General features: G+C 71.1%; 325 protein-coding genes, 13 tRNA genes and 5 pseudogenes (2 of these 343 cut by a window edge). 171 read left to right on the top strand and 172 right to left on the bottom strand.

What is annotated here, in order from left to right:
- The 11 genes from WME75_RS29595 to WME75_RS29545 form a co-directional block, all read left to right on the top strand.
- A protein-coding gene (locus WME75_RS29595; protein ID WP_437478021.1) for an RHS repeat-associated core domain-containing protein crosses the window boundary here: on the top strand, positions 1 to 3,240 show its 3' portion. It extends 561 nt beyond the left edge of the window; the window shows 3,240 of its 3,801 coding nt (coding positions 562-3,801); its start codon lies beyond the left edge, outside the window; its stop codon occupies positions 3,238 to 3,240.
- Between the two features lie 53 nt (positions 3,241 to 3,293).
- On the top strand, positions 3,294 to 3,860 hold the full coding sequence (locus WME75_RS29590) for a hypothetical protein (RefSeq protein WP_437478018.1): 567 nt from the start codon (positions 3,294 to 3,296) through the stop codon (positions 3,858 to 3,860).
- 240 nt (positions 3,861 to 4,100) lie between these two features.
- Positions 4,101 to 4,565, top strand: a complete 465-nt coding sequence (locus WME75_RS29585; protein WP_437478015.1) for a hypothetical protein — start codon at positions 4,101 to 4,103, stop codon at positions 4,563 to 4,565.
- Positions 4,566 to 4,741: 176 nt separating this feature from the next.
- Positions 4,742 to 5,311: a hypothetical protein gene (locus WME75_RS29580; protein WP_437478012.1), complete on the top strand. Its 570-nt coding sequence runs from the start codon at positions 4,742 to 4,744 to the stop codon at positions 5,309 to 5,311.
- Between the two features lie 124 nt (positions 5,312 to 5,435).
- Positions 5,436 to 7,640 carry a type VI secretion system Vgr family protein gene (locus WME75_RS29575; RefSeq protein ID WP_437478010.1) on the top strand — a complete coding sequence of 735 codons (2,205 nt, stop codon included), beginning with the start codon at positions 5,436 to 5,438 and terminating at the stop codon, positions 7,638 to 7,640.
- 12 nt (positions 7,641 to 7,652) lie between these two features.
- Entirely contained in the window at positions 7,653 to 9,893 is a 2,241-nt protein-coding gene (locus WME75_RS29570; protein WP_437478007.1) for a type VI secretion system Vgr family protein, read from the top strand.
- A gap of 3 nt (positions 9,894 to 9,896) precedes the next feature.
- Positions 9,897 to 12,584, top strand: coding sequence for a type VI secretion system Vgr family protein (locus WME75_RS29565; RefSeq protein WP_437478005.1), 2,688 nt, complete (start codon positions 9,897 to 9,899; stop codon positions 12,582 to 12,584).
- Positions 12,585 to 12,606: 22 nt separating this feature from the next.
- Positions 12,607 to 13,620, top strand: a complete 1,014-nt coding sequence (locus WME75_RS29560) for a DUF2169 family type VI secretion system accessory protein (protein WP_437478002.1) — start codon at positions 12,607 to 12,609, stop codon at positions 13,618 to 13,620.
- The gene (locus tag WME75_RS29555; protein WP_437477999.1) at positions 13,617 to 14,660 is read left to right on the top strand and encodes a beta-ketoacyl synthase N-terminal-like domain-containing protein; all 1,044 of its coding nucleotides are present in this window, start codon (positions 13,617 to 13,619) and stop codon (positions 14,658 to 14,660) included. Before WME75_RS29560 ends, WME75_RS29555 begins: the two co-directional genes overlap by 4 nt.
- A complete protein-coding gene (locus WME75_RS29550; RefSeq protein WP_437477996.1) occupies positions 14,657 to 15,031 on the top strand; it encodes a PAAR-like domain-containing protein in 375 nt (124 codons plus the stop codon). Before WME75_RS29555 ends, WME75_RS29550 begins: the two co-directional genes overlap by 4 nt.
- A gap of 77 nt (positions 15,032 to 15,108) precedes the next feature.
- On the top strand, positions 15,109 to 17,142 hold the full coding sequence (locus WME75_RS29545; RefSeq protein WP_437477993.1) for a hypothetical protein: 2,034 nt from the start codon (positions 15,109 to 15,111) through the stop codon (positions 17,140 to 17,142).
- A 116-nt stretch (positions 17,143 to 17,258) separates the two neighbouring features.
- Here the strand turns inward: WME75_RS29545 and WME75_RS29540 are convergent, their stop codons facing one another.
- From WME75_RS29540 to WME75_RS29525, 4 genes are all read right to left on the bottom strand, one after another.
- Positions 17,259 to 19,550 (bottom strand): hypothetical protein, encoded by a 2,292-nt coding sequence (locus tag WME75_RS29540; RefSeq protein ID WP_437477990.1) that lies wholly within the window; start codon positions 19,548 to 19,550, stop codon positions 17,259 to 17,261.
- Between the two features lie 407 nt (positions 19,551 to 19,957).
- The gene (locus tag WME75_RS29535) at positions 19,958 to 20,134 is read right to left on the bottom strand and encodes a hypothetical protein (RefSeq protein ID WP_437477988.1); all 177 of its coding nucleotides are present in this window, start codon (positions 20,132 to 20,134) and stop codon (positions 19,958 to 19,960) included.
- A 39-nt stretch (positions 20,135 to 20,173) separates the two neighbouring features.
- Positions 20,174 to 20,440, bottom strand: a complete 267-nt coding sequence (locus WME75_RS29530) for a hypothetical protein (protein ID WP_437477985.1) — start codon at positions 20,438 to 20,440, stop codon at positions 20,174 to 20,176.
- Positions 20,437 to 21,057, bottom strand: a complete 621-nt coding sequence (locus WME75_RS29525; protein WP_437477982.1) for a hypothetical protein — start codon at positions 21,055 to 21,057, stop codon at positions 20,437 to 20,439. Before WME75_RS29525 ends, WME75_RS29530 begins: the two co-directional genes overlap by 4 nt.
- 50 nt (positions 21,058 to 21,107) lie before the next feature.
- On the opposite strand from WME75_RS29525, the gene WME75_RS29520 reads away from it, so the two are divergent.
- The 20 genes from WME75_RS29520 to WME75_RS29425 all read left to right on the top strand — a co-directional run bounded on the left by WME75_RS29520 (position 21,108) and on the right by WME75_RS29425 (position 33,796).
- The gene (locus tag WME75_RS29520; RefSeq protein ID WP_437477979.1) at positions 21,108 to 22,772 is read left to right on the top strand and encodes a Ppx/GppA phosphatase family protein; all 1,665 of its coding nucleotides are present in this window, start codon (positions 21,108 to 21,110) and stop codon (positions 22,770 to 22,772) included.
- Between the two features lie 206 nt (positions 22,773 to 22,978).
- The gene (locus WME75_RS29515) at positions 22,979 to 24,457 is read left to right on the top strand and encodes a hypothetical protein (RefSeq protein WP_437477977.1); all 1,479 of its coding nucleotides are present in this window, start codon (positions 22,979 to 22,981) and stop codon (positions 24,455 to 24,457) included.
- A 161-nt stretch (positions 24,458 to 24,618) separates the two neighbouring features.
- Entirely contained in the window at positions 24,619 to 25,032 is a 414-nt protein-coding gene (locus WME75_RS29510) for a hypothetical protein (RefSeq protein ID WP_437477975.1), read from the top strand.
- Between the two features lie 141 nt (positions 25,033 to 25,173).
- Positions 25,174 to 26,247, top strand: a complete 1,074-nt coding sequence (locus WME75_RS29505) for a protoporphyrinogen/coproporphyrinogen oxidase (RefSeq protein ID WP_437477972.1) — start codon at positions 25,174 to 25,176, stop codon at positions 26,245 to 26,247.
- Between the two features lie 1,052 nt (positions 26,248 to 27,299).
- Positions 27,300 to 27,373, top strand: a tRNA-Lys gene (locus WME75_RS29500).
- Between the two features lie 153 nt (positions 27,374 to 27,526).
- Positions 27,527 to 27,598, top strand: a tRNA-Asn gene (locus WME75_RS29495).
- 103 nt (positions 27,599 to 27,701) lie between these two features.
- Positions 27,702 to 27,774, top strand: a tRNA-Pro gene (locus WME75_RS29490).
- 12 nt (positions 27,775 to 27,786) lie between these two features.
- Positions 27,787 to 27,861: transfer RNA gene (locus WME75_RS29485), tRNA-His, on the top strand.
- A gap of 97 nt (positions 27,862 to 27,958) precedes the next feature.
- Entirely contained in the window at positions 27,959 to 29,638 is a 1,680-nt protein-coding gene (locus tag WME75_RS29480) for a TROVE domain-containing protein (protein WP_437477969.1), read from the top strand.
- Between the two features lie 84 nt (positions 29,639 to 29,722).
- A tRNA-Arg gene (locus tag WME75_RS29475) sits at positions 29,723 to 29,794 on the top strand.
- Positions 29,795 to 29,869: 75 nt separating this feature from the next.
- Positions 29,870 to 29,990: transfer RNA gene (locus WME75_RS29470), tRNA-OTHER, on the top strand.
- Between the two features lie 7 nt (positions 29,991 to 29,997).
- A tRNA-Asp gene (locus WME75_RS29465) sits at positions 29,998 to 30,069 on the top strand.
- Positions 30,070 to 30,242: 173 nt separating this feature from the next.
- Positions 30,243 to 30,316: transfer RNA gene (locus WME75_RS29460), tRNA-Gly, on the top strand.
- A gap of 96 nt (positions 30,317 to 30,412) precedes the next feature.
- Positions 30,413 to 30,486 (top strand) — tRNA-Glu (locus WME75_RS29455).
- Positions 30,487 to 30,572: 86 nt separating this feature from the next.
- Positions 30,573 to 30,646 (top strand) — tRNA-Pro (locus tag WME75_RS29450).
- A 44-nt stretch (positions 30,647 to 30,690) separates the two neighbouring features.
- Positions 30,691 to 30,764 (top strand) — tRNA-Pro (locus WME75_RS29445).
- A gap of 15 nt (positions 30,765 to 30,779) precedes the next feature.
- Positions 30,780 to 30,861 (top strand) — tRNA-Leu (locus WME75_RS29440).
- Positions 30,862 to 30,865: 4 nt separating this feature from the next.
- Positions 30,866 to 30,938 (top strand) — tRNA-Leu (locus WME75_RS29435).
- 60 nt (positions 30,939 to 30,998) lie between these two features.
- Positions 30,999 to 31,517, top strand: a complete 519-nt coding sequence (locus WME75_RS29430) for an HNH endonuclease (protein ID WP_437477967.1) — start codon at positions 30,999 to 31,001, stop codon at positions 31,515 to 31,517.
- A gap of 116 nt (positions 31,518 to 31,633) precedes the next feature.
- Positions 31,634 to 33,796, top strand: a complete 2,163-nt coding sequence (locus WME75_RS29425) for a protein kinase domain-containing protein (protein ID WP_437477964.1) — start codon at positions 31,634 to 31,636, stop codon at positions 33,794 to 33,796.
- 75 nt (positions 33,797 to 33,871) lie between these two features.
- On the opposite strand, the gene WME75_RS29420 is transcribed toward WME75_RS29425, so the two are convergent.
- The 3 genes from WME75_RS29420 to WME75_RS29410 form a co-directional block, all read right to left on the bottom strand.
- Positions 33,872 to 34,447, bottom strand: coding sequence for an HPF/RaiA family ribosome-associated protein (locus WME75_RS29420; RefSeq protein ID WP_437477961.1), 576 nt, complete (start codon positions 34,445 to 34,447; stop codon positions 33,872 to 33,874).
- An 892-nt stretch (positions 34,448 to 35,339) separates the two neighbouring features.
- Complete coding sequence (locus WME75_RS29415) at positions 35,340 to 36,377, bottom strand: hypothetical protein (protein ID WP_437477958.1); 1,038 nt, start codon at positions 36,375 to 36,377, stop codon at positions 35,340 to 35,342.
- Between the two features lie 67 nt (positions 36,378 to 36,444).
- Complete coding sequence (locus WME75_RS29410; protein WP_437477955.1) at positions 36,445 to 38,028, bottom strand: DUF4215 domain-containing protein; 1,584 nt, start codon at positions 38,026 to 38,028, stop codon at positions 36,445 to 36,447.
- 279 nt (positions 38,029 to 38,307) lie between these two features.
- Between WME75_RS29410 and WME75_RS29405 the strand changes: the two genes are divergently transcribed.
- A complete protein-coding gene (locus tag WME75_RS29405) occupies positions 38,308 to 39,276 on the top strand; it encodes an ornithine cyclodeaminase family protein (protein ID WP_437477952.1) in 969 nt (322 codons plus the stop codon).
- Between the two features lie 10 nt (positions 39,277 to 39,286).
- Here the strand turns inward: WME75_RS29405 and WME75_RS29400 are convergent, their stop codons facing one another.
- Positions 39,287 to 40,501, bottom strand: coding sequence for a formylglycine-generating enzyme family protein (locus tag WME75_RS29400; protein ID WP_437477950.1), 1,215 nt, complete (start codon positions 40,499 to 40,501; stop codon positions 39,287 to 39,289).
- Between the two features lie 515 nt (positions 40,502 to 41,016).
- Here WME75_RS29400 and WME75_RS29395 point away from each other — a divergent pair.
- Together WME75_RS29395 and WME75_RS29390 are read left to right on the top strand one after the other, a co-directional pair.
- Complete coding sequence (locus tag WME75_RS29395; protein ID WP_437477947.1) at positions 41,017 to 41,865, top strand: DUF4351 domain-containing protein; 849 nt, start codon at positions 41,017 to 41,019, stop codon at positions 41,863 to 41,865.
- 77 nt (positions 41,866 to 41,942) lie between these two features.
- Positions 41,943 to 42,287: a hypothetical protein gene (locus tag WME75_RS29390; RefSeq protein ID WP_437477944.1), complete on the top strand. Its 345-nt coding sequence runs from the start codon at positions 41,943 to 41,945 to the stop codon at positions 42,285 to 42,287.
- A gap of 16 nt (positions 42,288 to 42,303) precedes the next feature.
- Here the strand turns inward: WME75_RS29390 and urtE are convergent, their stop codons facing one another.
- The 5 genes from urtE to urtA all read right to left on the bottom strand — a co-directional run bounded on the left by urtE (position 42,304) and on the right by urtA (position 47,488).
- Positions 42,304 to 43,005 carry an urea ABC transporter ATP-binding subunit UrtE gene (gene urtE, locus WME75_RS29385; protein ID WP_437477941.1) on the bottom strand — a complete coding sequence of 234 codons (702 nt, stop codon included), beginning with the start codon at positions 43,003 to 43,005 and terminating at the stop codon, positions 42,304 to 42,306.
- A 5-nt stretch (positions 43,006 to 43,010) separates the two neighbouring features.
- On the bottom strand, positions 43,011 to 43,838 hold the full coding sequence (gene urtD, locus WME75_RS29380; protein WP_437477938.1) for an urea ABC transporter ATP-binding protein UrtD: 828 nt from the start codon (positions 43,836 to 43,838) through the stop codon (positions 43,011 to 43,013).
- A 116-nt stretch (positions 43,839 to 43,954) separates the two neighbouring features.
- Positions 43,955 to 45,127: an urea ABC transporter permease subunit UrtC gene (gene urtC, locus WME75_RS29375; RefSeq protein WP_437477935.1), complete on the bottom strand. Its 1,173-nt coding sequence runs from the start codon at positions 45,125 to 45,127 to the stop codon at positions 43,955 to 43,957.
- A gap of 14 nt (positions 45,128 to 45,141) precedes the next feature.
- A complete protein-coding gene (gene urtB, locus WME75_RS29370; RefSeq protein WP_437477933.1) occupies positions 45,142 to 46,038 on the bottom strand; it encodes an urea ABC transporter permease subunit UrtB in 897 nt (298 codons plus the stop codon).
- 148 nt (positions 46,039 to 46,186) lie between these two features.
- Positions 46,187 to 47,488, bottom strand: coding sequence for an urea ABC transporter substrate-binding protein (gene urtA / locus WME75_RS29365; protein ID WP_437477930.1), 1,302 nt, complete (start codon positions 47,486 to 47,488; stop codon positions 46,187 to 46,189).
- Between the two features lie 682 nt (positions 47,489 to 48,170).
- Between urtA and WME75_RS29360 the strand changes: the two genes are divergently transcribed.
- Positions 48,171 to 48,956 (top strand): hypothetical protein, encoded by a 786-nt coding sequence (locus WME75_RS29360; protein ID WP_437477927.1) that lies wholly within the window; start codon positions 48,171 to 48,173, stop codon positions 48,954 to 48,956.
- 625 nt (positions 48,957 to 49,581) lie between these two features.
- The gene (locus WME75_RS29355; RefSeq protein WP_437477924.1) at positions 49,582 to 50,103 is read left to right on the top strand and encodes a hypothetical protein; all 522 of its coding nucleotides are present in this window, start codon (positions 49,582 to 49,584) and stop codon (positions 50,101 to 50,103) included.
- A gap of 144 nt (positions 50,104 to 50,247) precedes the next feature.
- Here WME75_RS29355 and WME75_RS29350 read toward each other — a convergent pair whose 3' ends face one another.
- From WME75_RS29350 to WME75_RS29340, 3 genes are read right to left on the bottom strand one after another with little or no spacing between them, the layout of a single operon-like run.
- Positions 50,248 to 52,047, bottom strand: coding sequence for a hypothetical protein (locus WME75_RS29350; RefSeq protein ID WP_437477921.1), 1,800 nt, complete (start codon positions 52,045 to 52,047; stop codon positions 50,248 to 50,250).
- A gap of 1 nt (position 52,048) precedes the next feature.
- Positions 52,049 to 53,197, bottom strand: a complete 1,149-nt coding sequence (locus tag WME75_RS29345; RefSeq protein ID WP_437477918.1) for a tetratricopeptide repeat protein — start codon at positions 53,195 to 53,197, stop codon at positions 52,049 to 52,051.
- 5 nt (positions 53,198 to 53,202) lie between these two features.
- Positions 53,203 to 54,957, bottom strand: a complete 1,755-nt coding sequence (locus WME75_RS29340) for a protein kinase domain-containing protein (RefSeq protein ID WP_437477915.1) — start codon at positions 54,955 to 54,957, stop codon at positions 53,203 to 53,205.
- Positions 54,958 to 55,271: 314 nt separating this feature from the next.
- Here WME75_RS29340 and WME75_RS29335 point away from each other — a divergent pair, with 314 nt between their 5' ends.
- From WME75_RS29335 to WME75_RS29320, 4 genes are all read left to right on the top strand, one after another.
- Positions 55,272 to 56,216 carry an ATP-binding cassette domain-containing protein gene (locus WME75_RS29335; RefSeq protein WP_437477912.1) on the top strand — a complete coding sequence of 315 codons (945 nt, stop codon included), beginning with the start codon at positions 55,272 to 55,274 and terminating at the stop codon, positions 56,214 to 56,216.
- Positions 56,216 to 57,268 carry an ABC transporter permease gene (locus tag WME75_RS29330; protein WP_437477910.1) on the top strand — a complete coding sequence of 351 codons (1,053 nt, stop codon included), beginning with the start codon at positions 56,216 to 56,218 and terminating at the stop codon, positions 57,266 to 57,268. The genes WME75_RS29335 and WME75_RS29330 overlap by 1 nt, the downstream gene beginning before the upstream one ends.
- A gap of 266 nt (positions 57,269 to 57,534) precedes the next feature.
- A complete protein-coding gene (locus tag WME75_RS29325; RefSeq protein ID WP_437477908.1) occupies positions 57,535 to 58,893 on the top strand; it encodes an LLM class flavin-dependent oxidoreductase in 1,359 nt (452 codons plus the stop codon).
- Between the two features lie 367 nt (positions 58,894 to 59,260).
- A complete protein-coding gene (locus WME75_RS29320) occupies positions 59,261 to 63,073 on the top strand; it encodes a TIR domain-containing protein (protein ID WP_437477905.1) in 3,813 nt (1,270 codons plus the stop codon).
- Positions 63,074 to 63,124: 51 nt separating this feature from the next.
- Here the strand turns inward: WME75_RS29320 and WME75_RS29315 are convergent, their stop codons facing one another.
- Positions 63,125 to 63,493 (bottom strand): VOC family protein, encoded by a 369-nt coding sequence (locus WME75_RS29315; protein ID WP_437477903.1) that lies wholly within the window; start codon positions 63,491 to 63,493, stop codon positions 63,125 to 63,127.
- 269 nt (positions 63,494 to 63,762) lie between these two features.
- On the opposite strand from WME75_RS29315, the gene WME75_RS29310 reads away from it, so the two are divergent.
- Positions 63,763 to 64,263 carry a hypothetical protein gene (locus WME75_RS29310; RefSeq protein ID WP_437477900.1) on the top strand — a complete coding sequence of 167 codons (501 nt, stop codon included), beginning with the start codon at positions 63,763 to 63,765 and terminating at the stop codon, positions 64,261 to 64,263.
- A gap of 133 nt (positions 64,264 to 64,396) precedes the next feature.
- On the opposite strand, the gene lysA is transcribed toward WME75_RS29310, so the two are convergent.
- The 3 genes from lysA to WME75_RS29295 all read right to left on the bottom strand — a co-directional run bounded on the left by lysA (position 64,397) and on the right by WME75_RS29295 (position 67,966).
- Complete coding sequence (gene lysA / locus WME75_RS29305; protein ID WP_437477897.1) at positions 64,397 to 65,695, bottom strand: diaminopimelate decarboxylase; 1,299 nt, start codon at positions 65,693 to 65,695, stop codon at positions 64,397 to 64,399.
- Between the two features lie 169 nt (positions 65,696 to 65,864).
- Positions 65,865 to 67,502: a phospholipase D-like domain-containing protein gene (locus WME75_RS29300; protein ID WP_437477895.1), complete on the bottom strand. Its 1,638-nt coding sequence runs from the start codon at positions 67,500 to 67,502 to the stop codon at positions 65,865 to 65,867.
- Between the two features lie 206 nt (positions 67,503 to 67,708).
- Entirely contained in the window at positions 67,709 to 67,966 is a 258-nt protein-coding gene (locus tag WME75_RS29295; RefSeq protein WP_437477892.1) for a hypothetical protein, read from the bottom strand.
- A 335-nt stretch (positions 67,967 to 68,301) separates the two neighbouring features.
- Between WME75_RS29295 and WME75_RS29290 the strand changes: the two genes are divergently transcribed.
- From WME75_RS29290 to WME75_RS29280, 3 genes are all read left to right on the top strand, one after another.
- On the top strand, positions 68,302 to 69,075 hold the full coding sequence (locus WME75_RS29290) for a hypothetical protein (protein WP_437477889.1): 774 nt from the start codon (positions 68,302 to 68,304) through the stop codon (positions 69,073 to 69,075).
- A 280-nt stretch (positions 69,076 to 69,355) separates the two neighbouring features.
- Entirely contained in the window at positions 69,356 to 71,383 is a 2,028-nt protein-coding gene (locus WME75_RS29285; protein ID WP_437477886.1) for a protein kinase domain-containing protein, read from the top strand.
- A 9-nt stretch (positions 71,384 to 71,392) separates the two neighbouring features.
- The gene (locus WME75_RS29280) at positions 71,393 to 72,400 is read left to right on the top strand and encodes a tetratricopeptide repeat protein (protein ID WP_437477883.1); all 1,008 of its coding nucleotides are present in this window, start codon (positions 71,393 to 71,395) and stop codon (positions 72,398 to 72,400) included.
- A gap of 352 nt (positions 72,401 to 72,752) precedes the next feature.
- Here the strand turns inward: WME75_RS29280 and WME75_RS29275 are convergent, their stop codons facing one another.
- Both WME75_RS29275 and WME75_RS29270 read right to left on the bottom strand, forming a co-directional pair.
- Positions 72,753 to 73,169 carry a hypothetical protein gene (locus tag WME75_RS29275; RefSeq protein ID WP_437477880.1) on the bottom strand — a complete coding sequence of 139 codons (417 nt, stop codon included), beginning with the start codon at positions 73,167 to 73,169 and terminating at the stop codon, positions 72,753 to 72,755.
- A 57-nt stretch (positions 73,170 to 73,226) separates the two neighbouring features.
- Positions 73,227 to 74,975 (bottom strand): alpha/beta hydrolase, encoded by a 1,749-nt coding sequence (locus WME75_RS29270; protein ID WP_437477877.1) that lies wholly within the window; start codon positions 74,973 to 74,975, stop codon positions 73,227 to 73,229.
- A 363-nt stretch (positions 74,976 to 75,338) separates the two neighbouring features.
- Here WME75_RS29270 and WME75_RS29265 point away from each other — a divergent pair, with 363 nt between their 5' ends.
- Both WME75_RS29265 and WME75_RS29260 read left to right on the top strand, forming a co-directional pair.
- Positions 75,339 to 75,497, top strand: coding sequence for a hypothetical protein (locus WME75_RS29265; protein WP_437477874.1), 159 nt, complete (start codon positions 75,339 to 75,341; stop codon positions 75,495 to 75,497).
- Complete coding sequence (locus WME75_RS29260; protein ID WP_437477871.1) at positions 75,458 to 75,823, top strand: class I SAM-dependent methyltransferase; 366 nt, start codon at positions 75,458 to 75,460, stop codon at positions 75,821 to 75,823. Before WME75_RS29265 ends, WME75_RS29260 begins: the two co-directional genes overlap by 40 nt.
- A 63-nt stretch (positions 75,824 to 75,886) precedes the next feature.
- Here the strand turns inward: WME75_RS29260 and WME75_RS29255 are convergent, their stop codons facing one another.
- Positions 75,887 to 77,257 (bottom strand): sigma-54 interaction domain-containing protein, encoded by a 1,371-nt coding sequence (locus tag WME75_RS29255; protein WP_437477868.1) that lies wholly within the window; start codon positions 77,255 to 77,257, stop codon positions 75,887 to 75,889.
- 171 nt (positions 77,258 to 77,428) lie between these two features.
- On the opposite strand from WME75_RS29255, the gene WME75_RS29250 reads away from it, so the two are divergent.
- A complete protein-coding gene (locus WME75_RS29250) occupies positions 77,429 to 77,734 on the top strand; it encodes a 4Fe-4S dicluster domain-containing protein (RefSeq protein WP_437477865.1) in 306 nt (101 codons plus the stop codon).
- Positions 77,735 to 77,804: 70 nt separating this feature from the next.
- On the top strand, positions 77,805 to 78,482 hold the full coding sequence (locus WME75_RS29245) for a hypothetical protein (protein WP_437477863.1): 678 nt from the start codon (positions 77,805 to 77,807) through the stop codon (positions 78,480 to 78,482).
- 90 nt (positions 78,483 to 78,572) lie between these two features.
- Here WME75_RS29245 and WME75_RS29240 read toward each other — a convergent pair whose 3' ends face one another.
- Together WME75_RS29240 and WME75_RS29235 are read right to left on the bottom strand one after the other, a co-directional pair.
- Entirely contained in the window at positions 78,573 to 79,928 is a 1,356-nt protein-coding gene (locus WME75_RS29240; protein ID WP_437477860.1) for a restriction endonuclease subunit S, read from the bottom strand.
- Positions 79,925 to 81,391, bottom strand: a complete 1,467-nt coding sequence (locus tag WME75_RS29235; protein WP_437477856.1) for an N-6 DNA methylase — start codon at positions 81,389 to 81,391, stop codon at positions 79,925 to 79,927. The genes WME75_RS29240 and WME75_RS29235 overlap by 4 nt, the downstream gene beginning before the upstream one ends.
- Before the next feature lie 139 nt (positions 81,392 to 81,530).
- On the opposite strand from WME75_RS29235, the gene WME75_RS29230 reads away from it, so the two are divergent.
- Genes WME75_RS29230 through WME75_RS29220 form a run of 3 tightly spaced genes read left to right on the top strand, consistent with a single transcriptional unit; the run spans position 81,531 to position 83,428 of the window.
- Positions 81,531 to 82,166 carry a hypothetical protein gene (locus WME75_RS29230; RefSeq protein WP_437477853.1) on the top strand — a complete coding sequence of 212 codons (636 nt, stop codon included), beginning with the start codon at positions 81,531 to 81,533 and terminating at the stop codon, positions 82,164 to 82,166.
- The gene (locus WME75_RS29225) at positions 82,163 to 83,002 is read left to right on the top strand and encodes a DUF4159 domain-containing protein (protein ID WP_437477852.1); all 840 of its coding nucleotides are present in this window, start codon (positions 82,163 to 82,165) and stop codon (positions 83,000 to 83,002) included. Before WME75_RS29230 ends, WME75_RS29225 begins: the two co-directional genes overlap by 4 nt.
- A 6-nt stretch (positions 83,003 to 83,008) precedes the next feature.
- Positions 83,009 to 83,428 (top strand): hypothetical protein, encoded by a 420-nt coding sequence (locus tag WME75_RS29220; protein WP_437477849.1) that lies wholly within the window; start codon positions 83,009 to 83,011, stop codon positions 83,426 to 83,428.
- Between the two features lie 1,166 nt (positions 83,429 to 84,594).
- On the opposite strand, the gene WME75_RS29215 is transcribed toward WME75_RS29220, so the two are convergent.
- Positions 84,595 to 84,924 (bottom strand): hypothetical protein, encoded by a 330-nt coding sequence (locus tag WME75_RS29215; RefSeq protein WP_437477846.1) that lies wholly within the window; start codon positions 84,922 to 84,924, stop codon positions 84,595 to 84,597.
- Positions 84,925 to 85,218: 294 nt separating this feature from the next.
- On the opposite strand from WME75_RS29215, the gene WME75_RS29210 reads away from it, so the two are divergent.
- Entirely contained in the window at positions 85,219 to 86,280 is a 1,062-nt protein-coding gene (locus WME75_RS29210) for an IS1 family transposase (protein ID WP_437477843.1), read from the top strand.
- Between the two features lie 308 nt (positions 86,281 to 86,588).
- Entirely contained in the window at positions 86,589 to 86,987 is a 399-nt protein-coding gene (locus WME75_RS29205) for a hypothetical protein (RefSeq protein WP_437477840.1), read from the top strand.
- Between the two features lie 143 nt (positions 86,988 to 87,130).
- Here the strand turns inward: WME75_RS29205 and WME75_RS29200 are convergent, their stop codons facing one another.
- From WME75_RS29200 to WME75_RS29190, 3 genes are all read right to left on the bottom strand, one after another.
- The gene (locus WME75_RS29200; protein ID WP_437477838.1) at positions 87,131 to 87,379 is read right to left on the bottom strand and encodes a hypothetical protein; all 249 of its coding nucleotides are present in this window, start codon (positions 87,377 to 87,379) and stop codon (positions 87,131 to 87,133) included.
- Positions 87,376 to 87,942, bottom strand: coding sequence for an RNA polymerase sigma factor (locus WME75_RS29195; RefSeq protein WP_437477835.1), 567 nt, complete (start codon positions 87,940 to 87,942; stop codon positions 87,376 to 87,378). Before WME75_RS29195 ends, WME75_RS29200 begins: the two co-directional genes overlap by 4 nt.
- Positions 87,943 to 88,659: 717 nt before the next feature.
- Positions 88,660 to 90,003 (bottom strand): PAS domain-containing protein, encoded by a 1,344-nt coding sequence (locus tag WME75_RS29190; RefSeq protein ID WP_437494949.1) that lies wholly within the window; start codon positions 90,001 to 90,003, stop codon positions 88,660 to 88,662.
- A gap of 289 nt (positions 90,004 to 90,292) precedes the next feature.
- Between WME75_RS29190 and WME75_RS29185 the strand changes: the two genes are divergently transcribed.
- Complete coding sequence (locus tag WME75_RS29185) at positions 90,293 to 92,677, top strand: glutamine amidotransferase (RefSeq protein WP_437477832.1); 2,385 nt, start codon at positions 90,293 to 90,295, stop codon at positions 92,675 to 92,677.
- Positions 92,678 to 92,689: 12 nt separating this feature from the next.
- Here the strand turns inward: WME75_RS29185 and WME75_RS29180 are convergent, their stop codons facing one another.
- From WME75_RS29180 to WME75_RS29160, 5 genes are all read right to left on the bottom strand, one after another.
- Positions 92,690 to 93,823 (bottom strand): SMP-30/gluconolactonase/LRE family protein, encoded by a 1,134-nt coding sequence (locus WME75_RS29180; RefSeq protein ID WP_437477830.1) that lies wholly within the window; start codon positions 93,821 to 93,823, stop codon positions 92,690 to 92,692.
- 561 nt (positions 93,824 to 94,384) lie between these two features.
- Complete coding sequence (locus tag WME75_RS29175) at positions 94,385 to 95,953, bottom strand: hypothetical protein (protein WP_437477827.1); 1,569 nt, start codon at positions 95,951 to 95,953, stop codon at positions 94,385 to 94,387.
- A gap of 130 nt (positions 95,954 to 96,083) precedes the next feature.
- On the bottom strand, positions 96,084 to 97,169 hold the full coding sequence (locus WME75_RS29170) for an ABC transporter substrate-binding protein (RefSeq protein ID WP_437477824.1): 1,086 nt from the start codon (positions 97,167 to 97,169) through the stop codon (positions 96,084 to 96,086).
- Positions 97,169 to 97,951: an ABC transporter permease gene (locus tag WME75_RS29165; protein ID WP_437477821.1), complete on the bottom strand. Its 783-nt coding sequence runs from the start codon at positions 97,949 to 97,951 to the stop codon at positions 97,169 to 97,171. The genes WME75_RS29170 and WME75_RS29165 overlap by 1 nt, the downstream gene beginning before the upstream one ends.
- 390 nt (positions 97,952 to 98,341) lie before the next feature.
- Positions 98,342 to 98,473, bottom strand: coding sequence for a hypothetical protein (locus WME75_RS29160; RefSeq protein ID WP_437477818.1), 132 nt, complete (start codon positions 98,471 to 98,473; stop codon positions 98,342 to 98,344).
- Between the two features lie 396 nt (positions 98,474 to 98,869).
- Between WME75_RS29160 and WME75_RS29155 the strand changes: the two genes are divergently transcribed.
- The 6 genes from WME75_RS29155 (at position 98,870) to WME75_RS29130 (ending at position 104,390) form a co-directional block, all read left to right on the top strand.
- Positions 98,870 to 99,706, top strand: coding sequence for a hypothetical protein (locus tag WME75_RS29155; protein WP_437477816.1), 837 nt, complete (start codon positions 98,870 to 98,872; stop codon positions 99,704 to 99,706).
- Between the two features lie 58 nt (positions 99,707 to 99,764).
- Entirely contained in the window at positions 99,765 to 100,412 is a 648-nt protein-coding gene (locus WME75_RS29150) for an HAD family hydrolase (RefSeq protein WP_437477813.1), read from the top strand.
- A 146-nt stretch (positions 100,413 to 100,558) separates the two neighbouring features.
- Positions 100,559 to 101,539 carry a hypothetical protein gene (locus tag WME75_RS29145; RefSeq protein WP_437477810.1) on the top strand — a complete coding sequence of 327 codons (981 nt, stop codon included), beginning with the start codon at positions 100,559 to 100,561 and terminating at the stop codon, positions 101,537 to 101,539.
- Positions 101,540 to 101,702: 163 nt separating this feature from the next.
- The gene (locus tag WME75_RS29140; protein WP_437477808.1) at positions 101,703 to 102,332 is read left to right on the top strand and encodes an RNA polymerase sigma factor; all 630 of its coding nucleotides are present in this window, start codon (positions 101,703 to 101,705) and stop codon (positions 102,330 to 102,332) included.
- Positions 102,329 to 103,108: a hypothetical protein gene (locus WME75_RS29135; protein ID WP_437477806.1), complete on the top strand. Its 780-nt coding sequence runs from the start codon at positions 102,329 to 102,331 to the stop codon at positions 103,106 to 103,108. The genes WME75_RS29140 and WME75_RS29135 overlap by 4 nt, the downstream gene beginning before the upstream one ends.
- Positions 103,109 to 103,238: 130 nt before the next feature.
- The gene (locus WME75_RS29130; RefSeq protein ID WP_437477803.1) at positions 103,239 to 104,390 is read left to right on the top strand and encodes a glycosyl hydrolase family 8; all 1,152 of its coding nucleotides are present in this window, start codon (positions 103,239 to 103,241) and stop codon (positions 104,388 to 104,390) included.
- Positions 104,391 to 104,498: 108 nt separating this feature from the next.
- Here the strand turns inward: WME75_RS29130 and WME75_RS29125 are convergent, their stop codons facing one another.
- The gene (locus WME75_RS29125) at positions 104,499 to 105,278 is read right to left on the bottom strand and encodes a class I SAM-dependent methyltransferase (RefSeq protein ID WP_437477800.1); all 780 of its coding nucleotides are present in this window, start codon (positions 105,276 to 105,278) and stop codon (positions 104,499 to 104,501) included.
- A gap of 432 nt (positions 105,279 to 105,710) precedes the next feature.
- Between WME75_RS29125 and WME75_RS29120 the strand changes: the two genes are divergently transcribed.
- On the top strand, positions 105,711 to 106,775 hold the full coding sequence (locus WME75_RS29120) for a metallophosphoesterase (protein ID WP_437477797.1): 1,065 nt from the start codon (positions 105,711 to 105,713) through the stop codon (positions 106,773 to 106,775).
- 36 nt (positions 106,776 to 106,811) lie between these two features.
- On the opposite strand, the gene plsY is transcribed toward WME75_RS29120, so the two are convergent.
- Positions 106,812 to 107,483 carry a glycerol-3-phosphate 1-O-acyltransferase PlsY gene (plsY, locus tag WME75_RS29115; protein ID WP_437477794.1) on the bottom strand — a complete coding sequence of 224 codons (672 nt, stop codon included), beginning with the start codon at positions 107,481 to 107,483 and terminating at the stop codon, positions 106,812 to 106,814.
- A 103-nt stretch (positions 107,484 to 107,586) separates the two neighbouring features.
- Between plsY and WME75_RS29110 the strand changes: the two genes are divergently transcribed.
- The 5 genes from WME75_RS29110 (at position 107,587) to WME75_RS29090 (ending at position 114,568) form a co-directional block, all read left to right on the top strand.
- Positions 107,587 to 108,864 carry a patatin-like phospholipase family protein gene (locus WME75_RS29110; protein ID WP_437477791.1) on the top strand — a complete coding sequence of 426 codons (1,278 nt, stop codon included), beginning with the start codon at positions 107,587 to 107,589 and terminating at the stop codon, positions 108,862 to 108,864.
- Positions 108,865 to 109,011: 147 nt separating this feature from the next.
- Positions 109,012 to 110,991, top strand: a complete 1,980-nt coding sequence (locus WME75_RS29105; RefSeq protein ID WP_437477788.1) for an SUMF1/EgtB/PvdO family nonheme iron enzyme — start codon at positions 109,012 to 109,014, stop codon at positions 110,989 to 110,991.
- Positions 110,992 to 111,389: 398 nt separating this feature from the next.
- Positions 111,390 to 112,064, top strand: coding sequence for an STAS domain-containing protein (locus WME75_RS29100; protein ID WP_437477785.1), 675 nt, complete (start codon positions 111,390 to 111,392; stop codon positions 112,062 to 112,064).
- 286 nt (positions 112,065 to 112,350) lie between these two features.
- On the top strand, positions 112,351 to 113,532 hold the full coding sequence (locus tag WME75_RS29095; RefSeq protein WP_437477782.1) for an oxygenase MpaB family protein: 1,182 nt from the start codon (positions 112,351 to 112,353) through the stop codon (positions 113,530 to 113,532).
- 133 nt (positions 113,533 to 113,665) lie between these two features.
- On the top strand, positions 113,666 to 114,568 hold the full coding sequence (locus tag WME75_RS29090; RefSeq protein WP_437477779.1) for a hypothetical protein: 903 nt from the start codon (positions 113,666 to 113,668) through the stop codon (positions 114,566 to 114,568).
- A 70-nt stretch (positions 114,569 to 114,638) separates the two neighbouring features.
- On the opposite strand, the gene WME75_RS29085 is transcribed toward WME75_RS29090, so the two are convergent.
- The gene (locus WME75_RS29085) at positions 114,639 to 115,679 is read right to left on the bottom strand and encodes an alpha/beta hydrolase fold domain-containing protein (protein ID WP_437477777.1); all 1,041 of its coding nucleotides are present in this window, start codon (positions 115,677 to 115,679) and stop codon (positions 114,639 to 114,641) included.
- A 197-nt stretch (positions 115,680 to 115,876) separates the two neighbouring features.
- On the opposite strand from WME75_RS29085, the gene pgm reads away from it, so the two are divergent.
- Positions 115,877 to 117,523 carry a phosphoglucomutase (alpha-D-glucose-1,6-bisphosphate-dependent) gene (gene pgm / locus WME75_RS29080; RefSeq protein WP_437477774.1) on the top strand — a complete coding sequence of 549 codons (1,647 nt, stop codon included), beginning with the start codon at positions 115,877 to 115,879 and terminating at the stop codon, positions 117,521 to 117,523.
- A gap of 46 nt (positions 117,524 to 117,569) precedes the next feature.
- Here the strand turns inward: pgm and WME75_RS29075 are convergent, their stop codons facing one another.
- Positions 117,570 to 119,906 (bottom strand): DNA polymerase II, encoded by a 2,337-nt coding sequence (locus WME75_RS29075; RefSeq protein ID WP_437477771.1) that lies wholly within the window; start codon positions 119,904 to 119,906, stop codon positions 117,570 to 117,572.
- Between the two features lie 444 nt (positions 119,907 to 120,350).
- Here WME75_RS29075 and WME75_RS29070 point away from each other — a divergent pair, with 444 nt between their 5' ends.
- On the top strand, positions 120,351 to 121,004 hold the full coding sequence (locus WME75_RS29070; protein WP_437477768.1) for a DUF4142 domain-containing protein: 654 nt from the start codon (positions 120,351 to 120,353) through the stop codon (positions 121,002 to 121,004).
- Between the two features lie 172 nt (positions 121,005 to 121,176).
- On the opposite strand, the gene WME75_RS29065 is transcribed toward WME75_RS29070, so the two are convergent.
- Positions 121,177 to 122,346 carry a zinc-dependent alcohol dehydrogenase gene (locus WME75_RS29065; protein WP_437477766.1) on the bottom strand — a complete coding sequence of 390 codons (1,170 nt, stop codon included), beginning with the start codon at positions 122,344 to 122,346 and terminating at the stop codon, positions 121,177 to 121,179.
- A 2-nt stretch (positions 122,347 to 122,348) separates the two neighbouring features.
- Positions 122,349 to 123,086 (bottom strand): hypothetical protein, encoded by a 738-nt coding sequence (locus tag WME75_RS29060; RefSeq protein WP_437477763.1) that lies wholly within the window; start codon positions 123,084 to 123,086, stop codon positions 122,349 to 122,351.
- 356 nt (positions 123,087 to 123,442) lie between these two features.
- On the opposite strand from WME75_RS29060, the gene WME75_RS29055 reads away from it, so the two are divergent.
- The 4 genes from WME75_RS29055 to WME75_RS29040 all read left to right on the top strand — a co-directional run bounded on the left by WME75_RS29055 (position 123,443) and on the right by WME75_RS29040 (position 129,679).
- Positions 123,443 to 124,276 carry a hypothetical protein gene (locus tag WME75_RS29055; RefSeq protein ID WP_437477760.1) on the top strand — a complete coding sequence of 278 codons (834 nt, stop codon included), beginning with the start codon at positions 123,443 to 123,445 and terminating at the stop codon, positions 124,274 to 124,276.
- A gap of 217 nt (positions 124,277 to 124,493) precedes the next feature.
- Positions 124,494 to 126,017: a sugar ABC transporter ATP-binding protein gene (locus tag WME75_RS29050; protein WP_437477757.1), complete on the top strand. Its 1,524-nt coding sequence runs from the start codon at positions 124,494 to 124,496 to the stop codon at positions 126,015 to 126,017.
- Positions 126,014 to 127,114, top strand: a complete 1,101-nt coding sequence (locus tag WME75_RS29045; RefSeq protein ID WP_437477755.1) for a sugar ABC transporter permease — start codon at positions 126,014 to 126,016, stop codon at positions 127,112 to 127,114. The genes WME75_RS29050 and WME75_RS29045 overlap by 4 nt, the downstream gene beginning before the upstream one ends.
- 393 nt (positions 127,115 to 127,507) lie before the next feature.
- The gene (locus WME75_RS29040) at positions 127,508 to 129,679 is read left to right on the top strand and encodes a catalase (RefSeq protein WP_437477752.1); all 2,172 of its coding nucleotides are present in this window, start codon (positions 127,508 to 127,510) and stop codon (positions 129,677 to 129,679) included.
- 48 nt (positions 129,680 to 129,727) lie between these two features.
- Here the strand turns inward: WME75_RS29040 and WME75_RS29035 are convergent, their stop codons facing one another.
- The 4 genes from WME75_RS29035 to WME75_RS29020 form a co-directional block, all read right to left on the bottom strand.
- The gene (locus WME75_RS29035; protein ID WP_437477749.1) at positions 129,728 to 131,650 is read right to left on the bottom strand and encodes an ABC-F family ATP-binding cassette domain-containing protein; all 1,923 of its coding nucleotides are present in this window, start codon (positions 131,648 to 131,650) and stop codon (positions 129,728 to 129,730) included.
- A gap of 214 nt (positions 131,651 to 131,864) precedes the next feature.
- Entirely contained in the window at positions 131,865 to 135,041 is a 3,177-nt protein-coding gene (locus WME75_RS29030) for a CARDB domain-containing protein (protein WP_437477746.1), read from the bottom strand.
- 333 nt (positions 135,042 to 135,374) lie between these two features.
- Positions 135,375 to 136,202 (bottom strand): ABC transporter ATP-binding protein, encoded by an 828-nt coding sequence (locus WME75_RS29025; RefSeq protein WP_437477744.1) that lies wholly within the window; start codon positions 136,200 to 136,202, stop codon positions 135,375 to 135,377.
- 92 nt (positions 136,203 to 136,294) lie between these two features.
- Positions 136,295 to 138,067, bottom strand: a complete 1,773-nt coding sequence (locus WME75_RS29020; RefSeq protein WP_437477741.1) for an SUMF1/EgtB/PvdO family nonheme iron enzyme — start codon at positions 138,065 to 138,067, stop codon at positions 136,295 to 136,297.
- Positions 138,068 to 138,249: 182 nt separating this feature from the next.
- Here WME75_RS29020 and WME75_RS29015 point away from each other — a divergent pair, with 182 nt between their 5' ends.
- From WME75_RS29015 to WME75_RS29000, 4 genes are all read left to right on the top strand, one after another.
- On the top strand, positions 138,250 to 139,209 hold the full coding sequence (locus WME75_RS29015; protein WP_437477738.1) for a GNAT family N-acetyltransferase: 960 nt from the start codon (positions 138,250 to 138,252) through the stop codon (positions 139,207 to 139,209).
- A 188-nt stretch (positions 139,210 to 139,397) separates the two neighbouring features.
- A complete protein-coding gene (locus WME75_RS29010) occupies positions 139,398 to 140,372 on the top strand; it encodes an NAD(P)-dependent oxidoreductase (RefSeq protein WP_437477735.1) in 975 nt (324 codons plus the stop codon).
- An 83-nt stretch (positions 140,373 to 140,455) separates the two neighbouring features.
- Positions 140,456 to 141,730, top strand: coding sequence for an ATP-binding protein (locus tag WME75_RS29005; RefSeq protein WP_437477732.1), 1,275 nt, complete (start codon positions 140,456 to 140,458; stop codon positions 141,728 to 141,730).
- Positions 141,727 to 144,105: an ATP-binding protein gene (locus WME75_RS29000; RefSeq protein WP_437477729.1), complete on the top strand. Its 2,379-nt coding sequence runs from the start codon at positions 141,727 to 141,729 to the stop codon at positions 144,103 to 144,105. The genes WME75_RS29005 and WME75_RS29000 overlap by 4 nt, the downstream gene beginning before the upstream one ends.
- Before the next feature lie 395 nt (positions 144,106 to 144,500).
- Here WME75_RS29000 and WME75_RS28995 read toward each other — a convergent pair whose 3' ends face one another.
- On the bottom strand, positions 144,501 to 145,244 hold the full coding sequence (locus WME75_RS28995) for a hypothetical protein (RefSeq protein ID WP_437477726.1): 744 nt from the start codon (positions 145,242 to 145,244) through the stop codon (positions 144,501 to 144,503).
- Between the two features lie 295 nt (positions 145,245 to 145,539).
- Positions 145,540 to 146,757 carry an RNA polymerase sigma factor gene (locus tag WME75_RS28990; RefSeq protein ID WP_437477723.1) on the bottom strand — a complete coding sequence of 406 codons (1,218 nt, stop codon included), beginning with the start codon at positions 146,755 to 146,757 and terminating at the stop codon, positions 145,540 to 145,542.
- Positions 146,758 to 147,056: 299 nt separating this feature from the next.
- On the opposite strand from WME75_RS28990, the gene WME75_RS28985 reads away from it, so the two are divergent.
- The 4 genes from WME75_RS28985 to WME75_RS28970 all read left to right on the top strand — a co-directional run bounded on the left by WME75_RS28985 (position 147,057) and on the right by WME75_RS28970 (position 151,047).
- Positions 147,057 to 148,031, top strand: a complete 975-nt coding sequence (locus WME75_RS28985; protein ID WP_437477721.1) for a hypothetical protein — start codon at positions 147,057 to 147,059, stop codon at positions 148,029 to 148,031.
- A gap of 31 nt (positions 148,032 to 148,062) precedes the next feature.
- Positions 148,063 to 149,175: a hypothetical protein gene (locus WME75_RS28980; RefSeq protein ID WP_437477718.1), complete on the top strand. Its 1,113-nt coding sequence runs from the start codon at positions 148,063 to 148,065 to the stop codon at positions 149,173 to 149,175.
- A 115-nt stretch (positions 149,176 to 149,290) separates the two neighbouring features.
- Complete coding sequence (locus WME75_RS28975) at positions 149,291 to 150,403, top strand: hypothetical protein (RefSeq protein WP_437477715.1); 1,113 nt, start codon at positions 149,291 to 149,293, stop codon at positions 150,401 to 150,403.
- 209 nt (positions 150,404 to 150,612) lie between these two features.
- On the top strand, positions 150,613 to 151,047 hold the full coding sequence (locus WME75_RS28970) for a hypothetical protein (RefSeq protein WP_437477712.1): 435 nt from the start codon (positions 150,613 to 150,615) through the stop codon (positions 151,045 to 151,047).
- A 21-nt stretch (positions 151,048 to 151,068) separates the two neighbouring features.
- Here the strand turns inward: WME75_RS28970 and WME75_RS28965 are convergent, their stop codons facing one another.
- The 5 genes from WME75_RS28965 to WME75_RS28945 form a co-directional block, all read right to left on the bottom strand.
- Positions 151,069 to 151,920, bottom strand: coding sequence for a hypothetical protein (locus WME75_RS28965; protein ID WP_437477710.1), 852 nt, complete (start codon positions 151,918 to 151,920; stop codon positions 151,069 to 151,071).
- A 190-nt stretch (positions 151,921 to 152,110) separates the two neighbouring features.
- On the bottom strand, positions 152,111 to 154,069 hold the full coding sequence (locus tag WME75_RS28960; protein WP_437477707.1) for a hypothetical protein: 1,959 nt from the start codon (positions 154,067 to 154,069) through the stop codon (positions 152,111 to 152,113).
- Positions 154,070 to 154,292: 223 nt separating this feature from the next.
- Entirely contained in the window at positions 154,293 to 157,112 is a 2,820-nt protein-coding gene (locus WME75_RS28955; protein ID WP_437477705.1) for a cation-translocating P-type ATPase, read from the bottom strand.
- Positions 157,113 to 157,125: 13 nt separating this feature from the next.
- Entirely contained in the window at positions 157,126 to 157,959 is an 834-nt protein-coding gene (locus tag WME75_RS28950) for a PspA/IM30 family protein (protein ID WP_437477702.1), read from the bottom strand.
- A gap of 48 nt (positions 157,960 to 158,007) precedes the next feature.
- Complete coding sequence (locus WME75_RS28945) at positions 158,008 to 158,397, bottom strand: CesT family type III secretion system chaperone (protein WP_437477700.1); 390 nt, start codon at positions 158,395 to 158,397, stop codon at positions 158,008 to 158,010.
- Between the two features lie 305 nt (positions 158,398 to 158,702).
- Here WME75_RS28945 and WME75_RS28940 point away from each other — a divergent pair, with 305 nt between their 5' ends.
- A complete protein-coding gene (locus WME75_RS28940; protein WP_437477698.1) occupies positions 158,703 to 160,292 on the top strand; it encodes a protein kinase domain-containing protein in 1,590 nt (529 codons plus the stop codon).
- A gap of 1 nt (position 160,293) precedes the next feature.
- Positions 160,294 to 161,679: a sigma 54-interacting transcriptional regulator gene (locus WME75_RS28935; RefSeq protein WP_437477695.1), complete on the top strand. Its 1,386-nt coding sequence runs from the start codon at positions 160,294 to 160,296 to the stop codon at positions 161,677 to 161,679.
- A 28-nt stretch (positions 161,680 to 161,707) separates the two neighbouring features.
- On the opposite strand, the gene WME75_RS28930 is transcribed toward WME75_RS28935, so the two are convergent.
- On the bottom strand, positions 161,708 to 163,519 hold the full coding sequence (locus WME75_RS28930) for a monovalent cation:proton antiporter-2 (CPA2) family protein (protein ID WP_437477692.1): 1,812 nt from the start codon (positions 163,517 to 163,519) through the stop codon (positions 161,708 to 161,710).
- A gap of 153 nt (positions 163,520 to 163,672) precedes the next feature.
- Between WME75_RS28930 and WME75_RS28925 the strand changes: the two genes are divergently transcribed.
- The 3 genes from WME75_RS28925 to WME75_RS28915 all read left to right on the top strand — a co-directional run bounded on the left by WME75_RS28925 (position 163,673) and on the right by WME75_RS28915 (position 169,108).
- Positions 163,673 to 165,085, top strand: a complete 1,413-nt coding sequence (locus WME75_RS28925) for a B12-binding domain-containing radical SAM protein (protein ID WP_437477690.1) — start codon at positions 163,673 to 163,675, stop codon at positions 165,083 to 165,085.
- A 372-nt stretch (positions 165,086 to 165,457) separates the two neighbouring features.
- Entirely contained in the window at positions 165,458 to 166,948 is a 1,491-nt protein-coding gene (locus WME75_RS28920; protein ID WP_437477688.1) for a hypothetical protein, read from the top strand.
- Between the two features lie 585 nt (positions 166,949 to 167,533).
- Entirely contained in the window at positions 167,534 to 169,108 is a 1,575-nt protein-coding gene (locus tag WME75_RS28915) for a hypothetical protein (protein WP_437477685.1), read from the top strand.
- A gap of 21 nt (positions 169,109 to 169,129) precedes the next feature.
- Here the strand turns inward: WME75_RS28915 and WME75_RS28910 are convergent, their stop codons facing one another.
- Positions 169,130 to 169,651, bottom strand: coding sequence for a hypothetical protein (locus tag WME75_RS28910; protein ID WP_437477683.1), 522 nt, complete (start codon positions 169,649 to 169,651; stop codon positions 169,130 to 169,132).
- 440 nt (positions 169,652 to 170,091) lie between these two features.
- Between WME75_RS28910 and WME75_RS28905 the strand changes: the two genes are divergently transcribed.
- Positions 170,092 to 174,945, top strand: coding sequence for a hypothetical protein (locus WME75_RS28905; protein WP_437477680.1), 4,854 nt, complete (start codon positions 170,092 to 170,094; stop codon positions 174,943 to 174,945).
- Between the two features lie 245 nt (positions 174,946 to 175,190).
- Positions 175,191 to 176,327 (top strand): serine/threonine-protein kinase, encoded by a 1,137-nt coding sequence (locus WME75_RS28900; protein ID WP_437477678.1) that lies wholly within the window; start codon positions 175,191 to 175,193, stop codon positions 176,325 to 176,327.
- Between the two features lie 70 nt (positions 176,328 to 176,397).
- On the opposite strand, the gene WME75_RS28895 is transcribed toward WME75_RS28900, so the two are convergent.
- From WME75_RS28895 to WME75_RS28885, 3 genes are all read right to left on the bottom strand, one after another.
- On the bottom strand, positions 176,398 to 177,582 hold the full coding sequence (locus WME75_RS28895) for a glycosyltransferase (protein ID WP_437477675.1): 1,185 nt from the start codon (positions 177,580 to 177,582) through the stop codon (positions 176,398 to 176,400).
- Between the two features lie 768 nt (positions 177,583 to 178,350).
- A complete protein-coding gene (locus WME75_RS28890) occupies positions 178,351 to 180,426 on the bottom strand; it encodes a collagen-like protein (protein ID WP_437477672.1) in 2,076 nt (691 codons plus the stop codon).
- Between the two features lie 624 nt (positions 180,427 to 181,050).
- Positions 181,051 to 182,361 (bottom strand): ferritin-like domain-containing protein, encoded by a 1,311-nt coding sequence (locus tag WME75_RS28885; RefSeq protein ID WP_437477669.1) that lies wholly within the window; start codon positions 182,359 to 182,361, stop codon positions 181,051 to 181,053.
- A gap of 280 nt (positions 182,362 to 182,641) precedes the next feature.
- Between WME75_RS28885 and WME75_RS28880 the strand changes: the two genes are divergently transcribed.
- The gene (locus WME75_RS28880; protein WP_437477666.1) at positions 182,642 to 183,226 is read left to right on the top strand and encodes a GNAT family N-acetyltransferase; all 585 of its coding nucleotides are present in this window, start codon (positions 182,642 to 182,644) and stop codon (positions 183,224 to 183,226) included.
- Here WME75_RS28880 and WME75_RS28875 read toward each other — a convergent pair.
- Positions 183,208 to 184,908 (bottom strand): trypsin-like serine peptidase, encoded by a 1,701-nt coding sequence (locus tag WME75_RS28875; protein ID WP_437477663.1) that lies wholly within the window; start codon positions 184,906 to 184,908, stop codon positions 183,208 to 183,210. The genes WME75_RS28880 and WME75_RS28875 overlap by 19 nt on opposite strands.
- A 177-nt stretch (positions 184,909 to 185,085) precedes the next feature.
- On the opposite strand from WME75_RS28875, the gene WME75_RS28870 reads away from it, so the two are divergent.
- Positions 185,086 to 185,718 (top strand): TetR/AcrR family transcriptional regulator, encoded by a 633-nt coding sequence (locus WME75_RS28870; protein ID WP_437477660.1) that lies wholly within the window; start codon positions 185,086 to 185,088, stop codon positions 185,716 to 185,718.
- On the top strand, positions 185,718 to 187,007 hold the full coding sequence (locus WME75_RS28865; protein WP_437477658.1) for an MFS transporter: 1,290 nt from the start codon (positions 185,718 to 185,720) through the stop codon (positions 187,005 to 187,007). Before WME75_RS28870 ends, WME75_RS28865 begins: the two co-directional genes overlap by 1 nt.
- A 546-nt stretch (positions 187,008 to 187,553) precedes the next feature.
- Here the strand turns inward: WME75_RS28865 and WME75_RS28860 are convergent.
- The gene (locus WME75_RS28860) at positions 187,554 to 188,288 is read right to left on the bottom strand and encodes a DUF7873 family protein (RefSeq protein ID WP_437477656.1); all 735 of its coding nucleotides are present in this window, start codon (positions 188,286 to 188,288) and stop codon (positions 187,554 to 187,556) included.
- 91 nt (positions 188,289 to 188,379) lie between these two features.
- On the opposite strand from WME75_RS28860, the gene WME75_RS28855 reads away from it, so the two are divergent.
- On the top strand, positions 188,380 to 189,039 hold the full coding sequence (locus WME75_RS28855; RefSeq protein WP_437477653.1) for a histidine phosphatase family protein: 660 nt from the start codon (positions 188,380 to 188,382) through the stop codon (positions 189,037 to 189,039).
- A gap of 88 nt (positions 189,040 to 189,127) precedes the next feature.
- Here WME75_RS28855 and WME75_RS28850 read toward each other — a convergent pair whose 3' ends face one another.
- The 6 genes from WME75_RS28850 to WME75_RS28825 all read right to left on the bottom strand — a co-directional run bounded on the left by WME75_RS28850 (position 189,128) and on the right by WME75_RS28825 (position 205,371).
- Positions 189,128 to 195,106 (bottom strand): AAA family ATPase, encoded by a 5,979-nt coding sequence (locus WME75_RS28850; RefSeq protein WP_437477650.1) that lies wholly within the window; start codon positions 195,104 to 195,106, stop codon positions 189,128 to 189,130.
- Positions 195,107 to 195,459: 353 nt separating this feature from the next.
- Positions 195,460 to 201,453 carry an AAA family ATPase gene (locus tag WME75_RS28845; protein ID WP_437477648.1) on the bottom strand — a complete coding sequence of 1,998 codons (5,994 nt, stop codon included), beginning with the start codon at positions 201,451 to 201,453 and terminating at the stop codon, positions 195,460 to 195,462.
- Positions 201,454 to 201,584: 131 nt separating this feature from the next.
- The gene (locus tag WME75_RS28840) at positions 201,585 to 202,724 is read right to left on the bottom strand and encodes a P1 family peptidase (protein WP_437477645.1); all 1,140 of its coding nucleotides are present in this window, start codon (positions 202,722 to 202,724) and stop codon (positions 201,585 to 201,587) included.
- A gap of 209 nt (positions 202,725 to 202,933) precedes the next feature.
- A complete protein-coding gene (locus tag WME75_RS28835; protein WP_437477642.1) occupies positions 202,934 to 203,653 on the bottom strand; it encodes an acetolactate decarboxylase in 720 nt (239 codons plus the stop codon).
- A 22-nt stretch (positions 203,654 to 203,675) separates the two neighbouring features.
- Positions 203,676 to 204,164, bottom strand: coding sequence for a MarR family winged helix-turn-helix transcriptional regulator (locus WME75_RS28830; protein WP_437477639.1), 489 nt, complete (start codon positions 204,162 to 204,164; stop codon positions 203,676 to 203,678).
- 91 nt (positions 204,165 to 204,255) lie between these two features.
- Complete coding sequence (locus WME75_RS28825; RefSeq protein WP_437477636.1) at positions 204,256 to 205,371, bottom strand: GIY-YIG nuclease family protein; 1,116 nt, start codon at positions 205,369 to 205,371, stop codon at positions 204,256 to 204,258.
- Positions 205,372 to 205,458: 87 nt separating this feature from the next.
- Between WME75_RS28825 and WME75_RS28820 the strand changes: the two genes are divergently transcribed.
- Positions 205,459 to 205,614 carry a hypothetical protein gene (locus tag WME75_RS28820; RefSeq protein ID WP_437477635.1) on the top strand — a complete coding sequence of 52 codons (156 nt, stop codon included), beginning with the start codon at positions 205,459 to 205,461 and terminating at the stop codon, positions 205,612 to 205,614.
- Between the two features lie 161 nt (positions 205,615 to 205,775).
- Positions 205,776 to 206,924, top strand: coding sequence for a glycoside hydrolase family 16 protein (locus WME75_RS28815; RefSeq protein ID WP_437477632.1), 1,149 nt, complete (start codon positions 205,776 to 205,778; stop codon positions 206,922 to 206,924).
- A 21-nt stretch (positions 206,925 to 206,945) separates the two neighbouring features.
- Here the strand turns inward: WME75_RS28815 and WME75_RS28810 are convergent, their stop codons facing one another.
- On the bottom strand, positions 206,946 to 207,443 hold the full coding sequence (locus WME75_RS28810; RefSeq protein WP_437477629.1) for a response regulator: 498 nt from the start codon (positions 207,441 to 207,443) through the stop codon (positions 206,946 to 206,948).
- 15 nt (positions 207,444 to 207,458) lie between these two features.
- Positions 207,459 to 212,867: a trifunctional serine/threonine-protein kinase/ATP-binding protein/sensor histidine kinase gene (locus WME75_RS28805; protein ID WP_437477628.1), complete on the bottom strand. Its 5,409-nt coding sequence runs from the start codon at positions 212,865 to 212,867 to the stop codon at positions 207,459 to 207,461.
- 506 nt (positions 212,868 to 213,373) lie between these two features.
- On the opposite strand from WME75_RS28805, the gene WME75_RS28800 reads away from it, so the two are divergent.
- Entirely contained in the window at positions 213,374 to 214,894 is a 1,521-nt protein-coding gene (locus WME75_RS28800) for a hypothetical protein (protein WP_437477625.1), read from the top strand.
- Between the two features lie 53 nt (positions 214,895 to 214,947).
- Here WME75_RS28800 and WME75_RS28795 read toward each other — a convergent pair whose 3' ends face one another.
- Positions 214,948 to 215,403, bottom strand: coding sequence for a DoxX family protein (locus WME75_RS28795; protein WP_437477622.1), 456 nt, complete (start codon positions 215,401 to 215,403; stop codon positions 214,948 to 214,950).
- Between the two features lie 199 nt (positions 215,404 to 215,602).
- Here WME75_RS28795 and WME75_RS28790 point away from each other — a divergent pair, with 199 nt between their 5' ends.
- Together WME75_RS28790 and WME75_RS28785 are read left to right on the top strand one after the other, a co-directional pair.
- Complete coding sequence (locus WME75_RS28790; protein ID WP_437477619.1) at positions 215,603 to 216,538, top strand: LysR family transcriptional regulator; 936 nt, start codon at positions 215,603 to 215,605, stop codon at positions 216,536 to 216,538.
- 269 nt (positions 216,539 to 216,807) lie between these two features.
- Positions 216,808 to 217,815 carry a hypothetical protein gene (locus WME75_RS28785; RefSeq protein WP_437477617.1) on the top strand — a complete coding sequence of 336 codons (1,008 nt, stop codon included), beginning with the start codon at positions 216,808 to 216,810 and terminating at the stop codon, positions 217,813 to 217,815.
- Between the two features lie 31 nt (positions 217,816 to 217,846).
- On the opposite strand, the gene WME75_RS28780 is transcribed toward WME75_RS28785, so the two are convergent.
- The 6 genes from WME75_RS28780 to WME75_RS28755 form a co-directional block, all read right to left on the bottom strand.
- Entirely contained in the window at positions 217,847 to 218,221 is a 375-nt protein-coding gene (locus WME75_RS28780; RefSeq protein ID WP_437477614.1) for a DUF4406 domain-containing protein, read from the bottom strand.
- Positions 218,222 to 218,255: 34 nt separating this feature from the next.
- Positions 218,256 to 219,290: an aspartate-semialdehyde dehydrogenase gene (locus WME75_RS28775; protein ID WP_437477611.1), complete on the bottom strand. Its 1,035-nt coding sequence runs from the start codon at positions 219,288 to 219,290 to the stop codon at positions 218,256 to 218,258.
- Positions 219,291 to 219,591: 301 nt separating this feature from the next.
- Positions 219,592 to 220,854: a glucose-1-phosphate adenylyltransferase gene (glgC, locus tag WME75_RS28770; protein WP_437477608.1), complete on the bottom strand. Its 1,263-nt coding sequence runs from the start codon at positions 220,852 to 220,854 to the stop codon at positions 219,592 to 219,594.
- Positions 220,855 to 221,253: 399 nt separating this feature from the next.
- A complete protein-coding gene (locus WME75_RS28765) occupies positions 221,254 to 221,832 on the bottom strand; it encodes a hypothetical protein (RefSeq protein ID WP_437477605.1) in 579 nt (192 codons plus the stop codon).
- 253 nt (positions 221,833 to 222,085) lie between these two features.
- Positions 222,086 to 223,750, bottom strand: coding sequence for a serine hydrolase domain-containing protein (locus WME75_RS28760; protein WP_437477602.1), 1,665 nt, complete (start codon positions 223,748 to 223,750; stop codon positions 222,086 to 222,088).
- A gap of 244 nt (positions 223,751 to 223,994) precedes the next feature.
- The gene (locus WME75_RS28755) at positions 223,995 to 224,822 is read right to left on the bottom strand and encodes a TIGR02452 family protein (RefSeq protein ID WP_437477599.1); all 828 of its coding nucleotides are present in this window, start codon (positions 224,820 to 224,822) and stop codon (positions 223,995 to 223,997) included.
- A 288-nt stretch (positions 224,823 to 225,110) separates the two neighbouring features.
- On the opposite strand from WME75_RS28755, the gene yddG reads away from it, so the two are divergent.
- The gene (yddG, locus tag WME75_RS28750) at positions 225,111 to 226,034 is read left to right on the top strand and encodes an aromatic amino acid exporter YddG (protein WP_437477596.1); all 924 of its coding nucleotides are present in this window, start codon (positions 225,111 to 225,113) and stop codon (positions 226,032 to 226,034) included.
- A 137-nt stretch (positions 226,035 to 226,171) separates the two neighbouring features.
- Here the strand turns inward: yddG and WME75_RS28745 are convergent, their stop codons facing one another.
- Positions 226,172 to 227,560 (bottom strand): serine/threonine-protein kinase, encoded by a 1,389-nt coding sequence (locus WME75_RS28745; protein WP_437477593.1) that lies wholly within the window; start codon positions 227,558 to 227,560, stop codon positions 226,172 to 226,174.
- Between the two features lie 220 nt (positions 227,561 to 227,780).
- On the opposite strand from WME75_RS28745, the gene WME75_RS28740 reads away from it, so the two are divergent.
- From WME75_RS28740 to WME75_RS28730, 3 genes are all read left to right on the top strand, one after another.
- Complete coding sequence (locus WME75_RS28740; RefSeq protein WP_437477591.1) at positions 227,781 to 228,671, top strand: hypothetical protein; 891 nt, start codon at positions 227,781 to 227,783, stop codon at positions 228,669 to 228,671.
- Between the two features lie 8 nt (positions 228,672 to 228,679).
- On the top strand, positions 228,680 to 232,699 hold the full coding sequence (locus WME75_RS28735) for a protein kinase domain-containing protein (RefSeq protein ID WP_437477589.1): 4,020 nt from the start codon (positions 228,680 to 228,682) through the stop codon (positions 232,697 to 232,699).
- Between the two features lie 112 nt (positions 232,700 to 232,811).
- Positions 232,812 to 236,684: a protein kinase domain-containing protein gene (locus WME75_RS28730; protein WP_437477586.1), complete on the top strand. Its 3,873-nt coding sequence runs from the start codon at positions 232,812 to 232,814 to the stop codon at positions 236,682 to 236,684.
- Between the two features lie 13 nt (positions 236,685 to 236,697).
- Here WME75_RS28730 and WME75_RS28725 read toward each other — a convergent pair whose 3' ends face one another.
- Together WME75_RS28725 and WME75_RS28720 are read right to left on the bottom strand one after the other, a co-directional pair.
- Entirely contained in the window at positions 236,698 to 238,935 is a 2,238-nt protein-coding gene (locus tag WME75_RS28725; RefSeq protein WP_437477583.1) for a thrombospondin type 3 repeat-containing protein, read from the bottom strand.
- Positions 238,936 to 239,168: 233 nt separating this feature from the next.
- Entirely contained in the window at positions 239,169 to 241,178 is a 2,010-nt protein-coding gene (locus WME75_RS28720) for a hypothetical protein (protein WP_437477581.1), read from the bottom strand.
- 464 nt (positions 241,179 to 241,642) lie between these two features.
- On the opposite strand from WME75_RS28720, the gene WME75_RS28715 reads away from it, so the two are divergent.
- The 5 genes from WME75_RS28715 to WME75_RS28695 all read left to right on the top strand — a co-directional run bounded on the left by WME75_RS28715 (position 241,643) and on the right by WME75_RS28695 (position 247,382).
- On the top strand, positions 241,643 to 242,407 hold the full coding sequence (locus WME75_RS28715; protein WP_437477578.1) for an alpha/beta fold hydrolase: 765 nt from the start codon (positions 241,643 to 241,645) through the stop codon (positions 242,405 to 242,407).
- A 57-nt stretch (positions 242,408 to 242,464) separates the two neighbouring features.
- A complete protein-coding gene (locus tag WME75_RS28710) occupies positions 242,465 to 244,033 on the top strand; it encodes an NfeD family protein (protein ID WP_437477575.1) in 1,569 nt (522 codons plus the stop codon).
- Entirely contained in the window at positions 244,030 to 244,503 is a 474-nt protein-coding gene (locus WME75_RS28705; RefSeq protein WP_437477572.1) for an NfeD family protein, read from the top strand. The genes WME75_RS28710 and WME75_RS28705 overlap by 4 nt, the downstream gene beginning before the upstream one ends.
- A 50-nt stretch (positions 244,504 to 244,553) precedes the next feature.
- A complete protein-coding gene (floA, locus tag WME75_RS28700; protein WP_437494947.1) occupies positions 244,554 to 245,546 on the top strand; it encodes a flotillin-like protein FloA in 993 nt (330 codons plus the stop codon).
- A 177-nt stretch (positions 245,547 to 245,723) separates the two neighbouring features.
- On the top strand, positions 245,724 to 247,382 hold the full coding sequence (locus WME75_RS28695) for a hypothetical protein (protein ID WP_437477569.1): 1,659 nt from the start codon (positions 245,724 to 245,726) through the stop codon (positions 247,380 to 247,382).
- Positions 247,383 to 247,557: 175 nt separating this feature from the next.
- Here WME75_RS28695 and WME75_RS28690 read toward each other — a convergent pair whose 3' ends face one another.
- Positions 247,558 to 248,475, bottom strand: a complete 918-nt coding sequence (locus tag WME75_RS28690) for a fatty acid desaturase (RefSeq protein WP_437477566.1) — start codon at positions 248,473 to 248,475, stop codon at positions 247,558 to 247,560.
- Positions 248,476 to 249,179: 704 nt separating this feature from the next.
- The gene (locus WME75_RS28685) at positions 249,180 to 250,127 is read right to left on the bottom strand and encodes an FAD-dependent oxidoreductase (protein ID WP_437477564.1); all 948 of its coding nucleotides are present in this window, start codon (positions 250,125 to 250,127) and stop codon (positions 249,180 to 249,182) included.
- Between the two features lie 361 nt (positions 250,128 to 250,488).
- On the opposite strand from WME75_RS28685, the gene bluB reads away from it, so the two are divergent.
- Positions 250,489 to 251,163 carry a 5,6-dimethylbenzimidazole synthase gene (gene bluB, locus WME75_RS28680; protein WP_437477561.1) on the top strand — a complete coding sequence of 225 codons (675 nt, stop codon included), beginning with the start codon at positions 250,489 to 250,491 and terminating at the stop codon, positions 251,161 to 251,163.
- Between the two features lie 70 nt (positions 251,164 to 251,233).
- Here bluB and WME75_RS28675 read toward each other — a convergent pair whose 3' ends face one another.
- The 8 genes from WME75_RS28675 to WME75_RS28640 all read right to left on the bottom strand — a co-directional run bounded on the left by WME75_RS28675 (position 251,234) and on the right by WME75_RS28640 (position 270,018).
- Positions 251,234 to 252,571: a formylglycine-generating enzyme family protein gene (locus WME75_RS28675; RefSeq protein WP_437477558.1), complete on the bottom strand. Its 1,338-nt coding sequence runs from the start codon at positions 252,569 to 252,571 to the stop codon at positions 251,234 to 251,236.
- Positions 252,572 to 252,660: 89 nt separating this feature from the next.
- A complete protein-coding gene (gene ilvD / locus WME75_RS28670; protein WP_437477555.1) occupies positions 252,661 to 254,562 on the bottom strand; it encodes a dihydroxy-acid dehydratase in 1,902 nt (633 codons plus the stop codon).
- Positions 254,563 to 254,617: 55 nt separating this feature from the next.
- A complete protein-coding gene (locus WME75_RS28665) occupies positions 254,618 to 256,240 on the bottom strand; it encodes a cytochrome c/ABC transporter substrate-binding protein (protein ID WP_437477552.1) in 1,623 nt (540 codons plus the stop codon).
- A 19-nt stretch (positions 256,241 to 256,259) separates the two neighbouring features.
- The gene (locus WME75_RS28660; RefSeq protein WP_437477549.1) at positions 256,260 to 256,871 is read right to left on the bottom strand and encodes an SCO family protein; all 612 of its coding nucleotides are present in this window, start codon (positions 256,869 to 256,871) and stop codon (positions 256,260 to 256,262) included.
- Complete coding sequence (locus tag WME75_RS28655) at positions 256,868 to 258,853, bottom strand: YncE family protein (RefSeq protein WP_437477546.1); 1,986 nt, start codon at positions 258,851 to 258,853, stop codon at positions 256,868 to 256,870. Before WME75_RS28655 ends, WME75_RS28660 begins: the two co-directional genes overlap by 4 nt.
- On the bottom strand, positions 258,850 to 263,586 hold the full coding sequence (locus tag WME75_RS28650; RefSeq protein ID WP_437477544.1) for a copper oxidase: 4,737 nt from the start codon (positions 263,584 to 263,586) through the stop codon (positions 258,850 to 258,852). The genes WME75_RS28655 and WME75_RS28650 overlap by 4 nt, the downstream gene beginning before the upstream one ends.
- Before the next feature lie 432 nt (positions 263,587 to 264,018).
- Positions 264,019 to 268,710, bottom strand: coding sequence for a multicopper oxidase domain-containing protein (locus WME75_RS28645; RefSeq protein WP_437477541.1), 4,692 nt, complete (start codon positions 268,708 to 268,710; stop codon positions 264,019 to 264,021).
- Positions 268,711 to 269,244: 534 nt separating this feature from the next.
- Positions 269,245 to 270,018 (bottom strand): class I SAM-dependent methyltransferase, encoded by a 774-nt coding sequence (locus WME75_RS28640; protein ID WP_437477539.1) that lies wholly within the window; start codon positions 270,016 to 270,018, stop codon positions 269,245 to 269,247.
- A 795-nt stretch (positions 270,019 to 270,813) separates the two neighbouring features.
- Between WME75_RS28640 and WME75_RS28635 the strand changes: the two genes are divergently transcribed.
- The 4 genes from WME75_RS28635 (at position 270,814) to WME75_RS28620 (ending at position 275,463) form a co-directional block, all read left to right on the top strand.
- Complete coding sequence (locus WME75_RS28635; protein ID WP_437477536.1) at positions 270,814 to 271,344, top strand: hypothetical protein; 531 nt, start codon at positions 270,814 to 270,816, stop codon at positions 271,342 to 271,344.
- Positions 271,345 to 271,584: 240 nt separating this feature from the next.
- Positions 271,585 to 273,507, top strand: coding sequence for a PilT/PilU family type 4a pilus ATPase (locus tag WME75_RS28630; RefSeq protein WP_437477533.1), 1,923 nt, complete (start codon positions 271,585 to 271,587; stop codon positions 273,505 to 273,507).
- A 1-nt stretch (position 273,508) separates the two neighbouring features.
- Positions 273,509 to 274,579: a type IV pilus twitching motility protein PilT gene (locus tag WME75_RS28625; protein ID WP_437477530.1), complete on the top strand. Its 1,071-nt coding sequence runs from the start codon at positions 273,509 to 273,511 to the stop codon at positions 274,577 to 274,579.
- A gap of 35 nt (positions 274,580 to 274,614) precedes the next feature.
- Positions 274,615 to 275,463, top strand: a complete 849-nt coding sequence (locus tag WME75_RS28620) for an arylamine N-acetyltransferase family protein (RefSeq protein WP_437477528.1) — start codon at positions 274,615 to 274,617, stop codon at positions 275,461 to 275,463.
- A gap of 129 nt (positions 275,464 to 275,592) precedes the next feature.
- Here the strand turns inward: WME75_RS28620 and WME75_RS28615 are convergent, their stop codons facing one another.
- Together WME75_RS28615 and cysS are read right to left on the bottom strand one after the other, a co-directional pair.
- Positions 275,593 to 278,211, bottom strand: a complete 2,619-nt coding sequence (locus WME75_RS28615) for a LamG-like jellyroll fold domain-containing protein (RefSeq protein WP_437477527.1) — start codon at positions 278,209 to 278,211, stop codon at positions 275,593 to 275,595.
- Between the two features lie 885 nt (positions 278,212 to 279,096).
- A complete protein-coding gene (gene cysS, locus WME75_RS28610; RefSeq protein WP_437477524.1) occupies positions 279,097 to 280,635 on the bottom strand; it encodes a cysteine--tRNA ligase in 1,539 nt (512 codons plus the stop codon).
- A gap of 308 nt (positions 280,636 to 280,943) precedes the next feature.
- Here cysS and WME75_RS28605 point away from each other — a divergent pair, with 308 nt between their 5' ends.
- Positions 280,944 to 282,011 carry a class I SAM-dependent methyltransferase gene (locus WME75_RS28605; protein ID WP_437477521.1) on the top strand — a complete coding sequence of 356 codons (1,068 nt, stop codon included), beginning with the start codon at positions 280,944 to 280,946 and terminating at the stop codon, positions 282,009 to 282,011.
- 85 nt (positions 282,012 to 282,096) lie between these two features.
- On the opposite strand, the gene WME75_RS28600 is transcribed toward WME75_RS28605, so the two are convergent.
- Positions 282,097 to 283,644, bottom strand: coding sequence for a serine/threonine-protein kinase (locus WME75_RS28600; RefSeq protein WP_437477518.1), 1,548 nt, complete (start codon positions 283,642 to 283,644; stop codon positions 282,097 to 282,099).
- Positions 283,645 to 283,731: 87 nt separating this feature from the next.
- Between WME75_RS28600 and WME75_RS28595 the strand changes: the two genes are divergently transcribed.
- Together WME75_RS28595 and WME75_RS28590 are read left to right on the top strand one after the other, a co-directional pair.
- On the top strand, positions 283,732 to 287,721 hold the full coding sequence (locus tag WME75_RS28595) for a protein kinase domain-containing protein (protein ID WP_437477515.1): 3,990 nt from the start codon (positions 283,732 to 283,734) through the stop codon (positions 287,719 to 287,721).
- Between the two features lie 223 nt (positions 287,722 to 287,944).
- The gene (locus WME75_RS28590; protein ID WP_437477512.1) at positions 287,945 to 288,859 is read left to right on the top strand and encodes a hypothetical protein; all 915 of its coding nucleotides are present in this window, start codon (positions 287,945 to 287,947) and stop codon (positions 288,857 to 288,859) included.
- Positions 288,860 to 288,943: 84 nt separating this feature from the next.
- On the opposite strand, the gene WME75_RS28585 is transcribed toward WME75_RS28590, so the two are convergent.
- From WME75_RS28585 to WME75_RS28565, 5 genes are all read right to left on the bottom strand, one after another.
- Positions 288,944 to 291,079, bottom strand: a complete 2,136-nt coding sequence (locus WME75_RS28585) for a protein kinase domain-containing protein (RefSeq protein ID WP_437477510.1) — start codon at positions 291,077 to 291,079, stop codon at positions 288,944 to 288,946.
- Between the two features lie 96 nt (positions 291,080 to 291,175).
- The gene (locus tag WME75_RS28580) at positions 291,176 to 291,823 is read right to left on the bottom strand and encodes a hypothetical protein (RefSeq protein ID WP_437477507.1); all 648 of its coding nucleotides are present in this window, start codon (positions 291,821 to 291,823) and stop codon (positions 291,176 to 291,178) included.
- A 13-nt stretch (positions 291,824 to 291,836) separates the two neighbouring features.
- Positions 291,837 to 292,358 (bottom strand): hypothetical protein, encoded by a 522-nt coding sequence (locus WME75_RS28575; RefSeq protein WP_437477504.1) that lies wholly within the window; start codon positions 292,356 to 292,358, stop codon positions 291,837 to 291,839.
- 69 nt (positions 292,359 to 292,427) lie between these two features.
- A complete protein-coding gene (locus WME75_RS28570; protein WP_437477501.1) occupies positions 292,428 to 293,510 on the bottom strand; it encodes a fibrinogen-like YCDxxxxGGGW domain-containing protein in 1,083 nt (360 codons plus the stop codon).
- Between the two features lie 101 nt (positions 293,511 to 293,611).
- The gene (locus WME75_RS28565) at positions 293,612 to 294,790 is read right to left on the bottom strand and encodes a PAS domain S-box protein (RefSeq protein WP_437477498.1); all 1,179 of its coding nucleotides are present in this window, start codon (positions 294,788 to 294,790) and stop codon (positions 293,612 to 293,614) included.
- A gap of 338 nt (positions 294,791 to 295,128) precedes the next feature.
- On the opposite strand from WME75_RS28565, the gene WME75_RS28560 reads away from it, so the two are divergent.
- From WME75_RS28560 to WME75_RS28530, 7 genes are all read left to right on the top strand, one after another.
- Complete coding sequence (locus WME75_RS28560) at positions 295,129 to 296,028, top strand: 1,4-dihydroxy-2-naphthoyl-CoA synthase (protein WP_437477495.1); 900 nt, start codon at positions 295,129 to 295,131, stop codon at positions 296,026 to 296,028.
- 470 nt (positions 296,029 to 296,498) lie between these two features.
- Positions 296,499 to 298,418, top strand: a complete 1,920-nt coding sequence (locus WME75_RS28555) for a glycoside hydrolase family 9 protein (RefSeq protein WP_437477492.1) — start codon at positions 296,499 to 296,501, stop codon at positions 298,416 to 298,418.
- A gap of 258 nt (positions 298,419 to 298,676) precedes the next feature.
- Positions 298,677 to 300,680, top strand: coding sequence for a DEAD/DEAH box helicase (locus WME75_RS28550; RefSeq protein ID WP_437477489.1), 2,004 nt, complete (start codon positions 298,677 to 298,679; stop codon positions 300,678 to 300,680).
- Between the two features lie 212 nt (positions 300,681 to 300,892).
- Positions 300,893 to 301,294, top strand: coding sequence for a DUF4398 domain-containing protein (locus WME75_RS28545; protein WP_437477486.1), 402 nt, complete (start codon positions 300,893 to 300,895; stop codon positions 301,292 to 301,294).
- 17 nt (positions 301,295 to 301,311) lie between these two features.
- Complete coding sequence (locus WME75_RS28540) at positions 301,312 to 302,283, top strand: OmpA family protein (RefSeq protein ID WP_437477484.1); 972 nt, start codon at positions 301,312 to 301,314, stop codon at positions 302,281 to 302,283.
- 230 nt (positions 302,284 to 302,513) lie between these two features.
- The gene (locus WME75_RS28535) at positions 302,514 to 303,356 is read left to right on the top strand and encodes a CPBP family glutamic-type intramembrane protease (protein ID WP_437477481.1); all 843 of its coding nucleotides are present in this window, start codon (positions 302,514 to 302,516) and stop codon (positions 303,354 to 303,356) included.
- A 348-nt stretch (positions 303,357 to 303,704) separates the two neighbouring features.
- The gene (locus tag WME75_RS28530) at positions 303,705 to 304,487 is read left to right on the top strand and encodes a hypothetical protein (protein ID WP_437477478.1); all 783 of its coding nucleotides are present in this window, start codon (positions 303,705 to 303,707) and stop codon (positions 304,485 to 304,487) included.
- Positions 304,488 to 304,536: 49 nt separating this feature from the next.
- On the opposite strand, the gene WME75_RS28525 is transcribed toward WME75_RS28530, so the two are convergent.
- On the bottom strand, positions 304,537 to 306,318 hold the full coding sequence (locus tag WME75_RS28525) for an adenylate/guanylate cyclase domain-containing protein (RefSeq protein WP_437477475.1): 1,782 nt from the start codon (positions 306,316 to 306,318) through the stop codon (positions 304,537 to 304,539).
- A gap of 48 nt (positions 306,319 to 306,366) precedes the next feature.
- On the opposite strand from WME75_RS28525, the gene WME75_RS28520 reads away from it, so the two are divergent.
- The 3 genes from WME75_RS28520 (at position 306,367) to WME75_RS28510 (ending at position 309,661) form a co-directional block, all read left to right on the top strand.
- Positions 306,367 to 307,386: a radical SAM protein gene (locus WME75_RS28520; protein WP_437477473.1), complete on the top strand. Its 1,020-nt coding sequence runs from the start codon at positions 306,367 to 306,369 to the stop codon at positions 307,384 to 307,386.
- Positions 307,387 to 307,389: 3 nt separating this feature from the next.
- The gene (locus tag WME75_RS28515; protein WP_437477470.1) at positions 307,390 to 308,364 is read left to right on the top strand and encodes a ribosomal protein L7/L12; all 975 of its coding nucleotides are present in this window, start codon (positions 307,390 to 307,392) and stop codon (positions 308,362 to 308,364) included.
- A gap of 154 nt (positions 308,365 to 308,518) precedes the next feature.
- Complete coding sequence (locus WME75_RS28510) at positions 308,519 to 309,661, top strand: hypothetical protein (RefSeq protein ID WP_437477467.1); 1,143 nt, start codon at positions 308,519 to 308,521, stop codon at positions 309,659 to 309,661.
- 106 nt (positions 309,662 to 309,767) lie between these two features.
- Here WME75_RS28510 and WME75_RS28505 read toward each other — a convergent pair whose 3' ends face one another.
- Together WME75_RS28505 and WME75_RS28500 are read right to left on the bottom strand one after the other, a co-directional pair.
- Positions 309,768 to 310,325, bottom strand: coding sequence for a hypothetical protein (locus WME75_RS28505; RefSeq protein ID WP_437477465.1), 558 nt, complete (start codon positions 310,323 to 310,325; stop codon positions 309,768 to 309,770).
- Positions 310,326 to 310,346: 21 nt separating this feature from the next.
- Complete coding sequence (locus WME75_RS28500; RefSeq protein ID WP_437477462.1) at positions 310,347 to 311,108, bottom strand: SDR family oxidoreductase; 762 nt, start codon at positions 311,106 to 311,108, stop codon at positions 310,347 to 310,349.
- A 290-nt stretch (positions 311,109 to 311,398) separates the two neighbouring features.
- Between WME75_RS28500 and WME75_RS28495 the strand changes: the two genes are divergently transcribed.
- Entirely contained in the window at positions 311,399 to 311,596 is a 198-nt protein-coding gene (locus WME75_RS28495) for a hypothetical protein (RefSeq protein WP_437477460.1), read from the top strand.
- 37 nt (positions 311,597 to 311,633) lie between these two features.
- Here the strand turns inward: WME75_RS28495 and WME75_RS28490 are convergent, their stop codons facing one another.
- A complete protein-coding gene (locus WME75_RS28490; RefSeq protein WP_437477457.1) occupies positions 311,634 to 312,902 on the bottom strand; it encodes an SLC13 family permease in 1,269 nt (422 codons plus the stop codon).
- Positions 312,903 to 313,093: 191 nt separating this feature from the next.
- Between WME75_RS28490 and WME75_RS28485 the strand changes: the two genes are divergently transcribed.
- Positions 313,094 to 313,615: a hypothetical protein gene (locus WME75_RS28485; protein WP_437477454.1), complete on the top strand. Its 522-nt coding sequence runs from the start codon at positions 313,094 to 313,096 to the stop codon at positions 313,613 to 313,615.
- A 95-nt stretch (positions 313,616 to 313,710) separates the two neighbouring features.
- The gene (gene holA / locus WME75_RS28480) at positions 313,711 to 314,763 is read left to right on the top strand and encodes a DNA polymerase III subunit delta (protein ID WP_437477451.1); all 1,053 of its coding nucleotides are present in this window, start codon (positions 313,711 to 313,713) and stop codon (positions 314,761 to 314,763) included.
- 18 nt (positions 314,764 to 314,781) lie between these two features.
- On the opposite strand, the gene WME75_RS28475 is transcribed toward holA, so the two are convergent.
- The 4 genes from WME75_RS28475 to WME75_RS28460 form a co-directional block, all read right to left on the bottom strand.
- Positions 314,782 to 315,537, bottom strand: coding sequence for a class I SAM-dependent methyltransferase (locus WME75_RS28475; protein ID WP_437477450.1), 756 nt, complete (start codon positions 315,535 to 315,537; stop codon positions 314,782 to 314,784).
- Positions 315,538 to 315,719: 182 nt separating this feature from the next.
- Positions 315,720 to 316,112: a nuclear transport factor 2 family protein gene (locus WME75_RS28470; RefSeq protein WP_437477447.1), complete on the bottom strand. Its 393-nt coding sequence runs from the start codon at positions 316,110 to 316,112 to the stop codon at positions 315,720 to 315,722.
- A gap of 152 nt (positions 316,113 to 316,264) precedes the next feature.
- Positions 316,265 to 317,614, bottom strand: coding sequence for a cytochrome P450 (locus WME75_RS28465; protein ID WP_437477444.1), 1,350 nt, complete (start codon positions 317,612 to 317,614; stop codon positions 316,265 to 316,267).
- 27 nt (positions 317,615 to 317,641) lie between these two features.
- Positions 317,642 to 319,390, bottom strand: coding sequence for a lipoxygenase family protein (locus tag WME75_RS28460; protein ID WP_437477441.1), 1,749 nt, complete (start codon positions 319,388 to 319,390; stop codon positions 317,642 to 317,644).
- Between the two features lie 597 nt (positions 319,391 to 319,987).
- Here WME75_RS28460 and WME75_RS28455 point away from each other — a divergent pair.
- Positions 319,988 to 320,173 (top strand): annotated as a pseudogene (locus WME75_RS28455) (IS91 family transposase); the annotation flags it as partial.
- Between the two features lie 112 nt (positions 320,174 to 320,285).
- On the opposite strand, the gene WME75_RS28450 reads toward WME75_RS28455, so the two are convergent.
- Together WME75_RS28450 and WME75_RS28445 are read right to left on the bottom strand one after the other, a co-directional pair.
- Positions 320,286 to 323,267 carry a penicillin acylase family protein gene (locus WME75_RS28450; protein WP_437477438.1) on the bottom strand — a complete coding sequence of 994 codons (2,982 nt, stop codon included), beginning with the start codon at positions 323,265 to 323,267 and terminating at the stop codon, positions 320,286 to 320,288.
- A 253-nt stretch (positions 323,268 to 323,520) separates the two neighbouring features.
- Positions 323,521 to 324,216, bottom strand: coding sequence for an HAD family hydrolase (locus tag WME75_RS28445; RefSeq protein WP_437477436.1), 696 nt, complete (start codon positions 324,214 to 324,216; stop codon positions 323,521 to 323,523).
- Between the two features lie 545 nt (positions 324,217 to 324,761).
- Between WME75_RS28445 and WME75_RS28440 the strand changes: the two genes are divergently transcribed.
- The 6 genes from WME75_RS28440 to WME75_RS28415 all read left to right on the top strand — a co-directional run bounded on the left by WME75_RS28440 (position 324,762) and on the right by WME75_RS28415 (position 336,749).
- Positions 324,762 to 325,802 carry a hypothetical protein gene (locus WME75_RS28440; protein WP_437477433.1) on the top strand — a complete coding sequence of 347 codons (1,041 nt, stop codon included), beginning with the start codon at positions 324,762 to 324,764 and terminating at the stop codon, positions 325,800 to 325,802.
- Positions 325,803 to 328,167: 2,365 nt separating this feature from the next.
- Entirely contained in the window at positions 328,168 to 329,481 is a 1,314-nt protein-coding gene (locus WME75_RS28435; RefSeq protein ID WP_437477431.1) for an efflux RND transporter periplasmic adaptor subunit, read from the top strand.
- Entirely contained in the window at positions 329,478 to 332,702 is a 3,225-nt protein-coding gene (locus WME75_RS28430) for an efflux RND transporter permease subunit (RefSeq protein WP_437477429.1), read from the top strand. Before WME75_RS28435 ends, WME75_RS28430 begins: the two co-directional genes overlap by 4 nt.
- Positions 332,703 to 333,028: 326 nt before the next feature.
- Positions 333,029 to 334,678: a trypsin-like peptidase domain-containing protein gene (locus tag WME75_RS28425; protein WP_437477427.1), complete on the top strand. Its 1,650-nt coding sequence runs from the start codon at positions 333,029 to 333,031 to the stop codon at positions 334,676 to 334,678.
- A 94-nt stretch (positions 334,679 to 334,772) separates the two neighbouring features.
- Positions 334,773 to 335,642: a DMT family transporter gene (locus WME75_RS28420; protein ID WP_437477425.1), complete on the top strand. Its 870-nt coding sequence runs from the start codon at positions 334,773 to 334,775 to the stop codon at positions 335,640 to 335,642.
- A 408-nt stretch (positions 335,643 to 336,050) separates the two neighbouring features.
- Positions 336,051 to 336,749: a hypothetical protein gene (locus tag WME75_RS28415; protein WP_437477423.1), complete on the top strand. Its 699-nt coding sequence runs from the start codon at positions 336,051 to 336,053 to the stop codon at positions 336,747 to 336,749.
- Between the two features lie 57 nt (positions 336,750 to 336,806).
- Here WME75_RS28415 and WME75_RS28410 read toward each other — a convergent pair whose 3' ends face one another.
- The 6 genes from WME75_RS28410 to WME75_RS28385 all read right to left on the bottom strand — a co-directional run bounded on the left by WME75_RS28410 (position 336,807) and on the right by WME75_RS28385 (position 339,413).
- The gene (locus tag WME75_RS28410) at positions 336,807 to 337,082 is read right to left on the bottom strand and encodes a hypothetical protein (RefSeq protein WP_437477421.1); all 276 of its coding nucleotides are present in this window, start codon (positions 337,080 to 337,082) and stop codon (positions 336,807 to 336,809) included.
- 57 nt (positions 337,083 to 337,139) lie between these two features.
- Positions 337,140 to 337,316 (bottom strand): DUF3606 domain-containing protein, encoded by a 177-nt coding sequence (locus WME75_RS28405; RefSeq protein WP_437494945.1) that lies wholly within the window; start codon positions 337,314 to 337,316, stop codon positions 337,140 to 337,142.
- Positions 337,317 to 337,454: 138 nt separating this feature from the next.
- On the bottom strand, positions 337,455 to 337,760 hold the full coding sequence (locus WME75_RS28400) for a hypothetical protein (RefSeq protein WP_437477418.1): 306 nt from the start codon (positions 337,758 to 337,760) through the stop codon (positions 337,455 to 337,457).
- A 38-nt stretch (positions 337,761 to 337,798) separates the two neighbouring features.
- A complete protein-coding gene (locus tag WME75_RS28395; RefSeq protein ID WP_437477416.1) occupies positions 337,799 to 338,131 on the bottom strand; it encodes a hypothetical protein in 333 nt (110 codons plus the stop codon).
- Positions 338,132 to 338,204: 73 nt separating this feature from the next.
- A complete protein-coding gene (locus WME75_RS28390) occupies positions 338,205 to 338,498 on the bottom strand; it encodes a hypothetical protein (protein WP_437477414.1) in 294 nt (97 codons plus the stop codon).
- Positions 338,499 to 339,245: 747 nt separating this feature from the next.
- The gene (locus WME75_RS28385; RefSeq protein ID WP_437477412.1) at positions 339,246 to 339,413 is read right to left on the bottom strand and encodes a hypothetical protein; all 168 of its coding nucleotides are present in this window, start codon (positions 339,411 to 339,413) and stop codon (positions 339,246 to 339,248) included.
- Between the two features lie 317 nt (positions 339,414 to 339,730).
- Here WME75_RS28385 and WME75_RS28380 point away from each other — a divergent pair, with 317 nt between their 5' ends.
- A complete protein-coding gene (locus tag WME75_RS28380) occupies positions 339,731 to 339,922 on the top strand; it encodes a hypothetical protein (RefSeq protein ID WP_437477409.1) in 192 nt (63 codons plus the stop codon).
- Between the two features lie 13 nt (positions 339,923 to 339,935).
- Here the strand turns inward: WME75_RS28380 and WME75_RS28375 are convergent, their stop codons facing one another.
- The 6 genes from WME75_RS28375 to WME75_RS28350 all read right to left on the bottom strand — a co-directional run bounded on the left by WME75_RS28375 (position 339,936) and on the right by WME75_RS28350 (position 344,766).
- The gene (locus WME75_RS28375; RefSeq protein ID WP_437477407.1) at positions 339,936 to 340,310 is read right to left on the bottom strand and encodes a hypothetical protein; all 375 of its coding nucleotides are present in this window, start codon (positions 340,308 to 340,310) and stop codon (positions 339,936 to 339,938) included.
- 24 nt (positions 340,311 to 340,334) lie between these two features.
- The gene (locus tag WME75_RS28370; protein WP_437477404.1) at positions 340,335 to 340,502 is read right to left on the bottom strand and encodes a hypothetical protein; all 168 of its coding nucleotides are present in this window, start codon (positions 340,500 to 340,502) and stop codon (positions 340,335 to 340,337) included.
- 34 nt (positions 340,503 to 340,536) lie between these two features.
- On the bottom strand, positions 340,537 to 340,845 hold the full coding sequence (locus tag WME75_RS28365) for a hypothetical protein (RefSeq protein WP_437477401.1): 309 nt from the start codon (positions 340,843 to 340,845) through the stop codon (positions 340,537 to 340,539).
- Positions 340,842 to 341,621, bottom strand: a complete 780-nt coding sequence (locus WME75_RS28360) for an RNA ligase family protein (protein WP_437477398.1) — start codon at positions 341,619 to 341,621, stop codon at positions 340,842 to 340,844. The genes WME75_RS28365 and WME75_RS28360 overlap by 4 nt, the downstream gene beginning before the upstream one ends.
- Positions 341,622 to 341,892: 271 nt before the next feature.
- Positions 341,893 to 343,011 (bottom strand): Vgb family protein, encoded by a 1,119-nt coding sequence (locus tag WME75_RS28355; protein ID WP_437477395.1) that lies wholly within the window; start codon positions 343,009 to 343,011, stop codon positions 341,893 to 341,895.
- Positions 343,012 to 343,992: 981 nt separating this feature from the next.
- Positions 343,993 to 344,766, bottom strand: coding sequence for a hypothetical protein (locus tag WME75_RS28350; protein ID WP_437477392.1), 774 nt, complete (start codon positions 344,764 to 344,766; stop codon positions 343,993 to 343,995).
- A gap of 468 nt (positions 344,767 to 345,234) precedes the next feature.
- Here WME75_RS28350 and WME75_RS28345 point away from each other — a divergent pair, with 468 nt between their 5' ends.
- On the top strand, positions 345,235 to 347,037 hold the full coding sequence (locus WME75_RS28345; RefSeq protein ID WP_437477389.1) for an acyl-CoA dehydrogenase: 1,803 nt from the start codon (positions 345,235 to 345,237) through the stop codon (positions 347,035 to 347,037).
- A 389-nt stretch (positions 347,038 to 347,426) separates the two neighbouring features.
- Positions 347,427 to 348,113 carry a GTP cyclohydrolase II gene (ribA, locus tag WME75_RS28340; RefSeq protein ID WP_437477387.1) on the top strand — a complete coding sequence of 229 codons (687 nt, stop codon included), beginning with the start codon at positions 347,427 to 347,429 and terminating at the stop codon, positions 348,111 to 348,113.
- 21 nt (positions 348,114 to 348,134) lie between these two features.
- Here ribA and WME75_RS28335 read toward each other — a convergent pair whose 3' ends face one another.
- The 7 genes from WME75_RS28335 to glmU form a co-directional block, all read right to left on the bottom strand.
- A complete protein-coding gene (locus WME75_RS28335) occupies positions 348,135 to 348,488 on the bottom strand; it encodes a Na+/H+ antiporter subunit G (RefSeq protein WP_437477384.1) in 354 nt (117 codons plus the stop codon).
- Positions 348,485 to 348,763, bottom strand: coding sequence for a K+/H+ antiporter subunit F (locus WME75_RS28330; protein ID WP_433927343.1), 279 nt, complete (start codon positions 348,761 to 348,763; stop codon positions 348,485 to 348,487). The genes WME75_RS28335 and WME75_RS28330 overlap by 4 nt, the downstream gene beginning before the upstream one ends.
- A complete protein-coding gene (locus tag WME75_RS28325) occupies positions 348,760 to 349,257 on the bottom strand; it encodes a Na+/H+ antiporter subunit E (protein WP_437477382.1) in 498 nt (165 codons plus the stop codon). The genes WME75_RS28330 and WME75_RS28325 overlap by 4 nt, the downstream gene beginning before the upstream one ends.
- A complete protein-coding gene (locus WME75_RS28320) occupies positions 349,254 to 350,909 on the bottom strand; it encodes a monovalent cation/H+ antiporter subunit D (protein WP_437477379.1) in 1,656 nt (551 codons plus the stop codon). The genes WME75_RS28325 and WME75_RS28320 overlap by 4 nt, the downstream gene beginning before the upstream one ends.
- Positions 350,906 to 351,250 carry a Na+/H+ antiporter subunit C gene (locus WME75_RS28315; RefSeq protein ID WP_433927340.1) on the bottom strand — a complete coding sequence of 115 codons (345 nt, stop codon included), beginning with the start codon at positions 351,248 to 351,250 and terminating at the stop codon, positions 350,906 to 350,908. The genes WME75_RS28320 and WME75_RS28315 overlap by 4 nt, the downstream gene beginning before the upstream one ends.
- A complete protein-coding gene (locus WME75_RS28310; protein WP_437477376.1) occupies positions 351,251 to 354,166 on the bottom strand; it encodes a monovalent cation/H+ antiporter subunit A in 2,916 nt (971 codons plus the stop codon).
- Positions 354,167 to 354,354: 188 nt separating this feature from the next.
- Positions 354,355 to 355,779, bottom strand: a complete 1,425-nt coding sequence (gene glmU / locus WME75_RS28305) for a bifunctional UDP-N-acetylglucosamine diphosphorylase/glucosamine-1-phosphate N-acetyltransferase GlmU (protein ID WP_437477373.1) — start codon at positions 355,777 to 355,779, stop codon at positions 354,355 to 354,357.
- 165 nt (positions 355,780 to 355,944) lie between these two features.
- On the opposite strand from glmU, the gene WME75_RS28300 reads away from it, so the two are divergent.
- Positions 355,945 to 359,811, top strand: coding sequence for a hypothetical protein (locus WME75_RS28300; RefSeq protein ID WP_437477370.1), 3,867 nt, complete (start codon positions 355,945 to 355,947; stop codon positions 359,809 to 359,811).
- Positions 359,808 to 361,295 carry an OmpP1/FadL family transporter gene (locus WME75_RS28295; RefSeq protein ID WP_437477367.1) on the top strand — a complete coding sequence of 496 codons (1,488 nt, stop codon included), beginning with the start codon at positions 359,808 to 359,810 and terminating at the stop codon, positions 361,293 to 361,295. Before WME75_RS28300 ends, WME75_RS28295 begins: the two co-directional genes overlap by 4 nt.
- A 30-nt stretch (positions 361,296 to 361,325) precedes the next feature.
- Here WME75_RS28295 and WME75_RS28290 read toward each other — a convergent pair whose 3' ends face one another.
- From WME75_RS28290 to WME75_RS28280, 3 genes are all read right to left on the bottom strand, one after another.
- Entirely contained in the window at positions 361,326 to 361,826 is a 501-nt protein-coding gene (locus WME75_RS28290) for a host attachment protein (protein ID WP_437477364.1), read from the bottom strand.
- A 259-nt stretch (positions 361,827 to 362,085) separates the two neighbouring features.
- Positions 362,086 to 363,048, bottom strand: a complete 963-nt coding sequence (pip, locus tag WME75_RS28285) for a prolyl aminopeptidase (protein ID WP_437477362.1) — start codon at positions 363,046 to 363,048, stop codon at positions 362,086 to 362,088.
- Between the two features lie 148 nt (positions 363,049 to 363,196).
- On the bottom strand, positions 363,197 to 365,032 hold the full coding sequence (locus WME75_RS28280; protein ID WP_437477359.1) for an AMP-dependent synthetase/ligase: 1,836 nt from the start codon (positions 365,030 to 365,032) through the stop codon (positions 363,197 to 363,199).
- Between the two features lie 275 nt (positions 365,033 to 365,307).
- Here WME75_RS28280 and miaB point away from each other — a divergent pair, with 275 nt between their 5' ends.
- From miaB to WME75_RS28230, 10 genes are all read left to right on the top strand, one after another.
- Positions 365,308 to 366,798: a tRNA (N6-isopentenyl adenosine(37)-C2)-methylthiotransferase MiaB gene (gene miaB, locus WME75_RS28275; protein WP_437477357.1), complete on the top strand. Its 1,491-nt coding sequence runs from the start codon at positions 365,308 to 365,310 to the stop codon at positions 366,796 to 366,798.
- Position 366,799: 1 nt separating this feature from the next.
- Positions 366,800 to 367,396 (top strand): gamma carbonic anhydrase family protein, encoded by a 597-nt coding sequence (locus WME75_RS28270; RefSeq protein ID WP_437477354.1) that lies wholly within the window; start codon positions 366,800 to 366,802, stop codon positions 367,394 to 367,396.
- Positions 367,393 to 367,593 (top strand): sulfur carrier protein ThiS, encoded by a 201-nt coding sequence (thiS, locus tag WME75_RS28265; RefSeq protein WP_437477351.1) that lies wholly within the window; start codon positions 367,393 to 367,395, stop codon positions 367,591 to 367,593. Before WME75_RS28270 ends, thiS begins: the two co-directional genes overlap by 4 nt.
- A 231-nt stretch (positions 367,594 to 367,824) precedes the next feature.
- The gene (locus tag WME75_RS28260) at positions 367,825 to 369,297 is read left to right on the top strand and encodes a VanW family protein (RefSeq protein WP_437477349.1); all 1,473 of its coding nucleotides are present in this window, start codon (positions 367,825 to 367,827) and stop codon (positions 369,295 to 369,297) included.
- Between the two features lie 440 nt (positions 369,298 to 369,737).
- Complete coding sequence (locus WME75_RS28255) at positions 369,738 to 371,039, top strand: ABC transporter substrate-binding protein (RefSeq protein ID WP_437477346.1); 1,302 nt, start codon at positions 369,738 to 369,740, stop codon at positions 371,037 to 371,039.
- Positions 371,036 to 372,034, top strand: a complete 999-nt coding sequence (locus tag WME75_RS28250; RefSeq protein WP_437477343.1) for a carbohydrate ABC transporter permease — start codon at positions 371,036 to 371,038, stop codon at positions 372,032 to 372,034. The genes WME75_RS28255 and WME75_RS28250 overlap by 4 nt, the downstream gene beginning before the upstream one ends.
- Positions 372,031 to 372,897 carry a carbohydrate ABC transporter permease gene (locus WME75_RS28245; protein WP_437477340.1) on the top strand — a complete coding sequence of 289 codons (867 nt, stop codon included), beginning with the start codon at positions 372,031 to 372,033 and terminating at the stop codon, positions 372,895 to 372,897. The genes WME75_RS28250 and WME75_RS28245 overlap by 4 nt, the downstream gene beginning before the upstream one ends.
- A 932-nt stretch (positions 372,898 to 373,829) precedes the next feature.
- Positions 373,830 to 374,657, top strand: coding sequence for a reverse transcriptase domain-containing protein (locus WME75_RS28240; protein WP_437475749.1), 828 nt, complete (start codon positions 373,830 to 373,832; stop codon positions 374,655 to 374,657).
- Positions 374,658 to 375,163: 506 nt separating this feature from the next.
- Complete coding sequence (gene ltrA / locus WME75_RS28235; protein ID WP_437475748.1) at positions 375,164 to 376,417, top strand: group II intron reverse transcriptase/maturase; 1,254 nt, start codon at positions 375,164 to 375,166, stop codon at positions 376,415 to 376,417.
- Between the two features lie 7 nt (positions 376,418 to 376,424).
- Positions 376,425 to 377,042 (top strand): group II intron maturase-specific domain-containing protein, encoded by a 618-nt coding sequence (locus WME75_RS28230; RefSeq protein WP_437475747.1) that lies wholly within the window; start codon positions 376,425 to 376,427, stop codon positions 377,040 to 377,042.
- A 196-nt stretch (positions 377,043 to 377,238) separates the two neighbouring features.
- On the opposite strand, the gene WME75_RS28225 is transcribed toward WME75_RS28230, so the two are convergent.
- Both WME75_RS28225 and WME75_RS28220 read right to left on the bottom strand, forming a co-directional pair.
- Positions 377,239 to 378,201: an MBL fold metallo-hydrolase gene (locus WME75_RS28225; RefSeq protein WP_437477337.1), complete on the bottom strand. Its 963-nt coding sequence runs from the start codon at positions 378,199 to 378,201 to the stop codon at positions 377,239 to 377,241.
- Between the two features lie 38 nt (positions 378,202 to 378,239).
- The gene (locus WME75_RS28220; protein WP_437477334.1) at positions 378,240 to 379,211 is read right to left on the bottom strand and encodes an aldo/keto reductase; all 972 of its coding nucleotides are present in this window, start codon (positions 379,209 to 379,211) and stop codon (positions 378,240 to 378,242) included.
- 338 nt (positions 379,212 to 379,549) lie between these two features.
- Here WME75_RS28220 and WME75_RS28215 point away from each other — a divergent pair, with 338 nt between their 5' ends.
- A complete protein-coding gene (locus WME75_RS28215) occupies positions 379,550 to 380,326 on the top strand; it encodes a peptidylprolyl isomerase (protein ID WP_437477332.1) in 777 nt (258 codons plus the stop codon).
- A 33-nt stretch (positions 380,327 to 380,359) separates the two neighbouring features.
- Here the strand turns inward: WME75_RS28215 and WME75_RS28210 are convergent, their stop codons facing one another.
- From WME75_RS28210 to WME75_RS28200, 3 genes are all read right to left on the bottom strand, one after another.
- Complete coding sequence (locus WME75_RS28210) at positions 380,360 to 381,400, bottom strand: methyltransferase (protein WP_437477329.1); 1,041 nt, start codon at positions 381,398 to 381,400, stop codon at positions 380,360 to 380,362.
- A 254-nt stretch (positions 381,401 to 381,654) separates the two neighbouring features.
- Positions 381,655 to 382,914: a hypothetical protein gene (locus WME75_RS28205; protein WP_437477326.1), complete on the bottom strand. Its 1,260-nt coding sequence runs from the start codon at positions 382,912 to 382,914 to the stop codon at positions 381,655 to 381,657.
- Between the two features lie 211 nt (positions 382,915 to 383,125).
- Positions 383,126 to 383,869, bottom strand: a complete 744-nt coding sequence (locus WME75_RS28200; protein ID WP_437477323.1) for a formylglycine-generating enzyme family protein — start codon at positions 383,867 to 383,869, stop codon at positions 383,126 to 383,128.
- Positions 383,870 to 383,983: 114 nt separating this feature from the next.
- On the opposite strand from WME75_RS28200, the gene WME75_RS28195 reads away from it, so the two are divergent.
- Complete coding sequence (locus WME75_RS28195; RefSeq protein WP_437477320.1) at positions 383,984 to 384,661, top strand: hypothetical protein; 678 nt, start codon at positions 383,984 to 383,986, stop codon at positions 384,659 to 384,661.
- 21 nt (positions 384,662 to 384,682) lie between these two features.
- Positions 384,683 to 386,512, top strand: coding sequence for an NFACT RNA binding domain-containing protein (locus WME75_RS28190; RefSeq protein WP_437477317.1), 1,830 nt, complete (start codon positions 384,683 to 384,685; stop codon positions 386,510 to 386,512).
- Positions 386,513 to 386,540: 28 nt separating this feature from the next.
- Here WME75_RS28190 and WME75_RS28185 read toward each other — a convergent pair whose 3' ends face one another.
- The 3 genes from WME75_RS28185 to WME75_RS28175 form a co-directional block, all read right to left on the bottom strand.
- Positions 386,541 to 386,999, bottom strand: coding sequence for a tellurite resistance TerB family protein (locus WME75_RS28185; protein ID WP_437477314.1), 459 nt, complete (start codon positions 386,997 to 386,999; stop codon positions 386,541 to 386,543).
- 25 nt (positions 387,000 to 387,024) lie between these two features.
- A complete protein-coding gene (locus tag WME75_RS28180; RefSeq protein WP_437477311.1) occupies positions 387,025 to 387,804 on the bottom strand; it encodes a HAMP domain-containing protein in 780 nt (259 codons plus the stop codon).
- Positions 387,805 to 387,940: 136 nt separating this feature from the next.
- Entirely contained in the window at positions 387,941 to 388,996 is a 1,056-nt protein-coding gene (locus WME75_RS28175; protein WP_437477308.1) for a PA0069 family radical SAM protein, read from the bottom strand.
- Positions 388,997 to 389,224: 228 nt separating this feature from the next.
- Between WME75_RS28175 and WME75_RS28170 the strand changes: the two genes are divergently transcribed.
- Complete coding sequence (locus tag WME75_RS28170; protein ID WP_437477306.1) at positions 389,225 to 389,647, top strand: cupin domain-containing protein; 423 nt, start codon at positions 389,225 to 389,227, stop codon at positions 389,645 to 389,647.
- A gap of 71 nt (positions 389,648 to 389,718) precedes the next feature.
- On the opposite strand, the gene WME75_RS28165 is transcribed toward WME75_RS28170, so the two are convergent.
- A complete protein-coding gene (locus WME75_RS28165; RefSeq protein ID WP_437477303.1) occupies positions 389,719 to 390,165 on the bottom strand; it encodes a CoA-binding protein in 447 nt (148 codons plus the stop codon).
- Positions 390,166 to 390,479: 314 nt separating this feature from the next.
- A complete protein-coding gene (locus WME75_RS28160; RefSeq protein ID WP_437477300.1) occupies positions 390,480 to 391,811 on the bottom strand; it encodes a hypothetical protein in 1,332 nt (443 codons plus the stop codon).
- Positions 391,812 to 392,084: 273 nt separating this feature from the next.
- Between WME75_RS28160 and WME75_RS28155 the strand changes: the two genes are divergently transcribed.
- The gene (locus WME75_RS28155) at positions 392,085 to 393,311 is read left to right on the top strand and encodes an FG-GAP repeat domain-containing protein (RefSeq protein ID WP_437477298.1); all 1,227 of its coding nucleotides are present in this window, start codon (positions 392,085 to 392,087) and stop codon (positions 393,309 to 393,311) included.
- A gap of 605 nt (positions 393,312 to 393,916) precedes the next feature.
- Here WME75_RS28155 and WME75_RS28150 read toward each other — a convergent pair.
- A complete protein-coding gene (locus WME75_RS28150) occupies positions 393,917 to 394,960 on the bottom strand; it encodes a sialate O-acetylesterase (RefSeq protein ID WP_437477295.1) in 1,044 nt (347 codons plus the stop codon).
- A 461-nt stretch (positions 394,961 to 395,421) separates the two neighbouring features.
- On the opposite strand from WME75_RS28150, the gene WME75_RS28145 reads away from it, so the two are divergent.
- Complete coding sequence (locus tag WME75_RS28145) at positions 395,422 to 396,627, top strand: mechanosensitive ion channel family protein (protein ID WP_437477292.1); 1,206 nt, start codon at positions 395,422 to 395,424, stop codon at positions 396,625 to 396,627.
- A gap of 130 nt (positions 396,628 to 396,757) precedes the next feature.
- Positions 396,758 to 397,720 carry an L-lactate dehydrogenase gene (locus WME75_RS28140; RefSeq protein ID WP_437477289.1) on the top strand — a complete coding sequence of 321 codons (963 nt, stop codon included), beginning with the start codon at positions 396,758 to 396,760 and terminating at the stop codon, positions 397,718 to 397,720.
- Between the two features lie 105 nt (positions 397,721 to 397,825).
- On the opposite strand, the gene WME75_RS28135 is transcribed toward WME75_RS28140, so the two are convergent.
- From WME75_RS28135 to WME75_RS28115, 5 genes and pseudogenes are all read right to left on the bottom strand, one after another.
- On the bottom strand, positions 397,826 to 398,203 hold the full coding sequence (locus tag WME75_RS28135) for a hypothetical protein (protein ID WP_437477286.1): 378 nt from the start codon (positions 398,201 to 398,203) through the stop codon (positions 397,826 to 397,828).
- A gap of 156 nt (positions 398,204 to 398,359) precedes the next feature.
- Positions 398,360 to 399,289: a hypothetical protein gene (locus tag WME75_RS28130; protein WP_437477283.1), complete on the bottom strand. Its 930-nt coding sequence runs from the start codon at positions 399,287 to 399,289 to the stop codon at positions 398,360 to 398,362.
- Positions 399,290 to 399,516: 227 nt separating this feature from the next.
- A pseudogene (locus WME75_RS28125) lies at positions 399,517 to 399,702 on the bottom strand (DUF3500 domain-containing protein); the annotation flags it as partial.
- 87 nt (positions 399,703 to 399,789) lie between these two features.
- A complete protein-coding gene (locus tag WME75_RS28120) occupies positions 399,790 to 400,998 on the bottom strand; it encodes an FIST signal transduction protein (RefSeq protein ID WP_437477280.1) in 1,209 nt (402 codons plus the stop codon).
- 202 nt (positions 400,999 to 401,200) lie between these two features.
- The gene (locus WME75_RS28115) at positions 401,201 to 406,555 is read right to left on the bottom strand and encodes a DNA repair ATPase (protein ID WP_437477278.1); all 5,355 of its coding nucleotides are present in this window, start codon (positions 406,553 to 406,555) and stop codon (positions 401,201 to 401,203) included.
- A gap of 489 nt (positions 406,556 to 407,044) precedes the next feature.
- Between WME75_RS28115 and WME75_RS28110 the strand changes: the two genes are divergently transcribed.
- Both WME75_RS28110 and WME75_RS28105 read left to right on the top strand, forming a co-directional pair.
- On the top strand, positions 407,045 to 409,981 hold the full coding sequence (locus WME75_RS28110; protein WP_437477276.1) for a DUF4215 domain-containing protein: 2,937 nt from the start codon (positions 407,045 to 407,047) through the stop codon (positions 409,979 to 409,981).
- A gap of 338 nt (positions 409,982 to 410,319) precedes the next feature.
- Positions 410,320 to 411,057, top strand: a complete 738-nt coding sequence (locus tag WME75_RS28105) for a DJ-1/PfpI family protein (protein ID WP_437477273.1) — start codon at positions 410,320 to 410,322, stop codon at positions 411,055 to 411,057.
- A gap of 57 nt (positions 411,058 to 411,114) precedes the next feature.
- Here the strand turns inward: WME75_RS28105 and WME75_RS28100 are convergent, their stop codons facing one another.
- The 5 genes from WME75_RS28100 to WME75_RS28080 all read right to left on the bottom strand — a co-directional run bounded on the left by WME75_RS28100 (position 411,115) and on the right by WME75_RS28080 (position 421,972).
- A complete protein-coding gene (locus WME75_RS28100) occupies positions 411,115 to 412,884 on the bottom strand; it encodes an amidohydrolase (RefSeq protein WP_437477271.1) in 1,770 nt (589 codons plus the stop codon).
- A 651-nt stretch (positions 412,885 to 413,535) separates the two neighbouring features.
- Positions 413,536 to 415,758 (bottom strand): hypothetical protein, encoded by a 2,223-nt coding sequence (locus tag WME75_RS28095; RefSeq protein WP_437477268.1) that lies wholly within the window; start codon positions 415,756 to 415,758, stop codon positions 413,536 to 413,538.
- 157 nt (positions 415,759 to 415,915) lie between these two features.
- The gene (locus WME75_RS28090; protein WP_437477267.1) at positions 415,916 to 416,821 is read right to left on the bottom strand and encodes a glycine zipper family protein; all 906 of its coding nucleotides are present in this window, start codon (positions 416,819 to 416,821) and stop codon (positions 415,916 to 415,918) included.
- 245 nt (positions 416,822 to 417,066) lie between these two features.
- Entirely contained in the window at positions 417,067 to 418,044 is a 978-nt protein-coding gene (locus tag WME75_RS28085) for an ATPase (RefSeq protein WP_437477264.1), read from the bottom strand.
- Positions 418,045 to 419,098: 1,054 nt separating this feature from the next.
- Positions 419,099 to 421,972, bottom strand: coding sequence for an N-acetylmuramoyl-L-alanine amidase (locus WME75_RS28080; protein ID WP_437494943.1), 2,874 nt, complete (start codon positions 421,970 to 421,972; stop codon positions 419,099 to 419,101).
- A gap of 1,737 nt (positions 421,973 to 423,709) precedes the next feature.
- On the opposite strand from WME75_RS28080, the gene WME75_RS28075 reads away from it, so the two are divergent.
- Complete coding sequence (locus WME75_RS28075) at positions 423,710 to 424,243, top strand: nuclear transport factor 2 family protein (protein ID WP_437477263.1); 534 nt, start codon at positions 423,710 to 423,712, stop codon at positions 424,241 to 424,243.
- An 85-nt stretch (positions 424,244 to 424,328) separates the two neighbouring features.
- On the opposite strand, the gene WME75_RS28070 is transcribed toward WME75_RS28075, so the two are convergent.
- Positions 424,329 to 424,547: a hypothetical protein gene (locus WME75_RS28070; RefSeq protein ID WP_437477260.1), complete on the bottom strand. Its 219-nt coding sequence runs from the start codon at positions 424,545 to 424,547 to the stop codon at positions 424,329 to 424,331.
- 170 nt (positions 424,548 to 424,717) lie between these two features.
- On the opposite strand from WME75_RS28070, the gene WME75_RS28065 reads away from it, so the two are divergent.
- Complete coding sequence (locus tag WME75_RS28065; protein ID WP_437477258.1) at positions 424,718 to 425,152, top strand: hypothetical protein; 435 nt, start codon at positions 424,718 to 424,720, stop codon at positions 425,150 to 425,152.
- Positions 425,153 to 425,391: 239 nt separating this feature from the next.
- Here the strand turns inward: WME75_RS28065 and WME75_RS28060 are convergent, their stop codons facing one another.
- The 6 genes and pseudogenes from WME75_RS28060 to WME75_RS28035 form a co-directional block, all read right to left on the bottom strand.
- Positions 425,392 to 425,823, bottom strand: coding sequence for a DUF1801 domain-containing protein (locus WME75_RS28060; RefSeq protein WP_437477256.1), 432 nt, complete (start codon positions 425,821 to 425,823; stop codon positions 425,392 to 425,394).
- 15 nt (positions 425,824 to 425,838) lie between these two features.
- Positions 425,839 to 426,054 carry a hypothetical protein gene (locus WME75_RS28055; protein WP_437477253.1) on the bottom strand — a complete coding sequence of 72 codons (216 nt, stop codon included), beginning with the start codon at positions 426,052 to 426,054 and terminating at the stop codon, positions 425,839 to 425,841.
- Entirely contained in the window at positions 426,051 to 426,491 is a 441-nt protein-coding gene (locus WME75_RS28050; RefSeq protein WP_437477250.1) for an SRPBCC family protein, read from the bottom strand. The genes WME75_RS28055 and WME75_RS28050 overlap by 4 nt, the downstream gene beginning before the upstream one ends.
- Complete coding sequence (locus tag WME75_RS28045; protein WP_437477247.1) at positions 426,488 to 426,817, bottom strand: ArsR/SmtB family transcription factor; 330 nt, start codon at positions 426,815 to 426,817, stop codon at positions 426,488 to 426,490. Before WME75_RS28045 ends, WME75_RS28050 begins: the two co-directional genes overlap by 4 nt.
- A 226-nt stretch (positions 426,818 to 427,043) precedes the next feature.
- Positions 427,044 to 427,541: a pectinesterase family protein gene (locus tag WME75_RS28040; protein ID WP_437477245.1), complete on the bottom strand. Its 498-nt coding sequence runs from the start codon at positions 427,539 to 427,541 to the stop codon at positions 427,044 to 427,046.
- 193 nt (positions 427,542 to 427,734) lie between these two features.
- Positions 427,735 to 428,448 (bottom strand): annotated as a pseudogene (locus tag WME75_RS28035) (NAD(P)/FAD-dependent oxidoreductase); the annotation flags it as partial.
- A 74-nt stretch (positions 428,449 to 428,522) separates the two neighbouring features.
- Between WME75_RS28035 and WME75_RS28030 the strand changes: the two are divergent.
- The 3 genes and pseudogenes from WME75_RS28030 to WME75_RS28020 form a co-directional block, all read left to right on the top strand.
- Positions 428,523 to 429,311 (top strand): annotated as a pseudogene (locus tag WME75_RS28030) (GlxA family transcriptional regulator); the annotation flags it as partial.
- Positions 429,312 to 429,343: 32 nt separating this feature from the next.
- On the top strand, positions 429,344 to 429,541 hold the full coding sequence (locus WME75_RS28025; protein ID WP_437477242.1) for a hypothetical protein: 198 nt from the start codon (positions 429,344 to 429,346) through the stop codon (positions 429,539 to 429,541).
- 206 nt (positions 429,542 to 429,747) lie between these two features.
- Positions 429,748 to 429,930, top strand: a pseudogene (locus tag WME75_RS28020) (ATP-binding protein); the annotation flags it as partial.
- A gap of 54 nt (positions 429,931 to 429,984) precedes the next feature.
- Here the strand turns inward: WME75_RS28020 and WME75_RS28015 are convergent.
- From WME75_RS28015 to WME75_RS27995, 5 genes are all read right to left on the bottom strand, one after another.
- On the bottom strand, positions 429,985 to 430,812 hold the full coding sequence (locus WME75_RS28015) for an alpha/beta fold hydrolase (protein ID WP_437477239.1): 828 nt from the start codon (positions 430,810 to 430,812) through the stop codon (positions 429,985 to 429,987).
- A 16-nt stretch (positions 430,813 to 430,828) separates the two neighbouring features.
- Positions 430,829 to 431,587, bottom strand: coding sequence for an alpha/beta fold hydrolase (locus WME75_RS28010; protein WP_437477236.1), 759 nt, complete (start codon positions 431,585 to 431,587; stop codon positions 430,829 to 430,831).
- Positions 431,588 to 432,420: 833 nt separating this feature from the next.
- On the bottom strand, positions 432,421 to 432,621 hold the full coding sequence (locus WME75_RS28005; RefSeq protein WP_437477233.1) for a hypothetical protein: 201 nt from the start codon (positions 432,619 to 432,621) through the stop codon (positions 432,421 to 432,423).
- Positions 432,618 to 433,184: a sigma-70 family RNA polymerase sigma factor gene (locus tag WME75_RS28000; protein WP_437477231.1), complete on the bottom strand. Its 567-nt coding sequence runs from the start codon at positions 433,182 to 433,184 to the stop codon at positions 432,618 to 432,620. The genes WME75_RS28005 and WME75_RS28000 overlap by 4 nt, the downstream gene beginning before the upstream one ends.
- 249 nt (positions 433,185 to 433,433) lie before the next feature.
- Positions 433,434 to 434,492: an RNA polymerase sigma factor gene (locus WME75_RS27995; RefSeq protein ID WP_437477228.1), complete on the bottom strand. Its 1,059-nt coding sequence runs from the start codon at positions 434,490 to 434,492 to the stop codon at positions 433,434 to 433,436.
- Between the two features lie 229 nt (positions 434,493 to 434,721).
- Here WME75_RS27995 and WME75_RS27990 point away from each other — a divergent pair, with 229 nt between their 5' ends.
- From WME75_RS27990 to WME75_RS27980, 3 genes are read left to right on the top strand one after another with little or no spacing between them, the layout of a single operon-like run.
- Positions 434,722 to 435,834, top strand: a complete 1,113-nt coding sequence (locus tag WME75_RS27990) for a hypothetical protein (RefSeq protein WP_437477225.1) — start codon at positions 434,722 to 434,724, stop codon at positions 435,832 to 435,834.
- A gap of 23 nt (positions 435,835 to 435,857) precedes the next feature.
- Positions 435,858 to 437,495 carry a hypothetical protein gene (locus tag WME75_RS27985; RefSeq protein ID WP_437477222.1) on the top strand — a complete coding sequence of 546 codons (1,638 nt, stop codon included), beginning with the start codon at positions 435,858 to 435,860 and terminating at the stop codon, positions 437,493 to 437,495.
- Positions 437,496 to 437,532: 37 nt separating this feature from the next.
- A complete protein-coding gene (locus WME75_RS27980) occupies positions 437,533 to 439,089 on the top strand; it encodes a hypothetical protein (RefSeq protein ID WP_437477219.1) in 1,557 nt (518 codons plus the stop codon).
- 198 nt (positions 439,090 to 439,287) lie between these two features.
- On the opposite strand, the gene WME75_RS27975 is transcribed toward WME75_RS27980, so the two are convergent.
- From WME75_RS27975 to WME75_RS27955, 5 genes are all read right to left on the bottom strand, one after another.
- Positions 439,288 to 440,388 (bottom strand): hypothetical protein, encoded by a 1,101-nt coding sequence (locus tag WME75_RS27975; RefSeq protein WP_437477217.1) that lies wholly within the window; start codon positions 440,386 to 440,388, stop codon positions 439,288 to 439,290.
- Between the two features lie 87 nt (positions 440,389 to 440,475).
- Positions 440,476 to 441,039 carry a hypothetical protein gene (locus WME75_RS27970; protein WP_437477214.1) on the bottom strand — a complete coding sequence of 188 codons (564 nt, stop codon included), beginning with the start codon at positions 441,037 to 441,039 and terminating at the stop codon, positions 440,476 to 440,478.
- Positions 441,036 to 441,803 (bottom strand): hypothetical protein, encoded by a 768-nt coding sequence (locus WME75_RS27965; protein ID WP_437477211.1) that lies wholly within the window; start codon positions 441,801 to 441,803, stop codon positions 441,036 to 441,038. Before WME75_RS27965 ends, WME75_RS27970 begins: the two co-directional genes overlap by 4 nt.
- Positions 441,800 to 442,309 carry a hypothetical protein gene (locus tag WME75_RS27960; RefSeq protein WP_437477209.1) on the bottom strand — a complete coding sequence of 170 codons (510 nt, stop codon included), beginning with the start codon at positions 442,307 to 442,309 and terminating at the stop codon, positions 441,800 to 441,802. The genes WME75_RS27965 and WME75_RS27960 overlap by 4 nt, the downstream gene beginning before the upstream one ends.
- A gap of 642 nt (positions 442,310 to 442,951) precedes the next feature.
- Positions 442,952 to 443,335 (bottom strand): BON domain-containing protein, encoded by a 384-nt coding sequence (locus WME75_RS27955; RefSeq protein WP_437494941.1) that lies wholly within the window; start codon positions 443,333 to 443,335, stop codon positions 442,952 to 442,954.
- Positions 443,336 to 443,608: 273 nt separating this feature from the next.
- Here WME75_RS27955 and WME75_RS27950 point away from each other — a divergent pair, with 273 nt between their 5' ends.
- On the top strand, positions 443,609 to 444,673 hold the full coding sequence (locus WME75_RS27950; RefSeq protein ID WP_437495090.1) for a hypothetical protein: 1,065 nt from the start codon (positions 443,609 to 443,611) through the stop codon (positions 444,671 to 444,673).
- A 374-nt stretch (positions 444,674 to 445,047) separates the two neighbouring features.
- Here WME75_RS27950 and WME75_RS27945 read toward each other — a convergent pair whose 3' ends face one another.
- Entirely contained in the window at positions 445,048 to 445,548 is a 501-nt protein-coding gene (locus WME75_RS27945) for a hypothetical protein (protein ID WP_437477206.1), read from the bottom strand.
- Between the two features lie 149 nt (positions 445,549 to 445,697).
- Here WME75_RS27945 and WME75_RS27940 point away from each other — a divergent pair, with 149 nt between their 5' ends.
- Positions 445,698 to 447,014 (top strand): DUF5690 family protein, encoded by a 1,317-nt coding sequence (locus tag WME75_RS27940; RefSeq protein ID WP_437477204.1) that lies wholly within the window; start codon positions 445,698 to 445,700, stop codon positions 447,012 to 447,014.
- Positions 447,015 to 447,189: 175 nt separating this feature from the next.
- Here WME75_RS27940 and WME75_RS27935 read toward each other — a convergent pair whose 3' ends face one another.
- Positions 447,190 to 448,662 (bottom strand): VWA domain-containing protein, encoded by a 1,473-nt coding sequence (locus WME75_RS27935; protein ID WP_437477201.1) that lies wholly within the window; start codon positions 448,660 to 448,662, stop codon positions 447,190 to 447,192.
- A gap of 311 nt (positions 448,663 to 448,973) precedes the next feature.
- The gene (locus tag WME75_RS27930; protein ID WP_437477198.1) at positions 448,974 to 449,486 is read right to left on the bottom strand and encodes a hotdog fold domain-containing protein; all 513 of its coding nucleotides are present in this window, start codon (positions 449,484 to 449,486) and stop codon (positions 448,974 to 448,976) included.
- A 515-nt stretch (positions 449,487 to 450,001) separates the two neighbouring features.
- On the opposite strand from WME75_RS27930, the gene WME75_RS27925 reads away from it, so the two are divergent.
- Positions 450,002 to 451,423 carry an RNA polymerase sigma factor gene (locus WME75_RS27925; RefSeq protein ID WP_437477196.1) on the top strand — a complete coding sequence of 474 codons (1,422 nt, stop codon included), beginning with the start codon at positions 450,002 to 450,004 and terminating at the stop codon, positions 451,421 to 451,423.
- Between the two features lie 42 nt (positions 451,424 to 451,465).
- Here the strand turns inward: WME75_RS27925 and WME75_RS27920 are convergent, their stop codons facing one another.
- The 3 genes from WME75_RS27920 to WME75_RS27910 all read right to left on the bottom strand — a co-directional run bounded on the left by WME75_RS27920 (position 451,466) and on the right by WME75_RS27910 (position 455,354).
- Positions 451,466 to 453,634, bottom strand: coding sequence for a hypothetical protein (locus tag WME75_RS27920; RefSeq protein ID WP_437477193.1), 2,169 nt, complete (start codon positions 453,632 to 453,634; stop codon positions 451,466 to 451,468).
- The gene (locus WME75_RS27915) at positions 453,631 to 454,944 is read right to left on the bottom strand and encodes a hypothetical protein (RefSeq protein ID WP_437477190.1); all 1,314 of its coding nucleotides are present in this window, start codon (positions 454,942 to 454,944) and stop codon (positions 453,631 to 453,633) included. The genes WME75_RS27920 and WME75_RS27915 overlap by 4 nt, the downstream gene beginning before the upstream one ends.
- 95 nt (positions 454,945 to 455,039) lie before the next feature.
- On the bottom strand, positions 455,040 to 455,354 hold the full coding sequence (locus tag WME75_RS27910; protein WP_437477188.1) for a hypothetical protein: 315 nt from the start codon (positions 455,352 to 455,354) through the stop codon (positions 455,040 to 455,042).
- 732 nt (positions 455,355 to 456,086) lie between these two features.
- Here WME75_RS27910 and WME75_RS27905 point away from each other — a divergent pair.
- Entirely contained in the window at positions 456,087 to 456,917 is an 831-nt protein-coding gene (locus tag WME75_RS27905) for a hypothetical protein (protein WP_437477185.1), read from the top strand.
- A gap of 620 nt (positions 456,918 to 457,537) precedes the next feature.
- Here WME75_RS27905 and WME75_RS27900 read toward each other — a convergent pair.
- Both WME75_RS27900 and WME75_RS27895 read right to left on the bottom strand, forming a co-directional pair.
- On the bottom strand, positions 457,538 to 457,789 hold the full coding sequence (locus WME75_RS27900; RefSeq protein WP_437477182.1) for a DUF433 domain-containing protein: 252 nt from the start codon (positions 457,787 to 457,789) through the stop codon (positions 457,538 to 457,540).
- A 628-nt stretch (positions 457,790 to 458,417) separates the two neighbouring features.
- Positions 458,418 to 460,271: a DUF4209 domain-containing protein gene (locus WME75_RS27895; protein WP_437477179.1), complete on the bottom strand. Its 1,854-nt coding sequence runs from the start codon at positions 460,269 to 460,271 to the stop codon at positions 458,418 to 458,420.
- Positions 460,272 to 460,707: 436 nt separating this feature from the next.
- Here WME75_RS27895 and WME75_RS27890 point away from each other — a divergent pair, with 436 nt between their 5' ends.
- Both WME75_RS27890 and WME75_RS27885 read left to right on the top strand, forming a co-directional pair.
- The gene (locus tag WME75_RS27890) at positions 460,708 to 461,010 is read left to right on the top strand and encodes a hypothetical protein (protein WP_437477177.1); all 303 of its coding nucleotides are present in this window, start codon (positions 460,708 to 460,710) and stop codon (positions 461,008 to 461,010) included.
- Positions 461,011 to 461,060: 50 nt separating this feature from the next.
- Positions 461,061 to 461,373: the beginning of a protein kinase domain-containing protein gene (locus WME75_RS27885; protein WP_437477174.1), read on the top strand. The gene runs 3,110 nt beyond the window's last position; 313 of the gene's 3,423 nt are visible here — the first part of the coding sequence; the start codon lies at positions 461,061 to 461,063; the stop codon falls past the right edge of the window.

Below are 461,373 nucleotides of genomic sequence, written 5' to 3'. Positions count from 1 at the left end.
GAGCGGGAGTGGCTGCTCACCGAGATCGGGGACCGCTTCGGGAACCGGATCTCGATCTCTTACGAGGGATCGAGGATCGCGGAGGTGCTGGACAGCGCCGGCCGGCGCGCCCGCTTCGCGTCGAGCCCCGAGGGGCGGATCGTCGCCATCAGCGTCTATAATGCGACCTCCCAGGGGCGCTGGGTCTCCTTCGCGCGCTACGAGCACGACGACCTCGGCCGCCTGATCGCCGCGGTCGACGCCGAGGGCCTCCCCTCGCGTTACTCGTACGATGAGCGCAACCTGCTCACCGAGCACGTCGATCGTGCCGGGCTCACGTTTCATTATCGCTACGACGGCGAGCGGCGCTGCGTCGAGACGTGGGGCGACCACGACGGGCGGCCGGATCCCGGCCTCGCCGACGGGCTGTCTCCGCTGCTCGCCGACGGCACGACGCGCGCCAGAGGCATCTATCACTGCCGCTTCGCCTACCTGCCGGACGGCTACCGCGAGGTCGCCAACTCCCGGCAGGTGAAGCGCTTCTTCGGCAATCGCCACGGCCTGCTCGATCTCGAGGTGGACGGCGGGCACGCGGTGTCGGCGACCTACGATGACGCCGGGCACCTGCTCTCGGAGACGGATCAGCTCCAGGCCGTCACACGCTATGACCGTGACGCGCGCGGCCGGCTGCTGGCCCGGACCGATCCCCTCGGCCGCGTCGTGCGCTACGAGCGCGACGCGCGGGGCGACGTCGTGCGCGTGATCGATCCCGCGGGGCTCGCGACGACGATCGAGCGCGACGCCGCCGGACTGCCGGTGCGGACGACGGATCCGGCCGGCGCGGTGCGGCGCTTCGCGTACGATCCGCGGGGCCAGATGATCGAGGCCGAGGACGCGACGGGCGGCGTCGTCCGTGTCGGCCACGACGCGCACGGCAACGTGGTCTCCCTCCTCGATCGGCGCGGCGGAAGGTGGCAGTGGACCTACGATTTCTTCGGCCGGACGCTGTCGATGACGGATCCGACGGGCGCGGTGAGCCGCTTCCACTACTCGCCGCGCGGGGATCTCGTGGCGACCACGGATCCGGCGGGCGCCACGGCGCGCTACACCTACGACGGCGAGGGCCGGCTCGTCTCCGTCGCGGACCGCGCGGGGCGCACGTCGCGCATCGCCTGGTGCGGCTATCACTGGCTTCACGAGGTCACCGACGCGACCGGCCGATCTGCGCGGATGCGCTACGGGCGCGAGGGGGAGGTGCTGGAGGTCGAGAACGCGCGCGGCGAGAAGCACGTGTTCGAGTACGACGCCGCCCTGCGCCGGGTGAAGGAGCGCACCTTCGACGGGCGCGTGCTGCGCTACCGCTACGATCCGGCCGGACAGCAGACGCGGGTCGAGCCGGGGATCGGCGAGCCGGTCGAGCTCGTCTACGATCTCGCCGGGCAGCTCGTGGCCCGCGAGGTCGAGGGCAAGCGCGAGGCGTATGCGTATGACGTGCGCGGCTTCCTCGCGTCGGTGTCGGGTCCGGACGGGACGGTCGCGTTCGAGCGCGACGCGATGGGGCGGATCGTGCGCGAGGCGCAGCAGGCCGCGGGCGGTCCTGCGTTCACCGTCGAGGTGGGCCGCGACGCCGAGGGGCGAGCGATCGGGCGAAGGACGTCGCTCGGTCACGCGCTGTCGTGGGAGCCCGCGCCGGACGGCCGCGCGGCCCAGGTGACGCTCGACGGCCGGCAGGTGGTGCGCCGGCACTTCGATCCGCTCGGCCGGGAGATCGCGCGCGTGCTGCCTGGCGGCGGGGAGGTGCACAGCGCCTTCGACGTCGTCGGGCGCCTCTCGCGCCGCCTGGTGCGCCGCGCCGCGAGCGGTCCAGCGGTCCGCGCTGGCGGGCCCGACGGGGCGGGCCCGCGGCCGGCGGGAACGGTCGTGGACGCGCGTTACAGCTACGATCCCACGGGGCGCCTCGAGGGGGTCGAGGATCTCACCCGCGGCCGCACGGCCTACCATCGTGATCCGGCTGGGCGGCTGCTCGAGGTCCTCGCGGAGGCGGGGCTGTCCGAGATCTTCGCCTTCGACGCGACGGGGAACCTGGTCGATGCGGCCCCCGGAGCGCCGGCGCGCGAGCACGGGCCCGGCGACCGGCTGATCCGGCGCGGCGACGTGGCGTACCGCTACGACGGGCTGGGCCGGCTCGTGGAGAGGCACGAGGGGGGTGCGCGGGTCACGCGCTACGCGTGGGACGGGCGCGGCCTCCTGCGCCGTGTGGAGACGCCGGACGGGCGCCGGGTGGAGTTCTCGTACGACGCCTTCGCGCGGCGGACCGAGAAGCGCGTGTCGACGCTGGGCGGTGCGGGCGCGCGGCTGGTCTCGCGCACGCGCTTCTACTGGGATCGGCATGTGCCGGTGCACGAGGTGCGCACGCGCGAGGGCGATGCGGTCGTCGAGGAGCGGACCTACGTCTTCGACGGCGGGAGCGCCGTCCCGCTCGCTCATTGCGAGACGCGCCGGGTGGATGGCGACGTGGCGTCGCGCTGGTACCACTATGTGAACGACCCCCTGGGGACGCCGGAGCGGCTGCTGGACGAGCGCGGCGACGTCGCCGGGGAGCTGCGGCTGTCGGCCTGGGGTAAGCGGATCGAGGAGGGCGGGGAGGGGGGCGTGACGACGCCGATCCGCTTCCTCGGGCAGTACGCGGACGAGGAGACGGGGCTCGTCTACAACCGGCACCGGTACTACGACCCGGAGGTGGGGAGGTTCATCAGCCCGGATCCGATCGGGCTGGAAGGGGGGGTGAACCTCTATGCGAGAGGGGTGGATCCGACAGCGGAGGCCGATGTTTACGGTAAACGCATCGTCCAGCCCGAGCCGATCAGCGATGCCGAGAGGAAGGCACTGCGCGACGCGGCCCGGGCGAGTTTCGAGGCGGATCCAGTGCTCAAGGCGCGTCAGGCCGCCATCAAGCAGCCGAAGAACGCGATGCAATGCGCGAACGTTGCCACAGACGCAACTCGCATCGGCGGAGGTTTTCCTGTGAATATCCTAGGACCGGACCGGGACGACGGAAGCAACGAGCATCTCGCGTCATGGGACGACAGCACGGGTAAGCCCAAGAAGTGGACCGATCACTGGGTGAACAAGGATCCTGACGGGAGAATAGTCGACTACGATCAAGGGATGGTATTCGATAGCTACGAGCAGCACGCGACGGCGATGTTTGAGAATCAACGGGTTGGCTATTTCATCGAAATCGATCCTAGGATGGGCTAGTGATTCCCTGTCTGCCGCTCCCGCACTTGGATGTGCTCTACTACAAGGCCACGATGAGCGCCCCCGACGCGCATCTCCGGCTCCTCTGCTCACTAGGTCGTGATGGTGTAGTGGCCGACGGCTCAGTGCCGTACGAGGGCCGGGTGCTCTGGCCGCGCGGCGACGTCGTGTACTCCCTCCACCTGTTCTTCGTCTGGATGCGCGGTACATGGCCGGTCCCAACCATGGCGGAATGGGCGGCTCAGGAGGCCGTCGAGGGGCACGGCAGCACCTACTTCGCCCAGCAGCTCGCTGCGCTAAAACGTGCGAATGTCATCGTTTTTGTGACTGACAATCAGACGTATCGCTTCAAACGGAATCGACTTTTTCTCCTGAGACTTCGCGCCGATCTGATCTCGGCAGGGCGGGACCCCGATGCCGTCCCGGTGTTGTTCCTGATCGACTGTTATCTTCGAGAAGACATCGACAAGACGCCAACGTCTGATATTATTCAGGTGCTCACCTGGCCTCGATGCGATCACGTGCAGGTCTTCCCCGAGGAGAAACGCGGTGACAAGGAGGCGCTGGATCGCGCCATCGCGCTTTACGAAGAGATGAGGGCCGAACATGAAGCCAAGTAACCTCTTCTGCCGGCTCCGGACATCGCACGAGCGCTGGAGTGGCCTCGGTGCGATCATGTGGAGGCGTTCCCCCGGGAGAAGCGAGGGGCCAGGGAGGCGCTCGAGCGCGCCATCGCGCTCCACGAGGAGCACAAGGGCGCCCCCGGCGGTGCTGCCGCTCCCTGAGCGCTCCTTCGCCCGACTCCATCGCTTCACCCTGGATCGGCCCCTCGGCATCGCATACGTTCCGCGAACCCGGTCATGATGCTCGATCTGGAAGCGTACGCGACGGTGATGGCTCAGCTCGCCGCATCCGGCGGAGCGCAGGAGGACGTGCTCCCGCGACACGGGCTCGACGAGGCGCGATGGGACGCCGCCGACACGTACTGGCAGGCGCGGCTCTCCGCGGCCGTCGCGGACGAGTCCGATGGGGTACCGGCGCTGCTCGCCACCTACGCTGCCGCCTACCAGGCGGAGCAGCGCGCAGCGGCGCCGCCGATCTCGCTGGAGCAGTTTGCCGGTGTGACCCGCCTGCTGCAATCCACGGGCGACGTGCACGCGGCGCTCGCGAAGGTCGGGGTGACCCTGGCCGACTACGTGCGCGCCAGCGAGCACTGGAGCCGCCGGATGGCGCAGGATCCCGAGTCGGAGCGGCGGTTCCAGGAGGCGCTCCGCTGCGAGGCCGAGGAGAGCCCGAGCTCGTCCTTCCATGGCGGCCGTCGCTAGCATGCGCCCGATGAGCAGCTCCCGTCACCGTCGAACGCCGCGTGGGAGCACGGCCCAGAGGACATCCGGCGAGCTTCGCGATCGGGTGCGTGCACAGGTCCGCGTCACGGTGGACATGGGGACTGCGATACAGCCCACGCGGCGAAGACGGGGTCGGTGGCATGAGGAGGGCTCACATGAAGAGCGCTGAGGCTCCGGACGGCGCGATCGTCGCGCTGGAGGAGGCGGACGCCGCTCCGGAGGCGGAGGCGGCGTCGCGCATCTCGATTGAGGATCTGCTGCCGGGGTCGGTCTCGCCGCAGCAGTCGCTTCGCGCGGAGGCGGCCGGCGCGACCGCCCGCGCGCCGGCGGCCGGCACGCGCACCGCGCGCGTGCTCGGCGTGGTGGGCCGCAGCGCCACGATCGTGCTCCGCGGCGCGACCGCGCCGGTCGAGGCGGAGCTCGCAGAAGAGGTGGATCCCGAGGTGATCGCGGACGCTCAGGCCAACGGCGATTCGGTGCTTGTCGAGTGCTGCGAGGGCGAACCGCCGCTCGTCGTCGCGGCGCTCGCGACGCGCAAACCTCGCGAGCTCCGGCTGCGGGCGGCCACGATCCACATCGAGGGAGATGAGGAAGTGCTCCTGCGCTCGGGGCACGGCGCCATCCGTATCCGTCAGGATGGCGAGGTCGAGGTGATCGGCAGCCGTATCAGCGCCGCCTCCCGTGGGCTGTTCCGCCTCGTCGGGCGGGTCTTGAGGTTGAATTGAGCCCGCGCCCGCGCGGTTGCGCGCTTCGCTTCAAGGCGACCCGGCCGGCGGCGCATGAGGCTTGTTGCCAGCGACGGCGAGCACGGAGCTCCCCGAGTGGCCTGCGACGTGGGGGAGGCGCTTGATGGAGGGCACGCTCGGCCACCTCGTTCTTGCGGGCGGCGGTCTGCCCCGCGACGTCCGGGTTCAATCGTACGAAGCGCACGAGGCGATCTCGCTGCCGTACACCGTCCACGTTGAGTTCTCGACAAGCGACCCGTCTTTTTGCGTCGATGCGTGCCTTCAGCGCCGGATGCTGCTCGAGGTCGATGATGGTCACGGAGGCATCCGGCATTACGACGGCCTGCCAGATCGCGTCGGCTTCCTCGCGTACCGGGGTGGCGAGTACCTCTTCCACGTGCGGCTCCGGCCCGCCCTCGCGGCGCTCGATCACCGCGAGGGCTCGCGCATCTTCCAGGACAAGAGCCCGGTGGAGGTCATCAAGACGATCCTGGCCGACGCCGGCGTCGACCGCGGCGTGGAGTGGCGGCTCCGGCAGCGCTATGCACCTCGCGAGTTCCTGTGCCAGTACCGCGAGACAGAGCTCGACTTCGTCCACCGGCTTTTCGAAGACGAGGGGATATTCTACTTCTTCCTCCACGGCCCAGACGGACACACCCTCGTCCTCGCCGATGATCCCGCGGCCTTCGCGCCGCAGGACGGGACACCCGAGGTGCTGCTCTCCGTCCGGCAGGGCGCGCGCTCGCACGCTCGGCCAGTGCTCGATCTGCGGCGAAGAAAGAGCCTGAGGCCCACGGAGCTCGCGCTGCGCGACCACGATTTTGAGAAGCCTGATGTCTTTCCCACGGCCTCGGCCGCGGCGCCCGGCAACCGGGCAATTCGCCACTTCGAGTACCCCGGTGGGTTCACCACGGGAGCCGAAGGCGCACGGAAGGCGACGCGGAGGCTGGGCTCTCTCCGCCATGACGTGGACGTCTGCCGCGGCAAGACCCGTGCGGCGGGGCTCCTCTGCGGTACGCCGATGACGATCGAGGGGGCGATCGAGCCGTTCCTCGGGGGCGAGCTTGTGGTCATCGAGCTCCGATCGCGAGGCCGGTCGGGCGCGGAAGCGTGCGAGAACGAGTTCTCCGCCATCCCGAAGGGCGCGCCGTTCGCCACGCCTCGTCGCACGAAGAAGCCGAGAGCTCGCGGTCTCCAGACGGCGATCGTCACCGGACCGTCGAGCGAGCCTCAGGCCGTCCACGTCGACCGGTACGGCCGTATCAAGGTGCGCTTCCTGTGGGATCGCTCGGGCAAGCAGGACGACACGTCGAGCGCCTGGCTGCGCGTATCGCAGCTCGGCCTCGGCGGCTCGATGCTCCTGCCCCGCGTCGGCTGGGAGGTCTCCGTCGGCTTTCTCGACGGTGACCCGGATCGCCCCCTCGTGCTCGGTCGCGTCTTCAACGCGGAAGACACGCCGCCCTACGCCCTGCCCGGCGCGGCGGCCAGGAGCGCGCTGAAGAGCATGTCCACGCCGGGCGGCGCCGGGCACAACGAGATCACCATGAGCGATACGCCTGGCAGCCAGGAGCTATCCATCTCGGCCAAGAAGGACCTCGACATCACCACCGGCAACGACAAGGACGAGACCGTGGGGGTCGACGAGGAGCAGAGCATCGGGCGCAACTACGCCGTCTGGGTCGGCGCGAACGAGTCGGTCGCCGTGGGCGCGAATCAATCGGTCGAGGTCGGCAACGCGCTTCAGATCAAGGTGGCCGGCGCGCAGACGATCTCGGTGGGCGGCGGCGACCAGGTCCACGCGAAGGCCGATCTCGTCGAGAAGGTCGGCGGAGCTCGCGACTACGCCGTGGGCGGGGACCAGATCACCATCTCGTGCGGCGTCCGCCAGCAGATCTCCGGCGCCTTCACGCGCGATGTCGGCTCGGTCCAGGCCAGCGTCTCGCTTGCCTCGATCGATGACAACATGCTCTCCACCTACGACGAGACGGCGGGCGCCCTCATCGCGCAGCTCGTAGCCGGCACGAGCGTCGAGAGCGTGGCGACGAGCAAGGAGCAGACGTCGTCCGCGGGAGAGATCCACAGCGTGGGCGCGCTCTCCACGCAGGCGGGCGAGGTGAAGCAGCTCATCGGCGGGCTGCACCTGCGCAATGTCGGCGGCGACTATATCGTCGAGGCCCCGCAGATCGTCATCGCGGGCGGCGTGGGGAAGTTCAACGGCGGCGGGAGCGCGATCAAGCTCAACGGAGGACCGATGGAGATCCAGGGCTCGAAGATCTCAATCAACGCGGCGCTCATCGTCCGCCAGGCAGCGAGCCTCAAGATCGGGTGAGCGAGGGACGGCGTGGCAGACCTCATCGAGATCGGGCACGAGCTCACGATAGGCGGCGTTCCGTTCCCCCTCCGCTGGCTCGAAGCGCACGAGGCGCTCGACGACATCGGCTGGCTTCGGTGCGAGATCACCGAGCACGCGGGCGGGCCGAACCCGGCCACCCTCATCGGGAGGCCGCTCCTCCTCACGCTGTCGCGCCGCGAGGGCCTGGAGGAGCGAAAGCTGGCCGGCTACATCGTCGAGGCCGAGCGCAGGACCGCGCGGGGCGCGGAGGAGCCGGGGACGCGGCTCGTCGCGCGCCCCCGGCTCTTCCGTCTCACCCAGCGCGCCGACTGCCGCATCTTCCAGCACATGTCGACGCCCGACATCGTGAAGGAGGTCCTCGCGGGCGCCGGTATCCCCGCCTCGGCGCAGCGCTGGCAGCTCGTGGACAGCTACCCGAAGCGGCAGACCGCGGCGCAGTACCGCGAGACGGATCACGATTTCGTCCGGCGACTCCTCGCGGAAGAGGGGATCACCTTCTTCATCGATTCGAGCACGGGGACCGATACGGTCGTCTTTTTTGACATCGAACCCGAGGAGCTGGAGGGTGGAAAAGAGCTGGTGTTCCGTCCGTCGGATGGGCTCGATACGACGTGGGATGCCATCACGACCCTCTCCTACGAGAGAACGACCGCTCCGGGACGCGTGCACCTGCGCGATCGCGATTTCGAGCGACCCAGGGTCGAGCTCGACGCCAGGGCCGAAGGGGACGACGACCCGGAGAGAGCGCTGGAAGTCTATCTGCACCCCGGCCGGTTCACCGAACCGGCGGTGGGCGACCGTCGTGCGAAGGTGCTCCTGGAGTCGCTCCGCGCCCGGCGCGCGCTCGCGAGCGGCACGACGAACACCCTCCGGGCGCGTCCCGGGCGCAGGTTTGCGCTGACGGACCATCCGCACGAGCCGCTCAATCAGGAGTACCTCCTCGTGGAGGTCGACACTGCGCTGGAGGCGCGCGCGGCGGCTCATCCGCGCGGAGAGGCGAAGGGCCGCGGGGCGCGCGTCGCCTTCCGCGCAATCCCGACGTCAAAGACCACCTATCGACCCCCGCGAGCTCCACGCGCGGCGAGGGTGGTGGGCGCGCAGTCGGCCGTCACGACCGGGCCGCCGGGCAGGGAGATCCACCCCGATCAGCAGGGTCGCGTGAAGGTCCTATTCCCCTGGGACCGGCGGGACAAGGCGGATGATTCCTCGAGCCCGTGGGTCCGGACGAGCCAGCTCCCGCTCGGCGGCGGCATGTTGACGCCGCGCGTGGGCTGGGAGGTGTGCCTCGCTTTCATCGACGGCGACCCTGAGAAGCCGCTCGTGGGAGGACGGCTGTACAACGCGGCTTGTCCGCCCCCGTACCCGCTGCCGGCTCACAAGACCCGGACGGCCCTGCAGACCGCCACGAGCCCAGGCGGCGGGTCCGTCAACGAGATCCGCATGGACGACCGGGCGGGCGCCGAGGAGGTGTTCATGAACGCGTCCCGGGACGGCTCGGTCCGCGCGGGAAATAACGCGACCGAGACCATCGGGAACAGCGAGTCGCGATCCATCGGGGCCCATCATTCGCTGGCGGTGGAGGGCAGCATGTCCGCCACCGTCGGCGCGAACCAGGATCTTGCGATCGGCGGCGACCAGGAGGTGCGCGTCTCGACGTTCATGGTCGATGACGTCGGCAGCCATTCGCTCACCGTGGGCGGCGACCGCGATCTCAAGGCGGGCGGGGATCACAAGCGCACCGTCACCGGAAGCTCGACGCTGACCCTCGGTGGGATGCAGGTCGATCTCGCCGCAGGCTCGGTCGACGAGGCGACGATGGCCACGATGGAGGACACGGTCGGCGCGGCGCTGATCGAGGTGACCGCCTCGGACCGGACCGTGACGGTGAAGGGGAGCCGGAGCGAGACCGCGGGTGCGGCCAAGGTGATCCTCGCCGGCGGCGGCCGCTGGGTCGAGGTCGGGACGAGCTTGAGCCAGAAGGCCGCAGGCGCGATCCTGAGCCACGTCGCCGGGGATCGCCACGACGTGAGCGAGACCGATTTCCTCGAGATCGCGGGGGGCGCGCAGATCGTCAAGGCGACGAACGTCGTGTTCGAGGCCAAGACCCTGCTCAGCGTCGTCATGGGGGCGTCGACCATCACCATGACCCCGGCGTCGGTGTCGATCGCGGGCGTCACGATCACGTTCGACGGCGACTGCCACGAGCTGGGCATCATCAAGGAGAACTGAGCCATGGCACCGCGGACGCTGAGCACGTTCTTCCGAGCCCAGGCCATCGCGTCGCGGGACGTCATCGGGTTCCGGGTCGAGCGCCGGCTGGGGCACGTCACCAGGGCCGAGATCGAGCTGCGCTCCGGGACCTACGTCGATCCGGACGAGCTTCTCGGCAGCCCTGCCTACCTCGCCTTCGGCCGAGAAGGTCCGGATCACGAGGTCCACGGTGTGGTGATGGACGTCGAGATCGCCGCCACGCCCGCGGACGACGACCTTCAGGGCGCCTTCTACCGCATCCACGTCGCCTCGTGGATGGGGCTGCTCGAGCGCGAGGTCGACTGCCGCATCTTCCAGGATCAGGACGTCAAGGAGATCGTCTCAGGGGTGTTGCGGAGCGCCGGTATTGACGAGCGACGCCAGTCCTGGCGCCTCGCGAGCAGCTATCCGAAGCGCGTTCATTGCGTGCAGTACGACGAGAGCTCGCTGGCGTTCATCTCTCGGCTCCTCGAGGAGGAGGGCATTTACTTCCACGCCGAGGCCGGTGACGCTGGCGAGACCGTCGTCTTCCGCGACGACAGCACCACCAGCGATCCGATCGACGGAGACAAGGAGGTGCCCTATCGCGCTGGTGCCGGGCTCGCGGCCGTCGAGGACGCGATCGGCGTCATCACGCAGCGGTGCCGCACGACGACGGGCAAGGTGGTCCTGCGTGATGTCGACTTCGAGGCGCCGAAGCTGGACCAGACGGTGACCGCGGCGGCGGAGACGGACGCGGACCTCGAGGTGTACGACTATCCTGGGCTGTACAAGGACCGGCGCGAGGGGGAGCGGCTCGCCCGGGTCCGACTCGAAGCCCTGCTGGCCGAGCGCGCGCTCCTCGAGCTCGACTCGATCTGCGCGCGGCTCACGGCCGGTCGGTGGCTGACGCTCGTCGACGCCCCGGAACCTCTCGACGGCGACTATTTCATCACAGCTGCGGTGCACGAGCTGCGCGACGGGATCTATGTCGTCCGCGCCACGACCGTTCCGCGGAGCGTCCGCTACCGTAGCCCGCAGCGGACGCCGGCGCCGGTCATCGAGGGCCTGCAGACGGCCGTGGTCGTCGCGCCGCCTTCCGCGCCTGCCGAGGAGCTCCACACGGATGCGCACGGCCGGTGCAAGGTCAAGTTCCACTGGGATCGCCACGGCGAGAGCGATGACACGGCTTCGTGCTGGATCCGTGTCGCGCAGCCGCAGGCGAGCGGGGCGATCCTCCTGCCGCGGGTGGGATGGGAGGTGATCGTCGAGTTCTTGGAGGGAAATCCCGACAGACCCCTCGTGACCGGGCGCGTCTTCAATGGGCGATTCATGCCACCCTACGCGCTGCCCGAGGGCAAGTCGCGCAGCGCGCTGCGGACGAGCTCGTCGCCGGGCGGTTCGGGCGCGAACGAGATCTGTCTGGAGGACAGCGCCGGGAGCGAGGAGCTCGTCCTCCGGTCTCAGAGGAACACGACGTTTGCGACCGAGAACAACAAGACTCGCTTCACGGGCGTCGATGAATCGAAGAGCGTCAAGGTCGACGCGCGACTCACGGTGGGCGCGGACCAGGAGATCCAGGTGACGAACGGCTACCTGAGCGCGGTCGCCGGCGCGCAGACCGCGAGCGTGGGCGGCAGCCGAACGGTGCAGGTCAACGCCGTCTGTGGGCTCACCGCCAAAGGTGCGAGCGTGACGACGGTGGGCGGCACTCAGAAGGAGATGGACGGTAGTCCGACCACCGCCCTCCTGTCCCTCGCCGGCAGCGCGCCGACAGAGGCGGCGAAGGCGGAGGCGAGCCGCGCGCTCGGGGCGCTCGACCGGGCCGTCGCGGCGAAGGTCAACCAGGTGATGGCGCCGATCCACGCGCTGGAGAGCCAGCTCGGGGACGTGGGAGCTGCCATGGCTTCCCTGAGCGTCGGGGACCTCGGCGCCGCGGCGAAGGCGCTCGACGCGGTGGCGAGCCTGCCTTCACCGGCTGCGTTCGGCGCGTCTCTCGGGGCGGCCGCCGGCGGGTCTGTGGCTCCGGGCGGCGGCGCTCACTGGCTCGATGCGCTGCTCGGGGGGGCGATGAACGGCGGCGGGGCTCGTCCCGGCGACGCGTCGGGCCATGGCGGGGGCGGCGGCGACGGCTCCTCGGGCGAGAGCGCGGCGGGACCGGATGGCGCGGTGGCGAGCAACTCGGCATCGGACAGCGCCACCGGGCCGGGGCACTCCGTCAACGTGTGTGCCTCGACGCACGACGAGAAGGTCGGGGGCATGAAGGCGACGATCGCTGCGGCGGGTATTCACACCACGGTCGGGGGCGCGCGGACGCAGGATGTCGGGGCTGCCAGGATCGAGCTCGTGGCCGGTACGCGGGCCGAGACGTGCCTCGCCGACAAGACCGAGAAGGCGGCTGGCCTGGTCATCGTGAGCGGCGCGCCCGAGACCGAGGTGGTCGGCGGAAGCCGGACGACGATGGTGGGCGGCGCAGTGGTCGACAAGATCGGCGGCTCGCACACCGTCCTGGCGGGTAACAAGGGCATGTTCATCGGTGCTTTTCACAAGGTGGACGCCTCGAGCGCCATCGTGTTCAGGTGCGGCCCGAGCGAGGTGGTCATCGACGGCGGAGGGGTGACCATCAAGGCTGGGCTCGTCACGATCGCCGCGCCGAACGTCCGGGTGAAGCGCAACGTATCCTTGATGTGAGGCAGCCATGGATGCGCCGCGTGTGGACAACAGAACCGACTTCGTCGCTGCGCCGTTCCTGCTCGTCGGCAAGGACGGGGAGCGCCTCGTCGTCGTGGTGAAAGCGACGTTCGTGCGGGTCGTGGGGCAGACCGAGCTCGAGCTCTCGGACAGGGCGCAGCGGCGCCGGATCCGCAGCGCCGACGTGCCCTGGGGTGATCCGGAGAAGAGCAGCATCAAATATCCAGCGGACCTGTGCATCGCGAAGCCAGGCACGGACGTCATCGTGGTGGCGGCGGCGCATGCGCCCGGCGGAAGACCCGCTCCCTTTTTCGATGCCGGCGTGCGGCTCGGGCATCTGGAGAAGGTCGTCCGTATCTTCGGGCTGCGTGTCTGGGAGGCGAAGGGCGCCGGGCTGACGGAGCCGCACCCCACGACCGGGATCGAGGTGCGGTACGACTACGCATGGGGCGGGCTCGATCCGAGCGATCCGTCGCGTCCTGTCGAGGAGCCGCGGAATCCGGTGGGGATGGGGATCGCGCGCGATCCTGTAGCGCTGACGCACAAGCCTGCTCCGTTCATCGAGGATCCGGCGGATCTCATCGGCTCGGTGAGCACGCGCCCGGCCCCTGCGGGGCTCGGCGCGACCGGCCGGCACTGGGAGCCGCGGCGGCGTTATCTGGGGACCTATGACGCTGCCTGGCGCACGGAGCGCGCGCCGCTCTTGCCCCTGGATCACGACGACCGCGCCAATCTGTGCGCCTCACCAGGGCTCATCGCGACCCCGTCGCTGCGCGGGGGAGAGGACGTGGCCTTGCTCAACCTCACGCCGGGAGGGGGAACGACGGTCTTCCGGCTCCCCAGGATCGTCATCGAGATCGCGATGAGGGCGAGGGGGCGTGCGCCTGAGGTCCTCTTGCCCGATGTCGATACGGTCCTGGTCGACGCGCTCGCGCCGTCGGGCGTGGTCGTCGAGCTCGTGTGGCGGGCGGCGTTCCGGCCGCCGCGGCGCATGAAGGATGTCGACGTCGTCGTGACCGAGACGGAGGCCGCGTGAGCAGGGTGGGGATCGTCAAGGTGGGGGCACGGACGCCGATCGGCCTGAACGCCCGGCAGACGGGCTTCCTGCTGCGCGCGGGCTTCCCGGCGATCGCCGAGGCGCCGCTCGCGAGCTCGGCGGGCGAGGCGATCACGATGGGGTTCGTACCGACGATCGATCCGCGCATCGTGGGGCCGGAGCGGCTCGTCCTGCTCGCGGCGCCCGCGCTCGAGGAGGCGGCCTCGTTGATCCGCGACGAGAGGACCCTCGTGCAGCTCGCGGTGGATGAGGCAGTCGCGGACGCGCCGGCGGCGACGCAGCTCCTCGCGGCCGTCGTGGAGCGCTCGATGCCGGCAGCGACCGTGGACATCGTCGCCGGAGGGGAGGCAGCCTTGGGACGGCTCTTGACCGACGCGCTGGATGCGCTCGCGTCGGGGCGGGTCGACGCGGTGATCCTGGGCGGCGTCCACAGCGATTACGACCCGCTCACGATCGCGGCGCTCGAGGAGAGCGGGCGGCTCTTTTCTCCGGATAACCTCGACGCGCGTATCCCGGGGGAAGCTGCGGCGTTCTTCGTGCTGATGCGCGACGCGGACACGGACCGAAAGGGGCTCCGGGCGCTGGCGCGCGTGCTGGGTGTGGGGACCGGGAGGGAGCGCGCAGGGCCGCACGACGACGCGCCGGCCTACGAGGCGTTTGGACTGACCAGCGCGACGCAGCAGGCGGCCGCGCAGCTCTCGCGGGCAGGGGAGACGGCGGGGTGGATGTTGACCGATCTCACGGGCGAGATGCGGCGGCTCCGCGAGTGGCAGGCCGCGTTCGTCAGGGTGCAGGATGTGCTCGGTCGCCCCTATGTTATCGAGTCTCCAGCGCAGCGCATCGGCTACCTCGGAGCCGCGGCGATACCGCTATTTGTCGCGATCGCGGCGACAGCGTGGGAGCACGGGTATGCGCCGTCGCGCGTGGCGCTCGCGACGGCGGGGAACGACGGTGGGGAGCGGGCCGCGGTGGTGCTCGCGAGCGCATCACGAAGGTCGGAGCGGGAGGAGTGGGCATGAGCATCACAGCTTGCATGATGGATTGCATCACGGCGGAGTCTGGGCACCAGATGGTCCCGCTGGCGGTCAGCGTGTGTACGACGCCGGCCGCGCCGAGCCCGGTTCCGGTGCCGTATCCGGTGTTCGCGAGCTCGGCCGAGGGGATCAAGAACGCTCCGGTACGAACGAAGATGGGCGGTGCAAAGATCCTGACGGTGGGGGCGAGCTTCAAGGCGTGCCACGGCAATGAGCCAGGGACATTGAAGGAGGTGATCAGCCTGAACACCGGCGGGCCGTCGTTCATCGTGATGGGAGCGCCGATCGTGTTCGTGGAGCTGGGCATGGTGGGGATCACGGGCAGCCCAGGGTTCTTGAACAAGGGAGGGCTCTGATTCATGTCGAGCGGCGCCGGACGCGGCGATCACGCATGGGACGTACGCATGGCAGGCGTCGGGTAAGGCGGCCGGACATGTCCGACGATCTCCCCGCCTTCGACGCTGGCGCGCCCTGGGTTCAGCACCTGGAGCGCGCGCACACGCTCATTCACGCGGTCGCGCGCTTCATCGAAGGACAGCGTGAGCCGAGCGCCTATCTCGCGCCCGCGGCGCGCAAGATCGAGATAGGCCTCGGCGCGCTGTACGATGCGTTTGATGGCCGCGCCGACCGCGTGACGGCCGTAAGTCGTGCGCACGGGCATGTCTGGGCGGCCGCCGTTCTCTTGGCCCGCGCGGGTCTGCCTCCTGTGCTCGCTTCGCTCCGGGACGCGTGCGCAGAGCTCGTCGCCGCCGAGGAGCGGTTCTCCCGTGTGCCGCACGCCAGAGCGGGCGCTGCCCGGCTTCGGGCGGGCGTCGATCGTCCGCCGTTGCACCTCGTCGAGCGGCCTTCACTCGTGCCATCGTTGCGTGCGCCGAAGGTGCCTGAGCCTGAGCCTGAAGCACGAGAGCCGGCGCTGATGGAGCCGAGGACGTTCGATGACCTCACCGCCGTGGCGGAGGCGATGCGCCGCCTGGCACGAGAGCGGACGAAGGCACTTCTTCGTCCGGCGAGCCCAGCGCCGGCGCGGGCGAAGCTGGGCCCGGCGGGGGAAGCGGCACCTCCCGGGTTTGCATTCGCGCCGCCGGCCGTGATCTCGGAAGGTGACTTCGTTCGTCGCTGGTCGCGCGCGTGCTTCGAGGAGATTGGGATGCTCGGAGTCCAGCGGGCGCCGCTCCCGGGGGACGACTGGCGGTCGTGTCAAACGCTGGAGCTGCGCTTGGTTGCTGCCATCGACGCTCTTGCCGCGCTCGGTTCGATGGCGATCGCGCAGATCGAGCCGTTGGCCATGGATGCGCCGACGGTCGACCCCATGCGCGTCTTTGCCGCTGCGATGATCGGCGGGTGCCTGGAGGGGCGCGATTCGCTCGCCTGTGCCGAACGGGTGCTGTTCCGGTTCGGCCCAGGCGAGCGGGTCGTCGCCGAGGCGTTTGTATCGGCCATGAAGCTCGCGCAGAACCCGTTCTTGCCGAATTGCCTGCGGGCCTTGTCGACATCCGCCGAGCGCGGATGCCGGGCGATCGGAGTGGAGGTGCTGGCGTACCGCGGCTGGCTCACCCCCGCGGAGCTCGAGGAGCTGAGCGAGGAGGAGGATCCGCGCGTCTTCGCGCTCGGGCTGTCTGCGCTCGCTGCGGCGAGACATCCTCGCTGCGAACAGGCGCTCGAGCGGGCGCTCGCGCACGAGCTCCTCGACGTCCAGGCGGCGGCGCTCGATGCCATGATGATCGCGGCGCACCGGCGCACGGTCGAGGCTGCGCGCAGGGCGGCGCAAGCGGCGCTCGGCGATCGGGCGCTGGTGCGGCTGGCGCTGGTCGCCGGCGAGGAGGACGCGTGGTGGTTGCTCGAGCGCATGCAGCGCTGTCCAACGCCTGCCGCTGTCGAGGCCGTGGGGTGGGCCGGGCTCGTGGAGGCGATCCCGAGCTTGCTGGACCTGCTCGAGTCGGAGGCGGAAGCGGTGACGCTCGCCGCCGGCTCCGCGCTCGAGCGGCTGCTCGGCGCCAACCTCGTGAAGGAGGTGGAGGTCGACCCGGAGGCGTTCCAGGATGTCGTGGTGATCGATCCGAACCCAGAGCCGTTCCGCGGGCGTCGTCCGCTTGGAGAGCTGGTGAGTGATCCGCGCGACCGCCCGCCGGTCGGGTCGAGAGAGACGCTGGATGTGCCGTCGACAGATCCTGCGCACTGGCGGACGTACTGGTCGGAGCACAAGGGGCGCTTTGGCCCGAGACAGCGGCTGCGGCGAGGGAAGAGGTACTCGCCCTCGGTGTCGGTGGTTGAGCTGTCGAGGCTCTCGCTCCCGGTCGAGGATCGGAGGCGGTTGTGCAGGGAGCTCGCGGCACAGACAGGGAAATGGACGCATTTCGATCCGCACGACTTCGTGGCGGACCAGGAGCGGTGCTTGGGGGTATGGCGCGCGATCGTCCAGGCGACGAGGGAAGCGCCGGGGACCTGGGGACAGCAGCATAGAGTCTAGGGGAGCGCTCGGCCCGCCGCTCGCGGAGTCTGCGTGTCAGCGCGGCTCGCCGGCGCTCGCGTTCGCCCGGCATGGCTGCCGGAGTGAACGCCGCCGCCGTGCGTTTCCACGCCGCGCTACTGGTCGGCGGTGTCGCCGGAGCAGATGACGAACTGCGTCGCGCCGTCGCGGGCTTCACCGTCGCCGGTGAACCGGACCTGCCGGCGCTCGGTGGACGGGCACCTGGCGACGACCTCGTCCTTGCCGAGGCCGAGCCGCGGGTCGACATAGCACCACCCGTGCACCTTCTCGCCTCCGACCTCGACCGGCGCCGGCGGAATCGTCTCCTGGCAGGCCTTGAGCTCGGCCGGGTCGCCGAGCTGCTCGACCTCGCAGACGCAGTTCCAGCCGTTCGCCGCCGCGACCGGATCGTCGAGCACCATCCGCTCGGCGGCGAGGTTCTCCGTGGGCACCTTCCGCCGCGCCGCGAGCCCGTCGCAGCTGCACTGCCCGTCGGCCACGCTTCGCGCCTCGAGGACCAGGCAGCTGACCTGTCCGGCCTCGTTCGGCTGGAGGGCGCGGGGCAGGCACTGCCCGCCGAGCCTCGTCTTCAGGCGATCGACGATCGCGCCGATCGCCGGCCGATAGCCGAAGTCGGAGTCACCCGGCGCCGAGTCCTTGAGCTGCGCCGGGCACACCGAGCCGACGATGCCCTGTTCCCCGAGGTCCCGGATGAGCTCGAGCTGCCGCAGGCCCGGATAGGCCTTCGCATGGACCTGGAGCTCGCTGTCGGTGCCGTCCGGGTTGTCCTCGCACAGAGGGCTATTCCGGTCTGCCCCGTCGTTCGCGCAGTCTCCGCCTCGCGTGGGCGCGAGCAGCGGGAAGGTGCAGGCGAACTGGAGGTCGCCGAAATCCGTCCTGGGATTCCACTCATGGCCGTTGATCTCGTTTGCGTTGTCCGGCGAGTCCGGGCCAGCGATGCGCGTCCCGGTGATCGGGTTTTCGCCCTGGCGGGGGGCCGGCGACTCGATCATGTGGGGGTCCGCGGGAGGGCGGCGCGCCTTGGGATCGCCGAGGATGATGTCCCAGGTGCTCGAGAAGCCGGCGTTCGGGGCGCTCAGCTCCTCGGCGCTCTGGAAGCCGCCGATCGGATTGCCTTCCCCGTCCTTGCCTCTCCGGAGGTCGGGCTGGCCCGCGTCGTTCCGGCGCGCGATGTCCTGCCAGGGGACGCCCACGAGGCCCGCGAAGAAGACGAGCTCCGGCGGCCGAACCGTGCTGTTCTCGTCGGTCGGATCGAGATCCGAGAAGATCGGGTTATCGACGAGATCGCCCTCGTGATCCTCGATCCGCGCCTCCGTGAGCGCCTTCGTGTAGCGGTCGATCGGGTAGAGCAGGTTGGCCCCGAACCGCCGCTTCTGGTCGAAGCAGCGCAGGTTGTTCGCGTCCTCTTTCACGTCGAGCGGCGCGATCCTGCCCCCTTCGGTGCAGGTCTCATCGACCGGGCACTCGCCCCTCTCCGACGCGCACGACCGGCAGCACGGGTCATCTGGGCCTTTCGTCTCGCACTCCCTGCGCGGCCGGGGCATCCGGCTCGACCTCGCTACCCAGAAGGCCGTCCCGCCCTCGCGGATGGAACAGTCGTTCTCGTCCGACAGCATGATGATCGCGAGGAGCGAGTCCGGCCGGAGGAACGCCTTGCGCTGCTCCAGCAACGTCGTGTCCAGCCCTTCCCGCACCGCGTTGTCGTTCACCTCCACGATCTTGTCGTGGGGCGCAGGATCCGCGAGGAACCGGTACCAGCTCTCCAGCTGCGACTCGTAGCCGCACCCGACGTCGCCCACGCCTCTGACCATGTTCGTCAGCGTCGGCACGAGGCCGCCACCCTGGCCGTCGTCGAGGATGGACTCGCCCGCTGGGGTCAGCTTCTGCTCCGGGTCCCAGGCGAGGAAACCCTTGTCTCGATAGGTCGGCAGCTCGTTGTCGTCGTCCGTGTCGCTCCTGGCGATGAGGTGCCCCTTGTCGTTGTTGGAGGGGTGCTTCTCCGCCCCCTCGCACGGGCCCGCCGCGCCGTGGTCGCCGAGGCTCGTGCTGATGATCCCGATGTGGATGTCGAGGACGGGCTCGAACTCGCGCTCCGTGCCGCTCGGGCAGCTGCCGTTCATCGGCGGGGACGATTCCGTGGGCACCAGCGGATTGATGCACCGGGGGTCGACCAGGCGCCTCACGAGGTCGGGTACGGCCAGCGCGAGGATGTCCTGCTTGTCCTTCATCGACGCCGAGTTGTCGATGGTCAGGAGGAGATCGATCTTGTCGACGCGCTGCGGGAGCCGCTCGACGACGGTGCCAGTCGTGCGCGTATCTTGATGGGCGATGGGGCGGCTCAGGCACCCCGAGATGAGCGATGTCCCGCCCACGACGAGAGAGCTCATGAGCAACGCCGCTGCGCGGGCAGCGGGGGACGGAGGGCGAACGGCCATGGATCCTTCCTTGCGCGAGAGATGGAGTGGGCCCTTCGCGCGTCGCACACGGCGCGCGCGCGCTGCGCCGGCGCGCCTGTCTCGCGCGGAGTGGATGACAGGCCGCCAGGCGATCGCGAGTCAGACGCGGAGAGGGGGTGTTCTCTTGGCTGTGTGGCGAGAGGAGCGCGACGCCATCACGAAAAATGCAGGAAGCGCAGGGAGGGCGGCGCGGCCGCCGCCTCGCGCAGGGGCGGCGCGGCCGTCGCCCGGAGCGGACGCGGCTCGCGCCTGTCGGTCATGGCGCTGTAAAATTGTAACAAAGAACGGAAATCAAGGAGGCCGGGCGCCGAGGGGGCGCCGTCGGCCAGCGTCGGAGCTCAGCTCTCGGCGGGGGCGGCCGTCTCGGCGCCAGCGACGGGCGGCGCGTACTGCGCGAGGAATTTGCTCCAGCGCTTGGTCTTGCGGCCGGGCTTGCGGGAGCTCTGGGCGCTCCTCTCCTGCTTCTGGGCGACTTTGAGGGTGAGGTGCTGGTGCTGGCGCGTAGGGCGATACATGGCGGCGGATATGCTCGAAGGCGCAGCGCGCCGCAAGCCTCAACGCGACGGAAGCCGCGCCCGCTCGTCACGCTCCGGCCCCAGCCGGCCGAAGCTGTGGATGCCGTAGACGAGCACGATGAGCGCGAGCACCGTGAGCCCCATGCCGGCGTCGGACGGCCCGACGCCGACCAGCGCGAGCCCGGCCACGAGGAGCAACCCCCCGCCGCCGAGCGCGCGGCGCGCGCGGCCCTCGGTCGCTGTCGGCTGTCCCCCCCGGCGGCGCGCGGGTCGGCGCGCGCCCTCGTCCTGCTCGCGCGCGCTCACTGGAACTTCTGCGTCCGCGCGTAGGTGATGAAGTCCTGCACGTCGCGCGTCAGCTCGCGCTCGGCCGTGATCGTCGTGCGCTCGTGCGACTCGCCGACGAGATCGTCGTAGAGGTAGTTCTGCTGGTAGAGGAGGACGATGCGGATGGCCCCGTCCGGCCCGCCGCGGACGATGCGCAGCTTCTCGTCCCGGCCGTTCGGCGGCGGGATCGCGGCGCCGAGCGTCTGGGCGTCCTCCTCGGTCACGTAGACGACGCCGTACGAGCGGCTCTGCACGCCGACGTCGATGCGGACCTTGGCCCCGCTCACGAGATCGATCTGGCGCCCGAGCACCGGCTTCGCGCCCTCGTGCGCCATCGCCCGGCGGATCACCTCGATCGCCCGGCGCTCGTCGAGGGAGCGCAGCGGGTTCGGCGCGCGCGCCTCACCGCCGCCGCAGCCGGCGAGCGCGAGCGCCGCGGCCGCGATCCCGAGCGCGGCGCGCGCCGCCTCGCGCGCCCGGCCGAGGAGACGGGGCGCGCCCCGGGCAGACCCGGGCGCGAGCGCGCGCTCTGAAGACCGATGCTGAAGGGGACCGAGATGGTGGGCCCCCGACCCGCGTTGAAGCTTCCTCCACATGAGCGGCATGAGAGTAGCCAACAGCCCGGAGCTTCGCTACTTCTCCCGACATGGCGCGGCTCGCTGCGATCGATATTGGATCCAACGCCATCCGGCTGCGCATCGTCGACGTCGATCCTCCAGCGCTCGGGGCGTTCGGCGCCGGCCGGGAGCCGGCGCTCGCCGGGGGCCCGGCCGGGGCGCATGACGCGCCGCGCTTCCACCCGTTCCGCGACGTCCACGCGGATCGCGCGCCCGTGCGCCTCGGGCACGACGTGTTCACGAAGGGGCGGCTCGAGTCGGGGGTGATCGGCGCCGCCTGCGAGGCGCTCCGGCGCTTCCGTACGGCGATGGAGGCCGCCAAGGTCGACCGCTACCGCGCCGTGGCGACGAGCGCCGCGCGCGAGGCCCAGAACGGCGACCTCTTCGTCGAGCGCGCCGCGCGTGAGGCCGGCGTCCACGTCGAGGTCATCGAGGGCGTCGAGGAGGCGCGCCTCGTCCAGCTCGCCGTCTGCGAGCGCGTCCCGCTCGGCGAGCGGACCGCGCTGCTGATCGACATCGGCGGCGGCTCCACCGAGCTCACGCTGCTGCGCGGCCGCGGGGCGGTCTTCTCGCGCTCGCTCCCCGTGGGGACGGTGCGGATGGTCGAGGCCTTCCTCGAGGATCGCCGCCCGGTCGACGCGGGGCACCGGCGGCTCGTCGAGGAGTACGTCGACCGCGTCATGGCCGACGCCACGCGCGAGATCGTGGAGCTGCTCGGCGAGGGCTCGGGCTCGGGGGTCGATCTGCTCGTCGGTACGGGCGGCAACATCGAGACGCTCGCGGACCTCTGCCCCATGCCGGGCGCGCCCGTGGAGGGGCGGGCGATCGACGTGGCCGCGATGTCGCGCCTGCTCGACGACCTGGCGTCGAAGACGCCCGAGGAGCGCGCGCAGGTCTACGGCCTGCGTCCGGACCGCGCCGACACCATCGTCCCCGCCGCGACGATCCTGACCCGCATCGTCCGGACGTTCGCGCAGCCGCTCATCGTCGCGCCCGGCGTCGGGCTGAAGGAGGGCGTGCTCGTCGACCTCGCCCACGCGCACTTCCTCGGGCCCGACTTCCGCGGCGAGGCCGCCGCCGTCAGCGACGCCTGCACCCGGCTCGGCCGCCGCTACCACTTCGACGAGCAGCACGGCGCGCTCGTGGCCCGCTTCGCCGAGCGGCTCTTCGACGACCTCGCGCCGCGCCACCGCCTCGGCCAGCGCGACCGGATCCTCCTGCGCGCGGCGGCCCTGCTCCACGACATCGGCGACTTCGTCCGCTACGAGGGGCACCACAAGCACAGCTATTACATCATCGCCCACAGCGACCTCATGGGCCTGACCCCGGAGGAGCGCGCGATCGTCGCGAACATCGCGCGCTACCACAGGAAGTCGCCGCCCAGCATGGACCACGACAACTTCCGCGCGCTCTCGCGCGACGCGCGCGCCAAGGTCAAGACGATGGCGTCGATCCTCCGCATCGCCGACGCGCTCGATCGCGAGCATCGGGCCAAGGTCGTGGACGTGAGCGGCCGCATCGAAGACGACACGCTGGTGCTCGAGGTGCAGGGCGCGGAGGACCGAGCGCTCGAGGAGTGGACGGTCGTCGCGAAGGCGGGGATGCTGCGCGACGCGCTCGGCCTCGATGTGCGGATGGTCGACGCCACGCCGAGATCGCTCCCGCCCCCGGCCGCCGCGACCGCGGGCGGCTGACGCGACGGGGGCCGCCGCGAACGCGCGCGGATGGCGCGCGAAAAAAATCGTCGCGACCTTTGCGCGGAACCCTGCGCGTCACCATGTAGGTCAGCACGGGGGAAGTTGTGCCTCCGAAAACGAGCGCGGCGACGCCGTGCCAGCGGTCGCGGCGGTGCCGCGAGCGAGGGCGGCTGCGCCGCCGCGGAACGAGGGGCGAGCGACCGTTGACGCTGAAATCTCCAAAGCTGATGGAGGCCCGCCGCGCCGCCGGCATCCTGGAGTCCGCCCTGCGCGGGCACACCGGCGATCTGACGCTCGCCGACGCCTCGGCCAGGAGCGGCCTGCCGCTGCGCGACGCCGAGAGCGGCCTGCACCTGCTCGTCAGCGAGTACCGCGGGCACCTCAAGGCGACGTCCGAAGGCGAGCTGCTCTTCCGCTTCCCGCACGGCTTCACCAAGCCGTGGGTGACCCGCACGCGGATCGAGCGCGCGCTCGGGGCCGTCCTCCGCGGCGCCGCCGGCGTGGCCCGCTTCGTCGTGCGCGCGTGGATCGCGATCGTCCTGATCGCGTACGTCGTGATCTTCGTCGGGATCCTGCTCGCCCAGCTGTTCGCCCGATCGAGCAGCGACTCGCGCGATCACGGCAGCTTCTCCGGATCGTTCGCGGGCTACTTCCTCTTCCGGATGATCTTCGACGCGATCTTCTGGACGTTCCACCCGTTCTCGCCGTTCGTGTGGACGGCCGATCCGCCGTGGTCCTCGTCGCACGGCCGCCGCGGGGCGTTCGGGCAGCGCCGGGACGAGACGCCGTTCTACGAGAAGGTGAACCGGTTCTTCTTCGGACCGACGCCGGCGCCGCCCGATCCGCTGGAGAACGAGAAGCTCATCCTGGCCGAGATCCGCGCGCAGCGGGGCCGGATCGGGCTCGCCGACGTGATGCGCGTGACGGGGCTGTCGCGCGACGAGGCGGACCCGCTGATGGCGCGGCTGATGCTCGACTACGACGGCACGGTCGACGTGTCGGAGGAGGGGGGCATCGTCTACCGGTTCGAGGCGATCCGGCGGACGGCGGCCGGGGCGCCGTCGCGGGCGCCGGCGCCCGTCTGGGCGAAGCGTGAGGAGCTGCCGCCGCTCACCGGGAACGGCCCGGGGGCGAACGCGCTCATCGTGGCGCTCAACGGGTTCAACCTGCTGATGAGCCTCTACGCCCTCGGGGCGAACCTCACGCTGGACAACCTCGGGCTCCTGGCCCGCGGGGTGCCGATGGCGGAGTTGCCCCCCACGGGGACGGCGGTGGCCCTCGGGGTGGTGCCGCTCGTCTTCTCGCTCGCGCTCTTCGCGCTGCCGCTCGGCCGCGCGCTCCTGCGCCCGCTGAAGCGGCGGCGGCTCGCCCGGCGGAACGCCCGGCGGGCGGTGCTGCAGGCGATCCTCACCCGCATCGGCGCCAGGCAGGGCCGGGAGCCGATCACGGAGGCCGTGCTCCAGCGGGCCTGGCAGGACGCGGCGGGAGAGGCGCCGCGCTCGGAGGAGATCACCCGCGAGGTGGTCGCGCTCGGGGGCGACGTGGATCTCGAGGCGGGCGAGGGGATCCGGTACCGGTTCCCCGATCTGGAGACCGAGGCGAAGGCCATCGAGGCCGAGCGGGAGGCGGCCTCCGAGGAAGAGGCGCGCCCCGGGAAGGTGATCTTCTCGTCCGACGCGTGAGCGCCCGACGCGTGAGCGCCGCCTCGGGCGGTTTTGTCCTCTGGAGGCGGCCGCAGACAAAGCGCCATTGGCGTGGGCGCGCGTACGGGGCCGCACCGCACGAATTCGCCGTTCATTGACGCGCTCTGGCTCGGACGTCTACGGTACGATTAATTTCGCTCATGTACTCCGTTGACAACAGAGCCGGTCGTCTCATCGAGGTGAGGCTCGCCTCACCGCTCCCGGCTGGTGAGGTCGACGCGTGCATCGCCAGGATCCAGGGCATCGTGACCCAGAACCGGCACGGGGCTGTGGTGTGCATCGAGCTGCTCCAGGTCGACGTGCTCGCGCCCGAGAGCGCCGAGAAGTTCCTGGAGATGATGCGCGTCCAGAACGCGACGGTGCATCGGACGGTCTACCTGCTGCCGGTGGCGAACGCGATCCTGGGTCTCCAGGTCGAGCGGCTCATCCGGGACGCGCACAACTCGAGCCGAAAGGCGTTTCGTGACACCACCTCGCTCGAGGCCTGGCTCGTCCCGGTGATGACGATGGTGGAAGCGCAGCAGCTCAGGAAGTTCCTGTCGCAGCTCGGCTGAGGCTGACGCCGCGCCGGGCACGCCGGGCACTACAGCCACCTTGTGGAGCGGCCCTGAAGAGCGCGATCGGGGCCAATCGACCTCCATGGGGTCGCGGCCGAGCGTGCCTCTCGTGGCGCCGCGTCGTGGTATAGGGGTGCGATGCGACGCATCGCCATCGTCGGAGGCGGTCTGGCCGGGTGCATCGTCGCGTTCAGGCGAGCGGCGGCGGGCGACCGGGTGACGCTCGTCGAGGCGGCGCCGCGGATCGGCGGGCAGCTCTGGACCGAGCGGACGTCTGGCTTCGTGGTGGAGCACGGCGCCGAGGGGTTCATCGCGCGGAGCGAGGCCGTCCCCGCGCTGGCGGACGCGCTCGGCATCGCCGGCGATCTCGTCGGTCAGGAGACGCACAGGTCGTTCGGCTTCGACGGCGCCGCGCTGCGGGAGCTCGCGCCGGGCGAGGCGGCGGCGTTCCTCGGCTTCCAGGTGCCGCGAGACGAGCTCGGCAAGGGGATCCGGACCTTTCGCCTCGGGATGGCGCAGCTGACCGAGACGCTCGCGCGCGCGCTCGCGAGCGACGAGCGCGTCGACGTGCGCACCTCCGCCGCGGCCGTCTCGCTCGAGCGGGCGGCCGGCGGCTTGCGGCTCGCGCTCGCCGGCGGGGCCGAGATCGACGCCGACGTCGTGGTGATCGCGACCCACGCCGCCGGCGCGGCCGCGCTGCTCGGCGAGCCGGCGCGGGCGCTCCGCGACGCCGAGACGCTCTCCAGCGTGACCGTGTCGCTGGCCTACCCGCGCGCCGCGATCGAGCACCCGCTCGACGGCACCGGCTTCGTCGTCGCCGCGGGGCACCAGGCGCACGGCTTTCGCGCGTGCACGTTCACGACCTCGAAGTTTGCCGAGCGCGCCCCCGCCGGCCATGTCGCGCTTCGCCTCTTCTTCCGCCCCGAGCCGGCGGATCTCGAGCAGATGAACGACGACGCATGGGCGGCCCGCGCCGAGGCCTCGCTCGCGCGCGTGCTGCCCGTGCGCGGGCCCTCCGAGCGCGCGTGGGTCTCGCGCTGGTCGAGCGCGCTCCCGGTCTCCACGCCCGCCCACGCGGCGCGGGTCCGGGAGACCGAGCAGGCGCTCGCCGGCAGCGGCGTGCTCCTCGCCGGCTCGGCGTTCCACGGCTCCGGGATCGACGCGGCCGTGCGCTCCGCCGAGGCGGCCGCGGGGCGCGCCGGCGCCCTGTAGTACCCTGTCGCGCGCTGTAGCGACGTGACGGGGCGCGTGCGAGGCGCCGAGTCGGAGAGGGCTCATGACCTCGAGCGCGCTCCGGTCTTCCGGACGCTTCGTCCGGATCGAGGCCGGCGCCCGATAAGGCACGAGGCGTTCTCCGCGCAGCCACGTTCCGCCGCCTCCGTCCCATGATGCCTGGTGATCGGGCCCGCCGCCGCCCTCGGCATATGCCGGCAAACCTCCGGAAAACCGCGGGATTCCCCGATTGCGCTGACCCGCGCGCTGACCCGCGTCGGAGCCCGGAGAGCCCAGGTATCGACGGCGGCGAAAAAAATGAATCGACTCGAGGAACTTTTCGGTTGCACAGCCCGTCCGAGGGGAGTACTCATTCGGCACAAGAAGGATTCGTTATGTTCAGCCGCCGCGACAACATGCAGAGCATCGCCAGCCAGCCGAAGGTGGGAACGCCTGAAGCGATCGTGGCATGGGAGCATCTGCTGGGTGGCGATTCCTTGGCGCACGACCCCGGACACTCCTGCGGCCTCCGCCCGTCGCGGAAGCTCGGTAACCCGGAGAATAGCGCCTAGAGGCAGCTAAGCACGCGTCGATCCACGACGTTCGCGAAGGCCGCCTCGGGAAACCCAGGCGGCCTTCGGCGTTTTGGGGCTCGTGAGCTGGATGCCCGTTGTGGGCTGCAGGCCCGTTGTGGGCCGTGGCTCCCTTGTGGGCTTCGGGTCCGCTGTGGGGTGCGGGCTGTCGGCTCATGAGGAGAGGGATTGTCTTGCTTGCAAGGCGCGCGAGGTCGTCGCGCGCCGTGGGGGGAATTGCGCCCATGGAAAGGAGGCGCGGTAGAGAATGCGCTGGAGGCATTCGAATCGATAACGAATGACGTTCGGGGGACATGGCGCGCTCGCGGGGGCGCGATCGGGATTCGTGTACGCCCGCTCCGGGCGAGGGATGGCCAGAGCGGCTGTAGATCATCCGCTCTTTCGACGTGGAGGTTCGAGCTCTTCAGAGGAGGATGGCCTGTCGGCGTGGCAGGCGATGCGGAGGTGCGCCCTCCGTGCGGACCCGTAGCTCAAATGGATAGAGCAGCCGCTTCTTAAGCGGACGGCTGGAGGTTCGATTCCTCTCGGGTCCACCCGGCGCACCGCTCGGCGTGAAATGCCGGCGAGCGCGGCGTGAGAGCGCAGAGATCGTCGATGCGCGCTCGTGGATCCCTCTGCGGAGGGGTCGCTCGTTCTGTGACAACCAGGATGTACAATGTAGATGGAGGCGCGCTGCGCCTCCATGTTCCGGTGTAGCTCAATGGTAGAGCGTCCGCCTGTTAAGCGGAGGGTTGGAGGTTCGATCCCTCCCGCCGGAGCCGCGCCCCCGGCGCTCGGAGGGCAGAGCCCGCCTCGCTCACGCGAGGCTCGGGCTCGCCTCCGGGCCCGGGGGCCGTGGGCGCCTGCCGTGGGCAGACGCTCCGGGATGTAGCCCAGTGGAAAGGCGCCTCATCTGGGGTGAGGAGATCCGCCGGTTCGAATCCGGCCATCCCGACGATAGTTTGCGTGGGTGTTACTCTTCTGGTGAAGAGGGCAGGTTGTGACCCTGCGAAGGCGGGTTCGATCCCCGTACGCCCACCCAGGACGGGTCGATTGCGCTCGGTTATCTTTGGTAGATCCTCCGAGCGCGCCGCTTATCCGTCCTCTTTTGCCCGGGCTCTCGGGCCGGAGGTGATGTCATGGCCAATTATCTGAAGCATTTTGCCGCGCTGGTCACCCCGCAGCGGCACAAGGCCCGCGCCGATCAGGCGAAGAACAGCGCCGGTGGCTTCGCCTTCGCCCTCGACGAGTGGGCGAGGCTCGACCGCTGGCTCATCCTCGGCGCGGAGGGGGGGACCTACTACGCGACCGAGCGGAAGCTCACCGTGGAGAACGCCCGCGCCGTCGAGGCCTGCCTCGCCGCGGACGGGCCCCGCGCCGTGCAGCGCCTCGTCGACATCAGCGGCTCGGGGCGAGCGCCGAAGAACGCGCCTGCGATCTTCGCGCTCGCGATGGCCTCGGCCGACCCGAAGATCGAGACCCGGAAGGCTGCCCTCGCGGCCTTGCCCGAGGTATGCCGCACGGGGACGGATCTCTTCCACTTCGCCCGCGACGTGCAGGGGTTCCGCAAGTGGGGGCGCGGGCTCCGGTCCGCCGTCGCTGCCTGGTACAACGGCAAGCCGGTCGACAGGGTCGCGTATCAGGCGATCAAGTACCCGCAGCGCGACGGGTTCAGCCACCGCGATCTCCTGCGGCTCGCGCATCCGGTCGCGCCGACCCCGCAGCACGACGCCCTGTACCGCTGGATCGTCGGCGGCATCGAGGCGCTCGGCAAGGAGTCGGCGCGTGGCAAGGCGCTGCCCCCGGGGGAGCTGCCGGACGCGGTGCGCGCGTTCGAGTCGCTCCGCGCGGCGACGAACCGGAAGCAGGTCACCGCGCTGATCAGGCAGCATCGCTTCACGCACGAGATGCTCCAGACCGAGTGGAAGAACGACCCCGCGGTCTGGGAGGCGCTGCTCGAGCACATGCCGCAGACCGCGCTCCTCCGGAACCTGGGGAAGATGACCGCGATCGGCGTGCTCTCGCCGATGAGCGACGCGTCCCGCAGGGTGGCGCAGCAGCTCACCGACGCCGGCCGCCTGGCCGCGGCGCGGGTCCACCCCGTCGCCGTGCTCTCGGCCCTCAAGGTCTATGAGCAGGGCCACGGCGAGCGCGCTCGCCGGCGCGCCAACGCGCTCTCGTGGACCCCGGTCCGCGAGATCGTCGACGCGCTGAACGAGGCGTTCTACCTCGCGTTCCGGGCGGTCGAGCCGACCAGGAAGAAGCACCTCCTGGCGCTCGACATCTCCGGATCCATGACCAGCGGTAACATCGCTGGTGTCTCCGGCCTGACGCCGCGCGTGGCGAGCGCGGCCATGGCCATGGCGACGGCGAGGATCGAGCGCGAGTACAGCGTGGTCGGCTTCTCGGCGGCGTCGGGCGGGTACGGCGGCAAGTGGGGCGGGGGAGTCTCCGGCCTCTTGCCGCTGTCGATCTCGCCGGAGCAGCGGCTCGATGACGTGCTGCGCGCGGTGGAGGGCCTCCCCTTCGGCGGCACCGACTGCGCTCTGCCGATGATCTGGGCGAAGCGGAACCGGGTGGAGGTCGACTCGTTCGTCATCTACACGGACAACGAGACCTGGGCGGGCGGCGTTCACCCGTTTCAGGCGCTCAGGGACTACCGGCAGGCGATGGGCCGACCGGCGAAGCTTGTCGTCGTCGGCATGACGTCGACCGGCTTCTCGATCGCCGACCCGACGGACCCCGGCATGCTCGATATCGTGGGGTTCGACGGGGCGGCCCCCCAGGTGATGGCGGATTTCACCCGGGGTGCCTCGTGACAGAGAGCGTGACGGACGGGCTCCGCCGGCCCGTCCGTCCGACGCCGGGTGCGGTTCGACTCCAGCGTTCCGCTCCCAGGAGCTGCCCCCGAGCCCGAATGGATAGGGGCCGGCCTACGAAGCCGGTCGATGCGGGTTCGAATCCCGCCGGGGGCGCCGGGATCCCGCCCTCCGTTGTCCGCCCATTGCCCGATACGGGCCGAGGGACGACGGTCCTCGGATCCCGACCTTGCCGCTGTAGCTCAGCCTGGTAGAGCACCTATACCGTTCTCCGCCCGCTTGCCCGACCCGGGCCGAAGGAGGACGGTTATCATTACCTAGGGTGTCGCGGGTTCGAGTCCCGCCGGCGGCGCCGTGTTGCCCTCGTATGCATCTGGTGAGGCAGCCTGATTGTCGATCAGGTGAGGGGAGTTCGATCCTCCTCGGGGGCGCCTCGAGAGCTCTACAGAGCTCCTGCGAGACACTTCTATTCCTGTACGCCCGGCTCCCTCCAAAAAAGAGCGAGCCTGACCCAACGAAACCGACGGACGGCCGTCCAATGGAGCCCATGGAGAAGGAGATGACGATGAAGATCTGACGCGAGAGTCGAGTCGCTGGAGAACCTGCGGTGGTAGCTCAATGGTAGAGTGCGAGCGTGCCAAGCTCGCGACGGGAGTTCGATTCTCCTCCACCGCTCCAGCCACGAGCCGCGCCTCGGGAGAGGACCGCGCCCGCGACGTCGCGGAGCGGGAGCTCCCGCGGCCGGCGGCCGCTATTGCAGGGCTACGTGACCACGTCCCCATCTTGCTAGAGGCTCAGGCGGCCGGATTTTCGCTCCGGAGACGCGGGTTCGAATCCCGCTGGGGACGCCGGGCCGCTCCGCTCGCCTGCGTGCTACTTCGGGAGCCCGCGCCCGAGCGAGCGAGCCTGCCAATTCTATCTCAGCGACACATTTCTGGGTGTGGCTCAACCTGGTAGAGCACCGGCTTCGGGAGCCGGGGACTGGGGGTTCGAATCCCCCCACCCAGACCGCGGAGAGGCGACGCCTCGCCGCGACGCGCGACGAAGACCCTCTGGGTGTGGCTCAACCTGGTAGAGCACCGGCTCGGGGAGCCGGGGGCTGGAGGTTCGAATCCTCCCACCCAGACCGCGGCGCGCGGACGTCACCGTGACGGAACGGCATACGTAGCAGGCTGAGATCCTGCGCCCTTCGGGGTATGTGGGTTCGAGTCCCACCGGTGACACCCTGCCCGGGTGGCGAAACGGCAAACGCTGCTGGCTTAGACCCAGCCTACTGGGGGTTCGACTCCCTCCCCGGGCACCGATCGCACGTGACGTGGAGTGACATCATGAAGAGAAAGAGACGCTAGAGAGGTGGGCCATGACCGCGCAGACGCTGCTTTTGACGCCATGGATGGTGCCCCATAAGGTCATCTCGTGGCAGACCGCTGTCACGATGAGCTTTCTGGGCAAGGTGGAGGTCATCGAGGAATACGACGACGACATCCGGTCGCCGTCGCTCTCGATCAAGGCGCCCGCGGTGGTGCGGCTGAAGCGGCCGACGCTGACCATGAAGCGCGGCGTGAGGTTCTCGAGGGTCAACGTCCTCCTGCGCGACGGCTTCCGCTGCCAGTACTGCGGCGTGAAGAAGGAGGCCCGCGAGCTCAACTACGACCACGTCGTCCCGCGCGTGCAGGGCGGCAGGACCGTCTGGGACAACATCGTCGCGTCCTGCTACGCGTGCAACACGACGAAGCGGGGCCGGACGCCGGAGCAGGCCGGCATGAAGCTGCTCCGCGCCCCGGTGAAGCCGAAGTGGCTGCCGCCGGCGCCCGTCATGGGCCTGAGCGAGCGGCGTATCCCGGAGGTGTGGGCAGGCTACTGCGCGAGCGCGGGATGACCTGAGCCCCTCGCGCCGGCGCGTCCATGCCCCCCGTCCCATCGGTCGAGGGGTCAGGCGCGCCGGCGCGCGTCGGGGCTTCCGCCGCAGGGCGGGCAGGTGCAGGATGGTCGGGCATGGAGATGCGTCCGGCCTCCGACCGCATCGAGGACGACCTCGCGCCGTTCCCCGCGGTCCTGCGCGGCTGGCTCATCGAAGGCGAGCTCGGCCGCGGCGGGATGGGGCGGGTGTTCCGGGCGCGGCACCCGAAGACGCGGGCGCGGGCGGCGATCAAGGTGCTGCTCGGCGACTACGCCCGCCGGCCGGACGTCGTGGCCCGCTTCCGGCAGGAGGCGATCGCCGTCAACATCATCAACCACCCGGGCATCGTCCGTGTCTTCGACTCCGGCGAGCTCGAGGACGGCTCGCCCTACATCGTGATGGAGCACCTCGACGGGCAGGGGCTGCGCGACTGGGTGCAGGCGGCGCCGCCCGCGGATCGGCCGCGGCAGGTCGTGCGCCTCGGCTACCAGATCGCCTCGGCCATGGCCGCGGCCCACGCGTCGAAGGTCGTCCACCGCGATCTGAAGCCGGAGAACATCATGGTGGTCGACGACGAGCTCGCGCCCGGGGGCAGCCGCGTCAAGATCCTCGATTTCGGCATCGCGAAGGTGCTCTGGGGCGGTCTCCCCGAGGTGCTGGAGCTGGAGGGGAGAGGCTCCATCGCGCCCGCGTCCGTGCCCACGATCCGCACCGAGCTCTCGACGCGGCCGGCGCCGACGGTGGCCACCACGAACGGCCCCGCGCTCGCGGCGGGCACCGCGCGCGCCACGTCAGAGAGCGACGCGCGCGAGGACGAGGACGACGCGCTCAGGAGCCTCCCCGTCGTGAGCGTCAGCAGGCCCGCGATTCACCCCGCGTCGGTCGAGATCCCGCCCGAGGCGGCCTCCTCCGCGGTGGCGCGGGGGTCGCGCGCGTCGATCGAGCCCGCGCCGCACAGCGACGGAGCGGGACAGCCCACGATGCCGTTCACGCAAGAGGGCGTGTGGGGCCTCGGGACGAGGAGCTACATGGCGCCGGAGCAGGAGCGCCACTCCGGGAGCGTCGACGTCAAGGCGGATGTCTACTCCCTCGGCGTCATCCTCTATGAGCTGCTCGAGGGGCGGACGCCCGACGCGCCGAGCGGGGCATGGCCGCCCCCGATGAGCGCTTCCACGCCGCCCGATCTCGTCGCCCTCGTCCACCGGGTGCTGTCGTTCGAGCCCGAGGCGCGGCCGCGCATGACGGAGGTCGCGAGCGCGCTCCACCGGCTCGGTCGGGCGAAGAAGGAGCTCGACGAGGCGCTCACGAGGTGGGTCCTCGGCGGCAAGGCGCCGAGGCTCTTGCCCCGCGGCAAAGCGCTGCACGAGCTGTCCGCCTGGGCGCGGGACATCGACGATCTCACCGTTCTGGAGCGCGCCTTCCTCGACGCCGCCGTCGCGGCGGAGGCGCGCCGCGAGCGCCTCACGCGGGGGCTCCTCGCCCTCGGCGTGGTCGTGCTGATGGGCATGGTCGCGACGACCACCGTGTTCTGGGTGCACGCGGCGCGAGCGCGGAAGACGGCCGAGGCCGCCGAGCGCGCCGCGCGGGAGCACAGCCGCCTCGAGGCGGCCGCGAACGCTTCGGCGCAGGAGGCGCTCGCGAAGATGAGCGAGGCGCAGCGCGCGACCGAGGAGGCGCTCGCCCTGGCGATGCGGGCGAGCGACGACGCGAAGAGCGCCAACTCCGCCAAGGAGTCGATGAACGAGGCGAAGCGCCTGGCCGAGCACGCCGAGCTCCGGGCGAGGCGCGCGGCCCAGGCCGCGTCGGCCGCGAAGGCCGAGGCCGACGTGCGCTACGAGCAGTCGAAGAGCGCCATGGAGCACGAGATCGCCGGGCTCGAGATCGACCGCGAGCGCCTGTCGGCGCGGATCGAGCAAGCCGAGAGCGAGCGCGAGCGGGTGAGGGCCGCCCTCCGCTCGAGAGATCACGAGCTCAGGGCGGCGCTCTCGGAGCTGAGGCGTGAATCCGCGCGCGTGGGCTGGCTGGAGCGCAAGCTCGACGAGGCCTCCGACCGGATCGACGATCTGGAGCGGCAGCGCGAGGAGTGGGAGGCGAGGCGGCAGAGGGCGCAGTCGCAGCCAGATCCTCCTCGGGACGGGGACGCGGTGCCTGCACAGGAAGAGAAGGAGGAGATCGCGACGCCGCCGGCCGAGCCCCCGATGGACACGACGCCGCCGCGGGCGCCTCTCCCGCGGTTGCCGCGCGATACGAGGATATAGCCGCTCGCAGGGCGGACGAGGGAGAGGCGGGGTCCGCGCGCCGCGCGCACGAGCCCCGCGCTCTCTTCGCTCGGCCTAGCTGAGCGTAGGTATCTCCTCGCGGCCGCGGTTGCCGCCGCGCGCGTCCACGACGCGCACCGTGCTCGCCTGCGGCCCCTCGTCGCCGTCCTCTTCCGTGTAGGCGACGCCCATGCCGATCTTCAGCTCGGCGAACGGCGCCGATACGATGCTTCGCTCGTGGAAATAGATCTCCCGACCCTCGATCGTCCTGATGAACCCGTAGTCGTTGAACAGCTTCGTGATGACGCCGGCGGTGTCCTGCGCCGGGTGGGCCTTCACCTCGCTCCGCTGCTCGCTCGCGAGCTTCTTCAGCTGGCGACCGGCGCGGTGGAACACGTCGCGCACCGCCGTGGGCAGCAGGTTCCTGGCGGCCCGCTCCTCGCTCACGATCTCGTGCTTGCCGGCCACGTGGAGGTCGACGCGCACGCGGTACTCGCCGCCCGTGCCCTGGCTCGCGTGTTCGCGCTCGACGACCACGGCGCAGCTGTTGATGTGGTCGTTGAAGCGCTGGATCTTGTCCGCTTGCTCCCGGATCAGCTCCTCGAGCGAGGGGCTTTTATCGATGTGCCGGAAGGTGAGCTCCACTTGCATGCTCGCTCCTTTTCATCCTGCGTCGCTTGGACGCGTCACTGCAGTCGATGTGCACGCTGATTCTTACCAGCCGATTCCAGTGCATGTGCGAGGGCATCCGATGGGGGCACCGGGTACTGTCCCGGCCTCGCGAGCATCTGCGCGGTCTCCCGGAACGCGCGTCGCTCCGGATCTGTGAGGTAACTCCTCGTGTGTGCTTGAAGGGAGCAAGTAGCAAGTTCGCTGCCAGGGGTTGCTCAGCCGTGCGGCAGCCCGATGGCGGCGAGATCCGCGGTCGAGCGACGCCGGGCGCGGTCCGGGCGGCGCAAGCGCTGCGCGACAGGAGCAGCTTCTTGCGTCCCTCGTGGATCTCCAGGCTGGCGCGGGCAGCGTGGGCGAGGAGCGACGGAGCGTGCTCTCCTGGGGCAATCTGCGACACCCGGGGCGTCTCGCGTCATTCCGTTGCATTTCATGGCGTTCTACGCGCCTGTCGGATCCAGGAAAGCGTGTCAGTGCTCGGCGGGCGAGCTCTGCCATGTAGGGCAGCGAGGGGCGGCCACTGCGGCGGGCGGACCCTCGCGCCGAACGATGCGAGGGGCCGCCCGCCGTGCCGAAATGCCGTGCCGATCGGGAGCAGGTGCGCACGGCGCGTCGTCGCGCCGGCGCCGAGGAACGGCAGAGGAGCGAGCACGAGGGCGAGATCTCGCGGCGTCACCTTCGTCTCGCCCTCGGAGGAGCAGCCGGTGCCCTGGGGCATAGCGCCCCTCTCCCGGGCCGTTCCGGGGCGCTGGACACCCTCGGCGCGAAGCGCCGGGGGGGCCTGGCCGCAGCTGCAGGTCCCGCGGGGCCCTCGGATCGCGGCGTGCCGGCCCCCGCCGTCAGCGGGCGCGCCGGCCGCACCCCGAGCGCCGCTTCAGCGGATCTCGAAGACGTAATCCGTGTCGTAGGTGCGGACGAAGAGCTTGCCGTCCTTCTCGACAAGGAACTCAGGTCCGCTCTTCAGCGGGAGCTTCGAGACCACCTTGCCGGTGGCGCGCTCGAGGACATAGAGGAAATCCGGCTCGGCCGTGAAGCCGTATCCGCAGAGGAGATGATCTCCGCGCAGGACGAAGTTCTCGGCGTTGCAGACGAGCGGCGCGCTCTGCCAGAGGAGCTGCCCAGAGGCGAGATCGATGGCCGAGAGGTAGGCGTTCTTGCCCTTCGACGAGGCCGCATACGTCCTGTGTCCCGACGAGACGTAGAGCACGCCGTCCTTGACCACGGCCCAGCCGACGTGGCCCCGCACGAACGCGGCTTCCTTGGGCGCGAACTCGGGCGGCGTGAGGAAGCTCTCGAAGTCGAAGAAGGCGACGACCTTGTGCGCCGCGTCGAGGATCGCGACGAAGCGCGTTTCGGCGAAGTCCGGGCCGTAGAACAGCGCGATGTGGTCGCCGTGATCGATGGCCTTGACGAGCGCTTGATCGCGGTAGCCCTCGGGAACGAAGGAAGGGAGGGGACGGGCGCCGCCCGCGCCGCCCGCGGCCGCGCTCGGCACCTGCAGCGTCGGCAGGGAGAGGCCGTTCGTGGTGAACCACGCTGCCCCGTCCGTGATTTCGTTCTTCCGCTCGGCGATCTTCACGAGGCGCGGCGCGGCGGAGCCTCCGGCCGGCGCGGGCCGGACGAGCGCCTGGCCGAACGGCGGCGGCGCGAGCTTCACGGGGGACCTGCTGTCGAGCGTTGCGCGCGTCGCGCCGGCGCCCGCGCCCGACGTGCCATCGCCCGCGATCGACGGCGCGGGCTGCGGGGCCGGGGCGGCGTCGTGAGGCGACGGCGTTGCGACGCCGGGCGGGGCGTCCTGGGAGGCGCGGGCCGGCGGCGTGGAGGCCGGCTGGCAGCCGTACGCGGCCAGCAACACGGCGGCGAGCAGGCGCGTGCGGTGAGGCGGTGGAGCGGAAGGCGGGGCGGCAAGCACGCGCGCAGCGTACCTCATCCGCCCCGTCCGGAGGGCGCTCGGTCGCGCCGCGCGGCGGCGCCGGAGCTCAGGGAGAGGGGGTGAAGGAGAGGTTGAGCGTGTAAGGCCCAGCGCTCCTCACGCTGTCCGTGTCGACGAAGATGAGCAGGGGCACGCCGCCCTGGACGCTGACCGAGAGCGTCTCATCGCGGCCTCCGAGCTCGGCGTCGACGCACGCGAGCTCTGGGCCCGTGCAGCGCGTCCGCACGTACATGCCCTGATCGGTCTCGGAGGACAGCACCAGCCTGAGCCTGCCGGCGCTCGGCGGCGTGAACGAGTGGATCCTCTCCGGCGTGTTCGGGCGGGTGCAGCTGCCCGCGAACAGCGCCGTGCCGCCCGTCGTGTTGCCCCGGTTGTCGCCCACCACGGCCACGGGCGCGTCCTCGCAGACGTCGTCGACCTCGACGGTGCACGCGGCGGAGCAGCCGTCGCCGCTGACCGTGTTGCCGTCGTCGCACTGCTCGGGCGCGCTGATGGTCCGATCGCCGCAGGTGGCCGGAGAGAAATCGAGCTCCAGCGTGTACGGCCCTGCGTCGGCGCGCGTGCGGGCGTCGACGACGATCGGCACCGCCTGGCCCTCGTGCACGACGATCGCGAGCGACTCCTCCTCGGGCGCGGCGTCCGAGGCGGCGTGCTCATCCGCGCACGCGAGCTCGGTGCGAGCATCCGCGCACGCCGTGCGGGTATAGAGGCCGTGGTTGGTCTCCGACTGGAGCACGACGAGGAGCGTGCCGGACTGGCCCGCGGGCGGCGTGAACAGGTGGAGCTCCTCCGGCCCGTCGCCGGTGCAGCTGCCTTGGAGCGCGCGCGTGCCGCTCGACGTGTCGCCCTCGATCGTCGTCGTCACCGGCGTCGCGCCCGCGCAGGCTGCGTCGACGAGCGGGCCGCAGGTCGCGGCGCAGTCGCTGTCCGCGCAATCGATCTGGTCGTCGCCCTCGTCGTCCTCGCCGTCGGAGCAGTCGGTCTCACCCAGCTTGCAGACACCGTCGAGCCTGTCGCACACGCCGAGATCCGCGCACTGCGAGTTCACGGTGCACCCCGGGATGCACGCCGTGATCTCGCCGCCGATGTCGCTGCACCTGTAGCCATCGCGGCACTCGTCGGTCGTGCTGCAACGAAGGATGCACAGGCCGAGCGCCTCGCCGAAATCGACGCAGACGGCGCCGTCGGAACATGCGCCCACGGCGGGATCGCAGAGGCTCGCACAGGCCCCGGCCGGCCAGCCCCAGTCGGTCTCCGTGATGCAGTACTCACCGGCGCACGCCGCATCGTAGGTGCACGCCGCGCCATGGCCGGCGGACGTCCCTCCACCGGAGCCGCCGGTGCCGGTGGGCTCGGCGCCGCCGGCGCCGCCGGTGCCGGTGGGCTCAGCGCCGCCGGAGCCGCCGGTGCCGGTAGGCTCGGCGCCGCCGGAGCCGCCGGAGCCGGTGGGCTCAGCGCCGCCGCTGCTGCCCGTGCTTGTCGCGTCCGACGCGCCGGCGCCGCTGCCCGTGACGCCGCTCCCGCCGGCGCCGCCGGCGCCGCCCTTGCCACCTTCGCCTTCATCATCGCCGCATCCGGCGGTCGCCGACAACGCGAGCACAAAGAGACCTGCAACGAGTCGTACGTTCATCCACTCGCTCCACCAGAAGAGAGATCGTCAAGACGCGAGGTGCACCCCACCCCACGGCGCAGCGACGCCATCTTCAGCGCAATGGCTTCGCCTGCCAACCCCCCGGTTCATGTCGCCGGCGTTCCGTGACCGGCCGCCCTCGGCCGGGAGATCCGAGCAGGCCAGGCGTCCCTTTCGTGGAAAGAGGGCGCACGAAGGCGGCGCGCGGACCCTGCGAGCACACCTGCCCGCCGCTGGAAGGCGTGCGTTCGCTTTCGGCCTCGCGTACGGTCGCGGCCGATGAAGTCCGAGAAAACATTGCTCCTGTCCCAGTCCGATGTGGTCTCCCTTCTCGCCATGGACGCGGCCATCGCCGCCGTGGAGGCGGCGTTCGCGGCGCACGGCCGCGGCGAGGCCGCGATGCCGCCGAAGGTGTACCTGGGGCTGCCGGCTCACGACGGCGATCTCCGTGCGATGCCGGCCTACGCCGACGGCGCGGCTGGGGTGAAGTGGGTCAATTCTCACCCGAAGAACCCGGCGCGCTTCGGCCTGCCGTCCGTCATGGGGCTCTACATCCTCAGCGATCCGGCCACGGCGTCGCCCCTCGCCGTGATGGACGCGACGCGCCTCACGGCGGTGCGGACCGGCGCGGCGGCGGCGATCGCGTCGAGGCTCCTCGCGCGGCCGAACCCGAGGACGCTCGGCTTCATCGGCTGCGGCGTGCAGGCGCGCTTCCTGCTCGACGCCCACCGCGCCGTCTACGGCGCTCAGCTGGAGGTGCTCACCGCGGACGTGTCGCCCGAGGCGAGCGAGCGGTTCGCGGCCGAGGCGGGCGGGCGCGCCGTCTCGGTGGAAGAGGCCTCCGGCTGCGACATCCTCTGCACCTCCACGCCCGCGCGCGCGCCGGTCGTGCAGCGCGCGTGGGTCCGCCCTGGGGCGCACATCAACGCGATGGGCGCCGACGCGCCCGGCAAGCAGGAGCTCGATCCGGAGATCCTCCGGGACGCGCGCGTGATCATCGACGACTGGGCGCAGGCGACCGAGAGCGGCGAGGTCAACGTGCCGCTGCACGCGGGCGCGCTGCACCGCGAGCACATCCAGGGGACGATCGGCGAGCTCGTCGCGGGCAAGCTCGCGGGGCGCGGAGACGCGGCCATCACGGTGTTCGACTCGACCGGCCTCGCGATCCAGGACGTGGCGCTCGCGCGCGTCGTCTACGCCGCCGCGCGCGAGCGGGGCGCCGGGACGGCGTTCGATTTCTTCGGCTGAGCGCGGCCTCCTACGGCGTCCTCGCGCACCGCATGCCGAGGCTGTAGTAGGGGGCCGTCGGCGCCACGCTGACCCGCGCGGACGTCAACAGATAGCTTGGCGCGCCGAAGGTGCTCCCGCCGCGGACCACCCGGTTCGAGGTGTCCGTCAGGTTGGCGCAATCGACGCATTCCGCCGGGTAGGTCCCGTATCCATCCAGCATCCACTCCCGCATGCTCCCGCCGAGATCCGCCTGCGCCCACCGCCCGTCGCCCCTCGGCGAGCGGGAGCCGGAGGGCGCGATGTCGCCAAAGTCGCTCTGGAACGTGCAGCCGGGCGCTGCGCTCTCCCTGCAATCATAGGAGGCATAGCTCGCGTCGATGGTCGTCGACTCCGGCGGATTCGACCATGGGTATTGCCGTTGCTCGTCCCCTCCGGCCGCCGCGTAGTTCCACTCGGCTTCGGTCGGGAACCGGCCCCCGTCCCACGCGCAGAACGCGAAGGCGACGTACCAGCTCACGCAGTTCATCGGCAGGTGCTCCTGGGCGCCGGGCTCCTCCGTCCACGTGCGCATGTCCGGGTTGTCTGGAGTGCACGTCACCGCGGCTCGCAGCGCCGCCGCATCCGGGGGCAGCTCGCCGTTCCAGGCCGGCTTCCACCCGCTCGCCTGGATGCCCGGGTGCGCTCCCGCATCGGCCGCGGGCCGGCTCCCGGGGTACGCCTCCACGAACTTCCGGAACCTCCCCACCGTCACCTCGAAGCGATCCAGCCGGAAGTCGCTGACTGTCGCTGGATACGCAGGATCGTTGCCGCGGTTGAACATCCCCCCTGGCACCAGCGCGCTCGCGCAGCAGCCCTCGTCGGCGCCCGACCCGCACGTCGCTGGCAGCCCTTCGCAGCTCGGCGGTGTCGTGCACGCCCCTCCGCTGCACACGGGCGCCTCCGCAGGGCACGGCTCCGGGGCGTCCCACTGACCGAGGTCGTTGCATTGCTCTGGTCGGTTGTCCGAGCACCGCGCATCGCCGGGCGTGCACGCTCCGGTGCCGGCGCCGCTGCCATGGTCGGCGCCGCCGCGGCCTGAGCTTGCGTCGCCGCCGCCCGAGCTTGCGTCGCCGCCGCCTGAGCCGGCGTCGCCGCCCGCGCCATCCAGCGGGTGATAGTCCTTGTCCAGCCCCAGGAGCGCAGTACAACCGCTGGCCAGGAAGGCCGATGCCGCCCACCACCACCCGGCGCGTCTGCTGAGCATGTTTACTCCTACAGCCGCCGCACGGGCGCTGTCCACCGCCGCACGTGATCCGCCTCATGCCCTGCTCCGCGAGCCGCCTGCGCGCCCTCCCGCGGCGCGGCTTCCAGGGGCCCGCGGCATTGCGGGCTCTCCGGCGCCCAGCAGGTCGGCCGGCCCGACGGCGCCGGCTCCGCCGTGGCCGTCCGTCGCACGGCTCCGGGGCGCTCCGCGGCCGCTCCCTCGTGTTGAGCGAACCGAGCGCCGAGAGGATACCCGCCAAGCAACTCCGGAAGCACCGCAGGCCGGGCGAGCCGCCTGGCAGCAGGACGCGCAGACTCACGCCATTACGCGCGAGCTGCCACAATGGTGTCTCCATTTCTGCTGCGCAACATCGAACTTTCGAATGCCCTCCTCCCGGAGCGCTGATATCACCCCGCCGTGGGCCACCTCGATGGGGGCGCGAAGCAGACCTTCGCCGCGGAGACCCCGCGCAGTCCTGAACTCGACCGCCGGCGAGCCACGTCGCGATGCCCTCCATGGCCCACGAGATCCTCGTGGATCTCTTCAAGAACCGCCCCTCGCTCGCCGCCGAGCTCCTCGTCGAGGTGCTCGGCGTCCCGCTCCCGCCCTACTCGGGAGCGCGCCTCACCTCGATCGACCTGACCGAGATCCAGCCTGCCGAGTACCGCGCCGACCTCGTCGTCGTCCTGCTCGACGGCGACGCGCCGATCTGGGTGCTCATCGTCGAGGTCCAGCTCGGCATCGATCCACGAAAGCGCTTCAGCTGGCCCGACTACACCATGGGCGCGCGCGCCGCGCACCGCTGCCAGGTGGGCCTGCTCGTCGTCGCCCCCGACCCCCACGTCGCCGCCTGGTGCGCAGCGCCGATCGAGACCGGCATCCCCGGCTTCGTGTTGCGCCCGCCCGTGCTGGGGCGTGAGGCGGTTTCGGTCGTGACGGACCTCGCGGAGGCGGTCCGCCGGCCCGAGCTGGCCGTGCTCTCCGCCCTGGCGCACGGCAGCAGCGAGCAGGGAGCGAGGATCGCCGCCGCCGCGCTGCCCGCGATCCGGGGGATCGAGGAGGACAGGGCCAGGTTCTACGGCGATGTCGTGCTAAATTCCCTGAACGCGGCGGCCCGCCGGGCGCTGGAGGTGATGATGAAGGGCTACGAGTACCAGAGCGATTTCGCGAAGAAGTACGTCGCGCAGGGACGCCAGGAAGGAGAGCGTGCCATGTTGCTGCGGCTCTTGCGCGCTCGCTTCGGTGAGCTGCCGGACGCCGCTGTGGCCCGCGTCGAGGGGGCCGCGACCACCGCCCTCGAGCGGTGGGCCGAGCGGGTGCTCAGCGCGAAGACCCTCGCCGAAGTGCTGGACGAACCGAGCTGAGGAAACCGCCGGGCTGGCCGGCACGCCGGCTGCGGCTCTTGCGCGCACGTTTCGGCGAGCTGCCAGAATACCTGCCGATGTCACCGAAGACCCGTGAGGACTTGCTGCGACGGTTCGCCCGCGTCGACGACCCGGAGATCGAGGCGCGCAGTCAGTGGATCCTCCAGGCCCTGCTCGCCCACAGCCCGGAGGTCAAGGAGCAGCTCATCGAGCAGGGGGTCGAGAAGGGGATCGAGAGGGGGATCGAGACGGGCCAGCTCACCGAGGCACGAGCGCTGCTGCACAGGGTGCTGGCTCGCCGCGGCTTCACGCCGACCGCGGCGATGGAGACCCGGATCGACGCCTGCTCCGAGCTGGACACCCTGCACCGATGGCTGGACCAGGCCATGACCTCGGCCAGCGCAGAGGAAGCGCTGGCGTAGGTCGTCGCGCGGCCGCTCACACCGCCAGGAACTCCCTCGCGATCTCGTCGTTGAACTCCGCCACGCTCCCCCGCCGCACGATCCCCCCGTTATCCATGATGGAGTACTCGCTCGCCGTCGAGAGCGCGAAATCCAGGAACTGCTCCACGAGCAGGATCGCCATGTCCCCCTGCTTCCCGAGCCCTTTGATCACCTCCCCGATCTCCTGCATGATCGACGGCTGGATCCCCTCCGTCGGCTCGTCCAGCAAGAGGAGCTTCGGCTTCCTCAGCAGCACGCGCGCGAGCGAGAGCTGCTGCTGCTGCCCGCCGCTCAGCGTCCCTGCCGCCCGCGCCTCGAACTTCTTGAGGATGGGGAACATGGCCATCATCTCCTCCAGCGCCGCCGGGCTCGGCGTGGGGTCGCTCTTCGCCTCGAAGCCCATGAGCAGGTTCTCCCGCACCGTCAGATAGGGGAAGATCCCTCGCCCCTGCGGCACATAGCCGATGCCCGCGCGCGCCCTGTCGCTCGGCGACCTCGAGGTGAGGTCCGCCCCGTCGAGCGCCACCTTTCCGCGCCGCGGCTTCAGCACGCCCATGATCGCCTTGAGCAGCGTCGTCTTGCCGACCCCGTTGCGCCCAAGGAGGCACGATACCCGGCCGGGCGCGACCTCCAGGCTGACCTGCGACAGGATGCAGCTCTCTTCGTAGTAGACCGCGAGATCCTCGATCACCAGCATGTTCTCTACCGCTCCTCCGCCGCAGCCGCAGCCGCGGCCGCCGCGCCGCCGCGCGCGCGCCCTGCGTCGTGCGCCCGCCCGAGGTAGACCTCGATCACCTGCGCGTTGCCCTGGACCTCCTCGACCGGCCCCTCGCACAGCCTCCTGCCGGCGTGCAGCACCGTCACCGTGCTCGCGTAGCGCCGCACGAACTCCATGTCATGCTCCACCACCAGCACCGACCGCTGCTTCGCGATCTCCTGGACGAGCTCCCCCGTGCGGTCGCGCTCGCGCCGGGTCATCCCCGCCACCGGCTCGTCGAGCAGGAGCAGCTTCGGCTGCTGCACGAGCAGCATGCCGATCTCCAGCCACTGCCGCTCCCCGTGCGCGAGCACCGCGGCCCGGACGTCCGCGCGCCGCCGGAGCCCGATCCGGTCGAGCGTCTCGGCGATCTCCTTCTCCTGCGCCGCGGACAGCCCGCGGAGCAGCCCCGGCGCGCTCTCCCGGAAGCCCATCGCCGCCTCCAGGTTCTCGAGCACCGTGAGGCTGCCGAACACCGCGGGCGTCTGGAACTTCCGCCCGATCCCCTGCCGGACCAGGGCGTGCTCCGGCAACCGGTGCACCTCGACGGCCTCTCGCCCCGACTCCCCACCTCCGTGGAACACCACACGTCCGCTCGACGGCCGCGTCTTGCCCGTGAGGATGTCGAGAAGCGTCGTCTTGCCCGCGCCGTTCGGCCCGATCAGGAACCTGAGCTCGCCGCGCTCGATGGAGAAATCGAGCCCGTCCAGCACCTTGAAGCCGTCGAAGCTCACCGTCACCTGCTGGATCTCGACGATGTTGCCGCGGCTCATCCCCTCGCTCCTCTGTTCGTTGTCGCGCTCATTCCTGCGTCCCTCCCCGTGTCCATTCCCGCGTCCCTCCCCGTGTCCATTCCCGCGCTCGTCCCTGCTCATCTCCGCTCCTCCCCTCAGCGCCCGGACGTCGCCGGCGCCTCGGTGCGCGCCGCCGATGGCTCGACCTCGTCCGCGCTCGCCGGCCCGGCCACGGCGGCCTCGCCGAGCGCGCCCGCCGGATCCGCCGCGCCGGCCGCGTGGCGGCGCACGAGCCTCGACCCGTGGCGCCGCAGGAAGCCGGCGACGCCGGTCGGGAGCAGCATGACCGACGCCGCGAAGAGCGCGCCGAAGGCGAGCTGCCACACCTCGGGGTACGACTCGCTCAGCGCGCTCTTCCCCAGGCTCACAAGGATCGCCCCGACGACCGCGCCGATCAGCGTGCCGCGCCCGCCGACCGCCACCCAGGTCACCATCTCGATCGACGGCATCACGCCCATCGAGGACGGCGAGATGAGGCCGACCTGACAGACGAACAGCGCGCCGGCGATGCCGGCCATGCCCGCCGACAGCGCGAACACAAGCGTCTTCAGGGTGACCGGGTTGTAGCCGAGGAAGCGCACCCGGTTCTCGTCGTCGCGCATCGCCACGAGCAGGCGCCCGAAGCGCGACTGGGTGAGCCTCCGGCAAAAAAGATAGAGCGCCCCCAGGCAGAAGAGCGTCACGAAATAGAGCACCGTCTGCGTCGAGGCCGCCCCGCGCGCGAAGCCGAAGATCGTCTTCAGGTTCGTGATCCCGTTCGTGCCGCCCGTGAGCGCCTGCTGGCCGATGAAGAGGATCGACGCGATCAGCGTGAGCCCCTGGGTGATCAGCGAGAAATACACCCCCTGGACGCGGCTGCGGAAGACGAGGTAGCCCACCGCGGACGCGATCGCCATCGGCAGCAGCACCACGGCGCAGAGGGCCACGACCGGCGAGCGGAACGCCTCCCAGAAGAGGGGCAGCGCCTCGAGGCCGCTCCAGCTCATGAAATCGGGCAGGCGCGAGCCGGACGTCTCCAGCTTCAGGTACATCGCCATCGCGTAGCCGCCGAGGCCGAAGAAGAGCCCCTGTCCGAGGCTCAGCATCCCGCCGTAGCCCCAGATGAGGTCGAGCCCGAGCGCGACGATGGCGTAGGTGAGGAACTTGCCGAGCAGGTTCAGCCGGAAGTCGGAGAGCACGAGCGGCGCGACGAGGAGCGGCAACGCCACCGCGAGCGGCGCGCCCCAGGTCCAGAGGAAGCTGCGAAGGGTGGAGTCTCGAAGGGCCATGTCCGTGTCCTCTTCTATCGGGTGCGCAGGGCGAGCAGGCCTGTCGGCCGCCACTGCAAAAAGGCGATCACCAGCGCGAACACGAGCGCCTTGCCGAGCGACGCCGTCGTCGAGAGCTCGAGCAGCGTGTTCGCGACGCCGATCACGAGCGCCGCCACCACCGTGCCGGGCAGACGCCCGAGCCCTCCGAGGATGACCACCATGAAGGCGTCGACGATGTAGTTCGTCCCGAGCGACGGCCCGATCGAGCCGAGCTGCGTCAGCGCGCACCCCGCGACCCCGGCGAGCCCCGCGCCGAGCGCGAACGTCGCGGCGTCGACCCGGCGCGTGCGGACGCCGAGGCACGAGGCCATCTGCCGGTTCTGCATCACCGCCCGCAGCCGCCTGCCGCCCGCGGAGCGGTGCAGGTACGTGTAGACGGCGACGATGCACGCGATCACGAGGGCGATCAGGAAGACGCGCTTGTAGGGCAGCTGCACCCCGCCCGAGAGCACGACGCCGCCGCTCAGCCACGACGGGCTCGAGACCTGCACGTTGGACGCGCCGAACAGGCTGCGCGCGGCCTGCTGCAGCACGAGGCCGACCCCCCACGTGGCGAGCAGCGTGTCGAGCGGCCTGCCATAGAGAAAGCGCACGATCGTGAGCTCGAGCAGGAGCCCGAGCACGCCGGCCACGAGGAACGAGGCCGGCAGCGCGAGCAGGAACCAGAGCCCGGCGTCCGTCCCCCCGACGAGCGGCGCAAGGTGCTGCCCGACGACGTACGTCGTGTAGGCCCCCGCCATGATGAACTCGCCGTGGGCCATGTTGATCACGTTCATCAGCCCGAACGAGAACGCGAGGCCCATCGAGATGAGCAGGAGGATCGAGCCCAGGCTCAGGCCGTTGAAGGCGTGGAGGAGAACTTCGTTCATGCTAGAGCACCGAACAGGTTGAGACGCCGCGCAAGAGAGGTTCGAGCCGCAGAGGCACAGCGGGCATCACGACGAGCCCCCTGTGCGCTCTGCGCCTCCGTGGTCGGGCCCTCGGGCTTCGAGGGCGGGACTGCCGCCTCCGGCCGCGCTACTTCGCGACCAGCTCCTTCGCCCAGGGGTAGGCGGTGAGGTACGGGTCCGGCTGGACCGGCTTGCCCGAGCTCCAGACCTCCTGGATGAGGCCGTCCTTGCGGACCTGGCCGATGCGCACCGTCTTCCAGGTGTGCTGGTTCTTCCCGTCGAGCCGGACGAGCCCACCGGGCGCGGCGTACTCGATGTCTCCGGCGCTCGCGGCCTGCTTCACCTTGGCCACCTCCGTGGACTTCGCCTTCTCGACGGCCAGCTTCCAGAGGTAGACCCCGAAATAGCCCGCCTCGATGGGGTCGTCCGTGACGCGCGCGGCGCCGTACTTGGCCTTGTACGCGTCGACGAACCTCTTGTTCTCGGGGGTCTCCGTGGTCTGGTAATAGTTCCACGAGACGAGGTGTCCGGCGATGTTCTCGGCGCCGATGCCGCGCACCTCCTCCTCGGCGACGCTCACCGAGAGGACCGTCATCTTGTCGACCGTGTAGCCGGCGTCCTTGAACTGCTTGAAGAACGCCACGTTGCTGTCGCCGTTCAGCGTGTTGAAGACGGCGTCCGGCTTGGCCGCGCCGATCTTGCTGATGATCGTGCTGACCTCGGTCCCGCCGAGCGGCAGGTACTCCTCGCCGGCGAGCTCGCCGCCCTTCGCCGCGAGCTGGGCCTTGATGATCTTGTTGGCCGTGCGCGGAAAGACGTAGTCCGAGCCGAGCAGGTAGATGCGCTTCTTGCCCTGCTCGAGCAGGTAGTCGATCGCGGGGACGATCTGCTGGCTCGGCTCGGCGCCGGTGTAGAAGATGTTGGGCGACTGCTCGAGGCCCTCGTACTGGACCGGGTAGAAGAGGAGGCCGTTCAGCTCCTCGAACGAGGGCAGCATCGCCTTGCGGCTGGCGCTGGTCCACCCGCCGAACACGACGGCCACCCCGTCCTGCTGGATGAGCTTTCTGGCCTTCTCGTTGAACGTGGGCCAGTCGCTGGCGCCGTCCTCGATCACGGGCGTGATCTGCTTGCCGAGCACGCCGCCCGCCTTGTTGATCTCCTCGATGGCGAGGATCGTCGCGTCCTTCACGGCCACCTCGCTGATCGACATCGTGCCGCTCAGCGAGTGGAGCACGCCGACCTTGATGGTGGCGCTGTCCGAGGCGGGCGCCGCGGGCGCCGTCCCGGGCGCCGGCGCCTCCTCGCCCTCCTTGCTACAGGCGGAGAGCAGGGCCGCCCCGGCGAGGGCCGCCGCCGCGAAGCAGACCGCCCGCCGCCGAAAGGAGCCCGCCGCCGACCGCTCCTCGACGTCCAACCCAGACGTGAACATATTCAACGCATCCTCCTTGGGTGCCGGGTGCGCGTTCAATGCCCTGCATCGACGCGGCGCGGCGATCCGACTGCACAAGAGCCGTGGGAAAGCTCGGGAGTCGGCAACTGGAGACTCCCGGCTGGACACCGAAGGACCGCCCTGCGCAGCAGGGCTCGGCCCTCGGACAGGGGCCAGCGACACGACGTCGTGGTGAAATGTCTAATGCCGAGCGCGGTGTTTCCTCGAGGTTTCGTCGAGATGAAATGTCGACCGGCCGGGCGACGAGGCGCGCTTTCCGCCGGCCATTGGGGTCCCCGATCACAAAGCGAGTCCCGCGCGCGCCTCGACTGCGGCGACTGCGGGCACGGACACGGGCCGCGCGCGGGCGGCAGGGCCGCGCGCGGAAGGCGAAGGGCAGGGCCGTCCGAGGCGCCCGCGCGGCCGGGCAGGCGGTGGCTCCGGAGCGCCGGCCCCGGCAGCGAGGCGCGCGCGCCACGCCTGGTGTCGCCGGCGCCGAGACGGTGTGGGGAGCTCTGGCCTCCGCGCGCACGAGCGCTGAGCGCTCCGGCGCTGTTGCGATGAGGTGCGCTCTCCAGCGCAGTAAAAAATTTGTATCAAGAGCGGTGGAGTCCAGGTACATTGATGGATGCTGTCTACGCCCTGTGCTCGAGCGACACGGACGGCAGACGGGGTGGAGCGTATGGGAAGCACGAATCACAGGCCCGGTGAGACGGATGGGCGATCCTCGAGCGGTGGGGCGACGCCGAACAGCGTCGTGGCCGGGCCGCGGGACGAGAACTCGGTGGTGATCTCCCTGAGCGCGCTGCTCGCGGTGGAGCAGGCAGCGACAACGAAGGTGGCCGGCGCGCGGGTCGATCAGGGCCCGAAGGGCTCCGGGATGGTGGATATCCACGGACCGGCCGCCGGCGATGAACAGGAGCGCAGCAGCTACCTGGATCTCTTTCCGTTCGGCGCGCCCGAGCTGCCGGCGTTCAGGTCGCCTGATCTCACGCCGGTGCCGTCCGAGGTCCCGATCGACCTGCGCCCGCCGCGCGCGCGGCGGGCGGCGGGTGTGCGTTATGGCGTCATGGGCCTCGTCGGCGCCGCGGTCGTCGCCAGCGCGGTGTGGCTCGGCGCCCCGCGCGAGACGCTCCACGCGGCCGCGCAGCCCGGGGTGCGCTCCGCGGCGAGCGCGGCGCTCTCGCACCTGCCAAAGGTGGAGGCGAAGGCCCCGGCCGAGATCGCGGCGGCGCCTCCGGCAAAGCCGGGCGACAAGGCGAAGGAGCGCGCCGGCCGCGGGACGAAGGCCCGGCCCGCCGCCCCGGCAGGCGCGGGCAAGGCGGCGGCGAAGCGCACCGCCGGGAGCAGCGGACCGGCCGCCGGCGCCGCCGCTCCGCCGCCGAGCCAGGGCGGCGCGCGCGCGGCGAGCGACCCCTGCAAAGGCGACCTCGACTGCGCCATGCGGCGCGCCGCGGGCGGCTTGTAGCGCAGCCCGTCTCGCGGCGATCCAGCGCTCTCCCTCCTTCACGTGAGCTCAGCGCACTTCGCGTGAGCTCAAAGCAGCTTGCCCGGGCGCCGCGCCGGCGCTCTGGCCTCGGCGGGACAGCCCGGACGAGCCGTGGGATCGCCGGAATGACGCGCCGCTGCAAACCGGCCTGACTGGGCCGTTCGCCCGCCTGGATACTGCTTCCCTGTACGAGGATGTCGCACGAGCGAGCTCGTCCGATCCCGGTGTCGCGCATGAGCCGCTGAGGACGCCTGCGCTCGTCGTGGTTCCCGGAGAGCAGGTTATCTACGCGACACACTTGATCCCCCACGTCGCCTCCGTGCTAGGTTCTGCTCTTGCTTCACAAATTCGCTGATGGTGGATCGCTCACACGCGCCTGGCGGGCGCATCTCGCGGAAGCGCGCGCTCTTCGAACGCCTCCGGGGGGCACCCGCAAGGCGCAGCTGTGAGCACGCAGCGGATACCATCGCGTAAATTTCTGGTGTAGGAACAGAACCCGGCGCCAACGGCGGCGCTGAAGTGCACAGGAAGGGCTGCCGGGCGGCGTCGCTCGGCGTGTCCTTCCACATGAGCAGCGCAACTCTTCTTGTCGGAGGATTCATTCATGAAAGCTCTTGGTTTTGCGGCGATCCTGGTCAGTGTGTGTGCGTTGGCGGCCTGTACGGTCACAAGCGGCGAGGGCGGCACGGGCGGTGAGGGCGGTGAGGGCGGCTCGACGAGCAGCTCCTCGAGCACCACGTCGGGGACCGGCGGCGAGGGCGGTGAGGATAGCGGCACGGGCGGCGAGGGCGGGGGCAATGAGTGCACCGGCCTGGAGACCACGGCGTGCATGACCTGCTGTTCTGAAGCACATCCCAGCGAGACGGAGGCGTTCAATGCGCTGAACTTCTTGCATTGCGGTTGCGCGGCAGAAATTCGGTGCGCCGCGCTCTGCGACACCACGGATCCCACGACCGACGTCTGCGGGGACGACGGGGAGGTGAACCTGGAAGTGAACAACACCGATTGTGAGTTGTGCGTCATCGAGGAGTCGGAGACGGGCCCGTGCTACGACGACGCCTACACGGCCTGCGAGGCGGCCGAGGGCTGCCAGGCGCTCACCGCGTGCTTCAACTCCTGCGAGTGATCTACCGCTCTCCGGCCTGACCGGGCACGACAGGCGGCCTCTCGCAGGTCGCCTGTCGTGTTTTGTGGGCCCGACGCGAAGGTGGCTCGGGGCTCGGCCGCTCTCCTGCGCGACGTGTCCGCCTTGCTCCGCGCTCCGGGGGCCTCACGGCGCGAGCCGCACCACCAGGAGGTCGGCCGCGGTCGACTGCGCCGCGGCGCCGTCGAGGTCCACGCTCCCCTCGACCGTCCCCGCGAGCAGGACGTGGCCGCGGTCCACGGAGGCCGCGACGCCCGCGGCGGCCCTGTGCCCGCCGCTGCGCCCGGCGCCCGGACCGAGCCGCTTGCTCCACACGTGGCGCCCCTCGGCGTCGAGCCGCGCCGCCACGATGTCGCTGCCGCGGCCGGCGCCGTCGAGGGGCCCGCCGCCGAGATCGGTCGGCCCCTCGACGCTGCCAGCGAGGACGAGCCCGCCGTCCGCCTCGAGCGCGAGGCGCGGCGGCTGCTCCGCCGGGTAGGCCCGGCTGAAGCGGTGCTCCCGCGCGGCCCCGAGCTCGACAACGAACGCCGAGACCCCCTCCGAGAACAGCGTGCCGCTGCCCAGGTCGAGGAGCCCCTCGAACGTCCCGCTCAGCGCGATCTCGCCGCCCGGCCCGATCTCGATGTCGCCCCCGTGCTGGCGGCGGCCGTCGCCGAAGGCCAGCGACGCGACGTGCTCGCCGCGCTCGTCGAGCTTGGCCAGGAACACGTCGCTCATCCCCGCGGACGACAGCCGGGGCGCCCCCTCGCCGAGGTCGAGGTCGCCCTCGAAGGTCCCCGTCACGACCACATCCCCGCGCGCGTCCACGGCCACGCCCGTCGGCTCCTGCGTCCCCGCGCCGGCGAACACCCGCGTCCAGAGCGGCACGCCCGCCGCGCTGAGCCTGGCCACCGCCACGTCGCTGCCGCCGTGCCCGAGGAGCGCCGACGCGACCACGACGTCGCCCGCCGCCGAGACCGCGACGTCCTGCGGTCTGCCGGGGAGCAACGTCCCCCAGCGCAGCCCGCCTGCCGCGTCGAGCTTGACCACGAACCCTTGCTGCGCGGGCGCGGTCAGCCCGGCGGCGCCCATCACCCCCTCGAGGTCGCCCGCGATCGCGATCTCGCCCCCGGCGTCCACCGCGAGCGCCTGCAGCGCGCCTTGCCCCTCGTCGACGAGCCGCCGCACCCACGCGACCGCGCCGTCCGCCTCGATCCGCGCCACGAAGACGTCCCGCTCGGCGCCGGTCGCGATCGGCCCGGCGCCGAGGTCGAGGGAGCCCTCGAACTCGCCGCCCAGGATCGCGAAGCCCCCGCGGCCCGCCGCGAGCGCCCGCGCCCGCTCCTGGCCGGAGCCGCCGAGGAGCGCGCCGAGGAGCCCGCCGGGGAGCACCGCGCCGCAGTCGCCGCCGCCGCCGCAGTCGTCGTCGGCGGGCGTCGTGCAGTCCTCGGCCCGCGGCGTGACCTCGCCGGCGCAGGCGCCCCACCGGCCGTCGCCGCCGCACGTCCGCCGGCCGGCGCTGCACGCGCCGACGCCCACGGTCCCCGGCGGCCCGCCGTAGGGGCACACCTCGACCGTCCCCGGGTCGCAGGCGCAGGCCTCGCCGCCGCCGGCCGCGGGGTCGCCGGCGTCGCCGTCCGGCTCGTCGACCGCGCCGTCGCAGTCGTCGTCGGCGGCGTTGCCGCAGCGCTCGGGCGCGGGCGTCACCTCGCCCTCGCAGGGGCCGTAGCCGTCGCCGGCGGCATTGCACCGCCGGAGGCCCGTCTGGCAGGCGCCGATCCCCTCGGTCGTCGGCGAGCCGGTGTAGCAGGCGACGGCCGAGAGCGGCTCGCAGCGCTCGTCGACGAGGAGGCCGTCCTCGAGGCCGAGCAGCGTGTTGCACCCGGCGCAGCCGAGCGCCACGAGCGAGAGGCGCCCGCCGATCCCGATCGCGCCGCGCGCGCCCACGTCAGTAGCTCCCGCCCACGACGAGCGAGAACGCCCCGGGGCCGGCGGCGGCCGCCGCCGTGGCGCGGCGCGCGGGCGAGGCGGCGGCGCGGGGCGGCGCGGTCCAGAGGAGCAGGCCGGCCGCGAGCAGCGCGGCGGAGCCGGCCGAGAAGGCGATCGTCGAGGCGGTGCCGGCGGACTGGGCGTCCTCGCGCAGCGCGACGCCGGCGGCATCGCAGCGGCTGCGCGCGTCGCAGTGGCCCCGGTTCGAGGCGTCCCGGCGGGCGATCGCCTCCGCGCCGAACAAGGCGCCGAGGCCGAGCCCCACGAGGCCGGCGCCGCCGGTCGCGAGCGCGATCATCCGCTGCGCGCGGGCGCCGGTGTCGCCGCCGTCGCCGCGGCCGGCGCTCGCCAGGACGGGAGGCGCCTGCCGGCGGGGGCCAGGCGGCGCCGCGGAGAACGCGCGCGGGGGCGGCTCCTGCTCCAGGGGGGGCACGTCGATGACCACGCGCGCGCCGTCCGGCGGGACGGCGCGCGCGGTGGACCAGCGCCTCCTGCCGGGCGCGCGCGCCTCGACCGTGTGGGTCCCGGGATCGACCGGGAGCGCCTGCCCCCACTGGGCGGGCAGGATCAGCACGCCGTCGCGCCGGATCTCCAGCCCCGGCGCGGCGCCGGCCGCGGGCGGCTCGATCGCCATGCGCGAGAGCCGCGGCTCGAGCGCCGCCGCGAGCGCGGCCGCGCGCGCCGCGCGGGGGTCGCCCGCGCTCTTCGCGATGGCCGCGGCCTCGCTGAAGACGTTCCAGGCGCCCGCGGTCCTGCCCGCGCGCGCGAGGCACTCGCCGAGCCGCAGAAGCAGGTTGATCGCCGTCGGATCGAGGGTTCTGCCCTGCTCGAGCACGGCGCATGCCTCGGCGACGCGCCCCGCGTCGAGCAGCTGTCTGGCGACCTGATACAGCGCGAGCACCTGCTCCTTGTGTCCCCCGGGCTGACCCGGGTTGGGCTGACCCGGGTTGGGCTGTCCCGGGTTGGGCTGTCCCGGGTTGGGGTGCCTCAAGCCCGGCTCGGAAGCCGCCCCGCTCGCCGGCGAGAGCGACAGCGACAGCGCCGCGAGGACGCAGGCGAGCCCGCGCGGGCGCGAGCTGCAGACCTTCGGGAGATCTCCTCGACGCATGGCGATCACCAGGGGCTGTCCGGCGCCCCCACCGTCGGAGCGTTCGCGCCGCGGCTGGGCCCTGCCACGTGGACCGGAGCGCCGGCCGCGGAGTCCCGACCGGGCGGCGGCGCCGGAGCAGACGACGTCGTGGGCGCGGGTCCCGGAGCGGCCTGCACCGTGGCCGCCTGCGGCGCACCCGCCTGCCCCGCCCCCTCCCCGGCGGGGAGGACAGCCGAGGCCGCCGAGGGCACATCGGGCGGCGCAGGGGGCTGTGGAGGCGCATCGCGCCCGGGCGAGGCCGCCGAGGGCGCACCGCCGCCGGCAGGCGCCGCCGGCCCCTGTCGCCCCTGCGGCGCCGGGCCCGCCCGCGTCCCGGCCGCGAGCGCCGCGCGCACGGGCGCGCGCGAAGGCCTCCCTGCGTTCGCCCGCGCGGGCGGCGCCCCCCTCGCGGGCGCGACGGGGCCGGCGCCGTCGAATGCGGCCGGCGGCGCATCTCTCGCGTCGGCTTCGGGCGCGCCGTCAGCCGCGGCGCGGGGCGCGTGGAGCGGCCTGCCTGCCCCGGCGGTCCCCTGCGGCTCCGCGGCGAGCCCCTGCGGCACCCCCGCGAGGTGCTGCGCGCCGGCGCGGCCGGTCCAGGTGGCCTCCCCCGTGCGCGGCCCCCCGGGCGGAAGGACGGTCATGGCCAGCGCGGCGCTCGCGGAGAAGGCGCCCGCCGCCAGCCATGCCCGCCTGGGGCGGCGGACGACCCCGGACCCCCGCGCCTCGGACGGCCGAACGGCGGTCGTCGGCGGCCGGAAGGCGGTCGTCGGCGGCCGGAAGGCGGTCGTGGGCGGTCCCTCGTCCAGCCATGTGAACGTCGGCTGGCTCCGCTGGACCGCCGTGGGCAGCGTCGCGTCGGGCGGCCCGCGCAGCGCGAACGGCGCGAGCGCGGCGGCGAGCTCGCGGGCCGAGGCCGGACGGCGGGCCCGGTTCTTCTCGAGGCAGCCCATCACGATCTCCTCGAACCCCTCGGGCAGATCGGCGCACACGTTCCGGAGCGGCCGGGGCGCCTGCTCCGACACCACGAGCACGAGCTGCTCCAGCGTCTCCGCGCCGAACGGCAGCGCGCCGCTCACGAGCTGGTAGAGCACGACCCCGAGCGCCCACAGGTCCGCGCGCAGGTCCACGTCCTTGGGCGTGAGCATCTGCTCGGGCGCCATGTAGCGGCGCGAGCCCATGACCGACCGCGCCGTCGTCATCTCGAGCCCGTCCTCCTCGGGCCTCGCGCACGTGAACTTCGCGACGCCGAAGTCGAGCACCTTGATGAGCGGCGTGCCGTCGGTCCGGTACGTCAGGAACAGGTTCGCGGGCTTCAGATCCCGGTGCACCATCCCGAGCGCGTGCGCCTCGATGAGCGCGACGCAGGCCTGACGGACGTACTCGGCCGCCTCGTCGACCGGCAGCCGCCCGCGGCGCTCCACGATCGAGCGGAGATCGTTGCCCGAGAGGTGCTCCATCACGATGTACGGTACGGGCAGCGCGATCCCCGGCCTCGGCGCGAGCGCGCCCAGGTCGTGGACCCGCGGCACGTGCTCGGTCTTCAGCCGGAACATCCCGCGCGCCTCGCGCTGGAACCGCCTCAGCAGCGCCGCGTTGCCGCAGTGCTCCGCCCGCATGAATTTGATCGCCACGAGCTCGCCCAAGGACAGGTGCCGCGCCGCGACGACGGCCCCCATCCCGCCGATCCCGAGCAGCCGCTCGACCCGATAGCGGTCCGCGATGACCTCGCCGCAGTGCACGGGCACCACTCCCTCTTCATCGCTCACTACGCGCCCCCCCACTCAGTCACTCTGAGATTGCAGATCGGCCAGCCACGATCTCGGACCGGATGGTTCCTTGCAGGGCCACGCTCGTCGCGCTTACCGCAGGCTCTGTTGAGATTCGATTCTCCGGACAGGCAATGCGTCGCGTCGCCTGTCGAATTTTCCGGCGCTCCTGTGGGCGCTTGCAGGCACGCTCCGTGTGCCGCGGGCGATCCGGAGCGCGTCTCCGCCCCGCACGCGCCGCCCGGCCGTTTCGCGCGGCGGTTCCTTTTCGGCGTTCCTTGCGATACATGCGCCCCGTGTCTGCCTCTCCCGCCCTGGTCTGCCGCGGCCTGGTCAAGCGTTACGGCGATGTCGTGGCCGTGAACGGGCTCGACCTCGAGGTGCGGCGCGGCGAGTGCTTCGGCCTGCTCGGCCCGAACGGCGCGGGCAAGACGACCACGGTGGAGATCCTCGAGGGGCTGACCCGCCCCGACGCCGGGGACGTCGAGGTGCTGGGCGAGCGCTGGGCGGGGGACGGCATCGCGCTGCGCCAGCGCCTCGGCATCCAGCTCCAGGAGACGCGCTTCCCGGACAAGCTCCGGGTCCGCGAGGTGATCGCGCTGTTCCGCAGCTTCTACCCGCGCGGGCTCGAGCCGGAGGAGGCGCTGCGCTGCGTGTCCTTGCAGGAGAAGGCGGGCGCGTTCGTGCGCGGGCTCTCGGGCGGGCAGAAGCAGCGGCTGTCGCTCGCCTGCGCGCTCGCCGGCGACCCGGAGGTGCTCTTCCTCGACGAGCCGAGCACCGGCCTCGACCCGGCGTCGCGCCGCGAGATCTGGGACGTCGTCGAGGACCTGAAGGCGCGCGGCCGCACGATCCTCCTGACCACGCACTACATGGAGGAGGCCGCGCGGCTCTGCGACCGCGTCGCGATCGTCGATCGCGGGCGGCTGCTCTCGCTCGGCACGCCGGCGGCGCTCGTCGCGTCGCTGGGCGCCGAGCACGTCGTGGAGGTCGAGGTGGACGGCGAGATCGCCGAGGAGGAGCTCAGGGCGCTGCCCGGGGTGGAGGCGGTGCGCTTCGCGCACGGGGCGCTCCGGCTGACGGTGCGCGACGTGGCGCGCGTGCTCCCGCCGCTGCTCGCGCTCTGCGCCGCGCGCGACGCCGCGCCGCGGCGGCTCGCGACGCACCACGCGAGCCTGGAGGACGTGTTCATGGCGCTCGCCGGGCGGAAGCTCGCGGGCGAGGAGGCGGCGTGATGGCGCGGTGGCTCCGCTCGCTGCGCGGCGCGCCGCTCGTGCTCCTCATCCGGGCGCGGGTGGCGGAGTTCCTGCGCGAGCCCGAGGCGATCTTCTGGATGCTCGTGTTCCCCATCCTGCTCTCGTCGGCGCTGGCCGTCGCGTTCCGGGACCAGGCCGCGGCGCCGCTGCCGGTGAGCGTCGAGGTGGGCGCCGGGGCCGACGCGCGGCGCGCCGCGCTCGAGGCCTCCGGGCAGGTCGTCGCCCGGGTGGTCCCGCGGGAGCAGGCGCAGCAGGAGCTCCGGGCCGGCAAGGTCGCGCTTGTCGTGCTGGCCACCGATCCGCCCACGTACTGGTTCGATCCGACGCGGCCGGAGAGCCGCATCGCCCGGCTCGAGGTCGACGAGGCGCTCCAGCGCGCGGCGGGGCGCGCGGACGCGTTCCGCCCGGCCGCGCTCGAGATGACCGAGAAGGGCTCGCGCTACATCGATTTCCTCGTGCCCGGGCTGCTCGGCATGAACGTGATGTCGACCGGGATCTGGGCGATCGGCTTCTCGATCGTGCAGCAGCGCATCGGCAAGCTCCTGAAGCTGTTCGTGGCGGCGCCGATGAAGCGCTGGCAGCTCCTTGTCGCGCACCTCGGGGCGCGGCTCGTGTTCCTGGCGATCGAGGTCATCGCCTTGCTGCTGTTCGCGGTCCTCGTCCTCGGCGTGCCGATCGCCGGCTCGCTCGCCGCGCTCGCCCTGGTCATCGTGGTCGGCGCGCTGTCGTTCGTCGGGCTCGGCCTGCTCATCGCGGCGCGGCCGCGGACGCTCGAGGGCGTCTCGGGCCTGACCAACCTGGCGATGTTTCCGATGTGGATCTTCTCCGGCGTCTTCTTCTCGACCGAGCGCTTCCCGGACGCGGTCCAGCCCTTCATCCAGGCGCTGCCCCTCACGGCGCTGAACGACGCGCTCCGCGGCGTGATGCTCGAGGCCACGCCCCTCGCCGCCCTCGCGCCCGAGCTCGCGGTGCTGGCGGGCTGGGGCGCCGTCTGCTTCGCGCTCGCCCTCAAGTTCTTCCGCTGGCAGTAGCCCGCGCTGCCGCCGCGCTCGGGCCTTCCGGCCGGGCCGGTGCTTCCCTGCCAGCAGCGCTTCCGCAGCGCTGGTGGTCCGGTGCTGCTCCCGCAGCACGCCGTCGTTGTGCCGGGGGAGGCGGTGCCTCGCTCTCCGCGGGCGCGCCCGTGGTCCCGCTCCCGGGCACGCCGCTTGCGCTCAGGACGTGGCACGCATGGCACGCAGGGCGCTCGCGCGGCGGCATGTCCGCGCGCGGGCGCCAGCACCGAGACCGAGGACAACCCATGAGCGACAATCCGCGGCAGATCCGTTTGGGCGCCTTCTTACCTGGCGCAGGACACCACGTGGCCGCCTGGCGGCACCCGCACGCGCAGGCCGATGGAGGCATTCACTTCGGTCATTACAAGTGGATCACGCAGACGGCGGAGCGGGCCAGGTTCGACGCCGTGTTCCTCGCGGACGGGCTCGCGCTGCAGAACCGGCCGGGGGCGCAGGGCCGCACCGCCTACGGGGCCAGCTTCGAGCCGGTCACGCTGTTCTCCGCGCTCGCGGCCGTCACCGAGCGCATCGGCTTCATCGCCACGGCGTCGACCACGTACGAGGAGCCTTACCTGCTGGCCCGCAAGTTCGCCTCGCTGGACCACCTCAGCCAGGGGCGGGCAGGGTGGAACGTGGTCACCACCGGTGGGGGCGAGGCGGCGGGGAACTTCGGGCTCGACGCCCACCCCGACCATGCGCAGCGATACGCCCGGGCGCGCGAGTTCGTCGACGTGGTCACCGGCCTCTGGGACAGCTGGGAGGACGACGCCTTCCTTCGCGACAAGGTGTCGGGGGCCTACTACGACCCGGACAAGCTGCACAGGCTCGATCACAAGGGGAAGTTCTTCTCCGTTCGAGGGCCGCTCAACATCCCGCGTCCGCCCCAGGGGCACCCGGTGATCGTGCAGGCGGGATCGTCGGAGGCGGGCAGGGAGCTCGCGGCGGAGACGGCCGAGGTGATCTTCACCGCGCAGCAAACGCTGGAGGACGCGCAGGCCTTCTACGCCGACGTCAAGGGTCGGATGGCCAGGTACGGTCGCCACCCCGACCAGCTGAAGATCATGCCGGGGGTGTTCCCCGTGGTCGCCCGGACGGAGTCGGAGGCCAGGGCGAAGTACCAGGAGCTGCAGGACCTCATCTTGCCGGAGGTCGGCCTGTCGCTGCTCTCGGGCCTTTCGGGCGGGATCGATCTGTCGGGGTACCCGGTGGACGGTCCGCTGCCCGATCTGCCGGAGACCACCAACAACAAGAGCCGGCAAGCGCTGATGTTCGACATCGCCCGCAAGCGCAACTTCACCATCCGCGAGCTTTATCTCTGGGTGGCGGGAGCGCGCGGGCACTGGACGCTCGTCGGCTCGGTGGAGCAGATCGCGGACCAGCTGGAGGCGTGGTTCACGCAGGGCGGGGCTGACGGGTTCAACGTCATGCCGCCGTGGCTCCCAGGCGGGCTGGACGATTTCGTCGAGCTGGTGATCCCGGAGCTGCGGCGACGGGGGCTGTTCCGAACGGAGTACGAGGGCCGCACGCTGCGGGAGAACCTCGGGCTATCCCGGCCGGCGAACCGTCACGCGAGCAAGGCCAGCCCGCGGGCGTCGGCGGCCTGAGGATCCTGAGTACGACGCCCCTCCACGCCGGGTACCTCCACGGATACGCCGCGCAGGTCTGGAGCAGGCGCTCGACGAGGGGATCGAACAGAGCCAGCGGAACGACTACACGGCCGAGCTGAGAGCGGCGGGGGCGGCGCCGATTCACGCGCTGGCGGTTGCGTTCGATGGGAAGGTGGTGCGGGCGGCGCGCGTCCCCAGGGTGGGCGCGCCGTGAAGCTCGCGCCGCGCGCCGTCCCCCGGCGGCGCGCGTCATCCCGTGCCTCGCCGAGGCATCACGCCGCGTGAGATCGTCGCAGATCCACGGTGCCACCCGCACATCAGAGTTCGCTCTCACCTCGCGCGAGCCCCTTGCTAGACTGGTCGCGTGGCGCGCGAGGTCATCGATTTCAGCATCGAACGGAGCCGCCACGCGCACTTCTTCGGAAGGCAGGATGTGCTCGCTGCGATCGATCGGCTCCTTGCCGAAGAGGCGGGATCGAGCAGCTGGGTGCTCCTCCTCGGCGGTCCTGGGATGGGCAAGAGCGCGATCCTTTCGCGATGGCTCGATCTCGAGGAACAGCGCGGACGTCGCATACCACATCATTTTCTGCGTCGCGATGTGATGGACTGGGACCGACCCGACGCGATCTCGCGCTCGCTCGCGGCACAGATCGAGGCGCTCTACCCGAGCCAGAAGGACGCTGAGGCGACGCCGGAGAGCCGACTCGTCGAGCTCCTCGCGAGGGTATCGCAGCGGGAGCTCGTCCCTCGCCGCGAGCAGCTCGTCATCCTCGTGGATGGCCTCGACGAGGCGCGGAGCGAGGGTGCCGGGCAGAACCCGCTGCTGAGCTTCTTGCCGTATGCGGTGCCGCCGCGGGTGCACATGCTCTGTGCGTCGCGGCCGCAGTACCCGCACCTTGCCGCGCTGGAGAGCCGTGGGAGCGTGCGGTGCATCGATCTCGACGCACCCGCATGGGCGACCTCGAACGAGGCGGCATGCCGCGCGTTCTGGGACTATCACGGCCCGCGCTTCGCGCCGGCGCTCCCGGCAAGGCTCATCGAGGAGGCTGTGGGGAGGGGGCAGGGGAACCTGCTTTATGCATCGAAGCTCCGGGAGTGGCTGCAGGAGCAGCCACCCGACCAGCGGAGAGCGGAGCGCTTGCCACGCGGGCTCAGCGGCTTCCTCGAGCAGGTCTGGCGGCAGCTCCGCGGCCTGACACGCGAGCGCTTCGGGATCGTCTGCGATGGTCTGGGGCTGCTCTGCGCAGCGCGCGAGGCGCTGCCGCTTCATGAGATCGAGGTGGCGCTCGGGTGGGACGACCTGCAGATCTGCGAGGATTTCCTTGAGGCCACGCGGGCGCTGCTCCTGGAGGAGCCGGAGCACTGGCGCGGGGCGCGGGCGTACCGACCCTACCACGAGGCGTTCCGCGACTTCGTCGTGGAAAGGCTCGGGCCGACGCGGATGGGCGAGCTGCACCGGCAGCTCTTGCGGACGACGGCCAGGTGGTCGGTCGGGGAGGGGAGCGCGTTCCGAAGGCAGTATGCGCCGCGCCACGCGATCGGGCACGCGCTCTTGGCGGGCGAACGCGAGGCGGCTCGCGCGCTATGCAAGGACGTCGAGCTGCTCGCGGCGCTCTGCAGAGAGAGCGGGCCCTCTGCGCTCGAGGAGGCGCTGCGCCGGGCCGCGAAGGAGCTCGGCGATGACGAGATTGACTTGATCCATCGCGCGATCAGGGCGGAGTCGCACTGGCTTCGTGATGCGAACGAGGCGCTCGGGGCGCTCGTTTACAACCGGCTGCGATCCGCTGGCTGGGACTCCGCGCGGATCGCGCCGATGTTCCGGTCCTCGGACGGGCTGCCGGCGCTGCGATTGCGGCATCCAGTTCGGTTGTGGACGGGGGTGGAGCGCACCCTCTCTGGTCATCTCGCCTCGGTCACGGCTTGCGCGATCAGCCCCGATGGTGAGCGAGTCGTCTCCGCGTCCGGCGACAGGACGCTCAAGGTGTGGGCTCTCGCGAGCGGTCGGCTGCTCTCCACCCTCGAAGGACATACCGCGAGGATCAATGCTTGCGCGATCAGCCCCGATGGTGAGCGAGTCGTCTCCGCGTCCGGCGACAGGACGCTCAAGGTGTGGGCTCTCGCGAGCGGTCGGCTGCTCTCCACCCTCGAGGGACACAACGACAGCGTCAATGCCTGCGCGATCAGCCCTGACGGCGAGCGTATCGTCTCCGGGAGCAGCGACAAGACGCTCGTTGTGTGGGACGCCACGAGCAGTAGACCTCTTTATACCCTCGGTGATCAGCGCTCTCTCGGCGGCATCGTGCGAGGTCACGATGCCCCGGTCAGCGCTTGCGCGATCAGCTGTGACGGGGCGCGAGTCGTATCGACATCGTACGACAAGACGCTCAGGGTGTGGTGCCTCGCCAGCGGTGCGCCGCTCGCCGTATTCGCGGCTCACCGCGACTGGGGAAGCGCCTGCGCGATCAGCCCTGACGGCGAGCGAGCTGTCTCGGCATCGTACGACAAGACGCTCAAGGTCTGGGACGTCGTGAACAGCCGGCTTCTGGCCGTCATCGCAGGGCATGGCGACTGGGTCGTCGCATGTGCGATCAGCCCTGATGGCGAGCGGATCGTCTCGGCATCGCACGACAAGACGCTCAAGGTCTGGGACGTCGTCAGTGGCCGGGTGCTGTCCACGCTCGAAGGTCATTCGGCTGGCGTGTATGCATGTACTATCAGCCCCGATGGCCAGCGCGTCGTCTCCGGCTCCGGCGACGGAACGCTCAAGGTGTGGGACGTCGCCAGCGGTCACCTGCCCTCCTCGTTCGAAGGCCACAGCGCGGAGGTAACGAGCTGCGCGATCAGCTCGGATAGCGAGCGGATCGTCTCGGCCTCGTCGGACGCGACGCTCAAGGTGTGGGACGTCGCGAGCGGTCGCTTACTCTCGGCCCTCGGCGACTCTCCGCGAGCAGGGACGCCGCAGCGCCACCGCGACAAGGTCACTGGATGCGCGATCAGCCCCGATGGCAAGCGGATCGTGTCGAGCTCGTACGACAAGACGCTCAGGGTGTGGGATATCGCGAGCGGCCAGCTGCTCTCCATCATCGAGGGGCACGGCGACTGGGTCATGGCATGCGCGATCAGCCCTGATGGCCAGCGCGTCGTGTCCGCATCGAGCGACACGACGCTGAAGCTATGGGACCTCGCGAGCGGCAAGCTGCTGTCTACCCTGATGGGCCACGGGGACTGGGTCAACTCGTGCGCGATCAGCCCAGACGGAGAGCGAATCGTCTCAGCCTCCGAGGACCAGACGCTCAAGGTCTGGGATCTCTCGACAGCGCGGTTGCTCTTCACCCTTCGTGGTCATTTCGGCTCCGTCACCGGGTGCGCGATCAGCCCTGACGGAGCGCGAATTGTCTCGGCGTCCAGCGACTGCACGCTCAAGGTCTGGGACCTCGCCAGCGGAAAACTGCTCTCGACCTGCGCGGGTCACCCTTCCCCGGTAAGAGGCTGTGCGTTCACCACCGACGGCCGGCGGATCGCCTCCGCCGCGGATGACAAGACGCTCAAGCTATGGGACGCATCCACGGCACGATGCCTGGCCACCATCCCTGGAGTTGGCCCATTCGTCTGTGTGACCACGTCGCCGGGGCTCCTGTGCGCTGGTGACAGGAATGGAAACCTCTGGCTGTTCGACTGCGCCTCCTCGTCCCCTCAGCCAGGATCCGCTGCGGCGCGCCGGCCTGCCCGCCTCTTCTTCAGCTATTCTCACAGGGACGAGGTGCTCCGCGACGAGCTGGAAACCCACCTCGCCCTCCTGAAGCGGGAAGGTCTCCTCGAGGGCTGGCACGACCGCCGGATCCTCGCGGGAGAAGCGCGGCAGGGCGAGGTCGACAAGCGCCTCGAAGCGGCCGATTTGATCCTCCTGCTCGTCAGCGCCGATTTCGTGGCTTCGGACTACTGCTATGACACGGAGATGAGGCGCGCCCTCGAGCGCCATGACGCCGGCGACGCCAAGGTCATTCCCATTGTCCTCAGGCCATCGGACTGGTCGAGCGGCCCCTTCGCCAGGCTCCAGGCGCTCCCGTCGGACGGGAAGGCGGTCACGCTCTGGAAAGATCGCGACGAGGCGTGGACCGACGTGGTGGAGGGGATCCGGGGAGCGATCGCCTGCCTCCTGCGGCGAGCCTGGCCGTAGGCACGTCGCGGCCCAACGAAGAGGAGCTCCGTCAAGGATGCCGGCGGCGCCTCAGCCGCCGTCGATGATCTCGATGCGGTTCCCGAACGGATCGTCCGTGTGAAACCGCCGCACCTCGGGCAGCTCGTCGCTCCAGCGCACGGCGTGGCCTGCGGCCTCGAGCGCTGCCGCGACGTCCTCGATGCCCTTCACCAGGAGTCCGGGGTGGGCCCTGCGTGCCGGCCTAAAATCGTGCTCCACGCCGAGGTGGACCGCCACGGGGCCTGCGCGGAACCAGGCGCCGCCGCGCGACGCGAGCGGCTCGGGCTTGGGGACGTGCTCCATCCCGAGCACGTCCCGGTAGAACGCCACGGCGCGCGGTTCCTGCCCGGGCGGCATCGCGCGCTGCACGTGATCGATGCAGACGAACGTGAACGGCATGAGCCACGTCTACAAGAAAGCAGGGCAGATCACGCGCGGCGCCGGTCGCCATGCGCGCTGATCGAACCGCCGGTGGGCGGATTGTTCATCGCTGGATTCACGCAAATCCAGGCGTGAGTCGCCGTCTCCTGGCGCTCCGCCAGCGCGCTTGACGAGCCGCCGATGTCATCCAAAGTAGTTGGGGCGGGTCAGCTCCGTCGTGACGACTCTGTCGGTTTCAGGGCAGCAGTCGAGCGATCTTGTCTCCCCCCTCAATCAGGAGATTCCACATGGCTGAATCGACGAAGATCGTCGTGCTGCTCGCTGCCTCGTTGTCGACGGCGATCGCCGGCTGTATGGCGGCGACGGACGAGGTGGACGGGGAGGAGCGGGGGGACCTGTCCGCGGTCGCGGCGCCTGCGGACGCCGAGGAGAGCGTGGGTGAGGCGTCCGCCGCTCATCACTGCGACCACTGTCCGCCGGGGACCACGTATGTCTCCGTGGTGAACACCTGTGTCACCGAGCCTGCCAGGTTCGATTATACACCCTGGGCCCACGGGTGCCCTCACGGCGCCATCCTGACTGGCCGCGGCAACGTCATCTGTTTCCCGTGCGAGAGCGCTGGCCCTCCGAGCGCCCCCATCGCCGTCGGTCTCCCGGGCTCGCAGCCCGGCGTCTTTCCCCCTCCGGTCGAGGGCGGTGGTTTTCCGGGCCCGCCGCTCGTCGCCTTTCCCCCTCCGGCCGGCATCGGCGCGCCTGGCTCCCCGGCTCCGCTCGGCCCGTTCCCGTGACGCGCGGATCCAGCCCTCGCTCTCGCGAACGCAATAGGCCCCCCTGCGGGGGCCCGGGCAGCCCGGTAAAGCCTCCAGGCGTGCGCCGCTCGCCCCGGTCCTCAGTCGCTCAGCCGCTCAGCCGCTCAGTCGCTCAGCCGCTCGCCGGATCCCCCGCGGCCGTCGTGCGCAGCCGCTCCTGGATGTCGTCCGACAGGCACATCCGCGAGACCATGTCCTCGAACGTGTCGCGCCGCCGGATGAGCCGGCTCCGCCCGCCGTCGATGAGCACCTCGGCCGGTCGCAGCCGGCCGTTGTAGTCGTAGCTCATCACGTGGCCGTACGCGCCGGCGTCCATCAGGGCGACAACGTCCCCCTCGGCGACGTCCGCGGGGAACTCGCGCTCGCTGATCCACATATCGGTGTTCTCGCAGACCTGGCCCGTCATCGCCATCGGGGCGGTCTGGCCGCGGCGGCCGTTGATCCGCACCTCGTGGTAAGCGCCGTACATCACCGGCCGCGCCATCGTGTTCATCGAGATGTCCGTGCCGATGATCGTCCGGTATCCCTGCTTGATCGAGATCACCCGCCCGAGCACGTAGCCCGCGTCCCCGACGAAGTAGCGCCCCGGCTCCATGACGAGGCGGGGCGCCTTCAGGCCGTGTTCGGCGCACTTCTTCTGCACCATCGCGGCGATCTCGCGGGCGACCGCGTCCACGTCGAGCGTCGGCTGCTCCCTGCGGTAGGGGATGCCGAGCCCGCCGCCGATGTCCAGGAACGCGAGGTCGAAGCCGAGCTTCCGGGCGACCGGACCGATCAGGTCGAGCAGCTTGCCGGTGACGTGCGCGAAGCTCTCCGGCTTGTTCGCCTGCGAGTGAGGCATCATGTGCACCCCGAGCCGCTCGACCCCGTTCTCCAGCGCGGTGCGGTAGGCCTCCTCCACGTAGCGCGGGTGGATCCCGAACTTCGCGGACGGGCCCGCGAACGGCTTCAGATCGGGCGTCGCGATGTCCTCGCCGCTCGGGTTGATCCTGAAGGACATGCAGCGCGGCCGCCCGAGCGAGAACAGGCGCCGCAGGATGCCGTGGTCATCCACGTTGAAGATCACCCCGGCGCGCAGCCCCGCGGTCAGGTCGTCGTCCGAGAGGCTGTTGCCCGTGTAGATGATCTGCTCGCCCGAGAGCCCGAGCGCCTGCGCCAGGCGGATCTCGTTCGGGCTCGCGGCGTCCACGCCGGAGCCCTGCTCGACCAGGAGCTTCGCTATCTCCAGGTTGTTGCACGCCTTGATGGCGTAGAAGACGGACACCTCCGGGTAGCAGCTGCTCAGCGCGCGCGTGAGTCGACGGAAGTTCTCCCGGATGCGCTCGGCGTCGTAGGCATAGAGCGGCGTGCCGTACTGCTCCGCGAGGTCGCGCACCGAAATGCCCCCGATCTTGATCTCTGCCTCTTGCATACTCCTCGTCGCGTCAACGCTTCCACTTCGAGAGACAACCCGAAGGAACTGGCTGCAGGTTTGCAGTCCACAAGCATACCCTAGGTCACCGGCGGCCGGCAACGGTGCGGGCGGCGCGGCCCAGCAGCGCGCTCCGCCCCTCCGCGGGCGCGGAGCGCCGCCTGCGCGGCTACGTGGCGTCGCTGTGGCTCGCGTCGCTGCGGCCTGCGTCGCTGCTGCCGGCGTCGCTGCGGCTCGCGTCGCTGCGGCCTGTGCCGCTGCTGCCTGAGTCGCTGCGGCTGCTGAAGAAGTGGCGCCAGAGCGTGCCGAGCCCGCCCACGAAGAGCGAGCCGTTGCGCCTGTCGATGTCCTCGACCGCGGCGGGGTCGAACGGCAGCTGATGCGGGTCGATCACCTCGAGCAGGGCGCGCTCGTCCGCCGTCGGCGACGGGTGGAGCCTCAGCCGGCACGAGCTCCCCGGCGCGCGCGGCCCGATCGCGGGGCTCGCCAGCCCGTCGAGGTACGCGACGAGGTCGTCCACCCGGTCGAACGCGGTGTCGCCGAGGTGCTCGCCGATGAGCGACGCGCGCGCCCTGCGGATCGAGCGGCCCAGCGCGTCGTCGGGATCGTCGGTCTCGGCCGAGGCGTTGATCTCCGTGTCGATCGAGAGGCTGCGGTTCGTCAGGTTGGCGGAGCCCACCGTGAGGAAGCGGTCGTCGACGATCATCACCTTGGAATGGATGTACGTGGCGCGCTCGGCCGTCTCGTCCTCGCCGCACGCCGGCAGGGTGTAGTAGACGCCGAGGCGGTGGCCGGTCTCGGCCGCCGCCTCGCGCAGCGCGCCGAGCACCTTGGCCTGGGAGAGCCCGACGGCGATCTGCTCCTTCATCGTCTCGGCCTCCATGTTCAGCACGAGCACCACATCGAGGAGCGGCCGGCCCTCGGCGCGCATCCGCCGCACGATCCCCTCGGCGATCACGTGAGAGCTGAAGTACTGCGTCTCGATGTAGATGAAGCGCTCGGCGGCGTCGATGGCGTCGAGGTAGAGGTCGCGTATCTCGGTGCAGTGCGGAGCGCCGGTGGGCGCGCCGTGCGGATCGGTGCGGCTCAGCGTCACGTGCCGCGCCGCGAGGGGGATGCCGCCCTCGGGCCGGTAGTCGGGGAACGTCGGCTCGGCCGCCTCGAGGTCCGGCAGCGTCATGGCCACGCCGCCGGCGCGCCGCCAGCGATCCGTGAAGATCTCGGTCAGCGCCCGGGCGACCTCGCGGCTGCGCACGTAGGCCTGGACGTCGTGAAACGGCTTGTGCGGCTCTCCGCGGCTGACGCGGAGCGGGTTCTTGTTCGTGTGGCTGCGGTCGTCCCAGCGGTGGTCGCAGAGGTCGAGGCCGCCGAGAAAGGAGAGCTCGCCGTCGACGACCACGAACTTCTGGTGGTGCGAGGCGCGCTCGACGTGGGTGGAGTCGAAGAGGAAGTGCAGGCGATGGTTCGTCCACTCGAAGACGAGCTGCTGGAGCCACTCGCGCTCGAGCGCGAACACGAGGTGGAAGTCCCAGGCCAGGATGAAGATCTGGAGATCCGGGGTGATCTCGCAGAGGTGGTCCAGGAACTTGAGCAGCGTGATCGGGCCTGACACCCCCGCCTCCCGCCCGCCGCGGAGCAGGGCGACGTCGCTGTCGAACTGCCAGCCGGCGAGGAGCACGTAGCGCCGCGCCCCGGACGCGACCCGGTAGAACTCGGGGTAATACTCGTCGGCATCGACCAGCAGGCCGAAGCTGTCCGCCGGGGTGCTACACCACGTGTGACGCTGAGGATCGATGATCTTCGCCATCGCCCCCTCCTTAGCGACGCGCGAGGCGCCCTGCCAGGGCATCGCAGCGGCCGAGGGTCGGAGTATCGGGCCCCACGCGCAGGAAACGGCGCGGCCTCGCTGCCGAGATGAGCACGTCAGACGCTTGACACCAAGTCATCACATTCGCTCCGCGGCATGCCTCTCGGGTCCTTGCCTTGGCATCGGTTCTTCACGTCTTCACGTCTTCACGCCGTCGCGTCCGGGCGCTCCTCACCACGCGCCTGCGGTGTCGCGTGCTCCTCGATGAGCCGCTTCAGGCTCGCGATGTCCGGCCGGTCTCCGCTCGCCTCGCCGACGGCGGCGAGCCGCTCCGCCTCATCGGGCGAGAGGTCGGGGCATATCCACTCCAGCAACGCCGCCCAGTCCGGTGCACCGTCGCAGCTGTAGCAGTCATCGGGGATCGGCGTATTGTCGGGGAAATTCCGGAAAACAAAGTACGGCATCGCATCTACCTTCATGCCGAGATCGCGGGCACGTCCTCATTGCGGCTCGGATCTCGCGCTGTCGCGGCGGCGCGCGGTCGGCCGCGCGCCAGCGCGCCAGCGCGCGGCCCGTCGGCTATGGTGCCGGCCGCCCGGGGGGGCAAGCGCGTCCACGCTCGCCTCGGCCGGCTCGCCGGCGATCGGGCCCGGAAGAGGGCGGCGCAGCGGGTCCGTCGCGCCGCGGCGTGAACCCAGGGAAGAAAAATCCGCTACGCCAGAGCTCGGCGGCCTGGATGCTCGGGCGCTGAAGGTCGAGCTTGTCCGGGGCGCTCCTCTGGGCTGAACTCTACGCCGGGATGAACGACCTTGACTTGAGAGCGCTGGCTGCCCGCGGCGCGCTGGCGCTGATCGTGAGCCTCACGGCGGCGGGCTGCCAGCTCGTCTCGGGTATCGACGGGATGAGCGTCGATCCGTCGCCGGGCGCCGTTATCGGCGACTGTGGGCCGGTGGGTACCCGGTGCGGCGGGACGTGCGAGGACGGCACGGTCACGCCTCCGGGCACCTGCAGGGGCGACGGGACGTGCTCCGCCGAGCCGAGGAGCTGCGGGTCCTACGCCTGCGACCTGAGCGGGACGGCGTGCGCCACGAGCTGCTCGATCTTCGACGGCTGCGTCGACGCCGCGGTCTGCGACACGATGACCGCGACGTGCATGGCGTGCGGGGCGAGCCCTCCCGATCCGGCCCCGTGCGACGGCTGCGAGCACTGCGAAGGGGGCAAGTGCGTCACCCGGTGCGACACCGAAGGCGAGTGCGTCGGGGACCGGATGCTCGACGCGAAGGCGCGCCCGGCGAGGCTCGAGTGCAACGGCCAGTGCAACAACATCGACGTGGTCTGCATAGGGCCGCACCCGTGCGAGATCGTCTGCGGCGACGGCGGGTGTCAAGGCCTGCTCATGCGATGCAGCCATGACGGCCCGTGTTATCTCGAGTGCGGCCGGTCAGGGTGCGCAAGCAACGTGAAATTTGAATGTGGGACGAATATTTGCATCACTGCTTGCCTCCTCGAGACCACCATCATCGATCAGGAGTGCGGGAGCTCGTGCTCGTGCATGTCGCAGGTATGCCAGTGATCCACACGGGCGCCGCGCCGCGCCGCGCTGCGGCGTGACGCGACCCGGCGCCCGCGCTACATGCGGGACGCGCAGGGCAAGCCAGCGCGATGAGCGCGACGAGCACGATGAGCGCGATGAGAACAGCGCCCGGCGGCGCCCGGGATAGGGGTAGCCAAGACCGCGCGACCTCGATATTCTAGGGCTTTGCATGACGACTTGCCCCGCGTGGGGGCAGCCGGGACCACGCGACCCCTAGCTTCCATGGCTCAGTATGGCGAGGTGCCCCAAGTGCGGTGCGGTGTACGATGAGGATGTGACGGCGTGTCCGGCAGACGGCAATCCGCTGCTGCCCACGCGTCTGAGCCTCCCCGCCGAGCCGCTCCTCGCGGCGCACACCATGGTCGGCGAGTACCGCATCGAGCGGAAGCTCGGCGCAGGCACGTTTGGAGAGGTCTACGCCGGCGAGCACCCGATCATCGGCAAGCAGGTCGCCATCAAGGTCCTGAACGGGCATTTTGCCGCGCAGCCTCGGGCCGTCGCCAGGTTCGTCGCCGAGGCGCGCGCGGTGAACCGGATCCGCCAGCGCAACATCATCGATATCTTCTCCTTCGGCGTGCTCCAGGAGCTGCAGCGGCACTACTTCGTCATGGAGCTGCTCGACGGCCTCACGCTGGGCGAGCTGTGCCGGCGCAGGAGGCGGCTGCCGTTCCCGACGATCGTCCCCATCCTGCGGGGCATCGCCGACGCGCTCGACGCCGTGCACGAGGCGGGGATCACGCACCGGGATCTGAAGCCCGACAACGTCTTCCTCGCGGCGGAGCGCGACGGGACCTGGTTCCCGAAGCTGCTCGACTTCGGGATCGCGAAGCTCGCGGACGGCTCGGAGGAGACGAGCACCGGGGTCGTGCTGGGCACGCCGCAGTACATGGCGCCCGAGCAAGCGCGCGGGCAGCGGATCGGGCCGCCCGCGGACATCTATGCGCTCGGCGTGATGATTCACAAGATGCTGACGGGAAAGCATCTGTTCACCGGCGAGTCCGCCGTGGAGATGATGTACAAGCACGTATCGGATCCTCCGCCGCGGATGTCGAGCGTCTGCGCCGATCTGCCGCGCGAGCTCGACCTGCCGGTGCTCGCGATGCTCGAGAAGCGCGCGGGCGACAGGCCTCCGAGCGCGAGCAGGGCAGTCGCCGCGCTGCTGGACGCCGCGCGCGGGATCGGGCTCACGCGGGGCCGCGCGCCGGAGGAGCCCGTCTCGGCGCCTCCGGTCGCGACGTGGGCTCCGGGAGAGACGCGCTCGACCACCGAGGTTGTGGCGCCGGCGAGCGCGACGTGGACGTCGGGGCTGGCGTCATCGGCCCTGGAGCCTGCGGCCACCGAGGAGGTGGGGCCGGCGAGCGGGACGTGGACGCCGGGAGGGGTGTCTCCGGCCACCGAGGATGTGGCGCCTGTGAGCGCGACGTGGAGCCCGGGGCTCGCGCCCGCGGCGCGGGAGGACGCGGCCACCCTGGAGACGGGCGCTCCCTTCGAGACGGGGCCCTCGGCGACCGCCGGGAGCTGGGCGCCGGACCGCTGCTCGGACGCCGGTACCGTCCCGACGCCGGAGCCCTCGACTGCGCCCGGGGGATCGGCCATCGCGGTCACCGAGAGCACGGCCGGGCCGATGGCGAGCCCTGGAGGCGCGACCCTCCCCAAGGTGGGGCCGCCCGCCGGGGGGGTGGACCCGGTGCGTGGAGCGGACGCGGGGGATCGTTCGTCGCTGCGCGAGCTGGCCGCCGTCGAGGCGCCGTCGATCGCTCCGGCCGCACGGGCGACGGCGGCGAGGCGCTGGAAGCTCCTTGTCGCGACGGCCGCGGGGCTCCTCGCCGCGACGTGGATGTGGGCGGCCGGGCGTCCCGCCGGGCTCCCCCCGCTGGACGGCTCGAGCGCTGTGGCGCTCGCCTCGGCCGCCGTCGTGCCGCCGCCGCCGCTCGACTCTGCGGCCGCCGCGCCGGCGCCGCTCGCTTCTGCGGCCGCCGCGCCGGCGCCGCTCGCCTCTGCGGCCGCCGCGGTCCCGGGCGCCGCGCCAGCGCCGCGGCCGCTCGCCTCTGCGGCCGCCGCACCGGCTCCGCTCGCCTCGGCGGCCGCCGCGCCGACGCCGCTCGCCTCGGCGGCCGCAGGGGCCTCGGGCGCCGCGCCGCCGCTCGCCTCGGCGGCCGCAGGGGCCTCGGGCGCCGCGCCGCCGCGCACCGCGACCCCGCGCGCCGCGACCCCGCGCGCCGCGACCCCGCGCGCCGGGGGGTTGAGCCAGGGTCACGTGGAGAGGCTCCTCGACCAGCGTGAGTGAATCGGGAACATGAAGCGAGGGCTCTCGTTCCTCGGCCCCGGCGTGCTGCTCGGGGCCGTCGCGCTGTCGAGCGCGGCGTCGGCGCAACGCGCGGTCAAGCCCGTGGCCGAGGTGCTCTTTCGACAGGGGCGCGACCTCTTCAAGGAAGGGAAGTACCCCGAGGCCTGCGACAAGTTCGAGGAGAGCCAGCGCATCGAGCCGAAGCCCGGGACGCTCCTCAACCTCGCCGTCTGTCACGAGAAGGTGGGGAAGCTCGCGACCGCCTGGGCCGAGCTGAGCTCGGTGGAGGAGGTCGCGCGGCGCGAAGGCCGGAAGGACCGCGAGGGCTTCGCGCGCGCGCAGCGCGAGGCGCTGGAGAAGCGGCTCGCGCGGCTCGAGGTCAGGATGGCTGCGCCGCCCGCGAGCCTGCGCCTCACCCTCGACGGCGAGCCGCTGCACAGCGCCGCCCTGAACGCGCCGTTCCCCATCGATCCAGGCCAGCACCGCGTCGCCGCCGCGGCGCCGGGGAAGAGGGCGTGGTCGACCGACGTCGAGGTGCCGCCCGAGCGCGCCACGATCGTCGTCACCGTCCCGGCGCTGGAGGACGCGCCCCCCGCTGCGCTGGGTCCCGCTGGCGCGCCGCCGGGCGCGCTGGCGCCGCGCGCGGCGGGGCCGGCGCCCGCGCCGAAGCCGCCGGCGGGGAGCGCCGGGACGGTGCTGATGGCCACGGGGTTCAGCGTCGGCGCGGTCGGCCTGGTGGTCGGGGCCGTCGCGGGCGCGCTCACGCTCTCGAAGTCCGGGGCGCTCGCCGAGGCGTGTCCGGACGACCGCTGCCCTCCGAGCCGGCGCGGCGAGCTCAGCACGGCCAACACGCTGGCCAACGTCTCCAACGCCGGCTTCGCGGTCCTCGCCGTCGGCGCTGGCGTCGGCGTCGCCGGCCTGCTGCTGCTGCCCTCACGGGACGCGAAGGCGAGCCCGCGCGCGGCGCTGACCCCCGTGATCAGCGCGGGGGCCATCGGCCTGCACGTCGGCTTCTGATGCGGTGATCAGGCGAGGAGGGTTGAACCGCCGGGACCCGAGGCGCTGTCGGGCGCGGCGCCCGGGCGCGTCAGGGGGCGCAGCCGATCCGCTCCGGCGCGACCGCCACGTCGTCGTACCACATCGACCGCGCGGGGCCGTGGAAGCCGAGGTAGCTCCGGAGTGGAAGGTCGACGAGTCGATCTCCATGTTCTTCGACGCATCCGCCGCCTGGTACGTTCTGCTTTTTTTCGGGGTTTCAACCCGTTTGTCGCTCTAGCAGAACGCGCCGCGTCCCGGGAGCGGTTCTTCTGGGGCCAGAGTCCCTACAGGCTGGCCGGCTGTCAGCGCGGCGGGACCTCGTGTCGGCCGCTCACGCGAACGCGGCGGCGTGGCCTGCGTGTGTCTTGATGATGGCGTCGATCCAGCGGAGCAGCGCCGCGACGGGCGGCAGGGTCTGCGCCTCGCGCTGCCAGAGATGGAGCGTCGTCGGGCCTGCAGGTGTGGCCGCGGTGATGTCGAGCATGCTCTCGTCGGGGACGCCCATGCGGGTCGAGCGCCGGGAAGGCACCGAGGAGAGGCCATCGAGGACGCTCGCGAGCGCCTGCCGCTCCCCGGGCGAGAGCGCCGCGGAGCGAGGCGCCACGTCGCGCCCGAGCACCTGACCGCGTATCGACAGCGCCCCCGCCGTGTCGACCGTGACGGTCCATGCGCCGAATACCCCGTTGGGGCCGTGGGCAGAGCCTCCTTCGAACCGGAGGACGCACGCTTCCGGAGGTGTCTCGTTCACGCCGGCGAGCCTAGCAGACCCGAGCGGTCTCCTGCTGATCGGCGCGCGGTGAGCCGGTCAGGGGAGCAGCGGCCGGAGCAGCGCGCGGCGGCGCGCGTCGCGCAGGGCCTCGCGGACGCGCGCGATCGTGCGCTCCTGCTCGGGCGAGGGCGCGCGCGACGCGCGCCGCTCCGCGCCCGGATCGCCCTCCCAGGCGTCCTCGGTGCCGAGGTAAGCGGCGCTCACCCCCGGAGCGACGCTGAAATCCAGGGGCAGGACCTCTTCCGTGCACGATGTGTCCAGGGGCGCCTCGGGATCCGCGAGGAACTGGAGCAGGAGATCCAGGTCGCATGAGCCGCCCATGACATCGGTCGGGCTCTCCAGGCCGTGGGGGGCCCGCGGCAGCATCACGAAGGTCTGGTTCGGGCCCTGCAGGTGGCTCGCGACCGCTTCCGGTATCGCGCTCGGGATGAAGTCGAGCTCCCCGTGGAGGAGCAGCAGGGGGACGCTCGTCGTGGCCCACTGCCCTGCGTGGGCGTCGGGGGTGTAGCGCGGCCAGCTCTCGTGGAGCGCGGCGAGGTGGTCCGTCAGCCCGAGGGCCACGTTGGCCCGGCCGAGGAAGGCCTCGACGTCGGACACGGGCGGCGGCGGGTCGGCCGAGAGCTCGGACAGGATGATGTTGTTGCGGAGCACCGGGGAGTAGAACCGCAGGGTGGGCGAGAGCGGCTCGGGGAGGGGCGCGAACAGGAGCCCCGCGAGGTGGGTGAACGCGCCGACGTCGGCGGGAGAGCACCGGCTCAGCCGGTAGATCAGCGTCGGGATCAGCGGCCTCGGCGCCCACTGATACAGGAATTGCGCGAACAGCGTCTGGAAGAGCTGCCGGTCGTAGCCGAGCGCGGCCACCTCCGGACAGGCCCCTTCCTCGAACGCGTCCAGGGTCTCCGTCATCGTCGCCCACGGGTCGGCGCCGAGCTTGTCCGAGCAGGACGGGTCGGCGCCGCAGAGGCCCATGAACCGCTGGCCGAGGTCGTTGAGCCATCTATCGATGTCCGAGAGGTGCGAGTTGACGGCCAGCGCGGTGAGCGAGACCGCCGACGGCTGGTCGGGGTAGAGCTGGAGGTAACGGTGGCCCCAGATCGTCCCGTAGGAGCCGCCGAGGACGAGGACGTCGCTGCCCGGGACCCGCGTCCGCTCGATGATCTCGCCGACGTCGCGCGCGGCGTTCGTGACGGTGTAGCCCTTGATGTCGTCGCCCAGCTCGGCCTTGAGCTCCGGCAGACAGGCGGCCACCTCGGCGTCGGTGAGATAGCTGCCGGACTCGCTCTCCGGCGTCTCCCCGTCCGGGCAGCCGAGGCGGCTCGAGCGACCCGTGCCGCGGTGGTCCGGCATGTACATGTCGAGCGTCGGGTCGATGGCGCCGAGGAGCTCCACGAGCGGCTCGAAATCGGCGCCGGAATACCCCGGCCCGCCGTTCAGGAGCCAGAGCTGAGCGCGGCTCGGCTGCGTCGCGGAGAGCTTCCGCTTGACGAAGAACGTGATGGTCTTGCCGTCCGGCTGGTCCCAGTGGAGCGGGACCGGGATCTCCGCGCACTCGGCGTCCTCGCCGGTGCCGTCGGTGAGGAGCGGGCAAGGGGTCCACGCGATGGCGTCGCCGCTGCCGCCATTGCCGCCGTCACCGCCATTGCCGCCATTGCCGCCGTCACCGCCCTGGCCGCCCTCCCCGCCGCTGCCACCGCTACTGCCCGTCGAGGAGCTCGACGACGCCGTTCCACCGGGATCCGGTTCATCACCGCATCCCAGCATGCCCTGGGCAAGCAAGATGACCATCGCTCCGCAAGCCAGACTCGCTCTCATGCTCAACACTCCTGAAGGATGAACGCAGCCCCGCACTTTACATGAAGGGCGATCGTTAACTTCTCGACGCGCCATGGCGGCTCTACCGCCCGGCGGCCACGCGGTAAGCAAGAACCGGTGCATCTGACGCGGCGCCGCGCTCGCGCCCCTGCGGCCTGGATCTCCGCAGCGACAGCGCGCTGACGCATGGAGTGTGAACAATCGTCGACTGCGCCCTGTAACGACGACTGGACCACGACGGAACGACGACATGACGGCGCGCCGGCGACGTGGCATGTACGCTGCGTCCCCGCCGCGGGCGATCCCGGGCGGCACACCGCGAACCAAGGCACCCCCGTGCGAGCCCAACGCCCGAGCCTCACCGCCTACCTCGTCGCTGCCCTGCGGGCGCTCTACACCGAGATGCCCGAGCCCTACCGCGTGGCGCCGGACCCGCTCGCGGCCCGCCTCGTCCCGTGGCCGCTCGCCCCGCGTTCTGGATCTGGGAGGGCGTGATCCCGTACCTCACGCGCGAGGCCGTCGAGGGCACCTTGCGCCTCGTGGCGGCGCTCTCGGCCCTCGGCAGCCGCATCGCGCTCACCTACGGGATGTTCCCCGACGACCCTGTGCCCGCCTGGAAACAGCGCCTGATGAGGCGCGCGTTTCGCTCGCTGCGCGAGCCCATCCGCGCGCCGCTCACCCGGGACGCCATGCATGAGCTCCTCGCGCGCGCCGGCTTCCGCGTGCTCTCCGACGAGTCGGCGGTGGACTGGGCCGCGCGCTACTGGCCCCCGCAGCGCGGCGTCCGCGCCGTCGAGCGGCTCGCCGTCGCGGAGCGCTGACGCGGGCGTATCGACGGCGCCGGATCGCGCGGTGCCCGGAAGCCCGGGCGCGCCGGCCTCGAGTCAGCCCTTCTCGCTGCCCTCCCGCCGGATCCCGAGCTTCCGCATCTTGCTTTGCAGCGTCGTCGGCTTCAGCCCGAGCGTCGCGGCCGCCCCGTCCTCCCCGTAGATCTTCCCGCCCGAGGCCCGCAGCGCCTCCTCGATGCAGCGCTGCGCCGCCTCCCTGTACGTCATCGCGCGCCCCGCCGCGCGGGGCGCCGCGGCGAGCGGCGCTGACAGGATGAGCTCGTCCCCGGTCGACATCACCATCGACCGCTCGATCACGTTCTCCAGCTCCCGCACGTTGCCCGGCCAATCGTGCGCCCGCAGCCGCGCCATCGCCTCCGCGCTCACCCGCGGCGGCGGCCGGCCGAAGCTCGCCGCGACCTTCTCCACGATGACCCGCGTGAGGGGCTCCAGGTCCTCGGGCCGCTCCCGCAGCGGCGGGACGACGATGGGAAACACCTGCAGCCGGTAATAGAGGTCCTCACGGAACGCCCCGCTCGCGACCATGGCCTCGAGCGGCCGGTGCGTCGCGGCGATCACCCGCACCGAGACGCGCACCGCGCCCTCGCCGCCGACGCGCTCGATCTCGCCCTCCTGGAGCACGCGCAGGAGCTTCGCCTGCGCCGCCTTGGGCAGCTCGCCGACCTCGTCGAGCAGCAGCGTCCCGCCGTTTGCGCGCTCGAACATCCCGTGGTGCCGCGCCGCGGCGCCGGTGAACGCGCCGCGCTCGTGGCCGAAGAGCGCGCTCTCGACGAGCCCCTCGGGCAGCGCCCCGCAGTTCACCGCGAGGAACGCCCGCTCCGCGCGGCGCGAGAGCGCGTGGACGCGGCGCGCGATCACCTCCTTGCCGGTGCCCGTCTCGCCGCGCACAAGCACGGTCGTGTCCTGCCGCGCGACGAGCGGCACCATCTCCTGGAAGATCGCCCGCATCGCCGGGCCCGCCGCGACCACCTCGCGGGGCAGGGCGACGCGGTCGAGCTCCTCCTGGAGCGCCCGCTTCTCGCCCTGCGCGCGGCGCGCGATCGCCGCGACGCGCCCGAGGACCTGCACCTGCCGGAGCGCCACGGCGAGCAGGCGGCCCAGCGCCTCGAGCAGGGCGGGCGAGAGCTCGAGCGTCGCGCCCTCGCCGAGCGCCATCGTGGCGCAGCCGACGGCGCCCTCCGCGTCGCGGAGCGCGAAGACGGCGAGCGTCTCGCCGCCCGCCTCGCGCCGGATCTCCGGCGCGCCCGGCGCGGCCGCGCCGCGGCGGAGATCGAGCCGCCGGAGCGGCAGATGGCGCGCGAGCACGGCGCTCACCGCGGGGACGAGCGTCGCCTCCGTGTGCGCGCGCGCCGAGGCCTCGCCGAGGTCGGCGAGCAGGAGAACGGCGCGATCGGCGGGGGCGGTCATCGTGCGCGGAGCGAGGCCACCGAAATGGCGTTGCGCGGCACCGTAGGGGCGTTGCCGGGGCAGCACAAGGCCAGCGCGGGCCCGGGAAAGGGCCGCTCGGGCCGCGGGTACGCGCCGTGCACCAGGCAAGGAGAGAGAGCGCGGACGACCGTGCCGCGGAAAGGACCCTTCATGGCCTATGTCATCGCCGAGCCCTGCATCGCCACCTGCGACACCGCGTGCGTCTCCGTCTGCCCCGTCGAGTGCATCCACGGCCCGCTCCCGATCGACGAGATCGCGCGCATCCCCGAAGAAGAGCGGACGACGCGCCTTGCGCGCCTCCAGCTCTACATCGATCCCGAGTCGTGCATCTCCTGCGGCGCCTGCGAGGGCGAGTGCCCGGTGAACGCCATCTTCGATGAGGACGAGCTGCCGGCCGAGTGGGGACATTACCGGGAGATCAACGCCCGCTTCTTCGCGGAGCGCGCCCGCGGGTAGCGCCCCTGCAGGTTGTGGGATCCTGGCGGCAACGCGGTAGTAGGATGGGGCCCGATCGAAGGAGGCATCCATGAAGGCCGCGACAGCGCTGGTGAACGAGATCCGCGAAGAGCTCCGCAACATCGACGATCAGCTGAGGGCCCACCCCTATCCGGGCGCCATCGAGCGGGGCGAGGTCACGCTCGAGGGGCTGAAGGCGTTTCCGGGCCATCAGCACCACGTGGCGCTCAGCGATCTGCGCTCGATGGCGATGATGCTCCAGCGCTTCGCGGACACGCCCTTTCGCGACTTCTGGAGCGGCGTCCTCCAGGGCGAGCTCGCGGCGCCCGGCGGGATCGCCGCCATGGGCCAGAAGCTCGGCATGACCGGGGACGACCTGGATCGCTACGAGGTCACCGCGGAGGGGTTCGCCTACGCCACCCAGATGGCCTGGGCAGCGGCCAACGCCTCGGCGGCCGAGATCGCGTGCGCCCTGCTCATCAACTTTCCTGCCTGGGGGTTCAACTGCGGCAGGATGGCCCGGGCGCTCCGCGACCGGTACGGCTTCGGCCCGGAGCCCACGGCGTTCCTCGACGCGTTCGCGGCGCTGCCGTCGTTCGAGGACACCGCGGTCGCGATCGTGCAGGACGGGCTCGATCGCGGCGTGGCGCCCCGGGCGATTCATCGCACGACCCGGCTCTTTCAGGCGTATGAGAAGATGTTCTGGGACACGATGCTGGCGCTGGGAGCGCAGAAGGCGGGTAGATAGCTCCGAGCGTCAGAGCTCCCGCCAGGAGCTCTCCGGGCTGCGGTGGCTTGCGACCCGTGGTTCATTCTCGGTCTTCGAGCGATCGGTGTTCTACCGCCGGCCGGCGCTCTTCCTTGCCACGACGCCCGCGCGCTCGCCCTGAACCCGGCCGAGGAGCGCCGCCGCCGGCTCGTAGTCCCGGCCCGCTGCGCGCGAGAGCTCCGCCTCGGTGGGGACGAGCTCGCCCGAGAACGCCCGGGCGAGGATCGTCTGCGCGAGCCTGTCGGCCCGGGCCGCGGCGGCGGCCACGCGCTCCTCGACCGCGCCGGCCAGCGCGAAGAGCGCCTGCGCGCGGCGCACGATCTCCGCCTGCTCCTCGCTCGGCGGCAGCGGGGCAGGGATGCCGTTCAGCGCCGCCTGCGTGAGCTTCGGCTGCGCCGAGCCGGTCACGTGGTGCTGGAGATCGAGCGAGTTCAGGAGCAGCTCGAGGTACCCGAGGACCACGCCGGCCTTCGGCTGGACGACGTGAGCGTGGTTGTTCACCCAGAACCGCCCGCTCGCGGCGAAGGCCACCGCGGTGGTCCTGGACAGGAGGTTCGCGCCGTCCTCGGCGACGAGCAGGTAGTCGCCGTCGAACAGATAGCCATCGATCGAATCGATGACGCCCGACGCGCCGTAATAGGGATACGGTCCCCGGCGCCCCCCTCGAACCGTGGAGTTCACCGGGACGCGCCGCCCGTCGTGGTTGTCGACGAGGGCGCCGAGCGGGCAGAGGCCCCACGACGCCGGCAGGCGCCGCGTCGAGCCGCCGTCGCGCCCCGCGCCCGGCGCCGCCGGCCAGGAGCGCCGCAGGGCCTCCGGGAGCTCGGCGGAAGGCGGCGCGGCGGCGTCCGGCGCGCGGAGGTCCTCGGTGAGCCTGCCCGAGCACGCCGCCGCCAGCACGGCCTGCCGGAGCCGCCTGAGGACGAGCGACGCCCTGGCCAGCCGGGCCCTCGCCGCGTCCACCTCGCCGAGCAGGGCCTCGACCTTCGCGACGATGCGGCGCTGCTCGGGGAGGGGAGGCAGCGCGAAGGGGCGCTCGAAGGTCTCGCGCACCTTCACGAACGGCTGCGCGGAGCCGCCCTTCGCCCAGAAGCCCTCGTCGTTGAGGTGGAGGAACAGGTAGTCGACGTCGATGGCCCGCGGGTCCGGCCAGACCACGTGGGTGTTCGCGGTCGCCGACCACCGCCCGCGCGCCTTGAACGCCTTCCCGCACCGCGTCCCCACGGCGGAGACGACGATCGCCTCGCCCTCGTGCTCCCAGCGGTCGGACCACACGTCGGGGCCGGACGCGCTGAACGCCTGGAAGCGCCCGGGCCGCTGCTCGGCGTGGAGCCTCCCCTTGATGAGCTTCGAGCTCCCGCTCCTGTGCGAGCAGAGCGACGCGAGCGTCGTCTCGGCCCACCCCTCGGGCAGGCGCCCGCTCACGCCTCCGCCGCCTTCGCCCCGCCCTCGAGCAGCGCGAGCACGCGGTTCAGCGCGGCGACCGCCTCTTCCAGCTCCTGGATCGCGTCGGTCGCCAGCTCCTCCGGCTCCGGCGGCTCGCCGGCGTCGTCGGCCGACTCCTCCCGGAGCCATTTGAACCCGTCGAGCTTGAACTCGCGCTCCTCGACCTCGCGGAGCTCGAAGCTCCGGAAGCGACCCTCGCGGGAGCTCGCCGCCTCGCGCCGCGCCCGCCCCTCCGGGTCGTCGCCGTAGCACCGCTCGAACTCGGCGAAGTGCGCCGGCGAGAGCGGCCGATCCTTCTTGGTGATCGACGGCACGCCCGTCCGCGCGTCGTAGATCCAGACCTTCTCCGTCGCGCGACCCTTCGTGAAGAAGACGACGTTGGCCTTCACGCCGGGGCTGTACGGGGTGAACGTCCCGCGCGGCAGGCGGAGCACCGTGTGCAGATCGCAGCCCTCGGCGAGGATCTCGAGCACGGCGCCTGCCTGGTCCGCGAACAGGCAGCTGTCCGGCAGGACCATCGCCGCCCGGCCGCCGGGCTTCAGGATCGTCAGCACGTGCTGGATGAAGTTGAGCTGCTTGTTCGCCGTCGCGATCGCGAAGTCCTCGCGGGCCGGCGCCTGGTGCGCCCCCTTCGTGCCGAACGGCGGGTTCGTCAGGATCACGTCGAACTGCTCTTCGGGCGGCGGCGGGGCGTCGATCGAGTCGCCGAGGGCGATCCTCGGCTCGATCCCGTGGAGGTACAGGTTCATGAGGGCGAGCCGGCGGGGGCGCGCGACGAGCTCGTGGCCGAAGAACACCGTGGACTTGACCTGGCCCGCCGCCTCCCGATCGAGCGTTCCCCGCGCCTCGGCCTCGAGCCATTCCCAGGCGGCGACAAGGAACCCTCCGGTGCCGCACGCCGGGTCGCAGAGGGCGAAGCCCGGCTTTCCCCGCGGGTCGGGCCGCATGCACCGCACGATCGACTGGATCAGGACGCGGGGCGTGAAGTACTGCCCCGCGCCCTTCTTCCCCTCGGCGGCGGCCTTCTCGAGGAGCCCCTCGTACGCCGCGGCCTGGATGTCCACGCCGAGGCGCGTCCACGCGACGTCGTCGATGAGGTCGACGAGCCGCTGGAGGTTCGCCGGGCTCTTGAAGCGCGCCTGCGAGCCCGCGTAGATCTCCCCCAGGACGCCGGGGGCCTTGTCGAGGCGCCGGAGGACCTCGGCGTAGCGGTCGAGCAGCGCCTGCCCGCTCGTCGCGCGCAGGGCCGGCCAGGAGCAATCCATCGGCTCGACCTCGCCGCGGGGCGCCCCTGCCTCGACGCGCGAGAGATCGAGGCCCCGCTCGGCGGCCATCTTCAGGAAGAGCAGGTACGTGATCTGCTCGATGTAGTCTCCATGATCGATGCCGTCGTGGCGGAGCGTGTGGCAGAACCCCCAGAGCTTTCCAACAACGTCGGTCATGCGGCGATGGCTTCGTTCAGGTCGTGCAGGTCGTGGAGGAGATCGTCGAGGCGCGGAGGGCGCCGCCTTACCACGGCCGGGTCTCCACGTGTCTCGACGGCGCCGGGACGCGCCGCCGCCGATGTACTAGGCTCGGCCTGTGCCGCGCGCCCTCACCTCGCTGCTCGCGCTCCTCGCGCCGCTCACCGGCCTCGCGTGCGCGTCGTCCTCGCTGCCCGACCCGAAGGAGGCGGTGCGGACCTACGCCGACGCGGCGGCGCGCGGCGACGCCGACGCCATCTACGGCATGCTGAGCGAGCGGAGCCGCACCGCGACGTCGCGCGAGGAGGTGCGGCGGCGGGTGGCCGAGGCGCGCGCCGAGCTCGCCGAGCAGGCCAGGAGCGTCACGGCGCCCGGGGTGGTGGTCAAGACCCGCGCCCGGGTCCGCTACCCGGACGGCGAGATCGCGACGCTCGAGCTCGATGACCGCGAGCGCGCCTTCCGGATCTCGGCCGCCGACGCGCTGCCCGCGGGCGGCCGCACCCCCGAGCAGGCGCTGGAGCAGCTCCGCCGCGTCCTCGCGCGCCGCAGCTACGCCGGCCTGCTGCGGGTCCTCACGCCGGCCACGCGCAGCGCCATCGAGAGCGACCTCCGCTCGCTTGTCGAGGGGCTCGCCCAGCCCGAGGGCCTCGAGGTCCGGATTGCGGGCGACTCCGCGACGGTTCAGATCCCGGGTGGGCACGAGGTGAAGCTCCGGCGCGAGGCGGGTGTATGGCGGGTCGAGGACTTCGATTGAAACGGTGGCTCGCCAGGGCCGGCTCCTCCGGGCTCCGCCGCCTCGTCGCGGCGGCGCTCGTGCTTGTCTCGGCGCTGCTCCTCTCGGCCGTGCCGCGTCCGGCGCGCGCCTTCGGCGAGGAGGGGGCGTGGAACCCGCGGCCGCTGCTCACGGGCAACGCGCGGTGGGAGGGCGTGCGCGCCACCGCGCCGGCGCGCTGGTCGTTCGAGCTGGAGCGCCGGACGAGCGCGCCCGCGCGTCGCAACCCGACCACGGTCCGCGCCGACGACCCGGCGCTGCTGGCCGAGCCGTTCGCGCTCTGGGGCGGCGAGGGCGATCTCCCGCCGCTCACCGAGCGTGAGGTCTTCGGCCTGCGGCGCTTCCTCGCGCTGGGCGGCGTGCTCTTCGTCGACGACTTCGCCCCGGGGAGCGGCGCGTTCGGCCGCGCCGCGCGTCGCGAGCTCGCCCGTGTCCTTCCGGAGGGCTCGCCCATCCCGATCGGCACCGAGAACGTCGTCTTCCGCTCCTTCTATCTCCTCCCGCGCGCCGTCGGCCGCGTCGAGGGCCCGCAGAAGCTCTCGGCGATCGTGCGCGGCGGCATGCCGCAGGTGATCTTCTCCGACCACGACCTCGCCGGCGCGCTGGCGCGCTCCGACGGCGGCGGTTCGAGCGTCGATGTCACGCCCGGGGGCGAGGCGCAGCGCGAGCGCGCGTTCCGGCTCGCCGTGAACATCGCGATGTACGTGCTCTGCTCGAACTACAAGGACGATCAGGTGCACGCGCCGTTCCTGATGCGCCGCCGCGCCATCGACGACGCGCGACCCCGCTCCGTGCCCGCGCTCCCCGGGGCGCCCTGAGCTGACATGCCGGGCCGTCTCGCCCCCGCGCCGAAGCCGGTCTGGCAGAACGACTACTACGCGGTCCTTGTCGACGCGCCGATGGCCATCGTCTGGAATGTGCGCAGCAGCAAGCCGTTCGCCTCGCTCGAGGAGCTCGAGGCCTCGGTGGCGTCGGTCTGCGTTTCCTTGGATGGGCTGGGCCGCTCGCGGTATGCCCTCCTCCTCGACGTCCGCGCCGCTCCCGGCCGGAACGATCCCGCGTTCGAGGCCGCCCTCGACCGCCTCCGGCCGCTCTGGTTCCGGGGCTTCCGCAGGGTCGGCGTGCTCGTGCAGAGCGTCGTCGGCGAGCTGCAGGCCCAGCGCTATGCGAGGAGGGACAGCATCAAGCGGCTGATCACGAGCGACGAGGCCGCGCTCCTGCGGTACCTCACGCAGGGCGGCTGAGCGGCGGATCCTGTCGCGCCCCCGCGCCGCCGCGGCCGATCCGGCGTGCACGAGCCGTTGTTTGTGAGATGGCTCACGTCGCCTGAAAAAGGCGTGTTCATTCCATGAGATGCATCGAGGCGGACCAGGACGCGTTGGGGTCGCGGGCGAGCGCGCTCGCGAAGGACCACAACGCGTTGTGGTCGCGGGCGAGCGCGCTCGCGAAGGACCAGGATGCATTGTGGTCGCGGGCGAGCGCGCTGGTACTGGTCAATTTTGACCAACCGACCAGCCGCAGCCTTGACGACTGGACTGGGCGCCGACGGGATGGTCAGGCGCTGATCCATGGCAGGTATGTCATACCTGGTGCCGCGTGGCGTCGTCCGACCGGCGCGGTCCGCCCGACTGCCTTACGACAAACCGTACAGTAGTAGTGTACGCGAGCGCGTAGATTGAGCACGACCCGTGCCAAGAGGCCCACCTGCTTGGGTTCGCCCGATGGCACTAGCGCAAGTGGAAGTGGAATTTTGATACGCCATGGCGTATATGCATCTGTAGACACTAGGCAAGAGGTAGATCATGGACGGAAACACAGGATCGGCAGCTCGCGCGGCAGAGGCGCCCGATAGGTCGTCCTCTATCCCGCAGGCGGCTCACAATGGGGATGGGGTAGCCAGGATGACGGCTTGGTTGAATAGTCTCCCCCCGCCGCTGGCTAAGTTTTACGCTGACCTGAAGCTCATGGATCCGAAGGGGCAGCCTCGACGGTAATGCTCATCGGGTGCCGCGAGCTCATAGATTTATGCACCAGCCTGGGACTCTCATCTAGCTGGGATGAGAGTCCTAGCGAACACGCGCTATTTCTCTGCTGGCGAGAGGCCAAGGACCTTGCAGGACCTTACCCAAGCGCCATATCCGGGGCTGCGGCCATCTTCTACTCGCTCAGCAAGAACGTGGTCAGTCTCGGAGACGCGTGCGTGCAATTTCCTAGCATGGCTCTGGTTTACCAGCTTTCCATCGATGGCTTGAGGTTCGCAAGCCCGGACCACGAAGAAGTGCGACGCATGCAAAACGACATCGATGATGCTGCATCATTCGATGATGTAGTGTCGTGGCTCCGAGCGCAGCCGATGGTGCCTTTCGAGCAGGCTTAAACCGAGAACATCTGACGCAGCGGTGGCATAGGCTCAATTTTGACCAACCGGCTCGTCGTCGTGACGCTCGATCCGATGTCGAAGCCACGTCATCAGCGCGACCTCCTCCTCCACGTCCCACCCGTACCGCTTCATGAGCTCGATGTGGGCTAGGTGCGCCTCCGGGATCACCTGCATCATGAGGTCGTCGGCGTCCTCGCGCAGGTAGACGTCCGCCTCTCCGCGCTCCGCACGGAGCTCCACGCTCACCACCATCCGCGCGCGCTCCGCAAGGACGAAAGAGCCCACGGCGGGCACCTCCGAGAGGTGCGGCCGCTTGGTGATGGCGTGGCCGCCGTTCTCCAGCATGAGCCGCACGCGCATGCTGCGACCCTACCACGAGCCCATCGAGGCCCGCGTGCGCCAGCAACCGACAGCGCGAAAGAGCCGTCAAACAGGCTGTAATCGCGCACGCGGGCTAGGACATCGCGCGTCCGAGCCACACGGAAACGCCGAGAAACATAGGCGCTCGGTGCTATCTTTCCAGGGTACTTAGCAAAGCGCCCTGTCCCCGGCTGGTCCCCGGAGACAGGGCTGCAACACACCCTGTGGTGGCCCACAGAGCGCTCGTCGCAAGGCGCAGCATGGGCCGGCCAATGGAGAGAGGCAAGCCCCTGCATGGCACACGTGCTGCCCATGGCGAAGCGCGTCGAGGTCGTCGCGCATCTTGTCGAGGGAGCCGGCATCCGGCCCACGACGCGGCTCACCGATGTGAGCAAGCCTGCGATCCTGGCGCTGCTGCTGCGCGTCGGCGAAGGCTGCGAGCAGCTGCACAACCGGCTCGTGCGCGACGTCGACTGCCTGACGGTCCAGGTGGACGAGATCTGGAGCTACGTGCAGAAGAAGCAGGCGCGCGTCCTGCCGGGCGACTCGCCCGAGGTCGGCGAGGCATACACCTTCGTCGGCATGGCGAGCGCGTCGAAGCTGGTCATCAGCTTCCGCGTCGGGAAGCGGGACGAGGAGAACACCGCTGCGTTCATCAAGGATCTGCGCGCCCGTCTGGTGACCATCCCGCAGCTCTACAGCGACGGCTGGGCGCCCTACGTCGCTGCCGTCGGCGGTGCGTTCGCGCTCGCGGGCTCGGTCGACTACGCGCAAGTGGTGAAGCGCTACAACCGGAAGGCTCGCAAGGACGACGATCACCGCTACGAGCCGCCCCGCGAGCCGTTCATCACGAAGACGCCCGTGTTCGGTGTGCCCGACATGAAGCGCGCCAGCACGAGCCACGTGGAGCGCCAGAATCTCACGATCCGGATGCACATCCGGCGGTTCACCCGGCTCTGTAACGGGTTCAGCAAGCGCCTCCCGCACCACAAGGCGGCCGTTGCGCTGCACATGGCGTTCTACAACTTCTGCCGCCCGCACGAGGCGCACCGCGTGACGCCCGCCATGGAGGCCGGGCTAACCGACCACGTGTGGAGCATCGAGGAGCTCGTCACGGCGGCGCTCGCCGAGACGCCCACGGAGCCGCCGAAGCCGAGGGCGCTGAAGCTGCCGGAGCCGCCCGCGGGAGCGCCTACAGCGCCAGCGCGAGCCCTGCCGAACGGGCGCGGGTTCCTCCGGCTGGTAGGCGCCGCGCCGGCTGCGCCTGTGGCACCTACGCCCGCTCCGGAGCCTCCGCCGTCAGAGCCACCACCCGCGCCGCGCAGGATGGCGCAGTTGAGCCTGTTCGACGAGTGACGGCGCAATTTTTGCCACATCGAAGCGATCCGCGTAGCCTGCCGCTGTGGCAGGCAGCGACCAGATAAGCGACGTAGAACTTCAGATAGTGGCCGAGCACCTATGGCGCGCATGGGGCAAGCGCGGCTGTCCGATGTGCGGCGCCACCAAGTGGTCGCTTAGTGGGTACATCACGCTCATGCTTAGCTCAGAGCCGTTGCCTGCGAGCCATGGAACTCGTGGACTCCCCTGCGTGTCGGCGAGTTGCGCTAACTGCGGCAATTGTGTGCTGGTCGATCTGATGGCGTCTGGGCTCTGGGAGAAGCTGAATGCCAAGCGAGGATAGGCCGATCTTCACACTGAATCGGAATGCGCCCCATATCGACTTGCGCCGAATCGGCAAGATTGTTACATATGAGGTAATGGAGACAGACCTCAGAGCATTAGAAGACGCTGCCGGCCAGGAAAAGGACGCGCTCGCGTTCTTCACGCTGTGCCTGGGAATCGCAGTCCCGTCGGGTGTCGGGTTGGGCACAACAGACCCGAAGAGTACCGTTGGGTTTCTGCTGTACGCGGTAACTACCGGCATCTTTACGGTCGCGACAATTTGGTTTTTTGTGCTCTGGCGCCGCAGACAAGGCGCAGCGCGCCGCGTCCTGGATGACATCCGTGTGCGCGCAAGGCTGGAGGCAATTGGTGGCCGCGAACAGGCGGCAACTGGGACGTGAGGCTGCTGCCGGGCGCGCAGGCTGTCCGTCGCCAGGCATATTCGGCCTGACCTTGGCGTTCGCCTTCGCGAACTCCGGACAACGAGCCGCCTACCGCCTTCTCAGCCTGCGAGCGAGACGTGCCCGCGTGAGCCGCAGGCAGGCTACCAGTCGTGCCGCACGAAGAGTCGGTCGATCGCGTCAAGCGCCTGGATGGCGCCGAGTGCCTGCTGGGCCGCTGCGCGCTCGGACTTGGTTCTGGCCTCGATGAGGGCGTCGAGCACCGCGGCCCAGAGCTTGTCGCGGTTCCAGGGGCGCACACCGCGAAGGTCGGCCAGCGCGGGGATCTCGCTGGCGATGAGGGAGAGGTCCTCATCGGTCAGGACGCGCTTCTTGAAGTCGGGGCTGCTCATCGGCGCCACCTCTTCAGCCGCAGGGCGAGCGCTTCCCGGGCGATGCGGAGGCGCGACGCCGCGCTCGATGGGTTCATCCCGCGCCGCTTGGCGTACGCGACGAGCGACTCCGGGTCGTCCACGGACAGGAGCGCCTCTACCTGCCAGGGCGGCAGGCTGACGAGCGCCTCTAGCACCTCGCGCGCCTGTAGCTGCGCTTCCAGGCTCGGCCCGACGGGCTCGTGAAGCCTGCCGAGCGGCTGCGCGGTGAGAACGGCGCGGCGCACCCACGCGCTGTTCACGTAGTGGCCGGCCTTGCGCCAGCTGATGCCGTACAGCCACTTCCGGAGCGCCCTGCGGGCGTCCTCTGCGGGGTCTGGCCGGTACATGCCGCCCTTCACGGAGCGCCATGCGCCCATGAGCACCTGCTGCTCCACGTCGGCACGGTCGCGCGACGGCACGCCGCTGGCGATTAGCACGGCGAGGATGACCGAGCGCTCCGCAAGGATCGCCTGCATCGTCGGCCGCTTCCTGGGATGTCGCGCGGCAGGCGGGCGGCGAGCCCCCTTCCGCGGGCGCATCATCCAGACCTCCCGCAGACGCTGCACCTATCAGCGGCGACGAGCCCGCCGAGGAGCTGCTCAACGGTGACGCCGGCCGCCTTCGCGGCGCGCTGGGCCGCTGACGGCGAGCCGTTGAAGCGCCCGTTGGCGATGCCCTCGACACTCGTGACGGACATGCCCATGACCTCGGCGAGGCATGACCACGAGCCGTACGCGGCGCGAAGGTTGCGCAACGCGGCACGGAGGCGCTTGCGCTGCGTTGGGGTGAGGGAGAGGCAGGGGATGGAACGGCGGCGCCGTGTAGGTACACGTCCGCCTTGCCCACCGTCGGGTGGGATCAGGTATAGCTGCACTGTCGGACCTCGTTAGCGCGGGGTTCGGCCACGCAGCCCGGGGTGGTGAGACACCCGCGGGCTGCACTTGCTTACGGCCGAACCTACGCGGCGAGATCCGCAGTCGCCACGCGAATCAGGCTATTTTGACCACTTCGGGTCAAAACTGACCATTACCAGCGCGCTCGCGAAGGACCAGGATGCGTTGTGGTCGCGGGCGAGCCGGGTCGCGAGGGGACCAGGACGCGTTGTGGTCGCGGGCGAGCCGGGTCGCGAGGGGACCAGGACGCGTTGTGGTCGCGGGCGAGCCGGGTCGTGATGGGACCAGGACGCGTTGTGGTCGCGGGCGAGCCGGGTCGTGATGGGACCAGGACGCGTTGTCCGGTGTCGGTCGAGGAGCTCGCCGTCACCGCCGGGCGTGGCGCAGGGCGTGCGCGATGCCGCTCTGCAAGGTGCTCAGCGTCGTGATCCCGGAGAGGTCCACGCCGAGCGTGACAAGCGTCTGGGCCACCTCCGGGCGGACGCCCGTGAGCACCACGCGGGTGCCGAGCAGCTGGGCGGCGCGCGCGGTCCGCGTCAGCGCGTTCGCGACGTGGGTGTCGACGGCGCGCACGCCGGTGATGTCCAGGATCGCGGTGTGGGCGCCCTGTCTTGTGATGCCGGAGAGCAACGTCTCCATGATCTGCTCCGCGCGCCCGCTGTCGATCGTCCCCACCAGCGGCATCGCCACCACCCCGTCGGCGAGCGGGATGAGCGGCGTGGACAGCTCCCGCAGGGCGGCCTGCTGCCCGGCGATGATCTCCTCCTGAAGCGCGGCCCGCTCGGCCTCCGCGCGCTTCAGGGTGGTGATCTCGGTCACGATGCCGCCGAGGCCGATCGGCTCGCCGTGCTCGTCGTGGATCGGGAATTTGACCGTGAAATAATGGAGTCGATCGTCCCCGATCGGCAGCACCTCTTCGAACTGCATGAGCTGACCGCCGGCGATCACCTCTCGCTCCTTCTCCGCGAGCAGCTCGGCGACCTCGGTGGGCATGGGGCCCTCCCTGTCATCGCTTCCGATGAGCTCGACGACGTGCTTCTGCAAGGACTGCGCATACGCGCGGTTGACGAAGACGTAGCGCCCCGCGATGTCCTTGACGAAGATGGAGCTGCGCGCGTTGTCCACGAGCTGCAGGAGCATCTGGTAGCGCCCGTGCACCGTTCGCTCCCTCCGTCGCTGGTCGCCGGTGTCGTCGACGATCGCCGCGATCTCGCGCGCCTCGCTCCGGTCGTCGCGCAGCACGGCGTAGGTCCACCGGCAGACGAGCGCGTTTCCCTCTTTCGTCCTGGCCTCGCTCGCGGTCGCGGCGAACCGGCTCTCCTCCCGCGTGAACTCGAACGCCCGCGCCGCGGCAGGGGACACGGGATCCGCGGCCACGAGGTCGGCCAGCCTGCGGCCGACGGCCTCGCCCGCGCTCCAGCCGAACATGCGCTCGGCCGCGTCGTTCCAGCGGGTCACCGTGCCGTCCAGGCGCCAGTAGACAACCGCCGGCACCGCCGTGGGCAGGCCGTCGAGCGGGGTGTGAGCGCCCGCGCTCCCCGCGCCGTTCAGCGCCGCGTCGTCTGGCGCCGCTCTGTCCAGCGCCGCGCCGTCCGGCGCGCGACCGTCGGACCGCTCCGCCAGCGCCTTCTCCAGCGCCGCCACGCGCGCGCGCAGCTCCGCGTTTTCTTCTCTAATCCGCCCGGCTTCGCCCAGATCTTCGCGCAGCATCGGCAAGACTGCGAGCCTACGCGGGGCGTCGCCGGCGTTTCAAGGTCGCTGGCAGGGCGGTTCGATGTTGCCTGGCAGGTCGCCGCAGAGGCGGTGCCGGGCTGGGACACGCGGCGTCGATGTGAGCGCCGGGCTGGGACACCCTCGGCCCGATGTACTAGGCTCCGCCCGTGTCGCGCGCCCTCGACTCGCTGCTCGCGCTGTCGCGTTCCCACGCAGCCGGCGCATCCAGCGGGCCTCCCTCTTCGCCCTCTCCTGCTCGCTCTGCTCGCTCGCTCCCGGAGCGGCCGTGACGCGGAGCTTCGCGCCCTCGGGGGATCTCTCCTCGCCGGTCGTCGCCATCGCCTGCGTCGTCGCCGCGCTGAGCTTCGGGCTGCTCGTGCTGGAGCTCGTCCGCTCGCGCGGCCGGGCCATCACGGGGGCGGGCGGCGGCCGCGGCGCGGCGCTCGGCACGGCGCTCACGGGCGCGCTCGCCGTGCTCTGCCTGCTCGCCGCCATCCTCCGCCCGGTCGCGGTCGCGTCGCGCGGGAGCCTCGTCGGCCCGAAGGTCGTGGTGCTCGTCGACGGCTCCCGGTCCATGGACCTGCCCGGCCTCGCGGGGACCCGCCGCGACAGCGCCCAGCTGGCGCTCGCCGAGCTCGGGAAGCGCGCCGACGTCCGGCTCTCCCGCTACCTGTTCGGCGAGGGACCGCCGCTGCCGGCCGACGGGCAGGCAGGCGATCCAGGCGGCCTCGCGCCGGCGCCGGGCGGGAGCGCCGGCGCCGCGCCGGGCGGGAGCGCAGGCGCCGCGCCCGCGCCCGGCGGGAGCGCCGGCGCCCCTGCGCCCGCCGCCCTTGTCGCGGCGCCGGCGCGAGGCCGGGCGCAGCGCCGCTCGGACCTCAGCGCCGCCCTCGAGGCGCTCGCCCGCGCCGCGGACGAGCGGCCGTCGGCGTTCGTCGTCATCTCCGATGGCCGCCTCGACCGCCCGGGCCCGGAGGGCACCGCCGCGGCGACGCGGGCCGCGCTGGAGGGGCTCGACGTCCCGGTGCACACGGTCGCGGTGGCGACCGAGTCCGTGCGCGACGCCAGCGTCCGCGCGGTCCGGACCGCCGGCGCCGCCGTCGCCCACCAGCCGCTCTCGCTCCGGATCGAGATCGGCTGCAGCGGCGGCCTCGCGTGCGACGCGGTCCCCGTCGTCGCCCGCGAGCTGCGCGAGCAGGGCGCGCCCACGACGCTCGCGACGGGCACGGCGCACGTCGAGGGAGGCGTCGGCATGGTCGAGCTCGGCGTGACGCTCGACCGCGCCGGCAGGCGCATCCTGGAGGTGGCGATCGACGCGCCGGACGGCGACGAGCTCCCCGAGAACGACGTCCGCTACGTCACGCTCGACGTCGCGCGCGATCGCATCCGGGTGCTCCACGTGGCGGGCCGGCCGACGTACGACGTGCGCGCGCTCCGGATGTGGCTCAAGGCCGACGCCTCGGTCGACGTCGTGGCGTTCTTCATCCTGCGCACCCCGGGCGATGAGGTGAACGCGTCGTCCGACGAGCTCGCGCTGATCCCCTTCCCGGTGGACGAGCTGTTCAGCGTGCACCTGTCCAGCTTCGACGCGGTCGTCCTGCAGGACTTCGACGCCGCGCCGTACGGCCTGACCAAGCACCTGCCGGCGCTGGCCCAGTATGTCGACAAGGGCGGGGGCCTCATCATGGTGGGCGGCCCGAACGCCTTCGTGCAGGGCAACTACGCGCGCACGCGGCTCGCCCGCGTGCTGCCGGTGGATCTCGACGTCGGCCGCGCGCCCCCGGATCTCGGCGCCTTCGTGCCGCGCATCACCGCCGCGGGCCGCGCGGCGCCGGTGCTCGCGCCGCTGCTCGCGCTGATCGGCGACGAGATGCCGGAGATGCCGGGGACCAACGTGGTCGGCGATCCGCTCCCCGGGGCGACGGTGCTGATGACGCACCCGACGCGCACGACGGCCTCGGGCGCGCCGATGCCGGTGCTCTCGCTGGGCGAGCACGAGAGCGGCCGGACGATCGCGCTGACGCTCGACGGCAGCCACCGCCTGCTCTTCAGCGCGTTCGCCTCGAGCTCGGCGGGCCGCGCGCACGGCGCGTTCTGGGACGCCCTGCTCGGCTGGCTCATGCGCGATCCGCGCTTCGAGCCCGCCGCGATCGAGCCGCGCGGCGGCTGCCTCGCGGGCGAGGAGACGGCGCTCGTGCTGCGCCCGCTCGCCGGTCAGCGGGGCGAGGCCAGGGTGACGATCGCGCGCCTCGGCAGCGGCACGGTCGTGCGGACGCTGAGCGCGCCGATCGGCGAGGGCGGCGAGCCGATCGAGCTCGCGGCCGGCCGCCTCGAGCCTGGCGGCTACGCGGCCACGGTGGAGATCGTCCCGGCGGAGGGCGCCGCCGGCGACGCGAAGGGCGCCACGACGAGGCGCGACTTCGCGTGCGAGCGCGGCGGCGACGAGTGGGCGGATCCGCGCCCGGACGTCGCGCGCCTGGAGGAGATCGCCAGGGCGACGGGCGGGGCGTCGGTGCTGCCGGCGGCCGCCGGCTCGCTGCCGCTGCCGGCTGCCACGCAGGTGGCGGCCGAGCGCCACGTCGCGCCGCTCCTGCCCCCCTGGGCCTGGACGGCCGCGGCGGCCGCGGCCCTCGGCGCGCACTGGGTCGTGCGGAGGCGCGGGGGCCTCGCCTGAGGGGACCTCACCTCAAGGAAGCCACGGCTTCTCCAGCGGATCGGCCTTGTCGCCGACCCACACCCTCAGCACCCCGAAGTGGTCCGGATCCCCGCTGAGGAGCGCGTGGTTCACGATGAGCAGCATCTTCGCCGAGTCGTTGAAGGCGACGTTGGCGGGCGCGTCGAGGGGCATCTCGTCTCCGGGCGAGCTCTCGATGCGCGTCTCCTCGACCCCGTGCTCGTCGAGCACCGAGATGGCGTTGGCCGCGGCGAGCGTGACATAGAGCTTCCCCGATTTGCCGAACGCGAACCCGTCGGGCGCCTCGCCGGCGGTGTAGTCGTGGACCCGCTCCAGATCGGCCTCCTCGGGGGCGTCGACAAGGGGGAGCCGGTAGATGGACCCGAGGCTCGGATCCGACAGGGAGAAGGTCACCGAGACATAGACGTGCTCCCGCAGCGGATCGAGCCTGATCCCGTTCGCGCCGAACGGCAGGGGACCCCCTCCGGAGAGCGCCTGGCTCTGGAACCAGATCTGCGGCGCGCCGCCCCCGGGCGCATAGCGGAAGATCGTCGCCTGGAACGAGTCGGTCACATAGGCATAGCCCTCCTCGTCGAAGACGATGTCGTTCGGGAGCGGCGGCACCTCGAAGGGCGTCGGCGAGCACGCCTCTCCCGGCGCGGCCGCCACGCACGCCGGCAGATCCGGCAGCGGAGCGCCGTAGGTCTCCTGGACGTATCCGTGTCCAGTCTTGGTGAAGCGCAGCAGTCCTAGCTGCGTGCTGAGCGCATAGACGCGGCCCTGGCCGTCGACCGCGATGCAGCTCAGCGCATGCTCCGCGCCGAGCGCCTCGCCCGCCACCGTGATCGTGCCCTTCAGGACCTTGCTGTCCCTGTCGTGAACGAAGATCTTCGACGGCCCCCGACCCGCGGTGCCGAACGTCGCCGGGCCAGACACGAAGACCCGATTGCCATCGACCGCGATCCCCTCAGGGAACCCGGGAGACGCCGGGAACGTCGCGAACGTCTTGATCTGGCCGTGCCATTCCCCGTGCGCCCGGGCCGAATCTGCGACCAGCGCCGACGCGATGGAAAGCAGCGTCAGCGCGCCGCAAACAAGCCCCGTTCTGCTCGAGCGCGATAGTTCTGGCTGCATGAAATGCGACATGCTCCCTCCTGGGTCCGTGATCCACGGACCGAGGTTGTCGAAATGAACGCCATCAAGAAGCGAAGGTGCGATCGGCCCGGCTTCGTCAAGCCGAAGACGCGTCCATGATGGCTGGAGTATATGCCGATGGGCCAATCGGCTGTCGAGGTAAATTTCCTTCGATCGTGAAGTCACGGCGAGGCGCCTGCGCGACGCGGACAGGCTCCTGTCTTTACTATGATTGAATCTGCGTACTTGCGTATTTGCGCGTGTGCGCCCCCGCTGAACCACGTGTTACCACGTGTTGACATGAGTGGCTAACAGGCGCGTGTCGTCCTGTGATCGAATGTGATTGATTCGCGCACCAAGCAATGACTTGTCGGCGCGGGCTCGACGCGACGCGACGCGCCGGCGTCGATCACGCAGCTGCGTCGGGCAGGCCGTGTGGCGGGAGCAGCGGGAGCGCCGCCCCGAGCGTGGCCAGCTTGTCGGGATTGCGCAGGAGCCAGAGCGCGTCGATGCCGGCGGGCGACACCCAGCGCGCCGCGCTGGCCTCGACGTGTCGCCCGCCGGACCCCGCGTCTACGGCCGCGCCGGCCAGGCGACGGGCGTCGGCGCGAGCCGCGGCTCGACGGTCCCGTCGCCCAGCTCGCCGTTCCTGTTGTCTCCCCAGCAGAGCATCTCGCCCGTGCGCCTGAGCGCGCAGCTGTGGTCCGAGCCGAGGGCCAGCTCGACAACGTCGGTCAGCTCGAGCGGCTGCGGGAGCAACAATGGATCCTGCGTCCCGTTGCCGAGCTGACCCTTCGTGTTGTCGCCCCACAGGAGCACGTCGCCGCTGGCCAGCACCGCGCCGGAGTGCCTCGCGCCGAGCGCGAGCCGGCTCACGTCCACGAGATCCGGGATCTCGCGCGGCGCCGCCTCGACGTTCTCGGTGCCTGTCCCGAGGCGGTACTGCGCTCCCTCACCCCAGCAGGAGGCCACGCCGGTCGCCGGCGCGGCGCACGTGTGCAAGGCGCCCGCGGCCGTGAGCGCGACGCTGGTGAGGCCCGGGAGGGTCAGCGGGACGCTCGACGGCTGGAAGCTGCCGGCGCCGAGCTGGCCGCTCAGGTTGTGGCCCCAGCAGCTCATCAGCCGCTCACCCATCCGCTCGATCATGCCCGCGCAGGTGTGCGAGAGGCCGGCGCTCACCGAATCCACGCCGTCCAGGACCACGGTGGGCACGTACTGATCGGCCTCGTCGCCGTAACCGAGCTGGCCGGAGCTGCCTTCGCCCCAGCAAAAGAGACCGTGCGACGCCGTCACCGCGCAGGTGTGGCTCCCGCCGGCGGCGACCTGGGTCGCGCCCGCGAGGTCCCTGGCGCGCACGGGAGAGAGGGCGTTCGTCGCCTGGCCGTCGCCGAGCTGCCCGCTGTTGCCTGCGCCCCAGCACGCCACGGCGCCGTCGGTCAGCACCGCGCAGGTGTGCGACCGCGCCGACGAGATGCTCGTCGCGACCTTGACGGCGCCGCCGCCGAGGCCGATGACCTGCCTCGGGATCGGCCGATCCTGCTGCAGCGTGCCGTCGCCGATGTTGCCCCAGGTGTTCCGGCCCCAGCACCAGACCGTGCTGTCGCTGAGCACCGCGCAGGTGTAATCGGTGCCGGCCGAGATGTGCCGGGGCACGACGCAGGCACCCTGCACGCACTGGCCGCTGCAGGGGTTGTCGCAGCTGCCGCAGTGCGAGAGGCTCGTGAGGAGATCCACCTCGCAGCCGTTCTCGGGGTCCTTGTCGCAGCTGCCGCGGTTCTCCTCGCATGCCGGCGACTGGCAGACGCCGTCGAGGCAGCTCGGCCGGCCGCCGAAGGCCGAGCAGACGACGTCGCACGCGCCGCAGTGCTCCGCGTCGGTCGTCGTATCGACGCACGTGTCGCCGCACACCTCGCCGCCGCCCGGGCACGCGCCGCCGCTGCCGCCGCTGCCGCCGCTGCCGCCGCCGCCGCTTCCGCCGCCGGTGCTGGAGCTCGTCGACAGGTCGGGCGGGCGCGCCGTGAACTCCTTGCCGCACGCCCCGCAGGCGACGGCGACGGCGACGGCGGCAGGCACGTACGCCGCCGCGAGGAGCAGCGAGGCGGACGGGATCCGGCTGGCCCGAGGTCGATGCGTGGAAGCCATGGAGGGCGCTTTCCCTTGCGTTGTGGCGCGGCAGCGCCGTGGGGGCGCGACGCGCGCTTGCAGCATTCTAGACGAAGTCGAGGGCCGAGATCTCGCCTCGCGCTGCGCGCCGGCTGGCCTGCCGCTCCGATCAGCGCGCGGCGACGAGCAGATCGTCGATCGGCGGCACCTTCTCGAGCACGCCGAGGTCGACGAGCTGCTTCGCGAGCGTCTCCCAGCGTTCGCGGGTCATCACGCCGAGGCCCTTCTCCTGGGTCTCGGGGGTCTCGATGAGCGGCCGCTGCGCCTCCGCCGCGGCGACGAAGGTCTCCGCGTCCATCGCGGTGTTGAGCGGGGCCATGACCTCGTTGGCGCGCTTCGGATCGTGCAGGTAGGTGCGCCAGCCCTCCCGCGTGGCGCGGATGAACGCGCGGACGCGCTCCGGGTTCTCCTTCCAGAGCGCCGCGCGCGTGATCACGACCACCACGTACGGGTTGAACCCCTCGCTGGCCACGAGGAACGCGGCGGGATCGCTCCCCTTGCGCTTGGCCGCGATCGGCTCGGCGGTGATGAAGCACTGCTGCGAGAAGTTCTTGTCGGCGACGAAGCGGGCGACGCCGCCGTCGTACGGGACGACCTTCACCTTGCTGAACCCGTACTTCTTCTTGAGGTACGCCGCGTAAGGCAGCCCCGGCTCGATCGCGAGCGTGCCGCCCGACGCGAGGATGTCGGCGATGCCCTTCGCGCCGCGGCTCTCGTGGGTCATGATGGCCTGCGGCGAGGTCTGGAACACGGCGAAGAGGGGGAGCACGTCCGCCCCGCGGGCGCGGGCGGTGAGCACCTCGTCGGCGCCGGAGAGGCCGAAATCGACCTGCCCGCCGGCCACCATCTGGACGACCGGCACGCCGGCGCCGCCGCCGAGGATCTCGACCTCGAGCCCCTCCTTCGCGAACGCGCCGGCCTCGCGCGCCGCGTAGAACCCGCCGAACTCGGGCTCCGGGACCCAGTTGAGCGCGAGCTTCACCTTCGCGGCCGGCGCGCCCTGGGCCGCGGCCGGCGCGCCCTGGGCCGCGGCCGGCGCGCCCTGGGCCGCGGCCGGCGCGCTTCCCTGAGAGGAGGGGGCCGATGAGCGCCCATCGCCTTCCGGCGACCGCGAGCACGCGGGGGCGAAGAGGGGGACGGCGATGAGGGAGGCGAGGCGCTGGAGGACCAGCCGGCGACTGTCACGGGAGTGCATCAGCGATTGATCTCCGAAGGATGCCAGCGCCGCAAGAGCCGCTTGCCGGCGAGGTCGACGGCGCCGAACAGGGCGAGGCCGAGCGCGGAGGCGAGCAGCACGGCGGCGAAGAGCAGATCCGTGCGCAGCTGGCGGTAGGCGGACAGGACCAGGATGCCGAGGCCGGCGGCGTCCTCCGAGAAGCCGGCGACGAACTCCCCGACGATGGCGCCGATGACGGCGAGGCCCGCCGCGATCCGGAGCCCGGTCACGATGTGGGGGAGCGCCGAGGGCAGCTCGAGCTTGCGGAGCGTGGCGAAGCGGCGGGCACCGTAGAGCCGGAAGAGATCGCGCAGCGCGGGCTCGACGGAGCGCAGGCCGGTGAGCGTGTTCGCGATGACCGGGAACACGGAGACGATGAACGCCGAGACCGTGACCGCGCGCAGGCCGGGGCCGCACCAGAGCACGAGCAGCGGGGCAATGGCGACGATCGGGACGGTCTGCAGGAAGACGGTATAGGGATAGAGCGCCCTCTCGAGCGGACGCGACGAGGCGAGCGCGATGGCGGCGAGCACGCCGACCGCGGCGCTGAGGCAGAAGCCGGCGAGCGCCGCCTTCGCGGTGGTGAGGGCGCCGGCGAGCAGGGTGGCGGCGTCCTTCGCGCCCGCCCGCGCCACGTCCGAGGGGGGCGGCAGGAGATAGGCGGGGATGTCGAGCGCGCGGGCGAGCACCTCCCAGAGCGCGAGCAAGAGCACGAGCGCGACGAGCGGCGGCGCCACGGCCTGGAGCAGAGTCGGTCGCACGGACCGAGCCTCATAGCGCGACGTCGCCGCGCCAGGAAGAGGGCGCGGCGGAAGAAGCCAGGCCGGCGCGCGGGCGCGGCGCGCGAGGCCATGCGCAAGGACGGCGGCTCGAGCGCGCCGCGAGCAGAGCGATTCGGCGCATCGCGACGCAGAAGGCGGAGAGGCCGAGAGCACAGGGGGTTGCGAGCACGGAGGGTCCGCGTCGAGAGCCCTGCGCGCTCGATGAGAGATGGGGTGGAGAGCGACGCATCGCGCGGCCGGTGCCTGACCGCGGTGGATCTCTATGCGTCCGGAACACCCGCGACGGCGGGCGGAGGGTGGGCTTGGGCGAGAGGGGGGCTTGTCGAGGCGGGGCGTGAACCGCGCCGAGCGCGGCGCCTCTCGGCCCGACTACTTGCCCTTCTTGGCGGGCGCGGCCGGAGCCGGCGACGCCTTGGCTACCGCGGCTGCTTTCTTCTGGTTCTTGTCCGCCGTGTCCTGCTTCTTCTGTCGATCTTTGGCCTTCGGAGATTTGTCACCCATGAGAGCACCGCCTCGGTGGACGCGTTGGTAAAAAATCCACCTCGATCGAGGGTAGCACCAACTCCGGTGGCGTAGTCACGAACTTTGTACTTCGCGAGCGCGCGCGCCTTGCCGTCTCGCTGCCTTCGCTTGCCCACGGATAAGCAGGACGGCCAGGAGACGGTGGGACCTTCAGCATGGTCGCCTGCTTCCTCCGGGCGATGCGCGGCTGGCGGAGGTGTCCACGGCGTGGACGCCGGCCGCCCACCGGCTGGGCGCCGGTCTCCGGAATGTGCCTGAAAACAAGGGTCTTTGACCCGGCACCGGGCTTGCTGAACAGTCTGAGCGAAGGGCACCGGGAGACCGCCGTGGTCTGGCGGCGTTCACCGGGTTCACCGGGCCCGAGGGGAACCTGTCATGAGAGCCACGTACCGAGACGATGAGGACGTTGCCCGTCTACATATCGAGTCGCTCCTCGCGCGCCACCGCGAGCAGGTCGACGCCATCCCGGAGTCCCTCCGTCGCCTGTACGGTCGCCGCGTCGCCCGGACGCTGGCCGGCCAGGTCGCCCTCTGCGGCGCGGTCCTCGTGATCCTGACCGCCGCCGCGCCCCCCCTGCTCGGCGTCCTCGACGACGGCGCCGCCACGACCGCGCTCCTCGCCGCGTGGGCGACGTCCGCGCTCGCCGGCGTCGCGGGCCGGGTGCTCGCCGACGGGAGGCTCCGGCGCGCGCTCTCCCGCGAGATCCAGCGGAGCGGCGACGTGCACGCGGACCGCGCGCGGATCGAGGCCGCGGCGCCCGAGGCGCGCGTGCGCTGCATGATCGACGCCGAGGAGCGCCGCAGCGTCGCGCTCCCGCTCGCCGGCTTCGTGGCGCTCGCGCCGCTCACGCTGCACTTCGTGATCTACTGCTGCTTCGGGGGCTGGTACGCCACGTGGAGCGGCCTGACCGAGGACTTCGACAGCTGGGTGCGCGCCTCCCTGGTCCTCGTGGGCCACGTGCACGTCCTCACGGCGTACCTCGCCTTCCGCCACGCGCGAGCGATCCACGAGGCGTCGACGCGCGATCTCGCCGCCGGCGCTCCCAAGGGCGCCGGCCGCGCGCTCGTCTACGCGACGCTCGCGAGCCTCTTGCCGGGCGGGATCCTCGTCCTCCCGCCGCTCCTCGTCCTCGCCACGGGCGCCGTGATCCTGCCCGTCTTCGCCCTCGCCCGCGGGCGCATCCTCGCCGAACGGCGGCTCATCGAGGGGTAGCGCCCGCGCCGCGGCGCTCTCTTGCCGGCCTGGGGGGGCGGCGCTAGGAACGCCCCGCGTGTTCAAGGCCATCCTCTGGGACAACGACGGCGTCCTCGTCGACACGGAAGGGCTCTACTTCCAGGCGACGCGCGAGACGATCGCGTCGGTCGGCGTCGAGCTCACCGTCGAGGACTATCGCCAGCTGTTCCTCGTCGAGGCGCGCGGCGCCTGGCACCTCGCCAGCGCGCGCGGGGTCGATGAGGCGGCGGTGCGGCGGCTGGCCGACGAGAGGGACCGCCGGTATCTCGAGCTCATCGCGGGCGGAGACGTCCTGTTGCCCGGCGTGAGTGAGATCGTCGCGACGCTCGCCGCGCGCTTCCGCATGGCCATCGTGACGAGCAGCAAGCCCGAGCCGTTCCACCGCGCGCACGCGACGACGGGCCTCCTCGCGTGGTTCGAGTTCGCGCTCACGCGGGATCAGTACGCGCGCGCCAAGCCGGATCCCGAGCCGTACCGGGTCGCCTGCGAGCGGCTGGGGCTCGCCGCGCAGGATGTCCTCGTCATCGAGGACTCCGAGCGCGGGCTCCGGTCGGCCAAGGCGGCGGGCCTCGCGTGCTGGGTCGTCCCGTCGCCGCTCACCGCGCTGTCGGACTTCACCGGCGCGGACGAGGAGCTCGGCTCGCTGCGCGAGGTGCTCGAGCGCCTCGGTGGAGATCGAGCGTGATCTCAGGCTCGGGTGATGAGCTGGCTCACAGCGCCTGCCCGCTCACTCCCACCGCAACGTGTCGCCGCGTGGATTTTTGCACGGCCCAGCCGGGGACTGCATGAGCGTCTGGCGGTTTGCGAGCGGTTCGTGGCACCTTCGCGCCCGTGGCTTCCGGTGACGGCATCTCGTTCATCGAGCTCGTCGTCCTCGGCTGGTCCTCGGCCACCGCGGCGCCGACGCCGATCCCCATTCGCATCGACTTCGACGCGCCGGCGGACTGCGCGACGGTCGACGATCTCTACGACGGCATCCGCGCCCGATCGGATCGCGTGCGGCAGGCGGAGGACAGAGAGGGCGGCTGGGAAGTGCGCGTGCGGCTGATGCGCGTCGGGTCCAGGGTCCACGGCGAGCTGCGCGTGATCCACGAGCGCGGCGCGACGGACACCCGCACCGTCGAGGCCATGTCGTGCGAGGTCGTGGTCCAGGCGCTCTCGCTCACGGCGGCGCTCGCGCTCGACGAGGTGGCCGAGGAGACCGCGCCCCTGCCGCCGCCCCCGCCGCCGCCGCCGCCGCCGCCCCCGCCGCCCCCGCCGCCGCCGCCCGAGGCCCCGCGCCAGGGGCTGCCGTTCACGTTCGGGCTCGGAGCGCAGGCCCTTGTGACGCAGGTCGTCTCGCCCTACGCGAGCCTGGGCGGCGCGCTCGTCGCCCGGGCGACCTTGCACACGGACAGCGTGCTGAGCCCTTCACTCGGCCTCTCGCTGACATACGCCCGAAACGACATCCTGCAGGGCACCGACAACGCCCTGATCCACTGGACGGCCGCTGCGCTCACCGCCTGCCCGCTGCGCTGGCAGATCGCCGATATCGTCAGCGCGGAGCCGTGTGTCGTGGCCACCGGCGGCTGGTTCACGGCGACGGGGGAGGGCCTGTCGAACCCGAGGTCCGCCGTGCGGTCATGGTGGAGCGCCGGGGCCCTCGCGCGCGCCGCCGTGTCGCTCGGCGGGGGCACCGCCTTCGAAATCGAGGCGGGGCTCGGCGTGCCGCTCGTTCGTCGACGCTTCACCATTTTCTTGCCGACGGAAACGGTCGGCCAAACGCCTGTGATCTCGCCGCTGGCGGCCGTCGGGATCGTGCACAGCTTCTGAGCCGGCACTTCCGTGATCAACTCGATGCAGCCTGGGAATTATGAGACATGGACGGCATCAGGAAGCAGTGCGGCAGGCACGGTGTGCACCCCGACCCGACGCACCTGCTCCGCGCTGACTCCCGCCGGTCGTCGTCTGTGCGGAACGCCTGTTCCCTGGTCTCATGTCCCGCCTCGCGGTGAGCGGAACCATGGTTGCCGAAGTCCTGACATCGCCTGCTTTGCCTGAAATGGAGCCGGCGAACGTGAAACCTTCGGCAGCGAGCTTGAGACAACGGGATGCGCGTCTGCGCCGGATGGTGGACGCGCATCTCGACTTCATCGGGCGGGTGCTCCGCAACGCGGGGACCCCCGCCGCCGAGATCGACGATGCGGTGCAGCGCACCTTCATCGCCGCCGCCCAGCGGCTGGACGATGTCCGGCCGGGGGCTGAGAAGAGTTTTCTTCTCCAGACAGCGCTTCACGTGGCCGCCCACGCGCGACGCAGCGCTGCGCGCCGGCGGGAGTTTCCGGCGGCCGAGCCGCCGGAGGTCGTGGACGCCGCGACACCGGAGCAGCTTACCAGCCAGAAACACGCGCGGCAGATGCTGGACCAGGTACTCGACCAGATGGAGTCGGACCTGCGGACCGTGTTCGTGCTGTACGAATTCGAGGAGATGAGCATGGTGGAGATCGCCGGCGTGCTGGGGATCCCGCAGGGTACCGTGGCCTCTCGGCTACGAAGGGCCAGGGCCGATTTTCGCGAGCGCGTCCGCGCGCTCGAGCTCGTTGGGACGAGCGAGGTAAGACGATGAGTGAACCACGCCGCATGCTGGAAGAGAGCGACAGCCCGCTCGAGCGCGCGCTGCTGAGCGCCGGCGCGTCGTACCAGACTTCACCGGAGACGCGCGCGAAGACGCTGGCCGCGCTGGGCCTCGCCGGCGCCGCCGCGCTGTCGGCCAGCGTCGTCGCGCCTGCTGCGGTCTCCGCGGCGGGGACGGCCGTTGGGTCCTCGTCGCTCGCCGTGAAGCTCGGCTGGACCAAGATCCTCGTCGCGCTCTCGACGGTGGGCGTGCTGGCCGGCATCCCGGCCGGCTATCTCGCCTGGCGCGGGCAAAAGGCGCCGGAGCCCGTCGCGGTCCACCGCTTCGGCGGCGCGCTCGCGGACCCGATCGCCCGGACCGCGCCGCGCCCGATCCCGGCGGCGCCGGCGGCCCAGGCGGCGCCCGTGGAGGCTCGGTCGGAGGAGCTCCCCGCTCCGGCGCGCGCCGGCGAGAGCGGGGGCGCGTCTCCCAGGGTCGCCCCGAAGCCGTCCGCCTCGAGCACGGCGCTCCAGGCGGAGCTCAGCGCGCTGGATGCGGCGCGCACGACGCTCGCGAGCGGCAACGCGCAGGGCGCGCTCGCGCTCCTGGACACCTACTCCAGGGAGCATCCGCGCGGCCGGATGGGGCTCGAGGCCGAGGTCTTGCGGATTGACGCGCTCGCGAAGAGCGGCCGGCCGGACGCGGCGTCGCAGCGCGCCGAGACGTTTCTGCGCCGGCACCCGAACAGCGTGCTTGCCTCCAGGGTTCGGCGCTATGTAACTGATTAAACTCCGGGTCATGCGCTGTCCCGCCCCCCTCCGTTGGTTCCGCGTAGCGTCGGGCATTGTGTGTGCTCCGCTGGCGCTCTGCGCGCTGCCCGCGTGTGGGACAACGGTGGATTGGCTCGGCCATGACCGGATGACCAGCGATGAGCTCCGCCCGCTGACCGGCCCGTCGGAGTACCCCAACGCGCTCCGCGACGTGCTCGGCAAGACGGACGAGGAGATCGCGGAGAAGATCGACGATCGCTTCAATCAGCTCTTCTATGGCGATCCATGGAGCGAGGCGATCTTCTACCCGGACCTGTCCAACACCGATCGGGCCTATATCTGGGATGTCCTGCACGAGCAGGTGCGCACCGAGGGCATCGGCTTCGGGATGATCATCACGGTCGAGCTCGACAAGCGGAGCGAGTTCGATCGGCTCTGGAGGTACGCCAAGGCCTGGCTAGAGCCCACGTCCGGCCCCAGCGAGGGCTACTTCAGGTCGTGGTGCGACACCTCGGCAGGTAAAACGGTGCGGTGCACCGATCCGTTCGGCCTCCAGCAGCTCGCGATGGCGCTGCTCTTCGCCCACGGCCGCTGGGGGAGCGACACCGGGGCCATCGACTATGGAGCGGACGCGATCGCCCTGCTCGAGGTGATGCGCCACAAGGAGACGCTGAACGGCGGCGTCGACGACGGCGTGACGAACATCTTCGACGCGGAGACGAAGCTCGTCTTCGACGTCCCGCACGTCGACGCGGCGGACATCACCCGCCCGTCCGCCGCGATGCCCGCGTACTACGCGCTCTGGGCGCAGGCGACGGGCGACCCGTTCTGGTCCGAGGCCGCGGCCCGCGCGCGCGAGCACTGGAAGGCGGTCGCGCACCCGAGCACAGGGCTCATCCCGGTGCGCGTCCGCTTCGATGGCACGCCGGTGACCGGCTCGGAGCGGTTCGGTTCGGAGTCCTACCGGGCGCTGCTGAACATCGCGCTCGACCACGTCTGGTTCGGGGTCGACCCGTGGCAGGTGGAGGAGGCCGACCGGCTGCTGGCGTTCTTCTCGAGCAAGGGCATGGACTCCTACGTCGGGTCCTACACGCTCGAAGGCGAGGCGGCCGGTGCACGGGAGTCTGCGCTCATCGTCATGAACGGCGTCACCGGCCTGGTCGCCACCACCGAGGAGCGCGCCGAGTTCATCGAGGCGGCGTGGGCGACCGAGCTGACGACGGGGCAGCCGCGCTACTACTCGGGGCTGCTCCAGCTTCTCTCGCTGTTGACGTTGAGCGGTCAGTTCCGCGTGTACTGATCCGGCGCGCGTCCTGCGTGCGCCGTCATCGCGCGGATCGTTCGTGGTCTGCGACGCGACGATCGACATCGGAGCTCAGGTGCAACGCGCCATGGCGATCGGCGGGGCTCACGCGAAGCGAAGGTGGAGGACGGACGGCGCGCCTCCGTCCTGGATCAGGCGCGCCGCCCTGCTCGCTTCGCGCAGCGCTCGCCCGGGCGCCGGCGCGGCCTCGTCCCGGCCGAACGGTCGCAGTCGCGGGTAGCGCGCCACGGATCCATCCGGCGTGGGGAGCTCCAGACAGGCGCGCCACCGCGGCGGGATCCGCAGCGGCGGCGACGCGTCGTGAGCGAGATCGAGGAGGAGCTCCGTCCCCGTCGCGAGGCGCAGGGAGGCTCGCGTGAAGAAGGCGTCGACGAGCTCGGGCGTCTGGCCGGCCAGGGCGCCCTCGGCGATGAGGAGCGTCGGCAGGTCGCCCGCGCCGCGGAGGCCATCCATCCACCCCGTGCACGCGATCGAGCAGCACCTCGCGATGGCGTGGCGATCCGACGCGTGGCAGAGGCGATGCGCGCACTTGAACTCGGCCACGTGGGGCGGATCGAGCTCCACCCAGCGGAGCGTCCCGTTGTCGATGCGCGAGAACCGCGTGCAGAGCCCGGCGTTGAGCGCGATGGCGAGGCCGAACGGGTTCCGCTCGAAGTAGTCCCGGACGAGCCGATCGACGATCATGGTGCGCACCGTCGAGGTCCGGAGCGCGCGGGCGTCGAAGCCCGCCGGATCCACGTCGAGCGAGGCCAGCATCGCCTCGGCCCAGGGATCGGCGAAGTCGAGATCCGGAAAGCGCACCCGCGCCTCGGCGCGCCCGACCAGCGAGAGCACCGTGTCCCTGGAGACGGTCGTGGAGCTCATGCGCCCTCCTGGCAGCGCGGGGCACGAGGCCGCGCGAGCGCGCGCACCCCCGGGGGCCGGCGCGTCACGACAGCTGCGAGGCGCGCGGGATCGGCCCGGAGCGGGCGATCCGCGGCGAGCGGCGTGCGCGAGCTCACGAGACCTCCGCCCGGTGCGCGACGGACCAGGGGAAAGCGGCGAGCGCTGCGCAGGGGGACAGGCTCAGGGCAGGGGGCATCTCTGGGCTCACGAGGGCTCCGTTGTTGATATTGAAAGTGATGTTCAACTTCGATAATTTGAGGCCTCGCTGGTGTCAAGCGCAAATGGAGCTTGCTCGTGCGCCAGGGCGAACGGGCGCGCTGGTGAATGATCAACGGAGGCCAGCCCTGGCTAGAATGCGCACCGATGACGCATCTCCTTGCAGGTTGCCGTGTCGCCGGAGCTCCGGGTGCCATGGTTGCCCTCGTCCTCTCCGCGTTGCCGGCCGTCGCCTGCGGCGCGGGCAGCGCGACGGCTCTCGGCGGCGGAGCGCAGGCCGGAACAGGCGGCCACTCGACCGGCGAGGGCAGCGGCGCCGCGCCGAGCAGCGCCACGAGCCACGGCGAGGGCGCGGAAGACGGCGGCGCGGGCGGCACCAGGCTCGTCGGCGCGCCGCGCAAAGGCGTCAGGATCATCGCTATCGGCGACACCGGCGAGGGCAACCTCGCGCAGCACCAGGTCGCCGATCGGATGAGCGAAAAGTGCCTCGAGGTCGGGGGCTGTCACGCCGTGATGATGAACGGCGACAACTTCTACGATCACGGCGTGGTCGACACAAGCGACGCGCAGTGGGGCCCGAAGTTCGAGCAACCCTACGATCGGCCGGGCCTGAACGGCCTCCCGTTCTACGCAGTCCTCGGCAACCACGATCACGGCCCCAGCAGCAACGGCGTGCGGCAAGCGCAGATCGATTATTCGCTGCTGCCGCGGGGCGACGGGCCGGGTACGCGGATGACCGATAAATGGCACATGCCCGCTGCGTACTACGATGTTCGCGTCGGGCACGTCCATCTCTTCGGGATCGATACCGTCGACTTCACCTCCGATGAACAAGCGCTCGACATGAGCGCGCGGGTCGCCGCCTCGGACGCCCGGTGGAAGATCGTCTTCGGCCATCACCCCCGCTTCACGTCGGGAGCGCACGCCGCCGACAATCAACAGTTCGGGCTGAACGGGATGTTCGACATGCAGCGCGCGATCTACTGCGGGGCCGACATGTACATGAGCGGTCATGACCACAATCTCGAGCTCATCGACAAGGGGCGCGACGAGGGCTGTCCGGGCACCTATTTCGCCGTCAGCGGCGCCGGCTCGAAGATCCGCCGAGCGTCGGCCTCGGTCCCGAGGGAGCCGGGGCAGCTCTTCTACACGGACGGGACCGAGGGCTTCGCCTACCTGGAGTCCGAGGGGAGCACGCTGCGCTTCGAGTTCATCGACAAGCAAGGCGCGGTCCTCTACGCGAAGACGATCGCCAAGTGAGCCGACGAAGCCCGCGGCCCCGGCCGGCCTGCGGCGTCAGCGCCGCTCGTCGTCGCGCGGCGCCCCGGCGCTCGCGCCGCCGTCGGTCCGCTTCCCGAAGGAGATCGTGCTCTCGGTCCCCGCGATGAGCCGCCGGATGTTCGGGGTGTGCTTCAGCCAGATGAACGCGCAGAGGAGGAGCGAGAGGCAGAGGACCGGGGCGTCCCGCTCGCCGAGGAGCCAGAGGAACGCCGGCAGGACGAGCGCGCCGGCGAGGGAGCCCGCCGAGACCCTGCGGGTCGCCCCCACGACGACCGCGAAGACGGCGAGGGTGGCGAGCGTGGAGCGCGGCGCCAGCACGAGCAGCGCACCGCAGGACGTGGCGACGCCCTTGCCGCCCCTCATCCCGAGGAAGACCGTGTAGTCGTGGCCCAGCACCGCGGTGAGGCCGCCCGCCGCCGCGACCCACCCGCCCGGCGCGGCGACCCACCCGCCCGGCGCGGCGGCGAGCCACGACGCAAGGGGACCGGCGGCGAGCGCGCCCTTCGCCACGTCCGCGGCCATGACGGCCAGGCCGGGTCTCCAGCCGAACGCGCGCAGGACGTTCGTGGCGCCGATGTTCCCTGAACCCACCGTGCGGATGTCGATCCCTTTGACGAACCGCGCAAAGAGGTAGCCTGTCGGGATCGCTCCGAGGAGGTAGGCAAGGACGAGGTAGATTGCTGTCATCGAGCGCCTCCGTGTCCGAGCGCACGGCGGATGTAGCATGAAGCCGCGCGCGGCGCGCTTTTCAGGGTCGGTGTCGCGCTGGCGATCATGGTACTCTGAGAGCATGGTCGCCCTCTCGCCCGCTTCGACCCGGAATGGCCGCGCCCCCAAGATCGCGCTCGTCCTGGCCGGCGGCGCTGCCCGCGGCGCTTACGAGGTCGGCATCGTGCAGCACATCCTCGAGGAGGTCTCGCGCGACCTCGGCCGCGAGGCGCCGCTCGACATCCTGTGCGGCACCTCGGTCGGCGCCATCAACGTCTGCGGGCTCGCCGCGTTCGCGGACGAGGCGCGGAGCCGCGCGCGGCGGCTCGCCGCGGTGTGGACGCGCCTGCGCATCGACGATCTCGTGCGCCTCGACGTGCGCGGCGTGCTCGCGGTCGGGCACGACCTGCTCCGTGGCGGCGCCGCGAGCGCGCCCTCGAGCGGCGGCCACGCGGCGCTCCTCGACACGTCGGGCCTCGAGCGGCAGATCGCGGAGGCCATCCCCTTCGAGCGGATCGACGGCCACCTCGAGCGAGGGCTCCTGTCGGCGGTGACCGTCTCGACGACGCTGGTCAAGAGCGGCCGCACCGTGGTCTTCGTCCACCGCCGCGAGCCCGGTCTGCCGCCCTGGAGCCACGATCCGACGATCTCCCCGCGCGCGACCGCGATCCGCGCCGAGCACGCGCTCGCCTCGTCCGCGCTCCCCATCCTGTTCCGCCCGGTGAGCATCGACGGCGAGCTCTACTGCGACGGCGGGCTGCGCCAGAACGTCCCGCTGTCGCCGGCGCGGCGCCTCGGGGCCGACGGCGTGATCGTCGTCAATCCGCGGTACATCGAGCCGGCCTCGGCGGCGACCGAGCGCGACGCGCCGGGCTTCCCCGGGCCGCTCTTCCTGCTCGGGAAGACGCTGAACGCGCTGATGCTCGACCGGATCGACAACGATCTGGCGCGCCTGGAGAGCATCAACGGCATCCTCGAGGCGGGGCGGCGCCGCTATGGCGAGGGCTTCATCGACGAGCTGAACGACGAGCTCGGGCTCCCGCCGGGGCGCACGCTCCGGCCGATGCGGTCGCTGCTCATCCGCTGCTCCAAGAACATCGGCAGCCTGGCGGCGGATTTCGTGCGCTCGCCGGCGTTCCGCGCGCGGACCACGAGCGTGCTCGGCCGCGTGATGCGGCGCCTCGCCGACGGGGACGAGCAGCGCGAGGCCGACTTCCTGTCGTACCTGCTGTTCGACGGGGAGTTCGCCGGGCGGCTCATCGAGATAGGCCGCGCGGATGCGCGGGCGCGGCACGACGAGCTGTGCGCGTTCTTCGAGCGGGCGCTGAGCCCGGGCGGGTTCGAGGCGCGGGCGCGCTGAGGGGGGCTCGGGGACACAGGCCTCCTCCGGATCGCCTCCGGACCCTCTCGAGCCCTGAGACGCAATGACGACATCCGGGCTCTCCACACCCGAGCACGGCGCGATTTCCGCGCGGCCGCGGCGCCCGGTGTAGACTCGCGCCGGGCGATGGCACCTTCGGATCCCTTCGGCTGGGTGGGCGCGACGATCGGCGGCAAATACCGGCTCGACGCCGTCGTCGGCGAGGGCGGATTCGGGGTCGTCTACCGCGGCCACCACCTCGGGTTCGACGAGCCGGTGGCGGTCAAGTGCCTGAAGCAGCTCGGGGCGCTGGCTCCGGCCGAGCGCGAGGCGTTCCAGCGGATGCTCCTCAACGAGGGCCGGCTCCTCCACCGCCTCTCCCGGGCGAGCGCCGGCATCGTGCAGGCCCTCGACACGGGCGCCGCTGTCTCGCCGTCGGGCGAGTGGACGCCGTACCTCGTGCTCGAGTGGCTCGACGGCGCGCCGCTCGACCACGACATCGCCGCGCGGCGCGCCCGCGGCGAGGCGGCGCGCCCGCTCGCCGAGGCGGTTGCCCTGCTCGCGCCCGCGGCGCACGCGCTCGAGGTCGCGCACACGCAGGGCGTCGCCCACCGCGACATCAAGCCGGCGAACCTGTTCCTCGCCGACATCGGCGGCCGGCGCACGATGAAGGTCCTCGACTTCGGCATCGCCAAGGTGCTCAGCGAGCTGTCGAGCATGACGCAGGCGATGGCCGAGACGGGGAGCGCGCTCCGGGCCTTCACGGTCCACTACGGCGCGCCGGAGCAGTTCCACCACCGCTTCGGCGCGACGGGGCCGTGGACCGATGTCTTCGCGCTCGCCCTGGTGCTCATCGAGGTCGCGTCGGGCAACCGCGCCCTCCTCGGGAGCGACGTCACGCAGCTCTACATCGCCGCGACCGATCCGGCGTTCCGCCCGAGCCTGCGCGGCGCGGGCGTGAGCGCGCCCGACGCCGTCGAGGCGGTGGTGCGCCGCGCGCTCGCCGTCGAGCCGCGCGGGCGCTACCGCACGGCGGGCGAGCTCTGGGGAGCGCTCGAGGCCGCGATGGCCGCGACGTCCGCGCCCGCAGCGCTGCCCCCTCCCGCAGGCGCGCCGCCCGCCCCGCCCGTTACCACGATGCGCGGCCTCACCGCGAGCGCGGCGCCGCCGGGGCCGCCGCCTCCGGGATCACCGCCCGCCGCGCCCGCGGCCGCCGGGGCCGCTCGGCGGCGCGGCCCGCTGCCCGCGGTCGTCTCGGCGGCCGCGCTGGCCGCCGCTGCCGGCGCGGGCGCCGTCGCGTTCTTCCAGCACCGCGCCCCCGACGACGCGCCGCCGGCGCGCGCGCGCGGCGGCCTGGCCGCGCCGCCGGTGAAGGCGCCGCCGCCGGACATGGTCCGGGTGCTCGCGGGTCGGTTCACGATGGGCAGCGCAAAGGGCGGCAAATCCGAGCGGCCGCCCCACGAGGTGACGCTGACCCGCGCGTTCGACCTCGATCGCACCGAGGTCACGGTCGCCGCCTACAAGCGCTGCGTCGAGGCGGGCCGGTGCACGCCGAGCGGCCTGCACGGCCCCCGCGCGACCGACGCGGACGTCGAGCAGCGCGGCGCGCTCTGCACCGCGGGGGATCCCGCGAAGCCGCAGCACCCGATCTCGTGCGTCGATCAGGCGCAGGCGGCCGCGTACTGCGCCTTCGTCGGCAAGCGGCTCCCGACCGAGGCCGAATGGGAGTACGCCGCGCGCGGCGCCGACGGCCGCGAGTACCCGTGGGGCAACGAGCCGCCGGGGTGCGCGCACGCGATCGTGTCGCGATCTTCGGGACACGGCTGCGGCGCGCGCGGCAAAGGCACCCAGGAGGTCGGCTCGGCGCAGGCCGGGGCGAGCCCGTCGGGCGCGCTCGACATGGCGGGCAACGTCTGGGAGTGGGTGGCCGACGGCTGGGATCCAGGCGTCTATACGAAGGGCGCCCAGACCGATCCCCGCGTGCCGGCGACCGGCAGCAAGGGCGTGCTCCGCGGCGGATCGTGGGACTTCTCGGCGAGCAACGCGAAGTCGACCTTCCGCCTCGCGTACGACCGCGAGGCGGGCGACGTCTCGACCGGGTTCCGCTGCGCTCGCACGGTCGATTGAGCGCGAGCCACCCCCCTTGTCCGCCCGCCTCCGAGGAGCGCTCGAAGAACGATGAGCTCGCCCGTTCGTGGGCCGATCCACGGAGGCGAGCCGCGGCTCGGCCGATCCCACGAGCAGGTTCCTTCCAGCCGTGACGAGGATGGGCTATTTGTCTGTCCTGGGTCGAAAGCAGATTCCAAGGCGGGCCGTCAGGTAGGATATCTAAACAGGTGTAGTTGTGTGGCCTGGTGCACGCGGTCAGGCCGCCACGCGCGCGTCCGGGCGCGCCGGCCGCCGCTCAGGGCGACACCGCGCCTCGACACCGCGAAGGAGCAGCGAGGCCTCCCGGTCAACCCCTGCTGAGCGCACAGGAGCCCATGCAAGAATCCGAGAACATGATCTCTTTCGAGGAGCGTCGGATGCAACGCGTCATCGACGCGGTCGCGCTCGCGTCGACGGGAGAGATCGAGCTCGCCTTGAAGCAGATCGAGGCTGTCGAGCAGGACGCCTTCGGGGTGGTCGAGGAGGCGCTGAGGGTCTTTCTCTCCGAGCTCTCCACGACGGCGCAGCAGAGCGCGCTGGCGCTCACCGCGCTCGCTGCCTCCAAGCGGGAGCTCGAGAGCCAACTGGAGACCATCCAGCGCCAGGACAGCGCCATCCGGGAGCTCTCGGTGCCGATCATCGACATCTGGCACGGCATCCTCACGCTCCCGCTCGTCGGGCTCTTCGACTCGGTGCGGGCCGTCGAGGTGACCGAGCGGCTCCTCGCCCGCGTGGCGGACGACAGCGACGTCGAGTGGGTGATCCTCGACCTCACCGGCGTCACGGTCATCGACTCGATGACCGCCCTGCACCTCGTCAAGCTCGCCCAGGCGGTGCAGCTCCTCGGCGCGCGCTGCGTCCTCACCGGGCTGGGCGGTCACGTCGCAGCGACGCTCGTCGCCCTCGGCGTCTCGTTCGATGAGCTGAACCCGATGCGCAGCCTGCGGGAGGGCCTCAGGTTCTGCCTGGCGCAGCGCAAGGCGTACGACATCTCCGAGGTGATCCGCCGCGGCACCGGGCAGATCGAGGCGCCGCGCCGGACGGAGACCTGAGCGCGGCAGAGCCTCACGGCGGAGGAGACCCCAAGAGCGCGCTGCGCTGACCGCGCGGTCGTGGAATTCACCTCTCCACTTCACCTCACGAGGGGGATGGCGCTCTCCCGCCACGCAGGATGTCGACTACCGAGCTGGGCGACCCGCGACGCTTGGGGCAGCGCCCGGGCTGGCGCCCCATCGCCGCTCACGGCTCCAGGGAAGTGCTCGCCGGAAGGCGGCGCCGGCCGTACGGGCTCGCCTTTGCGGAACGCCGTCGGTGTGCCAAGGGATTCGGTATCACCGCATGAAGAACGCGACGATCCCTGCTCGGTTCCAGGACACCGCAGATGCCCGCCGTCGCTTCGGCGACCAGCTCGATCGCCTCGCCCCCTTCCTGCTCCGCGTCGATCCGGCGGCCGACGCCGTCGTGGAGGCGTTCGCGTCGATGCCCTCGGGCCAGGGCTTTGGCCTCCTCGAGGCCGCCCTCGCGCGCGGCGTCGACCACGTCGCCAGAGACGCCCCGGCCGAGCTGCGGGCGCTCTTCGCGGCGGTCGACCACGTGCCCCTCTGGGTGGACTGGGAGGCGGTGAACCGCGGCGGGACGGCGTTCCTGCGCACCGGCGTGCTCGGGGGGGTCCTGCTCGCGATGCAGGCGCTCCTCCTCGGGTACGCCTCGCCCGGAGGGAACAAGCCGCTCGTCTTCTCGGGGAGGCTCCGTGAGCAGGCCGGGCGTCGCCTCGGCGAGACGAGCCGGTTCGTTTACGCCGTGAGCCAGGCGAACGGCATGCGCCGCGCCGGCGAGGGCTTCGCGATCACCGTGAAGGTGCGCATCATGCACGCCCAGGTGCGGCGCCTCATCCGCGCGAGCGGCAGGTGGCAGACATCGCTCTGGGGCGAGCCGATCAACCAGCACGACATGGTCGCGACAGCGCTGCTCTTCTCGGTCGCGGTGCTCGACGGCTTCGACAAGCTCGGCTACCACATCCCGCCCGACCAGAAAGAGGATCTCGTCCATCTCTGGCGCTACGTGGCCTACGTCATCGGCGTCGAGCCGGAGCTCATCCCGGGGTCGTGCGCCGGGGCGAGGCGCCTGGCCGAGATGATCTTCGCCACGCAGGGCGCGCCGGACAACGACTCGCGCCTGCTCGTCGACGCGCTGGTCACCCACAGCATCCGCAGCGCGCGGAGCGACGGCGAGCGCCGGCGCGCCGAGCGGATCATGGCCATCTTCTGCTGCGTATCCCGCGCCGTCCTGGGCGAGGAGCTCGCCGAGCGGCTCGCGGTGCCGCGGCAGAGCTCGCTCCTCGCCGTGCCGCTGCTCCGCGCCGTCGCCGCCGCCTCGAGCCGCGCGCACGCGCTGCCGTCGCTGCAGGATTTCGCGCTCGGCCTCGGCGGCCGCTACTGGGAGCGCGCCATCGCGGTCGGCCTCGGCGGCCGTCCGGCCGACTTCGCCCCACCGGAGCGCTTCGCCGGCGACCGGCCCTGAGCGGGCGAACCGCTGCGGGGCCGCGCGGGCTCCGAGCGCGCCGCGTGCGGGCCTTCCGGAGGCCCCGCGCCAAGAGCTCGCCCGGCTGTCGGGGTTGAACCGCGCTCGGGTTCTGCGGTACGAGAGCTCCCTCATGGAGATCATCCCCTACGGCGGTTGGAAGCGCGCCGCGCGCCTCGTCTGTGGCGACACGGAGCTCGTCGTCACGCTCGACATCGGCCCGCGGATCATCCGGTACGGCGTCATCGGCGGTCCGAACGAGCTGTCCGAGATCCCCGAAGATCAGGGCGCGACGGGCGGGACCAGGTACAGGTTCTACGGTGGCCACCGGCTCTGGATCGGCCCGGAGGACGAGCAGCGGACGCTGCAGCCCGACAACGATCCGGTGGAGTATCGGGAGGAGAACGGCGCGCACGTGTTTCGCCCCGCGCCGGACAGGTACGGGATGCAGAAGGAGATCCGCATCACGGCGGACGCCGCGGCGGGCCGGTTCGTCCTCGATCATGCGATCGAGAACCACGGCGCCTATGCCGTCGAGCTCACGCCCTGGTCGCTCACCGTGATGGCGGGCGGCGGTGAGTGCCTGTTCCCTCACGCGCCGTTCTTCCCGCACCCCGACCGCCTCTTGCCGGCGCGGCCGCTCGTGCTGTGGCCGTACGTCGACATGACCGATCCCCGGTGGACCTGGGGCAAGCGCGTGCTCCGCCTGCGGCAGGTCGCCGGCGAGGCCCCGCAGAAGGTGGGTATGCTCGTGAGCCAGGGCTACGCGGCGTACGCGAACCACGGGAACGTGTTCCTGAAGCGGTTCCCGTTCGTCGAGGGCGCGACCTACCCGGACATGGGGGTCAATTTCGAGGCCTTCACGAACCAGGACATGCTCGAGGTGGAGTCGCTCGGCCCGCTGCAGCGCGTGGAGCCGGGCGCCCGCGCGCAGCACCGGGAGGCGTGGTATCTCCTGAAGGGCGCGCAGCCGCCCGCCGAGGACGGCGCGTGCGCGGCGTGGCTCGAGTCGCTCGCGGCGCAGCGTCCGCTGTGAACCGCAGGTCCTGAGCCCGCCGCGGGCTGGCTCACCGCCTGAGCGGCTCGTCGCCGGGCACCATGGGCCGTCAGTCGGGCGTGCGCTCGGCGCGCACCGGCTCGCTGGAGACGACGATGGGCGCGCTCCAGAGGTGCCTGTCGAGGAACGCCAGCACGCGCCGGTCGATCTCGGCGCCACGGAAGCCGTGCCCCCATGCTGCGACAGGGACGAGCACGCTCGGCGCGCCCGCGCGCAGGAGCGCCCTGTGCATCGCCTCCGAGAGGCGGTACGGAACCACCTCGTCGCGCGTGCCGTGCATCAACAGGAACGGGGGATCCCGCGCGTCGACATGGTGGATCGCGGAGGCCGAGCGCACGAGGTCCGCGCGCTCCGGCGGAGGGCCGTTGAAGAGCGGATCGAGCCGGCCATGCATCTCGGCGATCTCCTCGGGGGTGCTGGCCGAGGCGAAGAAGGCCTCCATGTCCGTCGGCCCGCAGAAGTTGACGACGGCCTGGACACGGCTCGACAGGGGCCTCGCGGGCGGCCGGGGATCCTGCGGAGACGGCAAGTCTCCCTCAATCGCAGCATCGCCGTCCGTCGTGCCGAGCATGCTCGCGATCTGACCGCCGGCAGACTCCCCCCAGACGGCGATGCGCTCCGGATCGATACCGTAGCGGCCTGCGGCGGCGCGCGCCCAGCGGACGGCGGCCCTGGCGTCGTGGAGCTGCGCGGGCCACGAGAAGGCCGGAGTGAAGCGGTACTCGATCGTGAGCCCGACGTAGCGGCCCGTCGCGACGAGCTGCGGGAGGAGCTCGTGGCCCTGCTCGCGCGTGCCCCGCCTCCAGCTCCCGCCGTGGATGTACACGACGGCCGGCAGGCGGGCCGCGCTCGGGCGATCAGGCCGGAGGACGTCGGCCAGCAACGCCTCGCCGCCAGCGCGGGTGTACTCGACGCCGCGCTCGACGACCACGGCGATCGGGCGCGGCGAGGCCGAGGCGGCTGCCCGCGGCTCCGGGGCGCCGGCGGTGGCCTGCGCGCCGGCGCAGCCAGAGAGCCCGGCGAGGAGCACCGCCGCGACAGCGATCGTGCGGGCGCGCCGATGCGCCTTGAGGTCTCGATCGCTCCGCATGCGCGACCCGACGAGGATACCGGGACGCAGCACGCAGAGCAGCAGGAAAGGAGGCTTCCCGGCGCGCCGCGCGCTCGGCCCGTGGCGCGCTCGCGCGGCGTCGCGCGCCGCGGCGTCCGGTGCGCCGAAAGGCGGAGCGGCCGCGGCGCCGCGCGGAAGGCTTTGCTCGTCCCGCGCGCTCGGCTATGCGGAGGCTCATGCCGCTCCACCCCCTCGCGGGCCGTAAAGCCCCGCCCGATGTGCTGATCGATCCGGACAAGCTGCGCGCGCAGTACTACAGCGAGGTCCCCGACCCGAGCGACCCGCAGCAGCGCGTCGCCTTCGGCACCTCCGGTCACCGCGGCTCGGCCGCGCGGCGCAGCTTCAACGAGGCCCACGTCCTCGCGATCGCCCAGGGCATCTGCGACTACCGCGCGAAGCAGGGCACGACGGGATCGCTCTACCTCGGCATGGACACGCACGCGCTCTCGGAGCCGGCGCAGCGCTCCGTCATCGAGGTCTTCGCGGCCAACGGCGTCGACGTCCTCTTCGCCGAGCACAACGGCGTCACGCCGACGCCGGTCATCTCGCACGCGATCCTCACCCAGAACCGCGGGCGCACCTCGGGGCTCGCCGACGGCGTGGTGATCACGCCCTCGCACAACCCGCCCGACGACGGCGGCATCAAGTACAACCCGCCCAACGGAGGGCCCGCCGACACCGCCGTCACCGGCTGGATCGAGGACCGCGCCAACGAGCTGCTCCGCGCCGGCAACGCGGGCGTGAAGCGCATCCCCTACGAGACCGCGCTGCACGCGTCGACGACCCACCCGTACGATTACATCGGCTCCTACGTCGCCGATCTCGGCAACGTCGTGGATCTCGAGGCCGTGCGCGGCGCCAAGCTGCGCCTCGGCGTCGACCCGCTCGGCGGCGCGAACATCGCGTACTGGGCGCCGATCGCCGAGAAATTCGGGCTGGATCTGACCGTGGTGAACCAGGCCATCGACCCCACCTTCAGCTTCATGCCCCTCGATCACGACGGCAAGATCCGCATGGACTGCTCGTCGCCGCACGCGATGGCGAACCTCATCGCGCTCAAGGACGACTACGATCTCGCGTTCGGCAACGACGCCGACTCGGATCGCCACGGCATCGTCACGCGCAGCGCCGGGCTGATGAACCCGAATCACTACCTCGCCGTGGCGATCTCCTATCTGTACCAGAACCGCCCGCACTGGCGGCCTGACGCGGCCGTGGGCAAGACGCTCGTCTCGAGCAGCATGATCGACCGGGTGGCGAAGCACCTCGGCCGCCCGCTGCGCGAGGTGCCGGTCGGCTTCAAGTGGTTCGTCGACGGGCTGCTCGACGGCTCGCTGGGCTTCGGCGGCGAGGAGAGCGCGGGGGCCTCGTTCCTGCGGCGCAACGGGCAGGTGTGGTCGACGGACAAGGACGGCATCCTTCTCGACCTGCTCGCCGCCGAGATCCTCGCGCGCACCGGCCGCGACCCCGCCGAGCACTACCGCGACCTGACCGAGCGCTTCGGCGCGCCGCTCTACACCCGCATCGATGCGCCCGCCACGCCGAGCCAGAAGAGCGTGCTCAAGAAGCTCTCTCCCGACGCGGTCCGCGCCACCTCCCTCGCGGGCGAGCCGATCACCGCGAAGCTCACGCGCGCGCCCGGCAACGGAGGCGAGATCGGCGGGCTCAAGGTCGTCGCCGAGAACGGCTGGTTCGCCGCGCGGCCCTCGGGCACCGAGGACGTCTACAAGATCTACGCCGAGAGCTTCAAGGACCAGGCGCACCTCGATCGCGTGCTCGACGAGGCGCGCGCGATGGTCGCCGACGCCCTGTCGGTCACGTGAGCCCGGGCGCGGCGGCGCCGTGAGGACGCGGCGCCGGATCGCCGGGTCAGAAGAGCGACAGCTGCCGCCGCGCGCCGGTCATCGCGTCGAAATCGGGCCCGCCCAGCCACCGCAGCACCGAGTCCGCGATCGGCTTGAGCTGCTGCGACACGTAATGGTCGTAGTCCGGCGGCGCGGTCGTCTGGCCCGCCGGCTCGGGGCCCGCGCGCGTGATCACGTAAGCCACGATCCGCCCCACGTCCCCGCTCAGCTTGCGGGCCGCCTTCACGTGCGGCGGCGTCGTCTTCGTGTAGGCGCCGAGCGGCTTGCGCAGCGCCTTCTTGTACACGAGCTCCGCGTCGAACCGCCCCGCGCGCAGCTCCGTCACGAAGGCCCGCACGAAGCCCTCGACAGGGCGATCGTGGAACACGAGATCGAGCAGCTCCCGCTGGAAGCGCCGCGCCACGGCGCTCGCGTCCCGCCGGACCGCCTCGAGCCCGACGATCTCGAGCTTGCCGCCGCCCTCGCCGGCGACGAGGCCCGCATACCGCTTCTTGCTGCCCTGCGCGGCGCCGCGCAGCTCGGGCAGGAGGAAGCGCGCATAGACCTTCTCGAACTCGAGCTCCAGCCGGCTCTCGCACCCGAAGGTCCTCCCGATCTCGGCGGCGACCGACCCCGAGACGGCGTCGCGGAGCTCCTCGGCGCGGGCGGCGGCGCGCGCGGTGTCCGGCTCGCCGAGATCGACGAAGAGCGAGTCGGTGTCGCCATAGAGGACCCGGTGTCCGGCCTTCCGCACCGCCTCGGCCGTCAGCCGGATGACGTGCTGGCCAGCGCCCGTGATGGCGTTCGCGACGGCCGGAGAGAACAGGCGCGACGCCGGGGAGCCGAGCACGCCGAAGAGCGAGTTCATGAGGATCTTGATCGCCATCGCGCCCCGCTCATCGCCCGCCCGCCGCGCATCCGCCCGCTCGTCCCAGAGCCGCGCCACGAGCTCGGGGAGGATGCCCGGCTCGCCGCGCCGGAACGCCGCCCCGCCCGGCGTCACGATGAGCGCCTCGGGCGGCGCGCCGTCCCCGGCCACGAACGTCAGCGGATCGATGTTGAAGGTGCGAATGAGGCTCGGATAGAGGCTCTTGTAATCGTACACAACGATGTTGCGGTACAGCCCCGGGAGCGGCTCGAGCACGAGGCCGCCGGCGATCTCGACCTCCTCGTCCGGCGCCTCCCTCGACACCGACGGCGCCACCTTGCCGCGGGCGCGGAGCGCGGGCAGGTACAGCGAGTCGATCGCGGCGATCTGCGCGCCCACGCGGTCGAGCTGCATGCCCGTGAGCAGGCTCCTCCGCACCGAGAGCTCGATCAGCCCGGTCTTCTCCAGCAGATCCCGGACGAGGCGGGCGTCCTCGAGGTTGTAGGCCGCGAGGCGGGCCGGGTCGTCACGGTACGACGCCTCGATCTGGGCGCCCCGGTCCTCGGACCCGAACAGCTTGCCGCGCCCGAGGATCGTCTGCGCGGCGGTCTCGAGGCGGTAATCGTCGAGGCGCATGAAGGCGCTGCGGACGAGCGCGAGGCCGTCGAGCACCACGCGCCCCGGGAGGATGGCGCGCGCCTCGCGCGAGAAGCCCGGATCGCGCAGGATCGCGATCTCGTCAGCGCCTCGCCCGAGCGCGCACGAGAGCCCGGCGCGGCGGCAGTAGCGCTGGAGGGCGGGCAGATCGAAGTCGGGGATGTTCCAGCCGGTGAGGACGTCGGGATCCGCCTTCGCGACATACGCGAGGAACCGCTCGAGGAGCGACCGCTCGTCGGGAAAGCGCTCGACGTAGGCGGGCAGGCCGCCGGGCACGGGCTCGTCGCGGACGAGGAGGCAGCGCTCGCCGCCCGCCCCCGCGAGGCCGATTGAGAAGAGGTGCTCGCCGTCGAGGCTCGTCTCGATGTCGAGCGACAGCACGCGCAGCGCCGGCACGAAGGTCGCGGGGACGAGCTCGGGGTTGCGGTACACGCGCCCGACGCCCGGGCGGAGCTCGAACGGCCCGGACACCGCGAACGCCCCGCGGACGCCGCGATCGATGAGGAAGCGGTAGGCGAAGCGCACGTCCGCCTCGAGGGCGTCGGCCCCGGCCTCGGCCAGCCTGTCGCGCAGCGCCGCGACGTCCCGCGGGTGCGCGGCGTCGATGCGCAGGACCGGCTCGCCGTCGAGCGTCTCGAGCGCCTCCGGGGAGACGCGGTTGCCCGCGAGCCGCCGCGCGATGTCCGCGTCGCTCTCGCGCACGAAGAAGTAAGGCCTGAACCGGTCCTCGATGACGAGCGCCGGGGTGCCGTCCTCCATCACCGCGTACAGATGGATTTCCGGGCAACCGGCGACGACCCGGGTTGTGGGCGTGAGGATGAAGCCGCGGTCAGGCATGTGCGGGTGCGCGGAGGCCTCCGTGCGAGCTCGTCGCCGGCGCGCGGACGGCCCGGGACCGCTCCGCGCCACGCCGCACTTGACCACCGGGGCGGCCCCCCCGCAAGCCCCTCTCGCCCCCCGCGCCCGGGATTTCCCGGAGGAGCGCGAGGGCCGAGGGAGCCGGCCTCCGCCGGAGAGGACGCCTTTCGCGGAGGCGATCTCTCTCGCATGGAGGACGGCGAAGACTCCCTCTTCGCCGTGAAGGCCTGAGACGCGGCGACGAGCGCTCGCCGGGTGCGCGGCGATCGCCCGCCCTGCGCGTCTCGAGGTGAGCAGCGCGGTCGCGCCGATTCCGTCGAGAGCGGGTCCGCCGCTTGCTTGATGTTTGGGACGTCGTGAACCGCGGGCGTCCATGGATGGGTCCGTGAAGCGCGCCGTGGAAATCAAGGAAGGGAATTGACCATGATGCGTCATCATTTCAAGCATCGCGTCGCGGTGATCGCCGCGCTCGCCGCGAGCGTCATCGCCAGCTCCGCGCACGCGACCGGGCGGGGAGGTTACGCTCAGCAAGGTGCGCAGATCTCCCAGCAGCAGCAGCGGCCGCAGCAGCAGAGGCCGCAGCGCGCGCAGGCCCAGGTGTCGGACGGCGCCATCGCCGGGATCATCTCGGCCAGCAACCAGATCGAGATCACCCTGGCGACGATCGCCCGCAAGCAGGCGCGGTCGCGCGAGGTCAAGGATTTCGCCAGGGAGATGCTCGAGTCCCACACCCAGACGGAGCGCCGTCTGAGCGCGCTTCTCCGGAGTCTCAGGATCGAGGTGCAGCCGACGCGGGTGAGCGCGATGCTCGTCGGGCACTCGCCGGTCTTCGCGAATTACCTCCGCAAACAGCCGGCCAAGAAATTCGACCAGGTGTTCATGGCCACCCAGGTGATGACGCACCGCTACGCCCTGCGGATGCTGGACGAGCAGCTCCTCCCGAAGGCGGAAGCGCCGGCCCTGAAGGAGGAGCTCCAGCGCATTCGTGATGAGGTGGCGAGCCACCTGGAGCATGCGCAGACGATCCTGGCGACGCTGGAGAAGCGGCAGGGCACGCCGTCAGAGCAGGGTCGCTAGCTCCCCGCTCTTTCCAGCGCGACACCGCCAGGACGCCAGGAGCTCTCGAGAGAGAGATATATCTCTCTCTTGACGTCCCGGGCGCCCTGGCGGTTCAACCTCTCTCTCGCGGTTCCCGTCCTCCCGGGATCAACCATCGTCCCGTGAAGACCGCTCCCTCCGTGGCCCGGCGTCAGGGGGCGAACACCGCGCGCATGCACCCTTCGGCGCGCTCGTCGAACAGCCGGTATCCGCGCGGCCCGTCGTCCAGGCACATCCGGTGCGTCACGAGGTACGACGGATCGAGGTCGCCGCGCTGCATGAGCTCGAGCAGCCTCGGGATGTACCGCTGTCCGTGCTGCTGTCCGGTCCTGACGATCAGCGCCTTGTTCATGAGCGCGCCGAGCGGGATCTTGTCGGCGAACCCGGAATAGACGCCCACGATCGACACCGTGCCGCCCTTGCGGCAGGCCAGCATCGCCTCGCGCACCACGAGCGGGCGGTCGTTCTGCAGCCGGAACGTCTGCTTCACCCGGTCGTACGCGTACTGCAGGCCCGTGCCGTCGGCCTCCATGCCGACCGCGTCGATGCAGGCGTCGGGGCCGCGCCCGCCCGTCATCTCGCGGAGCGCCTCCTGCACGTCGACCTCGGCGTAGCTCAGGACCTCGGCGCCCCCGTGCGCCTTCGCCATCGCCAGGCGGTCCGGGACCCTGTCGATCGCGATCACGCGCTCGGCGCCGAGGAGATAGGCGCTCTTGATCGCCATCTGACCGACGCCGCCGCACCCCCACACGGCCACGACCTGGCCCGGGCGGATGTCGCAGAGCTCGGCCGCCATGTAGCCCGTCGAGAGCGCGTCGGAGGCGAACAGGGCGCTCTCGTCCCGCACCCCGTCGGGCACCTTGAACGCGCCGTGATCCGCGAACGGCACGCGCACGTACTCGGCGTGGCTCCCCGCGACCCCCCCGAAGGCGTGCGAGTAGCCGAAGATCGCGGCCGTCGTGTCCCCGAACACCCGGTCCGCCACCACGTGGTGAGAGTTCGAGTTCTCGCAGAGCGACCACAGCTCGCTCTGGCAATACGCGCACCGCCCGCACCCGATGATGGACGCCACGACCACCCGATCGCCCCGCTGCACCCGCTTCACCTCGGCGCCGGTCTCCACGACCTCGCCGAGGAACTCGTGCCCGAGGATGTCTCCCTCCTTCATCGTCGGGACGTACCCGTGGAGCAGGTGCAGATCCGAGCCGCAGACCGACGACAGCGAGACGCGGACGATGGCGTCGTGCGGGCCGAGGAGCCTCGGCTCCGGCACCGACTCGACGACGACGTCATTCACCCCGTTCCAGCAGATCGCTCGCATGATCACATCCTTTCACGGCCTGTTCGGCCGGACGGCTGCCCCACCGTCGTCGGGATCTCTCCGATCTCGATCCATTGCCTCAACCGCCGCAGATCGCCCCGCAGCCGCCGCCTCGGGACCTCCGCGAGCAGCGCGCCGGCCGCGCGGGCGAGCCGCCCCCTCGGCCGCGCGCCGGGCAGGACCACCCGGATCTCCGTGCCCCGCGCTCCCGGCGCCTCGGCGAGCGACACGAGCCCTGTCCTCCCGCGCTCCCGGCCTTCCATGCCGGACGTCCAGATCGTCGAGGTCCCCTCGGCCACGCCCCTCTCCACGCGCGCGACCCGCTGCAGGTAGCGCCGCACGCCCTCCGCGTCGTACAGCGCGCACAGCACCGCCGCGCGCGCCCGGCTCACCGTGACGCTGCTCGCGATCCGCGGCGCGTGCGCCCCGAGCGCCCGCAGCACCGGCGCCGCCATCTCGACCCCGAGCGCCGGCCGCTCCTCGGAAAGCCCGGAGATCCGCTCGAAGGCGCGGTATGCCGCCGTCTCCACGCGGCTCCAGAGCCGCCTCGCGATTCCCCTCCTTCGCGGCAGCGGCGCGCACGGCGCGCCCGGCCCTGCGGCGAACACCTGCGCTCCCGGCGAGGCCCTCTCCTGCTCCGGCGGGGGCGCGCCCTCGCTCGCGCTCCGCTCCCGGTCCGCGCTCTGCTCCGCCCGTTGCGCCGCGGCGCGCGCTCGCAGGACAGCCTTCTTTTTTGCCATCTTTCCCCCCTCGATCCTCGTCCAGAGAGCCCGCGAAGGCGCGTTGCAAGCAGGCGGCCACTCGCGATGATCCAGCCGCTCACGTCGCAACGATGCTCCGAACACTCCACCGCCGTTGCGAGCGGCCCCAGCAAGGAGCTCCGCGCGAGCGCTCCCTTTCGCGGCGTACGCGAGAAAGACGGATTGCAGCGTGGAGAGAAGAAGGTTGCGGTGCCTGAAATTCCGGGCAATACTCGGCGCGCCAGGACGCTCCTTAACTCACATGATGTCCGGCTTAAGGCGACTCCTGATTGGCATTGGGCGGATTACGGAGACTCGAACGTATGAAGACTAGAGTTTTTCTGCGCGGATTTAACTTGGCGATCGCCGGGCTGGCCGTGGCGGCGTTCGCGGCGTGCGGCGACGACGGCGGCGGCGGCGGCTCCGGGGGCGCGGGCGGCGCGGGCGGCGCGGGCAGCACCACCTCGGGCACCGTGGACCCGTCGACCACGGCGACGACGGGGACCACGGAGCCCACCACCTCGAGCACGACGGCCGCGAGCAGCTCGGCGACGACGGGCACGGGCGGCGGCCCCCAGACGATCGAGATGATCGATGACATGGAGGACGGCGACAACGCCCTCCTGCCCGCGGGGGGTCGGGTCGGCTACTGGTACACCTTCAATGACGGGACGGAGGGGGCCACGCAGAATCCTCCGCCCGATCCGGACGGGACCGGGGAGACGCCTTTCACCATGGCGGAGCTCGATCCGGCGCGCGGGCAGAGCGCGCACGCGGCGCGCTCCTGGGGCACGGGCTTCGAGGACTGGGGCATCGGGTTCGGCTTCGATCTGAGCAGCGCGGAGGGGGCCAAGACCGAATATGACGCCTCGACGTACGCCGGAATCACGTTCTGGGCCAAGGTCGGTCCGGGCTCCGGCACGGGCGCGGTCGTCCTGATCTCGGACCCGGGCACGGACCCGGTCGGCGGTGCCTGCTCCGACCAGTGCGACCCGTGGAAAAAGGACCTCGCCGTCACCGAGGAGTGGCAGCAGTTCACCATTCCTTTCGCCGACATGAAGCAGGGCGGCTGGGGCGATCCGGCGGGCACCGAGCAGATCGACGCGGCGAAGCTCTACTCCATCCAGTTCCAGATCACCGACGCGGCCTCGTTCGACCTCTACATCGACGACCTCGGCTTCTACAACTGAGCGCCCTCGCGCCGGCCTCTCCCCAGGGGCCGGCGCGCCGCGGGCCGTCATTCATTCTGCACGTCTTGCGCTCCCAGCTGGCCCGGGCGACGGCGACGGCGACGACTGCCCGCGCAGCTCGCCCATGCGCCGCCCGTGCGCCGCCGGAAATAAGTGCTTGCATCTCGGGCGTGTCCCGGGCAAACATGGCCGCGCTTCCGCACCTGCGTCCAGGACAATGCCTCTCCTCGAGCTCGCATCGATAACGAAGCAGTTCCCGGGCGTGAAAGCCCTCGACGGCGTCTCGTTCGACCTCCAGGAGGGCGAGATTCACGCCCTCTGCGGCGAGAACGGCGCGGGCAAGAGCACCCTCATCAAGACCCTGTGCGGCTACTACCCGGCCGGCACGTACGGCGGCGAGATCCGCTTGAACGGCCGCGTCGTGGAGTTCAGCAGCATGCGCGACGCCGAGGAGCACCGGATCGCGCTCATCGCGCAGGAGCTCGCGCTCGTCCCCGACCTCACCGTGGCCGAGAACCTGGTGCTCGGGCGCGAGCCCGTCCGGGGAGGGCTCATCGACTGGGACGCGGTGCGGGCGGTGGCGCGGCAGGCGCTCGCGCGCGTGGGGCTCGACGTCGACCCCGAGCGCCCGATCAAGGACCTTGGCATCGGCCAGCAGCAGATGGTCGAGATCGCGAAGTCGCTGCTCAAGGACGCGAAGATCCTCGTCCTCGACGAGCCCACGGCGGCGCTCACCGACTCCGGCGTGAGGACGCTGCTCGGCCTGCTGCGCGACCTGCGCGCCCGCGGCGTCTCCTGCATCTACATCAGCCACCGTCTCGAGGAGGTCTTCGAGATCGCCGATCGCATCACCGTCCTCCGGGACGGCAAATCGATCACGACGCAGACGCGGACCGAGCTCTCGCCGGACAAGGTCATCTCGTTCATGGTCGGGCGCGAGGTGACGAACCTCTATCCCTGCCCGCCGCCGCCGGAGGGTCCTGTCGCGCTCTCGGTCGAGCGCTGGTCGGTCGAGGACGCGGGGCACCCCGGGCGGTTCGTGCTGCGCGACGTGAGCTTCGAGGTGCGCGCCGGCGAGGTGCTGGGCGTCGGCGGCCTCATGGGCGCCGGGCGCACCGCGCTCGTCTCGACGATCTTCGGCGCGGCCCAGAGCCGCGTCACCGGCGCGATCTCGGTCTGCGGAGGGCCCGCCTCGCCGCCGTTCACGGCGCCCGCCCGGGCCATCGACGCGGGCATCGCGCTCGTCAGCGAGGATCGCAAGCGCTACGGCCTCGTGCTCGAGGCGACCCTCCTCGACAACATCACGCTCGCGACCCTGCGCCGGTTCGTGAAGGGGCTCTTCCTCGATCACACCGCGCGGGAGGCCACGGCGGTCGAGCAGATGAGGGCGCTCAGGACCAAGGCGCCGGGGCCGCTCGCGCTCGCGAACCAGCTCTCGGGCGGCAACCAGCAGAAGATCGTCATCGGCAAGTGGCTGATGACGGGGCCGCGCGTGCTCCTGCTCGACGAGCCGACCCGGGGCATCGACGTCGGGGCGAAGGCGGAGATCTACCAGCTGATTCACAAGCTCGCTTCGGACGGGCTCGCCGTGGTGCTCGTCTCCTCCGATCTGCCGGAGCTGCTCGGCATGAGCCACCGCGTGCTGGTGCTCACCCAGGGCAGGGCGACCGCCTGCCTCGACCGGAAGGACGCCACCGCCGAGCGCGTGATGGCTGCAGCAACGAGGAAGGTGACGGAATGAGCGAGGCGAAGCTTCGCGTGCGTATCCCCTGGCGCGCCCTCTCGATGGTGGGCTCGCTCATCGCGATCTGGGTCGCCTTCTCGATCACGACCGACGGCACGTTCGTGACGTCGCGCAACCTGACGCTGCTCGCGCGGCAGATGTCGGTGACCTCGATCCTGGCCATCGGCATGGTGATGGTCATCGTCGCGGGGCAGATCGACCTCTCGGTGGGCGCCCTGGCCGGCCTGCTCGGCGCCACGTCGGCGATCATCTACGTGAACCTCGACTGGCCGCTGCCGGCGGCCTTCCTCCTGCCGCTCGCCCTCGGGGCGTTCCTTGGCTTCGTGCAGGGGACGCTCGTGGCGCGGCTGCGCATCCCTCCCTTCATCGTCACGCTCGGCGGGATGCTCATTTTCCAGGGCGCCATGCTCGGCACCACCGGGGGCGTCTCCGTGTCGCCGGCGCGGCCCTACCTGTTCGTCGGCCAGGCGTACGTGCCGCACGCGCTCGGCTGGGCGGGCGCGGGCCTCCTCTCCGTCGTGCTGCTGTACAAGGCGGTGCGCGCGACCGGCTCGGCGCGCCTCCCGTGGCTCGGGCTCACCGCGTTCACCCTCGCGTTCGCCGCGCTGATGAACTCCTACCAGGGGGTCCCGTTCCCCGTGCTGGTCGTCATCCTGCTCGCGGCCGCGTTCACGGTGCTGGCGAGGCACACGACGTTCGGGCGGCACCTCTACGCGATCGGCGGCAACCGCGAGGCGGCCTTTTACTCCGGCATCAACATCGATCGTCACCTCATCGCGGTGTTCACGCTGATGGGCGTGATGGCGGCCATCGCGGGCATCGTGCTCACCGCCCGGGTCGGCTCGGCGACCTCGGACGCCGGCCGGATGATGGAGCTCGACGCCATCGCGGCCGCCGTGATCGGCGGCACGTCGCTCCTCGGCGGGCAGGGCACCATCTGGGGCGCGCTGCTCGGCGCGCTCGTCATGGCCTCGCTCGACAACGGCATGAGCCTGATGAACACCGAGAGCTTCTGGCAGCCGATCATCAAGGGCGTGATCCTCATCCTCGCCGTCGGCATCGACATGGCCAGCCGCAAATCCCGCTCCCACTGAGCGGCGGCTCACCCGCTTCGGATACGGGCCCATCTCGACGTTTTCGGTGCTCGGCGTACTGGAGTACGCCTGTGCGCCGAAAACGCCGATCTGGGCCCGTCTCCTGTGCGGGTGAGCCGCCGCTCGGGGGCTCGTGAGAGGGCGGTCGGGGGGCTCGTGAGAGGGCGGTCGGGGGGCTCGTGAGTTGGGGGGCAGGGGCTCGTGAGCCGCCGTTCGGGGGCTCGTGAGCTGGCGGTCGGGGGGCTCGTGAGCTGGGGGGCGGGAGGTGGGGGTCTGTCCGGCGCATAGAGGGGGCGGAGAGGAAGAGTTGCGTCTGGTGCGACGGGGGGCCGTCGGTCGCATCCAATCGGCACCTGCAGAGGGCATGGACCGGCAGGAGGACGAGGAGGACGCATGGCCGACCAAGGGAAGAAGAATGAAAGCCCGAACATCGCCCCGAACAGCAAGGTCGCAAGCCTGGAACCCCACCGCGAGGACCTGACAGGCACCATCCTCTCGACAGACCAGGGCATCCGGATCGACAGCACCGATGACTCCCTCAAGGCTGGGGCCAGAGGGCCATCCCTCCTTGAGGATTTTCATCTACGGGAAAAGATCACGCATTTTGATCATGAGCGGATCCCGGAGCGCGTCGTCCACGCGCGGGGCTCGGGGGCGCACGGGTACTTCCAGGTCTATGAGCCGATGGCCGAGTACACGAGGGCAGGGTTCCTTCAGGACCCGAGCGCCAAGACGCCGGTCTTCGTCCGGTTCTCCACCGTGGTCGGCTCGCGCGGGTCGGCAGACACAGTCCGCGACGTGCGCGGCTTCGCGACGAAGTTCTACACCGAGGAGGGGAACTTCGATCTCGTCGGCAACAACATCCCGGTCTTCTTCATTCAGGACGGCATCAAGTTCCCGGACGTCATCCACGCGCTCAAGCCGGAGCCGGACCGGGAAATCCCACAGGCCTCGTCCGCTCACGACACCTCCTGGGACTTCATCTCGCTGATGCCGGAGTCGACCCACATGGCCCTGTGGGTGCTCTCGGATCGCGCCATCCCGCGGAGCTTCCGCATGATGGAGGGCTTCGGCGTCCACAGCTTCCGCTTCGTCAACGCGCTGGGCAAATCGCGCTTCGTCAAGCTGCACTGGAAGCCGCTCCTCGGCGTGCACTCCCTCGTCTGGGACGAAGCGCAGGAGCTCGCCGGCAGAGACCCGGACTACCACCGCCGCGACCTCTGGGACGCCATCGAGCGGGGGGACTACCCCGAGTACGAGCTCGGGGTGCAGATCATCGAGGAAGAGGACGAGTTCGCCTTCGACTTCGATCTGCTCGACGCGACGAAGATCGTGCCGGAGGAGCTCGTGCCAGTGCGCCGCATCGGCAAGCTGACGCTGAACCGCAACCCGGACAACTTCTTCGCCGAGACCGAGCAGGTCGCATTCCACACGGCCAACGTCGTGCCCGGGATCGACTTCTCCGACGATCCCCTGCTCCACATCCGGAATTTCTCGTACCTCGACACCCAGCTCCTCCGGCTCGGCGGCCCGAACTTCCCGCAGATCCCCATCAACCGCCCCCTCGCCCCAGTGCACAACCAGAACCGGGACGGCTTCATGCAGCAGCGGATCAAGCAGGGCCGCGCACACTACCTCCCGAACTCGCTCGCCGGCGGCTGCCCTGTGACGGCGTCGTGGCAGACGGGCGCCTTCGTGCACTACCCCGAGCGGGTCGTCGGGCTCAAGCTGCGCGAGCGGAGCGAGAGCTTCAAGGACCACATCACCCAGGCGAGGCTCTTCTGGAACAGCCTCTCTGTGCCCGAGAAGAGACACCTGGTCAGCGCGGCGCGCTTCGAGCTCGGCAACGTGGCGACCCGGGACGTCCGCGAGCGCATGGTCGCGCGGCTCGGCGAGGTCGACGCTCAGCTCGGCAGGCTCGTCGCCGAGGGCCTCGGCGTCGCCCCGCCCGCGGGCCAGCCTCAGGCGCCCTCGAAGGGCGGGGCCGCGGGCAAGCGCTCCGTGGACGCATCACCGGCGCTCAGCATGGAGAACACGGTGAAGAACACGGTGAAGAGCCGGCTCGTCGCCGTGCTCGCGGCCGACGGGTTCAGCGGCGCCGAGCTCGCGGCGGTGCGGGCGGCGCTCGCGGCGGCCGGGGCGCATGCGCAGGTCGTGTCGACGCGCCTCGGACCGATCCTCGGGGACGACGGGAGCACCGTGGAGGCGGACAGGACGCTGCTCACGACGAAATCCGTCATGTTCGACGCGGTCTACGTCCCCGGCGGGCGCGCCAGCGTCGAGGCGCTCGCGGCGATCGGCGAGGCGGTCCACTTCGTCAACGAGGCGTTCAAGCACTGCAAGGCGATCGGGGCGACGGGCGACGGCGTCGCGCTCCTCTCGTCGTCGCTCATCCGCGGCGTGGCGCTCGCCGACACGCCGGCCGCAGGCCCGCTCCTCTCCGACAAGGGCGTGATCACCCTGCGCGATCCCGCCGGGCTCACGCCGTTCACCCACGAGCTCCTCCGGGCGATCGCGCAGCACCGCCACTGGGACCGCGAGGACATCGCCCAGATCCCCGCCTGATATCTCGTCGGCGAGGCAGATCCCTGGCAGGATCTCTGACCCGCGGTGCTAGGGCGCCCCGAGCTCCGCGATCTCCTGCTCCAGCTGCTCCCACTCGGCCATGAGCGCGTCGATGCGCGGCCCGAGCGCCTCGTCCTCGGCGTTCAGCGCCGCGATCTCCGCCTGCCCCGTGCGCTCGAAGAACCCGTCGCCGCAGTAGAGGTCGTGGATCGCCTTCTTCCGCGCCTCCGCCGCCTCGATCGCCGCGAGCACCTTGTCGCGCCGCCCCGGGAGCTCCTTCTGCCGGTTGCGCCGCCGCTTCTGCTCCTCCCACGAGCCGCCCGCCTCGGGCGCGGTGGCCGCCTTCTGGTGCTCGCGCTTCGCCTTGAGCACCACCGTGTCGGCGTCGAGGTGATCGTCGCCGCAGCCGGTCAGGTACTCCTCGTAGGTGCCCAGGAAATCGCGCGGCCCAGCCGTCGTGACCTCGAGGATGCGCGTCGCCAGCTCGGACACGAAGAAGCGATCGTGCGAGACGAAGAGCACCGTCCCCTCGAAGGCCTTGAGCCCCTCGACGAGCCCGTGGATCGCCTCGAGATCGAGATGGTTTGTCGGCTCGTCGAGCACGAGCACGTTGGGCCGCTCGACGAGGATCCGGCAGAAGATGAGCCGCGCCGCCTCGCCGCCGGAGAGCGAGCCGACGCTCTTCTCCACGTCGTCGCCCGAGAACAGCGCCTTGCCGAGCTGGCCGCGGACGTAGCTCGGCGACTCGTCAGGGCACGCCTCCCACAGGAAGGAGAGCGGCGTCATCGATCCGTCGACGAGCAGCTCGCGGTGATCCTGGGCGAAGTAGCCGACGCGCACCTCGTGCCCCCACGACGCGCCGCCGGCGTCGGGCGCCAGGCGATCCACGAGGATCTTGAGCAGCGTGGATTTGCCGAGCCCGTTCGGCCCGATCACCGCGACCCGCTCGCCCCGCCGCACCGACAGCGACACGTCGCGCAGCACCTGCTTGTTGCCGTACGCCTTCGAGATGCCCCGCGCCTCGAGCACGTCGCGCCCGCTCGGCCGCTGGACCGCGAACCGGAACGACGGCGTGCGCCGCGACGTGTCGGCGAGCTCCTCGACCTCGATCTTCTCGATCTGCTTGAGCCGGCTCTGCGCCTGGCGCGCCTTGGTCGCCTTGGCGCCGAACCGCTCCACGAACGCGCGCTTGTCGGCGATGATCTTCTCGGCGCGCGCGATCTCGGCCTGCTTGCGCTCGCGGATCGCCTGCTTCTCGACCACGAAGGCGGCGTAGTTGCCCGTGTAGAGCGTGATGGTCTCGTAGTCGACGTCGAGGATGTGCGTGGCGACGTTGTCGAGGAAGCGCTGGTCGTGCGAGATGACGACGGCGCACCCCTTGTAGCCGGCGAGGAACTTCTCGAGCCACCGGATCGACAGGATGTCGAGGTGGTTCGTGGGCTCGTCGAGCAGGAGCACGTCCGAGCCGCCGAGGAGGACCTGGGCGAGGAGCACGCGCAGCTTGAAGCCGCCCGACAGCGTGGAGAGCGACCTGCGGTGGGCCTCCACGGGGATGCCGAGCCCCTCGAGGACGGCGCTCGCGCGCGCCTCCAGGGTGTAGCCGTCGTGGGCGCGGATGCGGTCCTCCAGGTCGGCGACCCGGCCGGCGTCGCCGCCTTCCTCCGCGAGGTGGCGCGACTCGACGAGCGCGTCCCAGACGACGCGATCGCCCATCATCGCGAGATCCAGGATGATCTGGTCGTCGTCGAGGAACCGGTCCTGCCGGAGCACGCCCACGCGGGCGTCCTTCGGCAGGCTGACGTTCCCCTCGGTCGCGGGCTCGTCGCCGGCCACGATCTTGAGGAAGGTGGTCTTCCCCGAGCCGTTGGCGCCCACGAGGCCGTAGCGGGACCCCGGGTTCAGCTTGAGCGAGACGCCCTCGAAGAGGGTCCGATCACCGAAGGATTTCGCGAGGTTGGACGTTCCGAGCATGGCGCTTTGGGGGCTTGGGCCGCGCGGCGCGGCGCGCGCCGTCAGGAGCGGCGCGGTGCGCGGCGCCGCGGGGGGCAGAGGCATAGCACTGCGCCCCGGGAGAGCGGGGGGTTCGTGCGCCGCCGCGGTCGTCTACGGGCGCCATGCGTCGCCGCGGGAGCCCCACAGGCGCGGAGCGCGCCCGGCGAGGCCCCGGCGGCCGGACGGCGGCGCGTCAGTCGACGCGCTCGCACGCCACCTTGTCCGAGGCGGCGTCCTTGTTGTTCCCGTCGTTGCACTCGTTGATCGCGCCGTCCGGGTCGACGGCGCCGTAGATCAGGATCGAGAGGTTCCACGGGAACTTGGCGATGGTGGCGGTGAGGCTCACGCTCGCCCCCGGCGCGATCGGCCCCGCGACGACCTCCTCGTGGAGCACCGTCCCGCCCTGACCGGGATCGCCGGCGTAGTACCGGATCCGCACGTCGCTCGCGGGCGCCGAGCCGGCGTTTGTGATCGTCGTCGGGACGTCGACCTCCTGCGTGTTGCACTTCACGTCGCTCACCCGGCCGATCTCGATCTGGAGGTCCGGCAGCGCGTCGCCCTCGTCCACGACAAGGATCTGCTCGTTGTTGCCCTCGTTGCACTCGCGCTCGATGGCGCCCTCGTCGACGACCGCGCGCACGCGGCCGGGCAGCGTCGCCAGCGGGCTGTTCGCGGCGTTGTAGCTCACCGTGAGGAGCAGCGAGCTGTGCGGCTCGATGCTTGTCTGGAGGACCGCCTCCAGCGGGACGAGGGTCTCGTCGAGGAGCGGCTCCCAGCCGTCGGCGGCGTCCCACTCGCCGTAGAAGCTGAGGACGACGCCGGGGCCCACGCGCAGATCGCCGTCGTTCTTCACGCGCACGGTGATCTCGACGTGGTCGGTGAGCTCGCCGCAGGCCGCGTCGGGCGACGAGATCTGGATGGCGTCCAGCGCGAGGTCCGGCGCGATCCCGTACGACCGCGGGTTCGAGCGGTAGGTGTTGTAGACGCGGCCGCCGTACGTCTTCCAGCTCTCGGGCTCGCGCAGGGGGATGCCGCCGCTCTCGAGCACGTTCGTCACGTGGTAGCTGTGCTGGTTCCAGATGCGGCGGGCCGAGACCCAGGTGTCGGTGGGGCTGCCCCAGACCTCGAGGCCGTTGTTGTAATCGACGCCCTCGCGGCAGTTCTCGGACTCGTTCGAGGTGGCGAACACGATCTCGGCGTTGCCATCGTTGTCGACGTCGGCCACGACCGGGTACTCGGTCCGCGTGCGGCTCGGGGAGTGCTCCTTGAACAGGACGCTGGCGGTCACGCCGTCGTAGATGCGGAAATAGCACTCGTCGTTGTAGATGACCTCGGCGGCGCCGTCGCCGTTGAAGTCGAACACGCTCGACCCGGTGGCGCGGCTGGAGTTGTCCTCGATGACGCGCCGCCAGCCGTTGTGGTAGCAGACGCAGGTGCCCCGCTGCGTGTTGCAGGTCGCCGCGCCGGTGCCGCCGCAGTCCTCGTCGGTCGTGCACTCCTTCCCGTTCGGCGTCCGCGCGGGGTTGGCCGTCCCCGAGCCGTTGTCGTTGAGCGCGTTCGGCCACTCCGGGCACTCCGCCGTCGGTGCCTGAAGGTCGAGCATCACGTAGCGCCCGCCGAACGCCGTGCCGACCTCGGGGAAGCCGTCGCCGTCGAAGTCGTCCACGTTCGGCGCCCCGCCGTCGAAATTGGCGCTCGCGCCCATCGCCGAGCTGCGCGCGATCATGCCGTCCTGCCCGTTCAGCACGAAGAAATACCCGTTGTTGAACAGGATCACCTCCGGGAGCTGGTCGAGCGGGTTGCTCGGTCCGGGCGCGGCGCTCTGGTCGGCCCCGAGGACGTCGGCCACGGCGCAGAACCCGTCGCGGCGGAGGTCCGGGATCTTCTTCGCGCCGAGCTCGTCCACGCCGTTGACGGTCTGCCCGTCCCATTCCACGACGAGCTCCCCGTTGCAGAACGCGGTCGCCTCCGGGTCCGTGTAGGGGGGCGCGCACTCGGCCCTGCTCGTCACGCCCTCCGGCGGGCGGGGCAGGGCGTAGGCGGTGCTGCCCGCGACGATCTCCAGCCGGTGGTCGTCCTTGATGTTCGCCACGCACGCGATGGGGCCGAGCCGGTTGGCCGCGTTCGCCGGATCCCCCTGGATCCCCTGCGCCGCCTTGCCCACGAACTTGTCGACGATCGAGAGCGCGCGGGTCGTCGCGTCGACGCGGAGCGTGAACACGCGCGCCCCGACCACGATCTCCGGGAGCCCCGCTCCGTCGATGTTGGCGATCGCCGGCGCCGGCTCGTTGTAAACGTCGGTGGATAGCCAGAGGTCGTTCGCGACGAGCCGGGTCTCGCCCGTGTTGGTGAAGATCTGGAGCCCTCGCGACTCGGTGATCGCGACGATCTCCGGGACGCCGTCGTCGTCGAGATCGCCGACGGCCAGCGAGGCGGTCGGCATCAGCGTCGCGTCGGCGCAGAGGTAGTTCGCGTTGAAGGCCTCGCCTTCCTGCCATACCTGCGCACCGAGCACCGCGAAGTAGTTGCGCCCCTTGTTGGGTCCGCCGCCGTGGATCGCGCGGAGGACCCCGCTATCTCTGTACGTCGAGCCGCAGAACGTCGTGAAGATGATCTCGGGGAAGTCGAGCTCGTTGATGAGCCCGTCGCCGTTGTCGTCATCGAGGTTGGCGACGAGCGGGGTCATGACGTTCTGCGCCGAGATCGGGAACGGGCTGTCGACGGCGTCCGTGTTGGCGCGGTTCTTCCCTCCCCACGTGAACTCGACCTCCGGCAGCACGCTCGCGAACGGCTCCGGGGGCAAGAGGCACGTGGGCGCGGCGCCGGTGCCGGAGCAGGAGCCGACCTCGCAGGCGGCGTAGGTGGGGCAGTCCCAGTCGTCCTCGCAGGGGCAGCTCGCGTTCCCCATGCCGTCGTCGGTGCAGGTGCTCTCGTAGTAGGCCTCGCCGCCGCACGTGAAGAGCTCGCTCGTGGTGCTGCCGTTGGAGACGCACGTGAGGAGGTCCTCGCCGTCGCACGTCCGCTCGCCGGCGGTGCAGGCGTCGGCGACGCAGATGGTGCCGTTACAGAACTGGTTGAAGGGGCACCGGAGGTCGTCCTCGCAGCTGATATCCACGCAGATGGCGCCCCCCTCCGGGGTCATCTGGCATTGCTCGGTCGGGTCGCAGGTGAGGTCGGCGCAGGTGTTGTTGACGCAGGTGCCCTGTCCGTCCTCGATCTCACAGCGCTGATCCGGCCGGCAGTCCACGTCTCCACAGCCGCTCTCGACGCCGCCCGCCCCGCCGCTGCCGACCGTGGCCCCGACGAACCCGCCGCCGGTGCCTCCGCTCGTGCTGCCGGCGCCCCCACCGCCCTCGCCCGGGCTCGTCACGATCTCAGGATTGCTGCAGGCCGTTGCAGCGAGCCATAACCAAGGAAGCGCGAGGGGAAGCATCCGCCGGGGGCACGTGGGCATGAGACGATTGTACGGGCGCGCAGTCGACATGGAAGCGCGTTCGCGCGCGACTTCGTGCGGCGAGTGGGAGCTCTGCCCACGATGGGCGTGGCCCGCGGCGGGGGTCTCGCACGGCGCGCGCGCGGGGGAGCGCGCCGCGCGCGCCGTGCGGGACGGCCACGGTGGGGGCGCCGCGAAGGGTTACGCCGAGGGTTTACGCGAGGAACGCCCGGGCGCGTTGAAGCGCGCTTTCGCTTCCCGGTCCGCGCGTCACGCCCCGCCGCGCTCGAGCGCCTCCTGCAGCGCGCGCACCTCGCGCGCGAACGCCGGCTCGGTGCGCAGCGCGGCGGTTCGCTCCGCCGGCAGCGAGAGCGTGTGGTCGGCGACGATGCGCGCCGGGCGCGGGGACAGCACGACGGCGCGCTCGGCGAGGTAGGCGGCCTCGATGATCGAGTGGGTCACGAAGAGCACCGTCATCCCGAGCTCGGCCCACAGGGCGCGGAGCTGATCGTCGAGCCGGCTCCGGGTGAGCTCGTCGAGCGCGGCGAATGGCTCGTCGAGCAGGAGCAGCCGCGGGCGCGTCACCATCGCGCGGGCCAGCGACACGCGCATGCGCATGCCGCCGGAGAGCTCGGCCGGGTACCGCGCGCCCGCGTCGGCGAGGCCGACCTGGAGCAGCGCGGCCCGCGCGGCGGCGCGGCGCTCCTCGACCGGCGCACCGGCGAGCTCGAGCGGCAGGGCGGTGTTCTCGAGGACGCTCCGCCACGGCAGGAGGTGCGCGTCCTGGAAGACGTACGCGATGGGCGCGCGCGCGCCGCCCGCGCCGCTCGCGCCCCCCTCGGCCTCGACGACGGCCGCGCCGGCGTCGGCGCGGTCGAGCCCGGCGACGAGGCGCAGCAAGGTGGATTTGCCGCACCCGGAGGGCCCGAGCAGCGCGACGAACGCGCCCGGCGCGACGTCGAGATCGAGGCCGTCGAGCACGACGAGGCCGGAGGCGCTGCCCCCCCGCGCGCGGCCGGCGTCGTCCAGCACCGGGAAGACGCGCCCGATGCCGGTCAGCCGCACGCGGACGCCGCCGCTCGCCATCGCCTTCGTCATCTGCGCCCGGCGTTCTATCCGCGCCGCCGCCGGTTGGCCAGCAGCGCGTGAGCCGCCGCGCGTGCGCGGACGAGCCGCCGCGCCCGCGCCGATCAGCTCGACGAGGCCGTGCGCACGCAGCGGAAGCCGCCGTCGGCGAAGCGGTAGTGCGCCTCGAAGCTCATGCGCGCCCAGGTGCGGAGCGACTGCGCGCCGTACATCCACGAGCCGCCGCGCATCACGAGCAGCGGCCTGTCCGGAGGCCGCGTGTTGCGCGGGTTGTGGGAGGGGCCGTCCGCATAGAAGTGCGGATCGTCGTAGTCCTCGCACCACTCCCACACGTTGCCGGCGAGGTCGAGGATGCCGTAGGGCGAGGCGCTCCCCGGCGTCGAGCCGACTGGCACCGTCCCGCCGTCGCGGTTGTCGTAGTTCGCGCGCGCCGGCCCCGGCTCGGCGCGCCCCCAGGGGTATCTGCGGCCGTCGGTGCCGCGCGCGGCCTTCTCCCACTCGGCCTCGGTCGGCAGGCGCTTGCCGGCCCAGTTGGCGTAGGCCCGCGCGTCGTCCCACGACACGTACACAACGGGGTGGTCCTCGAGGCCCGCGGGGATCTCGCCGCGCCTGAAATGGGAGAGGAACCGGCTCGCGTCGGCGTCCTCGGGGCGATACCCCGTCACGTCGACGAACGCCTTGAACTGCCGGTTCGTGACCGGCGTGCGGTCCATGTAGAAGGCGTCGACGTGGAGCTTCCTGCGCTGCTGCCCGCTCAGGAACGGCCCGCCGGGGACGAGGATCATCTGCTCGCCGGTCTTCTCGCGGACCGTCGGCGCGAGCTCGCGCCCGTCGGACGAGGGCCGCGCCGGCGAGGGCGAGAACTCCGCGAGCGCCTCGTCGAGCCGCGCCCGGAACTCCGCGCACGACGCCGGCCGCCCGGCGGGATCCTTCGCGAGCGCGTCGAGGATGAGCCGGTCGAGCGCCGGCGGGAGGTCGGGGCGGAGCGACGAGGGCGGCGCCGGCGGATCGGCGACGTGGGCCATCATCACGGCAAAGTGGTTGGGGCTGTCGAACGGCACCTGCCCTGTCGACAGCTTGTAGAGCGTCACGCCGAGGGAGTAGATGTCCGAGCGCGGGTCCGCGGCGTGGGGGCTCTTCACCTGCTCGGGCGACATGTAACAGCACGTCCCGAGGAACGCGCCGCTCAGGGTGTAGGTCGTCCCCTCGAGGATCTTGGCGATGCCGAAGTCGACGATCTTGGGCATCAGGCCGTCCTTGCCGGTCGTGACGAGGATGTTGTCGGGCTTGAGGTCGCGGTGGATGATGCCCATGCGGTGCCCCTCATCCATCGCGTCGAGGACCCCGCCGAACAGCGCGCGGATCTCCTGGAAGGGGATGCGCCCGCGCCACCGCTCGAGGTGCCGCACGAGGGTCGACCCCTCGACGTACTCCATGATGATCGCGAGCAGGTGCTCGCGCTCGACGAAGTCGTAGACGGCGACGACGTTGTCGTGGCTCCAGGAGCGGAGCACCCGCGCTTCCCGCGCGAACCGCCGCCGGATCTCGGGGTTGCCGGAGAGGTTCGAGTGCAGGCATTTGACGGCCACAACGCGCTCGCGGGCCCGGTCGTGGGCCCGGTAGACGACGCCCATGCCGCCCTCGCCGAGCGTCGACTCGATGCGGTAGACGCTGATCTCCGTGCCGGGCAGGAGCCGCACCGGCGGCAGCGGCAGCGAGGGTGGCGGCAGCCCCCCGGCGCCGAGATGTGTGGGGGGAAACGCCGTCGCCGCGAGGCCGGGATCGGTGACGAGATGGCCGCACGAGGGGCAGAAGCGAGCGTTCTCCGGGAGCGGAGCGCTGCAGCCGGCGCACCGGGGAGGGGTGTCCTGGCCCATCGGTCGCGGCGAGTCTCGCACAGGTCGGGGCCGTCGTGGGCGGCGAATGTGTGGCGCGCCGGGAGCGCCGGGAGCGGCCCCGGCCGCGGTGTGGACCGAGCGGCGCTCCGTGTGGACCGAGCGGCGCTCCGTGTGGACGAGCGGCGCTCCGTGTGGACCGAGCGGCGTGGTAGCGTCGCGCGATGAGCGCTCCGGGGGACGACGACGCCGATCGGCCCATGGGCGCGATCCACGCGGCGCTCGTCGCGGGCGGCACGATCGCGCCCCTGGTCATGGACGACCGGCAGACGTGCCTGTGGATGGATTGCGAGCTCGCGTCGCTCGTCGAGAACCGCTTCTTCGAGCGCGTCGATCCGGTGGCGCGCGGCGCCGAGCTGCGCGCCGTCTGGGAGCCGAGGGCGACGCGCGACGGCGCGCTGATCGGGACGCCTCATGCGGGCGCGCGCTACGTGCGCCCGTACTGGCTCATGCAGGGTGGCAGTCGGGTCGGCACCATCGCGCTGTCGACGGGCGCCCGCGGGGAGCGGCTGATCGAGGTCTCGAGCCTCTACGTGCTCCCCGCCCACCGCGGGCGCGGCGTCGCGGGCGCCGCGCTGCGCCGCGCGGACGTCGTCGCGTGGGCCCACGGCGTGCCCGGCGTGCGCGTGCAGACCTGCTGGGCGTGGCAGCCGGCGGTGCGGTTCTATCTCGGCCTGCGCATGTGGGTCGCCGGCTGGACGGACGCGCTCGTCTTCACGTGGCGCCGCGGGCTGCCCGCGCACGACATCGAGATCGGCGAGCGGGAGGCGACGTTCGCCGTCGTCGTCGACGGCCGGAAGGAGCACCTTATCCGCGCCTCGGTCGAGGGCGACCGGCTCGAATGGGTGGAGTCGCCCCGGATGGAGGCCTATCGCGGCGAGCCCTCCGACGTGGCGTATCTCGGCCCAGGGACGTTCGCTGTCGCCCTGGCGACGCGCGGCTTCCCGCTCGTCCGGTCCGAGGGCCTCTGGCGAGAGCGCCACCGTTCGTCCAGCGTCGGGGAGCCCGAGGGGCTCGCGTACAAGATCGAGCTCTTCGAGGCGGTCGATCGCAGCTTCGGCTTCGACGTCCGCACGCCGCGCATCCCGGGCCTCCTGTACCGAGCGTACGAAGACATCGACTGACGTGGCGCAGGTGGCGCACGCGGCGCACGCGGCGCGAGCGCCGGCGCCCGGTGGTGTAAGCTCCGGCGCATGGACGACTGGCTCCACCGCGCGCCGACCGCGTTCCGCGGCAAGCGCATCTTCCGGCTCGGCCTCGCGGCGAGCTACGGCATCGACGAGGGCGGGGTGCGCGGGTGAGCGGGGCGTCCATGGATCCGAGGGTCATCGCCTGCACCACCGTCTTTCCGGCGGATGCGGCGCGCCTGCTCGCCGAGGGGGTCGCGCCGCACGCGCTCGCGCTGCCTGCGGCGCGCTCGGCGGAGAACCTCGCCGTCGTCGCGCCGGATCCGGTCGTTCTGGGCGCCGAGGTGGTCTTTGGCCAGCCGCATCCGGACGACGTCTGCGCGGCCCCGCGCCTGCGCTGGGTGCACCTCAGCACCGCCGGCTATGCCCGTTACGATGTGGCCTCCGTGCGCGCCGCGCTCGCGGCCCGCGGCGCCGTCCTCACGACGAGCAGCGGTGTCTACGCCGACCCTTGCGCGGAGCACGCGCTCGCGTTCCTGCTCGCGGCCTCCCGGCGGCTGCCCGAGTGCCTCGAGAACCAGCTCGGCCCGCGCGGCTGGCCCGACGCGCCCGTGCGTTCGCGGAGCGCGCTCCTCCGCGGCCGGCGGGTGTTGCTCCTCGGCTTTGGCGCCATCGGCCGCCGCCTCGCCGCGCTGCTCGCCCCGTTCGAGGTGGATCTCTGCATCCTGCGGTCCCGTCCCCGCGGCGACGAGCCTGGCCGTGTCGTCGCGAGGGATGCGCTCGGCGACGCCTTCGCGTGGGCGGACCACGTGGTCTCGACCCTGCCTGACGCGGAGAGCACGCGGCGGCTCGTCTCGCGCGCGCTCCTCGCGCGGATGCGCCCCGACGCGTGGTTCTTCAACGTCGGCCGGGGCGCCACGGTCGACCAGGCGGCGCTGCTCGAGGCGCTGGAGGCGCACCGCCTCGCGGGCGCGTACCTCGACGTGACGGATCCCGAGCCGCTGCCGCCCGAGCACCCGCTCTGGCGCGCACCGGGCTGCTTCATCACGCCGCACACCGCCGGCGGGCGGCGCGAGGAGCCGGTGGCGCAGGTCGAGCATTTCCTGGCGAACCTGCGGCGGTTCGAGCGGGGGGAGCCGCTCGTGGACCGGGTGATCTGAGGCGGCGGCGCGCGGCTGCCTGCGGGCGGCTCGCTTGCCAACGAAACTGTTGCGGGCCGTGGGCGGCGGGGTAGGTTGACCCCATGCAGGCCAAGGCGAAGCTCGTCCGGGAGGTGGGCAACTGGGTGAGCGGCGAGCGCTTCTGGAACCGGGACCAGGAGATCTGGGATCTCAAGGAGCTCCTGGGCGAAGGGGCCAACGTCCTCATCGCAGCGCCCCGGCGGGTGGGCAAGACCAGCGTGATGCGGAAGCTCTGCGAGGAGCTCGAGCGAGGGAGCTACCGGTGCTTGTTCCTCGATCTGCAGAGGTCCCAGAGCGGCGAGGACGCGATCGTCGAGCTGGGCGTGGCCACGCGGCCTCACCAGACGCTCTGGGACAGGGCGAAGGAGCTCGTGCGGGACAAGGCCGAGCGGATCGAGTCGCTCGGCACCGAGGAGTTCAAGCTCACGTTTCGCGAGCACCTGAAGCAAGACTGGCAGGCCAAGGGCGAGCGCCTCTTCGACGCGCTCGCCGGCGACGACAAGGACAGGCCTGTCGTCATCTTCATGGACGAGCTGCCCATCCTGGTGAACCGGCTGCTCAAGGCGGACGAGCACATCATCACGCCTGAGCGCAGGAAGCTCACGGACGAGTTTCTGTCGTTCCTGCGCGCGCAGACCATCAAGCATCGATCGAAGATCCGGCTGGTCGTCGCTGGGTCGATTGGCCTCGAACCGGTGCTGCGCCAGGCCGGCCTGAGCGCCACCGTCAACACGTTCACCCCGTTCGAGCTGCGCCCGTGGGACGAGGAGACGGCGATGGGGTGCCTGGAGGCGCTGGCGAACAACTACAGCGTGGTGCTGCTCGAGGGGGCGGCGCGGCGCATGGTGGAGAAGCTCGGCTCCTGCATTCCCCATCACGTGCAGATGTTCTTCAACCACGTCTACAACGATACGAAGCGCCGCGCCCAGCAAGAGGTGTCCCTCGAGGACGTCGAGCGCGTCTACAAGCACAGCATGCTCAGCACGCGCGGGCACGCCGAGCTGAGCCACATGGAGGAGCGGCTCAAGCTGGTGCTCGGACAGCGAGACCTGCCGCTAACGCTGGATCTGCTCACCGAGGCGGCGGTCGTCGGGGTCCTGACGCCGGGGGCGTCGATGGCGCTTGCGAGGGACAACGCGGCGGCCGCGGAGCCGGGGGCGTCGGGCGAGAAGCTCCAGGACGTGCTGCGGCGGGTGATGGACGTGCTGAAGCACGACGGCTATCTGGTGGACAACGACGCCGGCGCGTTCGTCTTTGCGTCTCTCCTGTTGCGTGACTGGTGGAACGGGAGGTTCGCGTCCCAGTTCACGCCGGCCGCACAGCGAGGCGCGCCATGAACGCGCCGCTCATGAAGCACAACCCGGCGTTCCTCACGCCGGAGCAGCTGCGGTCGTCCTTCGTGGTGCGGAAGCGCGATCTCGACATCGTGCTCCAGTACATCCGCGACAGCACGGGGCCATCGAACCAGCACGTGCTCGTGCTCGGGTCGCGCGGCATGGGCAAGACGACCCTGGTGCGGATGCTGGCCGACACGGTGACGCGGGATCCGGAGCTCGGTGCGCGCTGGTATCCGCTCGTGTTCGGCGAGGAGAGCTACACGGTATCGACGATCGGCGAGCTCTGGCTCGAGGCGATCATGCACCTCGGCGATCAGACCGGGGACGCCCGCTGGCAAGCTCTCCATGACGAGCTGCGGGCCGAGCGAGACGACGACCGGTTGTGCGCGCGGGCGCTCGCGCAGCTGGTCGGGTTCGCCGAGGAGCAGGGGACGCGCATCCTGCTCATCATCGAGAACCTGCACATGCTGCTCGACGAGCAGATGTCCAAGAAGGACGCCTGGTCGCTGCGGCACACCCTGCAGAACGAGCCGCGCATCCTGCTGCTCGCCACGGCGACATCGCGGTTCGGCGCGATCCTCGACGAGGAGCAGGCGCTCTACGAGATGTTCGCGACCTACGCGCTGGAGCCGCTCGATCTGACCGAGTGCCGGGCGCTCTGGGAGGCGGTGGGCGGCGTGGAGGCGAGCGAGCGGCGCGTGCGACCGATGCAGATCCTGACGGGGGGCAACCCGCGGCTGCTCGGGATCCTGGCGTCGTTCGCGGCGAAGACGTCGCTGCGCCACCTGATGGAGAACCTGACGCAGCTCGTCGACGACAACACCGATTACTTCAAGAGCCACCTGGAGACCCTGCCAGCGACGGAGCGCAAGGTCTATGTGATGCTGGCGGACCTCTGGGCCCCGGCAACGGCGCGAGAGGTCGCCGAGGCAGCGCGGATGGAGGTCAACCAGGCGAGCGCGCTGCTGCACCGCCTGGTGGGCCGGGGGGCCGTGGTCGAGGAGGGGCAGGGGCGGAGGCTCAGGTATCGGCTGAGCGAGCGGTTGTACAACATCTATCACCTGCTCCGGCGCCGCGGGGCGGGCGCGGCGCGCGTGCGGGCGGTCGTGGATTTCATGGTCCACCTGTATGAGGGGGATGGCCTTGTCGGGCTGCTCGGGCGGATCGCGGAGGAGGCGAAGGGGCTCGGGCCGGAGGAGCGGAGGGACCATTTCGATGTGATGGAGGGGATCACGCGTCGTGTACGCGATCCCCAGCTGCGGCTCGAGCTCATCCGGTCGCTGGTCTTGCGGGTCGGCGTCTTGACCTGGCCGGATATCAGCGCGTCCCTCAAAACGACGCTCGAGGAAATGCTGCTCACAGAGGGCGCGCGCATCATGAAGGAGAGGAGTCTCCTTGAATCAGCGAAGCTGCTTGCAAAGTCGGATCATTACGCGGAAGCTGGAGCGGAGCTCGAACGCCTGGCTGAGGCCCAGGCCACTAGAAGAGCGGAGTGGTCTCGTTCTGCTGTGGCAGCGACGTATGCATATATGAAGGCCGAGCGGCCGCATGACGCGGAGCGTTGTGCAAGAAGATGGCTCTCCGTCAGGCCCAAGGATCCGGAGCTTGCCGGGCGGCTTGCGGTGGCCCTAGAGCAGTTGAACCCGCAAGACCTAGAGCGGCTCCAAGGCGAGTACGAGCATGCTGCGGCTGCTGGGGAGCGCTGGGCGTGGGTGGCAGTCGCTGCTGCGCGGCTGTTGCAGAAGAACCCGAACGGCGTTATGCAGGCATTCAACGAGGCGAGGTGCCGTCGTGTCATGAACCCGTTTCTATCGGCGATGGCCTGGCTCAGCACAATAGCTACTCAGTCTGAGGTCGATAGCGTGAGGTGGCAGCACGAGCATCAGAGGGAGCTGAAGCCGGCTTTCCCCTGGGCTGGACGAATACTCGCGTCATCGGACGAGCCGCCAGTGCGGATCGAGGGTGCCCTGTTGCTCGGCGTCATGGCCGGACTATGGGACGAGGCATTCCCACATGTTGAGCAAATTCTCTCCTCGGAGAAGGACACACATAAAGTCGCAGACAATCTGAGCGTCTTTCTCATGGAGACCGCCGCCGCGGGGCAGGTCGACCGAGCGCTGGCCCTCCTCGATGCATCCCCGGCCAAGCTCACGTTCGAGCCGCTCCTTGTCGCTCTCCGGCAGATCGCTGGGCAATCCGTTCACGCCCCTCCCGAAGTGCGGGAGGTCGTCTCCGACCTCATCCGGCTTATCGACCAGCGGCGTAAGGAGAGAGAAAAGGAAAGCTCCGAAGCGGTGCCCACCTCGCCCAGACATCACAATGCCAGCACGAAGCAGCAGCGTGCCGGCAAAGGTCGCGCTACGACGGAGAACTGAGCTGGAAGCAGCCTGTCCGGCGCCTCCAGCGCGCAGGTCACCATTTATTGAAGTTGAGCCGTCCGCCAGGATACGGTCGGTGCGTTTTGTGATCTCCTCGACCCTGGCGACCTCAGTGGGCGCGCCGCCGGCGCGGCGGTGAGCCCTCCGCTGCCTTGAGATCGCCCTCTCTGGCGCGCCGCCACCCGCTTCAAGGCCTGAGACGGCCAACTCGGCCGCCCAGCCGGCGATCTCAAGGCTTGAAACCGCTCTCTCGGCCGCCCAGCCGGCCGTCTCAAGCCTTGATCCGCCCCGCTGGGCCGCCGAGTCGGCCGTCTCAAGCCTTGAAACGGCCGACTCGGCCCCCGAGTCGCCCGCTGCAACGCTTGCATCAAGCGTTGCAGCGGGCCGCAGGCTCACGCGTCCGGCGAGGCCTCCAGCTGGCCCGCCGGTCCGGCCGCCGCCACGGGCGGCGCCGCCGGCTGGCCGGGCGGGAGCACGTCGCTCACGCCGCTCGCGCGGTGGACCTCGGCCAGGTCGTCGAAGAGGAGCGGCAGGAGCTCGGGCTTGCCCAGGTGGGCGAGCAGCCCGCGCACGAGGCTCTTGTTGGCGTTGTAGACACCCAGCCAGGCCTCGCGCGCGGTCGACACCTCGGGGCCGAGCTCGAGCCGCTCGACGCGCGTGGCGCGCTGCTGCCGCTCAATGATCCCGAGCTTCTCGTGCGCCTCCCTGAGCTCGGCCAGCCACACCTCCGCGCCCCGGATCCTCTCGCGGTGCTTCTCCAGCTCGTCGGCGATGTGCCCGACCGCCGCGGTCAGCTTCGTGATCCGCCGGCGCGCGAGGACGCTCGGCGCCTCGCCGCGGAAGAACACCTTGGGATCGACCGGCCTGCCCTTGAGCGAGTCGAGGTACGAGGCGAACCGCACGACGACGTCCCGCGCCTCCTCGAGCACCGCGCCGGTGTCGAGCTCCGGCGCGGGCTTGGGCTGGCGATCGAGGACGTCGGACATCGCCTGATCGGCCATGAGCTGCTTGCCGATCGCGAACTCGACCATGCCGTCGAGCGCAGGGAGCTTGCCCATCAGGACCGCGGCCATCTGCTCGCGGGCGAACTTACCGTAAATCTTCGTCTCGAAAGGATCGATATAGGGGTCTGCCACAGGCGCCTCCTTGGGTTGAGAAAAACGAGCCGATGCTCGCCGAGCGCGGCTGCCCTTCGCAAGACCATGGCAGGAATCCGGCGCATGGGGGTTGCGCCGGAGTAGCCCGGAGAGGTTCACAGGAAGGCGAGAAGGCGGGAAGATGATTGAGCTTTTCTGCCCGCCTCCCCGCCTCCCCGCCTCCCCGCCTCCCCGCCTTCCTGTTGAAATCCAGCCACCCCCGGCGCCGGCGTGGACCCGTCGGGCCTGGGCGCCGGGGCGGCAGCCTTCGCCTTCGCATCCGACCCCTACCGCGTCACTCGGGGCGCGCGGAGGCCCGCCGGCGTCGCAGGATCTCCTCGCGGTCACCTGCATGGACGCCCCGGGGGAACTCGCGCCGGTGTTGCTCGAGCAGCTGGCGCGCCGCGTCTCCTCCTCCCGAGGTGAGCGTCGTGATGGCCTGTCGCCACAGCCGGTCCTCGCGCCCGGACAGGGCGCCGCCGTCCTGGAGCGGATCGGGCGCTCGCAGCGGGCTCGACCGGCTGCGGCCTGTCGCCTCGGGAACGCCGCCCGCTGCGCCGGCGGCCTGTGGATCCGGCGCCGGCGCAGGTGCCCAGGGGAGGGCCCTGCCGCGCTGAACGGCCGCCTGGAGCTGCGGTGAGCGCCGCGAGCCCGCGTCGGCTGGCGGCGTCGCAACATCGCCTGTCCCACCCGGGGCGAACAGCACGAGAGCGCCCGCCGCGACGCCGGCGGCGGCGCTGGTCACCGATCTTCCGACAGCGCGTGTCGCCACGAGCGAGTTGCCCCGCGAGCTCGCTGCCTGGCTGGCATCGCCGCGGGACGGCGCGCGCCCGAGAGCGCGGCGAGCCCAGTCAAGCAACCGCCGCAGCCGATCTCCGTGGAGCGGCCTCGAGGAGGCGCGCACTTCGCCCGCGCCGAACGCGAGGGCGAGCGGCGCGATCAGCGCGCCGCGGCCGCGGTTCCGCGCCCGCCAGCGCCGCGCGGCGGCGTCGAGGCTCAGCCGCGCGAGCCGGAGGTGGTTCCACGCGGTGTTGCGCGGGATCGCGTGCTCGTGGGCGATGACCTGGACCGCCTCCTCCTCCAGGTCGTGCGCGACGAGGATCTCACGGCGCATCGGAGGGACCTCCAGGAGCAGCTCGGCGAGGAGGTCGCTCCGTTGCGCCTCGATGAGCCGTGTCTCGGAGTCCGGCGCATCGCTGGAGAGCCCGTCCAGCGCCTCCTCCGGCCACAGCTCTTCGCGCCGGCGATGGGCGCGCTTGCGCTCGTTGGAGGTGAGGTTGAACGCGATCCGCAGGAGCCAGGTGCGCACGCTGGCAAGGCGGGGATCGAACCGGGGCAACGACCGCGCGGCGCCGTGGAAGATCTCCTGGACCATGTCGTCCCGATCCGCGCCCCGGAAACCCCGCCGCTCCACGTAGCGGCGGATGGCGTCCTGGTGCTCGGCCATGATTGCCTCCAGGGTGAGCGGTGAGCTCTCGGCGGCGGCGTCGGTCTTGCGAGAAGGTTTCCCCATACCAGTCCAGTTACGTGGCGCGTCTGTTCGACATTTGAAAAACGTCATGCTCGGGCGGGCCGATCCAGGCCGGTCGTGCTCGCGTGTGCGCGCTCTGGACCATGCCGTGGAGGGGAGCGCGGAGCATTCCGGAGGAGCTACCAAAATTGGCTGACGGTTGAGCTGATTTCGTCGTTCGCTCCGGGCCAAGGCAGCTTGACCGCATGGAGCCTCACTCGTAGTGTGCCGGCGAGATGGGCTCCACGGGCCGGTTGCTCCTCGCGGTGGCCGCTGCATCTGTCGTGTGGAGTCTCGCGGCGGTGTCTGCCGGCGAAGATCGTCCTGCTGGACCGTCCGGAGCGGCTGCGGCGCGCTCCGGGGCCGAGGAGGCGTTCGCGCGAGGCGAGAGGGCGCGCCGCGCGGAGCGGTGGGCGGAAGCCGAGGCGGCGTATCGCGCCGCGTGGCAGGCGGATCCGCGGGCGGAGGTCGCGGGGGAGCTCGGGCTCTCCGAGCTCGCGCTCGGGCGGTTCCGGGACGCGGCGGAGCACCTGCGGGAGTCGCTGCTGGATCCCGCGACGCTCGCACCGGCGGCGCGGCGGCGCTTCTCCGACGGGCTCCGGCGGGCGGAGCGCGAGGTGTCACCCGCGACCGTCGCGGTGAACCGGCCCGAGGCCGAGGTGTTCATCGACGACCGGCGGATCGGCAGCGGACAGGGCATGTACTTCGTTTACGTCGAGCCGGGGCGGCACGAGGCGCGCGGCAGGCTCGAGGGGTATGTCGATGAGGTCTATCCGTTCGAGGCGCAGCGGGGCCGGGAGGCGATGATCGGCCTTCACCTGGAGCCCAAGCCCCCGCCGCTGGCTGCGGCTGCGCCGGCGGCTGCTGCGCCTGCTGCGCCCGCGCCGCCGAGCGGCCCGGCGGCGGGCACGGTGTTCCGCGTCGGCGGGATCGCGCTCGCGTCGGCCGGGGTTGTGCTGGGCGCAGGCATCCTGATCGAGGCGGCGGCGCGCGGCGATGAGGCGGCGGCGCTGGCGGACGAGATCCGCCGGCGCGGCGGGCCGGCGGCGTGCCTCTACCGCGAGCACGTAGCGGCGTGCGAGGCGCTGGGCGATAAGCACCGCGAACGCGACATGCTGGAGGCCGCTGCCTGGGCGAGCTTCATCAGCGCCGGCGTCGTCGGCGCGGTCGCGATCTCGTCGCTCTGGTGGGCCCCGGCGCCGGGCAAGCTCGCGGTGCGCGCGGCGCCGCTCGCGACGGCGCAGGGCGGGGGCGTCCTTGTCTCCGGCGTCTGGTAGGCGGAGAAGGAGACCGGGAGGAGGGCGGACCATGCGAAGCGTGCAGGGCTTGCTGTCGGGGCTGTTGCTCCTCGGCGTGGGCGTCGTGGCGGCGGCGGGCGGGTGCGGCGGCGGCGAGGGCTCCGACTGCGCGGAGGATCTCGTCTGCGAGATCCTCAACGACGACGGCACGAGCAACGGGCACTGCTGGGGCCGGTGCGTCCCCGAGCCTCCCGAGGGCATCAGCGCGCCGGTGCTCGTCTGGAGCGGGCCCGAGGTGCTCGCGCCGTCGTGCGACGATCTCGTCTGGACCGTCCCCGGCACCACGGGCGAGGTGGTGCGGCTCGGCCACGAGCCCGCTGTGTTCAGGGGGTGGGCGCTGCCCAGCGAGGGCCACGGCTGCCCCGCGTGCGCGTGCACCCCGCCGTCCTGCGCGCTGCCGTCCGAGGTGACGGCGAGCTCGCTGTTCATGTGCGGGGAGGGGCCCGAGGAAACACGGACGCCCTTCGCGCCCCCGCCGGGCTGGGACGGCGCGTGCGTGTCTCCGGGCTGGGTGGGGCCGGATCAGCTCGGCTCGCTTGCGATCGGTCCGACCCGCGCGCAGCCGTGCGCGCCGGTGGTCGAGGAGGCGCCAGTGCCCCGCGATGCGCCTGTGGTCGCGGCCGCGGTCGCATGCACGAGCAGGCTGGTCGCGGACCTGTGCGCGCTGCCCGGCCAGTTCTGCATGCTCTACCAGCAGCAGGACCATCTGCCCGAGGGGTGGCGGCACTGTGTCCGCGCACCGGGGGAAAATGTCCCGTGCGAGGCGGCTGCGGAGCCGGGGAATCCCTGGCCGACCTACTCGGAGAAGCTGGGGGTGTTCTACACGGAGGCGAACGAGACGCGCGACTGTACGCCGTGCTCCTGCAAGCCGCCGGAGACGAGCCGGTGCGAGGCGTTCGTGTCGGCCTACAAGGACGGCGCGTGCAGCGACATCCTCGTCGGCATCAGTGTCCCTGAGTCAGGGACCTGCGTGGATCCTGCGCCGGGTTACACGCTCGGGAGCCTGAGCGCGACGTGGATCGTCAACGAGCCCGGGCGCTGCATGCCGGAGGGGGGCACGCCGGTGGACGAACCAGAGGGCGAGGGGGCGGAGACGATCTGCTGCCTGCCCAGGGAAAGGTGATGCTGCCGGCGGAGCGCGGGCGCGGGAGCGACGGGTGCGTCGCGCCGGGCGGCACCCGGAGGCGGAGGACGCGCGGGCTTGTCGCGGGCAGGCCGAGGAAGGCGGTGAGGTGGAGATGAGATCGCGAAGAAGGCGGTGGCTGCTGCGCTCGCTGAGCGCGCTCGCGCTGGCCGGCCTGGTCGGCGTCGGGGGGGCGGGGGGCTGCGGCGTGGGCGAGGAGCCGTGCGGCAAGCCGTGGAACCTCTGCCCGGTCGTCAACCCCGACGGCACAAGCAACGGCGTCTGCTGGGGCAAGTGCGTGCGCCCCGCGCCGTCGGACTTCTCCAAGCCGCTGCTCTTCTGGATGGGGCCCGAGGAGTCCGAGCCGTCGTGTGAGGACCTCGTGGCGGACGACCCTGACACGGGCGAGCCTCAAAGCTTCGTTCCGCTGACCTACGCGCGATTCCGGTCGCTCCGGCCCGGCGAGAAGCTCTGCGCCGACTGCGCCTGCGACTTTGCCCGCTGCAGCTTGCCGCAGACGGTCGCGGCGAACTCCCGCTCGTCCTGCGAGCAGATCCCGGAGGCGACGAACACGCCCTTCAATCCGCATCCCGGCTGGGGCGGAAGCTGCCTGTCGCCAGGCACCGTGCCGTCATCGCAGGTCGGATCGATCTGGATCGGGCCGGTGACCGGGGGGGGCTGCAAGCCCAGGGTTCACGATGCGCCCCCGGTCCCGGAGGGGCCTTCCCAGGTAGGTCTCGCGTGTCACGGCAGCGTGGTCGACAACCAGTGTCCGAGCCGCTTCACGTCGTGCATGCTGAACCAGCAAGAGACCCATGTGCCCCCAGGATGGCGCTACTGCGTCGTCGGGCAAGCCGCAGGTATCCAGGACTGCCACCCGCCTGCCCCGCCGGGCGAGCCCCCGCTGTTCTCGGAGAGGTTCCTCTTCTATCGCGGCGATCTGTCGGATGTTCGGAACTGCGAGCCGTGCGCCTGCGTGACCACGAAACCGGGCCGGTGCGAGGCGCGGGTGAGCGCCTACGCTGACAGCGCTTGCAGCGACAGCGCGCTCATCGGGACGGAGGAGATGGTCCTCGACGGGGAGGATGCCTGCCTGCAATTCGATCCCGGGCCGACGCTCGGCAGCCTCAGCGCGGAATGGGAGGTGAGGGAGTACCCAAGCTGCACCGCGGTCGGCGGGGGACCGCACCCGGCCGTTGTCTGCTGCCTGCCGGAGCCCGAAGAATGACGCGGTCGTGAACGCCTTCCCGTCTTCATGTTCAAATCCGGTCACCACCTCCGCTGCGCCGGAGGTCGTCAACCTGTCGAGCTCCGCTGCGGGCGTGCCGGCGCCGCGCGACGGAGGGGGCGGGAGGGGAGGGCGCACCTGCGTCGGCCCCAAGCGGCCCCATGTACGCCGCGCCCTTCCCCATCGTGAGACTGAACTAGACCTCGGGCATGTCTGACCCGGATCAATTCCTCACTGAAGACGAAGAAGATCTGCTCGACTGGGCGACTACGGCCGTTCTCTTCGCAGGCGGCTACATCCGCATCCTCGCCGACACGATCGAACGCGGCGACGCCGATCTCCAGGTGGATCCCGTGGCGTGGGAAAACACCCTGACCGCCGTCGAGGGGGCGATGGCGGAGCAGATTCGCGGTCGCCTGCATGGGCCTACGGCCATCACCGCGGAAGACGTCGAGCGGATGCGGCGACTCCGCGGGCTAGGTTCCGCTGCGCTCTCGGGCGGTGAGCGGTCGCCCGAGCTCTGCCCGCTCGCGCTTCGGTCCCCGGAGTCTCTGTTCGGACCGGACTGGAAGCGCGTGGCGCGAGAGGCCGCGTTCTACGCGCGCGCTCTCAATCAGGAGTTCCACCCTCGTAGCGGCACCTGACGGGAAGCATTCCGCTCCTCGCTAGAGCGGGCGGCCGATCCGGGCGCGGATCTGCGCCCGGACATCCTCGGGGAGCGAGCGCAGGTAGTCGTCTGGGAGCAGCCGCAGCACCTCGTCGGGAGCCAGGAGAAGCCGCTGCTCGGGCGTCAGCCCCGCGACCCGCTGCTCGGGCGGCAACCCGGCGAGCAGCTCCTCCATCGGCAGCGCTGGCAGCAACGCCTCGATCGGCAGCTTCGTCAGCAGCGTCCGCAGCACCTCGTCGAAGCCTTCCAGCTCGCGCATCGCCATAGCGCTCTCCTCTGCACCGACCTGCTCGGCCAACCACCGGCGGGCCTCGACCGTCCGCGCCGCACCGTGACCGAGCAAGTGTAGCAGATCGTCGTCCTCTTCGTCGGCCACCGTGGCGAGCTCGACCACGTACAGCGCGAACGCTCCTCCCTGGAGGTGCCAGTAGCCGCCGGCGAGATCGCGCCAGACCAGCCCGAGCGCCGCGGCATCGGCGTTGAGCGAGCGGGTGCGCGATGGCAGCAGCACCACGCCGGCCAGATCGGCGCGCGGTCCGAGCCGCGCCGCCCCATCCGCGTAGTGCAGCGACAGGTAGCCCCAGAGCCGATCGAGGTTGCGGCTGCGGTACGTGCGCCGGACGCTCTTGAACTCGACGATCGTTTCCCTGGGCAAGAGCGGCCAGAGCCTCCGCAACGTGCCGGCCGGCTCGCGGGCCTCGCCCGGCGCGTCGTTGCGGAGCAGGAGGTAATCCGCACGCGGCGGCTCGGCCGAGAGGGGCACCTCGCTCTGGACCTCGAAGTTGCGCGGGCGACGCTGGCGCAGCAGCGCGGCGAGCAGCACATGCCAGGCGGTCCGGGTCGAGCCCATGGCGCCCCTGTACTGGGCAACTCCGGGGCAGGACAAGAAAACATGACCGCGAGAGACCTCTCACGTTCACGTCTCATCGCATTACGACGACAGGTAAGCTTTCGTCACGCCTTCTTCAGGAGCAGGCGAATCGCGCCGACACCGGAGCCGCCGCCCCGGATCGGGCGCAGCGGCCGCTCGCCGGCCCCGCCTACTTGGCGAAGGTGGACCCATTCCAGACGTACCGCACCGGCTGCGCTCCGCCCCACGGCAGGAGCAGCGGCTCGAAGCCGCCGACAGGGCCCTTGTCCTGGTTGAACGGATACGTCTGCTCCGTCCACTCGATGGCTCGCCCGGGGGCGAGCTCGATCCCCACCTTGTCGTCCACGCGCACGAACCTGAGCTCGCCGGCGATCTTCTTGTCGTCCATGCTGCGCGCGACCTCGGCCGCGAAGATCCGCTGGATGCCCTCACCCTCGATCCGGAAGATGAGCACCACGTCGCGATCCACCGTCCCGCCGCCCGCGTCCTTGGGCGCCGCCGCGCGGACGGTGCCGTGGACGATGATGTCCGCCTTGCCGTCGCCGGTGAGATCACGCGCGCTCACCGAGCGGATGTCGCCCGGGGAAGCGAACTGCGCGAGCGTCATGAACGCGTACCCCGCGCCGCCCCGGAAGCCCTTCCCGAACACAACGAGATCGCGGTCGTGCAGCAGCACCCGCTCGGGCTCGCGACCCGCGGCCACGTCGGCGGCCAGATCGAACCGCGGCTTGCTCGACGAGGCGCCGCGGTCGCGCCGGTAGAGCGCGTACACCTTGTCGAGCATCTCCGCCGGCGACAGCGCGGGCGGCTTCGCCGCACCCCGCGCCTCGTCGGCCTTCGCCGCGGGGCGCGCCGCCGCGGCCGGCGCCTGCCGCTGCTCGCTCGCCTTCGTGAACACCCCCCCGGTCAGCTTGTAGAGCTGCGACTTGATCGATCCCCACGGCAAGAGCAGCGGGTCGTACGTCGTCTCCACCCCCTCGGCGTAGTTGCTCGCGTCGTACCGGGTCGCCTTGCCCGGCTCCACGCGGATCGCCATCCTCGCGCCGTCGGGCACGAACTCGACCTCGTTGACGACCGAGCCCTTCTCCGTCGAGATCGCGACCTCGTGCTGGAAGATCGGCTTCGGCGTGTCGCCGGCGCCGAACTGCACGACGTGCATCACCTCGCGGTACTTGGCGCCGCTGCCGGTGCGCTTCCTCAGGATGAGCTCGGCCTGGCCGTCGCCCGTCAGGTCGCGCGCCGTGAGCGACGGCAGCATGCCGTCGCTGGCGTCGACCCCGAGGTCCTCGAAGTAGTACTGCGCCCCCTTCCGGAACCCGGGGCCAAGGACGACAAGGAAGCGCTCGTGCACGATCACCCGCTCCCGCATCGCGTCGCCGGCGACGTCGACGACGAGGTCGTACTTCGGGGCGCCGCGGATGCCCTTGCTCCTCAGCAGGCCGTCGGTGAGCGCGAGCTCCGGCTCGGTCGCGAGCGGCGACAGCGACCCGTACGCCTCGGAGGCGGCGCTGCCGACGATCGCCTCGACCCCCCCGGCGCCATCGGCGTCGTGGACGAAGAGCCCCGCCCGCAGCCCGACCCGGGTCGTCGCCGCCTCGGGGAACGCCGACCAGGGGATGCTCGCCTCCAGCGTGTACCCGCCGCTCCGCGGCGCCTCGATCACCTTCGCCCCCGCCACCGCCTTGCCGCCCGGGAGCTTCACGCTGCCCCCGGTCTTGCCCGGCTGGCCCGGGTAGAGCGCGACCTCGCGGACCTTCCCGCCCGGGAAGCCAAGGACGAGCTTCACGTGATCCGCGCCGCCGCGCAGCGCGTCATCGGTCACGTCGGCCGCCACGTAGATCCGCGCGTCGTCGTAGGCGATGGCCGCATGCGCGGCGAGATCGGCCTTGCTCGGCTTGCCCTTCACCTTGATGCCGAGGGAGGTGAGCGCCACCGGCCACTCCTTCGGGATCCCGTCGAACTTGAGCCATTTCGACTCGACGAGCGGCGCCGCGAGCGGCGCGCCGGCGGCGAGGGCGGGGGGCGCGGCGGCCGCCAGCACGGCCAGCGCGGCCGGCGCGAGCGCGGCGAGGCGGAAACCGAGGGCCGGAGCCCCCGGCGCACGGAGATAGGGTGTTCTACGTCTCATAAGCTCGGGTTTGGACGCCTCTCCGCGCCCGCTTGTTCTTACCACGAGCACTTTGTTTCCGGATCGCTTCGCGCGCGGGCCCGACGCCGCCACGAGCGGCCCGAGACAGCGCCCCGGAGCGGCCGAGGCGGCTACCTCGACGCGGCGAGGGAGGGCGAGGGGAGAGGGAGGGCGAGGAGAGGGAGAACGAGAGGGGCCGGCGACGCCGGCCCAGGCCGGCCGGTCAGCGGGGGCCGGCGGAGGCGGGGAGGCGGGCAGGGCCGGCGTCGGCAGGGCGGATCCGGCGGTACACGAGCTTCGCGATCTCGACGGCCGGCACGATGAGCGCCGAGAGGAGGAGCAGGAGCATCCACTCGTTCGACGACATCTCGTACGTGCGGAAGACCGGGCGCAGCGCGGGCACGAGCAGCGCGACAAGGTGGATCACCGCGCTGGCCGTCACCGCCAGGAGGAGCGGCAGGCTGACGAGCGGCTTCGACTTGAAGAGCGAGATCACCGGGCTCCGGCAGCTCCAGGCGTGGAAGAGCGGCGACAGCGCGAGCAGCGAGAAGGCCACGGCGCGCGTGCGGAGCAGCCCGTCCTCGGTCTGATCCGACGTCGCGTAGAGCGCCACGGCCGCGAGCCCCATGAACGCGCCGACGTACAGGATCCCCAGGTAGTCGCGCTGGATGAGCAGGCCCTCGTCGCGCGGCCGCGGCGCCTCGCTCATGAGCTGCGGATCCGGCGGATCGATGCCGAGCGCGAGCGCCGGCAAGCCGTTCGTCACGAGGTTGATCCAGAGGATCATGAGCGGCGTCAGCGGAGGCCACTTGCCGAAGAACGAGACGACGAACACCGCCACGAGGAGGCCCATGTTCGACGAGAGGAGAAAGAAGATGAACTTCTGGATGTTGCGGTAGATGGCGCGCCCCTCGCGCACCGCCTCGACGATGGTCGCGAAGTTGTCGTCCGCCAGCACGAGATCCGCCGCCTGCCGCGCCACGTCGGTGCCGCCGAGCCCCATCGCCACGCCGATGTGCGCCTCGCGGAGCGCGGGCGCGTCGTTCACGCCGTCGCCCGTCATCGCCACGATGTGGCCGTGCGCCTTGAACGCCCGCACGAGCCGGAGCTTCTGCTCCGCCGTCGTCCGGGCGAAGACGCGCACTTGCATGATCCGCCGCGCGAGCTCCTCGTCGCTCATCGCCGCGAGCTCCGCGCCGCTGAGCGCCTCGTCGCCCTCGTCCCAGAGCCCGATCTCCTGGGCGATCGCCGTCGCGGTGAGCCGGTGGTCGCCGGTGATCATGACGGCGCGGATGCCGGCGCGACGGCACTCGGCCACCGCCTCCTTCACCCCCTGCCGCGGCGGGTCCATCATCCCGACCAGGCCGAGGAACGTGAGCTCGCGCTCGACGTCGGCCTCGTCGCGGCTGACCCGCACGCGGCGGCAGATCGCGAGCACGCGCAGCGCGGACGCGCTCATGCGATCCCCCTCGGCGGTGATCGCGCTCCGGTCGTCCTCGGTCAGCGCCCGCACGCCCTTGTCGTCGGCGAACTTCACGCAGAGCGGCAGGAGCACGTCGACGCTCCCCTTCACGTGCGCGATCTCGCGGCCGCGCTCGTCCCGCGTGATCACCGTCATCCGCTTGCGATCGCTGTCGAAGGGCAGCTCGTGCACGAACGCGTGCGACGGCGCCACCGACTCGCGCGAGTGGCCGCCCTTCGCGGCCAGCGTGAGCAGCGCCCCCTCGGTCGGGTCGCCGACGATGTTCCAGCGGCCCGTCGCCTGGTCCTCGTTGAGCGACGCGTTGTTGCAGAGCGCGACCGTCGCGAACAGGTAGCCGAGGGGCGCCGAGGGGTCGACGACCTCCGCGCCGCCCTCGTCGCGCAGCGCGCCGACCGGGTTGTACCCCTCGCCGGCCACCGTGAAGCGGTGGCCGCCGGCGTACACGTTGCGGACGGTCATCTCGTTCTGGGTGAGCGTGCCCGTCTTGTCCGAGGCGATGATCGTCGCGGCGCCGAGCGTCTCGACCGCGGGCAGCTTGCGCACGATCGCCCCGCGCTTCGCCATGCGCTGCATCCCGAGCGCGAGCGTGATCGTCGTGATCGCGGGCAGCCCCTCGGGGATGGCGGCCACGGCGAGGCTCACGCCCTCGAGCAGGAGCTCGTGCCAAGGCCGGCCGCCCCGGATGAACCCCCAGCCGAGGAGCACCGCGGACAGGGCCAAACACACCCGCAGGATCATCGAGCCGAAGCGATCGAGGCGCTCCTCGAGGGGCGTCTTCTGCTCGCCGACCGAGCGGATCATCTCGCCGATGCGGCCGAGCTCGGTGTGCACGCCGGTCGCGGTCACCACCGCGCGGCCCTTGCCGCGCACGATGCTCGTGCCCGTGAAGATCATCGTGACGCGGTCGCCGAGCGGCGCGTCGTGCGCGACCGGGGCGAGCGCGTCCTTGACCGCGGCCGCGCTCTCGCCCGTCAGCGCCGCCTCCTCGGTCGCGAGGCTGATCGTCTGCACGAGCCGCGCGTCGGCCGGGACCGAGTCGCCCGCCTCGAGCTCGAGGATGTCGCCGGGCGCGACGTCCTCGGCCGCGATGACGACGGTCTTGCCGCCGCGGCGCACGCGCGCGTTCGGGGCGCTGAGCTTCTGGAGGGCCTCCAGGGCCGCCTCCGCGCGCCGCTCCTGGTAGTAACCGAGGAACGCGTTCAGGATCACGATGAGCAGGATGGCGATCGCGTCGCCGAACCTGTGGAGGAAGCTCTCGCTCTTGTCGGCCGTGAAGCCGACGACGACGGCGATCGTCGCCGCGGCGAGGAGCGTGAGGACGAGCGGGTTCGCGAACTGCTCGAGGAGCCGGAGGAGCGCGCTCTTCTTCTTCGTCTCCGGCAGCCGGTTCTTCCCGTGCTCCTCGAGGCGCTTCTGCGCCTCGGCCTCGGAGAGCCCGCCGGACGAGCTCACGCCGACGCGTTCGAGGAAGGCGCCGACCTCTTCGGCGTGCACGGGAATGGGAGCGGAGGGGGCGGCGTTCGACTCGGTCCGGCGGAGCGCCGTGGCAGCTTGGCTCATGGGCGGGCGTGCTCTAGCGCTTCATCCTGGCTTGTTCACGTTGTTCTTCGGCCTCGAGCTCCGCGATGGCCGCCGCGAGCTCGTCCTGCTCGGCCTGCTGGGGGCCGGCCGGCGCGCCGCCGGCCCCGGCCACGCGCACCTGCGGCGGCGTCGCGGCGGGCGGCGGCTCGGGCGGGAGCACGCCCATCTTCCGCTTGAGCGCGAGCAGCTCGTCGTCCGCGCCCGCGGTCGCCTCGAGCTGCCCGAACTTGTGCGCCAGCGTGTCGCCCGTGTACTGCTCGGCGATCTCCCCGGCGGCCTCCGCCTCGGCCTCGATCTGGTCGATCTTGTTCGACATCCGGTCGAACGTCTCGAAGGCGGAGGCGTTGTTGAGACCGCTCATGGTCTCCTGGATCGCCTTCTGCGCCTCGGCCCGCTTCTTCCGGGCGATGAGCACGTTCTTCTTGCGCTTCGCCTCCTCGATCTTGCCGTTGAGGAGGCGCAGCGCCGTCTTCAGCTGGTCGACCGCCTGCTTCTGCTTCTGCCACTGGTCCTTGTAGGTCGTGGCGAGCTGGTCGTGCTCCTTCTTGCGGTTCAGCGCCTCCTTGGCCAGCGCGTCGTCGCCCGCCTTGATCGCGAGCATCGCCCTGCGCTCCCACTCCGCGGCGTGGGCCGCCTCCTGCTCGGCCTGCTTCGCCAGCCGCTTCTCGTCGGCGATCGAGACGGCGACCTGCTTCTTCGCCTCGATCAGCTGGTTTGCCATGTCGATGACGACCTGGTTCAGCATCTTCTCGGGGTCCTCCGAGCGGCTGATGAGGTCGTTCAGGTTCGACTTGATGAGGGTCGCAAGGCGCGCGAAAATTCCCATAGATCAGCTCCAACTCACGGGTAGCGCAGGGTCGAACGTCGCGGCAGGTCAGCTCAGCGCGAGATCGTGCAGCACGGGGACATGGCGGGCGAGCGCGAGATCGATGTCGCTGAGGATCGCCTCGAGCTCGTTCATGTCGAGGTTCTCGAGCTCCAGCGCCGCCGACAGGACGATGGTGCCCGCCTCGATCCCGTACGAGGCGTGCATCAGATCCGTCGCGTTGTACTCGAGCAGGCGGCGGAAGAGCCTGGTCTGGTGGGCGTCGTCGGGGGGGACGGAGCCGATCGAGACGCGGACCGCGACGATCGGCGGATCGATGCGGATCGCGATCGGCGGCGCGTCAGGGCCCCCCGAGACGAGGTAGGTACCGGCGTCGTTCTCGAACCGGCGATCGAGCTGCAGGAGGTAGGTTTCAACGTCCTCGGCGGTGCGCGGCATGGCGCGGCGAGCCTACAGAATCATGTCGCATCGGGCTAGTGCCGCGGCCCCTCGAGTTCCTCCCGGGATTCCGAGCCGCGGCGCCGGCTGCGGCCACGCCGCCCCGCCGCCGCCACGCCGGATCGAGGGCGCGCCGCGCCGGCCGTGGTGGTCCACCGAACCGAGGCGAGCCGTCGCTCCGCGCGCGATGAGGTGCCGCTCCGTGATCGGTTCTGCCCGCTCCGGGAATCACAGGGTTTACCTGGACACTCGCTTTTTTCTCACCTGTTCTGCGCCCGCGCTGGTACGGTCCCGATCCAGGTTACGTGGCGATCCACCCGGGCGACCTTGTTGCTGGTTACCGTGTCACCCGCTTACTCGGGCGGGGCGGCATGGGCGAAGTCTGGGCGGCGACACGGGAATCGGACATGCAGCAGGTGGCCATCAAGGTCCTGCTGGCGCGCGCCGCGATGAAGCCCGACCTCGTGCGGCGCTTCGACCGCGAGGCGAAGATCGCCTCGGCCATCAAGAGCCCGTACGTCTGCCAGCTGCTCGAGGTCGGCGAGGCGAACGACGGCGCGCACCTGCTCGTGTTCGAGCAGCTCGACGGCGAGTCGCTGGCGGATCGGCTGAAGCGCGAGCAGTACCTGCCGTTCAGCGAGGTCGGCCCGATCATCGACGACGTGCTCCAGGGGCTCGTGGCGGCGCACGCCGCCGGGGTCATTCACCGCGACCTCAAGCCCGGAAACATCTACCTGGAGCACCTCGGCCTGCCCGATCGGCGCGAACGCGCGAAGATCCTCGACTTCGGCATCTCCAAGCTCACGCGGCGCGAGAAGGAGGAGCCGACGCTCACGGCCTTCGACGCGACGCTGGGCTCGTTCGCGTACATGGCGCCGGAGCAGGTGCGGGGCGCCGCGCGGGCCGACGAGCGGGCTGACATCTACGCGGTCGGCGCGGTGGCCTTCCGGTCCCTGTCCGGGCGGCTGCCGTTCGAGGGCGCGACGGCCGCGGTGCTCGTCGCGATGAAGCTCGACCGCCCGGCGCCGTCGCTCGCCGAGGCGACCGGCGAGAAGTGGCCGGTGGGCATCGAGCGCTTCCTCGAGCGGGCGCTCGATCGCCGGCGCGAGGGGCGCTTCAGCACCGCGGGGGAGGCGCTCGCGAGCTGGCGCGCCATCCAGCCGGTGAACATTTCGCGCGCGATGCGCCGCTCGCAGCGGAGCCGGTACCCCTCGGAGCTGCCCGACGCGTTTCTGGAAGACAACCCCACGGTCGTCGACGGCCCCCCGACGATGACCGAGAACGGCGGCTTCGGCGACGTTGGCCAGAGCTCGCTGCCGCCGCCGCCACCGCCGCCGAGCAGGATGGGGAGCGTGCCGCCGGCGCCGCCGAGCAGGACGGGGAGCGTGCCGCCGGCGCCGCCGAGCAGGACGGGGAGCGTGCCGCCGGCGCCGCCGAGCAGGACGGGAGTCGCGGCGCCGCCGAACCGGGCCGGAGGCGCGGTGCCGCCGGCGCCGCCGAGCAGGACGGGAGGCGCGGCACCGCCGGCGCCGCCGAGCAGGACGGGAGGCGCGGCACCGCCGGCGCCGCCGAGCAGGACGGGAGGCGCGGCACCGCCGGCGCCGCCGAGCAGGACGGGGGTCGCGACACCGCCGGCGCCGCCGAGCAGGACGGGGGTCGCAGCACCGCCGGCGCCGCCGAGCAGGACGGGGGTCGCAGCACCGCCGGCGCCGCCGAGCCGGGCCGGAGGCGCGGCACCGCCGGCGCCGCCAAGCAGGACGGGGGTCGCGGCACCGCCGGCGCCGCCAAGCAGGCCGGGGGGCGCGGTGCCCCCGGCGCCGCCGAGCAGGACGGGGGGCGCAGAGATTCCCCGGCCGGAGGGCCCACCTTCGCGCCGCAAGACAGAGAGGAACTGAGTTGCTCGACGCCACGGTAGGCACGAAGAACAGGGTCGAGGTGCGCGGCGGGCGTATCCGCCCGACGAAGTCGGCCGCTCGCGGCGGCGGATGGCTGGAGATCGGCACCGATCCCGTCATCGTGGGCCGCAACGCGGCCTGCCAGCTGGTCGTCGACGACGCCAAGGTGAGCGCTGTGCACGCCGAGTTCGTCGCCACCGAGCAGGGCGTCCGCGTGCGCGACCTCGACAGCAGAAACGGGACGTTCGTCGGCGGCGTGCGGGTCGGCGACATCTACCTGCTCACGAGCACGAAGCTCCGGCTCGGCGAGACCGAGATCCAGTTCGAGCCGCTGCGACCCGAGCGCATCACGGTCTCGGCGATCCCGTCGTTCGGCCCGCTCGTGGCGAGCAGCCCCGGGATGCGCGCCATCTTCGAGCGCCTCTCCAAGATGGCGCCGACCGACCTCACGGTGCTCATCACGGGCGAGACCGGGACGGGCAAGGAGCTCGTCGCCCAGGCGCTGCACCTGGGGAGCACCCGCTCGAAGAAGCCGTTCGTGGTCGTGGACTGCGGCTCGATCCCGCCGACCCTGGCCGAGGCGACGCTGTTCGGCCACGAGCGCGGCGCGTTCACCGGCGCGGTCGACAAGCGCCTCTCGCCGTTCCTCGAGGCGGACGGCGGCACGATCTTCCTCGACGAGCTCGGCGAGCTGCCGCTCGAGGTGCAGCCGAAGCTCCTCCGCGCGCTCGCCGAGCGCCGCATCAAGAGCGTCGGCGGGTCGAGCTACCGCGAGGTCGACGTGCGGGTGCTCGCGGCGACGCGCCGCGACCTCGTGCGCGCCGTCAACGGCGGCAACTTCCGGAGCGACCTCTACTTCCGCGTCGCGCAGATCAAGATCGAGCTGCCGGCGCTCCGGCAGCGCGTGGAGGACATCCCGGTGCTCGTCCGCCGGATGCTGAAGGATCTCGGCGACGAGAGCGCCTACGAGCGCATCGCGAACAGCACGCTCGAGCGGCTGATGCGCCACGACTGGCCGGGCAACGTGCGCGAGCTCAGGAACGCGGTCGCCGTCGCGTTCGCGCTCGCGGCGGAGGGCGAGGAGATCGACGTCGCGGCGCACCTCGGCGCGCTCACCGAGACGCCGGTGCACGGCAACTCGTCGCCGTCGATCCACCCGGGCAGCGGCGGCTCGTTCAACAGCTCGTTCGCTTCGCTCAAGGGCCGCCAGTTTCAGGAAGCGAAGCGCGACGTCCTGGCGCGGTTCGAGCGCGACTACTTCGCCGCCCTGTCCGAGGACGCGAAGGGCAACGTGAGCGAGATGGCGCGGCGCGCGGGCATGGAGCGGGCGCACGTCCGGGCCTACCTCCGCCGCCACGGCATCGGCGCGAAGCAGGAACAGGACTGAGCGGCCGGCGCCGCGGCTCACCCCGGCGTCACACCGTCGCGGCCTTGTCGGTCTTGTCGGCCTTGCCGGACGGCGCGCTCTCGTCGGTCTCGAACAGCCCCTCCAGCTCCTGCGCGGCCTGCTTCGCGCTCTGGATGAGCTTGGCCTCGTCGTTGTGGACCGCGTGCCCGCGGAGGAGCGCCCGCTCGTCGTGGGCCCTGAACCGCTCGATGGTGGCGCGGGCGTCCGGCGCGCGCATCCCGAGGCCCTCGAGCGCGCGCGCCGCCACCTCGAGCGACGACAGGAACGTCTCGCGCTCCAGCACCTCCACCCCGATGTCCATGAGCTGGTACGCGTGCTGGCGGTTCCGGGCGCGCGCGTAGATCTTGAGCTCCGGGAAGTGTCGCTTCACCACCTCCGCCGTCTTCACCGAGGACGCGACGTCATCGATCGCCAGCACGAAGATCTTCGCCTTGTCGGCGCGCGCCGCGCGGAGCAGGTCGAGCCGGGAGGCGTCTCCGTAATAGATCATGTTGCCGTACTTGCGGACGAAGTCGACCTGCGTCGCGCTCGCGTCGAGCGCGGTGAAGGGGATCTTCCTCGTGCGGAGGACGCGAGAGACGATCTGGCCGAAGCGGCCGTATCCAGCGATGATGACCCTGGGGTCGCCGTCCTCGATCGCGTCGAACTCCCGCGCTGGGCCGGTCCGCTGCCATCGCTTGATGAGCAGGTCGCCGAGCGAGATGACCAGCGGCGTGAGCGCCATGGACAGGGTGACCACGACGACCAGGAGATCGGAGAGGAGCCTGTCCATGAGGCCCTGTCCCGCGGCCAGCCCGAAGAGGACGAAGGCGAACTCGCCCCCCTGCGGGAGCGCGAGCGCGAGGTCGCGCGCCGAGCCCGCGGCGTGCCCGCTCGCCCTGCCGAGGACGAACAGGACGGCGGCCTTGAGCGCCATCATGCCGAGGACGAGCCCGAGGACGAGCAGCGGCCGCTCGATGAGCAGGCCGATGTTCGCCGACATGCCGACGGCGATGAAGAAGAGCCCCATGAGCAGCCCCTTGAACGGCTCGATGTCCGCCTCGATCTCGTGGCGGTACTCCGAGTCGGCGAGCAGCACGCCGGCCATGAAGGCGCCGAGCGACATGGACAGGCCCACCTGCACCATGAGGAGCGCCGTGCCGAGCACGACGAGCAGGGCCGCCGCGGTGTAGATCTCGTGGGCGCGGGCGGCGGCGACGGCCCGGAAGAAGGGGCGCACGAGGTAACGGCCGCCGGCGATCACGCCGAGCACCACGGCCACCGCCTTGAGCGACGACGCGAGGGCGCTCCCCTCGTCCGGGGCCCCGCCCCCCGGGCCGAGCAGGGGGAGCACCGCGAGCAGCGGGATCACGGCGAGGTCCTGGAACAGCAGGATGGCGAACGCGGAGCGGCCGTGCTGCGACTGCATGTGGCCCTTCTCGGTCAGGAGCTGCAGCACGAACGCCGTGGACGAGAGCGAGAGCCCGACGCCGGCGATGACCGCCGTGTCGACGCGCAGGCCGAGCGCGACGCCGGTGAGCGCGATCAGCGCGCCCGTGACGGCGACCTGCGCGCCGCCGAGCCCGAACACGGCGCGGCGCAGCACCCAGAGCCGGGACGGCTGGAGCTCGAGGCCGATGAGGAAGAGGAGCAGCACGACGCCGAGCTCCGAGAAGTGGAGGATGTTCTCGACGTCGGTGAGGATCCGCAGGCCCCACGGGCCGATGAGCGCGCCCGCGACGAGGTAGCCGAGCACCGCGCCGAGACCGATCCGCTTGAAGAGCGGCACGGCGACCACGGCGGCGCCGAGCAGGACTGCGGCGTGAGAGAGCAAGCTCATGCGTCGGGTCTCCTTGGGGCTCCGCGTCCGGAGCGCGCGCGAGAGGGTGCGATGGAGGTGTCGGTGCGCCTAGCGCAAATCAGGAGGCCCTGACGCGGGCGGCGCGCGGAGGCGGTACGGCGCGGCGCGGCCCCGTGATAAACACGATCTGCCATGCAGATCGAGCTCATCGCCACGGCAAGCGAAGATTCCGCCTACCTGCCCCGGCTGGGGCTCGGCACCCTCGCGGCGCTCACGCCCCCCGAGGACGAGGTCATCTACACCGATGACGTCGTGCAGCCCTTCGACCTCCAGCGCGACGTCAAGGACGTCGATCTCGTCGGCATCAGCGTCGACAGCAAGACCGCCCGCAGGAGCTACGATATCGCCGCCGCTTACCGGAGGCGCGGCGTCAAGGTGGTGCTCGGGGGCATCCACCCCACGGCCTGCCCTGACGAGGCCATGCAGCACGCGGACGCCGTCGTGGTCGGCGAGGCGGAGGACGCGTGGCCCGTCCTGCTCGCGGACGCGAAGCGCGGCGAGCTCAAACCCATCTACCGCCCCGAGCTGCCGAGCCTGGCCGGCAGGCCCCCGCCGCGGCGCGACCTGTTCACCTCCAGGAAGTACATCCCGTTCCAGGTCGTGCAGACGATGCGCGGCTGCCCGTACCCGTGCGAGTTCTGCAGCGTGTCGACGGCGAACGGCACCACGATGCGGTTCCGCCCGACCGACGAGGTGCTGAGCGAGCTCAGGACGCTCGGCAAGCTCATCATGTTCGCGGACGACAACGTGATGATCCACCGGGCCTACTCGAAGGAGCTGTTCACCCGGATGGTGCCGATGAAGAAGCACTGGATTGGCCAGTGCTCGCTCGCCGCGGTCAAGCGCCTCGAGAACGTGAAGCTCATGGCCGAGAGCGGGTGCAAGGCGCTCTTCATCGGCTTCGAGAGCATCGACGAGGAGACGGTCAAGTTCACCGGCAAGCGGCAGAACCGGCCCTCGCAGTACAAGGAGACGATGGCGATGCTCCACGAGCACGGCATCTCGGTCTGGGGGAGCTTCGTCTTCGGGTTCGATACGGACGACCCCGAGGTGTTCGATCGCACCGTGGAGTTCGGCATCGACATGAAGCTGACGATGGCGCTGTATGCCATCCTCACCCCGTACCCGGCGACGCAGCTGTACCGCCGCCTGAAGGCGGAGGGGCGCCTCACGGACGAGCGCTGGTGGCTGCGCCGCGACCACGACGCCGGCTCACCCTATTTCGTGCCCAAGCAGATGTCCCGGGAGCGGCTCCGGGAGGGCTGGGTGTCGGCATGGACGAAATTCTACTCGCCGTCCTCGATCTGGCGCAGGTTCACCCTGACGCGGCAGTCGAGCTGGATTCAGCTGGCCGGCTTCTTTCCGCTGAACTTCATGCAGCACTCGCTGGCGCACCGGAAGATCGCGGGGGGAGAGCAGCGGTTCCGGTCCGGCGTGCACATCGAGGACACCGCCGCTCCGCCCGCGACGCAGCCGCAGCAGGAGCCGCAGCAGCCCCAGCCGGCGAGGGCGAAGGGCAGCAGGCAGCTGCCGATCCTCGGATAGAGTGGCCCCTCGTCACCCGGCGCGCGTCCGCCCTGCCGGCGTCGTCCTGCAAGCTGCAACGCAATGCAACAGGGCTCTTCAGGCCCGTGGTGACGCGCTGTTCCGGCGCGGCGCTCCTCGGCGCGACAGGACGCCACGTGTCGGCGGCCAGGCCTGCGGCTCGCCGAACGCCCCGGCTCGCCTGACATGTAGCCAATCGACGGCGCTCGGATCGACGGCGGCGCGCGATGCGCGGGCCTCGTTTCCCTGCTGCGCTACAGTGCGGTTGTCGCTCGCTGATTTTGCTACGCTCGCGTGAGCTGTGGAATGCCGGGGGTGACGGGCGGGGGGTGAACCCGCTGGGTCACCGCATTGCCCTCGAATGGAGGTTTCATGGGTCGACTTCGTTTCTCCTCGTCGCTCCTCATCATCGCAGGGGCTGCGGTGTCGAGCGCCGGCATCGCGGTCGGCTGTAGCGCGACGGGCAATCCCGGCGGGCTCAACTCGAGCGGAGGTGACGACACAGGGGGTGTCGGCGGCCTGACCGGGGCGGGCGGGCTGCTCAACTTCGATGGAGGGCAGGAGCCCAACGATGTCGTGACGGTGAACCCGTGCGGGAGCGCGTGCGGCGAGCAGGAGCTGTGCGCCGGCGCGAACCTCGGCCTGGATGATGACTGCGACGGTGAGATCGACGAGGACTGCAGCTGCCTCCCCGGCCGGGCGCACTCCTGCTTCCGCGGGGACCCATCGTTCCGGAACGCCGAGGGCTGCTTCCCCGGCTCCCAGCTCTGCGGCGAGACCGGCACGTGGGGGCCGTGCCTCGGCGGCGTGCACGCCGACGAGAGCTGCTATGGGAGCAGCGACGTCGCGTGTCACCCGATCCAGACGTCGCCCTTCGCCGATGTCGACCTCAAGCCGGGCACCGGCATCTTCAGCGCGGATGCGGTCGCGGGCTCCGAGGTGTGGACGGTGGAATGCCCCGAGGGCATCGACCCGTGCCCCGGCGTGGACGGGTCGGATCCAGCGGACGATTTCAAGCCGCTGCAATCGGGCGAGTACACCGTCACCTACACGAAGCGTGTCGCGAGCGGCGAGACGCAGAGCTGCCAGTACCCGCTCTTCGTCAGCGCGGGCGGCCTGCGCGTCGAGCTCGAGTGGGAGCACGACGTCGGTGGCGTCGATCTCGACCTGCACCTCCACAGGCCGAACAGCACGCAGCCCTGGGCGACGTGGGGCTCGTCGGAGGACTGCGGCTGGAACAACTGCACCATCGCGCACTTCGCGGAGAGCTCGGGGGTCAGCTGGTTCCGCAACTCCGCGAGGCCGCCGGATCCGGTGAACTGGTTCCTCGACCCGCTGGAGAGCAACAACAGCTGCTTCTACGCCCCTCAGGGCGTGGGGGACGCGTGGCGCAAGCACGAGCTCGGCTGCCACAGCCCGCGGCTCGACCTCGACAGCAGGGGTGGGTGCGACCCCACCGTGGACAGCCCCGATGACCCCGGTTTCTGCGCCCCCGAGAACATCAACGTCGATTTCCCACCAAAGGACCAGTGGATGCGGATCGGCGTACATTACTATGGTGCAGACGGGATAGCCGGCGATATCCACCCGCGGATCAAGATCTTCTGCAACGGCACCCTCGGAGCCGATCTCGGGCCCACGGGGTTCTACGGCCCCGAGCGGCCCGTCACCTTCGCGCCCGCGGGCGCGAGAGACACGTTCTGGCTCGTGGCCGACGTGATCTTCCCCGAGCCTGACGAGTGCGGTCAGGCGAACTGCGTCGTCCAGCCGCTCTACCAGAATACCAGCAGCAAGACGCCGCTGCTCACCACCGACGAATACGTCGAGACGAGCTTCGGTCCAGCCTACCCGACGCTGCCCTGAGCCGCGGGCGCGACGGGCGCCCCCGCGTCCGGACCACCGCAGCCCCCACCGATCAAGCGAGCGCCGCGGCCGCGATCAAGCGAGCACGGCCGCGATCAAGCGAGCGCGGCCGCGATCAGGCGAGCGCGGCCGCGATCAAGCGAGCACGGCCGCGGCGTCTCCGGCGCTGCGGCTGGCAGCGCGCGAGCCGGCGGCCTCGAGCGCGCGGAACGGAGCGCCGCCTCGGCCGCGCCCGACAGCAGGGCAGCAACCCTGCAATGATTGACCTGACAGTGATTCCCCTGACTCCGCGCCTCCGGAGAGCGCGCTTCTCCGGCTCCCGGCTGCTCGTTATCTCCGACGCCGGCCGGAGAACCATGCTAGGGAGCCAGGGAGTCCTGCACGTCACCTGTTGAATCTGCAAATGGGTTCCGGCTCGTACCGGAAGAGGATGAAGCTTCGTGGTCCGCCATCCCTGGGCGCGCATCCTCGCGTGTCGCCGGGCTGCAGCGTCGCCGCTTTGCCAAGGTACGGTGTTCTTCGCTGTGGTGCTGAGCGGACGCAGGCCCGCCGCGACCCGCGCCGAAGTCCCCGAGTGGAGGTATCATGTTTCGTCTTCGTGTCCTCTCCGCGTTCCCGGTCGTCATCGCAGCCGCGGCGTCGGGCGCCGGCATCGCGGCCGGATGCAGCGCCGAGGGCAAGCGGTTCGCATTGGATAGGACGACGGGGGGCAGCGAGCACCCCGGCGGGGCGGGCGGCGCCGGCGGGGCGGGCAACGCCGGGGACGAGGCGGGCGACCCGACGGGCCCGTCGGAGGGCTTCGGCGGTCTGATCAACATCGATGGAGGGTCGACCCACGAGACGCCGCACGTGGAGGTCAACCCGTGCGGGAGCGCCTGCGGCCCGACGGAGCTTTGCGGCGTGGATGAGCTCGGCGTCGACCATGACGGGCTCGACGACGACTGCAACGGGAACATCGACGAGACGTGCCCGTGCATCCCCGGCCAGGCGCACTCCTGCTTTCGCGGCGACCCGTCGTTCCGGCACAGCCCGGGGTGCTTCCCCGGGACCCAGCTCTGCGCTGAGACGGGCACGTGGGGTCCGTGCGTCGGCGGCGTGCACGCGGACGAGAGCTGCCACATGAACGATGGGACGAGCTGCCACCCGATGCAGACGGCTCCGCTGGCGAAGGTCGACCTGAAGGAGGGCACCGGGTCGTTCAGCGAGGATGCGCTCGCGGGCTCCGAGGTCTGGACGGTGACCTGTCCACCGGGCGTGGACCCGTGCCCCTCGGTGGGCGGGGCGGATCCAGCGGACGACTTCAAGCCGCTGCAGTCGGGCGAGTACTCGGTCACGTACACGAAGCGCGTTGCGGGCGGCGAGACCGCGACCTGCGCCTACCCGCTGTTCGTCGGCGCCCGCGGCCTCCGCGTCGAGCTCGAGTGGGAGCATGATCGGGCCAGCGTCGATCTGGACCTCTACCTCCACAAGCCGAACAACACGCAGCCCTGGACGATCGGCGGATCGAGCGTCGCGTGCGGTTACGGGAACTGCACGCTCGACGGCTTCCTGGGCGACTCGTCCATCCGCTGGTTCGACGACGGGGCGACGCCGCCCGATCCGGTGAACTGGTATCTGGATCCGGAGGAGGCCAACAACACGTGCTTCTACGCGCCCCGCGGCGTGGGGGACGCGTGGCGCGCCAACGGCCAGGGGTGCCACAACCCGCGGCTCGACCTCGACAACATCTCCTGCGTCCACCGCATCACCGACCCTGACAATCCGAATTTCTGCGCGCCGGAGAACATCAACGTCGACTTCCCGCCCAAGGACGGCTGGATGCGGGTCGCCGTGCATTACTTCGGCGGCACCGCGTCGACGGACGTGCACCCGCGGGTCAAGATCTTCTGCAACGGCGAGCTCGGGGCCGACCTCGGGCCCACCGGCTTTTACGACCCGGAGCAGCCCGTCTCGTTCCTCCCGGAGGACTCAGGCGACAGGTTCTGGCTCGTGGCGGACGTGCTCTTCCCCAAGCCCGATCCGGGGCAGTGCGGCGGCAGCAACACCTGCATCGTCAGGCCGATCTACCAGGACGAGGCGAGGAAGACGCCGTTCCTCTCGGACAGCCGGATCATGGTCAGGGAATTCGGTCCGGCTTACCCCAGCCTGTCCAGGCCCTGACGGCACGGCGGCGGGCGCGCCTCACGCCTCGACGCCGGCCCGCTTGAGGAAGGCGAGCGCGGGGCCGAGCGCATACGCGGGCGCCCTGCCCAGGCGCAGCTGCTCCCCGGTCGACAGGCGAAGGAGCAGCCAGCGCGGCGCGAGGCCCGGCTCGTCGACCTCGGCGTCCCAGGCCGGCGGGGTCGAGACGCCGACGATCGCCTGGATCGGAAAGACCCGCCGGAAGCCGCGGCCTTCCTGGACGAGCTCGGCCCGCTCGAAGTCGAGGCGGAACAGGCCGTGGCGCCGGCGGCGCCGGCGGACGACGAGCAGCGCCGCGGTGGCCCCTGCGGTCCACGTGCCCGCGATGAAGAGGATGGGAAGGGGGGCCGCGCGCGCCGCCACGATGCCCACGATGATGAGCGAGGCGGTCAGCGCGAACGCGGCGACGCGACGTACGGCGAGGTCGATGCCGTCGCCATGGCACTCGCAGACGAGCACGGCGGGGCCGAGCGCCAGGATGGCGCCGTCGGCGTTCGAGAGCAGGACGTCTCCCTCAGGCACGGTGTTCCTCCCGGTCGGGTGAGGTTGTCGATACCGCAGCGGACGGAGAGAGGCGAGGGAAGCGGAGCGGAGAAGGGGGTGCCGGGCTGCTCGGCCCCCGGAGCGGAGGCGCGTGGCGCGGAGCGGGGGCCCCGCCGACTCGCCTGGGACGTCCCGCGAGCCGGCGGGCGGAGGCGTCAGTCCGCTAACGCCGGCGGCGCTGCGCGGTCGCACGGCGGAGGTCGACAAGACACCGTACGAGCAGGGGTTTGCGGCTGACAAGGGCGCTTTGAGGCGTGTGGCACGTGATGTGCCGCAGCCCCGGTGAGGGCGAGCAGAGACGCCAATCGCGCAATCGGGGCGGCCGTCACGGCAGATCGTGTGCGGACGCCGCGGTTCTCATGGGGGCACGCGCGCTCGGGACCGAGCTGCAAGAGGAGGACTCTGCGATGAGTTGGATCGTGAGACTGGCACTGCTCGTGGCAGCCGTGGGCTTGAACGCGGGCTGCGCCGAGGAGCGGAAGCCGATCAGCCAGGTGCAGGCGAACGCGCTGGCGAAATCGTTCTTCGTCGGCGCCGATCTGCAGAGCAAAGAGGACGATCCGGAGTTCTGGACGCGGACCACGGTGGTCGACGTGGGCTACGGCGCCTCGCAGGACGGGCTGTTTTCGTCCTCGTACGCGCAGGCGGAGGTCGCGCGCATCAAGTGGATCGTCCAGGAAGATCTCCTGATCGGGCGCCTCACCTACGAGCGCGTGAACGACACCGACGGCAAGGGGGCCGGCGCCGCCACGGACGACGGCGTCGTGGCCGTCGCGTACAAGATCCTCTCGCATTTCGACGTCCAGCGCGATTACAACCGGGCGACGGGGGAGGAGAGCAACGTCGTCGTCGAAAACACGACCGACCGTCCCTGGTATGCGCGGGAGTACATGCGGGTCGACTGGTCGAAGAACCTGAACGTCGACTCCTACGACTTCGATACGCTGTCGCTCATCGGCGTCTACGGCGGCGTGAAGTACGAGCCGCTCTCCTACTACGTCAGCGACCCGAGCCACCCGGACGCGCCCCACTTCGACTCCGAGGAGGGATATTTCGACGTCACAAACAAGGCCTTCGCGATGCCACAGCTCATCGATCTGAGCCACCTCGGGTGGGGCATCGACAGCTTCCCGGCCTGCATGCTCGACGCGGACTTCCCCGGCGGCACCGCGCCGGTGGGGTCCTGCAACCCGGTCGAGGTCACGCTCCGGCAGTCCTTCCGCCGCGTCGTCGATCGGGACTACGAGCCCGCCGAGTGGGACGGCTACCGGTTCCGGGCGTTCGGCCCCTTCCTGCGAGAGCGCTTCGGCTACGCGCGCAACTACGGCATGAGCGACGCCAAGTGGCACCGCATGATCACGCGGTACAACCTCTGGGAACGCAGCCACTACTACGCCGATCCGGCGCGCATGACGGGCGAGATCCCCTGCTTCACGCCCGAGACCACCCCCGCCTCCGCCGATCCGCACCGCGACGACGACAAGAACGGGACCGAGGACGAGTGCGAGGCGGTCACCGGGGCGATGATGGACCGGGAGGGGGCGCCGGTGACGGTGGGCCCCGGCTCGCGGTGCGACGCCTTCAAGCAGCGGTGCACCCTGCCGTACCAGCGGCGCAAGGCCCTGCCGCAGCCGTGGTACGTGACGTCGAGCAGCCACCCCGACTATTTCGACGCCACGGACTGGGCAGCCCACGAGTGGGATGTCGCCCTGCGCAGCGCCGTCGTCACCGCCAGGTACGCCGAATGCGTCCGGACGGCGGGCGACGCGGCGCGCTGCAGGGCGGAGTTTCCGATCTACGACGGGCAGATGGACGACAGCGCCGACGCCATCGCGCTCGCGCGCGAGGTCGACGCGTGCCGGCGCGACGGGGCGCGGGAGGGGCAGGGGTGCGACGCCCTCGCCGACGAGCTCGGAGAGCAACGCGGCTACGCGCCCGGCGTCGTCGCGCTCGCCAAGATGCCCGAGGCGATCGTGGTCTGTCATAGCCCGGTCGAGGCGACCGACCCGGAGGCGTGCGGCGGCCCCCGGCTCCCGGAGGGCGTGACCGCCAGGATGTGCAGCGACGAGCGCCGCAAGGAGGCGGGGCGCGATCCCGCGCTGATGAAGGCGTGCCGCGAGGCGCTGAACGCGCGGATCGGCGACCTGCGCTATCACCAGATCAACAACTTCGAGGCGCCGCAGTCGCCCTCGGCGTGGGGCATCTACAGCGACTCGGAAGACCCGCTCACCGGCGAGAAGATCGCGTCGAGCATCAACGTCTGGACGCACGTCAGCGACATGTGGAGCCAGGGCGTCGTCGACACGGCCCGCTACATCAAGGGAGAGCTGAAGACCGAGGAGGTCACCGACGGCGACTACGTCCGGGACTGGGCGCAGGCGAGCGACGGCGCGTCGAAGGGCGGGGCGCTGCCGCGGCTCACGCGCGAGGAGATCGCGCGGCGGATCGCCCGGTCCGCCGGGGTGGACGCGGGGGACGCGGAGGACGCGTCCGGCCAGATGGCGCGCGATCCGGCGCTGCGCGAGAGCCTCCGGCGGCTCTCGAAGGAGGTGCGCGCGATCGCGGCCGACGCGACGGCGCCGGACAGCATGCGCGCGGTCTACGAGGCGCGCCGCAGATCCGCGGTGGGCACCGAGCTGGAGGCCGAGCTCACGACGAAGAGGATCCAGGAGCTCACCGGCGTGGAGGCGCTGCCGCTCACGGACGAGGTGATGCGCTTCGCCTCGCCGCTCCAAGGGGCGAACCCGAGCGTGCAGCGCGAGCTCAGGAACCTGCGGGAGCTCGCGCTCGCCGAGCGCGGCGCGTGCGTCCTGCACGAGGCGCCGGCGCCGCTCGCGACAGCCAACCTGGCGGACATCCTCGAGGAGAAATTCGCGAGCCAGCACGGCCGCTTCGGCGAGGGAGACGCCGCGCAGAAGGTGCGGCGCGCCGAGGCGATGCGGCGCTACCTCGCGCAGCGGGCGCACTACGCGGTGATCCTCCACGAGATGGGCCACTCCGTCGGCCTGCGCCACAACTTCGTGAGCTCGTCCGACGCCTGGGGCTACCGGCCGCAGTACTGGCAGCTGCGCACGAACAACGGGCGGGTGAAGACGCGGTGCGAGACGCTCTCGGAGGACGGCGAGGCCTGCGTCGGGCCGCGCTACTACGACCCCGTGACCGAGAACGAGCGGAAGAACCTGCTCTGGATGTTCATGCACTCGTCGACCATGGATTACGCCGGCGAGCCCACGCAGGACCTCATCGGGCTCGGCGCCTACGACTTCGCCGCGGCCCGCATGTTCTACGGCGACGTCATCTCGGTGCACGCCGACCCGAGCTACAGGGCGGCCACCCCGCGCGGCAAGGGCATGCTCGCCAAGGTCGACGACTTCGGCGGCATCCTCGGCTTGCAGCCCGAGTACGACGACGAGGACATCCACTATTCCGACCTGCAGAACAAATACAATCTGATCCAGCCGGGGAGCTGCGTCGAGGTCGACCCGAGCGCGTACATGCCCTCGGGCTGGAACGAGGAGCGGGACGGGGTCTGGCACCCTGTGCTCGATGGGCAGATCGTGCCGGTCGACGGCAAGTACACGCGGTGCCGGCAGCAGAAGGTCGATTACGTGACGTGGCGCGCGCTGGCGACGCCGGACGGCGCGAAGGGGCCCTCGGTGGATCCCGCGGGGCGCACCCGCGTGCCCTACGGGTTCGCGACGGACCGGTGGGCCGACCTCGGCAACCTGAGCGTGTACCGGCACGACAGCGGCGCGGACGCCTACGAGCTCTTCAACTTCTTCATCACACAGCAGGAGGTGAATCACATCTTCGACAACTACCGCCGCGACCGGCAGGCCTTCAGCGTGCGCGCGGCGTCGGAGCGGACCTTGAACCGCTACAACGCGAAGATGCGCGACGGCGCGAAGGGCCTCGGGCTTGTCGCGAACATCTACCGCGAGTTCGCGCTGGACCGCGGTTACGACTTCGACACGTTCTGGGTCCACGCCGCGGGCAGCACCTTCAAGGAGAACATCCTCGCGGCCGGGATCGCGTTCGATCACTTCGCGCTCCAGATGGCGCGCCCGCAGCCGGGCGAGCACTTCCTGCCGACAGGGGACACCGTCCTCCGGTCAGCGAACGACGTCTTCGGCGATCCCGGGGCTACGGCGGTGGTGGTTCCGAACGGCGCGACGGGGTATTTCGGCGACATCGCCCTGGGCGGCAAGCCGCTCGAGAACGCGCTCGCGGAGGACAAGGGCGAGTACGACTCATCGTACACGATGAACGCCGGCTCCTATTACGACAAGGCGTGGGTGGCGATGCTGATGACCGAGTCGGTCGACAACTTCATCAGCGACTCGCGGCACGACTTCCTCGACGCGCGCTACCGCGCTGTCTCGCTGGCCGACGTGTTCCCGGAAGGGTACCGCCGCTGGCTCGGCAACAACCTCACGGGCGACGACGCCATCAAGGGCGTGCGCGTCGAGGCGGACGAGCGCGGCCGGCCTGTCCGGGATGCGAGCGGGTATCCGGCCAGCGCGCTCGGCTGGACCTCGTGGTGGAGCGAGAGCGGGCCGGAGAGCTGCTTCCCCGGCGCGGGGAGCATCGTCTGCAGCGCGTACGGCGCGGTCGACAGCGCGCCGTGGAACCCGCGGGCCCCGGCCAAGGTCGCCATCGTCGACCCGCAGATCGGCTGGGAGCAGCAGAAGTTCCTCATCGCCTGGACGCTGCTCTACCTCCCCGAGAACCAGAAGCAGAGATGGCTCGACATGATGCACATCTGGGAGACCGGGGCGGACACCGATCCTGGCTTCCCGAACCGGATCGAGCTCCACCACCCGTCCGGGAGGGTGTTTGTGGCCAAGGCGTACGGGACCGAGACCATCTTCGGCAAGGTCGTGCAGAAGGGCATCGGCGCGCGCGTCCTGGAGCATGGGAATGAGCTCCTGGCCAGGGCGTATGTCACGGAGGCAGGCCCCGACCTCGACGGCGACGGCAAGGCGGACTGGCACAAGGTGAAGCTGAGCCCGGAGAGCGGGCAGCCGATCGTGCGGTGGGATCCGACGGTCGCCGCCATCGCGCCGGACGGTGAGGTCCTGACGGACGGCGTGCCCGGCTGCGAGGAGGACTCCGCCGCAGACGACGACGATTTCAGCGATTTCTACAGCTGCACGTGCTCCTCGAACCGCGCCTGCGTCGCGCTCGAGAGCTATGTCTCCGTGCCGGTCTTCATGCGCCAGGCGCTGTCTGCGTTCAAGCTGGGCGACCCGACGATGAGGGGCCTTCACTGAGCCCGATCCCGCGACGGACGCTGTCAGGGGGGCCCCATCGCGGCCTCAGGCAGGCCCGGCGCAAGGGTCGTGGCATCTTGCCGCACTGGGGCGATTCGCCCCATGCGTGCGACCCGCTCGCCCGCGGTCCTGGACGCGGGCCGCCGTGGCGCAGGTCTTGCTGAACTTTTCCATGAAATCATCGGCTGCTGGACACCGCCCGTTCCAGGCGTCGGTTGCCCGAGGGCACATAGAGAGAACCAGCCATGGACTTCGAGAATGTCACGCATGGCCAGAGGGCGAAGGCACGCGTGGGAGCGGTGCTCAACGGCGCGTGGCGGCTGGACGCGCTGATCGGCCTCGGGGGAATGGCCGCCGTGTATGCCGCGACGCACCGGAGCGGCCAGCGGGTCGCGATCAAGCTGCTGCACCCTGAGCGGGCGAGGGACAAGGTCGATCGGGCCCGGTTCCTCCGCGAGAAGGCGATCGTGGACACGGTGAGTCACCCCGGGGTCGTGGCGGTGCTCGCGGACGACGTGACCGAGGATGGGTCACCCTTCCTGGTGATGGAGCTCCTGGAGGGAGAGACCCTCCTCCAGCGCTGGAAGGCGCAGAAGGGCCCGCTGCCTCCTGCCGAGGTCCTCTCCCTGAGCGAGCAGATCCTCGACGTGCTCGCGGCCGCGCACGATAACGGGGTCGTTCACCGGGATCTGAAGCCCGACAACATCTTCCTCACGCGCGAGCACTCGGTGAAGATCCTCGATTTCGGCATCGCGCGCCTGCGGCTCCCCTCGGGGCAGACGTCGCTGGTGGGGCTGCGGGCGATGGGGACGCCGGCGTACATGCCGCCCGAGCAGGCGCGCGCGCGCTGGGATCTCGTCGATGCGCGGACGGACATCTGGGCGCTGGGGGCGACGATGTTCTCGCTGCTCACGAACCGGTACGTACAGGACGCGTCGACGGTCAACGAGCTCTTCTTCCTGCGGATGACGTGCCCGATCCCGTCGCTCGCGAGGATCCAGCCGTCGATGCACCCTGTCGTGGTGCGGGTGGTGGACCGGGCGCTCGCGTTCGCGCAGGCGGATCGCTGGCCCGACGTGCGGTCGATGCTGGCGGCGGTGCGCGAGGCGCAGGCTGCGGTCGCGGCGCCCGCGCGGAGCACCCTCGTGCCGCCGTCGCGGAGCACCCTCGCGCCGCCCGCGCGGAGCACCGTCACGCCACCGCCGCCGCGGGATGCGCTCGCGCCTTCGACGGAGGTGCGCGACCTCGGCGCGCTCGATGCGCGGTCGCCGTCAGGTCGTCCCCAGACCCCGACGCGGCCCCCCCGGACGCCGGGGCTCTCGTCGCCGGCGTCGCTCTCCACGATCCCGGGTGCGCTCTCGACGATCCCCCGCGCGCCTTGAAGCGAGCGTCGGGCGGTCAGGGCCCTCAGCCCGGGCTCGCTCCGGCGCGCATTTCGCGTGAGCGCGCGGGCTACGCGTTCAAGCCGGCGAGCAGCTCGCTCGGCCGCAGCACGGCGCGTCGCTCCGACTCCCGCCGGGAGAGGAGCGTCTCGTAGATATCCATGTAGCTCGCCATCATGCGCTCCGCCGAGTAGCGGCCCACCGCGAGCTTGCGCCCTCGCTTGCCCATCGCTGCGGACCGGCGGGGATCTGCCTTGAGCTCGGCGAGCTTCGCGGCGAGCGTGTCGACGTCGTCCGAGGGCACGAGGAAGCCTGTCTCTCCGTCGGTGATCAGGGCAGGGATGCCGCCCACGGCCGTCGAGACCACGGGCAGGCCGGTGGCCATGGCCTCCACCATGGAGAGCGGCAGCCCCTCCGACGTCGACGACAGGACGAAGACGTCGCTCGCGGAGAGGAGCTCCGGCACGTCGTGCCGCTCGCCGGCGAACACGACGCGGTCGCCGATGCCGAGCTCCTCGGCGAGGGCGCGCAGCGAGGCGGCCTCCGGCCCGTCTCCGACGAGGAGGAGGCGCCCGTTGTCCGACAGAACGCCCGCGGCCGCGCGGAGCAGGAGGGCGTGGTTCTTGACGTGCGACAGGCGCCCGACCGCCCCGGCGACCCACGCGTCCTGGGGGATGCCGAGCTCGGTCCGGATGCGGCGCCGGGCCACGGAGTCCGGCCTGAACCGGGAGAGATCGATCCCGTTCAGGACCACGTGCAGCTTCGAGCTCGGGACCTCGTTGTGCTTCAGCATGAAGTCGGCCGTCGGCTGCGACACGGCCACGTGCGCGTCGGCGAGCCTGGCCGCCATGTGCCGCAGCCACGCCCTGCGGCCCTGATCGAACATGGCGCCATGCAGCGTGTGGCACACGGGCACGCGGTGGAGCCGGCCCGCGGCCGTCGCGTAGATGAGCGGCAGCTGATTGTGCGAGTGCACGATGGAGACACCATGCTTGGCGAAGAACGCCGCGAGCTTCCCGGGGAGCTTGAGGTCGAAGCCGGGGCGCTTCGGCAGCATGTGCACCGCGACGTCGCGCTCCCGGAGCTGCGCCGCGCGCGGCCCATCGGGGTTCGTCTCGATGCCCACGACCATCACCTCATGCCCCGCCGCGCGCTGCAGCCCGGCCAGATCCACCACGACCTGCTCCGCGCCTCCCACCTGGAAGGAGTTCAGCACGTGCGCGATCACAAGACGGTTGTGGTGCGCTCGGGTCATCGGTGCATGCTGGGTCGTCTTCATAGGGTAATCTACACTCATGGTTTCCCTCTAGGGTGCGCTCTGACGCATGTGGTCTGACCTGAGAGAAACCCCTCCTTCGTGTCCTCGTCCCGCGGGGGAGGTTACCACAGAGTCTATGAGGCAAGGAGCTTTCTCCGTGGCTCTCTCCAACATGCCTCGTACCTCTGGGTTGACGTGAGGGGATGCCTTCACTGGCCGGTCAGTCGACTACGTGAAAGGTCTGCTGTGGCACATGACGACAGCTGTGACAAAAAGGGCACCGCCGTGGCGCCACGCGTCGCGGCGCCGCGCTCGTGCACAGCAGCCACGACGCGCCGGAATTCCGGCAGGGCTCGCGGGAGCTGCGCATTTTTTTCGGTGCCGTTGAAGAGCCCAGTGTTCACGATGCCACCGACCGGGCTCCTTGCGAAAAGCGTGCAAGCTGCACCACGGCCCGGTCCGACACGCGGGTCCAGGTGCTCCGATGGTGTGAGCCGTCCTACGTTGTGGGGAGGGCCCGGGGCGCGTCGGGGCTCCTGGCGCGCGTGGAGGCGTCAGCTTGCTGCTGTCCGCGGCGGAGGGGATGAGGGCCGGGGGGTGCGCGGCGGCGGCGCGGCCGCTCGCCGTGCGGTGTGTCGGGAGCAAGGCTGAGGGGCGGAGCCAGCTGTCCCCTGTCCTCAGGGCTGTGGTGGGGGGGGACAGGGGGCAGCGGGTCGAGAGGTGGGGCTCACGGTCACGTGAGCATGGCCCTGCGGTCGTTCGGCATCAGCGCTCGGGCAGCTCGGCGCAGACCGCGAAGGTGGTCAGCGCCACCGTCTGCCCCTTCTTGCCGTAGCCGTTCTCGAACACGGCGGTCGATGTCCAGCCCGGGCGGCCTTGGTCGGCGGCGTCGAACGGCGAGTTCTCAACCACCCTGCTGGTCGCCTGGGCTCCGCCGGAGATCGAGAATCCACCGCTGATCACGACTTCACCCGCGTTGCAGAGCGCCTTGACGTTGACGAACGTGCTTGTCGGCCCTGCCTCGCGCGTCACGGAGACCACGTGGATCTTGGCGATTCCGGGTGACCCCATGGGTCCCTGCGCGCCGCTCTCGCCCCTGGGTCCGGCCGGCCCCTGGAGGCCCCGTGCGCCGTCGGCGCCCTTGACGCCCTGGGGACCGATGGTGCCTGCGGGGCCCTGGGGGCCGCGCTCGCCCTTGGGACCCTGGAGGCCCTGAGGGCCCATCTCGCCCTTGGGTCCGACCGGCCCGGCCGGCCCCTGAGGACCGCGCGCGCCGTCGACGCCCTTGAGCCCCTGAGTACCGCGCGCGCCGTCGACGCCCTTGAGCCCCTGGGGACCGATGGCACCCGTGAGCCCCTGAGAACCGCGCGCGCCGTCGGCGCCCTTGAGCCCCTGGGGACCGATGGCACCCGTGAGCCCCTGAGGACCGCGCGCGCCGTCGGCGCCCTTGAGGCCCTGGGGACCGATGGCACCCGTGAGCCCCTGAGGACCGCGCGCGCCGTCGGCGCCCTTGAGGCCCTGGGGACCGATGGCACCCGTGAGCCCCTGAGGACCGCGCTCGCCCTTGAGGCCCTGGGGACCGACCTCGCCCTTGGGCCCCTGGAGGCCCTGAGGGCCCATCTCGCCCTTGGGTCCGACCGGCCCGGCCGGCCCCTGAGGACCGCGCGCGCCGTCGGAGCCCTTGAGGCCCTGGGGACCGATGGCACCCGTGAGCCCCTGAGGACCGCGCTCGCCCTTGAGGCCCTGGGGACCGATGGCACCCGTGAGCCCCTGAGGACCGCGCTCGCCCTTGAGGCCCTGGGAACCGACCTCGCCCTTGGGCCCGTGGAGGCCCTGAGGGCCCATCTCGCCCTTGGGTCCGACCGGCCCGACCGGCCCGACCGGCCCCTGAGGACCGCGCTCGCCGCGCTCGCCCTTGAGGCCCTGGGAACCGACCTCGCCCTTGGGCCCGTGGAGGCCCTGAGCGCCCATCTCGCCCTTGGGTCCAGCCGGCCCCTGAGGACCGCGCGCGCCGTCGGAGCCCTTGAGGCCCTGGGGACCGATCTCGCCCTTGGGCCCCTGGAGCCCCTGGAGCCCCCTTGCGCCGTCAGCGCCCTTGAGGCCCTGGGGGCCGATGGCACCCACGAGTCCCTGCGGCCCACGCGCGCCACTGACCCCCTGAGGGCCCATCTCGCCCTTGGGTCCCATGGGCCCCTGAGGACCGCGCGCACCATCGGTGCCCTTGAAGCCCTGAGGGCCCATCTCGCCCTTGGGTCCCACGGACCCCTGAGGACCGCGCGCGCCGTCGACGCCCTTGAGGCCCTGGGGACCGATCTCGCCCTTGAGCCCCTGGAGGCCGTGCTTGCCGTCAATGCCCTTGAGGCCCTGAGGGCCGACGAGCCCCGCCTGCCCCTGCGCGCCCGGCTCGCCGCGCTCGCCCTTGGGCCCCTGAGAGCCCGCCGGCCCCTGAGGACCGCGCTCGCCCTTGGGCCCCGCCGGCCCCTGAGGACCGCGCGCGCCGTCGACGCCCTTGAGGCCCTGAGGGCCCATCTCGCCCTTGGACCCCTGGAGGCCGTGCTTGCCGTCAATGCCCTTGAGGCCCTGAGGGCCGACGAACCCCGCCTGCCCCTGCGCGCCCGGCTCGCCGCGCTCACCCTTGGGCCCCTGAGGACCGCGCTCACCCTTGGGCCCCACGGGCCCCTGAGGCCCCTGAGGACCGCGCTCTCCCTTGAAGGCCTGCTGACCCACGAATCCTTTGGTCTGCTCTGCCTCCTCGGCCCAGCCCACGCCTGCGCTGACCATCACGCCCGCAAGCCCGGCGACGATTCCAGCAGAGACCGCACTCGTTCGATACTTTTGCATGTGAGTCCGCCTTTCTATCGATTTCGAGCTTCGGTGCGCTCGATTCCCGCAGACAGTCGTGTTCAGATGAGGTGGAGCCCACAGGCGAGCGAATCGGACGAAGGGCGACTCCGAGGCGGATCTCCGCCCTTGCCCAGCCCCGACTTCTCGACGAAAGTCCCACCAATTACCGGCACGAAAAGCCAGGGCGATGCGTCGATACGACACCTGACGGGTCACGCCACGACGCGGGCGCAGCCAGATGCTGCCAGCGTTCGAAGGCTCCAGTCGCCAACCCGCTGTGTCTGGAGCGATCCTAAGTTAATGGGGGCGGTTCACCAAGCCCCCAGCTGAGGGGTTGACAACCACGGCTCCTGCCGGCGCGCGTCCGCGGAGCGCCAATTGGCCGCCGCGACGCCCGCGAAGCCCGGGCGCTCTGCGGGGTTCGAACGAAGGCCGAGCACGGCGAACGCCTGGAAAAGCAGCAGCTCGCGCCCGCGAGCGCGCGACGGCGCCAGGAGAGCATCACCGCGAAAATGAGGAGATGGTTTCAGCGCTCCGGAGGCATGTCGGGCGAATCGAGTCGCCGCCGGAACACCCAGCGTTTCATCTGGAACGCGGAGAGTGACTTGCGCGGAGCGCCGGCTAGGCGCCGGCGGCGAGCGCTTCGGCGAAATTCCGCGAGAGCCTCCTCGCCGCCTGCTCATCCGGCATCCCGGCGTGGACCACGAGCGCCCGATCGACGTCGCGCCGCGCCTCGTCCTCGAGCGCGGCGAGCGCCCCGCGCCGCGCCTCCTCGACGCGCCGCCGCTCGGCGGCCGAGAGCCGCGGCCGCACCCAGACGTCGATCGCCCACGAGAGCTTCGCGTGCCGCGCCTCGTCGCGCGCGATGCGCGTCATCACGCGCCGGACCAGCGGATCCTGCGCGACGCGCCCCTGCCACATGCCGACCAGCGCGCCGTACGTCTCCCTCACGCACCCCTCCGTCGCATTGTCGATCGCGAGCTCCTCCAGCGATCGGACCGGCCTCGGCTCCACCCGCGGCGGCTGCCAGCGGCCGCCGTAACGCGCCGCGAGGCGCCGCATCACCCGCGCGTGCCGCACCTCGTCGCGCCCGGCGATGCGCGCCCGCTCCACGAGCGGCCGCGGCGCCCCGTGATGGACGAGCTCGCGCCCGAGCACCTCGAAGGCCCGGACGCTCGCCGCCTCGAGCTGCGCCACGTTGGCGAAATACGCCCCGACCTGCGTCGCGCCCCGGCCCGCGGTCCGCAGCAGCCCCGCCGGCCTCCGGCCGACGCAGGCGCCCGACTCCGACTCGATCACCTCGGATTCCAGCTCCTGCACATCGCCGCCCGCGTCGACCCCGAGCACATAGAGCGTGCGCTCGATCGGATCACAGGTCTCCGTGTACCTCGTCGCGAGCACCTCGTACGCGTCCCCGGCGGGCCGGACGCCGCCCTCGTCAGGCTTGCTGCAGCGGACGGTGTAGTCCGCCAGCGACGCGGCGAGCACCGCGTCCGCGGGCGTGTTCACAGGGCCGAGCCACGCCATCACCCCGTCCCGCGTATCGAGGACGGTCACCTCGTCGCCCGTGTTGACGATCAGGACGTGCTCCGGGCAGAAATCCGTGCAATCTCCGAGGCGGAACCCCTTGCTGGACGTGGCCGCCGCGATCTTCTCCTCGCACGCCGGCCTGTCCGCCGCCCCGGAGCACTTCTCCCCCACGGACTCGAGCGTGCTCTTCGTCGGGCCCCCCTGGCCCGTGGACATCCGTAGCTCGACGTAGTCGGCAGGAGCCCCGGGCTCGACCCCCGCCAGGTACGGGGTGCGGCCGTCGGCCGCGCAAGGGAGGGTCTCGAAGCCGCTTGTGTCGATCCCGCACCCGCCGACGAGGGGCGCGAGCGAGAGCGACAGGACACGACGCAGGATCTTGTCGATGGTGTTGGGAGAGGCCATATGCGTCCGCACGAAACAAGTTCTGTGCCGCCGCGAACGGCGCGTGCAGCTCGTGCTTTGCGCGGACGGTGAGCGTCCCCTGCCTGACATCGTCGTCGCACCGGGCGCCCGGGGAGCGCCCGACGAGGGCGGCCGCCGTCGAGCGCGGGCCCCGCGCCGGCCGCACAAGGCACCCAGAGCGACCGTGGGCCGCACTGTGTCAGGGCCCGATCCGGGGCGACGCTCCCGCCCGGTCGACGCCGCGGGTGCATCGCCGTGGCGAACCCGGTAGAATCGCAGGATGGTCGCCCTCGACAGGAACGAACCTGACGACTACCCCGCTGTCCTCTCGACGGAACGCCTGAGCCTCCGCCCCCACCGGCCCTTCGACCTCCCGTTCATGATGGAGATGAGCGCCGATCCCGAGGTGCTCCGCTACACGGGGGATCCCGCGTTCGCCAGCGAGGAGGAGGCGCGCGCGGTGATCGCGCGGCTCGCGCACCAGTTCGAGGCATTCCGCATGGGCCGGTTCGTCGTCTCGGACCGGAAGACGGGGGAGAAGCTCGGCTGGTGCGGGCTGAAGTGGCACGAGGACGACGAGCTCGCGGATCTCGGATACCGCTTCCTCCGGAAGCACTGGGGCCGAGGCTACGCCACGGAGTCGGCCGCGGCGTGCGTCCGGTATGCGTTCGAGGAGCTCGGGCTCCCGCGCCTCGTCGCGCATGCGATGCTCGAGAACGCCGCGTCGGTCAGGGTGCTCGAGAAGCTCGGGTTCCGCCGGACGGGGCCAGGCGTGTGCAAAGGGTTCGCGGCGGAAGAGTTCGTGCTCCCGAGGCCGGCGCCGCCTCGGCCGGCGAGCGACGTGGCTCACTCGGGCAGCAGGTAGTCGAACGGCTTCCCCTCGTTGCCTGCCCAGTCCGTGGCGCGCACGCAGAACCGGGCCGGCAGGTCGCGGGGGTCGAGGAAGATGGGAAACCGCCGGTACCTGAGCCACTCGGCGGCCGGATCATCGCAGTCGGTCGTGTCCTGGGGGCCGAAGCGGTACTCGAAGTCCGCGAGCTCCGGCAGGGAGAAGATCGGCTCGACGCGCATGCCCTCCGTCGCGTCTCCGCCGCGCGAGAGCTCGGGACGGCGCGAGGGTGGGGTCGTGTCGATCGTGGTGAGGACGACCGTGGGGAGCGAGAGCGGCTGCCACGCGGCGTCGGGCGTGGCCGTCGGGCCGGCGAGCACGCAGAGCAGGTGGACCCCCTCGGCCTCGGGCAGCGAAAGGGCCGACAGCTCCTGGGAATCGAGCTTGATCGGGGCTGAATAGCCCTCTTGCCGGCGGCAGTCGACCTCGCCGGCGCGCCCCAGCTTGTAGCGGAAGAACCCGAGCGCGTCCCGCGCGCCGAGCGTCACATCCCAGGTGTTCGTCGCGCCGGTCACCGGATCGCTCGGTCGCTCGCGGGGAGTGGGATAGGCCAGCACGTCGAGCGCCCGGCCGGCGTCGAGCGCGCAGCCCTCGCGATCCAGCGCGAAGCGACCGTCGTCCCCGAAGCAGGCGCTCACGCCGGTCACGTCGACGGCGTAGCTCGCGCCCCCGGACGACACCCCGGGCGGCGCGTCGAGCTCGCAAGGCCTGCCGAGGAAGCAGTCGCCGTCGGGCGGGCTCCCCAGGGTCGTGGTGTTGACGATCGCATAGGCCCGCTGCGCGTCGTCCAGCACCGGCGAGCCCGAGCTGCCGTTCGCGATGTCGGCGCAGCGGTTCCGGTGCGCGCCGAACCAGTGCCAGCGGAACTCGACGATATCGAAGGTGCCCTCCTCGCTGCAGCGGGCGCGCCGCAGGAACTCCACCTCGAGCTGCGGCGCGCCGACCACCGACACGCGCGCCCCCGGAGGCGGCGCCGAGGGCGCGAGGCCGAGCGCGACGACGCCGCGCGCCGCGAGCGCGCCGATCGTCGTGTCGAGCTCGACCACGGCGAGGTCGGTGCCCTTCATCGTCGCATAGCGGATCGTCTTCGCCGAGACCGCCACCTGCGCGTCCTCGGTGTCGCCGAAGTAGTTGAAGATCATCCGCAGCTCCGGGGTCGCCTCGGTGTCCACGAACACCGCGTTGGCCGCGGCCTCCAGGGCCCAGTCGTGGGTGCAGTGGGCGTTGGTCAGCACGTGCGCCGGCGCCTCGGGGCGCCCCGCAGGGTCGACGAGAAAGGCCGTGCAGGCGCCGGAGCCGAGCCCGCCGCTCAGCCGTCCCACCGCCCTGAGAGGAGCGCTGGCCTGGTCCCGCCCCGAGAGGAGCTCGGATTCCCCGTCTCCCGGCTCGCTCCCGCCCGAGCCGCCAGCGCCGGCCTCTCCGCCCGCGCCGGCCTGTCCGCCCGCGCCGGCCCCTCCGCCAGCGCCGGCCTCTCCGCCAGCGCCGGCCTCTCCTCCCGCGCCGGCCTCTCCGCCAGCGCCGCCCCCACTTGCCCCCGAGCCGCCGCCGCCCTGTCCGCCTGGGTCGCCGGGGGGCGACGACGGCGCGCAGGACGAGGAGACGACGCAGGCGCAGGAGAGCAGCCCTGCGATCATCAACGAGAGAGAACGCGACATCATCGAACGAGCTCCTTGAGGGCGGGACGCCGTAGCTTACCTGCCGCCTCGGCAGCCCGCCCGGCGCGATCCTGCTCGAGCGCCCCGAGCCCCTCCTTGACACGCGGCCGAGGTCGCTTCATAAGTTGGTTGTACGACCAACCAATAAACCGGTGCGCCAGCGGGCGCAGGAGCGGCAGGATGCCTCGCCCGTCCAACACCGCCGAACGTCGAGCCCAGATCGCGCGCGCTCTCTTGAAGGTCATGGCGGAGCGCGGCTATGAGGGGGCGTCCATCGGGGCCATCGCGGCGGCGGCTCACCTCGCGCCGGGGCTCGTCCACTACCACTTCGAGAGCAAGCGAGAGATCCTGCTCGCCGCCGTCGCGCTGCTCGCGCAGGAGTATGCCGACCGGATCGAGCGGCGGCTCGCTCCCGCGGCGGGCGATCCGGAGGCCGAGCTCCGCGCGTTCATCGACGCGCACCTGCGGGTGGGCGAGGGGGCCGACCCGCAGGCGCTCGCGTGCTGGATCTGCGTGAGCGGCGAGGCGCTCCGGGACGCCGAGGTGCAAAAGGCGTTCGCGGGAGCGCTCGAGAGCGCGGTCAAGAAGCTCGCCGCGATCGCGCGGCGCGGCGCGCGGGAGCGGGTGTTCTCCTGCGCGCGCGGCGACGTGGACGCCGCGGCAGCGGCCATCGTGGCCACCATCCAGGGGTATTTCGTGCTCGCGGCCACGGCGCGCGATCTCATCCCCCCGGGCTCGGCCGCCGGCGCGACGTGGGCGATGGCGTCGGGGCTCTTCGGCCTCTCGTCGGCCACCCGGAAGGCGAGCCGCTGATGCGCTTTCCCCACCTGTCCTTGCGACGGCTCGGGCTCTTGACGTCGCTCTACATGTGCCAGGGTCTCCCGTTCGGGTTCTTCACCCAGGCGCTCCCCGTCCTCCTGCGCAAGCAGGGGATCTCGCTGGAGGGCATCGGCCTCGCCTCGCTGCTCGCGCTCCCGTGGGCGCTCAAGTTCCTCTGGGCGCCGCTCGTCGATCGTTTCTTCTTTCCCCGGCTCGGGCGCCGCCGCTCGTGGATCCTCCCCCTGCAAGGGCTCATGATCATGGTGCTCGGGCTCGTCTCGCTGCGGGAGCCGGGGGAGGGGCTCTCCTCTGTCCTCGTGGCGGTGCTGATCGTCAATCTGCTCTCGGCGACCCAGGACATCGCCACGGACGGCCTGGCGGTGGACATGCTGGAGCCGGGCGAGCGGGGCTGGGCCAACGGCATCCAGGTGGCCGGTTATCGGGCCGGGATGATCGTGGGCGGAGGGGTGCTGCTCGTCTTCTTCGAGCGGCTGGGCTGGAGGCTCACCTTCGCCATCATGGCGCTGCTCATCGCGCTCCTGAGCGTCCCCACGCTGCTCGCCCGCGAGGCGGGGGGCGGGCGCGAGGGGGCGCGATCCCCCTCGTCCGTTGCCGCCATTGCCGCCTCGTTCTGGAAGCGCCCTCATGCCCGGCGGGTGCTCGCGCTCATCGTCGTGTACAAGCTCGGCGACGCCTTTGCGGTCGGCATGCTCCGGCCGTTCCTGTCCGATCTCGGCCTCTCCCTCGCGGAGCTCGGCTGGCTGCTCGGGACGGTGGGCTTCGTGGCGGGGCTGCTCGGCGCGCTGACCGGTGGGGCGCTTGTGCTGCGGCTCGGGCGGCGATCGTCGCTCGTCGGCTTCGCGGTCCTCCAGGCGGCGAGCGTGCTCGGGTACGCGTACGTCGCCCGCGCAGATGCAGGGGTGCCGCTGCTGACGGCGCTCTGCGCGTTCGAGCACTTCGCCGGAGGGATGGCCACGGCGGCGCTGTTCACGTGCATGATGGACTGGACCGATCGGGAGAGCGCCGCCACGGACTACACAGTTCAGGCCAGCGCGGTGGTGATCGCCACGGGGGTCGCCTCGGCCGCGAGCGGGTTCTCCGCGGGGCGCCTCGGCTATCCGTTGCACTTCAGCCTGGCGGCCGCTCTGGCGGCGCTCTCGCCGGTCCTCGCGCACCTGCTGTTTCCGGGCGCGCGCCTCCCTGCGAAGCTCGCGCTGGACGAGGCCTCGTTGTCCGGGCGCTCGCCGGGCCGGCACCCGGGAGAGCCGTCAACCGGCGTTTGACCTCCGCGGGGACGGCGCCCGCGGCCCGGTGGCGCCTGAAATAGGTGAGGCCCGGGACTGTGGCCTAGCCCCGGGCCTCGGTTTGCCGCCATCTGCGCACACCCACACGTTTAAGGTCAGAGGTCAGTCCTCACACCGTCGTGCTCTGCCATTGAACTACCGGCCATTGTGATCTGCGCGCCGGGGCGGGAACGCCCCGGCGCCGCGCGAGGAGAGGCATCGCCTCACCGCGGCGCGGGCTGGCCAGGCTGGAATTGAACCAGCATCCGACGATTTTAGCCTCTTCCCGTTCGATTGGGTGATCGGCGGCGAATGCTCGAGCCTGGAGTGAGAGCTTGAGACCATTGATCGGGCCAGCGCTGCCTCTACCGAGTTGGGCTACCCCGCCGTGAAGGCGACCATGAAATGGCGGGGGCAGGGCTCGAACCTGCACTGGGGCGCCGAGCCCATCAAGCTGAGCTTGAGCTTCAACTTGCACTCCGCCGCCACGATATCGCCGCGGCGGCCGCCGCGCAAGCGCCGCCCGGGCAGGGGAGCGGGCGCGCGTCAGGCGCCGAAGATGAACCCGAGGACGGCGGCCCCGACCTTCTGCTCGTCGGCCGCCTGGTTGTTCGCCTCCTCGCGGGCGAACTTGACCGCCTTCTGCAGCTTCTCCACCCGATCGAGCAGCTCGTTGATGCGCCGCGCCGGCAGCGCGCCCGAGAACTTCACCGTCTTCCAGTAACCGACCACGACATCCTCGTGATAGACCTCCACCTGCGCGGGGTGCTTGTCCGTCGCCTCGGCCTTGACGTGGTTGCGCGGGATCTTCTTGGTCCGCGCGGTCTGCACCGGCTCGGTCGCCCAGGAGTCCGCGGAGGGATCGAACGTCCAGCTCTCGGACGCGTCGAGCACCGGCAGCTTCTTGATGAAGGTGTGCAGGTCGACGAGCTGCTTCTCCAGGAAGAGCAGGTAGGTGACCGGCGCCCCCGTGAGCAGCACCTTGCCGTCGACCACCACGTCCGCGCGCGCCTTGCAGTTGGCGTAGTCCTTTGTGGCCGTGACGTCGAAGAGCTCGCCCAGGATGTCGACCGTGCTCCGGATGATGTCCTCGGCCTTCGCCTGCACCCTCGTCGCCTCGGGCGGGAGCTGCTCCCCCTCCTCGTCCTTCGACCTGTAGGTGCGCGCGATCCCGGAGAGCAGCGCCGGCTTCTGCAGCGCGTGGTGCGCCTCGGTGAGGCGCTGGTGGGAGCGGGCCTTGACGCCCTTCTCGATGGCGATGATCTGGTTCAAGCGAGGCATGGCGGTCTCCTGGAGGGGGCTACCCTATCAGAGGAGCAGAGCGCCCGTCAGCGCCATCGCGCCGCGCGCGCCCTGCTACAGTGCGGCCATCGTGCACGCCACCACGAAGCTGATGCTCATCCGGCACGGGGAGACCGACGACAACCGCGCGCAGGTCTTCCAGGGACAGGCGGGGCGCGGGCTCAACGCGCGCGGGCGCGAACAGGCCGCGCGGCTCGCCGAGCGGCTCGCCGGCGCGCGGATCCGGCTCTCGGCGGTCTACTGCTCCGACCTCGAGCGCGCCGAGGAGACGGCGGAGCGCGTGGCCTCGGCGCTGGGCCTCGAGGCCGTCGCGGACCCAGCGCTGCGGGAGGTGAGCCTCGGCGCCTGGCAGGGGCTCGGCCGCGCCGACGTGCAGGCGCGCTTCCCCGAGGAGTGGGCGGCATGGCGGCGCGGCGTCGATGTCCGGCGCGGGGGCGGCGAGACGTACGCGGAGCTCGGCGATCGCATGATGCGCGCGCTCGACCGGATCGCGGAGCGGCACGCGGGCGAGGCGGTCGCGCTGGTGTCCCACGGCGCGGCCATCAAGACGGCTGTCGGGCGGATACTCCAGATGGACGCCGGCGGGCTGAAGGCGCTGCAGGTGCTGGCGAACACGGGCATTTCCCTGATCGAGCACGACCCGAGCAGCGGCCACCGCGTCGTCGTCTGGAACGACGCCGCTCACCTCGGCGACGCGCTGGCCGAGGCGCTCTCCGCGCCGCCGGCGTGAGGCGCGATGCGGTTGGTCAGCCGTCCGACCCCGGACGGCCAGACGTCCGGTACGGGTCAATCGCTCCGAGCGATCCCCGCCGGACGCCCTACGCCGACGGGAGCACGGCGCTCCGGCTGTCCGTGTCCGTCTCGGTCTCGGCCGCATCCAGAGGGAGCTCGACGATGAAGGTGGCGCCGGCGCCCGGCGCGCTCTCGACGCGGATGGTGCCGCCGTGCGAGGTGACGATCCAGCGGACGATGTAGAGCCCGAGGCCGAGACCGCCGAAGTTGCGGACCGACACCGCGCGCTCGAAGCGCTCGAAGATCCTGGCTTGATCGGCCTCCGCGATGCCCATTCCGTGGTCCCGGACCACGAGCGTCGCGCGCTCGGACTGCGCGCGCACGACGACATGAATGGGGCCGCCGGCGCCGTACTTCATCGCGTTGGACAGGAGGTTGATGAGGACCTGCTCCACGCGAGACGGATCCCAGCGTCCGACCACGGGCTCGTCCAGCTCGAGCTGGACGCCGCAGCGGGCGTCGGCGAGCTGCTGGCGCATGCGCTCGACGACCTCGCGCGTCAGGGCCGCCAGATCGACCGGCGCGCGCACGAGCGTCAGCCGCCCGGCGCTGAGCCGGGTCACGTCGAGCAGCTCGTTGACGAGGTGGGCGAGCCGGGCGATCTGGCGATTGAGGACCTGGAGCGCGGCGTCGATCCGCTCCGGGGCGATCTCGGCCCGCTGGTAGCGACGCAGCAGCCGCTCGATGAGGTGCGACTGCATCTTCAGCGAGGTCAGCGGGGTCTTGAGCTCGTGCGAGGCGACGAGGAGGAACTCGTCGCGCCGCTCGATGGCCTTCTGCGCCTCGGCGAACAGGCGGGCGTTGTCGAGCGCGAGCGCCGCGCGACTCCCCAGCTCCTCGGCCAGCCACAGGTCGGCCGGACCGTAATGGCGCCAGGGCGCGGTGGCCAGCAAGGTCATGACCCCGAAGCACCTGTCGCGCGCGAGGAGCGGGACCCGGAGGAACGCGTGAATGCCGAGCTGCCGCAGGAGCGGCGCGGCGCCAACGTCGCCCACCTCGGGCCGGACCGGCGACGCGGCGGCCAGGGGCCGCAGCGCGTCCTTCACGGCGTCGACCAGCTCGTCGGGCACGCCCGCAGTGGCCGTGTGTCCCGGGGCGTCGTGATCGAGGCGCACATCGACGACGCACTGGTCGGCCAGCTCGGGCACCGCGAGCTGCGCCACGCTCTCGAGGGTCGCGCCGTAGCCGAGGGCCATCAGCCTGCGACCCGCCTCGGCCAGGAAGCGCTCGGCCTGCTCGGCCCGCTTGCGCTCGGTGATGTCCGTGGAGATGCCGCAGAGCACGCCGGGCGTGACCTCCTCGCCGAGCGGGAACTTGACCGACAGGAAGGTGTGCAGCCCGTCCTCCAGCAGCACCTCCTCCTCGCACTCCAGCGGCACGCCCGCATCGAGCACGTGCCGGTCGTTGTCCTGGAGGGTCTCGACGGTCGTTCCAGGAAAGAGCTCGGCGTCGACCTTTCCCAGGAGCTCGTGGCTCGGCAGGCCCACGACCTTGCCCGCCTGCAGATTGGCGAGCACATACTGGCCCTCACGGTTCTTCAGGTAGATGGCCGCGGCCGAGTTGTCGACGATGGCCTGGAGGGTCGCCTGGTTGGCCTTCAGCGCCTGTTCGGCCCGCCGGCGCTCGGCGTTCTCCTGCTCGACCTGGGAATAGAGCATGGCGTTCTCCAGCGAGATGGCCGACTGCGAGGCGAGCAGCTCGAGCACGCTCAGCCGCGCCGGGGTGAACGCCCCGGCGACGAGCTTGTTCTCCAGGTAGAGCAGGCCGAGCAGACGGGCCTGCCGCACGATCGGGAGGCACAGCACCGATCTCGGCTTCTTCTGGGTGAAATACGCGTCCTCCGAGAACGGGTGTCCGGCGGCGTCGTCGAGCAGCACGCGCTCGTGGCTCCGGCGAACGTAGTTGAGGACGGACCGCGGCAGCGCCGCCGCCGCCGCCTCGCCCGCGTCGAGCAGCCGCGTCGCGCCCCCGGAGGCCTCGAGCGCCGCCGCGGTCGACAGGCGCTCTTCCCGGACCAGCAGCACATAACCCTCGCCGGCGCCCGCGTGCTCGACCACGATGCGCAGCAGCGTCTCGAGCAGGCGCGGGAGCTTGAGCTCGCCGGAGATGCTCTGCGCGGCCTTGACGACCGACAGGACATCGAATTGCTCGGCCCGCACGGCGAAGGTGGCCGTGGGGGCGATCGGCTTGCGCTCGATGAGATCGGGGTAGCGCTGGTCGAGCTGCTCCACCTTGGCGTGGGCGCCCCAGCGGAAGTAGCCGGCGCGGGCCTTTCGCAGGTAGGCGCCTTCGGGCGTGGACAGGCCGCGCGCGCGGTAGAAGCCCGCGGCGAGCTCGCAGGCGATGGCCTCGTGCTGAACGAAGCCGCCCTCCCGCGCCGATGCGATGGCGTGCTCGTAGAGCCGCATGGCCTCCGGCTCCTGCCCCAGGAGACGGGCGATCTCGGCGCGGACGAGGGAGTGCTTGTGAAGGAAGTTCGGGGGGCAGCTCTCCGCCCACTCGCCGAGCTGCCGCGCGCACTCGAGGAGCCCTTCGGGCGGCTGTGCCTCGCCGCAGACGGCGGCGAGCGCGAGCGCGTGATAGTAGACGGTCTCGGCGACGAGCGCGTGCGTGTCGTTCTTCCCGTCGTAATCGAGGACCACACGGGACGACGCGGCGAGCGCCTCGCCCGGAGCGCCGAGGACGAACAGCGCCTGCGCCTTCAGGCTGTAGTACAGGCTGTGAGCGCTGCGCGAGTCCCCTGGAGAGAACCACTCCTCGAAGGACGCCTGATCCAGCTCGGAGCCGTCCAGCATCGAGAAATGGACCGGCCGCCCGCGCAGCGTCTGGATGAGGTACCGGACGCCGAGGAGGACGCCATGAACGAACGCATAACCGGCCTTGCGCACGAAGCCGAGGCGGTCCTCGGTCTGGTGGAGGACGTCCTCCAGCGGCTCACCGCAGAGCAGCGGGAACGTCGGCGCCCAGATGCAGTTGTAACAGGCGTTGTTCCAGTCGCCGCATTCCACCGCGGCGTTGAAGCCGGCGCGCGTATACGGATACGTCTCTCTGTAGTGGCGCATCCAGAAGACGATCTGCTGTCCGAACAGCGTGAACACCGGGGACTTTATGGCGAGGACGGGGCTCCTGTCCGCCAGGTCGCAGGCGAGCTTGCCGAACAGATAAGCCTCCTTGTATCGCCCGAACCGCGGGGCGAGCACCCGCGCGAAGGCGGCGTACGCGTGGGCGGAGCTCTCCGCATTGCCGTGGCGGAGGCTGAGCTTGACCATGCGCACCACGAGCAGATAGTGCAGGTCCGGGTCCACGAAGAACGCAGGGACGGCCACGCCCGCGAGGACCCCCATCGTGATCTTGATCTCCGGGTGCGTCATGGCGGGCAGATGGATCAGGTCCTCGATGGACCGATCGCCCAGGATCTGCCAGACGCTCTCGGTCTCCTCTTCGGCCTGCGCGTCGGTGACAGGGAGCGGTACATCGATGTCCCAGGTGCGGAGGCACGAGAGCCCGAGCTCCACGGCGCGGGCGACCTGTCCGCGGGTGAGGTTCAGCGCGACGGCGAGCTCGACGACAGCGGCCCTCTCGACCCTGGTCCTCGCGCGAGCCATGAGCTCTTCCAGGAGCCGCTCGGCTTCTTCGAAGCTGCCGATGACGTACGCGGCGTGCGCGCGCTCCAGGCTCAGGTCGTGGGCGAGCTCGTACTGCGTCTCCCAGCGCTCCTCGGAGAGGAGGGCCATGCCCGCGGCGAAGAGGGCGGCGGCGGTCTCGTGGGCCGCCGCGGCCTTGGCCCTCCTGCCGGCGCGGAGGTTCAGCGCGGCGAGCTCGACCCGCTCCGCCGGAGATCGGAGGAGCGCGGCGCCGCGGTTGAGGTGGCCCACGATATCGAAGATCGTCTCCTCGCGCTCCGCCGCGCTCCGCCCCTTCAACAGCAGCCGGCCGATGCAGAGGTGCACCTCGGCGAGCTGCGCCGCCGGGATGAGCGCCTGGGCGGCCTGCTGCACCCGGTCGTGGAGGAACCGGTACGCGCCATTGCGGCGGAGGAGCAGCCCCTCCTGCACGGCCTCCGCGAGCGCCTCGCCGAGCTCCGTCGCCGGGCGCTTCGCGACCACCGCGAGGGTGTCGAGGTCCATGCTGCTGCCGAGGCACGCGGCGAGCTTGAGCGCGTCCTGCGCCGGGGCGGAGAGCCGCTTCAGCTTGCCCACCATCAGCTCGACGACGTTGTCGCTGAAGCCCTTGTCGCGGATCGCGGCGATGTCCCAGCGAAAGGCGCCCGCCTCCGCGTCGAAGGCGAGGAGCCCCTCCTGGTGCAGCTCCATCAGGAACTGGATCGTGAAGAAGGGGTTGCCGCCGGTCTTCTCGTAGACCAGCCGCGAGAGCGGCTCGACCTGCTCGGCCAAGGCGTGGACCGCGCCGGCGACGAGCGCGCCGACGTCGGACGGAGAGAGCGGCGCGAGGACGATGTCGGTGACGAGGGCGCCGCGCTTCCGCGCGTCGGCCAGCGTGAGCGACAGCGGGTGCGCGGGGCCGACCTCGTTGTCCCGGTAGGCGCCGATCAGCAGGAGGTGCTCGGCCTCGGCGTACGTGACGAGCTGCTCGAGCAGCTGGAGGCTCGCGGCGTCGGCCCACTGGAGGTCGTCGATGAAGAGCACCATCGGGTGCTCCTTCTGGACGCACGCGGCGACGAAGCGCTGGAGCGTCGCGTGGAACCGGTGCCGGGCCTCGACCGCAGGGAGCTCGGGTACCGGCGGCTGCGGGCCGAGGAGCAGCTCGAGCTCGGGGAGCACGCCGGTGAGCAGCCCGCCGCTCGCGTTGAGGGCCTCCCGCAGGCGCTGCCGCCAGCGCTCGAGCTCCTCCTCGCTCACGCACAGGAGCTCCTGCACGAGCCCGCGAAACGCCTGGAGGAAGGCGTGGTAGGGGATGTCCCGCTTGAGCTGCTCGAACTTGCCGGAGAGAAAGAAGCCGCGCTCGCGCACGACCGGCCTGTGCAGCTCGGCCACGAGCGACGACTTGCCGACGCCCGAGTAGCCCGACACGAGCACGAGCTCGGGCAGGCCCTGCACCACGACGCGCTCGAAGACGGCGAGCAGCGCCTCGACCTCGCGCTCGCGGCCGTAGAGCCGCTGCGGGATCTGGAACCGGTCCGAGACGTCGCGCTGCCCGAGCGGAAAGGCCCCGATGGCGCCGCGCGACCGGAGCTCGGCGAAGCAACGGTCGAGGTCGTGCCGGAGGCCGAGCGCGCTCTGATAACGCTCCTCGGCGGCCTTGGCCAGCAGCTTGAGCACGACCGCCGACAGCTGCGGGGGAATCGAGGGGACGATCGCGTGAGGCGAGGGCGGCGTCAGGGCGATGTGGCAATAGACCCACTCCACGGGGTCGCTCGCCTGGAAGGGCAGGGTGCCAGTCAGCATCTCGTAGAAGGTGACGCCGAGGGAGTACAGGTCGGTCCGCTCGTCGATGGAGCGGTTCATCCGGCCTGTCTGCTCCGGCGCCATGTACGCCAGCGTGCCCGCGATGAGCCCGTCGTGGGCGAGGTCCTCCGGCGCGCGGGGCGAGGGGCAGGCGATCCCGAGATCGGTGATCTTCACCTCCCCGGTGTCGGGGTTGTAGAGCAGGTTCTGTGGCTTGATGTCCTTGTGGATGACGTGGTGCCGATGCAGCTCGGCGAGCGCGTCGGAGAGGCGCAAAGCGAGGGGGAAGAAGCGCTCGAGCGGCGTCGGCCCGTCGAGGAGCTTGTCGAGCGAGCGGCCGCCGAAGTCCTCCAGGACCAGGGCCACCTGGTCGCCGAACGCCTCGAGCGCGTGCACCTTGACGATGACGGGCACGTCGAGCCCGCTGGCCACCTCGTGCTCGTGGCGCAGCCGGCCGAGGGCCTGAGGGCTGGCGTGGTCGCGCCGCAGGACCTTGAGCACGACCGGTAGTCCGTCTTCCTTGCGCCGCGCTCGGTACAGGATCGTGTCTGCCCCGGTGTGCAGGACCTCCAGCACGAGGTAGCGTGAACTCTGGGGCATAGGAAGATCATCGAAAGCCGGAACGGCCTCCGAGGCGCCGGCGCGGATCATGATGTTGCCAAAAGCGCCGCGCTTCGCCATGGACAAATCGCGGCGCCCTGTCGCGCCCGCTCCCCTGCGGCGCCCCGGGTCGTGCCAGGTGTTCGTGGAAGCGGCGTCAGCGCAGTCGCGGGATCCGTTCACGGCGGAGGAGCCCGTGCGCGCGCGATAGGCGCGATCGTGCGGGCCGCGAGGCGTCGAGGGCTGCGATCGGACGGAACGTGTCCGTTTTGGAGCCGGTGGGAGCTCAGGGCGCTTCACGTTGCGACCGGCAGCAAGCAGGCTGAATCGCTCGCAGAGGCCTCGGTGAACACCTACGCCTGTGGGAGGAGGGCGCCCTGACCGTCGGTCTCCGTCTCGGTCTCGGCCGCATCCAGAGGGAGCTCGACGATGAAGGTGGCGCCGGCGCCCGGCGCGCTCTCGACGCGGATGGTGCCGCCGTGCGAGGTGACGATCCAGCGGACGATGTAGAGCCCGAGGCCGAGACCGCCGAAGTTGCGGACCGACACCGCGCGCTCGAAGCGCTCGAAGATCCTGGCCTGATCCGCCTCCGCGATGCCCATTCCGTGGTCCCGGACCACGAGCGTCGCGCGCTCGGACTGCGCGCGCACGACGACATGAATGGGGCCGCCGGCGCCGTACTTCATCGCGTTGGACAGGAGATTGATGAGGACCTGCTCCACGCGAGACGGATCCCAGCGTCCGACCACGGGCTCGTCCAGCTCGAGCTGGACGCCGCAGCGGGCGTCGGCGAGCTGCTGGCGCATGCGCTCGACGACCTCGCGCGTCAGGGCCGCCAGATCGACCGGCGCGCGCACGAGCGTCAGCCGCCCGGCGCTGAGCCGGGTCACGTCGAGCAGCTCGTTGACGAGGTGGGCGAGCCGGGCGATCTGGCGATTGAGGACCTGGAGCGCGGCGTCGATCCGCTCCGGGGCGATCTCGGCCCGCTGGTAGCGACGCAGCAGCCGCTCGATGAGGTGCGACTGCATCTTCAGCGAGGTCAGCGGGGTCTTGAGCTCGTGCGAGGCGACGAGGAGGAACTCGTCGCGCCGCTCGATGGCCTTCTGCGCCTCGGCGAACAGGCGGGCGTTGTCGAGCGCGAGCGCCGCGCGACTCCCCAGCTCCTCGGCCAGCCACAGGTCGGCCGGACCGTAATGGCGCCAGGGCGCGGTGGCCAGCAAGGTCATGACCCCGAAGCACCTGTCGCGCGCGAGGAGCGGGACCCGGAGGAACGCGTGAATGCCGAGCTGCCGCAGGAGCGGCGCGGCGCCAACGTCGCCCACCTCGGGCCGGACCGGCGACGCGGCGGCCAGGGGCCGCAGCGCGTCCTTCACGGCGTCGACCAGCTCGTCGGGCACGCCCGCCGTGGCCGTGTGTCCCGGGGCGTCGTGATCGAGGCGCACGTCGACGACGCACTGGTCGGCCAGCTCGGGCACCGCGAGCTGCGCCACGCTCTCGAGGGTCGCGCTGTAGCCGAGGGCCATCAGCCTGCGACCCGCCTCGGCCAGGAAACGCTCGGCCCGCTCGGCCCGCTTGCGCTCGGTGATGTCCGTGGAGATGCCGCACAGCACGCCCGGCATGGCCCCCTCGCCGAGCGGGAACTTGACCGACAGGAAGGTGTGCAGCCCATCCTCCAGCGGCACCTCCTCCTCCCACTCCATCGGCACGCCCGCATCGAGCACCTTCCGATCGTGGTCTTCTACGGCCGCGGCGGCCGGAGCATCGAAGAAATCAGCGAGCGTCTTTCCAAGGATCTTCTCGATCGGCAGGTGCAGGAGGTTGCCCACGTGCCGGTTGACGAGCAGATGTCGTCCCTCGTGATCCTTCAGGTAGATGGCCGCGGCCGAGTTGTCGACGATGGCCTGGAGGGTCGCCTGGTTGGCCTTCAGCGCCTGCTCCGCCCGCCGGCGCTCGGCGTTCTCCTGCTCGACCTGGGAGTAGAGCATGGCGTTCTCCAGCGAGATGGCCGATTGCGAGGCGAGCAGCTCGAGCACGTCGAGCCGTCCGGGGGTGAAGGCCCCGGCGACGAGCTTGTTCTCCAGATAAAGCAGGCCGAGCAGCCGGGTTTGCCGGACGATCGGGAGGCACAGCACCGACCTCGGCCTCTTCTGGGTGAAATACGCGTCCTCCGAGAACGGGTGCCTGGCGGCGGCGTCGTCGAGCAGCACGCGCTCGTGGCTCCGGCGAACGTAGTTGAGGACGGACCGCGGCAGCGCCGCCGCCGGTGTCTCGGCCGCGCCGAGCAGCCGCGCCTCGCCGCCCGGCGCCTTGATCGCCGCCGCGGTCGACAGGCGATCCTCCCGGAGCAGGAGCACATAGCCCTCCTCGGCGCCCGCGTGCTCGACCACCGTGCGCAGCAGCATCTCGAGCAGGCGCGGGAGCTTGAGCTCGCCGGAGATGCTCTGCGCGGCCTTGACGACCGACAGGACATCGAATTGCTCGGCCCGCACGGCGAAGGTGGCCGTGGGGGCGATCGGCTTGCGCTCGATGAGATCGGGGTAGCGCTGGTCGAGCTGCTCCACCTTGGCGTGGGCGCCCCAGCGGAAGTAGCCGGCGCGGGCCCTTCGCAGGTAGGCGCCTTCGGGCGTGGACAGGCCGCGCGCGCGGTAGAAGCCCGCGGCGAGCTCGCAGGCGATGGCCTCGTGCTGGACGAAGCCGCCCTCCCGCGCCGATGCGATGGCGTGCTCGTAGAGCCGCATGGCCTCCGGCTCCTGCCCCAGGAGACGGGCGATCTCGGCGCGGACGAGGGAGTGCTTGTGAAGGAAGTTCGGGGGGCAGCTCTCCGCCCACTCGCCGAGCTGCCGCTCGCACTCGAGGAGCCCTTCGGGGAGCGCCCGCGGCGGGGATGGCGGCCCTTCGTCGCAGAGGGCCGCGAGCGCGAGCGCGAGATAATAAAAGTTCTCGGCGATGAGCGCGTACGGCTCGGTCCTCCAGGGGTGCTCGACCCTCACGCGCGTCGCCGCCGCGACGGCCTCTCCCGGCGAGCCGAGCACGAAGAGCGCCTGGGCCTTCAGGCTGTAATAAAGGCCGCGAACGCCCTGCATATCCCCCTCGTTCAGCCGCGCTTCGAAGGTGCCCTGATCCAGCTCGGATCCATCCAGCATCGAGAAGTGGACCGGCCTGCCTCGCAGCGCCTGGATCATGCCGTGGCCGCCGAGGAGGGCGCCGTGAGCGAACTCGTATCCGGCCTTGCGCACGAAGCCGAGGCGGTCCTCGGTCTGGTGAAGGACGTCCTCCAGGGGTTCGCCGCAGAGCAGCGGGAACAGGGAGGCCCAGATGCAGTTGAAGCAGGCGTCGTTCAGGTTGCCGGACTCGACCGCGGCGCTGAAGCCGGCGCGCGTATACGGATACGTCTCTCTGTAGTGGTGTGTCCAGAACACGACATGCTGTCCGAAGAGCGTGAACACCAGCGATTTCGTGCGGAGGAGGCCGCTCCTGTCCGCCAGGTCGCGGCCGAGCTTGCCGAACAGATAGGCCTCCTTGTAGCGCCCGAACCTCGGGCCGATCATCCTCGCGAAGGCGGCGTACGCGTGGGCGGAGCTCTCGGCGTTGCCGTGGCGCAGGCTGAGCTTGACCATGTGCATGACGACGAGATAGTGCAGGTCCTGGTCCACGAAGATCGCAGGGCCGGTCACGCCATGCAGCACGCCCATCGTGATCTTGATCTCCGGGTGCGTCATGGCGGGCAGATCGCTCAGGTCCTCGATCGCCCGGTCGCCCAGGGCCTGCCAGACGCGCTCCGTCCCCTCTTTGATCTGCGTGTCGGTGGGGTGGAGCGGAAGAGCGACGTCGCGGGCGCGGAGCCATGAGAGCCCGATCTCCACCGCGCGGGCGCACTGCCCGCGGGTCTGGTAGAACGCGAGGGCGAGCTCGACGACGGCGGCCGTCTCGATCCTCGCGCGAGACATGAGCTCTTCCAGGAGCCGCTCGGCTTCCTCGGTGCTGCCGGTGATGTACGCGGCGTGCGCGCGCTCGATGGTCAGGTTGTAGGCCAGCTCGTGCTGCGTCTCCCAGCGGTCCGGCGCGAGCAGGTCGAGGCCTGCGGCGAAGAGGGCGGCGGCAGACTTGTAGGCCGCCGCGGCCTTGGCCTTCCTGCCGGCGCGGAGGTTCAGCGCGGCGAGCTCGTTCCGCTCCGCCGGAGATCGGATGAGCACGGCGCCGCGGTTGAGGTGGCCCACGATGTTGAAGAGCGCGTCTTCGCGCTCCTCTGCGCGCTGGGCCTTCAAGAGCAGCTGGCCGATTCTCAGGTGCATCTCGGCGAGCTGTCCCGCCGGAATGAGCGAATAAGCGGCTTGCTGCACCCGGTCATGGAGGAACCGGTACGCGCCATTGCGGCGGAGGAGCAGCCCCTCCCGCACGGCCTCCTCGAGCGCCTCGCCGAGCCCTGCCGCCGGCCGGCTCGCGACGATCGCGAGGGTGTCGAGGTCCATGCTGCTGCCGAGGCACGCGGCGAGCTTGAGCGCGTCCTGCGCCGGGGCGGAGAGCCGCTTCAGCTTGCCCACCATCAGCTCGACGACGTTGTCGGTGAAGCCCTTGTCGCGGATCGCGGCGACGTCCCACCGCCACGCGCCCTCGCCCGCGTCGAAGGCGAGGAGCCCCTCCTGGTGCAGCTCCATCAGGAACTGGATCGCGAAGAAGGGGTTGCCGCCGGTCTTCTCGTAGACCAGCCGCGAGAGCGGCTCGACCTGCTCGGCCAAGGCGTGGACCGCGCCGGCGACGAGCGCGCCGACGTCGGACGGAGAGAGCGGCGCGAGGACGATGTCGGTGACGAGGGCGCCGCGCTTCCGCGCGTCGGCCAGCATGAGCGCGAGCGGGTGCGCCGGACCGACCTCGTTGTCCCGGTAGGCGCCGATCAGCAGGAGGTGCTCGGCCTCGGCGTACGTGACGAGCTGCTCGAGCAGCTGGAGGCTCGCGGCGTCGGCCCACTGGAGGTCGTCGATGAAGAGCACCATCGGGTGCTCCTTCTGGGCGCACGCGGCGACGAAGCGCTGGAGCGTCGCGTGCAACCGGCCCTGTGCCTCGGCCGGCGGAACCTCGGGGACCGGCGGCTGCGGGCCGAGGAGCAGCTCGAGCTCGGGGAGCACGCCGGTGAGCAGCCCGCCGCTCGCGTTGAGGGCCTCCCGCAGGCGCTGCCGCCAGCGCTCGAGCTCCTCCTCGCTCACGCACAGGAGCTCCTGCACGAGCCCGCGAAACGCCTGGAGGAAGGCGTGGTAGGGGATGTCCCGCTTGAGCTGCTCGAACTTGCCGGAGAGGAAGAAGCCGCGCTCGCGCACGACCGGCCTGTGCAGCTCGGCCACGAGCGACGACTTGCCGACGCCCGAGTAGCCCGACACGAGCACGAGCTCGGGCAGGCCCTGCGCCACGACGCGCTCGAAGACGGCGAGCAGCGCCTCGACCTCGCGCTCGCGGCCATAAAGCCGCTGCGGGATCTGGAACCGGTCCGAGACGTCGCGCTGCCCGAGCGGAAAGGCCCCGATGGCGCCGCGCGACCGGAGCTCGGCGAAGCAACGGTCGAGGTCGTGCCGGAGGCCGAGCGCGCTCTGATAACGCTCCTCGGCGGCCTTGGCCAGCAGCTTGAGCACGACCGCCGACAGCTGCGGGGGAATCGAGGGGACGATCGCGTGAGGCGAGGGCGGCGTCAGGGCGATGTGGCAATAGACCCACTCCACGGGGTCGCTCGCCTGGAAGGGCAGGGTGCCAGTCAGCATCTCGTAAAAGGTGACGCCGAGGGAGTACAGGTCGGTCCGCTCGTCGATGGAGCGGTTCATCCGGCCTGTCTGCTCCGGCGCCATGTACGCCAGCGTGCCCGCGATGAGCCCGTCGTGGGCGAGGTCCTCCGGCGCGCGGGGCGAGGGGCAGGCGATCCCGAGATCGGTGATCTTCACCTCCCCGGTGTCGGGGTTGTAGAGCAGGTTCTGTGGCTTGATGTCCTTGTGGATGACGTGGCGCCGATGCAGCTCGGCGAGCGCGTCGGAGAGGCGCAAAGCGAGGGGGAAGAAGCGCTCGAGCGGCGTCGGCCCGTCGAGGAGCTTGTCGAGCGAGCGGCCGCCGAAGTCCTCCAGGACCAGGGCCACCTGGTCGCCGAACGCCTCGAGCGCGTGCACCTTGACGATGACGGGCACGTCGAGCCCGCTGGCCACCTCGTGCTCGTGGCGCAGCCGGCCGAGGGCCTGAGGGCTGGCGTGGTCGCGCCGCAGGACCTTGAGCACGACCGGTAGTCCGTCTTCCTTGCGCCGCGCTCGATAGAGGATCGTGTCTGCCCCGGTGTGCAAGACCTCCAGCACGAGGTAGCGTGGACTCTGAGGCATAAAGAGATCTTCGGAAGTCGGAGCGGCCTCCGAGGCGTCGGCGTGGAACAAGATGTTGCCAAAAGCGCCACGCTTCGCCACGGGCAAATGGCGGCGCGCCCTCGCGCCGGCTCGCCTGCGATGTCCTCCCGTCACTCCCGCCGGGAGCGGCCGTCCCGCCGCGGGACGCCGTACCTGGACAGCACCTCACGGACCCGATCCAGCGGAATGGCCTCCACCGTACGGCCGTTCCCCGCGGTGGTCTCGGCCGTGAAGAGCGAGTCGTAAATGGCCTCTTCGGTCGCCTCGATCACGGCCTGGAACAGCGCAGACATCTCCTCGTTGGCCAGCTCCGTCGTCACGAGTCGCTTCGCGCCGGAGGGGCGCCGCACCGAGGCGCTCGTCGAAAAGGCGACAGCGTAGTCTCCGGATCCGTTTGCGGCGGAGGAGCCGGTGCGCGACAGGCCCAGGATCGCGCGGGCCGCGAGGCGTCCGAGGTTGCGGTCCGACAGCGGCGCGTCGGTCGCGATCACGATGAGGATGGATCCGCCGCCCTGATCCGGTTCGACTTCCTGGCTCGATTCCTGGCTCGATTCCTGGTCCGATTCCTGGCTCGGCTCGATCTCCGACCGAGATGCGTACCGGCCGAGCTCCTCGCCGACAGGCGCCCCCATCACCTGCAGCACGCCGCCGAAGTTCGACTGGACGAGCACGCCGGTGCAGGCGCCGCCGAGCGACGCCGGCAGCACCCGCGAGGCGGTGCCGATCCCGCCCTTCCACCCGAACGCGACCGTCCCCGTGCCCGCGCCGACGCAGCCCTCCGGCACGGGCCCTTCGCGCGCCGAGGCGAGCGCCGCGCGCACGTGCTCGGCGGTGATCGGCCGGAGCCGGATCGCGTTGAGCACGCCGTCGTTTGTCTCGCCGACGACCGGGTTGAGCGAGCGGACTTCCTCCATGCCGGGCTGCGCCAGCATCCACTCGACGAGCGCGTCCGCCGCCCGGAACACGCAAAGCGTGCTCGTGAGGAGGAGGGGAGTCTCCAGCTCGCCCAGCTCGCGGACCTGCGTCGAGCCGACGAGCTTGCCGAACCCGTTGCCCACGTGGATCGCCGCGGGGACGCGATCGAGGTAGAGGTTCGCCCCGTGCGGGAGGACGGCGGTGACGCCGGTGCGGATCGCGTCGCCCTCGACGACCGTGGCGTGCCCGACCCGCACGCCGCCCACGTCGGTGATCGCGTTCAGCGGGCCCGGGTCGAAGATCCCGGGCGCGACGCCGAGCTCACGGGCGCGCACGGCGCCCCTCGCCGGTGCCCCGGATCCGGGCGCGAAGGGCGCGCGGCCTGCCTCGACCGGACAGGCCATCGCGCCCCGGCGGGGAGAGGCGATCGGCCGCGACGTGCGCCCGGGTGACGGGAGATGGCCGGCAGCGGTGTCTGGCATTCATGGGGAGATGCGGTATCAAGCTCCGTGCCAGAGAGCGCGGCGGCGCGCGAGGTCAAGCTTCAAGGCGCCGGCAGGAGGACGCGTGCGCCGCGAGCGAGCGTCACGCCGTCCACGTGGCCCATCAGCGATCGCTCCGGCAGGACGACGTGGAAGTGCGTGTTCGACCCCATGTGCGTGAAGACGCCGTGGTGGCGCTTCGAAAAGAAGCCCACGAGCGTCCCCTCGGCGTCGGGGAGCGTCCCGCTCACCGACGCCTGGACGTGGTCCACGTGGCCGCCGCCGGGGGCGAGCTTTCTCCCATCGATGACATGCCAGCTGAGATCGCGGAAGCCCCCGCGCACCTGGACCGGGACAGCGCTCTCGGTGTCGAGGCCGCGCTCCCGCAGCAGCGCCTCGATGCGCGCGTCGATCTGCCCGTCAGGCACGTCGGCGTCGAGCGTCGCCTCCTGCCACCGCGCGACGTTCGCCACCACGAAGAGCGTCGCCCGCTCCTCCGCCCCGGCGGGGCGCACGTCGAGGGTCCCGTCGTCGCGCGCATAGGAGGTCCAGATCGCGTCGTCGACGACGGCCACCTCCCCGCGCAGCTCGCTGAGCGCCCCGATCCCGAACGCGTGCGGGCCCGGCACGACATCGCCGATGCGCACGGTGGGCCCCGTCTGCCCCTCGTGCATGATCGCGCGGAGCGCGCCGAACGAGCGGACCGGCACCGCCGCCGGCGCGCCCGGCGCGGGCCCCTCGGCGGCCTCGCTCGAGGGCGCGCAGGCGGCGATCGGAGACATCAGGAGAGCTCCGAGAAGAACGCTAGACAGACTCGCTCGCATCGCTCGTATCGCTCGCATGGGGCAGCTCCTCGGTCACGCGCGAGAGCGCGCTGTTCAAGGCGTGCAACGCGCTCACCACGGCGGCGCGCTCCTCGCAGGGAATGGCGTCCAGGATCGACTGGAACCTCCGCAGGCTCTGCTCCTCCAGGCGCCCCGCCATGCGGCGCCCGGCCGACGTGAGCCGCAGGCGACGGACCCGCCCGTCCTCCTCGCTGACGTCCTGCTCCACCCGGCCGTCCTCGCGGAGGCGCTGGATCAGCCGGGTGACGTTGCTCTTGTCGATGCCGAGCGCCCTCCGCAGGTCGCTCTGGGAGAGCTGCTCGCCCGCCCGCTCGGCGTCCGCGAGGATCGTCAGGGCGTGGGCCTCGCGCGGCGCCACCCGGACGCCGCACGGCGTGCGCTCCTCGTCCAGGAGACCGAACCCGCGCACGAAGGCGCGGACCTCGGAGCGGAGCTCTCTCGTGGTCACCCTCCGAGGGAACCATAGATCGTTGCTATGCGCAACCATCTCCGGGCAGAAAAGTTGCGCAGCGCAACCATCTCCGGCGCCGGGCCGTCGGCTACCCGGTGAGCCCCGGGACGGGCTGCGTCCGCGCGAGCTCGTCCGGGTGGCGCTGGAACCACGACGAGAGCAGCAGCACCTCGTCGATCTCGCTCAGCGGCACCGGCGCGGCGGCGGGCTCCGGGGGGCCGTAGATGTCGGCCGCGAGCCGCGCGAGCGCGCGGCGATCGTCGTCCGAGCGCGGCGCCGGGGCCTCGGCGCGGACGCTGCCGCGCCGGACGAGGTAGACGCGGTCGTCGCCGTCGTGGCCAGGGACGGTGTAGAGGAACGAGAGCGACTCGAGGGCGAAGCGGAGCCGCTGGAGCTCGCCGCGGAGGGCCGTGAGGCGCTGGATCCGGTCGCGCAGGGCGGCGGCGCGCTCGAACTCGGCGCGCTCGCGGCAGGCCTCCATCTCGTCGCGGAATCGGCCGATCGGGCCTTCGCTGCGGCCCTCGAGGAAGGCGCGGGCGAGCGCCACGCGATCGCCATAGTCCCGCGACGAGCAGCCCGCGACGCAGGGGCCGAGGCAGCGCTTGATCTCGTAGCGAATGCAGCCCGGCGTGCGGCGCCCGAGCGAGAAGAGCGTCTGCTGGTCGTCGAAGCGCATCGGCACGTCCTCGGCGCAGTCGCGCAGCCCGAGCGCGTTGGAGAGCGCGCGCACGGCCTCGCGGACGCGGCCCCCGCCCGTGAACGGGCCGTAGTAGAGGGCGCCCGGATCGCGCGCCGGGCCGCGCACGACATGCAGCTTCGGCGCCGGTCCGCGCGTGACCTTGATGAAGGAATAGCGCTTGAGATCGCGCTTCATGGCCACGTTGAAGCGCGGCCACAGCCGCCGGATGAGCCTGAGCTCGGCGAGGAGCGCGGCGAACTCGCTCGGGCAGTACTCCCAGGCGATGTGGCTCGTCGCGCGGAGGATGCGGGCGCCCTTCTCCCCGGGCTCGCAGCGGAAGTAGCCGAGCAGCCGCGTGCGCACCCGCTTCGATTTGCCGACGTAGAGGACGGCGCCGTCCTCGCCGGCCATCTGGTAGACGCCGGGCCGGTTCTCGGCGCCGGCCCGCACGAGGCCGCGGAGCAGCGCGATCCGCTCTTCATCGCCTGGGCCCTTCCGGGCAGGGAGCAGCGCTGCGCGCGGCATCGCCCGATAGTCTTGCGAAGCCGCGGCGGACGCGCAAGGAGCGCCGCGCGGAGCCCGAGCAGCCGTGGAGCCTGCCAGGCCGCCGAGGTGGTCTCCCAGCGCGCCGAGGTGCTCCGCTTCGAGGTCCTCGACAACGGCCTCGTCGTCCTCGGGGTGTCGGCCTACTGGCAGCAGATCCTCGAGGGCGTCATCATCGTGGCGGCCGTCTCTGTCGACATCCGCAAATACCTGCGGGAGCGCTGAGGCACAGCGCTCGATCCCGGTGAATGGGACGCGCGGCCTGGAAGGGAACAAGCTCGATGGAAATGGATCACGAATCCCGGAGGACCGTTGCTGCGACGGCGGGGGCGCCCCGCGGTGCGCATTTCGCCCATGTTGCGGGGGCGGCGCTTCTTGCGGCGCAGGTGCTGCTGGCTTGCACGAGCGACACCGGCGTCGGTGGCGGGGGCAGCGGCGGTGACGGGGGGAGCGGCGCAGGCGGCGGCAGCGGAGGAGACGGCGGCGCAGGCGGTGGCGGCGGAGATGGCGGCAGCGGCGGAGACGGCGGCAGCGGCGGAGACGGCGGCAGCGGCGGAGACGGCGGCAGCGGAGGTGGCGGCGGCAGCGGCGCCGGCGGAGACGGCGGCAGCGGCGGCGGAGACGGCGGCAGCGGAGACGGCGGAGATGGCGGCAGCGGAGACGGCGGCAGCGGCGCCGGCGGAGAGGGCGGCAGCGGAGACGGCGGCAGCGGCGCCGGCGTCGCGGTCTCGGCCGCGTTCTTCGACGATTTCACGTACACCGGCATCGCCGATCGCAATCTCACGAGCCGATGGTGGGTGCGGACGACCGACGGAGCGCCCGGGGTCGCCGGCGCGCAATGGCCGGCGTCCAATGTGTCGTTCATCGACGATCCCGATCTCGCCTCGAACAGGCTGCTGCGGCTCAAGGCGACAACGAGCGGATCCGGCGCGAGCACCTCGCACGCGGAGCTCCAGTCCAACGACGACAAGTTCCGCCTCGGGACTTACTCCGCCAGGGTGAAATTCAGCAACACTCCCCTGACCGGGACCCGGCACCTCGGCGACAAGCTTGTCGAGACGTTCTTCACGATCAGCCCGTGGGTCAACGACCCCGAGACCGATCCCAACTATTCGGAGCAGGATTTCGAGTACATGCCCAACGGCGGGTGGGGACAGGGCAACACGAGCACGTTGTGGCTCACCTCGTGGGAGACGGCCTCGCTGGAGAGCACGCAATCGAACCAGGTCGCGGGGGACCAGTCGGGCTGGAAGAGGCTCCTCATCCAGATCACCGAGTCAGGCATCCAGTACTACATCGAAGGCACGCTGCTTTGCACGCACGACGCCGCCTACGTCCCCGAGACGAACCAGCACCTCGACTTCAATCTATGGTTTGACGAGCTCGCTGCCGGAGAGTCCGCCCCGCGGACGTACGCCGAGGACGTCGACTGGGTTTACTTCGCGAAGGATATCCTCCTGTCGCAGGCCGAGGTGGACGCGCAGGTGGCCGGCTTCCGGGCGTCCTCGATCGCCCGCGAGGACACCCTGCCGTAGTCCCTCCTCGCCCAAGGCCGGTCAGTGGTCGTCCGGGGGCATGAGCGCGCGCACGAGCTTCTGCGCGCTCGCCATGCTCGAGACCACGCTGTGGTGCTGGACGGCCTTCTCCACCGCCGCCTTGAGCCCCGACACGTCGCCGTTCTTGTCGAAATAACCGAACGCCTTGTGGGTCGAGAGCAGATCTTGCTTCTCCAGGATGTCCTGGAACGCGGTGTAGAAGATGATAGGCACCTTCGGGTAGAGCGCCTTGATCTTCAGGTACGCCGTGAGACCGTCGATCCCCGGCATGCGGATGTCCAGGATCACCAGGCTGGTCATCTCCGTCACGGCGACGATGCCCTCCTGAGCGTTCGCGTACAGGCGCACGTCGTAGTCGTGCCGCAGCGTGAACGCGAGCGCGGACCGCATCCGCGGGTCGTCGTCGATCACGACCACGATCGGTCGCTCCTTCTGGGGCGTCTCCGGCGCCTCGTCCGAGGCCCCGCGAAAGCGCCTGCTGAATTTCGCCGATGTCATCTTGGCGCCCCCTTTTCAGTTCCCGGCGAGGTTGAGCTCGATACGGCTGGCGCTGGCGCCGGCCGGCTGCGACTGTCCGCGGGACGCCGCGCGCGGGAGCCGGACGACGAACGTCGTGCCGCGCTCCGCGTCGCTGTCGACGTCGATTGTCCCGCCGTACATCGCCACGAGGCGAGAGACGAAGCTGAGCCCCAGACCCACGCCGGTCGTCGGCTTCGTCGAGAAGAACGGCTGGAAGATCTTCGAGAGGTCGTCGGTGGAGATCCCGTCCGCGTTGTCGCTGACGGTGAGGACCTGGAGCTCCCCCTCATCGACCGTCTCGATCCGCACCCGCCTGCCGCGGCCGTCGCCGACCAGGAGCAGCGCGTCGCGCGCGTTCAGGACGATGTTGTTCACGATGGAGTCGAAGTGCGATTCGTACCCGAGGACCGCCGAGCCGCCGCGGAGGTCGAGCTCGACCGACACGCCCTGGCGCGCGAACTCGTCGCGGTGCCGCGCCGCGACCGACTCGACGATGCGGCGGAGGCTCACGACCTCGTTGCCGGCGAGCGCGACGCCGAGCTTCGAGTACTCCAGGATGCTGTTCGTGACGCTCAGCGCGCGCGCCGTGCAGTCGCCCACCATGCAGAGCACGCTGTCCAGCGTCTCCTCGGCCTCCTCGATGTCGCCCAGCCGGGCGAGGACCGGCTTGAGCTTGCCCTCGGGGATGTCGTCCTTGAGCAGGTCGAAGAGCTCACCGAGCCGGGCCGCGTTCTTCGCGCACAGCGTCTGGCCGCCCTGGGTCACCGACCCGAGCACCATCGCGGCCCCCGAGAGGGCATTGCGCATCTCGTGCGCGAAGCCGCCCGCCATCTGGTTCTCGACCGCCTCGCGCTCCAGCCGGACGATCGTCGCGTGGGCCTCCTCGAGCTCCGCCGTGCGCTCTCGGACCTTCTGCTCCACGCCGGTGTAGAGCTTCGCGTTCTCGATGGATATCGCCATCTGCGAGGACAGCATCGTGAGGAGCTCCAGCCGATCCTGGGTGAACGTGCCGGTCGCTGTGTTGTTCTCGAGGTAGATGGCCCCGTAAAGGCCGCTGTGGTGGATGAGGGGCGCGCAAAGCACCGACCTCGGGCGGCGAAGCGCGACGTAGTCGTCGCGCTGGAACTGCCTGTCTGTCGAGGCGTCGGCGAGGACGACGCTCTCGCCCGTCCGCGCCACGTACTGCACGATCCCGGCCGAGACGAGCGGGCGATCGTGCGCCGTCGCCTGGTCCAGGAGCAGCCCCGGGAAGCGCGCGTCGTCGCGGCCGTCGGTCCAGTCGACCTCGGCCTCGACCCGCAACCCGTCGCTGTCGTGGAGCACGAGGCAGCCGCGCTGGGCGCCGGCGTTCTCCATGGCGACCGACATGAGCTTGACGAGGAGCCGGTCGAGCACGATCTCCCCGGAGATCGCCTGCGCGGCCTTCAGCACCGTCCGCAGGTCGAGGCGGGACGCGCCGAGCGAGGTCGTCGTGACGAACGCCCGCGAGGACGCGACCTCCGGCGATCGCTGCGACACCGCCTCGCGCGGGGCGAGCTCTGGATACCGCTCCGCCAGGTCCTGCGCCTTGCGGGCGGCGCCCCAGAGGCTGTAATTGTAGCTCGCGTCCGCGAGGTACACGCGCGCGAGCTTCTCTTTCCCCTGCGCGAGCCAGAACCGGCCCGCCAGCTCGCAGGCCACCGCGGCCTCGTTCACGTAGTCGTGCTCCGACGCGGACGCGATGGCGCGGTCGTACAGGTCCAGGGCCTCGGCCACGCGGCCGTCGAGCCGCGCGAGCTCGGCCTCGACGAGCAGGTACCGGTGCAGGAAGTTCTCGGCGCACGTCTCGGACAGCGACTTGAGCTTCGCCTGGTTCTCCGACACCTTGGCGCGATAGCGCTCCTTGTCTTCGGGCGAGGCCGCCGGGTAGAGCGCCGTCATGGCGAGGGAGTAATAGAAGGTGTGCAGCGGCGTGAACACCTTGCCCGTGCTCGCGCCGAGGGTCGGCTCCGTCTCGGCAGCGTGCTTGTAAGCGAGCTCGTATTCGCCGAAGACGAAATAGAGCATGGCCTGCGCCGTATGGATGTAGTTGACCGTGTTGAAGTTCCCCGTCGCGTACAGGCCGGGGAGCGCCTGCTCGGCGTCGAAGAACTCTCCCTTGATCTTCGCCCCGAGCTCGGACCTGCCGGTGAGGTTCCGGATGACCTGCCGCCACACGCTGAGCTGGTTGATGACCTGCTCTTGCTTGAACTTGAAGACCTCCTCGATGTACCTCTCGAACATCGACTCGAGCTCGAAGAGGTTCTGCCCGGAGACGGCGCCGCAGACGAAGGCGTTGATCAGACAGTACGTGGCGCTCTCGGCGTCGCCGTTCTCGGCGTAGCTCAGGTACCCCTCGATGAGCGGCGCCTGGCTCTCGCGGGCCGGGCGGTAGAAGTGCCGCGAGAGCCCGTAATAGAAGTTGTAGACGCTCGCCTTGTAGAGCGGCTGGTCCCGGCGCCTGTGCACCTCGATCGCCAGCTCGCCGAACCGGGACCCCATCTTGATGTCGCCCACGCCGGCGTTGACGAGGGCGCTGAACGCCGCGAGCGCGTAGGACGAGAGCGGCGACTCGCCGTGATCCATCGTCAGGTCGAGCGCGCGGCAGATGAAGAGCCCGAGCATCTCCGGCGCGGCGAAATAAGACGCATAGATCGCGCGCCGGAGGATCACCAGCGCCGCCTGCTTCGGGGCCGCCGTCATCGGGGGGAGCTGGCCGAGGCGCGCGAGGCCGAGCTCGGCGACCTGCCCCGTCGTCTTCGTGTACGCGTCGAGGAAGTCCTGCGTGCCGGGGCTCGCGGGGAACGCCTCGCCGAGCTGCGCGAGCGCCTCCACGGCGGTGTCCACGGCCTGGCGGAACTCCGCCTGGGTGTGGTGATAGAGGATCAGGAGCTCGTAGAGCTTGCTCCTGCTCATCACGTCGCGGATCTCGCCCAGGGCCGCGTCCACGAGCTCCTTCATGGCGCGCCAGTCGACGTTCATGCACGCGGCCTCGGCGGCGCCGAGGTGCAGCGCGCTCGTCAGCGCGTGATCGCTCTGCCACGCGCCCGCGGGCAGGAGCGCGAGGCCCTCGGCGAAGTAGCCCCGCGCGGCGTCGAAGGCGGCGGAGAGCAGCGCGCGCCGGCCCGCGAGGAGGTTCAGCTCCGCGAGGCGCCGCCGCTCGCCGGCGTCGCTCAGCAGGTCGGCGCCGCGGTTCAGGTGGTAGACGATGTCGAAGACCTCCTCCTCGGGGTCGCGCCCGTCCAGGCTCTGCAAAAGGAGCCGGCCGATGTTGGCGTGGAGGCCGCTGCGCTCGTCGTCCTCGATCATGGCGTAGGCGGCCTGCTGGACGCGATCGTGGAGGAACCTGTAGTCCGGGAAGACGAGCGGCGCGCCGAGATCGTCCGGGGCCGCGGGCTCCATCGGCGACAGCGGGACGATGAGGCCCTCGTGCAGCGCGGGCAGGAGGTGCCGGTGGGCCTCGCCGCGCGTCTCCTCGAGGATGACGGCGAGCCTGCCCAGATCGAAGCGGTTGCCGAGGCACGACGCCGACATGAGCGCTCGCTGCGTGTCCGCCGGGAGCCCGCGGAGCCTGCCGATCATCAGGTCGACCACGTTGTCCGTGATGTTCCTGGACTCGATGGTCGCGACGTCCCAGGTCCACGCCGCGCGGCCGGCGTCGTACCGCAGGCATCCGGTCTGGTGCAGCGTGCGGAGGAACTCGTTGACGAAGAACGGGTTGCCGCCGGTCTTCCGCGCGATAAGCGCGCCGAGCGGCATGACCGCCGCGGCCTCGGCGCGCAGCGCGTCCCCGAGCATCCGGCAGACCATCTCGGTGCCGAGCGGCCCCGGGGAGATCTCGCGCACGACGGCCCCCTCGCGTCGCAGGGCGGCGAGCGCGGTCGAGAGCGGGTGAGCGGCCCCGACCTCGTTGTCGCGGTAGGCGCCGATCACGAGCAGCCCGCGCAGCCCGGCGTCCGTCATCAGGAGCTCGATGACCCGGAGCGACGCCGCGTCGGCCCACTGCAGGTCGTCGAGGAAGACGGCCAGCGGGCGCTCGGCGTCGCAGAACACGCGGACGAAGTTCTGGAGGACGCGCACGAAGCGGTTCTGGGACTCGGCGGGCCCGAGCGCCTGGACGGGCGGCTGCTCGCCCACGATGAGCTCGATCTCCGGGATCACGTCGACGAGGACTTGCCCGTTCACCCCGAGCGCCGCCTTGATCTTCGAGCGCCACAGCGCGAACTGCGCCTCGGGCTCGGCCACGATCTGCCGCACGAGGTCGCGGAACGCGCTGGTGATCGCGGTGTACGGGGTGCTCCGCTTCAGCTGGTCGTACTTGCCGGCGACGAAGTACCCGTGCGCCCCGGTGATCGGCTTGTACAGCTCGTGCGCCAGCGCGGACTTGCCGACCCCCGAGTACCCGGCGATGAGCATCAGCTCGGTGCCGCCGCGCGCGACGCGATCGAACGCCTCGAGCAGCGCCTCTACCTCGTGCTGGCGTCCATAGAGCTGCTGCGGGATGCGGAGGTCGCCGGAGGCGTCGGCGCGGCCCAGCGGGAACGGGGCGATCTCGCCCGCGGCGTCGAGGCGCCGCTGGCACTCCTCCAGGTCGTGGAGGAGGCCCGCCGTGCTCTGGTAACGGTCCTCGGCCGACTTCGCCATGAGCTTCATCACGACGTCCGACAGGGCCTCCGGTACGCTCGGGCACCGCGCGCGCGGCGGGGTGGGATCGAGGGCGATGTGGCAGTGCACGAGCTCCATGGCGTCCGCCGCGCCGAAGGGCGGGGCGCCCGTGAGGAGCTCGTAGAAGGTGGCGCCGAGCGAGTAGAGATCGGTGCGATGGTCGAGCGACCGGTTCATGCGGCCGGTCTGCTCGGGAGAGATGTAGGCGAGGGTCCCCTCGATCACGGCGGGGCTCTTGCTCGACAGCTCCTCCCGCGCGAGCCGCGTCGAGATGCCGAAGTCGATGATCTTGACCGTACCCGCCTCGCGGTTGACTACGATGTTGGACGGATTGATATCCTTGTGTATAATTCCGCCTTCATGGACATCGTGAAGGGCGCGCGTGATCCCGATCGCGAGCGGGAGGAAGTCCGCGGCGTCGAACCGGCCGCTCTGCAGGTGGTGCGCCAGCGAGTGGCCTCCGAAGTCCTCGAGGACGAGGAGGAGCCCTCTCTCGTTCCGGCACAGGTCGAGCGCCCCGACGACGCCCGGCGCACGCAGGTTGCGGAGCACCGCGTATTCATGCCTGTAGCGCGTGAGCTCCGTCTGGCTGGGATAATCTGAGCGCAAGAGCTTGAGGATGACGGGGCGCTCGTGGCCGGCGCACCGGCCTCGGTAGACGAGCGAATTGCCGCTCTCGTAGATCTTGGCGACCGTTTGATAACCGGAGATCGTCAGCATCTCACCCCTTGACTGACGTGGACGTGCCCTGGCGGCACGGCGTGGCCGGCGGCTGTTGTGTCCGGGATGATACCACGAAGACACGTTGCAACAGGACGAATCTCGCCGCGGGAGGGTGCGTGGATGTCTGTCCTCGATGCCTGTTCTGGTCCAAGGTGATGCCGCGGTATCCAGGTAGGCGAGGTCTCCGGACAGGCCGAGGGGGCGACGAGCCGCATGGAGAGGAGAGCTCGCACACCGACGGTGGCGAGCCGCCAGGGGAGGAGCACGCTGCCCGCACATCCCGACCGTGCAGGGGAGCGGCTACGACGTGGGTGAACCTGTGCGTCTGGCGCCTTTGACGGCGCCGTTCGGCGGGGAGCCGGTGGCCGTCGTCGTGTCATGGCGTTCCGGAGGAATTGACCTCGGAGCGGCTGGGCGCGACAGCGAAGGGGAGAGTCGCCGGAACATTTCTGCTCTTCATGGAATGCTTGCGTCACAATGCATGTGGGACGTAGCGTGATGCCATGTCGATACGATGCATGCGAGTCGCCTGGTCACTGATTCTCGTCGCCTTGCCCGCGGGCTGCACTGGAGAGTCGGGCTCGACGGCGAGCGGCGGCGGCGCGGGGGCGTCGAGCGCGAGCGGCGGCGGCGCGGGGGCGTCGAGCGCGAGCGGCGGCGGCGCGGGGGCGTCGAGCGCGAGCGGCGGCGGCGCGGGGGCGTCGAGCGCGAGCGGCGGCGGCGCGGGGGCGTCGAGCGCGAGCGGCGGCGGCGCGGGCGGCGATCCTGGGCCAGGCGCGTGCGGCGTCACCCAGGACCGTATCCGTATCACCGAGATCGACGTCGGAATCCGCGTGATCAACAACGAGGACGAGGCCGCGCTGATGCCGCTCGTCATCTCGCCAATGCCGTCCGGCGGGTCGCGCCTCGCATGGATGAGCGACGACGATCAGGTCCACGTCGTCCAGCTCGACGCAGGTGATCAGGCCATGGGCCCCTCGCTCGGCCTGCCGGCGAACGACCTCTCCGATCTGCTCGCCGATGACGCGGGCGGCGTGCTGCTGCTCACCCGCGATGCCGAGGGCGGCGGAACATTGAATTGCGGCGTACCGGCGAACCTGTGCGGCACGCCGCCGTCCCCCCCGGTCCCCTGTCACGACATGTACATGGTCCGCTTCGACGGCGCGCGCGAGACCTGGGCGACCAAGCTCACCAGCTCGAGCGCCGCGCTGCCGCCCTACTCGACCGGCCCCACCGGTCCCAGCGTGTTCATGATCTGGTGGTACGCCCACCACGGCCGCATCGCCTTCGACGGCGCGCGCTATGCGGGCTATTTCGGCGCCGCGATCAGCGTCTCGCAAGGGGGGTGCATCAACATCCACCAGGGCGATCGCATGAAGGTCGTCGACGCCGGCGGGGAGCTGCAGAGGGACGGCTTCGACTGGGGCTGCAGCCACAGCGGCTACGAGCGCATCCTCTGGGACCCCAGCGCCGGCAAGTTCGTGACGGTGTGCAAGACCGACAACAACAATCGTATCGCGCTCGCGCCCGATTACACGACCATCGCTCCGGTCGATCTCGCCTACTCGAACCTGGGGAACCTCGTGACGGCGAATGGCGGCGGCTACTGGCTCACGGCGAGCGATATCCGCCCGGGCCAGCCGGCGGGCTCGAACGGGCTCGCGGACGTGCGGCTGCTCCACTTCACCGACGGCGCCGCGGACAAGGACATCACGATCGCCGACGGCGGCGGCCTGAACCACCGCGCCCCGCACCTGGCCGCCTACGGCGGCTCGCGCCTGCTCGCGGCCTGGGAGAGCACCCCGCGCGCCGGCGATATCGCCCGCAACGATCCGGAGCGCGCGCTGTACGTGCAGACGCGCGATCGCGCCACAGGGGAGGCCGAAGGCGAGCCGCTGGAGGTCGACGTGCTCGGCAATCGATATCAGGATTTCGTCGCATTCCCCGACGGAAGCGTGGCCTTCGCGGCGCCGGGCAGCACGAGCACCCGGATCCGGGTGCTGCGCATCCTGCCCTGCGAGTAACGTCACGAAGGCGCGCTGGAGACGGCGCACGCGGGCCGCGGGCGCGCCATGGCTCAGGCGGCGCTCTCGACGGGGCTGAGCTTGCCGCGCTCCACGCCGGAGCTCGCCGCGATGCCGGCGTCGACGCGCGCGGCGAGCATCGGGCGGAACGCCGCGCGGTAGGCGAAGGCGAGGTAGAGCTCGAGGGCGAGGATGAGCCAGGCGGCCGGGTTGGGCGGCGTGAGGAAGGTGTGGAATGCGACGATGTTCACGACGATGGGCGCGAGGAGCGCCAGCGCGAGCGGGACGTAGCGGTTCGAGAGCAGCAGGGCGCCCGCGACGACCTCGGTCCCCTTGATCAGCGGGAACATGTAGCCGGTCGCGGCCAGCGCGGCCCCGAAGCTGGCGGCGGCCTCGGGCGCCGGGGGTTGCGGCAGGAACTGCAAGAAGCCGTTCAGCCCGAAGACGAAGAACACGAGCCCGAGGAGGGTGCGGGCAGCGGCGGGAGCGAAACGCTTGACGATGTTCATGATGAGCCTCGCGGAGGTGAGGCGGGCTCTCCGGCTCGGAGCGCCCGCCCCCTCTCTATGGGCGCTCGCCGAACCCGGTGCTATTGTGCAACGGCTCAACTCAGCGTTGCGTCTTCGCAACCTACCTTCGCGACCTGCCTGCCTTCGCGACCTGATCGAGCGCCCGACCGAAGCCGCCCAACCCTCGTGAGGTCCCCGCATGCCCGGTCCCCGCACGGCCGCCCGAGCGCAGTCGCCCCGATCGCCCCAGCTCGACGAGATCGCCGCGTTCGCCAGGGTGGCGGAGCTCGGCTCGTTCACGGCCGCGGCCGCGCAGCTCGGGGTCCCGAAGTCGACGGTGAGCCGCGCGGTGACGCGCCTGGAGGAGGGCCTCAAGGTGCGGCTCCTCCACCGGTCGCCGCGCGCCGTCGGGCTGACCGAGGCGGGCCGCCGCTTCTTCGGCGACGTGGCGCCCCACATCGCCGGCCTCCGCGACGCGGCGCTGGCGCTCGACGCCTACCAGGGCCAGCCGCAGGGCCTGATCCGGCTCAGCGCGCCGCCCGACGGCGGCGAGTCCTTCGTGGGCGACCTGCTCGTCGAGTTCTGCGCGCGGTATCCGCTGCTCTCCGTGGATGTGGACCTGTCCTCGCGCCGGGTCGACCTGCTGCGCGAGGGCTTCGACGTCGCGATCCGGGCGACGCTCGAGCTCCCGGACTCCTCGCTTGTCGCGCGCAAGCTGCTCGACTCGCACCTGCAGCTCTTCGCCGCGCCTTCGTACCTCGCGCGCCGCGGCCTGCCCCGCGCGTTCGACGAGCTTGTCGACCACGAGCGGGTGGTGTTCGTCCCGAACGCCCGGCGCGGCCAGTGGCCGGTCGACGACGCGCGCTCGGTGCGCGACGCGATGTCGACCGGGCGCATCGCCACCGACAACGTCCAGCTCATCCGCGCGGTGCTCCGCGCGGGGGGCGGCATCGGTCCGCTCCCGCGCGCCTTCGCCGCGGCCGACCTGGCGAGCGGGCGCCTCGTCCATGTGCTGCCCGAGTGGTCGCAGCGCGCGGGGGCCGTGTACCTCGTCTATCCGAGCGCGCGGCACGTGGCGCGGAACGTGGCCGTGTTCCGCGACTTCGTCCTGGCCTGGGTGAAGCGGCTCGCGTGACCGGGGCGCCCGCGCGCCACCACCCGCCGAGCGGCGGCGCGGCGTTGTCATGGGGCAGGGGAGCGGCGATCTCGCGCGGGCGCCGCGCGTCGGGCACGCCGGAGATGGATAATGATGATGCCTCTGGCGGAGCGCGCGCCCATCGGCGGCAGCGGCGCATGGCCGTGTTTCGCGGCGGTCCCGGCTTGGATACGCTATCTCTCGCGCTCGCCCGCTTTGCGCGTGGATCCGGGGCCGAGCATGCTGTTCTCCGAGGCCTCGCACCCGCCATGTACCGAACCGCTGCGTCCCTCCCGCCCGAGCCGCCCCGCGAATGGCAGCTCATCGTCGAGGCCTACCTGTACGAGCACCTCTCGGTGCCCGAGGCCTGGCTCGCGCGCGCCGGGGGCACCGTTGCGCTGCTCGTCGGCGCGCGGATGCTCGCGCCCGAGCACCACGGGGAGAACCGCGCCTGGCTGTTCGGTGACCTGCGGCGGGTGGAGGGCCAGCGGCCGCCGCTCGTCGCGCCCACCTCGTTCGGGCTGGAGCGCGTGTGCGCGCCGGGCGAGGCGGAGGCCGCGCCGCGCCACGTCGCGGTCTGCCCCTGGCCCGACGCGGCGGGCATGACGCTGGCGGGCCTCGCGCGCTACCTGCCGGGCGCGCGCCTCGAGATCGGCGCGGCGGCCGAGGTCGCCGCGCAGCTCGCGCGCGTGCGGCTCGCGGTGCCGCACGCCGGCTTCACGTACGCGCGCGTCGTCGTGTTCGAGAGCGGCGAGGTGCGCGTCGCGCCGCCCCTGCCCGAGACGGAGCGCTCGGCGACGCCGAGCTATACGGGGATCGAGTACCTCGACGATCTCGGGATCGCGGCCTTCCTGATCCAGGGCCGCGAGGGCCTCGAGCCCGGCTTCGGCGTCGCGTCGGCGCTCTTCGAGCTCGTCGTGGGCTTCGGCGATGCGGGCGCCGCGGCGAAGCGCCAGCTCCTCGACGCCGCGCTCAGGGCGCCGCGCGCGCACCCGCTGCCGTCGGACTTCGGGGTGCGGAGCCGCGAGATCGACGCGCTCGTCGCGCGGGGCACGTCGGGCGATGCGCCGCTCTCCGAGCTGGCGCAGGCGCTGGCCGCGCTCAGCCAGGCGCTCGACGGCGCGACCGCGCTCGGGCGCGCCGTGCGCGCGAGCGTCGCCGCGGCCGCGCCGTCGCCGCCGCACAGGCAGACGCGGGACGGGAAGCGCGGTTACCTGCTGTTCCCCGACGTGCAGGCGCTCCCCGTCGGCGCCGGCTGGCCGGCGGTGGCGCCATGAAGAGGCCGCGCCGCCGCGGGCCCCCGCGCGGCTAGCCGCAGCTCGGCACTTCGTCCAGGCTGAAGAAGATCTGTTTGCCCATGGAGCGGGACAGCTCGACCATCTCGTCGGCTCCCTTCGAGGCGCCGCCGATCCGCAGGCAAGCGTCGCAGCGGGCGACGAGCCGGCGGGCGACGGGGTGGAAGATCTCGTTGAAGATCTCGTCGCCGATCTCGCGCGACCCGGCGTGCTCGATGAGCGGCAGCGCGAACCACTCGCCCAGGACGGGGAGATGGCCGGCGCGAAACAGGCGAACGGCCATGTCGTTCATGGCGTGAACGTTGGCGGCGATCAGGACGGGGTCATCGTTGGTGCCGGAGCGATAGGGCCCGGCGACGAGGATCATGAGCGGCTTGGGGGTCGTCATCGTCTCGAGTCCTCCCGGGGAGATCGCGTGTCGGTCACGGGGCCTGCAGGTCCTGATCGGCGCTCTTGAACCAGCGCGTCGCGACGCGGACCGCGTTCGTGGCCGCGCCGAGCCGCAGGTTGTCCCCGACCACCGTGAGGCACACGCTCTTCCGGTCGCGGTCCCGCGCGTCCGGGCGGATCCGCCCGACCAGCGCGCGGTCGCGGTCCTGCACGCAGTGGAGCGCGCTCAGGCCCTCGCCCGCGGCGCCGGGGAGGTGCTTCACATAGGGCGCCTGCGCCGGATCGCTCAGGAGGCTCGCGACGCGCTCGAGGTCCACCGGGCGCTCGAACGTCACCCACGCGTTCTCGTAATGGCCCACCGCGACGGCGACGCGGCAGCACTGCGCCGAGACGCCGAGCTCGGGCATGCCCAGGATCTTGCGGCTCTCGAAGATGAGCTTCCGCTCCTCCGAGGAGAAGCCGCTCTCGTCGGTGCCGCCGTTGTGCGGGACGGTGTTGGCGGCGTAGCCCGCGAGCTTGAACGGGAGGCCTAGCCGGTCGAGGGCCTGGTAGCCGTCGCGCGCGTCCGCGATGAACGCGTCGAGGGCGGCGATGCCGGCGCCGCTCACCGCCTGGTAGGTGCTCACCGTGACCGCGCTCAGCCCGAACTCCCGGCGCAGGGGCGAGAGCGCCAGCGTGAGCGGGATGGTCGTGCAGTTCGGATTGGCCACGAGCCGGACCGAGTCGTCGACGAGGCTCGAGTTCACCCCCGCGGTGACGAGCGGCACCTTCGGGTCGGCGCGGAACGTGTTGCTCTTGTCGATCACGCGGTGCCCGAGGTCGAGCAGCCGCGGCACGTACCGCTTGCTGTGCTCGTCATCCAGGGCCACGAACGCGAGGTCCCCGCGGGGCGCGTCCTGCGTCTCGAGCCGCGACGCGCTGAGCACCTCGTACGACTTGCCGTCCAGGGTGAGCTCCTGGTCGCGGCTCGCGAAGAGGGCGAGCGTCGCGCCGGGCCAGGCCCGCGCGATGAGGGTGATGGTTTCGCGACCGACGAGGCCCGTAGCGCCGAGGATGCAGATTCGCATAAGAGCGCTCTTTACCAGACCGGGGCCCAGCCGACGAGGGGCCAAGTGGGCGGGCGCGGCAGGGCGCCCGCGCAGGGGCCACCCGCGCGCCGGCGCCGCAGGCCCCGGAGGGGCGCGCATCGACCGGGATCGCCCCGGGATCGCCCGGGATCGACGGATGGCGGGGCGATGGCGCCCCCGACGGCGCAGAGCGCCATGCCGGGCGGCATCGCGGCGGGTTGGTACGGACGCGCGGGCGCGGCGGCGCCGACCTGCGCGGGCGAGCGCGCCGCCGGCTCCGCGGGGCGGAGGGGGCGGTCTCTCAGATGACCGTGCCCGGGGGCACGACGGCGTTCTTCGGGACGACGACGATGCCCTCCCGGGCCGCGTAGTACTCGGCGTCGGAGTCCTCGCGATCGGGGATGTTGCGGATCACCACCCCCTCGCCGATGCGCGCGTTCTTGTCGATGATCGCGCCGTCGATCCTGCACCCCCGGCCGATGCCGATGGGCGGGAGACCCCTGCTGCTCTCGGGGCCCTGGGCCTGGAACAGGAACTCGTAGTCCGCGCCCATCATGACCGTGTTCGCCATCGTGACGTGAGGCCCGATCGAGGAGAGCTGCCCCACGATCGACCGGGAGATCTTCGACTCGATGATCCGGCTCCCCTCGGCGAGGAGCACCTGGTCGAGGACCGAGCCGGCGCTGACGTGGGCCGGGGGGAAGAACTGCGGGCGGGTGTAGATCGGCCGCTGCGGATCGTAGAAGGAGAACGGAGGATTTGTGTCGGTGAGGGCGAGGCTGGCCTCGTAATAGCTCCGGATCGTGCCGATGTCCTCCCAGTACCCGTCGAACGTGTAGGTCACCATCCGGTGGCTGTCGAGCGCGCGGGGCAGGATGTGGTTGCCGAAATCGGAGGCGTTGTCGCGCTCGAGCATCTCGTAGAGCGCCTTCGCGCTGAAGATGTAGACGCCCATCGAGGCGAGCCACGGGTACTTCGGATCGGGCAACCGCCGCACGCCGTCGAGCAGCTTCATCTCCTTCGGCTTCTCGACGAACTTGATCACCCGCCCGCTGTCGTCGGTGTCCACGATGCCGAGGCGCGACACCTCGGCGGTCGGGACGGGCCGCACGGCGAGCGTGACGTCGGCCCGGGTCTCGCGGTGGTGCTCGAGGAAAGGCTCGTAGTCCATGCGGTAGAGGTGGTCGCCCGAGAGGATCATGACGTCGCGCGGGTTCGGCGACTTGACCTCGCCCAGCTGCTTGCGGACCGCGTCGGCGGTGCCCAGGTACCAGTCGCTGTGGTTCGGCGTCTGCTCGGCGGCGAGGATCTGCACCGCGCCCGCGGAGAAGACGTCGAATCGATACGTCTGCGTGATGTGGTTGTGGAGCGAGACCGAGTTGTACTGCGTGAGGATGTGAATGCGATTGAAGCCCGAGTTGAGGCAGTTGCTGATCGGGATGTCGACCAGTCGGTACTTGCCGCCGGTCGGGACGGCTGGCTTCGAGCGCAGCTTGGTGAGCGGGTAGAGGCGCTTACCGACGCCTCCGCCGAGGATCAAGACCACCACGTCGTTGTGCTTCAAGCGGACCTCCGCAGGTGAGGGGGACGGTTCGACGTCCGGAGCGATGGGCGCGACTAGACTAGCCGATCCTCGGGATCGGTCGAGCCGAATACCATGCTGCGCGAGGTGGTTGCAACCCTCGCGATCTGCGGGTGATCTCAGGGCAGGTGGCGCGGCGGGCTCCGGCGCTGCCGCCGCCGCGCCAGGGCGGTGATCGGACGAGAGCGTGACAAGCCGCCAATGCGGCAAGGACGCCGAGAAAAGGGAGTCTCGGGGACTCCTCGCGCCTTGGCGATCTCGTCCTTCATGGCGTGTCTGGCTCGGCGCGCCCGCTACCGGGGCGTCGCGTCGTTCCTGCGGGCGCGCGGGCCGTCGTGCGAGTGCGAGGACGTGGGCGAGGACGGCGGCAGCTCCGCCGGATCAGCGCGTGCCGCCGGAGCCCGGGGCGCTGCCCGTGGTGCCGGGGCCCGCGCCCGGGCTCTGGGTGCCGGTGCCGGTGCCGGGCGTTCCACCCTTCTTGTTCGGCGAATTGCCCTGCTGCGGGCCCGTCGTGGGCGACTGCGTGCCGCTGCTCGTGTCGCCGCGGAAGCCGCCGGGGACGCCGGCGTCGGTGCCCGTGGTCCCGGTGCCCGTCGCGCTGCTGCCGGTGCCCGGGGCCCCGGTGCCCGTCATGTCGCCGGTGCCGGCCCCGCCGGGACCCATCTCCGTCGGGGCAGCCCCCTGTCCAGCGCTCGTGTCGGAGCCCATACCGCCCATCGAGGGCTGACCCGTGCTGGTGCCGGCCCCCGGAGCTCCCGTGGCGCCGCTCATCCCGGCGCCCGTGCCCGCGTTCGTCCCGGCCCCGCTCGCGTCCGAGCCCCACGGCGCCTGCGTTCCTTCCGTGGTGCCCGGGGCGCTGGCGCCAGCAGGGCTCTGCGCAGGCGGCGAGTTGCTGGAGCAGCCGAATCCGGCGAGAGCGAGCAGGGTCGAGAGGGCAAGAGAGTGAACGAGAGTTCGCATGTGATCCATCTCCTCGCCACCGCCCGAGACGGGCCTGGTAGCGCGCTGAAACGAGCGCCGTTGTCTCGAGTCTCGTGGACAACGGCAATCCGTGGGTGTGAGCGCTGGCGGCCCAATGCACGAGGCGAGCCAGCCGCATGACAGCCCCGGAAAACAGGGGGCTTCCTCACCGCGCCATCGCGAGCTCTGCCGGGCGTTCGTGTGGCGGCGCTCTGCCACAGGTGTGGCGCGATGGCCGGGGCCGCCGGCGAGCTCAGCGGCAGCGCGACGGGCGGGCGCGCGAGCGCACGCCTTCCCAGGCGATCGCCCCCGTCTGCTCCTCGACGCTGAACGAGGTGATCAGCGGGTCCGGCGAGGTGTCGACGCGCACCGCCACCGAGAGCGCGCCGCGCTCGCAGCGCAGGCCGAAGCGCGCCGACGTGGCGCTCTCCACCATCGCCGAGCCGTCGAGCGCGCACGGGCCCACCCTCGCGCCGACGTCGCGCAGCTCCTGCCGCAGCGACGCGAGGTGATCGTCGGGGAACCAGCCGGGCCGGAGCCTGCGATCGAGCAGGTCCGTCCGCGCTCGACCGATGACCGAGGCGACCGCCTGCGCCGCGCGCCGCACCGACGGGGAGGGCGGGACGACGCGCGCGACCATGGCGCCGGTCGCCACGAGCCTGCCGAGCACCTTCGTGTTGAGCGACTCGAGATCGGCGCCGGCCACGTTGGCGAGCGCGACAACGCCGACGCCGCGCTGCGGGAGGAGCATCACCGAGGCGGAGAATCCATCGATGAGGCCGTTGTGGAAGACCACGTGGCCGAGGTCGCAGTCCTCGCGCACGTGCCAGCCGAGCCCCGGGCCGTCGGCGCCGCCGGCCGCCGGGAACGCCGAGCCGTTGCGCGCCATCATGTGCGACTCGCGCACGGTGCTCCGCCGCAGGACCCCGGCCTCGGGCGCGTCGCGGGCGGGCCAGGCGGCGAGCTGGAGCCCGATGAATCGACCCATGTCGGAGAGGCTCGCGTAGAGACCCGCGGTCGACTCGGAGGCGCCGAGCCGCCACGGCTGGATCGGCGTCACCGCGCCGCCGGCGCCGCGCGCGTGCGGCGACGCGAGCGCGCCGGCCGGCACCTGCGAGGCGTCCCACGCGGTGTCGCGCATGCCGAGCGGCGCGAGCAGCGCGTCGCTCATGTAGCGCCGGTACGGCACCCCGGCGGCGCGCCCGACGAGCAGCCCGAGGAGCGAGTAGCCGAGGTTCGAGTAGGACGTCTCGGTGCCGGGCGCGCTCTCGAGCCCGAAGCCGTCGAGCGTGGCCAGGATCTCGCGCTCGGTGACGTCGCGCGCCGTCGACGCGGGGGAGAACACGCCGAGCCGGGGCAGGCCGGAGCTGTGCGTGAGCAGGTCGCGGACCGTCATCGGCCGCGAGTCGCGCGTCGGGTAGACGACGCCGGCGAGCGCGGGCAGGTAGCGCGCGGCCGGGGCGTCGATCGACAGCCGCCCTTCGTCGCGGAGCCGCAGGATCGCCGCCGCGGTGAGCGCCTTCGTGATGGAGCCGATGCGGAAGCGCGTGTGCTCGTCGACCGCTCCGCCCAGCGTGACGTCGCGCACGCCGATCACCTGCTGGATCGCGAGCTCCTCGTCGATGACGACGCCGAGCGCCAGGGCGGGCAGGCGCTCCCTCTCGGCGGTGCGCTGCGCCAGCGCCTGCACGTCGGGCGTCGCCGCGCGGAGCCTCCGCCCGCGCTCCGGATCGAGGAAGCGCGGCGCCGGCGCGGGCTCGCTGGCAAAGCGCTGGAGGAGCGGCGCGGGGGCCGCAGGCCGGACGGCCCGCGGCGCGGGCGCGGGCGCGGTCGACGCGCACCCGCCGAGGAGCGGGAGCGACACGGAGAAGGCGGCCGCCGCGAAGCGGACGGCGAGCTTGCTGTCAATCGTCCTCAAGGCGGAACCGTGATTGTCGCTCCTCAATCACGATCCGACAATTCGAAAGCAGCAGGCGCGCGGTTTCCGTTCTCGACCGTTCTCGACCGTTCTCGACTGTTCCATTGAAGGTGGATGGGAATGGCGACCTCGACGCAGCCCGGCGTAGCTCTCCCACCGTGTGGTGTGGCCGGCGCGCGGGTCCTTGTGTCCTTGTCGTGCGCGCGGTGGGCGCGGGCTCGGTCGTGCCCGCGACGGTGCGCGCCTACGCCCCCGCGAACCGGTCCCGGAACGCCCGGTAATTCGGCTGGTCGGCGGCCCGGTCGTACACCGCGAACACCACGCGCGAGAACGCGCCGCGGAAGCGCGGGTGCTTGAGCCACCGGGCGAAGACGTCGGCGACCTCGTCCGGGTCGTTGCGGAAGACGCCGCACCCCCAGGCGCCGAGCACGAGGCAGCGGTGCCCGTGCGCGCCTGCCGCCGCGAGCACCATGGCCGCGCGGCGCTCCAGGGCCGCGCGGATGTCCTGCTCCACCCCCTCGTCGCGCTGGAGCGCCTCCCCGGCGTTCGGCGCCGGCGCGGTGATGATCGACAGCGCGAAGGGCCGCTCCAGCAGGGCGTGCTGCTCGTCGCGGAAGAACGGCACATCCGGCGAGTAGATGAGGTGGTCGGTGTACAGGAGGCTCCCCGAGGCGCGGTTCTGGTCGTAGTAGTCGCGCTGCTCGACAAGGCAGGCGTAGAGCGCGGAGCACCTCGCGAGGTCCTCTTCCTGGGCCTTGGCCCCGCGCAGGAAGCCGCCCCCGGGGTTCTTGCCGGACGCGAAGTTGAGGATCGCCACGCGGGCCTCGCCCTCCTGCTCGACGAGCCGCCGCCCGGCCGCCCCCGTGGTCTCGCCCGTGACCTCGATCACCGCCGGCCGCTCGATGCGTTCCTTCGGCTCCCAGGTGTCGAGTGAACCGGGCCGGTAAAGCACGCTGCTCTTCACCGCGGCGAGCACGCGGTCGCGGATGCGGATCGTCGCGCCCGAGGGCGCGGCGTACTCGCCTCGGCTCGCGATCTGCACGGTTTCTGCGGCGACGCTCGTGAGTTTCATGCCGCCAAAGATTGGCGAGTCGCGGCCGAACGTCCAGCGAAACGCGCTCGGCCGCGGGGGCGCCGCCCCGCTCCGCCGGGGTCTCGGCGGGCCGGCGGCGCCGCCTGCGCGCGATCGCCCCCGCCGATCGCCGTCGCGTCGACGAGGTCCGCGCTCCGGGCGGAGAGCGCCGGCCGCGCTCGCGCCGCTGGCGGCGGCGGGCTCACGTGGTGCGCTTCATCACGCGGCCTGGGTTCGTTTTGTTCATCGAAGTACACGGCGGCCGGCAGGCGCGCCATTCTCCGCGCCATGTCGGACACGATCTCCCCTGCCATGGCGGACGCGGCATCGTCGGCGCGCCCCTCGCGGCGAGCCGCGACCCTGGCGGGCGTCGTGGCCATCGGCCTCTGGGGCAGCTTCACGCTGCTCGCGACCTCGGTGAGCAGCCTGCCGCCGCTCCAGGTGCTCGCGTCGACCTTCGCGATCGCGGCGCTCCTCGGCGCGGCGCGGCTCGCCCGGCGCGGCCGGGGCGGCCTGGGCGCGCTGCGCCAGCCGCTCGGCGGGTGGCTCGTCGGCGTGGGCGGCCTGTTCGGCTACCACGCGCTCTATTTCTACGCGCTCACCGCCGCGCCTCCCGTGCAGGTCAGCGTCATCTCGTACCTGTGGCCGCTGCTCATCGTCCTGCTCTCGGCGGCGCTCCCCGGCGGCCGCCTGCGCTTCAGGCATGTGGCCGGGGCGCTGCTCGGGCTCGCGGGCGTCTGGACGGTCCTCGCCGCCGGAGGCGCCGTCCGTCCGAGCGCCGCGCATGCGCCCGGCTACCTGGCCGCGCTCGGCTGCGCCCTCATCTGGTCGACGTACTCGGTGCTCCAGCGCCGCTTCGCCGACGTCCCCGCCGACGCCCTCGCGGGCCCCTGCGCCGCGACGGCCGCCCTCGGCCTCGCCGGGCACCTCGCCCTCGAGCGCACGGTCGCGCCCACGGCCGGCCAGGCGCTCGGCCTGCTCGCGCTCGGGCTCGGCCCCGTGGGCGTCGCGTTCTTCGCCTGGGACCACGCGACGAAGCACGGCGACGTCCCGCAGCTCGGCGTGCTGTCCTACGGCGCGCCGGTCCTCTCGACGCTGCTCCTCTGCCTCGCCGGCCACGCCGAGGCGAGCCCCCAGCTGCTCGCCGCCTGCGCCCTCGTGACCGCCGGCGGCCTCGTGGCGACCGCGCGCTCGACCGCCTGCGCCGCCTGAAGCTCGAAGCCGCGTCCCTCGCTCGCACAGAACGGGTGGGGGGCGGCGATTGCCGGCAGCGAGCTTGCGCCGAGGTGCCGCCGGGCGGCGATTGCCGGCAGCGGGCTTGCGCCGAGGTGCCGCCGGGCGGCGCGAAGCTACGGCAGCTCGTCGCCGAGGAGGCCCGCTGTCGCGCTCGGCGTCGCGAAGACCTCCTGCTCCTCGCCGGCCGACGCCCATCGCCCCGCGCACATCAGCGCGCCCCCCATGATCTCGGGCTGCGCTGCCGAGCGCACCTGCACGTCGTCCGCGTGAACGCTCACATGGACGAGTACGCGCGCGTCGGCCCCCGCGCGATGGGCCACCGCCTCGTGCAGCGCCGTCGCGACCCGGAGCGCCGCGCGCCGCGCGCTGCGCTCCTCGTCCGCCCCGGGGGGCAGGAGGCGCACGCCGAGCACCTCGTTGCCGGTCGTCGAGGCCAGGATGAACCCCGCGCGCTCGAGCTGCGACTCGGCCGTGTCGAGCACCTGCCCGATGTCGGCCGCGAGCGCCTCGTCGAGGTCGTCGGAGTCGCCGCGCGTCCGCACCTCCAGGTACACGCCCACCGCCGGCTGCGTCGGATCGGGCCCGCCCCCCGCCCCCGACGCGGGCTCGCCGATCGCCTCCCGGAGCGCCCGCACCAGCTCCTCGACCGAGCTGTACCGCCGCTCCCGCCGCTTCTCCATGCAACGCAGCACCACCGCGTCGAGCTCGAGAGGAAGCGGCACCCGCAGGCTCGGGGGCATCGGCGGCTCCTCGAGGTGCTTCCGCACCATCTCGTCCATGTCATGGGTGTGGAAGGGCAATCTTCCGACCAGCATGCGATGGAGAAGCACTCCGAGCGCATAGACATCCACCCGCGCATCAATGGGACCGCCCAGGATCTGCTCGGGCGCCATGATGGATGGCGTCCCGGGCATTCTTCCGGCGGTGGTCAGCCAGGTCGAGCCCTCCTCGGGTCCCATCAATTTCGCGATCCCGAAGTCGAGCAGCTTCACGATTCGTGGTTTGCCGGAGGAGATGAAGATGTTGCTGGCCTTCACGTCGCGGTGAATGATTCCAGCGGCGTGCGCGGCCCCGAGCGCCGCGCAGATGGGCTCGAACAGCTCGAGCGCCTCCCGGGGCGCGAGCCGGGTTTCGGCCCTGATCAGCGCGTCGAGCGTCATCCCCTCCAGACGCTCCATCACGTAGAACGGCTGGTGGTTGTTCAGCTCACCTACTTCGTAAATTTCTACGATGTTGGGGTGGGAGATCAGCTGCAAAGCCTCGATCTCACGCGCGAACCGCTCGACCACACGGCGCGAGTGAGCCACCGCCTCGCTCAGCACCTTGACCGCGGCGGGCTTCCCTGAACGGGCGTGCCTCGCCGCATAGACGACGCCGCAGCCGCCGCGCGCGATGAATCCTTCGAGGATGTATTCGCCGGCCAGGGTCCCCGCCGCGAGCTCGCCGCGCGCGCTGGTCCGCTCGAACTCCGAAAACGGCCTCGTCTCGTCCTCTTTTGCCATCTCGCCTCACCGCGCGGCGCGTCACGGGGCCACCGGAGCCGCGCGGCCATGCGGACCATGCGGCCATCGGGACCACCGGGGGACCCCGGCGCGCTGCTGTCCCCTTCGAGGAAGATATTTGATGAACCGGGTATACTCAGGAGCGTTTCTAAATGGTAACTTAAACTTGGCCGTCACTCGACTTGAAACGCCTGAACCCGTCGCTGAAAGGGGGAACGAGATGTTTCTATGCTGTCCACGGGCTGTTGCGCTCCTCGCAATACCTCTGGTTACTACCGCCTGCATCGGGGCCGAGCTCGACGCCGAGCTCGACGAAGAGGCGGCGGAGCCAATCGGGGAGGCCGAGGGCGCCATCGTCAGCAGCAACAGCATGCTCCCCAATGCGATGAGCAAGAACGCCCTCAGCTCGAGCGCGCTCAACCCCGCTGCGCTCAGCCCGAACCCGCTCACCTGGGCCGGGCTCAGCGCGAACGCGCGCGCAGCCCTCCAGAATCCGGGATCGAACGGCGCCCTGTCAAGGGAGCTTTTGCGGTACGTGGTCAGCTGCGCGCTCCGGCCCAACCAGTCGTTCTCGTTCTCGTGGAACGATGGCGGGACCGTCCGTTCAGAGACCTACCGGGGCGACCTCGCCATCGCGGACTGGTGGGTCTACGGCCCGCTGGCCGATCCCTTCTACCAGCGCTGGATGTCGGGGTGCCTCGCCTCCCGGACCAACTGGTACGGCGTCTCGGTGCTGATCTCCCTGCGCTCCAGTCAGCCCTTCATGTCCTCGGGCACGACGGAGCGCAACAGCTACACGGTGAGAGAGGGCGCGTTCTGGGGAAACCTGTTCAGCTCGACGCCGTATCTCCGCGCCTGCTACTCGCCCGCGGGCGTCGCCCGGGCGCGGACCCTGCAGCGTGACTGCGCGGCCGGTCACCTGGACGTGAACCCCGGGACCGGGGCGAGCACCACCCAGGCGTGTGGTCCTATCGCGATCGTGGGCTCCTGCGATACGGTGTGCAGCGGTGTGAGCAACAACGGTGGGTTCTACTCCCAATGTCTCGAAAACCCCGCGATCTCATCCACAGTGCGCACGGACCAGGTGGTCACGTCGTTCCTGCCGCCCTAGGAGCGGGCGTGCGCTCGGAGGCGCTGCGAGGCGAGGGGCCGGACGGCGCGCCCCTTGACGCCCGGCGCTGCCCGTCCTGCGGGCGGCGGAACCAGGGCGCATGCCCCGAGTGCGTGGAGCAGGGTCAGTCGTCGCTGCCGGACGACGCGACCGTGCTCGACATCACCGAGGTCGTCCCGGTCGCGCTGCCCCGCTTCGACGGCCACCGGACCGTCCGGATCCTGGGGCAGGGCGGGTTCGGCACCGTGTTCGAGGCCGAGCGCGAGGGCGGCGGGGCGACGGTGGCCATCAAGCTCGCGCGCGCCGAGCGCCACGGGGCAGGCGCGCACCTGCGGCGCGAGATCGCGGCGCTGCTCGCCGTGGGCGCGCCCCACGTGCCGGCCGTGCACGCGTGGGGCACGCTGGACGACGGCTTGCCCTACGCCGTGATCGGGCTCGTCGCCGCGCCGACGCTCGCCGCCCGCCTCGCCCAGCGCCCGGCGCCGCGCATGGAGGAGGCGGCCCGGCTCGGCCTCGCGACGCTCGCGTCCCTCGAGGCCGTCCACGCGCGCGGCTACGTCCACTGCGATCTCAAGCCCGAGAACCTCTTCGTCGACGACGCGGGGAAGGCGACCCTCATCGATCTCGGCACCGCCCGCGTCGTGGGGCGGCGCGACGGCGCGCAGGACGACGACCTGGCGCTCGGGACGGCGGAGTACATGGCCCCGGAGCAGTCCGCCGGGCGCGCGGATCTCGACGCGCGCGCCGACATCTACGCGATGGGCGTCATCCTGTACGAGCTCTTCGCGGGCCGGCCGCCCTTCTGGGGGCCGCGGGCGACGGTGCTGGAAGATCACAGGAGCCGCAGGCCCCCGCGCCTGTCGTCGCGGGCGGTCGTGCCGCGCGCGATCGAAGAGGTGGTGCACCGCTGTCTGGCCAAGGACCGGAGCGAGCGGTTCGCCAGCGCGACCGAGCTCCGCTCCGCGCTGGAACGCGCGCTCGGGGAAGATCTCGCGGCGCGCGAGCTCGACGGGCCGCGGGCAGGAGGCGGGGCCCCGCGCCGCGCGGTGGGGCTCCTGTTCTTCGAGGGCGCGGCCGACCGGGGGGCCGTGCAGCGCCGGATCCGGGCGCTGGGGGGCGAGCTCGCGCACGCCTCCGGCTCGCGCTACGCGGCGGTCTTCGGCCACGAGGGCGCGGCGAACCCGGCGCGGCACGCGCAGCGCGCGGCCGACGAGCTGCTGCGAGGCGGGCTGTGCGAGCGCGTCCTCATCGATCTCGCGCCCGTCTCGGTCCAGCTCCGGCCGGGCGGGGCGACGCGCTTCCTGAGCCCGCTCTTCTCGCGCGCCGAGCGGTGGCCGGCGGCGTCCGGGCCGCCGGGGCCGTTCCTCACGCCCGCGGCCGCGGCCGCGCTCCCCGAGGCGCCCGTCGCGGGGGAGGAAGAGCTCGCGCGCGAGCGGACGCTCGGCTCCGTCGGCGTCGCGCGCGAGCCGACGGATCCCGGCGCGTTCATCGGTCGCAGCGACGTCCTCGAGCCGCTGCTGCGCAGCGCCGAGGAGGCGCTCCGCCTCCGGCAGCCCACGATCGTGTCCGTGATCGGGGAGCCCGGTTACGGGAAGAGCCGCCTCTTCGCCGAGCTCGGCAAGCAGCTCCGAGCGCGCCTGCCGCACGCCCAGCTCATCGACCTGCGCGGGCAGGAGCCGACCAGCGGCGCCTCGGACGCGACGCTCCAGGAGCTCGTGCGCGAGTCGCTCGACGTGCCGGACGCGCCCCCGCAGAGCGGCGTCCGCGCGGTGCTCGCGGAGCGGCTCGGCCCCGCGCTCGGCGACGAGCTCGGCTCGGGGCTCGCGATGGCGCTCGGGTGGGTGGACGAGCGGTCGGGCGGCGAGGTGTTCCCCGAGATCGAGGCGCTCAAGGCCGCGCCCGGCGCGCTGCGCTCGGCGCGCGTGCGCGCGGCGGGCGAGTGCCTGCGCCGGCGCACGGCCGCCGCCCCGGTCCTCGTCATCCTCGACGACGCGCAGTTCGCCCAGGATGTGACGCTCGCGGCGCTCGAGTACGCGGCGCTCGCGGACGGCGCCGCGCCGCTGTGGATCTGCGCGATGGGGCGCCCCGCGTTCGCCGAGGCGCACCCGTCCTGGGGCGAGCGGGCCGCGCGGAGCGAGACGGTGCGGCTCGGGCCCATGGACGCCGAGAGCGCGCGCGCGCTGTGCCGGCGGCTGCTCCTGCCGGCGCGGGACGTGCCGGAGCCGGCCATCGATCACCTGCTCGAGCGCTCGCAGCGGGTGCCGCTGCTGCTGGTGGAGCTCGTGCACGGGCTCAAGCGCGAGGGGATCCTGCGGCGGCACCCGCGGGGTGACGCGTGGTACCTGGCGACCGACGAGCTCGATCGCCTGCCGGTGCTGCCGCTCATCGATCCGCTGGCGCAGGCGGAGGTCGCGGCGCTCGGGCCGGCGCTCGGGGCGCACGCGCGGCTCGTCTCGCTGCTCGGCGCCGAGGTGTCGCTCGACGAGATCGCGGGCGTGCTGCGCCACCTGGACGAGCGCGGCGAGGGCGCGGCCTTCCCGCTCGACGCGCGCGTCGGGACCGGGCGGCTGGTCCAGGCGGGCGTGCTGGTGGCGGGCCGGAAGGGGCGGTTCGCCTTCCGTCACGCGCTCGTGCGGGAGGCGATCGCGCACGGGGTCGCCCAGGCCGAGCGGCGGCGGATCCACCTGTCCGCGTACCAGCACCACCGCGAGGCGGCCCACGAGAGCCCGGAGCAGGGTCGGTTCAAGATCGCGTTCCACGCGGCCGAGGCGGGGCTCGCCGCGATCGCGGAGGAGGCCTACCTGGAGCTGGCCGAGCGGGCGCGGGCGCGGCACGCCTATGTCGAGGCGGAGATCCACTACAGCCGCGCGCTCGCGCAGCCGGTCGAGGAGCGCGGCGCGCGGCGGAGGGCGGCGTACCGGGGCCGGGGGCTGATGCGCTACCGGCTGGGGCGCTACCACGACGCGCTCGGCGATCTGGACCGCGCGCGCGCGATGGCGGTCGAGGAGGGCGACGTCATCGAGCAGGTCGAGATCCTGCTCGACGAGGCGACGGCGCTCGACTGGATGGACGACTACGGACGCTCGACGGAGCGGATGGAGCAGGCGAGGGCGCTCGCGCCGGGCGATCTGTCTCCGGCGCTCGCAGCGCACCTTTCGATGGGGGTGGCGCGCTCGCTGCTCCGCGAGAGCCGTGCGGAGGAGGCGGCGCCGCAGTTCGAGATCGCGGCGGCGCAGGCCGAGGCTGTGGGGGACGAGTGCTACGAGACGCTGGTGGTGTCGTTGCTCCTCCTGGGCTTCATCTATCCGGGGCTGGGGAGGCTGGACGATGCAGGCGCGGTGCTGGATCGGACGATCCGGATGTGCGAGTCGCGCGGCGACCTCCTGCACCTCGGGCCTGCGATCGGCAACCGCGCGCTCGTGCGCGCGTGCCTCGGGGACAACGAGGGGATGATCCTGGATCAGTGCCGCGTCCTGGCCATCTCGCGTGAGCTGGGCCTCGGGACGATGGAGCTCGTGGGGGAGTTCAACCTGGGCGAGTACCTTTATCTGATGGGCAACCTGGACATGGCGACACCGCACGTCGAGCGGGCCGTGTCGCTGGAGCGCCAGCAGCGGGGGGACGAGGCTCGGCCGGTGGTGCAGCTCCTCCTGGCGCGGCTGCTCCTTTACAAGGGTGAAGAGAGCAAGGCGCGGGAGATCATCGATGGGATCCGGGCTCAGCAGGAGAAGGCCACCGCGGAGGGACGCGAGGGCATGGAGATGGCCCCCGCGGAAGAGGCGCAGTGGTCGATGATCGATCTGGCGACGCGGGAGGCGAGCGACGCGGCGTGGGACGAGCTCGAGGAGCGGTCGGCCCGCTTCTTCGCGGGGCAGGAGCAGATCGAGGTCATCGAGGCGCGAGCGCGCGCCCTCTCGCGCCGCGGCCGCCACGCCGAGGCGCGTGCGGTACTCGAGAGGGCGATGGAGGCAGCCGGGAAGATTCCCAACGTGATGCGGGATCGGATCGAGCGTCAGCGAGGAAGCTAGCCTGGAGGCTCACTGTCCCTCCGCGTCAGCTCGTGACCGGCGGAGAGACCCCGTGACGGAGCCCCGCGCCGGGGTTTGTCGCGTCCTGGACACGAAGTACATAGGAAGCGCCATGCGCGCCGGGGAAGTGGTCGAGGATCGGTTCGAGATCGAGCGGCTCGCCGGCTCGGGCGGGATGGGGGACGTGTACCGCGCGCGCGACCGGCTGTCGGGCGAGGCGGTCGCGCTCAAGGTGCTGCAGGGCGCGAGCGCGCACGACCTGCGCCGGTTCGCGCGGGAAGCGGAGGCGCTCGTCACGCTGCGGCTGCCGGGGGTCGTGCAGTACGTGGCGCATGGCATGACCGGCGAAGGGCAGCCCTACCTGGCCATGGAGTGGCTCGACGGCATCACCCTGGAGGAGCGGCTCGCCGAAGGACCGCTGACGCTCGCCGAGAGCGCGACGCTGGCGGCGCGCGTGGCCACGACGCTCGGCGCGGTCCACCGGCTCGGCATCGTTCACCGCGACCTCAAGCCGAGCAACGTGATGCTCGTGGGCGGCGCGGTCGAGCGCGCCACGCTGCTCGACTTCGGCATCGCGCGCGACCTCCGGCTCACGCAGACCCTCACGTCGCCCGGCGCGGTGCTCGGCACGCCCGGGTACATGGCCCCCGAGCAGGCGCGCGGCGACTCGCGCATCGACGCCCGGGCCGATGTGTTCGCGCTCGGGTGCGTGCTGTTCCAGTGCCTCGCGGGGCGCCCGCCGTTCCTCGGCAACAGCGCGCTCGCGCTCCTCATCAAGGTCGTTCTGGAAGAGCCGCCACGGCTAGGGGAGCTCCGCGGCGACGTCCCGGAGCTGCTCGAGCGCCTGGTGGCGCGGATGCTGTCGAAGGAAGCGGGGAGGCGGCCGCGCGACGGCGCTGCGGTCGCAGCGGAGCTCGCGGCCGCGGCCGGTGATGGGCTCTCCGCCGGAGCGAGCGCGGTCGCAGCGCCGCCCGCGCCGAGCGAGGAGATCACGACGGCGGAGCGCCGGGTCATGTGCGTCGTCGTGGCCGAAGACGGCAGCGCCGAGACGGACGTCACGCTCTCGGAGGCCGACGGCGCCGCGCGGGCCGAGGCGCTGCGCGACATCGCGGCGCGCCACGGCGGACGCCTCGATCGACTGCAGTCGCGCTGGCTGCTCATCGCGCTGTCCGGCGCCGAGTCCCCGACGGATCTCGCCACGCGGGCAGCCCACTGCGCCCTCGCGCTCCGGACGGTGCTCGGCGGGGTGCCCATGTCCGTCGCGACGGGGCTGACGGAAATCGAGGGGAAGCTGCCGGTCGGCGAGCTGGTCGATCGGGTCGCGCAGCTCATCGCCGGGCGCGACGGCCTGCCACCCCGGGAGATCCGGCTCGACGACACGACGGCGAGCCTGGTCGCGAGCCGCTTCGAGACGGCGCAGGGGCCCGGAGGGCGCTGGCTTCGCGGCCCGAAGGAGGAGCCGGACACCGTGCCTCGGCTCCTCGGCAAGCCGACGCCGTGCGTGGGGCGCGAGCGCGAGCTGTTGCAGCTCGCGACCGAGTGGCGCCATTGCGTGGACGAGCCCTCCGCGAACGCCGTGGTCGTCGTGGGGGCTCCGGGCGTCGGCAAGTCGCGCCTCGCCTGGGAGTTCGTTCGCTCCCTCGAGGAACGGAGCGAGGTCGCCGAGGTCTGGATCGGCAGGGCCGATCCCATGGCGGCCGGCTCGGCGTTCGGATTGCTCGCCCGGGCGCTGCGCCGCGCCCTGGGCCTCCTCGACGGCGAGCCGCTCGAGGCGCGGCGACGCAAGGTGCTCGCCCGGGTCGAGCGGCTCGACGCGTTCGGGAGCAAGGGCCCGCAGGTCGCGGCGTTCCTCGGCGAGCTCGTCGGGGTGGCGTTCCCGGACGAGGGCGACGCGCAGCTCCGTGCAGCGCGCCAGAGCCCGATGCTGATGAGCGACCGCCTTCGCCAGATGTTCGAGGACTTCGTCCGGGCCGAGTGCCAGAGGCAGCCGGTGCTGCTGGTGCTGGAGGACCTGCACTGGGGCGACCTGCCCACGGTGACCCTGGTCGACGCCGCGCTGAGGCACGCCAGGGACCTGCCGTTCTTCGTGCTGGCGCTCGCCCGTCCGGAGGTCGACGAGCTCTTCCCGGCGCTGTGGCGCGAGCGCAACGGCCTCCGGCTCCGCCTTGCGCCGCTGCCCCGGCGCGCAAGCGAGCGGCTTGTGCGCGAGGTGCTCGGCGATGGCGTCGGGGATGAGCAGGTGGAAACGCTCCTCGCGCGCGCCGACGGCAATGCGTTCGTGCTGGAGGAGCAGATCCGCGCGGTCGCCGAGGGCCGGGGCGAGAGCATGCCCGAGACGGCGCTGGCGATGGTGCAGGCGCGGCTCGAAACGCTGGAGGTCGAGGAGCGGCGCGTGCTGCGCGCGGCGAGCGTCTTCGGCGAGACGTTCTGGGAGGGCGGGGTGGCGGCGCTCGTGGGCGGCGCGCCGGTGGCGCCGCGGCTCACCGAGCTTGTGCGGCGGGAGCTCGTGCAGCGGCGCCACGAGGCGCGCATCGCGGGCGAGGTGGAGTACGGGTTCCGCCATGCGCTGGTGCGGGAAGCCGCCTACGGCATGCTCACGGAGCGCGACCGGCGCGTCGGGCATGGCCTTGCGGGCGACTGGCTGGATCGGGCCGGCGGCGCGGATGCCATGGCGCAGGCCGAGCACTTCGAGATCGGTGGCGCACCGGCGCGGGCGGCGGACGCGTTCCTGCGCGCGGCCGAGGAGGCGCTTCGCGGCAACGACCTGGCCATGGCGCTGGAGCGGGCCGACCGCGGTATCGGCTGCGGCGCCGCCGGACACACCGCGGGCAGGCTTCGCGGCGTCCAGACCGAAGCCCATGGATGGCGCGGCGATGCCGCCCTCGCGGTGGAGCGAGGCACCGACGCGATCGAGCGGCTCGATCGCGGAACGAGCGCATGGTTCTCGGTCATGACGCAGGTGGTTATCGCCTCATCCAAGCTGGGATGGCTCGACGAGGTCGCTCGATGGCTGTCCGTGGCGGCGGATGCCCCGGAAGCGGACAGCGCGCGACCCGCCAAGCTCACCTGCCTCGCGGGCGGCGCGACCGTGCTGACCATGGGCGGACGTTATGCCGAAGGGGCCGCTCTGCTGGAGACGCTCGAGCGCGCCTTCTCGCTGGCAGAGATACATGACCCGGAGGTCGTCGGGCATTTCCATGAAGCGCGCGCTTACCACGCCATGTGTACCGGTGATCTGAGCGCCGGGGCGAGCGGCATGGAGGCCGCGCTGCGTGCATTCGACCAGGCCGGCGATCTCCGCAACGCCTGTAGCATCCGCGCGAACCTGGGGTTCGCCTACGCGGAGCTCGGCGACTTCGAGAGGGGGGAGTCGATGCTGCGCGCAGCCCGGGAGGAAGCCGAGCGGCTGCAGCTGCACGATCTGAGGCTCGTCGTGGAGTCGAACCTCGCGCAGGTCCTCGCGTATCGTGGCCAGCTGACCGAGGCGCGGGCGCTCGCCGAAGCCGGCATCGCGGCGATCCAGGCGAGCGGCGCGCGCGTGGAGCTGATCTCCCGCGGCTGTCTCGCGAGGATCGCCCTCGCCGCCGGCGATCTCGAGACCGCCGAGCGCGAGGCGCGCGCCGCCGTGGCGCTCTCTCCCGGCGCGCCGACGCTCGGCGTGCAGGCCTCCGCCGTCCTCGCGCGCGTGCTGCTCGGGCGCGGGCACGTCGACGAGGCCGTCAGGACGGCCGCCGAAGCGAGCGCCATGCTGGAGTCGTTCGGTGCCATCGAAGAGGGCGAGTCGCTCGTCCGCCTGACATTCGCCGAGGCGCTGGCGGCGTACGGTCGCCGCGAGGAGGCCGTCATCGCGATCGGGGCGGCCAGGACGGCCCTGCTCGCGCGCGCCGAGAAGCTCCGCGACCCGGCCTGGCGCGAGCGCTTCCTCCGCGACGTCCCCGACAACGCCCGCACGCTCGAGCTCGCGCGGCGATGGCTCGGCCGCTGACGCAGCGCCGCGCTCACGCGCGCCGCCGGCCGCGCGCGATCCACAGCATGCCGCCGAGCAGCGCGAGCCACGGCGCCGGCGAGCCGCCCGCCGGCGAGCCGCCCGCGGCGCGGCAGTCGCAGCCGTCGCCGCCGCCGTCGAGCCCGCCGCCGCTGCCCGACGAGGACGACGCCTCGCTCGATGAGCTCGCCACGCTCGAGGCCGCCCCGCCGCCGCCTTCCCCCCCTGGGCAACCCCGGGTCGCGGCCGGCCCGGCCTCGGTCGGGCAGGCGTCATCGATGTCGCTCACGAAGTCGTTGTCGTCGTCCGTGTCGCAGTCGTCGCCTGTGCCGTCGCCGTCCGTGTCGGTCTGGGCGGGGTTCTCCCTGGCCTTGCAGCTGTCGCACGCGTCGCCCACGCCGTCGGCGTCGGCGTCCGCCTGGTCCGGGTTCGGGACGGCAGGGCAGCTGTCCGCGCTGTCGAGCACGCCGTCGCCGTCCGAGTCGACGCCATCGTCCTCGCAGGCGTCGCCTGTGCCGTCGCCGTCCGAGTCCTCCTGGCCGGGATTGGCCACCTTGGGGCAGTTGTCCGCGTCGTTGTACAGGCCATCCTGATCATCGTCGATATCACAGGCGTCGCCGATGCCATTGCCGTCCGAATCCTCCTGTCGCGGGTTCTCCGCCAGAGGGCAGTTGTCGCCCAGGAGCACGCCGTCGCCGTCGAAATCGATAGCGCCGGGCGTCGGGACGGCGCACGCGGCCCAGGTCGACGACAAGGGCTCGCCGGTCTCGACCGCGCCGGTCACTCCATTTCCCCCGCTCGCGCGCTGGGCGCCTTCGGTGAAGTCCTGCCGGCAGCTCCCGCCCGCGTTCGACAGCGGCGCGTGCAGCGCGACGTCGTCCGCCGCGTCGTCCAGGTAGGCGCTCGGCGCGCTCCCGGGGTCCGGCCCGTCGATTGAACCACCCGTCTTGTCGACAGGCGCGTTCGGCCCCGTCCCGCCATAGAAGACGTAATCGACGTCCCTCACGAGGTCGCTCACGCCGTCCCAGTAAAAGAGGATCAGGCACTCATGATCGTTCGTCAGCCCGCGCGTCTCTCCCACCGATGCCGGGAGCGGCTGCCGCATGTCGGGCACGACGGCGACCGACTTGCTCTCCCCCTCGCCATAGGTGGCCGTGCTGTGGATCTCGTAGGTGGGGTGCGAGCCCCAGCCCTCGAACGACCTGGTCTCGTTGCACCCCATGCGGTAGCACTCGGCGCCTCCGAGCGACACGGTCTGGATCTCACCGGGGCCGATCGCGGCGCCGTCCGGGAACCGCACAAGGAAATCGTTCGTGTTCGGGAGCGTGGGGCTCGGCGTGACGAGCTGGTGGTAGAAGCGGTAATCAGCGAGGTAGTAGTCCGAGAGGTCCACCGCGCGGCTGCCCGGGTTGTAGATCTCGACGAACTCCGCGGCCGTCGGGTGGACGAGGAGCTCCGTCAGGAGGAGCTTCGCGGGGCTCGACACCTGCGCGCGCATCCGGCCGTGGAGCGCGTCGAGCTCCAGCGTGACGACCTGCCCGGCCGCCGCGCTGAAAGCGCCGTTCGAGGAGTCGCGCGGGGCGTAGCTCCAGCCGTTCGCGCCGAGCCTCGTGCTCCACGGGCCCTGCGCCGCGAACTTGAAGGAGGTGCCGGAGAGCGCCGTCCGGGCGACGAAGCGGTACGTATAGACCTCATCGCCCGCGCGACGGTCGCCGAGGCGGCCATCGTCGCGCGCGACCGTGAGCGAAGAATGAGGGTTCCAGTCGGTGTCGCCCACAGAACCCTGCCAGTCTCCGACGGCGACCCACACCTGCGGCGCGCCGTCGGCATCGATCGAGGCGCTGCGCGAGTCCGAGGCCGATTCCGTCGCCGGTAAGAACCCTTGTGCGGTCAGGTCGCGTGTGTCGTAGTAAAAGGTGACATCGTAGGGCGGTGTCCCGCCGGCCAGCGTGAAACGCAGGCTCTCGCCGCTGGCCGCGCCCGCGCCGCCATCGTCGAGATCGACGCCGTTCCGCGAGATCTTGTACTCGACGTCGCCCCGCGCCGCGAACGACACCGCCGCCGTGAAGACGCCGTCCCCGGGCGTCGCGTCCGGCGCGATCCCGTCGTCGCGCAGGGGGGAGCCGCGGGGTGCGTCCCACGCTCCGAGCTCCGGCGTGGAGCCGGTCACCGTCGGCAAGGCGAGCGCCGCCCTGGGCAGGAGCGAGAGCAAAGCGAAGCTGATGCCGACGAAGGAGCGGCGACGTCGCACGGGGCCACCTCGGTGCCGGGGCGAAAACTCCGGACAAGCGGAACCCTAGCGCAGGACGGACGAACAACGAAGTCACAAAGCACGAACAATCCAGCGCTCCTGAGGCGGCGTCACGCGCCAACCATCGATGAGCGCTGAATCCCGACCTCGACCGCCTCGGGCTGCGTAAAGGTGCCTCGAGGTCGCGGCTCAGGCGCGCGGGTCGCTCCGAGGGCCCGGGCGGAGCCGCTTCCTCACCGCGGGACAGCCGCTGTGGCGGGGCGAGGCGAGTCCTCGCGATGCGAGATGCCCGTGAGGACGCTCTTCACGCTGGTCTGACCGGCGCGGTCGCCCGTCGCGTCGAAGAGGGCGAGCGCCCTCGTGTAGTCGAGCGCCGCTCCGGCGGTGTCGCCCTGCTCGCAGCGCAGGTCGGCGCGCGCCTTGAGCACGGCCGCCTGGCCAGCGCCGTCCCCCAGCGCTTCGAAGAGCCGGAGCGCATCCTCGTAGTCGCGCTGCGCGCCCGGGAGCGCGCCCCGCTGGCGGCGCAGGTCGCCGCGGATCTTGAGCGCGGCGGCCTCGCCCGGGCGATCGCCGCTGTCCCGGTACAGGAGGATCGCATTGCCGTAGTCGCGCGCCGCGAGCGCCGTCTGGCGCTCTCGCAGGCGCAGGTCGCCGCGGGCCTGCCACGTGCGCGCGTGGGCCTGCTCGCACCCGAGCGCACGGAGGAGCTCGGCCTGCGGGAGGAGCTCGCGCGCGGCGCGGCCGCCCGCCCCGCGGCCCTCCTCGACGCCGCTCGGGGGCGAGCGGAGCTGGCTGAGGACGCGCTCCTCCACGCCCTCGAGGATGTAGAGCGCCCGGTCGTAGTCGCGCGCCGCGCCCGCGAGATCCCCCTCCCGGAAGCACAGATCGCCGCGCGCCTTGAGCACGTTGGCCTCGCCCGGGCGATCGCGGCAGGCCCTGAGGAGCATGAGCGCGCAGCTGTAGTCGCTCGCGGCGCCCTGCGCGTCGTCCTGGTCGAGCCGGAGGTTGCCGCGCGCGAGCAGCGCCATCGCCTCTCCCGTCCGGTCGGCCGCCGCCTTGAAGAGCGAGAGCGCCCGCTCCTCATCGCGCAAGGCGGCCGCGAGATCCCCCTGCCGTCGGCCGAGGTCGCCGCGGAGCAGGAGCGCCGTCGCCTGCCCGCGCCCGTCCCCGGCCGCCTCGAACGCGGCGAGCGCCTCGCCGCAGGCCGCCGCGGCGTCCTCGAGCGCGCCCTCGCGGAGGCGCAGGGCGCCGCGCGCGAGGAGCTCCTTGGCGCCGCGGAGGGCGTCGTCCTCGACCGGCGCGCTCCGCGCCGCGGCGCGCTGCGCGTTCGCGCGCACCGCCTTGCGAAGGACGTCGCGGTGGCCCGGGCGGCCGCGCTCGCGGGCGGCCGGCGTGGCCCGGAGCGTCCCGAAGGTGCCCCGCCGCTTGCTCGCGAGCTCGGCGCGCCGCGCGCCCTCGATCGCCGCGAGCGCGCGCTCGCGCAGCTCGGAGAGCGCGTCGCCGCAGAGGCGCGCCGCCTCGTCGAGCAACCGCTGCTGGACCTCGGACGTGAGCCCGAGATCGAGCACCGTGCAGGCGTCGACGAGCGCCCGCGCCAGCACGTCGGCGCCGCGCGCGCCGTCCCGGAACGCGGCGATGTCGAGGGCCGCGAGGAGCTCGGCGGCGATGCGACGGCGCATCGCCGCCTCGGGTCGCCCCTCGGCCGCGGCCGTCCAGAAGAGGAGCGCCTGCATCGCGTCCGCCGCCCCGCGGTGCAGCGCGTCCCAGCGCTCCGCGTCGCCGACCATGTCCTTTCGGGCCACGGCGCGCACGAGCGGCGTCACCCGGTAGGTCTGCGTGGCCTGATCGAGCGACACGAGCCGGCCATGCACGAGCAGCTGGAGCGGCCGCGCGGCGGAAGGCGCGGGCTTCCCCGCCGCGGCGGCGACCACCTCGAGCGGAACCCCCGCCGCGGGCAGCGCGGCGAGCGCTTGCACCACGCCGCGCGCCTCCTGGCCGAGGGACTCCAGCGCGTCACCGAAGACCACACCCAGGATCTCGTCCCCGGGCCCTTCTGGATCCAGATACGTCGCATTTTTCCGCAGGTAAGCCTCGGTCGACATCCCCGTCCGCCGCAGCGTGGCGGCGGCGATCTCGACCGCGGCGGGCAGATACCCGAGCGCAGCGACGAGCGCATACGCCCACTGGACCTCTGCCGCGGGCGGCGCTTCCGTCCCCCATGCACCCTGAGAGAGGGCGGACATCGCAGCGGAGACCGAGAGCACCGAGACCCTGAGCTCAGCTGTCTTCCGATCTCCGGACGTGGAGCGGAACCTCAACATTTCGCCTCTATCATTCCAGAAGAGCTGGTTGTCCGAGCAGGCGCCGGCGGGCTCTCGACCCGTGACGACACGCCTGCTGGCTCCCATGAGCCTGGAGATTGCTGCTGTTGCGAAGAGCTTAGCGCGGCGCGGGACGGGCTCAACGACCTTCCAGGTTTTCGCGCGCGGGGTGGCCCGCGCCGCGCGCGCTCCGTGTCGCGACTTCGCACCGGCGCCACGCCCGCGCTGGCATAGGCCCGGCATCGGCTTGCCTCTCCATGGGCCAGCGCGTTCGACGACATGGAAAGATGGAACCCTGCGCTGGACACCCGCTCGGCGCCGCCGGGGTGTCTGTCCCGCGGCGGGATCGAAGAGAGAAGAGCCCACGCATCTCCGCGGACCCTGCGGTGAGGCGAGCGGCGCGGGAGGAGACCCGCGGGCGGGAGATCCGGGTCGGGGACGAGGTCGTCTATGTGACCGAGACGGGCACCGGGAGGCCGGCGGTGCTTCTGCCCAGCATGCTGATCAGCGGCATGACCTACCGGTCCACGGTGGACGCGATGGCGCGGCGCGCCCGGGTGCTCGTCGTGGAGCTGCCCGGCTCGGGCCGCGGCTCGCGGCTGCGCGCGCCGTGGACGCTGGAGCGGTACGCGCGCTGCGTCGCCGACACGCTGCAGATCTTGCAGCTCGATCGCGTCACGCTGATCGGCCACTCGCTCTCGGGCGCGGCGGCGCTGGTCACCGGCGCCCTGTACCCCGAGCGGCTATCGGGGCTCGTGCTTGCCGATTCCGTCGGAGTCAACCCGCCAGGCTCGGTCCTGGCGCTCGCCCTCGGGCGCGCGGCCGACGCGCTGTTCGAGCCGCGCTTCTCCGTGCGGGCGGCGCCCGCTCTCCTCCACAACCTGCTCTGCCACACGCGGAGCGCGCTGAGCCTCCTGCGGATCGCCGCGACGGCGGACCTGAGCGCCTACGCCGCGCGCGTGCGCGTGAGGACGCTGCTGGCCTGGGGCGCGCGCGACCTCACGGTGCCGCTCGGCTCGGCCCTCGCCATCCAACGCCTGATCCCGGACTCGACCCTTGTTGTCTCCGCGAAGGGGAGCCACGACTGGATCGTGGCGCGACCCGCGGAGTTCGCGGACGCGGTCGCGAGGTTCATGGCGCGCGGCGGCTGAGCATGGGGGTATCGTGGCGCGCCGGCGTGCGCTACCCTCGTCCCGACGTTCTTTGGCGTGAACCTCGGGAGCGCGGCGAGCGCCGCGCCGCCGTCGCAGGGGGTGGGCTTGACTGGTTTGTGGCGCCTGCTGGAACAGGCCGCGCGGCGGGCGCGGCTCGCGATCCCGCTCCTCGCGCTGCTCGCGACGATGGCCCTGTGTCGCCCCGCGCGCGGCGATGCGGCGCCCGCGCCGGCCGCGGGGGCGGGCGCGGCCGGCGCCCCCGCGCCGCCGGGGCCGCGGCCGCTCCCGCCGATCCCCGGCGCGGGGAAGGTCACCGTGGTCGCGATCGCCGGCGCGATCGACCTCGGCCTCTCGCCGTTCCTGGAGCGGGTGCTCGCCGCCCAGGGGGAGGGCGATCTCCTCGTGCTCGACATCAGCACGCTCGGCGGGCGCATCGACGCCGCGCTCGCCATCCGGGACGCGCTGCTCCGGGCCCGCGCCCGCACCGTGTGCTGGGTCAACCCGCGCGCGATCTCGGCCGGCGCGCTCATCTCGCTCGCCTGCGACGTCATCGCGGTGGCCCCAGGCGCGACGCTCGGGGCGGCGACGCCGGTGCAGCTCGGCGAGGGCGGGGAGATGAAGCCCGTCGCCGAGAAGATCGTGTCGTACATGCGCAAGGAGATGCGCGCGACCGCGGAGGCGAAGGGGCGGCGCGGCGACATCGCCGAGGCCATGGTCGACGCCGACGCGGAGGTCCCCGGGCTCGACGAGAAGGGGAAGCTGCTCACGCTCGACGGCGCGCAGGCGCTCGCGTGGGGCGTCGCCGAGGTGCAGGCCGGCAGCGAGGCGGAGCTCTTCGGCGCCCTGGGCCGCCCGCCGCCCGGCGAGATCGCGCGCCCGCGCCCCAGCTTCGCCGAAGAGCTCGCGCGCTTCCTCTCCGATCCGACGCTCTCCGGGATCCTCATGACCCTCGGGATGCTCGGCATCCTCCTCGAGCTCTACGCGCCGGGACACGGCGTCTCGCTCGCCGTCGGGCTCTCGTGCCTCGCGCTGTTCTTCTTCGGGCACCACGTCGTGAAGCTCGCCGGCTGGGAGGAGATCGCGCTCTTCGTCGCCGGCGCGATCCTCATCGCGGTGGAGATCCTCGCCCCGGGGCACGTCGTGCCCGGCGTCGTGGGCGCGGGATGCGTGGCGCTCGCCCTCCTCCTCGCGCTCCTCGATCTGGAGCGCGTGCCGCTCGACATCGCCTGGCACGCCGGCTGGCTGCCGCGCGCGCTCGCCACGGCGAGCGTCTCCCTCGCCGCGACGGCGGCGCTCGCCGTGGTCGCCGCCCGCGTCGCGCCGAGGACGCGGCTCGGGCGGCGCCTCGTCCTGGACACGGCGATCCGCGCCGTCGCCACCGAAGGACCTTCCGGGAGCTCGGCGGCGCCCGCGTCGCTCGCGTCGGCTGTGGGCAGGGTCGTCACGGCCGACACCGATCTGCGCCCCTCGGGCAAGGTCTCGCTCGACGGTCGGCGCGTGGAGGCGCTCTCGGAGCTCGGCTACGTCGAGGCGGGCGCCCGCGTCCGCGTGATCCGCGCGGACGCGGGCCGGCTCGTCGTGCGGGCGATCGCGGGCGGCTCGGGCGAGGAGGCCGGCGCGTGACGCCGGCGCTGCTCGTCGTCGCCTTGCTCGTGGCGGGCCTCGTGCTGCTCGCCATCGAGGTGCTCGTCCTGCCCGGCATCGGCCTCGTCGGGGTCCTCGGCGGCGCCGCGGTGCTCGGGGCGGTCGCGCTCGCGTGGGCGGTCCTCGGGACCGGCTATGGCCTGCTCGCGCTCGGCGCGGGCGTCTGCGCGACGGGGCTCCTGTTCTGGGCCGTCCCGAGGACCCGGGTGGGCCGCAGGATGGTGCTGCTCGAGACCCAGCAGGGCGGGCGCGGCCCGGATGCGCGGCTCGCCGCGCTGATCGGCAAGGAGGGCAGGGCGCTCACGCCGCTGCGCCCCGCCGGGACGGTCGAGATCGAGGATCGCGCGGTCGATGTCGTGACCGACGGCCTCTACGTGGAGGCGGGCACGCCCGTGCGCGTCGCGAGCGTGGAGGGGAATCGGGTCGTCGTCGAGCCGCAGAAGCCCTAGGGCGCGCGCGAGAGGCGGCCCTTCACGGACAGGACGGGTGAAGAGTGGATATGGAGATCATCTCGGTCATCGTGATCGGCGGGCTCGTGCTCGTCGCCATCGTCGCGACGCTGTACATGATACCGCTCCGGCTGTGGATCGCCGCGCAGGCGTCGGGCGCCGCGGTCTCGATGCTGACGCTCATCGCGATGCGCCTGCGCCGGGTGCCGCCCGATCAGATCGTCAACGCGCGGATCAGCGCCGTGAAGGCCGGCCTCGAGGGGGTGTCGATCGACATGCTCGAGGCGCACTACCTGGCCCGCGGGCGGGTGGAGGCGGTCGTCTACGCGCTCATCTCGGCGGGCAAGGCGGGGATAGCGCTCGATTTCTCGCGTGCGGCCGCGATCGACCTCGCCGGCCGCAACGTGCTCGAGGCGGTGGCGATGTCGGTGAACCCGCGGGTCATCGAGACCCCGAAGGTCTCGGCGGTGGCCAAGGACGGCATCCAGCTGCTCGCGATCGCGCGCGTGACGGTGCGCGCCAACATCGATCGCCTCGTCGGCGGCGCGGGCGAGCAGACGGTGCTCGCCCGCGTCGGCGAGGGCGTGGTCTCGACCATCGGCTCGGCCAACGACTACAAGCACGTCCTCGAGAACCCCGACACCATCTCGAAGAACGTGCTCAAGAAGGGGCTCGACGCGGGGACCGCGTTCGAGATCCTCTCGATTGACATCGCCGACGTGGACGTCGGCTCCAACATCGGCGCGAAGCTCCAGACGGAGCAGGCCGAGGCGGACAAGCAGGTCGCGCAGGCCAGGGCGGAGTCGCGCCGCGCGCTGGCGGTGGCGCAGGAGCAGGAGATGAAGGCCAGGACGCAGGAGATGCGGGCGAAGCTCGTCGAGGCGGAGTCGATGATCCCGCTCGCCGTCGCGGAGGCGCTCCGTACGGGCAAGCTCGGCGTCATGGACTACTACAACATGCGCAACGTCATCGCGGACACCGAGATGCGCCAGGGCATCGCCGGCACCGCGGGGGGCAAGCCCGACCCCGTCGGGGAGTCGTGAGATGCCGCCGCGGGACGCTGCGAGCCCGCTCCTCGCGTGGCTCGGCCGCCGCGAGGGGCTCGCGCGGCGCTTCGTGCTGGCCGAGGTGCTCGGCCCGCCGCGCGCGCTGTCGCCGCATGCCACCGCCCTCGGGCGGCCGGTCGGCTGGCAACACCCCGAGGACGCTGGACCGGCGCCATGGATGACCTCGAGCGCTACGTCGGCTATCTCGTCGCGGCGGCCTGGCTGATCGTCCATGCCGCGATGAAGTTCGCCGCCCGGCGCCTGGAGCGCGCCGCGCGCGCCGAAGCGATCCGCGCGGCCGCGGCCGCGGTCGAGGCGCGGCGCGGTACGCTGCCAGCGAGCGCAGACGAGCCGCGGGGCGACGCGCCGCCTGCCGGGGCCGCGCGGCGGAGCGCGGCGCCGCGGGCGGCGGTGCCGTTCGGTGCCCCGCTGGCGCCCGATGCAGCCCGGCTGCGCGCGGCGCTCCTGCGGCTCGGCGAGCTCGACCGGAGCGCCGCCGCGCTCGGCGAGGCGGCGCGCCACGAGCGCGCGAACCGGCGCTTCGCGGACGTGCTCACCACGTTCGTCCCGCGCGAGATCGCGCGGCTGCGCGCGGCCGTCGACGCGGGCCTCGGGGCGCGCGAGGTGGAGGCCGCGGCGGATGACATCGAGCTCGTGGTGAGCGAGATCGCGGTGCTCGCGCGGCAACGCCGCGACCCCTCGCTCCTGGCCGAGCTCGGCGACGCGGACGCCCTCGCCGACGCCTGCTACGCCCCGGTGATCGCGTTCGCGCGGGCGGAGGGGCTGCCGCTCCGGAGCGGCGTGCCGGCCACGCAGCTCACGCGCTTCGAGCTCTCCATCTGGACGGGCTTCATCCCGACGTCGATCGCGCCCATCTTCCTCCCCGCCGACTTCTTCTCGACGCCGCTGCGCTGGCCGGCGCTCGCGCACGAGATCGGCCATGATTTCCTGGCGTCGGTCGACGGCCTGGAGCCGGCCCTGCGCCGCGAGCTCGGCCTGCCCGACCGGAGCGAGCGAGCGCGCCCGCTCGCCCTGGACGACGATCGCGCCGGGCCTTCCGAGCTCGGGCGGGTGTTCGGCGCGTGGTTCGAGGAGATCTTCTGCGACGTCTTCGGAACGCTCATGTTCGGCCCCGCCTACGTGCTCACGATGAGCGGGCTGTTCTTCCAGGAGGACTCTCCGTACGCGTCGCTCGCGCTCCAGACCGACGCGGGCGGCGCGCGCTATGACGAGCACCCTCCGCCGCACCTGCGCGTGCTCATCGGGTGCATGGTCCTCCAGCGGGCCGGGCTCGGCGATGCCGCGGGCGCGCTGAGGGAGGCGTGGGCGCGCCGCCACGCCGAGGTGGACCTCGACGAGCTGCTCTTGCCCGCGGGGGGGGCGTGGCACGCGTTCCCGCTGTCACCCTTCACCGAGATGGCCGAGCGGCTCGTGGAGCGCCTCTATGCCGGACCGCTCGTGGCCCTGTCGGGCTTCGGTCTGCAGGACATCAGCGGGCTCGACTACGGCCCGCACGCGCACCAGGAGGGCCTGCGCGCGCGCGACGCGCTGCTCGCCGGCCGGGTCCCCGCGGTCCGCGACGCGCGGGCGCTCCTCGCGGGCGCGGTGCTGGCGGCGCACCAGGCACCTGAGAGGGCGCTGCTGATCCTGACCCGGGCGCGCGCCGCGATCCCGGCGCTCGGCACGAGCGAGCAGCGCCCCGACGCGTTCGCGCCGGCCCTCGGGGCGTTCAGGGTCGCGCTCGACCGCCGCGCCGTGACGGAGGCGCTGCTCTTCCGGGAGGCATTGCTGCCACCGAGAGCGCTGCGTGCGCGCCGCCGGGCGCGCATCTAGGCCGCGCTCGGAAGAGAATGAGTCGAGCTGCCAGGTCGTGCTCGGACGAGAAAGAGTCGAGACGCCGGTACGCCGAGGACGCCAAGGAGAAGATAGATGAGAGAGGTGGAATCTTTCTCTCTTTGTGTCCTGGCGGTCAGCTGTCTGTCACGCTTGCCGCGCCGCGCCGCGCGGATCAGAGGGCGTCGAGCTCGGCCGCCCCCTGCACGGAGTGGACGGTGTGGATCGTGGGCGTCCGAGGCGCGGCGAGGCTGCCTGCCGCGATCAGGGACAAGGGCGCGCGCGGCGGGGCGAGGCTGTCCGACTGGAGCTTCACGAGCTCCTCGCGCTGGTACTTCCACACGGTCCGGTAGCGGAAGAACGGCACCGCCGGGTAGAGGTGATGGATCAGGTGATACGTCTGCCCGAAGAGCAGCACGTTGAAGAGCGCGCTGTCGATCGCGCGCGTCGCGCGATACCGGTTCTGCGCCGCCGTGACGCCGTGAGGGTAGTGAGGCAGGTAGTCGAAGGCGAACGCGAGGAAGAAGATCGCCATCCGCGCCGGCACGATCCAGTAGAGGAGCGCGAGCTCGCCGTAGCCGAGCCCGAAGGCCAGCGCCACGAGCGCGAGCATCGCCGCGAGCGTCGCGACCGTCTCGATCCGCTCGGTGCGCTTCTGCGCGTGGTACGAGCGCAGAAACAGGTAGTAGTAGTGGAGGTCCTGCGTCGCCCAGCGGAACGGGAGGAGATACCACGGGCCGCGCCCGCTCCAGTGGTCGGGATCCCGGTCCTCCTCGTTCGTGTGCTTGTGATGCTCGATGTGGAAGTGACGCACCGCCAGGAACGGCGCCATGAGCAGCAGCCCCGACAGCCGTCCGACCACGCCGTTCAGCAGCGCGGAGCGCGCCAGCGACCGGTGCGCGGCCTCGTGCATCGGCGTGAACGCGGCATACGCGGCCACCGCCGCCCCGAGCACCGCCGGCACCGTCGGCACCCAGCCCATGACGCCGGCGTAGACCGCCGCCGCCCAGAGGGCACACGCCCCCGCGAAGAGCGCCAGCGTCGGCCACTCGATCGGCCGGGTCTGCAGCAGCCCGCTCGCCAGCGGCAGCACGCTCCAGATCGCGGGCCGCCCTGAAGGCCGCCCTGACGGTCGTCCTGACGGTCGCCCGGAAGGTCGCACCGAGGGCCGGCTGGAACGAGGCTCGTCGTTGTTCATCGTGAAACTGCAGGCCGCTGGCCGCCCCGATGGACGACTGAGTCGATTCTCGTCGTTGTTCATGGCGTTCAACACTCCCGGGGGAAGCTTCGGATCTTCACTCTTGTGACAGCGGACGATGCACGCCGGATCGAGCGCAAGCGAACGTTCGACCACTCGGGACCGCGCTCCAGGGATCGCACCGAGAGGTCGTCACCGGCCGGCGATCTCCAGAGCGAGGTCCTCCACGGCCATTCTCTCGAATGAACAGGGAGCGCCATGGGCGTTTCCGCTGCGAGAGAAGGCGGGAGTTGCTCGCAGACGAGCACGAATCCAATCTAGCAGCCTCGCAACAGGAGCACAACGAGACTTTCGGAGCAATGCGTTGGGCTCCTGGTTAGCGGTGAGCGGTTAGCTGGATTCCAGAAGCGGACTCTTCTGTTGTGCTTTCACCGGGGTCGCGGTGGCCGTGGTGGCCGCGGCTCTTGCCGCTCTTGCGGCTGCCGCGTGAGCGAAGCGCGCGGCCTGGCTGCCTGTGCGGAGCCGGCCCGGAGCCGTGGCGCTGAGCATGCCGACACCGTCGGAACCGTGCAGGGGCGCCTTTTCTTTCTCTTTTCCTTCTAGATGTGCCGCAGCATCGCGCTCACCTCGCTGGCACAACCCCACGCCAGCGTGTACCCCGCGCCGCCATGGCCGTAGTTGTGGATCACGCGGCCTTCGCGCTCGAGCCGCACGGTGCTCCGATACGGGCGCAGGCCGGCGCGCGCCCTGAGCAAGCGGCCTGGTCGAAGACCGGCCGCGCGCACCCGCTGGAGCATTGCGTCAGTACGCTCGGGGTCGGGCGTCAGCGGGTGGTCGTCGGGGGACGGAATGACACAGCCGCCAATCACGATCTCGCGACGCCGCGGGACGACATAGACGAGCGCGGATTCGTCCCTTTCATCACCCAGTGCGACATCTAGGGGTATCTCGCCTGGCTCGACGATGGCTACCTGGCCGTAAAGGGCGAGGAGCTCGCCGTCGCCGGTGAGGGCGCGCGCCCCGAGCCCGGTGCAATTCACGACGCCGTCGCCCTCGACCTCGGCGAGCGATTGCACGCGCTCGATGCGCACCGGGCTGTGGAGCTGCGACTCCAGCCAGGGCAGGTGCAGCGACGGCTCGATGCGCGGCGCCGTGAACCGGAAGCTGTGCGGCGCGCCCAGCGGGTGCGGTCCAGGCTCGAGCGCGAGGTCCGGGGCGCTCGGGGCCCACCAGGGCAGCTGCGTGTCGTCTGACGCCTCGCGCGTGGTCAGGAGATCCACGCCCGCCTCGGGGTGCTGCCGTGCGATGCGCGTGAGCTCATCGAGGCTCGCCCGCGACCAGGCGTTGACGCGCTCGGGCGGGTTCGCCGCGAACGGGTGCCACAGCGCGGCGGCGACAGCGGACGTCGTGCGCTCGCCGCGCTCCGCCGCGATCACCTGCACGCGGTGCCCGTCGCGCTGGAGGACGACCGCCGTGGTCAACCCGATCACCCCTGCGCCCACGACGGTGATGTGCCGCTCCGGCGCTTGTCTCGTCGACGACTCCACGGTCGCGCGCTCTAGCACGCTGCACCCCTGCGTCGAGATCGCACGTCGCGCCCGGCGATCGAAGCCGATCGGTCAGCCGTCCCGCGCCGCCCCGCGCCGCCTCGATCCGCTCGCGCCGTCCCATGTGGCGCCCGGCCGCCTGCGCCGAACCCGGGGGCCTTCACCTCGCGGAGCGCGCGCGGCGCGGCGCGGCGCTCCTCCGGGGCCGGCTGCGCGCCGCGCCCCGGACGGCGCCGCGCGGCCGCGGTGGTCTGCGCCTCGCGCGCGCTGACGCGGCCGCGCACGGACGGTGCTACGCAGTCCCGGTCCGCAGCGCCGGGCTCGCCGCGGTCCCGCGGCTCGGCGCGCGGCGCGAGGGACCATGTCGAGCCACCGCTTCAACGATCCGGAGATCGCCGCCGTGTATCGCGCCATCCACGAGCGGCGCGACATGCGCCACTTCCTGCCCGAGCCGGTGGACCCCGACGCGCTCGCCAGGCTGCTCGCGGCCGCGCACGCCGCGCCGAGCGTGGGCATGATGCAGCCCTGGCGGTTCGTGCGGATCACGGCGCCGGAGCTCCGGCGCGACATCCACGCGCTCGTCGAGGCGGAGCGCCTCGCCACGGCGCGCGCGCTCGGGGAGCGCGAGGACGAGTTCATGCGCCTCAAGGTCGAGGGCATCCTGGAGTGCGGCGAGCTGCTCGTCGCCGGCCTCATGGCGGGGCGCGAGGCGCACGTGTTCGGCCGCCGCACGCTGCCCGAGATGGATGTCGCCTCGGTGGCCGCGGCCATCCAGAACCTGTGGCTCGCGGCGCGCGCGGAGGGGCTCGGCGTGGGATGGGTATCGCTCTTCGAGCCGGGAGGGCTGGCCGCGCTGCTCGGCATGCCGGCGGGCAGCAGGCCGCTCGCCATCCTGTGCGTCGGTCACGTGGCGGCGTTCTACGATCGCCCCATGCTCGAGGCGTGCGGCTGGGCAGCGCGCCGCCCGCTCCCGGAGCTCGTCTCCGAGAACGCCTGGCCCGAGGAGGCCGCCGCGGCCGGCGAGAGGAGCCCGTGATCCCGGCGCGCTCGCGCCGGTGGGCGAGGCGAGCGCGCAGGCAACGAGGCGAGCGCGGCGCTCCGCGGAGCTACAGGTCCCGCGCGCAGCGGGCGCCGATGTTGTTGACCCGGTCGAAGGGATAGCTGTAATCGCGGTTGCCCGCGCGCACGTCCGACGCCGGCGCGCGGTAGCTCCCGCCGCGCGTGACCCGCGTCGCGTCGCGCTCGCCGTCCACGCGATGCACGCAGTCGATGCACGACGTGGGGAGCGCGTCGCGCCACCAGTCCATCGTCCACTCCCACAGGTTGCCGGCCAGGTCCGAGTGCCCCCATCGCCCGTCTCCGCTCGGCTTCGACCCCACCGGCAGGATGTCGCTCAGCGCGCAATCTCCCGCGGCGCTCCCATCGCCGGTGCACCCATAGGCGGCGCGCGCGCTGTCGATCCCGGAGCCCCAGGGATACGGTCGGTGCTCGTCGCCTCCAGCGGCCGCGTAGTTCCACTCCGCCTCGGAGGGCAGGCGGCCGCCGTCCCACGAGCAGAACGCGAAGGCCTCGAACCAGGTGATGCAATTGATCGGGAGCTCCTCGTTCGGTCCCGGCTCGTCGGTCCATGTCCAGAGGAGATCACCATTGCATTGCAGCGCCGATTTCAGCATCGCGGTGTTCGGCGCGAGCCGCTGGTTCCATCCCGCGATCCACCCGCTGCCGTCGACGTGAGGGTGCCGGCCAGCCCCGATCGCGGGCGGGCTCTCCTGCACGCCCCGCCCGGCCCCCACGAATGCTCGAAATCGCCCCACCGTGATCTCGAACCTGTCCAGGCGGAAATCGCTGACGGCCGCAGGGAACGAGTCGTCCGTGCTCGATTCACCGTCGTAGCTCCTCAGGTACGTGCCGCAGGGGACCCGTCTGTTGCCGCAGCAGCTCGCCTCGCCGGGACCGCAGGTGTCCCCGGCGCCCGGCCCGCCGCCCGCGCAGCTCCGAGGCATGGCCAGCACGTCCGGCGAGCCGCACGTGTTCGGGCAACCCGGCTCCCCGCACTCGCCGCACGCCGCGCCGCCCTCGCACAGGACGCAGGCCCCGGCGCCATCGCACGCCGAGCCGCCGTCCGATCCACAGGGCGTCCGCGCCGGCCGCGGCAGCTCCGCGCACAGGCCCTCGCCGCACACCACCTCCATGCAGGCGCTCTGCGCCGGCGGGCAGTCCTCCACCGGGTCGACGCAGGTGTCCGTCGCGCCGCCACCGTCACCGCCGCCGCTGCTGGTGCTGCTGCTGCCGGTGCTGGCGCTGATGCTGGTGACGCCGCCGCCTCCGCCGCCCTCGGACCCACTTCCGCCGCTCCCGGACCCGTGGTCACCGGAGAAATCACGGATGCGTGGGCTGCAACCCGACACGAGAGAGACGGACACGAGGAGCGCCAATTGTCTCATGTACGGCATCCTACGCCACCCGGCGGGCCGCGTCGTCGCGTCGGTCGTGGATCGACGCGGACGCGGCGACTCGACAGCAGCGGGCGCGGCTACTTGCGCTGGGCGGCGGCGTCGCCGGCGCGCCGGCCGGGCTCGATCTGGCTGACGTCGCGGACAGCGCCGTTGGCGGCGCTCGTGGCCATCAGCGCGTAGGCCCGCAGGGCAGGGGAGACCTTCCGGTCACGGTTCGGCTTGAACGCATCGACGCCCCGCGCCTCGACGGCGCGGCGGCGGCGCTCGAGCTCCGCGTCGCTGACGAGGACATCGATGGTCCGGGCGGGGATGTCGATCCGGATGCGATCGCCCTCCTCGATGAGCCCGATGGTCCCGCCTTCGGCCGCCTCGGGCGAGACGTGCCCGATGCTCAGGCCCGAGGTCCCGCCGCTGAACCGGCCGTCGGTGATGAGGGCGCACGCCTTGCCGAGGCCCTTCCCCTTCAGGAACGACGTCGGATAGAGCATCTCCTGCATGCCGGGGCCGCCCTTCGGCCCCTCGTAGACGATGACGACCACGTCGCCCGAGCCGACCTGGTTGTCCCAGATCGCGTCGCACGCCGCCTCCTGCGACTGGAACACCCGCGCAGGCCCCTCGAACTTCCAGATCTCGGGATCGACGCCCGCGGTCTTCACGATGCAGCCGTCCGCCGCGATGTTGCCGTAGAGCACGGCGAGGCCGCCCTCGCGGCTGTACGCGTGATCGACGTCGCGGATGCACCCCTTCTGGGCGTCGTCGTCGGTGTCGGCGAAGTACTTGTCCTGCGAGAACGCGACCGTGGTCGGGACGCCGCCCGGCGCGGCGAGCGAGCGCTTCTTCGCGGCCGCCAGCGCCGTGGGGCGACGGAGGTCGTTCTCGTCGATCGCCTCGCCCAGCGTGCGCGCGTGCACCGTGCCCACCTGCCGGTGGATGAGCCCCGCGCGGTCGAGCTCCCCGACGATCGTCAGCACGCCGCCCGCGCGGTGCACGTCCTCGACGTGGTAGTGCGACGACGGCGCCACCTTGCAGATGTTGGGCACCTTGCGCGACATCCGGTCGATGTCCGCCATCTTGAAGTCCACCTCCGCCTCGCGGGCGATCGCCAGGAGGTGGAGCACCGTGTTCGTCGAGCCGCCCATCGCGATGTCGAGCGCCATCGCGTTCTCGAACGCCTCGAACGTCGCGATGCTCCGCGGCAGCACCGAGGCGTCCCCGTCGACATAGTACCTCTGCGCGAGCTCGACGACGCGCTTCGACGCCGCCTCGAAGAGCCCCCAGCGCGCCGCGTGCGTCGCGAGCAGCGTGCCGTTGCCGGGCAGCGCCAGCCCGAGCGCCTCGTTGAGGCAGTTCATGCTGTTCGCCGTGAACATGCCGGAGCACGAGCCGCAGGTCGGGCACGCGGACCGCTCCATCGCGGCGAGATCCGCGTCGCTCACCTTCTCGTCGCTCGCGGCGATCATCGGATCGATGAGGTCGAGCTTGCGGACGAGCGGCTTGCCGTCGCGGTCGTGCGTCCCGACGATCTTGCCCGCCTCCATCGGACCGCCGGAGACGAAGACGGTCGGGACGTTGAGCCGCATGGCCGCGAGCAGCATGCCGGGCGTGATCTTGTCGCAGTTCGAGATGCAGAGCAGCGCGTCGGCGCAGTGCGCATTGACCATGTACTCGACGCTGTCGGCGATGAGCTCCCGGCTCGGCAGCGAGTACAGCATGCCGGCGTGGCCCATGGCGATGCCGTCGTCGATCGCGATCGTGTTGAACTCGACGCCCCACCCGCCCGAGGCGTCGATGACCTTCTTCGCCCGCTGCCCCACGTCGTGGAGGTGGACGTGCCCCGGGACGAACTGCGTGAAGCTGTTGGCAATGGCGACGATCGGCTTCTCGAAGTCCGCGTCCTTCATGCCGGTGGCGCGCCACAGCGCGCGCGCCCCTGCCATGTTGCGTCCCTGGGTGGTTGTACGACTGCGGTATCCGGCCATGCCCGGAACCTACTCCGTTCCAGCCTTGGCGCCTAGCCGACAGGCGATGTCGGCGTCAGGGGACCACCTCGACCCACGCGGACACGGGCGAGATGTCGTTCGACGCCGGATCGACGCCGGTGAGGCTCGCCCCGTACGCGCCGACGCGCCGGTTCCTCCCGAAGGTGATCGCCGGACCGGGGCCGGGATCGAAGCCCCGGAGCTCCTCGAGCGCCGCGACGAGGCCGGGCCGGGTGAGGTGGGCGCCGGCGCGCTTGAGCGCCTCGACGAGGACGCGGGCGGCGGCGTACGCGCTCGCCTGGAAGGCGGTGTGCCGCGGCGGGACGCGGTGGCGCTCGAGGAACGAGGAGAGCGAGAGCAGGTCGAGCCGCTCGGCCTCATCGGTGGGGCTCGCATGGACGAGCAGGAGCCGCGCGGCGGCGGCGAGCCGGAGCGACCCGGGATCGCGCCGCATCAGGAAAGCGGGCGCGTAGAGGGCGGGGCGCGGGCGCGTCGTCGAGGGCGACGGCGCCGCGAGCCACCGGGAGAGCTCGTCGCCCTCGCCGGCGAGCAGGACGGCCCGCGGCCGCAGGCGCGCCGCGGCGTCGGCCGCCGCGGCGGCGTCGAAGCGGCCGGGCTCGAAGGGGAACGAGACAGGGGCAGGGAGGCCGCGCCGCAGCGCCTCGGAGCGCGCCCCGCGGAGGAAGGCGTCCCCGCGCGGGCCCGCCGGGTGGACGACGAGCAGGGCGCCGGCGCCGGTGGGCGCTGGGGCGCCGGCGAGGTGCGCGACGGCGACGCGCGCGAGCGTGTCGAGGCCAGGCTGGAGATGGAACACGACGCCATCGCCCGGGTCCGAGGCGGGGAGCCCGGACCCGAGCGGGCCGATGAGCGGCACCTCGTCGGCGGCGAGGCGCGCCGCCGCGTCGCCGTCGCCGCTCCACACGCTGCCGACCAGCGCGAAGACCCGCTGGTCGAGGAGGCGCGAGGTCGCGGCCGCGCCGTCGAGGGTGTCCTCGCTGTCGGCCACCACGAGCTCGAGCCGCCGCCGGAACACGCCGCCCTGCGCGTTCACCTCCGCGAACGCCGCGGCGAGCACGTCGCGGGCCGCGGCGCCCGCCGCCGCGAAGCGCCCGGTGAGCGGGAGCGCGGCGCCGAGCCGGAGCGCCTCCGGCGAGACGCCCGGATCGGCGTCGCGGCCGACGCAGCGCAGGTAAGCGTGGAGATCGTCGAGGTGCGCGCGGTCGAGCCGGTAGCGCGGCATGACGAGGTGGAGCTCCCGCGCCGCCGGCGCCCTCCCGTCGCGGACGGCGGCCGCGAGCGTCTCCGCGGTGTAGGCGCCCCCCGCGCGATCGGCCGCGAAGAGCTGCTCGGGGGTGAGCGGCGGCGCCGCGACGCCGCCCTCCGACGTGCCGTTGCCGCTCCGGCCGTGGCAGCCGGCGCACGCCGCCGCCTTGCCGTGCAGCGCGGCGCCGCTCGCGCCGAGGCGCCCCTCGACCGGCTCCCCCGAGGCGAGGGCCCCGTGGTGGAAGATGCGCCTGCCGCGGAGCGCCGCCGGGCTGAGCTCGGCGCACGAGGCCGGGCCGGCGGGCGCGGGCGCAGGCGCGGGCGCGTCGCGGACGGCCGCGGCGCCCTTCAGCGCGGCGGCGAGGCCGAGCGCCGAGAGCGCGGCGGCGAGGGCGCGGCGCCGCCGCTTCGTCACGAGATGACCCACATGCACCTCACGGCTTGTCGTTGATGTGATCCACGAGCTGCACGATCGTCTCGGGGCGCTCGGTGGCGACCGTCTTCAGCCACATGCCGGTCGTCACGTCGCCGATGAGCAGCGTCGAGGTGTGCTCGTCCGGCTTCTTCGTGAGCCCGCCGAGGCGCCCGAGGACCTTCTCCACGCTGTCCGGGGTCCCGGTCAGGAAGCGCCAGCCGTCGCCCGCGCTGAACTTGGCGGCGAACCGCTTGAGCACCTTCGGCGTGTCGTTCACGGGGTCGACGGTGATCGTGAGGATCGCGATCTCCTTGCCGGCGCGCTTGCCGAGCAGGGACTGCACGCGCGCGAGGTTCGCCGCCATCGTCGGGCACGCGCCCTTGCACGAGGTGAAGGCGAAGTGGATGAGGACCTTCCGGCCGCGCAGGAGGTCGGTGTAGAACCGCCGCGCGCGCCCGTCCTGATCGATGAGCTCCGTGTCGGTGAAGTACGCCGCGGCCGCGGCGTCGTCGCCGGCGGGCGAGCCGCCGATCCGGGCGGGGGGCCGGTCCGGCACAGGCTCCGCGGCCGGGCTCGCGCACGGCAGCGCGAGCGCGAGCGCGGCCGCGAACAGGGGCGCGGCGCGCCTCATCGCCCGCCTCCCGCCGCCGGCGCGGCGCCGGGCGAGCCGGCGTGGAGATCGACGAACGGCAGCGCGCCGAACGGGGCGTTGCGCGACTCGGCCTCCACCAGGAAGCGGTACTGGCCGGGCTCGGGGGGCGTGAACGTCACCGAGAAGGCGCCGTCCGGCTCGGCGCGGGGCCGCACGATGTCTCGGAAGCCGACCGGGAACTGGAAGATCATGACGTTCATCTCCTTGGCTTCGAGGGGAGGCGCCGAGGCCTTCGGCCTCGCGTGGAAGCGCAGCGTCGCCGGCTTCGAGACCTCGATATCGATGCTGCCGTCGAAGAGCGGCTCGACGGTGAGCCCGGGCGAGCGGTCCTCGGCCGGGACGGCCGACGGCGCGACGGTCGCCTCGAGACACGCGGCGACGCGGCGGCCGCCGAGCAGGAGCTCGACATCGTACGCGCCCTCGTCGCCGAGCCGGACCGTGGTGGCGTACACGCCGGGCTGCACCTCCTTGAGCGAGCGATCCTCGATGAGCGCCGCGCGGGGCTCTCGCCCGTAGTTCGAGAGCGTGCCCATCGGCGCCATCATGCCCTCGACGTAGTAGTAAAGGGCCTTGTCGGCCGGGCTCGCGACGATGGCGCCGTTGCCCTCGGGCACGACGGCGAACGGCGCGGCGCTCCCGACGCCGTTCGCCGTCCGGGGGGCCCCCTGGCCGACCTGGACCTCGACGACCGCCGGCTTGCCGGGCCGCTCCAGGGAGGGCAGCTCGATGAGCGAGACCCTGCTTTCGCCGAGGTTCCTCACGTAGGCGAACGCCTTCGTGAAGGTGATCGCGTCGGGGCTCGCGAAGCCGGCGAGCGTGTGCGCGAGCGCTCCCACGGAGGCGTCGAGGATCGACACCTCGCCCTTGGCGGGGTTCAGCGCGAAGGCGAAGCGGCCGCCCGGCGCGAACTGGATCGCGCTGACGCCGGCCTTCACCGCGATACGGCCGGCGACGGCGCGGCGCTCGGCGTCGAGGATCACGACCTCGCCCTTGGCCTCGTTCGCCACGTAGACGGCGCCGGCGGCGTCGCTCGCCGCGACGGCGGCGGCCCCCTCGCCGATCTCGATCTCGGCGACGGGCTCGAGCGTGCCGGTGTCCACGGCCGTGACGGCGCCGGCGTCGCGGCTCGTGATCCAGGCGGTGCGCCCGCCGTGCGAGAAGGCGATCTCGTGATGTCCGGCGCCGACCTGCAGCGTCTTCAGCACCTCCGCCACGCGCGCGTCGACGACGCTGACCGTCCCGTCGCCGTCGTTGCCGACCCACACGGTGCGCCCGTCCGGCGCCACCGCGATGCGCATCGGCGCCGCGCCGACAGGCACGTTGGCCGTCACCAGGCTGCGCCTCGTGTCGACGACGGCGAGGCCTCGCCCGTTCTGGAGCGTCACGTAGAGGCGGCTCCCGTCCGGGTGGAGCGCGACCGACGTGGAGCCGGCCGCGAGCGTGACGAGGCTGCGCAGCTTGCTCCGATTGAACGCGAGCTGCGGGTTGATGACCGACAGCGTGTTGTCCTCGTTCTGGGTCCACAGGAGGTAAGCGTTCATGTCCACGTCAGGGCGGACGGCGATGAGCCCGCCCATGAAGCTCTTGATCTTCTCCTGGCACCCCGCCTCGTCGGGCGGCGCGCCCGCGCGCCTCGTCATCCACGCGAGCGGCGACACGTCGCGCGCGGGCGCGCCCGTGGCAGCGTCGGTGATCGTGAAGACGGCCGTCGCGTCGGAGCGCGCCTCCGGGCGCCCTCCGGCGCCGTGGAGCGGCCGGAGCTCGAAGGCGATCGACAGCCCCTCTCGCTCGACCCGGCTCACGTCCGGGCCTGGCTCACCCTCACCGCGGGCCTCGACGGGGGCCGGGGCCGGATCGGGGGGTGGGGGAGGCGGCTCCCGCCGGCCGCAGGCCAGCGCCACGACGGCGCCGAGGAGCCCTGCGGCCAGCGACAGGCGGCGCGAAGCGATCGAGCGCCTCACGGCACCACCCGGAAGAGGCCCCAGAGCCCGTTCGCGAGCATGGGGGTCGACTGTTCGTTGTAGAGCCGGTCGCCGGTGACGAGGAGCTCCCCGCCTGCCGGGAGGAACGGGACGAGATTGCGGTGTGTCATGGGTCCTATGGGGTTCTCCACGGCGAAGTTCAGCACTTCGCGGTTCTCGCCGATGCGCCGGGAGCGCGCTCCTTCGGCGAAGGGGTTGTGCGGCCACGCCGTGTTCCAGAGGCTGAAGGCGTGCTGGCGCCGGTGGCCGGACGGCTGCACGAGGCGCAGGCGGACCTCCTGGACGGCGCTGGCCATGAAGATCGGCGTCACCGGGTCGCCGTGGACGCGGGAGCTGAAGATATCGCGCAGGTCGTGGTCATTGAGCGCCTCGCTCGCGATCTCGGGCGGTAGCCCGGACCGCGCCCAGAACGGCTCGGTGCGGTAGTTGAAGGCCTCGTGGCCCGTGTCCTCCGCGTCGTCCTCGCCGTCCTGGTTCCGGAGGGCCGTGCCGCAGTCGAGCCGCAGCTGGAGGCACCGGAACCTCGGGTTCCGCGAGTGCAGGCCGACCTCGTCCTGGTAGACGGCCACGAGGTCCCGGAACGAGCGCGGGGCTCCATGCTCGTCCGTGAACACGACGTCCGCCTGGGCGTGGGTGCCCGGATCGCTGCGCCAGGCGGCGCCCTGGGGCTCGATGATGAGGGCGCCGACGGCGCCGTGCATGCCGTGGTTCACGACGTCGGCCATGTCCCTGAGGTTGATGGCGCCGTACTCGACGGCCCGGGGCTCGACGGGGCCCGACATGCCGTCTCGCTGGGAGAGCTCGCCGGCATACCAGGTGTACTGGCGGAATTCGCCGGGGGCGACGGTCTGCCCCTCGTTGAAGCCGACGTTGGCGCCGTCGTCGGTCCTGACGTCGTAGGCGACGAGCTGCGGGTGGAGCGAGACGTGGTTCGAGGGCCGCACCTGGTTCGTGTTGAAGCCGTCGACGATCGGCGGGCTGTAGTTCCAGTGCGGCGTCTTGGGCAGCTCGAAGGGCAGGTCGTTGACGAGCGTGACCTGGATGCAATCGCCGGCGGCGGCGCGCAGGATGAGCGGCTCCGGGGCCCGGCGCCCGGCGCGGAGGTCGGGCAGATCCTCGGCGCGGACGAACAGGATGGCGTCGGGGTCGTGGAGATCGAACACCTTGTTGTAGATGAGGCGGCCGCCTGGCAGGTTGCCCTTCGCGGTGATCGCGTGGACGACATACCTTGTGACCGGCGCGCTCGCCGGGCAGGTCTCGAAGCCTCGCTGCGCGCGCGGTATCCAGCGCGGGTGCGAGGGCAGCGGCAAGAGGCCCGGCGCGCCGTGCGGCCTCACCCTGAGGAGGCCCCAGACGCCGTCCCACAGGTCGTCGGTGGGCGCGCTCTGGTAGAGGTAGTCGCCGGCGCCGATCTCGCCGAGCGCGGCGCCCGATCCTCCGAGCCCGAAATCGAAGTGCTCGGAGAGGCCGATGGGCTGACCGTTCGAGTAGCCGCTGTCCGGATCGTCGATCTCGGTGAGCCACCTCTGGCCGTGAATCGAGAAGACGTGCTGTTCCTCCTGCGCGCCCTGGATGAGGCGCACCCGGATGTCGTCTCCCTCGTTGGCGAGGAGCAGGGGCGTGAACGGGTCGCCGTGGACTCGCGAGCTGAACACGTTGTGCATCTCGCCCACCTCCCCGGGGATCTGCCTCACGCGTCCCGTGCTGCAGTCGCGCTCGGCGATGCGGAGCGGGATCGGCTCGTTGCGGTAGTTCATGAGCTGTCCGCCGGGGTCGCGCGCCGAGATCACCTCCGGGGCGAAGATGTCGCGGTGGTCGACCGCGAGCGGGAGCGGGGCTTCCTCCGTGGTCGGCGGGTTCACCGGCCGCCCGCACTCGTCGAAGAGGAGGGCAAAGTCGGCGAGCGCGAGGTTGAACTCCCGGAACGGCGCGAGCGAGGAGCCGCTCGGCGGGAGGATGTCCGCGCGGAAGCTCGTGGGCCCGCCGTCGGCGCGCGAGCCGAACACGGTCCCGGTCTCCGGATCGCGCCAGACCGAGCCGGGCGGCTCGATGATGAGGGCCAGGTAGAGGCCGTGGTGCTGGTGCGACGAGGGACCGAAATGGTCGTGGGACAGCACGGTGTTGAGGGTGCGGTCCACGTTCTGCTGGTTCAAGATCGGATCGGCCCACCAGCGCTGAACGGTGGTCTGCAGCCCGAGCACCGGGCTGTAAATGCGCGGGTGCGGCCGCGGGCTCAGCGCGACGCGCGCGCCGTGCTCGCTCAGCGTGCCGTCGGCGGCGAGGGCGCCGCCGAGGGCGTTGGCCGCCTCGATGCGCTGCACGACCTCCTGGGCCGCGAACGTGCCGTCCTCGTAGTTGAAGCCGTTGGCGCCGCCGTCGGAGGAGGTGATGTCGAACTTCACGAGGTGGATGTGCTGGCCGATGGTGTCGGTGGGCGTGAAGATCTGGAACGGGTCCTCTTCCAGCGCGTCGGGCATGAGGTTCGTCGTCTCCGAGACGACGCATTCCCCCGAGTTGGCGCGGAAGAACAGCGGCTCAGGAGGCCTGACGCCCGACAGGGTCGCGTGGATGTCGTCCTCGAGGACCATGAGGCGCATCTGGGCGTCGTGCCATCCGCGCCCGTTGACCACGCCGTCGATCTGGACGAACGCGCTGCGGTACCTGCGCTCGGGTGTCCCCTGCGGGCAGGGGTTCGTGTAGGACGCGCCCGGCGCCGGCGGCTGGCCGTTGACGGCGAACTGCGACAGAGCGCCCTCCGGCGTGAACGCAGGATAGACGCTCGTGGGGAATCCACCGCTCATGACGGGTCGCGCCCCCGGGAACCGGCCGGAGTGGAACGCCTGGGCCGACAGCTCCAGGGGGGTCCCTTCCTGGGGGAGCAGCTTGAGGTTGGCCGCGTCGAGCGTCACATCGAACCTGCCGCGCTCGCCGAGCACCGCGCCGCCCGGCGGCACGCTGGTGATGACGTGGCGCGGGAGCCCGCCGTCGACGGCGAGGTCGAGCGGCGGCTGAGGGGCCCTGTGGCCTTCCAGGGCGGCGATGTAGAACGGATACCCTGGCATGGGCGGACGCGTCGCGATCGCGCCGTCGGGGAGCTGCACGGCGGTGGGCGCGTAGGTCGGCATGGGCGGCATCGCGAGCTCGGGGATCGGCACGACGGCGGGCGTGGGCGTCCCGTCCTCGATCTCGCCGTCGGGAAGGAACCGGTCGCGCGTGCCGGCCTCGAAGACATCGTGGTTGCGGAGGAGCCCCCACATGCCCTGCGCGAAGTGAGGATAGAGATGGCAGTGGAAGATCGCGTCTCCGGCGCCCAGGGAACGGCTGCCAGCCCGGCCGATGTTGTAGGTGAAGGCGCCGCCCGGGCCGATGCTCTGCGAGTCGATCGTGCTGCCGTTGTCGTTGTTCGGCGCCCGTAGCCACTGGTGGGCGTGCAGGTGGAAGACGTGGGTCTCCTTCGGCCCTGCGTGGAGGTTCCTGAACCAGACGGGGTCGCCGAGGTACGCGTGCTGGACGTTCGAGGGGTCGTCGGGGAACAGCGCCTGGTTCGCGTTACCGTTCCTGTCCCGCTCGACGAGCATCGCCGGATCCCCGTTGGGCCAGGAGCTCAGGAAGAACTCCTCGAACTTGCACTCGATACACTCCTTGCTGGGGCCGAGCCTCGCCCGGTTGGCGAGGAGGATGGAGCCGAGCCCGGAGGCGCCGTAGTTGATCCCGAAGCCGTCCCGCACGCCCTGGAACGCCTCGTCCTGCTCGAGCTCCGGGAACGCCTGGACGGCGTTCAGCTCGTCGTGGAACAGGACCGTGAGCTCGCGGAAGCGACCCGGGATCAGCGGGCGCGCGCCGTCCAGCTGGCTCGCCTGGTAGCCGGCGATGATCGCGTTGAGATCGCCGTGCACGATCTCGTCGCGATCGTTGATCATTTTGAGGATCGGCTCGCCGTGCCCGTCCAGAGCGTCGTAGTCGAGCCTGGGTGTCCCGTCGGGGTTCGGCGTGGGCAGCGAGGCGGCCGCGAGCTCCTCGGCCGTGACCTGCGACCGGTACGCGACCGCCCACGGGGGCTCGACGTGGACCGCGCCGAACAGCCCCTGGACGATCTGCCCGCCGTTCCCCTGGCCGCCGGCCATGGCGCCGGTGCTGTGCATGAAAAACGCCCCCTCCCGGTCGGCGAAGAGCTCGTAGACGCGTGTCTCGCCGGGCTCGGCGAGGGAGTCTGGGCTCCGCCCGACGTTGCCGCCGAGCGACTCGATGTTCGCGATGTCGAGCCCGGTGACGTGCACGGACGCGCTCCTTGTCCTGGGAGAGTCGTCAGGACGTCTGTCCGCCGGCCTGAGCAGGTTGGTGAACCTGATCTTCAGGCTGTCGCCGACGTTCACGCGCAGCACGAGCGGCCTGGGTCGCTTGCCCGGGCGCAACCTCGCGTTGCCCGGGCCGAGCGGCTCATCCGGCCGGATGGGCACCACATCCCGCGCAAGCGCGTAGATCATCCCCGCAGGGTTGAAGGACCCGAATCGGTTGTACACGTAGACCTGATCGAGCGCGACGACATCGGCGTATACGGTCCTGCCGCTCGCCCGCGCGCCGTGCTCCCTCGACTCGGCCGCCAGGTCCGCGGTCTCGTCCTCGGCCGGCGGAGCGCCTTCGTCGGCGCAACCCGCGAGCCCGAGCGCCACCGCAGCCCAGCCGAGAGCTCCGAGCAGCCTGTTCGAAATCAAGGTTTCTCTCCTCGGCATGCCCCACCTGCACGCCTGGCTTCGGACATCGAGCATGTCCCACGCGCACTCACAGGAGATTGGTGCGTGACCGTCCCCGAGATCGGCCGAGACCATCAATATGTATTGTGGCTCACATATCTGGCGGCGCACCCTATCGGGGTCAATCGATTTCGCCGCTCAGGCCGGCGTCTCCCGCGGACAGAGCGAGCTCGATGTGGAGCTCGGGTGGAGACGAGAGATCCGGCGCGCGCGAAGCCGTGTGTCTCGGCGAGAGCTCGCTCGACCGGCGCGCGTGCGGGCTTCCCCTGTCCCGCATCTGCACGGCGCCGCGCCGGCGTGGAGGAGGCCGCCGCCGAGCGCCGGCCGGCGCCATGGTAGGCTGGAGGGATCAGCGATCGGCGGGAGCCGGCGTGAGGAAGGCGGTCACGGGGTCTACCGCGTCACCCGCAAGATGCCCCAGAGCCCGTCCGAGAACTTGAAGCTCGGCTGATCGAGGTAGAGCCGGTCGCCGGGGACGGCGAACCTCCCGCCGGCTCCGGAGAACGGAACCACGTTGTGGTGCGTCATGGCGCTGATGGGGGCCTCGACTCCGATGTTCAGCACCTCCGGGTTCTCACCGATGCGGCGGGAGCGCTCCCCCTCGGCGAAGGGGTTGTGCGGCCACTGCGCGCCCCAGAGGCTGAAGGAGTGCTGGCGCCGGTGGCCGGACGGCTGCACGATGCGCACGCGCACCTTCTGCGTGGCGCGGGCCGTGAAGATCGGCGTCGCCGGGTCGCCGTGGACGCGGGAGCTGAAGATGTCGCTCAGGTCCTTCTCGTTGAGCAGCTCCCTCGCGAGCTCGGGCCTGATCCCGAGCCGCGCCCAGAACGGCTCGGTGCGGTAGTTGAAGGCCTCGTGGCCCGTGTCCTCCGAGTCGTCCTCGCCGTCGTAGTTCCGGATGGCGGTACCGCAGTTGAGACCCGGATCGAGGCACTGGAACCGCGGGTCGTCCGAGTGCAAGGCGACCTCGTCCTGAAAGACGAGCACGTGCTCCCGGAACGAGCGCGTGTACCCGTAGTAGTCCTTGAAGGTGACCTCCGCCTGCGCGTGGGTGCCCGGATCGGTGCGCCAGGTGGCGCCCTGGGGCTCGATGATGAGGGCGCCGACGGCGCCGTGCATGCCGTGGTTCACGACGTCGGCCATGTCCCTGAGGTTGATGGCGCCGTACTCGACGGCCCGGGGCTCGACGGGGCCCCACCTGCCGTCCTTCTGGGAAAACTCGCCAGCATACCACGTGTACTCGCGGGAGTCGCCGGGCGCGACGGTCTGCTCCTCGTTGAACCCGACGTTGGCGCCGTCGTCGGTCCTGACGTCGTAGGCGACGAGCTGCGGGTGGAGCGAGACGTGGTTGGACGGCCTGACCTGGTTCGTGTTGAAGCCGTCGACGATCGGCGGGCTGTAGTTCCAGTGCGGCGTCTTGGGCAGCTGGCTCGGCAGCTCGTTGACGAGCGTGACCTGGATGCAGTCGCCGGCCGCGGCGCGCAGGATGAGCGGCTCCGGGGCGAGGCGCCCGGCGCGGAGATCGGGCAGATCGTCGGCGCGGACGAACAGGAGGGCGTCGGGGTCGTAGAGATCGAACTTCTTGTTGTAGGTGAGGCGATCGCCGGGCAGGTTGCCCTTCGCGGTGATCGCGTGGACGACATAGCTCGTCACGGGCGCGCCCTCCGGGCAGGTCGGGAAGCGCCGCATCCCGCGCGGCGCGCCCGGCGATCCGGGCAAGGGCAGCAGGGCCGGGTCGCTCCGCGGCCGCACCCTCATGATCCCCCAGATCCCGTCCCACAGGTCGTCGGTGGTCGCGCTCTGGTAGAGGTAGTCGCCGGGGCCGCTGTCGCCCCGCGCGGACACCGGGGGGGTGAGCCCGAACTCGAAGTGCTCGGAGATGCCGATGGGCTGAGCGTTCGAGTAGCCGCTGTCCGGATCGCTGAACTCCTTGAACCACCTCTGTCCGTGGACCGTGAAGACGTGCTGTTCCTCCTGCGCGCCCTGGACGAGGCGCACCCGGATGTCGTCGCCCTCGTGCGCCGCGAGCACGGGCGTGTATGGATCGCCGTGGACGTGGGAGCTGAACACGTTGTGCATCTCGCCCTCTTCGCCCCGCTTCTGTTTCACGAGGCCCGTCCGGCAGTCGCGCTCGGCGATGCGCAGCGGGATCGGCTCGTTGCGGTAGTTCATGAGCCCGCCGCCGGGATCGGCCGCGGAGATCACCTCCGGCGCGAGGACGTCGCGGTGGTCGACCGCGAGCGGGAGCGGGGCCTCCTGCGTGGTCGGCGGGTTCACCGGGTCGTTGCACTCGTCGTAGAGCAGGGCGAAGTCGGCGAGCGCGAGGTTGTACTCGCGGAACGGCCGCTGGAGCGAGCCGGCCGGCGGGAGGATGTCGGCGCGGAAGCTCGTGGGACCGCCGTCGGCGCGGGAGCCGAACACGGTCCCGGTCTCGGGGTCGCGCCAGACCGAGCCTGTCGGCTCGATGACGAGGGCCAGGTAGAGGCCGAGTTGCTGGTGCGACGAGGGGCCGAAATGGTCGTGCGAGAAGGAGGTGTTGAGGGTGCGATCCTGGTTCTGCTGGTTCACCACCGGATTGGCCCACCAGCGCTGCGTCGTGGTCTGCAGGCCGAGCACCTTGCTGTGGATGCGCGGGTGCGGCCGCGCGGTCAGCGCGACGCGGGCGCCGCGCTCCTTGACCGAGCCGTCCGCGGCCAGGGCGCCGCCGCGGTTGTTGGCCGCCGCGATGCGCTGGACCACCTCCTGCGGCGCGAACGTCCCGTCCTCGTAGTTGAACCCGTTGGCCGAGCCGTCCGAGGAGGTGACGTCGAACTTCACGAGGTGAATGTGCTGGCCGGCGGTATCGGTCGGCGAGAAGACCTGGAACGCGTCCTCTGCCACCGCGTCGGGCATGAGGTTCGTCGCCTCGGAGACGACGCACTCCCCCGAGTTGGCGCGGATGAACAGCGGCTCCGGCGGCCGGGCGCCCGACAGGGTGGCCTCGATGTCGTCCTCGAGGACCATGATGCGCATCTGCGGGTTGTGCCACCCGCGCTTGTTGACCACGCCGTCGAGCTGGATGAAGGCGCTCCGGTACGTGCGCTCCGGCGTCTTCGGTGGGCAGGGGTTCGCGTAGGGCGCGCCCGGCGCCGGCGGCTGGCCGTTGACGGCGAACTGCGACGGCTCGCCCTCGGGCGTGAACGCCGGATAGGCCTTCGCGGGGAACCCGTCCGTCGTCGTGATGGACGTGGCCCCCGGGAACCTGCCGGAATGGAAGTCCTGAGCCGCTCGCTCCTCGGGGGTCCCTTCCTCGGGGAGCAGCTTGAGGTTGGCCTCCTCGAGGTCCACATCGAACCTGCCGCGCCTGCCGAACACCGCGCCGCCCGGCGGCACGCTCGTGACGAGGTGGCGCGGGAGCCCGCCGTCGACGGCCATGTCGAGCGGCGGTTGAGACGCCCTGTGGCCCTCCAGGGCAGCGATGTAGAACGGATACCCCGGCATCGCCTTCCGCACCTCCTTGCCGCCGCCGGGGAGCTGCACGACGGTGGGCTTGTAGGTCGGCATGGGGGGCATCGCGAGCTCGGGGATCGGCACGACGGCGGGCGTGGGCGTCCCGTCCTCGATCTCGCCGTCCGGCAGGAACCGGTCGCGCGTGCCGGCCTCGAAGACATCGTGGTTGCGGAGGAGCCCCCACATGCCCTGCGCGAAGTGGGGGTACAGGTGGCAGTGGAAGATCGCGTCGCCGGGCGTCAGGACGCGGTTGCCGGCCCTGTTGATGTTGTAGGTGAAGGCCGCGCCCGGGCCGATGCTCTGCGAGTCCAGGGTGATGCCGTTGTCGTTGTTCGCGGTCTTCTGCCACTGGTGCGCGTGGAGGTGGAAGACGTGGGTCTCCTTCGGCCCTGCGTGGAGGTTCCTGAACCAGACGGGGTCGCCGAGGTACGCGTGATGGACGTTCGAGGGGTCGTCCGGGAACAGCGCCCGTTTCGCCTTACCGCGCCTGTCCCGCTCGACGAGCATCGCCGGGTCGCCGTTGGGCCAGGAGCTCAGGAAGAACTCCTCGAACTTGCACTCGACACACTCCTTGCTGGGGCCAAGCCTCGCCCGGTTGGCGAGGAGGATGGAACCGAACCCGGAGGCGCCGTAGTTGATCCCGAATCCGTCGCGCACGCCGTGGAAGGCCTCGTCTTGATCGAGCTCCGCGAACGCCTGGACGGCCTTCAGCTCGTCGTGGAACAGCACCGTGAGCTCGCGGAACCGGCCTCTCGCCACCGGGGATCGGCCGTCGAGCTGGCTGTCTTCGTAGCCGGCGATGATCGCGTTGAGATCGCCGTGCACGATCTCGTCATGGTCGTTGATCATCCTGAGGATCGGCTCGCCGTCCTCGTCCAGCGCGTCGTAGTCGATCGTGGGGGTCCCGTCGGGGTTCGGCGCGGGCAGCGAGGCGGCCGCGAGCTCCTTGGCCGTGACCTGCGACCGGTACGCGACCGCCCCCGCGGGCTCGACGTTGACCGCGCCGAACAGCCCGAGGACGGTCTGTCCGCCGTCCCCCTCGCCGCCGGCCATCGCGCCGGCGCTGTGCATGAGGAATGTCCCCTCCTTGTCGGCGAGGAGCTCGTAGACGCGCGTCTCGCCGGGCTCGGCGAGGGAGTCGGGCCCCCGCCCGACGTTGCCGCCGAGCGCCCTGATGTCCTTGATCTCGAGCCCGGCGACGTGCACCGACGCGCTCCTTGTCCTTGTCGAGTCGTCAGGACGTCTGTCCGCCGGCCTGAGCAGGTTGGTGAACCTGATCTTCAGGCTGTCGCCGACGTTCACGCGCAGCACGAGCGGCCTGGGTCGCTTGCCCGGGCGCAACCTCGCGTTGCCCGGGCCGAGCGGCTCGTGCGGCCGGATCGGCGCGACGTCCCGCTTGAGCGCGTAGATCATCCCCGCGGGGTTGTAGGACCCGAATCGGTTGTACACGTAGACCTGATCGAGCGCGACGACATCGGCGTATACGGTCCTGCCGCTCGTCGGGTGGTCGTTCAGCTCCGAACCTGCAGATTCATGACTTTCTTCCTCGAGCGCCTCGGCGCCCGGGTCTCCGCAACCAGCGACTCCAAGCGCCACCGCAGCCCAGCCGATAGCTCTGAGCAGTCTCCGACTGATCAAGGTTGTTCTCTCCTCGGTATGGGCGTACCCGCGCGCCTCGCCCTGGACGCCGAGCGCGTCCGTGCGTCTCCACTGCGCCGGATCGCGGCCGTCCGCCGTGGACTGGCCGCGCAATCCGGAGAGCAATCCGGGTGAGCGACTTTGTGACTTTGTGAGATCGCCGTCAAATAGAATTGGTCGCGTCTGGCCCGGCTCGGTCGCCCCGCGTGGATTACGATCTTTACAGGGATCGTGTCGCCGTCCGGCACCGGGGGTGCCCGGGAGAATGGATCCCGCTGGAAGAGCGATGAGAGGTGGAATGAGAGGTGGAATGAGAGGTGGAACGGCGGCGCGCCCTCTCGGCTCCTCGCCGCGGCGCCCGCCTCGGGGCTCGGGGAGGGGCCCTCGGGATCTTCGGGGGGAAGCGCCCGTCTGTGACGTACGGTGACGTAGTGGCCCCGCCGCTGCGCGCGGAGCCTCGCTGGCGGGATGTTCTCTGCCTTGCGGCTTCGATCAGCGGTCCACGGCGACCCTCACGGCGCCGAGCCCGTCGGTTCCGGAGCGCGCGACGAGGGTGACGAGCCCGCGCGCCGTCTCGCGGTGGAGGACATGGAATCCGTTCGCTTCGAGCCTGTCGCAGACCCAGTCGGGGGAGAGCCGCAGCTTGCGGTAGAAGCTCGCTGACAGCCGCCACCGGCCGTCCTCTCGGCCGCGCGTGTGGACGAGATCGTGCACCTTGACCGTCTCCGGCTCGTATTCGAGGAAACAGGTCATGATCACGTCCGCCGAGTCGTGTACGGGGATGAACCGGTCGGCGCCCTCGAGCTCGCGGGTGAGGTCGCGAAACGTGAGCACGAGCCGTCCGCCGGGCGCGAGGCGCCGGGCGCAGCCGGCGAACATCCGCTCCACGTCGGCCTTGCTGCCCAGGTGAGGGAGCGTGTCGCCCATGCACACGGCGAGCTCGCAGGGACCTCCTGGGCGCTCCAGCGCATCGACGAGATCCCCTCGCACGACGTCGACGGCGAGCTGCCCGCGGCGCGAGGCGAGCTCGACGAGGAGCCGGTCCGAGGTGTCCACCGCCGTCACCCGGAAGCCGAGCTGCGCCAGCGCGAGGGACTGAAAGCCCGAGCCGCACCCGAGGTCGATGGCCTCCGAGGCGCCCTCGGGGCGCACGCCGAGGCGCTCGAACAGCGCCCGCTGCTCGGCGACCTTGGCGTCGTAGTCCCCGAACATCCTGGAGTAATGCTCGGCGAGGAGGCTGTCGTAGTGATCGGCTACCGTGGGCATGGGCTCTCTTCCTCCGTGGTCATCCTACAGCCGCGCGGCGCCGCGCGGCTCGCGCGCGGTTATTACCAGGCGCGCGCGCCGAACGTACCGAGCGTACCTGGACGCACGGGGGCGCACCAGAATCGCCTGCGTTCGAAAATTTCTGTTCTGCTTTGACGGAGCCATGATATCTTGGCTGGAACGCGACTTTTACTCCGACATCGATTTTCGCGTCGGCGATGTTGGAAGGCAACGGGGATGATCCCGGAGCGATGTTGAAGAGGGAGAGGTCGCGGTGCTGTGCGCAGCTGGTTTCGTCGGACGGGTCAGAATGAGATACGGCGAGCTTGGACCGAGCACGCCGGTCGCTCGCGCGGGCCTCTCGCTCATCGAGAGCGCGCCTCGCGCGAAGCGCGCTGACCTACCCGTGGGCGGAGCCAGCCAGGCGAGCCGGAGAGCCCAGGCGAGCGGTCGAGCCGGGTAACCCAGGCAGCCGGAACGAGAACGCGAGAGCGGCGGGCGAGCCAGAACAACAGGCAAGCCGGATGACCAGGCGAGCTCGGGCGAGCCGCGGTGCGCTCTTGCGTGCGCCGCCCCCCGGGGTTGATCCGCCTCGCCGAGGCGGCCAGCACCGGAGGCCGGAATCTTCGATGCCGGTGATGCGCTGGCGGCGGTGACGCGCTCCGTGAGGCAGAGAAAAGAGTTGCGGAGAGTGTCAGTCTCGTGCAGGATGAGAAGTTTTACGACTGGGGAGTTTGCGGCCTCGCCGGGTGGACGAGGGCCGTGGGGTCTCATTGGAACGAAGGAGCGGAGTGCATGAAGACGGTTGTTGGTTGGCTCTCCAGGTGCTCTCGATCCCTCGTCGCGGCGGGTGCGGCCGCGCTCCTCTCTGCCATGCCGATCGCGGCCTCGGCCGAGCGCCCGGTCGGGCCGCGGCAGGCCGCGCCCGGGGGCGCGCCGGCGGCGGTCGGGGCCGCGGAGAGCGCGCCTCCGGCAGAGCTCGCCGGTTCGTCCGGTGCGGGCGAGTGGGACAGCTACTCCGTGGAGGTCTATGGCATGCTGGTCTCCCGAGCGGGGAAGGTCGCGACGCTGCTGCCGCTCGTCGCCACCACCGCGACGCCGGTCGCCGCGGGGACGAAGGCGGTGCTCTTCCGCAGGATCGGGGACCCCAAGGGCGCGAGTCCCACGAAATGGGTCGAGATCGCCAGGGTGACCATGAAGAAGATCGAGGTGACCGGCAACATGCAGCTCACCATCGACTCGGAGGAGCAGGCGCCGGCCGGGGAGAAGGGCAAGGCGCCGGGCCACTTCGTGAAGGGCGCGCGGCTCAAGCTCGCGATCCAGTAGCCCCGGCACCGCCGCTCGGCTGAGCGCGCACGCGGGCGTGCGCTCGCGCTCGGTCGCGCCGCGCCGCGCGGCGCGGCGCGGTCACCGTCGCCCGGGGGGGGGCGCGCCGTCAGCGCGGCCTGCGCGGGCCGCGCGCGGCGCAGGTGAGGCCGCCCTCCGGATCTCGCCGTCGCCGCACGACATTTTGGAACGCCGCGCCTCATCGTTGATAGAGTCGCCTTGCGGAGACGAGCGACGACGATGAACGCCCTTCGATCCTGGCTCTCGCAACTGAATCGCCCCGAGGTGACCGAGTTCGCCGTGGCCACGGGGCGCATGCCCAGCGTGAAGATCTCGGGCGCCTTCCAGGCCGTCGATCCCGGCGCCCTCTCCACCGAGGATATCCTCTCGCTCCTCAGCGCCCTCGGCGGCGGCCGCTTCATCGAGGCGCTCGGCGCGAAGCCATCGCAGTGGCACATCCGCATCGAGGGCATCGGCGCCATCTCGGTCGTCGCCGCGCGCCAGGGCGACCTCGTGCACGCCCGCATGACGCGGATGCAGCCGTCGTCCGCCGCGTCCGGGACCGCGGCCGCCGCGCCGCCGGCCCGCCCTTCGCAGCAGCTCTCCATGCGGGAGCACCTCGCGCTCGAGGAGGTGCAGCGCCCGCCGCCGCGCGATCCGGACGCGAAGAGCACGATCTCCTCCGAGATCGCGCTCGACCTCCGCGGCGCCCCGCCGCCCGCCGAGCCCCGCGCCAGCCGCGCCTCGACGCCGCGCTTCGATCCGCGGGCCGATGAAGCGCCGGCGGTCGAGCGCGCCGCGCCGGCCGGCCGCGCGTCCGCGCCGCCCGCCGAGCCCCGCGCGTCCGCGCCGCCCGCCGAGCCCCGCGCCGCCGCGCCGGCCGGCCGCGCGTCCGCGCCGCCCGCCGAGCCCCGCGCCGCCGCGCGGGCGGCCGCGGCGGGCCCGCGCGCGCGGCCCTCGTCCACCGACCTCCGGGCGGGCGCCCTCGACGGGCTGCTCGCCATGGCGCGCGATCAGGGGGCGAGCGATCTCCACCTCGTCGCCGGCCGCCCGCCGCTCCTGCGGGCGGGGGGCGAGCTCGTGCCGCACGGAGAGCCGCTCGACCCGGCGGCCGTCGAGTCCCTCCTGCTCCCGCGCGTCCCCCCGCGTCTCTCTCCGGTCCTGGCGACCGAGGGCTCCTGCGACTTCGCGATGGATCTCGGCGCGCTCGGCCGCTTCCGGGTCAACATCGCGCGCCACCGCCAGGGCTACAAGGGCTGCTTCCGCCTGATCGCGCGCAGCATCCCGACCCTCGCGTCGCTCGGCGTGCCCGACGCCATCGGGCTCGCCACCCGCCACCATCAGGGCCTCATCGTGATCACCGGGCCGACGGGCCACGGCAAGACCACGACCCTGACCGCGATCGTCGACATCCTGAACCGCGAGACAAGCCACCACATCATCACGGTCGAGGATCCCGTCGAGTTCGTTCACGCGCGCGGCCAGGCGATGATCAGCCAGCGCGAGGTCGGCACGCACACCCGCTCCTTCGAGAACGCGCTCAAGGCCTCGCTGCGCGAGGACCCCGACGTCATCGTCGTCGGCGAGCTCAGGGACACGGCGACGGTGCGCATGGCGCTGGCGGCGAGCGAGACGGGCCACCTCGTCCTCGGCACGATGAACACCCCGAGCGCGGCGAAGACCATCGATCGGCTGATCGATCTCTTCCCGCCCGGCGATCAGCAGCAGGTCCGCGTCACCCTCGCGGGCGGCCTCCGGCTCATCGTCAGCCAGCGGCTCCTGCCGAGCACGGACGGCAAGCGCATGGTCGCCGCCGCCGAGCTCCTTCCCGGCTCGGTCGCGCTCTGGAACCTCATCCGCGACTCCAAGACGTTCCAGATCCCGAGCCTCCAGCAGCGGGGGAAGGGCCTCGGGATCATCCGCCTCGACGACTCGCTGGCCGAGCTCGTCCGCGCCGGCAAGACCACGCTGGAGGCCGCGCTCGCGGTGGCCGAGGCGCCGGACGAGCTCGAGGCGGTCCTCGCCGGCAGGAGGCAGCCCGTGCTCGCGCCGGACAGGAGGCCTCCCGCCTCGCCTTCCGAGGCGTCGAGGCCCGCCGCCACCGAGGCGGGCAAGGGGCTGTTCGAGCGCGCGGGCGCGCTCTTCGGGAAGAAGGGAGGCTAGCGTGGCCAGGATCGATCGCCTCTTCGACGAGCTCCTGTCCAGGAAGGGCAGCGACCTGCACCTCGGCATCGGCTATCCGCCGCTCGTCCGCGCCCGCGGCGAGCTCCTCGCCCTGCGCGACACGCCCCTCGACGCGGCCGAGATGGAGGCGCTCCTCTTCGAGATCACGACCTCCGAGGAGCGGCGGCGCATCGTCGACGAGCTCGACCTCGACTTCGCCTATTCCTACGCGGACAAGGCCCGTTTTCGCGCCAACTACTTCTACAAGACCACCGGGCTCGCGGCCGTCTTCCGCACCATCCCGAGCAAGATCCTCTCCCTGGACGACCTCGGCTGCCCCGAGACCATCCGCCGGCTGTCGGAGCGGCTGAGCGGCCTCGTCCTGATCACGGGGCCGACCGGCTCCGGCAAGTCGACGACGCTGGCGGCGATGATCGACCACATCAACCGCTCGCGCGCCTGCCATATCCTCACGATCGAGGATCCGGTCGAGTTCGTGCACAGCCCCATCCGTGCCCAGATCACGCACCGCGAGGTCGGCCCCGACGCGGGCAGCTTCGCGAGCGCGATCCGCAGCGCCGGGCGGGAGGACGCCGACGTGATCCTGATCGGCGAGCTCAGGACGAACGAGACGATGAAGCTCGCCTTGCAGCTCGCGAGCTTCGGCGTCCTCGTCTTCGGCACCGTCCACACGAACAGCGCCGCCGCGACGATCGACCGCATCATCAACGCGTTCCCCGCCGACGAGCAGCTCCAGGTCCGCGGCATGCTGTCCGAGAGCCTCGCCGCGATCATCGCCCAGCAGCTCCTCCGCACGAAGGACGGCACGGCCCGCGTCGCCGCGCACGAGATCCTGGTCGGATCCAGCGCGCTGTCCGCGATGATCCGCGAGGGAAAGACGTTCCAGATCGCGAACCTGATGCAGGCCGGCCGCTCCGCCGGCATGCAGACGATGGACATGGCGCTGGAGCGGCTCGTCAAGAAGGACACCATCTCGGTCCAGGCGGCGCTCGAGAAGGCGATCGACAAGGACACCTTCCAGCGGCTCTTTCCCGACGCGCAGGGGTCGTGACGGCGCGCTGAGCCGGATGGACGCAAGAAGGCTCGATGAAGGAGAGGAATTTTTCCTGGACCGACCCGATGAACCAGCCCGCACAGGACATCGCCTCGCTCGACCTCGACGCTTATCTCGCCCGCATCGGCTACCGCGGGGCGCTCGCCGCGACGCGGGAGGTGCTCGATGCGCTGCACACAGCGCACGCCTACTCCATCCCTTTCGAGAACCTCGATATCCTGCTCGGCCGCCCGATCCGCGTCGACCTGGCCAGCGTGCAGGCCAAGCTCGTCGGGGCGCGCCGCGGCGGCTACTGCTTCGAGCAGAACACCCTGTTCGTCGCGGCGCTGCGCCGGATCGGGTTCAAGGTCACGACGCTCATCGCGCGGGTGCGGTTCCAGCGGAGCGAGCTCGGCCCGCGGACTCATATGCTGTCCCTTGTCGAGCTGCCCGAAGGGCCGTTCGTCGCGGACGTCGGCTTCGGCGGTGCGGGCCTGACGCAGCCCATCCGGCTCGTCGAGGGGGAGAGCCAGGCGCAGGCGCACGACGTGGCCGGCCTGCGCCGGGAGGGCCCGTTGTGGGTGCTCGAGTCGAGGGCGCGCGAGCCGTGGCAGGACCTCTACGCGTTCACGCTCGAGGAGCACTTCCCCGTCGACTACGAGCTGGCGAACCATTACACGTCGAGCCACCCGAGCTCGCTGTTCGTGAGCAATGTGGTCGCGGCGCTCTCCTCGCCGGAGGCTCGTCTGACGCTGCGCAACCGCCAGCTGGGGGTGCTCCGGGGCGGCCAGGTCGAGCGCTTCGAGCTCGGCGACGACGAGCTCCTCGATGTCTTGAAGACCCGCTTCGGGCTGGAACTCCCGGCCGGAGCGCGGCTCTCCTGCGCGGGCCTCGACGGCTGAAGCGGCGGCGCGTCGAGGGGGGGTGTCCGGCGCTCGCCGTGGCGGAGGCGGGGCGTGCGCTCGTGCTGGGGCTGGCGGGCGCGGCTCCCTGGCCGCGCCCGCCGCCCCTCGCGCCGGGGCTTTACCGGGTCAGTGCACGCGCCCGATGCCGCGGCGGATGAACGCCGAGCGGCTCGCGGCCGAACCGGCTGTCGCGGCGCCCCGCGCCGCGGTCGCGGCGCCTGCGAAGGTCGGGGCAGGCTCGCAGACGAGCGCCTTCAGATCCGCGTTGCGGCGCCCGAGATCGTTCAAGTTGCGCGGCTCGCCGGTCACCGGATCAGGGATGTTGATGCCCGTCATGAAGCCCGACAGCGAGGTCTCGTTCCCGGGGAACCTCGGGTTCACGTGCAGGAAGCCCGTCCCCGTCTCCTGCGCTCCGTGGCACCCGTTGCAGGTGTTGAGGGAGAACTTGTGTCGCGCCTCGTTGTTGAGGATGCCCGGGGCCGTCCACGCCGTCAGGTTGTTGAACGACGAGCCGCCGAGGAACGGGCTCCCCTGGAACGTCTCGGGCACCGTGTGCTGCTCCGCGACGATCGCCGCCTCGTTCTGGTTCACGAAGTCCGCGAGCGTGGCCGACCCGTCGAGCGTGATGTCCGGCGTCAGCTTGACGGTCTCCGGGCGCAGGAAGCCCGTCTGGGCCGAGAGGACGAACTCGCGCAGCTCCCACGGGTCCGCGAGCGCGATCTCGTTCGTGCGGAGCTGCCCGAGCGAGCTCCCGTTCGGCCTGCCGGGCGCGGCGTTCCGGCCCGCGAACTGCGTGGTGATGTCCTGGAGCGCGGCGTTGTACTCCTCGGACGGGAAGGGCAGGCTGCCGAGGGCGTGCCAGGCGTTCGCCCAGTCGAGCACGTCGGCCTCGGTCGACGCGGGGAGCTTGTACTCCAGGATGATGGTGAACTGTTGCGGGAAGCCCTGGCTGACGACGCCGAACACGAACCTTCCTTCGCCGGCGTGACCTTCGGCGAGGTTCCGCACGTCGATCCGGTTGACGATGCCGAGCAGCAAGAGCGGCGCCTGCTGCAGGTCGAGGGACCCGTCAGGGCTCCTCGGCCACTCGTCGAGCACGACCTGTTGAATGGACGGCCGCGCAGGCAGCGTGAACCCGTTCACGACCTGGTCGCTCAGCCAGGTCGTGAACATCTCCTCGACCATGGCCGGCGCGTCGGCGGGCGTGGGCGCCATGTCCTCCATGAGGCGCGCGAACGTCCACGCGCCCGTCCGGGGGTCTTCCGGCGGCCCGTCGGACGTCGTGCGGAGGGGATCCTCGACCACGCTGAGGTCCTTCACGAAGATCTCGCGGCTCGTCCGGACGAAGCAGCCCGTGGGCGCTGCGAGCGCGAAGTTGAGGGCCCCTGAGCCGACGATGAACTCGGGCGAGTTGAAGTTGACCACGTTGAAGGGGATCTGGTGGGCGCCGGGATCTGCGTCCTCGGTGCCGGTCACGGTGGCCGGGAACGTCGCCGTGCTCCCGGGCGGGACGCCGGGGAGGAACTGGGGATCCACGAAGACGCCGATGCCTGGCGACTGGTTGGAGATCTCGAGGAAGTAGTCCGCCGGGACGCACGCGCCGACATCGTTGTTGGTGACGGCGATCTGGTACGTCACCGGCGTGTTCGGGGCGACCGGGCCGCTGCTCTCCGGCGTGACGGTGAACGTCGTGGGGCGGCTGAGGCAGGAGAGCTGGGCGATCTCGTTGCCGGTCGTCGGGGACGCGGAGACCCAGACCTCGTCGATCAGGCCCTTGAAGCGCTGCTCCTTCTGCGGGTTGCTGCCGATGTGGATGGACGCGTTGATATCGGCGATCGTGCCCATGGCGCTGATCTGGCCGACCTGCTCGCCGTTCAGGAAGAGCCGCACGAACGTGCCGTCGTAGATGCCCGCGACGTGTGTCCACACGTTGGCCTGGATGGGGGCGCGGGAGGTGATCGTCCGTCCGTTGGTCAGGGTCACGGCGAACCGCGCCTGGTCGTTCCGGATGTCGAGCGAGAAGCTCGTGTCTCCGCCGCCCCGTTCCTGCACGATCGTCCGCACCGCCGACCCGGACACCGAGGTCGGGTTGACCCACGCGGCGACCGCGAGGTTCTGTCCGAACGTGAAGCTGGGATTGTCGTCGGCGGTGACCGTGTCGTTCTTGCGGTCGAAGGAGATGGCGAGGCCGCTGACGCCCTCAGCGCACGCGGCGCTGGCCGAGCGGGAGGCTGTCCTATCATTGCCTGACGAATCGAGCAGATCCGGCGTCGCGCTGTCGCAATCGTCGAACTGCCAGAACCCGACGGCCGGCGGCCCGACCGGTGGCGGATCGACGGGTCCGCCGCCGGTACCGCCGCCGACGCCGGTGCTGGTGCTGACGCTGGTGGTGCCGAAGCCGCCGGTGCCGATGCTGCTGCTGCTGGTGGTGCCGAAGCCGCCGGCGCCGGTGCTGCTGCTGCTGCTGGTAGTGCCGAAGCCGCCGGCGCCGCTGCTGCTGCTGCTGGTAGTGCCGAAGCCGCCGGCGCCGCTGCTGCTGCTGGTGCCGGTGCCGAAGCCGCCGGTGCCGCCGACGCTCGACGCGCTGACCGCCTCGTCGAGCGCTTGTTCTGCATTGCCGAGTGAGTCTTCATCGACGCCATAGCTTCCGCATGCGGCGGCGCCGAGGGCGAGCAGGGCGAGGACCGCAGCCGAGCTGGTGTTGGTTGCGTGGGGGTGGGCGAAGCCGAAGGAGAGTTTCCGCATCTGCGTTCTCGTTAGGTGAGAGTTGGCTGCACGAGCGCCTTCCGGCCGCAGCTTGTTCTGTGACCGGAGGCGCGAGCAGGAGTCTGTCAGACCCGACCGGGCTGTTCGGGTTTGGGCGCTGGTGCAGAGCGCCTGCTTGGCAATGGATATGCCCGGTCCTGGAGGTCGATTTTCCCCTGCCGCATCGAGTCCAGCGTGCCTGGCCATGTCGTGGGAGCCCGACACTGGCACATCTGGCACACCATCTTTACTGGACCGGCGGGTGCTCGAGATCGGACAAGCACGCTTTCCACGCGTCCGATTCGTGCGCGTGCCGTCTGGCCGCGCATCCAACAAAGCTCCTCCCCGGAGCCGCGCGCCTGTCGCGCTTCGTCCCTCGCGCCGCGCCTTTGCTGTCCCTCGCGCCGCGCTCGCGCTGGTCGGTCGTCGTCCCGCCGCTTCTATAAGCCGCGCCGCGCCGCCGCCTCAATGCATCGCGCCACCGCCTCAATGCATCGCGCCGCGTTCTCCCAGCGTCGCTTCGCCTCGACGTCTCCTTATAAGGAGGGTGTGCCGACCCCTATCTCATATAAGGAGGAGGTCGCCGGCCGTTCCGTTCCGTCTCGTCGCGACCCGCCCTCATCGTTCCCCGGAACCGCCGCGGTCTTCGGATCGAATCCCCGAGCCCCGAGCGGCCCCGTTTGCTGTCCCTCTCCCGCCGTGCCCCCAGCACGTTTCCGCCGCCCCCCCGGGACCTCCTCACCCCCAAACTCTGAACCACCCGTTAGCGGAGCGCTCCCGCACAGGAGACGGGCCCAGATCGGCGTTTTCGGCGCGGAGGCGTACTCCTGTACGCCGAGCACCGAAAACGTCGAGATGGGCCCGTATCCAAAGCGGGAGCGCTCCTCAGGACGATGTCCAGCGGGGGCCGGAGGGGGTGTCTTCGAGGACGACGCCGGCCTCGGCGAGCAGGGTGCGGATGGCGTCGGCCTTGGCGAAGTCCTTCGCCTTCCGCGCGGCCTGGCGCATCGCGATCAGCCGGTCGACGGCGGCGTCGCCCCCGCGCCCCGCTTCGCCCTCGGAAGGGACGAGCGCGTAGTCGGCCACCAGCACCGGATAGAGCGCCGGCTCGGCGATCTCCACCCCGAAGACCCAGAGGTGACGCGCGATGGCACGGTAGACGGCGAGCAGCGAGGCGCGGTCGTCGCACTGCTCGATCCCCGCCGAATAGAGCGCGCTCACATAGTCGAAGAACGCCGCCACCGCGTTCGGCGTGTTCAGGTCGTCATCCATCGCCTCGATGAACCGCCCGATGAACCGCTCGGTGTGCTCCTTGAACCGGCCGTGGACATACTGGTGGCGCATCCTCGGGAACCGCTCCTCCTCGGGCCGCTGCGACGCATAGGCGCCGGGGGCGAGGGGCTCGTCCGCCGCGCCGCGCAGCTTCTCGGCGAGGACCGCCGCGAGCTTCTTGATGCGCGCGTAGCCCTGGGCGCTCTGCTGGAGCAGATCCCAGCCGAACGGGAGCTTGCACCGGTAATGGTGCGTCACGAAGAACCACCGCGCCTCGTCGTGCTCGTGCCTTGACAGGAGCTCCTCGATGGAGACGACGTTCCCGAGGCTCTTCGACATCTTCACCTCCTTGAGATCGAGGTGCTCGGGGTGCAGCCAGTAGCGCACCCAGGGCCTCCCGCAGAGCGGCTCGCTCTGCGCGATCTCGTTCTCGTGGTGGGGGAACATGTTGTCGATGCCGCCCCCGTGGACGTCGAAGTGGTCGCCGAGCAGCGCCGTGCTCATCGCCGAGCACTCGATGTGCCAGCCGGGGCGCCCCGTCGGCCACGCGTCCGCGCCGGTCTGCCAGCTCGGCTGGCCGGCGGCGGTCGGCTTCCAGAGGCTGAAGTCCGCCGGGTGCCGCTTTCGCGCGAAGTCCTCCTCGACGCGGCCGCTCGCCCCGACCTCCTGCTCGTCGACCTTGCGCCCCGAGAGCTCACCGTAGGACGCGCACGTCGAGACTTCGTAGAAGACCTCGCCGTTCACCGTGTACGCGTGGCCCTTGTCGATCAGGCGCTTCACCATGTCGACCTGCTCGTCGACGAAGTCGGTGGCGCGCGTGTAGACGGCGTAGTCCTTGATGTGGAGCTTGCGGCAGTCGCGCCGGAACGCCGCGATGTTCCGCTCGGCGACGTCGACGGCGCCCTCGCGCTCGTTCGCGCGCTGCATGATGCGATCGTCGATGTCCGTGTAGTTGATGATGCTCAACACGTGATAGCCGCGGTACTCGAGGTAGCGGCGGAAGACGTCCCAGAAGCAGTAAGTACGCGCATGACCGATGTGCATCGGCGCGTAGACCGTGAGACCGCATGTGTAAATGCGCACGATCTTCGGCTGGGCGGAGACGAATGGCTCCTTCTTCCTCGTGAGCGTGTTATGAACCTTGAGCGGCATCAACCACCTGCGTGAATGTGCGAGCTGCCCCCCGGACCGCGTACGCTACCCCGGCCCTGTCGCCCGGTCAACGCGGAACATCGCCGCCGTTCCCCTGGTTTTCCTTCAGGAATGAGGGCGCCCGGCCAGGAATGAGGGCGCCCGGCGGGCGCGCTCCGCGACTGGCGACTGGCGTGCGAAACTCTGGATGACCACCCCGCGCTGCGGTGAGCCCCCACCGCGCCCCGGAGGATGGACACGGCTGCTCGCGCCGCCCCGGCCGCCGTGGACGCTTGCGGCCGTCCTTCCTTCGGTCTACGCAGCCGTGCATGCACATCACTTCAAGGACCTTGCCGTTCGTCCTCGCCGGCGCGCTCGCCGCTTGCGCGTCCAATCCGCCGCCCGTCGAGAGCGCCCCGCCGCCCGCGCCGCCGGCCCCCACGCAGCCCACGCCGGCCGTTCCGGTCGCGCAGCCCGAGGCGGCGACCCCGCCCCCGGTGGACCCGGCAGAGGAGAAGAAGAAGGCGGAGCTCGCCAAGCTCGCCGAGGACATGAAGGCCATGGAGGCCAAAGCCGACCAGGAGGCCGCGCGCTTCGACGACGCGCTCAAGGCCGAGGTCAAGGCGCTCCTCGCGGCCAATCACCCGAGCGCGGGCGCGGGGCTGCGCGCGGCGCTCAAGGGGAAGCACCGCGTCCCGGGCAACGCCGAGCGGGACGCGGCCCGGCACCCCGTCGAGACCCTGGAGTTCTTCGGCCTCAAGCCGGCGAGCACCGTCGTCGAGCTCGGGGCAGGCGAGGGCTGGTACACCGAGCTGCTCGCGCCGGTGCTCTCGAAGAAGGGCAAGCTCATCGTCACGTCCCTGGATCCGAACGGCCCCGCGGACTCGCGCAACACCCTCTATGGAAAGCGGGTGAAGCGCCTGCTCGACAAGTCGCCCGACCTGTTCGGCAAGGTCGATGTCGTCGTGATCGACCGCGACACCCCGAAGCTCGGGATCGAGGGCAAGGCCGACCTCGTCATCGCCATTCGCGAGGCGCACGGCTGGCAGCGAAACGGCAAATTCGACACCTACGTCGCCGAGGCGTTCAAGGCGCTCAAGCCGGGCGGTGTCTTCGGCATCGTGCAGCACCGCGCCAAGCCCGACGCGAACCCCGACGAGAGCGCGAAGCAGGGGTACCTGCCGGAAGCGTGGGTGATCCAGAAGGTCGAGTCGGCCGGCTTCAAGCTCGGCGGCAAGTCCGAGGTGAACGCCAATCCGAAGGACACGAAGGATTATCCGGAAGGGGTCTGGACGCTGGCGCCGAATTTCCGGCTCGGTGACAAGGACCGCGCGCGCTACGCGGCCATCGGCGAGAGCGACCGGATGACCCTCAAGTTCGTCAAGCCCGCCCGCTGATCCCCGCCCGCCCCGGTCCCACCCGCACCTCACCTCCGCGCGCCGCGGCGCCCGCTGCCGAGCGGCGCCGCGCCGGCGCCCGCCGCTACGCGGGCGCCGCGGCGCGGCCCGCCGGCGGCGGAGCGACCACGCGGCGCATCGGGATCGCCGCGCCCGGGGCCCCCGAGGCCCGGTTCGACGCGAAGCCGAGGCCGTCCAGCATGGCCGGCGACGCGTAGACGCCCGGCTCCGCCGCCTCCGGGAGGCACGACGAGAGCTCGATGACGTTCCCGCCCACCACGGAGCCGTCCTCGGTGACCACCACGTCGCCGGCGTGGAGGCAGAAGCGCACGCCGACCCTCCGGTCGCGCCCGCCGGACTTGGCGAGCCGCTCGTACAGCGCGAGCGCGGCCGCGATCGCGCTGCGGCGCGCCTCCTCGGCGCCGCGCTCGTCGCGCGGCCAGTCCGCCGACAGCAGCACGCTGGTGCTCGTGACCGCGAGCGGCGAGAGCCCCGCGGTCGCCAGATGGGCGATCGCCTGCGGGAGCACCGCCTCGAAATCGATCAGGAAAGAGTCGGTGGGGGCCTCGAGCGCCCGGGTCTCGGCGAGGACCTCGACGAGCATCCCGATCGCGAGGCGCCGGATGCGCCCCGCCTCCTTCGCGCCGCCGCGAAGGACCCGCGCCGCGGCGGCCCGCACGTCCTCCAGGAACGCGGTGACGTCCGGATGGCGGCCCGCGGGGTCCTTGCTCATGGCGCGCACCACGATGTCGTCGAACGCCGGATCGACCGGGGCGTGCAGGCTCGGGCGGGGCGGCGCCTGGTGGAGGTGCAGGTGGCGCAGCACGGGGTACGCGCTCGCCGAGAACGGCATGGAGCCCGCGACCATCGTGTAGAGCAGCGCGCCGAGCGCGTAGACGTCGGTCCGCATGTCGACCGGCCGGCTGAGGAGCTGCTCGGGCGACATGAACGCCGGGGTCCCCACGACGTGCCGTGACGAGGTGAGCGAGAGATCCGTCGTGCCGAGCAGCTTCGCGATGCCGAAGTCGAGCAGCACGACCCTGAGCCCCCCGCCCTGATCGCACAGGATCACGTTCGAGGGCTTCACGTCCCGGTGGATGATCCCGAGCGCGTGGACCGCGGCGAGCGCGCTGCAGAGCGGGTCGAGGATCGCGAGCGCCTCGTCCGCCGGGACCCGGCCGCGCGAGAACAGGTGCTGCTCGAGGCTCTTGCCCTGCAGCAGCTCCATCGCGTAGTAGGGCCGCCCGTCGTCGAGCCGCCCGACGTCGAGGATCTCGACGACGTTCGGGTGCCGGATCCGCCCGATCGCGTCCACCTCGCGCTGGAAGCGGAGCACCACGTCGATGCGCGAGATCAGCTCGGCGTGCATGATCTTGACCGCCGCGGGCGCCCCGCTCGTCCCGTGCACCGCGCGGTAGACGACGCCGAACCCGCCTTCGGCGATGACCCCGTCGAGGAGGTACTCGCCCGCCCGCGGCGCCACGGCGATCGGGATGCCCGGACCCTCGCCCGCCAGATCGTGCGTGTCGAGGTTCCATGTCGGCACCGCGCCGGCCGGCGCCTCGCCCGCAGCGGGCGCGTCCGCCGCCGGCGCGGCGGGCGGCGACTCATTGTCTTTGCGGGAGGTCTTCATACATGACAGCGGTTGACTTCGCGCGTTACTGTAGCCCTAAGCCGGTGTCCAACGTGACCGTCGGCTGCCCCGAGATCGAGCCGAATCATGCATCGATGCGCCGTATGTCACGGGCGGCTCGCCGATGGCGCGCCCTGCGCCAGAGACGGCTTCACGCCGCCGCCCGGCGAGAGCGACGCCGTGGCGGCCGCGGCGCCCGCGCTCGAGGGCTTCGCGGTGCTCGGCCCGCTCGGTCGCGGCGGCTTCTCGGACGTCTGGGCCGCGGAGCGGGACCACGACGGCGCGCCGGCCGCCATCAAGGTGGCGCGGCAGTCGGCGTCGAGCCTCCGCGAGCGGTTCCGGCGCGAGGCCTGGCTCCTCGAGCGCGTGGGGGTGCCGCACGTCGCGCAGCTGTACGCCCACGGCGAGCTCGCCGACGGCCGGTCTTACCTCGCGATGGAGCGGCTCTTCGGCCGGACCCTGGCCGAGGAGCTCGCGGCGCTGCGCGCCCCGCTCGACCCCGATCGCGCCGCCGGGCGCGCGGACGCGATCCTCGCGGTGCTCGAGGCGGCGCACGCGACCGGGGTCGTCCACCGCGATCTCAAGCCGGAGAACCTCTTCCTGCTCGGCTCGAGCGGCCGCGCCGTGCTGCTCGATCTCGGCCTGGCGAAGCTCGCCTCTGCCGACGACCCGCCGGCCACGTCGGTCCACGCGACGCGCGCCGGCGCCATCGTGGGGACGCCGGAGTACATGGCCCCGGAGCAGCTCCGGGGCGACGCCGCGAGGATCGACGCGCGCGCGGACATCTATGCGTTCGGCGTCATCCTGTTCGAGCTGCTCACCCTGCGCCCGCCGTTCGTCGGGGACGAGAACGCCGTCGAGCACGGCCACCTGGCGCTGCGCCCGCCGCGCCCGAGCGACCTCGCGGACGTCCCCGAGGGGCTGGAGGAGCTCACGCTCGCCTGCCTCGCCAAGGACCCGAGCCGCCGCCCGGACAGCGTCGCCGCGCTTCGCCGCACCTTGCACGCCCTGCGCGCGCGCCCGTCCGGCGACACCCTCCCGCCGCCGTCGGCGCCGCGCTCCGCGCCGCGGTCGTCGAGGCCGGGCGATGAGGTCGCGACGGCCGCCTCCGAGGGGCGGCAGCCGGTCGCGCTGCTCTTCGTCGAGGCCGGCGCGGGGCCGGTGATCGCGGCGGTCGGCAGCCGCCGGGGGTTCATCGCGCGGCAGCGGGGGCAGCGCTGCCTCGCCGTGTTCTCGGCGAGGGACCTCGACGACCCGGCCCGCGCCGCCCTCGCCGCGGCGCGCGAGCTCACGGAGGGCGGCGGCGCGCGCGTGGCGCTGCACCTCGCCAGCGTGCGCCTGCGCCGGGTCGCCGGCGGCCTGCACGCCGCCTACGGCGCCCCGGTCGAGCGCCCCGAGACGTGGCTCCCCGCCGAGCCCTGGCGCGGCCTCGTCATGACCGAGGAGTTCCAGCGCGCGCTGCCCGAAGACGAGCTCGCCCCCACGCCGCCGGACGCCCTGGAGAGCCTGAGCGAGCCGCCGCTGCTCGGCCGCGACGACGTGCTCTCGGCGCTCGCCGGCAGCGCGACGGACGCCTTCGACGGGACGTGTCCCGGCCTGTTCACGCTGATCGGCGACGCTGGCCTGGGCAAGACGCGCCTCACGGCCGAGGCCGCCTGCATCGCCGGCGTGCCGGTCCCGGACGTGCGCGTGGTGGTGGTACGCGCGCTCCACCCCATCCATGGCGGCGCCGCGCAGGCGGTGCGCGCGCTCCTGCGCGTCGCGCTCGATGCGCCGGACGAGATCCCCGACGATCCGCGGGGTTTCTGCGTGGAGCGGCTCGGCGAGCCGATCGGGGGCGCCACCTGGGAGGCGGTCGCGGCGACGCTCGGCTGGGCCGGCCCGGGGGGCGGGCGCCTGTCCGGGGCGGCCCGCCACGGTCTCATGCTGGCGCTCGCCGACGCGCTCCGCCAGCGGGCGCGCAGCGGCCCGCTCGCCGTGATCCTCGACGACGCCGACCAGGCGGACGACGTGCTCCTCGATGCCCTGGAGTACGCCACGCTCGACGGCGAGGGCACCCCGCTCTGGGTGGTCGTGACCGCGCGCCCTCGCTTCGAGCAGGCCCGTCCCAGCTGGGGCCAGCGCAACCAGCGTCACACCCGCGTGACGCTTGAGCCGCTCGCGGAGGAGGCGGCGATGGATCTCGCCTCGCGCCTGCTCCTGCCGGCCGAGTACCCGCCCGCGGAGACCCTCCGCCGGCTGGCCGACTGGGCGGGCGGCAACCCGGACTGCCTGCGCCAGATCGTCCGCTCCCTCAAGTACGCGGGGATCGTGCGCCGGCGCGCCAGCGGCGGCTTTTACGTCGCGACCGCGGAGGTCGAGGCGCTGCCGCCCGCGCCGGCGTGGCAGTGGCTCGCGGCGCGGCAGCTCGACGAGCTGCCGGCGGAGCTCGCGGCGTGCGCCCGGGTCTGCTCGGCGCTCGGCATGTCGTTCGATCGCGCCGAGATCGAGGCGGTGCTGGACGGCCTCGAGCGCGCGGGCGGCGCCGGCTCGCTTGTCGACGCGGGCTTCGGGCTGGAGGCGCTCGTCGAGCGGCGGATCCTGCAGCGCGACGGCCAGGGCGGCGGCGCGGGCGGCGACCGGCACGCGTTCCAGAACGCGGTCTTCCAGGAGGCTGTCTACGAGATGTTCGACCCGGCGCACCGCGCCGCGATCCACCGGAGCGCCCTCGAGTACTGGCGGGCGCAGGTGGCGGCCGGCTCGACCGACGGGCTCCGCGCGCTCGCGCGCCACGCGGCCGTCTGCGGCGAGCGCGCCGAGGCCGCCGACGCCTACCTCGCGCTCGGCGACCTCGCGTCTGCGCGGCACCACGCCGTCGAGGCGGACCAGCGCTACGACGCCGCGCTCCACGTCGTCGAGCGGGGCGACGCGCGCCGGTGCGCGCGCGGCCTCGCCGGGCGCGGCAGGAGCCGGTACCGCATGTGCCGCGTCCAGGAGGCGCGCGGCGATTTCGGCGAGGCGCTCGCGCTGGCCGAGGCGCTCGGCGACGCGCACCTCAGGGCGACCCTCCTGCTCGAGGACGCGATCGCGCTCGACTGGGCCTTCGACTTCGACGAGTCGGCGCGCCGGGTGGAGGAGGCGCGGCCGCTCGTCGACGCGGAGCGCTCGCCCGAGCTCGCGTTGCTCCTCCGGGTCGCCGAGGGCCGGACCTTGTGGCGGCGGGGGCGGCTCGATGCGTCGATCGCGGAGCTCACCGACTGCGCCGGGCGCGCCGCGGCGTCGGGACATTACGACGCGCGCGTCCTCGCCCTGCTCATGCTGTCGTTCCTGCTCGCGTCAGCGGGTCGCCGCGAGGAGGCGGAGCGGGCGTTCGGGGATCTCATCACCCTGCTCTCCGCGGCCGGCGATCGATTTCACCTCTGCGCGGCGTACATCAACCGCATCGCGCTGTGGGCCTGGAGGTGGTCACTGCCGGGCGCGGTCGACGACCTCCGCCGGGCCGTCGATCTCGCGCGCGAGATCGGCAATCCGTGGCTCGAGAAGATGGCTTCGTACAACGTCGCGGTGCTGCTTCACTGGAGCGACAGGCAGCGCGAGGCGCTCGCGCTCGCGCGGCGGGCCCGGTGGCTGGAGGAGCAGGCCTCGGAGCGCCCGATGCCCCAGACGGCGATTCTGCTCGGGCAGATTCACCTCGTGCTCGACGAGTACGAGCAGGCGAGCCAGCTCGCCCTGTGGATCGAGCGATCCTGCGTCCTCGGGCCGGGCGACGTCTCGGACTACACGTTGCTCAAGCTCGTGCTCTCCGAGGTCGGTCTCCGGCCGGCCAGCTGGCCGGCCAACTCATCCTCTGTCTCGTGGAGCGAGGCAATCCAGCTCGCGAAGGACCAGCCCTTCGTCGAGAACACGCTGCTGCTCCTCTACTGGCGTGCTCGAATGGCGCTTCGTCGGGGACACACCGCAGAGGCCGAGGAAGCGCTCGCGAGCGCGCGGGAGCGCCGCGGCGAGAGCCCCATGTGGCTGTCCCGCTTCGGCGAGCTGGAGCGCAGGCTGGAGGAAGGGTCCCGGGCTCCAGACGTTCGTCCAACCCTGCCGGCCTGACTCGACAAGGGTTGTTTCCGCGCCGCGTTCGGGCGAGGCCCGATACGCGATACGCGACATCCGAAACCTGAGACATGAGACCTGAGACCCGATATCCGGACAAACAGTGTCTAACGCTTTTCAGCATTGCATGTCTTCCTGGAAAATGAAATACTGCGCGTTTAGGAAAGAACGAGATTGTCGGCGTGTGTCTACCGCTGTAATCATCTCGAAGGAGCGCGGAATGTCCTCGATTCGCTTCGTCGCAGTGTGTCTTCTTGGCGCCTGTGTGCTCACGGCTGGATGTGTCGGGCCATCGGACGTCGAGCCGGTCGAGCCGGTCGAGACGGCGGAGATGCCGCTCCTACCTCGCACGGTGGTGCCCATCGGCGCGAACGGCCTGGATCCCGCCCACTTCTGGGCGCCGGCGAACCGTGCGGCGTTCCGGGCGCTCGGCGGCGCTGCGCTCGCCGGCGCCGGCGGCGTCCTTGTCGCGACGCCGCTGCTCGGCACCGGTGGCGGGAAGAGCGTGCTCGACTATACGGTGCGCTGCGCGCTGTCCTCGGATCAGGTCGTCTACGGGCCGGGCGGCGATGTGTTTTCCGGTGCCTTTGGATTCGCGCCGGGGTGGACCGGTCGTGCTCTCAACACCTCGGAGCAGCGCTGGGTCTCGGCGTGCATCTTCCAGCACCTGAACGGCTCCGGCGAGCACGTCGACATCTTGCTGAGGGGCGGCCACCCGGTCCTCGAGTGTTCCCTGGACGAGGAGCGCTTCGTGGATTTCATCGTGCGGGACGCCACGATGTTCGGCAACGCCTTCGTTCCTGGGCCCATTGCCGGGTTTGCCTGCATCGATCCCGATCTGACGGGGGCGCTCTCGAGGGTCTCGCTGAGCTGCCCGCTCGACCTCAGCCTCCTCGAGCTGGAGAGGCTCTGCGGCCATGTGCCGACGTGCGGGATCGCCTTCGTCGGGCTCTGCGACCTGGCCTGCACGGAGAACGCTGCCGGCGACAAGACGTGCCACACGCTCCCGCTGCTCGGGCCGCTGCTCGGGCCGCTGCTCGGGCCGCTGCTCGGGCCGAGCTTCTCGGAGACGATCCGGACCGAGCTACGCGACGTCGATCTCCTCCCGCTCTACCCAGGTTGCGGCCTGCTCTGACCGGCGCTGGCCTGGTGACGGGCCGGCGGGAGGGGAGCTCGCCGCGCGCTGGCCGGCGGAAGCGCAGCTCGCCGCGCGCGCTCGCTACGTCCCGAGGCGCGTCTTCAGCTGCTGGATGGCCTCGGCGATCGCCTTGTCGTCGCGGAAGCAGCACGGGTCGGTGCGCCTGCACCGCGCGCCGTGCAGCACCTGCAGCTCGAAGAGCGTGCGCTCGTCGCCCTCGGCCGCGGCGCGGCCGAACAGCGCTCGCTTGCCGTTGCACGTGGCCTTGCGGAACGCGAACGTGACGCGGAGCGCGGGGGTCGCGCGCGCCATCACCGCGGGCCGCGCCAGGATCTCGCTGGCGCGCCGGGCCGCCTTCGTACCCCCGCGCGCGCGCGTGATGTCGAGCAGCACGTCCAGGCCGCCGCTGCCGAGCCGGTTCGTGAGCAGGTCGAAGACCTCGTCCGCCGCCGGATTGCCCTCCTCGAACGCGATGCCCGCCACCGTGGACAGGACCTCTTCGCGCAGGCCCCGGCTCAGGATCAGCTCCGGGTCGACCTCCGCCAGGGCCAGCATCGACCGCGCCCCGAGCACCCAGTTCCTTGTCGCCACCGCCCGGCTGAGCTGAGCGCGCAGCCCCGCGGCGCCTCGGTCGTCGTCCTCGGGCGGCGCGCTCGCCGGCGCTGCCGGAGGCGGCGCTGCCGGCGCGGGCGGGGGCTCGACCACGGAGGCGGGGGCGGGCGCCGCCGTGGTCGCGCGGGGCTGCCGGAGGACGAGCCAGATCGCGCCGCCGATCGCGAGCACCGTCACGGCCGCCAGCGCCGCCGCGAGGGGCACCCAGCCCGCCGAGGGCGCGGACCGGCGGTGCGCGTGCGCGAGCAAGGTCTTCCGGGGCCCTGACCAGGCAGGCGGCGCCTGGGCTCTGGGAGCCGCCTGGGCCCTGGGAGCCTCCTGGGCTGCGTGCGCTCCCTGGGCTGCGTTCGTCCTTTGCGCGGCCTGCGTCCCCTGGGCTGCGTTCGTCCTTTGCGCGGCCTGCGCCTCCTGAGCGGCCTGCGCTCCCTGGGCTGCGTGCGCCCCCTGAGCGGCCTGCGCCCCCTGGGCTGCGTGCGCCCCCTGGGCGGCCTCCGCCCCCGCCGCCGCCTCCGCCCCCGCCGCCTGCGCCGTCGCCCGCGCGAGCGCCGCGAGCCCATCGTCGAGCGCCGCGATCGCGTCGGCCGCCGTCTGGTAGCGGAACGACGCGTCGTGTTCCATGAGCCGCGCCACGACCTGCTCGACCTCGTAGGGCACCACCAGATCCGGAGCGCGCAGGCGGAGGGCCGGCGGGCCATCCGGGCCCTGCTGCTTGAGCCGCTCCACGATGTTCTTCGTGTCGAAGGGGTGCCGTCCGGTGAGCATCTCGTAGAGCACGAGCCCGAGCGCATACAGGTCCGCGCGCGCATCCACCGCATCCATCCCGCGCAGCGCCTCCGGCGCCAGGTACGCGAGCGTGCCGAACACCTCGCCGGCGCTGGTGAGGGCCGGCCTCGGGCTCGTCGTCTCGCGGCGCTGGCTGGACAGGAGATCGACATCCACCTTCGCGAGCCCGAAATCGATGAGCCTGACCTGATCGTGCGCGTCGAGCAGGATGTTCAGCGGCTTCACGTCGCGGTGGACGATGCCCTTCTCGTGCGTCGCCGCGAGCGCAGACGCGAGCTGGCGCGCGATGCGGAGCGCCCGCGCGGGCTGGAGCCGCCCCGCCGCGATCACGTCCTTGAGCGGCGTGCCCTCGACGTACTCGAGGACGAGGAAGAACGACGCGTCGTCCAGCTGGCCGAAGTCGATGGCCGCGACGACGTTCGGGTGCCGGATGTGGGCGCCCGCCACGGCCTCGCGCTCGAAGCGCGCCACGAGCTCCGGCATTCGCCGGGCGAGCGGCCTGAGCAGTTTGATCGCGACGTGCTTGCGGAGGTGCACCTGCTCGCCGCGGTAGACGGCGCCCATCCCGCCCTCCCCGATGAGCGCTTCCACGCGGTAGCGCCCCGAGATCAGGCTCCCGAGCAGCGCGTCGCCGCCCGCGCCGCCGGCGGCGTCCGCCGCCTCGACGCCCTCGGCGAGGACCGCTGCCTCGACGTCCTCGGCGAGGGCCGAGCTCGAGAGCTCCTCCACGGGCCCTGTGGCCGGCGCTCCGGCCCTCGGCACCGTGAGGTCCTCGATGTAGGCCGAGCCGAGCGGCTCTTCGGATCGCGGCGTCTCCGGCATGCGGCGCAGGATATCAGGTTGGCCGGCGCTGCGGGGAGCGGGCGCGGCGCTCCGGCCGAGGGGAGGGCGGGAGCACGCGCCCTCCGGCGGCGCACCTCACAGGAGGAACGACACGCCGAGCGAGAAGGCGGGATACCCGAGCCGCATCGTGAGCGTGATGTTCTCCGTGAAGTGAAAGCGACCTCCGACGAACACCACCGGTGAGACCCCGGGATACGCGTCGCGCCCCAGGTCGCCGAGATAGAACGACAGCCCCGGCTCGCCGAAGACCGACCATCGCCGGTGGAGCCAGAAGTTCCACTGCATCACGACCGAGCCGAACAGGTAGTTCGAGGCGTCCCCGTACGTGTCGACCTCGGTGCAGACGCGCGTGCCCGCGGGCCCGTTCTCGAAGCGCCTGCAGTCGCCGCGGTAGTCCCCGTTGCCCCCGTAGTGGATGCCGTCGATGCCGAAGCCGATCCCGACCGAGTCGTTGATGCGCTTGATGAAGCCGTCGGGCGCGAGCTCGATGGTGGCGCGGAAGCCGGCGCCGACGCCCGTCCCGACGCCGGGGCCGAGCGGCTCGAACGGCGCGATGAGCAGGTGCGGCTCGAGCTCGACCTTGTAGTCGGGGCGGTCCCCCGGGCGCTTGATCGTCATCTGCGCTTCCCCGACCTCGGCCCACCCGACGGTCAGCGCCACGAACGAGAGCGCGGCGGCCAGCAGGCGCGGCGCGCGGAGCTGCGATGTCATCGCTGTCTGCATGGTCTCGGTCTCCTCAGCATCCGCCGCACGCGAGCGAGCGGTCCGTGCACAGGACCGGAGCCTCGCCGTCGGGGCAGGTGATGCGGCACTCGCCGCTCACGTTCTCGCAGAACACACGGCACGAGCCCCGGCACTCGATCTCGCAGGTCCCCACGTTCCGGCAGGTCACGACGCTGCTCGACCCGACGCTGACGCCGCACCGGCTCGTGTCGTGGCACTCGTACCGGCAGCCGCGGTCGCAGATGGCCCCGCACGACGCCGTGTTGTGACAGTTGAGATCGCAGTCGTCGCCGCAGGAGGACGAGCACTCGTTGACGTCGAAGCACTCGAACGAGCACCCGTGCTCGCAGACCGCGCCGCAGCGATCCATCTGGAAGCAGCGCTGGTCGCAAGAGTCACCGTCGCAGCCGAGGTAACACTCGTCTCCGTTGGAGCACTCGCACGCGTCTCCCGCCACGCAGGCGCCGCTGTTCCAGCAGCTCGCCAGGCAGAGGCCCGCGAAGAGCATGAGCAAACATAGTGCATAGAAGCGCATGGCCGGGCCAGCATACCGAGCCGCCCGGAAATTGTCACCAAATCCGCGGATGTGCGCCCGCTGCCCGGCTCACCACCGCGTCCAGCGAGAGATTCGTCGCACCCGCGTGAAGCGTGTCTCGTCGCCGGCGAGCCCGAGCCGCTCCGCGATGTGCGTCCCGAGGTGAGGACCCCAGCCGCCGTCGTCGAGCGGCGCCTCCGCGTCCGCGCCGAGGTTGTATTCCCAGCACTGCGCGTAGTGCTGGGAGACGTTCAGGAACTCGAGCGCACAGTTCTCCGGGTGAGGGTCGCCGTCGAAGTCGTGGGACGACCACCCCGAGAGGAAATGCGCGACGTAGATGTCGGCATTCCCCGAGACGTGCGCGGGGCGGAGGAGCTTCATGGTCGCCGAGTCGATGCCTTCGGCGGTCGCGCGCAAGGCCTCCTTGACGGTCCCGTCGATGTCCTCGATCTCGTCGCGGTACTCTCGACCGACGAAATAGAGCGAGCCCCGGTAGAAGTTCTGCGCGATGTCCGGCTCTCCCCGGGTCCCGAGCCGCTCGGCGTAAGGGATGTTCCAGAACGGAAGCGTCGCGCCCGCCTCGGAGCCGACGCTGTTGTAGACGAGCGCCCAGCCGCCGCCGTCCGTCGCCAGATCGCAGTAAGCGGGGAACTCCGGCTCTGGGCCGGGCCCGTCCAGATCGAGGAGAACAACGCCGCTCGGCAGGCCGGGGGGAACGTCGGCGCACCTCGGGTAGACGCACCCCTGGTTGGCCACGCCGTCGCAGTCCTCGTCCTCGGCGGTGTCGCAGCGCTCGGACGCCGGCGACACCTCTCCGGCGCACGGGCCGTATCCGTCTCCCTCCTCGTCGCAGGTCCTCACGCCGCCGCGGCAGGCGCCGCGGTTCAGCGTGTCGGGCGGCCCGCCGTAACAGACGTCCTGGCTCCCGGGCTCGCACGGCCGCCCGCCGCCCCCGCTCGCCGTCGAGCCGCCCCCGCCTGTGCTGCTCGCCGAGGCGCCGCCGCCGCCGCCGCCGCCGCCCTCCGGCTCGAACCTCCGCACCTTCGTCGAGCAGGCCGGCGCGGCGGCGAACAACACGATGGCTGCGCAGCAAGCTCCTGCGACCGGACCTCTGCCGAGCACCATGCGACCTCCGGGGACACGCGCGCGCACCACGCGGCCTTATACACGAGCCGCCTCGCCGCGTGCACCGCCGCGCGCGGATCGCGGCGGGGCGGCGGAGCCGGCACGGCCGACGCGCCGCCGCGTGCCCGTTACAGGGCCAGGGCCCGGGCCGGGGCCTGGCCGCTTTGCAGCGCGAAGGAGATGGCGCTCTGGAGGGTGCTCTTCGTGATGACGCCGGCCAGGTCGAGCCCGAGCCCGACGAGCGTCTGCGCCACCGCCGGCCGGATGCCGGTCAGGATGGTCCTTGCGCCGAGCAGCTGCAGCGCCCTCGCGGTGTCGACGAGCGCGGAGGCGACCCGCGTGTCGATCTCCTTGAGCCCTGTCACATCGAGGATGACGATCTGCGCCTGGGTGGACTGGACTCCGTCGAGCGCGACCGACATCACCTGGCCGATCCGCTCCGAGTCCATCTGACCCACGAGCGGCATGACCACGATGCGATCGGTGATCGGGATGAGCGGCGTCGACATCGCCTGCATCGAGTCGCGGAGCCGCGCGAGCGTCCGCTCGAACTCTCCGAGCAGCTCCCGGTAGGACGTGACGTCGTGGGCGGTGCCATAGACGAGGCGGCTCGCCGGATCCTCGGCCGCGTCCAGGTGCGCGGTCCACGCGAGCCACCTGTAGGAGCCGTCCTTGCACGCGTAGCGGTTGTCGAACCGGATGGTCGTGCGGCCCTGGAAGAGGGCGGTGGCCTCGGCGACCGTGGCCTCGCGGTCGTCGGGATGGACGAACTCGATGAACGGCTTTGCGGTCATGTCCTCGGGGGACCAGCCGAGGGTGCGCTCCCAGGCCGGGTTGGCGTGGCGGAAGTACCCGTTGGCGTCCAGGGTCACGAGCAGGCCCACCGAGACCCGGAACAGCCGCTCGTACACTTTTGCGAGCTGCGCCACCTGCGCGAGCTGCTCTGTCCGCTCGCGGTCGCTCGTCAGGTCGAGCGCCGTGGCATAGATGAGGCGCTCCGAAGGGGGGGCATCCAGATCCACACGGGCGGACCAGCCGAGCCACCGGTACGACCCGTCCTTGCACACATAACGATTGTCGAACCGGGATGTCGCGCGCCCCTCGAACAGGGCGGCGGCCTCGGCGAGCGTGGCCTCCCGGTCGCCTGGGTGGACGAACTCGATGAACGGCCTGGCCCTGAGCTCGTCGAGCGACCAGCCGAGGGTCCGCTCCCAGGCAGGGTTCAGATCGTGGAAGTGGCCGCGCGCGTCCGCGGTAGCCAGGAGCCCTGCCGACACCTGGAACATCTTTTCGTGGCTCAAGCCCATGTCCTCCCCTGTGGCGGCGGCGCGCGCTCCTCGTCGCGACCGCCTGCTTCCTGCGATGTCCCTGCCCGGATGCGGGTGAACGTTGCTCACGCCGTCTGGCCGGAGCGCGCAGGCGCCCGCGTCCAGGCAGCGCGAAGTCGACCCCACCCGTACGTCGAAGCTTGCTTGTCCACGAGATCGATTTTTATGTCAAGGGCGTCGCTGCAGGCGCCCAGAGCCACGAGGAGCGGCCGGGGCCGGGTGTGCGTGTGCGCCGCTGGCTGGCGCCCACTGTCGGTGTCGGCGCGGTTGCCAGGCCCTGGTGAGGCGGGTAGGGTCCGCGCCCAAAGGAGTGGACCATGACCGTCTCTGCGATTTTCAACCCGGCGCGCTGGCGCGAGGTCGACGGGTTCTCGTTCGAGGATCTCACCTATCACCGCGCCGTGGATCAGGGCACCGTGCGCATTGCGTTCAACCGGCCCGAGGTGCGCAATGCCTTTCGTCCCCGCACGGTCGATGAGCTGTACACCGCGCTCGAGCACGCGCGCACGACCTCCGACGTGGGCTGTGTGCTGATCACCGGCAACGGGCCCTCTCCGAAGGACGGCGGCTGGGCGTTCTGCTCCGGCGGCGATCAGCGCATCCGCGGGAAGGACGGTTACAAGTACGAGGGCGAGAGCGCGGGGCACGCGGATCCGGCGCGGCTCGGTCGACTCCACATCCTGGAGGTGCAGCGGCTCATCCGGTTCACGCCGAAGGTCGTCATCGCCGTCGTGCCCGGCTGGGCGGCCGGCGGCGGCCACAGCCTCCACGTGGTCTGCGACATGACGCTGGCGAGCCGCGAGCACGCGATGTTCAAGCAGACGGACCCGGACGTGGCGAGCTTCGACAGCGGTTATGGCTCGGCGCTGCTCGCGCGGCAGGTCGGGCAGAAGAAGGCGCGGGAGATCTTCTTTCTGGGGCTCGATTACACGGCGGAGCAGGCGGCGGCGATGGGGATGGTCAACGCCGTCGTCCCTCACGCCGAGCTCGAGGACGAGGCGCTGCGCTGGGGGGCGCTCATCAACTCGAAGAGCCCGACCGCGATGCGGATGTTGAAATATGGTTTCAACCTGCCTGACGAGGGGCTCGTCGGACAGCAGCTCTTCGCCGGCGAGGCGACGCGGCTCGCTTACGGTACGGACGAGGCTCAGGAAGGCAGGGATGCTTTTCTAGACAAGCGCCGTCCGGATTTCAAGCGCTTTCCCTGGCACTACTGACAGCGCCGCTCCGTGGGGTCGCGGCCGACCCCCCAGGAGGGGCCGGCGAGCGCGCGTAACATCTCGAAAATACATGGGAAATAGGGGGAGACCCGCGGGCGCTGGGCGCGGATCCTGCGACGCTAGCGTTTTGTCTTGTCTGTAAATTTTCGTCTTTGATGTACGAATGCGACGTGTCCACGGTGGCGGCGCGTCCAGCGACGCCGCAACGCGTGATCTCGATGACGCCGCGATGCGTGATCTCGAGTTGACGAAGTCGGGTGATCGCACCGTGCCCGGAGTGCATGTCTGCGCTTGACAATCACACCGGCTCCATTGATGGTTGCGCCGTCGTAACGTTCCGTGCGCATCGTCCTCTGCTGCACGGCTGTCAACTTCATCCGGAGATGCTCATTATGCTTTTTGCTTCTAGGTCGGCTGGTTGGAAGCGCTCATGGCTGTCCTTGGGAGGGTCGCTCCTTCTGGCGCTCGTGGGCGGCCTCACCGCCGTTGGCTGCGGCGACGACAACGCCTCGAACGGCTCGGGCGGCGCGGGGGGCGAGGGGGCCTCGGGCGGCACAGGGGGTGCGGGGGCCTCGGGCGGCACAGGGGGTGAGGGGGCCTCGGGCAGCACGGGTGGCGCCGGTGGCGAGGCGCCGGTCGAGACGGTGCCGCCTTCTGGCACCGAGCTGATCCGTGTCAATCAGGTCGGGTATCTCCCGAGCGCCGCCAAGGTGGCCACGGTCGTCGCCGCGGCGGACAAGCCGCATGCGTGGGAGCTCGTCGACGCCGGCGGCGCGGTGGTCGACAGCGGGGCGACCCGGGTCGTGGGCGACGACGCCGCCTCCGGCGAGCACGTGCACACCATCGACTTCAGCGATTTCACGACCGCCGGCGAGGGCTACAAGCTCCGCGTCGGGGAGGTGTCGAGCCATCCGTTCGACGTGAGCCCGACCGTCTATTCTCAGATGAAGTACGACGCGCTCGCGTACTTCTATCACAACCGCTCCGGCATCGAGATCCTGGAGCAGTACGTCGGCCCGAGCCATGCCCGCCCGGCGGGGCACCTGCCGGACGAGGCGCCGTGCGCCGACGGCATCGGCTGCACGTACTCGCTCGACGTCACCGGCGGGTGGTACGACGCCGGCGATCACGGCAAGTACGTGGTCAACGGCGGTATCTCCGCCTGGACGCTGCTGAACCAGTACGAGCGGTTCGTCGCGCTCGGGTCCACGGCCGGGGACTTCGGCGACGGCAAGCTGAAGATCCCCGAGAGCGCGAACCAGATCCCCGACCTCCTCGACGAGGCCCGGTGGGAGCTCGACTTCATGCTCAAGATGCAGGTGCCCGCCGGCGACGCCAACGCGGGCATGGTGCACCACAAGATCCACGACGCGGAGTGGACCGGCCTGCCGCTGGCGCCGCACGAGGATCAGCAGCCGCGATTCCTGCGGCCGGTCAGCACCGCGGCGACGCTCAACCTGGCCGCCACCGCGGCCCAGGCCGCGCGCATCTGGAGCGAGCTCGACGCCGCGTACTCGGCGAAGTGCCTGGAGGCGGCGAAGCGGGCGTGGACCGCGGCGAAGGCGAACCCGAAGGTCATCCCGAACGAGGGCATGGTCGTGGGCGGCGGCGCCTACGGCGATGGCGAGCTGAGCGACGAGTTCTACTGGGCGGCCGCCGAGCTCTTCCTCACCACGGGCGACGCCGCGTACAAGACCGAGCTCGCGGCGTCGCCGTACGCCGCGGAGCTCATCGGCGTGGACGGCACGTTCAGCGCCATGACGTGGGGCCAGGTCGACGGGCTGGGCGCCATCTCGCTCGCCGTGGTCGAGGCCGAGCACGCCGCGGCGGAGCGCGAGGCGGTCCGGACCCAGCTTGTCGCCCTCGCCGACAAGTACCTCGAGAACATCGGCGCGGAGGGGTACCGGGTGCCCTTCAAGGCGGACCAGAGAGGGTATCCCTGGGGCTCGAACTCGTTCGTGCTCAACAACATGCTGGTCCTCGCCCTGGCGCACGACTTCACCGGCGAGCAGAAGTACTTCGACGGCGTGGCGTCGGGCGCGGATTACCTCCTCGGGCGCAACCCGATGGACAAGTCCTATGTCTCCGGCTACGGCGAGAGCCCGCTCGAGAACCCGCACCATCGCTTCTGGGCTGCCCAGATCGACCCCGAGTACCCGTCCCCTCCGCCCGGCGCGGTGTCCGGCGGGCCGAACTCCGGGCTGGAGGATGACGTGGCGAAAGCGGCGCTCGACGAGACGGAGGAGCGCGCGAAGTGCGTTCCGCAGAAGTGCTACCTCGACGACATCGAGGCGTGGTCGGTCAACGAGATCACCATCAACTGGAACAGTCCGTTCGCGTGGACGGTGGCCTGGCTCGACGAGAAGGCCAAGGCGAGCGCCCAGTGACCTGCAAGCGCCGCGCGGTCGCGTGACCGCGCGGCGCATCCCCGCCGCACCGACAGCACACGCGATCCCGCCCCGCAGGCCCCGCGTGCGGAAAGAAAGACGGCCGCACCGCGCCCGTCGTACACGCGGCCCCGCCGCGCCCGCCGCGCCCGCCGCGCCCGCCGCGCCCGCCGCGCCGGTCGTGCACGCGGCCCCGCCGCGCTCACGGAGCGATTGGCCGCGACAACCGTCCAGCTTCTGCTAGATTGCGCGGCTTTCATGAATCCAGAATCAATGCTCGACGCCTTGCCCGCGCCGCTCGCGGGCGCGCTCGCCCACCGCGGCTTCACCTCCCTCACCTCCGTTCAACAGGCCGTCCTCGCCCCTGAGCTCGCCGGACGCGACCTCCGCGTCTCGTCGCAGACCGGCTCAGGGAAGACCGTGGCCATCGGCCTCGCGCTCGCCCCCCGCCTCGAGCGCGTCCTCGCCGAGCGCGCCGCCGCGGCCGCGCCCGACGGCGCGCCCCGAGCCGCCGCGGCCCCGGCCGCGGTGATCATCGCGCCGACGCGCGAGCTCGCCGCGCAGATCGCCGGCGAGCTCAGCTGGCTCCTCGCGGCCATCGGCGTGCGCGTCGCCTGCGTCACCGGCGGCACGAGCTTCGGCGCCGAGGCGCGCTCGCTGCGCCGCGACCCGCTCGTCATCGCCGGCACGCCCGGCCGCATGGTCGACCACCTGGAGCGCGGGACCATCGATCCGCGCGGCGTCCTCACCCTCGTGCTCGACGAGGCGGACCAGATGCTCGACCTCGGCTTCCGCGACGAGCTCGAGGCGATCGCCAGCAAGATGCCCGAGGACCGCCAGACCCACCTCGTCTCGGCCACCTTCTCGCGCGAGGTCCGCGCGCTCGCCGACCGCTTCCAGCGGGACCCGGTGAGCGTGCAGGGCACGCGCCCCGGCGCGGCCAACGTCGACATCGCGCACGTCGCCCACCTCGTCTTGCCGTCGGAGCGCGACGCGGCGCTCGTGAACCTGCTGCTCCTCGCGCCCGGCGAGCGCACCCTCGTCTTCGTGCGCACGCGCGAGGGCGCCGCCGAGCTCGCGGACAAGCTCACCGCGCTCGGCCTGCCCGCGCGCGCCCTGAGCGGCGACCTCGAGCAGCGCGAGCGCACGCGCACCCTCGACGCGTTCCGCTCGGGCGCCGTCACGACCCTCGTCGCGACCGACGTGGCCGCGCGCGGCATCGACGTGCCTGAGGTCGGGCGCGTCATCCACGCCGATCCCCCGGGCGACCCCGAGATCTTCACGCACCGGAGCGGCCGCACCGGGCGGGCGGGCCGCAAGGGGATGAGCGTGCTGCTCGTCGCGCCGTTCGCGCGCGAGCACGCGCTGAGGCTGTTCCGTCGCGCGCGCGTCGAGGCCACGTTCCGGCCCGCCCCGTCGCCGGAGGACGTGCTGCGCGCCGCCGACGAGCGGCTCGTCGCCGAGCTCGCCGGCGCGCGCCGGGGCGGCGCGGACGACGCGGTCGCGGAGGGCGTGAGCGACGCGGTCGCGGACGACGCGGTCGCGGAGGGCGTGAGCGACGCGGACGCGGACGCGGACGACGCGGTCGCGGAGGGCGTGAGCGACGCGGTCGCGTCGGGCGCGCGCGAGGCCCGCGAGCCCCGCGAGGCCCGCGAGCCCCGCGCGCCGTCGGGCCCCGCGCCCGACGCGCGGCTCAAGCAGCTCGCCGCGCGGCTGCTCGCGGACATGGACGCGACCGAGCTCGTTGCGGCCCTCCTCGCGCGGGCGAAGCACACCGGCCCGTGCGCTCCGCAGCCCGTCACCGCCATCGCGCCGCGGTCCGAGGCGTCTGCGCCGCGCGGCCGCCCCGCCGCGCCGCCGTGGTCCGGGGGCCCGCCGCGCGGCCGCCCCGCCGCGCCGCCGTGGTCCGGGGGCCCGCCGCGCGGCCGCCCCGCCGCGCCGCCGTGGTCCGAGGGCCCGCCGCGCGGTCGCCCCGCCGCGCATCGCGCCGACGGCGAGCCGTCCCCGCGGCTGCCCTTCGTGCCTTTCCAGGTCAACTGGGGGGAGCGCCACGGCGCCGACCCCCGGCGCCTGCTCGCCCTCGTTTGCCGCCGTGGCGGCGTATCGAGCCGTCAGATCGGCGCGATCCGGATCGGCTCCACCGCGTCCGTCGTCGAGGTGGCCTCCCCCGCCGCGCCCGATTTCGCGCGCGCGGTCAACCAGCCGGACGCGCGCGACGCGCGGATCCGGATCGTCCGCGCGAGCTCGATGCACGTCGACTAGGCGGGCTCGGCCGCGCGCCCCGGCGTCGGAGCGCACACGGACGCACGTGGCTCGACCGCGCGCGGATCCAGCGCAGATCGAGCGTGGAGCCCGCGCGGCGCACCGCGACGCGCGCGGCGGCGAGCGCTCGAGCTCGCGCGACGACGACAATCGCCAGCAAGTGCAGGGGTTTCCTGATTTATCGGGGACCTCAGGTGTTGTACAAACGCCGGGTGAACCGAAGCCCGAACATCAAGCCAGCCATACGCCGTCTTGCGAGCCCGGCCGCAGCGCTCGCTGCATGGGTCGGCCTCGCCCTCGCCGGTTGCGGCGGCAGCGTGCCTCCGCCGAACGACCAGCTCGCCGCGTCCCAGGCCGCCATCCGCGCGGCCGACGAGGTGGGCGCCGAGACCGATCCCCAGGCCACCCTCCATCTCAAGCTCGCCCGCGAGCAGCTCGACAAGGCCAGGCAGCAGATGGCGGCCGAGGAGAACGAGTCCGCCCTGCGGCTCCTCGAGCGCGCCGAGGCCGACGCCGAGCTCGCGCTCGCGATCGCCAAGGCGCGCTCCACGCAGGCCCAGGCGCAGGAGGCGCTGAAGCAGGTCGAGAAGCTGAAGCAGGCGGGGGTCCAGTGATGCGCGAGGTGAAGGTGATGGCTTCTGGAGTGAAGAACCTATCGTTGCGGGGCCGGTCGTTCGCGCTCTGCGCCGCGCTCATCGCGGCCTCGGGGTGCAGCGCGGCGATCCCGCCGAAGGAGCTCGTCGACGCCCGCGCCAGCTACGTGCGCGCGGCCCAGGGCTCCGCGGCGAGCCTCGCGCCCGCCCAGCTCGACACGGCGAAGCAGGCGCTCTCCCGCGCCGAGGGGGCGTTCAACGAGGACGCCGAGTCCCAGCAGGCGCGCGACCTCGCCTACATCGCCGATCGCAAGGCGCGGGAGGCCGAGGCGGCGGCTGCGTTGCAGCAGGCGCAGCGCGACAAGGCCGCGGCCGAGGACAGTTTCAAGGAGCTCTCGCAGCAGCAGCTCGCCACCGCGAAGGACGCGCTGCAGAGCGGCCAGCAGCAGATCGAGCGCGAGCGCCAGGCGCGCGCCCAGGCGGAGAGCGCGCGGCTCCAGGCGGAGAGCGCGCGGTCCCAGGCGGAGAGCGCGCGCAGCGTGGCCGAGAAGGGGCGCCAGGAGGCCGAGGCGGCGCGGCGCGAGGCCGAGCGCGTCGCGAACGCGGCGCTCGCGAGCCTGAAGGAGATCGCCGCGGTGAAGGAGGAGAAGCGCGGCGTGGTCATCACGCTCTCCGGCGCGGTGCTCTTCGCCTCGGGCAAGTCCGAGCTCCTGCCGATCGCCAAGGAGAAGCTCAACCAGGTCGCGACCACCCTGAAGGACCAGGGGTCGCCGCCCCTGCGGATCGAGGGGCACACCGACTCGACCGGCTCCGCCCAGGCGAACCGCAAGCTCTCGCTCGATCGCGCCGACTCCGTGAAGGCCCACCTCGTCAGCGTGGGTCTGCCCGCGGACAAGATCTCGACCGTCGGCCACGGGCCGGATCGCGCCGTGGCGGAGAACTCGAGCGCCGAGGGCCGCGCCAACAATCGGCGCGTCGAGATCATCGTCAATCCCACCTCCGCGCAGTGAAGCCGCCGAGGGCCGCGCGCATGCCGGCGGCCCTCCTGTTCCGGTCCGACCCTCACCTCACTGGACCGGGAGAGCGTCGCGGATCCCGGATCCACCGCCCCCGCCCGCCACCCTCGGCACCCCGGCGCTGTTTCCCGGGGTCCTCGATGTCCCGTACGTGATCCCAAGCGCAGCGTGATCGTCGCCGCGCCGGATTGTGCCAGGGAGCGCGGCGGTGATAAGCACGGCGCGTGATCGGACGATTTTTTCGCGGGATCTGGCAGGAGTACGTCCTCGATCTGCGCGACCGGCTCGACGCCGAGGCGGCGCTCCACCGGGCCACCACGCCGGCGGGCGAGGTCACTCGCCGCATGGTGAGCGTCTTTCTCACCGTGATCGGCGTGCTCCTGTTCGTCCGGTTCGCCGGCAACGAGAACGACACGCGCTGGATGGTCCAGGGCCTGCGCGCCGTGGGCCTCGATGACGCCGCGGCGGGGCTCCACGACGCGCTGAACACCTCCCCGGACCGTCGCTTTCACCAGCGGATCGTCTGGGCAGTTAGCCGCCTCACCGGCTACCTGGTCCCGACCCTCCTCGTCGCGCGCTTCGTGCTGCGGGTGCCGATCACGGGCCTCGGCCTGCGCGTCCGCGGGACGGCCCGGCACCTGTCCGTCTATGCCTTCTTCTTCGCCGTCATGGCGCCGATCCTCTACGCCGCGTCGCTCTCGCCGGCCTTCCAGGCGAAGTACCCCTATTACAAGCTCGGGCGGGGCGAGGACCTGTGGCCGTGGTTCTGGGCATGGGAGGCCCTCTACGCCGCGCAGTTCGTCGCGCTCGAGTTCTTCTATCGCGGCTTCTTCATCCACGGCGTCCGCCGTGCGCTCGGCTACGCCTCGATCTTCGCCATGATGGTGCCTTACGCGATGATCCACTTCGGCAAGCCGTTGCCCGAGGCGCTCGGCTCGGTGATCGCCGGGTTCATCCTCGGCACCGTGAGCCTGAAGAGCGGCTCCATCTGGGGCGGCTGCGCGATCCACATCGCCGTCGCGACATCGATGGACCTCCTCTCCCTGTGGCACCAAGGGCGTCTATAGCGACGCCCCGCGGCCTCCGCGATGGAGACCTCCTCCTCGCCGCCAGGGGAGCACCTCAAGAACGAATTCACGGCCCCGCGACCGCAGCCCACGTCGAGGGCGCGCATGCGGGCGCCAATCCCTGCGAGCCGCGACCGGCTGGCAAGGAGAGCCGCCCTTCTTCCAGCGCAACGGTAAGTTTATCGAATCGATCGCTCTGTGAATGCTCCATCGTTCAACTCTGCACGACGTCGCGGTGGAGAGCGTGCACCGCTGCAGGCTCGAGAACGCAAGAACGCAAGAACGCGCGCATTGCCATCGAAAGAAAAAATTTGAACACCCGCGCGGGGCAGGTAATTGTTAAGCATCATGACAAAGTCGCCACGACTCGCGCTCGTCATCGCCACCGCGGCATCCCTCGTGCAAATTGGCTGTGCTGTGCTCCCGGAGGATACGGCTGACGAGCCCATCGGTGCGGACCGGCAGGCCGCGCTCATGGAGAACGGGCTGACGTTCAACGGGCTGACGTTCAACGGGTTGACGTTCAACGGGCTGACGTTCAACGGGTTGACGTTCAACGGGCTGACGTTCAACGGGCTTGTCATGGAGGAGCTCTCGGATCCGCTGGGCCGCATGCTGCTGTCCGCCATCGTGAGCTGCGCGCTCCCCGAGGGGGAGGCCATCGGCCTGAACATCGAGGGCGTCGACTATTCCTTCGAGGGCTCGGTTGGCCTGGCGCCCGAGTGGGGCGAGGACGACGGCGAGTGCGGCGACAACTGCAAGGCCGGGGTGTCCGCGTGCGTGATCTCCCGGGTCAACTACCTCGGCCAGAGCGTCAGGGTCTCGGTCCGGGGGAAGGACAAGGCGCTCGCGAGCACGAGTGAGGAGCGCTCGGATTACACCCAGCGCGAGGGCGCCTATTTCGGGGACATCTTCGCGAGCCCGCAGAAGCTCTATGCCTGCGTCGCGCCCGGCGCGTCGCAGATCCCGCGGGTGTGCGGGCCCTCCATCCAGGGCTGCTCTCCCATCGAGGTGCTCGGGGACTGCGATGACGTCTGCAGCCGGGAGCTCGACGACGGCGCTTACGACAAGTGCAGGGATCCCTCCGGCAAGATGCAGAAGGGCGTCGCGACGGTGTTCCTGGCTCCTTAGTTCTTCAAGCTTCCCCGCTGCCTTGCACCGGCAGCGGCGTCGAGGTCCTTCAGAGGTCCGCCACCGCGTAGGTCATCACCGGCTGCACCCGGCCCTTGACCGTGATCTCGCTGACGGGACGGGTGTTGAAGACCCCCTTCACGAGCTGGTGAGTCTCCTCGCTGAGGAGCAGGCTCACGCCGAGCTCCTTTGTCGCGGTCTCCAGGCGCGAGGCGAGGTTCACGGCGTCGCCGATGACGGTGTACTCCATGCGCGCCTCAGACCCGATGTTGCCCGCGACGACCTCGCCGGTGTGGATCCCGACACCGGTCCTGAGATCCGGGATGCCCCGCGCGGCGAGGCGCCCGTTGAAGCGCACGAGCGCCGCGCGCATGCGGAGGGCCGCGCGCACGGCGCGCACGGCGTCGTTCGGCTTGGGGACGGGCGCGCCGAAGACCGCCATGATCGCGTCGCCGATGTACTTGTCGACGACCCCGCCCTCGTCGAGGATGATGGCCACCATCTCGGTGAAGTACTCGTTCAGGAGCCCAACGAGCTCCTGGGCGTTCATCTTCTCGCTGATCGTCGTGAAGCTCCGGATATCGCAGAAGAGGATCGAGACGGTGAGCGTCTCGCCGCCGAGCTGCACTTTGCCGGCGAGCAGGTGCTCGAGCACCGCCTCGGTCATGTACTTGCCGAAGGTGCTGCGGAGCTTGTCGCGCTCCTTGAGGCCGTCGACCATCGAGTTGAAGCCGGTCGCCAGATCCTCCAGCTCGTCTCCGGTCTTCAACGCCTCCACGTGGACGTACTGCTGGTGCTCGAGCTGCTTGAGGGCGACGTTCACGCGCGAGAGCGCGCGCGACATCGTCGTCGCGAGGCGCGCGCCGAGGATCAGCGCGACGATCGCCGTGAAGGTGAGCACGCCGGCCGCGAAGGTCAGGTTCTGGCGAACGATCTTCCGGACGTCGCTCACGTCGAGCGCCATGACGATCGAGAAATCACCGACCTTGCCGCGCAGCGATCGGGGGGCGAAGCGGGAGAGGGCCCACAGCGAGCTCGCGTCCTCGACGATCGTGGGGTGGGTCTCGTCGCCGATGACGGCGCCCTGGAGCAGCTCGGTCGGGAAACGTGCCGTGCCCGTGATCCTCTTGCCGGACGGCCCGACGAGCGCGATCTCCACGCCGAGCTTCGTCGCCACCTCGCTGAAGTACGTGGGATCGATGGGGATGCAGGCGAGCAGCGATCCCGCGTCGCTCCGCGCGCGCTGGGCGACCATGTACGCAGGCGGCGAGCCGAGCTGTCCATCGCACCCGTGGACGAGCACGTCCCGCAGGTCTTCCATCTCGTCGAGGCCCGAGAGGCCCTCCGCGAGCCCGGGGACCTCGTCCGTGCTCGGCGGCGGCGCGTCGAACCCCCTCGCCGCGACGAGATCGCCGAGCTCGTCGAAGGCGGCGATGGCGACGTTCGGATGAGCGTCGATGACGGCCTCGAGCGCCGTCCCCACGGCCGCCTCGTTCCACAGCCGGAGCCCCTCGACGAGCTCGCGCGTACGAGACGCCTGGCGCGAGCTCGTCGAGACGGCGCGCTGCTGCTGCCTGAGCTCCAGCCGGAAGTTGCGGATCGCCTGCGGGACGCGCTCGCTGATCTGCGCGATGAGCTGCCGGTGCATCACCCACGACAGCACGGGGAGGGCCGCCAGCGTCGCGAGCGACGAGAGCGCGACGAGGACGATGAGCTTCGCGCGAACGGTGCGGAGGCGGAACATGAAGACCCGCATCAGAGCAAAGTCCACCCCCAGTGGATAGCTCTCGGCGGCATCGACCCGGTGCTGCCCGAGCCGGCCGAGCTGCACGGGCGGGAGCTCTCCTCCTGGAGACCCTCATTCGGTATGCTGCTTCGCATGGACCAGCGCCCCGAAGACGCCATCGCCGTCCCGCCGGCGCTCGCCCATCTCCGCCGGTTCCCGCTCGACGGCGCTCTCCTGCTGTTCGAGCGGCGCTCCGGCCTCACGGCGCTATGCGATGGCCCCGAGACGGCTCACCTGCGCATGCGCGCTCCGCGGGTCGTCCAGTTCGCCATCACGAACGCCTGCAATCTTGCCTGTTCCTTCTGCTCGCGCGACGCCGGGGCCGACAGCGTCTGGACCGCGGGCGACGCCTTCGCCATGCTCCGCGACCTCTGCCGTGCGGGCGCGCTCGAGGTGGCCTTCGGGGGCGGCGAGCCGCTCGTCTTCAAGGGCTTCGCCGATCTGGTCCGGCGCCTCGACGAGGAGACCGTGCTCGCCGTCAGCCTCACCACGAACGGCACCGGGCTCACCGATCGGCTCCTCGCCGCGCTCGTCCCGCACGTCGGGCAGATCCGCCTCTCCGTGTACGACGACGTCGACCACCGCCCCGTCATCGCCCGCCTCGCCGCGCGCCGCGCCCGCTTCGGCGTCAACTGGCTCGTGACGCCGGCGCGCCTCGCGCGGATGGAAGAGCTCGTCTTCGATCTGCTCGAGCGCGGCTGCCGCGACGTGCTGCTCCTCTCGTACAACGGCCGCGATCGCGCGCTCCACCTCTCTCCCGCCCAGGCGGCGGACCTCGCGCGGCGCGTCCGGGCGCTCGGCCGCGCGCTGGAAGGGCGCATGACGCTCAAGCTCGATGTCTGCTGGGGCGAGCGGATGGAGGCCGTCCCGCGCCTCTTCGCGCCGGGCCCGTGCCCGGCAGGACGCGAGTTCATCGTCCTGACGAGCGACGGGCGGCTCGCGCCGTGCAGCTTTCACCACGCCTCGTTCCCCGTCGCGACGGCCGCCGAGGTGCTCCGCGTCTGGGAGCAGGAGCGCGCCTCCCTCGCCGCCCCGGCGCGCGACCCCGGCTGCGCCCGGGCCGCCGGGTTCGGCCTCGACGCCGGGCCGCGGAGCCTCCCTCTCGCAGGTTGAACCATGAGAATCCGCCTCTTCAACGCCTTCGCCAGCAACAACAGCGGCAGCTACACCATCGTCGGCTCCTTCCGTGACGCCGCCACGGCCGAGGAGGTCGCGCGGCTCGTGCAGGAGGTCTGTGACGCTCACTCTGCCTGGCTCGCCGCGCGCGACGCGGCGCCGGAGGGCGCTGCGCCCGAGGGAGAGTCACCGCTCGAGGCCTTTGCGCAGCGCGAGGGCCTGCGCGCGGACAACCACGGAGGCGACGGCGACGACTGGCCCCAGTACGGGCCCTCGCCCGCGGCGATCGCGGCGGGCCATCAGGTCATCGTCCACGCGCCGTACACGGTGACGATGCCGCCGGTCTTCGGAGCGCTGTTCTACGCGAAGGGCGGCCGCGTCGAGACGGAGCTCGATCACGCCCACGAGGAGCTGGCCGTCGAGTTCAGCTACTGGCCCGCGGACGTGCGCTGGGACGACCCCGGGGCGGCCGAGCGGTTCGACGCGTTCGAGCGGCGCGTCACCGCCGAGCTCCCCGCCTGGATGGCTCGCCGCGAGCACGACAGCCGGCCCCCGATCGCGCCCGCGTGGCACGGCGACGGATGGAGCTCGCGGCACCTGTCCGCCGTCTTCGACGACCTCGTCGAGGGCGTGCAGGGCGTCCGGCGTCTGGCGCGCGAGCACGGCATGTGCCTCACCGTGCGCGTGACGGAGTGCCCGCACGGCGTGGCCGATCCGTTCGCCCGGCTGCGGGCGCGGCCGAACCCCTGGGGCCCGTTCCACGTGATCCTCTGGCAGATCGGCCCGGACCGGATCGCGGCGATGAAGGCGGTGCGACAGGCCGTCGGCTGCGGCCTCGACGAGGTGAAGGCCGCCCTCGAGGAGCTGCCGCGCGAGATCCTCGTGGATGTGACCGAGGAGCACGCGCGGCGCGCGGCCGACCTGCTGCGGCAGGCCGGGTGCGACGCCGAGGCGGTGGTGCCGGCGCGGCGCTGAGGGGATCGCGGGACGGGAGGGGGAGGACTGGCGCTCTCAGGAGGCGCTCGCCGGCCGGGCAATGCGCGCGTCACGGACAGGGGCGCTCGCTCGGGCGCTCATGTGCTGGAGCAGGTAGCGTGGAAGGATGAAGAACCCTCTGGAGCGTGGAACGATGAGCCACCATGTCCAATTTACTCTGGCGGCGCTCGCGGTGATCGTCGCGGGCTGCGGCGACCCGTCGAGCGCCACGGGGGATGGGGGCGCACCGGCGGGCGGCTCGCCGCCGTCCATGGACGGCGGTGTGTCGCCGCCCACGGACGGCGGCGGCGGCGGCGACGAGGACGCTTCGATGTCGCCGACGGGCACGCTGAGCGCGCGCTACCCGGGCGACGAGGGGATCCGCGGCGACCCGGCCGTGCTCTTCCACGACGACTTCGAGGCAGGGTGGGGGCGCTGGGACGGGCCCACCGCCGACACGCGCACCCTGCACATCGAGGCCGATCCGGCCGCCGCTCACGGGGGACAGGGCTACCTCCGCTCGACCGTGACAACGGCCGACCTCGCGGAGGACATGTACATCTCGTCGTCCACGTGGGTCACCCACGAGCGCGTCGACGCGATCTACTGGCGCTTTCACGCGCGCTTCCCCGAGCTCGCCCCGAACCCGCACCACTGGGTGCGCATGGCGGCGGGCACCGAGGAATGGGACTGGAGCGGCCTCGCGAACACGGTGCCGGCCGGAGACGAAGGCTTCTGGTTCGACTTCGACACGAACACCGATGACGTCTTCAACTTCTACGCCTACTGGTACGAGATGCGCTCCGGCCGCTGTAACGACGGGACCGCCACGCCCGGATGCGCCGGCGATCAGGGGACCACGTATTACTACGGAAACGTCTTCGAGCCGCCGGGACAAGCGTCGTTCCCGCGCGACCGCTGGTTCTGCATCGAGATGCATGCGCGCGCGAACACGGTGGGCGAGAGCGACGGCGCGCTCGCGTTCTGGATCGACGGCGCGCCGATCGGCGATTACCGCCCTGGCTACCCCGACGGCACCTGGCTCCGCGCCCAGTTCCACACGGGAGGGTGCGAGTTCAGCGCGTGCACGCCGCCCGAGCCGTTCGGGGGCTTCGACTTCCGATCGAGCGAGGACGTGCGCTTCAAGAGCTTCATGCTCGACGCGTATTACGAGCGCGACTCCGACGCGCGCCGGCGGGCGGAGATGGAGGAGCGCGGCCTCACCGTCTCCGACGCGCGCACGATCCTGTACGACGATGTCGTCATCGCGACCGAGCGCATCGGCTGCCGCCGCTGAGGCGCGCTCCGCAGGCGCGGCTCGGCATCTCGGGCGCCGCCGGGCGCCGCGGCCCTCGCGGGTTGCCCGCGGGAGGGCCGGCGCGGCGGCTCGGCGGAGGAGACGGCTACGGGAGCTCCCAGTCCTGCGTGGCCTGTCGGCACGCAGGCGCGCAGTCTTCGCCGTTCGGGTACGAGGTCTGGTACCCGGGTGTGAAGCTCCGCTCTCCGAGGGCGGCGCCGTCCCGCCGCGCCACGACGTCGACGCGCGCCGGCGTGCCCTGGATCGCGAGCAGCTGCGTGAACTGCCCGGGGATCGGGACGCAGGATTGCGACACGGAGTCGCGGTCCGACGTCTCGGTGCATCGTGTCACGGGCTGGATCGAGACGGAGACGGTCGGGCTGCACCGGACGAACACGCCGCCGCCGGGCTGCGGCGTGTTCGTCCAGCTGTAGGCGCACGACACCTTGCTGCCATCCACCACGAGATCCAGCGTGTACTCTCCCGCTGCCCAGCTCTTGTCCGCCGTCGCGGCGGTGATCGAGAAGCCGTCGGCGCAGCCCATCTCCGTGCATTGCTTTGTGACGCAGCCGGGCGCGGCGATCAGGGTGAGCCCGGCGAAGAGCGCGGCGGCCTTGCGCGCGCAGGAGTCGAGTCGAACGAGGGAAGAGAGAGATCGATTCATGGGGTCCTCCCGGGGGCCGGGTCAGGCCAGGGTCCTGCCGCCGTTCACGGACAGCTTCTGGCCCGTGATGAACCTGGCGGCGTCGGACGCGAGGAAGGCGACGGCATCGCCGATCTCGTCCGGCGTGCCCATGCGCCGGAGCGGGTTGCTCGCGGCATACGACTGCATGGCCGCAGGGTTCGCGCCCTCGCCGAGGTGGCGCTCGACCGGGACCCAGCCGGGCGCCACAAGGTTGACGGTGATGCCGTGCGGCCCGAGCTCCAGCGCCCACGAGCGCGTGAGGCCGAGCTGGGCGCCCTTGGCCGAGACGTAGCTGGAGAACTCGGGGACACCCTGCTCGAAGACCTCGGACCCGATCTGGATGATCCGGCCCGCGCGGCGCTCCTTCATCCCGGGGAGCACCGCCTGCGCGAGGAGGACCGGGCTCTTCACGAAGAACTCGAGCTGGTCGAGGCAGTGACGCCACGTCAGCTCCTCCAGCTTGACGTGCGGCTGCGGGCCCGTCGCGTTGATCACGAGCACCTCGATCGGACCGAAGCGCGCCCTTACCCCGTCCACGAGGCGGGCGACCTCCTGCTCCTCGCGCACGTCGGCCTGGAACGCCTCGGCCTCGCCGCCGCCCCGGCGGATCTCCTCGACCACGCGCCCCGCCTCCTCGCGGCCGGCGAAGTAGTTCACCGCCACCCGCGCGCCGGAGGCCGCGAGCCTGCGGGCAATGGCGGCTCCAAGGCCGCGCGAAGCGCCGGTGACAAGGGCAACTCGTTTCGACAGATCGTGCGCCATTCAGGCCTCTCCAGGAGATGGGGGATCGCGGTTCGCCCGGCACTGTAAAGGAGATCGACCGCGCAGGCGCGCCTGCGGGAGCCTCCCTGCGCGCGCGGAGCCGCTCGCCGCGCGCGCACAGGGCCGAGGTCGGTCAACGGTTGCGGTACCGATCGAGATCCAGCAATACAGGATTTTTACGTCGTTCGGTCGTGCTGCTGCGCCGGTGCTCCGCCTTTTCACCAGCAGAATTGAAGTTTTTCAACGCAACGCGCTACTGGTCGACCCCTGGGCGTCGTATGCTGGGCCACATGAATACACGCACGTTGCGACAGGCCCTGCGCCCTCTCGTGATGCTCGCCATGGGACCCGTGTTCTGTGCTGCCGTGGGGATCTCGTTGATCCACGCGTGGCTCGACGTGCGGCGCACGTCGCCGGAGCGGCGCCGCTTCGCCCGCGCTGCGGTGCGGCATCGGCTCCAGCGGCCGCGCGACCACGCCCGGCTGTGATTGACACGGTGCTTCCAGGGCGTGGTGCTGGTGCGGCTCAGCGCACGAAGAGCAGCCAGAGGAGCGCCGCGGCGGTCGAGGCCAGCGTCACCGGGACACCGACCCTGGCGTAGGCGCGAAAGCCGATCTCGCGCTCGGCGCCCACGGTCTCCACGACGATGATGTTCGCCACCGAGCCGAGGAGCGTGAAGTTGCCCGCGAGGGTCGACACAAGGGCGGTCGCGATCCAGGCGATGTGCGGATCGGGCTGGCTGCGGATGTACGACTCCGCGAGCAGGATGAAGGGGACGTTCGACACGATCTGGCACCCGACGAGCATCGCGATGCCGAGCCCGAGGAGGCCGAGCGTCGGCCCCGCGGGGAGGTAGGGGCTCGCCGCGCGCAGCGCCTGCTCGGGCATGCCGGTCTTCTGGAGGGCCGCCACGACGATGAAGAGGGCGCCGAAGAACACGAGCACGGTCCACGAGACCTTGTCGAACAGCCCGTTCGCGTCGCGCCGGTGCAGCAGGATCGCCGCGGTCGCCCCGCCGATCGCCGTCCACGCCAGGTTCGCGCCGAGCACGAACAGCACCGACACGACCGCGATGCACGCGAGCGGCACGAGGGCGCTCGGCCGAACGTCCGGCGTACGCGCGGGCGCGGGCAGGGGCTCGGGCTCGGGCTCGGGCTCGGGCAGGGGCGCCTGGACCGCGATGCGGCGCCGGAGCAAGAGGTGCAGCATCACGGCCGTGACGGCGAGCCCGACCAGCGCGGCGGGGCCGGCCTCCAGCAGGTACGTGCGGTACGAGATGCCGGAGAGGTGGCCCACGAGCATGTTCTGCGGGTTGCCGGCGAGCGTGAGCGCGCTGCCGGCGTTGGCGCCCATCGCGAGCGCGAGGAGGTACGGCACCCGATCGAGCCCCGCGCGCCGGGCGGTCCGGTCGACGAGCGGCGCCAGCATCACGCAGACCGAGTCGTTCAGCAGCACCGCCGAGGCGAGCCCGGCGCCCACCGTGACGAGGTAGAGCAGGCGGACCGGCGAGAGATCCCGCCGCGCGACCCACGCGGCGGCGCGCTCGAACACCCCGGCCGCGTCGAGCGACGCCGAGAGCAGCATCATGCCGAGCAGGAGGCCGATGGTGTTCGGCTCGATCGCCGCGAACGCCTCGTGCGGCGTCAGGCCGGCGCCGGGATCGATCGCGCTCAGGAAGACCATGGCGCACGCGCCCGCGAGCGCGCCGGCCGGGCGCCCGATGGGCAGGATCGACAGGCGCCGCGCCGCGATGAGGAGGTACGTCGCGGAGAATACGAGCAGGACGGACCACACGGCGCGGCATCTGAGCGGCCGGGCGCGCGGCTGTCAAACGGAGGCGACGCAGCGGTCTCGCCGCCGGCGCGCATTCCGGGTAAGCAGCGACGGCCTCGCACGGGCGCGGGCGGCGCTCTCCCGGGGTCCGCGGGGGCGCTCTCCCGGGCTCAGCGGGGGCGCTCTCCCGGGCTCAGCGGGAACGCCAAGGCATGGGCAGGCAGCTCTCGACCCCCACCGCGATCCTCCTCGGCAGCGCCCTGATCGCCGCCGCGGTCTACCTCGGCCTGCGCCACGGCCCGGCCGCCGTCGCCCCGGACGCGCGCTCCGCCGGGGGCACGGCCGCGGACCGCGCCGGGCCGGGGTCCTCCGCCGGGCCGGCGGAGCGCGCCCGCGCGTCCGGAGAGGTCGCGCCGGGGCCGCAGCGCGCGCCGAGCGTGCCGCGCGAGGAGGTCGCGAGGCAGGCCGCGCGGGCGCTCGACGCGCACCGCCCGGCCCTGGTCGAGCGCTGCTACAGGCCGGCGATCGCGGCGCAGCCGGCGCCGCGCGGGGTGAAGTACGTCTTCAACCTGACGTTCGACGCGCAGGGCCGGCAGATCGCGCGCGGCATCCTCGAGGACCGCGAGACCTCGCGCCCCGAGATCACGGCCTGCCTGGTCACCGCGCTCCCGCCGGTCGCCGTCGCGCCTCCCGGAGCGAGCGTGCGCGTGGACGTCCCGTTCTCGCTGCCGTGACGGGCGCCGGGCCCGACGGGGCCGCGACCTCGCGCGTCGCCCTTGACGCACCTGCCTGAACGCCCGATGCCGGAGCGGTGACGCCCGACCAAGCCTTGAAGGAAGCGACGACCGGCGCCCTTCGCCCGGTCTACCTCGTGATGGGGGAGGAGCGCTGGCTTGTCGATCGCGTGGTGAGCGCGATCCGGGAAGCAGCGTCCAAGGGCGGCATCGCCGGCTTCAACGAGGACAAGTTCACCGCGGGCGACGCGCCGATCGAGTCGGTCCTCGGCGCCGCGCGCATGCTCCCGATGATGGGCCCGCGCCGCTTCGTGATGGTCCGCGGCGTCGAGCGCTGGGAGAAGAAGGACGACGGCGACGACGGCGAGGGGGACGACGAGCGCGGCGGCGCGGGCGGCAAGCGGGGCGCGTCGAAGCAGCTGAGCCCGCTCGACGCGCTCGCCGAGTACGCCAAGGCGCCCTCGCCGAGCGCGGTCCTCGTCCTCGTCGCGGCGAAGCTCCACGGCCAGCGCCGCCTCGTCACGTCCGCCAAGAAGGGCGACTTCCTCGTCGCGTGCGAGCCCCTGAACCGCCGCGCCCTGCCCGGCTTCATCACGTCGATGGCCCGCGACAAGGGCAACCCGATCTCGAGCGACGTGGCCGACCAGCTCGCCGAGCTCGCCGGGCCCGAGCTCGGCTACGTGGTCGACGCGATCGAGCGGCTCTCGCTGTACGTCGGGCCGAAGCAGCCGATCACCGAGGACGCGATCGCGCAGGTGGTCATCCGGGTCCGGCAGAGCACGGTCTGGGAGCTCATCGACGCGCTCGGGCGGCGGCGGCTCGACCGCGCGCTCGCGGCGCTCGCCGACGCGTACGACCCCCGCGACGGAGGGCTGCGCCTGCTCGGTGCGGTCTCGTGGTCGGTCCGCCAGATGGTGAAGTTCGAGTCGGCGCTCGCCACGGGCGCGAGCCAGGCCGAGGCCGCGCAGCGCGCGGGCGTGGCCCCCTTCAAGGCGAACGACGTGGCGCAGTCGATCCGCCAGCTCCCGAAGGGCGCGCTCGCGGGCTGGATGCGCATGCTCGCCGAGACAGATCTCGCGCTGAAGAGCAGCCGCCGCCCGGCGCAGGCGGTGCTGGAGACGATGCTGATCGAGATGTGCTCGCGCTGAGCGGGAGAGCGCGGGCCCTCAGGCGGGCTTTCGCGCCCAGGCGCCGAAGACCATGTCGCTGATGTACGTGGCGTTCGCCCTGGTTCGCTCTTCCACGAGGCGCTCCGCGAGCGTGTCGACGTCGATCTCGGCCTCGGTCGCGACCCCCTGCTGCAGGATGCGAGGCAGCATCGCGCGGACGATGTCCGCGGTGCGGTAGCGCGTCTGCGGCGTTTGCACGACCGCCTCCGCGCGCACGCTCACGACGGTGAGGCCCGCCTGCTCGAGCGCGGACGCGAGATGAAAGCCCATGTGGATGTCGGCGCCCTCTCGCTCCACCGTCCCCCACGTCCATTGATGCGTGCGCTCGTGGAGCGGCAGGGGCTCCACGGATGCCGGCACCATCGTTGTGTCGTGCTCCTGAAAGACGACAAGGCCGCCGGGGTGCAGGGCGCGGGAGAGGCTCTTCAGGGCCGCCACCGCGTCGGGCTGGTACATCAGGACGCGTCTGCCCACGATCGCATCGAAGAGGCCGTGCTCGGGCGCCAGCGCGCCCAGGTCGACCTCGGCGAAGGTCATGTTCGAGAGGCCGAGCTCGCGCGCCCTGTCCCGAGCCGCCGCGAGCGGACGCGCGTCGCGATCGATGCCCACGACCTGCCCTTGCCCCCCGACGAGCTTCGCGATCCGGAACGAGACATCCCCGGGACCGCAGCCCACGTCGAGGACGCGCATGCCGGCGCCGATGCCCGCATCGGCCAGCAGGCGATTCGTCATGTCGCCAACCACGTCTGTCATCGGTCCACTGTCCTTCGCTACGTTCGCCATGCTCGAGTCGTAGCGCGAGCGGCACCTCCGCTGCAGGGCGCCGTTTGTTGCCGGATTGGCGTGTCTTTCGATCCGGGGAGGGGAGAAGAGGGGAAGGGAGCGGAGGGGAGAAGAGGGATCCCGGGGCGGGGCCTCATTCCGAGCTACTTCCTCTACGGGCCGGGCGCCAGGAGCTTGCGCGGGTCGTAGTAGGAGCGCAGGCGCTTGATCTTCGGCGTGTCCGGATCGATCTCGAAGTGCTCCGACTGAACGACCTCGCCGACGGGCGATGGGAAGCGGATCAGCGTCGCCACGCAGTGACCGTCGGGGCTCAGGTAAGTGGCCTCGACCGTCAGGTGCTTCAGGTAGGGCGCGAAAGCCGTCGCGGCCTTCACCGCATCCTGACCGCGCAGCGGGCCCCCATACTTGGCATGCACCATGGGGCTCTCGACGACGAACTCCTCATGGAAGACCGCGGCCAGCGCGAGGGCCACGGCGTCCGATTCGCCGGCGCGAAAAGCATCATAGTACGACTCCACGACCGAAAGCGCTCGCGGTGTTGCCATTTCGACTCCTCCCTTGCCGCCCTCAGGAGCGGCTGAATTTTCGACAGAGGTCAATTGAACCAATTCCTATACAAGCTCACGAGGGTGGGAGGGTACGCCTCCCCGCCAGGGCAAGCGCACCCGTGGACGAGATCCACCTCGGGAACGCGTGGTCAGCCCTCGACAGGGGCCAGGCGCACGCGGAACGCCGAAGGGTACCCGTGATGGCGCGGCGTGGGATCGATCCGGTTGGGAACGCCGGCCCGCAGCAGCTGTTTGACGGCGATCGAGATATGCAGAATGGCTACATACTTGCCGTGGCACGTATGGATCCCTGACTCCCAGAACAGGTAGTTCTTGCTCGCCAGGCGTCCGGGCTTGAACTCGTCCGGGGCCGCGATGTGCTCTGGGTCGTGCATCGCCGAGGCGCTGCACGCCATCACCAGCGCGCCGGCGGGGATCTTCGCCTGGTGATGCGTGCCAAGCCCGACCGTGTATTCGCGCACACAGCGGCTGGTGACGCCGACCGAGGGGGGACGGAAACGTAGCGCCTCCAGCACATAGCCGGTTATGGCGGCGTCGTCCGCGACATTCGCCACGTTGAGCGCCTCGCGCAGCACGCGCGGGCGCCTCATCAGCTCGACCAGAACGTTGACGATCGCGCCGCCGCTGAGATCCACGCAGCCCATGAGAAGCCCCAGGATCACGTCGCGGATCCCCTCGTCGCTCTCGTAGGTCTCGGGGACCGCCTGCATCAGCAGGTAGCGGTCCATCACCGAGGGCTGCTCTGGCGGAGGCGAGTGTGCGAGCTGCTTCTTGCGCGCGGCGATGATCGCGTCGATCATGGGCAGCGCCTCCTGACGGGCGGCCTGCGCCGCCCCCACGGCTGCCGGATCATTGGTCGGATTGAGGAAGATGTCGTGGAACAGCGCGTGGGTCCACGCCACCACCTTCTCGGTCGGTATCTCGCCGACGCCGAGATATCGCGCCATCGCAGCGGCTGGCACCTTGAGCGCATATTCCCCGGCGAGGTCGAACGGCCTGTCGATGCCAACATGGGTCAACAGCCGGTTCGCCTCCTCGATGACGAATTGACGGTAACGGGGCAGATCGGCGCGAGGAAACGCCAGGCGGAGCAGCGACTTCTCCTTCTCGTACTTGGGCGAGTCGTTCATAGCCAGGATATTCTGGCCCACGTCCTCGATCAGCTTGGGCGCGATGTTGTCGACCGTGAAGACGTCGTTGGTGCTGAGCACCTCCATGACATCGTTGTATCGAGTCACGAGCGTGAGGGCTGGGTTGGCGAAGACGGGCCGCTCGCGTCGCAGCTGGCGGAGGAACGGGAGCGGCTCTTCTTTCAGCCACTTGAAGACCATGCCGGCCTCGATCTGCTGCCGTTTGACCGGGTCGTTCTCGTCCAGGAGCGCGCTGTGGAGGGCTTCGAGATAGTCAAAAGGCGCCTTGGAAGAGTCCGCCTTCTCGTCGTGTTCGTCGTGCTCGTCTTCTTCGTTGCAGATGCTCATGGGGCGAATTCCTTTCTCGCGGGTCGATCAGATCGCGACGCTCTGGGGGACCATCGAAGGGAGCAGGTACATATACGGTTGCTCGCGGGTGCGATTGCGCTCGGTGATCTCCCGCTCGATGTGGACCAGGCGCTCGCGGTAGCGAGCGAACGCCTGCTTTGCCGCTGGATCCTGCAACATGCACTTCATCGTCGTGAGGCTCGCGCTGGTCAGCGGTGGACCGATGCTGAGCGAGCGACTGAGCACCATCTGGCGAATGCTCTGTGTCCGCCCCGGGAGACGCTCCAGCGGCTTGAACTGTCGCTTGTCGTCTCCGTTCAGGATATCGCTGTAGGGGCGATAGGTGGAGAACTGAGCATTGGGGATCCAGGTATAATAATCGGCTTGGCCGAAGTTGACGGCGGCGTGGTACGCGGTCGCCGTGAAGATGATGTTGGTGACGATGGCGACCAGGTCGTCGAGGTTCGTGAGCGTCTTGAGCTGATCGGAGCTCTCCGGCGGGAGCAGGCCGTTCACGTCGCCAAGATCAGGAGACGCCAGCTCTTGAACCCACCTCTGCAGGCTGGCGTCGCTCGCCAGACATCGTGGCGTCGGAAAGGCGACCTTCAAGACCTGTTCGACGTACTCCTGGATCGCGGTCCAGTGCAGCAGCGCATCGTCGCGGTAGTGATAGTTTTTCAGGTCGCCGACGTCGCGCGCTGACACATCGTAGGGAAGCGCGCTCTCGAAGAACCGCCAGGGCTTGCCGCGGTATCCTCCGATGCCCGAGCCGGCATAGGCGCGCCTCAGGAGCTCGAAAGAGCCCTCGCTGGCCACGGCGCTGGTGACGCCGAAGAAGCGCCCTCGCCCCAGGAACCGCCGGCGAGCCAGCTCGTTGATGGCCAGGGTGTTGAAGAAATGCGGCCTGAGCAGCTGATGGAGCGGATGCGTCGCGGGCAGGTTGCGGTAGGTGCTCACCGCGAACGGCTCCATGATCAGGTGCGAGAAGAGTAAATGGGTCACTTCGCCCTGGTAGATGGCGTCGGTGCTCGCGACGGCGATCTTGGCCGTGAGCCAGTCGTCCGCTGGGCCGAGAGGGGTGAAGATCTTGTCGGGCGGCGCCCCGTCCCCGCCGTGCGAGTGCGCCAGTCGTATGGCCACGGGCAAGAGCTCGCCGGCCGCGTTCTGGTGCAGCATGCACGTCGGAGCCAGCGGGTACTTCCCCAGCTCTTGCTGCACGTCGGTGTCGACGATGCCCTTGAAGATGCGATAGTCGATGGAGTAAAGCTTCCCGCTCTCGCACAGCATCTCCAGCGTGCGACCGTCGGCGAGGGTGATCGGCTGGGGCTCGGCGCCGCTCAGGAACTCGCAGAGATCGCGCGGCGTCGCGCGGCGGATGTGCGTCGGATTGATCCCCACCAGGCGCTGCCGCCCGAACTCGGCGTCCTCCATCCAGCGCGCCGCTACCAGGGGCCTCCGCATGAAGGTCCACGGCTTGAAGAACTCGTCGAACTGGTCGAAGGTCTCCCAGTCATCGACGGACTCGAAGATGGCGCCCAGCCCGAGATCGGACGTGGCCTTGATGATGAACTTCCCCTCGCGATAGCGCTTGTACCCGTACGCGAACAGGTGAAGCGCCTGCGCGATCTGCAGCCCGGCCGTGTCCTTCCACTTGCCGAGGTTGAGCGCCAGGATCTTCGCGACGGGAAAGCCTTCCCCCGGCGGTACGAAATCGCTACCAGCGGGCAGGTTGGACCCGAATTTGCGCCAGTTGGGTGTCGAGCTGGGCTCCATCATACTCGTGCTCGCTTCTTTGTCTTGGGCAGATAGTGGATTGGGTGGTTCAAGCAAACATCACTCAGCGTCACAGCGGTTTGGGCGCGCGCGGGGATGCTTCCGTGTCAATCGCAACAGGACTCAGTGGCTCCAGCGCCGTCCCCCGTCCTCGCCCTGCCCCCGCAGCCGATCGCGTCGCCCTTCGATGTAGAACCGGCGAGTCGCTGTCCTACGAAAGGTTGCCGCGCCGGGTTGCACCTTGCCGAAGCATACAGGTGCATCTCGAAGTGGTTAGGAGACCGTAGAGCGTTCGCACATGTCAAGCCATTTCGGTGGCGAGCCTTCGAGCGCCCCGCGCGTGCTTCAGTCCCGACGCGCCGCTGCCTCGAGGACCACGAAATGTCGTATTTCAAAAGGATTTCGCGCAATGGCGCAAGCTGCGCGGCGTCGGATTCGCAGGAGTTCGACGCGCGTGTCGTCGCCGCCCTCGCGCGATTCATTCCGTCCCGGACGACTGGTCGAGATCGGGACACCTCGCAGCGTTGTGCATTGAGCTGTGGAGTGAACGCGGCCCCTCAGCGTGACGAAGGTGATCCCCGGGGAGTCCGTCAGGACCTCCTGGTCGCCTTCTCCTGCGAGGGGCGCGGCCTCTGCCCGAGTTGCGGTGCGCGGCGGATGTAGAGCACGGCGGCGCACCTCGTGGCCCAACTCGTCGATCGCGTACTGCCAGCGGTACCGGTGAGACAATGGGTGCGTTCGCTGCCATTCGAGATCCGGCGCGTAGCTGCATTTCGCGCGGAGGTCGCAACGGCGATGGGGAGGATCTGCGCCGGAGTGCCGTGGTGCCCAGGCCAGAGCGGACTCGGTGTACCGGCGACAGATGCCGGCCCGGGGTGGGCCTCGGAGGACGCGCCGGCTACGGCGCCTCGAGCACCGTGCGCGACTCTTTCGCCTGGATCACGTCGGGGAGCAGGAACGGCACCAGGTGCGTCTGGTTCTTTCGCCAGAGCTCCGCCTGATCGCGGAAATGTGGGCTCTCGGCGTCCCAGACATTGCCTCCGGGAATGGCGTTCCACGCCTTCGGCCCCGCCGGGTCGAGCTCCACGACGAGCCGTTGCGACGGGCCGTGGACGTACCGGAAATCCGGTGACTCGTCGAGCGCCCACGAGAGGCGGTAATCCGAGGAGTCCACCGCGAACTCGTCGCCGCCGCGCGGAAAGCCGCCGCTCCAGAGGGGATCGCCTGGCGGAGGGATGCTGAGGCTGCTGAAGAGGGGGACGAGCGCGTCGAAGGTGACCGTGTGAAAGGCGCCCCAGCGGGGCGCCGCGGCCCCGGAGCCGCCCTGTTGATCGAGCCAGGCGAGGGCGTCGAGCAGGGCGCGCAGCACGCGCTCGTCCCTGGACTCGACCGCTGGCGTGCCCATGTCGTCCCACAGCGTGCTGTCCTGCACGGCCGGATCGAAGGTGGCGAGCTGCTCCCGATCGGCGGAGAACAGGTGGAGGAGCGCCTTCGCCGACAGCTCCCGGGAGAACGACGAGAAGCCCAGCTGGCCGAGCTCGTCGCCCAGCACCCGGCGCACCACCCGGACGAGCCAGAGGTTGAAGACCAAGGTCGCCTCCGAGGCGCGGGCGTCGATCGCGCCGGGGCCATCGCCCTCGTTTGCGAGCGGCATGGCGGTATCGAGATCGATGCCGGCGGCCGCCTTGTAGTCCGCCTCCTTGCCCCAGCCGTCGAGGAGCGCCCGCAGGGCGGCGAGGCGCTGCGGGTCGTATGCGGCGTCCGCGAGGGTCGCGCTCAGATCGGGGTGAGTACCGGGCGTCGCGCGCTCCTCGTCGGCGCGGTCCATGGCGCGGAGGAGGTGAGGCACGAGCCTCGCGCCGAGCGCCGACTTGATGTCGCCCTGGATCGCCGCGCAATCCTCCGGCGACAGAGGCCCCTCGTGGGCATCGATCCGCTCCTGGATGCGGCCCTCGCGAAACCCGATGTCGAAGCTGCAACCCAGGTACATGGGGGTGCCGTCGGGGAGCGCGCCGTTCGATGGATCGTTGTCCAGGGAGTCCCCGATGGGGTCGTTGTTCGCGGTGGCGATGTATCCCGCCGGCGGGTTCTTCGCCCGGGGGATGAGGTGCTCGGGGAGCGTCCCGGTCCACTCCGCGGTCCCGTCGCCGGGGAGCACCATGCAGGGGAGGACGCCCGTGTAGGTGGCCGCGTCCCAGGCGAACGCCTCACGAGACCGCGTCGGGATCGCCGCGTGCGTCGTCCAGAGGATGTCGCCCGCGGCGTCGCCCATCACCCAGTTCTGCGCGCCGACGCTGAATTTCGAGAGCGACTCCTGCGCATCATCGACCGAGCGAGCGCGCAGCAGGCCGAAGAGGGCCTCCAGCTCCTTCGTCGGCTCCAGCCCCGTCCAGCGGACGCTGAGCGCCCCCACGGCCGGGTCCGGATCCACCACCGCGTGGTCGACGAGGGTCGGCAGGAGCGGGCCGTGATGGGGCACGATCGGGACACGGTAGGTATAGGGCTCCCTGCCAGCGATCGCGATGACCTCCTCGACCGTCTGGAGGGGCACTGGATTGCCCTTGAAGAGCACGGCCTTGCCGTCGGGCGTGAGCTCCTCGGCATAGACATCGGTGACATCGTACATCGCGACCGTCGCTCCCCACCCGACGCGCTCGTTGTGGCCCAGGATGATCCCCGGAATCCCGGGGAAGGTGACGCCCCCGACGTGAACATCGCGGCTCGCGTCCTTGCCCTCGGGCGCGGTGACATGGATCGAGACGGCATACCAGACGGCCGGCGCGCTCAGCGACAGGTGGGGATCGCTGGCCACGAGCGCGTGCCCCGTCGCGCTCCGGCTCGCGTGGATGGCCCAGTTGTTCGACCCGAAGCCCTCCGGGGCGACCTTGCTCCTGGCGCGCTGGACCGCGCTCAGATAGCCGGTCAGCGACGAAATGAGCTTCGCGCGGCCCGGCGCGGCGCGGCCCGGTCGTCGCGCGCGAGACGCTCTCTTCGCCGCCTTGTCCTCCGCCTTCTGCGCCTTCTCCCGCGCCGGGGAGGCGGGGTAGCCGCTGCTTGTCACCGCGGGCTCGGAGGGGGCGAACCTCAGGAAGTCCCGCTCGAAGCCGGCGCGCTTCTGCGCGAGCGGATCGGCGCTGCTCGACGCGAACGTCGTCCGGGCGGCGTCGAAGAACTGCTGCATGGTGATGTCCAGCTCGGCGTCGAACGACAGGAGGTAGCTCTGGAAGCGGCTGATCACGAGCGAGTCGACGCCGCTCCAGTCGGTGAACGCCTGGGCGGGTATCCCCATCGCGCCTTCGGGGGGGAGGATGTCGCCGGAGCGGATCTTCCTGAACACCTGGGTCACCCCGTCCGCGTACGCGTCGAGCATCTGGCGGAGCTCCCCCGCGGGGAGCGCGTCGTACTGGGCCCTGGCGATCCGACCGAGCCCGACATGGCGGAGAGCGATGTCCTGATCGATGGTGGTGGGATCGAGGTCGCCGAAGAGCTCTGCGAGCCTCCCCGCGGCGGTGCGCCGCAAGATCTCGAGCTGAAGCGCGCGGTCGCGCGCCGTCAGATACCCTTCGACGCGCATCGCGTCCACGAGGTCTTCGGCATAGATATGGGGCCTACCGTCCCTGTCCTGGACGACATCGACGGCAGAGAGCAGGCCGTCGATGGTGAGCCGCCCGTCGACGGGCAGATCCGGCCGATCGCCGAGTGGACCGAACGTCGCGGAGGAGGGCGGGCTGCCGTCGGGCGCGCCCGCGTCGGGATCGCTGGGCGGGCCCGCGTCGGGCGCGCTGCTGCCGGGACCAGGGTCGTCCGAGCACCCGAGCATGCCCGTGAGCCCGGTGACCAGGGCGAGGACGCAATGTGCCGAAGATAATGACAGTCGCATGAACGCTCCTTGGTAGGATGGGCAGGCAGGCGAACGGGTCCGGGAGGCCACGCAAAGTAATCTGAAGGGTCGCTCCCCCGGGCGGCACGAAGGGCAGTGAGCTGACCGATCGGGGCGGCGGGGAGCACGCCATCGTCGAGATCAGACGCAACTCTGCTCGAATTCTACCCGGCGAGTCCGTACCCACGGCTCGTCGACGCCGTTCACACGAGACAGCGAGCTGGAGTTCGCGCTGCGCTCGCATCCCGCACGTTCATCCAGCGGATTCGCCGAGGAGCGCCTCGAGCGCGCCGTTCTCCCGGAGGTCGCTGAAGCTGTGGGTCGGGGCGCAGGCGGCGAGCTCCGCGAGGGCGTAGGTGCCGGTGGCCACGGCGATCGACTCGGCGCCGATCGCCCGGGCCGCGGCGATGTCCTTCGGCGTGTCGCCGATGACCACGACGCGGCACGCCTCGAGCGGCGCCGCGAGCCTCGCGGCCCCGCGCGTCGCGCCGATGCGCAGGAGCTCGTCGCGCCGCTCGTGATCGCAGCCGAAGCCGCCGAACGCGAACCGCTCGTAGATGCCGACGCGCGTGAGCTTCGCCTGCGCCCCCGCGCGGACGTTCCCCGTGCCGAGGCCGACGGCGCACCCCGCCCGCCGGGCGGCGGCGTCGAGCGCCTCGACGACGCCGTGGTGGACCCGGGTCTCGTCGGCGAGCGACATCTCCTCCGCGAGGAGCTCGACGTAGATCGCGAGGAGCGCGTCGATCGCGCCCTCGGTGACCTCGCGCCCGAGCGCGTCGAGCCCTGCCCGGAGGATCGCCCTGTCGGTCATGCCGGCGAACGAGAACGACTCGCACGCGTCGGGCCGGCCGGCATACCGGGCGAACGCACGCTCCATGGCGCGCCGGCCCGCGCCGCCGGTGGAGAGCAGGGTGCCGTCGATGTCCCAGAGGAGGACGGTGGGGCGCATCTCCCCATGGTAGATGCGGCGCGACGCGAGGGCGAGCGCGGAGGCGCGGCGAGCGGTCCTCGGACGGCCTCATCGGAGCGGGGCGATGGCGCGCCGCCCGGACAGGCGCGGCGTTCGCCCGGACACGCGCGCCGACGCGCCCGGTCGCAGGCGCGTCCTGCGGCCGGCGCGGGCGTCCACGCGGCTGGCCGCAGGACGCGCTTGCGCCGCAGGGCACCACAAGCATCTCGGCCGAGGCGCGATGGACGCCTCACCGCCGCTGATCGGAGAGTCGGAGAGATTTTTTTGAGGGCTGGACCAAAAAACAGAGAATTGGAGCGCGCTCTGCGTAATGCATGTGACGCGCGCGACGTCTGCTTTCCCGCGCGCTTCGAGCGCAACCGCGCGTCGATCTCTGCTAAGAGAGGCCTGTCGAGGGCGGGAGATCGCGTTGGGCGGCTCTCGGTGCGGGTCGTCGGCGCCGGGTCGAGCGACAGGGCGCCTGCGAGCTCCTCGCGAACTGCACAGGGCGCCGGTTGCGCGGAAGACGCCCGGGAGACGAGACCATGCGACGCTCGCTGCACAGCCCGATCACCGCCGTCCTGCTGTTGCTATGGGGCCCGGCGGCGGCGGAGGCAGAGCCGCTCCCGCGGCGCCCGCCGCCGACCGGACCGGAGCAGGAGATGCTCGACGAGGCGAAGCGGCTCGTGGACCAGGGGCGAATCGCGGACGCGCGCGACATCCACCTGACGCTCTGGCGGCTCACGAGGAGCGCCTCCGACGCGTTCCGCGTGGGGATGCTGTCGTTCCGGTTGCGCGAGTTCCCGAGGGCGGCGGAGTTCCTCTCGATCTACTTCGACATGGTCGGCACCCCCGAGGCGCCGAAGATCTGGGTCCCGCCGGGCTTCAAGGAGAGCTATGACCTGGCGCGCGCCAACTTCGCCGAGGCGCGACGGCACGTCGGGGCGCTCGATGTGCGCGCGAGCGAGCCGGGCGCTGCCGTGCTCGTGGACGGGCGGCAGGTCGGCGTCTCCCCGCTCCCGCGCCCGGTGTACGTCGCGCCCGGCCAGCACCGCGCGAGCGCGCAGCTCGCCGGGAGGCAGGTCGAGGTGCCTGCCGCCGTCGACGCGGGCGGCGAGCGGACCGTATGGCTTGTGCTCCAGCGCGCCGGCGCGGAGGCGCCCGCGCGACCCCGGGCGAGCACGGCAGGCGATCTGCCCGGCGCGGCGCCGCCTCGGTCTGCGCGCGGCCCTGAGCTGCGCTGGTGGACCGTGGGCGGGCTCGCGGCCACATCGGTCGTCCTCGGCGTCGTCGGGGGCGTCTCGGTCGCGGAGGCCAACGACGCGGCCGGCGACCGGGACGCCGCCTTCGCCCGGGCGCACCGGGAGGTCTTCCGTTGCCGGCCGGGGTTCCCGGCCTGCGACGCCCACGCCGAGGCCGACGGGCGCACGAGGACCTTCACGGCCCTGTCGGTGGGCGCCTTCCTCGGGGCCGGCCTTTCAGCCGGCGGCGCCGTGGCCGCGGGGTTCCTGCTCGCGCCGGAGGCGAAGGTCCGCGTGGGGGCCCTCGAGGCCGCCCCCGGCGCCGAGCTCTCCTTCTCGTGGTAGCGCCCCACCTCGCACCGGCGTGCTCCCGAGCGCGGCGCCGGGTTCATTTTCAGGAGCGTTGATCCATTTTTGTAGAGAATTTTGGCGCACTCAACGTAATGCTATCTACACTCGCGTTTCCATACCTGCTCCGGATCTCCCTGTCCGCTGCACGAGGACGCCTGGTATCGTGGCGCGCATGTGGAAGCGGCACCTGTGTGCCTCCTGCGCGGTGTTCCTGGCAGGTGTCCTCTGGGCGGCCTGCAGCGGTGACGCCTATGTCGACGTGGAGCAGGATCCTCCTTGCGACTCAACGAAGGAATGCGCGCCCGAGGAGACCGGAACGCAGTGCATCGACGGGCGCTGCCGGTGCTCGGATCCCGAGGAGGTGAGCTGCTGTGAGCCTGGCGCCACAGAGGAAGAGGGCGATCCCTGCAATCGGGCGTGCCGGCCCGTTGGCGAGTGCAACGCCACGCGCTGCGAGGCGACTCGGGACTGCCTGGGACCCGTGGATCCACGGTGCGGTCAGGCTCTGTGCGTCGCCGGAGTCTGCAGGTTGGCCCTGCGCGAGCAGCTCGACCACCAGCTCCCTGGCGACTGTCGTATCGTCAAATGCGGAGATGCAGGGGAGATCCGGGTCGAGCATTCGGGGAGCGACGTCTTCGACGACGGCAACGAGTGCACGATCGACGGCTGCACAGACGGAGCTGGCTCGCACCTGCCTCAGCCGACCGGGGCGTCGCCGGAGACGTCGGGGTATTGCAAGGGGGGCAAGTGGGTTGGTTGTCTACGAGATGAGGACTGTGGAAACCCATCCTATGCATGTTCCGCGTCCGGCAGGTGCGTCCATGAATGGTGCGAGAACGGCATCCTGGATGTGTCCTCCGGAGAGACCGCGCTCGACTGCGGCGGCCCCTGCGATCCCTGCGAATCCGGACAGCCGTGCGACAGCGACGACGATTGCGTCGAGCAAATCTGCGCCGAGGACGGGACGTGCGCGCACGCGCGCTGCGGCGATCGTGTGCTCAACGGAGCGGAGACGGACGTGGATTGTGGCGCCCCATCGTGCCCCGCCTGTGACTCAGGAGAGCGGTGCAGCTCACACGAGTCGTGCCAGAGCGGCGTGTGCGTGGACGGCGTGTGCCGCGAGGCGACCTGTAGCGATGGAGTGATGAATGGCGACGAGGCTGGTCGCGATTGCGGCGGCCCCTGCCTCTCGTGCCCGCTGTACATCGACCGCCCGGATATCTGACACGAGGGATCATGAAGAGACCTGGAAGCTTCGTCGCGGCATTCGCGGCGCTCATCGTCGCCTCGTCCTGGCTCGCTTGCTCGGACACTCCACCGCCCCCCTACACGCCACCACCGGAATGCAGAACCGCAGCGGATTGTGAATTTCCTTATGATATGGACCCGAGATGCGGGATGATGGCTTGCATCGAAGGCGCCTGCGAGATCGAGCTGCTTGAGACATCGAGGAGCCAGTATCGAGGCGACTGTGAGATCACCCGCTGCCATGATGGGCGACGCGTCGCCGAGCGCGACCCGAATGACGTGTGGGACGATGGCAACCCGTGCACCGATGACGTGTGTGATCCGACGGGGCCCGTCAGCAAGTATGTAGCGCCTTCCCCCGCGCCCTCCGGCGCTGGGTTCTGCGATGGCAGTGGACAGGAGGTTACATGTTTGTACGATGCGGACTGCGCTGACTCGACGCTGTTCTGCTCCCTCCTCGGGGACTGTATTCCCCTCGAGTGCAAGAACGGCATGCTCGATCCCGATTTTGGGGAGACTTACATGGACTGCGGCGGTCATTGTGATCCATGCAGGATAACGCGGCCGTGCAAGAACAAGTACGACTGCCTCACGGGCGTGTGCGGGCAAGACGGGACATGCTCGGTTGACAGGTGTCTTGATCGCGTGCAGAACGGTAACGAGTCCGACGTGGATTGTGGCTACGGGTGCTACCCTTGTGCAGATGGGTACAAGTGTCGGGCCAACGAGAACTGCGAGAGTGGCATTTGCTTCGCTGGCACGTGTCAGCCGCGCACGTGCAGCGACGGCCGGCGGAATGGGGAAGAGGAAGACGTCGACTGCGACGGGGACTGCCCTCCCTGCAATTGACGGGAGCTCGCCGGCGGCGCCGCCGGCTGCGGTGAGCTCGAGCCCGGTGGCGACCTCCTCCGGAAGCGCTCTACCGGCGCCGCGAGGCGGGAGCGCGAAGCGCGGGGCTCCACCGCCGAGCGCGGGAAAGCCGGAGAGCAAGTTGTAGGGGGCGCCGCGCCCCTCCGAGGCGCCTTGTGGCCGGCGTGACGCGGCACGCCCGGCACGCCGCCCCGCCGAAGCACGCGCGCTGGGCCGCGAGTTGCGCTACTCCTCCAACTCGATGGCGCTCCAACCTTTTCGCGTCGCCGCGCTCGCCCTCGTGGCGGGCCTTGTCCTCATCGGCTCTCCGGCCTGCAAGAAGGGCGAGGAGGCCTCGCCCGAGCAGGGGCGCAGGCCAGGGAAGCAGGGGATGAGCTTCCCGGTCGAGATCGCGCAGGTCGCGGCGGAGCGGGTCGAGTACGCCGTGCCCGCCGTCGGCTCGGTCGATGCGTTCGAGCAGGTGCAGCTCACCGCGCGCGTCGCCGGCGTCGTCGAGACGGTGCGGTTCATGGAGGGCGACGAGGTCAAGGCGGGGCAGGTGCTCGTCGAGATCGATCCGGCCCGGTACAACCTCGCCGTCCGCGCCGCGCGCGCGACGCTCGATCGCATGACCGCCACGCAGGCCGAGGCCGCCTCGGGCCTCGAGCGGCGCGAGGCCGAGGGCGCCGAGGGCGTCTTCAGCAAGGAAGACGTCGCGTCGTGGCGCTCCAGGTCGGCGACGACCGCCGCGCAGGTCGCCGAGGCGAAGGTCGCCGTCGACCAGGCGCTCCTCAACCTGCGCGACGCGTACGTGCGCGCGCCCATCCAGGGGAGGATCCAGACGCGCACCGTGCAGACCGGCCAGCACGTGGCGGTCGGCACGGTGCTCGCGACGCTCCTCCGCCGCGACCCGCTCCTGCTCCGCTTCCAGATCCCCGCCGCCGACGCCGCGCGCGTCCGGACCGGCATGGAGGCGCGCTTCACGGTGAAGGGCGACGCGCGGGCCTACACCGCGGAGCTCACGCACGTCGCCGACGCGGCCGATCCCGCGACGCGCATGGTCGCCGTGACCGGCGAGGTGCAGGGCGAGGGCAAGGAGCTGCTCCGCCCCGGCACCTTCGCCGAGGTGACCGTGCCCGTGGGCGCGAGCGGCGAGGCGCCCGTGATCCCGCAGACCGCCGTGCGGCCGAGCGAGCGCGGGTTCCTCGCCTACGTGGTCGACGGCACCACCGCGCGCGAGCGCGTGCTCTCGCTGGGGCTGCGCACGGCGGACGGGCGCGTCGAGGTCAAGTCGGGGCTCTCCGTGGGGGAGCGCCTTGTGGTGCGCGGCGCAGAGGCGCTGCGCGACGGCTCCCAGGTCCGCGCCGCGCAGCCCGGCAGCATGCCCGAAGGCCAGGCCGCGGGGCACGCCAGGGAAGGCGAAGGCGCCGGCTCGCCGCCTGGGTCATCGGCCGGCTCGCCGCCTGGGTCATCGGCCGGCTCGCCGCCGCCGACCTTACCCGCGAGCTCATCGGCGGCGCCGGCCGGCTCGGCGCCGGCGACCTCCCCCGCCAGCTCGACGCGGAGCGCGCCGTGAGCCTCACCGAAGCGTGCCTCCGGAAGCCGGTCTTCGCCTGGATGCTGATGGCGGCGACCGTCGTCTTCGGCCTCGTGGCCGTGTCGCGCATCGGCATCAGCCAGTTCCCCGACGTCGACTTCCCCACCATCACCATCTCCGCCACGCTGGAGGGCGCCGCCCCCGAGATCATGGAGCACGACGTTGTCGAGCCGCTCGAGGAGGCGGCCGTCCAGGTCGAGGGGATCCGGTCGATCACGTCGACGTCGCGCCAGGGCAGCGCCTCGGTCACCATCGAGCTCGACCTGTCGCGCGACGTCGACGTCGCGCTCCAGGACGTGCAGACGAAGATCTCGCAGGCGCAGCGGCGGCTGCCGCTCGACCTCGACCCGCCGGTCGTCTCCAAGAGCAACCCGGAGGACCAGCCGATCATGTGGGTCGGGCTCTCCGGCCCCTTCTCCCCCCAGCTCGTCGCCGACATCGCGCGCTACCGGCTGAAGGAGAAGCTCCAGACGGTGCCCGGCGTCGGCGAGCTGACCCTGGGCGGCTACCTCGAGCGCAACGTCCGCATCTGGCTCGACGCCGAGCGCCTCGCCGCCAGGGGGCTCACCGTCGCCGAGGTCACCGAGGCCCTGCGCCGCCAGCACATCGAGCTCCCCGCCGGCCGCATCGAGACCGAGGGCCGCGAGGTGAACGTGCGGGTGATGGGGGAGGCGCTCGACCTCGCGACCTTCAGGAAGATCGTCCTCCGCCAGGGCGATCTCGGCCCCGCCGCCCGGCCGGCGGACGGGGCCGTCCAGCCGGCGGGCCCGCCGTCGTCGGCGCGCGGCACGGTGTACCTGGAGGACGTCGCGCTCGTCGAGGACGGCTTCGAGGACGTCCGCCGGCTCGCCCGGGTGAACGGCCAGCCCGCGCAGGGCCTCGGCGTGAGGAAGCAGCGGGGCTCGAACGCGGTCGAGGTCGCGCAGGGGGTCCGGGCCGCGCTCGCCGAGGTCGAGAAGACCTTGCCCGAGGGGATGGAGGTCGGGGTGAACTTCGACTCGACGAAGTTCATCGAGGAGTCGGTCCACGAGATCGAGCTCGAGCTCGCCATGGCCATCGCGCTCACGGCCCTCGTCTGCTGGATGTTCCTCGGCTCGCTCTCCAGCACGCTCAACGTCGTCCTGGCGATCCCGATGTCGCTGCTCGGCACGGTCGCCGCGATCTACTTCCTCGGCTTCACGCTGAACACCTTCACGCTGCTCGGGCTCTCGCTCGCGGTCGGCATCGTCGTCGACGACGCGATCATGGTGCTCGAGAACATCCACCGGCACGCCGAGGCGGGGAAGGACCGCGTCCGTGCCGCCCGCGAGGGCACGGCCGAGATCACCTTCGCGGCGCTCGCCGCGACGCTCGCGGTCGTCGCGATCTTCATCCCGATCATCTTCATGGAGGGGGTGGTCGGCCGCTTCTTCCTCCAGTTCGGCGTGACCCTCTGCATCGCCGTGCTCCTCTCGTACCTGGAGGCGATCACCCTCGCGCCGGCCCGCTGCGCGCAGATCCTCGACGTCTCGCGCGAGGGCCGGAGCCGCTTCGGGCGGCTCGTCGACCGCGGCTTCGAGTCCCTCTCCCGCGGCTACGGCTGGCTGCTCGCCCGGGCGCTCCGGTTCCCGCTCGTGGTCGTCCTGCTCGGCGCGCTCCTCTTCGCCGGCGCGATCGTCACGATGCAGCGGCTCCCGACGGAGTTCGTCCCGTCGCAGGACCAGGGGCGGCTCATGGTCCGCCTGCAGACGGCGGTCGGCTCGGACATCGAGGAGACCGACCGGCTCTTCCAGCGGGCCGAGGCGTTCGTGGGCGAGCACCCGGCGGTGTCGCGCGTCTTCGCCGTGGTCGGCGGCTTCGGCGGGGGCGCCGTGAACACGGGCATCCTGTTCGTCACGATGATGCCGGCCGACGAGCGGTCGCTCTCGCAGGCCGACCTCCAGGGCGTCCTCCGCAAGGAGCTGAACGGCTACCCCGGCCTGCGCGCCGTGGTCCAGGACCTCTCGCAGTCGGGGTTCACGGCGCAGCGCGGCTTCCCGATCGAGTTCTCGATCCGCGGCCCCTCGTTTGAAGAGCTCACGAAGCACAGCGAGCGCATGCGGGGTGAGCTCGCGCAGAGCGGCCTCGTCGTGGATCTCGACACCGACTACCAGCTCGGCATGCCCGAGCTCCGCATCCTGCCGGATCGGGCGCGCGCCGCGGATCTCGGCGTGAGCGTCGAGGCGATCGCGACGACGCTGAACACGCTGGTCGGCGGCGGGCGCGTCGCCAAGTTCAACGACAACGGGCGCCGCATCGACGTCCGCGCGCGCTTGCTCGCCGAGCAGCGGAGCCGGCCCGAGGACCTCGCGCGCATCCAGGTGAGGAGCGCGTCGGGCGCGCTGGTCCCGCTGACGTCGGTCGTCACGTACGAGGAGCTCCCGGCGCTGCAGGCGATCACGCGCCGCGACCGGGAGCGCGCGATCTCGATCTTCGGCAACATCGCGCCCGGGCACTCCCAGGGCGAGGCGGTCGCCCGGGTCGAGGAGCTCGGCCGGGATCTGCCGGCCGGCTACCGCCTTGTGCTGGGGGGCGCGAGCGTGACGTTCCGCGAGTCGATGGGCGGCCTCCTCTTCGCGCTCGGGCTCGGGATCCTTGTCGCCTACATGGTGCTGGCGTCCCAGTTCAACTCGTTCCTGCACCCGGTCACGGTGCTGACGATCCTGCCGCTGTCGATCGCGGGCGCCGCCTTCGCGCTGCACCTCTCGGGGCACACGCTCAACATCTTCAGCATGATCGGCATCCTCCTGCTCATGGGGATCGTGAAGAAGAACTCGATCCTCCTCGTGGATCACGCGATCGAGGTGAGGCGCGAGGGCGGGCGCGCGGCCCACGATGAACCGGGGCGCGAGCGCGGGGCAGGGGAGGCCATGGACGCCCGCACGGCGATGCTCCGCGCCGGCCCGGTGCGGCTGCGCCCGATCCTGATGACCTCGACGGCGACGATGATGGCCGCGGTCCCGTCGGCGCTGGCGCTCGGCCCCGGGGCCGAGATCCGGGCCCCGATGGCCGCGGCGGTCATCGGCGGCCTCCTCGTCTCGACGGCGCTGAGCCTGCTCGTCGTGCCGGCGTTCTACGTGGTCGCCGACGACGTGCAGGGGCGCGTCGCGCGGCTCCGGGCGCGGCGCGCAGGGCGCCGGGCGCCCGCCGGTCCGGCGCACCCCGCCGCGCCCGAGCGCTAGGGGGCCGGTCGTTGCGTGGGGAGGTCTGGCTGACGCGCCGCCGCCGCCGCCGTCGCGCGGCCCCGGAATGCGGGTGGAGCAGACCGCTGCTCCAGGTGATGGCCCGAGCCGCCACCCCTGAAGACTCCAGCCTCTGACCGGGCGCCTCGAGGCCCGCGCAACGGTCGTTTTCGCGAGCGAATCGCCCCGATCGGCCACGCGCGCCGGTGGCATCAAGGTTGCTATTCATCCGGACACGCAGGGACGTCCCCCTTCCGCCGCCGTATCCGGCGATCGCCGGGAGGGCTCCCCGTCGACCTGCAGAACACCACCCGAGGTGAATCGACATGCGATATTCCGCGATGGTCTCGAGCGCGTTGATGGCGGCATCGGCGATGATGATGGGCTGCGTGGTGGTGCCTGATCTCGACGAGCAGCTCGTGGGCGAGGTATCCCAGCCCAGCATCTGCGGCAGCACGATCGATTTCCAGCACGTCGAGCCGTACGACGGCACGCTCGGCGTGACGGCGGGGTTCGTCGGAGCGCACCAGGCGCCGGTCGGGCAGATCCAATGGAAGAGCGATCTCGCGTCCCGCTACGCGAACCCGGGCAACGTGAGCGGCACCCGCACCTGCTCCGGGACGCTGATCGCGCACAACCTCTTCTTGACCGCCGGCCATTGCTTCGATCCTGACGGCAGTAACTGGACCTGGCCCCGGACCGCCGCGAACACGCCGATCTCGGCGAGCCAGGGGGCCGCCGAGATGCGCGTCAACTTCAATTACCAGGAGGACCCGAGCGGTGGCCTCAGGACCGCGGTGTCGTTCGACATCGTGTCCCTGCGCGAGTACCGGCGAGGCGGCCTGGATTACGCCGTCGTGCAGCTCGCGCAGAGCGCCGCCGCGAGCTACGGCTTCACGGTGGTCTCCACGACGGACGCCGCGGTCAACGACATGCTCGCCGTCATCGGCCACCCGAGCGGCGAGCCCAAGCAGATCGACGCGGGCCCCGCCAGCAGCTTCAGCGGCGATTATCTCCAGTATGGCTCCCTCGACACGCTCGGCGGCAACTCCGGCTCAGGCGTGCTGCATGGCCCGTCTGGCAAGCTCGTCGGCGTCCACACGAACGGCGGGTGCACCTCGATCGGAGGCGCCAACGCCGGCGTCAGGATCACGTCGATCCTCGAGGAGTCCCCGATCCTGCGCGACGTGACGCAGCGGCTCGTCGTGTTCTCGAAGGGCTCGGACAGCGCCATCTGGCACAAGTACTATGACGGCGGCTGGTCCGGCTGGACCTCGCTCGGCGGCACCCTCGCCTCGGCGCCCTCGGCCACGCTCACGCAGGAGGGCCGCCTGACGGTGTTCGCGAAGGGCACGGACAGCGCCATCTGGCACAAGTACTATGACGGCGGCTGGTCGGGCTGGATCTCGCTCGGCGGCACCCTCGCCTCGGCCCCCGCCGCGACCGTGACGCGCGAGGGGCGACTGACGGTGTTCGCGCGCGGCACCGACAACGCCATCTGGCACAAGTACTATGACGGCGGCTGGTCCAGCTGGATCTCGCTCGGCGGCGCGACCACGCATGATCCGGCGGCGGTCGTCACGGCCGATGGGCGCCTGGTCGTCTTCGCGAGGAGCACGAGCGGCGAGCTCGTCCACCGGTACTACGACGGCGGCTGGTCCAGCTGGATCTCGCTCGGCGGCGCCATCGCGTCGGGCCCCTCCGCGGTCGTCACGGCCGAGGGGCGACTGACGGTATTCGCGCGCCGCCCCGACAACGCGATCTGGCACAGGTACTATGACGGCGGCTGGTCCGGCTGGCTCTCGCTCGGCGGCGCGATGGTCGACCAGCCCGGCTCCGCCGTCACGCCCGAAGGGCGGCTGGTCGTCTTCGCGCGCGGCACCGACAACGCCATCTGGCACAAGTACTACGATGGTGGCTGGTCGAGCTGGACATCGCTTGGCGGCGTGTTGACCTCGAGCCCGGCTGGGCTCTGATCGGAATGCGTCTGCTCCTCCTGAGCGCACCCGTTGCGGTGCTCCTCGTCCTGCTGTAACACCGCACGTCCAGCCTCCGCCCGCCCTCCCTTCCATGCCCTCCCAGCGCCTCGCCCGCATCGCGCCTCCGCTCTTCGTTGTCATCTGGTCGACGGGGTTCATTGTCGCGCGGCTGGTGGCGCCTCACGCGGAGCCGCTCACCTTTCTTCTGGTGCGCTACACGCTCGCCGGGCTCGTGCTGACCGTCATTGCGGTCATGGCGCGGGCGCAATGGCCGAGATCGGCGCGGTCATGGCGGGACGGTCTCGTGGCCGGTGCCCTGCTGCACGGATTCTACCTCGGCGGGGTGTTCTGGTCGGTGAAGCACGGGCTACCGGCGGGCATCTCGGCGCTGGTCGCGGGGTTGCAACCGCTGGTCACGGCGGCGTTCGCCGGGCCGCTGCTGGGCGAGCGGGTCTCGCCGCGCAGCTGGCTCGGCATCGGGCTCGGCTTCCTGGGCGCCTGCCTCGTTGTGTTCCCGAAGCTCGGGGCCGGCGTGCCGCCGCTCTCGCTCGGGGTCGCGGTCCTTGGGATGCTGTCGATGACGCTCGGCACCCTCTGGCAGAAGCGCACGGGCGGCGGGGTCGACCTGCGGGTCAATGCCGTCATCCAGTACATCGGGGCCTCCGTCGTCACCTTGCCGATGGTGCTGCTGACCGAGCAGCGCCGGATGGATCTCACGCTCCCGCTCTGCGCGGGGTTGCTCTGGGCGGTGTTCGGGCTCTCGATCGGTGCGGTCGGGCTCCTGCTCTATCTGATCCGGCAGGGCGCGGTGGTGGGCGTGGCGACGCTCCTCTACCTCGTGCCGCCGGTCGCGGCCCTCATGGCGTTCGGACTCTTCGGCGAGACCCTGAGCCTGATGCAGGTCGCCGGAATGGCCCTCGCGGCGCTCGGTGTTCACGCGGTCGTGCGTGCGCGCAGGTAAAAGAAGCCGGATCGCAGCGCGAGGAAGTGTGGCGCGGCAAACCGAAGTGGCGGGACCGCGAGCGTCGTGACGCCTCGTTCATGGGTCGAAAGAGCGGGCCCCGGGCGGCGCAGAGCGAGACAAGAGGCGCATCGGCGTGCCGCGGGCACACGTCGTCCTCCGGGCGTTGGGCTGGCCCGGGAGGTTGTTGCGATGCGCTACGCGGCGTCCCCGAGCGCCTTGCGGCGGAGCTCGGAGCGCTTGCTCCACGGCGACCGCTGACTGCGTGGCTCCGCCGAGCGCCGCCCGCTCGAGCATCACCTGGGAGCTGAGCCGGCGCCCGCCCCCGACCGTCCTGACGGTCTCCCTGTGTATGGGCGGAGTGTGGCGCCAGGATTTCGCGCCGCAACGCCAGCATTTGGCGCTACCATGTCGCCGCTTGTTCCGCGGCTATTTGCGCAGACGGTGCGCCGTTCCCGCGCGTACCATCGGCCGATGGGGAACCGGGGGAGCTACTGCGGGGTCGGGTGCGCCGCGCTGGCGATGATGGCGACGGCGTTCCTGGGCTCCTGCGGAGCCTCCCTCGTCTTCAACGGCATCCAGCGCGGGAGCGCTGAGCGCGAACCGCCACGGGAACAGCAGGGCCTCGTGGAGGCAAGGAACGACCGGACCGTCACCGGCCCGCTGGCACCGGTGACGGAACGGCGCCAAGGCGCACAGGCAGAGCCAAGCCATGCCGCGTCACGAGTCCAGTACTACCGGGCGATGCGCCCCTCGGAGCGCGAGCAAGCCCTGCGCGACGCGTGCGCGGGCGAGGCATGTGACGGCGAAACGACGCGGTTTATCCAGCGGGCGGCCGAAAGCCCTGCCGAGGCGGCAAAGCTCAGTCGGCAGCTCAGCGTCTTGCAGGCCCGAACCGCAGATCGCGCGAAGGAGCGCCAGCAGCAGGAGCGGGATGCGGCTCGCCTGGCCCAGGAACGGTCCGCGGCGCAGGCGCGCGAGGTGCCATCGTCGATGGAGCGCGACGTCGGGCGGGTCTGCTGCTGCGACGGCAGCGTCTCGCCGACCTGCACGACGGTGAAGCGCGGCTGCTGCTCGCGGCATGGCGGTGTCTGCGCCTGCAGATAGCACTGCAGGCGCTGCGTCCCCGATGCAGGCGCCCGCGCCGCCGAGTGGTTCGGCGAGCTACGGTGCGCGCTTCAGCGGGTGATGGACGTCGACCGGAATGAAGCGAACGTTCTCCACGTACCCGGCCGGCGTGCCCGGACGCTGGACGAACGGCTCAGGCGGCGGCGAGAACCAGACGAAGCCGCAGTGGCGGCAGACGAGAGCGGTGTCACCCGGCCCGTTCCGGGCGAGGATGTCTGGAGGGATGTGGACGCGCTCAGCGTCGAACAGCGACCGAATCGACGGGTCGGTCGCGAGGCACTGCTTGTCGGGGCAGCCGGAAACGGGTTTCACGCCGAGAGGATAAGCTCCGCAGCGGCCGTCTCACCAGCGCTCGCTCTTGTACCGCTGCTACTTCTTGAGGTAGCGCCGCACGTCACCGACCTTGGGACCCACGGTACTGATCGCCTGGAGAAGCTGCTGCTCCGTGACGCCGAACTTCTGAGCCCAGTACTTCACCTCGTGAGGCTGGTTGCGGTTGATGGTCTCGCGATCCTGGGGCCCAGGAATGTCCGTGTTGTCTGCCATTTTCGACACCTCCGAGTCCGCCCTGATTAGCGGTCGACGGAGCTTATCCACGCCCCTGAACGCGTCAATGCCGCGCGCATGGAATCCCTGGACGCCCGACACTGCTCACGGCCGTTCCAGGCATAACGTCGCCTTGCCTCAGTCGGCACTCCGCTCTCGCTCGCCCGCTGCCATCACCCGCATCCGCGCACCTCCGGCCCTCTCGCTGAAGTCCATCGCCTCGTGCACCCCGTAGCGCTCGCGCCAGCGCAGCTCCGGCCAGAGGACCAGCGCCACCCAGCCGCCGATCGCCTCGGGGTCCTCCACGACCGCCAGCTCCTCGCCAGCCGTTTCGCGCCACTCGACCGCGAACTCCGGACCAAAGGTGTGCCGGTGCTGCGCCACGCGGTCGCCAACGATCGGGCGCACCGGCTCATCGTCGCCCGTCTGCCGCCGCGCGAGCATCCCGCGCCTCTTGCTCGGTCCCCAGATCGCTCACGTCGCTACCCGCCCTTCCCGCTCAGGTGAACGTCCACCACGATCTCGCGAGAGGCATCGGGCACACCGACCCACGCGTTCCCGTCCCAGCGGGACAGCTCCACCCTCGTCTTCGTGATGCGCGCAAAGCTGTCGCGGTAATACTCGCGCGGGATCTCGATCGATCTGCCGAGAGCCGCCTCGAACTCGGCGCGTGCGCCAGCCTCGTCGTACTCCCCGCACGATCCGCCATTCACGACCACGCGCCACGGGCGTGTCGGGTCACGAGGGGGCGCCGCCCACCGCTCCGCTTCGCGCGCGCGCTCAGCCTCGAACCTGCTCGGCTTCTTGTTCCTCACCGATCGCTCCTCTCCCCGCCGCCCACCGTGGCGACGCGCCTCGCCGGCGCTCGCTCGCCCATCTCCTCTACCATCACCTCGGCGATCTCCTGCCGCTCCTCGGCCCCGTCGCCACCCGGATCGCCGGCCCCCCGATCCGCAGCCGCGGCGCTGGTTCCGGCCGGGTCCCCTCCGCCGGTATCGCCGGCTGAAAACGCCGGGTGATCCGCTCCCAGATCGCCGGGAAGCTCTGCTCGAACAGCTCGACCATCTCCCTGGCCGTGTGCGTGCCCGAGGCGATCAGCGTCGAACTCGACCCGTAGCGCTCGTCGCCGGACCGGTCCCAGAACGAGATCGCCGTCCAGCCGTCGCGGTGATGCAGCCGCACGATGCCCTCTGGCTGGTCCGCGCCCGCCCACTGTCCGCGCTGGCGCGGGCTCTGGAGCGCCGGGTCGCCGGCTAGGCGGCCATCGAGTTCTCCGGTCCCAGAACGAGATCGCCGTCCAGCCGTCGCGGTGATGCAGCCGCACGATGCCCTCTGGCTGGTCCGCGCCCGCCCACTGTCCGCGCTGGCGCGGGCTCTGGAGCGCCGGGTCGCCGGCTAGGCGGCCATCGAGTTCTGCCAGGCTCCACGGCAGCAACGTGGGCGTCCTCACGCGCCTGCGGGCCGGAGGGCGCCGACGGCGCAGCCCTGCCCGAGACGAGACGGAGCCCCCTTGCCCCCGGGGAACTGCCGGACCGGCCCGGTCTGCGCCGGCCGGGGAGCGCCTGCGGTACCGGCGGGCCCCGCAGCGGGCTCCGCGAGCGCGGCGCGGACCGGCGTTAGCCCCTTGCGACGGCGACCGCACGCGGATCCGCCTCAGCCTCGCCGCTTCGCTGAAGTCGCACGCCTCGCGCGCCCGGAAGCTGTCGCCGGCCTCCGGCCAGAAGACCATCACGATCCCCCCCGCCGAGGGCGCTCCCGTCCGACCTCCGGGCGGCGCTCCTGCTGAACCGGCGCCAGCGTCGCCGAAGGTTGAGCTCGATCGCGCGCGACGCGCTCGGCTCGCTCAAGGTGACGGTGCTGCGCCCCGCGTTCGGTTTCCGCACCCCGTTCGCGGAGGCGCTCGCCTAGGTGCTCGCAGGCGCCCTGCGTTCAGCCATCACCTCCTCGGCGCGGCGGCCGCGTCATGACGATCGCCGCGAAGCTGAGCAGGAGCCTCGGGAGGTCGATGGGGCGACCCGCCTGCGCGTCGAGCAGCAGGTAGGTCATGTCGAAGAGGAAGGAGCAGGCGGAGAGGGCATAGGGGGCGTAGTTCCACATGCCTGGCCGCGCGCATAAGGAGATTCTCACTCGACGCCGGCGGTAATCCGGCCGATCCCTGGTCCGCGCCTATTCTCCGATCCCTGGTCCGGCCGTTTTTAAGGGCCCGGCGGGACCCCAGGACGCCCAGGCGGCACGAGAGCAGCCCCGGCGTCGGGTTACACGACTGACCCCGCTTTCCGGGGTTAGTTCCGTGCGCCCCTCGGCGAGCACGTCGTCGATGGTCCGGCGGGGCTCGGTCACGCGCGCCTCCGCTGCGTCCCGCCACGCGCCGCCTGGCGAATCACACCAGTCCCCCTCCCTCGCGGCATAGGGGCATGAAGTTCGCTACGTGGCTCATCGAAGCCGTCTCCCTCATCTGCGACGTGCACGACCTGTGGGTCCTCGTCGCGGCGATCCTGTCCGGTGGCGCCGTCGCCTGGCTGCCGCTCATCTGGGCCGCCGTCGCCGTGGTCCACGGCGCGGTCGGCCTGCACGACCTGTGGAAGTCGCGCCCGCGCTCCCGTTGAATCGAGGTCGCCATCAGTCCTCCCTCCGTCCCAGCGGCTCGATCGCCACCACCACGAGCCGCCGCAGTTGCTGCGCCACCTGCCCGAGCGCCGTGACGACCGGCCGCACGTCGTTCCCGCCCCGTAGCAACCGGGCGCACCGCTCGACCGTGGCGATCAGGGCGTTCCGCCGCCGGGTCGCCTCGGCCTGCGGCTGCTCCGACACCTCGATCCCGCGCACCTCATCCGCCGCGGCGAGCAGCGACGACCGGTAGCAGGCGGCGCCGACGCCGGCGCGCGCGGCAGCGGCCTCGACGCGGTGGACGGCGAGGAGCTTCGCGACGAGGGGCTCCTGCTCGCGGTGCCCCGTGGCGCGCTCGCGCAGGTAGCGCTCGTGCTCGGAGCTCATCTGCATCGGGTAGCGCTCGCAGAATCAGGAAATATCCCGGCAGACGTCGGGCGTGTTCTTGAGCTTCAGCACGCCCACGTGCCCCGCGCCGAGCTGCCCGAACACCCGCTTCGCCCGGATCGCCACGTGGGGCGCGGCCTCGATGTGCCAGCGCCCGTCCTCGATCCAGATTCGCCCGTTCCTCACAGCCACCCCCGCGACCGGACGACGATGGCCGGCTTGCCGTTCAGGGTCTCCGCGCCGATTGCTGAAGTCGGGCGCGCTCGGCCGCGTCGAAGCCCTCGGGCCCGAAGTCGCCAGCGAGCACCTCGCAGAACCGCTCGAACACCTCCGGCCACCAAGCACGCGGCACGCGGTCCCAGTCCACCATGGTGAGCAGCCGACACGCTGCGGCCCCGTCTCCGCGCTCACGTAGCGTTGGCCGGCTGTCCACGTCGACCATCGCCCGATCGAGAACCTCCTGGAGCGTCTGCTCGCGGGGGCAGAAGGCGCGCGCCTCCTCGTGCGCCCGCCGGAAGTACCTCTCCAAGCTCATCGGCGCGACCCCTTCAACGTGCGCCGGTAGTCCTCGAAGCGCAGCTTGGCGATCCGGCTCCTGTCGGCCGAGCGCGCGATGATGCCCTCCGGCGCGCCGCCAGCGCCGTCGTCGAGCGCGCAGCGCGTCCGGTCGAGCTTCGATGCGAGCCACGCCGCGGTGTCCTGAATCGACATCGGTATCTCCTGCGCTGTGACCGTCCCGAGACGCGGCGTCGGCTCGATGCCGAGCCCCTCCGCGTGCGCCGCCGTGAGCTCGGACCCGACGAACGGCTGCCCGCCGTTCTCCCGCCACGCAGCGATCTCCTCCGGGCTCCTCCGGGCCATCTCCTCGAGTTCTCCATCGAACACGATGACGTCGAAGAGGCGCACCGACACGGTCTTCATACCGGTGTACTGCTTCGCGTTGCCGCCGACGTTACGGCCGTAGGTCTCCATGAAGAGGACCATGACGGCCGAGGTCCACCGGCCGCTCTGGAAGAACCGCTCCGCCACCGGGCGCACCGCGTCGACGATGCCCATCGACGGATTCCAGATCCGATCGCCGCGCGCGTGGAGCAGCTCCTCGCGGCTCCCGATGATGTAGTCCCCGTCCGACGACACGATGAGCCGGCTGTTCGTCCCGTCGACCTTCTCGGACAGGTACACCTCGCCTTCGAAGCCGACCTGCCGCTCCTCGGTGAGCCGGCCGCCGTCGCCCATCGCATGGTAGGTCGGGATGCTCGGGTACTTCGTGATGCTGTTGAGCTTCTTCAGGTCGATATCACGCAGGTTCATGCTCATCTCCATCCTCCCGCTCTCCCCCGCCACCACCCAATCGTCCAGTCGAACCCCCACAGCGCGAGCGCCCCGCCGGCCAGTGCGCCAGCCATGACCAGCGCGAACCTCGACGTCGCAGGAGCGCCGACGATGCCCAGACCCGTCTTCAGCGAGAATGGGCAGACGCCGCCTACAAGCACATCAAGCAGCTGATCGTCAGCGGCAAGGCTCCGGCAGCGCGCCGACGTGAGCCGGCCTGCCCGCCCCGCGGACCCGCGCAGGCGCGGGCTCATGGCCACGTGGTGATCCCGATAGGCCGCTTCATCCGCGTATCCTCGGCCACGAACACCGCCCCGCTCTGCCCCTCGGCCGGCAGGGGATCCCCCGTCGCGCTGTCGAACCTGAGAAGGGTCCCGGGCGCCGCGTCGTTCATCGCGTCGAACCCCACCGTGAACAGCCGCCGCCCTTCACCGAACGTCAGCCCGCCCATGTGATTGCCCCGCGGCGTGGTCTCAGTGAAGCCAGTGGGCAGCGTGTCGAGGAGCGCGCCGGTCGCGTCGTAGCGCCGGATGTCGTTCGCGAAATCGCTCACGAACAGGTCGCACTCTCCGGCGTCGCAATCGGGGCCGAACACAAGCCCGAGCAGGCTGATGAACCCCGCCGAGTCTGGCGAGGGCGCCGGCTCGTCGATGAACACGGCCCCTTCGCCGGTGCTGATATCGTACCGCAGCACCTGGCTGGGCAGCCCCGGGAAGGTCGGCTCACCGCTCACAGCCACGCTGCCCTGGGTGGTCACGTACAGCATGCCGTCCGGGCCGAACACGAGCCCGTTCGGCCCATTGAGCCCGCCGGGCATCGCGTCGCCCTCGGCGAACACGTCCACGAAATCGCCGGTCGCCGCGTCGTAGCGGAGGAGCTGATCGGTGCGGAAGCTCGACACATACAGCATGCCGTCGGGGCCGAACGCGATGCCGTAGGGCCGCAGCAGCCCGCCCCCTCGGGCGAAGACGCCCGCCGGCTCGCCGGTGTCGGCGCGGAACCGCAGCACGGCCGAGCTCGTCGCGTCCGCGCCGCTGCTGAGGTACAGAAAGCCGTCCTCGTGGATCAGCAGGAAGTCGGGCTCTTTCAACCCGCCGCTGCCCGTGGGGATGAAGTCCCGCAGGAACGCGCCGCTCTCCTGATCGTAGAGCGACACGCTGTCGCCGCGGGTGTTGCCCACGAGCAGCGCTGGTCCATCCCCGGTCCCACCGCCAGCCCCACGGCCGCCGCTCCCGGGATCGCCGGTGGTGCTGCCGCCATCGTCACCGCCGCAGCCGGCGCCTGCGGCGGCGGCCAGCATCAGGGCCGGAGCGAGGCTCCCGTGGCCGGTGTGGACCTGGATCTGCTTCGAGCTTCGCAAGGCCTGCATCCGATCAGCGTACCCGAACGCCGCCGGTCAGCACCCTTGGCGGCGTCGATAAGGAGGAGCGCCGCCTCGAGCCGCGCGCATCCTCCGAGGACGCCATCCTCGAGGCAGCCGCCCCTGCGTCTGGCGCAACGCGCGTCCGGGTGATCCCCAGCCAGGCCCCGCCCGCCCCGCGGCCCCTGTACGTCGGGGAAGTTGTCGTATCCTCAGCCCGGCAGTCCGGCCTGTGGAGCTCGGGAGATGGTGGCGCAGCACGGTCGGTCGGATGCTGCCGGTTCACCTCCGGATGCCGGCCCCGCCCCGCTGGATGACGACGAGCTCGACCTTGGATGACGACGAGCTCGACCTTGGATGATGACGAGCTCGACCTTGGATGACGATGGGTCGCCGCCGGATGACGACGAGCTCGACCTCGGCCGACGACGGGTTCCTCCCCGGCCGACGACGGGTTCCTCCCCGGCCGACGATGGCTCCCGGCCGGGTGACGACGGGTTCCTCCCCGGCTGACGATGGCTCCGGGCCGAGTGACGACGGGTTCCTCCCCGGCTGACGATGGTTCCCGGCCGGGTGACGACGCGTTCAGGTCGTTTCGCTACACGCTGGGCCGCCTCGGGCTCGACGTGTCCACGGGGCCCGTGGTGCCCAAACTGCCCGATGTCGTGCTGTACGACGAGGTGCGTGGCTGGCTCTTCCTGGTCGAGCTCGATGAGCACGTTGGGCGCCCCGAACCAGGGGACGCAAGGGCCGGCCGTGTTGAGGCTGACCACCTCCTGGAGCACCGATCACGTTGCGCGACCGAGAAATGGACCGCCAAGGCGCCAAGGACGCCAAGAATTTGTTCTCCTCTTGGCGTCCTTGGCGCCTTGGCGGCTCGAAATTCTGCTCTTTTCAGGCAGTTTCAACCCGTTTGTCGCTCTAGCACCAAACGCCTCGGCAGCGCCTCGCGCAATCAGAACGGGCTTCCGGCATGTCTGGAAGCACAGGTCAGCCCGAAAAGTTGACCGCCAGGTGGTACGTGGCGCTCTCGGCCCGGTCCACGACCACGCGCATCGTCCGTTTGAGGCCGGGGGTCGCGTTGGAGAAGTGAACCTGGAAGCCGGCGTTGCCGAGATACGTGCCCAGCGTCTCATCACCGCCGACGAGCCTGTTCCGGATCACGCGGAGGCGGAGCGAGCCCGCCAGGACGTCGACGTCGCCTTCTGCCTTCTTGACGCGTCCATCGCTGTTGACGTTCTGGTTGCCAGTGACCCCCAGGCCGCAGAAGTCGATCCCCGCAGGGCAGTGGCGCGATGCAAATTCCGACTCCGACATCGCCGACGACGCCGTACCCAGGTTCTCCGCGCCGCTCGGTCCGAGGGCTCGTGCGTCGCTCGGCTGCTCTCGCGTCGCCAGCGCCTCCGGGCTCGACAGCAGGGCCGCCTCGCGCTCCGCGGCGATGAGGTCCGCAGGTGCCTCCCGGTTCGTCAGGTGCGTGAAGAGCTCGCTCGGCAGGACGCGGCCGAGCTGGATGCCGCGCAGCGGGTCGAAGCCTGTCTTCTCGAAGACGGATCCGATGAAGATGCCGCCCTCTTCATCTCGCAGGAACTCCACGTACCCACCCTCGTCGTAGTCGACGCGCGCGAGCAGGCCCGCCTGGGAGTTGGAGGTCACCTCGAAGTCGTCCTGCGTCGCTCCGGCGCCGCAGCCGATAACGGATGCTCCGACAAGACAAGAAGTGACGAGGGCGGAGGCGAGCGTGGATTTTCGAGCGGTTTTCATAGATCCTCCGTGCTGATTCGATCGGGTCCGGTGACGAGCGCGAGACGCGCGCGATCTCGTCACCGACTCGGTGATCCATGGATGAGGGGCAATGCCGTGGTCCGTGGTCCATGGTCCATGGTCAGTTCAGCAAGGGACGTTCCATGTGTAGGCGGCGCACGCCTGCCTCGCGTGCGGCGATGTCGCGCGAGGCCTCTCGCGCATGAGAAGAAGTGAGCTCCTCCCCAAGCTTGCCTGAGTGGCCGACGCCAGCGCGAATCGGCGAGAGCCCCCGACCGCCGCTGCGAGAGCGCAAGAACGCGATGCCGCGAGGGCGTCGCGCCGTCGAGGAGGGAGATGCTGCGTCCAGGACGCGGGGGGCTGCGTCCTGGAGCGCCGGAGCTCGGGGGATCCCGTCTCGCGTGGCCCGCGCTATCCTCGGGCGATGGCCTCACCTCAGCGGACCGGTCGGAGCCGACGAAGCACCCCATGACCCCTGCGCAGAACCCGCTGCTCAACGACCGCGACGTCGAGTTCCTCCTCTACGAGGTGCTCGACGCGCCGCGCCTCTGCGAGCTCCCCTATTTCGCCGATCACGCGCGGGAGACGTTCGACCTCTACCTCCAGAGCTGCCGGCGGTTCGCGCGGGAGGTGCTGTTCCCGACCTACAGGCCGGTGGACGCGTCTCCGCCGCGCTTCGAGGGCGGCGCCGTCACGGTGCACCCCGCCCTCAAGCAGGTCTTCCGGCCGATGGTCGAGCTCGGGATGCTCACCGCGACGCGGCCGGCCGCGGTGGGAGGCCAGCAGCTGCCGCTCGTCGTCGCCACGCTCGCCGGCGCCTACCTGCAGGCGGCCAACCTGAGCGCGTGCGGCTACCTCGGGCTGACGACCGGGGCGGCGCACCTGATCGAGGCGTTCGGCGACGACGCCCTGAGGTCCGCCTTCATGACCCGGATGTATGCCGGCGAGTGGACCGGGTCCATGGCGCTCACCGAGCCCCAGGCCGGCTCGAGCCTGGCCGACGTGCAGACGCGCGCCGAGCCGACCCAGGCCGGGCACTACCTCGTCCGCGGGTCGAAGATCTTCATCTCGGGCGGCGATCACGACCTCACCGAGAACATCGTCCACCTCGTGCTGGCCCGCATCGAGGGCGCGCCGCAGGGCATCAAGGGGGTGAGCCTGTTCGCCGTCCCCAAGCGGCGGCCCGAGGGCGGGCAGCTCGTCCCGAACGACGTCGAGGTCGCCGGCGTGATCCACAAGATCGGCTGGCGCGGGCTCCCGAGCCTGGCGATGAGCTTCGGCGAGCGGGGCGACTGCCACGGCTACCTCGTGGGCAGCCCCCACCAGGGCATCGCCTACATGTTCCAGATGATGAACGAGGCCCGGATCATGGTGGGCGTGAACGGCGCGGCCACCGCCTCGGCGGCCTACCACGAGGCGCTCGGCTATGCGCTCGTCCGGCCGCAGGGCCGGCGGCTCGGCGCGAAGGACCCGGCGGCGCCGCAGGTGCCGATCCTCGAGCACGCCGACGTGCGCCGGATGCTGCTCCGGCAGAAGGCCATCGTGGAGGGCAGCCTCGCGCTGCTCGCCACGACGGCGCGGTACGCCGATCTCGCGGCGCACGCCGCCGACGCGGCGGAGCGGGAGCGCGCGCAGCGGCTCCTCGACCTGCTCACCCCCATCGCCAAGACCTTCCCCGCCGAGAAGGGCTTCGAGTCGAACGCCCTCGCCCTCCAGGTCCACGGCGGCTACGGCTATTCGAGCGAGTACCTCCCGGAGGCGTGGCTCCGGGACCAGAAGCTCAACTCGATCCACGAGGGGACGACGGGGATCCAGGGCCTCGACCTCCTCGGCCGCAAGGTCGTGGCCGGGGGCGGCGCGGCGCTCCTGGCGCTCGGCGGCGAGGTCGAGCAGGCGATCGGCCGCGCGCAGCGGGCCGGGGTCGAGCCCGCGTGGGGCGAGCGCCTCGGCGCGTCGATGTCGCTGCTCGGCGAGCTGACGGCCCACCTCGCGGAGGCCGGGATGCGCGGCGACGTCGAGCGGATGCTGCGGCACAGCGCGGACTACCTGGAGCTCGTCTCGGTCCTCGTGGTCGCCTGGCAGTGGCTCGCGATGGCCGCGGCGGCCCGGGAGGGGCTGGCCCGGGGGGCCTCGCCGGCCGGCTTTTACGAGGGCAAGCTGTGCGCGGCGCAGTACTGGTTCTCGACGGAGCTGCCGCGGGTCGAGGCGCTCGCGGCGCTCTGCCGCTCGGGCGACGACGCGTACGCCAGGATGCGACCGGAGTGGTTCTGAGGAGCGCGCGGCGCCGAGGCGCCTCGGCCCGAGGCCATCGCGCGGCTCCGCGCCGAGCACCCGTCGGTCACCCTCCGCTACGCCTGGCCCTTCGCCCTCCCGGCGGTGGCGCGCCTGCTCGCCGCTCAGCTCGCGCGGGACCTCGGCTAGACCGGCGACCGCGCTGCGCTGCGCTGCGCTGCGCTGCGCTGCGCTGCGTCTGTCGGATGGCTCCCGGTATGTCCGCAGAGCAACATCTTGACAGCTTCGCTTGTCCCTGTTCGGCGCTTACGCTACTTGATGGATGCCGCCTTCAGGGGTGGCCGGACATCGGCAGGGCAAGCGGGCAGGCTCGACGCGTCGCACCTTGCTTGACACGAGACCCAGGACTCCTCCACCAGGAGAGCGAGATGTACGTCCCGACGACGGCGATCCGGCCTCAGCTCGATATTCGCGCCCAGGCGCCCGTGCCGACCAAGCACGGCGTCTTCCAGATGCTTGTGTTCCACTGGGGTGGAACGACGACCCACGAGCAGGGGCTCTCGCCCGATCACGTCGCCCTGATCATGGGCGACGTGCGGGGCAAGTCGGACGTCACCCTCCGCGTCCACTCCGAGTGCCTCACGAGCGAGGTGTTCGGCTCGCTGAAGTGCGACTGCCGCGAGCAGCTCGAGGCGTCCCAGGCCGAGATCGGCCGCCGCGGGCTCGGCGTCGTGCTCTACCTGCGGCAGGAGGGGCGCGGCATCGGGCTCGCCAACAAGATCCGCGCGTACCAGCTCCAGGCGTTCGGCCACGACACGGTCGACGCGAACCGCATCCTGGGGCTGCCCGACGACGCCCGCGGCTACGAGCCCGCCGCCGCGATGATCGACCACCTCGGCATCGAGTCGATCCGGCTCCTCACGAACAACCCGGACAAGGTGGAGGGGCTCAGCGCGCTCGGCGTGCGGATCTCCTCGCGCTCGCCGGTCCTCGTCCCGGCCAACCCGTTCTCCGCGCCCTACCTCGAGGCGAAGCGCCTCCGGATGGGTCACACCATCCCGTCGCTGCGCGACGGCGCGGTCGCCGAGAGCGCCGCGGCCGGCGACGCCGAGTAGCCTCCCGGCCTCGAGCCGCCCTCAGGCGTCGCGGCGTAGCGTGAGCGGAGGCGGAGTGTCGGCTGCTCCCGCGGCGCGGCGGCGGAACAGCGCCACGCGTGCCAGGAGCAGCGTGGTCACAGGGACCGTGATGGAGAGCGTGATGATGATGAGCCACGGGTGCAGCACGAGCTGGGACTCGATCATCGAGAAGTAGAGGATGCTCGCCAGCGTCACGCACCAGCTGCCGAAGGTGTACGCCAGCGCGGGGGGATGCATGCGCAGGAAGAAGTCCGGCAGGCGCAGGAACCCGAACGCGGAGATGACCACGAACAGGCCGCTCAACACGAGCAGCGCAGCGACCGCCGCCTCGACCCAGAGGGGGAGCTGGTTCATTCAATCACCTCCCCGCGCAGGATGAACTTCGCCATCGCGGATGAGCTCACGAAGCTGAAGAGCGCGATCAACAGCGCGGCTTCGAAGTACGTGTCGCTCCGGTGACGAATACCGAGCACCAGCATGACCAGCATCGCGTGGAAGTAGAGCAAGTCGAGCGCGAACACGCGATCCTGCGCCCGCGGCCCCCGGATCAGCCTGATGACCACCAGGACCGACGCGACGGCGTAGCAGCCGAGCGCGAAGGCAATTGCGCCGGACAGAAGTGCGCTCATTCGAAGATCTCCCTGAGAGGCTCCTCGTAGCGAGCCTTGAAACGGGCGACGAAGGCGCCTTCATCACCGACATTCCACACGTGCAGCAAGAGCGCGCGGCGATCGAGCGCGAGCTCCGACCACACGGTGCCCGGAACCACGGTCGTCACCATGGATAACGCGGCCAGCCCGAGGGGGTCGCGCAGATCGAGGGGCACGATCACGAACTTCGACCGCGGTCGCCGCCATCGCCACCTGACAACGTCCCAGGCGACCTCGAAGTTCGAGAGCAAGACGTCGTAGCCGACCCTCAGGATGAAGCGCACGACGACCAGCGGTCGCCGCACCCGGACATTCGTCAGTCGCAGGGTCGAGGTGAGGAGCGGCACCGCCAGCGCGAGCCCTAGCCCGAGGACGACCTGGCCCACGCTCGTGGAGCGCGCGAGCGCCAGCCACAACGCGAACAGAGCGGCGGACAGCAGCGGCGCGGGCACGAGCTTCCCGAGGAAGGTCACGGCGCCTCCTCCTCGTCGATCACGGGACGCGTCGGGCCCGGACGAGGCCTCATCGACAGGACGGCCTCGATGTACGCCTTCGGCGAGTGCAATCCAGCGGCTGTCGCGCTCGTGGTGCGCAGGACCGGCTCAGCGAACAGCGTGAGCAAGATGCAGCAGAGGATGAGGCCGAGGAGAGAGGCGGCCTCGACGGCCTTCAAGCGGGGCGGGAGCCGCCCACCCGACGACCAGAAGTATCGAATGCCCGCCCTCGCGAGGGAGATGGTGGCCGCGAGCCCCGAGAGGAGCAGCAGCCCAAAGAAGATCCACGCGGCGGGCGGGACGGGGGCGCCGGCGCTCGCGGGGCCGCCCCCTCGGGGCGACAGGAGGGCGGTCAGCAACGACATCTTCGCGACGAAACCCGAGAGCGGCGGCAGCCCTGCGACGAGCAGCGCGCAGACCATGAACGCCAGGCCGAGCAGCGCGATGGACACCGGAAACGCTCGGGCGACGAGCGGCGCCTCCTCGTCATCGAGGTTCGTGTCCTCGCCCGGCTCCACGTCGAGGTCCGGCACCCGCTGTCCATCGGAGCCGATGCGCTCCACAAGCTCGACGAGGAGGAAGAGGGCGCTCACCGCCAGCGTGGCGCTCAGCATGTAGAACAGCGCCGCCGACGTCACCGCGGGGGTCCCCGTCCCGAGCGACGCGAGGAGCGTCCCCGACGACACGATCACCGAGAAGCCCGCGATGTGCCCGAGGGACATGGAGGCCATGAGGCCGATCGCGCCGAAGGCGATTGTCGCGAGCCCCGCGTAGAGCAGGACGGTCCCGCCGAACTGCGCTGAAGCGCCCGCGGAGAAGAACAGCGTCGACAAGCGCATGAGCACGTAGATGCCCACCTTGGTCATCAGCGCGAAGAGCGCCGCGACAGGCGCGCTCGTGGCCGAGTAGGCCGGCACCAGCCAGGCGTTGAGGGGCCAGATCGCCGCCTTGATGAGGAACGCCACGGCGAGGACCGCCGCGCCTGCGTGCAAGAGCCCGCGATCGCGCGCCGGGACGAGCGCGATCTTCTCGGCGATGTCGGCCATGGAGAGCGTGCCCATGACGCCGTAGAGCACCGCGAGGCCGACGAGGAAGAGCGACGACGCGAGCAGGTTCACCGCGATGTAATGGAGCCCCGAGCGCACCCGCGGCCAGCCGGATCCATGAAGATGCAGGCCATACGACGCCGCGAGCATCACCTCGAAGAACACGAAGAGGTTGAAGAGGTCTCCCGTGAGAAAGGCGCCGTTGAGCCCCATCAATTGAATCTGGAAGAGCGCATGGAAGTACGCGCCCGCGCGACCCCACGCGGCCTCCGCGTAGAGGGCGGCGCAGAGGCTCACCACCCCGACAAGCGCCAGCATGAGCGCAGAGAGCCGGTCGGCGACGAGCACGATCCCGAAGGGCGCCTCCCAGTTCGACATGAGGACCACACGGGCGGCGCCGGACGGACCGCCGGCGTCGGCGCCGCGCAGGATCTCCAGCGCCACGAGGAGGCCCGCCAAGGCCGCGCCGACGTTGGCGATCGACTTGGCGCGCTTGCGCTTCTGACCGAGCAGGAGCAACAGGGCCGCCGCCATCAGCGGCAGCACGACGGGCGCGACGATGAGGTGCGGGAAGCGCTCGATCATGGCTCCTCCCTCGTTCCATCCACGTGGTCGGTGCCGCTGAAGCCGCGCGAAGCGAGGAGCACGACGAGGAAGAGCGCCGTGGTCGCGAAGCCGATCACGATGGCCGTGAGCACGAGGGACTGCGGCATCGGATCCGTGTAGTGCTGAAGATCGGCAGGCACGCCAGGTCGCACGAGCGGTGGCTTGTCGATGAAGATGCTCCCCATGCTGAAGATGAAGAGGTTCACCGCGTAAGAGAGCAACGTGAGCCCCATGATCACCTGGAAGGTTCGCGGGCGCAGCACGAGCCAGATCCCGGAGCCGCCGAGCACACCGATGACGAGCGCGAGCAGGGCTTCCATCTAGCTCGTGCCCTCGCTCGTCGACGGCGCCGGGCTCTGTGTCGGTCGCCGGTGGGCACGCAGCGACTGGTGAGCGAGCGCCGTGAGGGTGAGGAGCGTCGCTCCCACGACGACCGCAAACACGCCGAGGTCGAAGAAGGTGGCGCTCGGCAGGTGGACTTCGCCGACCAGCGGCAGCCTGACATGCGCGGTGTGCGTCGTGAGAAAGGGATAGCCGACGGCGAGCGCGCCAAGGCCCGTGATCGCCCCGAGCAGCAGTCCAACGGCGATCCAGCGCACCGGACGGAGGCGCGCGCGCGCCTCCAGCCAGAGCGCCCCCGAGACCATGTACTGCATGAGCATCGCGATCGCGACGACGAGGCCGGCCACGAAGCCGCCGCCTGGCTCGTTGTGCCCACGAAGAAGGAAGTGCGCCGCGACGAGGACGGAGACCGGCAGGAGCAGGCGCGCGATGACCGCCGGCACCATCATGTATCCGCGCGCGGCGTCCTCGGCGGTGCGCGGCTTCACGAGGTCGGTGACGACGTCGGCCGGAAAAGCTCTCTGCTGGTGGGGCTGCTCGATGCTCTCCGGGGGCGGTCGAAAGCGGCGCAGGAGGGCGTAGACCGTGAGCGCGACCGCGCCGAGGACCGTGATCTCGCCGAGCGTGTCGAAGGCGCGAAAGTCGACGAGCATGACGTTGACGACGTTGGAGCCTCCTCCCTCCGGCAGCGCGCGGCTGAGGAAGAACGGTGAGATGCTGTGCGGCGCCGGCCGGGTCAGCATGGCATAGGAGAGCGCGGCGAGGCCGCTGCCGGCGCCGATCGCGAGCAGCAGATCGCGCCCGCGCCGCATCCTGTCGCGGGCCGTGACAGGCCTCGAGATTCCTTCGATGCGCATCGGCAACCAGCGCAGCCCGAGCAGGAGCAGGATGGTGGTGATGATCTCCACGACGATCTGCGTGAGGGCGAGGTCGGGCGCCGAGAACCACATGAACGTCAGGCAGGTGACGAGGCCCGCGCCGCCCATCAAGGTGATCGCGATCAGCCTGTGGAACTTGGCCATCACGGCAGCGCCGACCGCGCAGACCGCGCCGATGACCCACAAGAGCACGAACGCGGGCGACGCGGGGAGCCGGTCCCGGTCGCCCCACTCCAGCGGGACGCCGCGCGCCGCGAGGAGCGCGAGGAGGAGCGCGACCGCGATGATCGTGAACATCTGCGTCTGAAGTCGTCGAGTTCCGGCGAGCCGAAGCACCCTCCGCGAGAGGCGCGTGAGCCCGAGCAGCGCGCTCTCGAACAGCCGCCTTGCGTTGAGCCGTCCGACGAAGGGCGCGTCCTGGAGTCGCCCCTGCTCCTGATGCTTGCGCAACCAGAGGTACCCAAGGACGCCGCCTGCGATGGCGACGAGGCTCATGACGAAAGGCGGGTTGAAGCCGTGCCATATGGCGAGGCTGTACTCGGGGAGCGTCCCGCCGACCACGGGGCGGGCGGCCGCTGCGAGCGACGGCCCGATGGAGAGCGTCGGCGCGACGCCGACGATGAGGCAACTGAGCACCAGGAGCTCGATCGGTGTCCGCATCCACCGCGGGGCCTCTTCCGGCTGGCGAGGGAGATCGGTCGACGGCGGGCCGAAGAAGATGTCGTAGCCAAAGCGCAGCGAGTACACGACCGCGAAGATCGCCGCGATCGTCGCCACCACCGGGAGCATCACCTCCACCGAGGGGTGCGCGGAGAAGAACATCGTCTCGGCGAAGAACATCTCCTTCGACAGGAAGCCGTTGAGCAGCGGCACGCCGGCCATCGCGCCGCTCGCCACGAGCGCCAGCGCGCCGGTGCGAGGCATGGAACGAATCAGGCCATTCAAGCGACGAATGTCGCGCGTCCCGGTCTCGTGGTCGACGACGCCCGCGGCCATGAACAGCGAGGCCTTGAACGTCGCATGGTTCATGATGTGGAACACGCCGGCGACGGCGGCGAGCGAGCTGTTGAGCCCGAAGAGGAGCGTGATGAGGCCGAGGTGGCTGATGGTCGAATAGGCGAGCACGCGCTTCAGATCGTGCTGGAACATCGCGATATACGCGCCGAGCAGGAGCGTCGTCATGCCCGCGCCGCTGACGATCCAGAACCACAGCTCGGTCCCCGACAGCACCGGCCAGAGCCGCGCGAGCAGGAATACGCCCGCCTTCACCATGGTCGCCGAGTGCAGGTAGGCGGACACCGGCGTCGGCGCGGCCATCGCCCGCGGCAGCCAGAAGTGAAACGGGAACTGAGCGCTCTTGGTGAGCGCACCAAGCAAGATGAGGACGAGCGCGGCTGGGTAGAGCGGGTGTGCCCGCACGAGGTCGCCCGAGGCGAGGGCCACATCGAGCTCGTAGCTGCCGACGATGTGGCCGAGGACAATCACGCCTCCGAGGAGCGCGAGCCCGCCCGCGCCGGTCACGGTGAGCGCCATGCGCGCGCCCCGCTGCGCGTCCACCCGGTGATGCCAGTAGCCGATGAGCAGGAACGAAACGAGGCTCGTGAGCTCCCAGAAGACGACGAGCTGAACGAGGTTGCCCGAGAGCACGACGCCCAGCATTGCGCCCATGAACGCGAGGAGGAACGCGTACAGGCGCGCCACCGGATCCTCGGGGGACATGTAGTAGCGCGCGTACAGACAGACGAGGGCGCCGATGACCGTGATGAGCACGGCGAACATCCACGCGAACCCGTCGAGCCGAAGGACCAGATCGAGACCGAGCGAAGGCACCCACGAGATCGTCTCGCGGATCACTCCCCCGTCACGCACCCGCGGGAACAGGCTGATGACCCAGACCGCCGCGCCGGCCGACACGAACCCTGCGCAAGCCGCAAGCTCGGACCGTGCCCGCGTCGGCAGGAGCGCGGTGAGCACGCTTCCGAGAAATGGCAAGAGGAGCAGGGCGGCCAGAGGCATGGCGCGCGAGTGTAGCTGCTGACCGCACAGGTTTCAGCCAAAAGGCGGGAGGGGTCGCAGCGTTCGCGACACCGACGACAAGAGCTCTCGAGCGGAAGACACCGTGAGCTCGAACAGGATATCTCGCGGTTCTCAGCTTGCCGTGCGACCTCGCCGGCCTGGGGCCGGAGGTCGCGCCGCCGCGCGCGCTACGTCTTCGCCGCGCCCTTCAGCCGCGCCTTGAGCTTCGCGGCGTAGCCTTCCTTGTTCTCCTGCTTCACCCGGCCGATCGCCAGCGCGTCGTCCGGCACGTCGCGGGTCACGGTCGTGCCCGTCGCCACGTAGGCGCCCGCGCCGATCTTCACCGGCGCCACGATCTGCGAGTCGCTGCCGATGAAGGCGCCGGGGCCGATCTCGGTCCGGTGCTTCCGGAAGCCGTCGTAGTTGCAGAAGATCGTCCCGGCGCCGACGTTCGCGCCCTCGCCGATGTCGCCGTCGCCGAGGTAGGCGAGGTGGTTCGCCTTCGCGCCCTTGCGGACCACCGTCTTCTTCGTCTCGACGAAGTTGCCGATGTGCGCGTCGGCCTCGATCTGGCTGTCCGGGCGGAGGTGCGAGAACGGCCCGATCTGCGCGCCGGCGCCGATCGACGACTGCGAGGCCACGGTGTACGGCTTCACCGAGGCGCCCGCCTCGACGACCACGTCCGTGAGGACCGAGCCCACGTCGATGCGCGCGCCCGCGCCGATCCGCGTCTGCCCCCGCAGCACCGCCGCGTGCTCGATCACCGCGTCCGGCTCGACGGCCACGCCGGCGTCGACGCGGGCGCTCGTCCGGATCGTGACGCCGCTCCGGCGCAGCCGGTCGGCGATGCGGCCGTAGAGCACCTCCTCGGCGGCGGCGAGCTGCGCGCGGTCGTTGATGCCCACGAGCGAGCCGGCGTCCCGCGCCACGACCACCGCGGCGCCGCCGGCCTTCGCGGCCTGCGCGACGATGTCGGTCAGGTAGAGCTCGCCCTGCGCGTTGTCCGTCGTCAGCCCGGCCAGCGCGCGCTCGAGGAAGGCGCCGCGGGCGAGGTACACGCCGGGGTTGATCTCGGCGATCGCGCGCTCGTCGGGGCTCGCGTCCTTGTGCTCGCGGATGCCGATCACGCGGCCCGCGCCGTCGCGCAGGATCCGGCCGTAGCCCGTCGGATCGGCGACCTGCGCGGTGAGCATCGCCATCGGCGCGTCGCGCGCGCCGTCGAGCGCCCCGCGGAGCTGCGTGAGCTGCTCCGGATCGAGCAGCGGCGTGTCGCCGCACAGGATCAGCACCGCCTCGGCGGTCGCCTTGAGGTGCGGCATGGCGCAGCGCACCGCGTCGCCCGTGCCGCGCTGCTCGGCCTGGAGCGCGGTGCGGACGTTCTTGCCCTGGGCGCCGAACGCCCTGTCGAGGTAGCCGGAGACCTCGTCGCGGCCGTGGCCCACGACGACCACGACGTCCGAGGCGCCGGCGGCCAGGGCCGCGTCGACGACGTGGTGGATCATCGGCCGGCCGCAGAGCTCGTGGAGCACCTTCGGTCGGGCGCTCTTCATTCGAGTCCCTTGTCCGGCAGCGAGCACGACAGCGGTGAGCGGGGTGGGTTGGGCGGTCGCCATCGCCCCGCAGCCTATCACCCTCCGCCCCGCCGCCGTCCCTGTCGCCGCGCAGTGAGCCTGGAGAATGCGCGCTGTGTCACCGCCGCCCTCACCGACAGGCACGAAGTCCTACGCACCTGGAGCGGAATCGTCTACCTTGGAGGTGTCTCGGGGAGGTTGTCGTCCATGCGCAGACGAACGCTGCGTTCCTCGGCCGCTTGTGGGCTTCGGCTGGCCGCGCTCGTCGCGTCCGGCGCTGCGGCCGCATCATGTCATGAGCCGCTCGACACGACGCGGAGGGCGCCTCCCACGGTGGCGGTGGGCCACGGGCTGGGCGACGACGTCTTCGGCATGCTCTGCGACCGCGTGGGCGCGTCGAGCCTTGTCGAGGACCCCACAGGCGCCTCGTACCAGGGTGTCTGTCACTACGACCGCGAGGGCCGGTACGAGGACGAGGTCGACGTCTCCCTGCTGCCGCCCGTCTCCGGCGAGCGGGCGGAGCGGGCGCGCAGGCTCGGCGTGGCCAAGGTGGAGGCCATGGCGCGGTGGCGCGGCGACCTCGTGCGCGCCGTCAACGCCGCCGTGCCCGACGTCGAGATCGACAACCTCGCGCCCGGCGAAGGGGGCGGCGAGATCCGGCTGCACGACGCCTTCCTGAGCCTGTCGCACACGATCGCGCCGCTCTACGAGACGAACCCGTTCGACCCGAGCCCCGGGGCCGAGCCGGTCCTGCCGGCCTCGACGCGGGGGCTCGGGCGGCTCCTGGACGCGCTCCTCCACGGCAGCGAGGAGAACGCGGCCCGGGACGAGGGGGAGAAGGAGACGCAGCGAGAGCGGGCGCCGATCGACTGCGACAGGGCCGAGGAGGGGGCGGAGCTCGTCTGCGCCCTCTCCAGGATCTGGGGGCGCCAGGGCTACCGGTCGGCGGAGGTGGGGCTCGGCGCGGTGCGCGCGGCGCTCGCGTACCCCGGCCTGCGCCCGATGACCGTGGCGGCGCTCGACACGATCGGCCCCGGCGGCCCGGGGGCGCCCGCGCTCCAGGCGCTCTTCGCGGCCGGCAAGCAGGCGCTCGGCGCGCTCTCGCCGGAGGAGCGGGCGCCGCTCTCGGTCGACGCGCCCACCGCGCAGCCGAGCCGCCCGCGCACGCTCCTGGAGCTCGCGCAGGCGGCGCTGCTCGCCGAGCACGACGCGTTCGCCTCGCCGCCGTCGAGCTTCGTCGCCCGCCGCGACGGGCGCGGCTGGGTCCTCCCCCAGGGCGGCGGGGTCCCCGCGCCGTTCGCCGACGCCGACCGCGACGGGCTCGCCGACATCGACGCGTCCGGCAGGTTCGTGGATGAGCGCCGCGCGCCGCTCGCGATCGACCCGCCGTTCGCCATCCCCGGGGTCACCTCGCCGCCGCGGGACGACTTCGGGCGCCTGTCGCCGGAGCTCTACGCCTACGTCGACACCTCCGAGACGCTCCTCGGCGCGGCGCTGCGGGCGATCGTGCCGCTCGTCGACGGGACCCGGTACGCGGGCAAGGGCGACCTCGAGCCGTGGAAGACCGAGCACGAAGGCCTCATGTACGCCCTCGCCGGCGCGTACCTGCTCTTCGGCGACCGCGAGGAGGCCCGCTACGACTTCCGCAGCGACAGGATCGTGCCGGCGGGCGAGGCGTGCGACGGCTGCCTTGTCTACCGCCGCTTCCGCGGCGAGGACTCGCCGCTCGCCGACCTCGCGCACGCGCTCGGCCAGGTGCTCGCCGACAAGGACTCGGACGTCCTCCTCCTCACGCTGATCGATCTGCTCGAGAACCACGAGGCGGAGCTCGCCCGCATGACCGGCGCGGCGCTGCGCATCCGCGATCTCGCCCGCGAGCACGACCGGCTGGCCGCCGAGGGCGCGGAGGCGGCCGCGCAGATCGACGGCGAGGCGCCGCTCTGGGACGAGCTGGCGGCGGTGCTCGACCGGGCCGTCGCGCAGCCGGGGCTCGTGGCGCGCCTGATGGAGGCGCTCGCGAGCGACGCGCTCCTCGCCCCGCACGGCGGCGCGCAGCACGCGGGCGACGCGATCGCGACGATGCTCCGGAGCCGCGATCAGTACGCGTACGACCCGGAGGTCCTGAACGGCCCGGCGATCAACCTCACGGTCGGGGCGCCCTCGACGGCCGACCCGCGCACGCCGGTGGACCCGAGGAAGCCCAGGGTCGGCGACAACCGCTCGGCCATGGAGCGGCTGATGCACCTCATGCACGACACCGCCGGCGTCCGGCAGTGCAACAAGGAGGGCGCGACGGTGAGCGCCTTCGAGGTCACGGTGCCCTTCCTCGAGTTCGAGGAGTGCGAGCTGTTCCAGATCGACAACCTGGCGGCCTTCTATCTCGACTCCCTCCTCCCCGAGGCGCACCCGAAGCGGGCCGAGCTCGACGTGAAACCCGCCGCCCTCGATCTCGTCGTGACCGACTCCGTGCTGGAGCTGTCCAGCGGCATCGACGGCCTGACGGGCCACCCCACGCCGGCCGCGCTCAGCCGGCTCATCTACTTCGGGGCCGACTCGGGCAGGTTCCCGGGGCTTGTCGATCTCGACCCGCTGCGGGACCTGACGAACTCGACGACGAACCTGTTCATCTCGGGGACGCTCGAGCCGGCCGGCACGATCCACTGCCCGAAGAACGCGCTGGGCGTGAACGCGTGCAGCTCCCCGGAGAACCTGATCCGGATCCGCCACCCGGGGACGACCTTCCTCATCGAGCGCCTCGGGCTCGGCGCGTACCTGAGCCCCATCGTGGAGGCGTTCGCCGATGTCGCCCCGGACTCTACCGGGGAGGAGATCCTGATCGATCTCTTCAGCACGGCGTACCGGCACTGGCCCGGCAAGGAGCACGGGCCGGAGTGCATCAAGGCCGGCTCACCGGCGACAAACACCGCGTACTGCTCGGAGGCGGGGGTGAACAGCTACGAGCCGCTCATGGCCGACGCGCTCCAGGCCGAGGACGTCATGGCGTCGTCGGTGGCGTTCGCCGGAATGCTGATCGACCCGTCGGCCCCGGTGACGGTGCAGCGCGGCCCCGGGGCCGCGCAGACCTGGACGAAGGCGCAGGCGATCGAGAAGCTCGCGCGGATCTTCTTCAGCACCCGCCACGCGGCCAGCGTGGACATGGTCGACCGCTGGGGAAAGAAAAGTGCGACGTGGGCCGACGGCCGGACCCAGGACCAGCTCACCGCGTTCACCCTCCTCGCCGACGCGCTGAACGGGATCGACGCGCGCTTCGAGCAGAGCGCAGCGCCCGACGCGATGGCGCGAAAGGGCCAGTGGAAGCGCGCCACCGGCGAGCTCGTCGACGCGCTCCTCGCGGTCGAGGGGTCCGGGCCGGAGACCCGGTTCAAGAACCGCGCGCTGCCGAGGATGGGCGCCCTCGTGCTGCGCGTCCTCCGCGAGCAGCTGAACGCGCACTGCCCCGGTCGCGAGACGACCGGGCGGTGCGTCTGGGCGCAGAAGGAGCTCGGCAGGGAGGTAAGCGACCTGGTGAGCCACCCGCTGTTCGCCGCCGCGGCCGACGTCTCGGAGGCGGTCCGCGCCCACGAGCCGGCGCGCCGGGAGCTCGAGCGGTTCCTCACCTACCTGCTCGACGAAGGCGCCGGCGGCGCCCCGCTCCGCGCGCTGCTGGCGACGCTGGCCGACGCGCTCCAGCTGCTCGGCGACGAGGACACGCTGCTCCCGGCCCTGAAGGCCGCGTCGACCGCGCTGACCCCGGCGGGCGACCCCGGCGGCCCGGGCGCGGCCGACACGGGGCTCAAGGCGCTCAGGGCGCTCAACGACGATCGGTACGACAGGTATCACGCGATGGATCACATCCTCCCGGCGCTCGTGACGCCGATGGATGACGGCCGCGCGCCGCTCGAGGTGTTCCTCGACGCGTTCGCGGACGTGCACCGCGTCGAGGCCGCGAGCGGCGAGCCGCTCGTGGCGGAGGACTACCGGCAGGTGCTTCTCACGGCCAGGGACTTCCTGACCGACGAGACCCGCGGGCTCGAGCAGCTCTACACCATCCTCAAGAAGCGGCCTCGCGAGTGACCCGCGTCCACACGCCCACGATCCGCGCCGCGCTCCTCGCGGCGTCCGCCGCGGGCGCGCTCGCGCTGCTCCCGGGCGACGCCGGCGCCGCCGGGCTGTACTTCACCGATCGCGGCGTCCGGCCGTCGTCGCGCGGCGGGGCGTACATCGCCGGCGGCGACGATCTCGGGGCGATCGCCTACAACCCCGCGGGCGTCTACGAGGCGGGCACCCAGGTCCTGCTCGACGTCGGGCTGTTCGAGTGGCGCAGCGAGCACACGCGCCAGGCGATCGTGCGGCAGGTCGATCCGAACACCGGTGAGCCGACGGGCGCGAGCTTCGTGCAGACGATGGAGCCCGTGACAGGCAGCGCGCCGGTGCTGCCGATCCCCACGCTCGCGGCGTCGCTCCGGGTCGACCCGCGATGGGTCGTCTGGGGCGGGATGTGGGCGCCGTACGCGGCCCTCTCCAGCTACCCGGAGCAGGTGAAGGGCATGCCGGCGCCGCAGCGGTACGCGCTGTTCACCCTCGAGGGCTCGGCGCTCGCGTTCCTCGGGGCCGGCGCGGCCTACGCGCCCTCGCCCAAGTGGCGCCTCGGCGCCGCGCTAGGCGCGCTTGTCGGCTCGCTCAACAGCCGGATGGTGGTCTCCGGGTGCGTTCCGGAGCGGATGTTCTGCGCGCCCGAGGATCCGGACTGGGACATCCACTCCGAGCTCACCGTCGGGCCCATCGTGGCGCCGACGGGCCAGCTCGGGGCGCTCTTCATCCCGACCCCGCGATGGCGCATCGGCCTGGCCTTCCAGCTGCCTGTCTGGGTGCGCGCGCCGGCCACCTTCAGGGCGCGGCTCCCCGCGGCGCCCGTCTTCGAGCGCGCGGTCCAGGAGGGCGAGGACGCCGACATCTCCTTCGATCTGCCCTGGATCCTCCGCGCGGGCGTGGAGGCGCGGCTCGTGGACGACCTGCGCGTGGAGCTCGGGTTCGGCGTCGAGGGCTGGGGCATGCACGACGACATCCGCGTCGATCCCGACGGGGTGGTGCTCCGGAACGTCGCCGGCTTCCCCGAGGCGTTCCGCGTGCCCCCGGTCGTGGTCCCCCGGCGGTTCGAGAGCTCGCTCTCGGCGAGGCTCGGCGGCGAGTATTCCTTCGAGCTCGCGGGCAAGCGGTGGGCGCTGCGCGCCGGCGTGAGCCTCGAGCAGAGCGCCGTCCCGCCCGAGTACCTCTCGGTCCTCACGCTCGACGCGACGAAGCTGACGGCGGCGGCCGGCCTCGGCGTGCACCTCGGGAGGTGGCGCCTCGACGCGAGCTACGCGCACGCCTTCGCCGCGGACGTGAGGGTCGATCCGAGGGACGCGCGACTCCCGCAGGTGAACCCGGTGCAGGGCAATCCGCCCGAGAACCCGAACACCATCAACGGGGGCGCCTACAGCACCCGCGCGAACGTCGTGGGGCTCGGCGTCGCCTACACCTTCGATGACGCGGCGAGCGATCCGGCGGTGCCGCGCTGACAGGCCGGAGAGACGCGCGGGGGAGCGGCGCTACTGGGCCCGCAGCTCGCGCAGGCGCTCGGTGAGCCGGGGGCCGTCGAGCCAGCTGAGGTCCTTGTCGACGCTCGTCTCGATGTGATTGCTGACCTGCTTGGTCACCGTGTTGCGGAGCAGGCCGAGGAAATGCGGCGGCGCGATGAGCACCAGCGAATCGTAGGCGTGCTCGTTGAGGCCCTTCTCCAGCACCTCCGCGAGCTCCTGGGCGAACTTCTGCTTCTCGACCTCCTTGGGATCGGTGTCGGGCGCCGCGCCGGGCCGGCCGAGGTACTGGCCGCCCGCGCCGCCGTTGAGGTTGCCGTTCCCGCCGGGGGTGCCGTTCGGCTTCCGGCCGTGCGCGTCTGCCATGAGATCCCGCACCCGCGCCCGGCTCTCCTCATGACTGTAGGACTCGAGCAGGGTAAAGCCCTTGCCTGCAGGCTCTTCACGATAGAGCTGGGCACGGCTTGCGTCGGAGACCAGGATCCACGTCTTCCGTGCTGCCTTGTTTGCCATAAGCCTCCACAGGGAATCAACCCTTCCCTTTGTCTACGTTAAAGACCGACCCCGCGCATCGCAAGCGGCCGGAGAGCCCAAACCGGCGAGATTCGACCGGATTGCACGCCGCGACACCGGATCAAGCAGGCTCATCCACCTCGCGCAGCACGAATTCGCGGAGAACGGGAGGCGGCGAGAGCCCCTCAGGAAGTCGTGGAGGGATAAATACGGTCGTCGGTGTACGAGAGGGGGCCGCGCCTGGTCGCCCGCGCGCGCCTCAGCGGAACCGGTCGGTCGCCTCGACGAGCTCGTGCAGGATGCCGGGCTCCATCGCCGAGTGCCCCGCGTCCGCCACGATGCGCAGATCGGACTCGGGGAGCGCGCGGTGGAGCGCCCACGCGCTCTCCGCCGGACAGACGACATCGTAGCGGCCCTGCACGATGATCGTCGGGACATGGCGGATCCGGTGCGCGTCGTCGAGCAGCTGCGTCTCCGACGTGAAGAACCCCTTGTTCATGAAATAGTGGCACTCGATCCGGGCGAACGCGAGGGCGAACTGCTGTCCTGCCGTCTTCGCGACGAGCTCCTGGTTCGTGAACAGGCAGCTCGTCCGCCCTTCCCAGACGCTCCACGCCCGCGCCGCCTGCTGCTGCACCGTGGGATCGGGGCTCGTGAGCCGCCGGTGGTAGGCCGTGAGCAGATTGCCCCGCTCGGCCTCGGGGATGAACCCGAGGTACTCCTCCCACGCGTCGGGGAAGATGGCGCTCGCGCCCCGCTGGTAGAACCAGTCGAGCTCCTGCTTCCGCAGGAGGAAGATGCCGCGCAGCACGAGCTCCGTCACCCGCTCCGGGTGCTTCTCGGCATAGGCCAGCGAGAGCGTGCTCCCCCACGAGCCGCCGAACACCTGCCAGCGCTCGATCCCGAGGTGCTCGCGGAGCGCCTCCATGTCCGCGACGAGGTGCCAGGTGGTGTTCTCCTCCAGGCTCGCGTACGGCGTGCTCCTCCCGCTGCCCCGCTGGTCGAAGAGCACGATCCGGTAGACGGCCGGGTCGAAGAAGCGCCGCTGCTTCGGCTCGGTGCCGCCCCCGGGGCCGCCATGCACGAAGACCACCGGCTTGCCGCGCGGATTGCCCGACTCCTCGAAATAGATCTCGTGAAGATCGGAGACGCGGAGCCTCCCGGCGCGGTACGGCTCGATCTCGGGATACAGCGTTCGCCTCTGGGTGCCTGTCGTCGTCATGCCGCTCCCGTCCGTTGACCCGGCGTGAAGCCCGCGCCAGCGCGCGCCAGCCTACGCCAAGGCGCGCCGGGAGGGGAGAGGGCGTGGAGGGGAAAGGGAGGGGAACCGCAGGGGCGGCGGTGGCCACCGGCCGGGAGGCGCCGGCAGATCAGCCGGCCGGCGCGGCCTCGCGCGCCTCGGTCCTCGCCGCGCCGCTGTACAGCGCATCGAGCGCGGGCGCGTACTTCTGGAGCGCCACGCGCCGCTTCAGCTTCAGGGTCGGCGTGAGCATCCCGTTGTCCGCGGTGAAGTCCTCGGCCGAGAGGGCGATCTTCTTGATCTTCTCGAAGGACTTGAAATCCGTGGCGTACTTGTCGACCTCCGCCTGGAGGTGCGCGACCACCCGCGGGTGCTTCAGCATCGCGTCGGGCGAATCGAACGAGAGCCCCTGGGCCCGCGTCCACTCGGTGAGCGCCGCCATCTCGGGCACGATCAGCGCCACGTTGAAGGGGCGGTTGTCGCCGTAGATCATCGCGCCGTTGATCAGCGGAGACAGCTTGATCTTCTCCTCGAGCGGGGCGGGCGCGACGTACTTGCCGTTCTCCAGCTTGTACTGCTCCTTGATGCGGCCCGTGACGAAGAGATAGCCGTCGTCGTCGAGGTAGCCCAGATCGCCTGAGCGGAAGCCGCCGTCCTCGGTGAAGACGGCCTTGTTCTCCTCGTCGCGCTTGTAATAGCCCACCATGACGTTCGGGCCGTAGATGACGATCTCACCCTGCTTCGGATCGTGCGTCTCCGACTTGTCGATGACGACCCGCACCCCCGGGATCGCCTTGCCCACGCTGCCGAGGCGGCGGGCCCCCGGGTAGTTCACCGTGGCGACGGGCGACGTCTCGGTGAGGCCGTAGCCCTCGTAGACGGTGATGCCGAGCGCGTCGACGAACTCGGCCACCTGGTAGGAGAGCGCCGCCCCGCCGCTGATCGCGTACTTCAGCTTGCCGCCGAACTTGGCGCGGATCTTCGAGAAGATGACCCGGTCGGCCACCGCCAGCGTGAGCCGCTCGACGAGGCCGAGGGCCTCGCCCTTGTTCTGCTTCGTCGCGGCGCGCAGCCCGGCGCGGAACAGGCTCTGGATGAGCGCGGGCTTCTCCGTCATCTGCTTCTGCACGCCCTCGTAGATGCGGTTGAAGATCCGCGGGACGCTCATCAGCACGGAGGGGTGCACCTCGGCGAGGTTCGCGACGATCTTGTCGACGGACTCGCTCAGCGCCATCGACGCGCCGACCGTGATCATCAGGTGGAGCTCGCCGGTGTGGCCGAACGAGTGGGCCCACGGGAGGAACGACAGGCTCCGGTCGCCGCTGCCGAACGGGATGAGATCCAGCACGGCGCAGACGTTGGAGGCGATGTTGCCGTGCGAGAGGATCACCCCCTTGGGATTGCCTGTTGTGCCCGACGTGTAGATGAGGCACGCCGTGTCCTTCGACGTCGGCTGGATGGCCGGCGCCGGGCTCCCCTCGCCCGCGGCGAGGAGCTCCTTGTACGAGGTGGTCCGCGCGCCGGGGACGCCGTCTCCCGCCCCGCCGGGCTCGAACAGACAGACGAGGTGCTTCAGCGAGGGCGCCTTCTCGGGGAGATCCTTGCACTTGCCGTAGATCTGCGGCGTCGCGACGATCGCGGCCACGGCCTCGCAGTCGTTGATGATGAACGCCCACTCTCCCGGGAGCTGCGCCTCGTACATCGGCACGACGGCGACGCCCATGCTGAAGCACGCATAGGCCGAGACCGCCCACTCCACACGGTTGTTGGAGATGAGGGCCACCCGATCGCCCCGCTGGACGCCGAGCGACGCCAGACCGCCGCGGAACTTGGCGACGAGCTGCCCGAACTCGGCATAGGTGATCCAGTCCCAGCGGCCCTCGGTCTTCGTACCGAAGATCGGCTGGGGGCCATGAAGCTTCAGCGAGCGATCGAGCAGTTCTACCAGGTTCTCCAGTTTCGCCATCGCGTCTCCTCCCGGCCCGATTTTTACCATGATATCGCGCCGGCTCTGCGTCCTTTCGGCGGCGCGCGACACTTGGGGTCACCGAGCCGGCGCCGCATCTGTCCCGCCCGTGCCGGCGTGCCGCGCGGGAGGCGGCGCGCCGCGCGGGAAGGCGGCGTGCCACGCGCCGCGCGGGAGGCGCCGCGCCGCGCGGGAGGCGCCTCCCGCGCGGGAGGCGCCTCCCGCGCGGGAGGTGGCGGCCTCGGGCCCCTTCTGTTAGAGGGTTCGTCGCTTCAATGCCCCGGTATTCGATCACGACGTTCGGCTGTCAGATGAACGTGCACGACTCCGAGCGGATGCACGACGTGCTCCGCCGCGCCGGCTACACCGAGGCCGGCGGCCCCGAGGAGGCGGACGTGCTCGTGCTCAACACGTGCAGCGTGCGCGAGAAGGCCGAGCAGAAGCTGCGGAGCGAGGTGGGGCGGCTCGCGCGCTGGAAGCGGGAGCGCACCGACCGGGTGGTCGTCGTGGCCGGGTGCGTGGCGCAGCAGGAGGGGGAGCGCCTCCTCAAGCAGATGCGGACGATCGACGTCGTGGTGGGGCCCGACAACATCCAGGAGCTGCCGGGCCTGCTCGGCGACCTCGCGCTCGGCGGGCTGCCGGTCGCGCGCACGGTGTTCGACCTCGACGCGCCCCGGTTCCTCGTGGCGTCGCCGCCGTCCTCGTCGCGCGCCGCGCCGACGGCGTTCGTGACCATCATGAAGGGCTGCGACGAGCGCTGCTCGTTCTGCATCGTCCCGCACACCCGCGGGCCGGAGCGCTACAGGTCGAGCGACGAGATCGTCGCCGAGATCGCGGGGCTCGTGGCCGCGGGGACGCGCGAGGTCACCCTCCTCGGCCAGACGGTGAACAGCTACCGCGATCCGCTCGGCGCGCTGCCGCGGGCCCCCGGCGCGAGCGCGGACGACCCGGACGAGAGCGAGTTCGCGGCGCTGCTCCGGCGCGTCGCGGCCGACGTCCCCGGCCTCGCGCGCCTGCGCTACACGAGCCCGCACCCGCGGCACCTGACGCCCTCGCTCGTCCTCGCCCACGCCGAGCTCGCCGTGCTGCCGCGCCACGTGCACATGCCGGTGCAGTCGGGCAGCGATCGGGTCCTCCGGCGGATGATCCGCCGCTACACGCGCGCCGAGTACGTCGCGAGGACGCGGGCGCTCGTGGAGGCGGTCCCGGGGCTGACGCTCTCGACCGACATCATCGTCGGCTTCTCGGGCGAGACGGAGGACGACTTCGCGGCGACGCTGTCGCTCGTGCGCGAGGTCGGCTTCAAGGGGCTGTTCGGCTTCAAGTACTCGCGCCGCCCGCACACGCCCGCGCTGAAGCTGCCGGACGACGTGCCCGAGGGCGTGAAGGGCGAGCGGCTCTCGCGCCTGTTCGAGGCGAGCGAGGCGCTGCTCGCCGCCCACCTGTCGGGCCTCGTGGGGACGACGCAGGCGGTGCTCGTCGAGGGGCGCGACAAGGAGCGCGGCGCGGGCGGCGCGCGCGGCCAGGGCGGCGCGCTCTGGTCGGGCCGGACGGGGCGCCACGAGATCGCGCACATCGAGGGCGCGGCGGAGCTCGATCTGCTCGGCGACGTCGTCGAGGTCTCGATCGCGCGGGCGAACAAGCACTCGCTGCAGGCCGAGCTCACGGAGGCGGCGCGGGCCGCGGCCCGGCCGCGGCAGCGGGGCGGCGCGGAGCCGGGGCCGGCGCGGCGCTCGCTGCCGGTGGTCGCCGCCGAGGGGGGCTGACGTGGCGCTCGTCCTCGACTTCGGCGGGGCGTCGCCGCGGCTCGGGCGCGACGTGTTCCTCGCGCCGAACGCGACGGTGATCGGCGACGTGACGCTCGGCGACGAGGCGAGCGTGTGGTTCGGCGCGGTGCTGCGCGGGGACATCGGCGCGATCCGCATCGGCGCGCGGACCAACGTGCAGGACCTCGCGTGCCTGCACCTGACGAGCGGCGTCTCGGAGACGATCGTCGGCGCCGACGTGACCATCGGGCACGGCGCGATCCTGCACGGCTGCCGCGTCGGCGACGGGTGCCTGATCGGGATGGGGAGCATCCTGCTCGACAACGTCGTGATCGGCGAGGGCTCGGTGATCGCCGCGGGCGCGGTGGTGCCGCCGGGGAAGGTGATCCCGCCGCGGTCGCTGGTGCGCGGCAACCCGGCCCAGGTGATGGGCGAGGTGCGGCCGGACCAGGCCGAGCTCGGCAGGCTGGGCGCCGCGAGCTACGTGGAGAACGCGAGGCGCTTCCGGGCGGCGCTCGCCGCGGCGACCGCGGCCGGCGAGCCGGGGGCGGCGGCGAGGCGCGATGGCGGCGCGGTGGACGAGGTGAAGAGGCCATGAACATCACGGTGAACGGGGAAGCGCGCGAGGTGCCGGCGGCGCTCACGGTGCGGAGGCTCGTCGAGCTGCTCGGGCTGACCGAGGGGCCTGTGGCGGTCGAGCGCAACGGCGAGGTGGTGCCGCGGGCCGAGCACACGGCCGCCGAGCTCGCCGAGGGCGACGTGGTCGAGATCGTGCACTTCGTCGGGGGCGGCTGAGGCCGCCCGGCGGACGGCTCTGGGCTCGCCGCGAGCCCTCTCTGGAGGGAGAGATTGAAACGCAAAGGCGCAAAGGCGCAAAGACGCAAGGAGAAGGGGAAAAATCTCCTGCGTCTTTGCGCCTTTGCGCCTTTGCGCCTTTGCGCCTTTGCGTTTTTTCTCTTCTCTTTGCGGCTGACGGCGTAGCCATCTTCCAGATCGTCCGCGATCCGGCTACCATGGCGAGCTGCCGTGGATACGAGGGCCCTCGTCTTTGTCTTGGCGCTCGGCGGGTCGGCGGGCGTGGGCGCCGCCCTGGCGGTGCGCGACGCGCTGCCGGCCTCGCCGGTGGTCGGCGGCCTCTCGATCGGCGAGCGCTTCCTTCCGGACGGCGCCTCGCCGGCGGCCTGGCTCGAGGCGAGGCGCGACGCCCTGCGCGCGCGCGTCGTCCGGCTCCATCACGACGACGTGGAGCTGATCTCGACGCTCGGTGAGGTGGGCGTCGCGATCGACGTCGGCGAGACGCTCGCGGCGGCGCAGCGCGTCGGCCACGAGGGCCCCTGGGCGCGGCGGCTCCGGGAGGCCCGGCGGGCGCGGCGCGGTGGGATCGACGTGCCGCTCGTGTGGGCCGTCGACGAGGCGAGGGCCCGCGCGCTCCTCGAGCGGCTCGCCCCGCAGGTCTACCGGATGCCCGTCGACGCGCGGCTCGACCTCGCGAACCGGCGCAAGATCCCGGAGCAGGCCGGCCGCGAGCTCGACATCGACGCCTCCCTCGCGGCGCTCCGGGCCGGCGACCACGACGACGAGGAGCTCATCGAGCTCCCGGTCCGGTACATCGCGCCCGCGGTCGGCGTCGACGATCTGGTGAGCGTCGATGTCAGCCGGGTCGTCGCGGCGTACGAGACGAAGTTCAAGCGGCACGGGAAGGAGGCCGGGCGCGCCGTCAACATCAAGGCCGCGGCGTCCAAGATCGACGGCACCATCGTGGCTCCCGGCGAGATCTTCTCGTTCAACGCCCATGTCGGCCCGCGGACGCGCAAGAACGGCTTCACCATCGCGCCGGAGATCCTGGGCGACGAGACCGTCCCCGGCTACGGCGGGGGGACCTGCCAGGTCTCCAGCACGCTCTACGCCGCGTCGCTCTTCGGCGCGCTCGACACGCCGGACCGACAGAGCCACTCCCGCCCGAGCGCCTATATCCCGATGGGGCTCGACGCCATGGTGACCTACCCGGAGTCGGACCTGAAGATCAGGAACACGCTCCCGTTCCCGGTCATGATCCACGCCTATCTGCCGGAACCGACGGTGCTCCGCGTCGAGATCCTCGGCGGCGACCCGGTGGCGGAGGTCGATCACCGCATCTCGGCCGAGCACACCGACGACTTCATCCGCCGCATCTACGTGAAGTCCGAGCTCTCCGAGGGCAAGGTGAAACGCCACCAGAAGGGCTCGTGCGGATACGACGTGAGGTCCCACGTCACGCTCCGTTACAAGGACGGCAGGGCCGACGAGCGCCGCTATACGAGCGAGTACAAGCCCGCGCCCGAGGTCTTCTGGGTCGCGCCCGACTACGACCGTTCCACGCTGCCGGAGCTCTCCGAGCACGCGAAGGCGGTGGAGGAGCTCCAGGAGGGGGAGACCCCTTCCGCGGAGGGACAGGCCCCTTCGGCGGAGGGGCAGGGCGACGGTCCTGCGGTGGGGCAGGGCGACGGCTTCTCGATGTGAGCGGGGCGCGGAGGCCCGCCGCGGCCCCGCGGCTCATCTCCTGGCAGAGGCGGGCGCGCCCTGCGGCCGGCGCGAACGCGCGCCGCAGGCCGCGCAGCCGTCGATGAGCTTGCCTGGTCGACATGAACCTGGTGAGCGGCGACACCGACGGAGAAAATCTCAAGATCGAAGAACGAACAACACGGCAACATCCGACAGTCGTGTGGTCGCCCCTGCGCTCGGGGAATATTCCTGTGGACGGTGGGTGACACAGGTGTAAATGGCCGTGCCAGCCGGGGGACCGGGGTGAGCTGCGGCTCGGCTCGGACGCGGGCAACACGCCGGAAGCGAGCCCTCCGCGGTGGGATTGCGTGAGCCGAGGGCAGATGCAGAGGGGGCGAGCACCGATTGCGCGGGGGGATGCCGGGCGGCTGCCGGGTCGTCGCGAGCTCCTCGCCGGCGTGGGGGCGACTGCGGGCCTCCTGCTGCTCGGCTGTCGTGGTGAGCCGGTCGACGTGCGCGAGCAGGCGGCCATCGCCGCCGGCGGCAGCCGGGGTTACGCGGGCCCGCCCGTCGAGCTCTCGTTCTGGACGGGCTTCACCGGGGGCGACCGGCCGCCGATGCAGCGGCTCATCGAGCGGTTCAACCGCGAGCACGACAACATCACGGTGCGGATGAGCGTGAACCGCTGGGCCGACTTCTACCAGAAGCTGCCGGCCGCGGTCGACAGCGAGAGCGGCCCCGACGTGGCCGCCATGCACGCCGACCAGCTGGCCACGGCCGCGGTCCACCGCACCATCCTCCCGCTCGACGAGGTGACCGAGGCGCTCGGCCTCGGCGCCGCCGACTTCTCCGAGACGCTCTGGAACGCCGGCGTCTTCCGGGGTCGCCGTTACGGCGTCCCCCTCGATATTCACCCGCTCGGGCTCTACTACAACCGCGTCCTGCTGGCCGACGCCGGCCTCGACGACGCCGCGCTCCCTCGCTCCCGGCGCGACTACCTGGCGGTCCTCGAGCACCTCAAGCAGAGGGGGATCCAGGGATCGTGGGTGTCGCCGGTCCTGTTCACCGGCGGGCTGATGTTCCAGTCGATCCTGTGGCAGGCGGGCGGCGAGCTGTTCTCGGAGGACGGCGCCCGGGCGATGTTCAACTCCGAGGCCGGCGTCGAGGCGCTCGGCTTCATGCTCGAGCTGATCCGGCGAGGCTACAGCCCGCGCGACGTCGGCCAGGACGCCGACAGCATCGCCTTCACCAACAACCGGAACGCCTTTCTCTGGAACGGCATCTGGATGATCAACATCTACAGGGCGATCCCCGGGCTCCGGTGGGGCGTCCTCCCGGTGCCTGTCATCGGCGCGCAGCCGGCGGTCTGGGGCAACGCGCACCACCTCGTGCTCCCGCGGCAGCCGGCGACCGGCGCCGGCCAGCGCCGCCTGAGGGCGTCGGTGGTGTTCCTCGCCTGGCTGAGCGAGCACTCCCTCGAGTGGGCGCAGGCCGGCATGGTGCCGGCCCGGCGGGCGGCGCGCGAGAGCGCCGCGTTCCGGCGGATGACGGAGCAGGCGATCTTCGCCGAGCAGCTGCCGGTGGTCCGCTTCCCGCCGGCGATCGCCGGGATCGACTCGGTGCGCGCGTCCACCCTCGATCTCGCGGTGAACGAGGCCGTGCTGCTGCGGGCCGCGCCGCGCGAGGCCCTGAACCGCGCCGCCCGCGAGGCCGACGCGCTGCTCGCGGCCAACCTGAAGAAGTTCGCGAGGGCCCTGTGAACACGGTCGACGTCCCCCTCGTGGAGCCCGGCCAGGTCGAGGCGGACGGCGCCCCGCAGAGCGCCCCCGGCGTCGGCCGGCTCCGCGAGCGCGGCCTCGCGCGGCCGCGCCGGTGGGCTCCGTACCTGTTCCTCGCGCCGTACCTCGTGCTGTTCGGCCTCTTCGTCGCGGCGCCGATCGTCCTCGGCGTGTGGATCAGCCTCCACGACTGGGACCCCTACCTGCCGTCGCGGCCGTGGGTCGGCCTCGACAACTACGCGGATCTGTTCCGATCCGGCTCGCCGATCCGCGGCAATTTCTGGCGCGCGCTGCGGGCCACGGCGCTGTTCACGGCGCTGAGCGTGCCTGTCCTCGTGACGCTCCCGCTGCTGCTCGCCCTCGCGCTCAACCGGCGCTTTCCCGGCCGATCGTTCTTCCGGGCGATGTTCTTCGCCCCCTACGTGCTCGGCGTGGCGGTCGTGGCCCTGATGTGGCGGCTCCTGCTCGACCCGCACCTCGGCGTGATCAACCACCTGCTGGGGAAGGTGGGTTTGCCCGCCGACACGGGCTGGACCACGGCGGTGCCGTGGGTGTGGGTCTCGCTGGTGGGCATGACGGTGTGGTGGACGCTCGGCTACAACGCCGTGATTTACCTGGCCGGGCTGCAGAACATCCACCGGGAGCTCTACGACGCTGCCCGCATCGACGGCGCGACCCGCTGGCAGCAGCTCCGCCACGTCACGGTGCCGGGGCTCAGGCCGGTGTTCGTGTTCGTCGTGACGATGACCGTCCTCGGGTCGGCCAACATGTTTGGACAGGCCTATCTGATGACCGGGGGCGGGCCTGGCAGCGAGACGCGCACGACGATCATGTACATCGCCGAGGAGGGGTTCCGTAACTTCCGCCTCGGCGCCGCGGCGGCCATGAGCTACGTCCAGGCGTTCTTCCTCGCGCTCGTGAACCTCGGCATGCTGCTCCTGTTCTTCGGCCGGCGCGGCGGCGGGGACGCTCGATGAGGCGCCGGCTGCTCGACGACAGCTGCCCTGTCCGCCGCCGGCAGATCGGGAGTGTCCTGTCGTATGCTGCGCTGCTCCTCCTCGCCGTGGTCTACCTCGCTCCGGTGATCTGGATGGCGCTCACCTCGCTCAAGTCGTCGCCGGAGGCGACGGCGGTGCCGCCCACGCTCTTGCCCGCGCGGGCGACGCTCGAGAGCTACGAGGCGCTCGCGGGCTCGGGCTCCGGGGCGCCGGTGCTCCGCTGGCTCCTGAACAGCGTCCTGGCTGCCGTGGCCCATGCGCTGCTCGTGCTGGCCACGGCGGCCCCGGCGGCGTATGCGCTCGCGCGCATGGAGTTCCGCGGCAAGCGGCTCGTGCTCGCCGCGGCCGTCGCCACGCTGTTCATCCCGCCGATCCTGTTCCTGCCCGCGAACTACCTGATCGTCCGGGCCCTCGGCTGGCTCGACAGCCTCCCGGCGCTCGTGGTGCCGCCGGCCGCCTCGGCGTTCGGCGTCTTCTTCCTGCGCCAGTTCTTCCTCGGGCTCCCGAGGGAGCTCGAGGAGGCGGCCGCGCTCGACGGCGCAAGCCGTCTCCAGGTCTTCTGGAAAATTGTGCTGCCTCTGTCGAAGCCGGCCCTGGCCACGCTGGCCGTGCTCAGTCTGCTGAGCAACTGGAACGACTTTCTCTGGCCGATCTACGTGCTGTTCAACCCCGAGAAGCTGACGCTATCGCCCGGCCTCGCGCTGCTGCAGGCGGCCCACGCCACCGATTATGCGCTCGTCACGGCGGGCGCGGTGGTGGCGAGCGTCCCGGTCCTCGCGGTGTTCATCGCCGCGCAGCGGTACGTGATCGAGGGTGTCGCCCGCACCGGCCTGAAGGGGTGATCCGCGGCGCGCCACGGCGGCACGACGGCAAGGACATTGGCTGTCCGCGCGTCATCGCCGCTGCTTGACCCGGAGTCGCTCTCGGGGGAAGCTCTCTGTCCTCGGCGGCTGGCAGCGCCCCTGTTGCGCGCGGCCGAGGCGTCGCGATGTGCCTGCTGCCAGGGACGACGGCTGGTGTGTGCTTGGCTTATCTTTTCTTCGATCTCACGAGGAGATTGGGCCGGATGTCCTGTCGGCCGCGGCGGTCTCGTGGTGATCAGAATTTAACGCAAAGGCGCAAAGGCGCAAAGGCGCAAAAAAGCCAGAGAATGGGTGAGGACGAACCAGAGTTCGTGAGTCGTCGTGATCGCACTGCGGATTGCGCCCCATTCCTCCTTCTCTGCTTGCGCCTTTGGTGCGCCAGGCAAGCCTGGGCGAGGAGGAAGCTCATGTAGAAAGCTGAAACCTTGCGATGGAACCCATGGAGGTCCTGCGGATCTCCCCGGCCAAGGCTAGCCCCCAGCCGGAAGCGAGTCTTGCGTGGTCCGGAGGGCAGACCCCGGGCTGCGAAGCGTAGACAGCGAGCGTGAAAGCCTTGTATTGAGCCTCGAAATGCAATGCTCGGCGGGTGCCCAAGCTGTCAAAGGAGCGGAAGGCAACACCGGCGCGCTGGAACGCCGCGCGCGGCGAAGGGCTCGGCGCGTTGGACCCCCCGGGGTCGGAGACCAGGGCGTGCACGCAAGGGTTCCCCAGGAACCTGGGAGGCCCCGTCGCCTCCGAGAAGAGCCCGCCGCAACGGCGGGTGCGGTACCGCCGAGCGAAGGGAACGAAGCGAGGCGGGAAGGGTGACGAGGCGTCCGAGCACCTCGTAGTACCGATGAAGCGGGGGAACCGTCCCGAGGGACCCCGTGGAGGGAAGGGGGTGCCGGGGCATGGGGCTGCTGGAGGGAAAGATGAAGGAGACACCGGGCTCCCAGAACATCTCCACGAAACTCGAGCAGATAGCGAAGCTGGCGAGGGAAGCGCCTGGTACGGCGTTCACGACGCTCGCGCACCACATCGATATCGAGTGGCTGCGCGAGGCGTACCGTCGCACGCGCAAGGACGGCGCTGTGGGCGTGGACGGGCAGACCGCGGACGAGTACGCGGCGCACCTGGAGGACAACCTCCGGTCGCTGCATGAACGCGCGAAGTCCGGCACGTACCGCGCGCCGCCCGTGAGGCGGGTCCTCATCCCGAAGGGGGACGGGTCGCAGACGCGGCCCATCGGCATCCCGACCTTCGAGGACAAGGTCCTGCAACGCGCGGTCGTCATGGTGCTGGAGGCGATCTACGAGCAGGACTTTCTACACGGCTCGTATGGCTTCCGGAGGGGGCGCTCGGCGCATCAAGCGCTGCACGCGCTCCGTGACCAGGTGATGCGCATGGGCGGCGGCTGGGTCCTGGAGGTCGACATCCGGAAGTTCTTCGACACCCTCGACCATGGCCACCTCCAGGAGATCCTTCGTCGAAGGGTGCGCGATGGGGTGCTGCTGCGGCTCATCGGCAAGTGGTTGCATGCGGGCGTGCTGGAATCCGGGGCCGTGTCCTTCCCGGAGTCTGGTTCGCCTCAAGGCGGCGTGATCTCGCCGCTGCTGTCGAACGTCTACCTGCACGAGGTGCTGGACGTGTGGTTCGAGCAGGAGGTGAAGCCGCGGCTGCAAGGCCGCGCGTTTCTCATCCGGTACGCGGACGATTGTGCGCCACGACGGCGCGGAAAGGAGGCCTTGATGGCCGCCTGAAGCAGCCTTGCTGCACGAGAGATGAGGGAGGACCCCTCGGGATCGGGTCGCAGGGCCAGGTCCCAAACCACCGGAAGCTGCTTGGGCCCAATGGCCCGGGTGGTGAGCGTTCACGGAAAAGGCGGGACAAACCCGTCAGGTGAGAGCCGGGAAGGCGAACGTGAGTGAACCGCTGACGACGTGTCGAAAGCGTAGGGACGTCATCGAAACCAGGCTCCAGTCGTTGGCCTGGGACAAAGCTCGGGGGATTCCTGCTTGCTGCCCGAGCGGTGACCGGCATGAAGGCGGCGCGAGCCCGGCTCAGGCTCTCGTGCGGAACGTGGGAACCTGTCGCTCCGATGCGAAGGGAGAACTCCGAGTGGTGGACCCACGAGGGGGAAGAGTACCGATGCGGGGCGCAGGGGCGGATGGGCTCGTAGTAGCGTTGAAGCCTGGTAACGCGGGCGGAGCGAAGGGGCCCAACGACCTGGCCGCGGGCATGGGTCAACCGGCAACGGGAGGAGCCCATGTCTGAGGCGAAGCCTTACGACATTCCGAAGCAGCTCGTCTGGGATGCGTACCAGCGGGTAAAGGCGAACCGAGGCGCAGCGGGCGTGGACGGCGAGTCGCTTGCGATGTTCGAGAAGGACCTGAAGGGCAACCTCTACAAGGTCTGGAACCGGATGTCGTCGGGCTCGTACTTTCCGCCGCCCGTGCGGCTCGTCGAGATTCCGAAGGGCAACGGAGGCACACGTCCCCTCGGCATCCCCACGGTGGGGGACCGCGTGGCGCAGACGGTCGTGAAGATGGTCCTCGATCCGGTCGTGGAGCCCATGTTCCATCCGGATTCGTACGGCTATCGGCCCGGTCGGTCGGCGCTCGACGCGGTGGCGGTGGCGAGGAGACGATGCTGGAGCGCCGACTGGATCATCGACCTTGACATCAAGGGCTTCTTTGATGCGCTGGTCCATGAGCTGGTCGAGCGCGCCGTGGCGCACCACACGGACAACCCCTGGATCCGGCTGTACATCGCCCGGTGGCTCCGCGCCCCCGTGCAGAAGCCGGATGGCACGGTGGAGCAGCGTACGAGGGGCACGCCGCAAGGCGGGGTCGTCAGTCCGCTGTTGGCCAATCTATTCCTGCATTATGCGTTCGATCACTGGATGCGGAGGACCTTCCCGAGCGTCCCGTTCGAGCGCTACGCGGACGATGCCATCGTCCACTGCAGGAGCGAGCGGCAGTCCCGCATGGTGCTGGAGGCCATCCGTCGTCGGTTCGAGCAGTGCGGTCTGGAGCTTCATCCGACGAAGACCCGGATCGTCTACTGCAAGGACGACGATCGGTGCGGGGAGTTCGAGCACGTCGCGTTCGACTTCCTGGGCTACACCTTCCAACCTCGACGGGCGAAGAATCGCTGGGGGAAGCACTTCGTGAGCTTCCTGCCAGCGATGAGCACCAAGGCAGCCAAGGCGGTCCGCGAGACCATCCGCAGATGGCGGATGGCGTCGACCAGGAACAACCAGCGCCTGGAAGATCTCGCGCAGCTCGTCAATCCGGTGGTGCGGGGTTGGATGAACTACTACGGGCGGTTCTACCGCTCGAAGTGCGTCCAGGTCCTTCGCCATCTCAACGAGGCCCTCGCAGCATGGGCGCGACGGAAGTACAAGCGGCTGCGACGTCGAGAGCGCGCGTCGATGCACTGGCTGGGGCGCATCGCGCAGCGGGATCCGAAGTTGTTCGTCCTGTGGCAGCTCGGCGTCCGGCCCGAGGCTGGGTCGTAGGAGCCGGATGAGGCGAGAGCTTCACGTCCGGTTCTGGGAGGGCCCGGGGGTGCGATTCCCCCGGGCTACTCGACTCGTCCTGGCGTTCTCGCACGAGGAAGACGCTCGTCGCGTTCTGGCCGTGCTCCCGAAGAGGTTCGGCAAGTACGGCCTTGCGCTCCACCCGGACAAGACCCGGCTCGTCGAATTCCGTCGGCCCGACCGTCGGCCTCCCCCGGAGGATCGATCGGATCGTGGACCCAACACGTTCGACCTGCTGGGCTTCACCCACTACTGGGGCTTGTCTCGTCGAGGCAGGTGGGTGGTCAAGCAGAAGACCGCCTCCGATCGCTTCCGCCGCGCGCTGAAGCGGATCGCGGAGTGGTGTCGGCAGCATCGGCACCAGGCGATCGGGGAGCAGCAGCGCTCGCTCTCGCAGAAGCTGCGAGGTCACTTCGGGTACTTCGGCATCACGGGGAACTCCGAGGCGATCAGCCGCTTCCGTGAGCGGGTCATCGGCATCTGGTGCAAGTGGCTCGGTCGTCGCTCCCAGAGAGCGCGGATCAACTGGGACCGCAGGCACATGCTGCTGGAACGCTACCCCCTCCCACTTGCCCGGGTCGCGAGGCCGTACTCACCCGCGTAGCGAATCCATGTCGCGAAGAGCCGGATGCGGTAGCCCCGCACGTCCGGATCTGTGGGGGCCCTGGGGGAGCAATCCCCCAGGGCTACCCGAGCGCCTTTGCGCCTTTGCGTTGAATTCTCTCCTTCTGATTCCTTCTTCTCTGCTTGCGCCTTTGCGCCTTTGCGCCTTTGCGTTGAATTCTCTCCTTCTGGCTACCTCAGCGCGGCCTCCGCGCGAGCTCGCCCATGAGGCCGAAGAGCTCGACCGGGCCGGGCGGGGTGAGCTCTCCTCCGCTGAATTCGCGGTAGAGCGTGTGCACGTTCACCGCGATGCGCTCCGCGTCGCTCCAGCTCGCGTAGTCGGCGAGCGCGATGTCGCGGGCGGCGTCGGCCGGGGGCATGCCGGCGTCGTAGCGGCACCGCGCCTCGTCACGGATGTACACGAGGTAATCGCGGACCGCGCGCACGCCGGCGCGATCCGTGATGGGCCCGTGCCCCGGGACGATGACGTCGGCGTCGAGCGCCAGGATTGTGTCGCACGCCTTGATCCAGTTGCCGACGGGCCCTGCCCACATGATCGGCGTCACGTCGATGAAGAGGATGTCTCCCGTGTAGACCGCGCGGTCCGCGGGCACGTGCACGAGCAGATCGCCCTTCGTGTGGGAGGGGCCCACCTCGATGAGGCGGACCTCCTTGCCCCCGACCGCGACGGTCAGCTCCCCCTCGAAGACCCGGGTCGGCGCGGTGGGGGCGATCCCGTCGAAATCGAAGGCGCCGAAGCAATGGACGAGGTACTCGCCGAGCGCGCCGGCGGCGCCGCTGCGCGCCTGTCGCATCAGCATGGCGAGCATCGGCGCGGGGACCTCATCCATCTCGGCGGCGCCGGCGCGCGTGGCGATGATCGTCGCGCCGTCGACGAGCGCGTTGCCGTAGCAATGGTCGCCGTTCGCGTGGGTGTTCACGACGGTGCCTATCCGCGCCGCGGCGGGGGTCGCCGCGCGCATGGCGTCGAGCATGTCGCGCGTGCGCTTCAGGTCGAAGAGCGTGTCGACGAGCAGGGCCTCGCCGTCCGAGGTGACGAGCCCCGCGTTGCTGAGCCCCCAGGTGCCGGCCGGCTGGAGATACGCAAAGCAGCCGTTGCCGACGTCCTGCAGCCCTTGCTCATACCGCCATCGACCCATGTTCATCTCCTTGTGCACGAGCGTTTCCCGGCGCGACGCTACCAGGCGTAGGCCTCCGGCGCCTCGCCGCCGGGGCCGGGGAACACCTCGTCGAGGCGCTTCAGGTGCTGCGGCGTCAGCCGGATCTCGAGGGCGCGCAGGCTCCCGTCGAGCTGCTCGGCGGTGCGCGGGCCGATGATGGGCGAGGTCACGACCGGGTTCTGGAGCAGCCAGGCCAGGGCCACGTCGGCGGGCTTCTCGCCGAGCTCGGCGCAGAACGCCTCGTAGGCCTCCAGCTTGGCGCGGCTCTTCTCGATGCGCGCCTGCGCGTCGGCCGAGGCGCGCCGGCCCTCGCGCGCCTTCTGGAGCGCGCCGCCGAGCAGGCCCCCGGCGAGCGGGCTCCAGGGCAGGACGCCGAGGCCGAACGCGCGGCAGGCGGGCAGGACCTCCAGCTCGACGGTGCGCGCGCTCAGGTTGTACACGCACTGCTCCGAGACGAGGCCGAGGAAGTGCCGCTGCGCGGCGAGGCCGTTCGCCTGCGCGATGTGCCAGCCGGCGAAGTTGCTGCTGCCGACGTAGAGGACCTTGCCCTCGCGGACGAGCTGCTCCATCGCCTGCCAGATCTCGTCCCAGGGCGTCTCGCGATCGATGTGGTGCATCTGGTAGAGATCGATATGGTCCGTCTGCAGGCGGCGCAGGCTCTCCTCGCAGGCGCGGCGGATGTGATAGGCCGAGAGCCTCCTGTCGTTCGGCCCTTCGCCCATGGCGCCGTAGACCTTCGTGGCGAGGACGATGCGGTCCCGCCGCCCGCCGCCCTGGGCGAGCCAGCGCCCGACGATCTGCTCGGTGATCCCCTCTCCGCGCTTCCGGCCGTACACGTTGGCCGTGTCGAAGAAATTGAGCCCGTGCTCCAGGGCCCGGTCCATGATGGCGAAGCTGTCGGGCTCGCTGGTCTCCGGGCCGAAGTTCATCGTGCCGAGGCAGAGCGGGCTGACCTTCAGGCCGGTGCGTCCGAGATTGCGGTAGTTCATGGTGCCGGGGAGGGTAGCAACACGCCCCGCGCGCGGTCCACGCGCAACCGCTGAACGCGTCGTAGGATTTTGCCGGAGTCACGCGTCCGTGAGCCGGCTCGGCGGCCGGCGGAGCCGATCGCTCCGGCCCGCCCGGAGGAGAGGACGTGCTGTGGACACGGTGGCTCGCGCCTACCGCTTCTCGCCGGGCGCCGGCGCGACGACGCTGCTCGAGGTGACGAGCCTTTCCCCGGGGCGAGTCGGGCGTGCTTTCTCGCAGGGGTCGTGCGAGCGTCGCCCGGATGCAGATCCGAACCGCTTCTTCTCCTCCTGTGTGTGCAAACGTCCTTTGTGTCGCGATGCTCCTCGCCTTGCCGCTCGCCGCCGGCTGTGGCGATGGCGGCGGCGACGGCGGCGGCGGCGCGGGCGATGACGGCGCGGGCGGCGACGGCGGGGGCGCGGCGAGCTCGAGCGCCTCGACCAGCAGCGCGACGACGGGCGGCGGTGGGACCGCGGAGTGCGGCCCTGATGTCGACGCGCCCGAGGAGATGCTCCCGGGTGCCGCCGATCCCGAGGCGGGGGTGTTCACCCTGGACGAGGCGCTGGCCGAGCTCCCGGAGGGCCCGGGGCCGCTGCGCGCGATCATCGACACCGACAAGGGCGAGATCACGTGCGAGCTCTTCCCGGAGCAGGCCCCGAACGCGGTCACCAACTTCGTCGGGCTCGCCCGCGGGCGCCGGCCCTGGAAGGACCCGGTGACCGGCGGCTGGGTGAAGCGGCGGTTCTACGACGGGCTGACCTTCCACCGGGTGATTCCGGAGTTCATGGTGCAGGGCGGCGACCCGCTCGCCACCGGCGAGGGCGGGCCAGGGTACGAGTTCGACGACGAGATCTCGACGCTGAAACATCGAGCGGGGACGCTCGCCTATGCCAATGCCGGGGCAGACAACAACGGAAGCCAGTTCTACATCACGGAGGTGGTGACGGACTGGCTGGACGGCTCCTACACGATCTTCGGCCAGTGCGCGCCGGTCGAGGTGGTCACCGCGATGACGCGCGTGGAGACCGGCGCGGAGGATAAACCGCTCGCGGAGCTGCGCCTGCGCAAGGTGACGATCGCCCGCTGCGCGCCGTGAAGAGGGCGCGAGTGAGCCGGCACAGGGCCGGTCTCAGCGATCGAGGGGCTTTCTGGCGCTGATGAGCGAGTATCCGGCGTACGCCGGCATGACGGACACGTCCGTGAACCCGCACCCGCGGACGAGCTCGTCGAGCTCGCCGGCCGTGAGCTGCTTGCCGGGGGTCAGAACCACCATGTTCATGGAGCTCAGCGCCGCCGTGAGCGGGCCGTCCTGCCCGTCCGCGAGCAGGAGCTCGTAGATGAGGACGCGGCCGCCCGGGGGCAACACATCGAAGCTGCGCTGGATCAAGCGCTGCCGGCGCGCGCTGTCCCAGTCGTGGAGGACGTTGGCGAAGAAGATCACGTCGTGACCCGGAGGCCACGCGTCGCGGAACATGTCGAGCGCCACGACGTCGATGCGCCCCTCGAGGCCGTGCTCCGCGACGTACTGCCTCGTCGTCTTGCACACGGGCGGCAGCTCGGCGACCGTGAACTGCACGTGCGGATTCTGCCGCGCCAGGGCGATGCTGAAGCAGCCAGAGCCGCCGGCGACGTCGAGCAGGCGCCCCACGCCCGTCAGCTCGACCCGCTGCGCGAGCCCGACCGCCGTGGCGAAGGAGTGGCTGTGCATCGCCCGGGTGAAGACGAACGCCCGCTCCTCCGACAGGTCCACATGGTCCCACTCCTCCGTGATGACCTTGCCGGCGTCCCACGCGACGGCCCCGTCCCGCCGCAGGGTCTCCAGCACGGTGCTGTGCGTGACCGGGACCTGACCGATCAACCGCAACATGTGGCCCCAGTAGAACGGCCTGTCGGGGAGCAAGAAGTTGCGGGACGTCTCGGTGAGGTGGAACTTGCCCTGAAACCGGGCCAGGAGCCCCATTCCGGCCAGGGAGGCCAGGAGCGCCTCGGTCGCGCGGAAGCTGAGAGAGAGCTGCCTGGCCAGCTCTGCGATGCCCGTGGGCTCCCGCTCGAGATGCGAGAACACGCCGAGCTCGTCCGCAACGCTGAGGATGGGCAGCTGAAAGATCGATATCGAGAGCTGCCGTATCAGGGAGTCGTCACAGGTGGGCTTTTCAAGGTCCATGGGCATCGAACCGTTCCTCCGCTCTGCTCAAGAAGGGATGCGCGCGCCGGCGCGGCCGGCGATCGATCCGTCCTACACATACCTGAGCGCGGTCGGCTCTGCCCGGGCGTTGCTTTTGGCCTCGCGGATCCCGCCGTTTTTGTCGGTCGCCGCCAGCCCACGCCCTCCGGCGGGCGCGTCGGCGGGACGGGCGGGTCAACTCCTGGACGACAGGCGCGGCCGCGCGCTGGCCAGCGCCGCGCGCCGGCCGGTCGGCAGGCTCACTTGGCCAGCTTGATCACCGAGGCAGGCGCTTCCTCGGTTGCCCATGTCGTCCAGTAGAGGGCGCGGCAGTCCTGCGCGAGGCTGCGGACGTAAGCGGCGCTGTCGGCGAGCGGCTCCGGCGCGCCGCCGGAGGTGCGCACCCGCTGGAGCTGGTTATCGCCGCCGCTGTACCAGTAGACGAAGGTGGAGTCCGTCAGGAGCCGCGCGGGGTAGTCCGCCGGCGCGAGCACCCCTGCGCCGGAGCCGTCCTTGTTCGCTGCGTGGATGTTGCCGCCGACGATCCAGTAGATGCGCTCGCCGACCGCGATTTCCCCGGGCAGCTCGTCGCCCTCGACGCGCGTGGACGCGACGGTCTCGGGCGTGCTGGGCTCGCCGAGCGCCATCCTGCGGACCGTGCTCTGCTCGCCGCCGGGCTCCAGCTCGGTCCAGTAGAGATGGGTGCCGTCCTGCGCGAGGCCGCCGACGTACGTGTGCCTGTCGAGCACCGGCAGCCCTGCCTGGTCGGTCTGGTCGACCCGCGCTGCCCAGATGTGCTGCGGGGCTTGGGGCGCGTCGGCCTCCTGGTACGGCTCCTGAGAACTCCCGGTGATCCAGTAGACCCAGCCGTTGCCGACCACAGGCGCCCGGGAGCGCGCCTCTCCCTCGGCGCTCGCCACCGTCGGGACGGTGATGTTCCCTTCGAGCGGGATCCGGTACACCTCGGACGCGCTCCAGTCGGTGATGAACAGCGAGCCGTCGGCGTGCGCGAGCATGCTCACGATGGAGTCGAGGACCACCAGCGGCTCGGTCGCGCCGAACGCCGCCTTCTCGGTCGCGAAGATTGTGCTTCCATAGCCGCTCGCCCACAGCACGCGCGCGTCGTCCCGGTCCCCCTCCACCGCGATGCCGAGCGCCTCGTGGTCATCGGTGATCGTGGTGAGGACGACCGGCTGGCACTGACCCCCCTCGCAGGCGCCGCCGAGGCAGCTCCTGCCGGGAACACAGCAGTTCTCCGGATCGGAGAGGTAATCGTGATCGCCGTCGGCCTGCTGGCACGCGCCCGGCGCGCGCCCGGTGAACGGCTCGGACGGGCACTCCGGAGGGGGACCCCCGGCGCCGTTGCCGCCTGCGCCGCCCGCGCCGCCCGCGCTACCCGCGCCGCCCGCCGCGGGCGCCCCGCCGCCTTCCCCCTCGGAGATCCCCCAGATCGCATTGCAGCCCAGCGCCGTGCTCAAGGCGGCGCACACGGCGAGGCAGGTCCATTCGATCCGTCGCATCGCGGTACTCTAGCGCCGCGCGCCTCCCGTAGAGAAGCCGGAGGGGCGGGGGCGTTCGTTGTACCGCTGGGTTGGAATATTTGCGCCTTGCGGGAGAGGGAGAGTTCAACGCAGCGGCGCAAGGACGAAGAGAGGCGCGTCTTCGCGCGGATGAACGCCGAACCGGCCGTGCACAAGGTGCTGCGCGACGAGCAGGCCTGACGTCGCGGCGCTACGTCTCCGCCCCTGGATCCTTGCAGCAGCGAAACCCGATCTCGTAGAACCGGAACATCGGTCCATGCGAGTCGTTGGTCCCGCGGCACCCCGCCCACGGCTTGGACCAGTAGCCGCCCTTCAGCGACGAGCGGTGCGGCCACTCGGGTCGCGACGTCGACACCCACTCTTCCACGTTGCCGACGAGATCGACCGCGCCGTACGGGCTCACGCACGCCGGATACGAGCCCGACGGCTCGCCCTGCCAGAGCCGCTGCGTCTCCGCGGCCCGCACGGCCGGGTCGCTCGACGCGAGCCGCCGCTCGCTGATGCCCCGGTAGGGCTTGCTCACGTTGCAGGCGGCCGGATCCTGCGCGTGGCCGTAAGGGAAAGGGAGCGCGGACGGCCCCTCGCACGCGAGCTCCCACTCGAACTCGGTGCACAGGCGCTTGCCGGCGGCGGCGCACTCCCGCTCGGCCTCGACGAAGCGGAGCATCACGACCGGCAGCGCGCCCGCCCGGTTCGGCCACTCGTGGCGGTCCATGCACGTGCGCACCGGCGTGAAGCGCGGCTCGGCGGCGAACAGCCCGGGGAAGAAGCTGAAGCAGTGGCCGCCGCGGTAGCTCGTGCAGATCCGCTGCACGTTCTCCGTGTGCGTGCCCTCCACGAGCACCATGTCGGGCGGGCAGGACGCGGCTGGCCCGGGTCGGGGCAGCGCGTCGGCCTGGGCGAGCAGCGGGGCGAGCAGGAGGTCGAGGAGCACGCGGCGGCTCTCTATCGCAAAGCCGCGCGCGCCGCACGAGAGGCCGCACGGCGGCTCGTCATCGGCGCTCGCGCGGCGCTCGCGCCCGCGCTCGCGTCGGGTTAGTCTCGCGCCATGGGAATGACGCTGCTTAGGGTGCGCATCGCTGCGCTCGCAGTCCTGGCCTGGGGGAGCGCCTGCGGTGGGAACGTCGTCGTCGACGGGATGCCCGGCGGGTCAGGGGGCGCCGGCGCGACAAGCACCAGCACCAGCGCGGTCGGCGTCGGCGTGACAAGCACCAGCGCAAGCTGGATGACCACCTCGGCGGCCGTGACCTCGACCGGGGTGGGCGGCGGCGACGTGAGGTCGAGGTGCGTGGACTACTGCGATCTCTTCCTGGCGACGTGCGGGCAGGGACCGGGCGACTGCGGCGACTTCTGTGATGAGCAGGTGTCCAGCGCGCCCGAGTGCAACGGCTTGCTCGTACCGTTCTTCGATTGCGCGATGGACGAGGTGTTCAATTGCGACGCCATCCCGCCCAGATGCCAGCCGCTCCTGGATGGGTACGACGCGTGTGCGTCCGACCCCGCCTGCGGGGCGCTCGAGTGCTTCGACGGCGGCGGCAGGGCCTGCACCTGCAAGGGCTCGTGCTCGGGCGTGGACCTGGCCGTCGAGTGCCGGCCGATCGGGCCCGGCAGCATCAGCTGCTCTTGCCTCGTCAACGGCGCGGAGGTGGCCGCCTGTCAGGACAACGGCTCGGCGTGCGACCTCGCCCTTGGCTGCTGCGGGCCGATCTTCGAGCAGTTCCGCTGAGGGGTACGAACGGCGTTCGCCATGGAGGACGATCAAGGGAGCGCGGCGCGAGGCGGGGCGCTCGCCGAGGCGACGGCGAGCTGGGTGGGGGCGCGGATCGACGCGGCGCACGCGAACCCCGCGACGGGGCTCGTCGCGCTGGCCGTGTACGCCGGAGCGCGGCGCGTGCTCGGCGTCGGCATCGGGCCGCGGGTCGCGGGGGTGGGGGTCTTGCCGCGGTTGCCCCGGCTCCGCGCCGACGCGTCGCACCCGCTCCTGGCGGCCATGCGGGCCCACCTGGTCGGCCGCCGCGTGCTGGCCATCGAGGTGCGGGGCGACGGGATCGCCGTCATCGCCGGCGATGTGCCGCTGGTGGAAAAAGACCAAGAGAGTGAACTGTCGAGCGAGGCGGGGGCGGGGCCGGCCTCACCCGGGTTGAGCCCCGGGGCGGCGGCGGCGGCCTCACCCGGGTTGAGCCCGGGCGCGGCCTCACCCGGGTTGAGCCCGGGCGCGGCCTCACCCGGGTTGAGCCCGGGCGCGGCCTCACCCGGGTCGGGCGCGGCCTCACCCGGGTTGAGCCCGGGCGCGGCCTCACCCGGGTTGAGCCCGGGCGCGGCCTCACCCGGGTTGAGCCCGAGGGCGGCCTCACCCGGGTTGAGCCCGGGCGCGGGGCCGGCCTCGCCCGGGTTGAGCCCCGGGGCGGCGGCGGCCTCACCCGGGTTGAGCCCTGGGGCGGCGGCCTCACCCGGGTTGAGCCCGGCGCCCGTCCCGGCGGTGCGGCTGGAACTCGCGCCGGGTCGCCGCGGCGAGGTGCGGCTGCTCGACGGCGCCGGCCACCTCATCCTTCGCTGGCCGCCGCGGGGGAGCGCCCCGCCGGCCGAGATCGCCTACCCGGCGGATCCCCTGGCCGCCGGCGCCGCGCTCGTCGAGGCGAGCGACGACGCCGCCGCCGGGCAGGAGAAGGCGGCGCTCGCGCGCGCCGTGAAGGCGCGGCGCGCGGCGCTCGAGCGCAGGGCCGAGGCGGTGCGCGGCGATCTCGGGCGGCTGGGGAGCGTGGCGCGCCTCCAGAAGACGGGGCAGCTCCTGCTCGCGCAGGGCGCGCGGGTGCCGCGGGGGGCGGCGAGGGCGCTCCTCGACGACTGGGAGACCGGCGGCAAGCTCGAGGTCGCCCTCGACCCGGCGCGCCCCGCCAAGGCGCAGGCCGAGGCCTTCTTTGCCAAGGCGCGGCGCTACCAGCGCGGCGAGGCGGTGATGCGCGCGCGCCTCGCCGAGACCGAGCGCGCCCTCGCCGCGCTCGCCGCGCTCGCCGCGGACGTCGCGGCGGCGGAGGCGCTGCCGGACGCGCTCGATCCGCTCGCGCAGCGCGCGCGCTCCCTCGGCGTCGCGCGCGCGGAGCTCGCCGGGGTGGGCGCCGCCGGGGCCGGTGAGCCGGGGATGCCCGGAGCCCGTGGCCGGCGGGCCGCCCGGGCCGCCCCGCGGCGGCCGTTCCATGCTTACCGGAGCGCGTCCGGCGCGGCGATCCTCGTCGGCCGGAGCGCCGAGGACAACGACGCGCTCACGACGAAGCATGCGCGGCCGCACGACCTCTGGCTGCACGCGAAGGGCGTCGTCGGCTCGCACGTCGTCGTGCCGCTCCAGAAAGGGGCGAGCTGCTCCGCCGACGTGCTCGTGGACGCCGCGACCCTGGCGGCGCACTTCAGCGACGCGCGCGGCGAGGCGGTGTGCGAGGTGAGCTATCTCCCGCGCCGCTACGTGCGCAAGCCGCGCGGCGCGGCTCCGGGCGCGGTGGTCTTCGACCGGGAGAAGGTCATCGCCGTCCGCATCGAGGGAGAGCGCCTGTCGCGGCTGCTCGCGACAAAGGAAGAGGGCTGACGGCCGCCCTGATCCAGCGCAGGCCGCCTCAGGCCGCGAACGCCCCTCGGACCTGCTCGTTCAGCTGATCGAGCCGGCGCGCCGGCAGCTCCGCCGCGCGGGCGAGCGACTCGATCACCGCGCGCTCCGCATCGGAGAGCCCCTCGCTCGCGTGGGCCACCGCCAGCGCGACGAGGATGCCCTCCTCCACCGCGTCGCAGTCCATGAGGATCTCCGCGAGCAATCGCACCCGCGGCTCGACGCCCGCCGCCGCGATCACCTTCAGGCTCGCCTCGATGAGGTAGCGGACGAGCTCGGCGTTGAGCTGGGTGCCGAGCATCGGCTCGATCAGCTGCCGCAGGGCGTCGATCTCCTCGGCGTCCACGTTGCCGTCGGCGTTCGCCACGAGCGCGCCGAGATCGACGATCGGGGTCGGGTTGTACTCGTTGAGATCGAAGCGAGCGCGGAGCAAGCCGGCCGCCTGCTGGATCAATGCGGGAGGTTTCATGTCGTCTCCGCTCGGGCGATTCGGCTCATGACTCACCACCTCTCGGAGCGCGGCGCCGCACCGTCTCGGCCTCGCTGAGCCCGAGGCAGAGCTGCGCCCGCAGCGCGCGCAGCCCCTCGAGCACCTCGGCCGAGACCTTCTCGGACTCGGCCCGCTCGATGGCCGCGTCGAGCGTCGCGAGCCGGCCTGTCTGGAGCGCCTTGAGCGAGTAGGTCATCTGCACGAACGTGTCGAAGAGGTCTCCGAGCTCATCGCCCTTGCGCAGCCCCTCTCCGATGGTGAGCCGCGTCGTGCCGACCTGGCGGCAGAGGCGCTTCAGCTGGTGGACCGGCCCCACGATGCGCTGGGTGATGAAGATCCCGAGCACGCCGAGGACGACGAGGAGGAACACGCTGCCGCCGACGAGCACGTTGAGGAGCCGCTGTCGCAGCGCCTCGACCTCGGCGCGCCGCTTCGCGACCTCTGCCAGGTTGTGCTCGTGCTCGCGTTCCGTCTTCGCGAGCTCCTCGTCGAGGGTGCTGTCGAGCTCGGCGCCGTCGCCGCCCAGGGCGGCGGTGCTCATCTTCAGGATCTTGGCGCTGTTCGCCGCCTCTTTGAGGGCGAGCTCCGCCTGGGTCGCCGCGTACTGCGCCTGCTCGTTCGCGACGCTCGCGGTCTGCCAGATGACGAGTCCGAGCACCCCCATGACCGCGAGCACCACCGAGACCAGGAGCCCCGTGTACTTGAGCTGGAATCGCGGGTTCAGGAGCAGCTTGCGGCGTGGGGCCGGGCGGGCTGTGGCGCGATCCTGGGCGGGAGAGGTCATGAGGTCTCGTCAGCGGGCGGACGGCATCACCGCCTGCCCAGGACAGGGCACGAGGGGGGCCGCGCCGGTGCGACCCCCCGAAAATGCACTGCGTTCTCACTGGTACCCCATTCCTTGCGCCGGTCGCAAGGGTCATTCAGAGGTCGAACAGCGTCCCCTGCCGGCTCGGCCGCCGGAAGGTCGAGCGCTCTTTTGCCTCATCCGCCTCATCCGCCGCGTCCGCCTCGTCGCCAACGCGCGCGGCGTTCAGCCCGAGGCGCTGGCAGTGCACCTCGAACAGCCGCTGGATCGCCGCCCAGCGCGCGCCTGCGCCCTGGAAGCGCGCCCCGAAGGCGGCCTCGTTCATCTTGCCGCCGCGCATCTCCTGGATGCCGCGGCGGACCTTGCCGGCGCGGTCCGGGAAGGCCTCCTCGAGGCGCTCGTCGAAGACCGGGAGCACCTCGCGCGGCAGGCGGAGCGGCATCATGAAGGCGCTCTGCGCCCCGGCGTCCCGTGCGCGCTCGAGGAGCTCCGGCACGTCGCTGTCGTTCAGGCCGGGGATCATGGGCGACAGGGAGATCCCGGTCGGCACGCCCGCGTCCGACAGCGCGCGCATGGCCTCGAAGCGCAGCGATGAGCGGCTCGCGTACGGCTCCATCTTGCGCGCCACCGCGTCGTCGGCGAAGGGGATGCTGAAGTGGACGCGGGCGCGGGCGCGCCGCGCGAGCTCGCCGAGCAGGGCGGCGTCGCGCCGCACGAGCGCGCCCTTGGTGATGAGCCCGACGGGGTTCCGGAACGCGAGGCAGACCTCGAGGCAGCGGCGGGTGAGCTCGTAGCTCGCCTCGAGCGGCTGGTAGCAATCGACGTTGCCCGAGAACACGATCGTATCGCCCTGCCAGCCCGGCTTGTTGAGCTCCTTCTCGAGCAGCTCGGGCGCGTTCGCCTTGACCACGATCTTGCGGTCGAAGTCTGTCCCGGCGCCCCAGCCGAGGTACTGGTGCGAGGGCCGGGCATAGCAGTAGGCGCAGGCGTGGATGCAGCCGCGGTACGGGTTGACGCTGTACCGGAATGGAAGATCGGGGCTGTCGTTCGCGCTCACGATGGAGCGGGCCTGCTCCTCGAAGATCTGCAGCGTCGCCGGGGGCGCCTCTTCGAGGTACTCGACCTGCGTTGACGACCACGGGTTCGGAGGGTTGTTCACGGGGCGCGGCATGGTGCGGTCAGCGCCGGGCGAGGGGGCGGTCGCTGCGCGCGCAGTGTAGCGCGTCCTGGTCGGGATGGGAGCATTTGTTCAGTAGAGCCCGGCGGGCTCCGTCGTGGCGGGCTGGGCGGCGGCGGGCGCGCCGGGGAGGCGCGCGGCGGCGGCGCCGGGGGAGAGCGGTTGACAGGGCAGGGGCGGCCTGTTGCCATGAGGGCGCTCAGGAGCCACGTGAGGGACGAGATGGCCAATCAGAGACAGCCCGGATTCGATCTCCGCAGCACATACCTGCACCTCGCGGACGGGGGCGACGCGCTGCCGATCGAGGTGAGGCCGACGTTCTGGCAAGAGCTGATGTCCGGCGACTCGCAGGCCGCGGACATCCGGCGGATCACGGACGATGGCGGCTGGCTGGTGATCCGGTTTCGCCTGGCCGAGGACACGCCGCAGTGGGAGATGCACCCGGCCGGGGACGAGATCCTGTGTCTCCTGTCGGGCGCGAGCGACGTCGTGCTGGAGGAGCAGGGCAGCGAGCGGGTCGTCGCGCTGCTCGCCGGGACGACGTGCAAGGTCCCGCAAGGCGCGTGGCACCGGCTCATCGTGCGCGAGCCGGGGGACCTCCTGTCGATCACGTACGGCAAGGGGACGCAGCACCGGCCGCTGTAGCTGCGCGGCGGCGACACCGGCTCACTCTCGTCGTCCCCTGTGCCCTCGGTGCCTGATGTTCCCAACGAGCCTCAGCCCTGCCCGGCGACGCGGCGGTGGTCGACCATGAGGCAGCGGCTCTGCACGACGAGGATGCCGGCCTCGACGAGCCGCTCGGCCACCCTGTCGTTCCGGATGCCGAGCTGGAGCCAGACGGCGCGCGGACGGGCGGCGAGCAGGTCGGCGAGGTGCGCTGTGACGTCCTGGCCGCGCCGGAAGACGACGACGATGTCGACCGGGCCCGGGACGTCCGCCACGCGGCGATAGACCGGCTGGCCGAGGATGGTCTTCACGTCGGGGTAGTAGACGGGGACCGGGATCACCTCCACGCCCGCGCTCTGCAGGTAGCTCGGGACGTAGAAGGCGGGCTGATCCGCCTGCGCCTCGATCTTGATGCCGAGCACGGCGACGCGCCTCGCTGAACGGACCAGCTCGGCCACCCGGGCCTCGTCCTGGCTGATGTCGCGAATGTCGTTCATGCAGGGAGTGTACGTCCGCAGAGCCGGCGTGGCACCCATGGTGGAGGCCTTGCCTCCGCTGGAGCGGCTGAAGCCGAGCTCGCGGAGGATCTTGCTGTCCTCGATGGCCGGCTGGACGATGGCGCTCCATCGCCGCAGCGGCCTTGTTCCTGTGCAGACCCATCAGCCACTGGAGCACCCGCTCCGCCTTCTGCCGGTGCGCAGCCGGGCCATGAGGACCTCCCTTGCAGGACGACGACGCGAGGCCCGAGGACGCGTCCACGGGGGGCGGAGCGGGAGCGCCCTGAGGCCGGGCAGGGGCGCCCCGCAGGCGCTCAGGGGAGCCATCGCGCGACGTCGACAATCTCCCGGGCCACCGCGGCGACGCCCTGCGGCCCAGCGACGCGAGCGAACAAGGGCGCCAGGTGCCCGAGGTCGTCCTTCGTCCAGTCGTCGAGGAGATCGGGGCGCCGCTTCCAGTCGAGGTGCTGCAGGAGGCGCTGGCACAGGTGGCGCGCGTGCCGCTCGGTCATCGAGGCGGCCAGCGGGACCAGCGCAAAGAGCGCCTCGTCCTCATCGCTCGGCCGATCGAGGGCGCGCGCGAGCAACTCGCGTGTGATCGCTGGCGCGTGGTCCGGCGAGGCCTCGGCGATTGCAACGAGGGTTGGCCACGTGGCGCCGAGCTCGCGGGACAGGTCGAGGACGACGTCAGCCCCGAGAGCCCGGGTCCACGCAGCGGCGTTCCGCTCGAGGAGCGTGCGCCCGCCGTCGCTCGCCCGTGAATCGCTCGACAGCCGCGTCCAGACGGCGTCGCGAGCCGCGGCGGGCAGATGCGTCAGCAGGGCAGCCTGTGCCTCGACCCGGTCGGATGCCTCGGGCAGCGTCGCCACGAGCGCGAGCGCGTCGTCCGCGCGGCCGAGATCGCCCAGGCGCGCCGCGACCGCCGTGACCATTGGCCGCCGGAAGCAGGGCGCAGCCGCGCACGCCTGGATCAGCGCGGGCACGAGCTCGGCAGGCGCGTGGGGCGCGAGCGCGCACACGCTCCAGCACGCGTCCGCCGGCAGCTCGCCGTCGGCCACCAGCGACAGCGCGAGCCCCAGCCCCTCCGACACGCCCGCGTCCCGCTCCGCCGCGGGCAGGCCCGCGCAGAGGCGCGCGAGGACCTTGTGTCGCTCCGAGGCGGACAGCGCCTTGGACGCTGCCCAGAGCGCGCGCACCACGGAGGGAGGCAATCGCGCGGCGGCCTCCGAGAGCCGCGGCAGCTCGTCGCTCCTCGCATCGGCCGCGACCTCGGCGAACGCGTCGCGCGCGAGCTCGAGCGCCTCGGCCTCGGGCAGCAGCGCCGCCAGGGCCACGCGTTCGAGCCGGCTCTCCTCGGTCCGCTCGCCGCCGAGCCGCGCTGCCGCCTCGCGCGCGGTCGTCTCGCGCGCCTGCCCCTCGAGCGCACGCGCCGCGGCGGCGAGCGCAGCCCCGCCGGCGCGCTCGTCGCGGGCGGCCTCCAGCGCCCAGCCGAGCACGACGGCGCGCTCGGCGTCGGCGTCCGGCAGCTCGCGCGCCAGGCGAATCAGGGCGCCGGCGCGTTCCCCGGCGTCGGCGATCGGTCGGCCAGCGTCGAGATCGTCCTCGCCGACGCGCGGTATCTCGATTCCGCGGTCCGGCCGAGTCATCGCTGCCCTCGGGCCACCAAGGGGACGGCCGCCACGGAAGGCGCTCAGGGCCGGGGGTCGGGATCGGGGCTCAGCGCTCTGGGTCGGGGCTCAGCGCTCAGCGGACGCTGCTGCCGGCGGCGGAGGGCGTGCGGGGCTGCTTCGGGCGGAGGTTCATCTCCTCTTCGCCTTTCATCGCTCGCCTCGCGGCTATGCTCATCGAGCAGGCCACGACGTGCTAAGCGCTCGGAGATGGCTTCGGCAATGAGGTTGTTGTGCTGCGCACCGCTCGCCTTGGTTATCGCCTGCGCGGCCGACTCCTCGCGCGTGCCCGTCGACGCGGGCACCGACGCGCCGCCCGCGGGCACCGTCACCGCGCCCCCACCGCTCCCGCGTGAGGCCGCCCTCGACGCACGCTTCGTGAAGATCACGCTGCACCGCGAGTTCTACTGCGAGGGGGCGAGCTTTGCGGACTTCAATCACGACGGGGTGACGGATGTCATCGCGGGCCCGGATTGGTACGAGGGTCCGGGGTATGGCACGAGCCATCCCGTGTGGCCGAGGGAAGCCTTCGATCCGCACGGCTACTCGGATTGCTTCTTCGAGTTCCCCTACGACTTCGACCACGACGGGTTCACCGACGTCCTCGTCGTCGGCTTTCCGGGTGTGCCCGCGGCTTGGTACCAGAACCCGCGTGACGGCGACGCGCTCTGGGCTCGTCACGACACGCTGCCGTGGCCGATCGACAACGAGTCGCCCCTGTTTGCCGACATCACCGGCGACGGCGTGCCCGAGCTCGTGCACATGTCGGGGGGCGTGCTCGGAACGTCGTCGCCCGGCGTGGACCCGACGGAGCCGTGGGTCTTCCGGGCGCTCACCGAGAATCGGGGGTACGGCGCGTTCACGCACGGCCTCGGTGCAGGCGACGTCAACGGGGACGGCGCAAGCGACTTGGTCGAGGCGAGCGGCTACTTCACGCGGAGCCCAGAGTCGCCCGACGGCTTGCCGTTCACGCGCGTCGAGCAGCCGTTCGGTGCCGGGGGAGCGCAGATGCCGGTGGTCGACGTGGACGGCGACGGGGACGCGGACATAGCGACCACGCTGGCCGCTCACGGTTACGGGCTCTCCTGGTTCGAGCAGGTTCCAAACGCGGCCGGCACCGCGTTCGTGGAGCACGTCGTCGTGCCGAGGACCACTCCCGATGCGGCGTCGAGCGTGTTCATGCACGAGCCGCACGCGCTCGCTCACGCCGACATCGACGGTGACCGGCTCCAGGACCTCGTGAGCGGCGAGCGCTTCTGGGGTCATGTGCCTGCCGGCATGCCGGACTTCGACGCGCCGGCGCGGCTCTACTGGTTCGAGCAGGCGCGAGCGGCGGAACGCATCGACTTCCAGCCCGTTCTCATCGACGACGATTCGGGGGTAGGCACCCAGCTCACGGTCGCGGACGGCAACGGAGACGGCCGGCCGGACATCGTCATCTCGAACAAGAAGGGCGCTTTCGTCTTCCTACAACGCTAGGGCAGAATCCTCGCGCCGGTCCAGGTGTTACCGAGCCGATTGGCTGATGGGACTGCGCCCCGCCTGGATGATGGCCATCTTGCGAAGCGGCGAGGTCGTAAGCTCGAGGAGCTTGTGAAAATTTCTGAAGGTTGCCCGGAATGTGCGGCGGCGAGCGCCGGCCGACGGCGGGGCATCTACCTCCACCTCGACTCCCGCTCTCGGGTCGGCACCGGCTCGATGATGGAGGGGCACGGACCCATCAGCCGCTATCCATCACGAACATGGATTGAGATCGGGGCGACCTCAATTGTTGGGAGGGCGCGATAACAGGTGCGTATTTCGCTCGACTCGGCCACCCGTTCCGCCGGCACCCGGGCACCCGTTCCGGACCCGAGGAATCCCCTCAAATTTTCCGTAGAATTCACAGGGAGGCAGGGAGACGGGGAGTAAAATCTCAAAGATCTCCCTGTCTCCCCGCCTCCCTGTTCAATTTTTCGCTGACAGCGCGAACGAATGAGGAATTCTCAGCCCGCGATCCCCACGGCCGACATCATCAAAGGCCGCTCGAATCCAGGGGACTCGAGCGGCCTCGGTTGCGCGGACACCCGCCGCGAGCCGCTTTGTTACCACCCCAAAGCTTCGATCATCTTCTCGCCATAACGCGTGCCCATGAGAACAACGGACGCATGATCGAAGTGGTACTGATCCATGACGTTGGTCCCCTGCTGAGTGACCCAGTGTCCATCAGGCAACATGTCGGCCGCTTGGTGCACGAGGTTGTTGTGACCGCTGCAGCATCCGCCCGCGGGGAGCTCTCCGAGAATGAAGGGAACGTCGTAGTCGACCCCCCAGGCTTCTTTCACCTCGTTATAGAGCTGAACGACCTTGCCGGGCCATGAGCTCTGGCCGCTGTCGGACTCACCCTGGTGGAAGATGATGCCCGCGAAGCGCGCATTCTCGGCCGTCTTCGCTTTGGCGATCTTGTTCAAGATCATCTGGTGATGTGAGCCACCAGAGATGAACGTGTTGATCGACTCACCGCTCTCAGCGGTGCCGACCAGCCCGATCGTATCCCCCTCAGCCAGCTTTCCGAGCAGGGTCTTGCCGAACCAGATGCCCGGGTCGACGGCGTTCGACTCGTTCCATCCTTTTTCACCAGGGCAATCACTGAGCGGCGGATTGGCCACGTTCCACTGTCCGGCCGGCTGCTCGCATCCGCCGAGGACCTTGAGCCGCGCGTCAGAATTCTGGTCACTGGCCTGTTCGTCTGCGACACCGGCCATGTTCGACTGGCCCATGAGCATGAAGACGTGAAACGTCGGGCTTGCGCTCGGTGCGCCACCGGTGCCTGCCCCGCTGCCCCCCGATCCGGGCCCTCCCGTGGCGCCACCTCCAGTCCCAGCGCTCGTGCTGCCTGTCGCGCCGCCTCCGGTCCCCGCGCTCGTGCTGCCTGTCGCGCCGCCTCCGGTCCCCGCGCTCGTGCCACCTCCGGTCCCCGCGCTCGTGCCACCCGTCGAGGCGCCTCCGGTCCCCGAGCCGGCCCCTCCGGTGTTGTCGTTCTCACCGGTCGCGCCGGACTCGCCACAACCGGACGCAGCGATGATGAAGAGAAAGGGGAGGAGCAGGAATCTGCGGGTGCCTCGGATTGTGCGGTTCATCTCGGTCATGGTCGTTACCTCGTCGCGCCGGGGCGCGATCTGAAGAGAATGACGGAATTGGTAGGCCGGCGTCGCGATGCCGGCGCGGCGAACCTCGCCCGCAAAGAGCTCAGCGCCGGGGCCTAGACTATCGCACCTTGGGAGCTTGGCATCCAGGATTCGGCTTCAGGACAGCACAGGGAGAAGGCCGTTGGTGTTGAATTATTCCATTGTCGACGGCGATCGCTCTTCGCTGCGCCTCGAGCGCCGACCGATCCTCTCGAAGCGAAGCGGTCTCTCGGTCCGGGGCGCCAGGCGAGGAGCCGATAGACGAGCGTTCGACCGGTATGGAGAGTTTGATCAAGCCTCAGCAGCTCGACAAACACCCGGGCTCCTCATTCTGAGCCCGAAAGGGAGCGATTTTCAGGCGCTTGATTGAGGTCTGGCGCAGCGCGGGCCCCCCGCCCGCCGCTTGTGGCAGACTGCGCCCCGTGAACCTCGACCGGCTCCCGGCGCTCTGGGCCGACCTCGTCCGCTCCCCCGCCTCGCTGCCCGCCGCGCTCGGCATGTCGCTCGCCGTCTTCGCGCTCGGGTTCGTCGCCTACCGCCTGCTCTTCGGCTTGCTTTCGCGCGTCGCGCGCGCCACGCAGACGTCGCTCGACGACCTCCTGCTCCGGCGCATGCGGCTGCCGGCGCGCGTGCTCGTCGCGCTGCTCGCGCTCCACACGTACATCGCCCTGCGCGGGGGCGAGCTGCCCAGGATCCACAAGGGCGTGCTCCTCCTGGAGCTCGCGCTCGCGTCGTACCTGGCCATCGAGATCGCCGAGACCCTGGTCATCGACTACTGGCTCGCCGAGCGCCAGAAGGTGCAGCTCCCGGCGCTCGTGCGGCACCTCCTGCTCGCGATCCTCTACCTGGTCGCCGGCCTCTCGATCGTCGGCGCGGCCACCGGGGTCGACCTCGTGCCGCTGCTCGCGACCTCGACCGTCATCACGGTGGTCCTCGGCCTCGCGCTGCAGGACACCCTGGGCAACCTCTTCGCCGGGCTCGCCTTGCACTCCGAGCGCTCGTTCGGCGTGGGCGACTGGATCCTCGTCGACGGGATCGAGGGGCAGGTCGTCTACGTGGGCTGGCGCTCGACCCGCCTCAGGACGTTCTCCGGAGACATCGTGATCCTGCCGAACTCGATCATCGCCAAGGCGCGCGTGCAGAACTTCTGCGCCCCGGACCGGACGTGCGCGCGCAACATCGAGATGCTCGTCTCGCTCGGCGCCGCCCCCGAGGCCGTGGAGCGCGCGGCGCAGCGCGCCTGCGCGCAGGTGCCGGACATCCTCCGCGAGCCGCCGCCCAGGCTCTGGCTCGCCGCCGTCACACCCCTCTTCCAGCGGTACGTCATCAAGTTCTGGATCGCCGACTTCGAGCGCCACGATCTGCTGGAGTCCGAGGTGATGAAGACCTTCTTCCGCGCGTGTCGCGAGGAGGGCGTCGCCCTGAGCCCCGCCGCGGCGCAGCCGGGCCTCGCCCTCGATCCGCGCGTCATCGACCCGCGCGCCGCCGTCGATCCGACGATGGCCCCGCTGGTCCTGCCGGCGATCGTCGCGGTGCCGGCCGCCCCGGCGCCCGCCGCCGCGAGCGGCAAGGCCGACGCGGGAGCGCCGCGCCAGGGGCGCTCCACCGAGCCGCTCCCGGAGAGCTGAGCCCCGCGACCGGACACAGCGGGCGCCGGACATCGCTCGCGCCGGCCGCGCGGGCGAATGCGGCCTGTCGCGGCGTGTCGCGCCCCTGATTTGGCTTGGTCCGGCCCTGCCGCCGCGGTAGCCGATCGGTATGCCTGACAACCCGTCCGTCTCCCCCAGCAAGGTCGCGATCGTGGGCGCCGGCAGCGTCGGCGCGACGATCGCTTACGCCTGCCTGCTCCGCGGCGCGGCGAAGGAGGTCGCCCTCTTCGACGTGAACCGGACCAAGGTCGATGCCGAGGTGCTCGACCTGAACCACGGCCTGCAGTTCGTCCCGGCGGCGACGCTCGAGGGCAGCGATGACGTCGAGGTCTGTCGCGGGGCGCACGTGGTCGTCATCACCGCCGGCGCGAAGCAGAAGCCCGGACAGAGCCGGATGGACCTCGCCACCGCGAACGTCGGGATATGCCGCGAGCTCCTGCCGAAGCTCCTGGCGGTCGCGCCGGACGCGCTCTATCTGCTGGTGACCAATCCGGTCGACGTGATCACGTATGTCACGCTCAAGCTGACGGGCCTCCCGCCTGCCCGCGTGATCGGCAGCGGCACGGTGCTCGACAGCAGCCGGTTTCGCTTCCTGATCGCCCGGCAGCTGAACGTGGCCGTGCAGAACGTCCACGCGTACATCGCCGGCGAGCACGGAGACAGCGAGGTGCCGCTGTGGAGCAGCGCGAGCGTCGCGAACATCCCGCTCGACGCGTGGTCGGTGCCGGGCCACGGCAAGATCGGCGCGAGCGACCGGACGGAGATCTTCCACGGCGTGAAGAACGCCGCTGCCCAGGTGATCTCGGGCAAGGGCGCGACGAACTACGCGATCGGCCTGGCGACCGCCAAGATCCTGGAGGCCCTGCTCCGCGACGAGAACCGCGTGCTGCCCGTCAGCAGCCTGCTGAGCGGCTATCGCGGGATCGACGATGTGTGCCTGAGCGTGCCGTGCATCGTGAACCGGTCCGGCCTCGAGTCGCAGCTGCCCATCCCGATGAGCCCCGAGGAGGAGGCCGGCGTCCGTGCCAGCGCGGACACGATCCGCAAGGCGATCCGGTCGCTCGGGTTCTGAAGCGACCTGCCCGGACGGTGTCGCGCCCGGCCGCGAGGGGGGGCGCGCGACGTCCTGAACGCGGCGCCGCGCGCTCGAAGCGATGTCCGGACTCGGCGCGTCGCGTCAAGTCTGTGGCTTTTGGCATCGCGGATCCCATCGTCGATCCTCTGTTCCGTCAAGGTCGGTTCTGACCTCCCCGGACTCGTCAAATTGCCAGGCTGAATATCCATAGAAGAACCACTTCTTGATCGGGAACGTTCGCATGCTGCGAAGCTCGTCTGGCGTATGATGCCAGTGAGGTGGAATCACCGAAAAGAAGAGGTCGTTCGCAGCGCGCTTCGCTCGAAGGGACACCGACAAGAAACAGTGCTTGAACGTCGCTCGCGCCGCGGCTTCATCACAGTCCGGATGAGAATAGAAGTACCGGACGCCTTGCATCATTTGCCCGAAGTTGAGCGCCGTGTGCTTCGCGTACTCCTCCAGAAGGATCGTCAGTTTCATTTCTCTGTCCTCGAACAAGTCGGTGCAAGGGTCAGCAGAACTGCCTTGAAAGGTGCCGCCCTATGGATCTGCCACCACAGCGCCTAACGCCCTGGCGATGATCCGCGGGTATAGCCCGTCTGATTCATCGCCTTGTGGGGCCGCAACCGTCAACCTTCAGGAGAGCACGTCGGTGGCAGTCTTCGCCCCAAGGACGTTATCGATCCAGCGGTCGAGGGTCGCAATGTCCGTGCATGTCTGGATGCGCGTGCACTCGTCCGCGGTGAGCACGATGCCTGCACGCGCAAGCAGCCGCAGCAGCGTGTCCCTCTTGCCCTCGAGCCTGCCCTCCCTCTTGCCCTCGAGCTTGCCCTCGAGCTTGCCCTCCCTCAGGCCCTCGAGCTTGCCGCGGTCGATGAGCTTCTGCACGAACGGGGGAAAAGTCGCCTCGCCTTCGATCTGCCGTTCCATGACCAACGCCTCCAGAGCCTGCCGCATGGGCTCACGCAACCCGTTCCAGATGACCTGAAAGTAGACCGTCGCGTGCTCCTGGTCGAGCCGGCCGAGGGCAACGAGCGCCGCCTGGACCACGGTGAGCCCGTTCGGCCCGTTGCCGTGCGCCACGGCCGAGAGCACGGCGAGCTCGGTCTCCTGCTCCGCGTCGGCCGGGTCCGTGATCTCGGGTACGACGGCCGGACCGAGCACCAGCGGCTCGACGCTGCCGAGGCCCAGGCCGAGGTCGATGGTCTCCGCCGCCCACGCAGCCACGCCGGCGTCCGGCGCGACCACGAGGACGACCGTGCCGCAGCGCTTCCTGGCGCGCACGCCCGTGACGTACGTCGGCCACGAGAACCTCTTGTCCGGGTCCACGTCGCGCTGGACCTCGATGACGATCGCCAGCACCAGCGCGCCGCTCGCGGCTCGAAGCTCGAGCACCAGGTCAGCGCGGAACTCCACCGGGAGGAGCTGGTCGAGCGACGACTCGACAACCGCGACCGAGGCGTGCGGCGGCACCTCGAGGTGGAAGAGCGTCGTGAGCAAGCGGGGCGCGAGCTCCGGGTGCTCACGGAACATCTCGACGAGGGCGTTGTGCTCGAGCGTCGGCATGACGCTCGGCCTTGAGCACACCGCATGCCGACATGAAACGACGGGAGAACACGAGGAGAGATCCATTTCACGGGTGGCGGCGCCATGGCGGAGGGTGGCGGCCACCACTCCCCACTCCATGGTACGCCCGGCCCAACGCCTTGCCGGTGTGCTGCGGTCAGCACCACTGGCTTGTTCGGCGGCACCCAGTCCATCCGGGGGTGGAGATGGGAATCGTGGTGTCCCTCGAAGCGAAAACCCCACGGGGCCCGGGGCCCGGGCTGGCCGAAGAGGGCGAGTTGGTAGCGGCCCGGGTCGCGGAACGCCGGGTTGCCCTCGATGCCCCCGAGGATGCCCCCGAGCAGCAGGACGCCCTCCAGCTTGCGGTATCCCGCCGGGCTGAGTTTCGCACAGAGGTGCTGGGTAACAAGCACCGGGGCGCACCTCCGAGATCCGACATCTGCCCTGGCCCGCCTCTCGCTTGCGCTTGCAGGGGCACGAGCCGCTCGGCGCCGCAGGCCTCAGCCGCTGGCCGGCCCCGTCCCCTGGTCCGACTCCCCCCACGCCACCATGACCGCGCTCGTGTTGTAGAAGCCCTCGACGCTCCCCCCGAACTTCGCGATCTGCCCGTAACACGCCATCCCGAACATCGGATGGGCCGCCCCGCTCGGCGACAGGAACGCCCGCACCTCGTCCCGGTACCGCTCCCCCAGCAACCGGAACCGCGACGCGCAGTCGAACACGAGCGCCCCCGACACCGCGGGCAGCGACCCGAGCACCTTCGTCGATAGCCCCTTCGCCGCCTGCAGCAGCGCGTCGGCCGTCGCGTTCACCACCCGCACCACCTGCCCCCGGGCCAGCCCGCCGGTCAGCACGACCGCCCCGTCCCCCCGGACCGCGATCGGCCCCCGGATCTTCAGCGCCTCCCCGAACGGCGTCTTCGCCCCGAGCGCGTGCTTCGCCATCGTCTGGAGCAGCCCCTCGCCGCTCGACCTCAGCCTGAGCCGCGACAGCTCCTCCTCGATCACCCGCGCCGCCGGCTGCCCGTCCAGCGTCCTGAGCACGTTCCGCTCGATGTCCGTGATCGTGAAATCCCGCCCCCCCTCGGCCGCCCGGAACCCGTGCACCACGTCGATGTTCACCCGGTGCCGGTGCGTCAGCCGCACAAGCACCGCCGCGTCCGTCAGCGCCTTGCGGCCCAGGAACACCCGCGCCCCCTCGAACGTCCACCCGTCGCCCGCCGTCCCACCGAAGACCCGCGTGTGCGGCGGCACCCCCTGCCGGAGCGCCGCCACAAGCTCGTCCCCGTCGCACGCGAACGCGTCCGCCAGCACCAGGATCGAGCTCGGCGCGCCGCTGCGCGGGCCGTTGCTCGAGACCGCCTCGTCCATGTCGCTCAGCGCCGCCCGGATGCTCTTGCCGTGATCCGCCCGCAGCTCGCGCGCCACAGCGCACGTCACCTCGACGTGCGCGCCCCCGAGGAACGCGCACGACACACCGCTCCTCGTGAAGCCCCGCTCCGTGAACGACGCCCCGCCCGTGGTGGCCCCGATCACCGGGACGCCCGTCGCGTCCTCGACCGCGGCGAGGTACTCCTCGTGCTTCCCCCCGTTCGGCAAGGCCAGGATCGCGAGCCGCGCGGGCTCCTTCCACTCCGCGACCGTTCGCTCGACCTTCCGGCCGAGCAGCCACGCGTTCCCATCAAAGGGTCCGAGGGTCATCATCTTCATGCGCCGAAGCTCCTACGTGCCCAGCGCCGGAGCGCGGGGCTTCGAGTCCAGGCCATCCGCTGACGATACGCGTCGCGGCATGGTGATAACACGCACGACGGATCCCTCTCTACTCCTCTTGTAGACTTCTGCTCCGTGCGGTCGCCCGCCTTGTGAGAGACCCGCGGCCGCTCGTCGGTGGAGCGCGGGTGCTGTGATCCGCTCACGCACCTCCGCGCTCGCGGGTGGGGTCGGCTTCACCAGGCCGCACCGGCGGCGGCGGCTGGCTCTGCGGGCGCGCCGCTGCGCGGACCCGCTCGTCGAGCGACCGGAGCGCCTGGCCGAGCTCCGCGATCTGCGCCTCGATCGCCCGGATGCCGAACGCGCTCTGCGTCGTCGCCTTCGAGAGCGGCGCGACGATCCGCTCCACGAGCGACAGGTGGTGGCCCACGAACTCGGACACCGAGCGATCCGTCTCGACCTTCACCTCGACCGTCGGCTGCGCGACCCCCTTGAGCGCCGCGGAGAGCCGCTCGAGCTCCGGCGCGAGCCACTGCTTCATCTCCCGCGCCCGCGCGTCGCCCGCCTGCGCCGCCACGGCCGCCTTGCCGATCGCCCCGCGGATGCCCTCGAGCTGCTCGCCCAGCATCGAGAGCGTGCCGGTCACGCGCACGACCGGATCGTCCTCCTTGCCGCCCATCCGCTTGATGCGCTGGTACCCCTTCCTGATCTCCTCCCACCGCGCCTTCTGCTCGGGCGTCATCCGGCCGCGCAGCTCGCCGAGCTTGAGCAGGTTCTGCTCGGCGCCCGTCGTCAGCGTCTGCGACTCGCTCACGTAGTGGTCGTCGATGAGCCGGTCGATCTCCTCGGGCGTGTGCGCCGCGACGACCTTCTCGGCCAGCTTGTTCATGTTGCGGTAGCTGCCCTGCAGCTTGAACGGCGGCTCGGTCCGGAAGGCGTCGTCCTGCGACGCGCTCCGGATGTACTCGAGGTTCACCGACAGGAGCACCTTCTGCACCCGGAAGAGCCGCTCGAACACGGCGACGATCTCCGTGACCTCCGCCGCGGAGTAGGCGTGCTCGAGCTCCGTCGTGGCGACCGACTCGCCCTGCGCCATCCGGAGCAGCTTGTGCGTGTCCCCCGGCGGCCGCCCCGAGAGCGGCGCGAGCGTCGGGTTCGACGTGAGCGCGTTCTCCAGGTAGCTCAGCGCGAACAGCTGCTCCTTGCCGTCGAGGATGTCGCCGAGGTTGTAGGTGTCGGCCCGGTTCGACAGCATGTCGGGGATCTGGAACCGCGCGCCCGACTCCGTGTACGGGTTGCCCGCCATCACCACGCAGAACTTCTTGCCGCGCAGGTCGTACGTCCTCGTCCGGCCGCGCCACACGCCCTCGATCCGGCGCTGCCCGTCGCAGAGCGAGATGAACTTCTGGAGCAGCTCCGTGTTCGTGTGCTGGATGTCGTCGAGGTAGAGCATCACGTTGTTGCCCATCTCGAACGCCAGGTTGATCTTCTCGACCTCCTGGCGCGCGGTCGCGTTCGGGGCCTCGGTCGGGTCGAGCGACGTCACCTCGTGGCCGAGCGACGGCCCGTTCACCTTCATGAACACGAGGCCGAGCTTGCTCGCGACGTACTCCATCAGCGTCGTCTTGCCGTAGCCCGGCGGCGAGATGAGCAGCAGCATGCCCATCAGGTCGGTGCGCTTCGCGTCGCCCGCGGCCCCGAGCTGCTTCGCCAGGTTCGCGCCGACGAGCGGCAGGTACACCTCGTCGATGAGCCGGTTGCGCACGAACGACGTGAGCACCCGCGGCGCGAACTCCTCGAGGCGCAGCCGCTTCCGCTCCCGCTCGGCGATCTCGCTCCGCACCTTCCTGTAGGCGCGGTAGCGGGGCGCCCTTTCGTGCAGGAAGTCCTCGATCCTGCTCAGGAATTCGTCGAGCCGGAGCGCGAGCGCGCGCTCCTTGATGCGCGGGTGCTGGCCGAGCAGCCCCTCGACGCGCGCCTCGGTCACGGCCCCGCTCGGCTCCCGCTCGAGGTGCCGCTCCGTCACCATGACGACCGCCGCCTCGAGCGCGAGGTGGGCCAGCGGGGCCCACGCGGCGTCGCGCGCGGCGAGCCCCCGCAGCCACGCCAGCGCGAGCTCCAGCCGCTCGGCCGGGTGCTTCTCGAGCTGCCGGAGGTCCTCCTCGAACGCCCCGCGGCCGCCCTCGAGGTCGAGGCGCGCGAGCAGCGCGGCGCGCAGATCGAGCGCCGCGTCGCTGGTCACGAACCTCGGGTGCTCCGCCGCGAGCTCCTCCACGAGGTACCGCGCCGCGACGCGCACGTCCGCCGCGCGGTTCACGTCCGCCGCGAGCCGGTGCGCCGCCGCCGCCGCGGCCACGCTCGCCGCGAGCTCGGCCGCGAGCGCCGCCCGCGCCTCGCCCTCGCCGAGCTGCGCCGCGAGCCGGCCGAGGCTCCGCGCCCGCCGGTGCGCGAGATCCCGGGCGCGCGGGTCGAGCCCCGCCCAGGTCAGGCAGGCGAGCGCCCGCGGCGTGCTGCCGAAGCGGAGCAGCCCCGCCGTGGCCCGCAGCGCGAGCAGCTTCTCCAGGAGGTGCGCCGCGTCCGCGTCGTGGACGCCGCGCTCGTAGCCCTCGTCGTGCCGGTCCGCCGCGTACGCGCGCACCGCGGCGAGCAGCCCGCCCGGGCCGAGCGACGCCTCGCGCAGCCGGTCGATCGAGAGCCCGCCGCGCCCCGCCTCGGCGTCCGCGAGCATCGAGCCCGCGAGGACCTCGCCCCGGTAGACGTCCGGGGTCTCGCTCACGAGCTCCTGGCCCCAGAGGTCGCGCGCGCTCTCGAGCGCCGGGTCCTCGATCGGCTCGAAGAAGTCCGTCCCGGTGAGGTGCAGCGCGAGCCCCTCGCCGTGCGGGACCAGCGTGAGCTCCAGGGCCTGCGTGCTCACGTTGAAGCGGTGGCGGCCGAGCTTGATGACGTCGCCGCCGCCGCCCTCGAACAGGTCCTCCCGGTCGCGCAGCGCCCGGAGCGCGTCCTGCCGCGCCGACTTGAGCCGCGCCTCGACCTCGTCCCCCTTCACGCTGTCGCCGAGCGCGTGGAGGCTCGCCGCGAGATCGCGGATCTTCGCGACCATGGCGTCGGACGCGAAGTACGTGTTGAGCTCGTCCACGGTCGCGAACGAGCGCGCCCGCCGCGTCACCCCCTGGACGATCCGGTCCGCCGCGGCGACGAGGTTCGAGACGCGCCGCTGCCGCTCGTCGAGCAGCGTCTGCCGCCGCGCGGCGATCGCGTCGTTCACCTCCTCGCGCTTCGCCGCGAGCTCGCCCAGGAACTCGTCGAACTCGCCGAACTTCCCCTCGAGATCCTCGAGCTGGACGAGGAGCTTCGAGAGCTCGGCGTCGCAGCGCTCGGGCGAGTCGCAGACGGCCAGCGCGCTCGAGACGCTCTGGCCGAACACCTTGAACTGCGCGCCGAACTCGGCGCGCCCCTCGGCGCCCCGGAGGTCCTTGCCGCGGGCGCTCAGCGTCGCGCGGGCGCGGTTGAGCTGCGCGTAGACCTCGCTGATCCCCTCCAGGATCCGGGTCCGCGCCGTGGGGTCGTCGACCTTCAGGCCCGCCACGATCTCGGCGAGCACCGAGAGCCCCTCGTTCACGCCGTCGAGGTCCGCGGCGAACGGGGCGAGCTCGGACGACTTCGCGACCGCCTCGATCCTGGCGATGAGGCCCGCGAGCCGGTCGGCCAGCGGCCGGAACGCCTGGTCGCCGAGGAGGAACGTCACGCACGCGCCGCTCACCTCGCCGGTGCGCGCCAGGATCTCGGCCTCGAGCGCGTCGAGGCGGCCGAGGTCCATGTACTTGAGCTCGCGGAGCGTGATGAGGTGCCCCCGCTGCCGCCGCAGCGCGGTCAGGGCCTTCAGGAACGCGTCGACGCTCGCCGCGTCCTCGGGCCGCACCCCGCCGAGCAGCTGCTGCTGCGCCGCCTCGGTCTCGGCGAGCGCGCTCGCCGCGCGCGCCTTGATGGCCTCGACCTTCTCGAACTCGTCGACGATGCTCTCCGAGACGGTCCGGAGCTCGTTCACGGTCGACAGGAGGTCGCCCGCCTCGGCGTGGCCGAGCCAGTAGTAGGCGTCGGTCATCCGCTCGGCGGTCCGGATGAGGTCCTCGAACGTCTGGCGGGTGGGCGACCCGTCCATCGCCGCGCGCCGCATGCTGAGCGCGTCCGAGATCCCCCGCACGAGGTCGGCGTTGCCCACCTTCGCGAGGTACGAGCCGTCGGTCGGCGCCGACGCCGCGAACTCCGCGGTCATGAACGGCGTCTGCCAGATCTGCATCGGGTGGACGCGGGTCGGCTCCTCGCCCAGCGCCCGGAAGATCACCATCTTGCCGTCGTCGAAGAGGCTGTACCCGTGGCACTGGATCGGGGTCGCGATCTCCTTGCGGATCAGGTTGTACGGGAAGAGCACGTAGCGCCCGTCCACGACCTGGTGGAACACGTAGAGCACGTCTTCCCCGTTCGGCGAGCGGATGACCCGCTCGAAGACGAGGCTGTCGGTGCTGCCCTCGAAGCGCTTCGTCTCCCCGGTGATGAGGTAGTAGCCGTTCGGGAAGACGATGCCCTGGTCCTCCGGGAGGCTCAGGCAGGCGAGGCCGATCGCGTCGATGCGCACGACCTTCCGGGTGCGGCCGTTGTAGACGAGGTACCGGTACGACGGCTCCCGGAACGGCTTGATCTTGAGCAGGATGAGCGGCCCGAGCCGGGCATACTGGATGTCGGCGTCGTCGAGCGCCTGGCCCGCGTCGTCGACCGGCTCGCGGTAGATGCCGAGCCCCGTGGCCGTGTTGTTCTCGACCTTGATGGTGAGGTCGCCGCCGACCGTCTCGACGAAGATCTCGCCGAGGATGGTGACGTGCGGGTGCTTGCCCTGCACGTGGTCGTCGCGCGTGGTCTGCGTCCAGGCGAAGTCGTGCGCCCGCGGGCGGACGTTGTCCTCGTCGCCGCGCGCGTCGAGGTAGCGGACGCGCCCTGTCGCGTCGATGCTCCAGCGGAACACCTTGACGTCGCGCTCGGTGGCGCCGACCTGGAAGACGGCGAGCATCCGCGTGTCGCTGCGCCGGAGCTGGAGCAGCCGGGGCTCCTTGACGTAGCGGTGGAGGTCGTTGAACTCCTTGACGAAGGTGGCGTCGCCGAGGAACGCGTCGCCCTCCTCGAGCGGCGCGTGCGACAGGTCGAAGGCGCCGCCCTCGCTCGCGAAGCGGTGGAGGCTGAAGACGTCGCCGACGTTCACCTCCTTGAGCCCCATGAACACGAGGTAGCCGACGAGCAGCTTGCCCCGGATGCTCACGATGTCGCGCGGCAGGCAGTTGTTCTCGGTCCTGACGCGCGCGTTCTCGAGGAGCGCGAGGTCGGTGCCGCCGAACACCTGCTTTCGCCGCGCGTTGAGCGCCTCGGCGCGGCGGCCGAGCTCCTCGGCGCGCTCGACGAGCCGCCGGCGGATGACCTCGTAATTGCCCCCATCCAGCGTCTCCGCCGCCTGCGGGGGGGGAGCCCCCGCCGTCCGGGCCGCGCCGTCCAAGGCCCCTGTCGCCACCATGCATGCTCCGTGTGGTCCGGCTCGATGCCCGCCCCCGCGTCGAATCCGCGCGGGCCTCGGCCTGTCCGCGGCCAGGTTACAGCCGTTCGCCGCGTCCGGGGGGCGAGATGGCGACCGCGCCGCGCGGCGGCGCGAGGCAGGCCGCTGCGCGCGCGGGCCGTGAGGGGGGTCACGGCGCGCGGGGGCCGCGAGGGGGCCGCGGCGCGCGCCGGCCGCCAGCGCGCCGGGATGTCAGGCCCGGGCTGCCCCCTGCCGGCCGGCGCGCCGCCCGCGGATTCCACCGCGTCCCGGCGGGCGGCGCGTCGCAAAGCCGCCACGGCGTCAAATCCGCTTGCTCCACGGGGGGTGTTGCGTTGCGATGGGCCGTTAACGAGGGCGACAGCCGCGCGCATGCGCGCGCGAGCCCACGCCGCCTCCGGCGGCGCACCTCGTCGACCGGGGCGCCTCGCGGCGCGGCTTGGAACGCACGACGAACTTCAGCGAGTTGGGATGGTGGCATCAATGCGCTTGGGAAAAAGACTTACTTCCGTGCTCCTCGTCCTGGTTGCCGGTCCGCTCGCCGCCTGCGGGGATGACGGCGGCGGCGGTAGCGGCGCGGGGAGCGGCGTGGGCGGGGCGGGCGGGGCGGGTGGCGCCACGGGCACCGGCGGAACCGACGACAGCTCCGGGGCCCTGGGCGGCGGGTTCATCACCGTCGGACCCGGGGGGACCACCGGCAGCGGCGGCGATCCGTGCGAGTCGCCGGATCCTCCGCCGGAGTGCGACGCGGTGGCGCCGGCGTGCGGCGACGGCGAGATCAACCAGGAGACCGAGGCGTGCGACGACGGCAACAGCCTGCCCGGGGACTGTTGCTCCGGCGCCTGCAAGGTGGAGCCGTACTGCGCGTGCGAGCCGGGGGAGCCCTGCCACACGACGATCGCCTGCGGCAACGGCGCGATCGAGCCCGGCGAGAGCTGCGAGGACGGGAACACCGCCTCGGGCGACGGCTGTGACGATCGCTGCCAGCGGGAGCCGGGCGACTGGGTGTGCCCGGGGCCCGGGTTGCCGTGCTACCGGCTGCACTCGTGCGGCGACGCGCGGGTCTCGGGCGGCGAGACCTGCGACGACGGCAACGCGGTGCCCGGAGACGGGTGCTCCGACGTCTGCGCCCTGGAGGACCCTGGCAACATCACCTGCCCGAACCCGGGGCGGCCTTGCAGGCCGGTCGAGCGGTGCGGCGACGGCCTGCTGCGGCCGAGCGAGAGGTGCGACGACGGCAACCTGGAGCCGGAGGACGGCTGCTCGCCGAGCTGCCAGGTCGAGGCCGGCTGGGTGTGCCCGGATGGCGTGAGCTGCGTCTTCACGGTCGTCTGCGGCGACGGTCAGATCGGCGTGGGCGAGGGGTGCGACGACCGCAACAGGGTCGCGGGCGACGGGTGCTCGGCCACGTGCCAGATCGAGCCCGGGTTCGAATGCGCGCGCGCCGGGAGCCGCTGCACGGCGCTCTGTGGCGACGGTCGGGTCGTGGCCCGGGAGGAGTGCGACGACGGCGGCGCGGAGGACGGCGACGGGTGCGACGCCACGTGCAAGTGGGAGCCGGGCCTCGTGTGCGAGCCCGCGGCCGGCGGTTACATCTGCCGCGCCACCGTCTGCAACGACGGGGAGCGCGAGGGCTCCGAGCCGTGCGACGACGGCAACAACACGATGGGCGACGGCTGCACGCCGTTCTGCCAGGTCGAGCCGGCCTGCGGCGACAGCGGCTGCACCTCGGAGTGCGGCGACGGGCTGCGCCTGGGCAGCGAGGCGTGCGACGACGGCAACACGACCGACGGCGACGGCTGCTCGTCCACGTGCATCATCGAGCCGGGGTACAGCTGCACGAACGACGCGCCCCTGGGCGACGAGCTCCTCGTGCCGATCGTGTACCGCGACTTCAAGGAGGACGCGCCGAACTTCGAGCCGAACACAAATCCGCCGAACGCGCTCGTGACGGGGATCGTGCAGAACGTCCTCGGCACCAACAACAAGCCCCAGTTCGCGGCGGCGCGGCCGAACGGCTTCCTCACGAACGCCGCGGATTTCAACAACTGGTACAGCGACTCGACCCTCTCGAAGACGGTCGCGGACCGGCTCGCGCTCGCGCGCGTCGGGACGTCGGACTTGTTCGTCTACGAGGATCACACGTTCTTCCCGCTCGACGGCAGGGGCTGGCAGCACACGTCGGTGCCGGTGGCGCAGCGCGAGGCGAGCCGCGCGGCGACCGATCCGTTCAACGACTGGTCTGCTGCGGGCAACCACAACTTCTACTTCACGAGCGAGGTTCGCTACTGGTTCGAGTACCACGGCGGGGAGCGGCTCGATTTCTACGGGGACGACGACGTCTGGGTGTTCGTCAACAACCGGCTCCGCGTCGACCTCGGCGGCATCCACGCCCCCATGGGGACCGGCGAGATCGACGGCGTGGAGGACGATCGCGGGACGGTGCTCATGGATGACCTCGGCCTGACGGAGGGGAGGGTCTACGAGGTCGTCGTGTTCCAGGCGGAGCGCCACATCACGGGGTCGAGCTACAAGCTGACGCTCGGCGGCTTCAACGCGGCCCCCTCGCGCTGCGAGCCCGTGTGCGGCGACGGGATCGTCACGCCGGACGAGCAGTGCGACGACGGGGCGGAGAACGGCCCTGGTTACGGGAAATGCTCCACGACCTGCACGCTCGGGCTCTACTGCGGCGACGGGGTCCGGACGACTCCGTACGAGATCTGCGACGACGGCACCAACCTGGGCGGCTACGGCTCGGGGGCCTGCGCCCCGGGTTGCGTGGCGGCGCCCCGGTGCGGCGACGAGGACATCAACAGCCAGTTCGGCGAGACGTGCGACGACGGCGTGAACGACGGCCGCTATGGCGGGTGCACGCCGGAGTGCCTCATCGGGCCGTGGTGCGGCGATGCGATGGTCCACAGGCCGGACGAGACGTGCGACGACGGCGTGAACGACGGCCGTTATGGCGGGTGCACGCCGGAGTGCGGCGAGGCGGCGAAGTGCGGCGACGGGACCCCGCAGGCGGAGTGGGGCGAGGAGTGCGACGACGGCGTGAACGACGGCAGCATGGGCTGCCTCGGCTGCCGGATCGGGGCCGTCTGCGGCGACGGGTTCCCCCAGACGGAGCTCGGCGAGGAGTGCGACGACGGCGTGAACGACGGCGGTCACGGCGAGTGCGCTCCCGGTTGCGTCTACGGTCCGCGCTGCGGCGACGGCGTGACCCAGACGCCGCCCGAGGAGTGCGATGACGTGGAGAACGACGGCGGTTACGGCGAGTGCGCTCCTGGTTGCGTGTTCGGTCCGCACTGCGGCGACGGCGTGCGGCAGCTGCCGTACGAGCAGTGCGACGACGACAACACCGCGAGCGGCGACGGCTGCAGCGCCACGTGCCACGACGAGGTCAACTGACCCGGATCGATCCGTGACGGAGAGCAGCGCGCGGCGGCTCGCCAGGGCCGCCGCGCCGCTCGCCTGCGGGTAACAACTCGTCCAGCGAGATCCTCTGTGGTTCGGCGGGAGGTCTCGCCGAGGCGCCCGGCCCCCGGGGAGGTGGTAACGAGCCTCTACCGCAATGGGGTGACCGACGATCCCGTGCGCGCGCTCGCGGCCGCGCAGCGGGGCAGGAAATGCAGGCGGATTGTCCCTCTCCCTCTCCGCGCGGGGCGCATGCTCACGGAGCACCGCTCGCGCAGCGCGCGCGCCCGCGCGCCCGCGCGTCCTCGCGTGAGACCAGAAAGGACTCCACGATGAGCGTTCACGACGATCCCACGTTCACTTTGCCCCTGAGCCTTCCCATGGAGCGCAAGCTCCAGGTGGCGCTCTTCGTCTGCCCCGGCTTCTTCTTGCCCGACAACATCGGCCTGCAGACGGTGTTCGGGCTCCTGCCCAGCGTGGACCTGCACCTCGTATGGAAGAACAGGGACGAGATCGCGGGCGTCCCGCGTTTCACGACGCGGGCCACCACCTCGTTCAGCGACTGCCCGAAGGCGCTCGACATCCTCCATGTGCCGGCGGTTCCCCCCCACGTCATGGAGGATGAAGAGTCGCTCGCGTTCCTCGCGGAGGCTGGCAGCCGCGCGACGTGGCTGTCCGGCGTCTGCGCGGGCGCGCTGATGCTGGGCGCGGCGGGCCTGCTCAAGGGTTACCGGGCCACCACGAACTTTCACCTGCACGACCAGCTGGCCTATTACGGCGCGATCCCCACCAAGGGGAACGTGGTGGAAGACCGGAATCGGCTCACCTCAGGGCCGGTCTCCGGCGGCTTCGATCTCGCGCTGCGCCTGCTCGGGCGTCTCCACGGTGACGAGGTGGCCAGGGAGTGCGAGCTGGAGATGGAATACGCGCCGGAGCCGCCCTACGGCACGGGCAGCCCCGAGCTCGCCGGGCCGGAGCTGACGGCGAGGTCGCTCCAGAGGATGGCGCCGCTGATCGAGGCGACGCGCCAGGTAGGCATCCGCGCTTCCCGGCGGCTGGAGATCGCCTGAGCCGCGCTTCCACCCACGCCTGCCAGCGCCACCCCGATCCCCTATGCAGACGGCGCTCTAGCCCTTCGGCCGCATGGAATCGGCGGTATAGACGACCTTTCCCCCGACGAGGGTCATGAGCACGTGAATCTTGCCGAGATCGTCCTCGGGGATCTGAAGGAAGTTCTGGTCCAGCACGACCATGTCAGCGAATTTGCCGATCTCGATCGAGCCTACGACCTTCTCCAGCCGCAGCTGGTAGGCCGAGCTCATGGTGATCGCACGCAGCGCGACGCTGCGCGGCAGGAGCGGGTCGTCGTTGAGCCGGCCCGCATAGGCCGGACCGAAGCTGGCCGGATGCGTGGGGTCCCCCCTGCGGGTGACGCCGATCTTCAACGCCAGGAACTCGGCGAACGGATCGATCGGCCAGTCGCTGCCATAGGCTATCCTCGCGCCAGCGTTGTGCAGGCTGCCCTCGGGCTCCAGGCGGGCATAACGCTCCGGCCCGAGCTGATTCTTCATCCCATCGACGGAATAAGGCGCCTCTTGCGCCCACTGGAACGACATGACCGGGATCACGCCGAGCGCCTTGAAGCGACCGAAGTCCGCCGGATCGACCGTCTCGCAATGCGCGATCGCCGCGCGAACGTCGTTGCCCGGCAGTCGGGCGCGCAGGGTCTCGTAAACGTCGAGCGTCTGCCGCACCGCACGATCGCCGATCGCGTGGACGTGGGGATCGAACCCGGCCTCGACCGCCGCGAGGAGCAGTGATTTCAGCGTGTCCGGCGGAAAGTAAACGTCGCCGCTGTGCGTGCCAGGGGCCCATCTCGGCGCGCCGCCCGTGCCCACGTTGACATGGTACGGCGCGAGCATCGCCGCGGTCTGGGCCGGCGCCTGCAGGACGCCATCCATCATGATCTTGATGTGGCGCGCGCCGATGCCAGGGGCCGGCTCCGAGGCGGGCTGATCATAGGAGGCCGCCAGTGCCCTGGCCGCGGCGATCGCTTTATTCGGATCCTTCGCCACCTTGTCGGGATCGATCATGATGGCGAAGAGCGCCCTCGCCGTCAGCTCGCCGCTGCGCTGCACGGTCGTGAACGCTCTCAGCGCACGTTCGTCCGAGGACGCGTCCATGAAGGTGGTCACGCCCTGGCGGCGGATGGCGTCGAGCGCCGCCTTCGCGCTGCGCACGTCGTCCTCATGCGTCGGCGCCGGCATGGCCGCCGACACCAGCGCGATGCCGGCGTCCTCGAAGATGCCCGTCGGCTGGCCGCCTGCCTCGCGACCGATCTTGCCGCCGACCGGATCGGGCGTGGCAGCGGTGATGCCCGCCAGCGCCATGCTGCGCGAGTTGGTCAGCGCGCTGTGGTGGTCGGTGGAGTGCACGAGGATCGGCCGCTGGGTCCTGAGCGCGTCGAGCGCGGCCCGCGTCGGGTCGGCGTCCACCGAGACCGTGCCCTGCCGATCCCAGCTCGACACCTCGAGCCAGTGGTCGGGACCCTTGGCTGGCTCGCTGTCGAGGCAGGCCTGGATCTTCTCCTGGAGCTGCGCGATGGTGTGCGTCTTGTAGTCAAGGCTGCACATCAGACGTTGCGACCCGCCGGACATCACATGCAGATGGCCGTCGACCAGGCCGGGCATCATCATGCGGCCCTTCAGATCGATGACCTCGGTCCGGGCGCCCACGTAGCGCTGTACGCCGCTGTCAGCGCCGACATAGACGATCCTGCCGGCGCGCACCGCGACCGCCTGCTGCACCGAGTCCGCGCTGTCGACGGTGTACACGAACCCATTCCGCAGCACCGTGTCGGCGCCCTGCGGCATGGAGCCGCCGCAGGCGACCTGCATCGCGAAGAGGGCGTGCGACGCCGCGCACGCGGCGCCGAACGCGCGACGACGGCGGGGGGAGACGCGGCTCTCGCCTGCAGCCCGAGAGGTGTTCCTCATGAGCGCTCCTGTGCACGTCCGGCGCCCTCTGCGACACGGCGTCGCCAGGGTCGAACGGGCTCGCTCCTCATCGGAAACGGAGAGCTTCGTCGTCGTAGCTCGCGAGAGCTCCGCTCTGGCCATGCCTGTGTCGCTCGAGAGGTCATGAGTTGAGCTCCATCATAACACAATCGGCGCGGCGGGAGCGGAGCCGGCCGCGGCGGAAGAGCGGCCGCCGGAGGTGCGGGGTCCCGCGCGCGAGGGCGCCACGCACGCGAGCGCGAGCAGGCAAGTCCGTCCCCGGTCGATGTTCACCTCGGCGAGAGCACGCTCGACGAGATGTGCATCGCCGCCCCGATCGACCTGACCACGAACCAATCACGATCGCGCCCTATCCAAGCGGTGGGCCGAGGGGACCCCGATCTCCCCCCGTAGCCGAGCGGCGCTCTCCCGCACAGGAGACGGGCCCAGATCGGCGTTTTCGGCGCACAGGCGCACTCCGGTGCGCCGAGCACCGAAAACGTCGAGATGGGCCTGTATCCGAAGCGGGAGAGCGCCGCTCGAGAGTGCTGCTCAGGTGTGGGGGGGTCGCTGCTGTCCGAGCTGGTCGAGGCCGAGCTCGCGGGCCTTCTGGGCGAGGGCCTCGATCTTCTTCTTCCCGTCGGCGTCAGCGCTCGGCATGAGCGACGTGAGCATCCCCGACAGCGTGCCGTCCGCCAACCTCGCGTTCGGCGAGGAGGGCGCGACGAGCTGCTTCAGGTCCGCGGGCAGGCTCGCGTTGCCGTTCAGGTAGTCGCCGACCAACGACCGCACCGTGGCGCTCTGATCGACGAGCCCGTCGAGCGACTGGCCGAGGGTGATCGCCTTGACGAAGCGGTCGAAGAACGCCCCGTCGCCGCCGACGATGTTGATCTTCGCCTCATCGAACGCGCCCCGCAGGATCTCGGCCTGCGCCCGCGCGATCTCGACGCGGATGCGCAGCCCCTCGAGCTCCACCGCCCGCTCCTTCTCGAGCCGGAGGCGGAACTCCTCGTGCTCGCGCCCGACCCCGTCGAGCGCCTTCATGGCCGCGGCCTTCTCCGCCGTGCCGGCCGCCTCGGCCAGGAGCCGCAGCTTGATCGCGTTCGCCTCGGCCAGGCCCGTCTTCTCGAGGGCCAGCGCCTCGGCCTCGCGCGTCCTCGCGGTCGCGAGCCCCTTCTGCTCGATGCCCGAGGCCTCGGCGAGCAGCCGCTCCCGCGTGACGAGCGCCTCGGCCCGCCCCTGCTTCTCGATCGCCTGCGCCTCCGCCTCCTTCACGAGCACCCGCGCGAGGCCCTGCTTCTCCTCGCCGACGGCGGCGGCGTTCATCTTCTCGAGCGCCACGCGCGCCTCGGCGAACCCCTGCTTCTCGATCGCCTGGGCGTCGGCCTCCTTCACCCGGATGCGCGCCAGCCCCTCGGCCGCGGACTCGGCCTGCACGCCCTCGGCGATGCGGATCTTCGCGCGCGCCGCCTTGTCGCTCGCCTCGAGCTCGGCGTCGGCCGTGATGAGCGTCTCGCGCGCCCGGAACTTCGCCGCCTCCTCGCTCGCCTCGGCCCCCTTGATGTGCTTGACGAGCTGCTCCTGCGCCTCCGCCTCGGCGTTGATGCGCGTCACGTCCTTGAGGCGCGTCGCCTCGGCCAGGGCGCGCACGTCCTTGATCCTCTCCTCCTCCTCGGCCACCGTCTTCTCGACCGCGATCCGCGCCCGGACCACGTCGGCGATGTCCTTCCTCTGGATCTCGAGCTCCTTCTCGCGGGCGATCTGCTGGAGCGACACGTCGCGCTCGCGGCTCACGACCTCGAGCTGCCGCGCCTTCTCGACGCGCTCGGTCTCGACCGCGATCTCGCGCTCCTTGTTCTTCTGGGCGACCGAGACGCCGCGCTCCTTCGTCTCGCGGGCGACGAACGCCTCCTCGTCGTTCTTCTCCTGGAGGAGCACCGTCTTCTTGCGCTCGTCGCTCGTGACGCGCGCGGCCTCGTTCTGCTCGCGCGCCTGCGACACCGCGATCTCCTTCGCCTTCTTCGCCTCGGCCTCGGCCCGGCGCTGCTCGAAGCGGAAGATGGCCTCGTCGGAGTTCAGGTTCTGGCTGCCGATCTCCATCCGCTCTTTCTGGCGGAGCTCGTTCGTCAGCACGTTCTGCGCGACCGTGAGCTCGGTGATCTTCCGGATGCCCTCGGCATCCATGATGTTGTCCTTGTCGAGCAGCTCGATGGGCGTCTGCTCCAGGTAGTCGATCGCCGCGTCGGCGAGCACGAACCCGCTCAGGTCCTTGCCGATGACGTCGAGGATGTCGTCCTTGAACTTCTGCCGTTCCATGTAGAGGTCCTCGAAGTTCAGGCGCTTGCCCACGGTCTTGAGCGCCTCGGAGAACTTCGCGGCGAACAGCTGCTCGAGCGTCTCCGGGTTCGACGCGCGGACGCAGCCGATGGTCCGGCCGACCGTGCGCACGTCGTCCTGGGTCTTGTTGACCTGCACGAAGAAGGTGACCTTGATATCCGCGCGGATGTTGTCCTTGCAGATGAGGCCCTCCTTGCCGCGCCGGTCGATCTCGATCGTCTTGACCGAGATATCCATGTACTCGGCGCGGTGGATGATCGGCAGGACCATCGTCCCCGTGAAGGTGACGATGGGATCCTGGCCTCGGGTGTTGATGATCAGCGCTTTGCCCTGGTCCACCTGGCGGTAGAACTTGGCGTACATGACCAGGATCCCGAGGGCGACGAAGGCCAGGACACCGACGAGGACGGCGATGAGGGGGACAGTCAAACTGGGCACGCGGAGCTCCTTCGCGTTTCGGCGGAGGGGAGGGCGCTGACCCTCGCGTTCACGTCGCGAGGGTCGAACGCCCAAGCCCGCTCCGAGCCGGGTCGGGGGCCACACGACACCCCCTCAGGCGAGAGCGTACACGAAACCGCCGGCGCGCCAGCGGCGTTCAGCCGCCGCGACGCTGCTCGTCCCGGGGTCGCACCGCGGGGGTGGGCTCGTCCTCGGCGCCCTCCGGGGGCGCTTCCACGCGGGACGCAAGCCGCCCGGCGAGGGGAGGGGGCGGGCCGAGCAGGGCGTCGAGCGGCTCGACGCTGAAGACCTCCCCGTCGGGGTCCCAGCTCACGAGCAGCGCGCGGTCACCGCGGCGGAGGACGCCGGGCGTGTCGCACCGGACGTCGAGGATGTGGCTCGCGCCACCTTCGTCGATCACCGCCTGGCCGAAGCGCTCGTCGACGCGCCCGGTGGAGATGACGCACACGCGGCCCACGAGGTCCTTCTTCGTCTGGCCGTGCCGGGTCACGAAGAGCGGCGCGAGCGGCCGCACGGCGAGCGAGGTGAGCAGCACGGCGACGACGAGCGACCCCGCGAGCACCGCGAGGCCGAGCGCCCAGCGCGGCAGCCCCCAGCCGACCCAGAGCGGCTCGACGGCCATCGCGGACAGGGCGCTCGTGAACCAGCCGAACGCCGCGATCAGCGTGAGCGTCACGGTCGCGGGCACGCGGTGGAGGTCCAGGGCCACGAGCACCGAGCCGAGGCCGTGCGCGCCGTCGGCCGCGTCGGCCACGCCCTCGACCGCGCCCTTGGCGGTGCCCTCGAGCGCGCCCTTGGCGGCGCCCTCGAGCGCGCCCTTGGCGGCGCCCTCGAGCGCGCCCTTGGCGGCGCCTTCGAGCGCGCCCTTGGCGGCGCCCTCGAGCCCGCCGAGCTCGGGCATCGCGTCGCCGTGGGCGCCGCCGAGCAGGTCGAGGTCGAGCGCGCCCACGAGGACGAACAGCCAGTAGATGAGGGCGAGCGCGAGCACGACCGTGAAGATCACGGCAGGGAACATCAGCGATGCGGCGAGCACCTCGGCCATGGGCAGACGCGAGCAGGGTGCAGGCGCGGGGGAACGAGGCGCGATGCGGCGCCCGCGACCGGCGCCCCGATTGGATCACAGGGAGGGGAGGAGCGGGGCCAAATTCGGCCGTCCGGCATGTCGCCGAAAAGACTTGACATGTCCCGGCTGGCGTCCGCGGAGCGGCGCGCGGATCCGGGGCCGATCGGCCTGCGGACAGAGCGCCAGGGCGCGAGCGCGCGGCGCGGCCTGGCCGCGGCGGCGGTTCAGGGCGATCCTTGCTCGCCTTCCTCCTCGGCCGGGGCGACGTCTTCCGGCGCCTCGTCTTCCGTTTCGCCGTCGTCCTCCGCGCCGTCGTCCTCCGCGCCGGCCTCGCCTTCCTCTTCTCCTCCGGTGGACGCGGCGCCGCGGGAGATGGGGAAAGGCGCATAGGCCTTCATCTTGTCGGTGCCGGCATACCAGTACTCCGCGGCGGAGCGCAGCCTTCGCTCGGCGTTCACGACGAGCGTGTACGCGGCGTCGCGGAGCTTGCGCGAGCGCAGCGCCTCGGGGGAGAGCGTCTTGTCGGCGAGCATGCGCGCGAGGAGCGGTGACAGCTCGCGGAGGCGGGCCACGGCGGCGGCCTCGCCGCGAGGCGCCTTGTGGACGGCCTCGGCGTGCTCGGAGCAGAGCAAGAGGAGGTCGGAGACGTCCTGGACCAGATCGGCGTCGCCGCTGCCCGCGCGGATCGCCATGAGCCGCTTTTGCCCATCGGCGCTCTTCTTGAAGCGGAGGTCGAAGAAGCGGAGGAGCGTTTGCCGGTGGAGGGCGGCCTCGGCGGCCGGCTTCGCGAAGGTCGCGGCGGCCTGCTCCTGGCGCTGATGCGCAGCTTGCCAGCGCGATTGGGTGACGCGCAGGAGCTCGATCTTGTCGCGGTGCCCGTGGATCTCCTCGAGGGTGAGCGGCGGGTCGTCCTCGGGGAAGGGGGTGCGGACGAGATCCGCCGCGTCGCGCTCGGCGGCGAGCTGGATGCGGCTCGCCCAGATGACGCGCCGGGCGAGCTTGCCGGGAAAAATAAGGGTGTTCTCGCCGAGCGACTCGGCCTCTTGGAGGAGCTCGGCCTCCCGGGCGGCGCCGAGCGCGTACGCTGCCGCTCCGGCGGAGGAGCGAGGCGCGCCCTGCGGGTCGCGCGAAGCGAGCTTCTTTGAAGCCCTGCTGGTCGCGGATGACGTGGTGGACGTGGTGGTGGATACCTTCGTTGCCATGGTAAAGATACGCCTCCTTGTCGGGGCCGGCGCCCCTCGGAATGAGGGGCGGAGGATTGGCGAAGGTATTCGCGACTCACGGCACGGGCCACGTGAGAGCACGTTTCCTTCACGTCGCGCGTGGCGTACCGGGCTTGAGGGTTGAGAGCGGTGGTGTGCCGCGGAGTCGAGCGGGGCGGCGTGCCCGGCGCCGCGCGGCGAGGAGCGGGCCGCGAGGCTGGCGGAGATGCGCAGGAGGGGGAGAGTGTTGCATAGGGCACAGAAATGGATGCGCAGGAGGGGTGCTGGGCTGCGCAGGAGGGGTGCGGAGCTGCGCAGGAGGGGTGGCGAGGCTGCACAGGAGGAAATGATTTGTTGCGTAGGACACAGAAACTGGTGCGCAGGAGGGGTGACGAGGCTGCGCAGGAGCCGCGCGAACGTAGCGTAGTTCACCGAATGGGGCGCACAGGAGGGTGGCGGAGCTGCGCAGGAGGAGCGGCGAGGCTGCGCAGGCGGGGCGGCGAGGCTGCGCAGGAGGGGCGGCGAGGCTGCGCAGGAGGGGGGCGGGGCTGCGCAGGAGGGGCGGCGGGGCTGCGCAGGAGGGGCGGCAGCTCCAGTCTGCATAGACCGGCCATTTCACATCCGCCATGAGAGCGAGCCGGTTTGCAGGCAGGCAAGCGCCCGCCGTGGAGATGCGCCTGCGAACGAGGGGCTTCGATGCGATATCGCTCGTTGTCCCGGCCAGCCGCGCACTTCGGTTCGGCGCCTCGGATAGCAACGGATAGCAACCTCCGTGCCACCATGCAGCGGCGCAGGCGGAGCGCGCCTCGACGCGCAGCGCACCTCTGCGTGGTCCGTTGGGGCGTTCGGGATCGAGAGCGGTCCTCGCCCCGAGCGCCGCTCGGCCTCTTCTGGCCGGCATTGCCGGTGAGGAACCTGATCTTCCTGGCGCTGGCGCTGGGGCACGGGTTCCGGAGGCTGCTGCCGCCGTGTTGAGGGGGGCCGCGGCCGAGACGGCATCGCGCGTTCGACGAGCCAAGGCTTCAGTCTTGCGGCGATGCAGCCGCTCTACCCGCTAGATCATCCTCCAGACGCCGTTGGCGCCGTCCGCGACCCCAAAGCGACTGGCGGCAGACAGGCCCGATGCGTAATTCGATGAACGAGTCGCGGTGAAAACCTCGACCTTCCCCGACGCCGTATTCTTCGTCTTGACGAAGAAAACATCGCCGCTCGTCAGCATTCCGAAGGTGCCGTCGTCGGCGTCGCTCCCAGCAAACCGCGTCACGGCGTGGATTCCTGCCGTATATCCGGATGCGCTGGTCGCGGTCAGCACCTCGATCTTCCCTGAGCTGGTGTTCTTGGTTTTTACGAAATAGAGATCGCTCGTCGGGAGCATGCCAAAGACGCCATTGGCCGCTTCGGCAGCCGCAAATCGGGTGGACGTCGATAAGCCTGTCGCGTAGGTGGACGCGAGGGCGGTAAACGCCTCGATCGTGCCCGTCCCGGTATTCTTTGTTTTTACGAAATACAGGTGCCCGTTCGGTAGCATTCCGAACCGGCCATTGTCACCATCGCTCACATTGAAACGGCTGACCGTGGAGACTCCCTCGGTATACCCTGAGGCGTGGGTCGCGGTGAGAACTTCCACCTTTCCAGACGCAGTGTTCTTGGACTTGACGAAATAGATATTTCCGTTGCGGTGCATGCCAACCCAGCCGTTGCTGGCATCGGCAGCGCTGAAACGGGTGAGCGATGATGCTCCCTGGGCGTAGCTCGAGGCGCTCGTCGCAGAAAATGCCTCGATTTTACCCTGACCGACGTTTGTGGTCTTCAAGAAGCAGAGGTCCAAAAGAGGCGATTGCATATTGGCGATAATCACCTCGACGTTGGGCGTGATCTGCCCGAACCACTCGACTCCCTCCTTGAGCATTTGCCACTGGAAGTTCCAGGTGCCCAGCGCGTCCCGGGCTGGGATTCCGAAGAGAAAGGTCACCTCGGCGTTGGGGGGCACATCCTTCGGCAGGGCAATCCGGTTGGTCTGCCAACGGGTGTTGTCCCTGGGATTCTGCGACCCAAGCTTGAATTGACCGGCCGCCGTCCAGGTCTCGGTGCCGACGTTTTTCATCGTGATGGCGACGGTCTGCACGGCCGTCGGCGGAATGGGCGAGGGGACGGTCTGCGAGACGAATACCGCCGCCCTGGTCAGCGCAGGCATGACCCGCACCTCCGTGGCCGGAGAGGGCGCGCCCAACCACGCGACAAGCTCCCGAACGATCTGCCACTGAAAGTTATGCTTGCCCTCGGTGAGCGGCGCTTCGATCGATAAATTGAACGTCACCTCGGTATTCGGAGGCACATCATGCGGCAGCTCGACCCGATGCATTCCCCAGATGCTGTTGTCCCTCGGGCCCTGGCTGCCCAGCCGATGCTTCGCACCTCGGGTCCACGTCTCCGTTCCGATATTGCGAAACGTAATCGACGCAGGCAGGGTGGTCCCCGCCACGATGGCCGCAGGCACGCTTTGACGCACGAACAATGCGTCTTTCGCGACCATCACGTTGACCGCGACATTGCGCTGTCCGAAGGCTTTGACCCCCTCGCGAATCATGCCCCACCGAAACAAGTGCTCGCCGAGCGTCTGCGGCGCGACGACATGAAAATGAAAGGTGACGTCGCCTTCCGGATCCACGTCGGCGTCGTCGGGCAAATCGACCCGGTTCAAACCCCACGTGAAATTGTCGGCCGGCTGCTCCGATCGCAATCGGACCCGACCGGGCCTCCACACCTGGTTTCCGATGTTGCGCATCGTGACCGATACGGGGTAGCTGTTGCCGGCGATCATCAAGCTTGGCACGGTCTGCGCGATAAAGGCCGCGTCGTAGGTTGGCGCAGGAGGGATGAGCTGCTCGAAAGGAATACTGACCCGAATTTGAACTTCCGGAGCCGGCGCGAAAATCCTATGAAATATAGAGAGTCCATTGCGGAGCTGCGCATCGGACGAGACCCTGAGCTCAATCACATTGGTGCTGTTCGGACGCAGGGCAGTTTCGGGGAATAGCCACTGGTATTGGGTGCCCCCCGAGCCAGGATCGAACGCCTGAACCTGCAGCGTGCCAAAAGCGATGCCATTGACGATCAATGTGACGTCTGATCCCGCGGCTCCGGCGGAGCCCAAGGTCGCGGTAACGCTGGCCTGCGTGTCCTCGACCTGGTAGGCGGGAAGATCGAATCTATAGACAAAAGCGCCGGATCCATGGCCCATCAGGTAAGCCAAGGGCGACGATTCGATGAAGCCAAAGCTGCCTGACCATTCCGTGCCGTCACCCCAGTCCGAAGAAGCAATGAGGGCTTTCACCGGCCGGGGCATCTTTCCATCGTTCAACAGTTGGACATGATTTCGGAATGTCACCATGTCGTCTGTGATGTCTCGCGGATCGTGCTTCGCGCCCTGATCTTCAATGGCTTTCGGGCGCCATTCTTTATGCGAGCAAACTTTGTCTGACTCAAATCCGGTGGCTCGGGCGATCGCTGCGACAAGACGGGGATAGACGTAATGCCGAACGTGCGAGCTCCACGGCTCCGCCTCGCTCGGGTCCGTCAACCCATTGTTCTCGGCCTCGATCCCCCAAACACTGTCATTGTATTGGAGGCCATTATACCCTCCGAGCCCCGCGTGATTCGCGTGACCAGCGGCGATAACATAGATCTTGCCAGAGCGGCCGATGCCAAAATGGGCCAAGGGTCCCGGTAGCTCCAGATTCCCGTCGGCGTCGTATCTGCCGTTGACGATGACGTCCATCGAATTGAAATCTGCGGGGTTGTTCGGATTCCATGCGCCGCCCGTGTGATGAATGACGACGCCTCGAGGTGCGAATCCGGCGCCAGTTCCCCGATCCTGCCAGCCCTCTACCCACGAGACGGGTAGGCCGCGAAGCAGTGGGTCGGCCATCACAGCCCGGATGATGTCCGCGGGTGTCTTCCCGGCCTTCTCGGTAGAGAGCTCGACTTTGGAAGGCGTCGTGGCCTTACCATCGAGAGATCCGCATGGCCCCGATGACTGCTTTGCGGCCGATCGCCCGGTCGGTGCCTCTTTCCCGAGCAATTGTGTCTTTGCGTCAGTCGAATTTTTAACGTTACACATGATCGTGCTTGCCCTTATCTGATCCCTGATGGCCCTCAGGCTGGCGCTCGAGCTCCCGCGCGGCACGGAAACTCGAACGATCATGTTTTCCCAACGTTGGCCAACGGGCCAGGACTTTCGGATGAGGCGATCCCACGCATGCCCGACGGCCCGCAGGCCGTGGAGTGGCGGCGGTTCCTTCGATGCATGGATAACTTGTTGATATAGCTTCGGTTTTTTAGGAGAACCGGATCGCATAGACGAATGTTCTGTCAGCTACAGCATGGCTGTATGAGATGCGAGCAGCAGCGAGAGCTTGACTTTTGGGAAGCCGTTTGCTTGTGCTGGCACCGCGCAACGGCCTGCGGATCAGCCTCGAGCGCTGCGCCGGCGCGCGGGCGAGCGGCTCGTGCGGGAGGTCCTCGGCGAGAGTCTCCGCGCCGAGCAGGTCAAGAGGCTTCTCGCGCGGGCCGCGGCCCCACCCGTGTCCGCGGTGCTCGCCTGCGGCGCGCATGGCTTCCTGTTTGTGCGGCGCGCTCGTCGCCTCAGAGCTTCCGCTTGGGAGCTTCGTGCACTTCCACGTCGTCGCGCTCGATGGCGTATTCACTCGAAAGGACGGTCCCGAGGTCGCTTTCCACCAGGGCCCCGCGCCCTCGCGCGACGACATCGCCGCTGTCGCCTTTCGTGATCTGGGACGTTGAAAACCAAGACGCCGAGATGACGTGACCCGGACGGGCATGAACGCGCTGCGCGCCGAGCGGCGCGCAAAAGACGAAAGAGCACCTTCGGTGTCAACCGGTTTTCACGTCGAACGTGACTTCGCGCACCGCCGGACTGCGGCCCACCTGTCATCGCCGGGCTGCGGCCCACCTTCAGTCGTCGAGCCGCAGCCCTGGAGCGGCGCTCGGCTCGGCGCGGCGGTGTGCGCCCCGACGTCCGGCTCGGGGCCGAGCCCATCGAGGCGACGTTCATCGGCGTCCGCACCTGCGACGGTCGCGTGCCCGACCTCGGCGACGCGCGCTGCCGCGCGCGCCAGGTAGCGCGCGTCGAGGCGCTGCTCGGGCCGGTGCGAGCGGCACCGGCTCGGGCCCCATCACCCTGCCGCTCCTCCGCGACCAGATCGAGCGCTAGGTCGCGTCGCGCTGGCTCTCTTCCGCGATCACCGGTTCGCCAGCACAGATTCGTCGCGCTCGGGGATGGCGTCGCCCCCCGATGCACGCGCGGCCACGTCACGCTGCGATCCGTGACATGTCACGGCGCGACCCGTGACATGTCACGCTGCGATTCGTGACATGTCACGGGGGAATGGGCCGCATTTGAAGGCGGGCGGCTCATTGTCCGGCGCGTGGAGCGCGACGGATCGAGAAATCGAGCGGTCTCCGCGCCTGGCACATGGCGTGCAATGACCCTGCGAGCGAGGCCGAGCAGCAGCGTCGCGCTTCCGGAACCCACCTGGTTGCGTTCGTCTGCTGCCGGCAGAGGAGAGAGGACGATGGTCGATGCTTCGATTACTCGTGCTCTGCTCGGTGAACTCAGCGAATGAGGACGCATATGAAGAACGGCTCAATGAGAAAGGTCTTTCAGGTGATCGCGGCGTCGACGGCCATGCTGGCGCTCGGAGGCACGATGAACACCGCTGAGGCCGTGCCCGTCTGCCTCACCGTCCCGGAGCACACCCAGATCGCCAGCCTGGTGCAGCAGTTCTATGAGGCATCCACCACGGGCGATATCGATTTCATGGAAGGCATCATCTCGACCTCTCCCGACGCGCTGTTCCTCGGCACGGCGCCGGGGGAGGTCTTTACCGGCCACACGGCCATCGTTCAATGGTGGGAGGAGATGTTCGTGTTCCTCGACGGCCTGGGATACCCGAACGACGGGGGACTCCCGATCGAGACCACCGGGGGGCTCCTCCAGCTGAAGCAGGAGGGCCACGTCGCCTGGGTGGCGGATGATCCGACGTTCGCTTTCCTGGGCGGCGACGTCCCGACCCGATTGTCCCTCGTCTTCCGCAAGGAGAGCGGACAGTGGAAGATCGTCCAGGGGCACTGGTCCGTCGGCCTGCCCAACGAGGAGCTTCCCCTGCTGCCGAGCGACTGACGTCTACAGCTGCTGTGATCGTGGTCCTGGAGGGGGCGGCGCGCACGTCGCCGACGCCGCCCCCTGTCCGGCTGGCGAGAGCTGCCTACTCGGAGGTGATCTGGATCACGCCGAAGCTGTTGCTGTGGACGAGGATCGTCTTGTCGGGCGAGAGCTGTGTGTCGACCTGAATGGTGGGCCTCAGGCCCGCAGCAAAGGGCGTGACCGTGCCCGCGGTGCTCCACACGCCGCTCGCCTGCTTGGCCCGCCAGGGCGCGTTGGACTTCCGGTAGCCGATGTGCGTGTTCAAGGCGTCGTCGATCACCAGCGATGCATCCCAGTCGCCCAGCGCCGTGTCGACGGTGCTCGCGGCGCATCTCGTCGATCATGTCCTGCCCGATGTGCCCGTGCGCCAGTGGGTGCTAACGACGCCGTTTGCCGTGCGCCGCCTGCTCGCCCTGCGGCCCGATGCACTGACCGCAGCGGGTCGCATCTTTGTCGATTTCCGGCGCGCTCGCGTCGGGCTCGTCGTGGCGAGCCGCCGTGGTGCCTCACCGGCCCGCGGCGACGGGCATCCCTGTGCCGGAGACGAAGACGAAGACGAGCGCGACGGCGCCACCGACCTGCGCCAACGACATCACGGCGCCACCTCCCGCGGCGACCTGGGACCCTCCGGCGAGCGCGCGCACCAGCCTCGGCGACGGCATCGTCCTGCCCGTCTACGCACGTATCGACTGGGCTTCCCTCATCCGCCGCGTCTATTTGGACGATGTGCTCGCGTGTCGGTGCGGCAGGCGCCGGCGGGTCGTCGCCGACATCGGTCAACGTGCGCAGCGCGAAGCCATCGTGGCGCTCCTGACCCATCTCGGCATCCCCACCGAGGCGCCTCCCATCGGCAGGGCCAGAGACCCGTCGTTCGACGCGGCGTGAGCCTCTCGGCCTCGTCCCTCAGCGTGCCGCTCGCGCGTGGCCGTTGGCCAACCTCTGCCCGCTGCTCGACCCCATGCGAGCGGCGCCCTCGTTCTTGGGCCTCTTCGTCCCACGCGCATCCCCGATCGCCAGCCCGCGTTCGCTCAGGGCCGCGCGCTGCCGGGACCGGTTCAAGCTGCGCCTCGGCAGCCCACCAGTTTACAGAAGCTGAACATCGCCGCGCGTTTCCGCGCGCTGGCTCAAGCTGCCGCGGACTGCGCCCTGACGCGCTTCGTCGGCTTCTTTGCGCGAGAAGTATTGAGCGCGACGGCTGCGCGGATGAGGGCCTTGAACGCTTCCGCGTCAATCTCATCGCTCTCGCGAATGTCGATGGCGCGCCTGACGTTTCCGTCGAGTCCCGAGTTGAAGAGCTTGGCCGGATCTTTCAAGGCAGCGCCCTTGAAGAAGGTTAACTTGACCCACGACTTGTAGGTCTCGCCCGTGCAGATGCCGCCGTTGTGGGACCACACCGGTGTACCCATCCACTTGAGCTCTTCGACGACGTCAGGGGCGGCCTCCGTGATGAGGGCGCGCACCTTGGCGAGCGATTTGCCTCGCCAGTCACCCAACGCGGCGATCTGCTGGCTGATTTGTTTGGAAGCCGCGTTGGCGGCCTTGGGTTGGCTCTTCATCTTCAGACCTTTCGTTCAGGTCGTGGGCGCGCTGCGGCGCTTGGAGGTGTACGGCAGCACGAATAAATACAGACCGGTGAGCAGCAGGAAGAGGAGCGGCAGCAGCGGTGAATAGGTGATGAGGTTCGGAGTTTGCCCGTACCCCATGCCCATCTGGGCGAAGTTGGCGATGACCGTCAACGTGAAGAGGATCGACACCCAACGGTGGATCTGGCGAATTCCTTTGCTCATGGCGTCCTCTCGAGGAGGCTGATGAGCTTTTCGCCCATCATCTTCCAGCCGTAGCGTGCGCCGCCGAAGTTCTGCTTCTGGTCAGGCTTGAAGCCCGATTGTTCAAGAGACAACTTCGTGCCCGATGTCGTGGGCGTGAGCGTGAAGGTCACGACGGTGTCGAGGAAGGGGACCGTCCACGTGTACTTGAGCTTACGCTGCGCTTCGATCTCGAGGAGCTTGCAGCTCACCGTGCCGTCCCACCCGGGGTACGGATCTGTCTTGAAGGTGAACGCCGCGCCCGGCTCGAGCTGGAGACCGATGGTGGGCAGGAGCCACTCGTCGAGCAGCGCCGGATCAGTGAGCGCGCGCCACACCTTCTCGGGCTTGTGCGGCAAGTCGAACTCGAAGGTGAGGGCGTCGGTCTGCGATTGATCGGTCGTGTCGATGAGATTCATTCGTCCATTTTCTCCAGCAGTTGTTCAAGGCGACTGATGTGCTCCGTCCAGAACGCGCGGTAGTACGCGATCCAATCGATGAGCGGCTTCATCCCGCTTGGCTCCACGCGGTAGTAAACGAGGCGCCCTTCGCGCCGCGCGCTCACGAGCCCCGCGTCTTTCAACGCGGCGAGGTGTTGCGAGATGGCAGGCTGCGAAATATCGAAGCGCGCCGTGAGCGCCTTCACCGCCGCTTCACCCCGCGTGAGCGACTCAAAGATCGCCCGGCGGCTGGGATCCGCCAGCGCCTGGAAAACCTTGTTTTCTGCCGCGGCCGCGCTCTGCATGCCCAAACAATAAGCCGATGCTTATGGATTGTCAAGCGGGCGAAACGTCCCCGTGGCTCCCGTGCGGGACGGGGTGTGAGCATGACCGTGAGAGTTGAGGGACCCCCGCGCACGGAGATGGAGGGACGCGGAGCGTCAGGCGCGTAGCCTGTGCGTCAGAAAAGGAAAGGTGACCCGACGCGCGGCCGTCTCCGGGCGGTCCGGGAGGCTCGCTGGCGCGCCCCGCTCAGGGCCGCGCGCTGCCGGGACCGGTGTTCGCGTGCTCGTGGAAACGGTTCGCGGGGTACGTGCCCGCCGTGGAGCTGTAGGGGCGGCTGACGGTCGAGGCGTGCCAGGGATCCTCCGCTCGGATGTGGGCGCCGAGCGTGGAGTTCCGGATGACCGCCTGGCCGTTCGGGTACACGCCGCTCGCGACGTTCGCGGCGTACCTCGTGAGATCGTTCTGCCCTTCATCCCAGGCGCGGCCGAGATGGACGAGCCCGTCCGGCGTGCCGGCCTCGGCGGTGAGGTCGCTGTTGATGATGAGGATGCCGTGCTCGTTGCGCGCGTCGGTGCTGGGAGCGACGATGTACCCGCCCGTCGCGCCTTGCCGCGTGGTCAGGTACTTTATCGTGCAGCCGTCGAGCACGAAGGTGCCGCGGCCAAAGATGAAGTCCACGTCGCCCTCGACGTGGCAGCCCTTGAAGTACGCGCGCGACACCGTCCCTGCGTTCGGCGTCTTCACGTAGAGCGTGTCTTAATTGCCGAGCAGGCGCACGTTCTCCGCCGAGGTCGAGGCAGGTGGCGTAAAAGAGCTGCCGGTATTCGAGCGTGGGGAGACCGAGGAGATCGGCCACCACGTTGTGCCCGCCGAACCGGCCCATCACGATGGCGTGCTGGCAGGACATGAGCGCGTGGTGGCCCTCGCCGTCCGTGAGCGCGCGAGCGACGTCCCCCGCCGCGAAGACGTGCTCCGTGCCGACGACGCGGAGGTCCGGGGTGACCTCGACGCGGCCGAGGGGATCGAGCGACGACGAGACCTGGGCCGCGAGGCTGCTCGCACGCATGCCGCCGGTCCAGACGACGGTGGCCGCGTCGATGCGTTGGCCGGAGGCGAGCACGACGCCACCGCCATCGATGGACGTGACGCCGGACCCGCCCCGCGCTTCCACGCCGAGCGAGCGCAGCGCCTCCAGGATGACGGGGCGCGGATTCGGGCCGAGGCCTGCGCCGACCTCCTCTGCCCTGTCGATCAGGATCACCGAGATCGCCGCATCCTGCCCGAGGACCCGGCGCAGGCGCTCGGGCAGCTCCGTGGCGAGCTCGAGCCCGGTGAAGCCGCCGCCTGCGACGACGACCGTGTTGCGCGCGGGTGAATCCGGCAGGGCGGCGAGGCTCGCGAGGTGCGCGTCGAGCTCGACGGCGTCGCCCATCTGATCGACCGAGAAGGCGTGCTCCGCGAGGCCGGGGATGGCCGGGCGGAAGAGCGTGCTGCCGCTGGTGAGCAGGAGCCGGTCATAAGGCAAGGTGAGCTTGCCTCCGTCCGTGGCCCTCACGTCCACCTGCGCGGCGCCCGTCCGGATCTCCGCGACGGAGCCCTCGACAAAACGGACGCCGATGGCATCCAAAAGCGGCAGAAGAGGCGCGCTCATGTCCTGCGGCGAAAGTTCGTAGAGCCGCGGGCGAACGTCGAGCGCGGGCTTGGGAGAGATGAGGGTGACTTCGCACCTCACCGATTGCGGATTTCGCGGGCAGCGAGGTCGACACGCTCATCGTGCCGGGCGCGCCGGAGATCGAGCAGGCGCTGGACGCGTCCGCGGATCTGACGCGGTGGCTCTCCGCGATGTCGTCTCGGGTGCGGCGGACGGCGTCGGTGTGCAGCGGTACGTTCCTGCTCGCGCAGGCGGGACTCCTCGAAGGCAAGCGGGCCGCGACGCACTGGGCGATGTGTGATCGCCTCGAACGACGGTTTCCTTCCATCGAGGTGGAGCGCGACGCGATCTTCGTCCAGGCGGGGCCCGTGTGGACGTCGGCCGGCGTGACGGCGGGGATCGATCTGTCGCTGGCGCTGGTGGAGGCGGATTGCGGCCGCGAGATCGCCATGAAGGTGGCGCGTGAGCTCGTGGTCTTCATGAAGCGGCCGGGCGGGCAATCGCAGTTCAGCGAGGTCTTGCGATCACAGGCCGAGGACGACGCCGGCTTCGACGAGCTGCACCAGTGGATCGCCGAACACCTCGGCCGCGAGGATCTCACGGTCGACCTGCTCGCCGAGCGGGTGGGGATGAGCGCGCGCAACTTCGCGCGGGTCTACAAGCAGAAGACGGGCCGCACCCCGGCGAAGGCGGTGGAGCTGTTCCGGCTGGAGGCTGCGCGCCGGCTGCTCGAGGCGTCGGAGCGCAACGTCGATCAGATCGCGCGGCAGTGTGGGTTCGGGAACGAGGAGCGGATGCGGATGACCTTCCAGCGGCATCTGGCGGCGTCGCCGACCGACTACCGCCAGCGATTTTCGCCATGAGCGACCGCGGGTCACCCGGCAGCCGAATCCCCTTGACGGATCCCCTCATCCGCCGCGTCTATTTGGACGATGTGCTGGCGTGTCCGTGCGGTAGGCGCCGGCGGGTCGTCGCCGACATCGGTCAACGTGCGCAGCGCGAAGCCATCGTGGCGCTCCTGACCCATCTCGGCATCCCCACCGAGGCGCCGCCCATCGCCAGGGCCAGAGACCCGTCGTTCGACGCGGCGTGAGCCTCTCGGCCTCGTCCCTCAGCGTGCCGCTCGCGCGTGGCCGTTGGCCAACCTCTGCCCGCTGCTCGACCCCATGCGAGCGGCGCCCTCGTTCTTGGGCCTTTTCGTCCCACGCGCATCCCCGATCGCCAGCCCGCGTTCGTGGCCCGCGCCGTTCTGCCTTTCGTGATCCGGCCGGCTCGTCCTAGCCTCCGGGTGTCGGCCTTTCGCACGTGGACGGCGCGCGATTGTTCGAGGCGTTCTACACCACGAAGCCCGGAGGGCTGGGCATGGGATTGTCGATCTCGCGCTCGATCCTCGAGCGCCACGGCGGCCGACTCTGGGCCGAGCTAAACCCTGTATTTGGCGCGAAGTTTCGCTTCGAGCTGCCGGCCGTCGAAGGCGCCTGAGTGGCGCGGACAGCGATGAAAGGCCGCGGACCCTCGTGTCCGCGGCCCTCGCTCTCACGACTGGATGAACTCCAGCAGATCCGGATTGACGACGTCCGGGTTGATGGTGCACAGGCCATGCCCCAGGCCCTTGTAGACCTTGAGCGTGCCCTTCGTGAGCAGCTTGATCGACAGCAGCGCGGAATCCGCGATCGGCACGATCTGGTCGTCGTCGCCGTGCATTACGAGCGTGGGCACGTCTATCTTCTCGAGATCGTCGGTGAAATCGGTCTCCGAGAACGCCTTGATGCAGTCGTGGTGCGGCTTGATACCGCCCATCATGCCCTGCCGCCACCAGTTGTCGACGACACCCGGCAGCGTCCTGGCCCCTGGACGATTGAACCCGTAGAACGGCCCTTCGGGCACGGCGCGGTAGAACTCCGCGCGGTTCGCGACGAGCGCGGCGCGGAATCCATCGAACACCTCGATGGGAAGGCCACCGGGATTCTTGTCGCTCTTGACCATGATCGGCGGCACGGCACCGATGAGCACGGCCTTGGCCACGCGGCCGTCCTGCCCGTACCTCGCGACATAGCGCGCCACCTCACCGCCGCCCGTGGAGTGGCCGATGTGCACGGCGCCCTTGAGACCGAGGTGAGCGGTGAGCTCCGACACGTCGCGGGCGTAGGTGTCCATCTCGTTGCCGTCGAAGGTCTGCGACGAACGCCCGTGACCGCGGCGATCGTGCGCGATGACGCGAAAGCCCTTCGCGAGGAAGAACATGAGCTGCGCATCCCAGTCGTCCGCCGACAGCGGCCAGCCGTGGTGGAACACCAGAGGCTGGCCGCTGCCCCAGTCCTTGTAGAAAATATCGACGCCTTCCTTGGTCTTGAAAATCGGCATGTGGCCCTCCTTCTATCTATCGAATGGCGTGGCGCAGGAACGAGGCCACCTGTTCGGCGGCGAGCTGCGGGTGCTGATGCTGCGGGCCATGACCCGACTCGGGATACACGGCCAGATGTGCGTTGGGGATCTTGCGGTTCAGCGCGAACCAGTTGTCCACGGCGGTGCTGATGTCGTTGTCGCCGCTGATGATGAGCAGCGGCGTGCGCGTGACCATCAGCTTCTGGAGACGCCCGGCCGCATCGACGTGATATTCCTCGGCCGCGGCGAGGTAGGCCTTGATCGCCTCGGGGGTCGACGGAATTTTCTCATCGACCCCGGGGCGCACGCGGATGCGGTCCCGCGACTCCTTCGCCATCTTCCGGCTGAACTCCGACCTCGGCTCGAAGAACAGCACGATCTCATCGTCCAGATCATTCACCGGCTTGAACGCGCGGTCGATGAACGCCTGTTGAATTTCCACCGCGCGTTTTCCGGGCGGCGCCGTGCCCACGAGGATCGCGTGCGTGACGCGGCCGGGATGCTCGATCACCACGGTCTGCGCCACCGTGCCGCCCCATGACCAGCCCAGGAGGATGAATTTTTCGAGCTTCATGGCGTCCGCGAACGCGATCACGACGTCCGCGGCCTGGCCGATGCCCGGCGGCAGCTTGCCGTCCGAGTAACCCACGCCCGGATAGTCCACCGTGATGATGCGGTTGTTCTTCGCCAGCTCATCGAGGAACAGCGGATCCCAGGTGTCGAGCGTGCCGCGCATGCGCGTGATGAGAACCATGGTAAAGATACGCCTCCTTGTCGGGGCCGGCGCCCCTCGGAATGAGGGGCGGAGGATTGGCGAAGGTATTGGCGACTCACGGCACGGGCCAGAGGAGAGCACGTTTCCTTCACGTCGCGCGTGGCGTACCGGGCTTGAGGGTTGAGAGCGGCGGTGTGCCGTGGAGTCGAGCGGGGCGGCGTGCCGGCGCCGCGCGGCGAGCAGCGGGCCGCGAGGCTGGCGGGGATGCGCAGGAAGGGGAAAGTGTTGCGAAGGACACATAAATGGATGCGCAGGAGGGGTGCTGGGCTGCGCAGGAGGGGTGCGGAGCTGCGCAGGAGGGGTGGCGAGGCTGCACAGGAGAGAATGATTTGTTGCGTAGGACACAGAAACTGGTGCGCAGGAGGGGTGACGAGGCTGCGCAGGAGCCGCGCGAACGTAGCGTAGTTCACCGAATGGGGCGCACAGGAGGGTGGCGGAGCTGCGCAGGAGGGGCGCCGAGGCCGCGCAGGAGGGGTGGCGAAGCGGCGTAGGAGGGGCGGCGAGGCTGCGCAGGAGGGGGGCGAGGCTGAGCAGGAGGGGCGGCGAGGCCGCGCAGGAGGGGCGGCGAGGCCGCGCAGGAGGGGCGGCGAGGCCGCGCAGGAGGGGCGGCGAGGCTGCGCAGGAGGGGCGGCGAGGTGCTTTCCAAGAACGGGCGCGAGGCGCGTCCGCGAGTCAGTGTTCTAGCGCGAGCTCGACGACCCCGCCGCGGTGTGGAAATGGAGGCCAATTGCACACGGCGGCCGGCGCGGTGACGGCACCGGCCCCGATGCGATCGGACGCGGGCTCGGTCACGTCAGCGCCGAGCTCGACGTCTATTCCTCGCCCAGAAGGGCGCGCATCTCGTCGAGCAGATCTCGCTTGACCCGCTCGCGGTTCAAGTCGTCCTCGTAACCGGCGCCGACAGGCGACACCTTTGTGACTCCCCTGAACATCTTGAGAGCGTCAATCATCCGCTCCGCCTCATGATCGTCCAGGTCGCGCCGGAAGTGTACAACCAGCCCTTTGATGCTCACCGCAGCCGCCCCCCTCTTCGCATGGAGAGCTCGCTGGCGTATCGGCTTCTGAGGACCTCGCGCAATGCTTCGATTGCCTTCGCGCGTCGCTTGTAGAGCGTGGAGATAGGCAATCCTACATCCTCGGCCATCTGAGCCATCGATACCCCATTCAGGTCGTGTGCCACGAGAATAGATCGTAGATCCGGATCCAGGTCGTTCACCGCGTCGATGATGCCGGTTCTGATGCTGTCGGATTCCATCGCATCAGCGGCGTCCGGCGCTGGATCGACCGCCTCGATCCAATCGACCAGCTCCTCCCTGCGGCGCTGCGCGCGCTCGTGGTAGCGCGAGGCAACGTGTACGGTGATCCCGTTCAACCAGCGTTCTGGTGTGCCGCGCGTCGGATCGAACCTGGGCCAGCTCTCCCAGGCGCTGACCCAGACTTGGCCCGCGACGTCGCCACGATCGCACCGTGGGACACCAAGCTTCTCCAACCAGCGCAACACGGTACGAACCAGCGTCGGACAAAACAAGCGCTCGCGTGCAGCGGCGCGCTCGCGTTCATTCGGCGGACGACACACGGATTCACCCCCTGCGCACTATCTCCCGTCCCGTGATGACGACTCGCCCCGGAACCGCGGCTGTGGAGGCGGCGGGAGCTTGGCCCGTGGGCTCTTGGCAACGAGATCTGGAGCCGGCATCACGGGCGGCGGAACATCGAGCGCGCGACGAGGTGTCGCGGGCGGAATCGGCGGCACCGAGATCGACGGCGGCGACGCCGCGGGACGCGCCGAATCGCGCCCTTGGTGATGGGCTCACCGATCGAGGACTCAGCGAACTTGCGTCAGGAGCGCTTCACGCTCCGCGGCGAGCTCTCCCTGCGGGAACTCCCGTGCATGGGTCTCAAGCAATCGGCGCGCCTCTGCATCTGCGACCGCGTTGTGGTCCTCGATGGCCCTTCCGGCCTCGTCGATGAGGCTCTGCTCGCGCTGGCTGACGGCTGGAACCACCGCGCGGACGGGGAGCGAGGTACGACGAACCGGCGCGCCTGATGGAGCAGGCACTCGTGCGTCTCGGTCCTGCGCCGGCCGCGCGATCTCCTGCGCGGCCGTCGCTGCCGCCGCGCGCGTCGAGGATTGGGCCGACGGCTGCGCGATCTCCTGCGCCGCCGGCGCGGGGGCCGGCGCATGCACTCCCGCCCACCGCAACCACGACTCCGGGCTGAACGAGTCCGGCAACGTCGCGATGACGGCGCCGGTGAACACGACGACCGCTCCTTGCTCCAGGATCTTGATGCTCAGGCGGCCTAGCTTGCTCAGCCACCCCTCGCGGCCACGCACATCGAAGGCGAACGGGACGCATGCCGCGTCGTCCCATCCGCGCGCGCGTTGCCGCGCCCTCCGGCGTTCCACGGCCGCGGCGAGGTCCTCGAGCGCTCGGAGGTAGTGTGTGCTCACCGTCTTCGGGTTGAGCCCCAGCTCGGAGGCGATCTCGACGAGCGGCACTTCCTCGATCGCGTGCTTGATCAAGACGTCGCGGTACCTGGGGTCGACCTGGTTGATCAGGTCGCGGAGGAGCGCCTCCCGCTGCTGTCTGCGGAGCATCTCCTCCGGGGTCGGGCACTCCGCCTGAAGCTCATGATCGTCGAACGAGGTCAGGACCTCCCCCCGACGGCGTGCGTTCCGGACGTGGTTCCGCGCCTGGTTCAGGACGATGGTGGCACCGTAGGCCGCTCGGGCCTCCCCGAGCTCGACCCGCTGATCCGCTTCCAGTCCCCGCAGCAAGGCGTCCTGCGCGAGGTCCTCCGCGTCTCGCGCAGGGACCCCGAAACGCCGCGCGAGGCGCCGGAAGAACTCGAAGCCGGTCGGGGTGCTGGCTGGCTCGCCCATCACCGGTAGAACACCTGAGCCGCCTGCAGGGCTTCAAGAAAATGCAGGGCGGTCCCAGCGTCGGTCGGTCAAGGTGCGACATGTGGGCAACGGATCGCGGAATCGCGCGACTGGACGAGCCGCGAGGCTCTCTTTCCCCGATCGGTCGGTATTTTCTCATCTGATCGTTCAGGTCATGCCACTTCCAGAGCCGTTGACGCACCACAGCTGGCGTGAGTACCGTCTATGCGTGCGTTTTGTTGCGCAATCGCTCTGGAGTTGTCTGATGCTTGGCGTCGTGATCGGCACCACGCATCCGGCGCGGGCGGAGGACCGCAAGCCGGCCGCCGCACGAAGCGACGATTTGATGGTAAAGGACCCTCTTCGCCGCGCCCGACGAGCTCGGGCAACGGGAAAGTGGACCGAGGCACACGCCGCCTACAAGGCGGCCTTCGAGGCGATCGACGCGACATCCGTCACAGAGAGAGAGTCCGCCGAGATCGCCGGAGAGCTGGGCCTCTGCGAGCTCAAGTTGCGCAGGTTCCGTGACGCGGCGGAGCACCTGGCTTGGAGCCTCGAGCGGCGCAAGGCGCTCTCTCCTGAGCAGCAAAAAGGATTCGCCGATGGACTGGCCAAGGCCGTTCGGCACGTCGCGACGCTCTATCTGTCGGTGGATCCGCCGGACGCCGAGGTGCTCGTCGATGGCAAGCCCATCGGCCGACCCAGGCGGACCTACACACTGTTCTTCGAGCCTGGCAAGCACATGGTGAAGGCCCAAGCACCGGGCCGCGAGGAAGGATCCCAGACGCTGGACGCGCAGGCGGCGACCGAGCCGACCATGACGATCCAGTTGCCGCGCGCCGCGGTGAGCAGCGCGGGCGAGGGCGAGCCAGCAGGCCCCACGAAGAAGGCAGCCACGGAGGCGCGAGCGGCGAGGCCCTCCGCGCCGGCTCCGGCGCCATCGGCGACCTGGCCGGGGACGGCGCGGATTGGCGGCGTCGTGCTCACGACGGCGACGGCGGCCGCAGGCGGGATCTTTCTCCTGCGGGCCAATGTCGTGCATGGCGATCTTCGCGAGGGGGATGTCCGGCGTCGCGCGCAGGGGTGGACGTCGTCGACGTGCCGGGACGCGGGCGCCGCCGCGGCCTGCGCGGACATCCATGGCCAGATCAAGGAGCGGAATCTGTTCGCCACCCTCGGCAAGGTGTCGCTGGCGACGAGCGCCGTGTTCGGGGTGGCGACCGCCGCATCCTTTTTCACCGAGACCGCGCTCTTCGGGGCCGCGCCGGCCGCCGGGGGCCTCCACGCTGCGCCGGTGGCGACCAGCGAGCAAGCGGGACTGATCCTTTGGGGCGCCTGGTGAGGCGGAGGGGCGGAGGGAAGCCTATGGGCCGTCGGCTTGATGATCGAGGTCGCGGGATTGCTCGTTACCTCGCACTCCTCGCGCTGGGCTCAACGGGCGCCGCCGGCGTCTCCGGCTGCTATTCCGACAGCTGCGCAGAGGGCTACCTGTGCGAGCCGCTCCCTCCCCAGCCATCGCCCTGTGACGGGGATCCAGCGACGGCGCCGGCGCTCGACGAGTGCGGGGTGTTCGTCAGCGAGCAGGGCGACGACAGCAGCCCCGGCATCAAGGGAGCGCCGGTGAAGACCCTGCAACACGCGATCGGGCTCGCCGAGCACGGGCGAGGCCACGGCGAGGAAGCGACCCGGCGCGTGTACGCGTGCGGCGGGGAGTTCGCGGAGACGATCACGCTGCCCTCGGGGGTCGACCTCTGGGGCGGGCGTCGGTGTGACGGCGGGGATTGGTCGTATGAGGGATCGTTCGGCGGACCGGATCACCCGACGATCATCGCTCCGCCGGGGGGGATCCCGCTGCGGGTCCTCGGGGAGGCGGGTACGGCGCTCGCGGGGGACGAAACGACGTCGGTGATCGCCGGCGTGCGCGTCGTGGCGGCGGACGCCTCGGCGCCCGATGGCAAGTCGTCGATCGCGGTGATCTTGAGCACGGGCGCCAGGGCGTTCGTGCAGGACAGTGTGATCGTCGCGGGCGACGGCAAGGACGGGGAGCCGGGCGAGGACGCGGACACCGAGCGGGCGACGGACGGCGAGTCCGGGAACCACGGCGCGAACGCATGTACCGTAGACGCTGCCGTGGGCGCCCTTCCGGTGGTCACCATGTGCGGCGACGGCATCGAGTCGACGGGCGGCTACGGCGGCGACGGCGGACTCGACGTCGGCGGCGATGGCGCACCGGGGCAGCCCGCGCTCGCGGAGGATCCCATGCGCGACAGCCAAGCGGGGCGCGGCGCGGATCAAACGCGATGCGAGGACGGGGGCGATGGCGCACACGGCGCCGACGGTGGTCGTGCGGATGGCGCGTTTGGTCCAGGCTTCCTCAGCGACGATGGATGGATCGGTGTCCGTGGTGAGGACGGGACGAAGGGCGGCGTCGGCTATGGCGGCGGCGGCGGGGGCGGCAGCAAGTCGCGCGGACCCATGTTTGCGTGTCCGACAAGCCGCCCCCAAAGTGGTGCGGCCGGCGGCTCGGGGGGAAGCGGGGGTTGCGGCGGCAAGGGAGGCTGGGGCGGCGGCTATGGCGGCGCGAGCATCGGTATCGTCGCGCTGGAGGGCACGGACCTGACCGTCGCCAACACCAACGTGTTCACGGGCAAGGGCGGCAACGGCGGGGTCGGCGGAACGGGCCAACCGGGCGGCGCTGGTCAGCTGGGCGCTCACGGAGGCGTGGGTTTTGTTGATGCAATGTGGGGTGCATGCAAGGGCGGCGCGGGAGGTCACGGCGGTCGCGGAGGCGATGCCGGCGGCGGGCTCGGCGGCGCCTCCGTCGGCATCGCCTACGTGGTGCCCAATTTCGCCATTCGACCCGGGACCACCATTGTTCCCGGAACCCCCGGTACAGGCGGCCTCGCGGGGAACGCCGGCACGGAGGACGAGGTGGGCACAGGGAAACCCGGCCCACGAGCTCCTCTGTATGCCTTCCCGGCGGCAAGCGAGCCGATCCATTGAATCGCGCCGCGCGACACGCGGCCATCGAGGGATGCCCATGAACCTGAATTCCGCGCTCCTCCTCGTCGTTGCTCTGCCGCTCGCCTCGGCCGGCTGCGGGACCACACCGGGGGTGGACGACCCGAACGGTGCGCCGCCGTGCGACGGAGCCTCGACGTGTGGAGGCGATCCGATCCCCGAATCCGTCTGCCTGGAGCACCTCGCGAGGGCTCAGGTGCTCGACGGCTGCGGCGTGTTCGTCAACCATCCGTTTTTCGGCGGTGACGACGCGAACCCCGGCACGAAGGACAGGCCGGTTCGTTCCCTCCAGCGCGGCATCGAGCTTGCGCGCACCGGGCGCGGTCGCGTGTTCGCCACCAGCGATGGCTTCGAGGAGTCCATCACGCTGCCCTCCGGGGTGGATATCTACGGAGGCTTCGACTTCTTGGAATGGGAACGCGTGAAGGAGATTCAAACCCCGGTGCAGGGCATGAGCACGCTCGATCCCCCCTCGTTCGGGCAGGTCGCGCTGATCGTCGAGCCGGCCCGCGCCGGCGACACGGGGGCAGCGGACGGGGTCTCGATCATCGACCACGTGGGTCTCCGCAGCACAGCGCATGTCGGGATGATCGTTCGGTCGGGCACCGCGGTGGAGATCATCGGAAGCAGGATCGAAGCCGCCTACGGATTGGGGGGCCACGATGGGGACAGATGGCCGGGCCGGGCAGCGGAAGGACCGGACGGGCAGTATGGGGGAGACGCGTGCTCCGCAGCGACGGTCCCGGGTGGGGCTCGGGCGGTGAACTCCTGCGAGGGAGGGATCCCGAGCGCTGGTGGCAAGGGGGGCGACGGGCTCGCCGGCGGCGCCGGAGATGGGGAGGACGGCGAGCCCGTACCCGAGCCGAACCCACAGCACGAGGGGAGTGGAGGATCTGGCGACCCGGCAGACGGGCGTTGTTCCAGCGGCACCACCGGGAGAAGCGGCATGTGGGGCGCCGCCGGCGCAGCGGGAAAGGGCCGCGGGCGGCTCGAGGAGACCGGATGGCACGGCGACGGGGCCGGCGACGGCGCCCGGGGGATGCCGGGTCAAGGCGGTGGTGGGGGCGGCGGGCGTCGCGGTGGGCTCGCGGTGTGCGGCGTGGCCACCAAGGGCGGCGCCGGCGGCGGCTCCGGAGGCGCGGGCGGTTGCGGGGGGCGGGGCGGCCGAGGGGGCGGGAACGCCCAGCCGAGCATCGGGATCCTGGCGCTCCACGCGAAGGTGACGGTGCGCGACAGCCTCATCAGGAGCAACGACGGGGGCCAAGGCGGCGACGGCGGGGAGCCGGAAGAAGGCGGCAAGAGCGGCCGAGGCGCTCCAGGAGGGGCCTTGGGGGACGGCATGTGGTCCTGCCAGGGTGGCAGCGGCGGCCCCGGAGGCGATGGCGGCTACGGCGGTCCCGGGCGCGGCGGCGACTCGATAGGCATCGCCTACCTCGACGAGGACCAGCTCACGCTGGAGGGAGTCACCTGGGAGATCGGGCTGCCGGGCCCGGGCGGCACGAGCTGGGATTGGTCGGGCGACGTGATCACGGGGGAGGACGGCATCGCCGTCGAGACGCTGCGGTTCCCTGAATAGCCGAAGTGACGTCATGGGAGAACGGCACGGACCTCCACGACGGCTACCACGATTGCGGGAAGGCAGGCAGCGAAGCGAACCGCCCTGACGCCAAGAAACCATGGGAGTAGGAGGGGACATGCCGGGACGGCCCTCCCGCTCTCCTCTTGGCGATCTCGGCGGTTTTTCTGCTGATCGGGGCACCTTCCAGCAGTCGTGCTACGACGAAGCTACGGGCTCCGAGTCCACGGGCCAACTCGCCAGGAAGCTCATGGCCCAGGCGATCATGGCGGCCGGCGGCTCGCCGTCACCGTCCCACGAGGCGACCAGCGCTTCGATCTCGCGCGTGGCAGCTTCGAACTCGCGCTTGGCAGCGATGCCCCATGGAGTCATCGGCGGCTCAAGGAGCACGCGAATCTTCGCAAGCGTGTCGATCAACTCGTCCTTGCGAAGGACTCCATCCGTCTCCACCACGCAGTAGCAAGAACCGCTCTGCAGCTCTGGCATCAGGGGCCACAAGATGCAGTAGAGCGCCGTGAGCACAGTGAGCACCGCGATGAGCGGCTGTGTCAGGTTGCTCGTTTCGATCTGCACACCGGGTGCCGGCTCATCAGACGGCGATGGCTCCACCCACCTGTGCTGGTCCGTGAACAGGCAGTCGTAGAGTCTGGCCTCCCCGGGGAGACGCAGGCCCGGCATCACATCGGGCACGAGCACGGTCCCGATCTCCGGCGGCATGCGTTCGCAACCGAAGGTCGCCTCGATGTCGCCGGAGATCCACTCCGCGCATGGCTGCTCATCGGGCAACAGATCGAAGGTGGCATATTCCCTCCCGATGATGGCGAACTTTTGTCCATCGTCCGGACGAGCGACGAACCTCGGATCGAACGGGCTGCGCGGAACGATGAAATGTAGTCCTAAAAACTTGACCGAGAACGAGTCCCTCGTTCGCTTCACGATGTCGACCGTGCGTTCGCTATGGACGATGTAGTAAGGAACCAGAAAGCTCACATGGAACCACAGCGTTCGACCCGTGGACTCCGGCATGTCGATCGAAAAAGAATAACAGGCGTCGCAGCCGCCGCCGGGGAGATGCAGCGAATGGTTCCTGAACCTACCAGGGAATCCGTCTCGGATGCGACGCTGCAGGGAGCGCCATCGGTCGCCCTTCGATGCCTGGATCCGCGCGCGCACGAGCCGGTCGTGCTCCTCGGTCTCCGCGCATCGCTGGACGTCGATATCGCCGTCATCCATAATCCCGACCCCACGGGGATAGTATCGATAGACGATGTCGAGTAGCTCATCAACGTTGTGTTTCATGGCCTCACAATCCTGGAACCGATGTGTCTGCTCCGTCCATCCCATAGCGTGCTCGGCCACGCAGGCGGCATCCACCCAGGGGAACCGCTACGGATCCACCAAAGTCCAGACGTCCGAGAAGAGGCATACGTAGATCGTCGCCTCGCCCATCAACACCCCGTCCATGTCCACATCCGGCACCACCTCGTCCCCGAACTCCGGCGGGATCGGCTGGTAGCCGGGGTACGTGGCTTCGATCTCTTCTGCGACCGCCGCGGGTATCTCGTCGGGCTCGCCCCTGCTGTGGATTCCATAATAGGGCCCGAGAAGGCTCACGTGGAAGCTGAGCGAAGCCCTGGTGCTGAGCGAAGGAGCGGGCTCGAAGTCCCTGGGGCGATAGATGCGGGCCGAGTAGGCCGGCTGAACCCCTCCCGCGAACAGGTTGAGCGACTCGTTCTGAAGGCCGTATCGTTCGTACATGCGGTGGATCATCGCTTCCCACGTTGGGTACTCCGCTCGCCCGCGGTTTGCGGCTTCCACCAGGCGGCGGTGCTCCTCCGTGTCCTCCCAGACGGGGTCGCCCGGAGGCACATAGATGCGCTGGATTTTATGCACGCCCCGCGGGTAGAAGCGGTAAACGACGTCGAGCAGCTCAGAGAGAGTTGTCTTCATGGATTCGTCACCGAGGCGCCGAGTAGCGGGTACTTGAAACTGAACGCAGCTTTCGCCGCCTCGGCAAACTGTTTGCAAAAGATCCCCGGCGGGAGGTTGTAGTCCATGCTGTATCCGACCTCCTCCGTGATCTCCTCGCTGAGACCGGCTGCACGGACTGGATCGATTTTTCCCATAAACTCAGTCCGGAGCGGCATCTTGATGGTGAGAGGACAGTACCACTCATCGACGCCGCCCGAACCCCTATGCTTGAACTTCAGGTTGGCCTTGGCCTCTTGATACCCGCCGGCCTTGCCCCGGCCGTCATCCTTGACGGTGGTGACAAACGGGAAATCCTCCGGATCGAAATTTACGTATATGATGCGAGCCATTCCAGGCGGACACTTCGAGCTGCACGCATCGCTACAGGTCAAGGCAATCGCTCCGTCTCCGGCTGTGTCGCCGACTTCGGGGCACGGGTCTGGCGGGCTCGTCGGGCTACCTGTCGGCCTCTCCGCGCTGTCGCTGTCGCTCGGTCTCTCCTCTTCATCTTCGAGTTCCCACTCGTTGCACGCGATCTTGCGCTCGCCGCCACCCTGCGGGTCGGCCCCGAAGTCACCGGATGCGGCGGAGGTGTAGATGGGGCGGGGCTCCGAGCCTGGACCGGCACCTGCGCCCGAAGTTCGTTCCCCGACAGGATAGCAGTCTCCTATCGTCCAGTTGCACGCCGCCAGCGCCCAAGCCGCGATGACCAAGATCAATAATAGAACTTTTCTCACGTTCATTTCTCAATCCATCGAAGCACAGGACCAGCAACAACGACGACGGACACATAGCCCGGGAGCACCAGGCTGCCCCGACCGACCCAATCCACGTTGACGCTCACCGATACCCCCAGCGGTCCGGCGACGTACGCGTTGGTCTGCGCGTGGCCGCCTACGGCCAAGCCACCGACGCGGCCGCACAAGGTGACGCCGCACGTCGGCATGACGTAGAACGCGACAGACGGCCCCGCGCTGACGTTGCCGTCCTTCCACGCGTATCCGACGTCAACCGAGGTCTGGTTGTAGACCCCGGGCCCGTCCTCCTGGGTCGGGGGTAGGATCGTGCACAGGTCGTGCACCGTGAACAGGATGTCTCGCTGGATGGGCCACGATATGCCAGCATGCGGCCCCATCGCGAGGCGCGGAATGGTACCGGCCTGGAGCCACCCGAGGCTCACCCCGGCGCTCAGTTCGTACGCTCCCGCTTGCGTCGGTACGACGACGAGCGGAGGGACGACCAGGACCACCCATGGGCTCCGTCGGCTTCTTGTGCCCATCGTCCCCTTCTCCCCGCTCCGCAACCGACGAGCCACGTGGCGACGCGGGCCATCCTTCGAATGACAGGATCGGGCGTCAAACGGAATCTGGGCGAGAACGCTACCATGGCCGTGGGTCGTACCGTCCAGAGCGTGCGCCAACGCCGCGCAGCTGCCGCGCGGCTCCAGCGCTCGTCCAACTGCTGGCGCCAGGTGCCTGTCACGCCGCCGCGAGAGCGCGCTACCGGCCCTACGCGCGGGCTGCACGATGTCGGTTGCAAGCCCGACCCAGCACGGCGCCGTGCGCAGGCAGCGGTGACCGCGCGCTATCGCGCTATGACGGCCACGCGCGTCGCGCCGCACGACGTCGCGCTCGCGGTCACGGCGCCCGCGAGCGCGGCGCCCGGCGGTGGCCGGCGCGATCCGCGACGACGACGCGCTGAATAGCCGATCCTGATCCGGGAACGCCGGCACTTCCAAGTGCTTGAACGGGCTTGCAGAACGGCCTCTCCGTGCGCTCGTGGGCGCCGTGAACGAACCCACCACGAGGAGGAGAGGCCGATGGGGACAATGTTCTTCGGCTTCGGTCCCGTCACAAACGGGTGCTTCAGCAGCGAGCCCGCCGGCGGCTGACTACGAGGCGTTCCGGCGCGACTCGTTGTTCTTCGTCTCCGAGGGCGACGTGGCGCCCAGGGAGGTCGCGGCGCCGGACGCGCCCGCGGCGGCGCCGGACGCGCCCGCGGCGGCGCCGGACGCGCCCGCGGTGGAGCGCTCGCTCGCTGACAGCCCGGCGCTCGTCTTCGCCTCGTTCTGCTGCTGCTCGCGGTACATCCGGATCTCGTTCCGCACGTCGGTCACGCCCGAGATCCGCTCCGCGAGCACCTCGAGCTGGTGCTTGAAGCGGCGCTCGCGGACGGTGCCCGAGAGGACGACCTCGCCGTTCTGCACCTTCACTTCGACGTCGCTCGCATCGAGATCAGGGTGATCGGAGATCCTGTCGCAGAGGTCTTCCCGGATCCGCTCGTCCGAGCGCTTGTATCCCTTGGGCGGGCGGCCGCGCGAACCGCCGACGTCTCCGCCCAGTCCGACGGTCTGGAGGAAGCTCTGTCCGCCTGAGCCCTGTCCGCCTGAACCCTGTTCGCCGGAGGGCTGGCCGCCGGACGGATAGCCCTGATCGCCGCGGAAGCGGGGCTCCTGGCCCTCGTACCCGCGCTGGTGTCCTGACCGCTCGCTCCAGCCGCGCTCGTCGTCGGCCCACTGCCGGAGGCCGCCCCGGGCTCCGTAGCCTTCGTGCTGGCCTCCGCCGAAGCCTCCCTGGCCACCGAAGCCGCCCTGGCGGCCACCAGATCCACCCTGGCCACCGAATCCACCCTGGCCGCCGAAGCTGCCCTGGCCGCCCTGGCCGCCGCCGAATCCACCCTGACCACCGAAGCTGCCCTGGCCGCCGCCGTAGCCATCCTGGCCGCCACCGTAGCCGCCCTGGCTGCCCCCGAATCCCCCCTGGCCCTGGCCGCCGTAGCCGCCCTGGCCGCCGCCGAACCCGCGCTCGCCGCCGAAGTGGCCCTGGCCGCTCTGGCCGCCCAATCCGCCCTGGCCACCGTAGCCGCCCTGTCGGCCCCCGAATCCACCCTGGCCGCCGCCATAACCGCCGAGTCCACCCTGGCCACCGAAGCTGCCCTGACCGCCGTGACCGCCCTGACCGCCGCCAGATCCGCCCTGGCTGCCGCCGTGACCGCCTTGGCTGCCGCCGAAGCCGCCTTGGCCGCCGTGGCCGCTCTGGCCGACGCCGAAGTGACCTTGGCCGCCGTGACCGCCCTGGCCGCCGCCGAAGCCGCCCTGGCCGCCACCGAAGCCGCCCTGGCCGCCTCCGTCACCACGCCCGGAGCCAAGATCGTCGCGACCTCCTCGCTGGAAGTCATCGCGCGGCTCGCCCAAGGCCTGGCGCGGGCCTCCGTGATTCTCGTGCTCTGCCCAGCCGCGATCCTGCCGGCCCCCCCAGCCGCGCTCGCCGCCGTAGCCGCGCTCACCCTCGTGACCGCGGCCGCCGAACTCCCGCTGATCCCACCCGCCGCGGAGGTCGTGCTGACCGCCTCGGGAATGGCGCTGATCGTCTCGCTGGACGACTTGCTCGTAATTGCCACGATGCCCGTAGCTAGCATCGCCCGAGGCTCCGCGCTCGCCTCGATATCCCTCATCCCCTCTCTGCCCCTGGTGCCGCCCAGACCTCTCCTCGTCGTGCCCCCGCCCATCGTTATGTTCCTCGTCGATCCAACCCTGACGATTCGGCATGACTCCTCCGCCTTCCTTGCGACACGAGCGACACGGCAGCGAAACCGCGTCGCTCCTCCCTCGTGATCCGTTCGACGCGCGAGGGCACAAGGGACAGCAGTGATCGGGCCGCCTGCTCTGCGCGCCTGTCCGGTGCCGCGTGACCTGAAAAGAACCGAGGCCCCGATGCCCCGCGCGCCCGGACATCGCAAGGGGTATTCCAGGACGAGCGGGGCGATGTTTCACTCCGATTTCAGGAAGATTACGCCCCGCCGCGCACGCGCCGAGGTGCAAAGTGCCTCATGCCAGAGCGACAATGCGTCTCATCGAGACGTTGTGCCACAGCCACGACATCGCGAGTTAGGGCTCCCCCTGAGATCGCTTAGGGAGTCGACGGAGGCAATCGGACACAGCCGTGCCTGATGGCGGGTGATCGCGAGAAGGCGCGCCGGCGCCGCCGCTCACCTCGGCGCGCGCAGCGCCTCGAGGATCCCGTCCAGCCGCTCGATGATCGCCTTGCCCTGGTCCTGCGCGCCCTGCGGCGCGCCGAGCGCGGCGGTCGCGAGCGCCGGGCCCATCGTCATCACGAAGGAGGCGATCGCCTTGCCCGCGGCGGTCTGCGCGAAGCGGTCGACGTAGCCGCCGGACAGGCAGGTCGAGATGAACAGGAGGGCGTCCAGGAAGCTCCCGCACCGCGGGTTCTCGCCGTGCTCGGCCTGGTAGAACAGGTACGAGCTCCCGAGGACCATCGCCGCGAGCGAGTCGACAGGATCCCGCGCCACGGCGTCGCGGCAGCGCTGCTTCAGCTGGTCGTACGAGAGCTCGCCCGCTCCCCCGGCGGCGAGGCCCAGCACGAGCAGGGCGACCGCGCCGCGCAGCCGTTCGTCCCGGCCGACCGAAGGGGCCGCGGCCGCGACGTCCTGCACGATCTTCGTTGCGGCGAGCGCTGACAGGTCTCCCAAGGCGTGCCCTCCCGGCCGCGCCGCGGGTCACGGCGCAGGATCCATGTCTCGCACGGACGCGCGCCGAAGGGAACGGTCGCGCGCCGCACCGAAAATCCATGCGCTTGCCGCGCACCCGTGATTACCCTCGCGCCTTCCTCGGAGCTCCCATGCCGGCCCAGAGAAGCGTGACGAGATGGCTCGAACGGGCGCCCGCCCCGGTGTTCTCGGCGTTCGCCGTGCTCGCCGCGTTCGCGACGTACTTCTGCATGTACGCCTTCCGCAAGCCGTTCGCGGTCGGGACCTTCCACGGCGCGGTCGCGCTGCCGCTGCTCCCGGACCTCGATCTGAAGAGCTTCTACATCATCGCCCAGGTGATCGGGTACTGCGCCTCGAAGTTCCTCGGCATCAAGATCGTCTCCGAGATGCGGCCCGAGCGGCGCGCCCTCGCCATCCTCACGTGCATCGGCGTGAGCGAGGCCGCGCTCGTCCTGTTCGGGCTCGCCCCCGCCCCGTACGCCGCCGTCTTCCTCGTGCTGAACGGGCTGCCGCTCGGCATGGTCTGGGGGCTCGTCTTCGGCTTCCTCGAGGGCCGCCGCGTGAGCGACCTGCTCGGCGCCGGCCTCTGCGCCAGCTTCATCGTCGCCAGCGGCTTCGTGAAGACAGTCGGCAAACTGACGCTCGGCTGGGGGGTGCCGGAGGTGTGGATGCCCGCGGTGACGGGCGCGCTCTTCTTCCCGCCGCTGCTGCTCTCGGTGTGGATGCTCGCGCAGATCCCGCCGCCCACGGCCGACGACGAGGCGCTCCGGACCCGGCGCGCGCCGATGGACCGCGCCGCGCGGCGCGCGTTCGTCGCGGCGAACGCCGGCGGGCTCGCGACCCTGGTCCTCGGCTACATCGTCCTCACGGCCTACCGCGATTTCCGGGACAATTTCGCCCGCGAGATCTGGGACGCCCTCGACTACGCCGATCAGCCGGCGATCCTGACGACCGCCGAGATCCCCGTGGCCATCGGCGCGCTCCTCTCGGTCGCGGTGATGATGGGGATCCGGAGCAACCGCACGGCGCTCCTCGTGGTCCACGGCATCGTGGTCGCCGGCGCGCTGCTCGCCGGGCTGAGCACCGCGCTCTACCAGGCGGGCGTCATCGGCCCGGTCGCCTGGATGATCAGCGTCGGGCTCGGGCTCTACGTGGGGTATGTCCCGTTCAACTGCGTGCTCTTCGACCGGCTCATCGCCGCGGTGGGCTCGGTGGCGACGGCGGGCTTCCTGATCACCGCGGCCGACGCGTTCGGCTACCTCGGGAGCGTGGCGCTGCTGCTCTACAAGAGCTTCGGCCAGGCGAAGCTCTCGTGGATCGAGTTCTTCGTCGGCTTCAGCTACGCCACCGCCTTCCTCTGCGCGGCGCTCTTCGCCGCGTCGGCGGCGTACTTCTGGCTGCGCACGCGCGCCCCGGTCCCCGCCGCGCGCCCGGCGCTCGACGCCTGAAGCCCGCGCGCGGCAGCGCTCCTCGGAGCTCCCGCCAGCTCCGTATCCCCGGAGCTCGTCCCCGCTGTCGTGGGGGGTGAAGAGCTGGAACCACAGAGAACTGGAGCCACAGAGAGGCAGAGAGGACAGAGAGAGTAAGATCTCTGTCCCCTCCGGGAGCGCAGGGGGAAGGGGCTCAGTTGACCGGCGGGATCTCGGTCTTGCAGCCGACGCGGAGCTGGACCTGCCCGCCCTCCTGGAACCGGGTGCAGGTCGCGGGGCACATCACGATCTTCGTCGGCGCGCCGCCGGTCGCGGGGTCGACGTCGTAGTACCAGCCGCCGCCGGCCGCGTCGCAGCTCGCCTCGTCGGCCACGTAGAAGATGGTCGACGAGGCCTCGCCGTCCTGCGAGGTGTGCTGGACGTTGAGCGTGTCGTAATCGAGCGTCTGCCCGGCCGACGGCGCCGGGACCTGGTACTCGCACGCCAGGCTCTTGCCGCGGATCGCGCTGAGCGCGTCGAGGAAGGCCTGCGCCACGTCCTCGTTCGTGTCGATGAAGAAGGCCGACTCGGTCCCGCCGCCCTCGGCGATGCGGTCCATCGTGGCCTGGGCGCCGTCGTCGTTGCCGTCGAAGACGCCGATCACGAAGGTGGAGATGCTCGGCGTGCCGCTCACCCCCTCGGCCGCGAGCGCCGCCAGGCCGTCGGCGTCCTTCGGCTTGCACTCGGTGGGCATCCCGTCGGTGGCGAGCACGGCGACGACCCGGTGGGTCGGGTTCGCCGCGGCGTGGGCGCGGGCCTGCGCGAGCGCGCCGGACAGGGCGCCGGCGGTGGGCGTGCCCCCCTCGGGATCTGTGCGGGCGATCGACCGGACGAGCTCCTCGGCCCGCGCGGCGTCGAGCGGCTCGATCGAGACGGCGGGCGTCGCGTAGTCCTCGGTGACGCACGAGTCCGGGTTCGCGCAGCTGCTCCGGGTCACCTTCATGCACGTGCCCCCGCGGCCGGCGCAGGCGTCGCCCAGGGCCGCGCAGAGGTCGCCGTTCCGGGAACAGACGCCGAGGTCCACGCACGCGTCGCCCTCCGCGCAGTCCGCGTCCGTGGCGCAGAACTCCGTCCTCGTGGAGAACGTGTCGCGACAGACCCGGAGCGCGCACGGCCCGTTGTCGCCGCACTGCGCGTTGGTCGTGCAGGAGTCCGGCACGTCATCGTCGGGCAGCGGGAAGTACTGGAGCCCGACGCCGAGCCCCTCCGATTGCGAGTCGGTGAAGAAGGTCTCGAGCGCCTCGGTCACGGCGTTCCACTTTGTGACGCCCCCCGCGAGCCGCTCGTCCATCGACCCGGACGCGTCGAGCATGATGTAGAGGTCGAGCGGCACGATCTCGGCGGTGCTCGACTCGCCCGCGCACGAGGCGTCACCGCCGGCGCCCTCTCCCGCGCCGCTGCTGTTCCCGGCGTTGGTTCCTCCCGGTTCATCGGGGCCGTACCCGGTCTCCGAGCTCGTCCCCGAGCCGGTCTCCGAGCTCGTCCCCGAGCCCGCGCCGGCCCCAGTCGCCGCCGCGCCCCCGGTCCCGCCGCCGGAGACCGAGCCGCCATCGGCCCCACCGCAGGCCGCGAAGATCGCGCAGATCCCCGTCGCGGCGAGCGCCACCATCCTTGAGCGGTTCTCCATGAGCAGAATCGAAACACCCCTACCGCGCTTTGTCGAGTGCGTTGGTCCGAGCCGCTGTCTGGAATCTGGTCAGGTGTGGTGCTGGGTGAGACGTTTCGAGTGAGGTGAGCGGAACCCCGATATCCAAGCGTGGCTCGGGACACAGGATTGCCGCGAAGCACAGGATTGCTCCGAGGGCAGGGGACTCTGGAGCTCAGGGGGCCTGGAGCGCTGGGCGCTGCGGGCACAGGGGCGCTGCTGGCTCAGGTGTGCTGCTGGCTCAGGGTGTGCTGCTGGCTCAGGTGTGCTGCTGGCTCAGGTGTGCTGCTGGCTCAGGGCTGTTTCTTCGGACCCACGAGGCTGCGGAGGACGGCGCGGGCGACCTCGGCTCCTGTCGCGTCTCGCAGGCTCACGGGGATCTGGAACTCCCTGCGTTCGCTCGTGTCCGGGACAGGGCACTCGCAGACGGCGCGGAGCGTCCCGCGCGCCTTCTTCAGGTACTCGATCGAGAGGCCCGCGACGATGAACCGCGCGTCGTCGGGCAGCGCGTAGGCCAGCGCCGTGTTGGCGGTGAGCTCGGCGAGGTTGACGAGCGCGACGGCGTGCACCGAGCGGAGGTGGTTGCGCAGCCCGGGCCGGTCGCGCATCGATACCTCCGCGCGGCCGCGCTCGAGGACCTCGATGTCGGCCCGGATCGTCCCGGTGTACGGCGCCATCGCGCCGATGAGCCGGCTGAACAGGCGCTTGCCCCCGGGCAGGAGGTGCAGCCTGTCCCAGAGCTCGCGGATGGTGTTGCGGCGCGAGCTCGCCGCGATGGCTGCGAGAGAAAAGTCAGAGAGGTTCATGCGCTGGACCCGCGTGGCAGCGCCAGGGTGCCCCAAGTCGCCCGCGCACGCACCCGGAATGTTGCTCCCCCGCTCCCCGTCGCGAAGCGGGGCGGCAGCCTGTCCGACGCGCCACGGAGCCGCGCAGACACCTCCGGTTGCGCCGCGAACAGCGCCCGAGCGTGGTGGGCAGTGCCGGCGCGCGGCCCTGCGGCTGGGGCCGCCCGCCGCGCCCGCTCCAGGCTCGCGCCACGGGACGATCTCGGCGGATCCCGCCGGCCAGCGCTTACGTCCCAAGGCCTCGTTCAGGTCCGTGAAGCGAGCCGGAAAGAGCAATTCACCAAAAGAATGATGCGCGCGAATATTATTCGAATTTCGGATGCGTCCAGGGACGCCTCGAGGCGCCGCCGGCGCGAGAATCCCGCGCGAATCCAGGCCTCCTGGCGCTTGCGAGCGGTCGCCAGCCCCCCGCGCTCGCCGCTCGTGGCCTGCCCCGGGCGGTAACCCCACCTCCGCGCCCGGAATTTTTCTTGTGTATGACACGACCTCGCCGCCCGGGCCAAGGTGGTCCCCCCGAGAAGGAGCGAGCCTTCGAGCTGCTCTTTCGTGAAAAAACATTCACGCTCGTCTGGCGCTGGCTGACGCGCCTGGGAGTTCCCCTGCGCGACCGTGGAGACCTCGCGCAGGACGTCCTGCTCTCTGCCTATGTGAGCTTTGATAACTACAAACCTGAGATCTCCCGGCCCGAGCGCTGGCTGAACCGGATCGCGGTTCACACCGCCGCGCACTACCGGGAGCGCGCCCGGCACCGCTACGAGGAGCTGGTGCAGGAGGAGGAGTTCCCGGTCCTCGTCGACGAGTCCAAGAGCGCGGACGAGCTGTTGATCTCGGACCAGGAGCGCCTCATGGTGCTCGAGCTCCTGCATCAACTCGACGTGGACGCGCACTCGATCCTCGTCGAGCACGACCTCGGCGGCGTCCCGATGGCGGATCTCGCGCAGCAGCGCGGCATCCCGCTGTCCACGGCGTACAAGTGGCGCGCGCGCGCCCTCGACCTGTTCCACGATGTCGTCGCGAAGCGACGGCGCGAGGAGCGGAGGAAAGAGGGCCGGCGCTTCGTGCTGCCCCTGGACATGGCGGCGGTCCTCGCCACCACCCGGGTCGCGCCGCGCGTGCCCGACGACGTCCAGATGTCGACCCTCCGCGCCGTGCAGGAGGCGGCGCGGGCGCTCAAGGAGGGCAGCGCAGGGAAGGCCGCCGGCGGCGTCGGCAAGGCGCTGAAGGAAGCCGCGGCGTGGCTCAAGGGGCTCGTGAAGCTCGCCCGGCAGCTGCTGCCGACCGCGGGCGTCGGGCCCCTCGTCGCCGCGCCCGTCGTGGCCACGGCGGCGGCCGGGGCGCTCTGGCTGGCGCTCCGGACCCCGGAGCAGCCGCCGCCACCGACGGTGAGGCACCTCGCGCCCGCGATCATCACCGCCGTGCCTCCACCGCGGCTCGCCGAGCCGACGGCGCCGCCCGAGGAGCCGGCGCCCCCCGAGGAGCCGCCGGCCCCGGAGCCCGTCCAGGCGCCGCCGAGGCGCACCCCCGTCGAGCGGCGAGCGCGCGTCCCGGCGCCCGTCAGGGAGGAGCGCGCGCCGGCGCCGGTCGTGCCCGCGGTCGAGAGCGAGGTGCCCGGCGGCAGCCTCGACATCGCCCTGTTCGAGGCGTGCAGCGCGGCGGTGCAGCGGCGCGAGCCGACCCGGGCGATCGCGGCGCTCGAGCGCTACGAGCACGAGATGCCGCAGAGCGCCTTCGGGATGGAGCGGAAGGTGCTCTGGATCCGGGCGCTCCTGCTCGCGGGGCGCCTCCCCGAGGCGCGCACGCTGCTCGACGAGGCCCTGCTCGATCCCGCGATCGACAGGCGCCTGCTCCACGAGCTGGACGAGGCCTTGCCCGATCCTCGAGCGCGCGCCGCGCCATAGAGCGCGGAGCGCGCGCCGCGCCGTGGAGCGCGCCGCGGCGGCTCACTCGCCCGCGTACGTGCCGAAGCTCGCCCGGCCGCTCGTGGAGACCTGCGGGGCGGCCTGGCCCACCTGCACGACCGCGGAGACGAACGCGGCCGGCTTGAGCCCTTCGTCGGGCCCCGCCTCGTTGGTGATGTACTCCAGCCCGATCCCCGCCAGGAAGCCGAACGACGTGGTGTTGCCCCCCGAGCCGAGGATCGGGACCGTCGGCGCGACGCCCACGTAGCCGAGCAACCCGACCCGCCCCTCGCCGAGCGTCTGCACGAAGCCGCCGATCTGCGCGGCGACCGGGAAGGCCCGGCGCTCCACCGGGTCGTAGCGATCGACAGCGAGCGCCACGCCGACCGCGCTGAGCACGCTCCGCGTGACGAGGGGCTTCTCCACCCACGGCGCGCGGGTGACCTGCAGGGTCGCGAGCATCGCCGGGACGGTCAGGTAGGCGCGGAAGCAGCTCCCCGCGGCGTCCAGCGTCTCGAAGTTGTCCTCCCCGCACAGCGGGACCGAGTGGATCGCCACCGACCCCACGAGCCGCCGGGCGCGCTCCGGATCGCCGGGCTCGCTCGAGCGGAGCGAGCTCGCGACGCGGCCCGCGTCGGAGAGGAGCACCACCTTGCCCTGCGGGCTCAGCGGATGGCTGTAGACGGCCAGCCGGAGCCGCGCGTCCCCGTCGAAATCCTCTGCGAGCGGCGGCAGCGGGAACTCCGCGCTGCTCGGCGTGACGATCCACGTGCCGTCCTGGAGGAGCTCGATCGGCGCGCCGCCCCGCAGCTGGTCGGTGCGCGTCAGCGAGACGTGGAGCGCGAGCGGCGCCACGAGCCGGTGCTTCGTCTGGCCCGTCAGCCGGATCCGGCAGTTGCCCAGCCGGAGCGGCGCCGGCGAGATGACGACCGCGCCGTGCGCGAGCGGCTGCGGCCCGGGGCGCGACGGATCCACGTCGGGCGCCCGGCGCGGCGGCAGGGCGCCGAGCGGCGGCGCCGGCGAGGGGGCCTGCGCCGCCGCCGGACCGGCCGCGGCACGCGGGGGCGCCCGGCCCCCCGGCGGGGCGGCGGCCGGCGGTCGGGGCCCGGGCGGACGGTGGCTCCCCGGCGGGGCGCCCCCGAGATCCGCGCGCTGCGCGATCGGCGTGGGGCCGCAGTCGACCTTCAGGTCGTCGGCGAGCGGATCGGGGAAGAGCAGCCGCGCGGGGTTCGACTCGACGAGGTTCTCGAGCGGCGGGATCGTGACCCGGTACGTCGCGTTGACCACGTTGCCCGCCGCGGGCGCGTGGAGGTTGAAGGCGGAGACGCGGAGCCAGCCGCCGCCCGGGAAGACGCGGAGCACCTTGCCGTCGGGGCGCCCGCAGGCGCCCGAGGCGACCTCGAGGACCGGCACCGTGAACGTGCGCTGGAACGGCTGCACCCGGGCGTTGCCGCAGCTGTCGACGATGGCGAGGTAGTGGAAGTCGGCCATCTCCGACTGCTTCGGCCACTGCATGCCCAGCGTGAGCTCGCCCGCGTCGGCCGGCGGCGGCTCGGGCCGGCCGTCGCGGCAGACGTCGACGCGCTCGGGAGACGGCGCGGCCGGCGCGCCGGAGGGGGATCTCGCGACCTCGGCGACCGGCCGGTAGGCGCAGATGTGCCGGTACGAGCGGCGGCCGAGGAGCACCGGATCGAAGTCGAGCAGGCGCTGGCCGTCCTCGCTGAGCCGCCCCCAGATCGTGAGCGGGAGGGGCAGCGTCGGGGTCTGGAGCTTGATCGAGCGCAGGACCTGATCGCCGACGGGGCTCTGCCCGGGATCGCCGGTCTGCGCCGCGCAGCCGCCGCCGCTGCAGAGCCAGCGGCCGCCGCGGCGGGCAGCCTCGATCGGGACCGGATCTGTGTCGCGGACAGTCATCCAGACGCGGCGCGCGTCCGGGAAGATCTCCGGTCCGCCCGCCGACGACGCCGCGGCGCCGGTCGTGCCCGCCGGGGCGCGCACGACCTGCAGGCTGCCGCCGAAGTCGGCGGGGACGGCCATCGGCAGCGCGCCCGCCGCGCTCCGCGCCGAGGCCGGGCTCCCCGCGGGCGCGTCGCCCTCGGCTCCCCCGGCGTCGGTCTCGGGCTCGTCCTGCGCCGGCGAGGTGGCGGGCGCCGCGAGCGCGGCCGCGAGCGCGAGGATCGATAGGAATATCGAGGACTTGCGTGCGCTCACGGCGAGCCCTTCTCTTCTTCCGGCTCCGGCTCCGGCTCGGGCTCGGGCTCGGGCTCGGGCTCGGGCTCGGGTTCGGGTTCGGGTTCGGGTTCCGGCTCGGGCTCGGGTTCGGGCTCCGGTTCCGGTTCGACGACGGTGATGGGCTCCGAGGAGCACTCCGGGCGCGCGAGCAGGCGCGGCGTCACGCGCAGCACCGTCGTCCCGGGCGCGACCGCGATGCCCTGGATGATCGTCGCCTCGCTCTCCTCGCCGCGCAGGGTCACGGACGCCTCGCCGAGCGCGATCACCTGGTCATCGCCGACGGTGAGGTCGACGGGGACGGCGATGCGCACGCGCTCGGCGTTGTAGGCGCTCACCTCGAAGAGATCACCCGGCGTCCCCGCGGTCACGACGCTCCGGAGGGCGCGCACGCGGAGCAGGCGCGGCTCGGGGTCGACGGTGAGCGATGGATTCGGCTCGATCGCCTTCTGCCCCGAGCTCACGGCGAGCGTCACCTCGCCGCCGAGGTCGCTGAAGCACAGGGTGAAGGGCGGGCTCTCCCCGGTCGCGCCGAGCAGCACGCGCAGGCGCGTGGTCCGCTCGCGGCAATCCGGGGCGAGCGAGAGGGCGGCCTCGCTGTGCAGCGACTCGATGATCACGGGGGCGTGCTCCACCACGCCCGGCGCGTCCTGGGGGGGCGACGCGCGGACGCGCGCCTCGCGCGACCGGATCGCGCCCGGCCGCCAGGTGGCGCCGAGGTCGTCCGGCAGGGGGCCGAGCGTGCACGCGAGGGGCAGGTACGTCGCGAGCACCCGGTCGCTCTCGCCGAGGCCCCCCGCGATCAGCGCGAAGTTTGTGGCGTCCTCCGGCAAGCCCGCGGGGAGCACCGTGATCGGGAGCTCCTCGGTGCGGTCGGCCCAGGCGACGACGAGCCGCGCCTCGCCGGACCAGTCGCCCTCGGAGGCCACGGTGAGGCCGGCGTAGCCCTGCGTGCCGGCGGTGCAGCGGAACGCGCCGTCCTTCATGCCGCACGAGGCCCCGTCGCCCGCCGCGCCGTCCGCCGGCTGCAGCGCGAGCGCCTCGCTCGGGACCACGCGGACCTCGACGTAGGCGCCGTACGCCGGCTCGTTCGCCTCGGTGAGCTTGAGCGAGACGTCGGTGCGCCACGGGCTCTGGCGGGGCGGCACCGGCCTGCCCGCCGCGTCGAGCGTGTCCGCCGCGAACAGCGGCCCGGCGACGTCGGCGCGGAGCTCGACCTGCCCGCTCCCGGCGAGGGGGTAGCCGCGCTCGATGCAGGCGGCGGCCAGGACGAGCGCGCCGCCGCCCGCCACGAGGAGCGGCGCTCCGGGTCGGCGCGGACGACGGGTGGGGCGATGCGGACGGCGGGGCGCGCGCCCGTCGACGGGCAAGGCCGGTCGAGGTGCGCTCACTTCTGGTAGATCTCGGTGTACTCGGTCCCGAGCGGGTGGCGGTGCCACGCGTAGGCGCTCTGCGGGAATCCGCTCTCGTCCGTGTAGTCGCAGGGGCCCAGCTCCCATTCGGTGTGCCAGACGCTCGCGCCCGTCGCGGGGTCGACGGACATCGCGTGGGCGGTCACGTCGCTCTCCGGCTCGCCGGGGTCGTGCACCATGCGCGTCTCGTCGTCGAGGTAGCGCTCGAGGACGGCGATGGGGATGCGCGCCACGCGCTTGCCGGGCATCGGGATGAGGAACACTTCGCTCTCGTCAACGGGGCTGGTCATGGCGCTCTCTCCTGGCGAGCGGCGAGGGGGCGGCCCTCCGGGCGCGGAGGGATCGCGCGCCGCGCTGGAGCGCGGGCTCTGGGTGGTGCTCGGCGCTGTCCCTCCACGCTGTCTCGATCATACCTGCTTCGCGCGGCGCGCGGGAGCGCTTCGCGCAGCGCGGGCGCGCTGGGCCTAGGTGGGCCTCCCCTCGGCGGACCGGAGGCGCCGTGACCGGGCCCGCGATGGCGAGGCGCCACGTCGCGCGGCCGCGCGACCATGAACGGCTGTTCCGAGGCGTCGACGGCCGTTTCCTCCGCTCGCTGCTGGGCCCAGCCACCCTTCGTCGCAGACCGCTCTTGCTCTCGCAACGCGAGCCACGAGAGCGCCGGGTGCTGATCCTCGTCGGCGAGGCCGAGCAGGTGAGCGAGGTCGCCCGGAGCCTGGGGATGCCGATCGGGACCGCGTTCTCGCGGCTTCGCCGAGGCCATTGCCGCCTTGCCGCCGTGCTCAAGCGGCGGCGTCGCTTGCGGTAGACCCCAACCTTCTCGGCCAGGATGGCGAGCGAGGTCGCCCTGAGCCTCGGGATGTCCATAGGGGGTCGCCGTTCACCGCTAACCGGCCAGGCATCCTGCCTCGCGAGGGACCGTACCTTGGGCGGGTTGCGTTGCCGTAGACGAGTACGGATTGTGCGCGGTACGCTCACGCGCGTGTGGTCGGAGTGGGTGGGTTCCTTTCGGTCATGGACAGGCTATGAAGTCAGAAATCAATGAAACGCTCCTGGAAATGCATTACTACAGAGCGTTTGTTGAACTGTTCGAGGCTCATTTTGGTAAGAAATTCCTTAGGATCTTAAAGCCGTCGCAGCGTCGGGAGGCCTTTCTGGGTTTCGACCAGGGTTGGGTGCGAAGTAATGTGCCCATGGCTCGATTTCGTGAGGAGCTCGAGGCGGCGATTGCGACACGGGGCACATCGGTCCAGTCTCTGTATCTTGGTTACTTTCTTCAGTATAAATGTCCTGAGATGATTGGGCGGAGGAGTTATGCTATGCCGCCCGACTTTCAGACGCCGTACTATAGGTTTCAGCTCTCGTTGAAGCCGAACAGAGAGACGGGTATTTCGCAGCATGAGACGTTGCTTCGGTTGAAGAATGTTGCCAACGTCGATGTGTCGTATGCGTGTCCAATGATATTCGATGAGGATTCCTTGTATGAGTCGCCAGATCTGGACGATGTAAGAATCGTCCCGCTTGATACCGCGCCTGCGGGGTACGCGACCAACGAGTCTCATTTTTGCTGCTTTAGAAGTCCTACGGATCCTGCTCCGATGTGGTGCAGTCAGCCGATGCTTGGTAAGTCGGTCGGTTATGAGGAGTGGGTCTCCAGTGGCAATTTGCGTCTCCTCGAAGCGCGTGAATTTCTGGATTGGTTCGAGCGCGTGAGAGAGGTGTACTATGGTTCTCAAAAAAATGAGTGGATATTGGGCAAGGCGACGCTTCCGAGTAGCCTTACGATTGTAAAATTTAGTTGCGAAGCTTCTTGGCCGACGAAGCGAGAGGCTCTTCTGAGCCGAGTTAGGCGATGAAGAGGGAGATGCCGCCTAATTTTTGCTCCGTCGCTCTTGCCTCCATCCAACGCTTCCATGTCTCCGGATATATATAAACAACTGCGACTCTCTGCGCGGCCAACGGAGATACCCTCCCGCGTCAAGAGGAGCTGCCTCTGCCTCCGGTGCTCCCGCAGGGTGGGCGCCAGCCGGCCGTCGTCCCGGCGAGCGGCTCCTGGGACGTTCCGCTGTGCCTGTACACGGGGTCCTCGGCTCCCGCCTGCCGCGAGGCATGCCTGCCGCAGGCACGCGAGGCACGTCTGGTGTGAGGCATGCGAGCTCCAGCACGAGGTACGGCGCGCCGGACAGTGCGCGGAGCTTTACGACGGGCTCAGCGAGGTGGCGTCCGGGAGGGCGGCAAATTCGGCCATGCCGAGCGGCAATCGGGCGGGGACACCGGCGCGCGATCGAGATGATTGAGGCCGACCAAGGAGTGCGTTTTGCTGCGCAGGTCAGCGGCTACTTGATAGGTTTGTATGCGTTCGGCGACCCGCACCCTGTCCTGGAGCGCACGCCGGTTCGGGCCCAGGGTCGGCCCCACCGGTCAGGTGCCCGTTGTGGAGTTCCGACTCTGCGAGGCGACTTCCGAGCCTGTCCAGCTAGCTCTGTCGATGCCCATCCGGTGGCACCGGAAGATCGACGAACCGGGCCATCTCGGCGCCGTAGGCGATGCAGGCGAGGACGTCGGGTTCCTCGATGCCATACTCGATTATCACATCCTGGGCGGACATGCCACTGGCGAAGAAGTCGAGTACGAGCGATACCCAGATCCGGTGTCCGCGGATGCAGGCCCGTCCGAAGCAGACGTTGGGGTCGATGGAGATTCGGTCCAGCAACTCGTTGCGGCTCATACCTGCACCACAGGGTCTGGGGACCCGAACTTTATCAGGTCACACGCAGGGCACACAAAAACAGAAGAGTCGGCCATGTAGACGACGCCCGCGCCGCGCCGCCCCGGCCGATCTCGCTCAGAAGAGGGTAGCGTCCACCGAGGACGATCAGGCGATCTGGGGAGCGCATCGGGCGGCCGCGGTAGGGACGATCTCGCGAGGGGCCGCGGCGTCGACAGCCTACCACACGCCGCCCACGCCCCGCCCTCGGCCGCTGCCGATCCCGGGTGGTGAGCGGGCACTCCCTGGCGGTCGATGGAGGACAGCTGTCGCTGTGAGCCGGAGGCGGATCGCGCCGCGCTCCCGCGCGCCGCTCACGGTTCTCGCCGTGTCTTCTGAGTGGAGGCGGCGGGAATCGAACCCGGAGCTGAATCTGCGGGGTGCATGCGCGAGAGATACGGCAGACACCGAGTCGGAGAGGCCTCGGAGCGGTGTCAACGGCCCTCGAGAGCTCCACTCTTCTCGTCCCCTCTCGATCCTTCTCGTAGAACCCCGTGCCCTGACGTCGGGGCACACGGAGGTCAGACGGAGACAAATCTAGCTCGAGACGCGCAAGCGAAGGGCCAAACATAATTCCGTTCATAATATATCAAGAGCCAGGGGCCGGGCTCCCATCCTGCTCTCCACCCGCTAGCGCACCCGCCTCGTTCGAATCGGTCTGGGAGCCGTCATCAATATCATCTGTGGCTAACGACGAGGGAGGAGCTAAAGGCAGGAACACGTACTGTACAACTTTCCACCAAAAATAGATAATATGCGTAGCTTTGGCCCCATCAGGCAACAATCCGTGGGCAAGCTCATTGCGGAGGTTGGTTCCGGCCTTGTCCACCAGCAATGATTTGATTTCGAACAACTCGCTTTCCCCTAAAAAATCCTTTGCCTCCTCCGTGTCGAGAAGTGCACCGAGGTGGAATTCGTTTTGTCCTCCTGACGGAGGTAGCGTGCTCACGACAGCGCCGCGCAGCTCAAGTTGGTGACGCAACGAATTCTCGAATTGAGGCATGAGAATGTGTGCTGCCACAATAAATTCCTTCTGAAAGCCCAGCGCGATGCCGCGAGCGAAAGATGTCGCCCTGTCTGGAGGAACAAATGGGCTGCGCGATACCGGCCCCAGAAGAAGTCCGCTTGTTAGGCCGTGTTCGAGTTGAATGGCTTCGATCGCGGGAATGATTCCACCAATGGCAATGGTCTGCTGAAGCATCGACAGGTCCAGCCTAATGGCAGCATCGAGTGCCGCATCGGGATCGTCTAACCCGGCGGGTCGTTCATGGACAGCGCGCCCAGTGTAACTTATGTGTGTAGCCGGAAACAGAGAATAAAATTTGAACTCTTCCACGCGCTTCTTCGCTGATTCGCGCAGTTCGTCCAATGGCATATTAGGCGGTCTAAAAAGAGAAAGTTCCACAATCGCGTTTAACCATGGCTTCCCACTGACGCGAGCACGGGCACCCATGGCAATAGACGACATGTCGGTCTTCTGAGAATGTGCGTTTTCTGAAAGCTGCTGAACGGATAGTCGTTGTAGTCTTTGTAGTTCAACGCGCGCGCGGTACGACTCCTTCTTTGCGCCACTCACGGCCCGCCATGCTTCCACAGCATCCCTTTGGAAGGCAGAGGCTACCAATAGTTCCCCACGAGATTCCTGATCGGCTGCATGCGATTCGAGTGTTGAAGCGATCTCGATGCGCGTTTGTTGGGCAGCGGCTTGATCGTTCTGGCGGTGTCGTGCTTGCAACACGATATCGAGTAGATCTCGGGCGCGATGGAAGTCGCTCCTGGAAAGGGCGTGCTCTGCAGCTCTTTGAATAGCGTCGCCTACTGCCTTGGGGCAAGAGTATCGATGCTCGATGAGCAGCTGTGCCGTCCGGGCGGAAAAATATAGTGGATCGTTGTCGATCGATGTCATTATTTCGAATGCCGTGTCGAGTGCGCGGCGATGGATCGGTCCGCCTCTCCCGAGGTGAGAAGCCATGGCTGCTGCTCGACTAAGAAACTCGAATGATTCGAGCCAATGCTCAAGATCGAGGGTGATGCGTGCCAATGCAAGATAGTCTGAAACGGCCGTCTCTACAGCTTTGTGCGAGCATTTGCGTCCCTGCCACCATGCGAGATCGGTGGCGCGCGCTCGAAATATATTCGGCTCAGGATCCTCAAGGAACGATAGGAGCGCGAGCAGGTCACTAATAATGATGGAATTAAACGCAGACGTACCGTAGTACGGAGCGTCAGCGGTCTCTCGAAGATCCGTGCGTAACTTAAGCAGTGAATCAAGCAGCCCAAGCGGACGTGCTGCAAGAGTCATTGTTGGATCGGATAACCACCTTGCTGTCGTTGCGCGGGCGCGTGCTAGATCGACGCGGGAGCGCACCGCAAGTTCAGGCCAGCGAATCTGGCGAAAGTCCTCAGGGGTGAGCGGAGTAGATGTGGGGGTGCTCTGTGTCATGTGCGAGCTCCGGGGCGCATTTGCGTGCTGTGTTTGGGGTCACTATGGTTGAATTGTGTGGTTTATGACTAGTTGTTTGGCTGCGGAGCTCGAGCACTAATTGGCTGTTATGCTTTTGTTGCCGAACATCGAAGCGATGTCATTTGGGGGGGCCGTGGATTGTCAACAGAATTGCGCCGCGCGAGGTCGGCCAACCGACGGAGTTCTTGCGGACTGCTCTTCCCCCCGGACGCAACTCTACCGGATCAGCTGGCACGCCTGCAACGCCGCGCCGGTCAGCCCGGCGAGCGCTCGCGCGCCCCTCGACGAGCTCCACTCGATGACGATTGGCGTCCCCTCGGGCAGGGGGCGCAGCCCGACGCGGACCGGCCTCCCGTCGCGCCGGGAGGGGTGTCGACGCGCAAGCTGGTCAATGCGCTCTCGCTCGGGCTGGCTGATGACCATCGCGCCGGTGAGCCTGAACACCCCCCTCATCGAGCAGACGCTCGAAGAGCATCCGCGGCTTCGGGCCGCGCGGCGGGTCGACCTGCTGACGGCGCGCGGTGATGACGGCTCCGTCGTGCAATTGCGGCGGTACGCCTGCCGCGGCAGCTGGCCTCCGTCGATGCCCGATCCTTGTGCGGCCGCCCACCACCAGCGCGATCTCGCCGTTCAATGCCACGGACATCCGCTTCCTCCCGCCGATACATCACCCGGGATCGGCAGCGGCCGAGGGCGGGCCGCGGGCGCCGTGTGGTAGGCTGCCGGCGCCGCGGGCCCTCGCGAGATCGTCCCTACCGCGGCCGCCCGATGCGCTCCCCAGATCGCCTGATCGTCCTCGGTGGCCGCTACCGTCTCCTGAGCGAGATCGGCCGGGGCGGCGCGGGCGTGGTCTACATGGCCGACGACCTCGACGGCGGCGGCCGGGTCGCGGTGAAGGTCCTGCTCCGGACGCACGCGGCCGGAGACGCGGCGGCTTCCCGCTTCCAGCGCGAGATCCGGGCGATGAGGCTCCTCGACGCGCCCGGGTTCGTGCGCATGGTCGACGCCGGGGTCGCCCCCGAGCTCGACGGCGCGCCCTTCCTGGTGATGGAGCTGCTCCGGGGCCACGACCTCGAGCACC

Source organism: Sorangium sp. So ce1014 (genome assembly GCF_051521505.1).
Taxonomy (GTDB): Bacteria; Myxococcota_A; Polyangia; order Polyangiales; family Polyangiaceae; genus Sorangium.
The sequence above is the reverse complement of the archived record's forward strand: the minus strand, read 5'-3'. Positions and strand labels throughout refer to the sequence as shown.

Excerpts from the sequence above, each read along its gene's own strand:
- WME75_RS29590 (WP_437478018.1), top strand. The coding sequence starts at position 3,294 with ATGAGCGCCCCCGACGCGCATCTCCGGCTCCTCTGCTCACTAGGTCGT.
- WME75_RS29585 (WP_437478015.1), top strand. The coding sequence starts at position 4,101 with ATGATGCTCGATCTGGAAGCGTACGCGACGGTGATGGCTCAGCTCGCC.
- WME75_RS29580 (WP_437478012.1), top strand. The coding sequence starts at position 4,742 with ATGAAGAGCGCTGAGGCTCCGGACGGCGCGATCGTCGCGCTGGAGGAG.
- WME75_RS29575 (WP_437478010.1), top strand. The coding sequence starts at position 5,436 with ATGGAGGGCACGCTCGGCCACCTCGTTCTTGCGGGCGGCGGTCTGCCC.
- WME75_RS29565 (WP_437478005.1), top strand. The coding sequence starts at position 9,897 with ATGGCACCGCGGACGCTGAGCACGTTCTTCCGAGCCCAGGCCATCGCG.
- WME75_RS29550 (WP_437477996.1), top strand. The coding sequence starts at position 14,657 with ATGAGCATCACAGCTTGCATGATGGATTGCATCACGGCGGAGTCTGGG.
- WME75_RS29545 (WP_437477993.1), top strand. The coding sequence starts at position 15,109 with ATGTCCGACGATCTCCCCGCCTTCGACGCTGGCGCGCCCTGGGTTCAG.
- WME75_RS29540 (WP_437477990.1), bottom strand. The coding sequence starts at position 19,550 with ATGAGCTCTCTCGTCGTGGGCGGGACATCGCTCATCTCGGGGTGCCTG.
- WME75_RS29535 (WP_437477988.1), bottom strand. The coding sequence starts at position 20,134 with ATGTATCGCCCTACGCGCCAGCACCAGCACCTCACCCTCAAAGTCGCC.
- WME75_RS29525 (WP_437477982.1), bottom strand. The coding sequence starts at position 21,057 with ATGTGGAGGAAGCTTCAACGCGGGTCGGGGGCCCACCATCTCGGTCCC.
- WME75_RS29520 (WP_437477979.1), top strand. The coding sequence starts at position 21,108 with ATGGCGCGGCTCGCTGCGATCGATATTGGATCCAACGCCATCCGGCTG.
- WME75_RS29510 (WP_437477975.1), top strand. The coding sequence starts at position 24,619 with ATGTACTCCGTTGACAACAGAGCCGGTCGTCTCATCGAGGTGAGGCTC.
- WME75_RS29505 (WP_437477972.1), top strand. The coding sequence starts at position 25,174 with ATGCGACGCATCGCCATCGTCGGAGGCGGTCTGGCCGGGTGCATCGTC.
- WME75_RS29480 (WP_437477969.1), top strand. The coding sequence starts at position 27,959 with ATGGCCAATTATCTGAAGCATTTTGCCGCGCTGGTCACCCCGCAGCGG.
- WME75_RS29430 (WP_437477967.1), top strand. The coding sequence starts at position 30,999 with ATGACCGCGCAGACGCTGCTTTTGACGCCATGGATGGTGCCCCATAAG.
- WME75_RS29425 (WP_437477964.1), top strand. The coding sequence starts at position 31,634 with ATGGAGATGCGTCCGGCCTCCGACCGCATCGAGGACGACCTCGCGCCG.
- WME75_RS29420 (WP_437477961.1), bottom strand. The coding sequence starts at position 34,447 with ATGCAAGTGGAGCTCACCTTCCGGCACATCGATAAAAGCCCCTCGCTC.
- WME75_RS29410 (WP_437477955.1), bottom strand. The coding sequence starts at position 38,028 with ATGAACGTACGACTCGTTGCAGGTCTCTTTGTGCTCGCGTTGTCGGCG.
- WME75_RS29405 (WP_437477952.1), top strand. The coding sequence starts at position 38,308 with ATGAAGTCCGAGAAAACATTGCTCCTGTCCCAGTCCGATGTGGTCTCC.
- WME75_RS29400 (WP_437477950.1), bottom strand. The coding sequence starts at position 40,501 with ATGCTCAGCAGACGCGCCGGGTGGTGGTGGGCGGCATCGGCCTTCCTG.
- WME75_RS29395 (WP_437477947.1), top strand. The coding sequence starts at position 41,017 with ATGGCCCACGAGATCCTCGTGGATCTCTTCAAGAACCGCCCCTCGCTC.
- WME75_RS29390 (WP_437477944.1), top strand. The coding sequence starts at position 41,943 with ATGTCACCGAAGACCCGTGAGGACTTGCTGCGACGGTTCGCCCGCGTC.
- urtE (WP_437477941.1), bottom strand. The coding sequence starts at position 43,005 with ATGCTGGTGATCGAGGATCTCGCGGTCTACTACGAAGAGAGCTGCATC.
- urtD (WP_437477938.1), bottom strand. The coding sequence starts at position 43,838 with ATGAGCCGCGGCAACATCGTCGAGATCCAGCAGGTGACGGTGAGCTTC.
- urtC (WP_437477935.1), bottom strand. The coding sequence starts at position 45,127 with ATGGCCCTTCGAGACTCCACCCTTCGCAGCTTCCTCTGGACCTGGGGC.
- urtB (WP_437477933.1), bottom strand. The coding sequence starts at position 46,038 with ATGAACGAAGTTCTCCTCCACGCCTTCAACGGCCTGAGCCTGGGCTCG.
- urtA (WP_437477930.1), bottom strand. The coding sequence starts at position 47,488 with ATGTTCACGTCTGGGTTGGACGTCGAGGAGCGGTCGGCGGCGGGCTCC.
- WME75_RS29360 (WP_437477927.1), top strand. The coding sequence starts at position 48,171 with ATGGGAAGCACGAATCACAGGCCCGGTGAGACGGATGGGCGATCCTCG.
- WME75_RS29355 (WP_437477924.1), top strand. The coding sequence starts at position 49,582 with ATGAAAGCTCTTGGTTTTGCGGCGATCCTGGTCAGTGTGTGTGCGTTG.
- WME75_RS29345 (WP_437477918.1), bottom strand. The coding sequence starts at position 53,197 with ATGCGTCGAGGAGATCTCCCGAAGGTCTGCAGCTCGCGCCCGCGCGGG.
- WME75_RS29335 (WP_437477912.1), top strand. The coding sequence starts at position 55,272 with ATGCGCCCCGTGTCTGCCTCTCCCGCCCTGGTCTGCCGCGGCCTGGTC.
- WME75_RS29330 (WP_437477910.1), top strand. The coding sequence starts at position 56,216 with ATGGCGCGGTGGCTCCGCTCGCTGCGCGGCGCGCCGCTCGTGCTCCTC.
- WME75_RS29325 (WP_437477908.1), top strand. The coding sequence starts at position 57,535 with ATGAGCGACAATCCGCGGCAGATCCGTTTGGGCGCCTTCTTACCTGGC.
- WME75_RS29315 (WP_437477903.1), bottom strand. The coding sequence starts at position 63,493 with ATGCCGTTCACGTTCGTCTGCATCGATCACGTGCAGCGCGCGATGCCG.
- WME75_RS29310 (WP_437477900.1), top strand. The coding sequence starts at position 63,763 with ATGGCTGAATCGACGAAGATCGTCGTGCTGCTCGCTGCCTCGTTGTCG.
- lysA (WP_437477897.1), bottom strand. The coding sequence starts at position 65,695 with ATGCAAGAGGCAGAGATCAAGATCGGGGGCATTTCGGTGCGCGACCTC.
- WME75_RS29300 (WP_437477895.1), bottom strand. The coding sequence starts at position 67,502 with ATGGCGAAGATCATCGATCCTCAGCGTCACACGTGGTGTAGCACCCCG.
- WME75_RS29295 (WP_437477892.1), bottom strand. The coding sequence starts at position 67,966 with ATGCCGTACTTTGTTTTCCGGAATTTCCCCGACAATACGCCGATCCCC.
- WME75_RS29290 (WP_437477889.1), top strand. The coding sequence starts at position 68,302 with ATGAACGACCTTGACTTGAGAGCGCTGGCTGCCCGCGGCGCGCTGGCG.
- WME75_RS29280 (WP_437477883.1), top strand. The coding sequence starts at position 71,393 with ATGAAGCGAGGGCTCTCGTTCCTCGGCCCCGGCGTGCTGCTCGGGGCC.
- WME75_RS29270 (WP_437477877.1), bottom strand. The coding sequence starts at position 74,975 with ATGGTCATCTTGCTTGCCCAGGGCATGCTGGGATGCGGTGATGAACCG.
- WME75_RS29255 (WP_437477868.1), bottom strand. The coding sequence starts at position 77,257 with ATGACCGCCCCCGCCGATCGCGCCGTTCTCCTGCTCGCCGACCTCGGC.
- WME75_RS29250 (WP_437477865.1), top strand. The coding sequence starts at position 77,429 with ATGGCCTATGTCATCGCCGAGCCCTGCATCGCCACCTGCGACACCGCG.
- WME75_RS29245 (WP_437477863.1), top strand. The coding sequence starts at position 77,805 with ATGAAGGCCGCGACAGCGCTGGTGAACGAGATCCGCGAAGAGCTCCGC.
- WME75_RS29235 (WP_437477856.1), bottom strand. The coding sequence starts at position 81,391 with ATGACCGACGTTGTTGGAAAGCTCTGGGGGTTCTGCCACACGCTCCGC.
- WME75_RS29220 (WP_437477849.1), top strand. The coding sequence starts at position 83,009 with ATGCCGGGCCGTCTCGCCCCCGCGCCGAAGCCGGTCTGGCAGAACGAC.
- WME75_RS29215 (WP_437477846.1), bottom strand. The coding sequence starts at position 84,924 with ATGCGCGTGCGGCTCATGCTGGAGAACGGCGGCCACGCCATCACCAAG.
- WME75_RS29210 (WP_437477843.1), top strand. The coding sequence starts at position 85,219 with ATGGCACACGTGCTGCCCATGGCGAAGCGCGTCGAGGTCGTCGCGCAT.
- WME75_RS29205 (WP_437477840.1), top strand. The coding sequence starts at position 86,589 with ATGCCAAGCGAGGATAGGCCGATCTTCACACTGAATCGGAATGCGCCC.
- WME75_RS29200 (WP_437477838.1), bottom strand. The coding sequence starts at position 87,379 with ATGAGCAGCCCCGACTTCAAGAAGCGCGTCCTGACCGATGAGGACCTC.
- WME75_RS29195 (WP_437477835.1), bottom strand. The coding sequence starts at position 87,942 with ATGATGCGCCCGCGGAAGGGGGCTCGCCGCCCGCCTGCCGCGCGACAT.
- WME75_RS29190 (WP_437494949.1), bottom strand. The coding sequence starts at position 90,003 with ATGCTGCGCGAAGATCTGGGCGAAGCCGGGCGGATTAGAGAAGAAAAC.
- WME75_RS29180 (WP_437477830.1), bottom strand. The coding sequence starts at position 93,823 with ATGTCGCATTTCATGCAGCCAGAACTATCGCGCTCGAGCAGAACGGGG.
- WME75_RS29175 (WP_437477827.1), bottom strand. The coding sequence starts at position 95,953 with ATGGCTTCCACGCATCGACCTCGGGCCAGCCGGATCCCGTCCGCCTCG.
- WME75_RS29170 (WP_437477824.1), bottom strand. The coding sequence starts at position 97,169 with ATGCACTCCCGTGACAGTCGCCGGCTGGTCCTCCAGCGCCTCGCCTCC.
- WME75_RS29160 (WP_437477818.1), bottom strand. The coding sequence starts at position 98,473 with ATGGGTGACAAATCTCCGAAGGCCAAAGATCGACAGAAGAAGCAGGAC.
- WME75_RS29155 (WP_437477816.1), top strand. The coding sequence starts at position 98,870 with ATGAGAGCCACGTACCGAGACGATGAGGACGTTGCCCGTCTACATATC.
- WME75_RS29140 (WP_437477808.1), top strand. The coding sequence starts at position 101,703 with ATGTCCCGCCTCGCGGTGAGCGGAACCATGGTTGCCGAAGTCCTGACA.
- WME75_RS29135 (WP_437477806.1), top strand. The coding sequence starts at position 102,329 with ATGAGTGAACCACGCCGCATGCTGGAAGAGAGCGACAGCCCGCTCGAG.
- WME75_RS29130 (WP_437477803.1), top strand. The coding sequence starts at position 103,239 with ATGACCAGCGATGAGCTCCGCCCGCTGACCGGCCCGTCGGAGTACCCC.
- WME75_RS29125 (WP_437477800.1), bottom strand. The coding sequence starts at position 105,278 with ATGAGCTCCACGACCGTCTCCAGGGACACGGTGCTCTCGCTGGTCGGG.
- WME75_RS29120 (WP_437477797.1), top strand. The coding sequence starts at position 105,711 with ATGGTTGCCCTCGTCCTCTCCGCGTTGCCGGCCGTCGCCTGCGGCGCG.
- plsY (WP_437477794.1), bottom strand. The coding sequence starts at position 107,483 with ATGACAGCAATCTACCTCGTCCTTGCCTACCTCCTCGGAGCGATCCCG.
- WME75_RS29110 (WP_437477791.1), top strand. The coding sequence starts at position 107,587 with ATGGTCGCCCTCTCGCCCGCTTCGACCCGGAATGGCCGCGCCCCCAAG.
- WME75_RS29105 (WP_437477788.1), top strand. The coding sequence starts at position 109,012 with ATGGCACCTTCGGATCCCTTCGGCTGGGTGGGCGCGACGATCGGCGGC.
- WME75_RS29100 (WP_437477785.1), top strand. The coding sequence starts at position 111,390 with ATGCAACGCGTCATCGACGCGGTCGCGCTCGCGTCGACGGGAGAGATC.
- WME75_RS29095 (WP_437477782.1), top strand. The coding sequence starts at position 112,351 with ATGAAGAACGCGACGATCCCTGCTCGGTTCCAGGACACCGCAGATGCC.
- WME75_RS29090 (WP_437477779.1), top strand. The coding sequence starts at position 113,666 with ATGGAGATCATCCCCTACGGCGGTTGGAAGCGCGCCGCGCGCCTCGTC.
- WME75_RS29085 (WP_437477777.1), bottom strand. The coding sequence starts at position 115,679 with ATGCGGAGCGATCGAGACCTCAAGGCGCATCGGCGCGCCCGCACGATC.
- pgm (WP_437477774.1), top strand. The coding sequence starts at position 115,877 with ATGCCGCTCCACCCCCTCGCGGGCCGTAAAGCCCCGCCCGATGTGCTG.
- WME75_RS29075 (WP_437477771.1), bottom strand. The coding sequence starts at position 119,906 with ATGCCTGACCGCGGCTTCATCCTCACGCCCACAACCCGGGTCGTCGCC.
- WME75_RS29070 (WP_437477768.1), top strand. The coding sequence starts at position 120,351 with ATGATGCGTCATCATTTCAAGCATCGCGTCGCGGTGATCGCCGCGCTC.
- WME75_RS29065 (WP_437477766.1), bottom strand. The coding sequence starts at position 122,346 with ATGCGAGCGATCTGCTGGAACGGGGTGAATGACGTCGTCGTCGAGTCG.
- WME75_RS29060 (WP_437477763.1), bottom strand. The coding sequence starts at position 123,086 with ATGGCAAAAAAGAAGGCTGTCCTGCGAGCGCGCGCCGCGGCGCAACGG.
- WME75_RS29050 (WP_437477757.1), top strand. The coding sequence starts at position 124,494 with ATGCCTCTCCTCGAGCTCGCATCGATAACGAAGCAGTTCCCGGGCGTG.
- WME75_RS29045 (WP_437477755.1), top strand. The coding sequence starts at position 126,014 with ATGAGCGAGGCGAAGCTTCGCGTGCGTATCCCCTGGCGCGCCCTCTCG.
- WME75_RS29040 (WP_437477752.1), top strand. The coding sequence starts at position 127,508 with ATGGCCGACCAAGGGAAGAAGAATGAAAGCCCGAACATCGCCCCGAAC.
- WME75_RS29035 (WP_437477749.1), bottom strand. The coding sequence starts at position 131,650 with ATGCTCGGAACGTCCAACCTCGCGAAATCCTTCGGTGATCGGACCCTC.
- WME75_RS29025 (WP_437477744.1), bottom strand. The coding sequence starts at position 136,202 with ATGACGAAGGCGATGGCGAGCGGCGGCGTCCGCGTGCGGCTGACCGGC.
- WME75_RS29020 (WP_437477741.1), bottom strand. The coding sequence starts at position 138,067 with ATGGGCCAGGACACCCCTCCCCGGTGCGCCGGCTGCAGCGCTCCGCTC.
- WME75_RS29015 (WP_437477738.1), top strand. The coding sequence starts at position 138,250 with ATGAGCGCTCCGGGGGACGACGACGCCGATCGGCCCATGGGCGCGATC.
- WME75_RS29010 (WP_437477735.1), top strand. The coding sequence starts at position 139,398 with ATGGATCCGAGGGTCATCGCCTGCACCACCGTCTTTCCGGCGGATGCG.
- WME75_RS29005 (WP_437477732.1), top strand. The coding sequence starts at position 140,456 with ATGCAGGCCAAGGCGAAGCTCGTCCGGGAGGTGGGCAACTGGGTGAGC.
- WME75_RS29000 (WP_437477729.1), top strand. The coding sequence starts at position 141,727 with ATGAACGCGCCGCTCATGAAGCACAACCCGGCGTTCCTCACGCCGGAG.
- WME75_RS28990 (WP_437477723.1), bottom strand. The coding sequence starts at position 146,757 with ATGGGGAAACCTTCTCGCAAGACCGACGCCGCCGCCGAGAGCTCACCG.
- WME75_RS28980 (WP_437477718.1), top strand. The coding sequence starts at position 148,063 with ATGCGAAGCGTGCAGGGCTTGCTGTCGGGGCTGTTGCTCCTCGGCGTG.
- WME75_RS28975 (WP_437477715.1), top strand. The coding sequence starts at position 149,291 with ATGAGATCGCGAAGAAGGCGGTGGCTGCTGCGCTCGCTGAGCGCGCTC.
- WME75_RS28970 (WP_437477712.1), top strand. The coding sequence starts at position 150,613 with ATGTCTGACCCGGATCAATTCCTCACTGAAGACGAAGAAGATCTGCTC.
- WME75_RS28965 (WP_437477710.1), bottom strand. The coding sequence starts at position 151,920 with ATGGGCTCGACCCGGACCGCCTGGCATGTGCTGCTCGCCGCGCTGCTG.
- WME75_RS28960 (WP_437477707.1), bottom strand. The coding sequence starts at position 154,069 with ATGAGACGTAGAACACCCTATCTCCGTGCGCCGGGGGCTCCGGCCCTC.
- WME75_RS28955 (WP_437477705.1), bottom strand. The coding sequence starts at position 157,112 with ATGAGCCAAGCTGCCACGGCGCTCCGCCGGACCGAGTCGAACGCCGCC.
- WME75_RS28950 (WP_437477702.1), bottom strand. The coding sequence starts at position 157,959 with ATGGGAATTTTCGCGCGCCTTGCGACCCTCATCAAGTCGAACCTGAAC.
- WME75_RS28945 (WP_437477700.1), bottom strand. The coding sequence starts at position 158,397 with ATGCCGCGCACCGCCGAGGACGTTGAAACCTACCTCCTGCAGCTCGAT.
- WME75_RS28930 (WP_437477692.1), bottom strand. The coding sequence starts at position 163,519 with ATGAGCTTGCTCTCTCACGCCGCAGTCCTGCTCGGCGCCGCCGTGGTC.
- WME75_RS28925 (WP_437477690.1), top strand. The coding sequence starts at position 163,673 with ATGCAGATCGAGCTCATCGCCACGGCAAGCGAAGATTCCGCCTACCTG.
- WME75_RS28920 (WP_437477688.1), top strand. The coding sequence starts at position 165,458 with ATGGGTCGACTTCGTTTCTCCTCGTCGCTCCTCATCATCGCAGGGGCT.
- WME75_RS28915 (WP_437477685.1), top strand. The coding sequence starts at position 167,534 with ATGTTTCGTCTTCGTGTCCTCTCCGCGTTCCCGGTCGTCATCGCAGCC.
- WME75_RS28900 (WP_437477678.1), top strand. The coding sequence starts at position 175,191 with ATGGACTTCGAGAATGTCACGCATGGCCAGAGGGCGAAGGCACGCGTG.
- WME75_RS28895 (WP_437477675.1), bottom strand. The coding sequence starts at position 177,582 with ATGACCCGAGCGCACCACAACCGTCTTGTGATCGCGCACGTGCTGAAC.
- WME75_RS28890 (WP_437477672.1), bottom strand. The coding sequence starts at position 180,426 with ATGCAAAAGTATCGAACGAGTGCGGTCTCTGCTGGAATCGTCGCCGGG.
- WME75_RS28885 (WP_437477669.1), bottom strand. The coding sequence starts at position 182,361 with ATGGCCTCTCCCAACACCATCGACAAGATCCTGCGTCGTGTCCTGTCG.
- WME75_RS28880 (WP_437477666.1), top strand. The coding sequence starts at position 182,642 with ATGGTCGCCCTCGACAGGAACGAACCTGACGACTACCCCGCTGTCCTC.
- WME75_RS28875 (WP_437477663.1), bottom strand. The coding sequence starts at position 184,908 with ATGATGTCGCGTTCTCTCTCGTTGATGATCGCAGGGCTGCTCTCCTGC.
- WME75_RS28870 (WP_437477660.1), top strand. The coding sequence starts at position 185,086 with ATGCCTCGCCCGTCCAACACCGCCGAACGTCGAGCCCAGATCGCGCGC.
- WME75_RS28865 (WP_437477658.1), top strand. The coding sequence starts at position 185,718 with ATGCGCTTTCCCCACCTGTCCTTGCGACGGCTCGGGCTCTTGACGTCG.
- WME75_RS28860 (WP_437477656.1), bottom strand. The coding sequence starts at position 188,288 with ATGCCTCGCTTGAACCAGATCATCGCCATCGAGAAGGGCGTCAAGGCC.
- WME75_RS28850 (WP_437477650.1), bottom strand. The coding sequence starts at position 195,106 with ATGCCCCAGAGTTCACGCTACCTCGTGCTGGAGGTCCTGCACACCGGG.
- WME75_RS28845 (WP_437477648.1), bottom strand. The coding sequence starts at position 201,453 with ATGCCTCAGAGTCCACGCTACCTCGTGCTGGAGGTCTTGCACACCGGG.
- WME75_RS28835 (WP_437477642.1), bottom strand. The coding sequence starts at position 203,653 with ATGTCTCCGATCGCCGCCTGCGCGCCCTCGAGCGAGGCCGCCGAGGGG.
- WME75_RS28825 (WP_437477636.1), bottom strand. The coding sequence starts at position 205,371 with ATGCCGCGCGCAGCGCTGCTCCCTGCCCGGAAGGGCCCAGGCGATGAA.
- WME75_RS28810 (WP_437477629.1), bottom strand. The coding sequence starts at position 207,443 with ATGACATCGGCGAAATTCAGCAGGCGCTTTCGCGGGGCCTCGGACGAG.
- WME75_RS28805 (WP_437477628.1), bottom strand. The coding sequence starts at position 212,867 with ATGCTGACGATCTCCGGTTATCAAACGGTCGCCAAGATCTACGAGAGC.
- WME75_RS28800 (WP_437477625.1), top strand. The coding sequence starts at position 213,374 with ATGTCGATACGATGCATGCGAGTCGCCTGGTCACTGATTCTCGTCGCC.
- WME75_RS28795 (WP_437477622.1), bottom strand. The coding sequence starts at position 215,403 with ATGAACATCGTCAAGCGTTTCGCTCCCGCCGCTGCCCGCACCCTCCTC.
- WME75_RS28790 (WP_437477619.1), top strand. The coding sequence starts at position 215,603 with ATGCCCGGTCCCCGCACGGCCGCCCGAGCGCAGTCGCCCCGATCGCCC.
- WME75_RS28785 (WP_437477617.1), top strand. The coding sequence starts at position 216,808 with ATGTACCGAACCGCTGCGTCCCTCCCGCCCGAGCCGCCCCGCGAATGG.
- WME75_RS28780 (WP_437477614.1), bottom strand. The coding sequence starts at position 218,221 with ATGACGACCCCCAAGCCGCTCATGATCCTCGTCGCCGGGCCCTATCGC.
- WME75_RS28775 (WP_437477611.1), bottom strand. The coding sequence starts at position 219,290 with ATGCGAATCTGCATCCTCGGCGCTACGGGCCTCGTCGGTCGCGAAACC.
- WME75_RS28765 (WP_437477605.1), bottom strand. The coding sequence starts at position 221,832 with ATGCGAACTCTCGTTCACTCTCTTGCCCTCTCGACCCTGCTCGCTCTC.
- WME75_RS28755 (WP_437477599.1), bottom strand. The coding sequence starts at position 224,822 with ATGAAACTCACGAGCGTCGCCGCAGAAACCGTGCAGATCGCGAGCCGA.
- yddG (WP_437477596.1), top strand. The coding sequence starts at position 225,111 with ATGTCGGACACGATCTCCCCTGCCATGGCGGACGCGGCATCGTCGGCG.
- WME75_RS28745 (WP_437477593.1), bottom strand. The coding sequence starts at position 227,560 with ATGGCAAAAGAGGACGAGACGAGGCCGTTTTCGGAGTTCGAGCGGACC.
- WME75_RS28740 (WP_437477591.1), top strand. The coding sequence starts at position 227,781 with ATGTTTCTATGCTGTCCACGGGCTGTTGCGCTCCTCGCAATACCTCTG.
- WME75_RS28730 (WP_437477586.1), top strand. The coding sequence starts at position 232,812 with ATGCGCGCCGGGGAAGTGGTCGAGGATCGGTTCGAGATCGAGCGGCTC.
- WME75_RS28720 (WP_437477581.1), bottom strand. The coding sequence starts at position 241,178 with ATGTCCGCCCTCTCTCAGGGTGCATGGGGGACGGAAGCGCCGCCCGCG.
- floA (WP_437494947.1), top strand. The coding sequence starts at position 244,554 with ATGGAGATCATCTCGGTCATCGTGATCGGCGGGCTCGTGCTCGTCGCC.
- WME75_RS28695 (WP_437477569.1), top strand. The coding sequence starts at position 245,724 with ATGGATGACCTCGAGCGCTACGTCGGCTATCTCGTCGCGGCGGCCTGG.
- bluB (WP_437477561.1), top strand. The coding sequence starts at position 250,489 with ATGTCGAGCCACCGCTTCAACGATCCGGAGATCGCCGCCGTGTATCGC.
- WME75_RS28675 (WP_437477558.1), bottom strand. The coding sequence starts at position 252,571 with ATGAGACAATTGGCGCTCCTCGTGTCCGTCTCTCTCGTGTCGGGTTGC.
- ilvD (WP_437477555.1), bottom strand. The coding sequence starts at position 254,562 with ATGGCCGGATACCGCAGTCGTACAACCACCCAGGGACGCAACATGGCA.
- WME75_RS28660 (WP_437477549.1), bottom strand. The coding sequence starts at position 256,871 with ATGAGGCGCGCCGCGCCCCTGTTCGCGGCCGCGCTCGCGCTCGCGCTG.
- WME75_RS28640 (WP_437477539.1), bottom strand. The coding sequence starts at position 270,018 with ATGCCCACGGTAGCCGATCACTACGACAGCCTCCTCGCCGAGCATTAC.
- WME75_RS28635 (WP_437477536.1), top strand. The coding sequence starts at position 270,814 with ATGAAGACGGTTGTTGGTTGGCTCTCCAGGTGCTCTCGATCCCTCGTC.
- WME75_RS28630 (WP_437477533.1), top strand. The coding sequence starts at position 271,585 with ATGAACGCCCTTCGATCCTGGCTCTCGCAACTGAATCGCCCCGAGGTG.
- WME75_RS28620 (WP_437477528.1), top strand. The coding sequence starts at position 274,615 with ATGAAGGAGAGGAATTTTTCCTGGACCGACCCGATGAACCAGCCCGCA.
- WME75_RS28615 (WP_437477527.1), bottom strand. The coding sequence starts at position 278,211 with ATGCGGAAACTCTCCTTCGGCTTCGCCCACCCCCACGCAACCAACACC.
- cysS (WP_437477524.1), bottom strand. The coding sequence starts at position 280,635 with ATGCCGCTCAAGGTTCATAACACGCTCACGAGGAAGAAGGAGCCATTC.
- WME75_RS28605 (WP_437477521.1), top strand. The coding sequence starts at position 280,944 with ATGCACATCACTTCAAGGACCTTGCCGTTCGTCCTCGCCGGCGCGCTC.
- WME75_RS28600 (WP_437477518.1), bottom strand. The coding sequence starts at position 283,644 with ATGAAGACCTCCCGCAAAGACAATGAGTCGCCGCCCGCCGCGCCGGCG.
- WME75_RS28595 (WP_437477515.1), top strand. The coding sequence starts at position 283,732 with ATGCATCGATGCGCCGTATGTCACGGGCGGCTCGCCGATGGCGCGCCC.
- WME75_RS28590 (WP_437477512.1), top strand. The coding sequence starts at position 287,945 with ATGTCCTCGATTCGCTTCGTCGCAGTGTGTCTTCTTGGCGCCTGTGTG.
- WME75_RS28585 (WP_437477510.1), bottom strand. The coding sequence starts at position 291,079 with ATGCCGGAGACGCCGCGATCCGAAGAGCCGCTCGGCTCGGCCTACATC.
- WME75_RS28580 (WP_437477507.1), bottom strand. The coding sequence starts at position 291,823 with ATGCAGACAGCGATGACATCGCAGCTCCGCGCGCCGCGCCTGCTGGCC.
- WME75_RS28575 (WP_437477504.1), bottom strand. The coding sequence starts at position 292,358 with ATGCGCTTCTATGCACTATGTTTGCTCATGCTCTTCGCGGGCCTCTGC.
- WME75_RS28565 (WP_437477498.1), bottom strand. The coding sequence starts at position 294,790 with ATGGGCTTGAGCCACGAAAAGATGTTCCAGGTGTCGGCAGGGCTCCTG.
- WME75_RS28560 (WP_437477495.1), top strand. The coding sequence starts at position 295,129 with ATGACCGTCTCTGCGATTTTCAACCCGGCGCGCTGGCGCGAGGTCGAC.
- WME75_RS28550 (WP_437477489.1), top strand. The coding sequence starts at position 298,677 with ATGAATCCAGAATCAATGCTCGACGCCTTGCCCGCGCCGCTCGCGGGC.
- WME75_RS28540 (WP_437477484.1), top strand. The coding sequence starts at position 301,312 with ATGGCTTCTGGAGTGAAGAACCTATCGTTGCGGGGCCGGTCGTTCGCG.
- WME75_RS28530 (WP_437477478.1), top strand. The coding sequence starts at position 303,705 with ATGACAAAGTCGCCACGACTCGCGCTCGTCATCGCCACCGCGGCATCC.
- WME75_RS28520 (WP_437477473.1), top strand. The coding sequence starts at position 306,367 with ATGGACCAGCGCCCCGAAGACGCCATCGCCGTCCCGCCGGCGCTCGCC.
- WME75_RS28515 (WP_437477470.1), top strand. The coding sequence starts at position 307,390 with ATGAGAATCCGCCTCTTCAACGCCTTCGCCAGCAACAACAGCGGCAGC.
- WME75_RS28510 (WP_437477467.1), top strand. The coding sequence starts at position 308,519 with ATGAGCCACCATGTCCAATTTACTCTGGCGGCGCTCGCGGTGATCGTC.
- WME75_RS28505 (WP_437477465.1), bottom strand. The coding sequence starts at position 310,325 with ATGAATCGATCTCTCTCTTCCCTCGTTCGACTCGACTCCTGCGCGCGC.
- WME75_RS28500 (WP_437477462.1), bottom strand. The coding sequence starts at position 311,108 with ATGGCGCACGATCTGTCGAAACGAGTTGCCCTTGTCACCGGCGCTTCG.
- WME75_RS28495 (WP_437477460.1), top strand. The coding sequence starts at position 311,399 with ATGAATACACGCACGTTGCGACAGGCCCTGCGCCCTCTCGTGATGCTC.
- WME75_RS28485 (WP_437477454.1), top strand. The coding sequence starts at position 313,094 with ATGGGCAGGCAGCTCTCGACCCCCACCGCGATCCTCCTCGGCAGCGCC.
- WME75_RS28475 (WP_437477450.1), bottom strand. The coding sequence starts at position 315,537 with ATGACAGACGTGGTTGGCGACATGACGAATCGCCTGCTGGCCGATGCG.
- WME75_RS28470 (WP_437477447.1), bottom strand. The coding sequence starts at position 316,112 with ATGGCAACACCGCGAGCGCTTTCGGTCGTGGAGTCGTACTATGATGCT.
- WME75_RS28465 (WP_437477444.1), bottom strand. The coding sequence starts at position 317,614 with ATGAGCATCTGCAACGAAGAAGACGAGCACGACGAACACGACGAGAAG.
- WME75_RS28460 (WP_437477441.1), bottom strand. The coding sequence starts at position 319,390 with ATGATGGAGCCCAGCTCGACACCCAACTGGCGCAAATTCGGGTCCAAC.
- WME75_RS28450 (WP_437477438.1), bottom strand. The coding sequence starts at position 323,267 with ATGCGACTGTCATTATCTTCGGCACATTGCGTCCTCGCCCTGGTCACC.
- WME75_RS28445 (WP_437477436.1), bottom strand. The coding sequence starts at position 324,216 with ATGCGCCCCACCGTCCTCCTCTGGGACATCGACGGCACCCTGCTCTCC.
- WME75_RS28440 (WP_437477433.1), top strand. The coding sequence starts at position 324,762 with ATGCGACGCTCGCTGCACAGCCCGATCACCGCCGTCCTGCTGTTGCTA.
- WME75_RS28435 (WP_437477431.1), top strand. The coding sequence starts at position 328,168 with ATGGCGCTCCAACCTTTTCGCGTCGCCGCGCTCGCCCTCGTGGCGGGC.
- WME75_RS28425 (WP_437477427.1), top strand. The coding sequence starts at position 333,029 with ATGCGATATTCCGCGATGGTCTCGAGCGCGTTGATGGCGGCATCGGCG.
- WME75_RS28420 (WP_437477425.1), top strand. The coding sequence starts at position 334,773 with ATGCCCTCCCAGCGCCTCGCCCGCATCGCGCCTCCGCTCTTCGTTGTC.
- WME75_RS28415 (WP_437477423.1), top strand. The coding sequence starts at position 336,051 with ATGTCGCCGCTTGTTCCGCGGCTATTTGCGCAGACGGTGCGCCGTTCC.
- WME75_RS28405 (WP_437494945.1), bottom strand. The coding sequence starts at position 337,316 with ATGGCAGACAACACGGACATTCCTGGGCCCCAGGATCGCGAGACCATC.
- WME75_RS28400 (WP_437477418.1), bottom strand. The coding sequence starts at position 337,760 with ATGCTCGCGCGGCGGCAGACGGGCGACGATGAGCCGGTGCGCCCGATC.
- WME75_RS28385 (WP_437477412.1), bottom strand. The coding sequence starts at position 339,413 with ATGTGGAACTACGCCCCCTATGCCCTCTCCGCCTGCTCCTTCCTCTTC.
- WME75_RS28380 (WP_437477409.1), top strand. The coding sequence starts at position 339,731 with ATGAAGTTCGCTACGTGGCTCATCGAAGCCGTCTCCCTCATCTGCGAC.
- WME75_RS28375 (WP_437477407.1), bottom strand. The coding sequence starts at position 340,310 with ATGAGCTCCGAGCACGAGCGCTACCTGCGCGAGCGCGCCACGGGGCAC.
- WME75_RS28365 (WP_437477401.1), bottom strand. The coding sequence starts at position 340,845 with ATGAGCTTGGAGAGGTACTTCCGGCGGGCGCACGAGGAGGCGCGCGCC.
- WME75_RS28360 (WP_437477398.1), bottom strand. The coding sequence starts at position 341,621 with ATGAACCTGCGTGATATCGACCTGAAGAAGCTCAACAGCATCACGAAG.
- WME75_RS28355 (WP_437477395.1), bottom strand. The coding sequence starts at position 343,011 with ATGCAGGCCTTGCGAAGCTCGAAGCAGATCCAGGTCCACACCGGCCAC.
- WME75_RS28350 (WP_437477392.1), bottom strand. The coding sequence starts at position 344,766 with ATGAAAACCGCTCGAAAATCCACGCTCGCCTCCGCCCTCGTCACTTCT.
- WME75_RS28345 (WP_437477389.1), top strand. The coding sequence starts at position 345,235 with ATGACCCCTGCGCAGAACCCGCTGCTCAACGACCGCGACGTCGAGTTC.
- ribA (WP_437477387.1), top strand. The coding sequence starts at position 347,427 with ATGTACGTCCCGACGACGGCGATCCGGCCTCAGCTCGATATTCGCGCC.
- WME75_RS28335 (WP_437477384.1), bottom strand. The coding sequence starts at position 348,488 with ATGAACCAGCTCCCCCTCTGGGTCGAGGCGGCGGTCGCTGCGCTGCTC.
- WME75_RS28330 (WP_433927343.1), bottom strand. The coding sequence starts at position 348,763 with ATGAGCGCACTTCTGTCCGGCGCAATTGCCTTCGCGCTCGGCTGCTAC.
- WME75_RS28320 (WP_437477379.1), bottom strand. The coding sequence starts at position 350,909 with ATGATCGAGCGCTTCCCGCACCTCATCGTCGCGCCCGTCGTGCTGCCG.
- WME75_RS28315 (WP_433927340.1), bottom strand. The coding sequence starts at position 351,250 with ATGGAAGCCCTGCTCGCGCTCGTCATCGGTGTGCTCGGCGGCTCCGGG.
- WME75_RS28310 (WP_437477376.1), bottom strand. The coding sequence starts at position 354,166 with ATGCCTCTGGCCGCCCTGCTCCTCTTGCCATTTCTCGGAAGCGTGCTC.
- glmU (WP_437477373.1), bottom strand. The coding sequence starts at position 355,779 with ATGGCGACCGCCCAACCCACCCCGCTCACCGCTGTCGTGCTCGCTGCC.
- WME75_RS28300 (WP_437477370.1), top strand. The coding sequence starts at position 355,945 with ATGCGCAGACGAACGCTGCGTTCCTCGGCCGCTTGTGGGCTTCGGCTG.
- WME75_RS28290 (WP_437477364.1), bottom strand. The coding sequence starts at position 361,826 with ATGGCAAACAAGGCAGCACGGAAGACGTGGATCCTGGTCTCCGACGCA.
- pip (WP_437477362.1), bottom strand. The coding sequence starts at position 363,048 with ATGACGACGACAGGCACCCAGAGGCGAACGCTGTATCCCGAGATCGAG.
- WME75_RS28280 (WP_437477359.1), bottom strand. The coding sequence starts at position 365,032 with ATGGCGAAACTGGAGAACCTGGTAGAACTGCTCGATCGCTCGCTGAAG.
- miaB (WP_437477357.1), top strand. The coding sequence starts at position 365,308 with ATGCCCCGGTATTCGATCACGACGTTCGGCTGTCAGATGAACGTGCAC.
- thiS (WP_437477351.1), top strand. The coding sequence starts at position 367,393 with ATGAACATCACGGTGAACGGGGAAGCGCGCGAGGTGCCGGCGGCGCTC.
- WME75_RS28245 (WP_437477340.1), top strand. The coding sequence starts at position 372,031 with ATGAGGCGCCGGCTGCTCGACGACAGCTGCCCTGTCCGCCGCCGGCAG.
- WME75_RS28240 (WP_437475749.1), top strand. The coding sequence starts at position 373,830 with ATGAAGGAGACACCGGGCTCCCAGAACATCTCCACGAAACTCGAGCAG.
- ltrA (WP_437475748.1), top strand. The coding sequence starts at position 375,164 with ATGTCTGAGGCGAAGCCTTACGACATTCCGAAGCAGCTCGTCTGGGAT.
- WME75_RS28230 (WP_437475747.1), top strand. The coding sequence starts at position 376,425 with ATGAGGCGAGAGCTTCACGTCCGGTTCTGGGAGGGCCCGGGGGTGCGA.
- WME75_RS28225 (WP_437477337.1), bottom strand. The coding sequence starts at position 378,201 with ATGGGTCGATGGCGGTATGAGCAAGGGCTGCAGGACGTCGGCAACGGC.
- WME75_RS28220 (WP_437477334.1), bottom strand. The coding sequence starts at position 379,211 with ATGAACTACCGCAATCTCGGACGCACCGGCCTGAAGGTCAGCCCGCTC.
- WME75_RS28215 (WP_437477332.1), top strand. The coding sequence starts at position 379,550 with ATGCTCCTCGCCTTGCCGCTCGCCGCCGGCTGTGGCGATGGCGGCGGC.
- WME75_RS28210 (WP_437477329.1), bottom strand. The coding sequence starts at position 381,400 with ATGCCCATGGACCTTGAAAAGCCCACCTGTGACGACTCCCTGATACGG.
- WME75_RS28205 (WP_437477326.1), bottom strand. The coding sequence starts at position 382,914 with ATGCGACGGATCGAATGGACCTGCCTCGCCGTGTGCGCCGCCTTGAGC.
- WME75_RS28195 (WP_437477320.1), top strand. The coding sequence starts at position 383,984 with ATGGGAATGACGCTGCTTAGGGTGCGCATCGCTGCGCTCGCAGTCCTG.
- WME75_RS28190 (WP_437477317.1), top strand. The coding sequence starts at position 384,683 with ATGGAGGACGATCAAGGGAGCGCGGCGCGAGGCGGGGCGCTCGCCGAG.
- WME75_RS28185 (WP_437477314.1), bottom strand. The coding sequence starts at position 386,999 with ATGAAACCTCCCGCATTGATCCAGCAGGCGGCCGGCTTGCTCCGCGCT.
- WME75_RS28180 (WP_437477311.1), bottom strand. The coding sequence starts at position 387,804 with ATGACCTCTCCCGCCCAGGATCGCGCCACAGCCCGCCCGGCCCCACGC.
- WME75_RS28175 (WP_437477308.1), bottom strand. The coding sequence starts at position 388,996 with ATGCCGCGCCCCGTGAACAACCCTCCGAACCCGTGGTCGTCAACGCAG.
- WME75_RS28170 (WP_437477306.1), top strand. The coding sequence starts at position 389,225 with ATGGCCAATCAGAGACAGCCCGGATTCGATCTCCGCAGCACATACCTG.
- WME75_RS28165 (WP_437477303.1), bottom strand. The coding sequence starts at position 390,165 with ATGAACGACATTCGCGACATCAGCCAGGACGAGGCCCGGGTGGCCGAG.
- WME75_RS28160 (WP_437477300.1), bottom strand. The coding sequence starts at position 391,811 with ATGACTCGGCCGGACCGCGGAATCGAGATACCGCGCGTCGGCGAGGAC.
- WME75_RS28150 (WP_437477295.1), bottom strand. The coding sequence starts at position 394,960 with ATGACCGAGATGAACCGCACAATCCGAGGCACCCGCAGATTCCTGCTC.
- WME75_RS28140 (WP_437477289.1), top strand. The coding sequence starts at position 396,758 with ATGCCTGACAACCCGTCCGTCTCCCCCAGCAAGGTCGCGATCGTGGGC.
- WME75_RS28135 (WP_437477286.1), bottom strand. The coding sequence starts at position 398,203 with ATGAAACTGACGATCCTTCTGGAGGAGTACGCGAAGCACACGGCGCTC.
- WME75_RS28130 (WP_437477283.1), bottom strand. The coding sequence starts at position 399,289 with ATGCCGACGCTCGAGCACAACGCCCTCGTCGAGATGTTCCGTGAGCAC.
- WME75_RS28120 (WP_437477280.1), bottom strand. The coding sequence starts at position 400,998 with ATGAAGATGATGACCCTCGGACCCTTTGATGGGAACGCGTGGCTGCTC.
- WME75_RS28115 (WP_437477278.1), bottom strand. The coding sequence starts at position 406,555 with ATGGTGGCGACAGGGGCCTTGGACGGCGCGGCCCGGACGGCGGGGGCT.
- WME75_RS28110 (WP_437477276.1), top strand. The coding sequence starts at position 407,045 with ATGGTGGCATCAATGCGCTTGGGAAAAAGACTTACTTCCGTGCTCCTC.
- WME75_RS28105 (WP_437477273.1), top strand. The coding sequence starts at position 410,320 with ATGAGCGTTCACGACGATCCCACGTTCACTTTGCCCCTGAGCCTTCCC.
- WME75_RS28100 (WP_437477271.1), bottom strand. The coding sequence starts at position 412,884 with ATGCAGGTCGCCTGCGGCGGCTCCATGCCGCAGGGCGCCGACACGGTG.
- WME75_RS28090 (WP_437477267.1), bottom strand. The coding sequence starts at position 416,821 with ATGGCCGAGGTGCTCGCCGCATCGCTGATGTTCCCTGCCGTGATCTTC.
- WME75_RS28085 (WP_437477264.1), bottom strand. The coding sequence starts at position 418,044 with ATGGCAACGAAGGTATCCACCACCACGTCCACCACGTCATCCGCGACC.
- WME75_RS28080 (WP_437494943.1), bottom strand. The coding sequence starts at position 421,972 with ATGGCCGACCCACTGCTTCGCGGCCTACCCGTCTCGTGGGTAGAGGGC.
- WME75_RS28075 (WP_437477263.1), top strand. The coding sequence starts at position 423,710 with ATGAGAAAGGTCTTTCAGGTGATCGCGGCGTCGACGGCCATGCTGGCG.
- WME75_RS28060 (WP_437477256.1), bottom strand. The coding sequence starts at position 425,823 with ATGAAGAGCCAACCCAAGGCCGCCAACGCGGCTTCCAAACAAATCAGC.
- WME75_RS28055 (WP_437477253.1), bottom strand. The coding sequence starts at position 426,054 with ATGAGCAAAGGAATTCGCCAGATCCACCGTTGGGTGTCGATCCTCTTC.
- WME75_RS28050 (WP_437477250.1), bottom strand. The coding sequence starts at position 426,491 with ATGAATCTCATCGACACGACCGATCAATCGCAGACCGACGCCCTCACC.
- WME75_RS28045 (WP_437477247.1), bottom strand. The coding sequence starts at position 426,817 with ATGCAGAGCGCGGCCGCGGCAGAAAACAAGGTTTTCCAGGCGCTGGCG.
- WME75_RS28015 (WP_437477239.1), bottom strand. The coding sequence starts at position 430,812 with ATGCCGATTTTCAAGACCAAGGAAGGCGTCGATATTTTCTACAAGGAC.
- WME75_RS28010 (WP_437477236.1), bottom strand. The coding sequence starts at position 431,587 with ATGGTTCTCATCACGCGCATGCGCGGCACGCTCGACACCTGGGATCCG.
- WME75_RS27995 (WP_437477228.1), bottom strand. The coding sequence starts at position 434,492 with ATGGGCGAGCCAGCCAGCACCCCGACCGGCTTCGAGTTCTTCCGGCGC.
- WME75_RS27985 (WP_437477222.1), top strand. The coding sequence starts at position 435,858 with ATGGGCCGTCGGCTTGATGATCGAGGTCGCGGGATTGCTCGTTACCTC.
- WME75_RS27980 (WP_437477219.1), top strand. The coding sequence starts at position 437,533 with ATGAACCTGAATTCCGCGCTCCTCCTCGTCGTTGCTCTGCCGCTCGCC.
- WME75_RS27975 (WP_437477217.1), bottom strand. The coding sequence starts at position 440,388 with ATGAAACACAACGTTGATGAGCTACTCGACATCGTCTATCGATACTAT.
- WME75_RS27970 (WP_437477214.1), bottom strand. The coding sequence starts at position 441,039 with ATGAAGACAACTCTCTCTGAGCTGCTCGACGTCGTTTACCGCTTCTAC.
- WME75_RS27965 (WP_437477211.1), bottom strand. The coding sequence starts at position 441,803 with ATGAACGTGAGAAAAGTTCTATTATTGATCTTGGTCATCGCGGCTTGG.
- WME75_RS27940 (WP_437477204.1), top strand. The coding sequence starts at position 445,698 with ATGCCGGCCCAGAGAAGCGTGACGAGATGGCTCGAACGGGCGCCCGCC.
- WME75_RS27935 (WP_437477201.1), bottom strand. The coding sequence starts at position 448,662 with ATGGAGAACCGCTCAAGGATGGTGGCGCTCGCCGCGACGGGGATCTGC.
- WME75_RS27930 (WP_437477198.1), bottom strand. The coding sequence starts at position 449,486 with ATGAACCTCTCTGACTTTTCTCTCGCAGCCATCGCGGCGAGCTCGCGC.
- WME75_RS27925 (WP_437477196.1), top strand. The coding sequence starts at position 450,002 with ATGACACGACCTCGCCGCCCGGGCCAAGGTGGTCCCCCCGAGAAGGAG.
- WME75_RS27910 (WP_437477188.1), bottom strand. The coding sequence starts at position 455,354 with ATGACCAGCCCCGTTGACGAGAGCGAAGTGTTCCTCATCCCGATGCCC.
- WME75_RS27905 (WP_437477185.1), top strand. The coding sequence starts at position 456,087 with ATGAAGTCAGAAATCAATGAAACGCTCCTGGAAATGCATTACTACAGA.
- WME75_RS27900 (WP_437477182.1), bottom strand. The coding sequence starts at position 457,789 with ATGAGCCGCAACGAGTTGCTGGACCGAATCTCCATCGACCCCAACGTC.
- WME75_RS27895 (WP_437477179.1), bottom strand. The coding sequence starts at position 460,271 with ATGACACAGAGCACCCCCACATCTACTCCGCTCACCCCTGAGGACTTT.
- WME75_RS27890 (WP_437477177.1), top strand. The coding sequence starts at position 460,708 with ATGACCATCGCGCCGGTGAGCCTGAACACCCCCCTCATCGAGCAGACG.